This window comes from Anaerotruncus massiliensis (ex Togo et al. 2026), assembly GCF_900199635.1.
In the GTDB taxonomy this organism is placed as follows: domain Bacteria; phylum Bacillota; class Clostridia; order Oscillospirales; family Ruminococcaceae; genus Anaerotruncus; species Anaerotruncus massiliensis.
In genome coordinates this window covers 1,405,731-1,858,248 of the sequence record NZ_LT962687.1, presented here as the reverse complement: position 1 = coordinate 1,858,248, position 452,518 = coordinate 1,405,731, and the positions used below count along the sequence as shown (strand labels likewise).

Sequence of the window (452,518 nt, the reverse complement as noted above, 5' to 3'; positions counted from 1 at the left end):
TCTCACGCTCGACGAGATGGAGGACCGCGAGGAAACCCACTACGGCCTGAACGGCTCGCCCACCCAGGTGCAGCGGATCTTCCCGCCCGCGGTGAACGACCGCCGGGAGCTGTGGAAGGAGGAGGGGGAGGCCCTCTCCGACCGGCTCTACGCGCTGCTGCGCGACAAAAAGTTTGTGTAAGGAGGCCCCGTTATGCCGAGGCTGGTGATTCATCAGGAGAAAATCCCCGACCCCCGCGCGCTGGCGGCGCTCTGCCCCTTCGGCGCGCTCGAGGAGCGGGAGGGGCGCGTTTCGGTCAACGCGGCCTGCAAGATGTGCCGCATCTGCGTCAAGAAGGGCCCCGCGGGCGCGGTCGAATACCTCGAGGACGCGCCCGCCCCCGCCGTCGACAAAGCGGCGTGGCAGGGGGTGGCGGTCTACGTCGACCATGTCGACGGGCGGGTTCATCCCGTCACGCTCGAGCTGATCGGCAAGGCCCGCGAGCTGGCCGCCAAGGCGGACCAGCCGGTCTACGCCCTCTTCATCGGGGAAAACGTTGCCGGTTCCGCGCGGGAGCTGCTCCACTACGGCGTCGACCGGGTGTTCGTCTACGACGACCCCGCGCTCGCGCGCTTCCGTATCGAGTCCTACGCCAACGTCTTTGAGGACTTCGTCAAGGCGGAGAGGCCCGCCGCCATCCTCGTCGGGGCCACCCCCGTCGGGCGGCAGCTCGCCCCCCGCGTCGCCGCGCGGCTGCACACCGGCCTCACCGCCGACTGCACCGTGCTGGATATGCTCGAAAACACCGACCTCATCCAGATCCGCCCCGCCTTCGGCGGCAACATCATGGCGCAGATCGTCACCCCCAACCACCGCCCGCAGATGGCGACGGTGCGCTACAAGGTGATGGACGCGCCCACGCGGTCGAAGGCCCCGTCGGGCGAAATCACGGAGCGGTCGGTCACGCCGGCCATGCTGGAAAGCGGCGTGACGGTGCTCGGCGTCACCCCCAAGGAGCCGGAACAGTTCATCGAGGGGGTCGACGTGCTCGTCGCGGCGGGCCGCGGCGTCAAAAAGGAAGAGGACCTCGCGCTGCTCGAGGAGCTCGCGGAGCTGCTCGGCGGGCAACTCGCCTGCACCCGCCCGCTCGCCGAGAGCGGCTGGGTGGAGGCCAAGCGCCAGGTAGGGCTCAGCGGGCGCACCGTGCGTCCCCGGCTCATCATCACCTGCGGCGTCTCGGGAGCGGTGCAGTTTGTCGCGGGGATGCAGGGCGCCGACCTCATCGTCGCGATCAATCAGGATGAGAAGGCGCCCATCTTCAAAACCGCCCACTACGGGCTGGTGGGGGACCTCTATGAGATCGTGCCCCGCCTCATCGAACGGATCAAGGCCGCCAAGGGGGTGCTGGTATGAGCTATAAGCAGATGACCGCGGCGGATATCGCCGCCCTGCGGGAGCTGATCGGGGACGACGAGCGCGTCTTTGCGGGGGAGGAGATTCACGAGGACTACAGCCACGACGAGTTGAGCGGAACCGTCCACTATCCCGATGTCGTGCTGCGGGTGCTCTCGGCGGAGGAGGTGTCCGCCGTCATGCGCTACGCCTCCCGCGAGCGCATCCCCGTCACCCCGCGCGGCGCGGGCACCGGTCTCGTCGGCGCGGCGGTCGCCGCGGAGGGCGGCATCCTGCTCGACATGAGCCTCATGAACCGCTTCCTCGAGCTCGACGAGGACAATTTGACTCTGACCGTCGAGCCGGGCGTGCTGCTCATGGAGATCTACACCTATGTCGAGGAGAAGGGCTTCTTCTACCCGCCCGACCCGGGCGAAAAATCCGCCACGATCGGCGGCAACGTCAGCACCAACGCGGGCGGCATGCGCGCCGTCAAATACGGCGTCACCCGCGACTATGTGCGCGGGTTGGAGGTTGTGCTGCCGAACGGGGAGATCGTCACGTTCGGCGGCAAGGTCGTCAAGAACAGCTCGGGCTATTCGATGAAGGATCTGATCGTCGGCTCGGAGGGGACCCTCGGCGTGGTCACCAAGATCATCCTCAAGCTGCTGCCGCTGCCGAAGCGCACCGTCAGCCTGCTCGTGCCCTTCCCGAGCCTGCGGGACGCGATCAACACAGTGCCCCTCATCGTCCGTTCCAAGGCCGCGCCCACCGCGGTCGAATTCATGGAGCGGGAGGTCATCCTCGACGCCGAGCAGTACCTCGGCAAAAAATTCCCCGACCACTCGGCCGACGCCTACCTCATCCTCAAGTTCGACGGCCCCTCGCTCGAGCAGATCGAGCGGGACTACGAGGGGGTCGCTAGACTCTGCCTCGAGCAGGGCGCGCTCGACGTGCTCATCTCCGACACCGAGGAGCGGGACGAGTCGATCTGGAAGGCGCGCGGCGCCTTCCTCGAGGCGATCCGCGGCTCGACCGACGAGATGGACGAGGTCGACGTGGTGGTGCCGCGCGGCAGCATCAACCGGATGGTCGCCTACATCCACGCCCTCCAGTCGGAGCTCGGCGTGCGCATCAAGAGCTTCGGCCACGCGGGGGACGGCAACCTCCACGCCTACATCCTACGGGACGGCAGGGAGGAGGACGAATGGCAGCGCATCCTGCACCTCGCGATGGAGAAGATCTACGCCGAGGCGAACGTCCTTCGCGGGCAGGTGTCGGGCGAGCACGGCATCGGCTACGCCAAGCGCCCCTACCTGCGCGAGTCGCTCGAGCCGCAGGTGCTCGAGCTCATGCGCGGCGTCAAACGCGCCTTCGACCCCGAAAACATCCTCAATCCGCACAAGGTCTGCGGCCTCTGACGGCCGCGCGAAAAGGCAGCCCCGGAACCATCTGGTTCCGGGGCTGCCGCTGTTTTGGGTTCAGGCGCCGTGAAGCAGGTTGGGCTGCGCGGCGAGCAGCTTCGGCAGCGCCTCTCCGACCGACTGCGGGGTGAGCGCGGGAAGCCGGAGGCGCGTTTCGTCCGCGGGCCGGAAGGCGCCGGGCATGTGGAAGTAGTTGAGCCGCCAGCGGGGCAGGGGCGGGAAGGAGGCGAGCAGTTCCCCGAGCGCCCCGGCGTCCAGGCCGGGGTAGAGGGTGGTGCGCGCCTCGAACGCCGCGCCGAGAGAACGGAGGGTATCGATCGTAAGGCGCACGTCGGAAAAGCAGTCCGCGCCGCAGACGGCGGGGCAGTCCGCCGGGAGCGCCTTGACGTCGACTGCGACGTAATCGAGCAGACCCTCCCCCCAGAGACGTTCGACGAGCGCGGGCCGCCGGCCGTTGGTGTCGAGCTTGACGCGGTAGCCGAGCGGGCGGACGCGGCGGAGGAATTCCTCGAGATCGGGCTGGAGGGTCGGCTCCCCGCCGCTCACGACCACCCCGTCGAGCAGGCCCCGCCGCTTTTCGAGGAAGGAAAAGACGGCGGCTTCGGCGAGCTGGTCGCCGTCCCCGGCGATCAGCTCGCGGTTGTGGCAGTAGAAACAGTCGAGGTCGCAGCCGCGCGTGAAGAGCACGCAGGCGAGCGCGCCGGGGAAGTCGATCGTGCTGCTGCGCTGCATCCCGCCGAAGATCATGCGCTCAGCTCCTCCGGTTTGATGCGGTACTTCTTGCGCTCCTTATACTCCTCGCGCTTGCCGCGGTGGAAGTTCTGGACCGGGCGCAGGTAACCGACCACACGGCTCCACACCTCGGTGTCGCGGCCGCATTCGGGGCAGGAATAGACCTCGCCGTTCAGGTAGCCGTGCTCGGGGCAGACCGAGAAGGTGGGCGTCAGCGAGATGTAAGGGAGCTGGTAGTTGGTGAACGCCTTGCGGATGAGCGATTTGGCGACTTCGACGTCGCTGATCTGCTCGCCGAGATAGAGGTGGAGCACCGTGCCGCCCGTGTACTTGCACTGCAGCTCGTCCTGGAGGTCGAGCGTCTCAAAGATGTCGTCGGTGAAGCCGACCGGCAGCTGGGTCGAGTTGGTGTAGTAGGGGGCGTCCTGCCCGGCGGTGATGATATCGGGATATTTTTTCCTGTCGAGCTGGGCGAGGCTGTAGCTGGTGCCCTCCGCCGGAGTCGCCTCGAGGTTGTAGACGTGGCCCGTCTCCTCCTGGAAGCGGGTGATCGTGTCGCGCATGAAGTCGAGGATGTCAAGGGAGAATTTCTGCCCCTCGGGGGTGGTGATGTCCTTGCCCATGAAGTTGAGGCAGGCCTCGTTCATGCCGATGAGGCCGATCGTGTTGAAGTGGTTGAACCAGTAGCTGCCGGTGCGCTCCTTCACGTTTTCGAGGTAGTGCGCCGAATAGGGGTACATGCCGCGGCGGGTCTGCTCCTCGATCGTCTTGCGCTTGATCTCGAGGCTCTCCTTGGCGATCTCCATCAGGTCGAGCAGGCGGGATTTGAACTCCTCCTCCGTCCTGGAGAGATAGCCGATGCGCGGGAGGTTGACCGTCACGACGCCGATCGAGCCGGTGAGCGGGTTGGAGCCGAAGAGACCGCCGCCGCGCTTTCTGAGCTCGCCCGTGTTGAGCCGCAGGCGGCAGCACATTGAGAGCGCGTCCTCGGGGGAGAGGTCGGAGTTGATGTAGTTGGAGAAGTAGGGGATGCCGTATTTGCAGGTGATCTCCATGAATTTGTTGACCACCGGGCTGTCCCACTCGAAATCCTTGGTGACGTTGATCGTCGGGATGGGGAAGGTGAAGACGCGGCCCTTCTTGTCGCCCTCCATCATGACCTCGCAGAAGGCGAGGTTGAGCATGTCCATCTCCGCCTGGAACTCGCCGTAGGTCGCGTCCATCGGCTGGCCGCCGATGATGACCGCCTGGTCGCGCAGGGTGCGGGGCGGCTTGATATCGAAGGTGAGGTTGGAGAAGGGACACTGGAAGCCCACGCGGGTGGGGACGTTGAGGTTGAAGATGAACTCCTGGAGCGCCTGCTTGACCGTCGCGAAATCGAGGTGGTCGTAGCGGATGAAGGGGGCGCAGTAGGTGTCGAAGGAGGACCACGCCTGCGCGCCCGCCGTCTCGCCCTGGGTGGTGAAGGTCGAGTTGACGATCTGGCCCAAAAAGCTGCGCAGGTGCTTGGCGGGGCTCGATTCGACCTTGCCGGGCACGCCGCCGAAGCCGCCGAGCAACAGCTGCTTGAGGTCCCAGCCGGCGCAGTAGGGGCCGAAGAACCCGAGGTCGTGCAGGTGCAGGTCGCCCGAGAGGTGGGCGTCGCGGATCTTGTCGGGGTAGATCTCATGCAGCCAGTACTGCTTGGTGAACGTCTCGCGGATGTAGTTGTTCATGCCCGCGATCGATTTCTGGGCGTTGGCGTTTTCCTTGACGCGCCAGTCGCCGTCCCCCATGTACTTGGAGAACATGTCGATCGTCGCGCCGATCAGGGCGTTCGCCTCGCGCGCGCTGCGGCGCTTCTCCCGGTAGAGGATGTACGCCTTGGAGGTCTTGGCGTGGCCGTTTTCGATGAGCACCTTCTCGACGAGGTCCTGCACCTTTTCCACTTCGGCGGTGCCGTCGGGGAACTGCGCGTTTGCGAGGACGACGACCTGCTCGGTCAATTCCTCGGCGCGGCCCCAGTCGCTGCCGCCCACCGCGACGGCCGCCTTATAGATGGCGCGGGTGATTTTCTCCGGCTGAAAGGCGACGACCTCGCCGCTGCGTTTCCGAATCGTATTGATCATTGCGAACCCTTCCTCACTAGATATTGTGTTTTACAAATAGTATTATACGATATCTAGTGTGGCAATACAAGACCAAACGCAGAAATATTTTCCGGCGGAGCAGGTTTGTGCAAACTGGCGGAATCCGTGGGGCGGGATGGTGGAAACTGCTGAAATTTGCGGTTTTCAGGTTTTGCGCATTGACAAGCGGGGGCGCGCTTTTTATAATGAAAGCAACTTGTTCAACAGGTTGAACAATATGAACAACTGAGGAAAAGCAGGAGGGTATGTTATGAATGGAATCGGGAGAAAACTGGTAGGTCAGTGGAACACAAAAACGGTGGTCGGCGTCGCGCTCGGCGCAATTTTGATGGCGATCATGATGGTCTACATCCAGATCCCCATCTTTACGCAGGTGCAGTTCAGCCTCGCACCCGTCGTTATCGTCATCGTCGGAGCGCTCTTCGGGCCGCTGCCCGCGGCGATCGCCGCGTGCTTCGGGAACTTTTTGGCCGACATGATCGGCGGCTGGGGCTTCTGGTTCGACTGGACGATCGGGCATTTCTTCTGCGGCTTCATCACCGGCCTGCTGCCCGTCTACGGCGCGAAGGTCGGCGAGGGGGTTTTCACCAACAAGCAGGCCGCCACCTTCGCCGTGCTCGCCTTTGTCGCCCCGCTCATCGCCTTCTGCGGCATCACCCCGCTCTTCACGATGATGTGGTACCAGGGCGAACTGGAGATCGGCATGGTGCAGGGCGTCATCGCCGGCGTCAAGGACGGCCTCATGGCCGCGATCATCGGCGTGCCGCTGCTCAAGATGATGGCCAAAAAGAACCGGCTCAAAACCAATCTCACGGAGGAATAATCCGACATGAAAAAGCCCGTGATCGAATTCCGGGATTTCGGGATGCGCTACGCGTCACAGCAGAAGCCCACCCTTTACGACATCAACCTGACCATCTACGAGGGGGAAAAGGTGCTCATCCTCGGGCCGTCCGGCAGCGGGAAATCCACGCTGGGCTCCTGCCTGAACGGGCTGCTGCCCTTCTCGGTCAAGGCGGAGTTCACCGGCAGCCTCAAGGTCATGGGCGACGAGACGCGCAGCCTCGACATCCATAAGCTCAGCAACCGCGTCGGCACCGTCATGCAGGATTCCGACTGCCAGTTCGCGGGGCTCACGGTGGGGGAGGACGTCGCCTTCTCGCTGGAGAACGACTGCGTCCCGCGCCCCGTCATGCTCGAAAAGGTGCGGCGGGCGCTGGGCATCGTGGGGATGGAGCGGTTTACCGCCCACACCCCCTTCTCCCTCTCGGGCGGACAGAAGCAGAAGGTCTCGCTCGCCGGCGTCATGCACAACGACGTGGGAATCCTGCTCTTCGACGAGCCGCTCGCCGCCCTCGACCCGCAGGCGGGGCTCCAGGCGATCGAGCTGATCGACAGGATCCACCGGGAGCAGCAGAAGACGGTCATTATCATCGAGCACCGGCTGGAGGACGTGCTCCACCGACCGGTCGACCGGGTCATCCTGCTCGACGGGGGGCGGATCGTCGCGGACACCACCCCGGCCAAGATTTTGAGCTCCCCGCTCCTGCAGGAGCACGGCATCCGGGAGCCGCTTTACGTGACGGCGCTCAAATACGCCGGCTGTGAGATTGCCGAGGAGGACCACCCCGAATCGGTGGAGGAGATCCGCCTTGAGGGGCGGGAGGAGGCGCTGCGCGGCTGGTTCGCCAGCGAGACCCCCCACCGGGCGCAGCCCGCGCCCGGGGAGCTCGTGCGGGTGGAGGACGTGTCCTTCTCCTACGACGATAACAAGGTTCTCAGCCATGTGGACCTGACGGTCAGCGCGTGCGAACGCATCGCGCTGGTCGGCAAGAACGGCGCGGGCAAGACCACCCTCGCCAACCTGCTGATCGGGGTCATCCGCCCCGACGAGGGCCGCGTGCTCATCGAGGGGGAGGACTACGGCGTCCTCTCGATCAAGGAGATCGGCGAGCGGATCGGCTACGTCATGCAGAACCCCAACCAGATGCTCGTCAAGGATATGATCCGCGACGAGATCACCCTCGCGCTCAAGCTCCGCCGGGTGGACCAGAAGACGATCGATGAAAAGCTCGAGCTGGTGCTCGGCCTCTGCGGGCTCTCCAAAATGCGCAGCTGGCCGGTGTCGGCCCTCTCCTACGGGCAGCGCAAGCGGGTGACGATCGCCTCAATCCTCGTCATGCAGCCGAAGATTATGATCTTCGACGAGCCGACCGCGGGGCAGGACTACTTCCACTACCGCGAGATCATGGACTTCCTCGACCGGCTCAACCGGGAGATGGGGCTCACGATCCTCTTTATCACCCACGACATGCACCTGGCGATCGAATACACCGACCGCGCCGTCGTCATGGCGGACGGGGAGAAGATCGGGGACGGGGACGTCTTCCGGATGCTCTCCGACCCGGACATCCTGCGCCGCGCGAGCCTCAAGGAGACGTCGCTATGCAAGCTGGCGCGCCGCCTCGGGATCGAGCCGGAGGCGTTTGTGCGCCACTTCATCGAATATGAAAGGATGGTGAGGCGGCATGACGAGCAATAACCTCGTCCGGTTCAGCCCCGGCGTCACCCCGCTGCACACCCTCTGCGGACAGGTCAAGGTGCTGCTCTTCATTGTGACCATCATCCTGACGATCTCCACCTTTGACTGCCGCATCCTGCTGGCGGTCACGGCGGTCGCGGCGGCGGCGCTCGCGTCGCTGAAGCCGAACTGGAAGATCATCTGGGCACTCATGCTCGTCGCGATGGGGCTCAACACGGTGAACCTCATCCTCTTCTACCTTTTTAACCCGCATATCGGCTGCGAGTTCGTCGGCACCTGCACCGAGCTTTTCCGGTTCACCGAACGGCTCGTCATGCCCGCCGAAACGCTCTGGTATTTTGCCGTGCGCACCCTCAAGGTGGTGGCGATGTTCCTCGTTTCCCTCTGGCTCATCTTTGTCGTCACCCCCACCCAGCTGGCCGCCGGCTTCAACCGGGTCGGGCTGCCCTACAAGCTGTCGATGGTCTTTTCCATCGCGCTGCGCTACCTGCCCGACCTCATCAAGGACTACAAGAACATCTCCGCGTCCATCCAGGCGCGCGGGCTCGAGCTGGGCCGCAAAAAGACCACCCTCAAGGCGAAGATCGAGGGGGTCGTGTCGATCGCGGTGCCGCTCATCCTCTCCTCCTTCGACGACGTGGGGGTCATCGCGGACGCGCTCGACCTGCGCGGCTTCGGGAAGAACAAAAAGCGCACCTGGTATGTCGAGACGCCCTACGGCAGGCTCGATAAGATCTGTCTTGTACTGGCGGCCGTGCTGGCCGCATTGACGGCGGCTTACATGGCCTACGGCGTCATCGTCAAGCCGCCGATGTGGTACCCGTTTTAAAGGCTTGCAACTGCCATCGAAATTGCAGGGCACGCGGCTGCCACAAAGCCGGATCAGTAAATGGAGGTAACAAAATGAGAAAACCCTATGTTGTGTTCAGTACGGATTTCGGCCTCAAAGATGGAGCGGTCTGCTCGATGTACGGCGTCGTCAAGTCGATCGACCCGGAGATCGAGATGTTCAACCTCACCCATGAGGTCACCAAGTTCTGCACCTGGACGGCGTCCTACCGCCTGTGGCAGTCGATGGCCTTCTGGCCCAAGGGCACCATCTTCGTATCGGTCGTCGACCCGGGCGTCGGCACCCCCCGCAAGGCGTGCGTCGCCAAAACGAGCAACGGCTACTACGTCGTCACTCCCGACAACGGCTCCCTGACACTGGTAAAGGAGAAGTTCGGCATCGACGAGGTCCGTGAGATCGACGAGACCCGCAACCGCCTGGTCGGCGCGGGCACCGAGGACGTGGCAATCTTCCACGGCCGCGACCTGTTCGCCTACTGCGCGGGCAAGCTCGCGGCGGGGCTCATCGACTACGAGGGGGTCGGCCCGGCCTACAGCGTCGACGAGATCATCTGCAATCCGCTGCCCGAGGCGAAGATCACCGAGGGCCGCGCCGACGGTTACGTCGCGATGATCTGCCCGAACTTCGGCTGCGTGGACACCAACATCAACTACCAGCAGTTCGTCGCGGCGGGCTTCCGGCACGGCGATATGGTCAACACCCTGGTCAAGCACGGCGAGGAGGTCAAGTTCGAGGGCAAGGTGCTCTTCCACCGCTCCTTCGGCTACGTCGCCAAGGGGGAGCCGATCATCTACAACAACGAGCTCAACAACCTCGACCTCTCCCTCAACGAGGTCAGCATGGGCGAGACCTACGGCATCTCCTACGGTCCCGACTGGACGATCAGCATCTGGAAATAATGAAGCGGCGCGGGCGGGCCGCGGGGCCCGCCCGCTTCCGATTGAGGTGATCGGTTGATTATCACATGCGCGGATTCGCATGCCGGGCTGCTCGAACGCTATCTCGAGCAAGAATACGTCTTTAACACCTTCCTGCTGGCCGACCTGCGGCTCTATGGGGCCAGCGCCCCCTTCCAGGACACCTGGGCGGACGTGGAAAACGGCGTCTGCCGGGCGGTATACATGCGGTTCTACCAGAACCTGATGGTCTATGGGGAGGCCGTGGACGGGGCCTTTGTGCGGTCCCTTTTGAAACGCTTTCCAATTTCTGTTATAATGGGAAAACAAGAGCTCGTCGAACGGCTTAGCGGGGACGCGGGCGATGGATATATCCTCCGGTGCAAACGGCTCTGCATGCTGGAGGGGGAGGACGCGCTCCAGCCGGACGCCGGCCGGGCGCGCAGGGCGGAACCCGCCGACGCGGGGCGCATCCACCGGTTTTTGCAGAGCCTGCCGGAGTTTACCTCCCTCTACGCGTCGGGCGAGATGATCGCCGACCGCATCCGCAATAACGACGGCATCCACCTGATGCTCGAGCAGGACGGGGAGATCGTTTCGCACGGTAACAGTACCGCCGGCGCGGGGCGGACGGTCATGCTTGGCGGGGTGGGTACGGCGCCCGCCTTCCGCGGACGCGGGTACGCCTCCGAGATCGTCTCCGCGCTCTCCCGCGCCGTGCTGGCCGAGGGAAAGAAGCCCTGCGTCTTCTGCGGGCGCGGGCCGGAGGAGAACCTCTTCGACCGTCTCGGCTTCCGGACGGTGGGGGGCTGGGCGACTTTGGAGGCGGTGGAAAGGACGGGAATCGATGAATAAGAAGATCACAAGCCTCAACGACAACAAAATCCCTTCCTATGTTTCGATCTACAACCAGATCTACTCCGACATCGTCGACGGCGTCTACAAAAACGGCTCCCAGCTGCCGAGCGAGCCGGTGCTCGCCGAAAAGTACGGGGTCAGCCGCAACACGCTACGGCAGGCGCTGACCATCCTCAATGAGGACCACCTCATCGCGAAGCAGCAGGGCAAGGGGACCTTCATCACCTACGACCCCGGGCGTGGCGCGCCCGCCAGCCGGATCGTGAACCCGGTCATCGAATGCGCGCGCCGGGAGATCACCGAGATCAAGATCTCCTATAACTACGGCCCGCCCACCGAGATCGCCCAGCACCGGCTGGGCATCCGCGTCAGCGAGATCGTCATGGCGAGCAACAACGTCTACTATTCGGGCGGCCGCCCGATCGGGCATTCGTTCGTGCAGATCCCCGTGCGGTATGTCAACGAGCTCGACGTCGACCTCAACAACGAGGACGAGGCCTACGCGCTGGTCAACCGGAGGATTTTCGAGCTGGCGAGTTCCGCCGAGCTCTCCTTCAAGGTCGTCCCCGCGGAGGACAACGTCACCGCCTTTTTGCAGGTGGAGAACGAGACGCCGATCATCTACATCGAGGAGATCCTCTACGGTTCCCAGAAGGAGGGGATCGCCCGCTGCAAGTTCTACTTCCTGCCCGAGGATTACGATATCAACTTCCGCTTATAACGCTTTACCTTCCCACATAGGAAATTGCCGAAGACAGCCCCCGCTCCGGGTCCCGGAGCGGGGGCTGTCTTTTTCTGCGGCGGCGGGAGGAAATAACTGGAGATGCGCCGGAAAGGGTCCTTTTCCCGCGCGCGCATGGTATCATGGACGGTGTGAAAATCTGTCGAAGGGACCAAAAACGGCCGGGCGGATGAGGGAATGTGCCTGAAAAACGTCGACATAACGGGGGATAAACTGGAAAAACCCCACAAGACTGACGGAAATCACGCCGCTGTGTCGAACCTTCGCAAAATCTATTTACGCGCCCGGGGCGCGGGGTTATGATCATTTCAACGGGAGGGCGCCAACATGTTTGTCAAAACAAAAGAGGAACTGCTGGAATACATCAAGGGACTGACCGACGGCTTCCGGGGAGAGGAGCCGGAGCGGTTCACCGCGTCGGCCATCAGCGCCCGGCTGAACGTCAGCAGGAACCTTACAAGCCAGTATCTCAATGAGCTTGTCAAGGACGGGCTGCTCGTCAAAGCGAACCTGCGCCCGGTCTACTTCTTCCACAAGGGGATGCTCGAGGCGCAGTACGACGCGACGGTCGCCCAGCCCGCCTTCGACAGCCTGCGGGAGCTGGCGGCGCACCTGAACCGTGAAAAAAACCGGCTGCGCAATTTTCAAAAGGCGATTGGCAGCACGCGCAGCATCAGCGACTGCATCGAGCAGCTCAAGGCGGCGGTGAAATATCCGCCCCACGGCCTGCCGGTGCTGCTGGCGGGACAGCCCGGGACCGGCAAAAAGCTGCTCGCGCGGCTGATGTACGAGTACGCGGCGGACGAGGGGGTGCTGCCGCCCGGGCGGCTGGTCGCCGCCGGCTGCGCCGAATACCGCAGCGACGGGGAGGCGCTCGCCCAGATTTTCGGCGACGTGCGCCGGGGGGACGCCCCCGGCTGCCTTGCCGCCGCGGACGGCGGGATGCTGCTGCTCGACGAGGCGGGAGCCCTCGGAAGCGAGTGCCAGGAGAGGCTCTTACAGTTCATGCAGACCGGGCGCTATTCCCGCTGCGGGGAGGACGCCGTGCGTACGGCGGACGTCCGCCTCGTCTTCACCGTTTCCGCCGAGCCGGGGCGCGCGCTCGACCGGGCGCTGCAGCGCCTGATCCCCGTTTCGGTGAGCGTCCCGCCGCTTGAGGAGCGCACCCCCGAGGAGAAAAAGGAACTGCTGCTCTATTTCTTCAAGCGGGAGGCCCGCAAAAACGGGCGCAAGATCTTTATCGGCACGAGCGTTTTCCACCGGATGATGGACTATGTCTACGCGGGGAACGTCGCGCAGCTCAAAAACTGCGTGCGCAGCTGCTGCGCCAACGCCTTCCTCTACAGCGACGCGGACGCGGAAAGCCTCTACGTCTACCAGTACCACCTGCCGGAGGAGATTCTGGCGGCCTCCCGCGCGGACCCTGCCGCCGAGAACGAGCAGGAGAGCCTCATCAGCATCAACGAGTACGAGAAGCTGGACGCGGTGGACATCTTCGTGCGCTTTTACGATTCGATCCTTGGGTGCTTTGCCCGGCAGGCGGGGGAGGAGGCGTCGCTCGGCGGCGTGTTCGAGCGCTGCTACGCCTATATCAACAGCTTTATGGACTACCTCTACTTCGATAAAAAGCACACCAACAGCCGGTTCAACGCGATCAAGCAGGTGGTGGACGGGGTGCTGGAGGCCGTGTCGGAGAAGTACCACGCCGTGCTCCCCGTCCACTGCGGGTTCCTCATATCGCGCGGGCTCCACGCCCAGATGCAGCGCAACCTCACCCTCCAGCGGTGGCTGGAGCGGCGGGACGCCGAGTTGGAAGGCGCGCTGGGGACGCTGCGGAGGACCTCGCCCGGGGAGATGACCATCGCGCTCGAGGCGTCCGAGCTCATCGGGCAGAACATGGACCTGCGCATCTCCAAGATGGATCTGCTGCTGCTGGCGCTCAACATCAAGTACAGCAACAAGGGAGTGCAGGTGAGCGCCATCCGCGGCGTGATCGCCTGCCGCGGCTACGCCACGGCCAGCAGCATGGCCGAGACGGTCAACAAGCTGATCGGGCGGCACACCTTCGACGCGATCGACCTGCCGGTGAACGCCGGCGAGGCGGACCTCGCGGTGCGGCTGGGGAAGTACATCCGCAGGCGGCCGACGTGCCGGGCGTTCATCCTGCTCTTCGACACCGGGTCGATGGAGGCGGTCGGCGAGGGGGTGGGCGGGATCGCGAACATCCGGCTCGGGCTGGCGGACAACGTCTCCACCGCGCTGGCGCTTGCGGTCGGCAGGGGCATCTGGAGCGGGCAGGAGATCGGCACGATCCTCAAGAGCGCCTGCGGGGACGCGGCGCCCGGCTGCCGGGTGCTCGCCAGCCGGCGCAAGCAGGAGGCGGTCGTCTTTATGAGCGACGCCGACACCGGCGTGGCCGAACGGATGATCGACCTTTTCAGCGGCAGCCTGCCGCGCCCGATCGAAACGGCGGTGATCGCCTATGACTACTACCGGCTGATCCAGAGCCGCGAGGAGGACGAGCTGTTTGGGCGGTACGACGTGAAGCTGCTGATCGGCGCGATGGACCCCGGCTTCGAGGGCATCCCCTTTTTGGCGATCGGCGACATGATCACGGCGGAGGGGCTCGGCAGGATCGACGCGGCGCTGTCGGGCGGGCTCGACGCGGCCGAGCTCGACGCCTTCAACAAGAACCTGCTCAAGGATTTTTCGCTGCTCAACGTGGTCAAGCACCTCACCATCCTCAACCCCGAAAAGCTGATGGGGTACGTGCAGGAGGCGGTGACCCGGCTGCGCGGCATCACCGGCAAGCGGTTCAGCAACCGGGTGACCATCGCGCTCTACATCCACATCAGCTGCCTGATCGAGCGGCTGATCACCCGGACCCCCATCGAACAGTATCCCGAGACGGAGGGGTTCCTGCGGGAGAAAGAGCGGTTCGTGGCGCAGGTCAAGGAGGCGTTCCACTTCCTGACGAGCCACTACGCGGTGGAAATCCCCGTCAGCGAGATCGCTTACATCTACCAGCTCGTCGCGCTGGATTACGAGGACTGACAAAAGAAAGGAAGAACGGGTATGGTTGGAATACTGGTGGTGTCCCACGGGGGGCTGGCGGAGGCGATGGTCAGAGCCAGCGAGCTGATCGCCGGGAAGAGCGAGCGGGTCGAGGCGGTTTCGCTCGAGCCGGGCGTGGATATGGACGCCTTCAACGAGCGGTTTTGCAGCCGGGTGCGCGCGCTTGACGACGGCAGCGGCGTGCTCGTGCTGGCCGACATGTACGCGGGGACCCCCTGCAACGTGGCGGCCCGCAACATCCGCGGCCTCGGGTACGAGTGCGTGAGCGGGGCGAACCTCGCGATGCTCATCGAGGCGATCTCGATGCGGGAGGGCCGCACCGCGGCCGAAATCCGGGACGCCGCGCTCGAATCGGCGCGGGAGTCGATCCGGAACCTGCGTGAAATTTACCAGTAGGGGAGGAAGGCAGATGAAAAATATCGTATTGGTGCGGATCGACGACCGGCTCATCCACGGGCAGATCATGACCCAGTGGTCGCGGCTTTACAGCCCGACCGAGATCATGGTGGTCGACGACGAGACCTGCCGGGATTCGTTTATGACCGAGGTGCTGCTGATGGCGGTGCCCAAGGAGTTCAAGGCCGTGGTGGCCGATGTGGACAGGGCGGCGGAATACCTGCTGCAGGAGGCGGGGGAGGAACGCATCCTCATGCTGGTGAAGGTGCCCGAAACGGTGGAGGCGCTCGTGGACCGCGGCGTCGAGATCCGCGCGCTCAACGTGGGCGGCATGTGCAAGCGCGCGGGCCGGTCGACCCTCTACCGCAACATCTCCTCCTCCCCGGCGGAGAACGAGACCCTCCTGCGCCTGCAGAAGCGCGGCGTGCGCGTCTATGTGCAGGTGGTGCCGGAGGACAAGGAAATGGAAATCGACAAAGTGTTATAGAGGAGGAAGGACAATGACTGTTCTGCAAGCGATTCTGATCGGGGTCGTCTACTACCTGGGGAGCGCGCCGTGGGCCATCGGCTACCTCACCGTCTGCAAGCCGCTCGTCGCCGGCACGCTGGTCGGCTGCATCCTCGGCGCGCCTGCGGAGGGCGCGATCATGGGCGCGACCATCCAGCTGATCTACCTGGGCTGGATGTCGGTCGGCGGCTCCCAGCCCTCCGACCCGGCGCTCGCCGGGACGCTGGCCACGGCGCTGGCCATCGCCTCCAATCTCGACACGGGCGTCGCGCTCACCCTGTCGGTCCCGCTCGGCATGCTGGGCACCTTCGTGTGGGTCGGACGCAACACCTTCAACGTCGTCATCTCCCACATGGCGGACAAGCCCACCCGCGAGGCGAACACCCGCGGCATCTGGCGGGTGAACGTGCTCTATCCGCAGCCGGTCCTGCTGCTCATGACCGTGCTGCCCGTCGCGCTCGCCGCCTACTTCGGGCCCGAGTTCGTCCAGAGCGCGCTCGATTTCCTCGGCACCCGCGTGCTCGGCATCCTCACCCTCATCGGCGGCGTGCTCCCGGCGGTCGGCATCGCGCTCAACCTCAAGGTGATCATGAAAAAGAGCGTGGCGCCCTATTTCTTCATGGGCTTTTTCCTCGTGTCCTACCTGGGCATGACGATGATGGGCGTGGCGGCCTTCGCGATCGCGGCGGCGGCGCTCTATCTCTTCAACGACATGCAGAAAGCGGAGGTGGCTTAAATGGCAAAGGAGAAAACCGGCGTCGTCCAGTCGATCGTCACTAAAAAGGACCTGCTTTACGCCTGGTTTAAGTGGTTCATTTTTTCCCACTGCTGCATCAACTACGAGCGGTTTGAGAGCCTCGGCTTCACCAACGCGATCAGCCACATCCTCGCCAAACTCTACCCCTCCAAGGAGGACCTGAGCGAGGCGCTCGAGCGGCATCAGGAGTTCTTCAACACCGAGCCCTACATCGGCATCGTCATCATGGGCATCAGCGTGGCGATGGAGGAACAGCGCGCCAAGGACGGCAGCGTCTCGGGCGAGGCGATCACCGCGGTCAAGACCGGCCTCATGGGCCCGCTGGCGGGCATCGGCGACACCCTCAACCAGGCGATCATCTACCCCATCCTGCTCGCCTTCTCCGTCGCGCTCGTGCTGGAAAACAACCTCGGCGTCGCGGGCGTCGTCATCTACTGCGTACTCGTCGTCGCGGCCATGGCCGCCCAGAGCATCTATTTCGTCAACTACGGCTACCGCCTCGGCAAGGACGCGGTCTCCAAAATCCTGAAGGGCGGGCTCATGGACCGCATCGTCCACGCGGCGGGCATCGTCGGATGCGGCGTGCTCGGCGCGCTGACCGCCACCTATGTGAGCCTGTCCACCACCCTCACCTACGGCAGCGGCGAGCAGGCCATCAGCCTGCAGGCCGATTTCCTCGACCAGCTCATGCCCAAGATGCTCCCGCTCGCGGTGACGCTCGTCTGCTTCTGGCTGGTCAAGAAGGGCAAGGGCGCGATCAAGATCATGGGAATCCTTGCGGTGGGCGTCGTGGCGCTCAGCCTGCTGCACATTATATAATGAGAAGGAGAAGCTGACGAATGAATATCGAACCATATCTGACCGTCGCCCCCCGCGTGCGGGAGGCGGTCCAAAACGGCGAGCCGGTCGTCGCGCTTGAAAGCTCGATCATCTCGCACGGCATGCCCTACCCGACCAACGTCGAGACCGCCCTCATGGCGGAGGAGACGGTGCGGGAGTACGGCGCGGTGCCCGCGACCATCGGCGTTTACAAGGGGAAGATCGTCGTGGGGCTCGACCGGGAACAGGTCGGCGCGCTCGCCAACAACCCGGCGGACCCCGCCTCCAGGGCGATGAAGGCGTCGGTCAAGGGCATCCCCTACGCCATCGTGAACGGGCTCAACGCGGGCTTCACGATCGCGGCGATCTTGCGGTGCGCGTCGATCGCGGGCATCCGGTTCATGGCGACCGGAGGCATCGGCGGGGTCAGCAAGGGCGGGGAGCTGTCGATGGACGTCTCCGCCGACCTCGAGGAGTTCGGCCGCACGAGCGTCGGGGTCATCAGCGCGGGCTGCAAGTCGATCCTCGACATCGGCCGCACCAAGGAGTACCTCGAAACCAAGGACGTGCCCGTCATCGGCATGGGCACCGATTCCTTCCCCGCCTTCTTCACCCCGCACAGCCGGTATCGCATCGACTACCGGATCGACGACTACCATATGGTGGCCCGGTTTCTCAAGGCGAAGTGGGAGCTGGGCTTCGAGGGCGCGGCGATCCTCTCAAACCCGATCCCCGAACGGTTCGCGATCGCGGAGGAGGTCATCGACGCGGCGATCGCCCGGGCGGTCGAGATGGCGAAGGAGGAGGGGATCGCGGGCGAAAAGAACACGCCGTTCCTGCTCTCCAAAGTCAATGAGCTGACCGGGGGCGCGAGCCTCGCGGCCAACGTGGAAATCATCCGCAATAACGCGCGCGTCGCGGCGGTCATCGCGCGGGAATACCACGCGCTGTGAGCGGAAGGGGTTTGTGAGGGGCTTTATGCAGCAGTTTGACTATACGATCAGCGACCCGATGGGCCTGCACGCCCGGCCGGCCGGACAGCTCGTCAGGCAGGCGGCGGCCTTCAAAAGCCGGGTGACCATCCGCCGGGGGGACCGGGAGGCCGACTGCACCCGCCTGCTGCGGGTGATGGCCCTCTGCGCGGCGGCGGGGGAGACGGTGACCTTCACGGTGGACGGCGAGGACGAGCAGGCCGCGTGTGAGGCGATGCGCGCCTTCTGTACCGAAAGCCTGTGAGCGGAAGGGAGAACAACATGAAGATTCTGGAAGGAACGGGAACCTCCGGAGGAATCGCTGTCGGGAGGGCACGGCTGCTGGCCGCGCCCTCCGCGGTGGAGGAGGAAATCCCCGGAAAAGGCGCGCGGGAGGAGGCGCGCCGATGCCGCGAGGCCGCCGACGCCGTCCGGCGGGAGCTGCGCGGCCTGCGGGAGCGGGCGGTCGAAGCCGCCGGTGAGGCGGAGGCGCAGATCTTTGAAATCCATGCGCTGCTGCTCGACGACCCGGATTTCACCGGGGAAATCCAGCGGCAGCTCGACGGGGGCGCGGCGGCGGAGACGGCGGTGCGCCGTGCGGGGGAGGCCCTCGCGGCGGAGTTCGAGGCGCTCGGGGACCCCAACATCCGCGAACGCGCGGCGGATATCCGCGACGTGTCCCGCCGGCTGCTTTCGGCGCTCGGCGGCGGAGGGGGGCTTTCCGGGGAGGGGGAGCCGGACGGCCCCGTCGTGCTGGTCGCGGACGAGCTGACCCCGAGCGACACCCTCTCGCTCGACCGCTCGCAGGTGGCGGGGTTCGTCACCCGGCGCGGGTCTGCGGCCTCCCATGTGTCCATCCTCGCCCGCGCGATGGGGATCCCCGCCGTCGTGGGGATCGCGGCGGCCCCGGAGCTCGAGGGGAGGCTGCTGGCCGTTGACGGAGACGCGGGCAGGGTGACGGTCGACCCGGACGAGGCCGCGCTCTCGGAGGCGCGAAGCCGCCGGAGGGCGGCGGCGCGCCGCCTCGGGCGGCTGCGGGCCGGCGGGTTCCCGCCCGCCGAAACGCGCGGCGGAATCCGGGTGGAGCTGGCCGGGAACATCGGCGCGCCCGGGGAGGCGCGGGTGGTTCTGGAAAACGGCGGGGAGGCGGTGGGCCTTTTCCGCAGCGAGTTTCTCTACCTCGGGCGGGAGACGCCGCCCGACGAGGAGACGCAGTATCTCGCCTACCGGGAGGCCCTCGAACGGATGGAGGGCAGGCGGGTGATTGTGCGCACCGTCGACATCGGCTCGGACAAGCGCGCCCCCTGTCTCGACACGGGGCGGGAGGAAAATCCGGCGCTCGGCTGGCGGGCGATCCGCATTTGTCTGGACCGGCGGGAGCTCTTCCGGACCCAGCTGCGCGCGCTGCTGCGCGCCTCCGTCCACGGAAGGCTCGCAGTCATGTTCCCGATGATCGCCTCCCTCCAGGAACTGCGCTGCGCCCGGAAACTGCTCGGGGAGGCGCGCGCGGAGCTTGAGACGGAGGGGACGGAGACCGCTTCCGTGGAGGTCGGGGTCATGATCGAGACGCCCGCGGCGGCAGTCCTCAGCGACCTGCTCGCGCGTGAGGCGGACTTTTTCAGCATCGGCACCAACGACCTCACCCAGTATACGCTGGCCGCCGACCGGATGAACGAGCGGATCGCCGGGTACTACCGCCCGGCGGACCCGGCCGTCCTGCGGCTCATGAAGCTGACGGCGGAGAACGCCCGGAAAAACGGCGTCTGGACGGGGGTGTGCGGCGAGTCGGCCGCCGACCCGGCGCTCATCCCGCTCTATCTCGCGATGGGAATCACCGAGCTTTCGATGTCGCCTGCCGCGCTGCCGGAGGCGCGCGAACGGGTCCGGTCGCTCGATATGGAGGAGGCGCGGGCCACGCTTGCCCGCGCGCTCGGGGAGGTGGAGTGATGCTCGGACGAAAACGGGCCGAGGCGCTCGTGCGCATGGCGATGGAGGAGGCGGCCGCCGCGCTCGCGCGGGGGGACGACCCCTACGGCGGCGTCATCGCCGACCGGGAGGGCCGCGTCCTCGTGCGGGACGGCAACCGCGAAAATACCGAACGAAACCCCTGCGCGCACGCCGAGATGGTGCTCATCCGTGAGGCCTGCGCGAAGCTGGGGAGGAACGACCTGTCGGACTGCCTGCTCGTCTGCAACTACCGGCCCTGCCCGATGTGCGCGGCCGCGATGGTGCAGGCGGGCATCCGGGAAATCTACATCGGCTCCGCCGCGCCGGATTTCCCGGCGCTCCTCATGAAAACGGCGGGAAGCTACGCGGAGATGGGGATCACGGTGACGGGAGGCATCCTCGACGAGGCGTGCGCCGCGCAGGTGCACGCCGGGCGCGAGCAGCGCGCAAAGGAACGGGAGGCCGGGACGGGAAAAGAGAGCGGGTCCGGTGCCCCCTGCCGCGCGGGGAGCCTGGAAGCTCCCGCGGATGGGAGGTAGGGGGGTGTTCGGCGGACTCGAATGTGTCGCGGCCGACCTGGACGGGACGCTGCTCGGCCCCGACGGATTGCCGGGGGAGGCGGACCGCGCCGCCGTCCGCGCGCTGTCCGCCGCAGGGATCCGGGTCATCGCCGTCACGGGGCGGCATCCCCACATCGCGGAGTGGCCGGTCCGTCTCGCGGGATGCCATCCCGCCGCCATCTGCATGAACGGCGCGGCGGTCTATGATTTTGCGGCCGGGGCCTACCGTGCGGTCGAATACATGCCCGGGGAGGAAGCCTACCGGGCCTGCCGCCTGCTCGACCGGCTCGGCGCGCCCTACGCGGCCTATGCCGCCGACGCGATCCTGCTGGCCGGCGCGTGGGAGGCGGGAAATTTTTACGAAGTGCATTTTTCGCGGTGCGGGTCCCGTTTCCGCCATAAGCCGGTTTACTGCCGGGACAGCGCGGACTTCGGCGGGCGGGAGATCGCAGACCTGCTGCTCCCGGGGGTTCCATCCGAGGCGGCGGAGGCGCTGCGGGCGCTCGCCGGCCGGATGGAGGGGGTGCGGCTGGTCTCGTCGAGCGGAAGCTGCGTCGACCTCTGCGGCGCGGGCGTTTCCAAGGGCGCGGCCCTGCGGGAATACTGCCGCCGGGAGGGGTTTTCCCTCGCGGGGACCCTCGCGCTGGGGGACGAGGAAAACGACCTTTCCATGCTGGAAATCTGCGGGCATCCCTTCGTGCCGGAGGGCTCGGCGATCTCGGGCAGGCTGCCGGGCGCGCGCGTGACCGCGCGCTGCGGGCGGGACCCGCTCGCGCACGCGCTCAGGGCCCTCTTCCCGGTGGGGTAAAAAACGCGCCCCCGTCCCGGAGTTTCCGGGGCGGGGGCGTGCGCGTTTTGAAATTATCCGCGGTTCCAGTATTTGCGGTCGAGGGAGCGGTACTGCACCGCCTCGGAGAGGTGGGGCGCGCGGATGCGTTCGCTCCCGCCGAGATCGGCGATCGTGCGCGCCACCTTGAGGATGCGGTCGTAGGCGCGCCCCGAGAGGCCGAGCTTTTCAAACACCAGCCCGAGCATCCGCTCCGCCTCGGGGTCGAGCGGGCAGGCTTCGGCGAGCATCGACGGGTCGAGCCGGGCGTTGCAGGAGACGCCGGTCCCGGCATAGCGGGCGTTTTGGCGTTCGCGCGCCGCCTGCACGCGGAGGCGGACCGCGGCGGAGGATTCCTCCGCGTCCCGCCGCGCGGACAGCTGGGCGTAGGTGACGGGGGAGACCTCGACGTTCAGGTCGATGCGGTCGAGCAGCGGCCCCGACACCCGCCCCAGATAGGAGGACACGCGGGAGGGCGGGCAGGAGCAGCGCCGGGTGGGGTGGCCGAAATAGCCGCAGGGGCAGGGATTCATCGCGGCCACGAGCATGAAACGGCTGGGATAGCTCAGCCGCGCGCCCGCCCGCGCGATCGTGAGGACGCCGTCCTCCAGCGGTTGGCGCAGGGCCTCCATCGCCTGCCGCTGGAACTCGGGCAGCTCGTCGAGAAAGAGGACGCCGTTGTGGGCGAGGGATACCTCGCCCGGCCGGGGCACCGGGCCGCCCCCGCAGAGCCCCGCGGGTGAGACGGTGTGGTGCGGCGCCCGGAAGGGCCGTGTCCGGATGAGCGGCAGGTCGGGCGCGAGCATCCCGCAGGCGGAATAGATCTTCGTCGTCTCGATCGACTCCTCCTCGGTCATGTCGGGCAGGATGGAGGGCAGGCGCTTGGCGAGCATGCTCTTGCCGGTGCCGGGCGCGCCGATCATCAGCAGGTTGTGTCCGCCCGCCGCCGCGACCTCGAGCGCCCGTTTGGCGGGGCCCTGCCCCTTCACGTCGGCGAAGTCGGGCAGGGGCGGCTGCGGCCCGCCGTCAAAGCGGGCCGTCCCGGCTGGCGGGAGGGCGCATTCCCCGCGCAGGTGGGAGACGAGCTCTCCGACCGAGCCGACCGGGAAGACCTCGATCCCCCGCACGGCCGACGCCTCGGCGGCGTTGGCGGCGGGGATGAAGGCGCGGCGCATCCCCGTCCCGGCCGCGCCGAGCAGCATGGGCAGCACCCCGCACACCCGGCGCAGCCCGCCCGAGAGGGAGACCTCGCCGATGAAGGCGGAATCCGCAAGCGGGGCGTTTTCGGGCAGGAGCCCCTGCGCGGCGAGCAGCCCGACGAGGATGGGCAGGTCGTAGAGGGAGCCCGCCTTCTTTACGTCGGCGGGCGCCAGGTTGACGACGATGCGTCCGTCGGGGAAGGGATAGCCGCAGTTGGAGAGGACGGAACGCACCCGCTCGCGCGATTCGCGCACCGCCGCGTCGGGCAGGCCGACGATGTCGAAGGCGGGCATCGCCCGGGCGACGTTCACCTCGACGGTGACGGGATAGGGATCGATTCCCAGGATTCCCAGGCTCTGGATCGTGGACAGCATGGCGGCGTTCCTCCCCTCTGATAGGAAAAGGATACCATATCCGGAAAGCAAAATCGACCTGTTTCGGCAAATTTTGTCGAAACAGGTCGAAAACAGGGCGCGTATTTGATCAGCCGAACATGTGCTCGACAAAGATTTTCAGCCCGATGCCCACGAGGATGACCCCGCCGAGCACCTGCGCGCGGCTGCCGAGCAGCAGCCCGAACTGCCTGCCGAGCATGGAGCCGACGATACAGCAGAGGAAGGTCACCACGCCGATGAAGGCCGCGGCCGTGACGATGTTGACCTGCATGACCGCGAACCCGACCCCGACGGCGAGCGCGTCGATGCTCGTGGCCACCGCCTGCACGGCGAGGACCTTGAAGGTGAAGAGATGGTCGGGGGAGCAGCCCTCGGGATGGCGCAGCTCACGGACGCCGTCGAAGACCATCTTCCCCCCGATGAACCCGAGCAGCAGAAGAGCGATCCAGTGGTCGGCGGCGGAGATCGCGTCGCTGAAGGTCCGCCCGGCGAGATAGCCGATGATCGGCATGAGCATCTGGAAGAGGCCGAAGGAAAAGGCGGCGGCCGCCGCCTGCTTCCGGCCGAAGCCCCGGTAGCACATGCCGTTGGAGATGGATACCGCGAAGGCGTCCATCGACAGCCCCAGCGCGATCAGAAAAAGTGTCGGCGTTCCCATAGGAAGAATCCCCCTTGCCATGTTGTTACAGTAACCCGGATGCGTTCGCGCCCCGGGGCCCGCGGCCGCCCCCGGACGGAGCGCGGCTTCCGTGGGGGCGCGCCCGCCCCGGCAAAACGAAAGACCCACGGACATGGCTCTTCGGGCCCGTCCATGAGTCTTGTTCTTTCAGGCAAGCCAGGCCGTGAGGCCATTATGTTGACTTGCCACGCGCCGGAATGCGCGCAAACTACTCCCCCATGCGGAAATCTTAGCCCAGTATAACATGCCCGTCCGCCCGATGCAAGAGCCGGGCGGCGTTTCGGGAGAATTTTTCCGGACGCTTCCATTTCTCCCCAGTAATCGGTTGACTTTGACAGCCTGTACGGGTATCATGATAACAGGAAAATGAACAATCCCCATGAAAGTATATATGTGACGGGAGGAAGTTATATGAACCATAACGAGCTGTATGAGCGCTGGCTGGCCGCGTCCCTCGAGGACCCCGACCTGACCGCGGAGCTTCGGTCGATCAAGGGGCGGGACGCCGAAATCCTCGACCGTTTTTACCGCGACCTCGCCTTTGGAACCGCGGGGCTGCGCGGGGTGATCGGCGCGGGCAACAACCGCATGAACATCTATACCATCCGCCGCGCGACTCAGGGTCTCGCCAACTACCTGCTCGCCCAGTCGGAGGAGCCGCACGTCGCGATCTCCTACGACAGCCGCATCAAATCCGACCTCTTCTCACGGGAAGCGGCGGGGGTGCTGGCCGCCAACGGCGTCCGGGTGTCGATCTACCGGGAGCTGATGCCCGTCCCGGCGCTCTCCTTCGCGACCCGCGAGCTTCGCTGCGACGCGGGCATCATGGTCACCGCCTCCCACAACCCCGCCAAATATAACGGCTACAAGGTCTACGGCAGCGACGGCTGCCAGATGACCGAGAACGCCGCCGACGCCGTCCTCAAAGAGATCAACAGCCTCGACGTGCTCACCGGCGCGAAGACGATGAAGTTCGAGGACGCGCTCGCCTCCGGGATCGTCTCCTACATCCCCGAGGAGGTCGTCGACCGCTTTATCGACAACGTCCTTGCCCAGCAGGTCAATCCGGGCGTCTGCGAAAAAGCGGGCCTCAGGCTCGTCTATTCCCCCCTCAACGGCGCGGGCAACAAGCCGGTGCGCCGCGTGCTCGCCGCGATCGGCGCGCGGGACGTGACCGTCGTGCCCGAGCAGGAGCACCCCGACGGCAACTTCCCGACCTGCCCCTTCCCGAACCCTGAGATCAAAGAGGCGCTCGCCAAGGGGCTCGAGCTCGCGCGCGAAACGGGCGCGGACCTCATGCTCGCCACCGACCCCGACTGCGACCGGGTCGGCATCGCGGTGAAGGAGGGGGAGGACTACACCCTGCTCACCGGAAACCATGTGGGCGCGCTGCTCTTCGACTACATCTGCCGCTGCCGCACCGAAAACGGCACGATGCCCAGGGACCCCGTCGCGGTGACGACGATCGTCTCCACCAAGCTCACCCAGATGATCGGCAAGGCCTACGGCGTCGAGGTGCGCAGCGTGCTGACCGGCTTCAAGTACATCGGCGAGCAGATCGCGCTGCTTGAATCCGCCGGACATCCCGAGCGGTTCCTCTTCGGTTTCGAGGAGAGCTACGGCTACCTGTCGGGCACCTACGTCCGCGACAAGGACGCGGTCGTCGGCTCGATGCTCATCGTCGAGATGGCCTCCTGGTATAAGCAGAGGGGCATGAGCCTCGTCGACGCGCTCGGCGACCTCTACAAACGGTTCGGCATCTGCCGCGAGAGCGTCTCCAACTTCCAGTTCGAGGGCGCCGAGGGCATGAAGATCATGGCCGGCATGATGGAGAAGCTGCGGGAGAACCCGCCCGCCGAGATTGCCGGGCAGAAGGTCACCTGCGTGAGCGACTACGAGCGCTCCGTTTCCATCTGCGGCGGGAAGACCGCTCCGATCGACCTGCCGAAATCGAACGTGCTCGAATACGCGCTCGCCGACGGCTGCACCGCCATCGTGCGCCCCTCGGGCACCGAGCCGAAGATCAAGCTCTACCTGTCGGTCGTCGGCAGGGACATGGCCGAAATCGACGCGCGCGCCGCCGCGATGGGCGCGGACGTCAAGCGCATCATGGGCGTCTGAGCGGGCAAAATAGGGAAAATACGCAAAATCCTGCGGTTTCCGTAAAAAACCGCTTGCAATCGCGAGAGACGTGTGGTATAGTTTTAATGTTGCATTTATGGCATCTATCTCCGATGTCAGAAAGAGGTGAAACAAATGAAAGAGGGAATCCATCCCAAGTATGTGGATACGACGATCACCTGCGCCTGCGGCGAAGTGATCCATACGCGCTCGACGAGGGAGAACATCCGCGTTGAAATCTGCTCCAAGTGCCATCCTTTCTTCACCGGCCGTCAGAAGCTGGTCGATACGGGCGGACGCGTTGACAGGTTCAAAAAGCGTTTTGGCATGGACAAGTAAGTTTGCTGCAAAGTGCGCAGCCGCGGAAACCGCGGCTGCGTTTTTTGTATCCGGAAGGAGGCGCGGCTGATGCGGATCGAAACCAGGCGCCTGCTCCTGCGCCCGCTGGAGCAGGCCGACTTTTCCGCGCTGCAAAAAATCCTCGGCGATCCGCGGGTGATGTACGCGTGGGAGCACGGCTTCGGCGACGCCGAGGTGCGGGACTGGATCACCCGAAGCCGGGCGCGTTATGCGCGGGAGGGCGCGGGCCACCTCGCGGCAATCGAGCGCGCGTCGGGGGACTTTGTCGGCACGATCGGCCCGGTGTGGGAACCGATGGGGGACCGCGAGGCGTGGAGCGTCGGCTATATCCTCCGCCGGGACCGCTGGGGGGAGGGCTTCGCCCGCGAGGGCGCGGCCGCCTGTGTGCGGCATGTCCTCGAGGCGCTCGGCGCGCCCGAGGCGGCCGCCGACATCCGCCCGGAAAACGCCGCCTCCCGCCGGGTCGCGGCCGCGCTCGGCATGGAGGAGGCGGGGGCGTTCGTGAAGATCTACCGCGGGAGGGAAATGCCCCATCTCATCTACCGGATCACAAAGGAACGCTACGAATCGATGAAGCGGGAAAGAGGGAATATTTATGCGGAAATCTGAGAAATTCTTGTGGGCGTCTGTATTTTTATGCATCGGCATGGTGATCGGCTTTCTGATCGCGCCGATCAAGGCGGGCATTGTCTGCGGCAATGACAACACCATTTACACCGGGACCGGCCGGGACGCCGGGGACGATGACGCGGAGGCTTGAATTCACCGTGCCGCCCGCCTATGACGGGCGCAAGGTCGTCCACTTCCTGCGCGGGGAGGCGGGGTGCTCCTATACGCTCGTGCGCTCCCTCAAAACGAAGGAGGACGGCATCCTCTTGAACGGCGCGCGCGCCCGCACGATCGACCGCCTGCGGGCGGGCGACCGGCTGGCGATCACGCTGCGCGACGGCATGGGCGGGGCGGAACCGGACGGCACGCCGTCCGTGCCGCTCCTCTATGAGGACGACGATATCGCCGTCTATGACAAGCCCGCCGGGATGGCCTGCCACCCGGTGCGCGGCATGCAGAGCGGGACGCTCGCCAACGTCTTCGCGCGCGACTGCCGCGCGCGGGGGCAGGAGGCGGTCTGCCGGCTGATGGGCCGGCTCGACCGGGACACGTCGGGCGCGGTGGTGATCGCGAAGAACGCGTTTGCGGCCGCCGCGCTCACCGGGCAGGTGGAGAAGACCTACCTCGCGCTCGTGACGGGCGCGCCGGAGCCCCGGGCGGGGACGGTCGACGCGCCGGTCGGGCAGCCCGACCGGGCGGACCCGCGCCGCCGGGTCACGCCGGACGGCAAGCCCGCCGTGACGCACTATGAGACGCTCGCGGCGTTTCCCGGCTACAGCCTCGTGCGCTGCACCCTCGGGACAGGGCGCACCCACCAGATCCGTGTGCACATGGCCCACATCGGCTGCCCGCTGCTCGGGGACGCCCTCTACGGCGGGGACCGGGCGCTTATCGGGCGGCACGCGCTGCACTGCGCGGGCGTCTCCTTCACCCATCCGGTGAGCGGCGTTTCGCTCACCGTGCGCGCGCCCGTCCCAAAAGATATGCAAAAGTTGGCGCCCGATTGTGTGCAAACATGGTGAATATGTATGAAAATTGCGGAGAGTGCATATTTCTTGAAAAAACCCCTTGCAAAATAGGGGAACAGATGTATAATTATAACACGATATACAGAACAGCGCCCGCGTGACATACGCGGGATCAGATTGGGAGGAACGGAAAATGAAAAAGGTAATGGCTCTGGCCCTCGCGGCCCTGATGGTGCTTTCCCTCGCGGCGTGCGGCAAAAAGGCGCAGGTCGCCATCAACTCTGTCGAGGACCTGAACGGCAAGAAGATCGGCGTCCAGGCGGGAACCACCGGCGAAATCTACGTGCAGGAAAACGTCACCGACGCCCAGCTCGGCAGCTACAAGTCCGGCATGGACGCGGCGCTCGACCTCAAGAACGGCAAGCTCGACGCGGTCATGCTCGACGAGCTCCCGGCCAAATCGATCGTCGCGCAGAACGACGACCTGACGATCATCGACTTCAACCTCGAGCCCGAGGAGTACGCGATCGCCGTCAAGAAGGGCAACACCGAGCTGCTCGACGCGATCAACGCGACGATCGCCCGGATGCAGGGCGACGGCTCCTATGAGGCGCTCGTGAACGCCTTCATGCCCGCCGAGGGCGAGGAAGCGATCAAGGTCCCCGAGGCGCTTGAGACCACGGGCGACGTGATCAAGATGGGCACCAACGCGGCCTTCAAGCCCTTTGAGTACGCCGAGGGCTCCGAGATCGTCGGCTTCGACATCTCGATGGCGCAGAACGTGGCTAAGGACATGGGCAGGAAGCTCCAGGTCGAGGACATGGCGTTCGACAGCCTGCTTTCCGCGCTTGACACCGGCACGATCGACTTTGTCGCCGCCGGCATGACCGCCACCGAGGAGCGCCGCCAGAGCGTCGACTTCTCCGAGCCCTACTACTCCTCCAAGCAGGTCGTCATCGTCCGCAAATAAGCAGTAAGAATCGATACGGGGATGCCGGGTGGGGCCTTTCGGCCCCGCCCCGCTCCTGTTTAGGGAGGAACGCCAATGCATGCGATCTATCAAAACCTGATTGCCATGGACCGCTGGAAGCTGATCCTCGAGGGCCTGGGCAACACGATCATCATCGCGCTGGGCGCGATCGTGATCGGCACCCTGATCGGCGCCGCCATGGCGCTCATGCGGGTGTCGGGCAACCGGGTCCTCGGCGGCATCGCCAGGGGCTACATCACGGTCATCCGCGGGATCCCGATGGTGACCCAGCTGATGATCTTCAACTTCATCATCTTCGCCCCCACCGGCATGCCGAAGCTCGCGATCGCGATCGTCAGCTTCGGCGTGAACTCGGGCGCCTACTGCGCGGAGATCTTCCGCGCGGGCATCCAGGGAGTCCCGCTCGGGCAGACGGAGGCCGGGCGGTCGCTCGGGCTGGGCAGGGCGCAGACCATGTGGTCGATCGTCATCCCGCAGGCGGTCAAGGCGGTGCTCCCCACCTACACCAACGAGTTCGTCGTGCTCATCAAGGAGACGGCGGTCGCCAGCTACATCGCGCTCATGGACCTGACCAAGGCCAGCGACATGATCCGCAACGCGACCTTCAACGCGTGGGTGCCGCTGCTCTCCGCGGCGGTGATCTATCTCTGCCTGACGCTGGGGCTGTCGAGCCTCTTCGCACGGCTGGAAAGGAGGCTGGCGCGCAGTGATCGAGGTTAAAAATCTCCGCAAGTCCTTCAAGGGTCTCGAGGTGCTCCGCGGCATCAACGAGACGATCGCCAAGGGAGAAAAGGTGGTGGTCGTCGGGCCGTCCGGTTCGGGCAAATCCACCTTCCTGCGCTGCCTCAACCGGCTCGAGGAGCCGTCGGGGGGCGAGATCTGGTTCGAGGGGATCAACATCTGCGACCCCAAGTGCAACATCAACCGCCTGCGCCAGAAGATGGGCATGGTGTTCCAGCAGTTCAACCTCTTCGCGCACCTGTCGGTCAAGGAGAACATCACCCTGGCGCCCACCAAGCTCAAGATCATGACCCCCGCCGAGGCGGACGAGAAGGCGATGCAGCTTTTGAACCGCATCGGGCTGGCGGAAAAGGCTAACGCCTATCCGAGCCAGCTTTCGGGCGGCCAGCAACAGCGGATCGCGATCGTGCGGGCGCTGGCGATGAACCCCGACGTGATGCTCTTCGACGAGCCGACCTCCGCCCTCGACCCCGAGATGGTCGGCGAGGTGCTCGATTTGATGATCCAGCTCGCGGAGGAGGGGATGACGATGGTCGTCGTCACCCACGAGATGGGCTTCGCGCGCGAGGTGGGGACCCGCGTGCTCTTCATGGACGAGGGGCAGATCCTCGAGCAGAACACGCCCAAGGAGTTCTTCGCGAACCCGCAGAACCCGCGCACAAGGGACTTTTTGTCCAAGATTCTATAGGATTGCCGACTGACCGCAGGGGCGCCGCGCGCCCCTGCGGAATTTTCGCCGGATGGAGGCACTATGAACGTACTGTTTTTGGGGGACGTGGTGGGCCAGGCGGGCTGTGAAAAGGTCCGCCGCGAGCTGCCGCGGCTGAAAAAAGAGCTGTCCGCCGGGATCGTGGTCGCCAACGGGGAAAATTCCGCCGAGGGCAACGGGATCACCCCCTACAGCGCGCAGCATCTCTTCGCGAGCGGGGTGGACGTGCTCACGACGGGCAACCACGCGCTGCGCCGCCGCGACGTCTACGACCTGCTCGAGGAGGGGAACGGCATCGTGCGCCCCGCGAATTTCCATCCGTCCGCGCCGGGGAAGGGCTGGTTCCTCCACGACAATCCCGCCTTCCCGCTCGCGGTGGTGAACCTGCAGGGGCGCGTCTATATGGACCCGCCGCTCGCAAGTCCCTTCGACACGGCGGACGCGCTGCTCTCCCAAATCGATTGCCCCAACATCCTCGTGGATTTCCACGCGGAGGCGACGGCGGAGATGCTCGCGCTCGGCCACTACCTCGACGGCCGGGTGTCGGCGGTGATCGGCACCCACACCCATGTGCAGACCGCCGACGAGCGCCTGCTGCCGCGGGGGACCGCCTACATCACCGACGCGGGGATGTGCGGCGGGAGGGACTCGATCCTTGGGGTGGAGAAGGAACGGGCGATCGAACGGCTGCGCACCGGGCTGCCGGTGCGCTTCCAGAACGACCCGGAACAGATCGAACTGTGCGGCGTGCTGCTCGTGTTCGGGAAGACGCCCGGGAAGGTCGAGCGGATCGAACGGGTCCGGGTCCCCTGACGAAGAATGGAAAACCGGATAAAAATCCCCCGCGGCCCTGCCGGCCGCGGGGGATTTTTCGTTTTTTACGAATGTTCACAAAGCTGCGTTGAAATTATACGGCCTATGGGGTATAATATTTAGGATTTACATGAAGCGGAATCCGTTGGGCGGCCGCAGGCCGCCGGGACGATGGCATGGGAGTGCGGGATGAAAAAACGGTTTTATGCGCTGCTGGCGGCGCTGGCGGTCCTTTTGGGCGGCTGCGCCCCCGTCGATTTGAGCGACCAGCAGCAGGTGGATATTACGGGCCAACTGCAGGAGTCCGCCCCGTCCGCGACGGAGGCGGAGGAATCCGCCGCGCCCGTCGAAGGCGAGGTGCGCGTGGCCTACGACCCCTCGGATTCCCTCAACCCCTATACGATGACCTCCCAGCTCAACCGGCAGCTCGTTCCGCTGCTCTACGACAGCCTCACCCGGCCCGACAAGACCTGGCGGCCGGAAAACCTGCTGGCGCGGGAGATCACGCAGACGGACGGCAAGCAGTACGTCGTGAAGCTGCGCGGGGATGCGCTCTTCTGGGACGGCACCCGCCTGGACGGCAAGGACGTCATCTACTCGTTCACGACTGCGGTCGCCTCCGACTCCAACTGGAAGCAGATGCTTCAGAACGTGTCGGGCTGCTCAGTCAACAGCGACGGCGACGTCGTCTTCCGGCTCTATTCCGCCGACGCGGATTTCCCCGCGCTGCTCTCCTTCCCAATCGTCAAGGAGGGCACGGCGGGGGAGGACTTTCCCGTCGGCGTCAGCAAGTATTACGTCTCGGGCACCTGGCGGCAGGGGGTCGTCCTCGAGCAGAACCCCCTCTACTGGCAGGAGGCGGGCAGCATCAAAAAGGTACTGCTGGTGGGGGTGTCCGACCCGGGCGCGCTCGGCTTCAGCCTGCGTACGGGGGATGTGGACCTCGTCTACTCCGACCTGAGCGACCCCGAGCTCTCGAACCTCTCCGCCCAGAGCGCGCCCGTATCCCTCAACAACCTCGTCTATGTCGGGATCAACGGGAGCCGCGGCCTACTGGCGGAGCCGACCTTCCGGCAGGCGCTCTCGCTGGCGGTCAACCGCGACGAGCTGGTGCAGAAGGCGTACGTCTCCCGCGCGCGGGCGACGATGTACCCGCTGAACCCCGATTTCTACCGCATGGAGTCGATCGAGCTCTCCGCGCCGCGCGACCTGACCAGGGCCGGGGAGCTGCTCGATGAACTCGGGCTGCGGCAGAAGGACGACGACGGCTGGCGGCTGCGCTACGGCGCGCCCGTCACCCTGCGCCTGCTCGTCAACAGCGAGAACGCCGCGCGCACCGCGGCGGCCGCGCTGATCGCCGAGCAGCTCGCGCGGCTGGGGATCAGGGTGGAGGTCGTGTCCCAGTCGTTTTCCCAGTACCAGTCGAGCCTCGCCGGCTACAACTACGATCTCTATATCGGCGAGACGCGGCTGATGGACAACATGGATTTTTCCCTGCTCTTAAACGGCGGGGCCCTCGGCTACGCGGCCCCCTACAGCGAGTACCTGAGCGACCTGGCGCGCGCCTACCGCGCGACGGGGACCGGCGTGGGGACGCTCTGCGAGGCGTTCTCCGCCCAGACGCCCTTCATCCCGCTCGTCTTCCGGCAGGGGGCGGTCTCGTTCGAACGGGCCTTCCAGGCGGAAATCCTTGCAACGGAGCAGGATATTTTCTATAATATAATGGAATGGTAGAACTTTACCCCGCGTGATTTCGTAACATTGCGCTGGCAGATAGAATGGAGGTTTTACGTTTTGATCAGCATCGAGAACCAATACGGCACGGTGGAGATCTCCCAGGAGTATTTTTCCAACCTGGTCGGGAAGGCGGCGTCCGAGTGCTTCGGCGTCGTGGGCATGGTCAGTTCCCCCGCGCAGGGGCTGCGCGCCGCCATCCGCGGCAAAAAGACCCCCGACGAGGGGGTGCGCGTGCGCACCTCGGGCGGCGGGCTCATCGTCGACCTGCACATCGTGGTCATCTACGGCATGAATATCGCGGCGGTCACCCGCAGCATCGTCAACCGGGTGCGCTATACGGTGGAGCAGGCCACCGGGCTCGAGGTGGCAAAGGTCAACGTCTTTGTCGACGCGATGAAAACCGAGAACGCATAACGGATGCAAAACTTCTGAGATGGGGGTCATAAGATCGTGATTACAGGACGGATGCTCAGGGATGCGTTTATCTCGGGAGCAAACAACATTTCCAACCAGCGGCAGGCGGTCGACGCGCTCAACGTCTTCCCGGTGCCGGACGGCGATACGGGAACCAATATGTCGATGTCCGCCTCGGCGGCCAGGCGGGAGCTCAAGCGGATCCCCGACGACGCGACCGTTTCCCGCGTGGCGGACGTGTGCGCCTCGGCGCTGCTGCGCGGCGCGCGCGGCAACTCGGGCGTCATCCTTTCGCTGCTCTTCCGCGGCTTCTCCCGCGGGCTCAAAAACGAGACCGAGGCGGACGCCGAGCACATCGTGCGCGCGCTGGAAAAGGGCGTGGAATCGGCCTATAAGGCGGTCATGAAGCCCACCGAGGGCACCATCCTTACCGTGGCGCGCGTCGCCGCGATGAGGGCGCGCGAGGAGCTCCACGCCGACACCACCACCGAGGAGATCTGGGACGTCATCCTCGAGGCCGGCAGGGAGGCGCTTGCCGAGACCCCCGAGCTGCTGCCGGTGCTCAAAAAGGCCGGCGTCGTCGACGCGGGAGGGCAGGGGCTAATCGTCGTCTTCGAGGGCATGGCCGAGGTCTTCCACGGCCGCCCGGGCGTCGAGCCGGGCGAGGAGAAGCCGGCCGACGGCGATTCGATCCATCCCGACCGCAACGCGGCGGGCGAATACGTGGGGGAGATCACCCACACCTACTGCACCGAGTTCCTCGTCAAAAAGACGGAAAACTCGATCGACCCGCAGGATCTGCGCGAGTTCCTCGAATCGATCGGCGACTGCGTGGTGGTGGTCGACGACGACGACATCATCAAATGCCACGTGCACACCGACCATCCCGGCCAGGCGCTCGAAAAGGCGGGCGCCAACGGCGCACAGCTGACCAGCCTCAAGATCGAGAACATGCGCGAGCAGTACGAGGCGCAGAAGGCGAGCATCGTGGAGCCGGAGAGCGACGCCGGCTTCAAATACGCGGCTGTCGACCCGTCGCGCGAATACGGCTTTGTTGCGGTCGCCGCGGGCGAAGGGGTGCAGAAGCTCTTCGAGGACCTCGGCGTCGACAACATCGTGAGCGGCGGCCAGACGATGAATCCGTCTACTGACGACATCCTCTCGGCGGTGCACGCGACCCCGGCCAAGACGGTCTTCGTGCTGCCCAACAACAAGAACATCATCATGGCCGCCGAGCAGGCGACCAAGCTGGCCGACCGCAGGGTGGTGGTGCTCCAGACCCGCACGATCCCGCAGGGCCTGTCGGCGATGCTCGCCTTCGACCCCGACGCCGACGCGACGGCCAACCAGCTCGCGATGCAGAAGGCGTTCGAGCGGGTCGGGACCGGCCAGGTGACCTTCGCGGCGCGGGACAGCGACTTCGACGGCCACAAGATTAAGGAGGGCGAACTGCTCGCGCTGGAAAACGGCAGGCTCGCCTTCACCGAGAAGGACCTCACCCGCGCGGTCGTGCGGCTGGCCAAGGCCCTCACCCACCGGGACAGCAGCTTCGTGACGCTGCTCTACGGCGAGGAGATCGAGGACGGGCTGGCCGAGAGCGTGCGCGAGGCGGTGGCCGACAAGCTGCCCGACGACGTCGAGGTCGCGCTCATCAAGGGCGGGCAGCCGGTTTACTACTTCATCATCTCGGTCGAATGACCCGGGGGCGTTCGTGATGCGGCATCAGAAAGTCACCCGGATGGTGCTCGCCGCGATGTTCGCGGCAATCACCGCCGTGGCCTCCCAGATCATTTTCCCGCTCGGCTTCACGCCGGTGCCCTTCTCCTGCGCGATGATCGCGATCTACCTGTGCGGGGCGCTGCTCGATCCGCGGACGGCCTTCTTTTCCCAGCTCGCCTACCTGCTGGCCGGCGCGGCCGGCGCGCCGGTCTTCTCCTACTTCTCCGGCGGCCTGCACAAGCTCGCCGGGCCCACGGGGGGCTACCTCTTCGTCTATCCGCTCATGGCGCTGACGGTTTCGGCCGTCACGCGCCGCTGGGGGCGCGGCTTCTTCAAATACTGCGCCGCGATGACGATGGCGCTTGCACTCTGCTACGCGGTGGGAACCGCGTGGTTCATGTTTGTGTCGAACACCGGGCTCGCCGCCTCGCTGGTGGCCTGTGTGGCGCCCTTCGTTCCGATGGACGCCGTCAAGATCCTGCTTTCCGCGGCGCTCGCCAGCGCGCTTTCCCGCGCGCTCGGTAAGGCGCGGCTGCTCGGGACTGGCATATAAACGAAAGCCCATCCGGGGCGGGCGGAACGCCCGCCCCGTTTTCTGCAGTTTTGTCCCGTTCTTCCGCCGCGGATGGTTTGGTATGGTATGGAGGCGAAGGATGATGATGAATGGAAAATCCCTGCGCGCGGTGTGCGCGCTGCTCTGCTGCCTGATGCTGGCGTCCTGCGGGAAGGCTCCCGCGCCCGCCGCGCCGGAATCCTCCGTGCCGCCCGCCGCTCCGGAATCCGTGAGCGTTCCCACGGAGGAAGCGCCCGCCGTGGATGAGGAGTTCGCCCGAGTGGTGGAGGCCGCCGCTCCGGCCGCCCGGGAGATTACGGCGGAGTACGGGGAGGTAATCGCGGCGTTCCCCGAGGCGGAACGGGAACGGCTGCTCACGGCGGTAACGGCGCTGGGCGTCCCCGCGAAGCTGTGGGACTACGGGAACAGCGAGCGCGGGATCGAGGGCTGGCAGGCAATTGCGGAGTTCTGCGAGGCCTTCCGGCGCGGCGAGGACGCCGAAACCGCCTGGTACTGGGTCGGCGCCGAAGAGGCCGCGCAGTACCGGATGACGGCGGCGGACGGGACGCTCTCCCGGGAATACCGGTGCTGGAAATTCGGGGACCCGTCGCCCTCGGCGGATTCCACGACGGTGGAGACGCTGTCCGGCGTCAAATTCCGGGAGGACGGCTGGATCGAATGGAGCCGTTCCCCGGACGAGCTCCCGGAGCAGGAGCGGATCGTCCCGCTGCCGAAGGAGCTTTGGGGTCTCTGCGAAAAATACGTCATGCCCGTCGCCGGGGACCACAGCAACGTGCTGACGCGCGACTGGGACGCGGAAAACCACGGCGACGTGTGGTGGGAATTCGTGTTCGTCTCGCTCTCGAGCGGCGTAGGGAAGGAGCTTTCCGATACCTATGAAGCGGTGGAGGACGCCTATGACACCTACGAGGTGCCCGCCGCCGACGTGGAAGGGCTGCTGACGGGATATTTCCCGGTCACCGCGGAGGAACTGCGGGCGCTGCCCAACTACCGCCCGGACACACAGACCTACCGGATGCAGTATTTCCAGGGAAGCGGCACCTTTGTGGGCGGGGACCTGGAAGTGACGGATAAAACCGATCACCCCGACGGCAGCATGACGCTGCGGGTCGACTGGGTTCGCCCGGACGACTGGTCGGGACGGTATTACCTGACCGTCCTGCCCGGAGAGGACGGAAGCTGGAACTATCTCGGCAACCGGGTGGAGCCGGGCGCCGGGGGATAGACGACGGTTTGGAGGATACGGATGAACAGGAGACGGGGAATGGCCGCGCTGGCGGCCCTGCTGGTCTGCTGCGGCTGCGCCGCACAGCCCGCGGACGCGGGGAGCGCGCTTTTCGCCACGGAGGACGGGCGGATGACCTTCACGTTCCCGGCGGGCTGGACGGCGGACGCCGAAAGCCGCGCCTTCGACCTCGTCTGCCGCGACGAGGCGCGGGAGCTCTCGGCGGGCGTGTTCTCCTACACGCGCGAGGGCGCGGCAATGCCGTTCGAGCCGTCCGAGGCACTCGACTTCCACGTGGAGGACTTTTGCGCCCGGCTGGAGGACGCGGGGGAGCCGGGCGGAAAGGAGGAGCGCGCCGACGGGGGACACTCCTTTACGTCGGTGCTGTTAGAGGCGGGAGGAACCGCCTACTATTTCACGCTGATCGAATTTTCCGGCTACTCGGGGCGGTTCGCGGTGGCGGTGATGACCTGCCCGGCGGCGGCCTTCGAGGCGGAGCACGCCGGGTTCGACGCGATCGCCGCCTCGGCCGCGCTCGCGGAGGAGCCGCCGGGCCCCGCCCCGCGCGGGCAGGCCGCGTAAACCCGCTTCCCGTGCGTTTTTGCGGTTGACATCGGGCGCGCGGGAGGGTATACTACAAAGAGATAACGGCGAAGATGGGGTCAATCCGTGGATTCCGGCACAGAGAGGCGCGCGGCTGGTGGGAGCGCGCCGCGGAAGAGGCGGGCGCCGCCCCGGAGCCTTCCGGCGACGAGCCGGACGCAGGCGGGCGTTAACCGCAGCGAGCGGCGCGGGGGTTTCCCGCGCAATTTGGGTGGTACCGCGGAAGGCAGATGCTTTTCGTCCCAACTTTTGGGGCGAGGAGCATCTTTTTGTATTTCCGCCGGAAAAGGTTAAAGGAGCGATTGAAAACAATGGAATGGACCGGACTCAACGAACTGCGTGAAAAATTCCTCAGCTTTTTTGAGAGCAAGGGGCATCTGCGGCTGCCGAGCTTCCCGCTGATGCCGTCCGCCGACGAGGCGAGCCTACTGCTCATCAACTCGGGCATGGCCCCGATGAAAAAGTGGTTCCTCGGCATTGAGGAGCCGCCGCGCCACCGGGTGACGACTTGCCAGAAGTGCATCCGCACCCCCGACATCGAGAATGTCGGCAAGACCTCCCGCCACGGCACCTATTTCGAGATGCTGGGCAACTTCTCCTTCGGCGACTACTTCAAGCACGAGGCGTGCGCGTGGGCGTGGGAGTTCATCACCAAGGAGCTCGACCTACCGGTCGACCGCATCTGGGTGTCGGTCTACCTGGACGACGACGAGGCGGAGGAGATCTGGACCAAGGAGGTCGGCGTCGACCCGGCGCGCATCGTGCGGCTGGGCAAGGAGGACAACTTCTGGGAGATCGGCTCCGGTCCCTGCGGCCCCTGCTCGGAGATCTATTTCGACCGCGGCGAGCAGTACGGCTGCGGCAAGCCCGACTGCGCCCCCGGCTGCGACTGCGACCGCTACGTCGAGTTCTGGAACCTCGTCTTCTCCCAGTTCAACGGCGACGGCGAGGGCCACTATGAGAAGATGGAGCACCCGAACATCGACACCGGCATGGGCCTCGAGCGCCTCGCCTGCATCATGCAGGGGGTGGACAACCTCTTCGAGGTCGACACGGTGCAGAATATCTTAAAGCACGTCGCGCGCATCGCGGACGTCGAGTACCACAAGGACGCCAAAACCGACGTGTCGCTGCGCGTCATCACCGACCACATCCGTTCCACCACCTTTATGGTGAGCGACGGCATCCTCCCGCAGAACGAGGGCCGCGGCTATGTGCTGCGCCGTCTGCTGCGCCGCGCGGCGCGCCACGGCCGCCTGCTCGGCATCAACGAGCCCTTCCTCTACAAGGTCTGCGAAACGGTCATCGGGGAGAACGCGAACGCCTATCCCGAGCTGGTCGAGCACAAGGACTACATCGTCAAGGTCATCAAGGTCGAGGAGGAGCGTTTCGCCCGCACGATCGACCAGGGCATGGAGCTGCTCGGCAGCTTCATCGACAGGATCGATTCCCAGATGGACCGGAAGGTCATGAAGGGCGCGGACGCCTTCAAGCTCTACGACACCTACGGCTTCCCGGTCGACCTCATCCGCGAGATCCTTTCCGAGCGGCACATCGAGCTGGACGAGGCGGAGTTCGACCGCCAGATGCAGGCGCAGAAGCAGCGCGCCCGCGAGGCGCGCGCCGCGCTGGGCGATCTCGGCTGGGAGGAGGATGTGCTCGCGGACCTCGGCGCGCCGGGGAAATTTGTCGGCTACACCGAGAACACCGCCGAGGCGAGAATCGTCGCGCTTGTGAAGGACAACCGGCGCGTCGACGAGCTGCACGACGGCGAAATGGGCTCGGTCGTCCTCGACGTGACCCCCTTCTACGCCGAGAGCGGTGGCCAGGCGGGCGACAGCGGCTTTATCAAGGCTGGCGGGAACGCCTTCAACGTCTACGACTGCAAAAAGTCCAAGGGCGGGCATTTCGTCCATGTGGGCGAACTGACGGTCGGGACCCTCGCCGTGGGCGACCGGGTGACGGCGGCCATCAACACCGACCGCCGCCGCGACATCATGCGCAACCACACCGCCTGCCACCTGCTTCAGGCGGCGCTGCGGCAGGTGCTGGGCGACCACGTGCACCAGGCGGGCGCCTTCTATGACGACAGCGTCTGCCGGTTCGACTTCAGCCACTTCTCGGCGGTTACGCCGGAGGAGCTCAAGCGGGTGGAGGAGATCGTCAACCGGATGATCCTCGCGGCGGTCGACGTGCACGTCGACGAAATGCCGATCGAGGAGGCCAAGAAGCTGGGCGCGATGGCGCTCTTCGGGGAAAAATACGGCGACGTTGTGCGCGTGTGCGACATTCCGGGCGAATCGACCGAGTTCTGCGGCGGCACCCATCTGGAGAACACCGCGCTGGTCGGGCTCTTCAAGATCGTGAAGGAGTCGTCGGTCGCGGCGGGCGTACGCCGCATCGAGGCGGTCACCGGCAAGAACCTGCTGCGCTATTTTAGCGAGCAGGAGGCGCTGCTCGAGCAGGCGGCGGCGGCCGTCAAGGCGAGCCCTGCCGAGCTGCCGGCGCGCGTCGAGGCGCTGAACGGCGAAATGAAGGAGCTGCGCCGCAAGCTGGAGGGCGCGGAAGGCAAGCTGGCGGAGGCGCAGCTCGGCAACGTGCTGGAAAACTCCCAGATCGTCGGCGGCGTGCGGGTCGCGTCGGTCGCGATGACCGGCGCGAAGATCGAGGCGCTGCGCACGATGGGCGACCGGGTGCGCGAGAAGTTCTCCGACATTGTCTGCGCCTTCTCCACCACCAACGACGGCAAGGCGTCCATTCTCGTAGTCTGCGGTAAGCAGGCGGTCGAGAAGGGCGCGCACGCCGGCAAGATCGTCAAGGACCTCGCCGCCCTCTGCGGCGGCAGCGGCGGCGGCCGTCCCGACAGCGCGCAGGGCGGCACGTCGGAGATCTTCCGCGTCGACGAGGCGATGGCCCAGCTGACCTCCATCGTGAGCAGGCTGGTCGAATAAACACGCACCATACGGGAAGGAGGGCATACCATGAGCGACTGCATCTTCTGCAAGATCATCGCGGGCGAAATCCCCAGCAGGAAAATCTATGAGGATGAGCGCTGCTACGCGTTCCACGACATCGACCCCAAGGCGCCGGTGCACTTCCTCGTGATTCCCAAGGAGCACATCACCGGCGCGAACCGGATCACCGAGGAGAACGCGCCCCTCGTCGGGCACATCTTCGCGGTGATCGCGAAGGTCGCCGCCGAGCTCGGCGCGGGCGACGACTACCGCGTCGTCACCAACTGCGGCCCCAAGGCTGGCCAGACGGTCGGCCACCTGCATTTCCACGTGCTGGCGGGCCGCGATATGACCTGGCCTCCGGGTTAAAGGCGCATGGCGCTTTGGCGTCCCGACCAAAGCGCCCCCGCTCGCGGGACCGCTTCGCGCGACGCCCGCTCGATGCGCCTCACGGGGAGGGGCGGGCCGCCCCTCCCCGTGTGCCCCACCCCGGCGGGGCGCCCTTTGCGCGCACCTGCCCTCCGAATGGAGGGCAGGTGCGCGTGCGTCTATTTTTTCGAGGAAGGAAGGAGCGGCATGGGAAATCTTCTGGCCGTCGGCTGCGGCGGCTTTCTGGGCGCGTCGGCGCGCTACCTCGTCTCGCTGGCGGCGGGGCGGCTCGATACCCGGGGCTTCCCGCTGGGGACCTTCGCGGTCAATTTGGCCGGGGCGTTCCTGATCGGGTTCCTGTCGGAGCTGCTCGCGCGTGCCTGCCCCGACCGGAACCGGCTGCGCCTCTTCTTGACGACGGGCGTTATGGGCGGCTTCACGACCTTTTCCACCTTCAGCCTTGAGACGGTGAACCTCTTCCAGGCGGGCCGGCCGTGGATGGCGGCGGCGAACGTCCTGCTGAGCGTGGTTTTCTGCCTCGCGGGCGCGGCGGCGGGGAAGCTCTGCGCGGCGCGGGCGGCGTAAAGAGAAACGAAGCGGCGGTTGCCGTTCCAAACGCAACCTCTGTTTGCAGAAACATCGAAAACCCAACGGAATACCGACGACATATCATTGGCAATTGTGCTATCCTGATAGCACAATGCGTGAAGAGGTGGTTGCCGTGCCGTTGGAGATTCGTGGTGTGCGGAGGGACCCGTCGGTCTACCGGTCGATCTATCTGCCGGAGCGGCTTATCGAGGCAGTGGAACGCATCGCATGGCGGGAGAACGTGAGCGTCAACCGCGTAATCGTCAGCATGATCGCGTTCGGCGTAGAGGAACTGGAAAGGGCGGAGGAACCGCTAAGACCGTAAAGAAAGTGGAGGTACCTACTATGGAGATCACCAAATTGACGGCGTTCATTTTCAGTCCCACGGGCACGACGGCGGCGGTCGCGAAGCCGCTGGCGGAGGCGCTTCTGCCCGGCGCGCACATCGTCGACCTGACCTGCGCGGACGCGGAGGAGGAGCGCTTCGGCCCGGACGAGCTCGTCCTCTTCGCCGCGCCGGTCTACGGCGGGCGGATTCCCGCGCCTGCGGCGAAGCGGTTCGCGCGGATGAAGGGGACCGATACCCCCGCGCTGCTCGTCGCGGTTTATGGTAACCGGGACTACGATGACGCGCTGCTCGAGCTCTGCGACCTCGCGGAGGAAAATGGCTTTCGCCCGGCGGGGGCGGGGGCCTTCCTCGCCGAGCACTCGATCTTCCATTCGGTCGCGCGCGGCCGTCCCGACGCGGCGGATTTGGAGGCGGTCCGGACGTTCGCCGGGCTGGCGAGGGAGAAGCTCGCCCGGGCGGCGGGGGCGGGGGAGTTCGGCCCGCTTGCCGTCAAGGGGAACCGGCCCTACCGGGAATTTTCCGGCGTGCCGCTCAAGCCCCAGGCGGACAGAAAGTGCATGAAATGCGGCGTCTGCGCCGAAAACTGCCCCGCCGGGGCGATCCCGGCGGACGACCCCTCCAAAACGGACAACAGCCGCTGCATCTCCTGCATGCGGTGCGTCAAGGTCTGCCCGGCGGGGGCGCGCAGGGTGAACGGCCTCATGCTGTCGGTGGCGGAAAAGCCGTTCGCGAAGAAAAACAGCCTGCGCCGGGAACCCGAGTGGGTCCTCTGAACGGGACGGTTCCGTTTGATTGGTTTTTTATTGCAAATCCGGGGCATCCTGTGGTATATTAGTGGAGTGAATATCATCTGGAAAGAGGTAGTATTGTGAAACGGACAGAGATCAAACAGCTCTTCTCCGCGCCGCAGGATTTCGACGGCGCAGAGACGACCGTCTGCGGCTGGGTACGCACCATCCGCGATTCCAAGGCGATCGGCTTTATCGAACTCAACGACGGCTCCGCCTTCAAGAATTTGCAGGTCATCCTCGAGCAGGGGACCCTTTCGAACTTCTCCGAGATCGTGAAGCTCAATGTGGGCAGCGCGATCACCGTGCACGGGCGGGTGGTGCTGACTCCCGAGGCCAAGCAGCCGCTGGAGATCCACGCGGAATCGGTGGAGGTTGAGGGCCTTTCCACGCCCGACTATCCGCTCCAGAAGAAGCGCCATTCGCTCGAATTCCTCCGCTCGATCGCCCATCTGCGCCCCCGCACCAACACCTTTGAGGCGGTGTTCCGGGTGCGTTCGGTGGCGGCGTTCGCAATCCATAAATTCTTCAACGAGCGCGGCTTCGTCTACGCGCACACCCCCCTGATCACCGGCAGCGACTGCGAGGGCGCGGGGGAGATGTTCCGCGTGACCACCCTCGACCCGAAGGACCCGCCCCTCACCGAGGACGGCAAGGTCGACTACTCGCAGGACTTCTTCGGCAAGCAGACGAGCCTGACCGTCTCCGGCCAGCTTGAGGGCGAGTGCATGGCGATGGCGTTCGGCAAGATCTACACCTTCGGCCCGACCTTCCGCGCCGAGAATTCCAACACCCCCCGCCACGCGGCGGAGTTCTGGATGATCGAGCCGGAGATCGCGTTTGCCGACCTCGAGGACAACATGCAGCTCGAGGAGGAGATGATCAAATACGTCCTGTCCTACGTGCTGGAGCAGTGCCCGCAGGAGATGGCGTTCTTCAACAGCTTCTACGACAAGGGCCTCATCGAGCGTCTGGAGGGAATCGTGTCGTCCGATTTTGGCCGCGTCACCTACACCGAGGCGATCGCGCTGCTGGAAAAGGTCAAGGACCGCTTCCAGTACCCCGTCTACTGGGGCTGCGACCTGCAAACCGAGCACGAGCGCTACCTCACGGAGGAGGTCATGAAGCGCCCGGTGTTCGTCACCGACTACCCCAAGGAGATCAAGGCGTTCTACATGCGCCTCAACGACGACGGCAAGACGGTCGCGGCGGTCGACCTGCTGGTGCCGGGCATCGGGGAGATCATCGGCGGCAGCCAGCGTGAGGAGCGGCTCGACGTGCTGCTTTCCCGCATGAAGGAGCTCGACCTGCGCGAGGAGGACTACCACTGGTACCTCGACCTGCGCCGGTTCGGCGGCACGAAGCACGCGGGCTACGGCCTCGGCTTCGACCGGCTCATCATGTACATCACCGGCGTTTCCAACATCCGCGACGTGCTGCCCTTCCCGCGCACGACCGGTTCGGCGGAGTATTAAAAAAAGAACACGGATCCGCCGCGGGCACTGGCCCGCGGCGGATTTTTTCTGCGCCCGGGTGCGGGAAACGATGCAGCTTATCCGGAAAATCCTGTGCCGATCGACCAGATTTCCCCTGTTTACGGGGGCCTGTTTTGGTGCGGAATCATGAATTTTGCAGGATTCAAAAATTCATCTTGCAAAACGGGCGAAATTGGCATATACTATAGCGTAGGGTCCAAACGGCGGGAAAGCCGCGCGGGCGTATGACAAACTTTCCATTACATATGATATAGGCGGGTGTTTTGACAATGATGGCAAATGAACGCGGGGTTTCCCGCGAGGCGCAGGAGGTAGCGGTGATGTCAGGATATGCGGAGCTTTCCCGTGAGGAGCTCGAGGCGCTGCACGGGGAGCTGCTCGGGCGGTACGAGGCGTTCAAGGCGAAGGGGCTGAGGCTCGACATGTCGCGCGGCAAGCCGGCCGCCGACCAGTTCGACCTGGTTTCCGGGCTGCTTGACACGGTGACCTCCCAGTCGTCCACCAGGGCGGAGGACGGGGCGGACTGCCGCAACTACGGCGATTTCGACGGCATCCCCGAGTGCAAGAAGATTTTCTGCGACATGCTCGGCGTCGCGCCGGAGGAGCTTTTCGTCTGCGGCAACTCAAGCCTGTCGGTCATGTACGACGCGATCGGCAAGATGATGCTGCTCGGCGTGCGCCCGGGCGCGAAGCCGTGGCGCTATCTCGACAAGGTGAAATTTCTCTGCCCGGCGCCCGGCTACGACCGCCATTTTGCAATTACCGAGCTCTACGGCATCGAAATGGTTCCCATCGAGATGACCCCCGACGGCCCGGACATGGACACGGTCGAGCGCCTGGTGGGCTCCGACCCGTCGATCAAGGGCATCTGGTGCGTGCCGAAGTACTCCAACCCGCAGGGCATCACCTATTCCGACGAGACGGTGCGCCGGTTCGCGCGGATGAAGACCGCCGCGGACGATTTCATGATCATGTGGGATAACGCCTACGCGGTCCACGACCTCTATCCCGACCGCCGCGACACGCTGCTCAACATTCTCGACGAGTGCAAGAAGGCGGGCGATCCCGACCGGGTCATGATCTTCGCCTCCACCTCGAAAATCTCCTATGCGGGCGCGGGCATCGCGGTGTTCGCCTGCTCGGAGGCCGTCATGAAGCGGATGAAGGAGCTGCTCTCCTTCCAGACGATCGGCTTTGACAAGCTCAACATGCTGCGCCACGCGCGGTACTTCGGGGACCTCGACGGCGTCATGCGCCACATGGATAAGCAGGCGGAGCTCCTGCGGCCCAAGTTTGCGGCGGTGCTCGACGCATTCGACCGGGAGCTCGCGGGCAAGGGGATCGCCGAATGGCTCGCCCCCAACGGCGGCTATTTCATCTCGCTCGACGTGATGGACGGCTGCGCCAGGCGGGTGGTCCGGCTCTGCAAGGAGGCGGGGGTCGTGCTGACGGGCGCGGGCGCCACCTATCCCTACAAGAAGGACCCGCGCGACCGCAACATCCGCGTCGCGCCGACCTACCCGACCGTCCCCGAGCTCGAACAGGCGGTCGAGCTGCTCTGCATCAGCGTGCAGCTCGCGGCGGTGGAAAAGCTGCTGGCCGCGTAAAAGGGGAAAAATTTACAGAAAATGCGGGCGGGCAATTGTTTCAATTGCCCGCCCTGTGTTATACTAATCACATTGCATCATCCCGGCAGGGACGGAATCAGAAACCGGAGAGGAAGGACAAAGATGGCCCACGATAGATACGAAAGCCCCTTTTGCACCCGTTACGCGAGCGATGAAATGCAATACGTTTTTTCCGCCGACCACAAGTTCAAAACCTGGCGGAAGCTGTGGATCGCCCTGGCCAGGGCGGAGCAGAGGCAGGGCCTCCCGATCACCGACGCGCAGATCGCCGAGCTGGAGGCCCACGCGGACGACATCAACTACGACGTCGCCGAGGCGCGGGAGAAGGAGGTCCGTCACGATGTGATGAGCCATGTCTACGCCTACGGGGTGCAGTGCCCCTCGGCGAAGGGGATCATCCACCTGGGCGCGACGAGCTGCTACGTCGGCGACAACACCGACGTGATCGTCATGCGGGAGGGCCTGCGGATCATCCGCCGCAAGCTCCTCAACGTCGTTTCGCTGCTGGCGGATTTCGCGGACCGCTACAAGGACATGCCCGCGCTCGCCTACACCCATTTGCAGCCCGCGCAGCTCACCACCGTCGGCAAGCGCGCGACCCTCTGGCTCAACGAGCTGATGCTCGACTACGGGGAGCTCGAGCACCGCATCGCCTCCCTGAAGCTGCTGGGCAGCAAGGGCACCACCGGCACCCAGGCGAGCTTCGTCGAGCTCTTCGACGGGGACAGCGCGAAGATCCGGGCGGTCGAGGAGGACATCGCGCGGGAGATGGGCTTTGACGCGGTCGTGCCCGTCTCGGGGCAGACCTACTCGCGCAAGGTGGACAGCATGGTGGTCGGCGTCCTCGCGGGCATCGCCCAGAGCGCGAGCAAGTTCTCCAACGACCTGCGCATCCTCCAGAACTTCAAGGAGATGGAGGAGCCGTTCGAGGCCCACCAGATCGGCTCGTCGGCGATGCCCTACAAGCGCAACCCGATGCGCAGCGAGCGGATCACCGCGCTCGCGCGCTATGTGATGACCGACTCCCTCAACCCGGCGTTCACCGCCGCGACCCAGTGGTTCGAGCGCACCCTCGACGACAGCGCCAACAAGCGGGTCGCCGTGGCGGAGGCGTTCCTCGCCACCGACGCGATTTTGGGGATCATGCTCAACGTCTGCGACGGGCTGGTCGTCTATCCCAAGGTGGTGCGCCAGCGGGTGATGAAGGAGCTGCCCTTCATGGCGACCGAAAACATCATGATGGACGCGGTGCGCCGCGGCGGCGACCGGCAGGAGCTGCACGAGCGGCTGCGGGAGCACTCGATGGCGGCCGCGCGGCACGTCAAGGAGGAGGGCGGCGACAACGACCTGATCGAGCGCGTCTGCGCCGACCCGGCGTTCGGGCTCCGGAGGGAAGAGGTCGACGCGATCCTCGACCCGGCCCGCTTTACCGGCCGCAGCGCCGAGCAGGTGGAGGAATACCTGCGCGATGTGGTGAGCCCGGTGCTGGAAGCGAACCGCTCCCTGCTCGGCGAGCGGGCGCAGCTTTCGGTATAATCCGCGCCCGCGCGGCAAAAACCGATTGACTTTTCCGTTCATATCCAATATAATTAAAAAAGTGCCGCATTGCGGCCGGGCGCGTCCCGGCGGATGTTTGGCATGGCCGGAAACCCGGGGGAAAGCCCGGCGGGGCGGGCAGTTTCAGGCCGCGGAGGATGCGCGGCGTGAAGTTGTCCGGGCCGCCGTGCGGACGGCCGGGGGAGGCCAGAGGAAAACCACGGGCAGCCGCGCAGCGGCTGCCGGCTGTTTTTGCAGTTGTGGTTTTGCAAGGAGGACAAGCAGATGAAAAAGGTTGGAAAACCGGTGTTCTTTGTCGTACTGATATTGATCGCCGCGTTTACCGCGCTGTCGTTCTTCGGCGTGTCGACCGCCTACGGGGATAACACCCACACCTACATCAAAGGTGTGGACGATATCCGCTGGGGCATCGACATCCGCGGCGGCGTGGACGTCACATTTACCCCGCCCGCGGACTATGATGCCTCTCCCGAGGAGATGGCGGCCGCGGAATCCATTATCAAGGTCCGTATGGTCTCCCAGAACATCACCGACTACGAGACCTACGTGGACGACAGCAAGGACCGCATCATCGTCCGTTTCCCCTGGAAGCAGGGCGAGTCGGACTTCAACCCCGAGCAGGCGGTCAAGGAGCTCGGTGAAACCGCGCTGCTGACCTTCCGCGAGGGCAACGAGTACACCGGCCCCGTGGTCATCGAGGGCAAGCACGTCACCTCGGCGCGCGCCGTCCTCAACTCCCAGACCAACGAGCCGATGGTCGAACTGAACCTCAACACCGAGGGCGCCCAGCTCTTCTCCGAGGCGACCGGCCGCCTGGTCGGGCAGCCGATCTCCATCTGGATGGACGAGAACCGCATCAGCTCGGCGACCGTCAAGACCCAGATCCCCAACGGCGTGGCCACCATTTCGGGCGGCTTCGACGTCAAGGGCGCGCAGGACCTCGCTGAAAAGATCAACGCCGGCGCGCTGCCCTTCAAGCTCGAGACCGAGAACTTCTCCTCGATCTCCCCGACGCTCGGCCTCGGCGCGCGTGACGCGATGGTCACCGCGGGCGTGATCGCCTTCATCCTGGTCGCGCTCTTCATCATCCTGATCTACCGCATGAGCGGCGTGGTCGCCACGATCGCGCTGGTCGGCCAGGTGGCGGGCATGATCGCCTGCCTCACCGGCTTCTTCGCGCCGTTCCCCTCCTTTACGCTCACCCTGCCGGGCATCGCCGGTATCATCCTCTCGATCGGCATGGGCGTCGACGCGAACGTCATCACCTCCGAGCGCATCAAGGAGGAGCTCCGCAACGGCAAGACGCTGGACGGCGCGATCGATTCGGGCTTCCAGCGCACCTTCGCGGCCATCTTCGACGGCAACATCACGATGGTGCTCGTCGCGATCATCCTGATGGGCGCGTTCGGACCGCCGAGCTCGATCTTCGGCACCATCTTCAGCCCCATCTTCCGCTGGTTCGGCGCCTCCGCCACCGGCGCGATCTACTCCTTCGGCTATACGCTGATCGTCGGCGTCATCTTCAACTTCATCATGGGCGTCACCGCTTCCCGCCTGATGCTCAAGTCGATCTCCAAATTCAAGCCCTTTAAAAAGGCGTGGCTGTATGGAGGTGACAAATAATGAAACAGATTGATATTGTCGGACGCAGAAAGATTTGGTTCACAATTTCGATTGTCCTGATTGTCATCGCCATCCTGGCCTCCTTCTTCCCCGGCGTGAAGCTGGACATCCAGTTCAGCGGCGGCACGATCGTCACTTACTCCTTTAACGGCGACCTCGACAAGGGCGAGTTCCAGAGCTCCATCGAAAACTCGCTGGGCCAGAAGGTCACGCTGCGCGAGCAGAACGACGTCAACACCGGCGCCACCAACTACGTGATTACCCTCAACTCCAAGTCAGGCGTCACGCCGGACCAGCAGATCGCGGTCAACACGGCGCTCAACGAGAAGTTCCCCGGCGCGGACATCCAGACCGCCAGCATCAGCAACGTCGACCCGTCGATCGGGCGCGACTTCCTGCTCAAATCGGTGGTCGCGGTCGCCGTGGCCTCCATCCTGATGATCGTCTATATCGCCTTCCGGTTCCGCAAGATGAACGGCTGGTCGGCGGGCGTCATCGCGGTGGCCGCGCTCGTCCACGACTTGATCATCGCCTACGGCGCGTTCGTCGTCTGCGGCTTCCCGCTCAACGACAGCTTCATCGCGGTCATGCTGACCATCCTGGGTTACTCGATCAACAACACGATCATCGTCTACGACCGCATCCGTGAGAACCGCAGGCTGCTGCCGGTCAAGACCTCCTACAAGGACCTGGTCAACATTTCGGTCAACCAGTCGATGTCCCGTTCGATCAACACCACCGTTTCGACCGTCATCGCGGTCGGTTGCGTGTGCGTGATGTCGCTCGTCTATAACGTCAGCTCGATCCTGACCTTCTCCTTCCCGCTTCTGGTGGGCATGTTCGCCGGATTCTTCTCCTCGATGTTCATTTCCGGCTCCCTCTGGACGCTCTGGCAGGAGCACAAGCTCGCGAAAAAGTAAGGCTGGGCCATTCTTGGGCCGCCGGCACTGCCGGCGGCCCATCTCCATTTTGACAGCGCGCGGACGGCGCGCATATCATGGAAAAAGTCACTGCCCCGCGGGGCGGAAGGGGGAAGGCCGATGCTGGCCGGAATATCCACCGCGTGTTTCTATCCCGAGCTCACCGAGCGGGGGCTTTCCTATATCGCGGGCCTGGGCGCGCAGGCGGCGGAGGTCTTTTTTAACGCGCCGAGCGAGCTGGACGACGGCTACCTGCGCGAGCTGCGCCGGACGGCGGACGGCGGCGGCACCCGCATCCTCTCGGTGCATCCGTTCACCTCGGGGCTCGAGCCGCTGCTCTTCTTCTCCGACTACCGACGCCGCTTCGCGGACGGGATCGCCTTCTACCAGCGGTACTTCCACGCCGCCAACCTGCTTGGCGCGAAGCTCTTCGTCTTCCACGGCGACCGCAGGAACACCACCCGCTCCCGCCGGTTTTATTTCGACCGGTTCGCGGAGCTCTGCGAGGCGGGGAGGCGGATGGGGGTCACCGTCGCGCAGGAGAACGTCCCGCGCTGCGCGGGCTACTGCCCCGATTTCTTCACCGACATGCGCGCTTATCTCCCCGGCGCGCGGTTCGTCCTCGACATCAAGCAGTGCGTGCGGGCGGGCTATTCGCCCGCCGAGATGGCCGGCGCGATGGGGGAGGGCCTTGTCCATCTGCACGTGAGCGACCACGGCGCGCGCGGCGACTGCCTGCCGCTCGGGGCGGGGGAGCTCGACCTTGCCGCGCTGCTCGGAAGGGTGCGCGGGTACGGCTTCGACGGCGGCGTGATGCTCGAGCTTTACCGCGACAGCTACGGCGGGTATGGGGAGCTCGATGACAGTTATGCACGGATTCTTGCGGCGATCCACGCGGAAAATGGTTAAAATTCCTTGTTTTGCGGGGCGTTTTATGTTATGATACGGGTAATACAGATAGTATAAACAAGCGCCCCAACAGAATGAGGGAGATGGTCCTGTGAAGTGCCCATACTGTGGATATGTCGAAAGCAAAGTCATCGATTCCCGTCCGACCGACGAGTCGGAGCGCATCCGCCGCCGCCGCGAGTGCATCAAGTGCGGGCGGCGGTTCACCACCTATGAGGTCATCGAGACCACCCCGCTGATCGTCATCAAGAAGGACAAGTCGCGCGAGGAGTTCGACGCGGGCAAGGTGCTCGGCGGCATGGTGCGCGCCTGCGAAAAGCGCCCGGTGCCGCTCGACGTGCTCGAGGAGGCGGTGCGGGACATCGAGATGACGCTGCGCAACTCGCTGGAAAAGGAGGTCCCCTCCTACAAGATCGGCGAGCTCGCCATGGAGAAGCTACGCGGCATCGACGAGGTTGCCTACGTGCGCTTCGCGTCGGTCTACCGGCAGTTCAAGGACATCGACTCGTTCATGAAGGAGCTCCAGACCCTGCTGAGCTCCCGCGACGGGGACGGAAAATGATTTGAAACGAAAAGAGGGCCCATCCGGAAATCCGGATGGGCCCTCTTTTTTGTGCCCGCGCTAAAAGATATTCGGCAGCGTGGGGATCTCCGCGTCGCGGATGTGGGAGATCAGGTGGCGCAGGCGCGCCACCTCCGCCGCGTATTCGGCGGTTTCGCCGTATTTCGCGAGCATGGGCAGGCGCGCCACGATGCCGGTGATCGTGTCGAGCTCGTCGTGGTGGATATAGCGCGTCATGACCGTTTCGTTGCGCTCCCACTGCTCGTGGAACTCGTCGGTGAGCCGCGCGGCCCGCGGCATGTCGTCCCGGTCGATGGCGTCCGCAATGGCGGAGAGGGAGGCCTCCATCTCGTCCGACACGCGCAGCAGGTGCATGAGCGCGGCCGTGCTCGCCGCGAGGATGAGCGCGATGATGACGCAGACTGCGACGACCCGTTTCATGACGCATCCTCCTTCCGGTCCTTGAGCTTGAGCTGTGCTTTGGGCACGATCAGGTAGTCGGCCTGGCGGTTGCAGGTCATCAGGAAGATGTCCTGTGTGGTATAGCCGTTGTCGGTGATCGTTTTTTCGAGCCACTCATATTTGAGGTTGCAGTAGCCAAGCGCGCTGTCGATCACGACCCCGTCCGCGATGAGCACGACGGGCGGCGCGTCCGCGCCGGGAGGGGCCTGGAGATTGAGCATCCCGGCGGTGGCGGGCTGGGCGGTGAATTTGGGGTAGACCGAGAGGGAGCCGGTCGTTTCGACGATCGCGAACGCCACGTCGCGCACGTCGAAGATATCCTTGCCGCGCAGCTCCTCCATCATGTCGTCGATCGTGAAGCGCAGCTCCTTGAGCTGCTTCTGGTCGATCTTGCCGTCGCGGATGATGACGCGCGGCGTACCCGAGACGATGCGGCGCATCTTTTTATAGCGCAGGGTCATCGCGGAGATGAGAACGTCGAAGGAAACCAGCGTGAGGATGGGGATGATGCCGCCGATCAGCGGCACGTTGCTGTCCTCGATCGCCATTGTCGCGATGTTGGAGACCAGGATGGTGACGACCAGCTCGGAGGGCTGGAGCTGGCCGATCTGACGTTTGCCCATCAGCCGAAGGCTCAGAATGATCAGCGCATAGATGATCAGCACGCGGATGAATACAATATACAAAAGCCATCGAACCTCCATCGATTTTACTGACTCTTAGTCTGGCCGGAAAGCGAATGGATATTCCCGCCGCTTTGCTGGCAATACTAACGCTGTATCAAACTGTAAAACGGGAGGAATGGGAATGGGTGTCATCCGTTATCTGAAGGGGCTGTTCGCACCGCCGCCCGCCTACGCGCCGCCGCGCCCGGACGAGGGCGCGGACAAAAAGCTGGGGAGCGCGCTGCTCGACAACCTGATCGGGGTGCGCGCGATGTTCACCGACTCCGGGGACCTCATCATCCACGAGGTGCAGGTGTGCGGCGTGCCCTGCGCCGTGCTGATGTGCGAGGGCATGGTGAACACCCAGACCTTTTCGGAGATGTTCGCGGAGCCGCTCACCCGCCTGAGACTCGAAAAGCCCGGCCCCGATTCGGTGCTCGACTGGGTGCGCCACCAGTCTCTGCTCGCGCCCGACCAGAAGGAGATCCACACCTTCGGCGAGCTCTTCCGGTTCATGATGTCCGGCTTTGTCGTACTGCTCATCGACGGGATCGCGGGCGGTTCGGTCTTCGGCATCCAGGGCTTCTCCGGCCGCTCGGTCGGCGAACCGGCGGGGGAGACCAACGTGCGCGGCTCCCGCGAGGGATTTTCCGAGATGCTGCGGCCCAACATGTCGCTGCTGCGGCGGCGGTTCAAATCTCCCGATCTGATCTTCGAGATGACCGTCTTCGGGGACAAGAGCCGCACCGACTGCACCCTCGTCTACCTGCGCGGCGCGGTGTCGGACGAGCTGCTGCGCGAGGTCAAATACCGCCTCTCCAAGGTGAAGATCGACGTGGTGCTCGAAAGCGGCTACCTTCAGCCCTTCCTCGATTCGAAGCCGCTCTCCCTCTTTTCGGGGGTGGGCGTCACCGAGCGGCCCGACACCCTCTGCGCCAAGGTCGCGGAGGGGCGCGTCGGCCTGCTCGTCGACGGCACTCCCTACGCGCTCATCGTGCCCTATCTCTTTGCCGAAAACTTCCAGAGCCTCGACGACTACTCCCACCGGCCCTATTTCGCCACCTTCATCCGCTGGCTCAAATACGCGGCCTTCGCCCTCTCCATCCTGCTGCCGGGGCTCTATGTCGCGGTCGGCTCCTTCCACCCCGAGCTGCTGCCCGCGACGATCCTGACGAGCCTCGTTGTCAGTGAGGAGACGACCCCCTTCCCGCTGATGTTCGAGGCGCTGGCCGTCTTTTTCATCTATGAGATCGTGCGGGAGGCGGGGCTGCGGATGCCGCAGGCGGTCGGCCACGCGGTGAGCATCGTCGGCGCGCTCGTCATCGGAGACGCGGCGGTCAACGCGGGCATCATCGGCGCGCCGATGGTCATCGTCGTCGCCGTCACCGCGATCAGCTCATTTGTCGTGCCGAGCCTCTACGAGCCGGTGACGGTGCTTCGCTTCGCCTTTATCCTGATCGGCGGGCTGTCGGGCGTCTTCGGCGTCGTGCTGGCGCTGTGCGCCGTGATCGTCAACCTCTGCGCCGTGAACCCGCTCGGCGTCCCCGCGACCTCGCCCGCCACCCCCTTCTCCCTCTACCCGATGCGGGACGTGCTCTTCCGCTGGGGATGGCGCACGCTGGCAAAGGAGGACTTGCGGGTGCAGGATCTGGCGGGAAGCGACATCCGAGGGGAGGGGACCGCAGATGACCGGTAGCCGTCCGCGCGACATCTCTCCGGCGCAGCTCGTCATGCTGCTCCTGCTCTGCCGTCTTTTTGTCCTCTTCACCTATACCTCCCGCTCCGAAAACAACCTCTCCGGGCCGGCGGTACTGGCGGCCGTGCCGCTCGCGGCGGCCGGCGCGCTGCTGATGCTGCTGCCCTTCTTCCTGCTGCGGCGGAAGGCGGGCAGCGACATGCTCACCGCCTTCTGGCGGGTCGGCAGGCCGTTCGGCGCCGCGCTCACCGCCGCCTGCGGGCTCTTCTGCGTCTACATGGCCGCTTCGACGGCCGGGCACTTCAGCTTTTTCCTCGTGAGCACCGTCTACCAGAATGCAAAGCAGTGGGTGTTCGTCCTCCTTTTCCTGCTGGCGGCCGCCTATGCCGCTGCCCTCGGGCTGGAGGCGTTTTCCCGCGCGGGCGGCTTCTTTTTCGCGGCGGCGATGGCGGCGGGGGCGCTCCTGCTCTTCGCGCTGCTGCCCGAGGTCGACCTCGCGAACCTCGCGAACCCCTTTTTGGATCCCGGCGCGCTTGCCGCGGGGACGCTTCGCGGCGTGGCCGGCAACGCGGATATCCTGCTTTTCCTGCTGCTCTTCCCGCGGGTGCGCGGCGGGAGCGGAAAGACCGGATTCTGGTGGGTGGCGCTCACCGCGGCGGTGTGGTGGGTGCTCTGCTTCTTCGTTCTGACGGCGCTCGGGGACTATGCGGGCACCCGCCTTTTCCCGCTTCAGACCGCCGCCGCCGTGGCGAACCTGTCGGTCTTTGGGCGGATGGACCTCGTGCACATCACCGTGTGGATCATTACCGCCTTCCTGCGCGCCGCCGCGTGGCTTTACTGCGGCTGTACCTGCCTGCGGCGGCTCTTCCCGAAGGTGCGGATGGGCGCGGCTTCCGCGCTCTGCGCCCTGGCGGCGGGAATCGCCGCGGTAGCCGCGGCGCCGCTGTGGGAGGCGGCCGGTTCCGCGTGGGAAAGCGGCGTGCCGCTTCTGCTGCTGGCGGTCGCGGCGCCGCTTGTGACCCTCTGCTTCCCGCGCGCAAAAAGCCCCGTGGAGGATGGAAAGGAGGCCGCGCAATGAGACGGATCGCCGCGCTTTGCGCAATTTTGGTTCTGCTGGCCGGGTGCGTCCCGAGCGTGCGGCTCAACGAGCGGGGAGTCGTGCAGGCGATCGGCATCGACCTCGCGGAGGAGGGCGGCTACCGCGCGACGATGCAGGTGCGCGAGGCGGTCGGCGCGGCGGCGGGCGCGAACCAGTCGCCCGAGGACGCCAAAACCGTGCTGGTCGAGGAGACGGGCGCGACGATGACCGAACTGCTCGCCCGCGCCTCGGCGACGCAGGGGCGGCAGCTCTTTTTGGGGAGCGTCCGGGTGATCGTGTTTGGGCAGGAGGCCGCGCGCGCGGGGGCGGAGGGACCGCTCGGGTTCTTCAACTCCAACCACCAGATATCCCCGGCAACCCTCGTCGCGGTGGCGGAGGGAGAGGCGGGGGAGCTCATCCGCGCGGGCGAAAAGGACCCCGCCCTCTCGGCGGAGGGGCTGGCGGACGTGCTCGAAAGCGCGGGCAAGGGCGGCTTTTCGCCGCCCAGCCGCCTCAAGGACCTGATGGGCGCGGCGAACGCCGAGAACGCCGCGGGCGCGGTCACGCTGCTGCGCTACAGCGCCCCCGATCCGCCGAAAAGCGGGTCGCCGTCTTCGGAGGCGTCGTCTGAGGAAAGCGGGACGGGCTCCGAGGCGCGGCAGGCGGCGGAGAAGACGCCTGAAAAAAAGCTCTCGCTCGGCGGGGCCGCGGTTTTCGTGGGGCACCGGATGGAAGCCTCCATCAGCCCGGCGGCGGCGTGCGGGCTCGAGTGGACCCAGAACCGCGCGAAGGCGTGCGTCCTCTCGGTGGGGGACGGCCAGCTCGGCGAGGTGGCCGCGGTGACCCACCGGCAGAAGGCGAAGATCACCGTCGAGATGTCGGGGGAGGTCCCCGTCTTCGACATCCGGCTGGAGGTGCGCAGCACCGCGCTGGAGAGCCGCCTTCTCTCGGGCGGCTTCGACGACCGGACGCGCCGGTACGCCTCCGCCCTGCAGGAGATCAAAATTCGCGCGGAGATCGAGGAGATGGTGGCGTCCTCCCTGCGCCGGGGATACGATCTGCTCGGGCTCTCCCGCCTGATGCGCCAGCGGTACCCCGCTTACTACGAGGCGCACCGGGAGAACTGGGGGGAGGCGCTCGCCTCCTGCGGGTACAACGTGGCGGTCTCCTGCGAGATCGACCGGACGGGCGCCGGTAACAGATAAGCGCTTGCGCGGAAGAAAAAGCCGGGTCGGCGCTCGTCAGAGAGCCGACTCGACTTTTATGTATTGTTACCGTCATATGACTATTTTAAAAAAATTTTATCGAAAAATTGGGAATTATGGAATGTGGATGATCCGGAAGGGCGTGCCCGTTTCAACGCATTTGCGCAGGGTGTCCGCCGTGCCGCGCGACCGGCCGTCCCAGAAGGCGAGCACAAGGTCGGCGTACCCGACGATCTCGCTGTTGCGCACGAGCGGAGCGAAGCGCCCGTCCCGATCATAATCGGGCCGGAAGACGCGGATCGGCAGCCCTAGCCGCCCGGCGGCCTGCTCGGCGAGCGCGTCCACGCCCGCGGCGCCGCCGCTCACCAGCTCGGAGGCGTTCTGCGGGATGTGGGAGATGAGCTCGTCCAGGCCGTATCCGTAAATTTCCCGGGACCCGATGATTGCCACCCGCATTTCCATCCGTCCTTTCCGCTGCCTTTTTTTCAAAAAAACCGGCGGCGCTCCACCCAGATCCAGTATAGCAGATACCGGAACTTTTTACCACCGTGCGCAGGCAAAATCAGGGCGCGCGGCGGCGCGGGCGTTCGGGCTCAAATATTTTTTGCTCCCAAAAATCATTGAAGTTATTCCCCGCAATATTCAGATTATCCGGTGGAACAGTAAAAGCGTGAAATTTCTTTTTTGAATTTGATGAATACAGGGGGATTATTCCAATGAGAAAGCTGATACAAAAAGTCGCGGGAGCACTCTGCCTGGCGGTCGTCGCCGTACAATCGCTCGCGCTCTATACACAGGCGGTCCTGCCCGACCACTATTATGTGGCGGCGGGCGAGACCCTCACGATCAATTCCACGCTGCCCATCACGACGGAATCCTCGGGCGACAGCCTGCCCGTCGAAGCCTATTCCACCGCGGGCAACAGTTATAATGTGGACCTCAAGCTCCCTTACGGCATCGAGATCAAGCAGGTCCAGGTCCAGGTGGTCGACCGCTCGATGGTGGTCCCGGGCGGCACGCCGTTCGGCATTAAAATGTTCACCGAGGGCGTCATCGTCGTCGGCATGAGCGACATTCCCTGCGGCGGCGAAAGCCGCAATCCCGCCAAGGAGGCGGGCGTCAAGGTGGGCGACATCATCACCGCGATGGACGGGCACGCGGTACAGACCAACGAGGACGTCGGAGCGGTCGTGACGGCCAGCGGCGGAAAGCCGGTCAGCATCGAATTCCAGCGCAGCGGGCAGGAGCTCTCCTGCAGCATGACGCCGGTCAAGAGCGACGACGGCAGCTACCGCGCGGGCATCTGGGTGCGCGACTCGTCCGCGGGCATCGGCACCCTCACCTATTATAACCCGTCGAGCGACGTGTTTGCGGGTCTGGGACACGCGATCTGCGACGTGGACACGGGCAACATCATGCCGCTGCACTCGGGCGAGATCGTCGACGTGAGCATCACCGGCGTGCACAAGGGGGAGAGCGGCGCGCCCGGCGAGCTGCGCGGCAGCTTCACCGGCTCCCGGACGGGCGAGCTGCTGATCAACTCGCAGGTGGGGATCTTCGGGACCGGCGGGCAGCCGTCCGCGGGGGCCGAGCCGGTGCCGCTGGCGCTGCGCTACGAGGTGGTCGAGGGCCCGGCGACCATCCGCTGCACCCTTGACGACAGCGGGCCGAAGGAGTACGCGATAAACATCGAAAAAGTCAGTATCGGGGAAAACAATCCGACCAAAAATATGGTAATCCGCGTGGTCGATTCAGAGCTTCTGGCAAAAACCGGCGGGATTGTGCAGGGAATGAGTGGCAGCCCGATCCTGCAAAACGGCAAGCTGGTGGGCGCTGTGACGCATGTTTTCGTCAACGATCCGACTCGAGGCTACGGAATTTTTGCGGAAAACATGGAAAAGATGTCGTCATCCGTCGAAAGAGGGCGGGAATGACACCGGGAAATTCAACAAACTTTTAACAATTTCGGGCGCGGATTTCTTCGTCAAACTTACGGGAAAATGGTTGTCATAATTTCCAAAAAGTGATAAGATCTTATCAGGGAAACGGGAGGACATGGAGGCGTATTAGTAAGTGAAGGATCAGACAAAAGTGCTAATCGTGGAGGGTGGCGGAGAATATTGCGCGAAATGCGCGTCTCTCCTGAAAACCTACGGATTCGACACGGTGGTCGCGCCCAAAGACGGACTGGCCGTCGCGCAGCTGATCGGGGAAACCCGTCCCAAGGTGGTTTTGATGGATGTGTTCATGCCGAGGCTCGACGCCATCGGGGTCATGAACTCGGTCAAGGAGATGGGGCTCGGCTACGAGCCGCGCTTCATGGTCACCTCGACCTTCAGCAACCAGATGCTGGAAAACGAACTGATGTCCGCAGGCGCCTGCTACTTCTTCCTCATGCCGTTCGATCCGGAGGTGATGGTGGAGCGGATTGTCAAGCTGGCGGGCGTTCCCTCCGCGCCGATCGGCGCGGGCGCGGAACACGCTGCCGGCGGGGAACCGAACCTCGAACTCATGGTCACGGAGATCATCCACCAGATCGGCGTCCCGGCGCACATCAAGGGCTACCACTATGTCCGGGAGTCGATCATGCTGGCGGTCCAGACGCCCGAGATCATCAACTCGGTCACAAAGCTGCTCTATCCCACCGTCGCCAAAAAGTTCGGCACCACCGCCTCGCGCGTTGAACGCGCGATCCGCCACGCGATCGAGGTCGCGTGGGACCGCGGAGACGTCGACACCCTCAACAGCTACTTTGGATATACGATCCACAACGGCCGCGGCAAGCCGACCAACAGCGAATTCGTCGCGATGATCGCCGACAAGCTGCGGCTCCGTCTGAAAAACGCAAACTGACTTTCCCGCGAATCCGCCCCGGCCGTCCGGCCGGGGCGGATTTGTTTTTCCAGTTGCCCGATTCATATTTTCGCGCGCGCGGGACATACTAATCGGGACGTAACAAGATGGGTTACGTCCCCGTTTGCAACACGTGCGAGAATTTAAGGAGGCGTTTTTTCATGGACAACTGCAAAGCGAACAAGTGCATCGAGTGCACCGTCACCCAGTGCCGGAACCACTGCGAGACTTCCAACTTCTGCGCGCTGGACCGCATCCGCGTCGGCACCCACGAGATGAACCCGACCATGGATCAGTGCACCGACTGCCTGTCCTTTCAGTGCAAGTAAAGGAACCCGGTGAAAAACGTCCGCGGCGAATCGCCACGGACGTTTTTTATTTCGGTATGGACGCGGTCATGCGGTGCAGGTGCGCGCCTCGGCGCGCAGGCGGAGGGTGGCCTCGAGCGGGTAGTGGTCGGACGGGTAGCGGCCGTCGATCGGGTCGGTGACCACGTGGCTCTCGACGATCTCAAACTCGTCGGAGACGAAGATGTAGTCGATCGGCTGGGAGCCCGGCTTCACCCGTCCGCTGAAGTTGTGGAGGGTGTTGTGGACCTCCGAAGGCTCGAAGCGGGAGTAGACGTCGGTGAGGTGGATGCCGGGGAACTCCTCGAGCTGGCTGTGGAGCATCCGGACCGGGCGGCTGCCCGGCTTGGCGTTGAAGTCGCCCATCAGCACGGTCGGTAGCGCGCGCTCCTCGTTGAAGCGCTCCATATAGCCGAGGATGACGCGGATGCCCAGCGTGCGGGCGATGCCGCAGATGTGGTCGAGGTGAGTGTTGAAGACGCGGATCGAACGCCCGAGATCCTTGAGGTAGATCTCCGCGACGGTGCAGATGCGCGGGAAGATGGCGTAATAGGCGCGCGAGAGGTGCTCGGGCTCCTTGGAGAGCCAGAAGGTCTTGATCAGATTCACCTTGGCGCTGTCGTTTTTGATGATGATGTCGCTGTGCTCGTCGCTTTGGGGCCGGATGCCCGAATAGCGGCCGAAGCCGAGGACGCTGTAGTCGACGTCGAGCAGGCGGCTGACGTCCTCGCGCATATTTGGGAGCAGCTCCTGCACGCCGATGATCGTCGCGCCGCTCTCGCGGATGTACTGCGCGGCGAGGGCGCGCCGTTCCGACCATTTATGAGAGCGGTTCAGCGGGAGGCCGAAGTCCCGCTTGAGGTTGAAGGAGATCACGCGGATCAGATCGTTGCCGTTCATGCTATCACCTGTATCAGAAGTTCTGTAGTTTATTGTAACACCTTAGTTTGAGCAATTCAATGCGGTCGGATGTAAATCTGCCGTTTCCACGCGCATGTAAAATGAGGAAGGGAATCCGCCTGACTTTGGCAGCGCCAAATCCCGACACGCGCTTGTAAAAAAGGCAAAATTTCGATATAATGTCCATAAAGAATTTCCCTGCCGCGCAGGGCTGAATATGCGGACGAACAAGGAGGGCTTCGGATGAAATTCATGGACGTGCAGGCCGCCGGAGGCACGCTGAAACTTGCGAAAATCGCGCGCGGGGCCGATTATTTCGGGGTGCGCATCCCCGAGGAACGGGCGTTTTCCCTGATGGACCGCTACCTCGAGCTGGGCGGCAACGTCATCGACACCGCCCGCATCTACGGGCGCGCGGAGGCCCGCGACGCGTCCTATTCCAACAGCGAGCCGATCGTCGGGCGGTGGCTCAAATCACGCGGGACGCGCGACAGGGTGGTGCTCATCACCAAGGGCGCGCACCATGTGATGGAGGACCCGTCGCAAAAGCGGGTGAACCGCGCCTGCATCGACAGCGACCTGGAAACCTCCCTGCGCGAGCTGGGGGTGGACAGCGTGGACATCTACTTCCTCCACCGAGATGACCCGGAAAAGCCGGTTTCGGAGATCATGGACGCGCTCGACCGGCATGTGAAGGCGGGCAGGGTCCGTGCGCTGGGCGCCTCCAACTGGACCTGCGCGCGCATCGCGGAGGCGAACGCCTACGCCCGCGCGAACGGGAAAACGCCCTTTACGGTGTCCCAGATCCAGTGGGGCGTCGCCTACGTGAAGCCGGGCGCGTGGCCCGACCCGACCCTAGTGAGCATGACCCCGGAGGAGTACGCGGGCTATCTCGCGCTCGGCATCCCCGTCATGGCGTTTTCGCCGCAGGCGGGCGGGGATTTTTCCAAAATGATTTCGGGCGAGCCGCTCCAGCCCAAGTTCGCCGAGCGGTACGACGGCCCGAAGAACCGCCGCAGGCTCGCGGCGCTCCGGGAGATCTGCGCGCGCACCGGCGCGTCGCCGGCGGCGGTGCTGCTGGGCTATATCACCTCGAACAGGCTGCCGGGCAGTGCGGTGATCGGCTGCTCGACGCTCGAACAGCTCGAGGACAGCATGTCCGCCTGCGACCTCACCCTCAGCGAGGCGGACATCGCCGCGCTGGAGCAGTGAGATGGTGGCGGCGGTAAATCTCGAGGCGGGCATGCCCACGGTGGAGATTGCGCTCCGGCGGCTCGAGCTGGGGCTCTCCGACGCGCGGATGCGGCATGCGGCCGCAGTGCGCCTCATCCACGGCTACGGAAGCAGCGGCCGGGGCGGCGCGATCCACGACGGCGTACATAGCCATCTCGCCCGGATGAAGTCGCAGGGCAAAATCCGGGAATTTGTCCCGGGGGAGGAATTTTCCCCCTTTTCGCAGCAGGCGCGCAATGCGCTCGCGCTCTGCCCGGAGCTCTCCCGCGACCGCGATTTCGCCCGTGAAAACCGGGGCGTCACGCTGGTGGTGCTCTGATGCGCGCCGCCGTCCGGGAACGGCTGCGCCCGCGCGGGCTGCTGCGCCGCTGGTGGCCGGTGCTTCTGACGCCGGCCGGGCTTCTGCTCGTCTGGCTCGCGAGGCGGGACCCGTGGGGGACCGAGCGCCTCTTTTCCGAGGGGCTCTATCCGCTGCTCGCGCGCCCCGTCGGCGCGCTGACCTCGCTGCTGCCCTTCTCCCTCTTCGAGATGGGCGTGATCGTCCTGCTGGCCGCCGCGCTTCTGTGGATCGGACGGGGAATCTTCCGGCTCGCGCGCTTCCTGCGCGGAAGGGGAGAGCCGCCCCGGTTCGGGAAGACGCTGTGGCTGCTCGTCAACGGGCTGAGCATCCTCTTTTTCCTCTTCGTCACCACCTGCGGGCTCAATTACTACCGCCCCGAGTTCGCCGCGTTCAGCGGACTGGCGGTGCGCGACTCCTCCGCGGAGGAGCTGGCCGCGCTCTGCGGCGAGCTCGCGCTGGAGGCGAACGCCCTGCGCGAGGGATTGCCCGAGGACGCATCCGGCGTCATGCGGCTCACAGAGGATTTTTCGGGAAACGCTGCGCGGGCGCGGGCGGATTTCGCGAGGCTGGAGGAGGATTACAATGTCCTCCCGGCCTTTGCGATCACCCCCAAGCCGGTGCTCAACTCCACCCTGATGTCGATGGCGCAGATCACCGGGGAATTCACCCTGCTCACCTTTGAGGCGAACATCAACACCCTTGCGCCCGACTACTCGGTGCCCGCCACGATGTGCCACGAGCTTGCGCACACGCGGGGGTTCATGCGGGAGGACGAGGCGAACTTCATCGGATACCTCGCCTGCCGGAAGAGCGATTCTTCCGAATTCCGCTACAGCGGCGTGATGCTCGCGCTGGTGCACGCCGAGAACCGGCTCTACGCCGCCGACAGGGAGCTCTTTTTCCAGGTGGACGCGCTGCTTTCCGACGGGGTGCGGCGCGACTTCGCGGCGAACAACGCCTACTGGGCGCGGTTTGAGGGCCCGGTCGCCGAGGTCAGCACTGCGGTCAACAACACCTACCTGCGCGCCAACAACCAGTCGGACGGCGTCAAGAGCTACGGCCGGATGGTCGACCTGCTGCTCGCCGATTACCGGCAGCGGCACGGAATGGAATGATCGCGAATGCATCTTGGACGCCGTAGCAAGGAGAGGGTTTCATGATTGTTGAAATTTGCAGTGTGGTTATCGCGGCTTGTGCGCTCTTTGTTTCCGTTTTTACGGCATATATCCAGAAAAAACATGACCGGATCAGTATCTTGCCGATATGCTTTATTGTGGAAAAATGCCATGAAGGGAATCTTGCGGTTTTGATCAGGAACCTGGGTTTGGGCGCGATGACAATTGACAAGGCCATGATGACGCGTGGAGAAGAGGTCCATGGCAATTTGATCGAGATGATGCCCAAGGTCAAGCAGAAGTGGGAGGGCTTTTCCCTCGAGATTGAAGGACGGACGATCCTGCCTACGCAGGAAATCGTCCTCATTGCCATTAATCCTAAGAGTGAATCCATACGGCAGGCGGTTAAGGACGCTCTGACCGGAGTGGAGGTGTCGATCTCGTTCCATGATGTCTATGGGAAAGAATATCACAAGGAAAAACGGCTTGGAGAATGGGGGATCCTGGAAAAGGATTTTGGTTATGTTGCAAAATAAAGATCGCAAAGCCGGCCCCGCTTTCTTAAACGAGAAAGCGGGGCCGGCTTCTTCAAACGGGATTATTTCGCTTCGATCGAGACGAGCTGGAGGAAGGGCATTCCGTTGAGGCGGTTGACGCGGAAGGTGAAGAGGGAGGCGCGCACGGGGGTCAGGAAGGAGGTGTCCCCCTCCTCGAAGAAGTCGACGTCGTAGGCGATGCCGCCGTCGGGCGCGCCCTTCGGCTCGGAGGTCGCGAAGTTTTGCAGCTCCCCCTCATAGCCGAGGGTGTAGCCGTAGGTCTGCATGTCCGGGTCGTAGCGGGGGGACTCGGTGAAGGAGAAGCCCTCGATGCCGAAGAGGCGCTGGGCCATATCGTCGATCACCGTGTCGGGGATGAGGTAGTTGCCCTTGTCGTCCTGGTCGAAGAAATAGCCGAGCAGGTCCTTCATCCGGAACGCCTCCATCTGACAGAAGAAGAGCACGCGGTCGGGGTCCAGCTCGGAGGTGGAGGAGAGGCTCTCCGTGCCGCCGAAATAGTTGAGGAACTGGTTCAGCGACTGGTTGATGAGCTTCATGTCCGCGTCGGTCAATTCGGGCAGGGGGTATTCCGGCTCCTGCTCGTCCGGCTCGGACGACTGGGGCTCCGGCTCCTCCGGTTCGCTGGCGGGTTCCTCCGGCTCGCTCTGGGAAGCCGGTTCCTCCTCGGGGACGGGGGAGGCCTCCCGCGAAGCGCAGCCCGACAGGGCCAGCGACAGGATCAGAAGCACGCAGAGCGTGCCGGTCAAAAACCTTTTCATTAAAACGCCTCCTGACGTCGTCATTTCTATCTGGACCTATTCTATCATGCGCCGGGCGCGCGGTCAACCGGCTCCGCGTCCTCCGCGGCTGGTCCGGGTGGGGTGGAGCTGCCTGCCGGCAGCGGACAATACGGCGCTGTTCCGCCGGGGTGGAGGGAGGCGGACGACCGGCAGGAGCCGCCGTCCGCGGCATCCTTTGTATTTCCCCGGCGTACAGAACCGCCGCAGTGCACCGCATACAGGATTTAGTGCTCCGGGGTGCAAAATTTAGCAATAAAGGCTATTGATTGCGTCAGGGATAAGTGCTATGATAGTAAAAATATAACCGCCTGCAAGGGCGCGGAATACTGATGAGATGAGGAATGGAGGACGTATGCTGAATACGAATGCAAGTGAAAAATTCACGAAGGAAGGGCTCACCTTCGACGACGTGCTGCTGGTTCCCGCGCGTTCCGAGGTGGTCCCCGCGGATGTGGACATCTCCACCGAGCTGGTCAGGGGAATCCGGCTCAACTCCCCCTTTCTGACCGCCGCGATGGATACCGTCACCACCTCCAAGATGGCCATCGCGATCGCGCGCGAGGGCGGCATCGGCATCATCCACAAGAACATGAGCATCGAGCGGCAGGCCGACGAGATCGACACCGTCAAGCGTTCGGAAAACGGCGTCATCGCCAACCCGTTCTACCTTTCGCCCGAGCATTTCGTCTATGACGCGGACGAGATCATGGGCAAGTATAAGATTTCCGGCGTGCCCATCTGCGAGAACGGGAAGCTCGTCGGCATTCTTACCAACCGCGACCTGCGCTTCCTCGAGGACTACGGCATCAAGATCAAGGAGGTCATGACCAAGGACCACCTGGTCACCGCCCCGGTCGGCACCACCCTTGACGACGCCCGCCAGATCCTGCGCAAGCACAAGATCGAAAAGCTCCCGATCGTCGACGGCGAGGGGTACCTGCGCGGACTCATCACGATCAAGGACATTGAAAAGGCGGTCCAGTACCCCAATTCCGCGCGCGACAGAGGCGGGAGGCTGCTGGCGGGAGCCGCGGTCGGCATCACCCATGACTATATGGACCGCGTGGACGAGCTGATCAAGGCGAGCGTCGACGTGCTCGTGCTCGACTCCGCCCACGGGCAGCAGACCAACATTTTCACTTGCTTAAAAGCCATTAAGCAGAAATATCCCGAAATCCCCATCATCGCAGGCAACGTGGCCACCGCCTCCGGCACCGAGGACCTCATCAAGGCGGGCGCGGACGCGGTCAAGGTCGGCATCGGCCCCGGCTCGATCTGCACCACCCGCGTCGTCGCGGGTATCGGCGTGCCGCAGCTGACCGCCGTCTACGACGCGGCCTGCGCCGCCTCCAAATACGGCGTGCCCGTCATCGCGGACGGCGGCATCAAATATTCGGGCGACATCGTCAAGGCGCTTGCCGCCGGCGCGTCGACCGTCATGCTCGGCTCGCTGCTCGCGGGCTGCGCGGAAAGCCCGGGAGAGGTCGAAATCTACCAGGGCCGCAGCTTCAAGGTCTACCGCGGCATGGGCTCGCTCGCCGCGATGGGCGAGGGCTCGAGCGACCGCTACTTCCAAGAGGGCAAAAAGAAATTTGTCCCCGAGGGCGTCGAGGGCCGCGTCCCCTACAAGGGCACCGTTGCGGACACGATCTACCAGCTGATCGGCGGCATCAAGGCCGGAATGGGCTACACGGGCTGCAGGACGATCCCCGACCTGCACGAGCGCGCCCAGTTCATCAAGATCACCGGCGCGGGCCTCAAGGAGAGCCATCCGCACGACATCTACATCACCAAGGAAGCTCCGAACTACTCCCTCAATCCGTAATCTCCAATATCCCCCGGCCCTGCCGGGGGATATTTATTTCCTGTGGCAATCTTTCGGGGATTTTGTTATAATGAAACCATCAAAGCGGAAGGGGTGCGCGCATGGAGATCGGCGTGATCGGGCTGGGCGGTAACGGCCGCGCGGTCGTCGGACAGCTGCTTGAAAAGACGGCGCGGAACCTCTCGGTCTACGACCCGGACGGCAGGAGCGTCCGCCGCGCCGTAAACGTCTGCGCCACGGCGGCCGAGCTCTGCGACCGCTGCGATCGAATCGTGGTCGCGCTTGACGCCTCCGCCGACCTGACGCGCCTTTGCAACAGCATCGCGCCTTTCGTGCGTCCGGGGCAGATCTTTATCGACCTCACCGACACCTCCCCCGCGCTCGCTCACGCGGCCGCAAACGGGATGCGCCGCCTCGGCGCGGCCTATATCGACTGCGGCGTGTTCGGCCGGGAGGGGCTCGACGGGCCGTTCATCCTCTTCGCGGGGGGCGACAGCGAGGCGTTCGCCGCGGCGCTGCCGCTCATCCGCTGCTTCGCGCCCGACTGCCACTACGCGGGCCCGCCCGGCCGCGGGCGCGCGATGCGCGTCATCTGCCGGGCGCTTGCTGCGCAGCTCATGCGGGGCGTCGGCGAGGCCGCCGCGCTCGCCGCCTCCTTCGGCGTTGGGCGGGAGGCGTTCATCTCCGCGCTCGCGGCCTTTGAGCGGGTCGCCGACCCGCTCGCGGAGCTCGGGGGCGGCTTGCCCGGCTTTTCCGCCGGGGAGCTCGCGGAGGACGCCGCGCTCGCCTCCGAGATGGCACGGCGCGCGGGGCTCGAGCTCGGCGGGCTCTTTGCCGCCGGGGAGCGCGCGGAACCATAGACGGGAAATATCGGGCGGGCCGCGTGAGCGGCCTGCCTTTTTGGCGCGGCGGGAAAGACGGGCCGGGGGCGGGACCGCCCTGCCGCAGGCAGGGCGAGGCGGGCGGAGCCCGCCCGCACCGTCCGCGGGACGGCGCATCCCGCCCCCCGAGCCTCGCCCCCAGCGGCGCGCCTCGCGGCTTCAGGACGCAAAAAGAGCGCCGGAGACTTTCGTCTCCGGCGCTCGTGCGCTACGCTTCTTTGCGGTATGCGGCGCGCCCCGCGTCAAAGAGGTTTTGACCGGCGCAGTCCGCCGCGACGATGAGGGGGAAGCCGCGGACGGTGAGGCGCTTGACCGATTCGCACCCCAAATCCTCGTAGGCGATGACCTCGCAGGAGGTGATGCACTGCGCCGCGAGCGCGCCGGCCCCGCCGATCGCGCAGAGATAGACGCCGCGGTTGCGGACGATCGCGTCATAGACCTCCCGCGAGCGGCCGCCCTTGCCGATGGTGGCGGTCAGCCCCCGGTCCATCAGCGCGGGGGTGTAGGGGTCCATGCGTCCCGAGGTGGTGGGCCCGCAGGAGCCGATCGCCATACCGGCGGGCGCGGGGGTCGGCCCCGCGAAGTAGATGCACGCGCCTTCAAGCGGAAAGGGGAGCGGCTCCCCGGCCCTGAGCGCGGCCATCATCCGTTTGTGCGCCGCATCGCGCGCGGTGTAGATGGTGCCCGACAGCAGGACGCGGTCGCCCGCGCGCAGCTCCGGGGCCTTTTCGGAGAGCGCGGAGGCATCAATCCGGAAGGTGTTCATCCACGGCACCTCCCAGGTATCCCGCTTCGTCCGCGGGCTCGGAGAAGGGCGGCTGCTCCTCAGTGTAGTCCAGCCGCGTGTCGTCGCCAAACTTCTTTTCGACCTGCCGCACGACCTCCTGCATCACGTCGATGCGGTCGTTGAGCACGAAGAGGATCTCCTCGATCGACTTGCGCAGGCGCGCCGCGTCCCCCTTGAAGCTGCCGAGCTCGCTGTAGAAGTTGCGCATGTAGGCGTGCGCCTGGTCGGTGATCTGCGCGGCCTTGCCGTTTGCCTCGGCGATGATCTGGTCGGCGTTTCGCTTCGCCTCGATCATCGCGTCGCCGATCTGGCCGGACAGCTCGTCGTATTTTTTGCTCTTATAGTCGAGGCTCTCCGCCTTGAATTGGAGCTGGCGGCCGCGTTCGATCTGGATCTGCAGCTCGCGTTCGCTGTCGGAAAGCTGTTTTTGCAGGGCCTTGTTCTGGGTGTCGAGCTCGGAGATCATCTCCTGCGCCTGCCGCGCGATGCCGCGTTCCTTTTCCAGCTGCTCGGCCACGGCGGTCAGCTTGCCCTCCTGGTCGGCGAGCTGGGCTTCCAGCTTTTTGATGTGCGCGACCTGCGAGTCCTGCGCGCGCGCGTATTCCTCCAGCTTTGCGGCATAGTCCGCCTCCGCGGCGTGGAACTGCTCGTTGAGCGCATCAATATAGCTGAGCACCGATTTCTTATCAAAGCCGCCAAAAGTGGTGGTCTTAAAAGTCCCCGCTTCTCCCATAATTCGACATCCTTTCCGATGGTTCGTGGAATGGTCTGATAGATATTATCAGTATATCATGATCCCCCCAAAAAACAAAGGAATATTTTATTGGAGCGGTGCGGGGGAAATCCGTGGGAGGGTGGGCAAAAAATTCCTTGCTTCGCGGCAATATTTCTCGATGTTGCACAATATGATTCCGATTTTTTGTGTGATATACTAAAACAGGTATCATATGGATGGAGGATGTATGGATGAAAAAACTGGCCGCATTCGATCTCGACGGGACCCTGAGCCAATCGGACAGGTTCCTGCTGCCCGCCTACCGCAAGGCGCTTGCGCTCACCGGGCGCGACCCTCTGCCGGACAGCCTGCTGCTGACGCTGATCGGCGGGACCGCCGCCGACAACGCCAGGGTGATCTCACCCGACGGCTCGATGGAGACATACGAGGAATTCAATTTCCACGTCGTCCAGGCGATCCGGGAGACGATCCCCGGTCTGGCGCGCGCCTATCCGGGGGTGGAAGAGAGCCTCCGGGAACTCCGGAGGCTCGGCTATAAAATCTATCTCTGCTCCAACGCGCGGCGCGAATATACCGATCTCGTCCTCGGACAGATCGGGCTGCTGCCCCTCTTCGACGGCACGCCCGAGGGCCGGGACGGCTGGGACAAGCCGCAGCTGCTGGCCCACATCCTCGAAACCGAGCGCCCCGGCGCGGCCGTCATGGTGGGCGACCGGCACTTCGACAGGACGGCCGCGCGGGAAAACGGGGTTCCCTTCGTCGGCTGCCTCTACGGGCTGTTTCCCGCGGAGGTCACGGGCGCGGACGCGGAGGTCAAAAGCGCGGGCGAGCTGCCCGAAGCGATCGAACGGCTGACCGCCCTTTAAGCCTCGGCCCGCCGTTCGGGGGCCGCTCCCGTCCACAGGTAGCGTCCGAGCAGCACGGCGACCGGCGCGGCAAGCATCCCCCAGAATCCCGCGATTTTGAGTCCCGCATACATGGCGGTGATCGTCACAATGGGGTGCAGGCCGATTTGGTTGCCCACGATGCGCGGCTCGAGGATGTTTCGCAGCACCTCGATGAGCGCGAAGAGCAGGATGAGCCCCACGCCGCCCACAAGGTCGCCCCCCGCGATCAGTACGATTCCCCACGGGACGAGGATGGTGCCGGTGCCGATGAGGGGCAGGATGTCGAGCAGGGCGATGGCGGCGGCCACCGGAAGCACATACTGGAAACCGAGCAGCCACAGTCCGGCGAGCAGTTCCAGGAAGGTGACCGCCACGATGACCGTGTAGGCGCGCACCATCTTCCACACCGTCTCCCGCCCGAACCGCTGGAGCCCGCGTAGGCGTTCCTCCCATTTGCCGGGGAAGAGTCCGCAGAGGAAGGCGCCCACCTGCCGGTAGCCGGTCGCGGTGAGCATGCTGATCACGACGGTGAAAACCGTCGCGATCAGCAGGATGGGCAATTTAGCCGCCAGCCCGGCGGCCCAGCTGACGAGGTGGGTGGAACCGTCGACCGCCGCCTGGCGGATGGTGTCGGACACCGCGCCCGAAAACTGCTCAAGTCCGCCCTCCGCCGAGGCCCCGAAGCGCCCGGCGAGCCCGTAGAACCAGCCGCTGAGCTGATCGAACAGCGGCGCGACGTTTTCGGCGTAGAGCTCGGGCAGGCGGAGCAGCAGCTCGTAGAGCTGGGCGAGCAGGATGGTAAGGAAGAGGGCGAGCATCCCCGCCGCCACGAGGTAGAAAAAGAGGAGCACAAGGACGGCGGCGCAGGACTCCTTCATGCGCGTTTTTTTTGCGAATTTCAACGTCGTGGGGCGCAGCAGCGCCGCCACCCCCGCGCCCAGGAAGAAGGGCAGCGTCCAGCAAAGCAGGTAGCGCACAGCAAAATAGACCGCCGCGCCGAGCGCCGCATAATAGAGGATATCCACCACGACACGGAATTTGTCGTCCGCCTGCACGCCACCGCCTCCCTTCAACAAAATGGTCCCTATAAAGGGTATGCAGACGGCGGCGAAAAAACACCGGTTCGGACGGTGCGAAAACATTGGCAGGACTGCTGCCGGAATGGAAAAAATCCAGCCAAGCAGTTTCCCATGGACATCTTCACCAGAACCGATCTGCAAAATCTGCGAATCTGTGACAAAGTGACGGTTTACTTTGGCGGGTAGGTGTGGTATAGTGTATTTGTCTGTAATACAAAAGTATGCGAGGGGTGGACGCTTTGTCCGAAAATTTGAAATTCCTGCTGGTCGACGCGCAGGTTTTGCCGGATGTATTCCTCAAGGTCGTGCAGGCGAAGATGCTGCTGGCGCAGGGCAAGGCCAAAAGCTCCTCGCAGGCGGCGCAGATGGCGGGCATTTCCCGCAGCGCGTTTTATAAGTATAAGGACGCGATCTATCTGTACGACGAGCGGATGAACGAGAACCTCGTGACCTTCTACCTGACGCTCGAGGACCGCCCCGGCGTGCTCTCCTCGCTGCTGAGCTCCTTTTACAAGGCCGGCGCGAACATCATCACCGTCAACCAGAACATCCCGGTCGACGGCGTGGCGATCGCGACGGTGTCGGTGCGCACCAACCAGTCGAGCCTCTCCCGCTCGGAGATGATCGAAATGCTCGGCGCGCTCGACGGAATCGTCGAGGCCAAGACGATCTGATCCCTTTCCCGTCAAAATACGTTTGGAGGTACCATGTCATGATCAATATCGCGGTTCTGGGCTGCGGCACCGTCGGTTCCGGCGTTGTCGACGTGTTTTTCAAAAATAAGGAGAGTCTTGAAAGGAAGGCGGGACAGGAGCTCGATCTCAAGTACATCCTCGATGTGCGCGATTTCCCCGACAGCCTCTATGCCGACCGGTTCGTCAAGGATTTCAACGTCATCCTGAACGACGACAGCATTTCGATCGTCGTCGAGGTGATCGGCGGGCTCGAGCCCGCCCACGAATATACCCGTGCCTGCCTCGAGCGGGGCAAGAGCGTGGTCACCTCCAACAAGGAGCTGGTCGCGCAGTACGGCGCGGAGCTGTTGGACATCGCCCACAGCCGCCATGTCAACTACCTCTTTGAGGCGAGCGTCGGCGGCGGCATCCCGATCATCCGCCCGCTGCACATGTGCCTGGCGGCCAACCGCATCGAGGAGATCGCCGGCATCCTCAACGGCACCACCAACTTCATCCTGACCAAGATGTTCCGCGAGGGCGTCACCTTTGACAGCGCGCTCGCGCTCGCCCAGAAGCTCGGCTATGCCGAGCGCAACCCCGCCGACGATGTCGAGGGCAAGGACGCCTGCCGCAAAATCTGCATCCTCGCCTCGCTGGCGTTCGGTTCCCACGTCTATCCGCGGGACGTCTACGCCGAGGGGATCACGCGGATCACCCAGGAGGACGTGGCCTACGCGGCCGGGTGCGGCAGCGTCATCAAGCTGATCGGCCGCGCCAAACGGGGGGTGAATGGCGCGCCCATCACCGCCATGGTGACGCCCGCGTTCGTCAGCCACGACAGCCAGCTCGGCAACGTGGACGACGTCTTCAACGGCATCCTCGTGCGCGGCGACGCGACGGGCGACGTGGTCTTCTACGGCAAGGGCGCGGGCAAATACCCGACCGCCTCGGCGGTGGTCGGGGACGTGATCGAGTGCGCCAAGGCCACCGATACCAGCCCCTCGCTGCGCTGGGAGAAATCGAACGGCGGCAACGTCGCCCCGCGTGAGGACAACGTCACCGCGATGTATCTGCGCTGCCGCTCCTTCGAGAGCAATTCGCTCGAGGACGCGGTGGAGCTCTTCGGCAAGGTCAAGGCGCTCTCCCGCGACGGCAAGCCCTCCAACGAGGCCGCTTTCATCACCCCCGCCGCGACCGAGCGGGAGATCGACGCCGCCTGCAAAAAGCTCGAGGAGAAGGGCGTGACGATCCTCAGCAAGATCCGGGTGCTCGACTATTGATGCTGAAGTTGCGGATTCCGGCCACCAGCGCCAACATCGGGCCGGGCTTTGACTCGATCGGGCTGGCGGTCGGCCTCTATAACTATGTCACGCTGGAGGAGTACGACGGGCTTGCCATCGAATCGCTCGACGGCAAGGAGATTCCCACCGACGAGACGAACCTCGTCTATACGACCGCCAAACGGCTCTACGAGCTGTGCGGCGTGCCCTTCCGGGGGCTCAAAATCGGCCAGATCAACAATATCCCGCTGACGCGCGGGCTGGGCTCCAGTTCCGCCTGCGTGATCGCCGGGCTCAAGGGCGCGAACCGCCTGATGGGGAACCCCGTCTCGGACGACGAGCTGCTGAACCTCGCCGCCGGGATCGAGGGGCATCCCGACAACTCCACCCCCGCGCTGACCGGCGGGCTTGTCACCGCTGTCTTCGACGGAAAAAAGGTGTGGTACGTCAAGCAGGAGATCAAAAACGACCTGCGCTTTGTCGCGATCATCCCCGATTTTGAGCTGTCGACCGCGAAGGCGCGCGGCGTCCTGCCCGACACGGTGCCCCGCCGGGACGGGGTCTTCAATCTCTCCCGCGCCGCGCTCATGTCCGTCTCCCTCTACAGCGGAAACTACCACAACCTGCGCGTCGCGGCGGACGACCGCCTGCACCAGCCCTACCGCATGGGGCTCGTGAAGGGCGGCGGGGAAGTGATGGACGCCTGCTTTCAACTCGGTGCCTACGCGGCCTACCTGAGCGGCGCGGGGCCCACCATCATGGCGATTGTCGACGCGAATCTGCGCGATTTCGGCGACTGCATCGCCCGGCGGCTCCCGGAATTGGGACTGGACGGCTGGCAGGTGCATACACTGTCTATAGATAATGCCGGAACCGTTATCGAACGGGTGTAATCGCTTTTGGACACGGGCGGCGCCCGTCCCGAAGCGGGGCGGCCGGCCTGATTTGGGTCCCGGGGGGGACTTTTGTGGGCGTTGCGCTTCTTTCGGCTTTCAGCACGGGCAGCGCCTGCTGTTGAGGCAGGGCGGCCGGCCTGACGTAAAGTTTTGAAGGGGTCCCGGGGGAACTTTTTCAAAAGTTCCCCCGGGCGTACTACATAGATCTGGAGGAAAACCATATGAACCTGGTTGTACAGAAGTTCGGCGGGTCGTCCGTGAAGGATTCCGAACGCATCTTCAACGTGGCGCAGATCATCTCCGACACCTACCGCGCGGGAAACAACGTGGTGGCGGTGGTGTCCGCGCAGGGCGACACGACCGACGACCTCATTGCCAAGGCGCAGGAGATCAATCCGATGGCATCCAAGCGGGAGATGGACGTTCTGCTCTCCACGGGCGAGCAGATTTCCATGTCGCTGCTGGCGATGGCCATCGAGCGGATGGGGCTGCCGGTCATCTCGCTGACGGGGTGGCAGGCCGGTTTCCTGAGCGATTCCACCCACGGCGCGGCGCGCATCCGCCGCATCAACAAGGAGCGGCTCGACAACGAGCTTGCCAAACGCAACATCGTGATCGTGGCGGGATTCCAGGGGATCAACCGCTATGACGATATCACCACCCTCGGGCGCGGCGGTTCGGATACGAGCGCGGTCGCGCTGGCGGCGGCGCTGCACGCGGACCTCTGCCAGATCTACACCGACGTCGACGGCGTGTACACCGCCGACCCGCGGCTTGTTCCCGGCGCGCATAAGCTCGACGAGATCACCTACGACGAGATGCTCGAGCTCGCGACGCTCGGCGCGGGGGTGCTCCACAACCGCTCGGTGGAGATGGCGAAAAAATACAATGTCAACCTGGAGGTGCTCTCCAGCTACACCAAGAACCCCGGCACCAAGATTAAGGAGGCTGTCAAAGTGGAAAAGATGCTCATCAGAGGGGTGGCGCGCGATAACGACGTGGCCCGCATTTCGATCATCGGGGTGCCCGACCAGCCCGGAATCGCGTTCAAAATCTTCTCCCAGCTTGCCGCGAAAAAGGTTAACGTCGACATCATCCTCCAGTCGATCGGCCGTGACGATACCAAGGACATCAGCTTTACCGTCAACCGCTCCAACAAGCAGCTCGCGCTCGAACTGATGGAGGACATCAACGAGCGCTGCGGCGGCAAGGGCATCATCTGCGACGACAACATCTCCAAAGTCTCGATCGTGGGCGCGGGGATGCAGTCCAATCCCGGCGTCGCTTCCAAGATGTTCGAGGCGCTCTCGGAAGCGAACGTCAACATCCAGATGATCTCCACGAGCGAGATCAAGATTTCGGTGCTCGTGGCGCTCGCCGACGGCGAACGCGCCGTCAGCGCCATCCACGACGCCTTCGACCTCTGAGAGAGATACAAACGCCGCCGGGAAACCGGCGGCGTTTTCGCGCGGGGCGGGCGGCGGAGAATCGCGCCCCGCCGGAGGCGGGACGTGATTGCGCCGGTCCGAAGGACCGCCGCCCGCGCGAAGCGCGGCTCCGCCGCTCCGTCCCCGGATTCGCGCCGCGCCCCATCAAAAAAGCCGCCCCGCAGGGGCGGCTTTTTCCGTTGCCTTGTAATTTACGCGGCGGCTTCCGAAGAGGAGGACGCCTCCTCTTCGGCGGGGCCGAGATCGGCGGGGAAGGACTCGACCTCGAGGGTTTTCTCGGTGTCGCCGTTCACGGCGGCGGTGGCCAGGATCTGTCCGACCAGCAGGCGGAAGTTGTTGGAGGAGACGGTCGCGCCCGCGACGGTGTCCATCTCGACCGGGTCGCCGCCGGCGGCGTCCAGGTTGGAGCGCAGCTCCTTGGTATATGCCTCGGGGCCGGTGCCGGTCTTTTCCTCCATCTGCGCGGCCATTTCCGCGTCCTGCGATTTGAGTTTGTTCTCATCCTCCTTGGAGACCGCGTCGAACTCCTTGACCGAGACCTTGTCGCTGCGGATCTGGACGACGACGTAGTCCTTCCAGCCGTGCTCGTCAAACTCCTTCATCTGCGCCTTGTAGGTGCCGTCGACATAGCGCGGGGCGGTGACTTGGGTGCCGCCGCCTGAAATCATGCTGGCCAGCAGCGGCTTCATCAGTTTCTGGAAGGATTTCGCGGCCGCCGCGCCGCCCGTCGGGACGGAGAGGCTGTCGAGGTTTTCGTTCGAGTCGGTGAACGCCTTGGCGATCGCCGGGTAGTAGACGGAAGGGGAGTCGGTCGCGCCCTCCTTGTTGAGGTCGGGATCGTCGGTGATGAGGACGGAGGGGTCCGATTCCTTCTGGGCGTTAAAATCGATGTCTGTGATCAGGCCGTCCTTGACGGTGAGGCGGACGTAATCCTTCCAGCCGCTCGCGCTGAAGGAGGGCATGACCGCCTCATAGCTGCCGTCCTCATATTTGCCGAGCTCGACGGGGGTATGGTCGCCCGCTTTGGCGAATTTGAGCGCGGTGCGCATCATGCGCATGAACCGGTAGGTGTGTTCCTCCGCGCCCTCGACCGGCTCCATCCGTTCGAGATCGCCCTCCACCGCTTCATATTCGGCGACGATGTCCTTCATCTGGGCGTTGGCCTTGGCCTCGTACTCCGATTCCCCGGCGGGGGCGGCTTCGGAGGACGCGTCGGAGGAGGCCGGTTCCGACGGCGCGGCCGGTTCCGCGGGAGCGGAGGCCGCGTCTCCGGAGGTTTCCTCCGACGGGGCGGGCAGCGAAACGTCCTCCTTGCAGCCCGCCTCGACGATCGTGATCTCGTCGTTTTTGATCGAGATGGTCAGGTAGTCGAGCGTGCGGTCGAGCGCGGGGACGGCGTAGGAGACGGCGTATTCCCCGTCCTGGTAGTCGTAGGTCGGCGTCACGGGCTCGGGCGGAGCGGGCTCCGGCTCGGGTTCGTTCCGTTTGCAGGCGGAGAGCGCGCCGATCAGCAGCGCCGTAACAAGGAGCAGGGAAACGACTTTTTTCATCAGTAAGCCTCCGATATTTGACGGTTTTCCCGCGCGAAATTTGGTTCACAATAAAAAATAGCCGCCCGATCAAGGATGATATGGAACTATACAGTCTTGCCGGGGCGGCTATTTTTTGCGCATGTACCCGCGAAGCGGGTACATGCGCATTTCATGGCCGCGGCCCGAGGACGGGCCGCATGGCCAATTTTTTTATTGCTTTGCAATAAAAAAATTATACCATTTTGGCATCTGCAAGTCAATGACGCGCACCGGCCGGAAGGCCCGGCCAAAATCAGGAAACCCGTCTGCCAGACGCTGGCACGCGGTATAATCGGCGCGCGGACAGAAATGCTAATACCGGCTGTATCCGTATAAAAACCGAAGCGGCCGCCAAAAACGGCGGCCGCTCCGCGCGCCTGCCGGGCGCTCTGGGATGGATTATTCCGCGGCGGGCTCGGACGCGATGGGATTTTCAGGGGAGCCGAGCGGCGCCTCGACGAGCGCGTCTCCGCCGTCCGCCGGGGCTTCCGCCGCGGGCGCGGGCAGCTCGCCCGCCTCGGGCTCGGTGTAGGGGGAGATCTCCCACGCGGCGCTCTGAGGCGGCAGGCTGCGGGTCGAAGCGGGGCTGTGGATCACATGCAGCTTGTCGCCCGCCTTGAGGGAGGCAAAGTCGAGGTAAAACTGGGTGCTTTCGTCAACGTGGAAGACATACTGCATCCCGTCTTCCGTCAGCGGGTCGAGCAGCAGGGAACAGCCCTCTTCCTTTTCAGGGTCGGTGGTGATTTCGACGAGCGTGCCGTTGTAGACGACGAGGTCCTCCGAGATCAGGTCGTTGACCGCGATGGCGTCCACCGCGCCCGTCTCGTCCGGCTCCCCGCCGTAATAGACCTCGAGGAACGCGCCGTTGCCCAGCTGAGCGCTGTCAAAGCTGTAATTGGTGTCCTCCGTAAGGGTCACCTTCAGCTCCCGCGGCAGGTCGGAGCCGGTGGCGCGGCGCATCAGCAGGACGGTCTGTCCCGCGTCATCCACCGCGAAGTCCTCGACGGTGCCGAGGAAGCGGGAGGCGTCCGCCACGGAGAGGCGCTCCTGCCCGGGCATGGCGGCGGGTTCCGCTTCATTTTCCTCCGGCTTCGAGGACTCCTCCGCGGGTTCGGAAGCGGACGGCGCCGGCTCGCTCGGCTCGGCGGGCGCTTCTGGCGCGCCGCAGGCCGCGAGGGAGACGGCGGTGGTGAGGGCGAGTAAAAGCGTCAATAATTTTTTCATAGTTACCTCATTCATTCGTAATTTGTTGGCGGGAATCGCCTGCAAACAAACAGTGCGCGGCGACTTTCATTTTACTGCAAGGAAAACCGCCTGTTGAAAAATGACGGTTTTTGTGGTATCATTAGCACACTTTCTAATTGGCGCGGCCTGGCGCGCCGTGAGCGAACTCCGTGCCCGCCGCCGGCGGGCGGGGCCGCTGCCCCAGTATGCAGCCCGGCAAGGGAAGGGACGTGTGAGGCCATGCCGAATCTCAAATATGTGGCAAAGCGCATCGCGGGAATGAATTTCGGCGCGATGCTGGACACCGCGCGCACCGTAAAGGAACGTACGGGCAGGGGCGTGCTGCCCACCCTCGTGGATATGGCCGCCTGCGGCTTCAAGTACCAGGCGGGCTATATGGACTACCTCGTGTTCGAATTCTATCACCTCACCGCCGACCAGCGGAAGACCTACATCACGCGCGGCAAAAACAACGAATATGTGCGCCTTTTAAACCCCCGCGAGCACTGGCACCTGCTCGAGGACAAGGTTGAGTTCCTCAAGCGGTTCGACGGCTTCCACGGGCGTGACTGGATCGACCTGCGGGAGGTCGACCGCGCCGGGTTCGAGCAGTTCTGCGAGGAGCATCCCCGCGTCGTCGCAAAGCCGCTTGACGGCACCTGCGGGCGCGGCATCGAATTCATCGAGACGGGCACGCGGATCGTCGGGCTCTACGATATGCTCCGGGAGGGCAAGCAGTACCTCGTCGAGGAGTTCATCGTCCAGCACCCGGACATCAGCCGCATCTATCCGCTGTCGGTCAACACCCTGCGCCTCGTGACGATCAGCCGCGGCGGGAAGGTGCGCCTCGTCTTCTCGAGCATGCGCATCGGCAACGGCAAGCGGGTCGACAACCTTAACAGCGGCGGCATGGCGGTGCTGGTGGACGAAGAGACGGGTAAAATCTGCACCCCCGGCGCCGACAAGGACGGCAAGGCGTATTTCCAGCACCCGATGACGGGCGTCGACCTGATCGGCTGCGAAATCCCGATGTACCGCGAGGCGGTCGACCTGGTCAAGAAGGCGGCGCTGCACATCCCCGAGCTCGGCTATATCGGCTGGGACGTGGCAATTACGGAGGAGCGCCCCGTCATGATCGAGGCGAACCACTTCCCTGGGCACGACATCTACCAGTTTCAGGTGCACCTCGGCCCCGACCGCCTGGGGCTTGTCCCGCGCTTCGACGCGGCGATCGGGGAGCTCTGACCGCACACCGGAAAGGAGAATCCGATGAGTTTCTTCACGTTGTTGTTCCCGATGCTCCTAGCCGTCGGCCTCTATGCGCTCGTTCTGTGGATCATGTACCTCATCATCAAAACCGCGGTCAAAAACGGCATCCGGGACGCGCGGATGGACCCCGCCTCGGGGGACTGGCTCTACCGTGTCCTGCGCGGCGCTGTCCGTGACGCGCTCGAGGAACACGCGCGCCGGCAGCCGCCCGCCGCCCCGCAGAGCTCCGGCACGCCCGGGGACCCGCCCGCCGGCTGACCTACATAAAAAACAACCGCCTACCGGGCGGTTGTTTTTTATTCTGATCATTTGTCCGGGCGGATGCGGTCAGGAGAGCAGGAGGCGGTCGTTGTCCCCCTCTTTTTCGCTGTGGGCCCGGAAGAGCGCGAGCAGCCCGTCGACCGTCATGCCGGCGCGCTCCTCCCCCTTGAGGTCGAGGACGATGCGTCCCTCGTCCATCATGATCGTGCGGTTGCCCATCTCGAGCGACTGCTGCATGTTGTGGGTGATCATCATCGTCGTGATGTGGTCCCGCTCGACGATTTTTCGGGTGAGCTCGGAGACCTTCTCGGCGGTGCCCGGGTCGAGCGCCGCCGTGTGCTCGTCAAGCAGCAGCAGCTTGGGCGGCACGATCGTCGCCATCATGAGCGTCACCGCCTGCCGCTGGCCGCCCGAGAGCAGGCCCATCTTGGTTTTGAGCCGGTCCTCCAGCCCGAGCCCCAGCTCGGAGAGCTTTTCACGGAAGAATTCCTCGTCCTTCTTGTTGAGGCCGAGGCTCACCCCCTTCTTGATGCCGCGCAGGTAGGCCATCGCGAGGTTTTCCTCGATCGTCATGTTGGGCGCGGTGCCCGCCAGCGGGTCCTGGAAGAGACGTCCGATCTGCCGCGCGCGCTTGTAGTCCCGCAGGAAGGTGATGTTTTTGCCGTCGAGCAGGATGTTGCCCGCGTCGATGAGGAAGTTCCCGGCGACCGCGTTGAAGAGGGTGGACTTGCCCGCGCCGTTGCCGCCGATGATGGTGACAAAGTCGCCCGGCGCAAGCGTGAGGTCGACGTCCACAAGGGCGCGGCGCTCGTTGGGGGTGCCGGGGAAGAAGGATTTGCTGACCTTTCTAAGCTCCAACATCCTTGGCCGCCTCCTTCATCAGTTTATGGAGCCGGTAGCGGTCCGTCACCACCGGATAGGAGATCGCCAGCGTGACGATGACCGCCGAGATCAGCTTGAGGTCGGAGGCGGCCATGCCGCGCGCCATGACGAACGCGTAGATGATGCGGTAGATGATCGCGCCGAGCACGACCGCGAGGATGTTGCGGGGGACGCTGGGCTTGCCGAAGATCGCCTCGCCGATGATGAGGGAGGCAAGCCCGATGACGACCATGCCGACGCCGGTATTCATGTCGGCGGAGTTCTGGTACTGGGCGATCAGCCCGCCCGAAAGCCCGACGAGGGCGTTGGCGAGGCCGAGGCCGAGGAACTTCATCCGGTCGGTGTTGATCGAAGAGGAACGCACCATCGTCTCGTTGTCGCCGGTGGCGCGGATGCACAGCCCCGTCGAGGTGCGGAAGAAGAGGACGAGGAAGAGGCAGACGAGCAGGGTGACGCAGAGCGCGACGAGCAGCTTGCCGAGGGGGAGGCCGGAGACGGGGGAGAAGACGGTGTCCACCCGAAGCAGGGAGACCATCGAACGCCCGCCCATCACCCGCAGGTTGATGGAATAGAGCCCGGTCATCGCGAGGATGCCCGCGAGGATCGGCTGGATTTTCAGCTTGGTCTGCAAAAAGGCGCTCACCATGCCGGCGCACCAGCCCGCCGCGACGGCGAACAGGATGCCGAGATAGGGGTGGGCGGCGTCGGTGAATACGGCGGAGACGGCCGCGCCGAGGGTAAAGCTGCCGTCGACCGTCAGATCGGGGATATCGAGGACGCGGTAGGAGACGAAGAGGCCGAGCGCGACAAGCGCGTAGATGAGCCCCAGCTCCACGGCGCCCTGTAGGGCGAACAGGGTCATAAGGATCCTCCATTCCGCCGCTTCGCGTCGGCAAAAATCATTGGGAGCCGCGACACCTTATCACGCGAAGCAGGGGAATGATAAGATGGCTGCCGCGCGTGGGGCGGAGGGGTCGCCCTGGGCGAGCAAAACCGTGCGGGGCTTTCGCCCCGCACGATCACAGATTCCGCGGACAGTGCTTATTCGACCACCTGCGCGGTGGCAAGAAGGTCGTCGGGGATGGTCACGCCGATCGCCTCGGCGGTGGTGGTGTTGACGACGGTCGCAAAGTTGGTGAGCGTCTCGACGGGGATCTCCGAGACGGGCGTGCCCTCGAGCACTTTAACGGCCATGGCGGCGGTCTGGTTGCCGAGCTGGACGTAGTTGACGCCGATCGTCGCGAGCCCGCCGTCGATGACCATCGAGTCGGCGCCGACGTAGACGGGGATCTTGGCGGCCTTGGCGACCTCGGCCAGCGCGGGCATCGCGGTGGCGACAGTGTTATCGATGGGGGAGTAGAGCGCCTGGCATTTGCCGGCGAGCGCCTGCGCCGCCTGCTGGACCTCGCCCGAGTTGGTGACGTTCGCCTCGACGTATTTGAGGTTATTCGCGTCGCAGTAGGCCTTGGCCTCCTCGATGACCGACACCGAGTTGACCTCGCCGAGGTTATAGAGCATGCCGACCGTCTCGATGCCGGGGGTGAGCTGCTGCATCAGCGCGAACACCTGGTCGACCGGGATCGCGTCGGAGGTTCCGGTGATGATGCCGTCGGGCTTGTCGGGGTCGGCCACCAGCTTGGCGGCGACCGGGTCGGTGACGGCGGAGAAGACGAGCGGGATCTCCGGCGCGTTGGAGGCCGCGGCCTGCGCCGACGGGGTTGCGATCGCGACGATCAGGTCCTTCTGGTCGCCCGCGAACTTCTGGCAGATCGTGTTGAGGTTGGAGGTGTCGCCCGAGGCGTTCTGGTAGTCGTAGTCGACCTTGTCGTCCCCGTAGCCGAGCCGCGCCATCTCATCCAAAAAGGAGGTGCGGATCTGGTCGAGGGAGGGGTGCTCCATGACCTGCACGATGCCGATCTGGAGCTTTTTGCCGCTTTCTGGCGCGGCGTCTCCGGCGGGGGCCGCCTCGGAGGGGGCGGCGTTATCGGAGGGCGCGGCGGATTCCGACGGGGCGGAGCTGCAGCCCGCGAGGAGCGAAAGGGAAAGGGCGAGGGTGAGCAGCATTGCAAACAGCTTTTTCATGATGATTTCTCCTTACACATAAAATTTGGTGAAAAATTTTATGTTGGGGTGGGACCCTGCCGGGGGTTTGACCGTTTTGCCGCTTTCCGGAAAGCAACAAAAAACACCCGTCCTCTTGCAAGGACAGGTGTCAAACCTGCGGTACCACCTTGATTGATGCGCCGTGAAACACATCCACTCAATCAGAGCGCCAACACGCCCTTTGCCGGTTAACGCTGGCCTGCGTCGCGGGATACTCGGCTCTCGCCTTTCATCGCGCCCTCGGGAGTCCATTTGTCCGCCCCGCGTTCCGGCCGGGCTCTCAGCCTGCCCCGGCTCTCTGTGCGTGCGCCTGCGGTTTTATCTCTCCGTCTCTGGTTTATGACAAATATTAAAGCACAATCCGCCCGGGTTGTCAAGCCCCGGCGAAAAATCCGGTCAACAAATCCTATGCGTCGGCGGGGGAAAAGGTGTCATTTCCGGTTCTGGAGGCCCTCGTAGCCCCTGGCTCCGAGCAGCGCGTCGGCCAGCGCGAGCGACACGGCCGCCTCGACGACCGGCACCGCGCGCACCACGACGCAGGGGTCGTGCCGGCCCTTGACGACCAGCTCCCGCTCGGCGTTTTCTCGGAAATCGACCGTCCGTTGGGGCTTGGCGATCGACGCGGTGGGCTTGAAGGCGGCGCGCAGCAGGATGGGCATGCCCGACGAGATGCCGCCGAGGATGCCGCCCGCGTGGTTCGTTTCGGTGACGACCCTCCCGTCCGCGAGGCGGAAGGGGTCGTTGTGTTCGCTGCCGCGCAGCTCCGCGGCGGCGAAGCCGTCGCCAAATTCGAGCCCCTTGACCGCCGGAATGCCGAAGACGATCGAAGCGATGCGGTTTTCGAGCCCGTCGAACATCGGCGAGCCGACCCCGGCGGGGAAGCCTATCACGCCGCATTCCACCACGCCGCCCACCGAATCGGTGGACATGCGCGCGGCTTCGATCTCCTCCCGCATCCGTTCGCCCGCCGCCGCGTCGAGGGTGGGGAACGCGGACGCGCCGGGGCGCAAAAGCGTCTCCCGGTCGAGGGCGACGGGGTCGAAGGGCAGGTCCGCGACGCCCGCGCAGCGCGCGATGTGCGCGCCCACGAAGACGCCCTCCCGCGCGAGCAGCTGCTTTGCGATGCCGCCCGCGAAGACGAGGGGCGCTGTCAGCCTGCCGGAAAAATGCCCGCCGCCGCGCACGTCGCCCCAGCCCGCGTAGCGCAGGAAACCGGTGTAGTCCGCGTGGCCCGGCCGCGCGGCGGAGGCGAGCTCGCCGTAGTCGGACGAGTGGGTGTCGTTGTTGCGGATGAGGGCGGCCAGCGGCGTGCCGGTCGTAACGTCGCCGCGGACGCCCGAGAGCAGCTCGGGCCGGTCGGTCTCCCGGCGGGGGGTGGAGGCCTTGTCCCGGCCGGGCGCGCGCCGCGCCATAAAGGCGGCCAGCTCCTCCCGGTCGATGGGAAGCCCCGCCGGCAGCCCGTCGATCACGACGCCGATGCCCGGACCGTGGCTCTCCCCGAAGATGGAAATTTTCAGATCGTTACCCCATGTCGACATTGCAGCGGCCTCCCAGCTTATTGAGTTCGTCAAAGAAATCCGGATAGGATTTGTTGATTGCATGTGCGTCGGTGACGCACACTTTTTCCCCGCACCCCAGCGCCGCGACCGCAGCCGCCATGACGATGCGGTGGTCGTTCGCACCCTGCGCATCCCCGCCGCGCAGCCCGCCGCCGTGGACGACGAGCCGGTCGGGGTATTCCTCCGCCGAGCCGCCGAGCGCGCGCAGGAGCGCCGCGGTCGACGCGAGCCGGTCGCTCTCCTTGATGCGCAGGCGGGCGGCGTTATAGATCTCCGTGTCCCCTTCGGCGAACGCCGCTGTCACGGCGAGCACCGGCACGAGGTCGGGAATCTGCCCCGCGTCGATCCGCTGGGCGCGCAGAGGCGCGGCCTCGCAGCAGACGGCGTGCGCGTCCCGCGTGATGTCGGCGCCGAACCGCTCGAGGATTTCGTAGACGGTGCGGTCCCCCTGCGCGGAGTCGTTGGAAAGCCCGGTAATCCGCACCGTCCCGCCGATCGCGGCGGCGCAGAGCCAGAAGGCGGCGTTGGACCAGTCCCCCTCGACCGTGCGGTCAAAGGCGCGGAAGCGCTGGTTTCCCGGCACCCGCCAGCCGTTTTCCGTGGGCGTAACCGCGACGCCCGACTCCTGAAGGGTGCGCAGGGTCATTTCGACATATCCCGCCGACTGGAGCGGGGAGGTGAGGACGATTTCACTCTCCCCGTCGAGCAGCGGCAGCGCGAAGAGCAGCCCCGTCACGAACTGGGAGCTCACGTTGCCCGGCAGCTCGTACCGCCCGGGGGAGAGCCGACCGCCGATCGTAAAGGGCATGGCCCCGGCGGAAAAGGAGACGCCGTGCGCCTTCATCTGATCCGCGAGCGCGCCGAGCGGCCGCTCGGGCAGCCGCCCGTGTCCCACGAAGGTGGCGTGCAGGCCGTAAGCCGCCGCGACGGGCAGCAGGAACCGCAGGGTCGAGCCGCTCTCCGCGCAGTCGAGCGTGACCTCCGCGCCCGCGGCGCAGCGGCCGCCTTCGACGAAGGCGGCGTCGCCCTCACGGGCGATTTGTGCGCCCATGGCGCACAAGCACTGCGCCGTGGCCGCCATGTCCGCCGAGCCTGCCAGCGGGGAGACGCGGCTTTTCCCGTCTGCCAGGGCGGCGCAGATGAGCGCGCGGTGGGCCGCAGATTTGGAGGGGGGCGCGGCCAGCGTCCCCGAAAGCGCCGCGGGGTGGATGACGGCGCGGCTCATCTTCCCGCACCGCCCTTCATGAAGTCGAGCAGCGCCGCGGCGTCGACCGGGTGCAGGGCCGCTTTCCCCAGCCGCTCGAGGGTGACGAGGGTGAGGCGGTCGCCTGCCCGCTTTTTGTCCCCCATCGCGTGGGCGCAGAGGATTTCGAGCGGGTAGTCCGTCCGGGTGGGCAGGCCGTGCAGCGCGCAGCAGCGGGCGATCCGGTCCGCCGTGCCGGCGGGGGTGAGCTCCGCGCGCTCGCAGGCGCGCGCCATCAGCGCCATGCCGATGGCGACCCCCTGCCCGTGGGTGACGGAGAAGGCCGACTCCTTTTCGATCGCGTGGCCGAAGGTATGGCCGAAGTTGAGAATCTGCCGCAGGCCCCGGTCCCGCTCGTCCTCCTCGACCACCTGCCGCTTGAGGTCGACGCAGCGGGCGATGATCTCCCGGATGCGGTCCCCGGGCGCGCCCGCTTCGAGCAGGGAGAAGAGGGATTCGTCGAGGATCGCGCCGTATTTGATCACCTCCGCCATCCCGTCGGCGAAGGTCTCGGCGGGCAGGAAGGAGAGCATGTCGGTGTCGCAGGCGACAAAGGAGGGCTGCCAGAAGGCGCCGACGAGGTTTTTGCCCTCGGGGATGTCGACGCCCGTCTTGCCGCCGACCGAGGAGTCGACCATCGCGAGCAGGGTGGTCGGGACCTGCACGAAGGAGACGCCGCGCAGCCAGGTCGCGGCCGCGAAGCCCGCGAGGTCGCCAACCACGCCGCCGCCGACCGCAAGGATGAGGTCGGTGCGGGTGATGCTGTTCGCCGAGAGGAAGCCGTAGACCTCCCGGACGGTGTCGAGGGTCTTGGATACCTCGCCGTTCGGGAAGACGAATTTGCAGACGGGGTATCCGGCCGCCTCCAGCGCGGCCTGCAAATCGGGGACGGGACGGCGCGCGCCGTCCGCGAGCGCGTTTACGCGGTCGTCGGTGATGAGCGCGAGGCGGGGGCGGCGTTCCCCGCAGATGCCCGTCAGGAGCGCGGGAAGCTCCCCGAGCAGCCCGCCGCCGATCCGGATGTCATACGGCCGGCCGGCGGCCACATGGATTGTTTTCATCGGTCCAGTTCCTCCTTGATGCGGCGGCCGTCGTCGAGCAGCCGGAAGAGTGTTTCGGCGTCGTTTTCCGCGATCGCCTTGCGGTATTCCGCAAGGTGCGCCGTGATCGTGTCGATCTCCTCCACGAGGTCGTCGGCGTTCTCCAGAAAGAGCTCGGTCCACATCTGAGGGTTGAGCTTCGCCACCCGTGTGAGATCCTTGTAGCTGCCCGCCGAGAAGCCCTCGTGCTCCCGGGCGCGGGGGCTTTTGATGTAGGCGCTCGAGACGACGTGCGCGAGCTGGGAGGTGAAGGCGATCATGCTGTCGTGCGCGGCGGGGGTGGTGGTCGTGATGCTGCCGAAGCCGAGGTCCGCGAAGAGCCCCTCGAGCAGTTCGAGCGCGGGGGCGGGGGCGTGTTCGCCGGGGGTGAGGATCATGCTCGCGCCCTTATAGAGGTCGGCGTCCGAGCCGGAAAAGCCCCAGCATTCCCGCCCGGCCATCGGATGCCCGCCGATGAAGCAGAGCCCGTTTTCCGCGCAGAAATCGGTGAGGTTTTCCACGGGGAACCGCTTGACGCCGCACAGGTCGACCAGGAGGGCGCCGGGCCGGAACTGGCGGATGTTCTCCCTCACGAAGGCGACCGTCTGCTGCGGGTAGAGGGCGAAAAAGACCAGGTCGCACATCGACAGGTCGTTTTCCGCGACGGCCTCGTCGATCGCGCCGTCCGCGAGCGCCTCCGAAAGGGTCCCCTCGTCGATGTCGCAGCCGTAGACGAGGTGCCCGGTGTATTTTTTGAGCGCCTTTGCCATCGAACCGCCGATGAGCCCCAGCCCAACGACGCCGACGCAGAGGGTCCGCTCGCGTTTCAGCCCGAACATGGAATTCCCTCCTCATGGATAGAAGCCTGATGATGTGTCATATTATAACAGAGGACGGCCCAAAATGATAGTGCCGATTTGTTCGATAAAATGTGACAAGATCACAGAGAAACTGTTGCATATTGCGGGGATTTGCAGTAGACTGTAACTAAGAAAAAGACCATTTTTGTATACTATTGGAGGCTGCTATGAACGACTATGACGTAATTATCATCGGCGCGGGCCCGGCGGGACTGACCGCCGCGATCTATGTGCAGCGCGCGGGCTACCGCAGCGTGGTGCTCGAGGAGTATGTGGCGGGGGGCCAGATGGCCAACACCCCCGAGGTGGAAAACTACCCCGCCGTCGGCAAGATCAGCGGGGTCGAACTGGGGATGAACCTCTATAACCAGGTGCTCGAGCAGGGCGCGCAGGTCGAATTCGACGGCGTGGCCTCGGCCGACCTGACCGGCAAGGTCAAGTCGGTGGTTACCCAGTCGGGCCGGAAGATTACGGCGGGCGCGGTCATCATCGCAAACGGCGCCAAGCGCCGCAAGCTGGGCGTCCCCGGCGAGGAGGAATACTCCGGGCGGGGCGTCTCCTACTGCGCCACCTGCGACGGCGGCTTCTATAAGGGAAAGACCACCGTGGTGATCGGTGGCGGCAACACCGCCGTGGAGGACGCGCTCTACCTCGCGAACATCTGCGAGGAGGTGCACCTCATCCACCGGCGGGACGCCTTCCGCGCGGGCAAGGTGCTCGTCGACTCTCTCCTGAGCAGGGAGAACATCGTCATTCACTACGACACCGTGCCGGTCGAGGTGCTGCCCGACGAGGGCGGCAAGGTCGTCGGCGCGCTGAAGGTCAAAAACGTCAAGACGGGCGCGGAGACGGAGATTCCGGCGCAGGGCGTCTTTGTCGCGGTCGGGCTCGTGCCCGACAACAAGGTCTTCGAGGGACAGGTCGACCTCGACCCGGCGGGCTACATCGCGGCGGGGGAGGACACCCGCACCAATCTGCCGGGCGTCTTCGCGGCGGGGGATACCCGCACCAAGGCGCTGCGCCAGATCATCACCGCCGCCGGGGACGGCGCGGTGGCGGCCTCCGAGGCGGGAAGCTACCTCATGCAGGGCTGAGGCAATCGTATAATAAAAAGGGGGCGCGGCCGCGGGCCGCGACCCCCTTTTTTTGAATGAACCCGGCGCGCCGCACATAAACATACCATGAGGTGATGTAACATGTACGGCGTGTTTACCAGGAAGACGCTTTTCGCGCTGCTGGTCATCCTGATCGTGGTGCTGATATTGATGGGAGTGGCGGGGAATGTGATGGGGGTGTCCGCCGCGCCGCGCGAGCTGCCGATCTATTCGGTGGAGACCCCCGAGAAGGTCCTCTCCCTCGGAATCAACTGCGCGTGGGACGACAGCGACATCGACGAAATTTTGAAGCTGCTCGACGAGCGCGGCGTAAAGGCGACCTTCTTCGTTGTCGGCACCTGGGCCGACCACTACCCGGACGCGGTCAGGCGGATCGCGGCGGCGGGGCACGAGGTGGGCAGCCACTCCAACACCCACCCCGACATGACGAAGCTGGGGCGGGAGGAGATCGCGCAGCAGCTGGACGCGTCGGGAAGCAAGCTCGAGGCGCTCACCGGGCAGAGGCCGGTCCTCTTCCGCGCGCCGTCTGGGGCCTACAACAACCTTGTCGTTTCGACCGCGCGCGCCCTCGGCTGGGAGGTGATCCAATGGTCGAACGACAGCCTCGACTGGAAGGGGCTGTCGGTGGAGGAGATCACCGCGCGGGTGGCGGGCGCCGCCGGGCCGGGGGACATCATGCTCTTCCACGCGGGCAAGCCCAACACGGCCGAGGCGCTCCGCCGGGTCATCGACACGCTCGCCGCGCAGGGCTACCGCTTTGCGCCGGTGGGGGAGCTCGTCTACGGGCCGCCCTATACGATCGACCACACGGGCAGGCAACACAAATAGGATATAAAAAACGGGGGCCGCACCAGAAGGTGCGGCCCCCGTTTTTTACATGGGGAAATCATCAGGCGATGAGCGGAGCGATGTCGACGATCTCGCCGGAAAGTCCGATATGGGCGCCCTGCTTTGCCTCGGGGGAATCGGGATGCGCGAGCACCCATTTGTTGACCGCCGCGAGCGAGGGGTCTCCGCCCGCCGCCAGGGGGAAGTTCGTGAACCGCAGGAGCGCGATGAGCGCCCGGAACCCCTCCCCGGCGCGCGCGGAACAGGGGGCGTAGTGGAGCGTCGTGCCGTAGAGCTCGACCGCCGTGCCGGCCGGGACGGAAAACGCCTCGAACCGGGCGGTGTCGCAGACGCCGCCCGAAATGCCGCCGCGCGGCCCGACGACCAGCACGAGGTCGTCCGCCGCGACGAGCAGCTCGCTGCACTGGTGGTATTCACAGCAGGCGAGCCGGGTGTTCACGCCGTTGCAGTAGCCGAACTGGGCGGGCAGGCCGCCGAAGAAGCCCGCCTGCACCTCCCCGAAGACGGGCAGGCGCTCGAGCCGCGGGTCGGAGGCGACGTAGACCGTGCCGTCGGACGGCCTGGGGGTGTGTTCGCGCAGTACCTGAAGCAGGCCGTCGAACCGGTAGCCGGCGACGACCCTGCCGTAAGGCCCGAAGGCGTCGGAGCCGACGGGCCGTATGGATTGGATCATGGCAGTATAACCTCATTCATCAGTCGTATTTTTTCGATAGGGCCCGGTGCTCTCCCGCACGATCAGCTGTGCGCCGATCTGGATTTTGGCGACGGGGGAGTCGGGGTAATCGATCCGGTCGCAGAGCAGCCGCACCGCCCACATGCCGATGTCCTTGCAGGAGACCTTCATGGTGGTGAGCGGCGGGTCCGCGATGGCGGAGAAGGGAATATCATCAAACCCGATGACGGAGACGTCGCCGGGAACACGGATGCCGGATTCCTTGAACGCTTTGACCGCGCCGATGGCGATGCTGTCGTTGGTGGCCACCAGCGCCGAGGGGAAGGAAACGCCCTGCCGCAGCATGTTGAGGGTGTCCTCATAGGAGCCCGAAAGGGTGGGGTGCATCGGGTAGACAAGCGCCGGGTCGTAGGGGATGCCGAGGCTGCGAAGCGCCGCCTCGTAAGCCGCGCGGCGCGCGCGGCAGTTGCTGCTGGGCATTTTATTATAGAGGTAGCCGATGCGCGGATGCCCGAGTCCGGCGAGGTGCCGCACGGCGGCGAAGGTGGACTCGGTGTTGTTCATATCCACGCAGTTGAAGCTGTGGAAATCCATATAGTTGTCCACCACGACGATGGGCACGGGGATGTCGTGCAGGTAGGCATAGTCCGCCTCCTCCATCTCGGTTGCGAGCAGGATGATGCCGCAGAGCGGCTGGTTGCGCACAAGGTCGAAGACCTCGCTGATGTTGTTCTCGCCGAACACGGTCATCACGAGGTTGTAGCCGAGCAGGCGGGTCTCCTTTTCGACCGCGTCGATGATCGCGGAGACGAAGCCCGCGTTGCCGTTGACGAGGTGGGAGTGGCGGCTGTACTTCAAAAACCGGATGCTCTTCTGCTGCACCTCCGGCTTGTGGTAGTTGATGTTGTACCCGTTTTCACAGAGGAGGGTGGCGACGTGCTCCCGCGTCCTGGGACTGACGCCCCCCTTGTCGTTGAGGACAAGCGAGACGGTGGACGGGGATACCTTTGCCGCTTTGGCGATCTCCTTCAGATTCACAAGGACACCTCTCCTCTGTTCAAAACTTTTGTGGATTCTATTTATACTATATCAGATTCGTTCAAAAAAACAAGTGATTTTATTAAATTATTTAAAGTTTAGCTGAGAGGTGGAAATTTCATACAGATAAATCGTGGTAATCCCCGGTTTTTTGCATAATATTTTGTGTAAAAAGGAGAATGTATTGACATTCGCTTGATATTTAGTAAATTATGCGATATTTTTTAATAAAACACGGATGCAAAAACCGCTGCGTGGGCAGCACTCCGGACGGGGGAATCCCGCCGGGAACCAGGAGGGTCACAATGGACGAAGCAACCATAGTAAAAGGCTACCAATATGCAAAAGATATCTACGGCCGGGCGGGCGTCGACGTCGACCGCGCGATCGAGCTGGCCGACCGGATCCCCGTGTCGATGCACAGCTGGCAGGGGGACGACCTGATCGGCTTCGACGGCATCGGCGAGCTGACCGGCGGCATCGCGGCGACGGGCAACTATCCCGGGCGCGCCGCCACGCCGGACGAGCTGCGCGCGGACATCGACGAGGCGCTGCGCCTCATCCCCGGGAAGGTGAAGCTCAGCCTGCATGCCTGCCACGCCGAGCTCGGCGGCAAAAAGCTCGACCGCGACGCCTACACGGCGGAGCAGTTCGAGGGCTGGCTTTCGTGGGGAGAGGAGCGCGGGCTCGGCTTCGACTTCAACCCCACCTTCTTCTCCCACCCGAGGATGGACGGCAACCTCTCGCTGACGAGCGGCAACCCGGGCGTCCGGGAATTCTGGATCGAGCACGGCAGGCGCTGCCGGGAGATCGGCGAGGAATTCGGCCGCAGGCTCGGGCAGACCTGCGTGGTCAACTACTGGATGCCGGACGGCTACAAGGATCTCCCGGCCGACACCAAGCTGCTGCGGGAGCGGATGGTCTCCGCGCTCGACGAGATCTTTGAGCGCCCGCTCGACGTGCGGTATGTGCGGGAGTCGGTCGAGAGCAAGCTGTTCGGCATGGGGGTGGAGAGCTACACCGCCGCCAGCCATGAGTTTTCCCTCGGCTACGCGATCACGCGCGGCAAGGTCTACTGCCTCGACGCGGGCCACTTCCATCCCACCGAGTATATCAGCGACAAGATCAGCGCGGTGCTCCAGTTCCTGGACAGCGTCCTGCTCCACCTGAGCAGGGGGGTGCGCTGGGACAGCGACCACGTCGTACTGTGGGACGACGAGCTCCAGCGGATCATGAACGCGGTCATCCACAACGGCTACGAGGACCGCGTCTTCATCGGGCAGGACTATTTCGACGCGTCGATCAACCGGATCGCCTGCTGGGCGATCGCGATGCGCAACACCCGCAAGGCGCTTCTAAAGGCGGCGCTCGACCCGATCGGCGCGATCAAGCGCGCCGAGCTGGAGGGGGACTTCACCAGCCGCTTGGCGCTGTGGGAGGAGACCAAGTCGATGCCCTTCTCCGCGGTGTGGGACTATTACTGCATGACGAAGGAAAAACCGGTCGGCGCGCAGTGGCTCGACGAGGTCAAGCGCTACGAGCGGGAGGTGCTCGGCAGGCGCTGAGCGGCAGAACAAAGGAGGAACACTATGAGAAGGCTTCTAATCGACACCGATACCGGCTCGGACGACGTCTGGGCGCTCATCGCCGCGCTGCGCGCGGTGGACGAGGTCAAGGTGGAGGCGATCACCGTCGTCTGCGGCAACGTGCCGCTCGACCTGTGCGTCAAGAACGCGCTGATCGCCGTCGACGTGGCGGGCACCTACGCGCCGCCCGTCTACCGGGGCATGGCCCGGCCGCTGGTGCGGCCCAAGCTCTTCACCGCCGACTACGTGCACGGCAAGGACGGGCTGAGCGACCTCAACCTGCCCTACCCGCCGCTTTCGGAGGCGAAGGGCCACGCGATGGACGCGATCATCGACACGGTGATGCAGAATCCCGGCGAGATCGAGATCGTCACCCTCGGCCCGCTGACCAACCTGGCGATGGCGTACCTCAAGGAGCCGCGCATCGCCGAAAACGTCAAAAAGGTCTACATCATGGGCGCGACGGGCATGGACCAGGGCAACGCGACCCCCGCCGCCGAATTCAACGTCTATGTCGACGCCGAGGCGGCCAAGATCGTGCTCGATTCGGGCATGGACGCGACCTGGGTGACGTGGGACGTCTGCCGGGGCGACACGGCGATCACTCCCGGCGACATCGCATACCTGCGCGGCCTGCACAGCCGCGTCGCGGATTTCTGTGTCGACTGCACCGCCGGCCTGCGCGCCTATGAAAAGAAGAAATACGGCGACGAAAGCTACGGCGTGATCGACAGCGTCATCATGATGGCGGTCGTCTATCCCGAGGTCATGGGCCCGGTCTATGACGCCTACTGCGACATCGAGACGAAGGCGGAGATGACCTACGGGTACTTCTCGATCGACAAGCAGCGCCAGCTCCACCGGGAGAGCAACGCCAAAATCTGTCAGCAGGTAAACAGCAAGCTCTATAAGGAACGCCTGTTCAAGCTGTTTGCTTAAATAACAACCGTTTCAGGGAGGAAAAAAGATGAAAAAGATTCTTGCAACAGTCCTGGCAATCTGTATCGGCATGTCCATGCTGGCCGGCTGCGGCTCCCAGCAGGGAAGCGAAACCCCCTCGGCCCCCGCCGATTCCGCGGCGCAGTCCGAGGCGCCCGCGGAGCAGCCCGCCGATAAGCCCGCGCTCAAGGTCGGCATGGTCTGCAACGCCAAGACGATCGACGACAAGTCCTTCAACCAGGCGACCTGGGCGGGCATCACCCGCGCGGCCGAGGATTTCGGCATCGAGACCAAGTACCTCATCGCGGCCGACCAGTCCGCCGCGGGCTTCCTGCAGGAGATCGCGAACCTCTACGACGCGGGCTTCCGCATGATCATCACCCCGGGCTACACCTTCTCCAAGGCGATCTTTGACGCCCAGAAGATCTATCCCGACTGCAAATTCGTCATCCTCGACAGCGCCCCGCAGGACGACGGCGCCGAGGCGCCCGAGATCGCCGCGAACACCGCTGCCATCGACTACGCCGCCCAGGAGTCCGGCTTTGTTGCGGGCTTCGCCTGCGCCCTCCAGCTCAAGGAAGGCGAGTTCGGCGCCCTCTTCGGCCAGGAGATTCCCCCGACGAAGCTCTTCAAGACCGGCTTCCAGCAGGGCGTCATCTACGCCAACGAGAACTTCGGCACAAACATCAAGATGAAGGAAGAAAACTTTGTCTGGTCCGGCTCCTTCAGCGACGCGGCCCTCGGCCAGCAGATCACCGCGCAGCTCTTCAACTCCGGCTGCAACCTCGTCTACTGCGCCTGCGGCACCACCGCGCTCGGCGGCTTCAATGAGGCCAAGGCCCGCGCCGAAAAGGGCGAGGAGGTCTGGGTCGTCGGCTGCGACGTCGACCAGTACGAGGACGGCCTGCTTGAGGACGGCCGCTCCGTCACGCTGACCTCCACCATGAAGAACCTCGCCAACTCCACCTACGACATGATCAAGGCGGAGCTGGACGGCGAATTTGTCGGCGGCCAGCAGATCATCTTTGACGCCAAGAACGGCGGCGTCGGCATCCCCGAGACCAACCCCAACCTCTCCGACGAGGTCCAGAAGGAGGCGGACGCCGTCCTCGAGAAGATCAAGACCGGCGAGATCGTCGTTTCGGCCGAGCCGACCGATGTCTCCGCGTACAACTAAAAGACCGGCACACCAAGACCACGGACGGGCGGGGCGGCTTTCCGCCGCCCCGCCCTTATTTGGGAGGAGGGAACCTGTGATGGCGGAATACGTCGTGGAAATGCGCGACATCGTGAAGGATTTCCCGGGGCTGCGCGCGAACGACCACATCACATTACAGCTGAAAAAGGGCGAGGTGCACGCGCTGCTGGGGGAAAACGGCGCGGGCAAAAGCACGCTCATGAGCATCCTGTTCGGGCTGTACCGGGCGGATGAGGGGCAGATCCTGGTGAAGGGCAAAGAGGTCCAGATCACCAACCCCAACGTCGCCAACGAGCTGGGCATCGGCATGGTGCACCAGCACTTCAAGCTGGTCCATAACTTCACCGTGACCGAGAACATCGTCCTCGGCCTGGAGCCGCGCAGGGGCGTTACGATGGACCTCAAATCCGCCGCCGCGCGGATCGCGGAGCTCTCCCGGCAGTACGGTCTGGAGGTGGACCCCAACGCGAAGATCGAGGAGATCTCGGTCGGTATGCAGCAGCGGGTGGAGATCCTCAAGATGCTCTACCGCGACGCCGAGGTGCTGATTTTTGACGAACCCACCGCGGTGCTCACCCCGATGGAGATCCGGGAGCTCATCGCGATCATGAAAAACCTCATCAGCGAGGGCAAATCGATCATCCTGATCACCCACAAGCTCAAGGAGATCAAGGAGGTCGCGGACCGTTGCACGATCATCCGCCGCGGCCGCCACATCGCAACGGTCGACGTCGCCGCCACGAGCGAACAGGAGATGGCGGAGATGATGGTCGGGCACGAGATCTCCTTTGTGATCGATAAAGAGGAAAAGACGCCGGGAGACCCGGTTTTGCAGATAGAGGACCTGTCGGTCAAGAACAGCCACGGGAGCCTCGGCCTGCGCGACTTCTCCCTCACCGTGCGCGGCGGGGCGATCGTCGGCATCGCGGGCGTGGACGGCAACGGCCAGTCCGAGCTGGTCGAGGCGATCACCGGGCTGCGCAGGGCGGAGAAGGGGAAAATCCTCCTGAACGGGGAGGAGATCACCCACGAGACGATCGCGCGGCGCATCCGCCGCGGCGTCTCCCACATCCCGGAGGACCGCCAGAAGCGGGGGCTGGTGCTCGACTACACCGTCGAGGAAAACATGGTCCTCGAGGTCTACGGCCAGCGGCCCTTCTCGAAGCACGGCCTGCTCAACAAGCGCGCGATCCACGACTACGCCGCGAGGATCGCGGACGACTACGACGTGCGCGCGGGCGAGGGGGTCCTCTCGCGGGCGGGGAGCCTCAGCGGCGGAAACCAGCAGAAGGCGATCATCGGCCGCGAGATCGAAAAGCAGCCCGTTCTGCTCATCGCCGTGCAGCCGACCCGCGGCCTCGACGTGGGGTCGATCGAGTACATCCACAAGCGCATCGTCGAACAGCGCAACCTCGGGCGGGCGGTCCTGCTCGTCTCGCTGGAACTTGACGAGGTGCTCCAGCTTTCCGACCGGATCGTCGCGATCAACGCCGGGCAGGTGATCGGCGAAGTGCTCGCGAAGGATACCGATGAAAACGAGGTCGGCCTGATGATGGCCGGCGTGGGAAAGGACGGTGGCGGCGTTGAACGCTAGTTCCAGACAGAAGAGCGGGATGAAGATCCTCGTTTCGGTCATCTCGATCCTGCTCGGGTTCGTCGCGGGCGCCCTGCTCATGCTTTCGAGCGGCGCGAACCCGCTGACCGGGTTTTCCTACCTCTTTCAGGGAGGGCTCAAGAGCGTCACCCGTATCTGCAACACGATCGCCTACGCGGTGCCGCTCATGCTGACCGGCCTTTCGGTCACCTTCGCCTTCAAGACCGGGCTCTTCAACATCGGCGCGCCCGGCCAGATGCTGATCGGCGGCCTGCTCGCCAATGTGCTGGCCCTCACCGCCGGCCTGCCCCGGCCGCTGCTGCTGCCGCTCGTCATCGCCGCGTCGATCGTCGGCGGCATGGTGTGGGCGGCGGTCCCCGGCTTTCTCAAGGCGCGCTTCAACGTCAACGAGGTCGTCTCCTGCATCATGATGAACTGGGTGGCCTACTGGGTGGTCTACATCGTCATCTCCGACCACTTCAAATCCACCACGATCGATACCGAGTCACAGGTCATCCCGGCGGCCGCTTCGCTGAAAACCGAGGCGATCACCCTGCTGACCAAGGGCTCCAACCTCAACCTCGGCATCTTCATCGCGATCATCGCCACCGCGCTGGTCATCTTCATCCTCAACCGGACGGTGCTCGGCTATGAGATGAAAGCGGTCGGCTTCAACCGCTTCGCGGCCGAATACGGCGGCATCAACGTCCAGAAGAACGCGGTGCTCGCGATGGTCATCTCGGGCGCGCTTTCCGGGCTGGCGGGGCTCACCTTCTACTGCGGCTACCTCTCCAACATGCGCATCGGCGTCATGCCCTCCCAGGGCTTTGACGGCATCGCGGTCGCGCTGCTGGCCAACTGCGCGCCGGTGGGAGTCGTCTTTGCCGCGATCTTCTTCGCGATCCTCCAGACGGGCAAGGGGTTCATGAACGCCATGATGCCCATCCCGCCCGAGATCGCCGACACGATCATCGCCACGGTCATCTACTTCGCGGCGACCAGCAAGCTGATCGAGATGAACCTCGACCGGATCAAAAAATTCTTCGGGCGCAAACGCCCGTCCAAATCGGAAGGGAGCGGGGAACATGTGGAACACCATTGAACAGATGGCCCCCTACGCGGTGGGCTATACCGTCCCCATCCTCATCACGGCGCTGGGCGGCCTCTTCTCCGAGCGCAGCGGCATCATCAACATCGGCCTCGAGGGGCTGATGGTCATCGGATCCTTCGTCGGCGGCGTTTCGGTCTACTACTTCGGGCCGTTGATGGGCAACGCGCGCGCCGCCTGGCTGGGCATCCTGCTCGCGATGCTGGCGGGCACCCTCTTTTCGGTGCTGCACGCCTTCGCGAGCATCAACCTCAACGCCGACCAGACGATCAGCGGAACGGCCATCAACCTGATGGCTGGCGCGCTTGTGCTCTACATCTCGCGGCGGTTCGTCGGCACCGGCAACATCGTCGTCAACAGCATGACCCGCGTGGACATTCCGGTGCTCAAGGACATCCCCGTGATCGGCAAGCTCTTTCTGACCGACACCTACCCGACCACTTGGTTCGTGCTGGTGATTCTGATCGTCAGCTGGTTCGTCATCGAGCGCACCCCCTTCGGTCTTCGGCTGCGCTCCTGCGGCGAATTCCCCGAGGCGGCCGACGCCGCGGGCATCAGCGTCGCGCGCATCCGCTACGCGGGCGTGCTGCTGTCGGGCGCCTGCGCGGGACTGGGCGGCGCGATCTACACGGTGACGACCGCCGGCCAGTGCAACGGCTCGGTCGACGGACTCGGCTTCCTCGCGCTCGCGGGGCTCATCTTCGGCCAGTGGAAGCCCTTCCGCATCCTGGCGGCCACCCTCTTCTTCGGCTTTGCGGTGACGATGGCGCAGATCTCCATGCTGCTGCCCTCCTTCGCAAGCGTGCCGCCGCTGGCCCTCAAGGTCTTCCCCTACGTCGTGACGATGCTGGCGCTCGTCGTCTTCTCCAAGTCGTCGCAGGCGCCCCGTGCGGAGGGCAAGTTCTTCGAGTACAAGAAAACCTGACCCGCAGGGAAGGAGAAACCAATGGAACAGCGCTTTTATCTGGGAATTGACAACGGGGGAACGCTCACCAAGGCGGTCCTCTTTGACGCGGCGGGGCATGAGGTCGCGCAGGCGTCCGAAAGCGTCCCCCTGCTGACCCCCGCGCCGGGCTTTACCGAGCGGGACATGGAGGCGCTTTACGCCGCCAACTGCCGCTGCATCCGCCGCGTGGCGGAGGAGAGCGGCGTGCCCGCCGCGCGGATTGCGGGGATCTCCTGCACCGGGCACGGCAAGGGGCTTTACCTCTGGGGGAGGGATGACCGCCCCGTCTGTCCGGGCATCGTCTCGACCGACACGCGCGCGTGGGAATACCCGCGGCGGTGGCGGGAGGACGGGACGGCGGACCGCGCCTTCCGAAAGACCTACCAGCAGGTGCTCGCCAGCCAGCAGGTCAGCCTGCTCGCCTGGATGAAGGACCACCGGCCGGAACTGCTTGACAACATTCGATGGATCTTTTCGGTCAAGGATTACATACGCTTTCGCCTGACGGGGGAGGCATACGCCGAGCTCACCGATTTTTCGGGCGCCAACCTCGTCAACCTCGACGCCTGCGGCTACGACCGCGAGCTGCTCGCCCTGTTTGGGCTGGAGGAGCTTTTCGACCGCCTGCCGCCCCTTCGCCGCTCGTGCGACCGCTGCGGGCGCGTCACGGCGGAGACCGCGCGCCTCACCGGGCTTAAGGAGGGCACGCCGGTCGCGGGCGGCATGTTCGACATCGACGCCTGCGCCGTCGCCATGGACGTCACCGATGAAAAAAACCTCTGCGTGATCGCGGGAACCTGGGGCATCAATGAATACGTCGCGCGCGAGCCGGTCAAAAACGGCTCGGTGCTGATGAATTCGATATTCTGTTTGCCGGGATATTATCTTGTGGAAGAGAGCAGCCCCACCTCGGCGGGAAATCACGAGTGGTTTACCAGAATGTTTTTGCAGGAGCTGCGCGAAGAGGCAGCGGCCGCGGGCCTGTCGGTTTACCAATACGCCGACCGGCTCGCGGCGGAGGCGCCGGACGGCGGGGAAAGGATCGTTTTCCTGCCCTACCTGTTCGGCTCCAACTTCAATCCCCGGGCCCGGGCGGCGCTGGTGGGCATGGACAGCTCCCACACCAAGGGGCAGATCATCCGCGCGGTGCTCGAGGGAATCGTCTTCTGCCACATGGACCACATCGACCGGCTGCTGGCCAACCGCCCCCGTCCAGACGCCATCCGGCTCGCGGGCGGGGCGGCGAAATCCCCGCTGTGGGTGCGTTTGTTCGCGGACGTCACCGGCCTGCCGGTCGAGGTGATCGACACCGCCGAGCTCGGCGCGCTCGGCTGCGCGATGGCCGCGGCCGTGATGGCGGGCGATTATCCCGACCTGCGGGCGGCGGCCGGCGGCATGGTGCGGGTCAGGGAACGGGTGGAACCCGATCTGGAAAAGACGGCCGCCTACCGGGAGAAGCGCCGCGCCTACCGGAAGGTCGCGCAGGCGCTCGAGCCGGTCTGGGGGTGCCTGTGATGGACGGATACACGCTGGGGCTCTACGAGAAGTCGATGCCCGGGAGCCTGTCCCTCCCCGAAAAGCTGGCGGCTGCGTGTGAGGCCGGTTACGACTGCCTCGAAATCAGCATCGATGAGACGGATGAGAAGCTCGCCCGGCTGGACTGGGGCGAAGAGGAGCGGCTGCGCCTCGTGGAGAGCGCCGCCCGCGCCGGCTGCCCGGTGGCGACGATGTGCCTGAGCGCCCACCGCCGATACCCGCTGGGCAGCGAGGACCCCGAAACAGCCGGGCGCGGCATGGAAATTTTCGAGGGGGCGGTGCTGCTGGCCGAAGCGGTCGGGGTGCGGCTCATCCAGCTGGCCGGATACGACGAATACTACCGCGAATCGAACGCGCGCACGCGGGAGAACTTTCTCCGGAACCTGCGCCGGGCGGTGCACTTTGCCGCCGCGCACAAGGTGCAGCTCGGTTTCGAGACGATGGAGACGCCCTTTATGGACACCTGCGAAAAGGCGATGCGCTACGTCGCGCAGATCGGTTCGCCCTACCTGTCCGTCTATCCCGACATCGGCAACATGACCAACGCGGCGAAGCTCTACCGCACCGACGTGCTCGACGACCTCGCCAGCGCGGGCGGGCACATCGCGGCGATGCATCTCAAGGAGACGTGCCCGGGCGTCTACCGCGAGGTCCCCTACGGGACCGGGCACGTGGATTTCCCCGGCGCGGTGCGAAGGGCGCTCGATCTCGGGGTGCGCGCCTTTACGGCCGAATTCTGGTATACGGGGGAACCGGACTGGAAGGCCCGGCTTCTGGAAAACAACCGGTTCCTGCGCCGCCAGTTTGAGCGGTGCGGGGACTGTTGAGGGGGATAAAGACATGCTGGAAGCGCTGAAACAGGAGGTCTGGCGGGCGAACATGCGGCTGCCCGCCCACGGGCTCGTGACCTTCACCTGGGGGAACGTCTCGGGCGTCGATCGGGAAAAGGGGCTCGTGGTGATTAAGCCGTCGGGCGTCGAGTACGAGGCGATGCGTCCGGAAGACATGGTGGTTGTTTCGCTCGGGACGGGCGAACGCGTGGAGGGGACGCTCAACCCCTCCTCCGACACGCCGACCCATCTGGAGCTCTACCGGGCGTTCCCCGGACTTGGGGGAGTGGTGCACACCCACAGCCGGTGGGCGACCATCTTCGCCCAGGCGGGGATGGGCGTCCCCGCATACGGCACCACCCATGCCGACTACTTCTACGGGGAGATTCCCTGCACCCGCCGGATGACGGCGGCGGAGATCGCCGGGGCGTATGAAAGGGAGACGGGCGCGGTCATCGTCGAGCGGTTCGCGGGGCTCGACCCCGCGGCGGTTCCCGGCGTGCTGGTCCACAGCCACGGCCCCTTCGCGTGGGGGAAGGACCCGATGGAGGCGGTGCACAACGCCGTCGTGCTCGAGGAGGTCGCCATGATGGCCTGGCACTGCAAGGCGCTCTCGGGGAACACCCTCGAGCCCATGCAGCGGGTGCTGCTGGACAGGCACTATCTGCGCAAGCACGGCGCGCACGCCTACTACGGGCAACAGGAAAGATAACTCTGGAAGCGGAAAAGGGAGGGGCCCGACGGAAGGCGGGCCCCTCCCTTTATGTGACCGCCCGGGGCAAAAATACTGGAAATCTTAGATTTTCTTTGTTTACTTCTGTGGGAACTGTATAGCAAATCCACTTGTTTTTTAGAAATATATGGGATAAAATAATAATTACGAATCACAAAACGATCACAGGCCCGCAGACGGCCGGAAAGAAGGAGAGCATGAACCAGCTGGAACAGGATTCCCTGCGTTTTGTCGCCCTCCTTTCGAGGATGTACTTTGCAGAACGCGACCTCGACGGCGTGCTCGCGCGGATGACGGACGACGTGGAATGGATCGGCACCGGCCGCCAGGACGGCTGCCGCGGCATCCGCGAAGCGCGAAAGATGCTGGAGATGGAACGGCGCGTGTTCCACGGCTCCTTTTCCCTCGAGGAGGACGGCTACGAGGCCGCCGCCCTTACGGAGGAGCTCTGCCTTGTCACGGGGGAGATCTGCCTGCGGGAGAAGGACATGCCCGCCGGGCAGCCCGATCTGCTGCTGCGGGTGTCCTGCATCTGCCGCCGGGAGGCGGACGGCCTGAAGCTGCGCCAGCTGCACCTGTCGACGCCGAGCAGCGAACAGCTCGAAGGGGAATTCTTCCCGCACACCGTCTCGGAGGAGGGGACCGGCCGTCTCCGCCGGATGCTCAACGAGCGCACCGCCGAGCTGGAGGAGATGAACCGCGACCTCAACGCGCTGACCAACAATATCCCGGGCGGCGTCATCTGCTGCGAATACGGCGAGACCCTCAAGCTGATCCAGTACAGCGAGGGGTTCCTCTCGATGTTCGGCTATGCGGCGGAGGAGCTGCAAACCCGGTTCCACAACAATTTCGCCGGGATGATCTATGAAAAGGACCTGCGCGGCGTCTGGGAGACGGCGCTCCGGCAGCTTGCGAAGAGCAATACCAAGGAGATCGAATACCGGGTGCGCTGCAAGGACGGGCGGCTGGTGTGGGTGCTCGACCGGGGACAGCTGGTGGAGGACGAGCGCGGCCGGAAATGGTTTTACTGCATCCTCATCGACATCACCCGCACCAAGAAGGCGCAGGAGGAGCTGCGCCTGAGCCTCGAGCGTCACCAGATCATCATGGACCAGACGACCGACATCATTTTTGAATGGGACATCAGCCGGGACTATCTCAGCTGTTCCTCCAACTACCACAAAAAATTCGGCTACCACGCGCTGAAGGAAAACGCAAGCGTCGCGATCGCCGGGGGTTCCCACCTGCATCCGGACGACATCGAGCGCTTCTGCCTGCTGGTGCGCAACGTCCGGGAGGGAACCCCCTACAGCGAGACGGAGTTCCGCATCGCGGACGCCGCGGGAAATTATATCTGGTGCCGGGTCCGCGCCACCCTTCAGGTGGACGAGAACGGCCGCCCCGCAAAGGCGGTCGGGGTGATCATCGACATCGACCGGGAGAAGCGCAGGACCCAGAAGCTCCAGGAGAAGGCGGAGCGGGACGCGCTGACGGGGCTCTACAACAAGGGCACGACCCAGACGCTGGTGGAAAAATACCTCGCGGAGGACGCGGGGGAGACGAGTTCCGCCCTGATGATCATCGACGTGGACAATTTCAAGCTCGTCAACGACCTCTACGGCCACCTGAGCGGCGACGCGATGCTCTCCGACGCGGCCAGCGCGCTCAAGAAGATGTTCCGTTCGGGCGACGTGGTCGGCCGCGTGGGCGGCGACGAGTTCTGCGTGCTGATGCGCGGCATCCGCGACGCCGGGATCGTCTCGCGCAAGGCAGAGGACATCCTGAAGGTCTTCAGCGACCTGAGCCGGAAGGAAGCGGCGGGGGAGAACCTCTCCTGCAGCGTCGGGATCGCGCTCTATCCCCAGGACGGCGCGGATTTCAACACCCTTTTCTGCAACGCGGACCGGGCGCTCTACCGTGCGAAGGAACGGGGAAAGAACGGCTATGCCTTCCATTCGGAAGCGTCGGTCAGGGGACGGAGGGACAGCGTGCGGCTGATGCCGAGGACCTCGGTGGGCGCGCCGATCGATTCCGACCGCAACGCCGGCGTCATGGACGACCGGCTCGCGGAATATGTGTTCCACGTGCTCTACCGGGCGGCCGACGTGGAGGCGGCGATCCCGCTGATCCTCGAGATTGTCGGGCGGCAGTTCGACGTCTGCCGCGCCTATCTCTTCGAGATTTCGGAGGACGGGTGCAGCTTCCGCAACACCTTCGAGTGGTGCCGCGAGGAGGCCCGCGAAAAATTCGGCGAAACGGCCGGCGAGACGTTCGCCTGCGGGGATTTTTCCCGCCAGCTCGACATGCTCCGCGAGACGGGCGTCTTCTACTGCCGCGACACCTCGCTGCTGCCCGGTCCCGTGCGTGAGCTGATGGAGCGGCGGGGGGTGCGCTCCGCCCTCCAGTGCGCCATCCACGACGGCGCGGAGCTGCACGGCGGGCTCGGCTTCGACGAGTGCCGCAGCAACCGCCTGTGGACGCAGAAGCAGGTCGACACCCTCACCTTCGTCTCCGAGATCGTAAGCGCCTTCCTGCTCAAAAAGCGGGCGCAGAGCCGTGCGAACCGGCTGGTCGGCAGCCTGGAGGCGGTCCTCAACCACCGGGATTCATGGGTATTCGTCGTCGACCGGGACAGCTTCGAGATCCTTTACGCCAACGCGCGGGCGCGGGCGCTTCTTCCCGGCCTGCGTGTCGGGGAGCGGTGCCATATGGCGCTGTTCGGGAGCCCGGAGCCCTGCACCGGCTGCCCCGTGCTGCTGGAGGGTTCCCCCGCGGGCGCCGAGGTGTACAGCCCCCTGCTCAGGAAGCGCTTTTCCGCCCGCATGGAGGAGGTCGCGTGGTCGGGGGAGCGGCGCGCGTTCCTGCTGACCTGCTGCGAGACCGAGCCGGTAACCACCTGATGAAAGAGCCCCGCCATTCGGCGGGGCTTTTTGATGCCGCTCTGTCATTTGTGAAGTTTTTTCGTGTAATTATTGTGTAATCACAAATAGAAGGCATAAAAATTGAAAAAGTTTGTGGATAAATTTGACTTGTGAAAGGGGGAATCCAATGATATAATAGAAAAAATTTGTCCGGGACCTTTCGGATGCAGGGGACCGGAGGTGGAGGTTTTCGAGTATGGCGACGCATCTGCTCGATTTGCAGCAGCTTTCCATTGGGGAAATCAATGATCTTCTCGACCTGGCGCAGCATTACCGGGACGGGGGCCCGCTTCCCGATTGCAGCGGCGCTATTGTTGCCAATTTATTTTTTGAGAATTCGACCCGCACTCAGTATTCCTTCCAGACGGCGGAAGAGAGACTGAATATGCGGGTCATTTCTTTTGTCCCGGAGACCTCGTCGCTCCAGAAAAACGAGAGCTTCTACGACACGGTCAAGACCTTCGACTCGTTCGGCGTGAACGCGCTGGTCATCCGCCACAGCGAAAACGAATACTACAACGACCTCGTCGGGCATGTGCGCGCCGCGATCTTAAACGGCGGAGACGGCACCGGAAGCCATCCGACCCAGAGCCTCCTCGATCTGCTGACGATCCGGCAGGAATTCGGCGGCTTCGAGGGGCTCAAGGCGGTCATCGCGGGGGACATCGCCCACTCGCGGGTGGCGCACACCAACTACGACATTATGACACGCCTGGGGATGGAGGTCGTGATGAGCGGCCCGAAGGAATACATGGAGGACCGCTATCCCTACGAGCCGTTCGACGAGGCGGTCGCCACGAGCGACGTGGTCATGATGCTGCGGGTGCAGCGGGAACGCCACCCCGACGGCACCCCCTTCGATCCCGCGCGCTACCACAGGGAGTACGGGCTTTCGGCCAAACGCGCCGCCTCGATGAAGAAGGGCGCGATCATCATGCACCCCGCGCCGGTCAACCGGGGGGTCGAGGTTGCGGACGAGGTGGTCGAGTGCCGCCGCAGCCGCATCTTCAAGCAGATGGAAAACGGCGCCTTCGTGCGCATGGCCGCGCTGGTGCGCGCGCTCGAGAGCTGATGGCGCTGCTCATCCAAAACGGGCGCGTCTACCGGGAGGGCAGGCTGGAACGTGCCGACCTGCTCGTCGAGGGGGACCGGATCGCGGCGGTCGGGGAGGGCCTCCCGCAGGTGCCGGGCGCGCGGGTGTTCGACGCCTCCGGCTGTGTGGTATCGCCGGGCTTTACCGACCTGCACGTCCACCTGCGCGAGCCCGGCTTCTCCCACAAGGAGACGGTCGCCTCGGGCACCGCGGCGGCCGCCGCGGGCGGGTTCACGACGGTATGCGCGATGCCCAACGTCTCACCCGTGCCCGACAGTCCGGCGCGTCTTCTGCCGCAGGCGCGCCGGATTGCGCGGGACGCGCGGGTGCGCGCGGTTCCCTACGCGGCAATCACCCGCGGGCGGCGGGGGGAGGCGCTCTCCGAAGTCGCCGCGCTTGCCCCGCACGTCGCCGGTTTTTCGGACGACGGGCGCGGGGTGCGGTCGGAGGAAACGATGCGCGCGGCGATGGAGCGTGTCGCGGCGGCGGGGAGCTTTGTCGCCGCCCACTGCGAGGTGGAAGCCCTCATCCCGGCGGGCGGCTGCTGCCACGACGGGGCGTTCGCGCGGGCACAGGGCTTCCCGGGCATCCCGTCGGAGAGCGAATACGCGGAGATCGCGCGGGACATCCGGCTTGCCGCCGAAACGGGGTGCCGCCTGCACATCTGCCACCTCTCGACGAAGGAGGGGGCCGCGCTGGTGCGCAAGGCGCGAAAACGCGGCCTGCCGGTCACCTGCGAGGCGGCGCCCCACAACCTGCTCCTCTGCGACGGGGAGATCCCGGCGGACGAGGGGAGGTTCAAGATGAACCCGCCGCTGCGCGCGGCGGACGACCGCGCCGCGCTCGTCGAGGCGCTGCTCGACGGCACGATCACGGCAATCGCCACCGACCACGCGCCGCACACGGCGGAGGAGAAGTCGGGCGGCTTCCGGGGGAGCCTCTTTGGGGTCGTGGGCCTCGAGACGGCGTTCCCGGCGCTCTACACCGGGCTGACGGAGCCGGGGCTACTGCCGCTCGGGCGGCTGCTGAAGCTGTTGACGGCGGGGCCGCAGGAAATCTTGGGGGAGCGGCGGACGCTCGCGCCGGGGGAGGAGGCCTCCCTCACGGTGCTGGACCTGCGGACGGCGCGAAAGGTGGAGCCGGAGCGGTTTTTGAGCTGCGGGCGGGCGACCCCCTTCGCGGGGCGGACGCTGCGGGGCTGGCCGGCGCTCACGCTCTACCGCGGAAAAGAGGTCTACCGGCGCTGGCCGGGAATTCAGACAGAGGGGTGACAGGATGGCAAGACCACGGAAGAAGCTGGTGTTTGAAAACGGCCGGGTATTCGCGGGCGAGGGGTTCGGCTCGGATGCCGACGCGGTGTGCGAGGCTGTTTTCAACACCTCGATGGTCGGGTATCAGGAGATCTTCTCCGACCCGTCCTACTGCGGGCAGTTTGTCTGCATGACCTATCCGCTGATCGGCAACTACGGGCTCGCGGCGGACGATTACGAGACGAAGACGCCGCGCATCGGCGGCTTCATCGTGCGGGAATATAACGACAGCCTCTCCAACTTCCGCGCGGCGCGGACCCTTTCGGAGGTGATGGAGGAGTACGGCGTCCCCGGCATCGCGGGGCCGGACACCCGGGCGATCACCCGGATGCTCCGCAGCGAGGGGAGCATGCGCGCGCTGCTGACGGACGCTGACACGCCCGACGCGGCGGCGCTTGAACAGCTGGCCGGCACGCCCGTCCCGCGCGACCAAGTCGCGCGGGTGAGCTGCAAAAAGCCCTGGCGCTGCCGCACCGCCAACGCGCGCTATTCCGTCGTGGCGGTCGACTGCGGCGTCAAGCACAACATCATCCGCTCGCTGGCGGCGCGCGGCTGCGACGTGACGGTCGTGCCTTACGATACCCCCGCCAAAGCGGTGCTGGCGATGGAACCGGACGGGCTCTTCCTCTCGAACGGGCCGGGCGACCCGCGGGACGTCCCCGAGGCCGCCGCGCTCGTGCGGGCGCTCCAGGGCAGGCTGCCCATCTTCGGCATCTGCCTCGGCCACCAGCTCATCGCGCTTGCGAACGGCGCGCGCACCTATCAGCTCAAATTCGGCCACCGCGGCGGCAACCACCCGGTTAAAAATCTGCTGACCGGCAGGATCGAGATCACGAGCCAGAACCACTCGTTCGCGGTCGACCCGGAGAGCCTTTCGGGGACCGGCCTTACGGTGACGCACCAAAACCTGCTCGACGGCACGGTCGAGGGACTGGAAAACGCGGACAAACGCATCTTCTCGGTGCAGTACCACCCCGAGAGCGCGCCCGGCCCGCAGGATTCGGCCTACCTGTTCGACAAGTTCATCGCCTCGATCGAGGCGTTTTTGGCAGAGAGGGGGGACCGGGATGCCGAAGCGTACTGATATCCGCAAAATTCTCGTAATCGGCTCGGGGCCGATCGTCATCGGCCAGGCGGCCGAGTTCGACTACTCGGGCACCCAGGCCTGCTTCGCGCTGCGGGAGGCGGGCTACACCGTCGTGCTCGTCAACTCCAACCCGGCGACGATCATGACCGACACCGACATCGCCGACCGCGTCTATATCGAGCCGCTCACGCTGGAATTTGTGGCGCGCATCATCCGCAAGGAACGCCCCGACGCGCTCCTGCCGACCCTCGGCGGCCAGACGGGGCTCAACCTCGCCATGCAGCTCGCCAAAAAGGGGGTGCTGGGGGAGTGCCGGTGCGAAATCCTCGGCACCGGCTTCGACGCGATCGAGCGCGCCGAGGACCGCGAGCTCTTCAAGGAGCTCTGCACGGCGACGGGGGAGCCGACCCTCCCGAGCGACGTCGCCACGACGGTGGCGGAGGCGTATGAGAAGGCGCGCGCCATCGGCTATCCGGTGGTCCTGCGCCCCGCCTTCACCCTCGGCGGCACGGGCGGGGGCTTCGCGGAAAACGACGGGGAGCTCGGTCCTCTCGCGGAAAACGCCCTGCGCCTTTCGCCCGCCGGGCAGGTGCTCGTCGAAAAGAGCATCAAGGGCTACAAGGAGATCGAATACGAGGTCATCCGGGACAGAAACGACACGGCGCTCGCCATCTGCAACATGGAGAACGTCGACCCGGTGGGCATCCACACGGGGGATTCGATCGTCGTCTGCCCGAGCCAGACCCTCACCAATAAGGAGTACCACATGCTGCGGGACGCCGCCCTGCGGCTCATCCGCGCGCTGGGCATCGAGGGGGGCTGCAACGTGCAGTTCGCGCTCGACCCCGACTCCTTCCGCTACTACGTGATCGAGGTGAACCCCCGCGTCTCCCGCTCCTCCGCGCTGGCGAGCAAGGCGAGCGGCTACCCGATCGCGCGGGTGTCGGCGCTCATCGCGGTGGGCTTTACCCTCGACGAGATCGCCCTCGCCAACACCCCCGCGAGCTTCGAGCCCGCGCTCGACTACGTGGTCACCAAAATCGCGCGCTTCCCCTTCGACAAGTTCGACAAGGCCAGCCGCCTGCTCTCCACCCAGATGAAGGCGACGGGCGAGGTCATGGCGGTCGGGCGCACCTTCGAGGAGAGCCTGCTCAAGGCGGTGCGCAGCCTCGAGGCGGGCGCGAACTGCCTGTGGCTTGAAAAGTTCGACGCCGCGCCCGACGCGGAGCTGTGGGAAATTCTGCGCAATCCGACCGACGAGCGGCTGTTCGCCATCGCCGAGCTGCTGCGGCGGGGCGCGCCGGTGCGGAGGATCTGCCGGACGACGAAGATCGACCGGTTCTTTGTGGAAAAGCTCGCGGGCGTCGTCTCCTTCGAGTGGGAGCTCGCGGCGCGCCCCGGCGACCTCGAGCTCCTGCGCCGCGCCAAGCGGATGGGGATTTCGGACGGCGGCGTCGGGCGGCTGTGGGGGAGGAGCGAGTCGGAGATCTTCCTCCTGCGGAGGGAAAACGGCCTTCTGCCCGTCTACAAGATGATCGACACCTGCGCCTCCGAATTCGAGAGCTACGTCCCCTACTTCTACTCGACCTACGAGGAGGAAAACGAAAGCGTCGTGACCACCCGCAAAAAGATCGTCGTGCTCGGCTCCGGCCCCATCCGGATCGGGCAGGGGGTGGAGTTCGACTACTCGACCGTCCACGCGATCTGGGCCATCCGGGAGGCGGGGTACGAAGCAATCATCATCAACAACAACCCCGAGACGGTCTCGACCGACTACACGGTGAGCGACAAGCTCTACTTCGAACCGCTCACCGTCGAGGACGTCATGAACGTGCTGACGCTCGAAAAGCCCGACGGGGTCGTCGTGACGCTCGGCGGCCAGACGGCGATCAACCTGGCGGCGCGGCTCGACGCGCTGGGGGTGCCGCTCGCCGGGACAGGTTGCGAGGCGATCGGCCGGGCAGAAAACCGCGGCAGCTTCGAGGCGCTCATGGAGCGGCTGGTCATCCCGCAGCCGGAGGGACGCGCGGTGACGACGCTCGAAGAGGGGCTCGAGGCCGCGAAATCCCTCGGCTACCCGGTGCTCGTGCGGCCGAGCTTCGTGCTCGGCGGGCGGGCGATGCAGATCGTCGTCTGCGACGACGACCTGCGCCGCTACCTCTCCGAGGCGGTGCGCGCGAGCGAGGACGCGCCGGTGCTCGTCGACCGGTACGTCGAGGGCAAGGAGCTCGAGGTCGACGCGGTGTGCGACGGGACCGACGTCTTCATCCCCGGCATCATGGAGCACGTCGAGCGCACGGGGGTGCACTCGGGCGACTCGATCAGCGTCTATCCGACCTTCTCGGTGAGCGGGGCCGCCTGCCGGACGATTGTCGACTACACGGTGAAGCTGGGGCTCGGAATCGGCATCAAGGGCCCCTTCAACATCCAGTTCATCGTCGATCCACAGGAGAAGGTGCACGTCATCGAGGTGAACCCCCGGTCGTCGCGCACGGTGCCCTTCCTCTCCAAGGCGACGGGGATCAACCTGGCGGGCGTCGCCGCCAGAGTGGCGCTCGGCCAGTCCCTCCGGGAGCAGGGCTATGAAACCGGCGTCGCGCCGAGGCGGGACCGCTGGTACGTCAAATGCCCCGTCTTCAGCTTCTCAAAAATCCGGGGCGCGGACGCCTATCTCTCGCCCGAAATGAAGAGCACGGGCGAGGCGCTCGGATGCGACAAAACCCTCTACCGCGCCTTCTATAAGGCCCTCAAGGCGGCGGGCCAGCGGGTGGTCAACTACGGGACCGTCCTCTTCACGATCGCCGACCGGGACAAGGAGCGGTCGCTGCCCTACGCCCGACGGTTCTACGAGTTGGGCTTCAACATCGAGGCGACGCAGGACACCGCCAACTTCCTCAAGCGGCACGGCATCCGGACCCGCCTGCTCCACAAGATCAGCGAGGGCTCGGAGGAGATCCCCGACAGCCTGCGCGCCGGGCATGTGACCTACGTGGTCAACACCCTCGGCCCCGGCTGCGGGGAGAATCCGGCCAAGGACGGCTACCGCATCCGCCGGCTCGCGGTGGAGCATAACGTGACGATCTTCACCTCCCTCGATACCACGGCCGTGCTGCTCGACGTGCTCGAGGAGTTGACCGTCGGCGTTTCGACGATCGATGCGGGGAGGGGGGACGCCGATGTATAAAAACGCCCTCTACCGGGTGGCGGAAAACCGCCCCATCGCGCGGGAGGTCTTCCGGATGCGCCTTCTCGGCGACACCCGCTGGATCACGGCCCCCGGACAGTTCGTGAACGTGCGCGTGGACGGGTGCTACCTGCGCCGTCCGATCAGCGTCTGCGACTGGGATGGCGGCGGGCTCACCCTCGTCTACAAGGCGGTGGGGAAGGGGACGCGCCTGCTTTCCAACGTCCGTCCCGGCGAAACGCTCGACCTGCTGACCGGGCTGGGCAACGGCTACGACCCTTCGGCGGCGCGGGGGAGGCGGACGGTCCTCATCGGCGGCGGGGTGGGCGTGCCGCCCCTCTACGGCCTCGCCAGGCGGCTCGCGCTCGCCGGCGAGCCGCCCGCCGCGGCGCTCGGCTTCCAGACGGCGGCCGACGCCTTTTTGGCGGAGAGCTTCCTGACGCTCGGCTGCGAGGTGCTCGTCGCCACGGCGGACGGCAGCCTCGGGGAGCGGGGCTTCGTCACGGAGCCGCTTTCCCGGCTCGATTACGGTTATTACTTCGCCTGCGGCCCCGAGCCGATGCTCGCCGCCGTGCACGCGCTCGGGCGCGAAAAGGGCGCGGAGGGCCAGCTCTCCTTCGAACGTCGGATGGGCTGCGGGTTCGGCGCCTGCATGAGCTGCTCCTGCGAAACGCTCGCGGGCCCCAGGCGCATCTGCGTCGAGGGGCCGGTGCTCCGGTCAGGGGAGGTGCGGTTCTGATGGACACTTCGGTAAAGCTCGGGGAGCTTACCCTCCGGAACCCGGTCATCCCGGCGAGCGGGACCTTCGGGTTTGGCCATGAGATGGCAAAGTGGTACGACCTCAACCGCCTCGGCGCCGTCGCGCTCAAGGGGACGACGCGGGAGGCGCGCTTCGGCAACCCGACGCCCCGCGTCGCCGAATGCGAGGCGGGGCTCTTAAACGCGGTGGGGCTCCAAAACCCCGGCGTGGAGGCGGTCGTCCGGGAGGAGCTGCCCAGGCTCCGCGCGGTCTACTCCGGGCCGGTGATCGCGAACGTCTGCGGCTTCTCGGCGGAGGAATACGTGGAGGTCGCGCGGCGGTTCGACGAGGCGGGCGCGGACATCCTTGAGATCAACGTGAGCTGCCCCAACGTGAGGCACGGGGGCCTTGCGTTCGGCGCTTCGCCCGAGGCGGCCGCGGCGATCACGGCCGCCGTCAAAGCGGCGGTCAAAAAGCCGGTCTACATGAAGCTCTCCCCCAACGCGGCCGACATCGCGGCGGTCGCACGGGCGTGCGAGGAGGCGGGCGCGGACGGGCTGACGCTCATCAACACGCTGCTCGGGATGCGCGTCAACCCGCGCACCGGCCGCCCGCTCGTCTCGACGGTCACGAGCGGCTTTTCCGGCCCCGCGATCAAGCCGGTCGCCCTGCGGATGGTTTTTGAGGTGTGCAGGGCGGTGAAGATCCCGGTCGTCGGGGTGGGCGGGATCGCCAGCGCGGACGACCTGCTGGAATTCCTCTCGGCGGGCGCGAGCGCGGTGCAGATCGGCGCGCAGAACCTCGTCGACCCATACGCCTGCCTGCGCGTGGTGGAGGAGCTTCCGAAAAGGATGGAGGAATACGGGATCCGCGATTTAAAATCGATCATCGGGAGGACGGGAAATGGCCAATAAAGACGTGATTATCGCTTGCGACTTTGGGACCCGGGAGGAGACGCTCACGTTCCTCGACCGGTTCACGGCGGAAAAGCCCTATGTCAAGATCGGCATGGAACTCTTTTACGGGGAGGGCCCGCAGATCGTGCGGGAGGTGAAGGCGCGGGGGCACCGGGTCTTCCTCGACCTGAAGCTGCACGACATCCCCAACACGGTGCGCCGCGCGATGAAAAATCTCGCGAAGCTCGGCGTCGACATGACGAACGTGCATGCCGCCGGCACCATCGAGATGATGGAGGCGGCGAAGGCGGGCCTCGAGGAGGGGGCGGCGGGCCGCCGCCCGCTGCTCATCGCGGTGACGCAGCTCACCTCGACGAGCGAGCCGCGGATGCGGGAGGAGCTGCTCATCCCGGCCCCGATGGGCGAGGTGGTGACGCGCTACGCCGCCAACGCCCGCGCGGCGGGGCTCGACGGGGTGGTGTGCAGCCCGCTCGAGGCGGCGCTCGTCAAGGGGAGCTTCAGCGGCGGCTTTCTGGCGGTGACGCCCGGCATCCGCTATCCGGACGCGCGCGCGGACGATCAGGCCCGCGTGACCACCCCCGCCCGGGCGCGGGAGCTCGGCGCGGACTACATCGTCGTCGGGCGGCCGGTCACGGCGGCGGACGACCCGGTGGGGGCCTACCGCCGCGTCAGATTTGATTTTCTGGGGGAGTGATGAGGATGCGGACAGAGACGAAGATCGCAAAGGACCTGCTTTCCATCGGGGCGGTATTCCTGCGCCCCGATGAGCCGTTCACCTGGGCGAGCGGCATCCGCTCGCCCATCTACTGCGACAACCGCATCATCCTCTCCCATCCCGATGTCCGGCGGGAGGTGGAGGCGGCGCTGGCGGCGCTCGTGAAGGAACGCTATCCCGGCTGCGGGCTGCTCGCCGGGACGAGCACGGCGGGCATCGCCCACGCCGCCTACGTGAGCGAAATCCTCGGCCTGCCGATGTGCTATGTGCGCGGCGCGGCCAAGGACCACGGACGGGGGAACCGCATCGAGGGACGCGCCGAACCGGGGGCGAAGGTCGTCGTGATTGAGGACCTCATCTCGACGGGCGGCTCGGTGCTCGAGGTGGTGGACGCGCTGCGGCAGGCTGGCTGCGAGGTGCTCGGCATCGCGTCGATCTTCACCTACGGGCTTGAGAAGGGTGTGAAGCGCCTCGCCGACGCGGGAGTCCAAAACGCCTCCCTCTCCTGCTACGACGCGCTGCTTGCCGCGGCTGTGGAGGAGGGCGTGATCGCGCGGGAGGATGTGCCCCGGCTCGAACGGTTCCGCCAGAATCCGCAGGACGGGGGCTGGATGACCCTGTGACGCAAAATCCGCATTGACATCCGCCCGCCGCGGTGGTATTTTATCTCGTGGAATTCATGGATGAAGGAGAGTTTACAATGCACCAGATGAAATACAGCAGCATCGCCTTCGACGTGCCCATCCGCGAGGAACTGATCGCGGCGGAGCTGGAAAGCAACCGCGTCCCGCTGCCGAAGATGACCCCGGAGGAGCACATCCGCGACGCGCTCGCCCATCCCATCGGCACGGGCACGCTCGACACGGTCGTGAAGGCGGGGGAGACGGTCTGCGTCGTTATCCCCGACACCACCCGCAAATGGCAGTCCCCGGCAATCTACGTGCCGATTCTCGTGGAGGAGCTGAACGCCTGCGGCGTGCGGGACGAGGACATCCTCATCGTCAGCGCGACGGGCACCCACCGCCGCCAGACCCGCGAGGAGTGGGCCGGCCTCGTGGGTGAGGAGATTCTCGGCCGCGTCCGGTGCGAGGACCACGTCTGCACCGACGACGCGAACCTCAAATTCATGGGCGTCACCTCGCGCGGCACGCCGGTGTGGCTCAACGCCCACGCGATGGCCTGCGACAAGCTGATTTTGACGGGCGGCGCGGTCTATCACTTCCTCGCGGGATACGGCGGGGGCCGCAAATATGTCCTGCCGGGCATCGCCGGGCGGGAGACGATCATGAAAAACCACAACCTCGCGCTCAACGAGGGCTTCGGGAGCGGCTCCAACCCGATGGTGCGCAGCGCGAACCTGACCGGGTCGAACCCCTTCCACGCGGACATGGCGGAGGCGGCGGAGCTGGCAAAGCCCTGCTTTCTGCTGAACGTCGTCGCGGACGGGGACTTCAACATCATCCGCGCCTTCGCGGGGGACTATATCGAGGCGCACGCGGCGGCCTGCAAGCTGGTGGACGACATCGACGGGGTTTACGTGGAGGAGCGCACCCCGCTGGTGATCGCGTCGGCGGGGGGCTATCCCAAGGACATCAACCTCTACCAGACCTCCAAGACGCTCAGCAACGCGCGGGCGGTGGTCGCGGACGGCGGGACGATGATCCTGCTGTCCGAGTGCCGCGAGTCGTTCGGCGACGCGGACTGCGCGCGCCAGATCTGCGGATTCGACAACATGCTCGACCGGGAGCGCGACCTGCGGGAGAACTTTTCGATCGGCGCGTATGTCGGGTTCCTCTTCTGCGAGAGCGCGGAGCGGTACCGGTTCATCATGGTGACGGACATCCCGAAGGAGAAGTTCGCCAATACGAAGATCCACGCGGTCAAAACGCTCGGGGAGGCGCTCGCGCTCGCGAAGGAGCTCAACGGCGGCTCGCTGGAACTGCGCACGACCCTGCTGCCCCACGGCGCGAACACCCTGCCGAAATTCCGGGACGGGCAATGAAATTTTATGCCGTTTTTTTACAAAAACAGCTCCCGGCAGGTGACAAACCGGGGGCGCGGGTGTTACAATAGAGGTAACCAAACAGGAAGGGGTGTCAGCTATGAGAAAATTTACCATCCGCTTAAAGGAGATCAACGACGTCAAGGAGTTTGTCAACACCGTATCCAGATTTGAGGAGGACGTGGATCTCGTCTCCGGCCGCTATACCATCGATGCGAAATCGATCATGGGCATCTTCAGCATCGATTTGGCCAAGCCGATCGAAGTGATCGTCCACGGCGACAACGAAGCCCGTTACGCCGAGGCGCTCAAGGCCTATATCATCTGAATCAGGCGGTATCCTGAGGGCGCGCCCCGCTTTGGGGCGCGCCCTTGTTGCATTGCGCCGGCCGATCGGGTACAATGGACGGAGGAAAGGGGGGCGTATGTGATGGAAAAGCCCGCGCGGCTGGAATATTTTGGGACGCTCGGCCCCGCCTGCGCCGACCCCGGCATTCTGTCGGAGCTCTTCGAGGCGGGGATGACGGGGGTGCGGCTCAACCTGTCGCACACCTCGCTTGACCGGTGCGGCGGCTGGCTTCGCAGCCTGCGGGAGGCCGCCTCCCGCACGGGTGCGTGCCCCGAGTTGCTCATCGACCTGCGCGGTCCCGAGCTGCGGGTCGGGGAGCTGGCCGTCCCCGTGCGGCTCGCGCGGGGGGAGAGGGCCGTGCTCGGCGAAGGCGGCCTGCCGGTCCCCGGGCTGATCTTCTCCGCGCTGCGCCCGGGGCAGGAGATCCTGCTCGACGACGGCGCGCTTCTCCTGCGCGCCCTGCGCTGCGATGAAAAAAGCGCGGACTGTGAGGTGCTGCGCGGCGGAACTCTGCAATCCCGCAAAAGCATCGCCCTGCCCGGGGCGGCGCTGCATCCGCCGACCTTGCAGGAGAGCGACCGCGAAAACCTCGCGCGCATCGGGGAATGCGGCGTGACCGGCGTGATGCTTCCCTTTGTGCGGGGCGCGGACGACCTGACCGCCCTGCGGGACGCGCTATCGGCGGCGGGGGCGGAGGGCACGCGCGTCTTTGCCAAGCTCGAAAACCGGGAGGGCCTCGCAATGCTGCCGGAGCTTTTGCCCCACGCGGATCACATTGTGATCGCGCGCGGCGACCTCGGCAACGATCTGCCCCTCTGGGAGCTGCCCGCGGCGCAGAAATCCGCGGCGGAAACCTGCCGCGCGGCGGGAAAACCGTTCATGGTGGTCACCCAGCTGCTCCATTCGATGCACCACAGCGCGGTGCCCACCCGCGCCGAGGTGTGTGATATCTTCAATGCCGTGCTCGACGGCGCGTCCTCCCTCATGCTGACGGGGGAGACGGCGGTGGGGGAGCACCCCGCCGCGGCGATGCGCGTTTTGGTAAAGACCGGGGAAGAGGCGCTGCGCTGGCGCGCGGCGCATTGAGCGGACCGTCCGTTCGACCGGACACGTCAAAATTTCCTCCGTAATTGGGAATTTTATATTGACAAGCCCCCCATTGGATGCTATAATAAATCTCGCGGTCTGAATTAGGACCGCCGCAAAAATTGGGGGCGTAGCTCAGCTGGGAGAGCGTACGGTTCGCATCCGTAAGGTCGAGAGTTCGATCCTCTTCGTCTCCACCAAAAAAACAACTGCTATCGAATCAGATAGCAGTTGTTTTTTTGCCTGTGAGACAAATTTCTCGTGCGCGTGCTGTTATCGGATATAAGCGGATTCTGGACGGCAAACGCCGCCTTATTCCTCCATCATGTAGTAACGCCGTTTCCCCTTGGAAATGAACTTATACTCAATTGCCTCGGTGGGACAGCCGCAGATGCAGGCCATGCAGTGGGTGCAGTTCCCCTTCCAGACAGGCTTCCCATCCACCATGTCGATGTTGTTTAGTGGACATCGCTTCGCGCACTTGCCGCAGGAGACGCAGGCGTCCGAGACTGTAAAGCCCTTGTCTTTGATATAAAACCGATAATAGAGCGGATTGAACGGCCCGCTGATAAAGCGGCCCCCCAAAGAAACCGGTGTCTTGGTGAACGGCCCACCCCGCTCGATCTGCCGGGCAAGTCCGGAAAGAACCGGTTTCGCCCGGGCGATCATGGCTGTGCATTCGCTCTCACTGGGCGCTGCGGACAGGGCAATATAGTTCTCCGGCATCTGTACCGATGCAAGCCCCCGGTAAGTCAATCCGGTTTCCCCGCACAGCTTCGCGGCGTAGGCCGCCGCGTTCCCCTCGGTGCCGCCGCCGCGGGTCAGGACAAAATAGGCGTCCCGGCTGCCTTCAAATTTCATCTCCCGAATCCACTGCTCCACCACCTTCGGCACACGCCAGGCGTAGATCGGTGCGGCAAACACCAGCGGACGTTCCGAATGGAACGTCTTTTTTTCTCCCTTTTTCAAGCAGTCATTGATAAAAACCAGTTCATCGCCCAGCTCCGCCGCGATTTGTTTCGCCGCAAGCTGGCTGTTGCCGGTGCCGCTGAAATAAAAGACCATTGATCATGTACCTCCGCGTCAATCTTTCATGATGTAATATCTGCGGTTACCCTTGGAGGCGGATTTATACTCGATTGCCTCGGTGGGACAGCCGCCGATACAAGCCATGCAATGAGTGCAGTTTCCGTTCCAAACCGGCTTTCCGTCCGAAATGCGGATATTGTTCAGCGGGCACCGCTGGGCGCATTTGCCGCAGGAAACGCAGGCTTCCGACGCGGCAAAGCCCTTGTCATGGACAAAAAGGGCGTAAAACAGCCCGTTGACCGGCCCGCTGTTCATCCGGTCCTTGAACGAGATGGCGGCTTCGGGAAACGGTTCCCCCTTTTGTATCAGCGCGGCCAATGATACTATGCGCTCCCCGGCTTTTTCCAGGATCGCCGCGCATTCCGCCTTGTCCGGCGTGTTGGAAAGTGCCACATAGTTATTCGGCATGGCGACCAGCGCCAGCCCCGAGAAGTGCAGCCCCTTTTCCGCGCAGAGCTTCTTTGCGTAGGCGGCGGCATTGCCCACGCTCCCGCCGCAGGTCAGGACAATATAGATGTCTTTCGTCCCCTCAAACTCCGTCTCACGAATCCACCGCTCCACCACCTTTGGCATCTGCCAGGCATAGGTGGGAGCCACGACCACCAGTGGGCGTTCCGAATGGAACGCCTCTTTTTCGCCTCTTTTGAGGCAAGCATTGATGGAGACAAGCTCATCTTCGAGCAGTTCCGCAATTTGCTTTGCCGCCCGCTGGCTGTTGCCGGTACCGCTGAAATAAAAAACCATTCCCATACACTCCTTCTCTTATTCAGGTTCGATCCCGCTGACCATCTGCTTCAGATATTCTTTCGCCTGCTCCTTGGAGCACTCCTTTTTGTCCAGATATTTCCACTCCAAAATAATCAGGATCACCTGGCTGTACAGGTTCGCCGCCATATCCTGAGGCACCTTGAAGCGGTGGGAATCCGGATTGCTCTTAAAGGCCGCCGACATATTGGACAGCAGGTAAAACCGGATTTGGTTGATAAAATACAGGTTGGGCGGGTTATTCTTCAAGATCGCCCCCACCGTCTCAATGCTCCGATCCAAAAAATCGAAGCAGTTTTCCATCAACTTATTCATCCGCTCCACGCAATTCCCTGTGTCCCGGCAGCCGCTGTCCAACCGGTCGCGGACCGCCATCATGCAGTATTCCAGAAGGTCGTATTTGTCGTCAAAATAATTATAGAAGGTGGCCCGGGGCAGCATGGCCTTTTCGCACAGTTCCCCGACGGCGATCTCCTCAAAAGATTTTTCAGAGAGCAGAGAAAGCAGCGATTGCTGGAGAGAATAAAGGGTGCGGCTTGCTCCGATGGTCAATTTTTTCGTCAAGTCATATTTCAAATTTTGCAACTCCTTTGACAAATTTTTGGTTTTGTCTAAATTTCTACGTCCGTTTAATTCTGTCACTTGCCTTTCCATGAAAACCATTATAGACTAAAGACGAAATCCAGACAAGTGCAAAAATATAAACATTTGAAAAAACAACTATCTGGATGTGTAAATGGTCTGTTCCGCCACAATCAAAAATCAAAGCGAGGTTTCAAATATGGAATATCCCCATTTGTTTACACCCGGGAGGATCGGCCCGGTGACGGTCAAAAACCGTCTGGTCATGACCGCCATGTGTGTCGGGCTTGCCCACCACGACGGCGCGGTGAGCGACGCGCTTGCCGCCTATTACGAGGAGCGGGCCGCCGGAGGCGTGGGGCTCATGATCACCGAATGCACCCGCGTGAACGAGACGGACGCCGTGGCTTACCCCAGCATGCTGTCCATGTCCCACGACCGGTATATTGAGCCGCTCCGCAAAGCGGCGGAACGGGTGCACGCCCATGGAGCCAAGCTGTTTATGCAGCTCTACCACCCCGGACGGCAAAATGTGGTGCTCTTTCCGACCATCTGGCGGTTTAACGAACGGATGGCGCGGATCTTCCCGTCTTATTGGGATTGGTATTTCAAGATGGCTGGCAGGTTCGACGCCTCCATGATCGACGATCCCAAAACCGCGAAGCGGATGGAAAAGTACATGAAGCCGCTTCTGGCCCCCAGTGACGTCCCCTGTGGGCTTGGGGACAACCCCGTCCGCCATCAGAAGACCGTCCCCATGACCATCCCGCAGATCAAAACCCTGATCGGCCAATTTATCGCCGCCGCGGGGCGGGTGAAAAAGGCCGGGGCGGACGGAGTGGAGCTCCATGCAGCCCACGGCTATCTGCTCCAGCAGTTTTTAAGCCCCTATACCAACCGCCGGGAGGACGATTACGGCGGCTCGCTGGAAAACCGGATGCGGCTTCTAAAGGAGATCATCGAGGGCGTCAAGGCCGAATGCGGACCGGATTTTCCCATCAGTGTGCGCCTCTCGGTGGAAGAATTTTACGACACGATCGGTTATCCCGGCCAGGGCATCCTCTTGGAGGAGGGCGTGGAGATGGCAAAGCGGCTGGAACGCTTCGGCGTCGATGCGCTCAACATCAGCAGCGGCAACTACGACACGGCGCAGACTTCCTGCGAGCCCATCAGTTTCCCCCCAGGCTGGCGCAAGTATCTGGCGAAAGCGGTCAAGGAGCAGGTCAGAATCCCCGTCATTGCGGCCAACCTGGTCCGCACACCGGAGCAGGCCGAGGCGCAGCTGGCGGAGGGGACGCAGGACTTCATCGCCATGGGTCGTTCCTATCTGTCCGACCCCGAATGGGCTAAAAAAGCAATGGAGGGACGGAGCGGGGAGATCAACCGCTGTATCTGCTGCCTGCGCTGTATGGAGTCTTTTCAGGAGAACATCATGAACGGCAAGCCGGTGGAGTGCGCGGTCAATCCCCGTGCCTGCCGGGAGAGCAAGTTCCCCCGCACCGCGCCGAAGGATGGGCGGCAGCGGCCGGTCGTAGTGGTGGGCGCCGGCCCGGCGGGACTCACTGCGGCCAACGAGCTGGCGGCGCGGGACTTCAAGGTGACCGTGCTGGAACAGGGCGGCGCCCCTGGCGGACAGCTCATCCTGGCGGCGGCCCCACCGCTCAAAGAGAAAATCGACTGGTTCATCCAGTATCTGACCCATCAGGCCCTCCGGCAGGGTGTGGACATCCGATATAACACCAGGGCTGCCAAAGAGGTCATAGAAAGTTTTCGCCCCTACGCGGTGTTCCTCGCCACCGGCGCGGAAGCGGCAGCGCCGCGGATTCCCGGCTCCGATTCGGACACGGTGACCACGGTCACGCCGATTTTGACAGGCGAAAGGACCTACGCCGGAAAGGAGGTTGCCGTCATCGGTTCCGGCATGACCGGGCTTGAAACGGCGGAGCTTCTGATGGGGCAGGGGAACACCGTTACCATCATCGAGATGGCGGATCAGATCGCCCCCGGCGCTTACCCCATCAACGCCTCCGACGTGATCGGGCGGCTGGAAAAGGGCGGCGTGCGGTTCCTGCCGGGCCGGAGGCTGGAGCGCATCGGCGACGGGATGCTTTATCTGAGGCGCAAGGACGGCGTGCTGGAAGAAATCCGGGCCGACGCCACAGTGCTGGCCATCGGTGTGCGTAGCAATAGCGCCTTGGAGAAAGAATGCACCGGGCACTTCGAGCGGCTTTATTCCATCGGCGACGCGGTCACGCCCGGACGCATCGGTAACGCCACCCGCAGCGCCTTCATGCGGGCCCGCGGGTTGCAATAAACCCATTTACACGGATTTAAGGAGCCAAATATTATGAGAGAGCACAGAATAGAAATCAGCCATGACAAATGTATCGGATGCGGGATGTGTGTGCGGGATTGCCCCGCCTACAACCTTGGACTGAAGGATAAAAAAGCGGTGGTAAGGTCGCAAAGCTGCCTGATGTGCGGGCATTGCGTCGCCATATGTCCCAAAGCCGCCGTTTCCATTACAGGCTTTGATGAGCCGCCAATCGAAATAGAGAAACCGGTGGCTTTGGACCCGCATCAGCTTCTGGAGGCCATCCGCACCAGGAGAAGCATCCGGCAGTACAAAGAGAAGCCCGTCGCCCCGGAGGTCCTTGCGCAGATCATCGAGGCCGGCCGTCTGACGCCAAGCGGCGGCAACGCGCAGAATGTCTCCTACATTGTGCTTCAGAAGGAAATCCGCCGTTATGAGCAGATCGCGGTGCGGTTTGCGAAAAGGCTGCTGCCTGTGGTGAAGCTGATGAGCACGACCGCGCGAAACGCCGTCATCGACGACCATTTTTTCTTCAAGAACGCACCGGTTGCCATTGTCGTGGTTTCCAAAGATGAAATCAACGCTTCCCTGGCCGCCTCCAATATGGAGCTGATGGCCGAGGCCCTTGGCTTGGGCGTCCTGTACAGCGGCTTTTTTGCCCGGATTGTAAACACTTTCCCCACCCTTCGCCGCCAGCTGCATCTGACCCATACGAAAGCGGTGACCACGCTGGTATTGGGATATCCGAACGTTCACTATCGCCGCACCGCGCAGAAGGACCCGGCGGATATGTATTATCTGTAACGCGGGAGTCCATTTGGGACGAAATTGATACGGCGTACCATGGCATGGATGCCGGATGTCGGTGTAAGTCGCGGTAACCCTTTGGAACTGTACAGCGTTTATCAATACACTGTAGATAAGTACACGGATTTTCGGGGAAAAGGGCCCGCTTTGCGGACCACTCGGGAGAGCGTACGGTTCGCATCCGTAAGGTCGAGAGTTCGATCCTCTTCGTCTCCACCAAAGGCACCATCGAAAGATGGTGCCTTTTTTCTGCCATCTCCACCGTTACCATCAAAAAAGCAGATGCCATCTGATTAGATGGCATCTGCTTTTTAATAACCGGTGTGGCGGACATCGTCATAAGCAATACATCGTGTAAACAGATCGGCTGGATCGGCCAACCCGGCCGCGCGTTGCCTCAGGAAGGAGCTGCGAGGTCCCTCAACATTACCGCGACCGCGGGATTGGTTTACCGAAAAAAATGCCGGCTCCCTTCGTGTATTGAAAAGGATGCCGGTTTGGGGCAATCAATAGGAATAATCTATAATAATGCAGATTATTGATATTTTACATATATATGATCTTCTGTTATCATTCTTTCATAAGATATTTCTCCATCGTGCGAAAGCTTTGGGCACGTTGACTATTGATACATACGATTAATATAATCGAGCAGCTTCGATACGTCATTGTAGAGGTAATGACCTCGTTTATACACCGTCCCCACGTCCAGCAGGAGCGGTGGATCGAGCGGCAGCACAGAAATCTGCTCTCTCGGGTCCACCGCCTCCCGGAAAAGAAAGGAAATGACTTGTCCGGTTTCGACGAGACGCTTGATGGTGGCAAGCTGGGCGGACCGCAGTACAACCAATGGGCGAACTCCCGCTTCATCATACCGTTTCATTACGCATTCCACATGGTATTGGCTGCCGCGCAGCAAAACGACCCGTTCCCGCTCCATCAACTTCATATCGACGGAGGAGGCATTCGCCAGCGGATGATTCCGACTTACACAGCAGCAGAGCTCGGTTGTGTAGAGCTTCCTGCACTTGAAGATCGTCGAGTCCACATCGTTCAGCAGCGCGATCGCCAACTCAAGCTGTTCTTCCGCCAGCAACCGGTAAATTTCCCGGGAGCTCTGCTCCTGGATTTCCAGATCGATTTCCGGGTATTCCTCATGAAACCCCGCGAAGATCCGGGGGAATAAAAAGCTCCCGATCATTGGGGGAACCCCCAATAAAATCCGATTCTTTTTGCTCGCGAGGTCCCGGAGGGCGTTTTCCGTGTCGCTGACCTTTTTGAGGATCTCCTGTGCCCACACCAGAAGCTGTTCTCCCTCCCGCGTGAGTGTGAGATGCCTGCCAACGCGGTGGAACAGATTCACTTGGTACTCGCTTTCCAGTTGACGGATGCTTGAAGTGAGGGAGGGTTGGGAAATATGAAGCTGCCGCGCCGCTTCCGTCACTGTACCATACTGGCAGACTGCCGCAAAATATATTAGCTGATTAAATTTCATCTGCCGCCCTCCTCATTTTTACTCTGAGGCTGTTTCCATTATGACGCAAAAATGTGAGGCTGGCAAGAGATACGGAGGAATTGCCATGGATTTTGAAGAAAAGGTTCGTCTGCTCCACCGCCGCCACGGTGGGAAAATCGAGGTGAATACCAAAGTCCCCGTGGAAAGCCGCGAGGATCTGAGCCTTGCCTACACACCGGGTGTGGCCATCCCCTGTCTGGATATCATGCGGCGGCCCGATGCCATTTATGACTACACCTCCAAAAGCAACCTGGTCGCCGTCGTCACAAACGGGACCGCTGTGCTGGGGCTGGGGGATATCGGCGCGGACGCCAGCCTGCCGGTCATGGAGGGGAAATGCATCCTCTTTAAACGGTTCGCGGGGATTGACGCGTTCCCGATCTGTGTGGACACCAAGGACCCGGACCTCTTCATCGACACCGTCTGCCGCATCCAGTCGAGCTTCGGCGGGATCAATCTGGAGGATATCAAGGCTCCTGAGTGCTTTTACATCGAACGGGAACTGAAACGGCGTTGCAATATCCCCGTCTTTCATGACGACCAGCACGGAACCGCGATCGTGGTGGCGGCCGCCGCCATCAACGCCTTCCGGCTGTTAAAAAAAGAGCCGTCCGAGGCGCGGGTGGCCGTCAGCGGCGCCGGGGCGGCGGCGCAGAGCGTTGTACGGCTGCTTTTCGCGGCCGGGTTCCGCGAGATCAGCATGTGCGATATTGAGGGGGTCGTCTACGAGGGCCGGCCCGGGCTGAACCCCGCGCTCGCGGAGATTGCCGCCCTGACAAACCGCGGCGGCATCCACGGAGGGCTCGCGGACATCATGGAAGGCGCCGACCTCTTTGTCGGGCTCTCGGCGCCCGGAATTGTTTCGTCCGATATGATCCGGCGGATGAACCGCGACCCCGTCGTCTTTGCCATGGCAAACCCGACGCCCGAAATCATGCCGGAGGAGGCAAAAGCGGGCGGCGCGCGCATCATCGGCACAGGGCGCAGCGACTATCCGAACCAGATCAACAATGTGCTGGCCTTTCCCGGAATCTTTCGCGGCGCGCTCGACGCCCGCGCCCCCGCAATCACAGAGGAGATGAAATTGGCGGCGGCAAAAGGGATCGCCGCACTCGTGGACGATGGGGAATTGCGGGAGGAATACATCATTCCCGACGTGTTCGATTCCCGAGTGTGCGCGACCGTCGCAAGGTATGTCTCTGAAATCGCTGCCAAAAACGCGACGTGTGAATAAAAGAGGAGGTTTCATAATGGGATTCGGTATCATTTCTCTGCTGGCTTATATCGCGATCATCCTTGTCATGAATATGCGGTTCAAACGGAAAATCGCGGAATCGATGGGGGTCGCGCTGGTGGTGCTGCTGATCATTTCCGGCAGAAACGCACTAACCAATCTTCAGTCGGGCATCACTTTCGCCTTGAAACAGGAGGTCCTGTTTGTGGCGATGGCGTTTGTATTTATGTCCTACCTGATGAACCAAACCGGTATCATCGGCCGCCTGATCAACATCCTGAACTCTTTCCTCGGCCGGCTGCGCGGCGGACCTGGTTACGTAACCACAGTTGCCAGTGCGCTTTTCGGCATGGTCTCCGGCTCTCCATCGGGCAACGTTTCGGCTGTCGGCACCATCACCCTGCCCTGGATGGAAAACACCGGCTGGTCGAAAAAAAACGCGACGACCGTCGTCGCGGGGAATGCCGGCCTGGGCGTCATCTTTCCGCCCTCCAACTCGATGTTCCTGCTGCTGGGAATGACGGCGATCGCTGCCGAGGTGACAAACGGAGAGCTGTACATCGCACTTTTCAGCGCCGGGCTCTGGGTGCTCCTTTACCGTCTGCTGCTCATCCCCTATTTCGTCCATAAGGACCATATCCAGCCGCTCAAAACGGAGGAGCTGCCGCACTTTAAGGCCGCTATTGCTTCCGGATGGCGCTCCCTGCTCATCTTTATCGGTGCCGTCCTGCCGGTTATCCTGACCGTCGGCCCCGTCTCCGTCTTCTTCAAGAGCCTGGAATCCTTCGGTGAAAAGGGTGTCAAGAGTATCTCGATCATCTTCTGGATTCCTGTCCTTATCTCGATCATCACGATTTGCGAGGGTTGGAAACACCTTCCCCATTCGCTGAAGGGCTGGGTATCGCTCAGCAAAAACGCGATTGGCAGCTACAGCGACATCGGCGCGCTGCTCTTCTTTGCGTATACCTCCAGCAGGGTGCTCATCAATCTCGGACTGGAGGAGGAGTTCTCTGCAGTTTTTGCGTCGTTGAACGCCCTGCCCAGCATTGTTATCATCGTCTGCGTGGCATTTTTGATCTCTCTGATGGTCGGGCCTTTCACATCAACGGCCGCGACCACCGCAATCGGGTCCGTCTCCTATCTCGCGCTGCGCAGCGTGGGGGTCGTGCCCGTCGCCGCCGTATGCGCGCTTCTGCTCTTCTTCAGCAACGAGGGCTGTATCCCTCCAAACTCCGCGCCGATCTATATCTCCAGCGGCATTTCGGGGCTTCGCAACCCTGCGGAAACCTTTAAGCCGCTTGTGCTTTTCTACGCGCTGCCGACCATCCTGATCGGGATCCTGATTTGCCTGGGGATCCTCCCGCTCTTTCATTAACGGAGGTGAAGAATATGAAAGTTTCCATAAAAAAACTGCTTTCCTGGATTTTTACCCTTTCACTGGTGCTGTTTATGTTGATGGGAATCGGCATCGTGCTGGTGCAGGCTGTCGCGCTCGTCACCGCCAACGGCGCGCTTTCGATTGCCGCCGCAGGTACGCCGAAATCAATCGTCATTCTGCTTTCAGCCATTGCGGGATTTGCCGGCTTCATCTACTCGTACTTTAAGGAGGGAAATTCCTAGTGGAGGATAAACTGCTGCATGCCGTCCTTTCCTCCATTGATTCGCACCGGGAGGAAATGCTTAATCTATGGAGAAAGCTGGTGGAAATCGAGGGGGATATCACCAACAAGGCCGGCACCGATCAAATCGCGCGGACGATCTCAGACCTTCTCGCAAATTGGGAGGTACCATCCAGCATCATTTCCATGGAAAGGGCGGGGAACTCCCTCGCCGCCGAATGGGGCGTCCGCCATCCGGAGCCTCCGGTCTTGCTGATGGGGCATATGGACACCGTCTTCCCCAAAGGTACACTGGCGGAAATCCCCTTCCGGATCGAGGACAGCAAGGCATATGGGCCGGGCGTGCTGGACATGAAGGGCGGACTGGTGATCGCGCTCTACGCGCTGCGCGCGTTGATGGACGCGGGATACGACCGCCGGCCCATCCGGATCGCCTTTTCGGGCGACGAGGAGGGCGGTCATCAATATACCTGTGAACGCAGCAGAGAGCTGTTTGAGACCGGCGCGAAAGGCTGCCGGGCCGCCTTCAACTTTGAGACCGGTCTTCTCAGCGGCGACGTGATCGTAGAGCGCAAAAGCGCGGTGCGATTCCGCTGCACGGTGAAGGGCGTCGGCTCCCACGCGGGGCTCGCCCCTGAAAAGGGCCGCAGCGCCATTCGGGAAATGGCCCACAAGGTGCTCGCCTTTGAAGCGCTCAACGACTACGCGGCCGGGACCTCCGTCAATGTCGGCGTTATCAGCGGCGGAAGCGTCCCCAACGCTGTCCCGGCCGAGTGCGTCTCTATGCTCGACGTACGTGCCTCCAGTCAGGCGGAAGCGGCGCGTGTTCAAGAGGAAATTCATCGGATTGCCGATACCTGCTACACCAGAGACACCGTCTGTGTCCTGGAAACGATCAATCCGCGCCCGCCAATGGAGCGTACCGAGGGGGTTCTGGAGCTTCACTCCCACGTAGCGCAGGCCGCGCGGATACTGCGGCTTGAGACGCCCCAGCCGGTCGCCGCGGGCAGTTGGTCAGACTCGACGTTTGTTGTCGCGTCCGGCGTGCCCGCCATCTGCGGATTCGGAGTGCGGGGAGAATGGAATCACAGTAAGCAGGAATATGCTCTGGTCGATTCCCTTTTCGAGCGGTGCAAGCTGGCCGCCGTGACCATTTTGACGCTCTGATCCTTTATCCTAGTCATGACTCGAGGAGTCCGGCGTGCATGCGCATACCGGGTTTCCTTTCTCCGGAGCTGGACGCCGCCGGCCGTTCCCAAAAACGCGGAAAGGGTCCGCCGCAGAATACAGGAGACTGTTGACCAGATCTGTGAGCCGAGCGCTCTCCTCCAAAATCGTGTAGGCGGCCTCGCCGAGGCTGCAAAAAGCCCGTGCTTCAGTAGAGCCGATGCAGCGGCCGTGTGATGCCGCGGGTGGTCATCCAGAGCGCTGCGCGGGTCAGACGGGCAAAAATGAGGAAATAACGAGTACCAAAACCGACGCGTCCCGGACCCATACGCCGATTTCCGAAATCGGGCAGTAGGTGATGAGATATTTTAACCGATGGACCGGTGGGGACCTCATAAAAGCAGACAAGATAGGCGTTTCCGTCCGCCGTCTCCAGCTCGATCGCTTCGCTGGTGAGAACAGAGCTCGTGCCGGATCGACTGTGTTGGACACAGGCATCGAAGAGTGGTATGAGCGTGGCGCGTTCCTGCTCGTCGCGAGGTAGACCACCAGCATCCGGGATCCAAAAATCAGGATGTTGGCGCTGCCGCTTCGCAGAAAACCGGCCGCCTGATCCGGCGTACGGGAACAGGTGGTGCATATTGAAGAAACGATCGAATGCGGGAGGCGAGGAATTAGAAGCGGAATATGCTTGATGGCAGACGGCGCAGCAATAGCGCACTAGAAAAAAATGCGCCGGGTACTTCCTACCGTTCTATCCGGTCGACGATGTGACACGTCCGGACACGTCGAAAATGTTACCCACAGCGCCCTTGCGTTGGCCCGTGCGTTACAGTAACACGGTATGATTATAAAAGGGCCCGCTTTGCGGACCACTCGGGAGAGCGTACGGTTCGCATCCGTAAGGTCGAGAGTTCGATCCTCTTCGTCTCCACCAAAAAAACAACTGCCATCGAATCAGATAGCAGTTGTTTTTTTGCCTGCGGAATAAGCACGCCGAGCCGTCAGAGTGCTCGACTCAGCGATTCAAGATATCCCGGTGAATCACTTCCATGTTGAACCCCTGCGTTTGCGTCCGAACCCTCCTCAATGCTGCGAGCCTCCCCGTCTCCCGCGTCTGCGGCCGTCCACGGTTGTTTCAGTGTCATAACATATTCTTTATCACGAATCCAGGTTTGTGCTTGGCTCGATAGACCAAAACTTTTGGTGAACGGGTGCTCGGTGAGTAGTTTGACTTTCGAGGTCCGTCCTTTTTGATTGCCGCCAAATCGCGCATGACCGTGCCTATATAGCAAGTGAACCAAACGATAGCAATGCTTTATAGAAATTAAAGGGTGGAAATGTTATAATTATTATAATGTGAAATACGGCAAGGAGATGTCATGGTGGGAAGCGAACTGGAACTGCATCAGGTCATATACGCATATCTGCTTGCCCAAATTCAGTTTGGATATTATCGCTGTGGGGAGAGCCTTCCCAGGATGGAGGAGTTGTGCCGGCAGTCTCATATTTCAATCGATACCGTTGCCCAGGCATATCACCGTCTGCGCCGCGAGGGAGTTATCTCACTGACCCAAAAAGCCGGGGCCAAGGTGTCTGTCTCCTATTCTCAGGAGGAGATCGACGGGCATGTACGGCACTATTTCGCACAGCGTGAAGCCGCACTTCGCGACCTGAGCTGGTCTATTTGGCCGCTGTTCGGCTGGGCTTTGTGGCTGTCCCTGAAGCACTCGCCGCCGGAGGCTGCGGAGCGGATGGTGCATCTGACCCGTGATGAGGAGAGGCCACCCACCGTCATTTGGCATTACCTGGAGCAGCAGTACGGCGCGCTGGGAAACGATCTGCTGATGCGGTTGATGCGATACCTCTACCTCTTTTTCCAAGGGCCGTTCTACAGTGTAAAGGAGAACACGCCCTATTTTGAAAAGGGTCTGTTTTGGCAGCAAAACGTGGCGGTCCTCAGCCGCAACGGAAACTGGGCCACGCTGAGAGACGTTCTGAAGACCGCACAGGACGACCTCGCGCACGCGTTGTCCCGATTTTATGAAGATCGGATCGCAGAACCAGTTCCGCAGATCGGCTTTTGCTGGAACGCCTATAAAAAGTCTGCCCAACTTCGGTATTCCCTGGCCGTCGAGCTTCTGACCGACATCAGTCGTGGGATCTATCCAGTGGGCAGTTTCCTCCCGCCGGCCCACCGGCTCGCCGTCGAAAAGGGAGTTTCCATCAGTACGGTCCGCCGGACACTCAGCCTGCTGGGCGGCATCGGAGCGGTGAAATCGTTCAGATCCCGCGGCGCTCAGGTCCTATCCCCCATGGAGAGTACGGAGAACGCCGACCTCACACAGCCGGATATCCAGAACCGGCTGCTGGATATGGCCAAATGCTTACAAATATACGCCCTGTCCGCCCGGGCCGTGTCTGAACTCACTCTGGCTTCCCTGGACTGCGGCGGGCTCCGCCTGTGGAAGGAACGCCTGCTGGAGCTCCGGGACAGCCGGCGCCTTGAATTAATGACCTATGTGTCCATGGGACTGATCTCTGAGCACACCCCCAGCCAGACGATTCGGACCATCTATTCTGAACTCTTGCGGCTTCTCTTCTGGGGGCATCCGCTGCGTGGATTGAGGGGGACCCCCGAAACAATAAACCGCGTCGCCGCACCGTTCCTGAACCGGATGCTCCAGGCATTGGACGAACGGGATGTCTTCGGCTTTTCCACCGTACTGGAAGAACTGGTGGCTCGTGAGTTGTGCATTACGGTTAATCAACTGGTGCAGTTAGGGATTCGAGGCGCGGAAAATATCCTAATCCCCGTGAAAGGAGAATTCTGGGAAATGGAGAAATAAAGTGATCCTAACGAAAATCTAACAAAGAGTATGATATCCTTTCCACAGTATCCCGCGCTGCCAAGGCATTGCGGAAGTGGAAAGGATTTTTTTATGAAGACAACTCTTTATGCGAAACTGATGGCGGCGTCGCTTAGTTTGCTCCTGGCGCTGACCGCATGCATGGGTCCATCCCCCAATAAAAACACCTCCAGCACCACGCCCACTCCCATCGAGACCGTCACAAAGCCGATGACCGTTGGCGCGCTTGCCGACTATTTCATCCAGGCCGCGGACGACTACCATCCCGGCGCCGATCGCATCGGGGTGCTGGAGGGCTTTGACGAGGCGGAGCAGGCCACCTGGCTCCAGATGTTTGTCATAGCCAGCCGGGCGTTCGGCCAGTTGCCCGCTCCCACAGGCAACGGTAAAAACACCGCACCGCCCCCCGTCGATCTGACCGACGCGCCCGAGTGGGCCTGGAGTGCGCTGCGTAACCTGTCCAATGGGGGCGTGCTGGCCGCCTCCGACCTGGGCCTGCCCGAGCTGGAGACTGCGCCCGAGACCACGGACCAGGACGCTCCTACCTCCGATGGCGAGGGGATGTCTGCCCCGGAGACCGACATGACGGACAATATGGAGAGCGACCCCGCCAAGCTCGCCGATCCCAAGGACGCTTCCTCCGGCGAGGACGGCAATGACAAGATGAACGCACTCGTAACCCGCAAGGACGCGGAAATCGTGGCCCAGCGGTTTTTCCAGGTCTTCGGCACCAATCTCAAGGACAACTTCTACGCCGCCGTCAACAAGGGTGAGCTGGACGCTCTGGAGCTCCCTGGCGACGGTTCCACCATGGGCGGCTCCAGCACCGTGGTGGCCAACACCGACAAGCAGCTCCACGACCTGATCCTGGAGATCGTCCACAGCGGCGAGGACTACCCCCAGGGCAGTGCCCGGCAGAAAATCCGGGACCTCTACCAGAGTGTTCTGGCGCTGGAGGAACGCAACGCCGCGGGCGTAGAGCCCCTGCGGAAGTATCTGGACGCAGTAGACGCGGCCAAAAATTTCTCTGAGCTCAACGCGGCCATCGCCCTGGCGGTCAAGGAACTGGGCAACTTCGGCAACGGCATTTTCCCCATGGTGGCCGTCACCGACACCCAGGACAGCAGCAAAAAGGTCATGCAGCTCATGACCATGTACCCCATGTTTACTCCCGAGGACTATGCCGACCCGGAAAACGGGATGGTGAAGGAATACCGGGAGGGCATGATCTCCCAGCTCATGGCGGCAGGCGAAGGCCGGCCCGAGGCGGAACAGCTGGCTGACGGCATCCTCCGTATGGAGAAGGCCCTGGCGGAAAACGCCTCCAGCGCCGAGGAGATGGGCAGCCTCCAGAGCCAGTCCAACCGCTACACCCCCACGTCTCTGGACGAGCTGATGCCCCAGGCCAAGCCCTCCGAGCTGCTTGTCGCCATCGGACTCAAGGCCGACGCCCGGATGCAGGTCTTCGACGACAAGCAGTTCGCAGCCTACGCCACATGGTTTACCGAAGAGAACCTGGAGCTATTCAAGGCGATGCAGAAGAGCGCCCTGATTTCCGGCTTCAGCCGGTACCTGAGCCAGGAGCTGGCGGAGAAGTTCGGTTATGAAACAGGCGCCCCCGAGGAGGCCGCCAACGAGGCCGTGCAGTCCTTCCTCTCTGAGGAACTGGGCCAGCTTTACGTGGAGCGCTACTTCCCCGCCGAGTCCAAGGCCGAGGTGGAGAAGATGGTGCGGATGATGATTGAAGCCTTTAAGACCCGCATCAGCCGGCTGGACTGGATGGAGGAATCCACTAAGCAGGAGGCCATGAAGAAGCTGGACAACATCACGGTCCTGATCGGCTACCCCGACCAGTGGGATTTTAACAATGCCGACATCAAGAGCGTTGCCGACGGCGGCAGCTACTTTGCCAATGTGTCCGCCTCTGAGGCGGACAAGTGGCAGAAAGCCGTTCAGGGCCTGGACGAGCCGGTGAATCCCCGGCGTTTCCCTATGGCGGCCTTCACCGTCAACGCCGCAGCCAGCCGGAACACCAACACCCTCATTTTCCCCGCGGGCATCCTCCAAGCTCCTTTCTATGATAAGAATGCCTCCTTTGAGGCCAACCTGGGGGCCATCGGCAGCACCATCGCCCACGAGATTACCCATATGTTTGACGATGGCGGCGCCCAGTACGACGCCACCGGCACCGTGCGCAACTGGTGGGCGGACAGCGATTACACCCACTTCCAAACGCTGTGCAAAAAGGCGGAGCATTTCTACGACGGTTATGAGGCCGCTCCCGGCATCCCCGCCAATGGCAAGGAGACCCTGAGCGAGAACATTTCTGACATCGGCGGCGTTGCCTGCGGCCTGGAGGTTCTCTCCACCATGGAAAACCCCGACTACGACGCCTTCTTCCGCAGCTTCGCCCGCCAATGGCTGCGCGCGGGCAGCTATGAGACGCTGGCCGGGCTGGCCCAGTCGGATGTGCACGCCCCCAATATCCTGCGCACCAACCGGGTGCTCTCCAACTTCCAGGAGTTTTTCGACACCTACGGCATCCAGCCGGGCGACGGGATGTATGTCGCCCCTGAGGATCGCATCGTGATCTGGTAATACTAATTGGCGGAGGCGTTGGAAGCGCCTCCGCCATTGACAAGCCTGGAAAAGTCCAGTGCGCTGGAAAAAGGGAGTGGAGCCATGAAACTGCTTTTGGTGGAGGATGAAGCCCTGCTGTCGAAGAATATCGCCAAGGGACTGCGCCTGCTGGGGTACGCGGTGGACTGCGCTTATGACGGCTTGGAGGCTCTGGAGCTGTATGGCCTTAATGATTACGACCTGATGATTCTGGACCTGAACCTGCCCAAATTGGACGGCATGGAGGTGTTGCAGCGCATCCGGGAACAGGACGCCGACTTTCGCATCCTCATTCTCTCCGCCCGGGACACGCTGGAGGACAAAATCAGCGGCTTGGATGGGGGGAGCAACGACTACCTGACCAAGCCCTTCGAGTTCAAGGAATTGGAGGCCCGCATCCGTGGACTGCTGCGCCGGAGCTTCACCACCGCCGATCCCCAGCTGCGCTGCGGGCGCCTGCGGGTGGACACGGCGGCCCGGCGAGTCTGGTGCGGCCAATCGCCGGTGGAACTGACCCGCAAGGAGTACGCGCTGCTGGAATACCTGCTGACAAACGCCAGGCGGGTGATCGGCGCGGAAGAGCTGATCGAGCACGCCTGGGACAGCGAGGCCGACCCCTTTTCCAATGCCTTCCGCTTCCACATCCACTCGCTGCGCAAAAAGCTGGACGAGGCGGGGGCCAGAGACTATATCATCACCCAGCGGGGCCAAGGCTACCGCATCCAAAACCCGGAGGAGGCTTCATCTTGAAAACATGGACCTTGCAGGCCCGTTTGACAGCCATTGTGGCCGCCATCCTGCTTTCGGCCTGTCTACTGCTGACCACCAACTCCCTGTTCGCCGCACGCGCCTATTACGGGGACTATGCCGCGCTGCTCGAGTCCGGTCTGGTGGAGGTGGATCCCGCCTGGGAGGAGGGCGCGGGGCCGGACGACGCGCTGGCCTCCCCGATTGAATTCTATCGGGAGGCATCCCAAAAGTTTTCCGCCCAATCCCTTTTGGCCATGGCGCTGATAGCGCTGTTGGCCGTGGGTTCCACCTATCTGGCCACGGGGCAGGTGCTGCGTCCGCTCAAAAACCTGACGGCGTCCGCAGGGAGAATCGATGGCCGGCACCTGGATCGGCGTGTCCCAGAAGCGGGCGCCCAGGGGGAGGTGCTGGCCCTCACCCGATCCTTCAACGGGATGCTGGAGCGGTTGGAGGAGTCTTTCCTCATCCAGAAGCGCTTTGCCGCCAGCGCGGCCCATGAGCTAAAGACCCCGCTTGCCGTCATAAAATCCGCTCTTCAGGTGCTGGAGATGGCCCCCCACCCGTCGGAAGCGGACTACCGGGAATTCATGGCGGACACCGGTGAGAGCCTGGAGCGCATCATCAAGACGGTGGACGGGCTCCTGTCCCTGGCGAACCCAAAGGAGGTACCGATGGACGAGACGGTGGAATTGCGCCCGGTGCTGGATCTGGCGGTGCGGGAGCTTTCCGGCAGGGCGGAGGAATGCGGGGTAACGCTGTCCGTCGGCGGCCAGGCGCCGCCGGTGCGGGGGGATGCCGACCTCCTATACCGGGCGTTCGCCAACTTGATTGAGAACGCCGTCAAGTACAACCACCCCGGCGGGGCGGTCACCGTGACGCTGGGGCGGGAGGGACGCGAAGTCAGCGTCACGGTGAAAGACGACGGCCCGGGTATCCCGGCAAACGCGCTGCCCCACATCTTTGAGCCTTTTTACCGGGCCGACCCCTCCCGCTCCCAGCAGATCCCCGGTTCCGGCTTGGGGCTGGCCGTGGTCCGACTGATTGTGGAGCGCCATGGCGGGGAAATCCAGGTGCAAAGTCGGCCGGGGGCTGGTTCGGCGTTCAAGGTCCTATTGAAAGGGTAGCTGCCCATTGCTCCGGCCACGCGGGGGCGCGGCGTCCGAAATCTCCAAAACCCATTGCGATTGCCGGTTTTTTTTGCTATACTGATAGCAAAACAGAATAAAATGGTATGTGAACACAATGGCTCAAACGGGCGTTGCTCCCAAATAGGTGGTTAGAAAAGTGGATAAAAGGGCGAGAAGCACAAAAGACGCGCCCGCGGGCTGCCCCGCGGGAATTGAATCTTTGAAGGCCGGCGTAATCCGCTGCCTGCTGGATGACCCCCTGACGATTTTATGGGGAAACTCCAGCTTTTTTTGTATGGCGGCATCCGCGGGGGAGGGCTTTGGCAGCTTAAAGCAGCTATATGAGCCGCTGCCCGGCGAATTTGCAAAAATCCGCCGGGCGGCGTTGCAGGCCGCGCACAGCGGCCCCGGCATGTCTTTGACCGTCCGTCTGCCCCAGCGGGGAGGCGGCTTTTGCCATGCGCGGCTTTTGGGGACGATAGCAAATGAGGAGACGATGGGGGCGCAGGTGCTCCAGGCTGAGTTCACCGGCGTTGACGATCTGGTGGCGCAGGCAGAGGAGCAGGCCCGGCTGTACCGGCAGCAGCGGCATTGTTTTCGTTCGGTATTGGACACCTATGAGGGCAACGCCTATGTGAGCGACATGGAAACCTATGAGCTTTTGTATGTGAACCAAACCTCCTGCAAGGTGCTGGGAGCCCAGGCCCACCAGCTGGTGGGGCGCAAATGCTATGAAATGATCCAAGGGCGTACTTCCCCCTGCCCGTTCTGCACCAACGGCAAATTGTGCAGCGAGACGTTTTACACCTGGGAATTCTACAACCCGAACCTGGAGCGCACCTTTATCATCAAGGACCTGGAGATCAACTGGGAGGGCCATCGGGCGCGGCTGGAATTGTCCCATGACAGCTTCAGCGCCGAATATAAGCTGGCGAAAAAGGATCAGGAGCGGGACGCGCTGCTCAACAGCGTCCACGGCGGGTTTGCGCGGGTGGACGCCCGGGATCTGCGGACAATCCTCTGGTACGGCGGCGAATACCTGGACATCATCGGCTATACAAAAGAGCAGTTTGAGCAGGAACTGCAATCCAAATGCACCTATGTGCATCCAGATGACATCGATTATGCCGAGGAAGTCATGCGCCAGTCCCGGGAAACCGGCGAGGCCACAGCGGTGGAGCGGCGGATTGTCACCCGCGCGGGGGTGACCAAAATTGTGTCCGTCACCTTCCGGTATGTCAGCGCGGAGGATAGCTGGGACGGTGTCCCCTCCTATTACAGCGTGGGCCTGGACATGACCACCGAGCGGCAGGAGCAATCCCGCCAGCGGCAGGCGTTGGAGGCCGCCTGCCAGGCGGCCCGCGTCGCCAACGACGCCAAGACGAATTTCCTAGCCTCCATGTCCCACGATATCCGCACCCCCATGAACGCCATCATCGGCATGTCGATCATAGCGCAGGCCAACCTGCACTCCCCGGAAAAGATGCGGGACTGCCTGGGGAAAATCAACATCGCCAGCCGTCACCTGTTAAACCTCATCAATGAGGTTTTGGACATGTCCAAAATTGAGAGCGGGAAAATCGACCTGGAGCCTGAGGCGGTTTCCCTCGCCGATTTGATTGAGGATGTGATGGAGGTGTTCCGGCCCCTGGCCACGGAGAAGCGCCAGACGCTCCAGGTCAACGCCGAACGGGTCCGGCACGAGAAGGTGGTGACCGACGGCGGGCGCTTGCAGCAGGTCCTGGTGAACCTGCTGTCCAACGCCGTCAAGTATACCCCCGATGGCGGGACGGTGGGCTTGCGAATCCAGGAGATGCCATCCTTTGCCAAGGGCAAGGGGCAGTATTCCTTCAGTGTGACCGATTCCGGCATCGGGATGTCCCGGGACTTTATCCCGCATCTTTTTGAACCCTTTTCACGGGCGGACGACGTGAAAACCAGCGATATCCAAGGCACGGGCCTGGGCATGGCGATCACGCAGAACATCGTGCGCATGATGAACGGCACCATCGAGGTCAAGAGCAAGCCGGGGGAGGGCAGCGAGTTTATCGTCACCATCTCCTTCGATTTGTGTGAGGAGGAGACGGCGGATACCGCAGCGCTTTCCGGGCTGCCGGTCCTGATGGCGGACGATGATCCGATCATCTGTGAAAGCGCCTGCGAAATACTCAATGAACTGGGCATGCGCAGCAGCTGGGTGCTGTCCGGCCGGGAGGCCGTCAGCCGGGTGGTCGCGGCCCATGAGGCGGCGGATGACTTTTTCGCCGTGATACTGGACTGGATGATGCCCGGCATGGACGGGCTAGAGACGCTCCGGCTCATTCGGCAGAAGGTAGGCCCGGATGTGCCCATCGTCATCATTTCCGCCTATGATTACTCGGAGATAGAGGAGAAGTTCCGGCTTGCGGGCGCCGACGCCTTTATTACAAAGCCGCTGTTCAAATCCAAAATGATACATACCTTCCACAAATTCTGCCGCCAGGACCGCTTGGGCGTCCAGGCTGCCCCCGCCGGGAAACGCCGCCCCCGCATGGAGGGCAAAAAGCTGCTGCTGGTGGAGGATAACGAGCTAAACCGTGAGATTGCGGTGGAGCTGCTGGCGATGCACGGCCTCTTGGCCGACACGGCTGAAAACGGGCAAATCGCGGTGGAAAGGTTCCAGGCATCCGCTCCCGGGGAGTACGCCTGCATCCTGATGGATATCCAAATGCCGGTGATGGACGGCTATCAGGCGTCAGAAGCCATCCGGCGCCTGGAGCGTGAGGACGCGCGCGCCATCCCCATCTTAGCCCTGACGGCCAACGCCTTCGCGGCCGATGTGGGCAGGGCGCACAGCGCCGGCATGAACGACCACATCTCGAAGCCAATCGACGTGGACCAGCTCATAGGGGCGATTCAGCTTTGGACGAATAATAAAAGAAAGCAAAAATAATTTGAGTCAAACAGGCTTGAAACGGTGGAGCAGGAAAATAGCGTCACCTTTACCGAGATGGCGATTCAATTTATCCAGCCAGTCGAAAGCGACAGTGCATCAGCGACGGGATGCCCGCTCTGCACCGCAAGGACGGCGTGTAGAAGCCCGAACCGAATGTCACGATACTGGCGTAGGAATGCGCGGGCGGTATCTACAGCCTTTGTGTTGTTCCGTACGTTACAGCAACACGGTATGTTCATAAAAGGGCCCGCTTTGCGGACCACTCGGGAGAGCGTACGGTTCGCATCCGTAAGGTCGAGAGTCCGATCCTCTTTCATTAGCCCAATTTGGATGCGTAGGCATTAAAGTGAGCAACAAAATGGGATTACGGGGTTTCCAGTTTCGAAACTGGAAACCCCGTTTCTTGTGGGTGCAACTTTCGCAATTTGTGGCAAGTAATAAACGATGATTTAGGGAAATGGCATGCAGCATCAGGTTTGATGCAAGATTGGAAACAGCCGGTACCAGCGCTTTGTAAATCAAAAATAATGGCTTCATGGGGCGGCATCTGTATGCCGGCATCCATAAAGCCGTTATTTCTGATGAGGTGTTCCGTGCTGCTTAAGGCAAAGGCCAACCTAAATCGCGGGATAGAGGTCTTGTACTGCAATCGCCTTGATGTACATCAAAGGCCGATACGGAAACCAAATCTTCGCGCACGTTCAAGCCAACGATCGAGCCGCTTCTCCGCCGCCCGTCGGTTACGGTGCGACGGCGGGATCTTTTCCCATACGGTCGCGCAGAATCCGTGCAGGGCGGCGACGTTTGGATAATCCCGGCAGGCTGCGGATTGCCGGGCGGCAATCCAGGCGACGGCGGCCTCGTTCCCCCATACCACGATCTCCATCCTGATACGGACGAACCATTCCCGCGGGATAAAACAGACCTTGTATTGGGGACGCTGTTCCAGCGCGCGCCGGATCGCTGCCAATTGATCCACCAGCTCCTGCGTATCCAGGTAGATCCGCCTTTTGCAGACGGCGCTCAAGGGCCGGCAGAGGTGCCGCGCATTGTCCAAAGTCTCGTCAATGCTCTCCGCGCAGAAGATATGGCGAACCTCAGCCTCCTTGTCTATTTCCCATAGAGAGATCGTTAAAAGCCCAAACTGGCGCTGCAGCAGCGCCAGTTCGCACGGTTCCAGCCGCAAAGCGACGGTTTCCCACCGAATCCCCAGATCCGGAAGCGCTTGAATCAGGTACATCGGTTTTTCCCGGTTGTACACCGCGCCGCGCAGGAAGTCTTGCGGCTCGGAGAAAAAATTGTAGCGAAAACGCTGCCTGGAACGTTTTAAGCAGGCGTCAAAGTGTGCTTCCACCTCGGCCACGCCGGCGGGGTCGGTGCGGATGATGGCCGTTGGGCCGTTATCCTCCACCCGCACCTGGATCATGAGCCTACCGCGCAGGCCGATCAGGATTTTTTCATGCTCCAGCAGGCGAAAGTCGTCGTAATAATAGCTCTGGATATATCCCATCAGATGCGCCCACAGCCACGGGCCGCAGGCAGACGCAACGTCGCTGGGCCGGTAGTCGGTGCGCAGCACAACTTGCAGTTGCTTGCCGCGTTCCAGCACCTGGCGCAGTTGTTCCTGCAAGGGGAGGTTGTAGCCCTCGTCCCTCGTAAATAGCTCCAGCCCTTCTGGGCAGGCAAACAGGATCCGTCCAGAACCCGTCTGCGTGAGCGCATAGTCAAGGAACTCCCCCAAAAGATTGCGCACCACCGCGTCCCCAGAGCGCATTCCCGCACCCAAAAGGTGCTGGGGACGCGCTTGGCTTTTCCTACGTAAGCGCCCGCTCCGGCACAAAAAAAGCAGTTCCTCCCGGTGCTCCCACGATCCGCCCGTTTCTCCGAGCCACTGCTCCAAGAGCTGCAGCGGCGGGATACCCTGTGCCAGGCCCAGCGGAACGGCCTCGGCCAGCAGCGTCCGGACTTCATTACCGCACGCGTCGAGAAAATAGTCCGCCAGCTTGCGCCGCCAACGGGCGTTTGGCCTGCGTGAACCGGTGCGCCAGCGAGAAATGAGCGAGGGGTCTGTTTCCAGCGCGCGGCTGAGCTTCTCCGGATCCACACGGGCCAATTCCATCAGAAGTGCAAAATTCGTCAGCATGTCTCTCATCAAATTCGTCTCCTTTTCTCGTTTCACCCGGGGCCTTCCGCTCCGGGTTCTTTTAATTTAACGAGGTTTTAAAATGGTGTCAATTTATTGACAAAGTTTATATTTTTTGGAAAAAATTTGACAAATAAGTTCATAATTGACAAAACATGGAGACCAAATTACGATAAAGGTACCGATGGGCCCACCGGAAATGAGATAAGGAGGCATTTTTTGAGTATGGTCGTGATTTGCCTAGATACAGTGGTAAAAGATAAAGAAGTCTCAAAAGAAGACTTCTGCAAACAGTGGGACGATCTGATGAACATGGCGAAAACGCAGACTGGGACTTTCGAGGTGCAGCTCAAGAGCGATAAATTATCCGTCAGCCTGGAGATTGACCCCAAGACCCTTTATGTCGTAAGCAAAAACGCGGCGATATCATACAGTATAATCCCCGTGGACACTGAAGTGAAAATTACCATGATTAACTTGATAGACGCCATTAACAACTTGATTAAAAACGGGGAGCACGCAGATAAGAAATGCAAAGCGCTTGCGGTTTTCACCGTCAGCGAGGCCGCGCGCTTCTCACTGCTCAGAAGTGTTTTGTATTGGACGACACAGGGCGTGGAATTCTCTTGGAACAAGATCCTTCCGCTGCTCCGCCTGTGGGAAAAAATCCGCGAAGAATCAGGAATTACAGAAGTGACCACTCCAATCAGCGTAACAAATTTGGAAGACTACATAAAAAAGCAGGCGGCGGGAACCGGCGGCAGTCAGCTCCAGAATTATAAGAATGCCGAAAGCGCATTCGACTATATCCAAAGTATCATCGAACCGATGTTGTCCTCCCCCTGTTGAAAGGAGCGTAAATATGGCTGAAAAAAGCATCCTGCAGTCGCTGCAGGAGAATTCGTCCGCCGACGTCATGAACGTCATCTACGACAACGTCAACAGGCTGCTGGGGGCGGGGAACCAGCTCTTTGTCATGGAATTCCCGGCCCGCCCGCTCAACGCCCACACCTATGAATACAACACCGACGACTGCTACAGCACCCTGACAAAGCCCTACCCGGTGCAGGAGGCGGAATTTCTGCTCAGCGACCAGCTCTTCGACGTCTCGCCCGTGGTGCAGGGGCCGAACGGGGAACGCCTCTCCACCGTTTTCAACACGGTGATCAACAACTATGTGCCGCGGCTGGAAGCGCTGAGGAGCTTCGTCCACGACCAGAAGAACCTGCGCGAATGGCTGATGACCCCCGTGGAGGACGAGGTGCGCGGCGAGCGCAAAACCCTCTCCCGCATGGCGATGGCCAGAGAACTCTACGACGAGTTCCTCGAGCGGCGCAACGAGTGGTACAGCGTCAAAAATCAAACCTATGAGGAGTACAAAGCGCGGGACGATTTGGATGGCTACGCGCGGTGGCTTTCCTCCGAGGGGCTGGTCCAGGAGGAGATCGTCAGCAACTTTTACAACGACGCCGTGGTGCGCGGGCACTACCACGAGGTGCTTACCATTCTGGGCTTCCTCAATGTCTCATCGCCTTCTGAAGCGCTGGAAAGCACAAAACAGAAGATGCGCTCCAGCCTGCGCCGCTCTCTGGACGGATCCACGGACGTTTATCCGGTACAGTTTCAGCCCAGCGACTGGTTCAGGGCGTTGCGTCCCAACCTGAGTCCCAAGGACCTGACCATGGCCACCGACAGCCTCGTCGCGGATTACCGCGCCAAGCAGAAGCACCTGCGCAGCCTTAAAGAGCAGCTGGGCGAACAAACTGTCGTTGAGGTGCCTCCGGAGGAACAGGAACGGTTACAAAACGAGATCAGAACCTGCGAGCATCGGCTTTCCGAATCCCAGCAGCAGCTGATCGCCCAGTACGGCGAGGGGGCGGTCTCAGCAATCAAAGCGGTCGTCAGCGTCTACAAGGAAGCGGTGGATCCAATCTCCAAGGCCCGGACAGTGATCGAACAGATCCAAAAGGCGGGCGAGGGAAACCTGAGCCCCACCGAGAGCCGCATTTACGGGCTTATCGAAGGGATTGCCGGGGAGGTGGTGAACGGGGTCCTCAAATCCTGTCAGGCGCAGGAAACCAGGTGCCGGACGCATCCCTGATGACGGCGACAGATGGGGCGGCGGACGAGAACTTCATGGACGTCGTCATTAAGAGCGACGAAACGGGCAGTTTTTCCAGCAGCGGCAGCTCCTCCAGCGCCAGCCAGAGCAGCTGGAGCGTGGGCGGCTGGTTCTGGTCCGCCAGCGCTTCGCACTCCCAGCAGAGCGCGGAGGAACACCAGAAAAAACTGGACATGAACAAAAAACTTGAGATTGGTTTTCGGATTAAGAAAGTTACATTTGACCGGGGAGGCTGGTTTAATCCCACCCTCTTTAAGCTCAGCGATCATTATTTCCGTCTGGCGGACATCCGGGTTAGCAGCGGCCTGACCAAGGATCAGATCCGCGCGATAAGCGCCTCGGGGCAGAATGTGGCCGGCCGTCTGCGATCGCTGGTCACTTATGACGCCGTGGTGGACGGCGCGAACAAGCAGCTCGATTATGTGCTGCCCGCTTTCCCCACCGGCTTTGTGGTCGCCAAGGACGTTACCATCCGGATCCAATCGAGCAAGGAGGAATCCGAGTCCAGCCGGCAGTATATGGAAAACCACGAGGCCAGCGGGGGCGGCATCTTTGGTTTCCGCCATAACTCATCCAATTCCAGCAGGAGCCAGAGCGAATCGGCCTATTTTGGCAGTTCGGCCAATTATTTCTATATCCGCATCCCCGGACCGCAGATTTTAGGCTGGTTTCTCGAACTCACGCCGGCGGATAACGCCTCCCCATACCGCGAGCTGGATCCCAACCTCTATTCTGACGCGTTGGAGGCCCTTGCACCTAAAGAGCCCATCCCGGAAAGCGAGGGGACGCTTTGAGCCAGAAATTGATTCTGCCGATCAATCAGGCGCTGCTCACCGCGAGCATGAAGACGCAGGCATATCTGGACAGATTCCATTTCGTCCACTATGGCGTGGACCTGGTGAGCAGCCGAGGGGAGCGGACCGTCTACGCCTCGGGGGAGGGGACGGTTTTGGATACCGGGACGGATTCGGTGGTGGGAAACGTCGTCGCCGTTGTGTATCCCCAAGCGCAGGGGCGTGACGGCGGGAGCGTCGATCTCGTCCTGCGGTATTTCCATCTGGAGCGTATCCTTGTGAAAAAAGGGAATGCTGTCAACAAGGACACGCAGATTGGCCGCTATGGCAACACCGGGTCGTTGAAGATGGCCCCCCACCTGCACCTGGAAGCCGACGCGGATACCGCGCACCCTCTTTTCAGCCCCACCGTCCTGCGCTCCAGCTTTCTCCATGGGCGGTCGGCAGGTGCAAACGATGAGACGATCCGCAATCCGATCGACTGGCTGTTCTGCAAGCAGAGCCCGCCCGACTGCCAAAGCTACCGTACCGCCGGGGATGAGTACATCCGTCCCGAGGACCTGGAAATCGGGATGGTGTAGACCGTGCTGGCCTTCGTCCGGCAGCTCTTTGCCGAACCTATTTTGAGCGGATAAAGCAGGGCGCCGCCCCCCAAGGTACCAGCTTGGGGGATCGGCGCCCTGTATTGCTATGCCTGATTCTGATGACTCCTAAGCCCATTCCATGTTTCCGCTATGCAAGCCATATCCTGCATAAACAGCATCTGTTTAACCCGTTAATCAGCCAGTTGATCAAGCCGTCTTCCAGATACGCCTTCTCAGGAACCTCTGTGTGCGCCGCCCCTTCATATTCCGTAACTTGGATATCGGCGTTGCGTTCTGTCAGGGCCGCCGCGCAGTTTATGGTGGACTGAGGGGTTACCACCGTGGCCGATGTACCCGTTCCAGCATGCGAAGCAATCCCGTGTCTTTAACATATTCAAAAATCTGGTACTCGTTCGCTCCATCCACCGGCTGCCAGGAGAGCTCGATCGCGCCAGGGGATACGGCTGCTGCCGTTACAACAGGCGCCGCCAGGGTTGCAAGCTCCACCTTTTGTTCCGGTTCTTTGCCATGCAGCACCTGGATCACACGGAATCCCACGTCCTCATATCCGGACGATTTCTTCCATTTCAGAGATGATTTTCTCACCGCCCGGCTTGCCCGCGGCCTCGCCCCGCAGTACGGACAGCTTTTCTTCTTTTCTCGCGAGAACAGCGTTGTAATTCTTGATGACAACGTCCCGCAGATTCAGATAATTTTCTTCTGTCGGGCTTTTCTGATACAGCGAAATCAGTTGTTTCGTTTCTTCTGTGAGTTCCGGTTGTTCCTTTTCGATCAACGCGCTTTTTTCATACGATGCGCATGCTGTCAGTGCAACTGAGAAAAACAGGCATATGGTCATACACGCTGCCAACAGGTAGGAAATCCGTTTCTTCTTCATTGCGGGTAGCCTCCTTTTCATGGCGAGCCGCAACTCCTCCAATTCCAACAGCGGGAAAGACTGCGCAATCTCCTCAAAACCGCCGCCTCCGATCCGCTCGGACTCCCGGCAAAGCCGCTGAAGCGGCCGTGTAATGCCGCGGGCGGTGATCCAAAGCGCCGCAAGGGCCAGCAGGGCAAAGAGCGAGGAAATGACGAGCACCAGGACCGACGCATCCCGGACCCAGCCGCCGATCTCGGAAATCGGGCAGTAGGTGATCAGATATTTTACCAGCATGGACCCGCTCGGTACTCCATAGAAGCAGACCAGGTAGTCGCCGCCATCCGCCGTTTCCAGTGGAACCGCCTCGCCTGCTAAGGGAAGCGCTGGACCGGATGTATTGGGCACAGGCGTTGGAGAGCGGCGTGAGCGCTTCGCGCTCCTGTTCGTCGCGGCATAGACCACCCGCATCCGGGATTGAAAAACCAGAATGTTGGCGCTGCCGCCTATTTTCTTTACCAATGGGCTGACGCTTCGCAGAAAAACGGCGGCCTGCTCCGAAAGATCGTCATCCGGGCTCTTATCGAAGCTGGATTCCATCAGCGGCAGCGGCTCACCACAGAGCGTGGAGGTGCGGAACGCGGGCGAGAGACAGAGCGGCCCGAAGTGAAGCTCCTGGAGAGGGCCGGCAGCGGACGGCGCTTTCTTTGCCCTTCGCAGCAGCGCGTACCCGCGCCACCAGTTCGAGCGGCAAAAACGGCTTCGCCCTGGCGCAGTTGGGAACAGAGGCTCAACCCGTCTACGCCGGGCATCATGATGTCGAGGATCACCAAATCGGGCATCGACTGCCGGCAGGCAGCCTGCAGGGCGGCCCCGTCCGGGAATGTCCTGACCGCAAAACCCTCCTCCGTAAGGAAGGTTTCAATCAGGTCGCGGATCTTTTTTTCGTCATCCGCAAGGGAGATGGTCTGCGGTATAAAAAGCACCCCTTTAAATACCGATGCTCTTATCATAAAGCATTCCGGGAAAATGGTAAAGGGCTGACACACTTCTGCCACAGGTTTCCCGTCGCAATGCCAACGGGGTTGGGTTATGATGGAGGTGAAAAATCGGACGCGGAAAGGACGCGAAATGGGGCGGCGCAGTCGCATATCCATTCGAGCGTCCCGCTCCGGACAAACGATTTCAGGAGCAGGTCAGGTGATCCATATGGAAAAAAGAACCGATATCCCGGTGCTTCTTACAATTCCACAAAAGTCCGCAACGGTTTCGTTGCGGACTTTTTTGTAGTGTTCGGCCCATTTTTCGGGGCGGAAGATTAAATCGGGGGGACGGCAGAAGCCGTCCCCCGATTTTCGCATCCGTTTAGGTTATGTCGTCCCGGAGCGCGTCGATGATGTTTTCCTTTTTGATTTTGCCGACGGCATAAGCCATCGTTACGAATATGACCAGCAGCACGCTGAACACGCTGATCCCGATGCTCGTCCACGGCAGCGTAAACTTCACGCGGTCCACGACCATCACCTTGTGGATGAGCCAGGAGGACACCGCCGCCAGGGGAAGCCCGAAAAGCAGGGCCTTCGCGCCGTAGAACACGCACTCAAACCGCATCATTCTGTTGAAATCCCGGTCGGACATCCCCACGGAGCGGAGCATGGCGAGCTCCCGCCTGCGCAGCTTGATGTTCGTGGAAATCGTGTTGAACACATTGGCGACCGCGATCAGCGAGATCATGATGATGAACGTATAGGCGAACATGTTGGCGACGAAGATGTAGCTCCGGTTTTCCTCGAGCATTTCGGAGGCGTTGAGCAGCAGATAGGGGACCGTCAACCCCTCCGCCCGGATGATCTCCTTCATTTCAGCCGCCGACCGGGACGGGTTTTCCGATTGAAAGGTCAGGCCCTTGACCCTGACGTCCACCGGGTCGCCGGAGGGAATGAACGCCTCCTTGAGCGACCAGGGGGCCATCACCTGGAAAACATACGGCTGCTGCGGGGAGGCCCCCATCACCGGGGGCGTATCCGGAGGAACGAATTCCACAAAGGTAAGGCTTACCTCCCGCCCGAGCTCCGTCTTCGGCGTCCCGCCCGACAGGGGAATGATGGTTACGTCCGCGGCGGGAGCGGCGAACAGGCCGCGAAGCTGGCTTAAGGATTCCGCACGTCGGTCCTGCATCTTCGCGACGGCGATGAGCCTGGCGTTTTCCCCTGCGTATTCTTCGGCCGGCAGGCCCAGCCCGCGGATGATTTCCAGGTAGGCGTCGTCGTCGAGGAATTGGAGCTCCATCGGCAGCTTCACCGGTTCCCCCGCGGGATCCACCCCCGCATATTCCCGGTAATCGTCCGAGAGGATGCCGGCCGGGACGGTACAGGCGTATTCCACCACCGACTGGCAGGTGCTCCGGGTGACGCCCCCGGCGGTTTCGAGGCTGTCATAGAGCCGCAGCAATTCTCCGTCGTCCAGCTCCTGCGCGCCGAAGCCCACGTCGTAGTCGGTGACCACTTTCGCGTCTTCCGACATCCGCTTCAAGTCGGCGACAAGGGCGCTCGTTGAGATAAACAGCACGACGCTCAGGATGAGCGACATCACGATGCTGCGGTACCGCTTTTTGTTCCGCTTGAAATTCTTCAGCGCAAGGGTGCCCTCCAAACCGCAGACACGCTCCGCCAGCCTCGACGTTTTCACCGCCCGGGATTCCATTTTGACTTCGTTCGTCTGGCGGATGCACTCCATCACCGGCGTGTTAGAGGCCCTCCTGGCCGGGATATAGGCCGAAATCAGGATCGTGACGAGGCTGACCGCTGCCGCGCCGGCAATCGCGAGGGCGGACACATGCATGGTCAGGGGAATCTCGGTGTGGAAGATATCCCCGAACTGACGGGAGGCGGAGGAGATCACAAGCCCGATCCCGCCGAGCCCCACAAGAACGCCGGCCGGGATGCCGACCGCGCCGATGCAGAGCCCCTCGAAGAGCACCGAATTCCGCAGCTGTTTCGCCGTGGCGCCCACGGAGGCGAGGATCCCGATCTGCCGGGTACGCTCGTTCAGGGAGATGCTGAAGGCATTGTAAATGAGAAAGATCGAGCCGACCATGATGATCACGACCACGATGCACCCGAACGAAAAGAGCAAGGCGTTGAAGATTCTGTCGCCCGGGTCGTTTGAGAGGCCCAGCATGCGCAGGACATGGTGGTTCAGGATGTACGGACGGCCGTCCGCCGCGCCGCGCAGGTAGGCGTGCACCCGGCGCGGATTCTTCAGCTTGACGAAGAGGGCGGAGCTGTCCGCGCCTTCCGCCGCGTCCGTCCGCGTGATTAGGGTGTACCCCGGCGCGGAATCCGGCTCAAAGGCGGGCGTCCCGCAGATACCGACCACCGTGTAGGTCTTTTCGCCCCGCGGCTGAAGCGTTTCCGTCCCTGCCTCGTATGGGTCGCCCTGTCCGAGCGCCGCGCCGTCCAGCACGCGGCTTCCCACCGCGAGGGAGAGTGTGTCGCCCGGCGCGCAGGAGACGCCGCCGTCCGTCGAGGCATTCCCTGAAACGAGGACCTCCCCGCTGTTTTCGGGAAGCCTGCCGGACAGCAGGGTCAAGGGCAGCGCGTCGAAGGTCTCCGCGTTGAAACCGGCGATGAAAAGGTACGGCCTGTTTGGGTTTTTGCCGCCTTCCAGCGCCGCGTAACCGATGTTTTCAAAGGACACGGTCTCCAGAACGTCCCGGTCGAGCGCCCGTTCCCGCGCAAAGGAGGGGTCGGCGTCCAGAAACGCCAAATGCCAGCCGCCGTATCTCTGGGCCGCGCCCTTTGCCATATAGTCCAGCAGGGAGACGCCGAAGGTGGAGACGGCCGTAATCATGGCGGCGGACAGGATCACGCCGATGATGGTGACGGCCGTGCGCGTGCGGTTCTTTTTCAGCCCCTGGAGGGCGACTTTATGCAAGATATTCATGGCCGCACCCGCTCGTCTCTCACGACCCTGCCGTCCGATATGCCGATGATGCGGTCCGCCTGCAGGGCGATGTTTTCGTCATGCGTGACGAGGAGCAGGGTCTGCCCGTACTTCCGGTTGCTCTCCTTCAGCAGCTTGACGATCTCATGCCCGTTCCGGCTGTCCAGACTGCCCGTGGGTTCGTCGGCCAGCATGACCGCCGGGGCGTTCATCAGGGCGCGCCCGATGGCGACGCGCTGCTGCTGCCCGCCGGAAAGCTGGTTGGGCAGGTGGGACCTGCGGTCCTGCAGGCCGAGCAGGCGCAGCAGGTCCTCCAGACGTTCCCCGTTGACCCGGCGCCGGTCCATCAGGATCGGCAGGGTGATGTTCTCCACCACGTTCAGGGTGGGGATGAGATTGTGGAACTGGTAGATCAGCCCGACCTGCCGCCTGCGGAAGACCGCCAGTTTTTCGTTGTTCTGGGCGTAGACGTCCTGCCCGTCCAGATAGACCTTGCCGCCGGTGGGCACGTCCACGCCGCCGACGATGTGGAGCAGCGTGGATTTGCCCGAGCCGGAGGGGCCGATGATGGCGGCGAACTCCCCCTTTTCAACGGTCAGCGAAACGTGATCAAGCGCAACGACGCGGTTCGCGTCCTTTCCGTAGACCTTGCACAGGTCTTCGATCCTTAAAAGCTCCATGATGGGAGCCTCCTTTCCCATGGCTTACCCATATCATAGAACATTTGGCTGACATCCCGGTGACTTTCGGGTGAGAGATCCGTCACTTTGGGAAACGGATCGAAAAGACCGCGCCCCCCTGCGGATGGTTCCCGGCGGTCACCGTCCCGCCCTGCCGCGTGATGATCGTCTTGCAGAGGGCCAGCCCGATCCCGCAGCCCGCGGCGTTTGTGCCTTTCCCGCGGTAAAACCTGTCGAAGAGGCGGGGCAGCTCCTCCCGCTCGAAGCCCGCGCCGCTGTCGCGGATGACGATTCCGGCATACAGGGGGTTATCCTCGCAGACGACCTCGATCTTCCCGTGGTCGCCCGCGCTTTCCATGCAGTTTTTGAGGATGTTCCGGAGCGCTTCCGAAAGCCACCCGGCGTCGCCCCAAATTTCGATCCCTTCCGGCGCGTCGACCCGCAGGGAGACGTCATGCAGCTCCATGGGGATTTGGAGCGGACGGAGCGCGGCGTCGACAAGGCTAGCCACGTCGACCCGTTCGCTTTGGAAAACCACGATGCCCGCGTCCAGCCGGGACAGTTTGAGCAGGGAGGTGAGCAGCCAGTCCATCTGCGTAAGCAGCTCCTCCGCTTCCCGCAGCAGCGCCTTGCGTCCGCCCGCGTCCGGCTGGTTCGCCAACAGGGAGAGCACCAGGTTCAGGGATGTGAGCGGGGTACGGAGCTGGTGGGCGATGTCCGCCAGCGAATCGGCAAGGTGCGCCTTCTCCTGCTTCAGCGCGTCGTTCTGCTCCCGGAGCCGCAGCGTCATTTTCGTGACCTCGCTTTGCAGGATCGACAGCTCGCCCTCGTCCGATCCGCCGATGAAGATCCGGTCGGCATGGTGGAGCACAAGGTCGATCTGCTCTGAGACCTCCGCGATCTGTTGATAGCGGGCGCGGGTAAACGCGTAGAACGCCGCCCCAAAGGCCGCGGAAGAGAGGAGGGAGAGGATTCCGGCCGCCGGGCGGATAAGAAAGCCGATCACGGCGGCCGTCACGGCGACCGCGGCAAACAAAACAGCGAACCGCCGGACCTCCCTATTCCGAAACATGGCTGCCTCCCAGGCGGTATCCCGTCCCGCGGACGGTCAGGATGATCCGCGGGTTGGCGGGGTCGTCCTCGATCTTTTCGCGCAGGCGCTTGATGTAGACGGTCAGGGTGTTGTCGTTGACGAACTCGCCGGCGGCGTCCCACAGCTCGTCCAGCAGGCGGTCCCGCGTGAGGATGCTTTGGGGGTTGTTGACAAACACCAGCAGCAGGCGGTATTCCAGCGCGGATAGGAAAATTTCCCGACCCTCTTTTTTCACGACGCCGCTGGACGGGTCGACCCGGAGCCCGCACACATTGAACGCGGCGGGGGAGCGCCCGGTTTTCCGCAGGGCCGTTTTGATCCGCGCGACCAGTTCGCGCGGGCGGAACGGCTTGGTGATATAGTCGTCCGCGCCCATGTTCAGCCCGGTGACCACGCTCGCCTCATCCCCGGAGGCCGTCAGAAAGATGACGGGGATCTCCCGCGCCGCCTTGATCTCCGTGTAAACCGTGAAACCGTTCCCGTCGGGCAGGGAAATATCGATGAGCGCCAGGTCGAACGGGTCCCCGGCGAGCGCGGTGAGGGCTTCCTCACGCGTGGGAGCGTGGATGACCGAAAAGCCCTCCGAGCGGAGCAAAAGCGTCAGGTTTTTTGCGATCGCCCGGTCGTCCTCGACCAGAAAAATGTTCGGCATGGGTTATCCTCCTGTCTGCGCCCGGCAGTAGTGTCATGTTCATTATGCGGCATCGGTATTGGAAAGTCAAAGCGTATCCTGCATATTTTCCTGATTGTTCCCTCAAATGGACCGCGAAATTACGCGTTAAGGCGGACAATGACGTGGGAGGCGGCATTCGGCCAATCGAGAAGAGCCGCGCGGACGAATTCGTCCGCGCGGCTCTTCTTTCACAGGGGCCTCCGGCCGGTCACACGCCGGCGGTGAGAATGTGGGTGCACGACCAGCTTTCTCCGGGCGCGAGGGTGGTGAGGCAGGGGCGTTCGGAGAACGCGTGCCCCAGGTCCGCCCGCCCGGGCAGGCCGTGCCACGGCTCGATGCAGAGAAAGCCCGGAATGCCCGGCTTGCTCCAGAGCAGCGTATAGGGGTACCCCTCGCAGGAAATGCGCAGATACCGGCCCGTTTCCGCTTCCTCGAGCTGGACCCAGGAGGAGCGCAGGCCCTTCATGCAGATGCTGTCGTCGTCGAAGAGCCCGGGTGTGAGCGGGACGGCGGACTGGCCGGGGAAGACGGGGGTCTCCTCGCCGGTGGCGAGCCCGTTTTCGTCGCAGCGGACCCGCAGGGGGGATTCCTCCCGCTCAAAGCGCACGAGGTAGTCGGTCGCGGCCTTTCCCGGCGTGAAGGGGCAGCGCAGCGCGGTGTGGAAGCCGAGCTGGAAGGGCATCGGGCGGCTGTCCTCGTTCTGGACGCGGCAGACGGTCACGACGGAATCCCCCTCCAGCCGGTGGGTGGTCTCGAGCGAAAACTTCCACGGCCAGAGGGCGAGGGTCTCTCCGTTCCAGCCGAGGCGGAAGGTGAGGAAATCCGGCCCCGAGGCGGACAGCATATGCTCCATGTCGCGGGCGAAGCCGTGGGACCCCGCCTCATAGCGGCGGCCGCCCTCCTCGAAATAGTTGTCCCGCATGCGGCCGCACCAGGGGAAGCAGAGCGGCGCGTGCCGCCCCCAGACCGCCGGGTCCGCGCTCCACAGCAGCTCGCCGGGCCCGCCCGCCTTGCGCAGCGAGCAGAGCTCCGCGCCGTGTGTGTCGGCTTCAAGGGTCAAACTGCCGTTTTCAATCTGATGTCTCATAAGAACCCCTCTTTCCCATCCTGTTTCATGCCTTGGAACGCCAATTGTCTGCGCTTATTATAGCCGATGGACGGGGAAAATGCAATTTGCGCGGGAGCGCCTCTGCGCCCGGGAATTGAATCCCGGGCGCTTTTGTGTTATCCTTGTTGGGAAGTACTGACAGGAGGAATCACAAATGCAGGTCAAGGATCGGTTTTTGAAATATGTCTCTTATGACACCCAGTCGGACGACGACAACCTCGCCGCGCCGAGTACGGAAAAGCAGCTTGTGCTGGCCAACGAGCTCGTGCGGGAGATGCGGGAGATGGGGATCACCGACGCGGCGGTCGATGGAAACGGCATCGTGACGGGCACGGTCCCGGGCAATGCGCCGGACGCGCCGGTGCTCGGGCTGATCGCTCATTATGATACGTCGCCCGCGCTTACCGGCACGGATGTGAAGCCGCGCGTCATCGAGGGCTACGACGGCTCGGACATCCCGCTCAACGCCGAGCGCGGGATCGTGATGAAGGTCTCCGAGTTCGGGATGCTCCGCGACGCGGTGGGGGAGGACCTCATTGTGACCGACGGAAACACGCTGCTCGGTGCGGACGACAAGGCGGGCGTGGCGGAGATCATGACCGCCGCCGAACGGCTGCTCGCGGACCCGGGCCGTCCGCACGGGACTATCCGCCTCGGCTTCACCCCCGACGAGGAGGTCGGCCGGGGGGCCGACCACTTCGACGTGGCGGTGTTCGGCGCGGACTACGCCTACACCGTCGACGGCGGCCCGGTGGGGGAACTGGAATTTGAAAACTTCAACGCCGCGACCGCGAAGGTAACGGTGACGGGGCAGGGCATCCACCCGGGCGACGCGAAGGACCGGATGATCAACGCCAGCCGGGTGGCGGTCGAGTTCCAGTCGATGCTGCCCGAGCGCCAGACGCCCGAGAACACCGAGGGATACGAGGGCTTCATCCACCTGATGCGGTTTGACGGCGGGGTGGAGAAAGCGAGGCTCGCATACATCCTGCGTGACCACGACGCCGAAAAGCTGGAGGAGAAAAAGCGCGTGATGCGCGCGGCGGGCGAGTTCATCAATGGGAAATACGGGAAAAAGCTCGTTTCGGTCGAGCTGGTCGACGAGTACCGCAACATGAAGGAGCAGATCCTGCCCCATTTCCACCTGATCGACAACGCGCGCCGCGCAATGGAGGAGGTGGGGATCGAACCGAACGTGATCCCCATCCGCGGCGGCACCGACGGGGCGCGGCTCTCCTACATGGGGCTGCCCTGCCCGAACCTCGGCACGGGCGGGCAGTGCTTCCACGGGCGGTACGAGCACATCACCGTCCAGTCGCTCGAGCGCAACGTGGAGCTGCTCATGAAGATCGCGGAGATCTACGCGAAGCGGCCGGGCTGACCGCAAATGATGCCTGATACCGGGAAAAGACCGCCGGCGGAACTTCCGCCGGCGGTCTTTCTGCGTCTCAGAGGCTTAAAAATTGGTCCACCAGGACCTCCATCAGCAGGTCCTCGGCGGGCGCCTGGTCGAAAAGCGCCGACTGCATGATGGCGCTCTCAAAGAAAAAGAGGAGGCTCGCGGCCGATTTTTCCGGGTTCGGGACGGCTTTGGCGCCCCGCTTCAGGCGGGAGGCCAGCGCATTAAAAAGCAGCGCGCGCTCCCCGGCGACCAGCTCCTTAACCTCGGGCATCGAGAGGGAGAGGGAATAGAGCATCATGACGAAGCGGTTCCGGTCGCAGCTGCCGACCAGCTCGTGCAGCTGCTCCCGCTTTCCCGCCTCGTCCCGCGCGAGGTAGAGCTCGTCGATATCATTGCGGATGGATTCGAAGAGCATGCGCGCCACCAGCATGAGGATTTCGTCCTTGCTCTTGAAATAGTGGTGGATCAGCCCGGCCGCCATGTCGGCGCGCTGCGCGATGTCCTTGACGGAGGTGGATTCGTAGGAACCCTTTTCCAGCATGCAGGCCTGCAGCGCGCGCCCGATCTGGATGCGGCGCTGCTCGGCGATTGATTGTCTTCCCATGGACTACTCTCCTAAATTTTTTTATAAATCAGAGATTTTTTTATTGACATTCCTCAAACGGTGTGCTTATAATATAAAATAGATTGGTTGGTTAGTCAACAAATAAATTTTATTCCGATTTCATTATACCATGATTTCAAAACGATGCAATCGATTTTGGGCCGTAAAATAGGAGATGGGAAAATGAAGCTGCTGGTTGGAATTCTCATCCTGGGACTGGTGATCGGAGCGGTTGTCTGGATTCGCCTGGCCGGGCCCTTCCGGGCCGGGAACCACCGCAGGTACAGCCTCGGCGGGGTAAAGCGGGGAGCGCCCAACGCGCTGACGGGCAGGACCGTCCTCTGCCTCGGCTCGTCGGTGACCCGCGGACTGGCGGCCGGGAACGTCTCCTTCGCGGACTATATCGCCCGCCGCAGCGGCTGCAATTTCATCAAGGAGGCGGTATCCGCCTCGACGCTGGCGGGCCGCGGCCGGCGGTCGTACATCGCGCGCCTCGAGCGCCATCCCGCGGTAAACCGTGGGATCGACTGCTTCCTCTGCCAGCTGTCGACCAACGACGCCACCTTTAAAAGCGATCCCGGGGAGGTGAGCGACTCCTTCGACATCGCCTCGTTCGACACCGGGACGACGGTCGGCGCGATGGAATACATCATCGCCTTCGCGAAAAAGACCTGGGACTGCCCGGTCGTCTTTTTCACCGGGACGAAGTACGACAACCCCCGCTACCACCGGCTGGTCAATCTGCTGCTCGAGCTGCGGGACAAGTGGGGGATCGAAGTGATCGACCTGTGGCACAACCGCGAAATGAACCGGGTCAGCCCGGATGATTATAAATTCTACATGAACGATGGCGTCCACCCCACCAAGGCCGGCTATTTGGAGTGGTGGACGCCGGTGATTGAGGAAAACCTGTGCAGGATTTTGGAGGAATGGAACGAACGAAAGGGGCTGTGTGAGCCGACGCCGGGTCCCTGAAGGACCCGGCTGCTTCGCAGGAGATTTCATCATTTCAAAACAGCGGCTGCTGTCAGAAACAGCAACAGGAGGAGGATATCATGTTAAACTTTTGGCGCGCGATTTTTTATTCGGATTTGCTTGCCCCGGTCTTTAAAGCCGTCGCGACCGCGCTGGGCGTGACCCCGCAGGTCTGCAAGGAGTACTGCACCAGCGGCGTCATGATGTACGGCCTGCAATTCACGATCATCGTTTTGATCGTGATCGCCGCGATCGTCCTGATCCGGCTGTTCGGCCTGCTCAACCCCGGCAACCTCCCGAAGTATAACCCCGGAAACATGGACCAGGTCAAAAACAGCCCTCTCAAGGGCAAGCGGTTCATCTTCCTCGGCTCTTCCGTGACCAAGGGCTTCGCGTCCTTTGGGAAGTCCTTCGTGGATATGGTCGCCGCCCGCAACGGCGCCGTCTGCGTCAAGGAGGCCGTCTCCGGCACGACGCTGGTCGACAACGGCCCCAAATCCTACATAAGCCGCCTGAAAATCATCGACGCCAAGACCCCCTGCGACGTGTTCGTTTGCCAGCTTTCCACCAACGACGCGACCAAAAAGCTGCCGCTCGGCAAACTTTCCGCGGGCACCGGGCTGGCGGATTTCGACACGAAGACCGTCTATGGCGCGATCGAGTACATCATCGCCTATGCGAAGGAGACCTGGGACTGCCCGGTCGTCTTCTACACCAATCCCTTCTATGCCGATGAGAAATACGCCGCGATGGTCTCCGCGCTGAAGGAGATCGCCGGAAAATGGGAGATCTCCGTGATTGACTTCTGGAACGACGGCGAGATTTCCGAGCTCTGCAAAAAGGGCAGCTACCGCAACGATCAGATCCATCCCACCAAGAAGGGCTATCAGGCGATGACCCCCACCGTTGAGGCCGCGCTGGCCTGCGTCCTGACCGGCAAGGCGGTGCCCGCACCCAAGAAGAGCGGCGCGCTCTCCGGGGAGGCGCTCAAAAAGAAGGTCAACGGCAGGCGCGTCAAAAAGATCGTCCTCCGCGTTCTCGCGGTGATCCTGGCGATCCTGATCGTGGTCGGCGCCAGCACGGTGCAGCAGCTTGTCACCGTCACCGGCATGAAGAACGAGGGCAACAGCGACAAGTACGTCCCCGAGGTGCAGGCCGCCAACCCCGACAGCCCCATCAAGGGCAAGACTCTCCTGTGGCTCGGTTCCTCCGTGTTCCAGGGCTTCGGCGCGGGCAAGACCTCTCCCGCCGCGTGGATCGACGCGATCGACGGCACCAACTCGATCGTCGAGGTCAAGGGCGGCACCCTGCTCGCCGGCGTGGAGGCCTCGATCGGCAGCGGGCTCGGCAGCGTCTCCTCGTCCGATTCCTACCTGCCCCGCCTGATGAACCACACCGCGGAGACCGACCCGGTCGTGGACCTCGTGGTGGTCCAGCTCTCCACCAACGACTCCAAGGGCCAGTGCGAGACGGGCGAGGTCAGCGCGAGCTTCGACATGGACGACTTTGAGCTCACCACAACGGTCGGCGCGCTGGAAGCCATCACCGCCTACTCCAAGGAGACGTGGGGCGCGCCCGTCCTGGTCATCACCGGCACCCAGTTCGAGGATGAAATGACCTACTCCGGCGGACAGAACAAGGACATCTACCAGCTGATGATCGAGCGGTGCCACGAGCTCGACGAAAAGTGGGGAGACGAATTCTCCGTCCTCGACCTGTGGCACAACGACGTCATGTATGAGAACGTCGTGACGGGCGACACCCTCTGGCGCTCCTACATGAGCGACGCCATCCATCCCACCAAGAAGGGCTACCTCGAGTGGTGGGGACCCTACGTTGAGGAACGTCTGTTTGAGCTTCTCGGCTGATTCATCGTTCAACCCGACACTTCCATAGCCCAGCGCTGACGAGCGCCGCAAACAGGGGTCTGATGAGCGGGCCCCTGTTTGCGTGAGGCAAAAATACGGACATCCCGATAGTGGAAAGGAAATGCCTATGCAGGGAATCCTGGAAAAACTGCGGCGTGACGCGCGGGAAAACCCCAACCGCGCCGTCTACAATTTTTTGGACTGCGAAACCGAGCCGTTCGGGCAGAACGTTGTGACGATGGGACAGCTCCATGCCCGCGCCACGGACATCGCCGCCGACCTCAAGCGCAAGGGCGCGAAGCGGGGGGACCGCGCGATCATCCTGTCGATGCAGGACGCGGGGACAGTCTACGCGATCTTTGGCTGCATGCTGGCGGGCGTGGTGTTCACGGTGATTCCGCCGCCCATCGACGCGGGCAAGTTCGCGCGCTTCGTCTCGGTGCTCAAGTCGTGCGGGCCGCGCTTTCTCATCTCCAACGAGGGGATGGAGCGATCCTCCGACACGAAGGTGACGGCCCCGCTGCTGCGGAAGGCCTTCTTCCAGGCGGTGGCCCTCAGACGCGTCTATACCGACCGGACGGAGCGGTACGAGGGCCCCGAGATCTTCTGCGGCTACGGCGCGGACGATCTCGTCTATCTGCAGTACACCTCCGGGTCCACCTCCGAGCCAAAGGGCGTGATGGTCTCCTACGGGAACCTGACCGCCTGCATCGACCAGTGCCGGGAGCTCTTCGACTTCACCGTGGGCAACCACAACATTGCCTCCTGGGTGCCCTTCTACCACAACATCGGGCTGATCGCCGCCCTCTTCATCCCGCTGATCCCCGACCACGGAGTCTCCTACCTGATCCCGACGCTGCAGTTTCTGGCGAAACCGACCGTCTGGCTGAAGGTGCTCTCCGACTTCCGGGTCAACATCACGGCGGCACCCAACTCCGCCTATGACGTCTGCACCCGGCTGATCGGTGAAGAGGACGCGAAAAACTACGACCTCTCCCACGTCACCCACCTCGTCAACGGCTCCGAGTTCGTCAACCTGCGCACGGTCGAAAAGTTCTGCGGCCTCTTCCGCATCAGCCCCGACGCCTTTGCGCCCGGTTACGGGCTGTCGGAGTGCGTCTGCATCGCCACGCTGGCGAGCGGCGAATTCCGGTCGGTGGAGATCGACCGGGAGGGGTACGCAAAGGGACGCTTTGCCCCGGTGCCGTCGGATGGAAAGGCGATCGTCGGCGTGGGGCGCGTGCCCTCCGGGATGCGGATCGTCGCGGTGCGCGCGGACGGGTCCCCCTGCGGGCCGGACGAGATCGGCGAAATCTGCCTGAGCGGGGAAAACGTCTGCGGCGGCTACTGGAAAAACCCGGAGGAGACAAAGCGGTTTGAAGCGGAGATCCCCGGGTACCCGGGCCGCTTTTACCGGACGGGGGACATGGGCGCGCTCTACGGCGGGCAGCTCTACCTGACCGGCCGCATCAAGGAGATGATCGTGGTCAGCGGGAAGAACATCTACCCCAGCGACATCACGCTGCTGCTGCACGAGCAGGGGCTCGCCCCCGCCGTCGACGCGGTGGGCGTCTTTTCGGTGGAGTCGGAGGGCGGCGAGCGGCCGGTGCTCTGCGCGGAATGCGGCGGGGAGACGGACTTCCGTTCCCTCGCGGCGGAGATCAACCGCGCCGTGGCCGGGTCGTTCGGGTTCTCCTTCCACGACACGGTGTTTGTGGAGGCGGGCTCCCTCCCGCGCACCGACAACCGCAAGATCAAGACCCACGCCATCAAGGAGGCGTATGAGGCGGGCGGGCTGAAAATCCTTTACAGCACCCGCCGGAGCGGCGCGGAGCAGAAACCGCCCGCGCCCCGGCCGAAGGCTGCTTCTGCGGACGCGTCGGAGGAGGAGCTGCGGACGGTGGTGCGCGCGGCCTTCCGCCGCGCGGCGCCGGGCGTCGGGTTTTCCGACGAGGACAGCTTCCTCGAGATCGGCGGCGACTCGCTCCAGATGATGGAGCTGCTCTGCGGGCTCGAGCGGGATCTCGGCATCTCCATCGACCTGCGCGAGATGGCCGCCGCCCCGACGGTGGCGGGCATCGCCGGTTACCTCCGCCGGGTGCGCACGGGCGAGGGGCCGGGGGAGAAGCCCGACCTGCGAAAGGAGTGCGCGCTGGACGAATCGATCCGCCCCGAGGCCCCCTACACGACGCCTCCGGAGGAATGCCGCAGCATCTTCCTGACCGGTTCGACGGGCTTTCTCGGCGCGTACCTCATCCGCTCGATCCTTGAGCGGCGGGCGGGGAGCGACCCGGTCGTCTACTGCCATGTGCGGGCGAAGGACCCTGCCGCCGGGCTGGAGCGGATCGTCGCCAACATGAAGGATTTCTGTTGCTGGAAGGAGGACTACCGCGACCACATCGTCCCGGTCACGGGGGATTTGAACCTGCCCAACCTCGGGCTGGACAAATTCACCTACCGGCGGCTCGCGGATGAAATCGGGCTGGTGATCCACAACGGGGCGCTGCTGAACTTCGTCTATCCCTACCGGCAGATGAAGCGGACGAACGTCACCGGAACGGCGGAATGCCTGCGGTTCGCCTGTACGGGCAGGCCGAAGTACTTCCACTACATCTCCTCCTACAGCGTCTACGACACGCCCGGCCAGTTCGGGAAAACCGTGGCGGAGGACGATCCGCTCCTTTCGCCCGAGGGGTATTTCCTCGGCTATTCCGAGACGAAATGGGTCGCGGAAAAGCTCGTGGGCATCGCGCGCGAAAGGGGTCTGCGCGCCGCCGTCTACCGCCCCGGTGACATCACCGGGACGCTCCGGGACGGCGTCTGGAAGCTGGAGGACATGATCAGCCGGTCGATCGTCGGCTGCATCCAGATGGGCGCGGTCCCCGACATCGACGTGAACCTCCACCTGACGCCGGTGGACTACGTCAGCGACGCGGTCGTGGCGATCGCCTTCCAGAGCGGCTCCGACGGCAGGGCGTACAACATCATCAATCAAAACCTCATGCCGATGAACCAGGTGGGCCGGCTGATGCGCAGGGCCGGCTACCGGGTCGAGACCCTCCCGTACGACGAGTGGTGCGTCCGGCTGGCCGCCTGCCCGGCGGAGGAGAACGTGCTGCGGATCCTCTCCTGCCTCTTCACCGACCGGCGCGCCGAAGGGGAGAGCCTCGTCGACCGGTTCGGGAAGCGCCAGCCGCGCTTCCGGACGGACAACGCCGACCGGATGCTGCGGGGGACCGACGTCTCCTGCCCGCCGGTCGACGCCGCCCTGCTCAAAAGCTACCTGAACTATTTCCGCCGGTGCGGATACATCGGCGCGCCCGCGGTGCGCGCGCTTCCGGTCTGGAAGCGCTGACGGCGGCGGGACTTTCGTCCAGCTCCCGCGATGAATGATCTTTTTGAAAAAACGCCCGGCGCGCAGTCATGCGCGCCGGGCGTTTTGCCGTGGTCATCCGCGGAGGATGGAGATGTCGCCGCTGATGGTATCGAAGGAGAAGCGGGCGCTGCCGTCCTTGTAGACGCGGTGGCCCTTGTCGCCGGTCGTCGGGAAGTCGGAGGAAAAGTCTCCGCTGACCCGGTCGTAATCGGCGGTGAAGCCGTCGTTTTCGGGGATCGTGATGTGGACGCTCCCGCTGACCGAGGAGCCTTCGATCCGCTCGGGGCAGATCGCCGAGCCGGCCCGGAAGGAGCCGGAGATGGTGTCGTACTGAATCTTGCCAAAGGAGCCTTCAAGCTGCACCGGGCCGCTGACGCTGTCGGTCTCCGCACTGCCGGCGGTGAGGCCGGAGGAGCGGACGCTCCCGCTGACGGTGTCGAGCTCGAAGCTGCGGCAGCTGGTGTCGGTGATATCGGTGCTTCCGGAGACGCTGTCGATTTCGAGCTTGTCGGCGGTGATCCCGGAGACCTGGATGGAGGCGGAGGCGACGGAGATTTCCGCCTCATCCATCCGCGCCGCGAGGGATTCCGGGACCAAAACCTCCAGGGTTTTGACGGGGGAATTGGCGGAGCGGAAGACGCTTTGGCGGGGTGCGCAGAACTGGATGACGAGGGTGCGGTCCTTGAGATAGTGGCGCATCCGCATGCTGTCGTCGACCTGCCCGCGGATGGTTTCGTCGAAGGCGAGCTCGCTGCCCTCGTAGGACCGGACGGTCACCCCGCCCGAGACCCAGTTGATTTCGATGCTGTCGACCTGGTCGGCGGGGAAGCTGCCGCCTCCGGCGGTATAGCGCCCGGCGTCCGGGTAGGAAAAGCCGCTGCCCGAAAAGCCGACGCCGGAAAAGCCGAACGGCAGGGGGCGGCCCAAAAGTTCGCCGCCCGAAAGCCCGACGGCGAGGATGCAGGTCAAAAGCACGACGACCATCGACCAGAGAATGATCCGGATGACTGCTGACGTTTTCATATCCTTACTCCTTCAAATCGAAGATCGCCTTGATGATCGAATTGACCGCCGCGGTGATCAGGAAGATGACCCAGGTGATGTGCCAGGCCATCGTGATGAAGCTGAGGATGAAGTAGACCGCCAGGGCGGCGGACCAGATCGCGCCGGAGATCGAACGGAACGCCTGCCTGCGGTGTCCGCTCTGCATCTTCCACTCCTTGAACTCCTCGACGACGGTGTCGTCCTGCCTGACATAGACCGGCTTCGACATGCTGTTCCAGATGAGCAGGCCGGTCGCGGCGGCGATCATGACGAACATCGAGACGACGCCGATCTGGCGGTCGATCAGCATCACGGGGATGACCGAAAGGATGTAGAGGATCACGGCGATGGGAACGACCACCGCGGAACGCCGCCTGTAACGCATCAGCTCCTCCTGTTCGCGGGTGGAGTCCCCCTCCTCCCGCCTGAGGTAGCGGAGCAGCTCGCTCACGTCCCCGACGCTCGCCACCGCGAGATTGTAGGCGGCCTCCTCGCTTTTCCCTTCGGAGAGCAGGTCGCTGTATTTGTCGTTCAGGTTTTGGAGCATCTCCTCCTTGAGCTCGACCACCTTTTTCCCGGCGGGCGCGTCCTCAAAGAGGGTGTCGATGAAAGCACGAAGTTTATCCTGCATGGTCCGTTTCCTCCTCATCAGTAATCAGCGCGTCGATCAGCGCCTTGGCGGTCTGCCATTCGGCTTTGAGACGCTCGAGGGCCTGCCTGCCCTCGTTGGTGATCGTGTAGTACCTCCGGCGCGCCCCGGTGCTCTCGTCCCCCCAGTAGGAGGAGATATATCCGTTTTCCTCCAGCCGCCGGAATGCGGTGTAGAGGGTGGCTTCCTTCAGCTCATACTGGCTGCGGGTCTTCCTCTGGATGGCTTTGTTGATTTTATAGCCGTAACTGTCCCCGAGCCGCAGCTGCGCGAGGATGATCGTGTCGGTGTTGCCGCGGATCAGATCGGATGTGATGGACAAAGCATCCACTCCCTTCCTGAAACTTTAGTTATATTAAAACACAATCTACCTCGCCTGTCAATGTATATTGGAAATATATTTATTTCCTTCCTGTAAAGACTGGCGGAGCGCATGGGTCCGTGGTATAATTTGACTGTCAGAAACCATTCCGGACGAAAGAGGGGTCAAGTATGAAAGAGTCCATGCTGGCGCTTGTCTACCGCGGAAACCACGAGATCGGCCTGGAGGAGCGCCCCGTTCCGAAACTCCGGGACCCGCGCGACGCGATCGTGCGGGTAACCCGCTCGACCATCTGCACGAGCGACCTGCACATCCGCGACGGCTTCGTCCCGCGCGCGAAGACGGGGGTCATCCTCGGGCACGAGTTTGTCGGCGAGATCGCCGAGGTGGGGGAGGGGGTCGGGAACCTCCGGCCCGGCGACCGGGTGGCCGCCACCTGCGAGACCTTCTGCGGCGACTGCTTCTTCTGCCGGCGCGGCTACATCAACAACTGCGAAAAGGGCGGCTGGGAGCTCGGCTGCCGCATCGACGGCGGCCAGGCGGAGTATGTGCGGGTGCCCTTCGCCGACCGGGGGCTTGTGAAAATTCCAGATTCCGTCTCGGATGAGGACGCGCTCTTCCTGGGCGACATCCTTGCGACCGGCTATTTCGGCGCGGAGCTCGCGGACATCCGCCTCGGCGACACGGTCGCCATCCTCGGCGCGGGGCCGGTGGGCCTCTGCGCCGCCGAGTGCGTGCGGCTGTTCGGGGCGGGGCGGACCGTCCTGATCGACGTCAACCCCTTCCGCCTGAACCTCGCAAAGGAGCGCGGCCTTGCCGACGACCTCGTCAATCCCGCCGAAACCGACGTCGAGGAGGCGGTGCGCGCGCTGACCGGGGGCCGGGGCGCCGACGCGGTCATCGAGGCCGCGGGCGGAAAAAACACCTTCCAGACCGCGTGGAAGATCGCGCGGCCCAACGCGGTCGTCTCGCTTGTCGCGCTCTACGAGGAGGCGCAGGTGCTTCCGCTGCCCGAGATGTACGGCAAAAACCTCATCTTCAAGACGGGCGGCGCGGACGCCTGCCACGGCCCCGAGCTGATGCGCCTGATCGAAGCGGGCCGGATCGACACCTCGCTGCTCATCACCCACCGGGGCCCTCTCAACGGGATCATGGAGGGCTACCGCGTCTTTGAGCACCATCTCGACAACTGCATCAAGTGGGTCGTCACGCCCCCCGAGGGCTGACGCGCCCGGAACCCAAAGAAAAAGCCGGCAGGCACGAAAGTGCCTGCCGGCTTTTTATGCTTCTATGCGGTCAGTAGGCCGCGAGCAGCTCGCGGACCTTCGCGGCGAAACGCGCCCGGTCGACCCCGGTGACGAGGTCGGCGTTCGGTTCCTTTTTGGCGTCGCTGTAGCAGTCGGTCACCGTTTTGCCGCGTGTGACGGGACCCTTCGTCTCGACGCCGATCCAGCAGCGCTTCGACTCGAACATTGACGGGTCGAGCGCGTAGATCAGCGCGCAGGGGTCGTGCAGCACCGCGCCGATGCTGTGGTAGCGGTCCTTCCAGCTGAGCGTGTAGCCGAGCAGCTTGGCCGCGTACCGCGCCTGCGGGGAGGGCAGGGCGGCGATCTCGTCGATCTCTTCGGGCAGGAGGCAGGACTGGTGGGTCACGTCAAGCCCGCAAATCGCGATGGGCACGCCCGCGCGGAAGACCATCTCGGCGGCCTCGGGGTCGGCGTAGATGTTGAACTCCGCCGCGGAGGTCGTGTTGCCGTAGGCGACCGCGCCCCCCATGATGGTGATCTTTTTGAGATACCGGGGCAGGTCGGGATATTTGGAAAACGCGATGCCGAGGTTGGTGAGCGGCCCGACCGCGATGATCTCGAGTTCGCCCCCCAGGGCGCGCGCCTCGCGGTAGATGGCGTCCCACGCGTGCCCTTCGGCGTAGGCGGTTTTCGGCTCCGGCAGGGTGAACCCGTGCAGGCCGTCCGCCCCGTGAATCTCGGCGGCGGTGTGCAGCTCGCAGAACATCGGCTTTTCCGCGCCGCGGTAGACGGGCACCCGCGCGCCTGCCAGTTCGAGGATGCTCAGGGCGTTCGGCGCGGTGCGGTCGAGCGGGACGTTGCCGGCGACCGGCGTGAGCGCGCGCAGGTCGAATTCGGGCGCGCGCAGCGCCAGCAGGATGGCGATGGCGTCGTCGACGCCGGGGTCGCAGTCGATGATGATGGGCCGTCTGTTCATGCCGATACCTCCCCATAGGATTTCGCGGCCTCTGCCAGCAGGTCGACGAAGGCGGCGCGGTCGATGCCGAGGATGACGCGCGCGTTCGGCTTATGGTCGTGCAGGCGGTAGTAGTCGGCGACGGTCGCGCCGCGGCAGTAGTCGCCCTGCGTCTCCACCTCGACGTACAGCTCCTCGATCGTGAGAATCTCGGGCGCGATCAGGGCGGCGACTGCCACCGCGTCGTGCACCGGCGCGCCGGGATAGCCCTTGGCGCGGTGGAAGCCGTAGAAGAAGTCGAGCCATTCGGCGACCACCGTCGCGACGGGGTTGCCGAGGGCGCGGATGCGCTCGAAATCCTCGGGGAAGACGAGCGCCTGCTCGGTGACGTCGAGCCCGGCCATGATGATCGGGATGCCCGAACGGAAGACGAGGTCGGCCGCCTCGGGGTCGACAAGGATGTTGAATTCCGCGGCGGGGGTCCAGTTGCCGTGGTGGATGCCGCCGCCCATCAGGGAGATCTCCCTGATTTTGGATTTCAGCTCGGGGTGCGCCAGCAGCAGGGCCGCGACGTTGGTGAGTGGGCCGGTGGGCACCAGTGTGACCGGCTCCGCGCTTTCGGAGAGCACCTTGGCCATCAACTCGACGGCGCTCATCTCCAGCGGCTCAAAGGCGGGCTCGGGCAGGTCGGGCCCGTCGAGCCCCGACTTGCCGTGCACGGTCGGCGCGACGATCGGCTCGGAGACGAGCGGCCCGGTGCGCCCGCGCGCCATCGGCGCGCGCAGCCCGATGAGGGTCATGATGCGCAGCGCGTTGTAGGTGGTCTTTTCAATCGTCTGGTTGCCGCAGACCGAGGTGACGGCGCGGATGTCCAGCAGGGGCGACGCGTTGGCGAGCATCCACGCGATCGCGTCGTCATGCCCGGGGTCGCCGTCGAGGATGATGGGGATTTTTTTCATGGCAGTCCCTCCTGTGCGGGAAAGGGGAGGGAGCGCCGCCCCTCCCCGGCCCGGATTTTTCAGTTACGCGCCCGCCTGCGCGGCGCCCGCTTTTTTGGTTTTGCTGTGGTGCCGGATCTTTTTCGCCTTGTTCATCGTGCTGGCCGCGTAGACCGCCAGGCCGACGATGGTGAAGACATAGGGGGTCATCTTGACCAGCTCGGCGGGGAAGCCGAGGCTCTGCAGGTTGTTGGCCAGCGCGTCGGCGAAGCCGAAGAGCAGGGAGGTCAGGAAGGTGCCGAGCGGCTCGCCGCGCCCCATCGCCTCGGCCGCCAGCGCGATGAAGCCGCGCCCGGCTGTCATATTGGTGTTGAAGCTCGACATGTAGCCCATCGACATGAACGCGCCGCCCAGCCCCGCGAGCACGCCGGAGATGCCCAGCGCGATGAAGCTGATGCGGTTGACGCTGACGCCGACCGAATCGGCCGCGTTGGGGTTTTCGCCGACCGAGCGGATCTGAAGCCCGAGGGGGGTCTTGTAGAGCAGCACCCACACGAGGAAGACGCAGAGCAGCGCCACGTAGGTCAGGACGTTGTGCCCCGAAAGGATCTGCCCGAGCACGGGGATGTCCTTGATGAGCGGGATGTCGATTGACGGCATGACCTTGCTGGCGAGGTTGGCGGAGTAGCCGCGGTCGCCGCTGGCGAGGTACATGAAGAGGATGGTGCCGCCGCTGCCGAGCATGTTGACGGCGATACCGGCGAGGATGATGTCGGTCTTGAGAATGAGGGCGAAGAAGCCGATCATCAGCGCGACGAGCATGCCGATGACCATCGCGCAGAGCAGGCCGACGCCGGCGCTCTGGGTCCAGGCGGAGAAGATGACGCCGGTGAGGGCGGAGATCATCATGATGCCCTCGAGGCCGATGTTGGTGACGCCCGCACGGTCGGCCACGACGGCGGCCAGCGCGGCGAAGAGGATCGGGGTGGTGATGCGCAGGATGGAAAAGGCGAAGGGGATGGAGAAGATAATGCCCAGAATGTTTTCCAGCATCAGGCTTCCACTCCTTTCGCTTCCTTCTCGGCGGCTTTCCCGGCGATCTCGTCCTTGGCGTCCCTGACCACCAGCTTGTGGCGGTATTTGGAGAGGAACTGCTCCGCCGCGAAGAAGAGGAAGATGACCGCCTGGATGATGCTGAGCATCTCGGCGGGCACGTCGGTGTTGAGCTGCATCAAATCACAGCCGCGCCGCAGGTAGGCCATGAAGAAGGCGGCCAGCGGGATGAAGATGGGGTTGTTTTTGGCAAGGATGGCGATCGTGATGCCGTCCCAGCCGTAGCCGGGAAGCTGGCGCCATTTGAAGCGGTCGTAGTAGCCGAGGATTTCAACCGCGCCGCCCATGCCGGCGAGCATGCCGCCGACGACCTGGCACATGACGACCGTGGCGGCCACCTTCATGCCGGAGTACTTGGAAAAGCTCTGGTTGATGCCGATCATGCGGATGGCGTAGCCCCAGCGGGTGCGGTACATGAAGATCGAGACGAGCACGGTGGCCACAAGCGCGATCACGATGCCCCAGCTCAGATTGGTCTTGGGGACGAGGGTGGGGATGATCGCGGTGTCGAGGAACTTGTGGGACATCGTGGCGCCCTGGGTGCGGTCGGCGAGGTGGTAGCTGAGGATGTAGACGCCCAGCTGCAAAAGGATGTAGTTGAGCATCAGGGAGGAGACCATCTCGCTCGCGCCGAGCTTTGTTTTGAGCAGGGCGGGGATGAGCATGGTCAGCCCGCAGACGAGCATCGCGGCCGCGATGCAGGCGGCGGCGTGCAGCACGGGCGGCAGACGCAGGTAGATGGCGCAGGCGCCCGCGACCAGCCCGCCGAAGAAGACGGCGCCCTCGCCCGCGAGGTTGAACTGGTTGGCGTTGAACATGACGCAGGTGGCAAGTCCGGTGAAGATGATCGGGATCATGCGCTCGAGGATGATCCAGATGTAGCGCATCCGCGTGAAGGGCGCGACGATGAGGTTGTAGAGCGCCTGGAAGGGCACGTCACTGATGATGAAGATGAACACCATCGCCACCGCGAGCGCCACGAGGATGGCCGCCGCCCCGCGGATGATCTCGAATTTGAGGCTTTTACGCATGGATAACCCTCCTTATCTCCTCGGGGGACTGGCGCTTGAGGCCGAGCATGTATTCGCCCATCTCAAGGTCGGTCAGGGTGGAGGTGTCCTCAAAGTACGCGACGATCTCGCCGCCGTAAAAGACGATCAGGCTGTCGGAGAGCTCGATGATCTCGTTTAAGTCGGCGGAGACGAGCAGCACGGCGGCCCCCTCCCGGCTGAGCTCGACGAGCTTGCGGCGGATGAACTCGGTCGCGCCGACGTCGATGCCGCGGGTGGGCTGGTCGGCGATGATCAGCTTGGGCGCGCAGGAGAATTCGCGCGCCACGACGACCTTCTGGATGTTGCCGCCCGAGAGCATCTTGACCTGCTGGCCGCCCGACCGGCAGAGGATCTGGTAGTCCTCGATCAGCCGGTCGCTCTCCTCGTGGATGGCGTCCATCTTGAAGAGCGGCCCCTTGTTGAACCGCGGCTTCTGAAAGCGGTCGGCGATGAGGTTTTCCTCGATCGTGCCGGCGGCGGCCACGCCGTAGAGCATCCGGTCCTCGGGGATGTGGGAGACGCCCAGCCCCCGTATGTAAGCCTGGCCTTTCCCGGCGACCGGGCGGCCCTCGACCTCGATCGCACCGGAATCGGGCTGATTCATGTCGAAGAGCATCTCCACCAGCTCCCGCTGGCCGTTGCCCTCGACGCCCGCGATGCCGAGAATCTCCCCCTTGCGCACGCTGAAGGAGACGCCGCCGAGCATCTGCTTGCCGTACTCGTTCTGGTAGTGCACGTCGGTGACGGAAAGCACCGTGTCGGTGGGGGAGGGCGGCTCCTTTTCGACCTTGAGCACCACGTCGCGCCCCACCATGAGGCGGGAGATATCCTGCTCGGACACGTCGGCGGTGTCGAAGACGCCCATCGACTTGCCCGCGCGCATGATGGTGAGCCGGTCGGTAATCTGCTTGATCTCCTTGAGCTTGTGGGAGATGAAGATGATCGTGTGGCCCTGCTCTTTAAAATGAATGAGCTCGCGGAAGAGCTCGGTCGTTTCCTGTGTTGTCAGAACGGCGGTGGGCTCGTCGAGGATGAGGATCTGCGCGCCCCGCACGAGCGCCTTGAGGATTTCCACCTTCTGTTTCATGCCGACCGGGATGTCCATGACCTTGGCATGGGGGTCGACCTGGAGGTTGTACCGTTCGGCGTACTCCTCGGTGAGGGAGACCGCCCTTGCATAGTCTAGGAACATGCCGCGCTTGCGGGGCTCCATGCCCAGTACGATGTTTTCCGCCACGGTGAGGGAGGGGACCAGCATGAAGTGCTGGTGCACCATGCCGATTCCCTTCGCGATGGCGGCGTTCGGCGAGGAGAGCACGACCTTCTCGCCGTTGATCACGATTTCCCCCTCCTCGGGCTGCTCGAGACCGAAGAGGATTTTCATCAGCGTGGATTTGCCCGCGCCGTTTTCGCCCATCAGCGCGTGGATTTCCCCCTTGCGGACCGAAAAGTCCACGCTCTGGTTTGCCGCAATACCGTTTGGATAGACCTTTGTGATGCCCTTCATCCGGACAACTTCGCTTCGATCCTCCATAGTAGGATACCTGCCTCCCCTCTATACAGTCGGACGCGCCGCGGCGTCCGGGAACCTGGGACGTGGTGGGTGGACGGACGGATTCCTGCCGGAAATTACTGCAAAGGGGGAGCGGAAGCTCCCCCTTTGCAGATTTCATCCGCGCGAAGCGGACAACGGTTTATTTACGGACGGGCGCCCTCGCGGATGGCCTCGACGTCGGCGGCGTTGTCGCCGAACGCGGTGTCGACCACGATCTCGCCGGAGGTGATCTTGGTGGTGGCGTCCTCGACGGCCTTCTTGATGTCGTCGGGCAGGGTCTGGAAGTTGCCGCCGGTGGCCAGACTGACGCCGCCCTCGGAGATGCCGAGGTTCAGGGTCTCGCCATAGTGGGTGTTGCCGGCGAGCTGCTCATTGATGACCCAGATGATGGAATCGCCGATGTTCTTGAGCCCGGAGAAGAGGGTGACCGCGGCAAGCTCGGGCTGCGCGATCGAGAAGGTGGCCTCCTGGTCGGAGTCGACGCCGATGAACCAGGCCTTCAGCTCGTTGGCCGCCTCGGCGGCGCCGTTTCCGGCTCCGCCCGCGACGCCCCAGACGATGTCGCACTTGTTCTGGCCGATCATGACGTTGGCCAGCTCCTTGGCGGCGCCGGTGTCATAGAAGTTGCCGACATACTGGGTGTCGATCTTGACGTCCGGGTCGGCGGCCTGCGCGCCCTGGATATAGCCGACGAGGAAGTCGTTGATGACCGGGCCGTTCTCGCCGCCGACAAAGCCGATGACCTTCTCGGGGTTCATGTTCGGCAGGTCGGAGGAGGTGGCCAACGCGGCCGCGGTGCCGACGAGGTACCCCATGTCGTTCTGCTTGTAGTTGACGCAGACGACGTTGGGCAGATCGACGGCGGAGTCATAGATCAGGTATTTCTGGTCGGGGTAGTTGGTCGCGACCTGGGTCAGGTAGTCGGGCATCTGATAGGTGCCGCAGACGATCAGGTCGTAGGAGCCGTCGGCGGAGAGCTCCTCGAGGGTGGAGAGCCATTTGGGCTGGTCGGCGTCGGTCGGGCCGAGCTCAAAGGTCTTGTACTCGATGATCCCGTCCGCCGCGAGCTGGGAGAGGCCGGCCTCGCAGGAGTCGAAGAAGGATTTGTCGCCGAGGTTGCCGTTGACGACGTTGGCGACCTTCAGCTTTTCACCGGCGGGCGCCGGGGTTTCAGCGGGAGCGGTGCTGCCGTCCGCGGGGGTCTCCGCAGGGGCGGCCGGTGCAGCGGGCTCGGGGGAACCGCCGCAGCCTGCAAACATCATTAGAACCAGAGCCAGCGCGAGGAATAGGGAAAAATACTTTTTCATTTTTTTCTTCCTTTCTCATTCTGGATAAATCGTTTGGGTCCATGCAGAAAAATGTTTGCCGGGTCAATTTATATTTTACCCTTATTTTCTTCACATGTCAACAAAACCCAATCGGCAAGGGGGGATAATTTTAGGAAAAGTGGTGAAATCTTTGTGAAAGATGTTAATAAATTTTGAATAGATGCGGCCGAAAACTGAATAATTTAACGTATGGTACGACTTATACCCATCTGATCAGAGCGGCGCGAAGCCCGCTTGGAAAAGTCCTTTGCAGAGCCGTCCCGGGCCTGCTTTGTGCAGGAAATCCTGCATAAAATCGCGGGAAAAATGAATAAATATTTTTTTGCTGCATTTTGCCGGTGGCGGGGGATTTCAGACGTTTGCATTTGTTGTGTTTCTACAAAGGACATTGTATTTCAGAGGGAGGCTTTGTGGAGCGGCGTCCCCGGATTACGCGGGGGAGGACGGAACGGGATTTTCCGCCCTCGGCTCCCTCCCGCGGGCGCGGGGGAGGGACGGCGGAAAAACCGGAGCATATCACAGCATGGCGGAGGATTTTGCAGGGATTTCGAGGCATTCCAAAATTTTTTTGGGGTTTCGCGGAAATTTCCCGATAAAAACGTAAAAATCGCGAAAAATAATGGACTTTTATATTGACATTTTTTCTGCGTATGCTATATTGGGAATTGCAGTTTTTGCATCTGCAAAAAATCGATGATCAACTGCCGCCTAATAACGGGCGGCGCCGGGGTAAACGGCGCCGCTGCGATTAGTGTTTCCGCGGAACGGGCGCACGGGAAAGGGGATGCGCCGCCGGGGAAACGAATTCCTTTTGCGGGTAAGCGGTAAGAAGTCATCGGGGGCCGTAAAGACGGCCTAAATTCCGCAAAGGGGGATGCATAAATGAAAGAAAGCACCATTGTCAGCCTGAGAGACATCTCCGTCGATTTTGATGGCGACCCCATCCTCGTCGGACTGGATCTCGACATCCGCGACAAAGAATTCGTTACCCTGCTTGGGCCGTCCGGCTGTGGCAAGACCACGACGCTCCGGACGATTGGCGGTTTCGTCACACCCAAGTCCGGTGACGTTTTTTTTGATGGCGTGAGAATCAACGACCTGCCGCCCTACAAGCGCCAGGTCAACACCGTCTTCCAGCGGTACGCGCTCTTTCCGCACCTCAACGTGTTCGAGAACGTGGAGTTCGGTCTCAAGCTCAAAAAGCTGCCGGAAAACGAGCGCAAGACCCGCGTGTGGGAGATGCTCGACCTGGTGAACCTCACCGGCTACGACCGCCGCAACATCGACCAGCTGTCGGGCGGCCAGCAGCAGCGCGTGGCGATCGCGCGCGCGCTCGTCAACCATCCGCGCGTCCTGCTCCTCGACGAGCCGCTTGGCGCGCTCGACCTCAAGCTGCGCAAGGAGATGCAGATCGAGCTCAAGCGGATGCAGCAGGCGCTGGAGATCACCTTTATCTATGTCACGCACGACCAGGAGGAGGCCCTCACGATGTCGGACACCGTCGTCGTCATGAAGGACGGCGACATCCTTCAGGTGGGCACCCCCCAGGATATCTATAACGAGCCGAAGAACGCGTTTGTCGCGGATTTCATCGGGGAAAGCAACATCATCGACGGCGTCATGCACGCCGACTGCCTCGTGGAGTTCGCGGGCCAGAAGTTTGAATGTGTCGACACCGGCTTCGGCCGGCTCGAGCGGGTCGACGTGGTCATCCGCCCGGAGGACATCAAGGTGGTCTCCCCGGAGCGCGCGCCGATCACCGGCGTCGTGGAATCGGTCATCTTCAAGGGGGTGCACTTTGAGATGATCGTCGACGCGCACGGCTACAAGTGGATGATCCACTCCACCCGCAGCGAGCAGCCGGGCACCTTCATCGGAATGGAGGTCGACCCCTTCGATATCCACATCATGCACAAGATGGAGGTGGAGGGATGAAATCGAAGGCGGCCGCGTTCCCATACCTCGTCTGGATGCTGATCTTCATCCTCGTGCCGCTCGGGCTGGTGGCCTACTACGCGGTGACCACCCCTGACGGGACCTTTACGATCGACTACATCTCCCAGGTGGGCGAATACACGCCGGTGCTTGTCCGCTCGGTGTGGCTGGCCTTCCTCGCCACGGTGATCTGCCTGGTCATCGCCTATCCGCTCGCCTTCATCATCTCCCGGCACAGCGGCGCGGGCCAGCGCACGATGGTCATGCTCATCATGCTGCCCATGTGGATGAACTTTCTGCTGCGCACCTACGCGTGGATGACCATCCTCGAGAAGAACGGCCTCATCAACCGCTTTTTCGCGCATTTCGGCCTCGGCCCCTTCGAGATGATCAACACGCAGGGGGCGGTCGTGCTCGGCATGATCTACAACTACCTGCCTTTCATGATCCTGCCCCTCTATTCGATCATGACCAAGATCCCCAACAGCGTGATCGAGGCCGCGCAGGACCTCGGCGCGAACGCGCGCAAGGTCCTCACAAAGGTGCTCATCCCGATGACCGTCCCGGGCATCTCGACCGGCGTCATCATGGTGTTCGTCCCGTCGGTGTCCACCTTCATCATCTCGCGGATGCTCGGCGGCGGCGGAAACCTGCTGATCGGCGATTTGATCGATTTGCAGTTCCTCGGGAACGCCTACAACCCGAACCTCGGCGCGGCGATCTCCCTCGTGCTGATGGTGCTGATCCTGCTCGCCATGAGCATCACCAACCAGTTCGGAGACGATGAGAAGGGGGATCTGCTCAAATGAAATGGCTGAAAAAATCCTACGTGGCCATCGTCATGGCGTTCCTTTACGCGCCGATCCTGGTGCTCATCGTCTTCTCCTTCAACCAGTCCAAATCCCGCGGCGCGTGGACCGGCTTCACCTTCGGCTGGTATGAGAAGCTCTTCCACAACCAGATGATCATCCAGTCGCTCATGAACACCCTGCTCGTGGCGGTGATCTCGTCGGTCGTGGCCACCGTGCTCGGCACGCTGGCCGCCATCGGCATCCGCAACATGAAAAAGATGTCCCGCACCCTTGTCATGAACGTCACCTACCTGCCGATCATCAACCCGGAGATCGTCACGGGCGTCTCGCTCATGCTGCTCTTCGTCTTTGTCAAGTCGGCGGGCATCCGGCTCGACTTCGGCTTTACGACGGTCATCCTGGCGCACATCACCTTCAACGTCCCCTACGTCATCCTCAACGTCATGCCCAAGCTCCGCCAGATGGACATCTCCGTCTTCGAGGCGGCGCAGGACCTCGGGTGCAGTCCCTCGCAGGCCTTCTTCAAGGTGGTCATCCCCGAGATCATGCCGGGCATCGTCGCGGGCTTTCTGATGTCGTTCACCTATTCGCTCGACGACTTCATCATCAGCTATTTCGTCACCGGGCCGACCTCCCAGACGCTGCCGATCACGATCTATTCGATGACCCGGCGCAAGGTCAGCCCGGAGATCAACGCCCTCAGTACCATCATCTTCGTGGTGGTGCTCACCGTGCTGCTGCTCGTCAACGTGGGCGACGCGCGCCGGGAGCGGGAGCTCCGGATGAAAGCGAGGGATCGGGTATGATGAAAAAACGGTTCCTGTCCCTCGCGCTCGCCGCGGCGCTGCTGCTGGCGCTCCCCCTGCCCGCCCTCGCGGAGGTGGAGGTCTCCGACCCCGCCTACTATGAGCGGTTTCGGGGCAAAAACGTGTCGATCAACGTCCACAACTGGGGCGAGTATATCTCCGACGGCTCGGACGAGGGGATGGACGTCATCTCCGAATTTGAGGCGCTCACCGGCATCAAGGTGAACTACACCACCTTCGCGACCAACGAGGAGCTCTACGCCCGCCTCAAGAGCGGCGGAGCCAACTACGACGTGGTCATCCCCTCCGACTATGCGATCGCGCGGATGATCCACGAGGGGATGCTCGAGGAGCTCGACTTCGACAACATCCCCAACCTCAAAAACATCTCCGAGAGCTTCCTGGACCCGATCTACGACCCGGGCGGGAAATACTCCGTCCCCTACACCTGGGGGACCGTCGGCGTAATCTACAATACCCAGATGGTCGACGAGGAGGATCTGGGGAGCTGGGATCTGCTGTGGAACGAGAAGTATCTCGGCGAAATCCTGATGTTCTCCAACCCGCGCGACGCGTTCGCGATCGCGCTGAAAAGGCTCGGCTACTCGATGAACCCGACGAGGGAGGAGGAGCTGCGCGACGCGACCGATTCCCTCAAGGACCAGAAGCTGCTGGTGCAGGCGTACGTCATGGACGAGATCTTCGACAAGATGCTCGGCGGCGAGGCGGCCATCGCGCCCTACTACGCGGGCGACGCGATCACGATGATGGCGGATAACCCCGACCTCTCCTATTTCGTGCCGGAGGAGGGGACCAACCGCTTCGTCGACGCGGCGGTCATTCCGGTGGGCGCGAAGAACAAGGAAGCCGCCGAGATGTTCATCAACTTCCTGCTCGAACCGGAGGTGGGCGCGGCCAACGCCGAATACATCGGCTATTCCTCGCCCAACGACGCGGCGCTCGAGCTGATGGACCCCGAGGTCACCGGGGACCCGATCGCCTATCCGCCCGACGGGGTGATCGAAAAGACCGAGTTTTTCATCGAGCTTTCGCCCGAGATGAGCCTCGCGATGGATAAGATGTGGACCGAGGTGCTCTCGTCCGACGAGGCCTACAGCAAGTGGCTCATCCCGATCATGATGCTCGTGGCCGTCGCGGCGTCGGTCTCCATCAACCTGCTGCGCTCCTGGCGCAAGCGGCGCGACCGGGAGTATGCGGACCGCCCGGTGAAAAAGGGCTGATCAAACCGAATAACGGAAAAAGAGCGGGAGGCGCAGCGCGCCTCCCGCTCTTTTTTTGGATCTTACCGCCGATTAGCAGCCACAGCCGCATCCGCAGCCGTTGTTGTAGTTGGCGCCGCAGTTGTCGCAGCCGCAGTTGTTGTCGCAGCCACAGCCGCATCCGCCGTTGTTGCCAAAGCCGAAGCCGCTGTTGCCGCCCCAACCCCAACCGAAGATGATGATAATCAGGATAATGATCCAGAAGTAGTTGCCGCCAAAGTTGTTACATCCCATGAAAGGTGACCTCCTATTAGTGATTTCATCCCATACTATGTCGCTCCCTTCCCTTCGGTTACAGCGGGCGCGTTTTCCGCTTTCGGCGGCGCATATCGGCGGGGGCTTCTGACAATATTATGAATGGTTCCCGCATAAGATATTACGGCGCCCTGCGGGCCGCCGGCCGGAGGGAAACGCCGTTCGGGGGCGGGGAAACGAACTTCTGAGGTGATCTTTTGTTCAAATTCAACGGCTTTACGCCGAAGGCCAATACGGCGATCAACTGCGCGATCGAGGAGGCGTCAGTGCTCGGGCACACCTATATCGGCAGCGAGCACCTGCTGCTCGGCCTGCTCGCCGAAGGTAGCGGAGTGGCCTTCACCGTGCTGGGAAAATGCGACGTCACGGCGGAAAAGGTGCGCGAACTGCTCATCAAGACGGTAGGCAAGGGCATCCGCTCGGTGCTCACCCCGTCGGACATCACGCCGCGCTGCAAGCGCATCCTCGAGATGTCCCTCATGCAGACCCGGATGAGCGGCGTGCCGCTCGCGGGCACCGAGCACATCCTCATGAACCTGCTCAAGGAGAACGACAGCTACGGCGTGCGCTTTTTAAAGCAGCTCTCGGTCGAACCGGACGCGGTCGTCAAGCAGATCGGCGACTTTGCCCAGACGACGGGCGCGGACCTGCTGGGCGTACGGCGCGCCGCGCCGCCGCGGCCCAAGCCCGCGGTGCGCACTCCGCTCGTCGACAAGTACGGCCGCGACCTCACCGAGATGGCGCGGCAGGGGAAAATCGATCCGGTGATCGGCCGGGAGAAGGAGATCGAGCGGGTGCTCCAGATCCTGACCCGCCGCACCAAGAACAACCCCTGCCTCATCGGCGAGGCGGGCGTCGGCAAGACGGCGATCGCCGAGGGAATCGCGCGGCGGATCGTCGAGATGGATGTACCGCCCCAGCTCAAGCAGAAGCGGTTTATCGCGCTCGACCTGACAAGCATGGTCGCGGGCACGAAATACCGCGGCGACTTCGAGGAGCGGATCAAGAACACGATCGACGAGGTGGTCGCGGCGGGCAACATCATCCTCTTTATCGACGAGCTGCACACGATCATCGGAACCGGCGCGGCGGAGGGCGCGGTGGACGCCGCCAACATTTTAAAGCCCCAGCTCGCGCGCGGGGAATTCCAGCTCGTGGGCGCGACGACGATCGACGAGTACCGCAAGTTCATCGAAAAGGACAGCGCCCTCGAACGCCGGTTCCAGTCGATCCTCGTGGAGGAGCCGAGCGAGGAGGACGCGGTCGCGATCATCAAGGGCCTGCGCGAGCGGTACGAGGAGCACCACCGCATCCGCATCCTCGACGAGGCGGTCGAATCGGCCGTGGCGCTGTCCGCGCGGTATATCGCCGACCGCCGCCTGCCCGACAAGGCGATCGACCTGATCGACGAGGCCTGCTCGCGTGTAAAGATGAACAGCATTACAGTCCCGAACAGCCTGCGGGAGCTGGAAAACAAGCTGACCGCCCTCAAGACAGAGAAGGAAACGGCGATCAGCACCCAGAATTTCGAATGCGCGGCGAGCATCCGCGACCGGGAGAGCGACCTGCGCGCGCGTCTGGAGAAGGCGCAGAACGATTGGGAGGACAGCGGGGACGGAAGCCTTCAGAAGCTCACCTCCGAGGACATCGCGAAGCTCGTGGCGGACATCACCGGCATCGACGCGACCCGCCTCACCGAGGCGCAGAGCGAGCGGCTGCTCCACCTCGAGGAGTCGCTGCACCAGATGATCGTCGGGCAGGAGCAGGCGGTACACGCGGTGGCGGGCGCCATCCGGCGCTCCCGCGTCGGCCTGCACGACCCGTCGCGCCCGCTCGGCTCCTTCATCTTCCTCGGGCCCACCGGCGTGGGCAAGACCGAGCTCTGCAAGGCGCTCGCCAAATGCATGTTCGGCGACCCGCACGCGATGATCCGGCTGGACATGTCGGAGTATATGGAGCGGCACTCGGTCAGCAAGCTGGTCGGCTCGCCGCCGGGATACGTCGGCTACGACGAGGGCGGACAGCTCACCGAAAAGGTCCGCCGCCGCCCCTATTCGGTGATCCTCTTCGACGAGATCGAAAAGGCACACCCCGATTTTTTCAATATGCTGCTGCAAATCCTGGAGGACGGCATCCTCACCGACGCGCAGGGGCGCACCGTCAACTTCAAAAACACGATCATCATCATGACCTCCAACATCGGCGCGCGCATGATCTGCGAGCAGGGCAGGCTCGGCTTTTCCGCGGGCGCGCAGGAGGACCCGGATAAGCAGCAGGAGGCGGTGCGCAAGATGATGGTGGGCGAGCTCAAAAAATCCTTCAAGCCCGAGTTCCTCAACCGCGTCGACGAGATTATCGTCTTCCACAAGCTCAGCCAGCAGGAGGTGCGGCAGATCGCCGGGAACATGCTCGACGCGCTCAAGACGCGGCTCGCGGGGCTGCACATTGAGATCAGCTTCGACGAATCGGCGGCGGAGAAGATCACCCTCGACGGTTTTGACCCGCTCTACGGCGCGCGCCCGCTGCGCCGGGCGATCCAGGCGAAGATCGAGGACCGCCTCGCCGACGAGCTGCTCCACGGCACCATCAAGGCGGGCGACCGGATCGTCTGCTCCTGGAAGGACGAACAGTTCACCTTCTCCTAGGGAGGCTTTGAAAAGTCCTCCCGGAACCCCCGAAGCGTTTGATGCAGTCCGGCGTTCCATCCGGAACGCCGGACTGCTTTTTTGCATCCCGCGTCCATTTGTGCTATACTGTCGTCGGTTAGAAAACGGGGGTGCCATTTATGATCGGAGAAAAGAATACCGTGACCTTTACGGTCGGGCCGGAGCGGCTCGCGTCTCATATGGGCAGCGGGGACCTCGACGTGCTCGCCACGCCCGCGATGATCGCGGAGATGGAACGGGCCGCCTGCACGCTGCTCGCGCGCTTTCTGGAGCCGGGGCAGACGTCGGTCGGCACGGCGATGGACGTGTCCCACATGTCGGCCACGCCGTCCGGCATGGCGGCGGAGGCGTCGGCGGAGATCGTCGCGGCGGAGGGCCGCCGGGTGGACTTCACCGTGTCCGCGCGGGACGCGGCGGGGGAGATCGGCCGCGGCACGCACAGCCGGGTGATTGTCGACGCGGCGCGCTTCCAGCAGAAGACGGATGCGAAGGCGGGTGCCGCGGAATGAAAAAGCTCGTGATTTTCGACCTCGACGGGACGCTGCTCAACACGCTCGACGACCTCGCCGCGGCGGGCAACCACCTGCTGCGGGCGCACGGCTGGCCGGAGCACCCGGCCGAACGGTACAAGCTCTTTGTGGGCAACGGCGTCTATAAGCTCGTCGAGCGGATGATCCCTGCGGACGCCGATCATTCGCCCGGTGCGCTCGCGCTGCTGCGGGACGAGTATAACGCCTACTACAGCGCGCACAACGCCGATTTGACCGCGCCCTACCCGGGGGTCCCGGAGCTGCTCGGCGCGCTGGAACAGGCGGGCGCCGCCTGCGCGGTGCTCTCCAACAAGCCGCACGCCTTTACAGTGGAGCTCTGCAGGAGCCTGCTGGGGGAGCGGTTCGCGGTCGTGCACGGCCAGCGGGAGGGCTGGCCCACAAAGCCCGACCGGCTGCTGACGGCGGAGATCCTGGAGGAAACGGGGATCCGCGCCGCCGACACGGTCTACGTCGGGGACAGCGGCGTGGACATGCAGACGGCGAAGAACGGCGGGCTTTTCGCGGTCGGGGCGCTGTGGGGGTTCCGGTCGGAGGAGGAGCTGCGGGAGAACGGCGCGGACGCGGTCGCGGAGCGCCCGCTGGACCTGCTCCGGTATATCCGCTGAAAATTTTTTGAAAAAAACGGTATTGACAACGCCCAAAGTTTGCAGTATGATAGCGTCAATAACTTTTCAAAGACGATGACGGGGACGGCGCAGACACAGCCCAGCCCACAGAGAGCCGGCATATGGTGAAAGCCGGCGGCGGGCCGTTTGACAGCTCATCACCCCCGAGTTGGGAGCCGAACGGAGATCAAGTAGGCTTCCCCGCTGGACGGCGTTAACGGTCGGGAGCTTGTTAGAGCTTCGCTAAGCGGCGCATTGTTGCGCAATTCGGGTGGTACCGCGGGTCGTAAATTGGACTCGTCCCTTATCTGAGGGACGGGTCTTTTTCACTTTCGCCGCGCCCGTTCCCGGGCCGCGGCCACAACAAATCCGGTCAATTTTGAGATGGAGGTCACCGATATGCAAGAGCAGAAACTACAGGAAATTGCCATGCGGATCCGTACGCTGCGGGAAATTATGGAGATTCCGGTCGCGGAGATGGCGCAGCAGACCGGCCTTTCCGCCGAGGAATACCTCGCCGCCGAGGATGGAAAGAGCGACTTCACCTTTACCTTCCTCTATAACTGCGCGCAGGCGTTCGGCGTCGACATCATCGAGCTGCTCACCGGCGAGGCCCCGCACCTCTCCTTCTACTCGATCGTCCGCAAGGGGGAGGGGCTGAGCATCAACCGCCGCGCCGGCTTCACCTACAACCACCTGGCCTACCGCTTTTCCCGCAAGATCGCCGAGCCCTTCCTCGTCACCGCGCCCTTTTCGCAGGAGGAGCAGGAGAAGCCCATCCACCTCTCCCAGCACGACGGGCAGGAGTTCGACTTTGTCCTGAGCGGGCAGCTCAAGGTGCAGATGGAGGACCACACCGAGTATATGGGACCGGGGGACGCGATCTATTACGACTCCGGCCACGCGCACGGCATGATCGCGACGGGCGGCGAGGACTGTGTGTTCCTCGCGGTCGTCATGAAGGATGAAAACGACAAGGGGGAGAACGACTGATGGATCTCGAGAATTTTTATCAGCGCTTCTGCAAGGAGGGCTTTGACGAAAACGGCGTGCTCAACTACTTTGAGCCGGTGATCGCCGACAACTTCAACTTTGCCTACGACGTGGTGGACGAGATCGCCCGCCTCGAGCCGAACCGCCGCGCCATGGTCTGGTGCAACGTGGCGGGGGAGGAGCGGGTGCTCACCTTCGGCGAGATGAAGCTCTATTCCGACAAATGCGCCCAGATGCTCGCCGACCACGGCGTCAAAAAGGGCGACATGGTCCTGCTGGTGCTGAAAAGGCACTATGAGTTCTGGTTCACCGTCCTCGCGCTCCACAAGCTCGGCGCGGTCGGCGTGCCCGCCACCAACCTGCTGACCACCCACGACCTCGTTTACCGCTTCGAGGCGGCTGGCATCACCGCCTGCGTCTGCTCGGGCGAGTGCAACATCTCCGAGTATGTCGACGAGGCGTGCAGGCAGTATGACGGGGTCCACTCCAAGTTTATCGTCCGCGGCAGGCGGGAGGGCTGGCTCACCTATTCGGAGGAGCTCGAAAAGTACGACGGGAACTTCGAGCGGGTCCAGACCTCCAGGGACGACCCGCTGCTCCTCTACTTCACCTCCGGCACGACGGGCATGCCCAAGATGGTCGTCCACAACCACGCCTACCCGGTGGCGCACATCATCACCGCCCGCTACTGGCACAACGTCCACTCGGACGATCTGCACCTGACCGTCTCCGAGACGGGCTGGATGAAGGCGGTCTGGGGCAAGCTCTATGGGCAGTGGTTCGCCGCGGCGTCGATCTTCGTCTACGACTTTGACAAGTTCGTCCCCCACGACCTGCTGCACATGATGGAAAAATACAAGGTCACCACCTTCTGCGCACCGCCGACCATCTACCGCTTTTTCATCAAGGAGGGGATGGAGGGATACGACCTGTCCGCCCTGCACTATTCCACGACGGCGGGCGAGGCGCTCAACCCCGAGGTCTACAACCGCTGGTACGAGTTCACCGGCCTGCGCCTGATGGAGTCCTACGGCCAGACCGAGACGGTCATGCAGGTCGCGAACTTCGTGGGCACCACCCCCAAGCCGGGCTCGATGGGCAAGCCGTCGCCGATCTATGACATCCACCTGATCGACGAGGACGGCAACGACGTGCCGCGCGGCGCCGTCGGCGAGATCGTCATCAACACCGAGAAGCCCCATCCCGGGCTCTTCGGCGGCTACTATCGCAACCCCGGGGAGACGGCCGCGTCCTGGCACGACGGCTACTACCACACGGGCGATACCGCGTGGATGGACGAGGACGGCTACCTCTGGTATGTCGGACGCACCGACGACGTCATCAAATCGTCGGGCTACCGCATCGGCCCCTTCGAGATCGAGAGCGTGCTGATGGAGCACCCCGCCGTGCTGGAATGCGCGGTCACCGGCGCGCCCGATCCCGTCCGCGGCATCGTGGTCAAGGCGACGATCGTCCTGACGAGCAGCTACCAGCCCTCCGAGGAGCTCAAAAAGGAGCTCCAGACCTTCGTCAAAAAACAGACCGCTCCTTATAAATACCCCCGCATCGTCGAGTTCGTCACCGAACTGCCCAAGACGATCTCGGGCAAGATCCGCCGCACCGAGATCCGCGCGAAGGATCAGAAGAAATAATCCGCTCTAAAAACGGACGCCCGACCGGCAGGTCAGGCGTCCGTTTTCGTTTTCCGGGCGATTTCGAGCGCCTCCGCGAAGGAGAGCCGCTTGGTGAGCGCGTCGAGCTCCGGGCTGGCGATCCAGTCGGGATGGGAGCAGTCCCCGAATTTGACCGTGTGCACGACGGTCCCGCGCGCGAGGCATTCGTTGTGGGGCACGCCGGGGACGGTGACCGCCCAGCCGCCGGGCGGGAGCTCCCGCAGGCGCGCCGTCCCCTCCCGGTATTCGGCGAAGACGACGCGGCCCTCCTGCACGATCACCATCTCCCTCAGGGCGCTGTGGGAATGGCTGTTTTCCCACACCGGGCCGCCCGTATTCTCGCAGCGGATATAGCTGCTGCCGTCCCGCCCCGTGAGGCGGAAGCGGACCTCGCCGTTTTCCATCCGCTCGTGGTTGGCTGTGATCCCGAACTCCGCGAGCTCCCGTTCGTTCAGCTTTTGCGGCATGGCGTTCCCTCCTTTTTCTTCCATCCTAGCACGAAACGCCCGGTTTGTCACCCAAAGCGGAGGGATTTAGCCGGATTTTCCGTCTGCGAGAACGTTTTGGCGCGGAGCCGAATACATTAATAGATAGACGCATACGGAAAGGGGGCGGCGCGGTGAAACCGATCACCATCCGCATCAGCCGCCGCAAGCTGCGCGCGCTCAAGATGCTCGCGGCGGGGATGCTGATCCTGCTGGCGGCCTTCTGGGTGGACGGGCGCATCCGGCCGCTCGTCTCGACGGTGTCGACCTACCAGTCCAAGCTGGTGGCGACCCGCGCGGTCAACGACGCGGTGCTGCGGGTCATTTCCGAGGAAAACATCACCTATGGGAAGATCATGAACGCCGTGCTCGATGAGAAGGGCAAGGTCACGACGGTCACCACCAATATGGTTGCCCTCAACCGGCTCAAGGCGGAGATCAACAACGCGGTCAGCGACGAGCTCCAGAAGGGGATCGAACAGCCGATCGACCTTCCGCTGGGCACCCTGCTCGGCGGGCATTTCCTGTCGGGGCGGGGGCCGAGCGTCCAGTTCAAGGTCGTGCCGATGGGCTACACCGAGACGCAGATCTACAACAAATTCCAGTCGGCGGGCATCAACCAGACGCTGCACCAGGTGATGGTGACGGTCAACACCCGCGTGGCGGCGATCCTGCCCCTCTATACGGTCGAGACGGACGTCTCGACCGACATCTGCATCGCCGAAACGGTGATCGTGGGGGAGGTGCCGCAGTCGTTCACCGATATCTCGGGCGACAACCGCGGACTCATCGACAAGGTCAACGATTACGGCCTGAAAAATGTGGATTGAGACGGGGATTTGTGATAGAATAACAGGGAACGATACCGAACTGGAGGAAGACGGCATGGACCGGAAAACGGCGGAAAACCGGGCGGGCGAGCTGCGCCCGATTTTGGAAAGATACAGCTATGAGTACTATGTGCTCGACAACCCCTCGATCAGCGACTATGACTACGACAGGCTGCTGCACGAGCTGCTGGACATCGAGACGGAATTCCCCGAGCTCGCGACGGAGAACTCCCCGACGCGGCGCGTCGGGGGCATGGCGCTCAACACCTTCGCGCCGGTGCGCCACGAGGTGCAGATGGGCTCCTTGCAGGACGTTTTCGACACGGCGGACATCGCCGCCTTCGACGCACGGGTGCGCGAGACGGTGGCGGACCCCGTCTACATCGTCGAGCCGAAGATCGACGGGCTGTCCGTCTCGCTCGAATACCGGGACGGCGCCTTCTGGCGCGGGTCGACGCGCGGGGACGGCGTCACCGGGGAGGACGTCTCGGAGAACCTCAAGACGGTCGGGTCGATCCCGATGACCCTCACCGAAAAGCTCCCCTTCCTCGAGGTGCGCGGGGAGGTCTACATGCCGCGCGCGAGCTTCGACCGGGTGGTCGCCCGGCAGCTCGAAAACGAGGAGGAGCCCTTCAAAAACCCGCGCAACGCGGCGGCGGGCTCCCTGCGGCAGAAGGACAGCCGCGTCACCGCGCAGCGGGGGCTGGATATCTTCGTCTTCAACATCCAGCGGATCGAGGGGAAGACCCTCACCGGCCACAAGCAGTCGCTCGACTACCTGGCGGCGCTCGGCTTCAAGGTGATCCCCTCCTATAAGGCGTTCACCGACATTTCCGACGCGATCGCGGAGATCGGGCGGATCGGCGAAAACCGCTACGAGTTCCCCTTCGACATCGACGGCGCGGTCATCAAGGTCGACGACTTTACAGAGCGCGAACAGCTCGGCGCGACGGCCAAGTTCCCCCGCTGGGCGGTCGCCTTCAAATACCCTCCCGAGGAGAAGCGGACCACCCTGCGCGAGATCGAGATCCGCGTGGGGCGCACCGGCGCGCTCACGCCCACGGCGGTCTTCGAGCCGATCACGCTGGCGGGCACGACGGTGAGCCGCGCGGTGCTCCACAACCAGGACTTCATTAACGAGAAGGGGATCGCCATCGGGGACACGATCGTCGTGCGCAAGGCGGGCGACATCATCCCCGAGGTCGTCTCGGTCGCCTTCCACCAGCCGGGCGCGCCGGTCTACCGGATTTCCAACGTCTGCCCCTCCTGCGGCAGCATCGCCGAGCGGGAGGAGGGGGAGGCGGTGCTCCGCTGCGTCAACATGGCCTGCCCGGCGCAGGTGGCGCGCAACCTTGTGCATTTCGCCAGCCGCGACGCGATGGACATCGACGGCCTCGGCCCGGCGATCGTCCACCAGCTGCTGGAAAGCGGACTCGTGCATTCGGCCGCCGACCTCTACACTCTGGAAAAGGAACCGCTCGCCGCCCTCGAACGGATGGGGAAGAAGAGCGCGCAGAACCTGCTGGAGGCGCTCGAGCGGTCGAAATCCCGCGACCTGTCGCGGCTGCTCTTCGCGCTGGGCATCCCGGGCATCGGGCAGCGGTCGGCGCAGCTGCTGGCCCAGCGGTTCGGCAGCATGGACGGGGTACTCTCCGCCACGGCGGAGGAGATCGCCGGAATCGACGGCTATGGCGGCATCATGGCGCAGAGCGTCGCGGATTTCTTCGCGCTCGGCCAGAACCGCGCGCTCATCGAGCGGTTCCGCTCCCTTGGGCTCAACATGCTCTGCGAGACGGCGCCCGCGGCGGACACCTTCGCCGGGAAGACCTTCGTGCTGACCGGCACGCTGCCGTCGCTGACCCGCAGCGAGGCCAAGGAGATGATCGAGGCGGCGGGCGGCAAGGTGAGCGGAAGCGTCTCGAAGAAGACCGACTACGTCGTGGCGGGCGAGGAGGCGGGCAGCAAGCTCACCAAGGCGCAGAGCCTGGGCGTGGCGGTGATCGACGAGGCGGGCCTGCGGGAACTGCTCGGACAATAACGGACGGCCAAGGGCCGCCGGGGAAAACCCCGGCGGCCTTTTCTGCATGTTTGGGGGCCTTCTGGTAAAAATATCTGCGAACGATAAAAGAAATGGCGGTTTGCAGATGGACGGGAATAAACGGACGATGATCGAGGAACGGGTGCGCGCGGCCGCGCGGGAGGTCCCGCGCGGCGGGGCGCGCCGGATCGCGCGCGGGCTGCGGCGGGAGCTTTCGAGCCTGCGCGCGCGGTTTTCCGCCCTGCGGGAGACCTGCGCGCCCGAGGGCTGGGAGCAGTGGCTTTCGGATAATTTCTACGCGCTCGAGGCGCACGCCAAGCAGTCGCTGCTCGACCTGCGCGGCTGCCGAAAGCGGAGCGCGCCGCTGCTCGGGCTCTATCTACAGCTTGAGGCGGTCTTTGCCGACGGGGAGATCCCGATCGGCATGGAGGAGGTCCGCGCGGCGCTTACGGCCGCGAACGAGCTTTCCGAGCTCGGGGAGCGTCAGCTGGAATTCACCTACACCGCGCTCAAATGCGTCCTGCTGCACGCGGCGGCGGACGCCTGCGCGGGGGAGCGGGATTCCGCAGGGCGGGAGCGCCTCCTCTCCTACGCGGTCACCGGGCTGACGGCGGTCTACGAACTCGATTTCGACGCGCTCACCCGTTCGGTGAGCGCGGTCGAGCGCATCTTTGAAAAGGACCCCGCCGGGGTCTACCCGCGCATGGCGGAGCAGTCCCGGCGGCACTACCGGCAGATCGCCGCGCGCATCGCAAGATATACCGGCGCGGCGGAAAGCGCCGTTGCGCGCGACATCCTCATCTGCGCCGGGGACGCGAAGGGGGAGCGGGAACGCCACGTCGGCTACTATCTGCTCGGGCACGACCCGCGCGCCATCCGCGCCCGGCGGCGCGGGCGCGCGGCGCTCCTGCTCTCCTGGGCGCTGCCGCTGGCCCTCTGCGCCTTTCTCTGGGCGGGCTTCGGTCCCGCCGCCGCGCTGCTCGGGTACCTGCCGCTCGTCGAGATTGTGCGGGTGCCGGCCTCCTCGCTGGCGATGCGCGGCGTCCCGGCGGGGCATATTCCGCGCGTCGAACTGACCGAGCTGCCGAAGACGGCGGTCGCCGTGACGACCCTGCTGCCCGCCGCCGACAAGGCGGACGGGCTGCGGAACCGGCTGGAGCAGCTCTACTTTTCCAACCCCGCCGAAAACCTCTTTTTCTGCGTGCTCGCGGATTTCGGGGAGGACCGCCGGCCCTTCAGCCCGCAGGACGGCCCCCGGATCGACGCCGCCAAACGGGTGATCGAAGAGCTGAACCGCCGGTACGGCGGCCGGTTTTTCCTCTTTGTGCGGCGGCGGGTCTACAGCCCGACGCAGAACGCCTACTGCGGCTGGGAGCGCAAGCGGGGCGCAATCATCGAATTCATCCGCTTTGTGAAGGGCGGGGAGACGCCTGTGGCCTGCTTCGCGGGGGACCGCGAGGCGCTCGGGAACCTCAAATACCTCATTGCGCTCGACGCGGACACCAACCTCTCCTTCGACGGCGCACGCCAGCTGCTCGCGGCGGCGGAGCACCCGCTCAACCGCCCGGTGATCGGCAAACACAACGCCGTCGCCGCCGGCTACGGCATCCTGACCGCGTGTATTGGCACCGATTTGGAGTCTGCAAAGGCGACGGACTTTACGCGTATCATGGCGGGCGCGGGCGGCATCTCCTCCTATGAGCAGGAGTGCAGCGACTTCTATCAGGACCTCTTTGGACAGACGGTCTTTTCCGGCAAGGGACTCATCGATATCGACGTCTTCCACGCGGTCGTCGGGCGGCGGTTTCCCGAAAACCGCGTGCTCAGCCACGACATCGTGGAGGGCGCCTACCTGCGGGTGGGGCTCCTCTCCGACGTGGAGCTCACCGACGGGATGCCCACCAACGCGCTCTCCTGGTTCACACGGCTGCACCGCTGGATCCGCGGCGACTGGCAGAACCTGCCCTTCCTGCGCCGGACGATCGTGCTGAACGGCTCCCGCCGCCCCAACCCGGTCGGCCCGCTTGCGAAATACCAGCTCCTCGACAACCTCCGCCGCTCGCTGACGCCGGCGGCGGCGCTTTCCTGCGTGGCCGCGGCGGCTTTTCTGCCGCAGGGGACCGCGCTGCTGCTCTGCGCGCTGGCCTTCCTCTCGGGCGCGCTCGCGCCGCTTTTGGGCGCGGTGCGCGCCATCGTAAGCGGCGGCCGGTTCGCGTTGATCCGTCGCTATTTCGCGCGCACGCTGCCGCGCGTCTTCGAGCTGCTGGGGCAGGCGCTGCTCGGCACGGTCATGACCGCCCAGCAGGCGGTCGTCGCCCTCGACGCGGCCTGCCGCGCCCTCTGGCGGATGGCGTTCTCCCACAAGAACCTGCTCCAGTGGACGACCGCCGCGCAGGGGGAGACGCGCGACGCGGGGGTGCTCGCCGTGCTGCGGAGAAGCTGGCTTTCCGAGCTCATCGGCCTCTGCCTGCTCATCTTCGCGCCGCCGCAGAGCCTCGTCGTCAAGCTCTACGGCGCGCTCTTTCTGCTCTACGCGCCCGTCGCGGCGGCGACCGCCCGCCCGACGCCGGAGGTCAAAGCGCTGCCCGGCCGCGTCCAGCGGGAGCGCCTGCTCTCCCTCTGCGCCCAGATGTTCCGCTTCTACGAGGACTATGCCGGGAAGGAGAACCACTACCTGCCGCCCGACAACGTCCAGGATTCCCCGGTGGAGGCGGTGGCGCGGCGCACCTCGCCGACCAACATCGGCATGATGCTGCTCTCGATGCTCGCGGCGCGCGATCTGCACCTGATCGACACCGAGGGGCTCTACACCCGCATCGAGCGGACGATTTCGACGATCGAAAAGCTCGAGACTTACCGGGGAAACCTCTATAACTGGTACGCGACCGACGACCTGCGGGTGCTGCCCGAGCCGTTTGTCTCGGCGGTGGACAGCGGAAACTTCCTCTGCGCGCTCGTCGCGCTGGGGGAGGGCCTGCGGGAGTACGCCGCGCAGGAGCCGCGGATGGGGGAGCTTGTCGGACGCGTGGAGGCGCTGCTGGAACGGACGGATTTTTCCGTCTTCTACAACCGCCGCCGCAAGCTCCTGACGATCGGCCTGGACCGGAACGGCAATCCCTCCGGCTCCCACTACGACTTCCTCATGAGCGAGGCGCGCACCGCCAGCTATTACGCGGTCGCCACCCGGCAGGCGGGACGGCGGCACTGGAGCGCGCTCGGGCGCGCGATGTCCCGCTGCGGCCCCTACGCGGGGCCGGTCTCCTGGACGGGCACGATGTTTGAATATTTCATGCCCCATCTGCTGCTGCCCGCCTACGACGGGTCGCTGCTGGGCGAGGCGCTCCACTACGCGCTCTACTGCCAGAAGCGGCGCGCCCGCCGCGCTGGGGTTCCGTGGGGGATCAGCGAGAGCGGGTATTTCGCCTTCGACCCGCACTTAAACTACCAGTACAAGGCGCACGGCGTGCAGGCACTGGGGGTGAAGCGGGGGCTCGACCGGGAATGCGTCGTCGCGCCCTATGCGACCTTTCTGGCGCTGCCCTTCGACCTTGACGGCGGGATGAAAAACCTCGACCGCCTCGAGGCGCTCGGCATGGCGGGAAGGTACGGCTTCTATGAGGCGGCCGACTTCACGCCCGGGCGCGCCCCGGCGGGAGGCTTTGCGGTGGTGCGCTCCTATATGGCGCACCATGTCGGCATGAGCATCGTCGCCTGCGCGAACGCGCTGCTCGACAACGTCATGCAGAAGCGGTTCATGCGCGACCACGCGATGGGTTCCGCCAGGGAATTTTTGCAGGAAAAAATATCAAAGGATGCGGTGGTGTACGACCAGATGAAACCGGAAAACGACCAGCGGCAAAAGCCCGCGCCCGAGGGCGCACCCATCGTGCGGGAGGGGCTCTCCCCGCTGTCGCCCGCCTGCACTCTGCTCGCGTCGGGGCTCTGCTGCCATCCGCTCTCCGAGACGGGGAACGGCTGGCTGCGCTATGGGGACTGCGACGTGACCCGCCGTTCCGACGACCCGCTGCTCCACCCGCAGGGGATTCTCGCCCTTGTGAAGGCGTGCGGCGAGACGATCTCGGCCACGGCCGCGCCCTTCTGGCAGGAGGGGGTGGCGCACCGCTGCGAGTTCACGGCGGACGGCGCGTCCTACCACGCCCGGAAGGGGGAGATCGAGCTCACCCAGCGGTTCACCCTAGACGCGGTCCGTCCGGTGGAGCGGTGCGCGCTGACCGTCCGCAACCACACCGCGTCCAAGGCGGTCGCGCAGGTCTGCTTCTACTTCGAGCCGGTGCTCGCCCAAAACAGCGAATACGCCGCGCATCCCGCCTTCTCCAAGCTCTTTCTGCTGGGAAGCCGGGACGCGGCAACCGATTCGGTCAGTTTCTTCCGCCGCCACCGGGACGGCTCGGATGGGCTCTTCCTTTCGGCGGGGCTCGCGGAACGGATCCCGTTCGACTGCTGCCTGCGCCGGGAGGAGATGACCCCCTATCCCGAGGGGCTCCAGAACCTGCTGCATTTCGACGCGCTGCCCTTCGGCGGCCAGACCGCCACCCCCGACGGCTGCTGCGCCCTCCGCCTGACCCTCACCGTCCCGGCGCGCGGGGAGGCGGCGGCGACGCTGCTGCTCTCCTGCGGGCCGTCGCTCGCCGAGAGCGCGGGCAACCTCGCGGCCGCGCGGGAGGAGCGTTCGGCCCCCGCGCCCTCGCCGCTCATGGGCGATTCGATGGCCGCGCGGTTCGGTCTGCGGCTGCTGCCGCAGATGCTCTTCGGCGCGGACTGCGGCGATGCGGCGCGCGCCGCCCTCGCGGAGAACACCCGCGGGCAGGACGCGCTCTGGTCGCTGGGGATTTCGGGCGACCGGCCCGTCGTCCTCTACGACTGGGGCGCCGAGCCGGATTGGGCGCGGCTGTCGGCCTACCTGGAGCTCTGGACGATCATGCGGCTGCACCGGCTGGAATTCGACCTCTGCGTGCTCGGCGCGCCGGAGAATCCGCTTCCGGAGGGCGTGTACCGGATTCCGCGGGAGGTCTCCCGGGAGGTGCTCACCGCCCTCAGGGCCGCCGCCTGCCACACCGCGTCCGACGCGCGGGAGCCCGCCCCGGCCGAGTGGAGGCCCGCGCCCATCCTGCACGCCGAGCCGGCGGAGATCCCGCAGGACCCCAACCGGTTCGACGTGGTGGGCGGGGCCTACCTCGGGGAGGGCTTCTGCGTCGAGCGGGTGACGCCGCTGCCCTTCTCCCACGTGCTGGCAAACCCGTCGTTCGGGTGCCTCATGCAGGACGCTAGCCTCGGCAACACCTGGTGGCAGAATGCCCGTGAATGCAAGCTCAGTCCCTGGCGCAACGACATCGCCTCGGGTAACGACGGCGAACGCCTCCTGCTGAAGCTGGGGGAGGAGATTTACGACCTGGTGAACGGCGCGCGCGCCTTCTTTTCCCCGTCGGAGGCCCGCTGGAAGGGGCGCGCGGGGGACCTTTCGACGGAGGTGCGCGTGACGGTATCCGACGCGGGGAGCGCAAAATTCCTCGATGTGACGCTGGAAAACGAGAGCGACGGGGAGGTGGAGGCCATCTGCGCCTATGTGATCGAGCCGGTGCTGGGCGTCAGCCGGCAGACGGCGAAATATATCCGGTTCGGGCAGCTCGACGGCTGCCTGACGCTGCATAATCCCTATCACGCGCAGCTTCCCGCCTGGATGGCGGTCCGCGTCCCGGACGGGCATCCGAGCCACACGACCGACCGCGCCGCGTTTTACGCGGGGGACTGGTCGCCGCGGGAGCTGCTGCCGAATAACGACCCCATTGCGGGCACGGTGGTGCGCAAGCGCCTGCCGCCCCGCCGGCGCGAGTCGATCCGCTTCATCCTCACGGCGGCCGCCGGGGAGGCGGCCGCCGCGCAGCTCGCTGGGCGGCCGCTGCCGCCCTCCGGCGGCTCCGGCCGCCGCTCGATCTCAATCTCCACCCCGAGCGAGCCGCTCGACCGCTTCATCAACACCTTCGCGCCCCACCAGATCCTCGCGGGGCGGCTGTGGGGCCGGTGCGCCTTCTACCAGTGCTCGGGCGCCTACGGCTTCCGCGACCAGCTGCAGGACGCGGGCGCCTACCAGCTGCTCGACCCGGAGATCGCCAGGGAGCAGATCGCGCGCTGCTGCGCCGTGCAGTTCCCCGAGGGGGACGTGCTCCACTGGTGGCACGCGCTACCCAGCGAGACGCGCGGGGTGCGCACCCGCTTTTCCGACGACCTGCTCTGGCTGCCCTACACCGTCTGCGGCTATGTCGAGGCGACGGGCGACCGGGAGCTGCTCGACCTCGAGATCGCCTTCTGCGAGGGGGAACCGCTCGCGGAGGGGGAACAGGAGCGTTACCAGGCGGTGCAGCAGTCGGAGGAAAAGGCGACGGTGTTCGAGCACTGCGTGCGCGCGATCGAAAAGGCGAGCAATTTCGGGGACAAGGGCATCCCGAAGATCGGCTGCGGCGACTGGAACGACGGGTTTTCGGGCGTCGGCGCGGGCGGGCAGGGGCAGAGCGTCTGGCTCGGGATGTTCCTCGCCGTGGTGTGCGGGCGGTTCGCGCCGCTCTGCGCCGAACGCGGGGACGGTTTCCGCGCCGAGCTTATGAAGGGCACGACGGCGCTTCTGCGCCAGAACCTCGACAAATCCTGCTGGGACGGAAACTGGTACCTGCGCGCCTTTTACGACGACGGGACCCCGCTCGGCAGCCATAAGAGCGAGGAATGCCGCATCGACCTGCTCTCCCAGAGCTTTGCGGTCTTCGCGGGGATGCCCGACGCTTCGCGCGTGCAGACGGCGCTCGACTCCGCGCTCGACCGCCTTGTGGACCATGAGGGGCGGATCGTGAAGCTCTTTACGCCCCCCTTCGACCGCTCCGACCACAACCCCGGCTATATCAAGGCGTACCCCACCGGCATCCGGGAAAACGGCGGCCAGTACACCCACGCGGCCATCTGGCTCGCGCTCGCGCTGCTGGAGGCGGGCCGCGCGGAGGAGGGCTGGCGGCTGCTCGACATGCTCAACCCCGCCTCCCGCTGCACCGACGCGGCGCTCGCCCAGAGCTACAAGACCGAGCCCTACTACCTCGCCGCCGACATTTACACCCACGCCGGGTGCTGCGGCCACGGGGGCTGGAGCATCTATACCGGCGCGGCGGCGTGGTACTACCGCGCGGTGGTCGGCGGACTGCTGGGACTGGGCTTCCACGGCGGGGCGCTCACCCTTTCGCCCCGCCTGCCCGAAAGCTGGAACCGTTTCTCGGCTACGGTACGGGAGGGGGAGGCGACCTACGCGATCGAATGCTCCCGGACGGGGAAACGGACGCTCACGGTGGACGGGAATCCGGCGGAGGAAATCCCGCTCGACGGGGCGAGCCACACCATTTTGTTAACGATTTAAAAACGATGGAAAAAAGATGGCGCGCGCGCGGGTTTTTATGGTATAATAACTTCTCGTAATATAGAAATATCCCAAAGGAGATCATCGAATGAACGACCGCTTCCAACGGGAATCCATCGGCGACGGCGTCTGGTTCAGCAGCGTCACCGATCCCAAATTCAAACACAACCGCATCTCCGCCAACCTGCTGGTCGGGCTGGAGAGCGAAACGGCCTCGGTGAACGCGGCCCTGCCCTTTATCCTGCGGCGCGGCTGCCGTTCCTGCCCAGATTTTACCATGCTCAACCAGAAGCTGTGCGAGCTCTACGGCGCGTCCCTCTCCTGCGACGTGTCCAAGTTCGGCGGCTACCAGGTGCTGGAGCTTTCGATCTACGGCATCGACGACCGCTTCACCCTCGATAACGCCCCGCTCGCGCGCGAATGCGCGGCGCTGCTCTGCGACGTGCTGCTCGACCCGAAGCTGTCGGACGGCGCGTTCGACGAGCAGGACACGGCGCTCGAGCGCCAGCAGCTCGTGGACACGATCGAGGGGCAGATCAACGACAAGCGCCTCTACGCGCTGACCCGCTGCAAGTCGCTCATGTGCGCGGGCGAGCCGATCGCGGTCGACAAATACGGCTCCATCCCCGACGCAAAGGCGATCACCGCCCGCTCGGCGGCGGAGGCCTACCGCCGCGTCGTCGAAACGGCGCAGGTGGAGCTCTTCTTCGTGGGCAGCGGCGACCCGGCCGAGGCGAAGGAGACCTTCCGCAAGGCGTTTTCCGGAATCCGCCGCAGCCCTGCCGCGCTCGAAAAGGTCCAAACGGCCCTGCGCGCCGACAGGGTCCGCGAGCAGACCGACGAGATGGACGTCGCGCAGTCCAAGCTGGTGATGGGCTTCCGCACCGGCGAGATTAAGGACCGCCGCGCCTTCGGCGGCATGCGCATGATGGTCGCGCTCTTCGGCGGCACGCCGACCTCGCGGCTCTTCACCTACGTGCGCGAAAAGCTCAGCCTCTGCTACTACTGCGCCGCGCGGTTCGACCGTCTGACCGGGCTCATGTTCGTCGACAGCGGCGTGGAGAAGCAGAACGGGCGGAAGGCCTACGACGAGATCCTCCGCCAGCTCGACTGTGTGCGCAGGGGCGAATTCACCGACGAGGAGCTCACCGCCACCCGCCTGCTCATGCAGACCTCCCTGGAGGCGGTCGGCGATTCGCTCAGCGCGACCGAGGAGTGGTACCTCACCCAGATCGTGGGCGGCGCCCAGTACTCGGCCAAGGACGAGAGCGCCCTGCTCGACGAGGTCACCCGTGAGGACGTGATCGCGGCGGCCGGGCAGGTCACGCTCGACACGGTCTATTTCCTCACAGGAAAGGAGGCGGAGTAAGATGGATCAGCAGATTGTCAAATCCGCGCGGCTCGGGGAGGAGATGGTGCGGATCAAACACCGGTCCGGCCTCAACATGCTGCTCTGCCCGATGAAGGGCTACTCGACCGCCTACGCGACCTTCACGGCCAACGTGGGCTCGGTGGACACCGGCTTCAAGACGCAGGACGACGCGGAGTTCGTCGACGTGCCGGAGGGGATCGCGCATTTCCTCGAGCACAAGATGTTTGAAAACGAGGAGGGGGACGCGTTCGAGCGGTACGCCAGGACGGGCGCCTCGGCCAACGCCTATACCTCCTTCGACAAGACCGCCTACCTCTTCGCCTGCACCGGCAACTTCGAGCAGTCGCTCGAGATCCTGCTTGACTTTGTGCGCCGCCCCTACTTCACGAAGGAGTCGGTGCAGAAGGAGCAGGGGATCATCGGGCAGGAGATCCGCATGTACGACGACGACGGCGACTGGCGGGTGCAGTTCAACCTGCTCGCCGCGCTCTACCACAGGCATCCGGTGCGCATCGACATCGCCGGCACCGTCGAGTCGATCTCCAAGATCGACCACGAGCTGCTCTACCGTTGCTACCGCACCTTCTATAACCTGAACAACATGGTGCTCTGCGTGGCGGGCAACTTCGACGTGGACACCGTGCTGAAGGTCGCCGACCGGGTGCTCAAGCCGGATGAGAAGCCGGTGGAGATCGAGCGCCGCACGGTCGATGAGCCGGACGGCGTCTGCAAGCCGCTCGTCGAGCAGAAGCTGTCGGTCGCCACGCCGCTCTTCGAGTTCGGCTTCAAGGGCCGCGCCGGCGCCCCCCGGGAAAACCTCAAAAACCAGGTGCTCGACGAGCTGCTCGCCGACATCATCGCGGGGGAGGCGTCGCCGCTCTACCGCCGCATGTACGACGCGGGCATCATCAACGCGACCTTCGGCAGCGAGATCATGGCCGGGCGCGACTATATGTGCGCGATCTTCTCGGGCGAGAGCCGCGAGCCGGAACGGGTCGCGCGGGAGATCAAAGAGGAGATTGCCCGCATGAAGCGGGAGGGGATCGACGAGCGGATGTTCGAACTCTGCCGCCGGGCCACCTACGGGCGCTATATCGGCATGTACAGCCGTGTGGAATCGGTGGCGGGACTCATGGCCGCGACCTATTTTGCGGGCGTCGACGACATCTATTCGCTGCTTGACATCGTGGCGGACGCGACCGTCGAACAGCTCACCGAACGGCTGGAGACCGCCTTCGATGAGACGCGGTCGGCGCTTTCGATCGTGCGGCCGCTCGACGAATAAGCGGGGGAGGCTGACAGCATGGACTTTTACAGGCACGCGGTCTCCTTCCCGGGGCTTGGCATCGGGGAGTTTGAGATCAACCAGACCGCCTTTACGATCCCCGGCATCGACTGGCCGATCCGCTGGTACGGCGTCATTATCGCGGCGGGGTTCCTGCTCGCGATCCTCTATATCCTGAAGCGCACCCGCACCTTCGGCCTCGACGCCGACCGGGTGCTCGACGTCATCATCGGCGCGGTCATCGGCGGGATCGTCGGCGCGCGCCTCTACTACGTGATCTTCAGCTGGGAGATCTACGCGGACGACCCGATCAGCGTCTTCTACCTCTGGAAGGGCGGCATCGCCATCTACGGCGGCGTGATCGGCGGATTTCTCGTGGGCTACCTCATCTGCCGCTGGCGGAAGGTGAAGTTCCTGCCCATGGCCGACCTCGCGGTCGGCGGGCTCATCCTCGCGCAGTCGATCGGCCGGTGGGGCAACTTCGTCAACATCGAGGCGTTCGGCTCCAACACCACCGCCCCCTGGGGGATGGCGGGCCCGGCGGTCCGGCAGTACCTCGCGAGCCACCAGGCGGCGCTCGCCGCGCAGGGGGTGGTCGTCGACCCGTCGCTTCCGGTGCACCCGACCTTCTTCTACGAGTCGGCCTGGTGCCTGCTCGGGTTTCTGTTCATCGCGTGGTATACCAAACGCCGCCGGTTCGACGGCGAGTTGGCCCTCGTCTATGCCGCGTGGTACGGCGCGGGCCGCGCCGTCATCGAGGGCCTCCGGACCGACAGCCTCATGTGGGGGAGCGTCCGGGTGTCGCAGGCGCTCGCGGTCGTCCTTGTGATCGCCGCGCTGGCGGTCGAGGTCTGGGTGCGCGGGCGCATCCGCGCGCACGCGGGGGCCCCCGACTATCTGAAGCTCTATGTGGATACCGAGGAGGGACAGGCCGTGCTGGCCGGGACCTTCTATCAGCAGGCGGAGGCGAAGGCGCCCGAACCGTCGGAGGCTTCGGGGGCGGGGGAGGAACCCGCTTCTCCGGAACCTTTGGAGACGGGCGCGGACGCGTCCGAAGAGGCGGCGACCGCCGGGGGACCGGCGGGGGACACGCCCGAGGAAAACGAGGAACCCGAGACGACCGATGGGGAGGACGATGAAGATGCAGGCAAAGCTGATTGATGGAAAGGCGGTAAGCGCCGCGCTGCGCGAGCAGCTCAAGGAGGAGGTCGCTGCGCTGGCGGAGGACGGCATTACGCCGGGGCTCGCCGTGGTGATCGTCGGGGACGACCCCGCGTCCAAGGTCTACGTGCGCAACAAGAAGAAGGCGTGCGAGGAGCTGGGGCTCCACTCGGAGGAGTACGCGCTGCCCGCGGAGACGACGCAGGAGGAACTGCTCGCGCTCGTGGATAAACTCAACAAAAAGCCGGATATCGACGGCATCCTCGTGCAGCTCCCGCTGCCCGCCCACCTCGACGAGAAGGCGGTCATCGAGGCGATCTCGCCCGACAAGGACGTGGACGCGTTTTCCGCCGTCAACGTCGGAAAGATTATGATCGGCGACTACAAGTTTTTGCCCTGTACCCCGGCGGGCATCATGGAGCTGATCAAATCGACCGGCATCGAGGTGAAGGGCAGGGAGTGCGTCGTCGTGGGGCGCAGCAACATCGTCGGCAAGCCGATGGCCATGCTCCTGCTCCACCAGCACGGCACCGTCACGATCTGCCACAGCCGCACCGCCGACCTGCCCTCCGTCACCCGGCGCGCCGACATCCTCGTCGTCGCGGTCGGCAGGGCGAAGTTCGTCACCGCCGACATGGTGAAGCCCGGCGCGGTCGTCATCGACGTGGGAATGAACCGCGACGAGAACGGCAAGCTGTGCGGCGACGTCGACTTTGCGGAGGTCTCCGAGGTCGCGGGCGCGATCACGCCGGTGCCCGGCGGCGTCGGCCCCATGACGATCACGATGCTGATGAGGAATACCATCACCGCCGCCAAAAAGTGAGAGAAACGCCTGAAAATACCTCTCGTCCCTTGACATGGGAGCCCCGGTATGCTAAAATATCACTTGCCGCATGTTTCAGGCTATAAGTGCGCCCATACGCCGCCTGACCGCAGCGAGTCTATTGAAATGAGGAAACAGAATGTACGCAGTCATTTGCACAGGCGGAAAGCAGTATCGCGTTTCTGAAGGCGATGTTGTTTTTATCGAGAAGCTCGACGCCGAGGTTGACGCAACCGTGAATTTCGACCAGGTCCTCGCAGTCGGCAAGGACGACGGCGTGGTCGTCGGAGCCCCCACCGTGGCGGGCGCGACCGTGACCGGCAAGGTGCTCAGGAACGGCAAGGCCAAGAAGATCACCGTCTTCACCTACCGTCCGAAGAAGGGCTCCGCCCGCAAGCTGGGCCACCGCCAGCCGTATACGAAGGTCGAAATCCAGTCGATCAAGGCTTAATCGTAGAAAGGAAAGCAGAGGTGTTTTAAATGGCACATAAAAAAGGTGTAGGTTCTACCAAGAACGGACGCGATTCCGAATCCAAACGCCTTGGCGTGAAGCGTGCTGATGGCCAGTTCGTGCTTGCCGGCAACATCCTCGTCCGCCAGAGGGGCACTCATATCCATCCGGGCACCAACGTCGGCAGGGGCTCCGACGACACCCTCTTCGCCCTGAGCGACGGGAAAGTGAAATTCGAGCGCCTCGGTCGCGACCGCAAGAAGGTCTCGATCGTTCCTGTCCAGTAATCATTTTTGCAGCAAGTCCCGAGTGGAAACACTCGGGATTTTTGTTCTTTATTGGGGCATCCTAAATCCATCACACCCGGACCGAAGACAGGAGTAAAAGCATGTTTGTTGACAAGGTAAAAATCCGCATCAGGGCGGGGGACGGCGGCAACGGTGCCGTGGCGTTCCACCGGGAAAAATATGTCGCGGCGGGCGGACCCGACGGCGGGGACGGCGGGCGCGGCGGAAACGTCGTGTTCCAGGCGGACACCAACCTGTCCACGCTCGTGGACTTCAAGTACAAGCGCCGCTTCTTCGCGGAAAACGGCTCGCCGGGCGGCGGAGGCCGCCGCAGCGGCAGAAACGCGCCCGATCTCGTCATCCGCGTGCCGCGCGGGACCGTCGTGCGGGACGCGGCCTCGGGACGGGTCATGGCCGACCTGTCGGGGGAGGAGCCCGCGGTGGTCGCGCGCGGCGGTAAGGGCGGCTGGGGCAACAGCCACTTTGCCACCCCGACCCGCCAGTGCCCCCGCTTCTCCAAGCCGGGGCTGCCCGGCGAGGAGTACGAGGTCGAGCTGGAGCTCAAGCTGCTGGCCGACGTGGGTTTGGTGGGCTTCCCGAACGTGGGCAAGTCGACCCTGCTTTCGATGGTGTCGGCCGCCAGGCCGGAGATCGCCAACTACCACTTCACCACCCTCACGCCGGTGCTCGGCGTCGTCAAGGTGGCGGAGGGCAAATCGTTCGTCATGGCGGACATCCCCGGTCTTATCGAAGGGGCCAGCGAGGGGGTCGGGCTCGGGCACGAGTTCCTGCGCCACGTCGACCGCTGCCGCCTGATCGTGCACGTCGTCGACGTGTCCGGCTCGGAGGGCCGCGATCCCGTCGGCGACTTCGAGTCGATCAACGCCGAGCTTGAAAAGTTCAATCCCGAGCTCGCCTCCCGTCCGCAGATCGTCGCCGCCAACAAGACCGACATGGCCTCCCCCGAACAGCTCGCGGCCTTCCGCGGCTACATCGAGGAAAAGGGATATCCCTTCTATGAGATCTGCGCGCCGATCGGGGAGGGGATCGAACCGCTCGTCTACGCGATCTCTCAGAAGCTCGACACCCTGCCTCCCATCAGGGAATACGAGGTCGACCATGTCCCGCTTGAGGAGCGGGAGCGGCTCGCCCGCAACGTCTTCGACATCCATGTGGAGGACGGCGTCTACATCGTCGAGGCGGACTGGCTGATGCCCGCGCTCGGCATGGTGGATATGGACGACTACGAGAGTCTCCAGTATTTCCAGCGGGTGCTGCGCCAGAGCGGCATCATCGACAGGCTCGAGGAGATGGGCATCCAGGAGGGCGACACGGTCAGCATCCTCAATTTTGAGTTTGAATACATCAGATAAAGGACGGCTTTTATGCTCGATATGAAACCGCAGGAACAGAATCCGAAGCTCTTAAGCCCGCTGACCCTCGCCTTTCTGGGGGACGCGGTCTATGAGCTGTGCGTGCGCCAGCGGGTCGTGGCGGAGGGCAACCGCCCCGTCAACGACATGCACCGCAAGGCGGTGAAGCTCGTCAACGCGGCGGCCCAGTCGGACGCGTTCGAGCGCATCTCAGGCGCGCTCACCGAGGAGGAGCTCGCCGTCTACAAGCGCGGGCGCAACGCCAACGCCACCAGCTCCCCCAAGCACGCGGCGCTCGCCGATTACCGCCGCGCCACCGGCGTGGAGGCGCTCTTCGGCTATCTCTATCTCAAGGGCGAGACGGAGCGCATCGGGGAGCTTTTCGACCTGGCCTGCGCCGCGGCGGAAGGGTAGGGGGATCGCGTTGGAGAGAGCGGGACTGCGCAAAACGCTGTGGGAACTGCTGGTGGAGCTTGCCTTCGACGGGGTGGGCAGCTTTGCCTTCGCCGTGGGGATGCAGATGTTTATCGCCCCCAACCAGATCGCGCCGGGCGGCGTGAGCGGCCTTGCGGTGGTGCTCAACTACCTGACGCAGGTCCCGATCGGCGTCTGGTCCTTCTTCATCAATATCCCGCTGCTGCTGGTCGGGCTCCGGTTCCTCGGCAGGCGGTTCGCCCTGCGCACCCTCAAGACGGTGGTCGTCCTGTCCGTCATGATCGACTACGCCGCCGCGCCGCTGCCCGCCTACACGGGCGACCCGCTGCTTGCCGCGCTCTTCGGCGGCGTGCTCATGGGCGCGGGGATGGCGGTCGTCTTCCTGCGCGGCTCCACGACGGGCGGCAGCGATATCGTCTCCCGGGTGCTCCAGCTCCGGTATCCCTATATCCCGCTCGGCAGAATCCTGATGTCGATCGACGTGGTGGTCATCCTCATTTCGGCGGCGGTCTTCGGGCGCATCGAAACGGCCCTCTACGGCATGGTGGCGGTCTTTACCGCCTCCAAGGTGATCGACGGCATCCTCTACGGCATGGATACCGGGAAGCTCATCTACGTCATGTCGCGGGACTCCCAGACGATCGCCAAGCGGGTGATGGCGGAGCTGGAACGCGGCTGCACCCTTCTCAAGTCGACCGGGGCGTTCACACAGAGCGACGCGCAGGTCCTGCTCGTGGCGGTGCGCCGCCAGCAGTACCATCCGCTCAAGAAGATCATCCACGAGGTCGACCCCGCGGCCTTCATCATCGTGACCGATTCCACCGAGGTGATCGGGCTGGGCTTCAAGCCGATCACCGGATAAAAAGAGGGCCGGCCGCACGCGCGGCCGGCCCTCTTTGAAAAACAGCGAGGGAAAGCCCCCGGATCTGCCGCGCGCGGCGGGATATCCGGGGGCTTTCGGCGCTCTATCAGACGAAATGGCCTTAGTCGGACAGCTCGTTACGGTTCTTCTTCGCCTGGGAGGATTTCTGGTTGTTGTTGGAGGAGCTGTTCTGCTCGTTGCTGAAACGGTTGGAGGAGTTATTCTGCTCGTTGCTGAAACGGTTGGAAGAATTGTTCTGCTCGTTGCTGAAACGATTGGAAGAATTATTCTGCTCGTTTCTCAGGCTGTTCTGTTCGGAACGGTTGTTGTTCTTCGCCATGGTCATTTCACCTCTTTTCAATTAGTGTACTCTTATTATTCGGAAATTCGGACGGTTTATTCCATGCAATGATCGGCAATGGCAGAAAATCCCCGGCGGGTTGGAAAAAAGTTTACACGGAAACGGAAAGATATTCAGAAAGATTTGTTATCATTTTCTCTGGAATTTTCCAAAAGGGCTTGACTTAACTATACTGTTGTGGTATAGTTAACCAGGGTTAAGAAAACCGCACTTGAAATCGAAATTGACAGGAGGATATGACGATGAAAAAGTTTGTTTGCACCATTTGTGGATATGTTCATGAGGGGGACACCCCGCCGGAGTTCTGCCCGCAGTGCAAGGCGCCCGCTTCCAAGTTCGAGGAGCAGAAGGCCGATTCCCTGACTTGGGCCGATGAGCACCGTGTCGGCGTCGCGGCCGGCGTGGACCCGGAGATCGTTGAGGGCCTGCGCATGAACTTCACCGGCGAGTGCTCCGAGGTCGGCATGTATCTGGCGATGGCGCGTCAGGCGCACCGCGAGGGCTACCCCGAGATCGGCCTCTACTATGAGAAGGCCGCCTACGAAGAGGCGGAGCACGCCGCGAAATTCGCCGAGCTGCTCGGCGAGGTCGTCTTCGCGGACACCAAGAAGAACCTCGAGCTGCGCGTGGCCGCCGAGAACGGCGCCTGTGAGGGCAAGAAGAAGCTCGCCACCCGCGCCAAGGAACTCGGTCTCGACGCGATCCACGACACCGTCCACGAGATGTGCAAGGACGAGGCGCGCCACGGCTGCGGCTTCCAGGGCCTGCTCAACCGCTATTTCAAGTAACGGCATAAACATAAAAGCGGCGGGATTCCCGCCGCTTTTATTCGTATATCCGGGGCCGGCGGAGGAATCCTAATGGAAAGAAATCCTGAGAGGGAGGAATCTCCGTTGGCAAAGAAGGCAAAGCTGCCCGACGGCCCCGCCGAGCGGGTCGAGGCGCAGAACGAAGGAATCCGGCCGGAGAGCAACCATCACGCGGCCAACCAGAACCAGCATCACAACGTCAAGAAGGAAGCGCTCGGACCGAACACCCGGCGCTGAAAAAAGGCGGCCTCCGGTTCCCGGAGGCCGCCTTTTTCTGCGTTTCTAGTCGGAAAAATGCCGGATGCGCAGCGGGATGCCCAGCCGCGCGGCCGTCTGCTTGCAGATTTCGATCTCGTCGGGGGGGATGACGTCGACGATCGAAAATTTGACGGCTGGGACGTACCGCTTGCAGTCCACGGCGAACTGTAGCATCGCGTCGTAGGCCGCGGGCCCGAAGGAGGGGCGGCAGACGGCGTTGTATTTTTCCGCGTCGGAGGTGTTGAGGCTGACCGATACGGCGTCCACGAGCCCCTCAAGCAGGGGGGCGGTGGGTTTGCCGTGGATGAGGTCGCCCAGGCCGTTCGTGTTGACGCGGATCTTCACGCCGCCCACGCCGCGCAGGTACCGGCAGACGGCGAGCAGGGTGTCGAGCGCGCACATCGGCTCGCCGTACCCGCAGAAGATGACCTCCTGATAGGCGGAGAGGTCGTAATCCCCAAAGGCCGCGAGGACCTCTTCGGCGGTGGGGTCGTGGTCGAGCCAGAGGCTTTCGGCCGTGCCGAGCCCCTCCTTTTGGGAGCGGATGCAGAAGGTGCAGCGGCAGGGGCATTTGTTGGTCAGGTTGACGTAGAGGCTGTCGCCGTATACATAAAGGATATCTTCCATCACTCGTTCCCCCTGTAAAGCCCAAGCTGTTCTTTCACATTCAACCTGTCGAGCGCGAACGCCGCGAGCAGGAAGACGACCGCGCTTCCGCCCGACTGGACGACGCCCCCCCACAGGGTGACGAGCGGCGCGAGCCAGTTGCCCGAGAAGAGGGCCTCGGCGACGTAATAGCCGGCGTTGGAGACGATCCCCGCGAGCAGCAGGGCGAGCAGGTTGCGCCCGCAGAGGAGCTTTGGGGATTTCGCCGTGAACCAGACGGCGGTGAGGGGCTTGATGATCATCGTGGGGATCATCCAGACCGGGACGCCCGAGACGAAATCCGCGAGCCCCCCGCCGATCGCCGCCGCCGCGCAGGCGTAGGGCATCGGGAGCAGGCCGGCCGCCAGATAGATGAAGGCGTCGCCGAAGTGGATGTAGCCGCCGTTGACGCCGACGGGAATGTGGAAGAGGTAGGCAGTGGTCAGCGTGATCATCGCCGCGAACATCGCGCTGGCTGTCAGCAGCTTATAGGATCTGCGGCTCAGGGCCGCCGAATTCGGACTTGTCATCGTTTATCCTTCCTTTCCGATCAGCAGGTCGAGATGGTTTTCAAAGGGGACGCCTTCGTTGGGATCGGTGCCGTCGGCCTCCGCGTCGGAGATCGCGGCCTCGAGCAGGCGGGCCGCCTTTTCCAGCGCGGCCTCCGCCGTTTCGCCGCGCACCAGCCCGCCGCAGAGAACCGAGGCAAGCAGGTCCCCGGTGCCCGAAAAGCTGCGTCCGCTGCCGACGCTGCGGTTGCCCACCGAGAAGCGCCTGCCCGTCCGCGCGTCGAAGCCCGCGTTGCAGATCAAATCCCCCCGGTGCACGCCGGTGACGATCACCGTGCGCGGCCCCATGCCGGCGAGCCGCTCGGCCAGCTCCCACACCGGCTCGAGGCTTTGCGCCCGCGCGACGGACGCATAGTCGCCGTCCGCCAGGATGCAGGCCTCGGTGAGGTTGGGGGTGATGACGTCGGCGCGCGCGACAAGGGATTTGAGGGAGTCGCACATCGTCCTGCCGAAGACGGGGTAGAGCTTGCCGTTGTCGCCGAGCACCGGGTCGACGAGCAGCAGCGTCCCGGACAGGTAGAACCGGTCGAGAAACCGCTCGACCATCCGGACCTGCCGCGCTCCGCAGAGAAAGCCGGTGTAGACGCCGTCGAAACGGACGCCGCGCTTTTCCCACTCCCGGGTGAAGGCGTCGAGGTGCCGCGACAGGTCGACGCATGCGTAGCTGGGAAAGCCCGTCTGGTTGCTGAGCACCGCCGTGGGCAGGGGACACGCCTGCACCCCCATCGCGGATAAAACGGGGACCGCCGCCGTCAGCGAGCATTTCCCCAGCCCGGAAAGATCGTGGATCGCCGCCACCTTTGGAACCGCCATGCCTCCGCCTCCTATTCACTGGTTCCATCATACCGCAGGCTGCCGCAAAAGGGAAACGGCGCGGCAATGCCGCGCCGTCCCGGCGGGACTGTGAAAACCGCACTTCTTCGGCGTGTTCATATATGACAAATTTGTGGAATCTCACGGGAATTCAGACGCCGCGGCCGCACCCGGAAAGCGGCATGGCAAAACTGCACAAAAAGGGCGGCGGGAAACCCGCCGCCCTTCGTGCGATTGGTAGAAACTAGAGCAGTTCACAGTCGTTGCGCGCCTTGAGGCGCAGCCAGCGGTGGTCGATCTCGTTCTGGATGGCCTGCACGACGTCGGCGTACCGCTCGTTCATGAGGTGTTTGGTGCGCCCCATCATCCCCAGCCAGTCGGCGGCGGGGAGCTTCTTGCCGGCCGCCTCGGGGTCGTAGGTGATTTTGGTGATGCCGCGCTCGACCTCGTAGAGGGGGAAATAACAGCAGTCGACGCCCGCCTGGATGACACGGCGTTCGGTGTTCGGCTTGTCGCCCCAGTTGAGCGGGCAGGCGGAGAGCGCCTTGAGGTAGGCCATGCCGTGCTCGGCGGCGTAGGCCTTCGCCTTCGCGGCCTTCTTGAGGAAGTCGGCCGGGTTGCATTCGGCGACCGTCGCGACATAGGGGATGTTGGTGGCCGCCATGATCATCGGCGTGTCCTTGTGGAAGAAGTTTTTGCCGTACTGGTTGGGGCCGACGTGGGAGGTCGAGCTCTTTGCGCCCATCGGCGTCGAGTAGGAGAGCTGATAGCCGGTATTCATATAGCCGCCGTTGTCGTACTCGAAGAGGATGAGGTGATTGTTGCGCAGCGCGGTGCCGATGGCGGAGCCCATGCCGATGTCCATGCCGCCGTCGCCGCTCACCATGACGAAGGTGATCTCCCCCTCGGGCAGCTCGCCCCGCTTCTGCCGCTGGCGGCACATCTCGACGAGCCCGGCGAGGGTCGCCGCGCCGTTCTGGAAGAGGTTGTGCACGTAGGGGACGCGGAAGGAGGTCTTGGGGTAGGCGGTCGTGACGACCATGCCGCAGCCGGTCTGGAAGAGCAGCACGACGTTGCCCTCGATGCCGCGCAGCAGGAGGTTCACGTTGACGGGGATGCCGCAGCCGGGGCAGGCGCCGTGGCCGGGGGCGAGGCGCTTGGGCATGGCGGTCGTCTCGTTGACGCGGCCGCCCCTGACGACGGCCTTGCCGTCCTCAAAGACGCAGGTGGTGAGCCCGGGGGAGGCGGCCTCCCCGGTGATCGGCGCGAAATACTGCTGGTTGTCCACCTGCTCGCCCGGATAGCTGCCGAGATAGTCGAAGGCGGGGGCTTTCGCATCATAGCAGCTTTCGATCATCCGCTCGGCGTCCTCGACGTAGAAGTCGAGCCCCCCGAGGCCGTAGACGCGGCTGAGCACCCGCGCGGAAACGCCCGCGCGCTGGAGCGCGGCGCGGATTTCGAGGCTCATGTTGCCGCCTTCTGCGCCGTAGCTGTCCTGCCGGTCGCCGACGAGCACGGTTTTGGCGTTTTTACAGATCGCGGCGAGCTCCTCGCCGGGGAAGGGGCGCAGCACGTTGGTCGTGAAGACGCCCACCTTTTTGCCCTGCGCGCGGAAGCGGTCGGCCGCGACCTTGGCGGTGTGGTAGCTCGAGCCGAGCAGGAAGAGCAGCACCTCCGCGTCGTCCGCGAGGTAGCTTTCGGTTCGGCAATAGGCACGGCCGGAGAGCTTTTCATATTCCGCGAAGATCTCGGGAATCGCCTCGCGCGCCTGCTCCATCGCGAGGTGGAGCTGGAACTTGTTGTTGATGATGTCCGGCTCGTTCATATAGGAGCCGATCGAGACGGGATGCGCGAGGTCGAGGGCGCTGTAGGGCGCGTCGTATTTCCCGACGAACGCCTGCACGTCGGAATCCTCCTCGAACACCTCGCAGCGGCGCTTCTGGTGGCTCGTGAAGAACCCGTCGAACGCGACGATGACGGGCAGCTTCACCCGCTCGGCGAGCTTCAGCGCGCAGATGTTGAAGTCGTAGACCGCCTGCGGGGAGTTGGCGAAGAGGATGACCCAGCCGGTGTTGAGGGTATACATGATGTCGCTGTGGTCCCCCTTGATCGACAACGGCCCCGAGACGGTGCGGCAGGCGACGTTCATGACCATCGGGAAGCGCGTGCCCGACTGGACGGGCAGCTCCTCGAGCGCGTAGAGCAGGCCGTTGGCGGAGGTCGCGTTGAAGACGCGCCCGCCGCCCGTCGACGCGCCGTAGCAGATGCCGGCGGCGCTGTGCTCGCCCTCGGCGGCGATCAGCGAGATGTCGTGCTCGCCGTCCGCCTTCATCTGGTCGAGGAATTCGGCGATCTGGGTGGAGGGGGTGATGGGGTAGTAGCCCATCACATGGTAGTTGATCTGCTTGGCGGCGTAGGCCGCCAGTTCGTTACCGCTGTCGAAAAGCACCCGCTGTTTTTTCATCACACAACCCCTCCGTCCACACGTTTTTCATTGAGGAAGCTCTCGCTCGTCACCCACGAGTTGGGCCCCGCGTCCTCGAACTCCATCTGGTCGACGATGAGGTCCTTGTTGCGGACGAACCACTTCTTGTCCGGATGCTCGCGCTCGAGCCCGGCGACGAGCGCCTCGGTCGGGCAGACGTCGACGCACCGCAGGCAGCCCTTGCAGTGGTGGTAGTCGAGCCCAGTGTTGACCATCGCCTTGCGGCCCTTGTACTCGCCGGGCCGGAACTGGAAGACCATGTCGGGGCAGGTGGTGTCGCACAGCCCGCAGTTGATGCACTTCTCCTGGATGAAGAGGGGGATATACCCCTCGCGGGAGGCGGACAGGTCGTTGGACACGGAACTGCCGAACCGGGGGTTCACGCCGCCGAGCGGCGCGTTCCGGTAGCCCCATTTGTCTCGTGCCTCGGTGTAGGGGACGGCGGGGAAGCGGCCGTCGTCGGAGAACTGGCGGGAGACGCCCTCGGCGTAGCCGCGGCGGATGCCCTCGAGGTTCTGCTCGCAGAGGGCGGGGTACTTTTTGCCGATCGTCTCGCGCGCGAGGGAGAGCGCCGCGTCGAGCGGGATGAAGCCGGAGGCCCTGACGATCGCGCCGAGCATGACCATGTTGACGCGCGACTTGCAGTCCATGGCGATCTTCTGCGCGTCGACGCAGGTGAGCTCGCCGGCGTGCAGCTTGAGCCGCTCGCGCATTTCGTCGGGGGAGGCGCCGGTATTGACGATCACGCGCGTCTCCTCGGTGACGCCCGCCGTCACCGGCAGCTTGCCCGCCATCGCCTCGTGGAAGAGCCCGAGGATGTGGGGGGATTCGATGGGGCTGTTGACGCGCAGGTCCATGTCCTGCTCGCACCAGCGGATGAAGGCCTTGACGGGGGAACCGCGTTTTTCCGAGCCGTAGCTCGAAAAGGACGCGGAATTGAGCCCCAGATAGACCGCGCCGAGCTCGCCGAGCATCTTTCCGCAGAGGTTGGCGCCCAGCCCGCCGATGCTTTCCAGCCGGATCTCGTAATAGCCGTAGTCGTTTTTGACTGGAAGAACCGTCTTTTCGTTCATTTGCTCACTCCATTCGTTTGCAGGGATGGTTACATTATTTGCCTCTTTCCCGAAAGTATGTATCGGTGGGGAAGGAATCCCCGCCGCGGGATGAAAATACAGAAAAATTGGCGAACTTTCTTGTAAAATCCCCGGGAATTGAGTATAATGGAGAGCGGTAAGTTTTGTGGAGGTTGGAGATTTATGGAGCTGGGTTTTGACAACGAAAAATACCTGCGCACACAGTCGGAGCGCATCCTCGAACGGATCGCGCAGTTCGGCGGCAAGCTGTACCTCGAATTCGGCGGCAAGCTGTTCGACGACTACCACGCGTCCCGCGTGCTGCCGGGCTTCCGGCCGGACAGCAAGGTGAAAATGCTGCTCGAGCTCAAGGACGAGGTGGAGATCGTCATCGTCATCAACGCCTCGGACATCGAAAAGAACAAGCTGCGCGGTGACCTGGGCATCACCTACGACCTCGACGTGCTCCGCCTGATCGACGCGTTCCGCAGCATCGGACTCTACGTGGGCAGCGTGGTGATCTCCCAGTACAGCGCCCAGCCCGCGGCCGACGCCTTCCAGAAGCGGATGGAGAGCCTCGGCGTCAAGGTCTACCGACACTATCCGATCGCGGGCTATCCCTCCAACGTGCCCCTCATCGTCAGCGACGAGGGCTACGGCAAAAACGAATACATCGAAACGAGCCGTTCGCTCGTGGTCGTCACCGCGCCCGGCCCGGGCAGCGGGAAAATGGCGACCTGCCTCTCCCAGCTCTACCACGAATACAAGCGCGGCGTGAAGGCCGGTTACGCGAAGTTTGAGACCTTCCCGATCTGGAACCTGCCGCTCAAGCATCCGGTCAACCTCGCCTACGAGGCGGCGACCGCCGACCTCAACGACGTCAATATGATCGACCCCTTCCACCTCGAGGCTTACGGGGTCACCACGGTCAACTACAACCGCGACGTGGAGGTGTTCCCCGTCCTCCGGTCGATCTTCGAGAAGCTCGCGGGCGTCTCCCCCTACAAATCCCCGACGGACATGGGCGTCAACATGGTGGGTAGCTGCATCACCGACGACGGGGTGGTCTGCGCGGCCGCCCGGCAGGAGATCATCCGCCGCTATTACAGCGTGCTCTGCGAGCAGCGCCAGGGCCTCGCCGACGCGGACATGGTCTACAAGGTGGAGCTGCTCATGAACCAGGCGGGGGTGTCGACCTCCGACCGCCCGGTGATCGCTCCGGCGCTGAAAAAGGCGGAGGAGACGGGGATGCCCGCCGCCTCCATCCAGCTCGCGGACGGCCGCATCGTCACGGGCAAGACCTCGGCCCTGCTCGGCGCGTCGGCGGCGGTGCTGCTCAACGCCCTCAAGGCGCTCGGCGGCATCCAGCACGACATCCACCTGATTTCGCCGATCATCATCGAGCCGATCCAGAACCTCAAGACCAAGCACCTCGGCAACCACAACCCGCGGCTCCACACCGACGAGATCCTCGTCGCGCTGTCGATCTGCGCGGCGACCAACCCGACGGCGGAGCTCGCGATGCGCCAGCTCCAGAAGCTGCGCGGCTGCGAGGCGCACTCGACGGTCATCCTCTCCCACGTGGACGGGGACACCTTCCGCAAGCTGGGGCTCAACCTCACCTGCGAACCGCAGTACCAGACCAAAAAGCTCTATCACAAATAAACGAAAAAAGGCCGCCGGCATTGCCGGCGGCCTTTTTGATCCGTTTTTTTATGCGAGGTAGCGCGAGAGGAACTCCCGCGTGCGCTCGTTTTTGGGGGCGGTGAAAATCTGCTCGGGCGGGCCCTCCTCGAGGATGATGCCGCTGTCCATGAAGACGACGCGGGAGGAGACCTCGCGGGCGAAGCCCATCTCGTGGGTGACGACGATCATCGTGAGGCCCGACTTGGCCAGATCCTTCATGACCGCGAGCACGCCGCCGACCATCTCGGGGTCGAGCGCGGAGGTCGGCTCGTCGAAGAGGAGGACCTCCGGGTCCATGCAGAGCGCCCGCGCGATCGCGACGCGCTGCCGCTGGCCGCCCGAGAGCTGGGCGGGGGAGGCGCCGATGAAGCTGGACATGCCCACCGTGGCGAGCAGCTGCTCCGCCTTCTTCTGGCTCTCCTCCTTGCTGCGCTTCAGCACGGTCATCTGGCCGATCATGCAGTTCTTCAGCACGCTCATGTTGTTGAAGAGGTTGAAGGACTGGAAGACCATGCCGACCTTGGCGCGGTGCTTGTTGACGTCGAGCTCCCCCTTGAGGATATCCTTGCCGTGGAGGAGGATCTCGCCGTCGTCGGGGATCTCAAGCAGGTTGATGCACCGGAGCAGGGTGGACTTGCCGCTGCCGGACGAGCCGATAACGGTGATCACGTCCCCCTTGTCGATGTGGAAGTTGATGTCGTCGAGGACGCGCAACTCGCCAAAGTGCTTTTTGAGGTTTTTGATCTCCACGATGTGTTCCATCACTGCGCCCCTCCTTCCGGTTTGATGCGCGCCTCGGGCACCGTTTGCGAGGTCGGATAGCTGGAGGGCGGGCGGTGCATGCGGATTTCGATCGCGCGCAGGATGCGGGTGGTCGTAAAGGTGAGCACCAGATAGACCAGCGCGGTCACGAGGAAGGTGTCGGTGAACTTGAAGATGCTGCCCGCGATCTTGTTGGACTGGAAGAACAGCTCGGTCACCGAGATGGCGTTGAGCACCGAGGAGTCCTTGATGTTGACGACGAACTCGTTGCCGATGGCGGGGAAGGCGTTTTTGACGCCCTGCGGCAGCACGACGTGGAACATCGTCTGCGCGGGGGTCATGCCGATGCTGCGCGCGGCCTCGGTCTGGCCGACGTCGACCGACTGGAGCCCGGAGCGCAGGATCTCCGCCATGTAGGCGCCGGTATTGATCGAGATGATGCAGATGCCGGCGACGGTGGTGTCCCAGTTGAAGACCGGCTTGAGGCCGTAGTAGAGGAAGACCGCCTGCACCATCATCGGGGTGCCGCGGAAGAACTCCACATAGACGCAGGTGATGAAATAGACGATCTTTTTGACCGCCTTGGCGACGCCGGAATCCCGCGACTCGCTTTTGGAGCAGACCGACCGCACGCTGCCGACGACCAGGCCGATCAGCAGGCCGATGACGGTGCCGGTGATGGACAGAAGCAGGGTCGTCTTGATGCCGGCCCAGAACATCGGCCAGTATTTGACGGCGATATCAATTGCAGATGCAAACATGGTCACACAATCCTATCTTTCGTACTTTCGGACGGCGTGCGCCGTGGATCATTCCTGCGCAGGCTGGCGCCCGGTCGCTTCGATCATCCACTGCTGGCGGGTCTCCTCGGTGATGCTGTCGAGCGCCTTCTGGATCTCGTCGAGCAGCTCGGTGTTGCCCTTCTTGACCGCGATTGAAACGGAGGTGTCGGCCTCAAAGCCCTTGTCCGCGTCGAACTCGACGTAGGTCAAGTCGGAGTTGCTGCTGGTGACGCCGACCGCCACGGGCAGCTCGGCGGTCAGCGCGTCGACCTCGCCGTTCTGGAGCGCGACGACCATCAGCGGGTAGGTCGCGAGCGGGGTGACGTGGTCGACCCCGTCGATCTGATCGATGACGTCGTCGTAGATGGTGTTGAGCTGGCCCTGGACCTTGCGGCCGGAGAGCTGTTGGATGTCGGTGATGCCGGCCAGGTCGCTGTCCTTGCGGACGATGACGACCATCTTGCTCTCATAGTAGGGGGTGGTGAAGTCGACGTTCTGTTTCCGCTCGGGGGTGGCGGTCATGCCCGCGATGATCGCGTCGATCTCGCCGTTGTTGACGGCGGGCTCGAGGCCCTCCCAGGCGATCGGCTTGACGACCAGGGTGCGGCCGAGCTTCTCGGCGATGTATTTGCCCATGACGACGTCGTAGCCGTCCGCGTAGGAGGCGTTGCCGATGTCGACGGCGGTGTCGGTCTTTTCGAGCTGGGTCCAGTTGAAGGGGGCGTAGGCGCACTCCATGCCGATCGTGAAGGTCTTCTCCTCGGCGGGCTTGGAGCCGCAGCCCGCGGCCGCGAGCAGCATCAGGGTCGCCAAAACGAGAGCAAGTACTCTTTTCATTTTAATCCTCTCCCATATTAAACATTCTTGCAGCACAAGAAAAGGCGCTAAGCCTTTGAGATACAGTTTATGCAATCAGAGCGGTAAAGTCAAGGGGATTTGGGCCCATTTGCATCTTTTCCAGGAAAGTCTTGCAGAATCCGCCCAAATTTACCGGCTGCGGAGGGGAAAAATGCAAATATCCGTGCAGAAAAAGGCCGCCTTCGGCGGCCTTTTTGCAGGATGCTGCACGGTTGCGATTCAGCGGTAGCTGATCTTGTCGAGGATGCCGCCGAGCTTGGCGAGCGCGACCCCGTAGTTGGTGATCGGGACCCCCGCCGCGCGGGCCCGTTCGATGCGGGAGAGGACGTAGCGGCGGTTGAACATGCAGGCGCCGCAGTGGATGATCAGATTGTAGCCGCTGAGATCCTCCGGAAAGTCGGGGCCGCTGACCACGTCGACTTCCAAGGCTTCGCCCACCCGCCTGCGCAGCAGGCGGGGGAGCTTGACGCGCCCGATGTCCTCTTCGAGGGGGGCGTGGGTGCAGGCCTCGGCGATGAGCACGCGGGAATCGGGGGTGAGCGCGTCGATCGCGGCGGCCCCCTCGACGAAGGAGGCGATGTCCCCCTTGACGGCCGCCATCAGCACCGAAAAGGAGGTGAGCAGGCTTTCGGGCGGCTTTTTCTGGTAGACGGCGGGGAAGACCTGCGAGTCGGTGATGATGAGGCGGGGCGGCACCCGCAGGGCCGCGAGGCCCTCGTCGAGCTTGTCGGCCGTGACCGACAGCACGACGCAGCGGTTGTCGAGCAGGTCGCGGATCGTCTGCACCTGCGGCAGGATGAGGCGGCCCTTGGGCGCCTGGATGTCCTGCGGCATGACGAGCAGGACGACGTCCCCCTCGCCGACGAGTCCGGCGGTGATGCTCTTTTTTTCGTAATCCTCGGGCAGCTGGCGGATGACCGCCTCGATCACGTCCTTGACGCCGGTGCGCTCCTTTGCGGAGACGACGATGGGGAAGAGGGAGAACGCGTCATGGATCGCCCTGGCGATCTCGGAGACGTTGCCGAGCAGATCGGCCTTGTTGATGACGGCGACGACCGGTGTGCCGCGTTCCTGCAGAGCCCCGATCCAGTCGGCCTCCAGCGAGACGTCCGCCTCGCAGAAGACGACGATCGCCACGTCGGTCTTTTCGAGCGCGTCGCGCGTGCGCCGGACGCGCAGCGCGCCGAGCTCCCCCTCGTCGTCGAAGCCGGCGGTGTCGATCAGCATGCAGGGCCCGATGCCGTGGATCTCCATCGCCTTGTAGACGGGGTCGGTCGTCGTGCCCGCGACCTCGGAGGTGAGGGCGGTGTCCTGGTTGGTGATCGCGTTGACGAGGGAGGATTTGCCGCTGTTGCGCTTGCCGAAGATGCCGATGTGCAGCCGGTTGGCGCTGGGGGTTGTTGTCAGGCTCATGGAATGGCACTCCTTTTATATGATGCGGTATCGCGCCCGCCTCCGGCGGCATTGGCGGGGGCGGGCGGCCCGGTCAGAACCGAAAATCGCGCTTGCCCGCGGCGATGTCCGCCAGGTGCTCCACGGTGAGGCGGCGGACCTTCTCGTTGGGGATGAGGGGGATCGTGTCCGCGATCATCTTTTCGCCCTTGGCCTTCGTCTCGGGGGAGGCATAGTCCTCGAGGTACTCCTTGAGGGTCATGAGCGCGTTGGGGTCGCAGCAGTTGCCGATCTGCTGATTTTTGACAAGGGTCATGAACCGGTCGCCGGTGCGTCCCTCACGGTAGCAGGCGGTGCAGAAGCTCGGGATGTGGCCGAGGTCGAGCAGCCAGCCAACCACCTCGTCGAGGGTGCGGTTGTCGCTGACGTCGAACTGGGCGGAGTTCTCCTCCTCGGCCTCGGCGTAGCCGCCGACGCTCGTCCGGGAGGCGCCGGAGATCTGCGAGATGCCCAGGTGGAGCACCTTTTCGCGGGTCCTCTGCGATTCGCGCGTCGAGATGATCATGCCGGTGTAGGGGACGGCGACGCGCAGCACGGCGACGATCTTCTGGAAGATCTCGTCCGAGATGGCGTTGTTGAACTCGTCGGGGTCGATGTCGTCGGCGGTGCGCACGCGGGGCACGCTGATCGTGTGCGGGCCGACGCCGAAGACCGCCTCGAGGTGCTCGGCGTGCATGAGCAGGCCGACAAAGTCGTATTTATAGAGGTTGAGCCCAAAGAGCACGCCGCAGCCCACGTCGTCGATGCCGCCCTCCATCGCGCGGTCCATCGCCTCGGTGTGGTAGGCGTAGTTGCTCTTCGGCCCCGCCGGGTGCAGGTATTCGTAGGACTCTTTATTATAGGTCTCCTGGAAGAGGATATACGTCCCGATGCCCGCCTCCTTGAGGCGGCGGTAGTTTTCGACCGTCGTGGCGGCGATGTTGACGTTCACGCGGCGGATCGCGCCGTTTTTGTGCTTGATGCCGTAGATCGTCCTGATGCTCTCGAGCACGTATTCGATCGGGCAGTTGACGGGGTCCTCGCCCGTCTCGAGCGCGAGGCGCTTGTGGCCCATGTCCTGGAGCGCGACGACCTCCCGCACGATGTCCTCCTGGGAGAGCTGCTTGCGGGCGATGTGCTTGTTGTGGTGGTGGTAGGGGCAGTAGCGGCACTCGTTGACGCAGTAGTTGGAGAGGTAGAGGGGGGCGAACATGACGATGCGGTTGCCGTAGTTTTTCTTCTTGATGTCCATCGCGAGCGCGTAGATTTTTTCTATGTAGGCGGGGTCTTCACATTCGAGCAGCACCGCCGCCTCGCGGTGGGAGAGGCCCTTCAGCGTCGCGGCCTTCTCCAGGATCTGATCGATGAGGGGGAAATTCGCCTTGTTCTGTTCGGCGTACTCGAGCGTCTCCCTGATCTCAGCGTCGTCGATAAATTCGGTTGCGACCTTCGACTTCGGATTGTACATTTTCATTCAACCTTTCTTTACTGCGGTATTTTTCCCAGACCGCGGATCATATTTTCCAGCTCGGCGCGCTCGGCCTTGATATCGGTATGTCCGAGCGCGGCGGGATAGATTTCATATTTCTGCTTGTAGGCGTCGGGCGTCACCTTGCGCATGATGACGTTCGCCCCGCAGGAGAAGACGTCGTTTTTTTCCTTCCCGTCGATCACCCCGAGGGAGGTGGTGGCGGGCAGGTTCGCCTTCGGCAGCAGCAGCCGCGCGAGCGCGACCGCCCGCTTGGTGAGCTCGGTGCTCCCGTGCGGCAGGTCCCGCAGCGGCGTGTCCGGGTGGGGGATGAAGGGCCCGATGCCCGCCATGTCGCAGCCGATCTCGCGCAGCAGCAGCAGGTCGCGCGCGACCGTCTCGTTCGTCTGGCCGGGCAGCCCGATCATGAACCCGCTGCCCGTCTCGAACCCGAGGGCCTTGAGGGTTTTCAGGCAGGCGACCCGCTCGGAGAGGGTGCCGCAGGGGTGCAGCGAATCATAGAGGACGGGGTCGGCGGTCTCGTGCTTGAGCAGGTAGCGGTCGGCCCCGCACGCCCGCAGGTGCGCGTAGTCCTCCCGCGGCATCTCGCCGCAGCTCACCGTCACCGCCAGTCCCGTCCGCTTGATCTCCCGGACGATCTCCCCGAGCAGCGCGGAGGTAAAAAACGGGTCCTCGCCCGACTGGAGCACGATCGTTTTGTAGCCCGCCTCCCAGGCGGCGCGGGCGGAATCAACCATCTCCTCCGGCGTCATGCGGTAGCGGTCGCAGGCCGCGTTCCTGCTGTTGAGCCCGCAATAGCGGCACTGCCGCCTGCAGTGGTTGGAGAATTCGAGGATGGCGCGGATGTGCACCACGTCCCCGACCGCCTCCCGACGGACCCGGTCGGCCTCGCGGTAGACGGGGGAGAAGTCCTGTAAAGTGAGAAGCCCTGCCAGCCCGGAAACCGTGTCATTCAGCGTCATGCGGGGGACCTCCTGCCTTGGAATAGACCGTCTTGATGCTGACGCCGGGGAGCATCCCGAGCTTGCCCGAAAGGGAGCTGATCACGTTGTTCGGCGCGTCGACGACCACGCTGATGATGCTGACGTCTTTCGCGTGGTAGGGGATGCCCATCCGTCCGACGATGCAGCCCGCGAATTCGTGCAGGATGGCGTTGAGCCGGTCCGCCGCCCGCATGTCCTCCACGATGATGCCGATCAGGGCGATTCTTGTTTCCATCCGTCAGCCTTCCTTTCCGAAGCGGCCGCGTCTCCGCCGCCAAAAAAAGCGCCGCGTCCCCAAAGGCGCGGCGCCGCGTTTGCAGCACAAAAATACCACCGCCTTCTCCGCCGGGCCGAACCCGCGCGCTTTAGAACGATTTGCCTGAAAAGCCTTGATCCGCGGGAGCCCCCTTGGACGCAGGCGATGAAATTGTACCGGATATTTCCCGTTGGCAACATTATAGCACGGGTGGGCGGAATTGGCAAGGGAGGCCGGGGACGTCCGGGCGGAGTTGCAAAACGGGACGGAATTGGGTATACTGTTGCCAAACATCAAGGAACAGGAGCATGGATAACATGATCAGGAAGCTGACCCCGCAGGACAAAACGGATTTTCTCACGCTGCTCGATGAATTTTACCATTCGCCGGCCGTGCTGCACCCCGTCCCGGCGCATTTTTTTGAACGCACCTACGAGCAGGCAGTCTCGGACAGCCCCTATGTGGACGTCTTCCTCCTCGAGCAGGATGGGAAGCTCGCCGGCTACGGGCAGGTGTCCCTCACCTGGTCGACCGAGGCGGGCGGCATGGTCGTGCTGCTCGAGGAGCTCTACCTGCGTCCCGAATTCCAGGGGAAGGGACTCGGCAGCGCGTATTTTTCCTTTGTCAGCGAATACTATGCGGGGAGGGCGGCGCGCTTCCGCCTCGAGGTGGAGCCGGATAACGAAGGCGCGCGCAGGCTCTACGGCCGCCTCGGCTACGAAGAGCTGCCCTATGTCCAGATGGTCCGCGAACTGGGAAAATGAACGGTCTGTGACGGATTCGTGAATTCACGGGCGGCCCGCTTGTACGGGACGCCGGGTTGTGCTAGGATGGTGGCAGGCCAAAAGAAAGGAACGATAAGATGAAAAAAATGTCTACCGGCGTGGTCGTCCTGATCGCGGTCCTCGCGATCATCGTGATCATCGGCGTCTCCCTTGTCGGGGGGTATAACGGCATCGCCGCGGCGCGCGAAAACGTCGACACCCAGCAGGCGGCGATCCAGACCCAGCTTCAGCGCAGGGCCGACCTGATCCCCAACCTCGTCAACACGGTCAAGGGGCTGGCGGCGCAGGAGCAGTCGGTCATCGACAGCGTCACCGAGGCGCGCGCGCAGCTGGCGGGCGCGCAGGGCATGGGGATGGAGGAGCTGGCCGCGGCCAACGACAATCTCTCCAGCGCGCTCTCCCGGCTGCTGATGGTCGTGGAGAACTATCCGGAGATCCAGTCGAGCCAGGGGTATATCTCGCTGATGGATGAGCTCGCGGGCACCGAGAACCGCATCTCGGTCGCGCGCAACGACTACAACGACGCGGTCAAGAGCTACAACAGCAGGATCATCACCTTCCCGAACCGCCTGGTCGCCGGCATGTTCGGATTCGAGAAGGCGGAGTACTTCACCGCGCCCGAGTCGGCGCAGTCTGCGCCGGACGTGAATTTCGACGCGTAAGCGGAGAGGGACGGGCATGAAAAAGACAGCAGCCATTCTCGCGGCGCTCCTGCTTGTGGCGGCGGCGCTCTGCGGCGCCGCCTATCCGAGCCCGACCAGCGACTTCTTTGTAAACGACTATGCCGGCGTGCTTTCGCCGGATACCAAAGCGTATATCATGGAGCAGTCCGCCTCCCTTGCGCAGGAGACGGGCGCGCAGATCGTCGTGCTGACGGTGCGGTCGCTCGACGGCGAGGACCCGGCGTCCTACGCGCTGAACGTGGGCCGCCAGTGGGGCATCGGCGACGGGGAGAAGGACAACGGCCTGCTCCTTCTGCTCGCGCCCGACGACGGGGAGATCCGCGTCGAGGTGGGGCGGGGTCTGGAGGGCGCGCTCAACGACGCGAAGGTCGGCCGCATGATCGACGCCTACGCGCTCGAGAGCTACAAGGCGGGCGACTTTGACGCGGGGACCCGCGAGCTCTACAGCGCCCTGCTCTCCGAGACGATGGTGGAGTACGGTCTCGAGGCGCTGCCCGGTTACGAGCCGCGCGACTATGGGGAGGATTCCCGCGAGGGAAACTTCGCCGGGGCGCTCGTGGTCTTCTTTGTCATGATCGCGGTCGTGATGCTCTTCATGCGCGGCGGCCGTCACCGCGGGCGCCGGCATTGGGACGACGACGACTTCCACGGCGGGCCGTTCATCGGGGGCTTCTTCGGCGGCGGGTTCGGCGGCGGAGGCGGGTTTTCCGGAGGCGGCGGCTTCGGCGGCGGGGGCGGCTTCTCCGGCGGTGGAGGCGGCTTCGGCGGCGGCGGCTCCGGCCGCAGCTTCTGAAACGCCCGGAAAAAGAGAATGCGAAAACCGGCCCCGGCTTATGCCGGGGCCGGTTTTGCGCGCCGCCCCCGATTGATTTCGGCGGGGCGCGTATGGTATACTGGTGCTGATCAAAAATATTGCGGCAGCAGATAGGATGAAGCGGATGAAATATCAGGTGGTGCTCTGGGACTTTGACGGGACGCTCGTGGACAGCTCGCCCGGCCTCTTCCGGTCGCTTGGCCGGATGTTCGAGCGGATGGGCCGCCCGGTGCCCGGCGAAGAGGTCCTGCGCAAGTTTATCGGCCCGCCGATCGTCTACTCCCTCAAGACCTACACCGGCATGTCGGACGAGGACGCGGAAAAGGCGGTGTGGCTCTTCCGGGAGGACTACGAGGCGGGGGGCTGCTACCTCTCGAAGGTGTACGACGGGCTGCCCGAACTGCTCGGCCGTCTGCGGGAGCGGGGAATCAAAACGGGCGTCGCGACCCTCAAGCCCGAAAAGACCGCCCGGCACCTGCTGGAATACCTCGGGATCGACCACCTGATCGACACCTGCATCGGCAACCGTAACGACGAGAAGGGCGCGATCACCAAGAAGGACATCATCGAAACCGCGCTCGACCGGCTCGGTTGGACGGACAAGTCCCGCGTCGTGCTCATCGGGGACTCGGTCTACGACGCGGACGGCGCGATCACGGCGGGGATCGATTTTGTCGGGGCGGCCTACGGCTTCGGGCTCCTTCCGGAACAGGCGGAGGAGCTGGGCTGCTGCTACGTGGCGGAGTCCCCGGCCGACCTCGAGCCCTTTTTCTTTGGCCCCGGCGATTGCAATGCGGCGGCGGGCGCGGTAAAATAAAAGTGGACCAACAAGCTGGACGGAGGGGTAGCATGGACGCAAATGTCAGCGCGGTACTCGAAAAGAAGATCAACCGGACGATCGGCAATCTGCAAAACAACAAGATGGACGCCTACTATGTCAAGACCTGCGCGGAGGCGGTCGCGCTCGTGAAGGAGCTCTGCCCCGAGGGACAGTCGGTCTCATGGGGCGGCTCGATGACCCTCGCGGAGAGCGGGATCAAGGAGCTGCTGCGCTCGGGGGCCTACCGCTGCCTCGACCGGGAGGCGAAGGGCGCGGACCCCGAAAAGATCCAGCGGGAGGCGTTCTCCTGCGACACCTATTTTTGCAGCAGCAACGCCGTCACCGAGGCGGGGGAGCTCTATAACGTCGACGGCATCGGCAACCGCGTGGCCGCGATGATCTACGGCCCCAAAAGCGTGATTGTCGTCGTGGGCTACAACAAGATCGTGCCCGACCTCGAGGCGGCGCGGGTGCGCATGCGGGACACCGCCGCGCCCGCCAACGCGACCCGCCTCGACCGGCGCACCCCCTGCAAGGTGCTCGGCATCTGCCGCGACTGCCACAGCGACGACCGCATCTGCTGCGACTATGTCGTGATGTCCCAGCAGAAGGTGAAGGGCCGCGTCAAGGTGATTATCGTCGGCGAGCAGCTCGGCTACTGAGCGGAAAAACAGAGAAAAAGCCCCGGGAACGCGCCGCGTTCCCGGGGCTTTTGTGAAGTCAGATCCGCGCGGCCTTCGCGCGCTCGAAGAGGTCCTGGACCTCTTTGGAGGGCTCCCTGTCGAGGAGGGAGACGGCCACGATCACGGCGAGCGCGAGGGCGAAGCCGGGGGCGAGGGAGTAGAGCCCGGTGCCCGCCAGCACGGGGACGTTTTCCCACAGCACGACGGTCAGCCCGCCGACCACCATGCCGGCGACCGCGCCCTTCATGGTCAGCCGCTTCCAGAAGAGGGAGAGCAGGATGACCGGCCCGAAGGAGGAGCCAAAGCCCGCCCACGCATAGGAGACGAGCCCCATGACCGAGCTGTTCGGATCGAGCGCGAGCAGGTAGGCGACGACGGCGATCACCATGACGGCGGTGCGGGAGACCCACATGAGTTCCCTGTCGGAGGCGTTCTTGCGGAAGAGCGCCTTGTAGAAGTCGTTGGAGACCGCGGAGGCGGCGACAAGCAGCTGGGAATCGGCGGTGCTCATCGCGGCGGCGAGGATGGCGGAGAGCAGGATGCCCGCGATGAAGCCGGGGAAGAGGCGGGTGACGAGGTCCATGAAGATGACCTCCGCCGCGCCCACGTCGGCGTAGACGCCCCGCCCGCCGAGGAAGGCGATGCCCACGATGCCGACGAAGACGGCCGCGCAAAGGGAGATGAGCACCCAGACCATCGCGATGATGCGGCTCTTTTTGATCATCGAGCTGTCCTTGATCGCCATGAAGCGCACAAGGATGTGCGGCATGCCGAAGTACCCGAGGCCCCAGACGAGGCCGGAGACGATCGTGACGAGCGCGACCCTGCCGGACGCGTCGGCGAAGAGGTTGAGGTAGTTGGAGCCTCCGAAGCCCGCGATCAGCTCGGGGGAGATGCCCGAGGTGGTGAAGGCGGCGGCGACCGGCACGATGATGAGCGCGGCGAACATCAGCATCCCCTGGATGAAGTCGGTCCAGCAGGCGGCCAAAAAGCCGCCGAGGAAGGTGTAGGAGATGATGATGACCGCGCCGACGGTCAGCGCCACGACGTAGTCGAAGTGGAAGACATACTGGAAGAGTTTCGCGCCGGTGCTGAAGGCGGAGGCGGTGTAGACGAGGAAAAAGACGAAGATGATCACCGCGCAGACGCTGCGGATCGCGGTGGACTTGCTGCAAAAGCGGTTTTGCAGATACTGCGGGATGGTGATCGAGTCGTCGGCGACGTAGGTGAACTTGCGCAGGCGCACGGCGACGAGCTTCCAGTTGAAATAGGTGCCGAGCGCGAGGCCGATGGCGATCCACGCGGCGGAGAGCCCCGACCAGAAGGCCGCGGCGGGAAGCCCGAGCAGCAGCCAGCCGGACATGTCGGAGGCCTGCGCGCTCAGCGCGGTGACCCAGCTCCCGAGGCTCCGGCCTCCGAGGAAATAGTCGGAGATGTTGTTGGACTTGCGGTAGAAATAGAAGCCGATCCACACCATCAGGGCGAAATAGATGATGAATGCGATCAGGATGCCGATGTCAAGCTGCATGGCGGTTCCTCCTCATTTTCGTGCTTGGATGTCGGATGGGGCGCTTTTGCTCATTGCCGCAGTGATGAGCTGCAAAACTTACCCATTATTATACAAAATTCCCCAATCCAATGCAAGGGCGGATTTCAAAAGTTGCAGAATTTCTGTTGACAGCGGGGAAAATATGCGTATAATTAGAATCTATCAGGGCAATGCAGTCTTTACTACCTTTTCGGAGGCTTTTGGCATATGTTCAACCGGATTTCCAAGAGAATCGCTTCGATGCTGGCCGCGCTTTGCTGTGCGGTCTGCCTCGCTACCCCTTCTTTCGCGCTCATTCCGAATACGGGCGACGGTTCCGGGATGCTCCTGCCGATTATGGGCGGGCTTCTTGTGGTATCCGTAATCCTTATTATTATCTATGTCGTACTGTCCGCAAAGAAGAAAAAGTAGCAATTTAGGGACGATTTTCACGACCTTCCCGGATTGCGGGAAGGTTTTTTTATATACTTTTTCCAGTTGCTTTTGCATGAACCGGTTTTGTACATTTCATACTTTATTGATGCAGTATTTTAAAGCGCATTTGTGGAAAAGCTGGAAATTCTTTCGTTGCCTTGTGAATAATCATGCAGAATGCTATAATCAAACTTAACGCTTTCGCAGAAGGGAGCGCCTATGCTGACCAATCTCAAACGGATCGTCGTGGTCGTCGGCCACTACGGCAGCGGGAAGACCAATTTTTCGGTCAACCTCGCGGTGGACCTGAAGGCCGCCGGCCGGGACGTAATCCTCGTCGACCTCGACATTGTAAACCCCTATTTCCGCAGCGCCGATTTCGGCGCGCTGCTGGAGGAGAAGGGGATCGGGCTGATCGCGCCCGTCTACGCGCGGTCCAACCTCGACGTGCCCGCCCTTGACGGGCGCCTGGACGCCGTCATCGAATCGGATAAGACGCTGGTGATCGACGTGGGCGGCGACGACGCGGGCGCGGCCGCGCTCGGCCGCTACAGCGCCATGATCAGAGAGGCGGGCGGATGCGACGTGCTCTACGTCGTGAACGCCTACCGCTATCTCACCCGGACGAGCGAGGAGGCCGCCGAGATCCTCGGGGAGATCGAGCGGAAGGCCCGGCTGGAGGTGACGGCGGTGGTCAACAACTCCAACCTCGCGGACATCACGACGGCGGACGACATCGTTTCGTCGGCGGGATACGCTGAGGAGACGGCGCGTCGGTACGGCATCCCCGTGCTCTGCACGACGGCGTGGAAAAAGCTCGCCGCCGGGGTGGGGGAGAAGCTGCCCGGCCGGGAGATCTATCCGGTGGATATTTATGTAAAAAAACCGTGGGAAGTCTAGAGGCCCCACGGCGGTATAGAGTTAAGGAGGTGTTTTCAATGGCAAAGATGACGGTGAACCGTGACATCTGTAAAGGCTGCGGCCTGTGTGTGGAAGTCTGCCCGAAGAAGATCGTTTTTCTGGATAAATCGGTACTGAACGGAAAAGGGTACCATCCCGCTACCGTGACGGATATGGAGAGCTGCATCGGCTGCGCGATGTGCGCGACGATGTGCCCCGACTGTGCAATTACCGTTGAGAAATAGCGGCCTCAAACAGAATTGATCCACGAAAGGCAGTGAAGTTATGTCATCCACGCAAAAAATGTTAATGAAGGGGAATGAGGCGCTCGCGGAAGCGGCGATCCAGGCGGGCTGCCACCATTTCTTCGGCTACCCCATCACCCCGCAGACGGAAGTCGCGGCGTATATGGCCAAAAAGATGCCCAAGATCGGCGGTACATATATGCAGGCGGAGTCGGAGATCGCCGCAATCAACATGGTCTACGGCGCGGCCTCCGCGGGCGTGCGCGCCATGACCTCCTCCTCCTCCCCGGGCATCTCCCTCAAATCGGAGGGGATCTCCTACCTGGCGGGCTCCGACCTGCCCTGCCTGATCGTCAACGTCCAGCGCGGAAGCCCGGGGCTCGGCGGCATCCAGCCCTCCCAGGCCGACTACTGGCAGGCCACCCGCGCCCCCGGCCACGGCGACCTGCATGTGCTCGTCTTCGCCCCCTCCTCCATCCAGGAGATGGTCGACATGGTGTTTGACGCGTTCGACCTCGCCGACTGCTACCGCATGCCCGCGATGATCCTTGCGGACGGGATGCTCGGCCAGATGATGGAGCCGATCTCCTTCCCCGAAAAGCAGGTCAAGACCTACGACAAGAGCGGCTGGTCGACCAGCGGCCACCAGCACAAGCGCGCCCACCACATCGTCAACTCCCTCTACCTCCAGCCGGAGGAGCTGGAAGCCAAAATCCTCGAGCGCTTCCAGCGCTATGAGGAGGTCAAGGCGAAGCACACCCGCTGCGAGGAGTACCTCATGGAGGACGCGGAATACGTCGTCGTCGCCTACGGCGCGACCTCCCGCATCGTCCGCAGCTCGGTCAACTCCGCGCGGGAAAAGGGGATCAAGGTCGGTCTCATCCGCCCGCTGACCCTCTGGCCGTATCCGTACGCGCCGATCGAAAAGGCGGCCGAGCGCGGCGCAAAGGCGTTTTTGAGCGTCGAGATGAGCATGGGCCAGATGGTGGACGACGTGCGCATCGCCGTGAACGGCAGGGCGCCCGTGTCCTTCTTCGGACGCACCGGCGGCGTCATCCCGACCCCCGCCGAGGTGCTCTCCGAAATCGAAAAAATGGCAGGAGGTGACCGGTAATGGCCGTCGTCTATCAAAGACCCCACGCGCTGCTGGATGTCAGCACCCACTATTGCCCCGGCTGCACCCACGGCATCATCCATAAGCTGGTCGCGCAGGCGCTCGACGAGCTCGATATCGAAGGCCGCACGATCGGCATCGCGCCGGTCGGCTGCTCGGTCATGGCGTACAACTATTTCGGCTGCGACATGATCGAGGCCGCGCACGGCCGCGCCCCCGCGATCGCGACGGGCGTCAAGCGTTCGCTGCCCGACAGCGTCGTCTTCACCTACCAGGGCGACGGCGACCTCGCCGCCATCGGCACCGCCGAGACGGTCCACTCCGCGACCCGCGGCGAAAACATCACGATCATCTTCGTCAACAACGCGATCTACGGCATGACCGGCGGCCAGATGGCCCCGACCACCCTGCCCGGGCAGGTCACCCAGACGACCCCCTACGGCCGCGACGTGTCCTACTCCGGCTTCCCGATCCATGTGTGCGAGATGCTCTCCACCCTCGACGGCGTGGCCTACGCCGAGCGCGTCTCGGTGGACAGCGTCCCCAACATCCGCAAGGCGGGCGCCGCGATCAAGAAGGCGTTCAAATGCCAGGTGGAAAAGAAGGGCTTCTCGATCGTCGAGGTGCTCTCCGCCTGCCCGACCAACTGGGGCCTTACCCCCTCGGAGGCGCTCCAGTGGCTGCGTGACAACATGATGCCCTACTACCCGCTGGGCGTCTACACCGATAAGACGGAGAAGGGGGTGCGTCCGTAATGCTGAGTATCCTGCTCGCAGGCTTCGGCGGCCAGGGCGTCCTGTTCGCCGGAAAGATCATGGCCTATTCCGGGCTCATCGAGGATCAATACGTCTCTTGGCTGCCCTCCTATGGGCCCGAGATGCGCGGCGGCACCGCCAACTGCTCGGTGTGCATCTCCGACGAGCCGATCGGTTCCCCGCTGGTGCTCAACCCCGACGTGCTCGTCGCGATGAACCTGCCCTCCTACGACAAGTTCATCGACAAGGTCGCCCCGGGCGGCATCGCCGTGGTGGACAGCTCGCTCATCGCCAAGAAGAGCGACCGCACCGACATCAGCTGCTTCTACGTCCCCGCCACCGAAAAGGCGGATTCCGAGGGCCTCAAGGGGCTCTCCAACAACATCCTGCTCGGCAAGGTCCTACAGGAGGCGAAATTCGCGTCGCTGGAGACGGTCGAGGCGGCCGTGGCCAAGTGCGTGCCGCCCAAAAAGCAGCACCTGCTCGAGCCGAACATGCGCGCCATCAAGCTGGGCATGAGCCTCTGAGAGGCGGCCCGGACTCGCGGCCCGGAAGGAATTTCCTTCCGGGCCGTTTCCATGCCCGCCGGGCACGGCATTTCCGGGGAAAAGGCGCGGGCGGGAAAAATCCCCGCCCGCTTGTCCGCCGGGCGGGGATTGTGGTAGAATAGGAAGCATGAATGGAGGTGGAGCGGATGCTGCATCTGATCCTGGGCGCGGCCGGCACCGGCAAGACGGCGCTGCTGCACGAGAAGATCGCGGAGTGCGTGCGCGGCGGCGGAAAGGCGGTCCTGCTGGTGCCCGAGCAGTATTCGTTCGAGAGCGAGAAGGCCCTCTACCGGAGGCTCGGCGCGAAGGACGCGCTGTCTGTGGAGGTGCTGAGCTTTACACGCCTCTGCGACCGGATTTTCCGGGAGTACGGAGGGCTGGCGGGGGTGCACCTCGACGAGACGGCCAAGGTGCTGCTCATGAGCGTCGCGCTCGGCGAGATCGGCGGGGAGCTGCGCGCCTACCGCAAAAACGTCTCGGGCGCGGCGTTCGCCGCCACGATGTGCGAGGCGGTCGGCGAGCTCAAGACCGCGGGCGCGGACCCCGAAACACTGCGCGCCGCGGCGGCGGACGCGTCGGAGGACCTGCGGGACAAGCTCTCCGACGTGGCGCTCATCTTCGACGCCTACCAGGCGCTGATCGAGCGCGGCTACTGCGACCCGGACGACAGCCTGCGCCGCGCCTGCCGGAAGCTCGAGGGGCGGGGGTTCTTCGCGGAGTACAGCGTCTTTATCGACGGGTTCATGGCGTTCATGGGCGCGGAGTGGAAGCTGCTCGGACGGATTCTGGAGGGGAGCCCGGCGGTGTGGGCGGCGCTGCCCTGCGACGGCCTTTCCTGCGCCGACGAGACGGGCGCGTTCGCCGCGGCCGCGCAGACCGCCAACCGGCTGGTGCGCGACGCGAAGGCGGCGGGGGTCCCCGTCGCGGCGCCGGTCGTCCTGCGGGAGCCCCGGCGGTTCGCGCGGCCGGCGCTCGCGCACATCGCCGTAGCCTTTTCCGACGCCGCGCCCGAGGGGTGCGAAACGCATGAGGGGGTGAAGCTCGCCGCGTGCGAGGACCTCTACGACGAGCTGGAGTTCGTCGCCTCGCGCATCTGCGCGCTCGTGCGGGAGGAGGGCTGCCGCTACCGCGACATCGCGGTGATCGGGCGGGACCTCGACCGCTACCTCGTGCCGCTCGAGACGGTCTTCACGCGCTATGAGATCCCCTTCTTCGCCGATCTGCGGGCAGATATCCAGGTGCACCCGTTCGCGGCGGGGCTGCTGGCCGCGCTCGACGCGGCGCGCAGCGGGTTCGATTCCGAACACCTGCTCGCGCTCGCCAAAAACTGCGTCACCGGCATCGGCCCGGCCGAAGCGGGGGAACTGGAGAACTACTGCTTCGTCTGGGGGGCCTCGGGCGCGGCGTGGCGGGCGGACTTCACCAACAACCCCGACGGGATGTCGGAGGGCTTCACCGAGGAGCAGGCGGAACGGCTGGGGCGGATCAACGAGACCCGCCGAAAGCTGGCCGGCCCGCTCGTGACGCTGCGGCGCGAGCTTGCCGACTGCGACGGGCGCGGTTTTGCCGCGGCGGCGTTCGGGTGGCTCGAGCGGGTGAAGGCGGCGGAGCACCTTCAGGAGGCCGCAACCGGGATGGAGGAGGGGGAGCAGAAACGCTTCCTCGAGATGTCCGCGCAGGTGTGGGAGGCGCTGCTCGGGCTGCTCGACGTGTTCGGCGGGGCGCTCGCCGACGTGCGCCTGCCGCTTGGGCGGCTGATCGATCTGCTGCGCATGGGGATTTCCGCCGCCGACATCGGGCTCATCCCCCAGACGATCGACCAGGTGATCGTCGGCGCGGCCGACCGCATCCGGCCGGACAGTCCGCGCGCCGCCTTTGTGATCGGCTTCAACGAGGGGGTCTTCCCGCGCTGGGAGACGTCGGCGGGCATCTTTTCCGCCGCCGAGCGCGACCTGCTCAAGGCGCGCGGGGTCGACCTGCTGCGCACGCCGGGACAGACGGCGCTCTTCGAGCGGTATTATGTCTATTTCGCGCTCACGCAGGCGTCCGAGCGGCTGTGCGTCAGCTGGCCGCTGCGGGATACGGCGGGGGCGGCGCTCGCCCCTTCGTCCGCGCTTGACCGGGTGCGCGCGCTGACCGGATGCCCGGTGGAGTCCTCTCTTGAGGGGCCGCTCGGGCGGGTGGCCAACGAGCGCACCGCCTTTGACGAGCTGGCGCGCGGCTGGCGGGAACGGACGCCCGCCGAGGCGTCCCTGCGCGCGTGGTTTTCCGCGCGGGAGCCCGCGCGGATGGAGGCGCTCGCGCGGTGCGCCGGGACGAGGGGATTTTCCCTGAACGACCGCGCGGCGGCGCGCGCCCTCTTCGGCGCGCAGGTGCGCATCTCCCCGTCGCGCGCCGAGCAGTATTACCAGTGCCCGTTTTCCTATTTCTGCAAGGCGGGCCTGCGGATCAGCCCCCGCCGCAGGGTGGAGTTCAACCCGATCGAGTCGGGCTCCCTCATTCACCTCGTGCTCGAAAAGATGGTGAGAAAATACGGCGGGCGGGGGCTTTCCGCGCTCGACGACGCGCGGCTGGAGCGGGAGGTCACCGAGATCATCGAGACGGACCTCTCCGCCAAGATCGCAAACCTAGACGAGATGCCCGCGCGCTTCCGGTACCTCTTCCGGCGGCTGGTGGGCACCCTTGTGCGGCTGCTGCGGCGGCTGGCGATGGAATTCGCCCAGAGCGAGTTTGAGCCGGCGGCCTTCGAGCTGCCGATCAATCTCGAAGCGGAGATGAAGCCCCTCGACCTGTGCGCCCCGGACGGCACGCGGGTGATCGTCGAGGGGATCGTTGACCGGATGGACGTCCTCGAGCGGGAGGGGGTCCGCTATGTGCGGGTCGTCGACTACAAATCGGGACACAAGAGCTTCAACCTCTCGGACGTCTGTTACGGGCTCAACATGCAGATGCTCATCTACCTCTTTTCGATCTGCGAGAACGCGCCCGGGGGCGGCGCGGTCCCGGCGGGCGTGCTCTACATGCCCGCGCGCGACAGCGTCGTTTCGGCGGAGCGGGGCGCCACGGAGGGCGAGGTGCGCGCGGAACAGCAGAAACGCCTGCGGATGAACGGCATCCTGCTCGAGGACCGGGAGGTCCTCTCGGCGATGGAGCCGGGCCTCGCGGGGCTCTATATTCCCGTCAGGACGAAAAAGGACGGCTCCTTCGACGCGCACAGCCAGCTCGCCACCCTCGAACAGATGGGGACCATCCGGCGGCAGGTCGAGCGGCTGCTCATTGAGCTGGCGGACAGCCTCGCGGGCGGGAAGATCGACGCGGCGCCGGTCGACGGGCTGAGCGACTACCGGCCGTGCGACTGGTGCGACTACCACGCGGTCTGCGGGCATGAGGATTCCGACGCGGTGAGAAAGCTCGCGGAGCTGGACCGCGCGGCCGCGCTCAAGGCGATGGAAGGGGATGAGGCGGATGGCTGAGCGTCAGTGGACCCCCCGGCAGCGGGACGCGATCGAGGCGCGCGGCGGGACGGTGCTCGTCTCGGCGGCGGCGGGCTCGGGCAAGACGGCGGTGCTCGTCGAACGGGCGGTAGGGCGCATCCTCGACCCCGGGCAACCGGTCGACGCCGACCGGCTGCTCGTCGTGACCTTTTCCAACGCGGCGGCGCTCGAAATGAAGCAGCGGATCATGGCGCGGGTGGCGGCGCTGGCCGCCGAACACCCCGAAAACGCCCGCCTGCGCCGCCAGCAGCTGCTGCTCGGGCGGGCGCAGATCAGCACGATCCATGCCTTTTGCAGCGAGCTCATCCGGCAGAATTTCCAGCTTCTCGGCATCGCCTCCAACATCCGCACGGGGGACGAGAAGGAGCTTGAGGTCCTGCGGCGGGACTGCGCGCGCGGCGTGGTGGAGGAGTTCTTTGCGCGGGAGGACGGCGGGCGGTTTGCCCGGCTCGTCGAGCTGCTCAGCACCGGGCGGGACGACAGCCGCGTCTTTACCACCCTCTTCTCCCTCTACGACTTCGTGCGCTCCCATCCCTTCTACCACGGCTGGATGGAGGCGAAGCTCTCCTATTATAATGAGGGGGTGCCGGTCGCCGATTCGATCTGGGGCAAGTGCATCCTCGGCTACGCCGCCGACGCGCTCGGGCACGCCTGCGCGCTCTGCGGGCGCGCGCTGTCCCTCGTGGAGGAGGACGAGACGCTCTCGAACGCCTACGGCGGCGCGCTGCGTGCCGACCTGCGGCAGCTCGAACGGGTGCGGGAATCGGTCGCGGCGCGCGACTGGGACGGGACCTGCAAGCGGCTGGGGAGCTTCGTCTTTGAGAAGCTGCGCCCCGTCCGGGGAGACGACCCCCGCAAGGGGGCGGCGCAGGCGCTGCGCAAGAGCGTCCGGGGAATCGTCGAGACGCTGCGGGACCGGCAGTTCTGCGCCACGGCGGCCGAGTTCTCCGAGGACGTCGCCGACCTGCGCCCGATGGTGGAGACCCTCTTCGAGCTGGTGGAGGCGTTCGACCGGGCGTTCACCGAACAGAAGCGGCAGAAAAACCTGATGGATTTTTCCGATATGGAGCAGTACGCGATCGCGCTGCTCGTGCGGCCCGCGGGGGAGGGGTACGTCAAGACCCCGCTTGCCCGGGCGGTGTCGGAGCGCTACGACGAGGTGCTCGTCGACGAGTTCCAGGACACCAACGCGGCGCAGGAGATCATCTTCCGGGCCGTCTCGCAGAAGGAGCGGAACCTCTTCCTCGTCGGGGACGTCAAGCAGAGCATCTACCGCTTCCGCCAGGCCTGCCCCGAGCTCTTCATGGAGAAGAAAAAACGCTACGCCCCCTACGACGGCAAACAGTTCCCGGCGAAGATCACGCTCGGGAAGAACTTCCGCAGCGCGCCGGAGGTGACGGGGAGCGTCAACTTTTTGTTTTCGCTGCTCATGAGCGAAGAGATCGGGGAGATCGACTACAACGAGGAGGAGGCGCTCATCCCCGGCGGGAGCTTCCCCGAGGGGACGCCCGCCGGATGCGGGCTGCGCCTTCTGGACCTCACGGGCTACGCGGGGGAGCGGACCCGCGCGCAGGTCGAAGCGGACTACGTCGCCGATGAGATCGCCGGGATGCTCGGGCGCGGGGAGCTCGTCGCGGAGGGGGACGCCCTGCGGAAGATCCGCCCGTCGGACGTCTGCATCCTGCTGCGCTCCCCCTCCGGACGGGCGCAGACCTATCTGGAGGCGCTGCAAAAGAGGGGCGTGCCCGTCTGGGCGGAGCCGAAGAGCGGCTTTCTCACCTCGAAGGAGGTCGCGCCGGTCGTCGCGCTGCTGCGGGTGATCGACAACCCCCTGCTCGACGTCGACCTCGCGGCGGCGATGATGTCCGCCCTCTTCGACTTTACCGCCGACGAGATGGCGCATATCCGCCTTGCCGACCGGCGCGCGCCCCTCTACACGGCGGTGCAGAGGCGCGCCGGGGAGGGGGACGCGCACTGCCTGGAATTCTGCGGGACGCTCGCGCGGCTGCGGCGGTTCGCGGCGGGCGCGACCGCCGACGCGGTCATCCGCCGCGTCTACGACGAGTGCGGCTGCCTTGCCAAGGCGCAGGTCATGCGGATGGGCGCTTCCCGCCGCGCGAACCTGCTGCTGCTCGTGCAGTACGCCTGCGACTACCACGCGAGCGGCTACCGGGGGCTTTCGGGGTTCGTCGGGTTCGTCGACCGGCTGATCGAGCGGGGAGGCGACTTCGCGCCCGCGGCGAGTCTGTCTGAGCAGGCGGACGTCGTGCGGATCATGAGCATCCACCGCTCGAAGGGGCTGGAATTCCCCGTCGTCTTCCTCTGCGACTGCGCCAAGCAGTTCAACCGTCAGGATTTGAACGGCACGACCCTGCTGCACACCGAGCTGGGCTTTGCCTGCGTGCGCCGCGACCCCAAATTGCAGACGCAGTTTTCCACCGTGCCGATGCAGGCGCTGCGGCTGGCGATCGAGCGGTCGATGCTCTCGGAGGAGCTGCGGGTGCTCTATGTGGCGCTCACCCGCGCCAAGCAGCGGCTCATCCTGACCGGGACGCTCACCAGGCCGGGGGAGAAGCTCGCGGGGCTGGCCTGCGCGCCGGAGGGGAATGGCAAACTGCCGCCCTACCAGGTGCGCGGCGCGGCGAGCTATCTCGACTGGGTCCTGATGGCGGCGGTCCACCACCCCGGCGCGGCAGGACTGCTGGCGCAGTACGGCGTCGAGGCCGGCGCCGTTCCGGCGCAGGCCGCGTTTTCGGCCGCCGTCCTGCCCGTTGGGGGCGACCCGCTCGCGGCGGGGGAGACGACGGAGGAGACGCCGCCCCCGCCCGACCCGGCGCTCACCGGGGCGCTGGAGCGGCGGCTCGCCTGGCGCTATCCCTTCGCGCCCGAGACGCGGATCCCCACCAAGATGGCGGTTTCGCAGATCTCCAAGGGGGAGCTCGCCAAAAGCTACCGCTTCGCGGGACGGCCCGCCTTTTTGCAGGAGCGGGGACTCACCGCCGCGCAGCGTGGCAGCGCGCTCCACAAGTTCATGCAGTTTTCCGACTACCGCGCGGCGGCAAAGGACGTCGCCGCCGAGCTCGAACGGATGGCGCGGGAGGGCTTCCTCTCCCGGCAGGAGGCGGACGCCATCGACGCGGGAAAGCTCGCGGCGTTCTTCCGCTCGCCGCTGGCGGGGCGCATCTTCCGGGCGGACAGGGTGTGGCGGGAGCTGCGCTTTCTGGCCGAGGTGGGGAGGGAGACGCTCGGGGCGTACACCGACCTCTTCGACGCGGGCGGAAAAACGGCGGTCCAGGGCGTGGCCGACTGCGTCTTCGCGGAAGACGGCGGCGCGGTGATCGTCGACTACAAGACCGACCATGTCAGGACGCCCGCGGAGCTGGTCGAACGCTACCGGGTGCAGCTCGAGCTCTACCGGAAGGTGCTCGGCGGCGCGTTGGGCATGCCGGTCAGGGAGTGCGTGCTCTATTCCTTCGCGCTGTCCAGGGAAATCATCATTTAGGGGTTGACATCCGCGCATGCGCGTGGTATCATAATTCGGTAAACAAAGTAGAGCAGTTTCTGTTCTCACCTCGCCGCCGGTGGGCGGCTGGTCAATAGCGATTTCCCCTGCGGGGGAGACTGTGGTTGATTTTGCGAGCGTGGGCGGTTTCTGCCCACGCTCGTTTTCAATGCAATGCAAAAAAGGCTTTGGAGGTGTTTCGTATTAGCAGCAAGGAATTGCTCATCAATGAGGAGATCAGGGACAAGGAAGTGCGTCTGGTCGGCACGGAGGGGGAACAGCTCGGCGTTGTGCCGCTTGCGACGGCCCAGAACATGGCGATCGAAAAGAACCTTGACCTCGTGAAGATCGCTCCTCAGGCCACGCCGCCCGTCTGCAAGATCATGGACTACGGCAAGTATAAGTTCGAGCAGGCGAAGCGGGAGAAGGAAGCAAGGAAAAATCAGAAGGTGATCGAAATCAAGGAGGTCCGCCTCTCGCTGAACATCGACACCAACGATTTCAACACCAAGGTGAACCGCGCCATCAAGTTCCTTGAGGACGGGGATAAGGTGAAGGCGTCCCTGCGATTCCGCGGCCGCGAGATGGCACATCCCGAGCTGGGGACGAGCATCATGAAGCGTTTCACCGAAGCGGTGGCCGAGGTCGGCAACGTCGAGAAACAGCCGAAGCTCGAGGGCCGCAGCATGGTGATGTTTATTTCGCCGAAGCCCGCAACCAATATTAAGGGAGGAAACAAAAATGCCTAAGCTGAAGACCCACACCGGTGCCAAAAAGCGCTTTAAGCTTACCAAGAACGGAAAGGTGAAACGTGCGCACGCCTACAAGAGCCACCTGCTCAACGGGCACGGGAAGACCGCCAAGAGCAAACGTCGCCTGCGCCGCGGCGCTTACGCCGACAAGACCAACGTGGCGACGATCAAGCTGCTCGTTCCTTACAAATAATCGGAATAAGACGGAGGTAAATAGATATGGCTCGTGTTAAGGGCGCAATGATGACCCGTAAGAGAAGGAAAAAGACACTGAAGCTTGCCAAAGGCTACTTTGGCGCCAAGAGCAAGCTCTTTAAAATGGCCAAACAGCAGGTGATGAAGTCGGGCAACTACGCCTTCATCGGCCGCAAGCAGAAAAAGCGCAACTTCCGCCAGCTGTGGATCACCCGCATCTCCGCGGCCTGCCGCATGAACGGCGTCAACTACAGCACCTTCATGAACGGCCTCAAAAAGGCCGGCGTGGAGCTCAACCGCAAGATGCTCTCGGAGATCGCGATCAACGACGCCGCGGCGTTCACTGCGCTCGTCGAACAGGCGAAGGCCGCCCTTTAATAGGAACCGCATACGCCCGCGCGCATCCGCGCGGGCGTATCTTTTGTATGTAGGGGAAGGAGGTACCCGCCGTGGCAGAAAAGGAGATCACTTCGCGCCAGAGCCCTTCCGTCAAGCGGTATGTCCGGCTCGCGGGCTCCCGCAGGGCGCGGTATGAGGAGCGCCTCTTCGTGACCGAGGGGGCCAAGCTCACCGGGGAAGCGTTTGCGGCGGGGTATTTTCCCGTCGAGCTGTTCGCCACCGAGGAGGCGTTCGAGAGCGCTTTCGACACCCTTTCGCCCATTGCGCTCGCGGCGGAAACCTTCTGCCGCATTACCCCGGCCGTGGCGGACAAGCTCGCCCAGTCGGTCAGCCCGCAGGGCGTTTTCGGCGTTTTCCGTATGCTTGACAACGGGTCGCAACCTGTTAAAATAAGCAGTAACGGCAAATATCTCCTGCTTTCCTCGCTGCAGGACCCGGGAAATCTCGGCACCATCCTGCGCACGGCGGCGGCGTTCGGGGTCGGCGGCGTCCTCCTTTCGGACGACTGCCCCGACCTGTACAGCCCCAAGGTGCTGCGCGCGTCGATGGGCGGCGTCTTTCGGGTGCCCGCCGCGGTGACGGACGACCTCGGGGGCTGGATTGACGCGCTGAAAGAAGCGGGCGTGCCCGTGTGGGCGGCCGCCCTGCGGCGGGACGCGAAGACCCTCCGGGAGGTCTCGCTCGGCAAGGGCGGCTGCGCGGTCGTGATCGGAAACGAGGGCGGCGGGCTGGCGGACGGCGTGATCGGCCGCTGCACCGGAAGCCTCGTCATCCCGATGGAGCCGGGCAGCGAATCGCTCAACGCCGCGATGGCGGCGGGGGTCTTTTTGTGGGAAATGTACCGTTAGACTGATTTCGGGGGTGCGCGGCATGGCGGACGGCCTCTATTGGATCTGGCTGCAGGAGGCGCTCGGCGCGGGCAGCATCAAGGCGGACCGGGTGATCCGGGAGATCGGCGCGCCCGAGAAGCTCTACCGCATGAGCGAGGAGGAGCTGCGCGCCACGGGGATCTTCGCGCCCAAGGAGATCGAGCGCATCCGCTCGGCCGACCTTCGGAAGGCGGAGGAGAACCTGCGCCTCTCCCGCCGGTGCGGGTGCGCCGTGATCACCCCGGATTCTCCCGATTATCCCGAGGCTTTGACAAATATCGACGGTATGCCGTGTGTATTATATGTACTGGGCGACCTGCGCGGCCTGCGGGAGGAGCTGGTCCTCACGCTGGTGGGGACGCGGACCTCGACCGATTACGGCGAGCAGTGCGCGAGACGCCTCGCCTACGACCTCGCCTCGGCGGGCTGCACCGTGGCCAGCGGGCTCGCGGTGGGCGTCGACTACGCCGCCCACGACGGGGCGCTCGCCGCCAACGGGCGCTCGGTCGGCCTGCTCGCCTGCGGACTCGACATCGACTACCCGAGCGAAAGCCGCGGCCTCAAGCGGCGCATCCTCGACGAGGGCGGCGTGCTGATGACCGAGTTCCCCTTCGGGGAACGCCCGCAGCGCTACAACTTCAACATCCGCAACCGGCTGCTCGCGGGCATCTCCGCGGGCGTCGTGGTGGTGCAGGCCCCCGAGCAGAGCGGCGCGCTCAACACCGCGCGCCACGCACTGGATCAGAACCGGGACGTCTTCGCGGTTCCGGGGGAGATTTTCGATCCGAGCATGACCGGGTGCAACCGGCTCATCAAGGACGGCGCCAAGCTCGTTCTGAACGTCTACAGCATCCTGGAGGAGTATATCGGCCGGTTCCCGGCCGGGATCGACGCGCATACGGTGGTGCGGAAGATCCGCGCTGCCGGACAGGATGTAAATCCGCAGCCCCTGAACGGCCCGCGCAAGGTGCCGCGCCCGTCCATGGGGGAGGCTTTGCCGCTCATGGTGGCGCAGGAGGCCGTCCCGCCGGCCGAACGGCCCGGAGAGGCGGCGCTCGGGGAGCTGGGGGTTTCGGAGGAGGCCAGGAGCCTCTACGCCGCGCTCGGCGATCTGCCGGAGGGCGCGGAACCGCTCGCCGGGCGCGCAGGGCTCACCGCCGCGCAGGCGCTGGCGGCCCTGACCGAGCTGGAGCTCTTCGGGCTGGTGCGGGCGCTTCCGGGCGGCAGGTACCTGGCCGGGGCGCCGGAATGAAACTGGAATTGACTGCGCGTGAGCGCGTTTATTGATAGAGGGGAGCTTCCCCGGGAAAGGAATGGTTACAAGTTGTCCAATCTTGTCATCGTGGAGTCGCCCGCAAAGGCGAAAACGATAAAAAAATACCTCGGGAAGGGGTTTGAGGTGGTCGCGTCGATGGGACATGTCCGCGATCTGCCCAAGAGCAAGCTGGGGGTCGACGTGGACAACGGCTTCGCGCCGCAGTACGTCGACATCAAGGGTAAGGAGGACCTTATCAAGGACCTTAAAAAGGCCGCCAAGAAGAGCGACGCCATCTATCTCGCGACCGACCCGGACCGCGAGGGGGAGGCGATCTCCTGGCACCTGGCGCAGATGCTCGGCGTCGACATGAAGGAGCAGAACCGCGTCACCTTCAACGAGATTACCAAGAGCGGCGTGCATTACGGCATGGAGCACCCGCGCACAATCGACGAAAAGCTCGTGGACGCGCAGCAGGCGCGCCGCATCCTCGACCGCATCGTCGGCTACAAGATCAGCCCCTTCCTCTGGCGCAAGGTGCGCAAGGGGCTGTCGGCCGGGCGGGTGCAGTCGGTCGCGGTGCGGATCATCCTCGACCGCGAGGAGGAGATCCGCGCCTTCAAGCAGCAGGAATACTGGTCCATCGACGCGCTGCTCGCCGCCAAGGGCTATGCGAAAAAGCCCTTCCCGGCCAAGCTCTATTCGATCGACGGCAAAAAGCTCGAGCTCGCCGGCATTCCGGACGAGGAGAGCGCGAAAAAGATCATCGAATCCCTCGACGGGGCGGACTACACCGTCGGCAACGTCAAGAAGGGGGTCCGCAAAAAATCCCCCGCGCCGCCCTTCATCACCTCGACCCTCCAGCAGGAGGCCTCCCGGCGGCTCGGCTACCAGTCCCGCCGCACGATGAAGATCGCACAGGAGCTCTATGAGGGCATCGAGATCGAGGGGATCGGCGCGACCGGCCTCATCACCTACATGCGTACCGACAGCCTGCGCATCTCCGACGAGGCCGCCGACATCGCCAAGGCCTACATCACCGAGACCTACGGCAAGGAGTACCTGCCGGGGACCCGCCGCGTCTTCAAATCCAAGAAGAACGCGCAGGACGCGCACGAGGCGATCCGCCCGTCCGATCCGACCCTCACGCCCGAAAAGGTCAAGAAGGACCTCAGCGCCGAGCAGTATAAGCTCTACAAGCTCATCTGGGAGCGGTTTATCGCCAGCCAGATGGCCAACGCCCTGCTCGACACCGTGGCGGTCGACATCAACGCCGCGAACTGCCTGTTCAAGGCGTCCGGCTTCACGGTAAAGTTTGACGGCTTTACAGTGCTTTACGAGGAGGCCAAGGACTCCGACGAGGAGAATTCCGCGGCGCTCCCGCCGCTTGAGACGGGCGGCGCCCTCGCCCTCAAGCAGCTCACCCCCAACCAGCACTTCACCCAGCCGCCCGCGCGCTACACCGAGGCATCCCTCATCAAGACGCTCGAGGAAAACGGCATCGGCCGCCCGAGCACCTACGCGCCGACGATCACGACGATCCTGGCGCGCGGCTACGTCGAGCGGGAGGGCAAGGCCCTCAAGCCGACCGCGCTGGGCGAGGTGACGACCAAGCTGATGGAGGAGCAGTTCTCCAAGATTGTCGACATCGACTTCACCGCCAACATGGAGAAGAGCCTCGACGAGGTCGAGGAGGGCAAGGAGAGCTATACCCAGGTGCTCGACGGCTTCTATGGGGATTTCATAACGACGCTTGAAACGGCGGAAAAGAATATGGAGGGCACCCGCGTCAAGGTCCCCGACGAGGAGACCGACGTGGTCTGCGAGCTGTGCGGGCGCAAGATGGTCATCAAGACCGGGCGGTTCGGCAAATTCCTCGCCTGCCCGGGCTTCCCCGAGTGCCGCAACACCAAGAAGATCGTCAAGGAGACGGGTGGGCTCTGCCCCGTGTGCGGCGGCAAGGTGCTCGCCAAAAAGTCGAAGAACGGCAAGGGCTACTACGGCTGCGAGCACTTCCCCGAATGCAAGTTCATGACGTGGGACAAACCGCTCTCGGAGCCCTGTCCCAAATGCGGCGCGGCCCTCTTCCAGAAGACGGGGCGCGGCGCGCTCATCCACTGCCTCAAGGAGGGCTGCGACTACGCGCGGCCGGTGAAAGGGAAGTCCTCTGCCGGGGACGCGGACGAGGAATGACGCCGGTCGCGGTCATCGGCGCGGGGCTCGCCGGCTGCGAGGCCGCGTGGGCGCTGGCAAACGCGGGAATCCCGGTGCGGCTCCACGAAATGAAGCCGCAAAGGTTTTCCCCCGCGCACCACAGTGAAAATTTCGCGGAGCTTGTCTGCTCCAACTCGCTCAAGGCCCAGCGCATCGGCTCGGCGGCGGGGATGCTCAAGGAAGAGATGCGCATGATGGGTTCGCTGGTCGTCGCCTGCGCTCATGAAACGAGCGTGGCGGCGGGCGGCGCGCTTGCCGTGGACCGGGACGCGTTTTCCGCGCTCGTGACGGCGCGCGTGCGCGCGCACGCGCTGATCGAGGTCGTCCCCGGCGAGGTGGCGAAGATCCCCGAAGAGGGGAATGTGATCGTGGCGACGGGGCCGCTCACCTCCGACGCGCTCGCGGCCGACATCGAGGCGCGCTGCGGCGGGTCGCTGAGCTTCTACGACGCGGCCGCGCCGATCGTCACCTTCGATTCGCTCGACCGGGAGCGGGTCTTTTTCGCGGCGCGCTACGGCCGCGGGGAGGACGACTACATCAACTGCCCCTTTACGAAGGAGGAGTACGAACGGTTCTACGACGCGCTGTTAAGCGCCGAGGGCGCGCCGCTGCACAGCTTCGACCGCCCGGAGGAGAAGGTCTACGAGGGCTGCATGCCGATCGAGATCATGGCGCGGCGCGGTCCGGACACCATCCGCTACGGGCCGCTCAAGCCGGTCGGCCTGCGCGACCCGCGCACCGGGCGCCGCCCGTGGGCGGTCGTGCAGCTGCGGCGGGAGAACCGGGAGGGGAGCCTCTACAACCTTGTGGGCTTCCAGACCAACCTCAAATTTGGGGAGCAGAAGCGGGTCTTTTCGATGATCCCGGGGCTCGAACACGCGGAATTCGCGCGGTACGGCGTGATGCACCGCAACACCTTCCTCGATTCGCCCCGCCTGCTGGACGGTGCCTTTCGGCTGCGAAGCGAGGAAAGAATCTGCTTTGCAGGGCAGATTACCGGCGTGGAGGGGTATATTGAGTCGGCCATGTCGGGAATCCTAGCAGGGAAGCAGCTTGCGCGCAGGCTGCGCGGGCTGCCCGCTCTGGAGCTGCCGCGCGACACGATGTCGGGGGCGCTGTGCGCCTACATCAGCGATGAAAGCGTCGCCGGGTTCCAGCCGATGGGCTGTAATATGGGGCTGCTGCCCCCGCTCGGCGAACGGGTGCGGGACAAGCAGCAGCGTTACCAGATGATCGCCGAGCGGGGGCTCGGCCACCTGCGGGAGGTCCTGCGGGAAGAACAGGAGGTCTTATAATCATGAGAATCATCGTGGACGCCTTCGGCGGAGACAACGCGCCGCTCGAGGTCCTCAGGGGCTGCGCCATGGCCGTGAAGGAGTACGGCGTCGACATCATCGCCTGCGGAAGCGAAAAAATCATCCGCGAGGTGTGCCAAAAGAACCGGATCCCGCTCGACCGCATCTCGATCACTGACGTGGAGAAGGTCATCCCGGTGGAGGTCGACCCGACCGAGGTGGTCAAGTCGTACGACGACTGCACGATGGCGGTCGGCATGAAGATGCTTGCCTCGGGCGAGGGGGACGCCTTCGTCTCGGCGGGCAGCACGGGCGCGATCGTCGTGGGCGCATCCCTCTTCGTCAAGCGGATCAAGGGGATCAAGCGCGCCGCGCTCGCGACCGTCATCCCCTCGCAGGACGGCTGCTACATGCTGCTCGACATGGGCGCGAACGCCGAGTGCCGTCCCGAGATGCTCGTGCAGTTCGGCATTATGGGCAGCGCCTACATGGAGCATGTCCTGGGGATCGAGCGCCCGCGCGTCGGCATCATCAACATCGGCGCGGAGGAGAATAAGGGCCTCGAGTTACAGATCGACGCATACCGGATGATGCAGCACGCGCCGGTCAACTTCGTCGGCAACGTCGAGCCGCGCGACCTGCCCTTCACCAAATGCGACGTGGCGATCGCGGACGGGTTCGTCGGCAACGTCGTGCTGAAGCTGACCGAGGGGCTGGGCTCCTGGTTTTCGAAGGAGCTCAAGGGCATCCTCTTCCAAAACGCGGCCTCCAAGATCGGCGCGGTCTTTCTGAGCAAGGGCGTGCTCTCCTTCAAAAAGAAGATGGACTACACCGAGTACGGCGGCGCGCCGCTGATGGGCATCTCCAAGCCGGTCATCAAGGCGCACGGCAGCTCGAACGCAAAGGCGTTCAAAAACGCGATCCGGCAGGCGAAGGAGTACACCGAGCGGGGCGTGATCGGCGAGATCAGCGACGCGCTCGCGCAGCTCCGGGCGAACGCTGCGGACAACCGGACGGAGGGCTGAGATGGAAGCACATGTAAAGGATACGGCCCCGCTTGAGGAGCGGATCGGATACACCTTCCAGAACCGCAAATACCTCGACATCGCGCTGACCCACTCCTCCTACGCCAACGAGATGAAGAAGAACCTCTCGAGCAACGAGCGGCAGGAGTTTTTGGGGGACGCGGTGCTCTCGATCATCGTTTCCGACTATCTCTTCCACACCTTCCACCTCGCGGAGGGGGACCTCACCAAGCTGCGCGCGGCGATGGTGTGCGAAAAATCCCTCTGCGAGTTCGCGCGGCAGTTTTCGCTGGGGGACTACCTCAAACTCGGACGCGGCGAGGAGATGATGGGGGGGCGCACCCGCCCATCGATTCTGGCCGACGCGTTTGAGGCGCTGCTCGCGGCGATCTACCTCGACGGGGGGATCGAACCGGCGCGCAGATTCGTGCTCGGCTTCGTCGTGGACACGCTCGAGCACCGGGACGAGTTTGCCTTCACCGACTACAAGACGATGCTCCAGGAGATCATCCAGAAGAACCCCGAGGAGCGGCTTTCCTACGTGCTTGTCGAGGAGTCCGGTCCCGACCACAACAAGTCCTTTGTGGTCGAGGTGCACCTCAACAGCAACGTGATCGGCAGCGGGCGCGGCGGCAGCAAGAAGAGCGCCGAGCAGGCGGCCGCCCGCGAGGCGCTGCGGCTGATGGGCGAGTGCCCGTGAGGCACGCGAACCTCGCGATCTTCGTCCCCCACGCCGGCTGCCCGAGGCAGTGCAGCTTCTGCAACCAGAAAAGCATCTCGGGCGCGCGGGAGGCCCCGACGGGGAAATCGGTCGCGGCGCTCTGCGCCGAATCGGCCCGTTCGCTCGCGGGCACGGACACCGACGCGGAGATCGCCTTTTTCGGCGGCAGCTTCACCGCCATCGGCCGGGACTACATGCTCGAGCTGCTCGAGGCTGCCGCCCCCTTTGTGGGCGGCGCGTTCCGGGGCATCCGCATTTCCACCCGGCCCGACGCGGTGGACGGGGAAACGCTCGGCCTGCTGCGGCGGTACGGGGTGACCGCGGTCGAGCTCGGCGCGCAGAGCATGGACGACGGGGTGCTCGATCAGAACCTGCGCGGCCACACCGCCGCCGACGTGGAGCGCGCCGCAGGGCTCGTGCGGGATGCGGGCTTCGAGCTGGGGCTCCAGATGATGACGGGGCTTTACGGCTCGGACGAGGCGCGCGACTTCATGACCGCGGAGCGCCTGGCCGCGTGCGCTCCCGACACGGTGCGGGTCTATCCGACGGTCGTGATGGAGGGGACGGGGCTCGCGGCGCTCTGGCGCGCGGGGGCCTACCGCCCCCAGACGCTCGAGGAGGCCGTCTCGCTCGGGGCGCGGCTGCTCGAATTCTTCGAGGGGAAGGGCGTCCGCGTCATCCGCATGGGCCTGCACGCGCAGGACTCCCTCGAGCGGGAGCGGCTGGCCGGGCCCTACCACCCGGCGTTCCGCGAGCTCTGCGAGGGGGAGGCGATGCGCCGGCGCGCCGAGGCGCTTCTCGCCGGACGCCCGGAGGGGGAGTACCTCCTGCGGGTCGGCCCCCGGAGCCTCTCAAAAATTACGGGGCACGGGGCGCGCACCGTTGAAAAACTGGGGAAATTAGGGTATCATGTAAAGATAGAACCGGACGGGGGGCTCTCAGGCCTCGCGATCGAGATAAAGGAAGTGTGACATTGCGTCTTCGCAGCTTGGAGATACAGGGGTTCAAATCCTTCCCCGACCGCACAAAGCTCAGCTTCCACGACGGCATCACGGCCGTCGTCGGGCCGAACGGCTCGGGCAAGAGCAACATCGCGGACGCGGTGCGCTGGGTGCTGGGGGAGCAGTCGACGAAGACGCTGCGCGGCGGCAAGATGGAGGACGTCATTTTCGGCGGCACGCAGGCGCGCAAACCGCAGGGCTACGCGCAGGTGCTGCTCACGATCGACAACGCCGACCGCGCGCTCGCCTGCGACAGCGACGTGGTCACGGTCGGTCGCAAGCTCTACCGCTCGGGGGAGAGCGAATACCGGCTGAACGGCGCGGCGGTGCGCCTCAAGGACGTCTACGAGCTCTTCATGGACACGGGGCTCGGGCGGGACGGCTACTCGATCATCGGGCAGGGCAAGATCGCCGAGATCGTCAGCGCCAAGAGCACCCAGCGCCGCGAAATCTTCGAGGAGGCGGCGGGGATCTCCAAGTACCGCTACCGCAAGCTCGAGGCCCAGCGCCGCCTGGAGGCCGCGGAGGAAAACCTCCTTCGCCTGCGGGACATCCTCGACGAGCTCGAAAGCCGTGTGGAACCGCTGCGGGCGCAGTCGGAAAAGGCGGCGCAGTTCCTCGAATACGCGGGGGAGAAGAAGACGCTGGAAATCTCCCTCTGGGTGCTGACGCTCGACAAATCCAGGGCGGTGCTGCGGGAGCAGGAGGACAAGATCCTGCTCTGCCGCGACGAGCACGACGGCGTCCAGGCGGAGCTCGACGGCATCGAGGGGCAGATCAACGCGTTCTTCGCGCAGATGCAGGCGCTCGCGGTCGAGATCGACTCGCGGCGCGGGCGCGTCCGGGAGATCGAGGAGCTCACGGCGCAGAGCGGGGCGGAGATCGCCGTCCTGCGCAACGATATGGCGCACAACGACGCGTCGGTCGAGCGCATCCGGGCCGAGCTGGAGCAGTCGGACGCGTCGGACAGCGATCTCGACGAAAGGATACATACCTTTGAGGCGCAGATCGCAAAACGCCGGCAGGGCCTTGACGACCTGCACCGCAGGCATGAGGAGGTCCAGCGGGAACTGACGACGCTGGGAGAAGTGCAGGAGGACTGCCGCGGGAAGATCGACGCGCTCAAGGAGCGCCGCTTCGGCCTGACCCAGAGCATCAACGAGGTCAAGCTCTCCTCCGCGTCGAGCAGCTCGCTGATCGACGAGACGATCGCGCGGCTCGAATCCCTCAAGGAGGGCGCGGTCGTCAAGGACGAAAATATCGCGAAGATCCGGCGGGAGCTCTCCGACTGCGGGGAGCTGCTCGAGGGGATCGAGGAGAACCTGCTTTCGCTGCAAAATTCCCGCAGGGGCTGCCAGATGAAGCTGGAGGGCCGCCGGCAGAAGCTCGACGCGCTGCTCGAGCAGCGGCGCGCCCTCGAGGACAAGGCCCGCGCCCACACCCAGCGGGCCAAGCTGCTCTTCGACATGGAGAACAGCCTGGAGGGCTTTTCACAGAGCGTCAAATACATCATGGAGCAGGCGCGCAGGGGCGCGATCGGGGACGTTTACGGCCCCGTCTCCCGGCTCATCTCGGTGGAGGACGACTACGCGCTCGCGGTGGAGATCGCGCTCGGCGCGGCGATGCAGAACATCGTCGTCAAGGACGAGGCGGTCGCCAAGCGCGCCATCGGCATGCTCAAATCGAGCAAGTCGGGCCGGGCGACCTTCCTGCCCGTCTCCACGGTCAAGGGGAATCGGCTCAACGAAAACTGGCTGCCCGGAACGGACGGCTTTGTTGGCGTTGCCGCCGACCTGGTCCGGTGCGACGAGCGCTACCGGGGCGTGATCAACCAGCTTTTGGGCCGCATCGTGATCGTTCGGGACCTCGACTGCGCGGCCACCGCCGCGAAAAAGGGCGGCTACCGCTTCCGCGTCGTCACCCTCGACGGGCAGGTCGTCAACGCGGGCGGCTCGATGACGGGCGGCTGGGCCGCGCGCAGCGCGGGCATCCTCAGCCGCTCGAAGGAGATCGAGGAGCTCAAGGGCAGGGCCGCGGCGTGCGAAAAGGAGATGGCGGGGCTCGACGGGCAGATCAAGTCGCTGCGCGAGGAGATCGCGGCCGTGCAGGCGTCGCTCGCGGGGATCGACGGGGAGCTCGCCACCGCGCAGGAGGATAAGATCCGCTATACCGCCGAGCAGAAGCAGCTGGCTTCCGCCCGCGACGAGGCGGTCCGTTCCCGCGAGCAGGCGGCGGAGGAATACGGCCGGCTGGCCGAACGGCTCGAGGAACTGAAGGAAAAGAACGTCACGAGCGCCGAGCTGACCGACGATTTGAACCGCCAGCTTGACGAGGTGGCGCAGCAGCTCGGCGTGCTCGCCTCCAAGCGGGACACCTGCGCGGCGCAGGCGTCGGAGGTGTCCGCGCGCCTGTCCCGGCAGGACGTGGAGATCATCTCGATCACCAAGGAGATCGACGGCCTGCGGCAGATGGCCGACCAGCTGCGCGACCAGAAGCTGCACCAGAAGGAGCACGTCGCCGGGCTCGAGCGGCAGCGGGCGGATTATCTGCGGGAGAACGCGGAAATCCGGGAGAAGATCGCGCAGGCCGAGCGGCGGCGGGAGGACTACGCGGCGCAGGCCGCCGCGCTGGGCGCGGAGATCGAGCAGAAGACGCAGGCGCGCAACGCCTGCGAGGCGAAGACCACCGCCCTGCGCGCCGACGAAAAGGAGATCACGGCGCGGCGGGAGACCGCCGGGCGGGAGCTTGCGCGGCTCGAGGAGAAGAAGGCGTCGCTCCAGGCGGAGTACGACGGCATCATCTCGCGGCTGTGGGACGAATATGAGATCACCCGCACGCAGGCCTCCGAGATCGCGCGGCCGGTGGAGGACGCCGGGAAGGCGCAGCGGCGACTCGGGGAGCTCAAGGGGAAGATCCGGGCGCTCGGCAACGTCAACGTTGGCGCGATCGAGGAATACAAAGAGGTGTCGGAGCGGTACCGCTTCCTCAAGACCCAGACGGACGACGCGGAGAAGTCCCGCGCCGAGCTCATGAAGCTGATCACCCAGCTCACGAGCGACATGCAGTCGATCTTCGCGGATAATTTCGGCAGGATCGCCGAAAATTTCTCCAGGATCTTCACCGAGCTCTTCGACGGCGGGCGGGCGGAGCTCACCCTCACCGACCCGGGCAGCGTGCTCGAATCGGGCATCGAAATCTACGTCCAGCCGCCCGGCAAGATCATCAAGAACCTCGCGGCCCTCTCGGGCGGCGAGCAGGCGTTTGTGGCGATCGCCATCTATTTCGCAATCCTCAAGGTGCGGCCGTCGCCCTTTTGCCTGCTCGACGAGATCGAGGCGGCGCTCGACGACGTGAACGTCGTCAAATACGCGCAGTATCTGCGCACGATGTGCGACAGGACCCAGTTCATCACGATCACCCACCGGCGCGGCACGATGGAGGAAGCGGACATGCTCTACGGCGTGACGATGCAGGAGGAGGGCGTGTCCAAGCTGCTTGAACTGCACGTCAGCGAGATCGAAAGCAAACTGGGCATCAAGTAGGGGGGTACCAAATGGGATTTTTCGGAAGACTTGCGGAAGGGCTCAAAAAGACGCGGGAGTCGATGGCGCGCGCCGTCGACGAGCTGGTCAATTCCTTCACCAGGATCGACGAGGAGCTCTTTGAGGAGCTCGAGGAGACGCTCATCATGTCCGACGTGGGCGCGGTGACCGCCGCGGCCATCTGCGATGAACTGCGCGCGGAGGTCAAACGGCGGGGCGTCACCGACGCGTCGGAGGTCAAGGGCCTGCTCAAGGAGATCATCGCGGGGATGCTTGCGGGCGGGGAGGAGCTGAACCTCTCGACCAGGCCGTCGGTCATCCTCGTCATCGGCGTGAACGGGGTGGGCAAGACCACCACGATCGGCAAGCTCGCCGCCAACCTCAAGGCGGACGGCAAAAAGGTGCTGCTCGGCGCGGCGGACACCTTCCGCGCGGCGGCGATCGAACAGCTCGGCGTGTGGGCCGAACGCTCGGGGGTCGACATGATCCGGCAGTCGGAGGGCTCCGACCCGGCGGCCGTCGTCTTCGACGCGGTCACGGCGGGCAGGGCGCGCGGCGTGGACGTGGTCATCTGCGACACGGCGGGCCGCCTCCACAACAAGAAGAACCTCATGGACGAGCTGGGCAAAATCTCCCGCGTCATCCAGCGGGAAGCTCCCGGCTGCGACACCGAGGTGCTGCTCGTGCTCGACGCGACGACGGGGCAGAACGCCCTCAACCAGGCGCGCCAGTTCAAGGAGGCCGCGGGCATCACCGGCATCATCCTCACCAAGCTCGACGGCACGGCGCGCGGCGGCGTGGTCATCGGCATCAAGCAGGAATTACAGGTCCCGATCAAATATATCGGCGTGGGCGAGCAGATCGACGATCTGCGGCCCTTTAACGCGCAGGACTTTGTCGACGCCCTCTTCGGCGGGCGGGAGGAAACGGAGGAGGACGCGTGATGAAGGTGATCGCCGCGACGGGGAACATGGGCAAGCTCCGGGAATTTGCCCGCATCTTCGCGCCGCTGGGCATCGAGCCCGCCGCGCAGTCGGAGGTCTGCCCCGGCCTCTCGGTCGAGGAGACGGGGACGACCTTCGCGGAAAACGCCTTCCTCAAGGCGGACGCGGTCCATGAGCGCACCGGGCTGGCCGCCGTCGCGGACGACTCGGGGCTCTGCGTCGACGCGCTGGACGGCGCGCCGGGAGTCTACTCGGCGCGGTACGCGGGGGAGGAGACCCCCTATCCCGAAAAGATTTCCCGCCTGCTCGGGGAGCTGGAGGGGGTGCCGGAGGAGCGCCGCACGGCGCGCTTCGTGGCGCACATCTGCTACATCGGCGCGGACGGCGCCCGCATCGACGCGGAGGGGACCTGTGAAGGGAAGATCGGCTGGGAGCCGCGCGGGGACGGCGGCTTCGGGTACGACCCCATCTTCTACGTGGGGGACCGCAGCTTCGCGGAGCTCTCCGCGGAGGAGAAGGACGCGGTATCCCACCGCGGCAAGGCGCTGCGGGAACTGGCGCGCAAGCTGAACGAACATCAAAACGGATGAGATAGAGGAGAAAAGGATATGCTGACAAGCAAACAGCGGGCGAAGCTCCGCGGCATCGCGAGCACCGGGGAGACCATCCTCCAGGTGGGCAAGGGCGGCGTGGCGGAAGCGCTCGTCAAACAGGTGGACGACGCGCTGACGGCGCGCGAGCTCATCAAGCTGCGGGTGCTCGAGACGAGCCCCGCGCCGGTGCGCGAGGTCGCGCAGCAGCTCGCCGAGGCGACCGGCTCCGAGGTGGTGCAGGTCATCGGCATGAAGCTGGTGCTCTACCGCCGCAACCCTGAAAAGCCGGTCATCGACCTCGGCTGATGCGCACGGGAGTCTTCGGCGGGACCTTCAATCCCGTCCACAACGGCCACATCCACCTGGCGCGCACCTATTTTGACGCGCTCCGGCTCGACCGGATGCTGGTCATCCCCACCTGCCTGCCGCCCCACAAGCCGGGGGAGCAGCTCGCGGACGGGGCGGACCGGCTCGCGATGTGCCGCCTCGCCTTCGACGGCCTGCCCGGCTTCGAGGCGAGCGACATCGAGCTGCGGCGCGGGCAGAAAAGCTACACGGTGGACACCCTCGAGCAGCTTGCAAAGGAATACCCGGACGACGGCTTCTACCTCATCATGGGCAGCGACATGTTCCTGACGCTGACCGGGTGGCGGGAGTGGAGGCGCATCTGCGAGCTGGCGGTCATCTGCGCCGGGGCGCGGGACACCGCGCTGCGCGGCCGGCTCGCCGACTGCAAACGCTCGCTCGAGGCGCAGGGGGCGCGCTGCGAGCTGGTCGAGCTTAACCCCCTTCCGATCTCCTCGACGCTCGTGCGCGGGCGCGCGCGGGAGAAAAAACCGCTCGGCGGGCTGGTCCCGCCAAAGGTCGCCGCATACATCGACAGCCATGGGCTCTATCAGACATTGTAGGAAAGCGGGGCGTTCCTGATGGAATATGATCTGAAGAAGCTGGACAAACTTGCGAAAAAGACCCTCTCGGCCAAGCGGTACTACCACACCCAGTGCGTGGTGCAGCAGGCGCAGAAGCTTGCGCGGCTCTACGGCTGCGACGAGCAGAAGGCGATGGTGGCCGGCTGGATGCACGATATCTGCAAGGAGATGCCCAGGGAGGAGCAGTTGCAATGGCTCACAAAGTGTGGTATCATTCTTGACAGCGTGCAGGAGAGCCAGCCCAAGACGTGGCACGGCATGGCGGCGTGCGGCTTCATTTCGGAGAAGCTCGGCATCACCGACCCCGGGATCCTGCACGCCATCCGTTTTCACACGACGGCGTGCGGGCATATGACCGAGCTGGACGAGGTGGTCTATCTGGCGGATTTGACGAGTGTCGACCGCGTCTATCCCGACATCCTGCCGATGCGGAAACTCGCGGAAACCGCCCTCAAGCCCGCGATGAAGGAAGCGATGCGCTACGCGGTCAACGACCTCGTGGAGCGGTCGCTCGGAATCAGCTTTGATACGTTCCAGGCATATAATGTCTATATGGCGTACTGATTTTTTACCGGAGGTGAAGCAATGACATCGATTGAAATGGCAAAGGAGGCCGCGAGGCTCCTGTCGGAAAAAAAGGGCACGGACATCACCGCGATCGAGATCCGGGATCTGACCACGATCGGGGATTATTTTGTCATCGCGTCTGGCGGGTCCAACGCGCAGGTCAAGGCGCTTTCGGACGCGGTCGAGGAGGGGCTCTCCAAGCAGGGCTTCGAGCCGCGCCGCATCGAGGGCTACCAGTCGGCCATGTGGGTCGTGCTCGATTACTACGACGTGATCGTCCATATCTTCTATGACAAAACCCGCGAGTTCTATTCGCTCGAGCGGCTGTGGGCGGACGCCCCGCGCGTCGACCTGGGGCTTGCGGAATAAAATAAAGGAAGCCAACATCATTTGCCGCGCTGGACACGGCAAACAGGGAGTGTACAGCATTGAAGTACGATTTTGCAGCAATTGAGAAAAAATGGCAGAAGAGCTGGGAGGCGCGCAACGTCTTTGCGGCGACCGACGACTACTCCAAGCCGAAGTATTACGCGCTGGTCGAGTTCCCCTACCCGTCGGGGCAGGGGCTGCACGTCGGCCATCCGCGCTCCTACACCGCGCTGGACATCGTCGCGCGCAAGCGCCGCCTGGAGGGCTACAACGTCCTCTACCCGATGGGTTGGGACGCCTTCGGCCTGCCGACCGAAAACTACGCCATCAAGAACCACATCCACCCCGAAAAGGTGACCCACGACAACGTTCAGCGGTTCAAGTCCCAGCTCAAGAGCCTGGGGCTCAGCTTCGACTGGAACCGGGAGATCAACACCACCGATCCCGATTACTACCGGTGGACCCAGTGGATCTTCCTCCAGCTCTTCAAGAAGGGGCTCGCCTATAAGAAGGAGATGTCGGTCAACTGGTGCACCGGCTGCAAAGTCGTACTGGCGAACGAAGAGGTCGTCAACGGCGTCTGCGAGCGCTGCGGGAGCGAGGTGGTCCACAAGGTCAAGAGCCAGTGGATGCTCGGCATCACCCAGTACGCCCAGCGGCTGCTCGACGACCTCGACACGGTCGATTACATCGACCGCGTCAAGGTCTCCCAGCGCAATTGGATCGGCCGCTCGACCGGCGCGCAGGTGGATTTCGACACCACCGCGGGGGACAAGCTGACCGTCTTTACCACCCGCCCCGACACCCTGTTCGGCGCGACCTACATGGTCATTTCGCCCGAGCACCCCTACGTCGACCGGTGGGCGGACAAGATCTCCAACATGGACGCGGTGCGCGCCTACCAGGAGGAGTCGGCGAAGAAGTCCGACTTCGAGCGCACCGAGCTGGTCAAGGACAAGACGGGCGTCATGCTCGAGGGGGTCCGGGGGATCAACCCGGTCAACAACGCCGAGATCCCCATCTTCATCTCCGACTACGTCCTCATGTCCTACGGCACCGGCGCGATCATGGCCGTCCCGGCGCACGACACGCGCGACTGGGAATTCGCCAAGAAATTCGGCCTGCCCATCGTCGAGGTGGTCAAGGGCGGGAATGTAAATGAAGAAGCCTTTACAGACTGTGAGACGGGCGTGATGGTCAACTCCGGCATGCTCGACGGCCTCTCGGTCGAGGAGGCGAAGAAGAAGATCACCGCCTGGCTCGCCGAAAACGGAAAGGGCGAGCCGAAGGTGAACTTCAAGCTGCGCGACTGGGTCTTCTCCCGCCAGCGGTACTGGGGGGAGCCGATCCCGATCATCCACTGCGACCACTGCGGCTATGTCCCGCTCGACGAGAGCGAGCTGCCGCTGCGCCTGCCCGAGGTGGACAGCTACGAGCCGACCGAAAACGGCGATTCGCCGCTCGCGGCCATGGACGACTGGGTGAACGTGCCCTGCCCCAAGTGCGGCGCGCCCGCCAGGCGGGAGACCGACACGATGCCCCAGTGGGCGGGCTCGTCCTGGTACTTTCTGCGCTACTGCGACCCGCACAACGACAAGACCCTCGCCTCCAGGGAGGCGCTCGAATACTGGATGCCGGTCGACTGGTACAACGGCGGCATGGAGCACACGACGCTCCACCTGCTCTACTCCCGCTTCTGGCACAAGTTCCTCTACGACATCGGCGTGGTCCCCACGCCCGAACCGTACGCCAAGCGCACCAGCCACGGCATGATCCTTGGCGAAAACAACGAGAAGATGTCCAAGTCCCGCGGCAACGTCGTCAACCCCGACGACATCATTCGCGACTACGGCGCGGACACCCTGCGCCTCTATGAGATGTTCATCGGCGACTTCGAGAAGAGCGCGCCCTGGTCCCAGTCGTCGATCAAGGGCTGCAAGCGCTTTCTGGAGCGGGTGTTCGGGCTGCTGGACATCCTCGCGCCGGGCGGGGAGTATACCCCCGAGCTGGAAGGCGCCCTGCACAAGACGATCCGGAAGGTGTCCGAGGACATCGAGGCGATGAAGTACAACACCGCCATCGCTGCGATGATGAGCCTCCTCAACGACATCTGCGCGAAGGGCAGCGTCAACCACGCGGAGCTGCGGACCTTCATCCTGCTGCTCAACCCCTTCGCGCCGCACATGACCGAGGAGATGTGGGAGCGCGCCGGGTTCGGCGGGACGGTCACCGACCAGAAGTGGCCCGTCTTTGATCCCGAAAAATGCAGGGACGCGCAGGTCGAGATCGCCGCGCAGGTGTGCGGCAAGATCAAGGCGCGCGTCATGGTGGACGCGGACGCCCCGGACGCCGAGCTGCTCGCCGCCGTCAAGGCCCGCCCCGAGGTCCAGGCGGCGCTGGAGGGCAAGACGATCGTCAAGGAGATCGTCGTCAAGGGCAAGCTCGTCAACATCGTCGCCCGGTAAAAGCCCGTATTCATGCGGTCCGGCGGCTTTGCGCCGAAAGGCGGGGCAAACTGCTTGACAAAACAGGCGTTTCCATAGTATAATAAATTTTGTTATCCACATCTTTGCGGGTATCAACTCCTGCCGGACGGCGTGGGGAGGGAATAGGTAAATGTCAGAAATCAGAGTCAAGGACAATGAGTCTTTGGACAGCGCGCTGCGGCGCTTCAAACGTTCTTGCGCCCGCTCCGGCGTTCTCGCCGAGGTCCGCAAGAGAGAGCACTACGAAAAGCCTTCTGTCAAGCGCAAGAAGAAATCTGAGGCGGCTCGTAAGCGTAAATTCAAATAATCATCCATAAACGGGCGGGGAATATCCCCGCCCGTTTTGCACATTTTTTTGCCGTCCGGCGGGCGCCGAGGTTGTAAATCGGGGCGCTTTGCGGTACAATATCCGGGTACGGGCGGCGTTTGCGCCCGCGCCCCGCCCCCGCGGCGGGGATTCTTCAGGAAACGGGGGGACCGGATATGGCGGTCTTTCAGCCCGACTACCGGTTCCGGCGTGCGTGGGACATCCCGCCGGAGTGGCTGCGGGACAAGGGGATCACGGTGCTGCTGCTCGACGTGGACAACACCCTGACCACCCACGACAATCCCGACGTGGCGGACGGCGTGCACGGCTGGCTCGCAAGGATGCGGGCGGCGGGCGTCCGCCTCTTCATCCTCTCCAACAACCATCCGGACCGGGTGGAGCCGTTCGCCGAAAAGCTCGGCGTGGGCTGCATCGCGGACGCGGCGAAACCCCTCGGGGGCGGCGTGCGCCGCGCGCGGGAACAACTCGGGGCGGGCGCGCGGGAGATCGCGATCGTCGGCGACCAGGTTTTTACCGACGTGCTCTGCGCCAACCTCGCGGGCGCGGTGTCGATTCTGGTGGAGCCGATCGAGCTGGAGCCTTTCCCGTTTTTTAAGCTGAAGCGCAGATTGGAAAAGCTCGTCCTGCGCGGCGGGCGGAAGGGAACGCACTGATGGCGAAGATCCGGTTCGGCCCGGCGGGGAACTCGCGGAGTTTCACCGAGATGGGCTATAAAAAGAATACCGACCTGCCCGAATACCTCGAAAAGATGGGGCTCGACGCGTTCGAGTACCAGTGCGGGCGGGGGGTCAAGATTTCCGAGGCGAACTGCCGCCAGCTCGGGGAGTTGTGCGCGGCGAAGGACATCCAGCTGAGCCTGCACGCGCCCTATTACATCTCGATGTCGAGCGTGGAGGAGGAAAAACGCCTCAAGAGCGTCGACTACGTCCTCCAGTCGGCCCGCGCGGTCGGCGCGATGGGCGGGGACCGCATCGTGATCCACACCGGCTCCTGCGGCAAGATCAGCCGGGAGACGGCGCTCGAGCTCGCGTGCGACACGATGAAAAAGTGCATCGCGGCGCTCGACGCGGAGGGGCTTTCCCACATCCGCATGTGCCCCGAGACGATGGGGAAGCTCAACCAGCTCGGCACCCTTACGGAGGTGCTCGCGCTCTGTAAGCTCGACGACCGCATCCTTCCCTGCATCGACTTCGGGCACCTCAACGCGCGCACCTACGGCGGCGTCGACGGCCCCGAAGCCTACGCGAAGATCTTCGACGAGATGGAAAACGCGATCGGTATCGACCGGGCGCGGCTTTTCCACTCCCACTTCAGCAAGATCGCCTACACCGTTCCCGGCGGAGAGAAGGTCCATCTGACCTTTGAGGATACCGAGTTCGGCCCGGATTTTGAGCCGCTGGCCGAACTGGTCGCAAAGAAAAACGGCACCCCCACCTTCATCTGCGAGTCCGCGGGCACGCAGGCGGAGGACGCGGGGACGATGAAACGGATGTATCTGACAGCGAAAGGCGGACAGTCATGAAAAAGATTCTGGTCATCCACGGACCGAACCTCAACCTGGTGGGCGTGCGGGAGCCGGGTGTCTACGGGACCGAGGGGATCGACGACATCAACCGGCAGATCGTGGCGCACGCCGAGGCGAAGGGCCTTGTGTGCGACGTGTTCCAGTCCAACCACGAGGGCGCCATCATCGACAGGCTCCACGCGGCGCGCACCGAATACGACGGCGTGGTGCTCAACGCGGGCGCCTACACCCACTACAGCATCGCCATCCGGGACGCGATCGCCGCGATCCGCATCCCGGTGGTGGAGGTGCACCTCTCCAACGTGCACGCGCGCGAGGAGTTCCGGCACAAGTCGGTCATCGCGCCCGTCTGCGCGGGCGGGATCTTCGGCTTCGGCAAGCAGGGCTACCTGCTGGCGGTCGACGCGCTGGAGGCGATGCAGTGAAGCGGATGCTGGTCATGCACGGCCCCAACCTCAACCTCACGGGGGTGCGGGAGCCGGGCGTTTACGGAACCGAGACGCTGGAGGATATCAACCGGCGGATCGCGGCCCACGCCGAAAAGCGGGGGTACGCGTGCGACTTTTTCCAGTCCAACCACGAGGGGGAGCTGCTCGACAGGCTCCACGCGGCGCGCGGAGCCTATGACGGCGTTGCGTTCAACGCGGGGGACTACACCTTCACGAGCATCGCCCTGCGGGACGCGATCGCGGCGGTCGGCATTCCGGTGGTGGAGGTCCACCTCTCCAACGTCTACGCGCGCGAGGAGTTCCGGCACCATTCGGTGCTCGCGCCCGTCTGCGCGGGAGGCGTTTACGGGTTTGGCAGGCAAAGCTACCTGCTGGCGCTCGACGCGCTGGCGGCAATGAAATAGGAGGAGACATCCATGCAAAACAGAATTGAACGGCTGCTCGGGCTGCTTCCCGAAGGGATCGACGCGGTGCTGGTCGCCTCGCAGGTGGGGCGGCAGTACTTCACCGGCATGCACTCGACCGCGGGCACCCTCTTCGCGGTGAAGAACGCGGGCGCGACCTTTGTGATCGACTTCCGCTACATCGAAAAGGCGCGCGCGGTCGTGCGCGGCGCCGAGGTGGTTTTACAGGATAAGCTCTATGAGCAGATCGGGGAGCTGGCCAAACGCCACGGCGTCAGGCGCGTCGCGGTCGAGAGCGAATACATGACCCTGTCGGAGTTCACCGCCTGGAAGGAAAAGGTCCCGGGCGTGGAATTCGTGATGAACGGGAAGGTGAACGACGTCATCCGCCGCATGCGGATGATCAAATCGCCCGACGAGCTCGACGCGATCCGCGCTGCCCAGAAGGTGACCGACGAGGCGTTTTCCCACATCTGCGGCTACATCAGGCCGGGCCTCACCGACCGGGAGATCGCGGGCGAGCTGCTCGACTACGCCTTCCGCCACGGCTCGGAGGGCCCCTCCTTCGACTATATCGTCGTGTCGGGCAGGAACTCCTCGATGCCGCACGGCGTGCCGACCGACAAGGTGGTCGCGCGCGGCGACTTTATCACGATGGACTTCGGCTGCCTCGTGGACGGCTACTGCTCCGACATGACCCGCACCGTTGCGGTGGGGGAGGTCACCGACGAGCAGCGGATGATCTACGACACGGTGCTGCGCGCCCAGCTCGCCGCGATCGCGGCCGTCAAGCCGGGGGGAATTTGCCATGTGGTGGACGCCGCCGCGCGGGACATCATCACGGACGCGGGCTACGGCGCCTGCTTCGGCCATACGACCGGCCACTCGCTCGGGCTGGAAATCCATGAGAACCCGCGCTTCGGCAAGGGGGACGAGACGGTGTGCGAGCCGGGCATGGTCATGACGGCGGAGCCGGGCATCTACCTCGAGGGACGGTTCGGCGTGCGCATCGAAGATATGGTGCTTGTCACAAAGGACGGCTGCGAGGACCTCACACATTCCGACAAGTCGCTGATCATCCTATAATTCTCTGCGAATAGGGCTTGCAAAATGAGTGATTATAATATAGAATTAGAGTGTTAATCTGGATGGTACCGATCTGACCGTGCTTAGGACGGGAAAGAGACAGACGTATCAGAATATTTGGAGGGTAACATATGATTTCTGCCGGCGATTTTAGAAATGGCGTGACCTTTGAGATGGACGGCAACGTGGTCCAGATCATTGAGTTCCAGCACGTCAAGCCCGGAAAGGGCGCGGCGTTCGTCCGCACCAAGATCAGGAACGTGATTTCCGGTTCGGTCACTGAGAAGACCTTCAACCCGACCGATAAGTTCCCGACCGCCTACGTGGAGAGGAAGGACATGCAGTACCTCTACAGCGACGGCGACCTTTACTATTTCATGGACAACGAGACCTACGAGAACATCCCGATCTCCAAGGACGTGCTGGGCGACAACTTCAAGTTCGTCAAGGAGAACATGGACTGCAAGGTGCTCTCCTACAAGGGCAAGGTCTTCGGCGTCGAGCCGCCCTTCTTCATCGAGCTCGAAGTCACCCAGACCGATCCGGGCTTCAAGGGTGACACCGCCACCAACGCGACCAAGCCCGCGGTGCTCGAGACGGGCGCCGAGATCCGCGTCCCGCTCTTCATCAACGAGGGCGACCACATCAAGGTCGACACCCGCACCGGGGAGTATATGGAGCGCGCGTAACCTGCTGAACCACATGATTCTATGATTTTTAAGGAGGCGTTACCATGACGATTACTGAACGGGCCGCTTATATCAAAGGCCTGGCCGAGGGCCTCGGCATCGACGAGAGCACCAAGGAGGGCAAGGTCATCAAGGCCCTGATCGACGCGTTTGACGATATGGCGCTCACCGTGTCCGACCTCGAGGCGGAGCTCGACGAGCTCACCGAGCAGGTCGAGACGATCGACGAGGACCTCGGTTCTCTCGAAGAGGACTACTACGACCTCGACGACGAGTGCGACTGCGACGAGTGCGGCGCGGAGGACTTTGAGGACGGCGACATCTATGAGGTCTGCTGCCCGACCTGCGGCGACATCGTCTGCATCGATTCCGACATGCTGGAAGAGGGACAGACCACCTGCCCGAACTGCGGCGAGCTGCTGGAGTTCGACCTTGAGGACGACGGGGAAGAGACCGAAGACTCCGACAACGAAGACAAATAAAGGATTTCCCGAACGGATTCCGTCGGAAGACACCCCGCCTCCCGCGGGGTGTTTTCACTGTTGACGATTTTTTGTCAATCTGTGCAGGATTTTCGACCGAAAAGATACCAGCCGAGAGGATTTATGCCATTGTCGAGGGGAATGCGGATGACCGCGCTTCTCATCGGACTCCTGCTGCTCGCCGGCTGCGGCGGGCGGGAGGCTCCGGTGACGGGCACGTCGTTTCTCATGGATACCATCGTGGAATACAAGCTCTACGGGAAGAACGCCCAGGCGGCCAGGGACGCGATCGAGGCGGAGCTCGCGGGGATCGAGTCGCGCATGTCGATGTACCTGCCCGATTCGGAGGTCGCGCGGCTCAACGAAAACGCGGGGAGGGGGTACGCCCCCCTCTCGGAGGACACCTACGGGCTGCTCTCCCGCTGCGCGGCGTTCGGGGAGGCGTCGGGCGGCGCGTTCGACGTGACCATCGCCCCGCTCACCGCCGAATGGGGGGTCACCTCAGGCCATCCGCAGGTGCCCTCCGACGCGCGCATCGATGAGCTGCGCACCCTCGTCGGATACCGGGACATCCTCCTTGACCCCGCGGACCGGTCGGCCATGCTGCGCCGCGAGGGGCAGGCGGTCGACGTCGGCGGCGTGGCCAAGGGTTACGCCTGCGACGCGGCGCGCAGGGTCGCGCGGGAATACGGCGTCGACTCGGGCTACATTTCCATCGGCGGCAACATCATGGCGATGGGGGCGAAGCCGGACGGGGAGCCCCTGAAATTCGGGGTGCGCGACCCGCGCGGCGGCGGGAACGACTACATCGCGGTGGTGACGCTGTCCGATACGACGATGGCGACCTCGGGCGACTACGAACGTTATTTCGAGCGGGACGGGGTGCGCTACCACCACATCCTCGACCCCGCGACCGGCCGCCCGGCCGACACCGGGCTGATGTCCGTGTCGGTCGTCTCTCCCGACGGGGCGCTTGCCGACAGTATGTCGACCTGGCTGTTCATCAAGGGCAGGGACTACGTCCTGGAGAACCTCAACGCGCTCGGCTGCGGGCTGGTCGTCATCGACCGGGAGCGCAACGTCTACGTGTCCAACGACCTTCTGGACCGGTTCACCCCCGCCGACCCGGGCGGGAGCTACCACTTCGAGGTGCCGTCATGAAACGGATGAAATACCGCGCGTCCAAGGTCGCCTTTTTGGGGCTGCTCTTCGCGCTGTCGGTCGTGCTGAGCCTCGTGGAATCGTCGCTCGCTCCGATGGTGCCGGTCCCCGGCATCAAGCTGGGACTCAGCAACATCGTGACGATGTACTGCCTTTTCTGCCTCGGCTGGCGGGAGGCGTACTCGCTGGCGGCGCTCAAAAGCCTGTTCGTGCTGCTGACGCGCGGGCCGGTCGGCGCGGCGATGAGCTTCGCCGGGGGGCTGGTGTCGGTGACGGCGATGCTCCTGCTGCGCGCGCTGCCCAAAAAGCCGAGCGAGCTTTTCACAAGCATCTGCGGCGGGCTCATGCATAACGCCGGACAGCTTGTGATGGCGGTGCTGCTATTAAACGGCGCGGTGCTCTATTACTTTCCGGTGCTCGCGCTGGGGGGCGTCGCGATGGGCGCGCTCACGGGGCTGCTCCTGCGGCTGCTCAGGCCGCATTTCAACCGAATCTTCTTTTGACGCCCCGCCCGGAGGCGGGACGCCGGATGATGATACTGCAACTCCCACCATAAAACTCAGAGGAGGAAATGGTAACATGAGTGTTTTGCAAAAGACACTGAAGGGCGCCAAGGTGGCGCACTTCAAGAACACGGAAAATTGCGAAAGCACCCCTATGCCGCTGCCGAAAGAAGTCTGTATTTCGATGTCGCAGCATATGGGCCCGCCCTGCAATCCCCTGGTCAAGAAGGGGGACGCCGTCAAGGTCGGGACGATGATCGGGGACAGCGAGGCTTTTTTGAGCGCGCCGATCCATTCGAGCGTCTCGGGGACGGTCTCGGCGGTCGAGGAGATCGTGACGGCCACCGGCTCCCGGTGCCAGGTCGTGATCATCCAGACCGATGGGGAGCAGGCGGTCGATGAACATATAAAGCCTCCCGAAATCGAAAACCACCCGGAATTCGTCAAGGCGATCCGGGCCTCCGGGCTGGTGGGGCTCGGCGGCGCGGGCTTCCCGACGCACATCAAGATGAACCCCAAAAACCTCTCGGAGGTGGACACGCTGGTGGTCAACGCCGCCGAGTGCGAGCCCTACATCACCTCCGACTACCGCACGATCATCGAGCGTCCGCAGGACATCCTCGACGGCATCGCGGCGATCAAAAAATACGTCGGCATCACCCAGGTCAAGATCGCGGTGGAGAACAACAAGCCCCAGGCGATCGAGATGCTGCGCCGCCTCACCGGGGACGACCCGTCGATCGAGGTGTGCAGCCTGAAAGCGATCTACCCCAAGGGCGCGGAAAAGGTCACCGCCTATGAGACGACCGGCCGCGTCATCAAGGAGGGGATGCTCCCGGCGGACGTGGGCGTCATCGTCGAAAACGTGACGACCACAGCGTTCATCGGCCAGTACCTGCGCACCGGCATGCCGCTCGTCACCAAGACGCTCACGGTCGACGGCGGCGCGGTCGCGGAGCCGAAGAACGTCGTCGCCCCCATCGGCGCGCACTTTTCCGACGTGATCGACTTCTGCGGCGGCTATAAATGCACGCCCAAGAAGCTCATCATGGGCGGCCCGATGATGGGCACGCTCGTCTTCGACGATACATATCCCGTCCTGAAGAACAACAACGCCCTGCTCGCGTTCGACGAGAGCCAGACGGCGGTCTATGAGGAGCAGCCCTGCATCCGCTGCGGCCGGTGCATCCAGGCCTGCCCCTACCACCTGATGCCCCGTATGATCGAAAAGGCCTATGAATCGGACAACATCCCGATGCTCCAGAAGCTGAAGGTTTCTCTCTGCATGGAGTGCGGCTGCTGTTCGTTTGTCTGTCCGGCGAAGCGCAATCTGACCTTTACCAACAAAATGGCAAAGCAGAAGCTCCGGGCCGCGACGGCGAAGAAATAGGATAGGAGGGATTTGTTGTGGCTGTGAATACAGTGGAAACCCAGGCCCCGGCGGAGGAAAAGGCAAAGCTCATGATCACCCCCTCCCCGCACTTCCGGGACGATATCAATACCCGCAAGATCATGCTGACCGTCGCGACGGCGCTGCTGCCCGCGCTGGTCATGTCGATCTTTTACTTTGGGATCCGCGCGCTGCTGCTGACGGCGGTCTGCGTCGTCTCCTGCGTGGTGTTTGAATACCTCTTCGCGAAGGTCACCAAAAAGCCCGTGACGATCAGCGATTGCAGCGCGGTGGTCACCGGAATCATCCTCGCCTTCAACGTCCCCGTCACGCTGCCCTTCTGGATGGCGGTGTTCGGGTCGTTCATCGCGATCGTCGTGGTCAAATGCCTCTTCGGCGGCATCGGCTGCAACTTCGCCAACCCCGCCGCGACCGCGCGCATCTTCCTGCTCGTGTCGTTCGGCAACCAGATGACCCACTGGATCGCCCCGCACGCCGCGATCGACGCGGTCGCGACCGCGACCCCGCTCAAGCTGATTTCCGCCGGGCAGACCGACCAGCTCCCGTCGCTGTGGAACATGCTGATCGGCAACCGCGGCGGCTCCCTCGGCGAGACCTGCGCGCTCGCGCTCATCGTGGGCGGGCTCTACCTCATCTGGAACGGCGTCATCGGCTGGCAGATCCCCGTCACGCTGATCGGCAGCGTCTTCGTCTTCGCGCTGCTCTTCGGCCAGGACCCCTTCTACGCCGTGCTTTCGGGCGGCGTGATGATCGGCGCCTTCTTCATGGCGACCGACTACTCGACCAGCCCGGTCACCACCAAGGGCAAGGTGATCTTCGCAATCGGCATCGGCTTTATCACGATGGTGATCCGCGTCTTCTGCAACTATCCGGAGGGCATGTCCTTCGCCATCCTGCTGATGAACATCCTCGTCCCGCACATCGACAGCCTCACGATCACCAAACCGTTCGGCGCTGTCTTTGAGCAGAAAAAACAGTAGGGGGGCGCGAACATGAAAGAACTTTTGAAACCGGTCGTCGTACTGACCGTGATCTGCGTCGTGGCCTCCGCGCTGCTGGGGCTCACTTACGACAAGACCGCCCCGCTCATCGCGCAGGCGGAGAAAGAGGCCTCCGACGCCGCCATGCAGGCGGTGGTCCCAGGCTCCACCACCTTTACCGAGCTGGCCCTGGAGGGGATGGAAAACGTCCTCATCGCCGCGAAGGACGACAGCGGCAACGGCTACGCCTTCAAGGTTAAGGACAAGGGCTTCGGCGGCGTGTACAACGTCATGGTCGGCATCGGCAACGACGGCAGGATCACCGGCGTGAAGCTGCTCGACAACTCCGAGACGCCGGGACTCGGCTCCAAGACGGGGGCGGACGCCTTCACCGGCCAGTTCCCGGGCAAGGACAAAAGCCTTGAGGGCGTCGACGCCGTCACGGGCGCGACGATCTCCTCCAAGGCATTTTTCCGGTGCGTCGACACCGCCTATCAGGCGTATGAAGCAGTAGGGGAGGGCGCTTAAATGAGCAATCCGAACAAACCCAGCAACTGGAGGGTCCTGACGAACGGCATTCTCAAGGAGAACCCGACCCTGGTTCTCATCCTCGGCACCTGTCCGACGCTCGCCGTCACGACGATGGCGGTCAACGGCATCGGCATGGGCATCGCGGCGACGGTGGTGCTCATCTGCTCCAACATCGTCATCTCGTTGCTCAAGAACATCATCCCCGACAAGGTGCGCATCCCCTGCTACATCGTGGTCATCGCGAGCTTTGTCACCCTCGTGCAGTTCATCGTCAAGGCGTACGCGCCCGATCTCGACAAGGCGCTGGGCGTCTACCTGCCGCTCATCGTCGTCAACTGCATCATCCTCGGCCGCGCCGAGATGTTCGCCAACAAGAACACCGTTCTCGCCTCCGCCTGCGACGGCATCGGCATGGGCATCGGGTTTACGCTGGCGCTCTTCGCGATGGGTTCCATCCGCGAAATCCTCGGCAACGGCACCTGGATGTCGGGCGCCGAGTGGCTCGGCATCCAGAACGGCGTCTCGCTGCACTGGGATAACCCGATCATCGTCTTCCTGCTCGCGCCGGGCGGCTTCCTGGTCTTCGGCGCGCTCATCGCGCTGGTCAACCACCTGACCCACGGCAAGGCGATCAAAAAGAAGGAGTTCGGCTGTGCCGGCTGCCCGTCCGCGGCCGCCTGCGCGGCGGTCCGGAAAGGAGGTGCTGACGAATGAAGGAATACCTGATCATTTTAGTCGGCGCCGTACTCGTCAACAACTACGTGCTCGCGAAGTTTTTGGGCATCTGCCCCTTCCTCGGCGTCAGCAAAAAGCTCGACTCCGCGTTCGGCATGAGCGTCGCGGTCATCTTCGTCATGGCGCTCGCCACGGCGGTCACCTGGCCGATCTATACCTACATCCTCGTGCCGAAGGGGCTCTCCTACCTGCAGACGATCGTCTTCATCCTGATCATCGCGGCGCTCGTGCAGTTCGTCGAGATCGCGCTTAAAAAGTATATTCCCGCGCTCCACAAGGCGCTGGGCATCTACCTGCCGCTCATCACGACCAACTGCGCCGTGCTCGGCGTGACCATCCTCAACCTCGACGAGGGGTATACCTTCGGCCAGTCGCTGGTCAACGCGGTCGGTTCCGGCCTGGGCTTCCTGCTCGCCATGGTGCTCTTCTCGGGCGTGCGTTCCCGCGTGGACGCCGCGGCCGGCAGCACGCCCAAGGCGTTCCAGGGAATCCCGATCACACTGGTCGCGGCGGCGATCTGCTCGGTGAGCTTTATGGGCTTCAGCGGCATCGTCGACGGCCTGTTTAAATAATGGGGGTGGGCTCTATGTTATTTCCGGTAATTATCGTCGGCGGGATCGGGCTGCTGTCCTCGATCATCCTCGTCGTCGCCGCAAAGGTGATGGCGCTTCCCGCGGACGAACTGTTCGATAAGGTGCGCGCCGAGCTTCCGGGCGCCAACTGCGGCGCGTGCGGCTACGCCGGCTGCGACGACTACGCCAAGGCGGTCGCGCACGACGGCGCCAAAACCAACCTCTGCGTGCCGGGCGGCGACGCGGTCGGCCACAAGCTCAGCGAGGCGATGGGCGTCGCCTTCGAGGACGTGGAGGAGCAGTACGCCGTGGTGCGCTGCTCGGGCAACTGCTACGCCACCGACAGCATCATGGACTACGAGGGCAAGCAGAGCTGCGCGGCCTGCAACTTCTTCTACCAGGGCAAGGGAAGCTGCTCCCACGGCTGCCTCGGCTACGGCGACTGCATCGCGGCCTGCCAGTACGGCGCGATCTCGATCGTGGACGGCATCGCCGTCATCGACAAGGCGGTCTGCGTGGGCTGCGGCATGTGCGCCAAGGCCTGCCCCAACCACCTGATCACGGTCATCCCGGCCACGAGCACCGTCTATGTCGGCTGCTCGTCCCACGACAAGGGCGCCTTCACCCGCAAGGTGTGCAAGAACGGCTGCATCGGCTGCAAGAAGTGCGAAAAGACCTGCGAGAACGGCGCGATCACCGTCACCGACAATCTCGCTTCGATCGACCCGCGCAAGTGCACCAGCTGCGGCGCCTGCGTGACCGCCTGCCCGACGGGCGCGATCGTCACCTGCGCCTCCCGCTGCGAAGCGATCGTCGGCGAATAAACAGACGAAAGGCCGCCGCGTTCAATGAACGCGGCGGCCTTTTTCCGTATGATTTTCAGTGCTCCGCCCAGTCGAGGCTGCGGCCGACGGCTTTCCGCCAGCCGGAAAGCAGCCTTTGACGGGCGGGCTCCTCCATGTCGGGGTCGAAGCGGACGTCGCAGCTCCACAGCTTTTTGAGCTCGTCCAGGTCCTTCCACACGCCGGTGGCGAGCCCCGCCAGGTAGGCCGCGCCGAGCGCGGTCGTCTCGCGGATCATCGGCCGGCACACCCGCTTACCGAGGATGTCCGCCTGGAACTGCATGAGGAAGCGGTCGCGGGAGGCCCCGCCGTCGACGTTGAGCTCGGCGAGGGCGATGCCGGTGTCCCGCTCCATCGCCTTGACGAGGTCGTAGCTCTGGTAGGCGATCGACTCCTGCGCCGCGCGGATGATGTGCTCCCGCCTGGTGCCGCGGGTGAGGCCCACGATGCAGCCGCGCGCGTACATATCCCAGTGGGGCGCGCCCAGTCCGGTGAAGGCGGGGACGAGGTAGACCCCGCCGGTGTCGGGCACCTTCCGCGCGTAGTACTCGGCGTCGCGGCTCTCGTTGATGAAGCGCATCTCGTCGCGGATCCACTGGATGACCGCGCCGCCCACGAAGACGCTGCCCTCCAGCGCGTACTGCACCTTTCCGTTCAGGCCGATGGCGATCGTGGTGAGCAGGCCGTTTTCGCTGACGCAGGGGGTCCCGCCCGTGTTCATGAGCAGGAAACAGCCGGTGCCGTAGGTGTTCTTCGCCTCGCCGGGCGCGAAGCAGCACTGGCCGAAGAGCGCGGCCTGCTGGTCGCCCGCGATGCCCGCGATCGGGATCCGCACCCCCTGGACCGCGGCATAGCCGTAGATTTCGCTGCACCCGCGCACCTCGGGCAGCATGGCGCGGGGGATGTCGAGCGCGTCGAGCAGCTTTCGGTCCCAGTCGAGGGTCCTGATGTTATAGATCATCGTGCGGGAGGCGTTGGTGTAGTCGGTGACGTGCACAGCGCCCCCGGTCAGCTTCCAGATGAGCCAGCTGTCCACCGTGCCAAAGAGGATTTCCCCCCGTTCGGCGCGTTCCCGCGCACCCTCGACGTGGTCGAGGATCCATTTGATCTTGGTGCCCGAGAAATAGGCGTCGGGCACCAGCCCGGTGGCCTCCCGGATGTAGCCGGAAAGCCCGCGCGCGTCTAGGTCGTCGATGATGTCCGCAGTGCGGCGGCACTGCCAGACGATCGCATTGTAGACCGGACGGCCAGTGGATTTATCCCACAGGATGGTCGTCTCCCGCTGGTTGGTGATTCCGATGGCGGAAATTTCCCCGGCGTCCACGCCGCTCTGGGCGATGACCTCCATCATCACCGCGTACTGGGAGGAGTAGATCTCCATCGGGTCGTGCTCGACCCAGCCCTCCTTCGGATAGAACTGCGTGAACTCCTTCTGCGCCATGCCGACGATGTTCTGCTCCCGGTCGAAGAGGATCGCCCGCGAGCTCGTCGTCCCCTGGTCAAGCGCCAGCACATAGTTTCCCATTTTTGCCTCTCCTCTCACAGGCCGCGCGCGGCGATGAAGCGCGCCCGTCCCGCACACATATTCCACGGCCGCTCTGGGCGGGCGCGTGGAGGGTGACCGCGTCAAGGGGCTTCGCCGGTCTGGTCAGTTCCATTCTACCAGATTTTTCATCTCGTGGACAACCCTTACAGCCGACCCGGAAGGCGCTTGTTCCGTTCACAGCCGGCGCATGAACATAAAAGCGGGCCATAAAAGGGCCGAAGGCCCTTTTATGGCCCGCTCCCGGTCTCTCGGCAGTTGTCCGGTCACAATAACCAGACTTCGGGATTGGAGGAGGAGACCGCCACCGCCCCCGCACCCAGCGCGTTGAGCACGTCCTCCTTGTCGGAGATGAGTCCTCCCGCGATCATCGGCTTGCGGACGATCGCCGCGAGCCTGCGGATGACCTTGGGCATGGCGCCGGGCAGGATTTCCACCGCGTCCGCCGCCTCGAACGAGAGGTGCTTTTCAATGTTGACCAGCGCGATCGAATCGAGCATAAAGAACCGCTGCACCGCGAGCATCCCGCGCGCCTTTGCGCGCCGGACAAGGTTGGAGCGAGTGGAGATGATCCCGTCCGCCCGCGTGCTCTCCGCGATGAAATCCACGGCGACGTCCCGCGCGGCCAGCCCGTCGATCAGGTCGATATGCACCATCGCGAGCTTGCCCGCCTCATGCACACGGGAGACGACCTCCTTGACGCCCAGCAGGTTGCCGCTCAGCACGAAGACGATCTGGCAGTCGCTGTCCATGCTGCGGGAGAGCCCCGTCGCGTCCTTAACGGCCGCGATGACCGGGTTCTCCTGCAAAAGTTCCACAAACGCTTCATGCCTCACCCACATAGCCTCCCGTCTTCAGTAAAGCATACCTGCAAAAGGAGGTTTTGTCAATCCTCCACCCGGGGACCCGTCCCCGGGTGGAGGACATGTCCGCCCGGCGGCTTTGACCGGACTTCGGCGCAAAAAACGGCCGCGCCTCCGCCGGCAGGCGGACCGCGGCCGTTTTTTATTCATCCGGGGCGGGGAAGGTCCCCCGGCGCATCCGATCAGGGGAAGACCTTTACGAGCGCGTCGGGGTCGGCGGACTCCTTCGGGTCGGGCGGGGCGAGCGGCTCGCCGAAGGGCATCTGCGCGACCAGCTTCCAGCTTTCGGGAAGCCGCCAGGTCCGGCGGACCTCTTCGTCGATGAGGGGGTTATAGTGCTGGAGCGAGGCGCCGAGCCCGGCCTCCTCGAGCAGCGTCCAGACGTTCAGCTGCGCCATGCCGTTTGCCTGCTGCGCCCAGACCGGGAAGTTGTCCCGGTAGGTGGAGAACCTGTCCGCGAAGTCGTCCGTGACGGCGGTGTCGTCGAAATAGAGGACGGTCCCGTGCCCGGCGGCGAAGGAGCGTATCTTTCCTTCAGTTGCGGCGAAGGCGTCCGGAGGCACGATGGCGCGCAGCGATTCCAGCACGATCTTCCAGAGCTTTTCGTGTTCGGCGCCAAAGAGCAGGACCGCGCGCGAGCTCTGCATGTTGAAGGCGGAGGGGGTGACGGAAACGGCCTCCTTCACCAGCCCGGAAATCCGGCTGTCGTCGATGGGGGAGCCGCTGCCGATCCGGTAGCAGGTGCGGCGGGCTTTCAGGGCGGATAAAAATGTGTTCATATGGGTTCCTCCGATCACAGGGTTGCGTGTTTGTCGAAAAATCCTCTATAACAGGATCGATTATCATTATTATAATCGCTTTTCCTCCGAAATGCAACCCTAATCGAAAGCGGCCAGCGGGAGACGGGGGACGAGGTCCTGCTGCGTCAGGTAGGTCAGCCCGTCGAGGTAGTCCTCCCGGTTGTCGCCGCGGTAGACCAAGAGCGGGCGCAGCGGGCTGGAAAGCCCCGGCTGGGCGTTCAGACGGTCAAGCGCGTACTGGAGCCACGCCGCGTCAAACAGGCTCCCGCCGACTACGACGAGTTCGGGGTTGGTGACGCAGTTGACGATGGAGACGACGCGGGAGACGATATCAAGGCAGTCCTCCCGGGAGGAGACGCTGGGAAGCAGGTCGTTCAAGGTCTGCTTATGCCCCATCGGCAGGAAGCCGAGCTCCCCGGCGAACTGCTTGGCGCCGTGGACGACCTGCCCGTTGGCAATGACGCCCGCGCCCGCGCTCTCCCGGTCAAAATGGATGTAGGCCATATTGAAGCCCGCGGGACTGCAGGAGGAGTGTTCCCGGTGGTAGCGGTTCATATAACCGAGCGCGGTCGCGTTGAGGTCGTTTTCCAGTACCAGCGGAAAGGGGAAGGCGGAACGGACCCGCGCCCCGAGGTCGTTCGGGACCAGGGTATCCAGTTCGCTGCCGATATAGGCGCGCCCGTTCTCCACGATGCCGGACACGCCGAGCCCGACCGCGCGGACGTCCCAGCGGGAACGGCAGTCCGCGATCAGGCGGAGGACCGCTTCCACCGTGTCGCCGTCCTCGATGGGGGCGAAGCTGTCCGCGGCGACGTCTCCCGTCAGGCCGGTGATCCGGTAGTCGATCCGTCCCCCGGCACAGTAGAGCGCGAGGGTCAGGTTGCGCGCCGGGTTGAGGGCGTACCGCTGGGCGCGCCGTCCGCCGCTCGACCGGTCGAGCGCGCCCGCGACGATCTCGCCGCCCGCTTCGAGTTCCTCAAAGAGGTTGCGGATGGTGGTCGCGCTGAGGTTCGTCTCATTGGCCACCTCCGCCCGCGTCGCCGAGCCAAGGCGGATCAGCGTCCGGTAGAGCAGGGTGGTGTTCATCCGCTTCATCAGCTCCGGTTTCCCGGTCACCCCGGTCATCGCGCTCCCTCCAGGCTGTCAAGTTTTTTGCGCAGTTCCCCGAGCAGCGCCGCCTCCCGTCCGCCGGACTCGGCCGAACCCAGCCGGATAGCGGGCTTGATCTTCCCGTGGAAGTCGCTGCCGCAGGTGACCGCGAGGCCGAGCGCCTCCGCCTGCCGGAGATAAAAGGCGGTCTGCGCGGGGGTGTGGTAGCTGCTGTAGGCCTCGAGCCCCGCGACGCCGCAGCGCACGATGCTTTGCAGCAGGGCGGCGTCCTCGTGGATGTTGTTGCCGGGGTGGGCGAGCACCGGAAGCCCGCCCGCTTCGCGCACCAGCGTGACCGCCTCCGCGAGGGAGGGGAACCGGATGGGGACGTAGGCGGGCTTTCCCTGCGCGCAGAAGTCCCAGTAGAAGTTGACGTAGGGATTGTCGGAGCGCGCCCCGCCCGGACGGTAGGGGGAGAGGAGGGGATGTTCCGCGTTTTCCGGCATGGCGAGGGCGACCTCCGCGATCATCTCGCCCGTGACGATGCCGTCCTTGGAAAGCGCCGTCACCGCCGCCAGATCCAGCGGGATCCCACAGGCGCGCACCAGTTCGATTCGCCGCCCGGCGGCGGTTTGCTCCTGCGAGAGGACCGATTCCTCGGCCCGCGCGAAACCGGGGTGGGCGGGGTCAATCCAGTAGCCGAGCAGATGCAGGTCGACGCCCTCGTGGGTGCAGTCGAGCTCGACCGCCGGGATGACCTCGACGCCCAGCGCCCGCCCGGCCTTGAGCATCGCGGGGACGCCGCGCGTCGTGTTGTGGTCCGCCAGCGCGGCGGTTCCGATTCCCGCCCGCCAGCAGAGGAGCGCCAGTCTGGTCGGGGAAAACTCCCCGTCGTCGCTGAAGGAGGAATGGAGATGCAGGTCCAGCCAACTCATATCGTCGCCTCCAATACTTTAGACACATACTTTTAAAAGTTTCTGATTTAACTATAGGACATCGGAGCGCAAATGTCAATAGGGGGTGTAAATTCCCGGCGGATGGTCTATAATCAAGAAAAGGAGGGGATGGCATGGAGCGTCTCTGGTGCGTGCTGGCAGGGTACCTGTTCGGGTCCTTTCTGACCGCCGACCTGATCGTCTTCTGCCGGACGGGCGCGCGGCGCGCAGAGGGGTTCGGCAACCCCGGCATGGCGAACGTCGCCTCCCGGCTGGGGGCGGGGAGCGGGCTGCTGGTGCTCGCGGGGGATATCCTCAAAACGGCGGCGGCCTGCGCCCTCTGCCGGCTGTGGCTCTTCCCCGGGATGGGGCGGATGGCGGTGCTCTACGCAGGGCTCGGCGCGGTGCTCGGGCACTGCTGGCCGGTGTGGAACGGTTTTCGCGGCGGCAAGGGGGTGGCGGTCGTCGGCGCGGCGTCGATCCTTTTTTCACCCCCCGTCGGAATCGCGAGCTACCTGCTCGGCGCGGCGGCGGTGCTGGCGACGGGCTATCTCGCGGTGGGTTCCGCGGTGATCGCGGTGAGCTTTCCGCTCTTGACGGCGCTTTTCGGCCTCGGGCGGGAGGCGGCCGTGGCGGCAGGCGTGATCGGCGGCGTGATGCTGCTGCGGCACAGTGGGAACTTTGCCCGGATGCGCGCGGGAACGGAAGGCCGGGCCTCCGTCGCGTCGCGGCTGAAAGCCTATTTGAAGCGGAAATCATTTCACTGAAAAAGGAGCGCCGCGACCGGCGCTCCTTCGTATATCGGCGCGGAATCCGCACACCCTAATGCGGGGTGAACGCGGATGGAAAAATTCAAGGAATACGCCGCCGTCTGCACGGTCGGATCGGTGGGCTACAGCGCGATCGAAGTGCTCTGGCGGGGTTTTACCCACTGGACGATGGCGCTGACCGGGGGCGTCGGCTTTTTGCTGCTCTACCTGACCGACCTGCGTATGACGGGGCGGTCGATGCTGCAAAAATGCGCGGCGGGCAGCCTGGTGCTCACGGCGGTGGAATTTGTCGCCGGGTGCATCATCAACAGGGGCTGCCGGCTCGGCGTCTGGGACTACTCCCGCCGGAAGGGGAACCTGCTCGGGCAGATCTGCCCCCTGTACAGCGCGCTCTGGTTTTTGCTCTGCATCCCGGTGCTCCCGCTGAGCCGCGCCCTGCGCGAACGGCTCTGCCAGGGCGGAAGCGGCCGGAGGATCGAGACCGCCTGACGGATAAAAGGCCGCCGTGCATCGCACGGCGGCCTTTTCAGCCTTCGCCGGGTTCGCGGGGCGCGCCGAGGCCGCGCAGCCTTTCAAGCGGCGACTTCCGCGCGGACTCTTCGGGGAACACCTTTGCGGCCGCCTCCCGGTAAAAGACGCCGAGCTCTCCGAGATAGTGCTCGTGCCACGGCTTGCTCTTGCCGCAGTAGTGGATGACGGCGGTGTTCTCCCGCACCCATTTGAGGTCGATCCTGCCGAGGGTGGCCACCTTGACGGTGTTGAAATAGCGCGCGTCGAAGTTATAGACGCGCGGGTCGAGCAGGACGGTGCGGTCGTGGTAGAGGGCGTTGAGCACGTCCTGGTCGGGAAGGATGAGCTTTTCCCGGTGGGCGCGGATGAACTCCGTCACCTCATCGCAGTCCTGTCCGGCGCGCAGCGCGTCCAGGTTCATGAGCAGCACGCCGGAATTGAAGTATTCGCTTTCCTCGGGCATGTCGAGGCGCAGCTTGTACTCCACCTGGGAGACGGGGTTGACCGACCGCGCGGCCGCGAAAAAGTGTTCCCCCAGCTCCATGCCGTAGAGCGGGGCGAGCGGGCGGTTGATCACCATGTCCGGGTCGAGGTAGAGGGCGCGCCCGAGGGTTTGGGGCAGCAGGCGCGCCGAAAAGATGCGGTAATACATCTCCTTGGGGAAATGGAAGAGCACCGGCGCGTCCGCCATGAAGTCCTCCGGAACGCGCACGTCGAAGAGGCGTAGCCTCCCGTCTGGAAGGGCGGAGCGGGCAAAGGAGAACGCCTCCGGGGAGAGGGAGGCGTGCAGGACGTAGACGTCCGCCTTCTCCCCGGGATTTGCGTCGAGCAGGCTGCGCAGCATCACGCAGAGCGGCCGCAGATAGTTGGCGTTGAGCGAAACGACGATATTCATCGGCTGCCTCCGAAATCAAAATAGGGATGAAAATATTATAATCCCCGTATCGCGTCTTCGCAATACGGGGATTATGAACGATTTGTATCAGCCGAGGTTCTGGATGGTGAAGCCTCCGTGGAACTCGTCGGCGGTCAGCCTGACCTGGTAGGCGCCGGATACGGGAAGCGCGATGGTCTGGCTCCCGCTCGCCTCGGAGAGGTCGTAGCCCTCAAAATAGATCGTGCCGTCCGGCCCGGCGATCCGCATGTCCAGCGTGCCGCCTTCGGTCGAGACGTCTACCTGCACCGTCGTGGGGTTGGAAACGGGCAGATCGAAATAGTAGCTGTGCGCGGTCATGCCGTCCGCCGAATAGACGATGCGGTCGGGCCACTCGTTGCTGAAGCCGTCGTTCTCGAGGGGCTCCAGCGGCGGGAGGGCGCTCTCACCGGAAAAGCCGTCCCGGGCGGACGATTCTTCGCCCTCATGATACCAGTCCGCATCCACCCGGCGCACCAGCTCGTCCAGCTTCATGTCGAGCTGATACCGGTCATAGAGGTCGAGCCCGAAATCGACCTCCTCGCCGTCGTAGCGGAACGTCAGGTTGCGGATGTCGAGGCCCAGGGGATCGAGCTTGGAGAGGATATTCTGGATGTCCTTCGCAAAGGACTCCTTGTCGTGGTAGGGGCCGTTGAGGTTGATGTGCAGATAGACGCGCGCGTCCCCGGCGAGCTCGTCGTAGCTCATGTCCGGCGTGTACTGCTTATAGTAGGGGAGCTCGGCGTTCACATACATCTGCCCGATCAGCTCCCGCTCGTCGATGAGGCTTTCGGAGATCCGCCCGCGGAGCTGGGTGTGGAACTCGTCCCGCACCTGCATGGCGGGCGGGCCGAAATAGTTCCAGGCGGCGGGCACGGCGGCGAGGCAGCCGCCCGCAACGATGAGCACAAAGCAGACGAAGCCGCTGAGCAGGTCGTATTTGAGCTTCTGGCCCTTGTGGGCGAAGTAGTTGTAGAGAATTTCGACGCCGAGGAGCACAAAGATGAGAGGGGAAAGCTTAAAGACGAAGACCAGGTCGAGGGAGGGCTTGAACATCGCGGCCAGCGCCACGATGCCGGTGACGATGAGCGCGAAGCCCATCGTCATGGTCCCCACCCGGCGGACCGGCTCCTCCCGCTTGCGGGAAGGAGCCGGCTCCGGCGCGGGGGATTCCGCCTTCGAGGCGCCGCTCCGCGCGGATTCCTCCTCGGGGGTTTCCAGGGACTCGATGCGTTCTTCGTTATTCATTGGAATCCCCCCTGTACTCGACGAATTCTTCCTCCGGCTGCACATGGCGCTTTTTGCCCTTCACGAGGTAGATGCCGAAGAAGATGACGGCGACCGCCACGACGACTGAAGGGATGCGGTTGAGGATGCTGCGGAGGTACCAGCTCTCATACCCCATCGTTTCCACAAAGTAGTAGATCAGCGGGGAGACGAAGCTCGAGAAGATCGCCCAGCCGCCGATGAAGATGAGCCCGCCGCCGATGAGGACGTGGCGCTTTTCCAGCAGGGGGCGCAGGCCGCTGAAGACGGAGCCGTCGACCCGCAGAGAGAAGGCGTTGTCCATCTGAAGGCGGTCCTCATAGGGGAGCTGCCTGATGTTGAAGGTCTCGAAGAAGGAATAGAACCAGATGATCGGCAGCAGCCAGTAGAGAAACTCGAACTGGAAGAACCACGCGACCGCGCAGACGCCCCAAAAGACGGACATGACCGCCAAGCCCTTTTTCATCATCCCAAGGTACATTTCACCCGCCCCGGGGATGAAGGCAAAGCAGAAGGTGAAGAAGCTATTCTTTTTCATGTTGGGAACCCCTCTCAATTTTCAGACTTTGGAGAATTTTATCCAGTGTTTCCGACAGGTTGTCGGTAAATTGCGTCGTCCGCTCGCTGAAGGTCGCCGCGCCGTTTGCCAGCGCGTCAAGGATCTTGCCGTGGTCGTTCTGGACGTCGACGTTGAAGAGGCCGATGTTCCAGAACATGATGGCGAAGCAGGCCGCGGCGGCCGCCGTCGCGTATTTGTTGACAAAGAGCTTACGGGCGCGCTCGCGGATGCGCCGGAAGACCGGAGGCGCGACCGGCTCGGGGGGAGAGAGCAGCTCGGAGCCGTCCAGGAGGGCGGCGTACCGCTCCACACAACGGTCACAGAAGGAAAGGTGCTCGGAAATCTCCAGACGTTCCATCTCGTCGAGCGGTTCGTCGCGCAGCAATGCGCCGAACGCGTCGTCCGTCAGATGCCCGTTTGGATCAAACAGTTCTTTCATCGTTGTACCCCCTCCTTTACGAGTAGTTCCTGTAGCTTGCTTCGCGCCCGGTAGAGCTGCGTCTGCACCGTTTTTTTCGGCCGGTGCAGGGTTTCGGCGATCTCCTCGATGGTTTTTTCCTCGAGGAAGAAGAGCACCGAAACCTTTTGGTAAGGCTCTTTGAGATTGAGGATCGCCTGCCGGATCACTCCGGTTCCCTCGTCGGTTATGTACAGCCGCTCGGGAGAATTCTCGGCGCGGATGAGGTCCATTTCGCTCATGTCCTCGGATAGGCAGACGCGCCGGTTGTAAGCGCTCTTGAGGTAGTCCTTGGCCTTGTTGGTGGCGATGCGCGCGAGCCAGGCCTTCAAATTGTCCTCCGTCACGGTGTCGATGTGGGCGTATGCGGAGACAAAGGCGTCCTGCGCGAGGTTCTGCGCCTCGTGGTAGTCGCGCACGAGCTGGTAGCAGATGGTAAAGACCAGCTTTTCGTACTGTTCCACCATTTCCTGAAATTTTTCATTTGTCATCCGGTCCTGCCTCACCACCTCAATTGCCTTACACCCATCAAACGATGCTGCGCGGCATTTGTCTTCAAACAGCATACATGTTTTTTTCATTTTTGTCGATTGGCAAATCCGCGCACCCCTTATGCCAAATTGACCCGCCGCGCCCGCTGTGGTATGATTGGCAGGACAGGGGGGATTCTCATGCGAAAGATGCTGGCGCTCGACCTGGACGGCACGACCTTCGGGGTGCGCACCCAGCTTTCCGAGGCGAACCGGCGCGCCCTGCTCGCCGCGAAGCGGGCGGGCACGGCCGTCTGCTTTGTGACGGGGCGCAAATCGGTGGAGCCGATTTCGCATCTGTGCGCGCTTGCCGATTATTTCGTGCTCAACAACGGGGGCACGGTGGTGGCGGCGCCGGACATGGAGCAGCTCTATACCACGCTCGTCGAGCGGTCGGACATGCTCCGCCTCATCGACTTCTGCCTCTCGCAGGATTCCGCCATCCTCCACCTGATCTCGGGGGACTACTGGGGCGTCAACCGCATCACGCCGGGGGTGCTCCGGCAGCGGGAGGAATTCGAGGGCACGCCGGTCGTCTACCGCGGCGCGGACGACCTGCCCTTCGAGACGCTCGACGGCTTCGTCGTGAGCGAAAACTACGGCCCGGTGCGGGAGTTCATCGAGCGGAAGGGTCTGCGGCTCACCTGCGCGGTAACCAACGCCACCTCGATGGACGTGATGCCGGAGGGGGTTAACAAGTGGCGCGGCACGGCGTACGTCGCCGCCCGCGAGGGCATCGCGCATGAAAACATTGTGGCGGCGGGCAACTACTATAACGATCTCGAGCTGATCCGGGGCGCTGGGGTGGGCGTCGCGGTGCGCAACGCGCCGGAGGAGGTGCGCGCGCAGGCCGACTATGTGACCGCGCGCACCCACCTGGAGGACGCGGTCGCGGAAATCGTGGAGAAGTTCATCCTGTGAGCGGGAAAAAGAACGCGGAAAAGCCCTTCCGCCGCGCCTACATCGAGATCACAAACGCCTGCAACCTGAACTGCGCCTTCTGCCCGGGGACGCGGCGCGCCCCGCGCGTTCTGTCCCCGGAGGAGTTTGCGCTGCTCGCGCGCGCCGTCAAGCCCCATACCGATTATGTCTGCCTGCACCTGATGGGGGAGCCGCTCCTCCATCCCGCGCTCGGGCGCATCCTCGAAATCTGCGGGGAGGAGGGCCTGCGGGCCAACCTCACGACAAACGGGACGCTGCTGGAGGATGTAAAGGATATCCTCTTGTCGGCGTCTGCGCTGCGGAAGCTCTCCGTTTCGCTCCACAGCTTCGAGGCCAACGGGGACGGCCCGCCGCTCGAAGCGTATCTCTCGCGGGTGCTGCCGGTCGTGCGGCTGGCGCGGGAGGCGGGGATCATCTGCGAACTGCGCCTCTGGAACGGCGGCGGCGCGCGGCGGCTCAACGGGCGGGTCTGCCGCGCAATCGAGCGGGAGCTCGGCGTCCCGGTGGGGGATCCGCCGGACGGGGTCTGCGACCGCAAGCTCGCGGAGAACCTGCACCTTGTGACCGCGCCGGTCTTCGACTGGCCGGACATGGCCCTGCCCGCCGGGGAGGGCCGCGTCTCCTGCCTCGGGATGCGGGATCATTTCGGCATCCTCGCGGACGGGACGGTGGTGCCCTGCTGCCTCGACAGCGAGGGGATGGTCGCGCTGGGCAACGCCTTTGAGCGCCCGCTCGGGGAGATTCTCGATTCCCCCCGCGCCCGGGCGATCGCGGACGGCTTCTCCCGGCGGACCGCCACGGAAGAGCTTTGCAGGCGGTGCGGCTACGCGCGCCGCTTTTGACAGGAGGGACTGCTATGGAATTTTCAGCGGAGGCGGTCCGGCGGCATCTGCCCGCCGGCCATAAGCCGCCCGTATACTATTATGAGGAGCTCGGTTCGACGAACACCGAGGCCCGGCGGCTCGCCCGGGAGGGCGCGCCGCACGGCACGGCGGTGCTCGCCGAGCGCCAGACGGCGGGACGCGGCCGGCTGGGACGCAGCTTCTTCTCGCCGGGCGGGGCGGGGGTCTATCTCTCGATGGTGCTGCGCCCCGGGCTTTCCGCCGCCGATACGGCGCTCGTCACCCCGGCGGCGGCGGTCGCGACCGCGCGCGCCATCTCCCGCGCCGCGGGGGTGGAGGTCGGCGTCAAATGGGTGAACGACCTCTATTACGCGGGGAAAAAGCTCTGCGGCATCCTTGCGGAGGCGCCGCTCGGCGCGGACGGCAGGCCGGAATTCGTCGTGATCGGCATCGGCGTCAACGTGCTGGACGCGAGCTTTCCGCCCGAGCTTTCCGGCGTGGCGACCTCGCTCGAAGCGGCGGGAGCGGGGGAGGCCGACCGGGCCGCGCTGGCGGCGGCGGTCATCGCGGAGATGCTCGCCCTCTGCGGCGGGCTCGGGGAGCGGACTTTCCTCGCGGAATACCGCGCGCGCTCCTGTGTGCTCGACCGGCCGGTGACGCTGGTGCGGGGAGAGGAACGCCGGGAGGCCTACGCCGTCGGGATCGACGACGACGCGCGGCTGCTGGTCAGGATGCCCGACGGGAGCTGCGAGGCGATCGGCGCGGGGGAGATCAGCCTGCGGGGAGACTTCGCGTAACCGCGCGCGGATTGCGACGCGATCGTGAGAATGGACGAGCAATCAGGAGAAAACCGGCGACAGATCGGGAAAAATCGGTATAACAGCCTGCTACAAGGGTAGCAATTTACCTTGATAAAATGTAAAATGTTCAAAAGCGGCCCGGATTTTGCCCTGCCGCCGCCCTTGAGGCAAAAATCAACGATGAATTGGGAGAAAGCATATGAAGAAAATTTTGACCGTCCTTCTCGCCGCGCTGCTCTGCCTGACCCTCTTCGCCGCCTGCGGCACCCCCGCCGAGCCCGCCGCTCCGGCGTCCGAGGCCGCGCCCGCATCCGAGGCCGCGCCCGCATCCGAAGCCGCGCCCGCGCCGGAAGCACCGGCCGAAGAGCCCGCTGCGGAACCCGCCGAAGCGCCTGCCGACGCGGCGCTGCCCGAAACGTTTGTCCTGGGCCTCGACGCCTCCTTCCCGCCGATGGGCTACCTCGACGAGAACAACGAGATCGTCGGCGTCGACATCGACCTTGCCAGGGCGGTGTGCGAAAAGCTGGGCATGAAGTTCGAGCCCAAGCCGATCGACTGGGACGCCAAGGACATGGAGCTCGGCACCGACAAGATCAACTGCATCTGGAACGGCCTGACCGTCACCGACGAGCGGATCGAAAACTATGAGCTGAGCGACGCCTACATGGACAACGAGCAGGTCATCGTCGTCATGCAGGACTCCCCGATCAAGTCGAAGGCCGACCTGGCGGGCAAGATCGTCGCCGCGCAGAAGGATTCCTCCGGCCTCGAGGCGCTCCAGAAGGATGAGGTTTTCCCGTCGATTAAGGACGGCGTCGCCAAGGAGTACGCCAACTATGTCGACGCGCTGACCGACCTTGAGATCGGCCGCTGCGACGCGATCGTCATGGACTCGGTCGTCGCCAACTATTACATCGCGGAGAACGCCAAGCCGATGACCATCCTGGAGGACAAAATGGCCTCCGAGCAGTACGCGATCGCCTTCAAGAAGGGGAACACGGCGCTCAAGGACGCGGTCTGGAACGCGCTGGGCGAGTTGGCCGACGAGGGCAAGATCGCCGAGATCTCCCAGAAATGGTTTGGCCGCGACGACATGATCAAGGTCAAATAAGTTCGTATCCACCGCAATACGCTGCACTCCCGACCGGGTTCCCCGGCCGGGAGTGCGGGCTGTTTTATGGAGCCAAACGCTTTTGTCGGGCAGCGTGTTAGCGTCATAAAAGAGCCCGCATCATATCACTTACATAGGAGCGTGCCTTTATGTCAATCAGCGAGATCGCAACCACCACCAGCGCGATCCTGCAGGGTCTGGGAACGGTTCTGACCCTCTTTTTCGTGGTCCTCGTCGCGTCGCTGCCGCTCGGCTTTTTGATGACGCTCGGCACCCGCAGCCGCGTCGCGCCGCTGCGCTGGATCATCAACGCCTATATCTACGTCATGCGCGGCACGCCGCTGATGCTCCAGCTCTTCTTCATCTATTACGGCCTGCCCTTTGTGAACGACTTCTTTAAGACCGCGCTCCATTCCGCGATGGTCTGCGCGCTGATCGGCTTCTCCCTCAACTACGCGGCGTATTTCGCGGAGATCTTCCGCGGGGGGCTCCTGTCGATCGACCGCGGGCAGTATGAGGCCTGTCAAGTACTTGGACTTAACAAGGTGCAGACGACCTTCCATGTAATCCTGCCGCAGATGATCCGCGTCGCGCTGCCGAGCATCACCAACGAATCGATCACGCTGGTCAAGGACACCGCGCTCGTCTTTGCGATCTCGATCACCGAGATCCTCTATTACGCCAAGGCGGCGGTCACCCGCACGGGCAACGTCTTTCCCTATGTGATCGCGTTCGTCATCTACCTGGCGATGAACACCGTCCTCCAGTTGTTCTTCAACTGGCTGGAAAAGAAAATGGCATATTGAGGAGGGCGGGAAAATGAACCTGATCGAAGTAAGCGGCCTCAAAAAGGGCTTTTCCGGGCAGGATGTGCTCACCGACGTGAGCTTTACCGTAAAGCGGGGCGACGTGATCGCGGTCATCGGGCCGTCGGGCGCGGGCAAGAGCACGATGCTGCGCTGCCTGATCGATCTGGAGAAGGTCGACGGCGGGAGCATCGTCGTGGAGGGGGAGCCGTTTGTCACCGACGGGGTCTATCCGCCGGCGGCCAAGGTGCGGGCCATCACCGCGAAGATGGGAATGGTCTTCCAGTCCTTCAACCTTTTCCCGCATCTGTCGGTGCGCAAAAACCTGACGATGCCGCTCGTCAAGACGCAGGGCGTCGCCCGCGAGGAGGCGGACGCGCGCGCGATGTCCATCCTCGGCAAGGTGGGGCTCCAGGACAAGGTCGACGCAATGCCCTCAACGCTGTCGGGCGGGCAGAAGCAGCGGGTCGCGATCGCGCGCGCGCTCATGCTCAACCCCGACATCATGCTCTTCGACGAGCCGACCTCCGCGCTCGACCCGCAGCTCACCGCCGAGGTGCTCGGCGTCATGCGCAAGCTCGCGGAGGAGGGGATGACGATGGTGGTCGTCACCCACGAGATGTCCTTTGCGCGGGACGTAGCAAACAAGATCCTCTTCATGTGCGACGGGGAGATCGTCGAGTCGGGCCCGCCGGAGGAGGTCTTCGGCAATCCGAAGGACCGCCGGATGGCGGAATTTTTCGGCAACGTGTCCTGAAGACCGCCCGTTTTTTGTCCGCATAAAAAATTTTTCCAGTTTTCCTGAAGTAATCCGCGCGTTTGGGCATACTCTATGAGGGAAGAATGAAGCCCGTTGCGGGCAATGACCAAAGGAGAATGTACCATGAAAAAGATATTCGCTGTTCTGCTTTCCGCCGCGCTGTTCGCCGGGATGCTTACCGGGTGCGGCTCGAAACCCGCGGCCTCCGGCGATTCCACCGAGATGAAGGAGGGGCAGACGATCCAGACGGTTGTCGACCAGATCATCGACGAGGTGGGGATCGCGATGCCCGCCGAGATCGACGACACCCTCATGAAGGACGTTTTCTACATCGACCCCGAAAAGGACGTGGACGAGTATTACGGCCAGTTCGCGATGGTCAATGTGAGCGCCGACAACCTGCTTGCCGTCAAGGCGAAGCCGGAACAGAAGGACGCGGTGATCGAGGCGATGGGCAAGCGCCTCAAGGATGTGCAGGCCTCCTTCTCGAACTACCTGCCCGACCAGTCGGAAAAGGCGCAAAAGGGCCGCGTGGTCGACCGTGGGAACTATGTGTTCCTGGTCATCCTCGGAGAGAGTCCGGAAACCTTTGACGACGACCTCGACCGGGCGGTCAAAATCATTGACGAGGCGTTTGCCGCTTAAATCTTGCATAAATCCGCAGGATTTGGTAAAGTGTACTGGATAGCTTCTATTCGGTACACTTTCATTTTGTGACAAAAAGGGGAGAAACCCGTGGTATTCAGCAGCCTGCTGTTCCTGTTCTGCTTTTTGCCGGTGACCTTCGCGGTCTACTATATCGCGCCGGTGCGGCTGAAAAACGCCGTCCTGCTGGTAGCGAGCCTCGTCTTCTATTCGTGGGGGGAGATCCGCTTCTTCCCGGTGATGATCGCGGTCATCCTCGTCAACTACTTCGCGGGACTGGCCATCGGCCGGTGGAAGCGGAACCGCGCGCTCAGCCGCGCCGTCCTGCTCCTGTCGCTCGTTTTCAGCATCGCGTGGCTCGTCTTCTTCAAGTACAGCAATTTCCTGATCGACAACTGGAACACGCTGACGGGGATGGCGGTGCCCTATATCGAAGCGGCCAGGACCCTCCCGCTCGGCATCAGCTTCTACACCTTCCAGATCATGACCTATACGGTCGACGTCTACGCGGGCAAGGTGGAGACCGAACGCAACATCATCAATTTCGGCACCTTCGTCGTCCTTTTCCCGCAGCTGATCGCCGGCCCGATCGTCAAGTACTCCGACATCAGCCGCGAGCTGCACAGCCGTAAGATCACCCTCGGTGCGGTGCAGGACGGCATCGGGCTCTTCATCCTCGGCCTGGGCAGCAAGGTGCTGCTCGCCAACTCGATCGGCGCGTTGTGGAGCGACGTGGCGGCGGTCGGGTTCGCGAACGTCTCGACCGCTTCGGCGTGGCTCGCGCTCATCGCCTTCACGCTCCAGATCTACTTCGATTTTTCCGGCTATTCGCTCATGGCCATCGGCATGGGCAAGGCGCTCGGGTTCACCTTCCCGCAGAACTTCAACTACCCCTACATCTCCCGCAGCGTCACCGAGTTCTGGCGGCGGTGGCACATGACCCTTTCGGGGTGGTTCCGCGACTATGTCTATATCCCGCTCGGCGGCAGCCGCAGAGGCCCGGCGCGTAACGTCCTGAACCTGCTGGTCGTCTGGGCGCTCACCGGGCTGTGGCACGGCGCGAGTTGGAACTTCGTGCTGTGGGGGCTCTACTATTTCGTCCTGCTCATGATCGAACGGATGGGCCTGCGCGTGTTTCTGGACAGGCACCCGCTCATTTCTCACGCCTATTCGCTGCTGGCGGTCATGCTCGGATGGGGGCTCTTCGCCATCGAGGGGAGCTTCGGCGCGCTCGGCGTCTTCTTTGGGAAACTGTTCTCCCTTACGGGCGGGAATGAATGGATGTTCTACCTGCGCAACTATGCGGTCGTGCTGGCGCTGGGAATCCTCTTCTCCATGCCGGTGCTGAACCGCATCCGCGACCGGCACCCGAAGGTCTGCCGCGCGCTCGCGCTGCCGTTTTTGGGGCTCATACTGGTGCTTTCGGTCGCCTATCTGGTGGACTCCACCTACAACCCGTTCCTCTACTGGAACTTCTGAGGAGGAAGCATGATGCAGACCTTAAAAAAATATCCGCTCGTCTTCCTCTTTGCGGCCTTCCTGCTGATCGTCTCGGCGGCGAACCTGCTGACCCCCGACCGGGAGAAGAGCGAGCTCGAGAACCGCCCGCTCGCCCAGAGGCCGAAGCTGACGGCGACGGCGCTGCTGGCGAAGGACCAGGAGAACAAGTACACCCAGCGGTTTGAAACCTACCTCAACGACCAGTTCGTCGGGCGGGACGGGTGGATTACGCTCAAATCGGTGAGCGAATCGGCGCTCGGAAAGATCGAGAACAACGGCATCGTCTACGGGTCGGACAACTACCTGTTCGACCGGTACGAGACAGTGGACGAGCGCCGGTTTTCGATGAACATCGAGCTGCTCGGGACCTATCTGGCCTCCTACCGGGACACCGCGCCGATCACTGTGGCGGTCATCCCGAACTCCTATGAGATCCTCGCGGACAAGCTCCCGAAGGGCCTGCAAAACGTCAACCAGGCGGCGCGCGTCACTGAAATCTACAGCGCGCTGCCCGGCGGCGCGGACACGCTCGACCTCTTCCCGGTGATGCGGCTCGCCGCGTCGGAGCGGCAGGCCTACTACCGCACCGACCACCACTGGACGACCTGGGGCGCCTACAACGCCTACCGCGCGTTCGTCGAGTCCCGGGGACTCAAGGCGGTGGAATTTTCCGTGCTGGAGCCGCTGAGAAGGGAGGCTCCCGGCTTCTACGGCACCTACTTCAGCAAGTGCAAGCTCTTTTCCGCGGTCCCGGACACGATCGAGTGGTACGATATCCCCGTCTCCTCGGTCACGGTGGGCGGGGAGGAGAAGCCTGGCCTTTACGACGCGGAGAAGTGGGGGGAGCGGGACAAGCACGCCGCCTTCCTGTGGGGCAACAGCGACCTGACCGTCGTCAAATCGGAAAACAACCTCAACCACCAGGAGGGGCGGACCTCCCGCGTCCTGCTCATCAAGGACAGCTATGGGAACCCGTTCGCGCCCTTTCTGACCTACAGCTACGACGAGGTGTGGATGGTCGACCTGCGCAACCTGACGGCGCCGATGAGCGAGGTCATGGCGCGGGCGGAATTCGACGACGTGCTCGTGATGTACAACTTCGAAAACTTCGCGCAGGACTCGAATTTCACCTTCCTCAACCGTTGACGATCAAAAAAGGCAGCCGCCCGCGGGCGGCTGCCTTTTTTATTTTTTCGTCTGTTCGGGCGGGTCGCCGTCGGGCAGGGCGTCGAAGTCTGGAATCTCCGCCTTCATCGGGATATTGAGCTCGAGCGTGCGGGTATCCGCGCCCGCGCCGGGCGCTTCGCCGGGATTCTCCGGTTCCGCGGGAGGGAACTTGCCCCAGCGCTTGCCGATCTTCCCGGTGAGGATCAGGATCAGATAGAGCAGCCCGAAGAGGAGCAGGAACCCGAAGAGGAACCGCAGAAACACATAGGCGTTGTCGGGCTGCGGCTCCACATAGCCGGGATACCGCTCGGGCGGCAGGTAGGGCGAGAGGCCGGACGCGTCGGTCGAAAGGGCGATCACCGCCGCCTCCGTTGCCGCGACCTCCGAAGGCCCGCCGGGGGTGGCGGCGTAGCCGCCGTCCTGCTGCCGGAAGGATTGGAGCGCGTCGTGCAGGTCCCGTCCGTTTTTGGTGAACCGCGCGTCGCCCAGGCCGATGCCGCAGGTGCGCACCGCCGTCAGGACCGCCGCGGTGCTTTCGCAGTCGGGGCGGCCGTTGCGGAGGAAGGCGCCGTCCTCATCCTGCTGGGTGCTCAGCCAGGAGAGCGCCCGGTTGACCGCGGTGTTCACGTAGGGGATGTCCCGGCTCGCCGCGAGGACGGTGACCGCCCGCGCGGTGGTCCGTACGTCCGGGTCGCGCCCGGCGGCGGAACCGAACCCGCCCGCGCGGAGCTGGGAGGATACGATATAGTCGATGACCGCGGTGGGGGAGTTGTGCGCGGAGACGGGAGACTGCGCGTCCGCCGCGCTGTAGGCGGCCAGCGCCAAAAGCGCGCCGTCCAGCCCCTCCTGGTAGATGTTTTCATGGGAGTAGAGGGCGGAAACTAGGTCGGTCTTTTCAAACGAGGCGGGATCCTGCCCGCTCTTGACCAGCCCGATGATGCCCCGTTCCAGCGCGCGGGGAGAGGAAAATCCATCCGCTACGCTGCCGCGCAGGTCCCCGGACAGCCTGGTAACGGCGTCCTCCCGGACGGCCTGTCCGCCGAGCGAATAGGCGAGAATGCTGTTTTCTCCCGGGGGATTGGCGTCGAGGTACCGCCAGGTCTGTTCGGCGACGGGGGCCGGGGCAGCGTCGCCGGGAAGGGTTTCGGCGCTGGCCGTGACGGCCGAAAACAGGAGCAGCGCGCCAGCGGCAAAGGCCGCGAACCGTCTTTGCAAGCAGCAGTTCCCCTTTCATTAAGTGGCTCATAAAAGTATAATACATTGCCGGGTGGATTTCAACTGCATTTGGAAATACATTTTTGCCCAAAATAGGGTTTGAAAGATGCGCCTCCATCATGTATAATAGCTAGAGGAATATCGACGGAAAACGAATAAAGAAGGTGCTCATGTGGCGACAAAATTTATTGTGCCCCTCCAAAAGCTGATCAGGGATTTTAACCTTGAGGTGGTCTATCTTCCCGAAGACGCCGCCGGGATCTCCATCTCCACGCCCGAGGTCAACCGGCCGGGGCTGCAGCTGTCCGGCTTTTTTGATTATTTCGACCACCAGCGGATGCAGATCCTCGGAAAGAGCGAGTTTGCCTTCCTCGACCAGTTCGACGAGGAGGAGCGCACCCGCCGCGTGGACGACTACTTTGCAAGCCAGCCCTCCGCGGTCGTCATCACCCGGAACATCGAGGTGACCGACCGGATGCGTTCCGCCGCGCAGAAATACAAGGTCCCGCTGCTGCGCACCGCGGACGGCACCTCCGCCTTCATGGCGGGGCTCATCGGGGAGCTCAACGTCGAGCTCGCCCCCCGCGTCACCCGCCACGGCGTGCTTGTCGAGGTCTACGGCGAGGGCATCCTGCTGCTCGGGGAGAGCGGCGTCGGCAAGAGCGAGACGGCCATTGAGCTCGTCAAGCGCGGCCACCGCCTCATCGCGGACGACGCGGTGGAGATCCGGCGCGTCTCCGCCAAGAGCCTCGTCGGCTCCTCGCCCGAAAATATCCGCCACTTCATGGAGCTGCGCGGCGTGGGCATCATCAACGCCCGCCGCCTCTTCGGCATCGGCGCGGTCAAGATGACCGAGAAGATCAACATGATCGTTCAGCTCGAACAGTGGGACGCCGCCAAGGTGTACGACCGGATGGGCATGAACGACGAATACACCGAGGTGCTCGGCGTGCAGATCCCGTCGCTGACCATCCCGGTGAAGCCGGGGCGCAACCTCGCCATCATCATCGAAGTCGCGGCGATGAACAACCGCCAGAAGCGCATGGGCTACAACGCCGCCCAGGAGCTGCTCGAAAAGCTCGGCATGGTCGAGCCGGACGGCGGCAACCCCACCGACTGGGGAGATTTCTAACCCGGAAAGGAACCTGACTGCATGCAGATCATCGCGGAAACCCACAGCCATACCGTTGCGTGCGACCACGCGTTCAGCACCCTCTATGAGAACGTGCGGTACGCCGCGCGCAGCGGGATCCGATTTCTCTGCGTCACCGAGCACTGCCCGGCGATGGAGGGCGCGCCGGGCGGGATGTTTTTCAGCAACCTGCCCAACGTGATCCCCGACCTGATGGAGGGGGTCGTCGTCCTCAAGGGCGCGGAGACGAACATCATCGATTACGAGGGGGGCCTCGACCTGCCCGACCGCAAGCTCGCGCGGCTCGACTGGGTGATCGCCTCCTACCACATCAACTGCCTCGCGCCCGCCACCGAGGAGGAGCACACCGCCGGCTGGCTCGCGGTCGCGAAGAATCCCCTCGTCGACGTGATCGGCCACGCGGGGGACGAACGCTACCGCTTCGACGTGGACGCCGTCGTAAAGGCGTTCGCCGAGAACGGCAAGATCGTCGAAATCAACGCCCACTCCTTTGAATGCAGGCCCGGTTCGGCGGAAAACTGCCGCAGGATCGCGGAGAGCTGCAAAAAATACGGAGTGCGGGTGGTGTGCAGCTCGGACGCGCACTTTTTCACTCAGATCGGCAATGTCGGCGCGGCCGTCGAGATGCTGGAGGAGATCGGCTTCCCGGAGGAGCTTGTCATGAACGCCGACTACGGGCGCTTTCTGGCGCTCGCGCGGGAAAAGAGCGGGCGTCCGCTGATATAAAGCCACCAGGAGGACATCAAGAGGAAAGGGAGAGCATACGATGAGTTATTACGTGGGAATCGACCTCGGCGGCACCAACATCGCCGTCGGCGTGGTGGACGAGGACTACCGGATCGTCGGCCGTGCCAATGAAAAGACCAAGGCGTTCCATCCGGCGGAGGAGATCGCGGACGACATGGCGGCGACCGCGCGCCGGGCGGTCGAAAACGCGGGCGTCACCTTCGACGAGGTCGCGTGGGTGGGCGTCGGGACGCCCGGCACCGTGAACCCCGAAACGGGCATGGTGGGACTCGCGGCGAACCTCGGCTTCCACGACACCCCGCTGGGAATGCTCGTCGCGGAACGGCTCGGCAAGAAGGTCTATGTCGAAAACGACGCCAACGCCGCCGCTTACGGGGAACTGATGGCCGGCGCGGCCAAGGGGCTCGATTCGGTCATCCTGATCACGCTGGGCACCGGCGTGGGCGGCGGCATCATCATCGACGGAAAAATCCAGTCGGGATTCAATTACAAGGGCGCGGAGCTTGGGCACATCGGCATGGTCTACCAGGGCGTGCCCTGCACCTGCGGCCGGCGCGGCTGCATCGAGTCCTACTGCGCGGTGACGGGGCTCATCCGCATCACCCGCGAGTCCATGCAGCTCAACGCGAAATCCAAGATGTGGGAGCTCGCGGAGGGCAGCCTCGACAAGGTGAGCGGCCGCACCGCGTTCGACGCGATGCGCGCAGGCGACGAGGCGGGCAAGGCGGTTGTCGACCAGTATATCGACTACCTCGCCTACGCGGTCAGCGGCATCATCAACCTCTTCCAGCCGCAGGCGGTCGTCATTGGCGGCGGCATCAGCAAGGAGGGGGAGACCCTCTTCGGCCCGATGCGGGAGCGTGCCTATCCGCAGACCTTCAACCACGACCCCAACAACTGTTCGCAGATCATCAAGGCGAAGCTCGGCAACGACGCGGGCATCATCGGCGCGGCGCTGCTCGGCAAACAATACAAATGATTTTCCAGGAGGCTTCATGAGCGGGATACACGAGCTGCGGGCGTACTGCGAATCGATCGGGTGCGCCTGCCATGCGGACGAACCGATGTCCAGGCACACGTCGTTTAAAATCGGGGGGCCGGCCGACCTGCTGGTCCGCCCGGCGGACGCTGAGACGGCCGCGAAGGTTATGCGGCGGGCGGGGGAGCTGGGCGTTGCGCTCACGATCATCGGCAGGGGGTCCGACCTGCTCGTCTCGGACGAGGGGATCCGGGGCGCGGTGCTCTCCTTCGACGAGCAGGCCGCGAAGCCCGGGATGCAAGGCCCGGAGACGATCTTCTGCCCCGCGGGCGCGAGCCTGACGGCGCTCTGCGTCTTCGCGTGGCAGCGGGGGCTGTCGGGGCTGGAATTCGCCTACGGCATCCCCGGCAGCGTGGGCGGCGCGGTCTATATGAACGCGGGCGCCTACGGCGGCGAGATGAAGGATGTGCTTGAAAGCGTCCGCTGTCTCACGCCGGAGGGCGGGGAACGCGTCCTCGGCGCCGCGGAGCTGGAGCTCTCCTACCGGCACAGCTGGTTTACCGGCCGTCCCGGGCATCTCATCACCGGCGCGGCTTTCCGGCTCCAAAAGGGCGACCCCGCCGCCATCCGCGCCAAAATGGACGATCTCATGGAGCGCCGGAAGCAGAAGCAGCCGCTCGAATACCCGAGCGGCGGAAGCACCTTCAAGCGTCCGGCCGGCTCCTACGCGTCGGCGCTCATCGACCGGTGCGGGCTCAAGGGCCGCCGGGTGGGCGGCGCGATGGTCAGCGAAAAGCACGCGGGCTTCGTCATCAACTACGACAACGCCACCTGCCGCGACGTGCTCGCGCTCGTCGAACTGGTCCAAAAGGAAGTGCTGGAGAAGACCGGCTATACGCTCGAATGTGAAATCAAACTGCTCTGAGAGCGCCCGCCAGACGGGCGGAAAAGGAAGCCTATGGAATTTGTAATCATCACCGGCATGTCCGGTTCGGGAAAATCCCGCGCGATCGCGGCGATGGAGGATATCGGCTACTACTGCGTCGACAACCTCCCGCCCAAGATGGTCAAATCCTTCACCGACCTGTGCCTCCAGGCGGAGGATAAGGTGGATAAGGTCGCGCTCGTCATCGACGCGCGCAGCCGGGAAATTTTCGGGGACATCTTCGAGGGAATCGAGGAGTTTCTGGAGGCGTCGAGCGGGTTTCAGACCCTCTTCCTCGACTGCGAGGACGCGACGCTCATCCAGCGGTATAAGGAGACCCGCCGCACCCACCCGCTGATGGACGACGAAAACACCTCGATCGAGGAGGCCATCGCGGAGGAACGGCGGCTGCTCTCCCGGCTGCGGGAGTGCGCCGACTATGTGATCGACACCACCTACCTCTCGGTCAACCAGCTGCGGGAAAAGGTGGTCGGCATCTTCCTCGACGACAAAAACCAGGCGATGCTCGTCAACTGCATGTCCTTCGGCTTCAAATACGGCCTGCCCAAGGAGGCGGACCTCGTCTTTGACGTGCGCTGCCTGCCGAACCCCTTCTACGTGCCCGAACTCAAGAGCCTGACCGGCCTCGATGCGCCGGTGCGGGAGTACGTCCTCAAATGGGAGCAGGCGCAGAAGCTGATCCCCAAGCTGTTCGACCTCGTCGACTACCTGCTGCCCCTCTACCGGGACGAGGGGAAGACCCAGCTGACCATCGCGGTCGGCTGCACGGGCGGGAAGCACCGCTCGGTGGTCTTCGCGCAGCTTCTGGAGGAGCACATGCAGGAACAGAAGGTGCGCAGCACCGTGACCCACCGGGATATCGCCAAGCGCAAGGAGTAGCCATGTCGTTTGCCTACCGCATCAAAAGTGAAATCTGCAATAACAGGCCGTTTCGCCAGCGCCGCAGGTGGGCGCTCGCCTACGGCCTTTTGCTGTTCGGACGCGCGTTCGGGCCGGAGGAGATCTCGCTGCACACCGAGCACAAATTCGTCGCGCGGCTCTACGCGGACAGCATCTCCGACCTGGTGGGCCTCGGCGGGAGCATCACCCTGCGGGAGGTCAAGCGCAAGGACCGCCGGAGCGTCTACCTCGTGACGGTGGACAGCCTCTCCGACCGGGTCGCCGTGCTCTCCCGTTTCGGGTGCAGGGCGGGGGAGGACCCCCGCCGCATCGACTTCGCGCATGTCCCCGAGGAGGAGGCCGCCGCCTTTTTGAGCGGGGCGTTTCTGGCGTGCGGCGCGGTGTCCGACCCGGAAAAGGGCTACCGCGTCGAATTCGCGACCCAGCACCAGCCGCTCGCGGACGACCTCGCGGCGCTGCTCGCGGAATATCTCGCGCCGCCCAAGCGCACCGTCCGCCGCAACGACTACCTGCTCTACTACAAGGAGAGCGAAAACATCGAGGACCTGCTGACCTACCTCGGCGCGCCCAAGTCGTCGCTCGAACTGATGGAGGTCAAGATCGTCAAGGAGCTCCGCAACCGGGTCAACCGCGCCACCAACTGCGAGACGGCCAACATCTCCAAGACGGTCAACGCGGCGCTCTCCCAGATCGAGGACATCCGGCTGATCGAAGCGTCGGGAGGCATCGGTTCGCTCGACGAGGAATTGCGGGAGCTCGCGCGGCTGCGGCTGCAAAATCCGGACATGTCCCTGCGGGAGCTGGGCAAGGCGCTTACGAGCCCGATCTCCCGGTCGGGCGTCAACCACCGCCTGCGGCGGATATCCGAATACGCCGCGGAGCTTCGAAGGAAAGAGCACAGGGAGGAACAGGCATGATTCTGACGACGACCCCTTCGGTGGAAGGGAAGCATATTACGGAATATCAAGGCGTCGTGTTCGGCGAGGTGATCGCGGGCGTCGATTTCATCAAGGACTTCACCGCCGGGCTCTCCAACTTCTTCGGCGGCCGCTCGGGGACCTATGAGGAGGAGCTGCTCCGGGCGCGGGAGGAAGCGATGCGGGAGCTGGAGGAGCGCGCGCGGGCGCTCGGGGCCGACGCGGTCGTCGGGATTGACGTGGATTACGAGGTGCTCGGCGCGAACAACGGCATGCTCATGGTGACCGTGTCGGGCACGGCCGTGCGGCTCGGATAGGGCGTAAGAGGAACGGGCAAAGGGGGAACGGAAATGGCCGATTTTGCGCATCTGCACGTACATACCGAATACAGCCTGCTCGACGGCGCCTGCCGGATCGAGCGGCTGGTCGAGCGGGTCAAGGCGCTCGGGCAGTCGTCCGTGGCGATCACCGACCACGGCGTGATGTTCGGCGCGATCGACTTTTACAAGGCCGCCAAAAAGGCGGGCGTCAAGCCGATCATCGGGTGCGAGGTCTATGTCGCGCCACGCACCCGCTTCGATAAGCAGCACAAGGTCGATTCCTCCCCCTACCATCTCGTGCTGCTCTGCAAAAATAACACCGGCTACCAGAACCTGATCAAGATGGTGTCCGCCGGGTTCGTCGAGGGCTTCTACTCCAAGCCGCGCGTCGATCACGACCTGCTCGAGGAGTATCACGAGGGGCTCGTCTGTCTGTCGGCCTGCCTCGCGGGGGAGATTCCCCGGATGCTCGCCGCGGGGGATTATGACCGCGCGAAGGAGACAGCGCTCTGGTACCAAAACGTCTTCGGCGAGGGAAATTACTATATCGAGATCCAGAACCACGGCATCCGGCTTCAGGAGCAGATCCTGCCCGACCTGCTGCGGCTCTCCAAGGAGACGGGCATCGGCCTCGTCGCCACCAACGACGCCCACTACATCGAGAGGGCGGACGCCAGGATGCAGAGCGTGCTGATCTGCATCCAGACGAACACCACGGTGGACGAGCCGGGCGACCTCGAATTCGAGACGGAGGAATTCTACGTCAAGAGCCGCGACGAGATGGCCGCGCTCTTCCAGAACTACCCCGGCGCGCTCGACAATACCCTCAAAATCGCGGAGATGTGCAACGTCGAGTTCGAGTTCGGCAATACCAAGCTCCCGCTCTTCGTAGCGCCGGGCGGGGAGGACAACCTCTCCTACTTCAAGCGCCTCTGCTACGAGGGCCTGCGCCGCCACTACGGCGATCAGCCCGACCCGGCCGTCGCGGAACGGCTGGAGTACGAGCTGGACGTGATCATCAAGATGGGGTATGTCGACTACTACCTCATCGTCTTCGACTTCATCAACTACGCGAAATCGGTCGGCATTCCGGTGGGGCCGGGGCGCGGTTCGGGCGCGGGAAGCCTCGCCGCCTACTGCATCGGCATCACCGGCATCGATCCCATCCGCTACAACCTGCTCTTCGAGCGGTTTTTGAACCCCGAGCGGGTCAGCATGCCCGACTTCGACATCGATTTCTGTTACGAGCGGCGGCAGGAGGTCATCGACTACGTCGTGCGCAAGTACGGCGCGGACCATGTCGCGCAGATCATCACCTTCGGGACGATGGCCGCGCGCGCGGCCATCCGCGACGTGGGGCGGGTGCTCGGCGTCCCCTACCAGCAGGTGGACGCGATCGCCAAGCTCGTGCCGAACGAGCTGAAGATGACGCTCGACCGGGCGCTTTCGGTCTCGGCGGACCTCAAGCAGATGCGCGAGAGCGACCCCAAGGTCGCAGAGCTGCTCGACATGGCGCGCAAGATCGAGGGGATGCCCCGCCACGCCTCGACCCACGCGGCGGGCGTCGTCATCACCCGCGACCCGGTGGACAGCTACGTGCCGCTCTACAAGGCGGAGGAGACGATGCCGGTCACCCAGTTCACGATGACGACGCTTGAGGAGCTCGGGCTGCTCAAGATGGACTTCCTCGGCCTTCGCACGCTGACGGTCATCAGCTACGCCGAGAAGGAGGCCGCCAAACGCAGTCCCGGCTTTCGCGCGGACAGCATCCCGCTCGACGATCCAGACACCTTCGCGATGCTCACCAAGGGGCAGTGCGTCGGCGTCTTCCAGTTCGAGTCCGCGGGCATGCGCAACGTGATCGCCCAGCTCGGCCCCGAGTCGATCGAGGATTTGATCGCGGTCATCTCCCTCTACCGCCCCGGGCCGATGGAGTCGATCCCCACCTACATCCGCAACCGCCACAACCCCGGGCTCGTCACCTACAAGCACCCGCTCCTCAAGCCGATTCTCGACGTGACTTACGGGTGCATCGTCTACCAGGAGCAGGTCATGCAGATCTGCCGCGCGCTCGGCGGCTACTCCTACGGGCGCGCCGACCTCGTGCGCCGCGCGATGTCCAAGAAGAAGCACGATGTGATGGAGAAGGAGCGGGAGGTCTTCGTTTCGGGCGCGCAGGCAAACGGCGTGCCGCGGGAGACCGCGAACGAGATCTTCGACGAGATGAGCTCGTTCGCCTCCTACGCCTTCAACAAATCCCATGCGGCGGCCTACGCCTTCGTCTCCTACCAGACGGCCTACCTCAAATGCCACTATCCGCGCGAGTTCATGGCGGCGCTGCTCACGAGCGTGCTCGACAACACCGACAAGGTCATCGAGTATATCGGCGAGTGCGGCCGCATGGGCATCAAGGTGCTGCCCCCCGACGTCAACATCAGCGGCGAGGGCTTCACGGTGAGCGGGGACGCGATCCGTTTCGGCCTGCTCGCGGTCAAGAACATCGGCCGGGGCTGCATCCGCGAGCTCATCGCCGAGCGGGAGGAGAACGGCCCCTTCCTCGACTTCTCCGACTTCTGCGAGCGGATGTACGGCAAGGAGACGAACAAGCGTGCGGTCGAAAGCCTCATCAAATCGGGCGCGCTCGACTGCGCCTGCAAGAACCGCCACAGCATGCTGGAGGGTCTTGAGGCGATCCTTGACGACATCGACGCGGCCGCCAAGCGCAACATTTCCGGCCAGATCAACCTCTTCGACAACCCCGACGTGGGGATCAAATCCGCCCACCAGCTTCCGCGTGTGGAGGAATACGAGCCCTCCGAGCTGCTCGCGATGGAGAAGGAGACGACGGGGCTCTATATCAGCGGCCATCCAATGGCGCGCTTTGCCGAGATGATCGAGCAGGAGCACTGCACGCTGATCGCCGATATCTCGAACGCCGAGGAGCGGGGGAGCCATATCGCCGACGGCGCGTCGGTGCGCGTGGCGGCGATCGTCTCCTCCAAGCGGCTCAAATCGACCCGCGGCGGGGAGATGATGGCGTTCGTCATGCTCGAGGACACGAGCGGCAGCATCGAGATGCTGGTGTTCCCAAAGGTGCTCACGCAGTATTCCCACAAGCTCGCGGAGGGCAGCGTCGTCATTGTGCGCGGCAGGGTGTCGATGCGCGAGGAGGAGGACGCCAAGCTGATCTGCGAGGCCGCCGCCTCGCCCGGCGAGCCGCTGCCCGAGGGTTCGTCCGCGGGGGCGGGCCGCTATTCCGGCGCGCCGCGCCGCGAACGGGCGCCGCAGGCGCCCGCTCGGCCCGCCGCGCCCCGCAGCAAAAACGCCGGGGCCTACCTGCGCATCGACAGCGCGTCGGCGCCCGTCTACGACCGGGTGAAAAATCTGCTTTCGATCTTTTCGCCCGAAAACGGCGGGACCGGCCGGGACGCCGTGTACTTCTATTTCAAGGACACGGGGAAATACAACGTGGCCGCGCACGCCCTGTGGGTAGATTACAACCCCGTGCTCGAGCGGGAGCTCAAGAAGCTGCTCGGCGCGGAAAACGTCGTATATAAACAATAAATTTCGCGGGTTTTCTTTGAAATTATCCAGTACTATGATAAAAATTAATCAGGTTGAATCAAATCGCTTGCACAAAAGGGACGAATCTTCTATAATTATTTCGGTAAAATGCCGATAATCGGGCATAAGTAAGATTAGAACGCGGATTTTCCGCAGACGGAGGATGCGAGGATATGGAAAACAAGCAGAAAGCGATTGGCGTATTGACCAGCGGCGGTGACGCCCCCGGCATGAACTCGGCGATCCGCGCCGTCGTCAGGGCCGCCCTTCATAAGAACATGCGGGTGATCGGCATCCGCCGCGGCTACAGCGGGCTGCTTGCCCACGATATGTTTGAGATGAACCTGCGCAGCGTCAGCGACACGCTCCACCGCGGCGGCACAATGCTCTATTCGGCGCGCTGCCCCGAGTTCCGCGACGACAAGGGCGTGGAGCGCGGCAAGGAGGCCTGCCTCCAGGCGGGCATCGACGGGCTGGTCGTCATCGGCGGCGACGGCTCCTTCCGCGGCGCGCGCGACCTCTCCCTCAAGGGGATCCCCTGCATCGGCCTGCCCGGCACGATCGACAACGACATCGCTTCGAGCGACTATACGATCGGCTTCGACACGGCGGTCAACACCGTCATGGACATGGTCGATAAGCTGCGCGATACCTCCCAATCCCACGACCGCTGCTCGATCGTCGAGGTCATGGGCCGCCGCTGCGGCGACATCGCCCTCCACGCCGGCATCGCCTGCGGCGCGGTTTCCATCCTCGTGCCCGAGGTGCCCTTCTCGATCGACGCGATCGTCGAGAAGATGCAGCGCACCCTGCGCACCGGCAAAAAGCACTTCATCGTCATCGTCGCCGAGGGCGTGACCAGCTCGGACGGCGTCGGTACGGTCCACGACATCGCCGAGGAGATCGAGGCGCGCACCGGCGTCGAGTCCCGCGCCACGGTGCTTGGCCATGTGCAGCGCGGCGGCGCCCCGACCGCCCGCGAGCGCGTGCTCGCCAGCGAGATGGGCTACCATGCGGTCGAGCTGCTTGAAAAGGGCATCGGCAACCGCGTGGTCGTCTGCCACGAGAACAAGATCGTCGACTACGAAATCCTCGAGGCCCTCAGCATGAAGAAGGAATTCAACCGCCACCTCTACGACATCGCGGACGCGATCAGCATCTGATCTGAAAGAAAAAGGCCCCCGGAAGCGCAGGCGCTTCCGGGGGCCTTTTTTTCCGCGCGCGGATTTGCTATAATAGGACAGGATTGGCCCCGCCGCCGGGACGGGCGCGCGGGCGTATCAAAATTCGCGCAAATTTTTCTTCCCCGGGCGCTATCATGAAAAAAGGGGGTGGCGGACATGCTCTTTAACCGGAAACTGGAAAAGCCCCGCGTTGCGGCGGTCATCGCCGCGGCGGGGGCGGCCTCGCGTATGCAGGGGATCGACAAGCAGTTTGAGGAGATCTGCGGGGTCCCGGTCGTCGTGCGCACAATGCTCGCCTTTTCCGACAGCGACTGGATCGACGAGATCATCGTGGTCGCCCGCGCGCAGGATATCCCGACGATGCACGCCCTGATCCGCGCCTGGGGGGTCCCGAAGGTGCGTTCGGTGGTCGCCGGCGGCCAGACCCGCCAGCAGTCGGTCCAAAACGGCGTCGAGGCCGTCGGGTACGAGACGCAGTACGTGGCGGTCCACGACGGCGCGCGCCCGCTTGTGAACCAGCAGGTCATCGCGGACGCGGTGATCGACGCCGTCCGCTACGGCGCGGCGGCGGCGGCCGTGCCGGTGACCGACACCGTCAAGGTCGCGGATGAAAACCGGCGGATCCTTTCGACGCCCGACCGCAGCACCCTGTTCGCGGTGCAGACGCCACAGGTGTTCGAGCTCGAGCGCTACCGGCTGGCGGCGCGGAGGGCGGAGGAAACGGGGATGGACTATACCGACGACTGCCAGATGCTCGAGGCGGCGGGGTACCCGGTCTATCTCGCGCGCGGGGACTACGACAACATCAAAATCACGACGCCGGTCGACCTCGTGGTCGCGACGGCGATGGTGGAGGCGGCGGAGGGGGAACGCATATGAGCGGCATGAGAATCGGGCACGGCTACGACACGCACCGGCTCGCGGAAGGACGCAGGCTGGTGATCGGCGGGGTGGAGATCCCCTGGGAAAAGGGATTGCTCGGGCATTCGGACGCGGACGTGCTCGCCCACGCGGTGATGGACGCGGTCCTCGGCGCGCTCGCGCTCGGAGATATCGGGGCACAGTTCCCCGACAGCGATCCGGCCTATGAGGGCGCGGATTCGGTCGCGCTGCTCGGGCGGGTGCGCGCGATGGCCGAGCAGCGGGGCTGGAAGATCGGCAACGTGGACGCGACGGTCGTCGCGCAGGCCCCGAAGCTCGCGCCATACATCCCGCAGATGCGGCGGCGGCTGGCCGACGCCTGCGGGGTCCCGGCGGAGGATGTGAACGTCAAGGCCACCACCGAGGAGCACATGGGCTTCACCGGGAGCGGGGAGGGCGTCAGCGCCCACGCGGTCTGCCTGCTGATGAGGCGCTGACTTTCCGGGGCGTTCCTGCATATGATGATACAGCGGTACCTGCACGCGTTTTGACGCGCGGACTGTACCGCTGTATTTTCTTTTGCCCGCGCAGGCGGGAATACACAGTCGGCAATGCGGCGCGTCCGCATCCATGATTTCATAGCAGGGAGAACGATGCTTATGACAAATATAGATCAGGCCGTGCTGGTGGTCCGTTCCGTCACCAGCGCGATGAAGGGCCAGAAGCTCTTGGAACAGAATGGGATTTCCGCCTATGTGGAGCGCAACACCGCGCCCAACAGCAGACAGGGCTGTGGGTACGGGCTCAAAATCCGCGGCGACGTGGCCGCCGCCGCCGGAATCCTGAGCGCGGCGGGGATCAAGGTCTCGGAAATCCAGCGGGGAGGGTGACCGGATGATCTATTTCGACAACGCGGCCACCACCTTCCCCAAACCCGCTTCCGTCAAGGACGCCGTGGATACGGCGCTGATGCGTTACGGCGCCAACCCGGGACGCAGCGGGCACGACCTGTCGGCCGAGACCGCCAAACAGGTGTTCGAGGTGCGCTCGAAGGCCGCGGAATTTTTCGGCGCGGCGGACGTGGAGGACGTCGTCTTCACCCAGAACTGCACCTACGCGGTCAACACGGTCGTCAAGGGGCTTTTCAAGCCGGGCGACCACGTCATCATCTCCGACCTCGAGCACAACGCGGTCCTGCGGCCGGTCCACGCGCTCACGGTGCAGGGGATCATCACCTATACGGTCGCGGAGACCTTTTCGGACGACGAGGAGACGGTGAACGCCTTCCGCTCCTGCATCCGGCCGAACACCCGCGCGATCATCGTCACGCACGGCTCCAACGTGTTCGGCGTCAAGCTGCCGATCGCGCGGCTGGCGCAGCTCGCACGGCAGTATGGGCTCTACTTCGCGGTCGACGCCGCCCAGACGGCCGGGATCGAGCCGATCGACGTCAAGGGGATGCAGATCGATTTCCTCTGCACGGCCGGGCACAAGGGGCTTTACGGTCCCACCGGGACCGGGCTGCTCATCACCTCGTGCGGCAAGCGCCTGCGGCCGCTCGCGGAGGGCGGGACGGGCAGCGTCTCCTACGATTACCTGCAGCCCGATTTCATGCCCGACCGCTTCGAGGCGGGCACCCTCAACACGGTGGGCATCCTCGGCATGGGCGCGGGGATCGACTTTATCCGCCAGAGCGGAATGGAGCGGATCGCCGGGTTTGAGAGCGGGGTGGCCCGGTGCGTTTACGAGGAGCTCTGCGGAGTGAAGGGCGTCCGCCTTTACACGCCCGCCCCCCAGCACGGCAAAAACCTGCCGGTATTCAGCTTCAACATCGACGGCCTCGGCTCGGAGGAGACGACCGCGAAGCTCAACGAAATGGGGTTCGCGGTCCGCGGCGGGCTGCACTGCGCGCCGCTCGCGCACAAAAAATTCGGGACCAACCACGGCGGGACGGTGCGCCTGAGCGTCGGCGCCTTCAACACGCCCGACGAGGGAAGACAGTTCGCGCAGGCGGTCCGGAAGATCGCATATGAGAAATAAAGCCAACCGCGCCATGCGCCAAAAAAAAGATTGATTTGCTGTGGATATGTGATAAAATATAAAAAGGGATTTATGCGGCCGGAATGGTTTCCGGCCGCATCGTCCGAACGTCGAAGGGGAATGAATGTATGGCCGAGCTCTGGTACAACATTGTCAGAACGTTCAGCACGTTTGAGTGGAAAGACGCGCTGGACATCCTTGTCATGGCCTTTTTGATCTACCAGGGCATCAAGCTGGTGCGCGAGACGCGCGCCGCGCAGCTTGTCAAGGGCATCGCGATGCTGCTGCTGCTCTACCTGCTCGCGCAGGCGCTTGAGATGAAAGCCATGCAGTTCATCACAAAGAATATTTTGCAGATCGGCGTCTTGGCGCTCGTGATCGTCTTCCAGCCGGAGCTGCGGCGCGCGCTCGAACAGGTCGGGCGTTCCCGCATCGGCAAGCTGCAGGTCTTTTCAGGCGGGATGAGCGAACAGGAGACGCGCGCCAAATGGGTGAAGTTCATCAACGCCCTGGTGGAGGAGGCCTCCTCCCTCTCGCGCCAGAAGATCGGCGCGCTCGTCGTCATCGAGCAGAAGACCAAGCTCGGCGACATCATCAAGACGGGCACGGTCGTCGACGCCGACCCCACGCCCGAACTGATCGGAAACATCTTTTTCCCCAACTCGCCGCTGCATGACGGCGCGATGATCGTCCGCGAGGGAAGGCTCCACGCCGCGGGCTGTTTTCTGCCGCTCTCCGATAACCAGGAGATCAGCCGCGAATTGGGCACCCGCCACCGCGCGGCGCTCGGCATGAGCGAAATGAGCGACGCGATCGTCGTGGTCGTGTCGGAGGAGACCGGCTTCATCACCGTCTGCCGCAACGGCAAGCTGGAACGGGGGCTTTCCACCGCGCGCCTGCGGGAATATCTGGAAGCGGAGCTCACCCCCGAAAAAGCCGCCGCCGAGCCTTCCGACAAGCGTTTTGACCGCAAGCGGGGGAAGAAGAGCCCCGAGGGGGAAGATACGAATGAAGTTTAACTTTGGACGCCTCCTGGACAACCGGAGGCTGCTCATGATCCTTTCTCTGGTGACGTCGGTCATCATCTGGCTGGTGATCGTCTACTACGTCGAGCCGGATAAGGTTCAGACCATCCGCAACGTTCCGGTCACCATCACCGCCGACCAGGTGGACGCGCTCGCCGCGCTCAACCTGCGCATCGTCGACAGCGAGATCGAAACGGTCGACGTGCGCATCGAGGGCGCGCGCCCCGTCGTCGGCGCGGTAAAGCCCGCGGATGTGGACATCCGCGCGGACCTCTCCGGAATCACCGCGCCGGGCAGCTTCGACGTCGTCCTCTCGGGCGGCAAGACGGGCAACTACAGCGCGGGGGATAAATTCGGCAAGGGCTTCACCCTCGCGCAGACCGACGCGATCAGCCCCACCACCGTGCGCGTGCGGGTGGACCGCCAGGCGCAGAAGACCTTCCAGGTCGCCACCGACATCGAAGGGCTCCAGACGCCCGAGGACTACGTCCGCGGACAGACGAAGGTCAGCCCGCGGGAGATCACGATCTCGGGCCCGGAAACCGACGTCGGGCGGATCGACAAATGCGTCGTTTCGATCAGCTTTGACGCGCCGATCACCTCCAGCAAGACCCGCACCGGCCAGATCGTCCTCTACGACGCCGAGGGCAACGAGCTCGACAGCAGCCTGCTGACGATGAGCGCCGAAACGGCGGATGTGACCATCCCGGTGCTCAAGCAGAAGGAATTCTCCATAGGTGTAGAATATCTGAACGTCCCGGCGGGCTTTCCGATCGACTGGCTGGAAGATGAGTTTTCCGTAGCCACGCTACTGGTCGCGGGCCCCGAGGAGCTGATCGACGCTTATGACCAGCTCGACATGGGCTTCATCAATCTCAACGAGATCACGATCGACAGCAACTTTTTTGCCTTTGATGTCAACAGTTTCCTGCCCTCCGGTTTCACCAACCTCTCGGGGGTCGACACGGTCATCGTGACGATCAAGACCGCCGACATGCTCGAAGGCAACTATACGATCCCTGGCGACAACATCCGGGTGACCAACGTCCCGGTCAACTACAGCGTCACGGTGGAGTCCCCGAGCATTTCGGGGGTGCACATCATCGGGGACGCGGATGTGATGGCGACGCTTTCGGGGTCTGATCTGGTCGCGGAGGTCGACATGTCCACCAAGGACGTCTCCTCGCCCGGACCGTATACCATGCCGGTGCGGATCTCTGCGCCGGGCAAGGGGCTGGCGTGGGCGAGCGGCGACTACACCGTGCTCGTCAACATCAGGGAGCGATAGACAAACCATCCCGAGGGCGCCCGGCCTGCCGGACGCCCTCGTTTTTTGCGGAGGAGGACTTATGCCGATCATCGTCCATTCGATCACGACCTCGCTGGAGGAACCCGCGGAGGCAGCGCTTTCCCGCGCGGCCTCGCTGCTGGGCGTGCAGGCGGCGGACGCCTGCATCGTCAAAACGTCGCTCGACGCGCGCAAGCGGGGCGACATCCACTTTGTGCACACCGTGGCGCTCACGCTCGGGACCCCCGAGGAGGATGCCGCCGCCTCCCGCTGCGCCGACCGGCGGGTCTCCCTGCGGCGGGAGGAGCCGCTCGAGATCCCCCGCGGGACGCGGACGCTGGAACACCGCCCGGTGGTTGTGGGCTTCGGCCCCGCCGGGATGTTCGCCGGACTGCTGCTCGCGCAGAACGGCTACCGGCCGGTCATCCTCGAGCGGGGCGGGGAGATGGACCGGCGGGTCGCGGCGGTCGAGCGGTTCTGGAGGGAGGGGACCCTCGACCCCGGAACGAACGTGCAGTTCGGGGAGGGGGGCGCCGGGACCTTCTCGGACGGCAAGCTGACCACCCGCATCGGCGACCCGAAATGCGGCTGGGTGCTCCGGGAGTTCGTGCGGTTCGGCGCGCCGGCGGAGATCCTCTACCGGGCGAAGCCCCACATCGGTACCGACCGGCTGCGCGAGGTCGTCAAAAACCTGCGCGCGGAAATCTGCTCGCTCGGCGGGGAGGTGCGGTTTGACACCGCGCTGACCGACCTTGTGGTGACGGGCGGACGGCTGCGCGGCGCGCGCACCTCCGCCGGGGAGATTCCCGCCGACGTGCTGCTGCTCGCGGCGGGACACAGCGCGCGGGACACCTTTGAGATGCTCCTGCGGCGCGGTTTTGCGATGGAAGCCAAGCCCTTTTCGGTCGGCGTGCGGATCGAACACCTCCAGGCGGAGATCGACCGGGGGCTCTACGGTGAACACGCGGGACATCCCGCGCTGCCGCCGGGAGAGTATCAGCTTTCCCACCGGATGGGGGAGCGCGGCGTCTACACCTTCTGCATGTGCCCGGGCGGCGTGGTCGTGCCCGCCGCGTCGGAGGAGGGGATGACGGTCACCAACGGGATGAGCTACCACGCGCGCGACGGGAAGAACGCCAACGCGGCGGTGGCCGTCTCGGTCACGCCCGCCGACTACGGCGGCGGGCCGCTGGGTGGGGCCGCGTTCCAGCGGGAGCTGGAACGGCGCGCCTACGCCGCCGGGGGCGGCGGCTACCGCGCGCCCGCGCAGGACATCGGGCACTTTTTCGCGGGGAAGGCGGGGCTCGACGCCGCGCGGATGCGGCCGACCTACGCGCGCGGGGTGACGCCCTGCGACTTTCACGAACTCCTGCCGGGGTTCGTCTCGTCAATGCTTGAAACGGGGCTGCGCGCCTTCGGGAAAAAGTTGCCCGGCTTCGACGCGCCCGGCGCGCTGCTCACCGGTGTCGAGACGCGGACCTCCTCGCCCGTGCGCATCCTGCGCGGGGAGGATTACCAGGCGCCGGGGGCCGGGGGGGTCTATCCCTGCGCGGAGGGCGCGGGCTACGCGGGCGGCATCATGAGCGCGGCGGTGGACGGTATCCGCGCGGCGCTTGCCGTCATGGCGGAATACCGGCCGTTCGATTAGGACCGGCAGGGCAGTGGCAGCAGCAGCCGCACAGCATAGAATGGTAGTGTCCGGTGCGCCGCCCCACGGGCGGGGCGCGGACGTTGTCATCCCGGCTGTGCGGTGGTTTTGCCGCTGGGGATGGCAGTATCTCTGACTGAGGAGGTCTGCCATGAAAATCGGTGTCGCGTTTTCCGGCAGCGGCGCGGGCGCGGCGGCGGCAAACGTCTTTGTCGACGAGCTGCTAAAGCGCTCCGTTGCGGTCGATATGCTCTCGGCGACCTCGCTGGCGGCGGTTCCGTCGCTGCTGTGGTCGCGCGGGGCGGGGCCGGAGGAGCTCGAAGAGCTGATGACCCTGTTTTCGGCGTCGCAGACGCCGCAGCTGGGACTCCGGCAGCTGGATCGGATGGGGATGTTCCGCGCGCCCGCGGTGTGCGACCTTGCGGTCAGCTGTGTCGATGCCTCCACCGGCATAACGGTGATCTATTCCGACACGCTGCACTCGGACGCGTGGAACCTCAAAGTCCTGCCGCTTTCCGGCAACGAACCGGCGGCGCTCGCCTGCGCGCTGAGTCCCTACCGGGACAGCGAGCCGTTCGTCCACGAGGGAATGCGGCTGTGCGACTTTTCCGTTCGTTACGGCTGCCCGTTTTTCCCGCTCAAGATGGCGGGGATGGAGCGGATCCTGTCCGTCTCCTTCTCGGGAGGCGAATCCCCCGCGCAGGTCGCCGCCGACACCCTGTCGGCGCTGACCGGCAAAAACGCCGACCTGCATTACGACCTGCGGTTCGGCGGCGCGGATATCCCGGAGAAGATCCGGGCGTTCATGGAGGAGCATATCGCCGAGATCTACGAGAAACTGCTCTTTTAGAGCGCAGGGACGGCCCGCGAAAGCGGGCCGTCCCTTTCTGCCGAGATGTGTCTTTTTTCTTTTGTGGATTTATGCTATAATCTGATTATAAGAATGTAAAAAGAATCCCCGCGCAAATGGATGGCGCGCGGCCGGAAAGGACCACCATGGATAAAAAAGTGACGATTACCTGCCCCTGCCTCTTTGGGCTTGAGAGCGTGCTCTCCTTCGAGGTCAAAAAGCTCGGCGGGGAAAACATCACCGTTTCGGACGGGCGGGTGACCTTTGAGGGGAACCTCGCGATGGTCGCCAAGGCGAACATCTGGCTGCGCACCGCCGAACGGGTGGGAATCGTGATCGGGAAGTTCCGCGCCGAGACGTTCACCGAGCTTTTCGACGGGACGGCCGCGCTGCCGTGGGAGGACTTCATCGGGGTGGACGACCAGTTCCCGGTGAAGGGCTGGTCGCGGAATTCCAAGCTGTTCAGCATGTCCGACTGCCAGTCGATCATCAAGCGCGCGATCGTGCGGCGGTTTGAAAACGTCTACCACAAGGAGATTTTCGCCGAGACGGGCGCGATCTACCAGGTGCAGTTTTCCATCCTCAAGGATACGGTGACGCTGCTGCTCGATACGACGGGCGCGGGGCTCCACAAGCGCGGCTACCGCGCCAACGCGAACGAGGCGCCCATCAAGGAGACGATCGCGGCCGGCATCGTCGACCTCGCGCGGGTGCGGGGGGATTCCCTCGTCTACGACCCGATGTGCGGCTCCGGCACCATCGTGATCGAGGCGGCGCTCAAGGCGCTCAACATCGCGCCGGGCATCCGGAGGCGGTTCGCGGCGCAGAGCTGGAAGTGCTTCCAGAACGGCGTCTTCGACGAGGTGCGCCGGGAGGCTTCGGCGCAGGTGCGCCGCGACGCGGTCTTCGAGGCGTTCGCCAGCGACATCGATCCCGAGGCGGTGCGCCTGACGCGGGAAAACGCCGCGAAGGCGGGAGTCGCCGGGCGCATCCATGTCCGGCAGGCGGACATCAAGGATTTTGCGCCCGAGATTCCCGAGGGGCGCAGGGGGGTCCTCATCACCAACCCGCCCTACGGGGAGCGGCTGCTCGCGGCCTCCGAGGCGGAGGAGATCTGCCGTACGATGGGGCAGGTTTTCCCGCAGCGTGACGACCTCGGCTATTACATCATCAGCCCGCACGACGATTTCGAGGGGGTCTTCGGGCGGGAGGCGGTCCGCCGCCGCAAGCTCTATAATGGCATGATCAAATGCCAGGTCTACATGTATTTTAACAGCAGGCACGGGGAGAAGGCCTGACCTTCCCCCGAAACGGAATCAGGATTTTATTAGGCCGCCCGCGGAGAAATCCGCGGGCGGCCCTTTTGCGCCTGTCCGGTCTCCGGTTCTAAAAAAGCGGACGGGCTAATAAGATAGGAGGGAAGACTGGAAAAGGACGTGATGAAATGAAGGAAGACGAACGCTACCTCTCCGCGGCGGCGACCCTTGGGGAACGGGTGCGGCGGGTGCTTTCGCGGGTCCCCGCGCAGATCGCGGCGGAGGTGACGGAAATCCGTTTGCGGACGGGAAAGCCCCTCGGGCTGATGGCGTCGGCCAAGGTGCTCTTTGTGGATGAAAACGGCGGGGTCTCCGACCGGCCCGCGCTGAACGCCTTTCTCCTGACCAAGGCGGACATGCAGGACTCCTTTGTGACGCTGTGCGGCTGGGCGGTGCACAGCCACCAGCGGGAGCTGTGCGACGGCTACCTCTCGGTACGCGGCGGACACCGCGCGGGCATCGCGGCGACAGCCGTGGCCGAGGAGGGGAAGGTGACCGCCGTGCGGGACATCACCTCGATCAACCTGCGCGTCGCGCGGGAGATCTACGGGGCGGCGGACCCGCTCGTGCGGGGCTGCTTCTGGGACAGGCCGTGCGGCGTGCTCATTGTCGGGCCGCCCGCCAGCGGCAAGACGACGCTGCTGCGCGACACGGCGCGCCAGCTCTCCTCCGGTTCCCCCGGCGGCTACCTTAAGGTATGCGTCGTCGACGAAAGCGGGGAGATCGGCGCGGCCTCGGGCGGCGTCGTACAGAGCGAGCTGGGGCCCTGCTGCGACCTGCTTTCCGGCTACCCGAAGGCGAAGGGGCTGCAGATCGCGGTGCGCTACCTCTCCCCGCAGGTGATCGTCTGCGACGAGATCTGCACCGACGGCGAGGTGGAGGCGGTGGCCGCCGCCGCCAACAGCGGCGTGGCGGTCGTGACCTCGCTGCACGCCGCCGACTACGGGGAATTTCTGCGCAAGCCGCAGGCCAGGCGGCTGCTGGAGACGGGCGCGTTCCAAAAGCTCGTGCTGCTGGAGGGCGCGGAAAGCCCCTCGAAAATCCGGGAGATCAGGGAGGTGCCGGCGCCATGCTGATGATATTGAAGGTTTGCGGAATGCTGCTGGTGGTCGCCTGCACCACCTCGATCGGAATTTCGATGGCGCAGGCGCTTTCCCGCCGTGTACGGGAGCTGGAGGGCTGCATCGCCCTGCTGACGGGGATGGAGGGGGAGCTTTCCTACAGTCTGGCGCCTCCCGACGAGGCCGTCGCGCGGCTGGAGGAGCGGGAATCGGCGCAGGAGGCGCCCTTCCTGCCCGCCTGCGCTGCCCTCTGCCGGAAGGGAACGCCCTTTCCGCAGGCGTGGCGGGAAGCGGTGGAAAAGCAGGGCGGGAGCCTCACCCGGGAGGACGCCGCGATTGTCGAGGCGCTGGCCGACACCCTCGGGCAGTGCGACCTCGACGGGCAGCTCTCGAGCCTTTCCCACGCGAAGGCGCTGCTCGCCATGCAGCTGGCCGCGGCCCGAGAACGGTGCGAATCCCACGGCAAGCTCTACCGCACGATGGGCCTTTTGGCGGGAGCCTTTGTGGTGGTCTTTTTCATTTGATGCCTGTACTGCGAAAACAGGCCGCCTGCGGGGGCCGGGGAAGCATCCGGAAAAAAGAGTTCTGAACCGGGAGGGACAGGCATATCTATAATGCAAAGGACAAGTTTGGCGGGAAAGGACGATGAAAGATTATGGATGTGGATTTGATCTTTAAAATCGCGGCGATCGGGATCATTGTGGCGGTCCTCAACCAGGTGCTGATCCGCTCGGGGCGGGAGGAACAGGCGATGATGACCACCCTTGCGGGGCTGATTGTCGTGCTGATGATGATCATCGTGCAGATCAACACGCTGTTCGAGACGGTCAAGAGCGTCTTTGGGCTCTACTGACATGAATATGATGACGATTACCGGGCTGGCGATCGTCGCGGTCGCGCTCGGCACGGTGCTCAAGCAGAAAAACCCCGAGTACTCCCTGCTGCTTTCGCTGACGGCGGGCGTTCTGATCCTCGGGATGATCATCACCTCCGCGCTGCCGCTTTTCGAGCGGATCCGGTCCCTTTTCGAGGCGACGGGCGCCAAGGCGGAATACGTGCAGATTCTCTTCAAGGCGCTGGGGCTCTGCTTCATCACCCAGATCGCCTGCGACGCCTGCCGCGACCTCGGGGAGACGGCGATCGCCTCCAAGGTGGAGACGGCGGGCAAGCTGTCGGTGCTGCTCGTCAGTTTGCCGCTCTTTGAAAAGATCCTCGGCATCGCGGGCGGCCTGATCGGGGGTGCGGGATGATGCGGCGGCTTGTGGGGTTTTTCGCGGCGCTGTTTTTGGCCGGCCTCTGCGGGACGGGCGCCTTCGCGGTGGAGCTGGTCACCTGGGACAGGCCCGGCGACGCGGCGGAGGCGTGGGGCTACGCAGGCGCGGGGGAGGGGGATTACGACCTGAGCCGGGAACTCGACGCGGTGGGCGCGGACGAGCTGCTCGGCGAACTGCCGGACGACGCGCAGGATCTGATGGAGCGCACCGGGCTGCACGGCATCGACTACAAGGAGCTGCTCGCCCTCTCGCCCGAGGCGTTCTTCCGGGAGATCTGGGGGCTCGTGAAGGAGCGCATCCGCCTGCCGCTGACCGTCTTCGGCGCGGTGCTCGGCACGGTGCTGCTCTGCGCCATGCTCGACGGGCTCAAGACCTCCCTCTGGGAGGGGACGCTGTCGACCGTCTTCGCGGCGGTGGCGGTGGTGTGCGTGGCGGCGTCGATCGTCTCGCCGATCATCGACTGCATCACGACGACCGCCGCGGCCATCCGCGACTACTCCAACTTCGTCCTCGCGTTCATCCCGATCTTTTCATCGATTGTCACAGTCGGGGGGCAGGCGGTGACCGCCACCACCTACACCGCCTTCCTCTTCATGGCCTGCCAGGTGGTCTCGCAGGTGGTGGCGGGAATCTTCGTGCCGCTGATGGGGGTCTACCTCGCCTTCTGCGTGGTCGGGAACCTCGCGCCCGGCGTCGACGTGTCGGCGGTCGCGGGCGCGATCAAATCGGCGGTGTCGTGGGCGCTGGGGCTGCTGCTCACCCTCTTCGTGGGGCTGCTCTCGCTCCAGACGATGGTTGCGTCGGGCAGCGACACGGTCGCCTCCAAGGCGGCGAAATTTCTGATTGGCAGCTTTGTACCGGTGGTGGGCGGCGCGCTCTCCGACGCCTTCGTCGCGACGCAGGGGTACCTGAGGCTCCTCAAGGCGACGGTCGGCGTGTTCGGCATCCTGATCGCGCTGATGACCTTCCTGCCCGTCTTCCTGCAGACGGTGCTGTGGTATTTCACCGTGAACCTCGCGGGGGCGGTGAGCGAGATGCTCGGCGTAAAGCCGGTGGCGAGCATCCTCAAAAGTTCCTCCGCCACGCTGGGCATCCTCATCGCGGTCATCCTCTGCTTCGCGCTGCTCATCGTCATTTCGACCTCGCTCGTCATGATGGTGTCCACCGGGGTATAGGACGGGGTTTTCGGGGACGTGTCATATTTTCGCGGGGAGGGAACGTATATTGGATAGTGTCAGGCAGTGGGCGTTCGGCATCTGCGCCGCGGCGATCGCCTGCGCGCTCGCGCAGCTCATCCTGCCGAAGTCCAGCATGCAGCGGGTCTTCAACATTACCTGCGGCGTCTTTTTCCTCGGGTGCCTGCTTTCGCCGGTCGTGCTGCCGTCCGCCTCGGTCGAGCTCACGCCGCCGGAATCGGTCCAGCGGCGGATCGAGGAAAAGGCCGGACGGCTTGAGAGCGCGGTGGAGGAGGGCGCGCAGGAACGCGCGACCGAAAGCGTGCGGCTGGAGGCGATGCGCGCCCTGCGGGACATGGGCATCAGCTACAACAAAATTTACATAAATGTACATGACGACGGGCAGGGCGGCATATCTATTAGTGAGTGCGAGGTGGAGCTCGACCGCAGCTATCTGCCCCGGCACGACGAGATCCGCGCCGCATTGACCGAACGCCTCGGCGTCAGGGTACTGATTGGATATGACGACAAAGGAGTGACCTCATGAATGGGACCAGATTGGGCGCGGGACTGCGGGAAAAGCTGGACGCGGTCTTCAAGGGAAAGCACAGCCGCACCCTACTATTCGTCGGGATAGCCGGCATGGCGCTGATCTTCCTTTCGACGGTGATCCAGACCGGAGGCTCCAACAAGCCGAATCCCAGCGTCGGGGCGGGGCAGCTTACCTCGCAGGAGTATGTGGCGCAGCTGGAGGATCGGCTCACCGGGATCGTGGGGAGCATCGAAGGGGTGGGCCGGTGCCAGGTGATGGTCACGGCCGAAAGCGGCGTCGAATATGTCTACGCGGTGGAGGAGACGCAGAACGTCAACCGCACCAACAGCTATAACGGCGACGAGGTGGCCCGGGAGACCCAGCAGGAGAACACCGAGCAGAAATACATCGTCGTCGACGCCGGGAACGGCAAAAAGGAGGCGCTCGTCAAAACCGAACGGCAGCCCGCCATCCAGGGGGTCGTCATCGTGTGCGAGGGCGCGGGGAGCATGGTGGTGCAGGAACGGGTGACGCAGGTGGTCACCACCGCGCTCGGAATCCCCTACAACAAGGTGTGCGTCACCAAGCTCAGCAAATGATTCGTGCATACCCTGCGGCGGCAGCCCGCAGTTTATGGCCATAAGTTCAGTTTATCAAAAGAGGAGGAACCCCCGTATGAATATGATTATCGGCAAAAAACAGATCATCCTGGCATCCCTGGTGGTAGGGCTCGGGCTGGCCGTCTACGTCAACTATCAGTTCGCCAGGACGGACGGCGACCTGACCGCGACCGGCGCGCTCGCCAATGACAAGAACTACGGCGACGCCCAGCTGGTCGACGCGAACGACCCGACGGTGGACGACATCGACGGCGAGGCCTATTTTGCCGAGGCAAAGGTCACCCGCCAGCGCTCCCGCGACGAGTCGGTCGAGACCCTCAAGAATATGATGGCCAGCGCGGACGTCGACCCGGACATCAAGGCGGAGATGGCGCTCAAGGCCACCGAGATCGCAAAGTCGATCGAGACGGAGGGCAAGATTGAAAATCTCATCAAGGCCAAGGGCTTCGAGGACTGCATGGTCTACTACGACACCGACAACGTCGACGTGGTGGTCAAGACGGAGGGGCTCGAAGCGGACCAGGTGGCCCAGATGAAGGATATCATCCTCAAGGAGACCAGCATCCCGGTCGAGAACATCTCGATTGTCGAGATCAGTTAGCCCGCAGCCGGAATCTTCACCAAAAAAGCCTGCTGAAAAGCAGGCTTTTTCCTTCTCCTTTCTTTGCGGAAAAGATTGCATATACGGTTGTATATTCGGAATTTTATGATATAATATTCCTGTATGCTACACTGGCTCCCGAAAAACAATCGGACACATCCGTTTCTCGCCATACAAAGGAGAATGATTATGCAGAGTCACGACCAGAATCAGGCGGCAGGCAATCTCAAGATTTCCCGCGAGGTGATCGCCACCATCGCGCGCTACGCGGCGCTGGAGATCGAAGGGGTGGACTCCCTCGCTTCCTTTGCGACCAATCTCAAGGGCTGGCTGCTCAAAAAACAGTCCGCCAAGCCGATCGGCATCGACCTGTCGGACGACGTGGCCGTCATCGAGCTCCATGTGAACATCAAGGCGGGCGTCAACATCCCCGAGACCGCCGAGAAGATCCAGTCGGCCGTCAAGGAGGCCGTCCAGAACATGACCGGGATCGCCGTTTCGCGGGTCAACATCAACATCGCCGGCATCGTCTTTGCCGAGCCCGCCGAGCAGACGGAAGCCTGACCAAAAAACGATTCACTGCCCTCCGAGGCCCCCTTGGAGGGTATTCTTGTCGCAGACGTACAATTAGGAGAGGACAATATGAAACGAAGCGAATCCCGCGAGCAGGCCTTTATGCTGGTATTTGAGCGCTCCTTCAAGGAGGAATCGGTCGACGAGATCATCGAGGAGGCCGTGATCGGCCGCAACCTCGAGGTGGATGATTATGCATACCGCCTTGCAAGCGACGTCTGCGATCATCTGCCCTGGCTTGACGAGACGATCACCGCCCACTCGAAAAAGTGGAAGCTCAACCGCATGTCGCGCGTGGCGCTGACCATCCTGCGGCTGAGCCTGTGGGAGATCGACAACGTTGACACGGTGCCGGTCGGCGCCTCGATCAACGAGGCGGTCGAGCTGGCCAAAAAATACGGCAGCGCCGACGACTTTTCCTTTGTCAACGGGGTGCTCGGCGCCTATGTGCGCGCGAAGGGGCAGGATGTGCCCGAGGCGCGCCGGGCCGAGGAGGAGGCCGCGGCTTCGGCCGGGGAGGCGAAGGCGGAGGACGAGGCGGTCCGCGCCGCCAAAGAGGCCGCCGCCGAAACGGCGGCGGAGTAACGCGATGGCCTGGTACCTCGGAATCGACACGAGCAACTACACCACCTCCGCCGCCCTCTATGATTCGGAAAGCGGCGCGGTGCGCCAGCAAAAACAGCTCCTTCCGGTGAGAGAGGGGGAGCTCGGCCTGCGGCAGAGCGACGCGGTCTTCGCGCATGTCAAACAGCTCGGCGCGCTGGTCGAGGCCCTCTTTGAAGCGGGGCCCCCGCCGCTCGCGGGCGTCGGTGCGTCGGTGCGCCCGCGTGACGCCGAGGGCTCCTATATGCCCTGCTTTCTCGTCGGGGAGGCGGTTGCCCAATCGGTCGGCGCCGCCTGCGGCGCGCCGCTCACGCGGGTATCCCACCAGTCGGGACACATCGCGGCGGCGCTTTTTTCCGCCGGCCGGCTCGACCTGATCGGGGAGCGGTTCGCGGCCTTCCACCTGTCGGGCGGCACGACCGAATGCCTGATCGCCGAACCGGGCGGGCCGTGCGGCTTTACCGTGCGGCTCTTCGCCCGTTCGCTCGACCTCAAGGCGGGGCAGGCGGTCGACCGCGTGGGCGGGATGCTTGGCCTGCGGTTTCCCGCAGGGCGGGAGCTCGAACGCCTCGCGAAGGAATCGGAAAAGACCTACCGGGTGCGCCCGGTGATGAAGGGGGCGGACTGCTCCCTCTCCGGGATCGAGAACCGCTGCCAAAAGATGAAGCTCGACGGGGAGGCGGACCGCGATATCGCGCGCTACTGCCTCGACAGCATCCTCGCCGCCCTCTGCGGCATGACCGAGGCGGTCCGGGCGCGGTTCGGCGAGCTGCCCATCCTCTACGCGGGGGGCGTCATGTCCAATTCGATCATCCGCGAGGCGGTGACCGCGCGGTACGGGGGCTATTTCGCCGACCCGCAGTTTTCCTCCGACAACGCCGCCGGGGTCGCGATTTTGGCCTCGCGTGCGGGAGAGGGGGGGACGGCGTGCTGAAGAACCCCACCGTTGTTTCGGTCTCCCAGCTCAACCGCTATGTGAAATCTCTCCTTGAATCGGACCACGTCCTTTCGGGGCTGATGGTCCGGGGGGAGATCTCCAATTTTACCCGGCACTACAAGTCGGGGCACCTCTATTTCACGCTCAAGGACGATTCCGCCGCCGTCAAGGCGGTGATGTTCCGCAGCTACGCGGCGCGCGTGCCCTTTTCGCCCGAGAACGGCATGTCGGTGATCGTGAGCGGTTCCGTCTCCCTTTACGAGCGGGACGGCAGCTACCAGTTCTATGTGACCGACATGCAGCCGGACGGGATCGGCGCGCTCCACCTGGCCTATGAGCAGCTCAAGGCGAAGCTCGCGGCCGAGGGGCTCTTCGACGAGGCGCGCAAGCGCCCGCTGCCGCCCTATCCCGAGCGGATCGGCATCGTGACGAGCGAGGGCGCGGCGGCGCTGCAGGATATGCTCAATATCCTCTCCCGCCGCTACCCGGCGGCAACGGTCGTGCTCTGTCCCGCGCAGGTGCAGGGGGCGGGCGCGGCAAGGACGCTGATCGACGGCATCCGCGCCCTCAACGCCGCCAAAGCCTGCGACCTGATCATCATCGGGCGGGGCGGCGGCTCGATCGAGGACCTCTGGGCCTTCAACGACGAAGCCCTCGCGCGCGCGATCGCGGCGAGCGGCATCCCGGTGATTTCCGCCGTCGGGCACGAGACCGACTTTACGATCGCCGACTTCGCGGCCGATTTGCGCGCGCCGACCCCCTCCGCCGCGGCGGAGCTCGCCGTGCCCAACATGGCCGACCTGCAATATTACCTTGCCGATCTCGGCGCGCGCTGCCACGGGGCGGTCGTCCGCCGTATCGAGGGGACGGAGCTCCGGCTGCGCCAGCTGCGCGCCGGGCTTACGACCCCCGAGGGGGTCCTGCGCGCCTGCGGACTGCGGCTGGACGCGTTGGAACGGGAGATCCGCGCGGGCGTTCTGCAAAGGCTGGACGGCGCGCGAAACCGCCTGCAATATCTCGGCGCGCTCGTGGAGGAGCGCAGTCCGATGAAGATCCTCTCCCGCGGCTACAGCCTGACGAGCGCGGACGGGCGCACCGTCCTCTCGGCGGAACAGGTGAAGCCGGGGGACCTGCTGACGACGCGGGTCGCCGACGGAGAGATCTTGTCGAAAGTGACCGGGACGAATAGGAGGACGACATGACCAAGACGATGACGCTGGAAGCCGCGGTCGCGCGGCTCGAGGAGATCGCCGCGAAATTGGGCGGCGACGTTTCGATCGACGACGCGGTCAAGCTCTATGGCGAGGCTGTAAAGCTGCTGGACTTTGCAAACGGAAAGCTGGAGGCCGCGAAGCTCAAGGTCGAAAAGCTGGCGGCGCCGAAGGAGACGGAAGATGAACCGGTATGAGCAGCAGCTCGCGTCCTACGCGACGCAGGTAAACGACGCGCTGCGGGAACGGCTGCACTTCGACCGGGAGCTGCGGCAGATCGTGGTCGTCGACGCGATGCGCCACAGCCTGCTCGACGCGGGCAAGCGGCTGCGGGCGGCGATGGTGCTCGAGTTCGGGCGGCTCACCCACGCCTCCCGGGAGGGGGCGATGGCGCTGGCCTGCGCGATCGAGATGATCCACGCCTACTCTCTCATCCACGACGACCTGCCCTGCATGGACGACGACGATTTCCGCCGGGGCAAGCCCTCCTGCCACAAGGCGTTCGGCGAGGCCAACGCCCTGCTCGCGGGGGACGGGCTGCTCACGCTGGCGTTTGAGACGGCCGCCGACGCGCCCCTTTCCGACGCGCAGCGGGTGGAGGCGGTCCGCACCCTCGCTAAGGCGGCGGGGGTGTGCGGGATGCTCGGCGGCCAGGTGATCGACCTCGGCTGCGAGGGCAAGCCGGTCGACCTCGAGACGCTGAACACCCTCTACGCGCTCAAGACGGGCGCGCTGCTGCGCGCCTCCGCGCGGCTCGGCTGTCTCGCGGGGAACGCGGGGGAGGAGCTCCTGGAGACGGCGGACCGGTACGCGCGGGCGTGCGGGCTGGCGTTCCAGATCACCGACGACATCCTCGACGTGGCGGGCGACGCCGAAAAGCTCGGCAAGCCGACCGGCAGCGACGAGGAAAACCACAAGACGACCTATGTCACCCTGCTGGGGCTTTCGGGCGCGCGGGAGCGCGCGCGGGAACTGATCGGCGAAGCCGGGGAATGCGTCGCGGCGATCCCCGGCAATGAATTTCTGCTGTGGGTCGCGGAGATGATCCTCGGCAGGGACCACTAAAGCATCCGGACAACCGCCGGACTGGAGGAAGTTATGAACCCATTGAGAGTACTGATCAGCAACTATGTCATCGACGTGGGGTTTCTCGCGTGGTTCGCGGCGCAGCTGCTGAAGACGATCCTGGCCTATATCCCCAGCCGCAAGATCATCTGGGAACGCATGGTGGGCTCGGGCGGGATGCCCAGCTCCCATTCGGCGCTGGTGTGCGCGGTGTCGGTGGGCGTGGCCAAAAAGCTCGGCTACGCCTCCCCGGAGTTCGCGCTCTCGCTGGCGATGGCGGGCATCGTCATGTACGACGCGATGGGGGTGCGCCGCGCCGCCGGGGAGCAGGCGAAGGTGCTCAACAAGATGGTCATCGATTTCAAGGAGATCTTCCAGATGCTCAAGGAGGAGTTCGACGCGCTCGCGCGCGGCGAGGACGCGCCCGAGGAGCGCGGCGGCCCGAACAAGCGCCTCAAGGAATTTTTGGGGCATACGCCGCTGGAGGTGCTCTGCGGTGCGGCGCTGGGGATCCTGATCGCCGCGCTGATCCCGGCATTCTGATAAAGTGGGGTGTTCCTTTGGCTAAATATAATCTGCTCAACCGCCTGGAGCTGCCCGGCGGCGTCAAGCGGCTGAATCCGGAGCAGCAGAAGATCCTCTGCTGGGAAATCCGCCAGAAGCTGCTGCATACCCTTTCGGAGAACGGCGGCCACCTCGCCTCCAACCTCGGCGTGGTGGAGCTGACCGTCGCCCTGCACACCGTTTTTGACGTCCCGCAGGACGCGATCGTATGGGATGTGGGGCACCAGTGCTACGCGCATAAGATGCTGACCGGCCGGCTCGGGGCGTTTTCGACCATCCGGCGGGAGGGGGGGCTCTCCGGCTTCCCGCGCCCGGGTGAGAGCGGCTGTGACGCCTTTATCGCGGGGCACGCGAGTACCTCGATCTCCGCCGCCTGCGGGCTCGCGACGGCCAAGGCGCTTTCGGGCGACCGGCACCACGTGGTCGCGGTGGTCGGGGACGGCGCGTTTACCGGCGGGATGATCTACGAGGCGCTCAACAACGCCGGGCGTACCGGAAACCGGCTGATCGTCGTGCTCAACGACAACGATATGTCGATCTCCAAAAGCGTGGGCTCGCTCGCGCGTTATCTCGCCTCCAAGCGGACGAGCGAGGGGTACTTAAACCTGAAAAACCGGGTGGAGGACGCGCTGAAGAAGATCCCCGTCGTCGGCAGGGAGCTGCGCGATGTGATCTCCGACTCCAAGGCGGCCTTCCGCCAGCTGCTCTACCATTCGAACCTCTTCGAGGATTTCGGCTTCGACTATCTCGGCCCCGTCGACGGGCACGACATCCCCGCGCTTGTACAGGCGCTGCGCCGCGCGAAGGAGCTCGAGAAGCCGGTCGTCCTGCACGTCAACACCGTCAAGGGCAAGGGCTGCGACTTCGCGGAGAAAAACCCCGCCCGTTACCACGGGGTGGGCGGCTTCGACCGGGCGAGCGGGAAGCTCAAGGCCCCCTCCGAGAGCTTTTCCTCGGTGTTTGGGCGGGAGCTGGTCCTGCGCGCGCGCCGGGATCACAAAATCTGCGCGATCACCGCCGCGATGGAGGAGGGCACGGGCCTCTCCGCCTTTGCCGCGGAGTTCGGCCCGAAAAACCGCTTCTTCGACGTGGGGATCGCGGAGGAACACGCGGTCACCTTTGCCTGCGGACTCGCCGCGGGCGGGATGAAGCCGGTGTTCGCGGTCTATTCGACCTTTTTGCAGCGCGGGTTCGACCAGATCATCCACGACGCGTCGATCGAACGGCAGCACATCGTGCTCGCCGTCGACCGGGCGGGGATCGTGGGGGAGGACGGGGAGACCCACCAGGGGCTTTTCGACGCGGCGTTCCTTTCGGAGATCCCCGGCGTGACGGTCTATTCCCCCGCAACCTACGGCGATCTGCGCTACGCGCTTGACCAGGCGTTCGACTGCTGCGACGGGGTCGCGGCGGTGCGCTACCCGCGCGGTGGGGAGATCCCGGTGGACGAACGCCTCGGCTACCGGCCGGGGGAGTGGTTCCACCACAGAAGCGGCGGCCAGACGCTGATCGTCAGCTACGGGCGCGCCTTCGGGGAGGCTTACGGCGCGATGGAGCTGCTCGCCGCCGAGGGGAAAAAGGCCGACCTGCTGAAGCTGCACCGCATTTCGCCCATTCCGGACGCGTGCGTACAGCTCGCGAAGAAATACCGCGCGATCTACTTTGTGGAGGAGGGCGTCCGGCAGGGGGGCATCGGGGAGCATTTCCTCGACGCGCTCTCGCGGGTGCGCTACCGCGGCCGCATGACGATCGGCGCGGTGGAAAACCCCTTCATCCCCGCGATGCCCGCCGATTCGGCGCTCAGGCGCTGCGGGCTCGACGCGCACACGGTTGCGCGCGCGATTTCGGAACTCTACTTCTGACCTGACGGAGGACGACGTGAAAAAACGACTGGATGTCCTGCTGGTGGAGCGCGGGCTCTTCCCGAGCAGGGAAAAGGCGAAGGCGGTCATTATGGCGGGGCAGGTGTATGTCGACTGCCAGAAGGCCGACAAGCCGGGCATGGACGTGGAGGAGGCCGCCGCGCTCGAGGTGCGCGGGGAGACCCTCCGGTACGTCAGCCGGGGCGGCCTCAAGCTTGAAAAGGCGATACGGGTCTTTCCGGTCGTGCTCGAGGGGAAAACCTGCATGGATATTGGCGCGTCGACCGGCGGCTTCACCGACTGCATGCTGCAAAACGGCGCCGAAAAGGTCTACGCGGTCGACGTCGGCTACGGCCAGCTCGCCTGGAAGCTGCGGACCGACGGACGGGTCGTCAACCTGGAGCGCACCAACATCCGCTATGTCACCCGCGAACAGGTGCCCGACCCCATCGATTTCGCGAGCGTCGATGTGTCCTTCATCTCCTTGAAGCTCGTGCTGCCCGTGGCGGCGGAGCTGCTGCGCGGTGGCGGCGGGATGGTCTGCCTCGTCAAGCCCCAGTTTGAGGCGGGGCGCGGCAAGGTGGGTAAGAAGGGGGTCGTGCGGGAGCGCTCGACCCATGTGGAGGTGCTGGAAAACGCCGTCGGCTACGCGGCGGAGAACGGTTTTTCGGTGGCTGGGCTCGACTTTTCGCCGGTCAAGGGGCCGGAGGGCAACATCGAATACCTCATGTACCTCCGCAGGGAGGAGGGGGGCGCCCTCCCGGAACGTGAGGAGATCGCGGCGCTGGTGGAGCGTTCCCACGCGGCGCTTGACTGAATCTTTGGAAGGGATGTGGTGCGGATGGAGCAGAAAACCGTATTAATCATGCCGAACCTGTCCAAATATAATACTGTCTGGCTGATGAAGGCGATCATCGGGCAGCTGCGCGCCGCCGGGTGCGTGCCGGTCATGGACGAGCGGTTCCGGGGCCAGTTCGGGGAGGTCGGCTACGGCGCCTTCGACCGGCAGATCGCTGCCTGCGACGTGGTCGTCACGGTCGGCGGAGACGGCACCATCCTGCACGCGGCCAAGCACGCGGTCGAATACCAAAAGCCGATCCTCGGGATCAACACGGGCAGGCTCGGATACCTCGCGCAGGTGGAGCCCAACGAGCTGGAATACCTCGCGCGGCTTTCGAGCGGGGATTACACGATCCAGGACAGGATGCTGCTCGAGGTGGAGATCGACGGGGTCCCGGGCGTGCGCCACGCCCTCAACGACGTCGTGATCTCCAAGGGGGAGCTCTCGCGGCTGGTCGACCTTGATATCGAAAGCGGCGGCCGCCCGGTCGGCAGCTACCGCGCCGACGGGCTCATCTTCGCGACGCCCACCGGCTCGACGGCGTACTCCCTCTCGGCGGGCGGCCCGATCGTCGACCCGGCGATCGGCACGATCCTTCTGACGCCCATCTGCCCGCACTCCCTCTACGACCGGTCGGTGCTCCTTTCGCCCGACATGGAACTCACGGTGCGCAGCCGGTTCGTCAACAACCCCGACAGCATTCTCGTCAGCGTGGACGGGGAGAGCTTCGCGGGGCTCGGCGCGGACCGGACGGTGCATATCCGCCGCTCGGAGAAGGCGGCGCGGTTTATCAGTTTCCCGGAGAAGAGCTTCACCGACATCCTCGGGAAAAAGCTGAAGGCGCGGGGTTAGGCCCCGTGCGAAGGGGTCCCCGCCGTCCACCGGCTGCGCGCGGCGAGGACGGAGCACGGACAAATTGACGCCGGCGCGCAGCGGCGAAGGGGAAGAATCGTATGAAAGCAAAACGTCACGCCAAAATCCTGGAACTCATCAATTCCCGGCCGATCGACACGCAGGACGAGCTGCTGGGCCTGCTGCGCGAAAGCGGCTTTTCGGTGACGCAGGCGACCGTATCCCGGGATATCAAGGAGCTGCGGCTAGTCAAGACGCTGACCCCCGACGGCAAATACCATTACGCGGCGCACGCCGACCTTCCCAAAAGCGAAATGTCCAATAAGTTCCTGCTGATTTTCTCCGAGTCGGTCAAGGAGATCGATTCGGCGGGCAACATGCTGGTGATTAAATGCTTCACCGGCATGGCGAACGCCGTCTGCGCGGCGCTCGACACCCTCCACTGGAGCGGCGTGGTCGGGACCCTTGCAGGGGACGACACGATCTTCATGGTCATGCGGGACGACCACAACGCGCGCGAACTGGTGCTGCAGCTCCGCAAGATGATGAGCGCCGGCCAGTAGGGGCGGCGCGTTTTCAATGCCGGAATAACGGGGTGAGAAGATGCTTTCACAGCTCTACATAAAGAATATTGCGGTAATCAGCGAGGCGGCGATCGATTTTACCGGCGGCCTCAACGTCTTTACCGGCGAGACGGGCGCGGGGAAAACGATCCTGATCAGCGCCATCAACGCCGTGCTGGGGGAGCGCACCTCCAAGGAGATCATCCGCACGGGGGAGGAGAAGGCGGTCATCTCCGCCCTCTTCACCGGGCTTTCGCCCGCGGCGGCCGCCGCGCTCGGGGAGGCGGGTTACCCGCCCGAGGAGGACGGCGTGCTCATCAGCCGGGAGATCACGGCGGACGGGAAATCAGCCTGCCGTATCGACGGCAGGCCCGCCACCGCCGCGATCCTCAAAACCGTCGCGGCGCACCTCATCAACGTGCACGGCCAGCACGACAACCAGCAGCTGCTTTCCCCGGCAAAGCACCTCGGCTTCATCGACGGGTACGGTGAGCTGGAGCCGATGCTGGAGGAATACCGGAACGCCTATCGCGCCTATTCCGCCGCCAGGCGGGAGCTCGAGCAGATCGACACCGACGAGGCGGAGAAGGCGCGCCGCATCGATCTGCTGGGCTACCAGATCGGGGAGATCGACGCGGCGCAGCTCACGCCGGGGGAGGAGGACGAGCTGCGCGCGCAGCGCAAGCTCTTCAAGAACGCGCTGGCCGTCACCGAGGCGCTCGGCGGCAGCCTCGCGGTGCTCGACGGGGACGACGAGACGCCGGGGCTCTCCACCCAGCTCGGCGCGCTGGTCGAGCAGATGGAGCAGGCCGCCCGGTATATGGACGCGGCCCGGCCGGTCAGCGAGCGGCTGACCGAGCTCTCCTACGAATTCGAGGGGTTCGCGGGCGACATCCGCGGCCTGCTCGAGGGGTTCGACTGCGACCCCCGCCAGCTCGACGCGATCGAAAGCCGCCTCGACCTGCTCTACGGCCTCAAAAAGAAATACGGCGGCTCGGTGGAGGAGATCCTCGCCTTCCGCGACCGGGCGGCGGAGGAGCTCCGGAAGATCGAGCGGTCGGACGAGCGCGCCCGGCAGCTCCAGGAGGAGCTTTCGGGGCTGCTCGCCGAGGCGCGGGCGCGCGCCGAAAAGCTCTCCGCGGCTCGCGGGGACGCCGCAGAGCGGTTCACCGCGCGGGTGATGGAGGAGCTTGCCTTTTTGGACATGCCCTCGGTGACCCTTACGGTACGGCGCCGCGAAAAGCTCCTCTCTCCCGACGGGATCGACGAGCTGGAGCTCTATATCTCCACCAACGTCGGCGAGGAGCCGCGCTCGCTCGCGAAGATCGCGTCGGGCGGCGAGCTCGCGCGCATCATGCTGTCGGTCAAGAACGTGATGGCCGGGCGGGACGACATCGGCACCCTCATCTTCGACGAGGTGGACACCGGCGTGTCCGGCCGCGCCGCCCAGAAGATCGGCCACAAGCTGCGGCAGGTCGCCGCGGACCGGCAGGTGATCGTCGTCACCCATCTGGCGCAGGTCGCCGCCTACGCGCAGCACCACCTGCTCATCTCGAAAACGGCCCGCGACGACCGCACCTTCACGTCGATCACCCCGCTCGAGGGGGAGGACCGGGTGCGGGAGCTCGCGCGCATCACCGGCGGCGAAACCCTCAGCGAAATCGCGCTCGAACATGCCCGCGAGATGCTGCGGGAGGCGGACGGGGCCTTCCGGTAGGGGTTGTACTTTGTGCTTTTGCATGCTATACTGGTAAAAATCCGCCCAGCGGATGGTAACAAAGAAATTTTAACAAGGGGAAAGATCGATGACAGTATTTGAAGAATTAACCCGACGCGGCCTGATCGCGCAGATGACCCACCCGGAAAAGATCGAGGAGCTTCTGAATAACGAGAAGGTCACCTTCTATATCGGGTTCGACGCGACTGCGGACAGCCTCCATGTCGGCCACTTTCTTCAGTTGGTTGTGATGCGCCGCCTCCAGCTTGCGGGACACCGCCCGATCGCGCTGCTCGGCACGGGGACCACCCTTATCGGGGACCCGACCGGGCGCACCGATATGCGCAAGATGCTCACGCCGGAGGCGATCAACTATAACGCCGAGTGCTTCAAGCGCCAGATGGAGAAGTTCATTGACTTTTCCGACGACAGGGCGCTCATGCTGCGCAACGGCGACTGGCTCTGCAAGCTCAACTACATCGAGCTGCTCCGCGACGTGGGCGTCTATTTCTCGGTCAACCAGATGCTCACGATGGACAGCGTCAAGACCCGCCTGGAGCGCGGGCTCTCCTTCCTGGAGTTCAACTATATGATCATGCAGAGCTACGACTTCTTAAAGCTGCACCGCGACTACGGCTGCCGGATGGAGCTGGGCGGCAACGACCAGTGGGCCAATATCCTCGGCGGTATCGACCTGACCCGCCGCGTCACGGGCGACGAGGTCTATGGCATGACCTTCACGCTGCTCACCACCAAGGAGGGCAAGAAGATGGGCAAGACGGAGAACGGCGCCGTCTGGCTCGACCCGGAGAAGACCTCGCCCTACGAGTTTTTCCAATACTGGCGCAACGTCGCGGACGCCGATGTTATCAACTGCCTCAAGCTGCTCACCTTCCTGCCGATCGAGGAGATCGAGGCGATGGAGGATTGGGAGGGCAGCCAGCTCAACCAGGCCAAGGAGACGCTCGCCTACGAGCTGACCAAGATGGTGCACGGCCAGCCGGAGGCCGACAAGGCGCTGGCCGCCGCGCGCGCGCTTTTCGGCGCGGGCAGCCAGAGCGACGACATGCCCACGACCACCCTTTCGGCCGCTGACCTTGCCGGTGGGAGGATCGCGGTGGCGGACCTGCTCGTGAAGACCGGGCTCGCGCCCTCCAAGGGGGAGGCCAAGCGCCTCATCCAGCAGGGCGGCGTGTCCGTCGACGATGAAAAGGTTTCTGACTTTACAGTTGAAATCGGCACGGACGCCTTTGAAAAGGGCCACGTGATTCTCAAAAAGGGCAAGAAAATCTACCACAAGGTCCTGCTGGGCTGAACCCTGGCGCGCTGGGAGGCGGCGAGATGAAGGAATCCCTTTCCCGCACAAAATATCTCTCGATGCTGGGGCTGCTGGCCGCGATGGAGATCGTGCTGACCCTCACGCCGCTCGGGTTCATCCCGCTCGGCGTGACCAAGGCGACGACCCTGCACATCCCGGTCATCCTCGGCGGCGTGCTGATGGGGCCGCTCGCGGGAGGCATCCTGGGCGGCGTGTTCGGGCTGCTCAGCGTGATCACCAACACCTTCCAGCCGACGATCACCTCCTTTGTGTTCACGCCCTTCTATTCGCTCACCCCCGAATACAGCGGGAACCTGTGGAGCCTCGTTATCGCGATCCTGCCGCGGGTGCTGATCGGCGTCTTTTCCGCGTGGGTCTTCCGCCTGCTGCGCAGGGCCTTCAAGGGGGATACGGCCGCGTTCCTCGGCGCGGGAATCGTCGGCGCGATTACGAATACCGGCCTTGTAATGGGCGGCATCTACCTCTTTTTCGGCGCGAGCTACGCCGCCGCCAAGGGGATCGCGCGGACTGCGCTGCTCGGCGTGATCATGGGCGTCATCGGGCTCAACGGCGTGCTTGAGGCGGTGATCGCCGCGGTGCTGACCGTCGCGCTCGGTAAACCGCTGGCCACGGTGCTTCGCCGGATGCGTTGAAAATTTTGGGAAATTTACGTCTTGACAAACGCGGCTTTGCGCGTTATCATGTCTAACAAGATGAATACGTCAAAGGCGTTGACGGGGAACAAAACACATCCCGCGCGTTTGCAGAGAGCCGCCGGTCGGTGCGAGGCGGTGCCGCGAATGTGAATAACTCGCCCCCGAGCTGCCGGTCGAAAGCTCCATTTGCAATTAGAACCGGACGGAACCCCGCCGTTAGATGGGGAGCGCATTGTTGGATGCGGTCGAGCGGGCTGCCTATGGCGGTCAATGAGAGTGGTACCACGGAAGTTTTTCAAAACCTTCGTCTCTTTTTTGGAGAGGCGAAGGTTTTTTTGTTTTCTCCGCGATCCGCGCTGACGTTTCTCGAAATCTCATTACGGGAAAGGGGAAATCACCATGAGCACAAGAACGGTCAAGATTTTCGACACCACCCTGCGGGACGGGGAACAGTCCCCGGGATGCAGCATGAACTTCAACGAGAAGCTGGAGATGGCGCGCCAGCTCGAGCGGCTGGGCGTGGACGTCATCGAGGCGGGCTTCCCGGTCTCGTCGCCCGACGACTTCCGGGCGGTCGAGGCGATCGCCAAGATCGTCAAGAATTCCACCGTCGCGGGGCTCGCGCGCTGCGTCGAGGGGGACATCCAGCGCGCGTGGGACGCGGTCAGGCACGCCGCGCATCCGCGCATCCACGTCTTTCTCGCGACGAGCGACATCCACATGAAATACAAGCTCAAGATGACCCCCGACCAGGTCGTCGCCCGCGTCGCCGAGATGGTCCGGTTCGCGCGCAGCCTCTGCCCGGACGTTGAATTTTCGGCCGAGGACGCCTCCCGCAGCGACCGCGACTTCCTCGTCAAGGTGTTCGACACGGCGATTGCGGCGGGCGCCTCGACAATCAACATCCCCGACACGGTCGGCTACAGCACCCCGAACGAGATGTACGACCTCGTCGCCTATGTAAAGGCGCACCTCCAGAATCCCGCCGTGGACATCTCGGTCCACAACCACAACGACCTCGGCATGGGGGTCGCGAACACGCTGGAGAGCATCCGGGCGGGCGCGACGCAGGTCGAATGCACCGTCAACGGCATCGGCGAGCGCGCGGGCAACGCCGCGATGGACGAGATCGTCATGGCGCTCAGGACCCGCGGGGATTTTTACGGATGCACGACGGGCATCAACACCCGCCAGATCTACCGCACGAGCAAGCTGCTCTCCACGATCATCGGCGTGGGAATCGCGCCCAACAAGCCGATCGTCGGCGCGAACGCCTTCGCGCATGAGAGCGGCATCCACCAGCACGGCGTGCTCGCCGAACGCACCACCTACGAGATCATGAGCCCCGACGACGTGGGCATCTACCAGAACAAGATGGTGCTCGGCAAGCACTCGGGTAAGCACGCGTTCGCCGACCGGATCGCCGAACTGGGCTACCGGATGTCCGACGAGGACATCGCCGAGGCGTTCGAGCGTTTTAAGGAGATGGCCGACCGCAAGAAGGAGATCACCGACCGCGACATCGAGGCGCTCGTCGGCAACGCGGCGATCTCCGACGTGAAGGAGACCTACGGGCTGAAGAGCTTCGTCGTCAATTCGGGCACCGTCATCTCCGCGACGGCGGTCGTGCGGCTCGTACGGGACGACGGGGAGGAAAAGGAGCATGTGGCGCGCGGCGAGGGCCCGATCGACGCGGCCTTCAACGCGATCGACCGCATCGTCAAGATGGACACCAAGCTGGAAAACTGGACGATGCAGGCGGTTACCGAGGGCGAGGACGCGCTCGGCGAAGCGATCTGCAAGATCAGCTGCAACGGCCACACGGTCACCGGGCGCGGCCTGAGCCCCGACATCCTCGAATCCTCCATCCGCGCCTACGTCAACGCAATCAACAAGGCGATTGCGATGGAAGAAAAAGCCATGATATAATCGCCGCAGACGGTGGAAAACACTCTGATGGAAATGGGGAATTGACATGGGAATGACGATGAGCCAGAAGATTCTGGCCAAAAAAGCGGGCCTCGACTCCGTCGCGCCCGGCCAGCTCATCAACGCGGACGTCGACATGGTGCTCGGCAACGACATTACCACGCCGGTCGCGATCGACGAGTTTGAAAAGTACGGCTTCGACAGCGTCTACAGCAAAACGGGCATCTCGATCGTGCTCGACCACTTCGTGCCCAACAAGGACATCAAGGCGGCGCAGCTCTCCAAGCGCTGCCGGGAGTTCGCCGGGAAATACGGCATCGAACATTTCTTCGACGTGGGCCGCATGGGCATCGAGCACGCGCTGCTGCCCGAGCAGGGGATCGTCGCGCCGGGCGAGCTGATCGTCGGCGCGGACAGTCACACCTGTACATACGGCGCGCTCGGGGCCTTCTCGACCGGCTTCGGCTCGACCGACATGGCCGCCGCGATGGCCACCGGCAAGTGCTGGTTCAAGGTGCCCTCCGCCATCCGCTTCAACCTGACCGGCAAGCCGGGCAGGTGGGTGAGCGGCAAGGACGTCATCCTGCACATCATCGGGATAATCGGCGTGGACGGCGCGCTCTACAAATCGATGGAGTTCGGCGGCGAGGGGCTGGGGAACCTCTCGATGGACGACCGGCTGACGATCGCGAACATGGCGATCGAGGCGGGCGCGAAAAACGGCATCTTCGAGGTGGACGAGGTGACGCTCGCCTATGAAAAGGGCCGCGTGGACCGCCCCTTTGAAATCTATGCGCCCGACCCGGACGCGGTCTACGACGCGGTCTATGACATCGATCTCTCCGCGATCAGACCGACCGTCTCCTTCCCGCACCTGCCGGAGAACACCCGGACGATCGACGAGGTCGGGGAGGTGAGGATCGACCAGGTGGTCATCGGCTCCTGCACCAACGGCCGCATGAGCGACCTGGCGGCAGCCGCCGAAATCCTGCGCGGCAGGAGGGTGGCGGACGGGGTGCGCTGCATCGTCATCCCCGGCACCCAGCAGATTTACAAGGAGGCGATGGAGGCCGGATACCTCTCCGACTTCATCGAGGCGGGCTGCGCCGTCTCGACGCCGACCTGCGGCCCCTGCCTCGGCGGGTATATGGGTATCCTCGCGGAGGGGGAGCGGTGCGTCGCGACGACAAACCGCAACTTCGTCGGCCGCATGGGGCATGTGAAGAGCGAGGTCTACCTCGCGTCGCCCGCCGTCGCGGCGGCCAGCGCCGTGGCCGGGAAGATCGCCGGCCCCGACAGCCTGTAAGGGAGGAATCAACCAATGAAAGCTACCGGAACCGTCCACAAATATGGGGACAACATCGATACCGACGTCATCATCCCCGCGCGCTGCCTCAACATCTCCGACCGCGGGGAGCTCGCCTCCCACTGCATGGAGGACATCGACGCGGAGTTCGTCAAAAAGGTGCGGCCGGGCGACATGATCGTCGGCGGCTGGAACTTCGGCTGCGGCTCCTCCCGCGAGCACGCGCCGATGGTCATCAAGGAAAACGGCGTCTCCTGCGTGATCGCCAAGACGTTCGCGCGCATCTTCTACCGCAACGCGATCAACATCGGCCTGCCGATCCTCGAGTGCGAGCAGGCGAGCGACGCGATCCAGAACGGCGACCGCGTCGAGGTGGACTTCGATACGGGCGTCATCCGAAACCTCACGCGGGAGGAAAGCTACACCGCCGCGCCTTTCCCCGCGTTTATAAAAGAGATCATCGACGCGGACGGCCTTTTGAATTCCATCCGCCGCAGGATGGGGAAATGACAAAACGCCCGCCGGCCACCAAGTGGCCGGCGGGTGTTTTTCGCTTTCATGCTTCGGATTCGCAGGCGGCGACGGCATGCCGCCAGACCGTTTCAAACGGAACGCCGTGCGCCTTGGCGGCGGCGAGCACGTCGGCGTACTCCGGCTTCTCCTTGGCGACCCCGTGGCCGCTGCTCCGCTTGACGCAGATGGGGCCGTAGGGGGTGTCCACCGTCGAAAGGGAGGACCGCAGCACCGTGCGGCGGCAGGTGTGCTCCCGCACGCCGAGGGTCGAGGTGTGCAGGAGCATGGCTTCGACCACCGCCTGCTTCTGCGCGGGACGGGCAAGGCAGGTGAGCATCACGCCCGGCCGGTTCTTTTTCATCTGGATGGGGGTCAGGAAGACGTCGAGCGCGCCCGCAGCAAAGAGCAGGTCGACCGCCGCGCCGACCGCCTCGGGGGTCATGTCGTCGAGGTTGCAGCGGAGCTCGCAGGTTTCGTCCATGCCGCCGTCCTCCTCGCCGAGGAAGGCGCGCAGGCAGTTGGCGCGCTCAAATTCCTTGCTGCCCATGCCGTAGCCGATCTTTTCCGCCGCCATAACGGGCATCGGGCCGAAGGAGGAAACAAAGTGCCGCAGCAGCGCCGCGCCGGTCGGGGTGCAGAGCTCGCCGCGCACCTCGCCGCCGTAGGCGGGCACGCCGCGCAAAAGGTGGGCGGTGGCGGGCGCGGGCACGGGCAGAACCCCGTGCGCGCAGCGCACGAAGCCGCTTCCGACGTGGACGGGGGAGGCGGCGACGCGGTCCGCGCCGATCAGGTGGAAGAGCAGGCAGCAGCCGACGATGTCCGCGACCGCGTCCATCGAGCCGACCTCGTGGAAATGCACCTCCTCGGCCGCAACGCCGTGCGCGTGGGATTCCGCCTCGGCGATGAGACGGTAAACGGCGATCGCGTCCGACCGGACCTCGGCGGGCAGGTCGAATCCTTCGATCAGCGCGCGGATATCGGAAAAGCTGTAGTGATGATGCCCGTGCGGATGGCTGTGGCCCTCTCCGTGTTCGTGGCCGTGTTCGTGCGTGTGCGGCGCCTCCCCGCCGTGCTCATGCTCATGAAGGTGGGGAGCCTCTCCGTGGTCGTGCTCATGGGGGTGCTCATGGACGTGGGGCGCCTCCTGCGTGTGGGGATGGGCATGGCCGCCGACGTCCTCGCTCTGCTCCTCCTCGCCGTGCACCCTGACGCGGACGTGGGTGCCGGTGATGCCGCATTTCTGCATGGGTTCGCCCGTGATCTCCACGCCGGGGATGCCCAGCGCGTTCATCCGGGCGAGAAAGGGCGCGGGATCGGGCAGCAGCTCGAGCAGCGCGGCCATCAGCATGTCGCCCGCCGCGCCCATCTGACATTCGAGATAGAGCGTCTTCATGATTTCGTCCCTCCCATGTGGTTGATCATGCTGGCAAGATAGCCCGCGCCGAAGCCGTTGTCGATGTTGACGACCGAAACGCCGCTCGCGCAGGAATTTAGCATCGAGAGCAGGGCGGAGAGCCCGCCGAAATTCGCGCCGTAGCCGATGCTGGTGGGCACGGCGATGACCGGGCAGTCGCACAGCCCGCCGATCACGCTGGCGAGCGCCCCCTCCATACCCGCGACGGCGATCACCACGCGGGCGCTCATGAGCACGTCCAGCCTTGCGAGAAGCCGGTGCAGCCCCGCGACCCCCACGTCGTAGAGCCGCTCCACCGGGTTGCCGAGCGACTCGGCGGTGACGGCGGCCTCCTCCGCGACGGGGATGTCGCTCGTGCCGCCCGTCGCGACGACGATCCGCCCCCCCGTGTCGGGCGCAGGACGCTCCCCGGCGAAGGCGATGCGGGAGACGGGGTCGTAGCTGATCTCGATTTCCGCCGCGACCGCCTCCGCCGCCTCGGGAGAGAGGCGCGTGATGAGCACGCCGCTGCCGCGCGCCAGCATCGAGCGGGTGATGCCGACGATCTGTCCGGGCGTCTTGCCGCTGCCGAAGATGACTTCGGGGACGCCCTGCCGCAGGGCGCGGTGGTGGTCCACCTTCGCGTAGCCCAGATCCTCAAACGGGCACATCTTCAGGTCCAGCATCGCCTGCTCGGGCGTGACCGCCCCCGCTTTGACCTCCTGCAAAATCTGTAAAATCCGGTCCTGTTCCATCAAGTCGTCTCCTTAACCGCGCGGCCGCAGATCGAGCAGCACCGCGTCAAAATCGGGGGATAGCGCGTCCAAAATCGCCTGCCGCGCCAAAAGAGCGCGAGAAAGCTGCCCCTCCGGGAGCTGGATGCGCGCCGCGCCGCAAAAAAAACGCACCCGAAAATCGGTGAACCCGAGGGAGAAGAGGGCGTTTTCGGCGCGTTCGGTCTTTTCCAGCAGGCCGGGGGTGATCGGCGTGCCGGTGGGGACCCGGGTGGCAAGACAGGCATAGGCGGGCTTATCGTGGGTGAAAAGCCCCGCCTCGCGGGAAAGTCGGCGGATCTCCGGCTTGGAGAGGCCCGCCTCCCGCAGGGGGGAGCGCACCCCAAGCTCCGCGAGCGCCTTCATGCCCGGCCGGTCGGCGCCGTCGTCCGAGGCGTTGGTGCCGTCGCAGAGCACCTCGAATCCGTCGGCGCGCGCGGCCTCCCACAGTCGGGTGAAGAGCGCGCGCTTGCAGTGGTAGCAGCGCAGCGGCCCGTTCTCCGCGACGCCGGGGACTCCGAGCACGTCGTATTCGACGATGTGCAGCGGCACGCCGAGCTGGCCCGCGAGCTTTTGGGCGTCCTCCAGCTCGAACTGGGGCTGGAAGGGCGTCTTCAAAAAGTAGGCGGCCGCATCGCAGCCCGCCGTCTTGGCGGCGTAGAGCAGGTAGGCGGAATCCACCCCGCCGGAGAACGCGACCGCTACCCGCGGGTGCGCGGCAAAAAAGGATTCGAGAGGCATCCCAAAGACCTCCTGTCGACAAAAAAAGGCTCACGAAGCGTGAGCCTTCTGGCGGTTTTCTCCGTGGCTTGACCACAGACAGCGCACTTCCTGTGCGCTACCAGTTTACAATAACGGGGCCGGTTTGTCAATCGCGGCGGCTTGACAAATCCGTTTCATTCGGGTATCCTTAGTGAGGTCCGCAGAAGCGGACGCGTGCGCCGCCCACGAAGGGACGGCAGGCAGTATAGACGATTTGACGAATGAAATCATGAAGATTTTCCCGCGGGCAACGCGGGGGATTTTTCATGGTTTTTTCTTTTGCGTCAAATTTGGCGGGGGAGGGTGAAAAGATGAAGCGCGCGGTGAAAAACGCGGTCAGGCGGGCGCTGGGATTTGTGCTGGCGCTCTTTCTGCTTTCCATCGCGGTCTTTTTCCTCTCGCGGCTTTCCCCCGGCGACCCGCTGCGCTCCTACTACGGCGAGAGCGCGGAACGCCTCAGCGAATCCGAGCGCGCCGACGCGCTCGACCGGCTCGGGCTGGACCGACCGATCATCGTGCAGTATGGCGCGTGGCTTCAAAACGCGCTCCGGGGCGACTTCGGCGTCTCCTTCCAGTATAAGCGGGACGTGATGACGGTGATCGGCGGCGTCTACGGGAACACGCTGCTGCTCGGCGTGACCGCCTACCTGCTGACCTTCGGGCTGGCGCTGCTGCTGGGGGCCTTCTGCGCGCTGCGGGAGGATTCGCCGGCCGACCGCGCCGTCCGGCGGATCGGCACCGTGACCGGCTGCATCCCTTCCTTCTGGCTGGCGCTTCTGCTGATCCTGCTGTTCAGCGTCGAGCTGGGCCTGCTGCCCTCGAGCGGGGCCTACGACATCGGCAGGCCGTACGACCTTTTGGGACGCCTGCGCCATCTCGTCCTGCCGCTCGCCGTGCTGGTGCTCGGGCACCTCTGGTACTACGCCTACCTCATCCGCAACCGCCTGCTCGACGAGGTGCGGCAGGACTATGTCCTGCTCTGCCGTGCGGAGGGGCTCAGCCGCCGCAAAATCCTTTTCACCCAGTGCCTGCGCAACGTCCTGCCCTCCTATTTCGGGCTGATGGCGGTGTCGATCCCGCATATTCTGGGCGGCACCTACATCGTGGAAAAGGTGTTTTCCTATCCGGGGCTGGGCACACTCTGTTTTGAAAGCGCGAAATATCACGACTACAACATGCTGCTCGTCCTCTGCCTCATCACCGGCGCGGTCGTCATGCTCGCGGGCATGGCGGCGCGGGCGCTGGGCGGGGCGCTCGACCCGCGCATGAGGGGGAGGGGCGCGCGATGAATTTTCTGCCCGGCGACTTCTCCTTCGCGCCCGCGCCCCCCGGCGCGGCACCGCCGCTGCCGCCACCGAAGCCGCGCGCCAAACGGCCGTGGGCCGCATTCTGCCTGCTCGGGCTGATCCTGCTGGGGTGCGCCCTCGCGGGCGCGCTCGCGCCGCGCGACCCCGGATACCTCGACCTATCGCACATCGGCGCGCCGCCCTCGCCGGAATTCTGGTTCGGCACCGATCCGATGGGGCGCGACCTCTTTTCCATGATCTGGCACGGGGGGCGGGTGTCCCTCCTCGTGGGGTGCCTCGCGGCCGCGATATCAACCGCGATCGCCCTGCTCTACGGCAGCGTCAGCGGAGTCGCGCCCGCTAAGGCGGACGCCGCGATGATGCGTTTCATCGAGCTTTCCCTCTCGGTGCCGTCCATCCTGCTCGTCATCTTTTTGCAGGCGGTCATCGGCCGCCAAAGCCCGGCGGGCATCGCGCTGGTCGTCGGCGTGACCGGCTGGATGCAGATGGCGCAGGTCGTGCGCGGAGAGGTGCGCAGGCTGCGGCACAGCGCCTACGTCCTCGCGGCGCGCACGATGAAGGCGGGCTTCTGGCACATCCTGCGGCGGCACCTGCTGCCGAATCTCCTGTCGCCCCTCATGTTCATGGTCGTAACCAACATCAGCGCGGCGATCGCAACCGAATCGACCCTCAGCTTCCTGGGGCTCGGCCTGCCGGTCGGCGTCGTCTCGTGGGGGAGCCTGCTCTCCCAGGCCGACCGGGCGCTCCTGTCCGGGAGCTGGTGGGTCATCGTCATACCGGGCGTCTTTCTGATCACGACGCTCGTCTCCATCACCGACATTGGAAATTACATCCGTAGGGAGGGTAACAAAACATGCAGCAATCTGTAACGCGCCTCCTCGCCGTCCTGCTGGCGGCGGTCCTCTTCCTCCTGCCGGGCTGCGGCGCGGCGGGCGGGGAACCGGAAGAAACGACCCTCGTCTATGGCAGCGGGGACTACACGAGCATCAACCCCGCGCTCTATGAGCACGGGGAAGTGAACCTGCTGCTCTTTTCGGGGCTGACCGCCCGCGACGGGGAAAACAAGATCATCCCCGGGCTGGCGGAAAAGTGGGAGTACGACCGCGACAGCCTCACCTACACCTTTACGCTCCGGAAGGGCGTCAAATGGCACGACGGCGAACCGTTCACCGCCGCAGACGTAAAGTTCACGCTGGAAGCGATCCTCGCCCCCGAGAACCTCTCGGAGATCGCCTCCAACTATGAGGACATCGCGGCGATCGAGACGCCCGACGACCACACCGTGAGGATCACGCTTTCCTCACCCAACGCCGCGATGCTCGATTACCTCGCGATCGGAATCCTCCCGAAGCACCTGCTCGAGGGGAAGGACCTCGTCACCGACCCCTTCAACCAGGCGCCGGTCGGGACCGGCCCCTACAAGCTCGTCGCGTGGGACGCGGGACAGAGCATCGTGCTCGAGCGCAACCCCGATTACTACGCGGGCACGCCGAAGATCGGGCGGATTATCTTCAAAATCGTGCCCGACGAGAAGGCGCGCGCCATGCAGCTTCGGTCGGGGGAGCTCGACCTCGCGCAGGTGTCCCCGCAGGACGCGCGGTCGTTTGGGGACGCGGAGGGCTTTACCGTCTACGACATGAAGACCTCCGACTACCGGGGGGTCCTCTATAATTTCAACCATCCACTCTTCGCCAAATACCGCGAGCTGCCCAACGCGCTGAGCTACGCGGTCGACCGGCAGGCGATCGTCGACAGCGTCCTGCTCGGCAAGGGCCGGCCCGCCTACTCGCCCCTCCAGTCCGGCCCCTACAACAATCCCGCCGTTGAAAAGTTCCAGTACGATCCGGTCAAGACCCGTGCGATGCTCGAAGCGGCGGGCTGGCGGCAGGGCTCCGACGGCGTCTACCAGAAGGACGGCGACCGGCTGGCCTTTACGATCCACTGCCCCGAGGGGGACCCGGTGCGCGTCGACATGGCGAACATCTGCGCGCAGCAGTTCTCCGAGGCGGGCGCGGACGTGACCGTTTCGATCGATTCCGAGATCGACTGGGCGGGGCAGGCCGCCTATCTGATCGGCTGGGGAAGCCCCTTCGACCCCGACGACCACACCTACAAGGTGTTCGGCACTGGGCAGGCGGCCAACTACGGGAACTACTCCAACCCCCGTGTGGACGACCTGCTCGGGAAAGCGCGCGGCACCGACGTCTCCGCCGACCGGATGAAATACTATCAGGCGTTCCAGGAGGCGCTGACCGACGATTTGCCCTACACCTTCCTGGCCTATGCCGACGCCGTCTACGTCGCGAAGGACCGGGTGCAGGGGATCGCGCCCGACACGGTCCTCGGCCACCACGGGGTGGGCATCTTCTGGAACGTCAAAGACTGGACGCTCGCCTGAAGGGGGAATGACCATGGACGCGCTGCTTGAGGTGCGGGATCTGAAGATCGCGTTTGACTCCCCGCGCGGCGTCATCCGGGCGGTGCGCGGCGTCTCCTTCTCCATTTGCGCGGGGGAGACGCTCGCGGTCGTTGGGGAGAGCGGCTGCGGCAAGTCGGTGCTCTGCAAGAGCCTGCTCGGCCTGCTGCCCCACCGGGGGCGGGTCGCGGGCGGGAGCATCCTCTACGCGGGGCGGGACCTCGCCGCGATGGGCGAGCGGGAGCTCGAGGGGATCCGCGGGAAGGAGATCGCGCTCGTGCTGCAAAACCCGATGTCCGCGCTGAACCCCTCCCTGCCGGTGGGAAGCCAGATCGCCCGCGCCGCCCGCGCGCACGGAGGGATCTCCCGTGCCGGGGCGAAGGCGCGCGCGCTCGAGCTGATGGCCCTGACCGGCATCCCCGAACCCGCGCGGCGGTACGGCGACTATCCGCACCAGTTTTCCGGCGGGATGCTCCAGCGCTGCGTGCTCGCGTCGGCGCTTGCCTGCGGCCCGAAGCTGCTTGTCGCCGACGAGCCGACCACCGCGCTCGACGCGACCGTGCAGGCGCAGATGCTCGGCCTGCTGCGGGACATCCAGCACCAGACGGGCACGGCGATCCTCTTTATCACCCACGACCTCGGCGCGGCGGCCCGGATCGCCGGGCGCGTCGCCGTCATGTACGCGGGCAGGCTCGTCGAGATCGGCACCGCGGAGGAAATCTACCACGACCCGCGCCATCCCTACACCTGGGGGCTGCTCGCGTCCGTTCCCTCCCCGGAGGGAACGGGGGAGCTCTTCAGCATTCCAGGCGCGCCTCCCGACCTGCTCCATCCACCCGCAGGCGACGCGTTTGCCCCGCGGAATCCCTGGGCGCTGGGTGTCGACTGGCGGGAGGAGCCGCCCCTCTTCCGCGTTTCCGATACCCACTATGCCGCGACCTGGCTGCTGCATCCCGACGCGCCGCGCGTCGACCCGCCCGCCGGGATTGGGGAAAGGCGGGTGAGCGCCGGTGGATGAGCCGCTGCTTTCGGTATGCGGGCTGCAAAAACGCTTTTTGTCGGGCGGCGCGGAGATCCGCGCGGTCGACGGCGTGTCCTTTTCGATCGGGCGCGGGGAGCTTTTCGGGCTCGTCGGGGAGAGCGGCTCGGGCAAATCGACCGTCGCCCGCTGCGTCGCCGGGCTCTGCCGTCCGGAGGGCGGCGAAATCCGCCTCGCGGGGAGCTTCCAGATGATCTTCCAGGACGCGTCCGGCTCCCTCAATCCGCGCATGACGGCCGAGGAGCTGATCTGCGAGCCGCTCGACATCCTGCGCCGGGGCGGGCGCGCCGAACGCAGGGAAAGGGCGCGCGAACTGCTCGGACTGGTCGGCCTCGGTGAAGAGCTCGCCGGCTGCTTTCCGGGCGGCCTTTCGGGCGGGCAGCAGCAGCGGATCGCGGTGGCGCGGGCGCTCGCGCCCGACCCCGATCTCCTGCTCGCCGACGAACCCGCCGCCTCGCTCGACATGTCGGTGCGCGCGCAGATTTTGAACCTCTTCCTGCGCCTGCGGCGGGAGCGGGGCATGTCCGTCCTGCTGATCTCCCACGACCTTGCCGCGGTGCGGCGGGTCTGCGGGCGCATCGGCGTCATGAGGGCGGGAAAGCTCGTCGAGCTGGGGGAGACCGCGGAGGTCTGCGGGCGTCCGCGCCACCCCTATACACGGGCGCTGCTCGAGGCGGTGCCGGCGCCCGACCCGGACTGTTATCAGTAGTCGGGGCGGCCGTATGGTTGTAAAGCGATAAAAAAGGTGCGCAGCGGTTGCTGCGCACCTTTTTTATGTTCTGCACGGGCGGCGCGGTCCCGAGACCGGGAGGTCAGCAGCCGCACTTTCTCCTCGCGCAGTAGAGGTCCTTGCAGCAGAGCCACCGCGGATGGGCGAAGTCGGGCCAGAAGGTATTCCGGCAGTCCTCGGGGAACATCCCGCAGCAGCCGCTCTGGTCGCAGCAAAGCCTCATCTGGCGTCCGTTGTCGGACGTGACATCAACCGGATACCAGCAGCAGTCGCTGTTGGGACGGCATCCGCTGACGGGCTGGATGCGGCATTCGTCCATCTTTTTCCGGCAGCAGTTGCAGCCGCAGTTGCAGCGGTTCCTGTTGTTACAACAACAAGCCATTAACGATCACACCTTTTTCTCAGAATAAATGTATCAAAAGCACAGCTCACAGGGATAAGAACGCCGCGCGCGGTCCCGTGCGGCAGGAAAGGGCGGGCAGGGAGCCCCGCCGGACGCTCCGATACAGTTGCTGTTCTCTCTCATTGTATGCGGGAGGGGCCCATCGTGTTAGCCCGCGCGGGGCTTTGGAGAAATCCGATGATTTGTCCCGCGATTTCGACAGAAACAAAACTTGTCCGCTCTCTATAATAGTCCTGTTGGACAATATCAGCTTGGAACTTTTCGAGGGGGCGGGGCGGTTATGACAGTTTATGCCGATGTGCTGGTGGTGGTGAATTATATCGTCAATCTCTTGCTCCTGCTCGCCTCTGCCAAGCTGCTTGGCGTGGTGACATGCCGCTGGAGGCTGTGCGCCGGGGCACTCGTCGGCGCGCTTGGGTCGCTCGTCATCTTCCTGCCCTATGTCGGGATGTGGTTCCAGGCCCTCTATAAAATCCTGCTCGCCCTGGCGATGGCGGCGGCCGCCTTCGGCGTCCGCCCGTGGCAGAGGCTCGCAAAGGCCCTTTTTGTCACCTTTGCGGTGAGCTTCCTCTTCGCGGGGCTCATGCTGGCGCTCTCCCGCCTGCTCGCGCCCGCCGGGATGATCTTCTATAACGGCGTGGTCTACTTCGACATCTCCGTGCTGGCGCTCATCCTCTCCACGACCGCCGCCTACCTGCTCCTACTGCTCTTCGAGCGGCTCTTCGCGGGCCGGGTCGACGAGCGCCGGCTCTATGAGATCACCGTGACGGCGGGCGGGAGGGCGGTCTCCTGCAAGGGGCTTGCGGATACCGGCAGCGATTTGCGGGAGCCTTTTTCCGGCGCGCCGGTCATCGTCTGCGACCGGACGCTGGCGGAACGGGTCCGTCCGCCCGAGCACGCGGGCTTCCGGGTGATCCCCTGCCGGACGGTGACGGGGGAGGGGGCGCTCGAGGGGTTCCGGCCCGATGAAATCCAGATCACCGGAGGAGGCAGGACGATCCGGACCTCCGACGTCTACATAGCGGCGAGCCGCGAACCGATCAGCGGGGAATACCAGGCGCTCATCAACCCGCAGATCATCGACCGGGCGCATTAGGGAAGGGGCGTATTTATTTGATCACGACATTACGGGCGCGGGCGGCCGGGCTGTTCGGGCGGCTGCGCGAAATCTTCCGGCGGCTGTGGCGGCGGCGGGCCTACTACATCAACGGCCCGGAGACGCTGCCCGCTCCGCTCTCCAAGGAGGAGGAAAAGATCGTCTTCCGCAAGCTCGAGGAGAACGACGAGGGCGCGAAGGAGACATTGACGGTACATAATCTGCGGCTGGTCGTCTACATCGCCAAAAAATTCGAGTCGACCGGCATCTGCGTGGAGGACCTCATCTCGATCGGGACGATCGGGCTGATCAAGGCGGTGAACACCTTCTGCCCGCAGAAGAACATCAAGCTGGCCACCTACGCCTCCCGCTGCATCGAAAACGAGATCCTCATGCACCTGCGCAAAAACCAGTCGCACAGGAACGAAATCTCGATCGACGAGCCGCTCAACATCGACTGGGACGGCAACGAGCTGCTTCTTTCGGATATTCTGGGTACCGATCCGGACAGCATCAACCGTCCCATCGAGGACGAGGCGGAAAAGAACCTCCTGCTCGGCGCGATCAGCCATCTCGACGAGCGCGAACAGCTCATCATGAAGCTGCGGTTCGGCCTGCTCGGCAGCGAGGAGAAGACCCAGAAGGAGGTCGCGGACATCATCGGCATCTCCCAGTCGTATATCTCGCGGCTGGAAAAGCGCATCATCAAAAAGCTCAAGAAAGAGCTGGAAAAGACCCTGTAACGGCACCCCGCTTTACAGGAAGGCCCCGGCACGGAATCTCCGTGCCGGGGCCTTCCCGCGCGTCCCGGAAAATGCTGCCGCGCCGGTCAAGCAATTTTTGGAAAGCGTATGTTTGCAAATTCCCCTGCTCATACTGAATTTAGAAAGATTCGGGTGAGCGGGGTGCGAAACGTGTATTACAACAAGGTGGAAATCTGTGGGATCAATACGGCCAAGCTGACCGTTTTAAAGGAAAAGGAAAAGATTGAGCTGTTGAAGCGCATCCGGCAGGGGGACCAGCAGGCGCGCCAGGAGATGATCAACGGCAACCTGCGGCTGGTGCTGTCGGTCGTGCAGAAGTTCACCAACCGCGGAGAAAATCTGGACGACCTCTTCCAGGTGGGATGCATCGGACTGATCAAGGCGATCGACAACTTCGATCCCAACCAGAACGTGCGCTTTTCTACCTACGGGGTGCCGATGATCATCGGGGAAATCCGCCGCCACCTGCGCGACAACAATTCGGTGCGGGTAAGCCGTTCGCTGCGCGATCTCGCCTATAAGGCGATGCAGGCGAAGGAGACGCTCATCAACCGCAACTCCAAGGAGCCGACCGTCGACGAGATCGCGGCGGAAATGGGCGCCAAAAAGGAGGACGTCGTGCTCGCGCTCGAGGCGATCGTCGAGCCGATGTCCCTCTACGAGCCGGTCTATTCGGACGGCGGGGACACGATCTACGTGATGGACCAGGTGGGGGACAAGGGCGGCGAGAGCGACTGGATGGACGAGATCGCGATCAAGGAGGCGATGAAGAGCCTCGGCGATCGGGAGAAGAGGATCCTCACGCTGCGCTTTTTCGTCGGCAAGACCCAGATGGAGGTCGCCAAGGAGATCGGCATCTCGCAGGCGCAGGTCTCCCGGCTGGAAAAGGGCGCGCTCGACTGGATCAAAAAACACATCTAAAAAAGGAAGCCGCCCGCGGGCGGCTTCCTTTTTCTTTTCATGGATCAGCGCATGAACAGCGCCTTGAAAATCTTGTCCCAGTAGCCCTGCACGAAGAGGATCAGTACGATGATCGGCAGGATGTAGGAGACGTAGATCCGCGACCATTTGGGGAATTTGACGCCGTTTCCGGTGTCCGCCTCGGTGAGGAAGTTTTTCCAGCCCCATCCGTACCGGGAGGTGCAGAAGAGCAGGTAGACGAGGGAGCCGAGCGGCAGCAGGTTGTTGCTGACGATGAAGTCCTCGAGGTCGAGCACCGCGGAACCCGCGCCGAGCGGGACAAAGCCGCTCCACAGGTTGTAGCCGAGCACGCAGGGGATCGAAAGCAGGATGATCGCCACGAAATTGACGGCAACCGTCTTTTTGCGGGTCCAGCCCCACAGGTCCATGCCGAAGGAGACGATGTTCTCGAACACCGCGATGATGGTCGAGAGGGCGGCGAAGGACATGAAGACGAAGAAGAGCGCGCCGAACACCCGTCCGCCGGGCATCTCGTTGAAGATATTGGGCAGGGTGACGAAGACGAGGCCGGGGCCCTGCGCCGAGTCGACGCCGAACGCCGAGCAGGCGGGGAAGATGATCAGGCCCGCCATCAGCGCGACGAAGGTGTCGAGCAGCGTGATGCTGATCGACTCGCCGGTGAGGGAGCGGTCCTTGCCGATGTAGCTGCCGAAGATGGCCATTGCGCCGATGCCGAGGCTGAGGGTGAAGAACGCCTGTCCCATGGCGGCGGAGACGACGGTGGTGATGCCCTGGTCGGCCATCTTGCCGAAATCGGGCATGAGGTAGAACCGGAGTCCTTCGCCCGCGCCCGGCAGCGTGACCGAGCGCACGACGAGCACGACCATGATGAGCAGCAGGCAGCTCATCATCGCCTTGGTGATCTTTTCCACGCCGTTCTGCAACCCCATCGAGCATACGCTGAAGCCGATCACGACGACGATCACCATCCAGATCATCATGAGCAGCGGGTCGCCGAGCATGCCGTTGAAGATGCCGCCGACCTCTTCCGGGGTCTTGCCGACGAACTCGCCGCCCGCCATCTTCACAAAGTAGATAAGCATCCAGCCGCCGACGGTCGTATAGAACATCATCAGCATGTAGTTGCCGAGCATGGCGCCGTATTTATACAGGTGCCATTTGCTGCCCTTGGGCTCGAGCACGTCGAACGAGCGGGCGGCGCTCTTCTGGCTGGCGCGGCCGACCGAGAACTCCATCACCATGATCGGCAGGCCGAGGATGACGAGGAAGAACAGGTAGATCAGCACGAACGCCGCGCCGCCGTACTGTCCCGTGATGTAGGGGAACCGCCAGACGTTGCCGATCCCGATGGCGCAGCCCGCCGAGATCAGCAGGAAGCCGAGCCGCGAAGAAAATTTTTCCCTTTGCACAAAAACACCTCCGTCCCGGCAGGTCCCTGCTCTGCCGGGGATTTCCGTTTGCGGGGTTTACAAATTGTTCATAAAGTTTATCATAAGGGATTTCCAACCAAATGTCAATTGATTGGCGGAAGAACTATTTCCCCAAACGCACACATATACTTTTATCAAATCAGCACAAGGGGGAAGGGCCATGTTTTGCCGGATGGGGGACCTTCGGAACAAATACGTCATCAACGTGCGCAACGGCAGCAAGCTCGGGTACGTCTCGGACGCGGAGATCGACACGGCGGCCGCCGCGGTCACGGCGATCGTCATCCGCGGCAGGCTGCGCTTTTTCGGGCTGCTTGGCCGGGAGGAGGACACCATCATCCGCTGGCAGGACATCGAGGTGATCGGGGAGGACACCATCCTCGTCAACCACACCCTTCCGGCGCAGGAAAATACGTCGGGCGGGCGCGGAAAGTGGTTCCGCATCCTGGAGGACGACTAAACGCCCCGAAACCGTGCAAAATATTGGTGCGGCGGGAAATTCATACTTGCATTTTTCCTCTCTTTGTGGTAATATATTACGGCTGGCATACTGCCGGTAACACACACACCGCGCGATCATCTGATCGGTGTCCCGGTCCGGGATGATGGGATGAGATGAACGTGGTGGCGGAATTTAACCGAAAGAGAGGAATTTATCATGGGCGTAGTATCAATGAAACAACTGTTGGAGGCGGGTGTCCACTTCGGCCACCAGACCCGGAGATGGAACCCGAAGATGGCCCGTTACATCTTCACCGAGCGCAACGGCATCTACATCATCGACCTCCAGAAAACCGTCAAAAAGCTGGACGAGGCCTACATGTTCGTCCGCGACATGGCCGCGGGCGGCGGGAACCTCCTGTTCGTCGGCACCAAGAAGCAGGCGGGCGATTCCGTCCGCGACGAGGCCACCCGCGCCGGCGCTTACTATGTCAACGCCAGATGGCTCGGCGGCATGCTGACCAACTTCAAGACCATCCGCCGCCGGATCGACCGCCTCGCGCAGCTGCGCAAGATGCAGGAGGACGGTACCTTCGAGCTGCTCCCGAAGAAGGAAGTCAGCAAGCTCAACCTTGAGATCGAGAAGCTCGAGAAGTTCCTCGGCGGCATCAAGGACATGAAGAAGCTCCCGTCCGCCCTCTTCGTCGTCGACCCCCGCAAGGAGAAGATCGCCGTCGCCGAGGCGCGCAAGCTGGGCATCCCCATCGTCGCGATCGTCGACACCAACTGCGATCCCGATGAGATCGATTACGTGATCCCCGGCAACGATGACGCGATCCGCGCCGTCAAGCTGCTGTGCGCCACCATGGCCGACGCCCTCATCGAGGGCCGCCAGGGCAGCACCGAGGTCGCCCCGGAAGAGGCCGCCGCGAAGGAGAACGAAACCGACGAGGCTCCCGCCGACAAGTAATCCCGGCTTTTTGGACGAATAAAAGATATATGGAGGTTTCACGAATGGCATTCACTGCAAAAGACGTACAGGCGCTGCGTGAGCAGACCAATTGCGGCATGATGGACTGCAAAAAGGCTCTGACCGAAGCGGATGGAGATATGGAAAAAGCGGTTGAGATTCTCCGTGAGAAGGGGCTCGCCGCGGCCACCAAGAAGGCCGGCCGCATCGCGGCCGAGGGTGTCGTCCTCGCGATGGTCGACGACGACACCAAGGTCGGCGTTGTGATCGAGGTCAACTCGGAGACCGACTTCGTCGCGAAGAACGACAAGTTCATGGACTTCGTCAAATCCTGTGCCAAGACCGTCGCGGCCCACAAGCCCGCCGACGTCGACGCGCTTCTGAAGCTCCCCGCGGTCGGCATGAGCATGACCGTCGAGGAGGAGCTCCGCGACAAGATCCTCACGATCGGCGAGAACATGAAGGTCCGCCGCTTCACCTATGCCGAGGGCCCGCTCGTCACCTACGTGCACGGCGGCGGCCGCATCGGCGTCATGGTCACCTTTGAGACCGACGTCGCGGACAAGGAGGGCTTCCAGGCCTACGCGAAGGACGTCGCGATGCAGGTCGCGGCGATCAATCCGCTCTTCCTCGACGAGGCTTCCGTTCCCGCGGACGTCATCGAGAAGGAGAAGGAGATCCTCACCGCTCAGATCGCCAACGACGAGAAGCTCAAGAACAAGCCCGCCCAGATCATCGCCAAGATGGTCGACGGCCGCATCGGCAAGTACTACAAGGAGAACTGCCTACTGGACCAGCCGTTCGTCAAGAACGGCGACATCACCGTGGCGCAGTACACCGAGGAGACCGCCAAGGAGCTCGGCGGCTCGATCAAGGTCACCGGTTTCGTCCGCTATGAGAAGGGCGAGGGCCTTGAGAAGCGCGAGGACAACTTCGCCGACGAAGTTGCCAGCATGATCAAGTAAAGATTTTCCCGTCGAAAGGCGGCCGGTTATCCGGCCGCCTTTTTTGTATGGGGAGGGGGAAATTAATCGCGGCGCGCCCTTTACTTTGACGGGTGATTATTGTAAAATAGAAGGGATGTAATTTCCCCCTCCGGCCCGCGGGCCGGATTGCATAAACGGGGCGCGGAAGCGTCAAAAATAACCATTCCGGGAGGTCATGTATGCCACTGAAGTATAAACGGGTCCTGCTGAAGCTCAGCGGGGAAGCCCTCGCCGGGGAGAAAAAATTCGGCATCGATTACAGCGTCGTGCGCGGCATCTGCGAGAGTATCAAAAAATGCGCCTCGCTCGGGGCCGAGATCGGGATCGTGGTCGGGGGCGGCAACTTCTTCCGCGGCAGGGACGCGGGAAGCATGGACCGCACCCGCGCCGACCACATGGGGATGCTCGCCACCGTCATGAACTCCCTCGCGCTGGCCGACGCGCTTGAGGCGCTGGGGGTGCCCGTGCGGGTGCAGACCGCCATCACCATGCAGCAGATCGCCGAACCCTACATCCGCGGGCGCGCCGTCCGCCACCTCGAAAAGGGCCGGGTCGTCATCTTCGGCTGCGGCACCGGCAACCCCTATTTTTCGACCGACACCGCCTCTTCTCTGCGCGCCGCCGAAATCGACGCGGACATCATCCTCAAGGCGACGATGGTGGACGGCGTTTACGACTGCGACCCCAACAAGTTCGACACCGCCGTGCGGTATGACAACGTTTCCTTCCAGGAGGTGCTGGAGAAGGGGCTGGGCGTGATGGACAGCACGGCCGCCGCGATGTGCCGTGACAACCGGATTCCCGTCCTTGTATTCAGCCTCGCCGACCCGGACAACATCCTGGCCGCGATCGAAGGCAAAAATATCGGAACCATCGTGAAGGAGGATGACTCAGATGAATGAACGGCTGAACCCCTATAACGAAAAGATGGAAAAGACCATCCGCGTGCTGGAGGGCGAGCTCGCGACCATCCGCGCCGGAAGGGCCAACCCCGCCGTGCTCGACAAGATCACGGTCGACTACTACGGCACCCCCACGCCGGTCCAGGCGATGGCGGCGATCTCGGTGGCGGAGGCGCGCATCCTGGTGATCCAGCCGTGGGACAAATCCACCCTCAAGCCGATCGAAAAGGCGATCCAGGCCTCTGATATCGGCATCAACCCCACCAACGACGGTTCCGTCATCCGCATCGTCTTCCCGCCGCTGACCGAGGAGCGCAGGAAAGAGATCTGCAAGCAGATCAAGAAGCAGGGTGAGGAGGCCAAGGTCGCGATCCGCGCGATCCGCCGCGACGCCAACGAGAAGTTTAAGGCGCTCAAAAAATCGAGCGAGATCAGCGAGGACGACCAGAAGGACCTCGAGGAAGCGACCCAGAAGATGACCGACAAATTCTGCAAGCGGATCGATGAAATTGCCGCGAAGAAGGAGAAGGAAATCCTCGAAATCTGATTCCGGAACGGAGTGTATCCATGTCGAATACGCAGCCTGCCGGCGCCCTGCCCCGCCACATCGGCATCATCATGGACGGGAACGGGCGCTGGGCGAGCCGCCGCGGCCTTCCGCGCAGCGCGGGGCACAAGGCCGGGGCGGATACCTTTGGCAAAATCGCAAAATACTGCCGGGAGATCGGCGTCCCCTACCTGACGATCTACGCCTTTTCCACCGAAAACTGGAAGCGGCCCGCAGACGAGGTGGAGGGGCTGATGGATCTTTTGCGCAGGTACCTGAACGAGATGTTCAAGCACCGGGAGGAGGACGCGCGGCTGTGTTTCCTGGGGGAACGCGGCCCGCTTTCCGACGATATCCGGGAGATGATGGCGCGCGCGGAGGCCGAGAGCGCCAAAAACACCGCGATCACCATCAACATCGCGCTCAACTACGGGGGCCGGGACGAGATCGTTCACGCGGCGCGCGCGCTTGCGCGCAGATGCCTTGCCGGGGAGCTTTCTCCCGACGAAATCGACGAAGAGGCGTTTGCCGGCGCGCTCTACACCGCCGGCCAGCCCGACCCCGACCTGATCATCCGCCCGAGCGGGGAACAGCGCACCTCCAACTTCCTGCCTTGGCAGGCGGCCTATGCCGAGCTGGTGTTTATGGATGTGCTCTGGCCGGACTTTACCCCCGGGCATCTTGACCGCGCCATCGCGGAATACCAGGGGCGGTCGCGGCGTTTCGGCGGCCTGTAATGTCACCCCGCAAAACGGCGGAGGATGGGAGAGTTCTATGAAGGTAAGAATCATCAGCTCCATGATCGGCCTTGTGCTGCTGTTCGTGGTCTTTGTCTTTTTTGATACGGTGCTGACGAACCTTGTGATCGCCTTTATCTGCGCGCTGGCGGTCTACGAGCTGCTCGCCGCGACCGGCTGCACCGGGGATAAGCTCGTGGCGGCGCTGTCGATCGCGTTCGCGGCGGTGATCCCGCTTTTTTCCGTGCAGTGGATCGCCCGGCACATCATGCCGATCTGCTACCTCTATGTGGTGGCGATTTTCGCCGTGCTGCTGCGCCGCCACAGCCTGCTGCGCATCGAGCAGATCGCGATGAGCTTCCTCTTCAGCCTGGTGGTGCCTTTTTCACTGACCACGATGATTTACATGCGCGACCATTGGGGCAAGGCGCTGGGCATCTTCTACGTGCTCGTGACGCTGGGCAGCGCCTGGCTGAGCGACACGGGGGCCTATTTTACGGGGCGCGCGTTCGGGAAGCATAAGCTCGCGCCCGTCATCAGCCCGAAAAAGACGGTGGAAGGCGCGATCGGCGGGATCGTCTTCGCCGAGATCGCCATGCTGCTTGTCGCGCTCCTCTACGGCGCCGTTTCGGGCTGGCTGGGCGTTCCCATCGCGGTCAACGTCCCGGCGCTGCTCTGCATCGTGCCCTTCCTGTCGGCGGCAAGCATGATCGGGGACCTGTCGGCCTCGGTCATCAAGCGGCAGTTCGGCGTCAAGGATTACGGCTCGATCATGCCGGGGCACGGCGGGATCATGGACCGGTTCGACAGCGTGCTGATGGTCGCGCCGCTGGTGTTCATCTTCAGCCAGCACGTCCATCTGGCGGCGTGAGTACATATCAATGAAGGCGGGGCAGAATTTGAAGAAAACAATCGCGCTTCTGGGGTCGACCGGTTCGATCGGCACCCAGACGCTTCGTTGCTGTAAAAATCTCGGATACGGGGTCGACGTGCTTGCCGCAAACAGGAACGCCGCCCTGCTGGAAACGCAGGCGAGGGAGTTTCACCCTCGCTGTGTTGTCGTTTCGGACAAAACGGCCTACGCAGACCTGAAGACCCGCCTCGCGGATACCGATATCCGCTTGCTGGCGGGCGTCGAGGGGATGTGCGAGGCCGCTTCGCTTCCCGGCGTCGACGTGGTGTGCAACGCGGTGGTGGGGATGGTCGGCCTGCGGCCGACGCTCGCCGCCATCGCGGCCAAAAAGACGGTCGCGCTCGCCAACAAGGAGACGCTCGTCGCGGGCGGACGGCTCGTGATGGACGCGGCGGAGGAAAACGGCGTGGACCTGCTGCCGGTCGACAGCGAACACAGCGCGATCTTCCAGTCGCTGCAGGGCAACGACCGCGCGGCGCTCAAAAAGATCATCCTCACGGCGTCGGGCGGGCCGTTCCGCGGCAAAACCGCCAAGGAGCTCGAAGGGATGACCGCAGCGGACGCGCTCCGGCACCCCAACTGGTCGATGGGCGCGAAGATCACCGTCGATTCCGCGACGCTCATGAACAAGGGGCTCGAATTCATCGAGGCGATGTGGCTCTTCGGGCTGTCGCCCGACCAGATCGAGATCGTCGTGCACCCGCAGAGCGTCGTCCATTCGGCGGTGGAGTACGCCGACGGCGCGGTGATCGCCCAGATGGGCACGCCCGACATGGCGGTGCCCATCCAGTACGCGCTGACCTGGCCGCACCGTGCGCCGACCGACGCGAGGGGTCTGTCGCTCACCGGCTACGGCAGCCTCACCTTCGAAAAACCCGACTGCGGGACGTTTGCCTGCCTGGACATCTGCATCGAGGCGGCAAGGCGCGGCGGGCTCTATCCCTGCGCGGTCAACGCGGCCAACGAATACGCGGTCGGGCGCTTCCTGGCCGGGGAGCTCAAATTCCTCGACATCGGGCGGTGCGTCGGGTACATATTGGAGCGTTTTTCCTGTAACGCCGATGAGCTTTACACACTGGAAGAGGTGCTCGAGGCGGAGGATACCGCGCGCGCGCTTGCCGAGGCGTACTGCACGCGCCGGTAATCCGCCGGAATATTGCGCGCGGCGGTAAGAATACTATGATAGTAGCGCCGCCGTATTCGGGCGATTTTATGTGGATTGGAATGTGTTGCGTTCTATGAGTATTGTCTTTCAGGTCGTTGTCGCGGTTTTCGTCTTCGGGCTGCTCATCTTCATCCATGAGCTCGGCCATTTTACGGTCGGCAAGCTCTCGGGGATGCGGGTCAACGAATTTGCGCTCGGCATGGGCCCCGCGATCTGGTCCACCCAGCGCGGCGAAACCAAATATGCCCTGCGCGCCCTGCCGATCGGCGGCTACGTCGCGGTCGAGGGGGAGGACGAGGACAGCTCCGACCCGCGCGCCTACTGCAACGTGCGGCTGTGGAAGCGGATCCTCTTCGTCTGCGCGGGCGCGCTGATGAACCTGCTGTTGGGCTTTGTCATCCTGTCGATCCTCGTCGGGATGCGGCAGAGCCTGCCCACGACGGTGGTCGGCGGGTTCCACGAGGGCGCGCAGAGCAACGCGCGGCTCCAGGCGGGGGACCGGATCCTCCGGGTCAACGGCAGCCGCGTCTTCACCTCCAACGATATCTCCTTTTCCATGGTGAGCGACAAGGACGGCGTGGTCACCTTTACCGTCCTGCGCGGCGGGGAAAAGCTCGAGCTCAGGGATATTGACTTCGGCATGCAGGTCATGGAGGACGGCGCCAAGGTCATCAACCTCGACTTCTACGTCGATTCCGTGCCCAAAACCTTTTGGAGCAGCGTGCAATATACCATTTTATGGATGTTTTCAATCGTTCGTCAGGTGTGGATGTCCTTTATCAACCTGATCACCGGCAACTTCACCCTCGCGGAGCTCTCCGGGCCGGTGGGGGTTTCGACGGTCATCGGGCAGGCGAGCATGGCGGGGATCAAGACGCTTCTGCTGCTCGTCGGGTTCATCACCGTCAACATCGGCGTCTTCAACCTCCTGCCGGTGCCCGCGCTCGACGGCGGGCGGCTGCTCTTTTTGCTGATCGAGCTGGTGATCCGCCGGCCGGTCAACCCGAAATACGAGGGAATCATCCACACGGCGGGGTTCGTCCTGCTGATGGGCCTGATGCTGGTGGTGACCTTCAACGATATCCTGCGATTCTTTTAGACGGGACGTGAACGGATGACAAGGAAAGTGAACATCGGGAATGTGACGATCGGCGGCGGAAGCCCCATCACCGTGCAGTCGATGCTGAATGTGCCCGCCGGGGACGTGGCGGGCAGCGTCGCGCAGGCGCGGGCGCTCGAGGCCGCAGGCTGCGACATCATCCGCGCCGCCGTGCCCGACCGGGAGGCGGTTCGGCTGGTGCCCGCGATCAAGGCGGCAGTTTCCGTCCCGCTCGTCGCGGACATCCACTTCGACTACCGCATCGCGCTCGACTGCGTGGCGGCGGGGGTGGACAAGATCCGCCTCAACCCCGGCAACATCGGCGGGGAGGAACGCGTAAAGCAGGTCGCGGACGCGTGCAGGGCGGCGGGGGTGCCCATCCGTATCGGGGTCAACTCCGGCTCGCTGGAAAAGCACATCCTCGCAAAATACGGCGCGCCGACCCCCCAGGCGCTGGTCGACAGCGCCCTCTACCACGCGCGCCTTCTGGAAAAGTTCGACTTCACCGACATCGTCGTGTCGATCAAGTCGCCGCATGTCCCGACAATGATTGAGGCCTACCGGCTGGCCGCGGAGCAGCTCGGCTGCCCGCTCCACCTCGGCGTGACCGAGGCGGGCACCGCGCGCATAGGGCTCATCAAGTCGGCGGTGGGCATCGGGTCGCTGCTCTGCGACGGCATCGGCGACACCATCCGCGTCTCGCTGACCGCCGACCCGGTCGAGGAGGTGCGCGCCGCGCGCGACATCCTCAAGGCCGTGGGCAGGGGCGGGGGGCCGGAGATCGTCTCCTGCCCGACCTGCGGACGCACCAAAATCGACCTCATCGCCCTGGCGGGCAGGGTGGAGGAGGCGCTCGCGGACTGCCGCAAGGACATCAAGGTCGCGGTCATGGGCTGCGCCGTCAACGGGCCGGGAGAGGCGCGGGAAGCGGATATCGGCATCGCGGGCGGAAACGGGGAGGCGCTCCTCTTCAAAAAAGGGGAGCCGGCCGGGAAATACCCCGAGGACCGGATCGTGGACGTGCTGCTTGAGGAGATTGAAAAACTGTAGGGTTTGAGGAGTTGTCTGTTTTGGCGTCATTCATCGAGATATTCGGCGATTACATAGAGCTCGTCCCCGGCTGCGCCGCCGCGCGCGGCGAAATCTGCGGGCTGCGGCTCGACCAGGCGCGGCGCGCGCTGACCGTCACGCTCGTGCTGGACGAGCTGGTGCCGCGCGGCGCCTTATCCGAGCTCGGCCGCAAGCTGGAGGGCGCGCTCACCCTCGACACGGCGGCCGTCTGCCCGCGCTATCCGGGCGGGCTCTTTTCGAGCGACTACCTGCCCGAGATCATCGCCCGCCTCGGCGGCGAGGGGGTGCCGGTCAACGGCTTTTTCACCGGCAGCCGCGCCGACCTCTCGGGCGACACGCTGCGCGTCTACCTCAGCCACGGCGGCGGCCCCTTCCTCGAGGAGATCCACTGCGGCCAGAAGATCTCCGCCGTCATCCGCGAGGAGTTTGGACGGGAGGTGCAGGTCCTCTTCGACGGGGTGCTCGAGGTCGCGCCCGACAGCGACATCTACCATGAGACGATGGACAAGGCGCGTCCGGCGCCGATCAAATATACGCCGCCCTCGCCCCAGCGGGCGGAAAAGAAGCTCGAAAACGGCGCCGTCGTTCCCGCGGCGGCGCGGCTCAGCTTCGACGCGCACGACCTGCCCTTCGAGCCCGGCTCGATGGTCGCGCTCTACGGCAACCCGCCCAAGGGCCGTCCGGCCGAGATGGCGGGGGTGAACATCGAAAGCGGCAACGTCACCGTCTGGGGGGACGTCTTCAAGATCGACCGGCGTACCAGCCGGGACGAAAAGACGCTCATCCTTTCGATCTACTTCACCGATTACACCGGCTCCTACTGCGCCAAGGTCATCGGGCGGATGGACAAGAAGATCAAGGCGCTCGACGAGCTCAAGGTGGGGGACACCGTCGTGATGTACGGGCTGATCGAGTACGACCGCTTCGACCATGAGAACGTCCTGCGCCCCGACAGCATCGCCACCGTAAAGAAGGTCCCCCGCCGCGACACCGCGGAGGAGAAGCGGGTGGAGCTGCATATGCACTCCAACATGTCCGCGATGGACGGCCTGACCCCGGCGGACAAGCTCGTCCGCCGCGCCTACGAGTTCGGCCACAAGGCGGTCGCGATCACTGACCACGGGGTCGTGCAGGCGTTCCCCGACGCGGTGAACGCCCAGAACGCGATCCGCAAAAAGGGCGGGGACATCAAGATCATCTACGGCGTGGAGGCCTATTTCGTCGACGACGTCGTGCAGGCGGTGAACGGACATGCCGCCGGAGACTTCGACCGGGAAATCATTGTCTTCGACCTTGAGACGACCGGCCTTTCCGCCGCGACCGAACGGATCACCGAGATCGGCGCGGTCAAGCTGTCGGGCGGGGAGGTGGTCGACCGCTTCAACACCTTCGTGAACCCCGAGCGGGCGATCCCGCCCAAGATCACCGAGCTCACCGGCATCACCGACGACGACGTGCGCGGCGCGCCCTCCGAGGCGGAGGCGCTCGCCTCCTTCTACGAGTTCTGCGGCGGGGACGGGGCGGTGCTCGTCGCGCATAACGCCCCCTTCGACACGAGCTTCCTGAAGCAGGCGGCGCGCCGGTGCCACATGCCCTACCACTTTACCGCGATCGACACGGTCATCCTTTCGCGCTCCCTGTTCCCCGAGCTCAAAAAGCACAAGCTCGACCTCGTCGCCAAGCACCTCGGACTGGGCGACTTCAACCACCACCGCGCCTGCGACGACGCGGAGATGCTCGCACGGATCTTCCTGAGGATGATCGACATCCTCAAATCCGAGAAGGGCTGCAAAAGCATCGACCGGATCAACACCTCGCTCGCGGCGGTCGACGTGAAAAAATCCCCTACATACCACCAGATCATTCTGGTCAAAAATCTCACGGGGCTCAAAAACCTCTACCGCCTCGTCTCCCTCTCCCACCTCGACTGCTACTCGCGCCATCCGCGCATCCCCAAATCCAAGCTGATGGAGCACCGCGAGGGGCTTCTGATCGGCAGCGCCTGCGAGGCCGGGCAGCTCTACCGCGCGATCATCGAGGGCAAGAGCTGGGGGGACCTCTGCGACATCGCCAGGTTCTACGACTATCTGGAGATCCAGCCGCTCGGCAACAACGAATTCATGGTGCGCAACAACACCGTGCCGGATGAAAACGGCATCAAGGAGTTCAACGAGACGGTCGTGAAGCTTGGTGAAAAGCTGAACATCCCCGTCGTGGCGACCTGCGACGTGCACTTCATGGACGCGGGCGACGCGAAGTTCCGCGCCATCCTGATGGCGGGCATGGGCTTTTCCGACGCCGACCAGCAGGCGCCCCTCTACTTCCGCACGACCGATGAAATGCTCAGGGAGTTCGAATACCTCGGCCCCCAGAAGGCGCACGAGGTCGTCATCGATAACCCCAACCGCATCGCGGACATGATCGAAAGCGACGTCAAGCCGATCCCTAACGGCACCTTCACCCCGACGATCCCCGGCTCGGAGGAGGACCTCCAGCGGATCACCCGCGAGCGGACGATGAAGATGTACGGCTACGAGGGACAGGTCCCCGAGCTGGTGTCCAAGCGGCTCGAGCGGGAGCTCGGCTCGATCATCAAGCACGGCTTCGCGGTGCTCTATATGATCGCGCAGAAGCTCGTCGCCAAGAGCGAGGAGGGCGGCTATAAGGTCGGCTCCCGTGGGTCGGTCGGCTCCTCCTTTGTGGCGACGATGGCGGGCATCTCGGAGGTCAACCCCCTGCCGCCCCACTACTACTGCCCCAATTGCCGCCACAGCGAGTTCTTCACCAAGGGCGAGGTGGGCTCCGGCTTCGACCTGCCCGAAAAGAACTGCCCCAAATGCGGCACGAAATATAAGCAGGACGGCCACGACATCCCGTTTGAGACCTTCCTCGGGTTCGACGGGGACAAGGCGCCTGACATCGACCTCAACTTCTCGGGCGAGTACCAGAGCAAGATCCACAAGTACACCGAGGAGCTTTTCGGTCCGACCCACGTCTTCAAGGCGGGCACCATCTCGACCGTCGCGGAAAAGACCGCCTACGGCTTTGTGAAAAAGTACGCGCAGGAGCGCGGGCTCGTGATGACCCGCGCGGAGGAGGAGCGGCTCGCGCTCGGCTGCACCGGCGTCAAGCGGACGACCGGCCAGCACCCGGGCGGCATGGTCGTCGTGCCCTCCAACCACGAGGTGTTCGACTTTACGGCGGTGCAGCGCCCCGCCGACGACGCCAACTCGGACATCACGACCACTCACTTCGACTTCCATTCGCTGCACGATACGATCCTCAAGCTCGACGAGCTCGGGCACGACGTTCCGACGATGTACAAGTACCTCGAGGATATGACCGGCATCGACGTGAACGACGTGCCGATGAACGACCCGGAAGTCATGAGCCTTTTTTTGAAGCCGGACGCGCTCGGCGTCACGGCGGAGGAGATCGACTGCAACACCGGCACCCTCGGCATCCCCGAATTCGGCACCAATTTTGTGCGCGGGATGCTCATCGAGGCGCAGCCGAAGAACTTCTCCGACCTTCTCCAGATCTCCGGCCTCTCCCACGGCACCGACGTGTGGCTCGGCAACGCGCAGGAGCTCATCCGCAACAGGACCTGCACGATTTCCGAGGTCATCGGAACACGTGACAGCATCATGACCTATCTGCTCCTCAAGGGGCTGGAGCCCAAGATGGCGTTCAAGATCATGGAGATCACCCGTAAGGGCAACGCGCCCAGGCTGCTGACCGAGGAGCACATGATGGCGATGAAGGAGCACGGGGTGCCCCAGTGGTACATCGACAGCTGCCTCAAGATCAAATACATGTTCCCCAAGGCGCACGCCGCGGCCTACGACATCGCCTCCATCCGGCTCTGCTGGTTCAAGGTGCACCATCCGCTGGCCTTTTACGCGGTCATCTTCACCGTGCGCGGCGACGACTTCGACGCCGAGGCGGCGGTGCAGGGCAAATCCGCGACCAAGCGCAAAATCCAGAACCTGCTCGCGATGGGCAACGACCGTTCCGCCAAGGACGAGGGCACGCTGACCATGCTGCAGATCATCCACGAGTGCCAGGCGCGCGGCTTTGAATTTTTGCCGGTCGACCTCTACAAGAGCCACTACAAGCTCTACGAGGTGGAGGATGGCAGGATCCGCCTGCCCTTCATGGCGCTCAAGGGGGTCGGCGAGGCCGCCGCCAAGAGCCTGTGGGAGGAGGCCAAATCGGAATCCTTCATCTCGGCGGACGACATCTCCAACCGCGCCGGGGTCTCCAGCGCCGTCGTCGAGACACTGCGCGCCGCGGGCGCGCTCGGCGACCTGCCCGCGACCTCGCAGGTCACCTTCTTTTGAGTCGTGCCGGTGAAGGCTTTGTAGCGGGCGGGGCGCCCGGGGAGCCGATAAATGGACGTTTGGCGCAAAAACCGGGAGAATCTTTGTGCAAGGTGTTGACAAGGATATTTCACTATGCTAATATATTAGCAAGTTAAAGCAAGACGCAAAACGGGAGGTTCCCATGAAACATTACGATAAGGTCACCCCCGACGGCACCCGCGATCTGCTCTTCGACGAGTGCGTCTCGCGGGAAGAGGTGGTGAGCCGCCTCACGGCGATGTTCCGTTCGCGCGGCTACCGGCAGGTCATCACCCCCGCGATCGAGTTTTACGACGTGTTCGGCTCCTCCGCGGCGCATTTCCCGCAGGAGAACATGTATAAGCTCTCGGACACCCGCGGGCGGCTGATGGTCGTGCGGCCCGACTGCACGATCCCGATCGCGCGGCTGGTGGCGACCCGCCTCACCGGCATGCCGATGCCGCTGCGCCTCTACTACTGCGAAAACGTCTACCGCGTCGAGCATACGATGCGCGGCAAACCGAGCGAGATCTACCAGGCGGGCGTCGAACTGATCGGCTCCAACTCCCTGCGCAGCGACCTCGAGATCGTCGAACTCGCCGCGTCGGGGCTTTCGGACATCAACGGGGAGAGCTTCCGGATCGAACTCTGCCACATCGGCTATTTCAAGGCGCTGATCGATTCGCTCGACGCCGGCGCGGACACCAAGGAGGCCATCCGCCAGTGCATCGAGCAGAAGAACTACCCGGCGCTTTCCGACCTGCTCGCGCCCTTCGGCGACAGCCGCGCGGCGGCCGCGCTCGGCTACCTGCCCCGGCTGTTCGGCGGGGAGGAGGTCTTCGGGAAGGCGTATGAGCTCTTCTCCGAAAACGGCGCGCTCGAGTGCCTCGACTACCTGCACGGGCTCTACGAGGACCTCCGCCAGCTCGGGCTGGAGGACCGCGTAATCATCGACCTCGGGCTGGTCAACCAGGCGGAGTACTACACCGGGCTCATCTTCCGCGGCTATTTCGACGGCATCGGCGAGCCGGTGCTCTCGGGCGGCCGGTACGACAACCTCCTCGGCGAATTCGGCGCGCCGCTCTCGGCGACCGGCTTCGCGGTGAACATCGACCCGGCGGCTCAGGTCGTCGGGGAACCCGCTCCGCAGACGCCCGACATCCTCGTCTTTTCCGACGAGCGGCACCTGCCCGAGGCGGTCAACTACATCAAATCGCTGACGGAGAACGGACTTGTCGCGGAGAACTGCGTCTACGACGACTTCGACGCAGCCGCCGACTACGCGCGCAGGCGCGGCATCCGGCAGCTCCACGTCGTGGACGACGCGATCGAGGCGGTCGACGTCGAGACGCTGAGAGGGGAGGGCGCGCGATGATAAAACCCATTCGCATCGCCCTGACCAAGGGGCGGCTCGAAAAGGACACGGTCGAGATGTTCGAGCGTCTCGGCTACGACTGCACCGCCGTCCGGGAGAAGGGCCGCAGGCTCATCCTGCCGGTCGCGGGGACGAATCTCGAGATCGTGCTCGCCAAGGCGGCGGACGTCGCCACCTACGTCGACAACGGCGTCTGCGACATCGGCGTGGTCGGCAAGGACACGATCATGGAGATGGGCGGCACCTTCTACGAGGTGGCGGACCTCGGCTTCGGCAAATGCCGGTTCGCGCTCGCCCTGCCGCAGGGGGTCGACTTCTACGAAGGGTACCACACCCGGCGTATCGCCTCCAAATATGTGAACGTGGCGCGCGGCTTCTTTGAACGCAAGAACATGGACGTCAGCATCGTGAAGATCGAGGGCTCGGTCGAGCTCGCGCCCATTCTGGGGCTGTCCGACGCGATCGTCGACATCGTCGAGACGGGCACCACCCTGCGGGAAAACGGGCTGGTGGTCGCCGAATACATCTGTGACGTCAGCGCGCGGCTGATCGTCAACATCGCGAGCCTCAAGCTGCGCAAGGCGGAGATCGAGCCGCTGATCGCGCGCATCGAGGACTATCTGGCCGGGGAGGAAACGGAATGATACCGATTGTCAGGGCGGACGGCGCCGCCGAATGGGAGCTGCTCGCGTCGCTGCGGCGGCGCAGCGGGGAAGTGGACCGGAAGGTGACGGCGGCCGTCACCGAGATCGTCGACGCCGTGCGGGAGCGCGGAGACGAGGCGGTGCGGGAATACACGATCCAATTTGACGGGCGGTGTCCCGAAGCCTTCGAGGTGAGCCGCGACGAGATCAACGACGCGCTCACCCTCGCGGAGCCCGAGTTTGTCAACGCGATGCTCGCCGCGATGGAAAACATCGCGGCCTTCCACAACCGCCAGAAGCAGCAGAGCTTCATCGACACGCAGGAAAACGGCGTCATCATGGGGCAGCGGGTGCGCGGGCTCTCCCGCGTCGGGCTCTACGTGCCGGGCGGTACGGCGGCCTATCCCTCGTCGGTGCTCATGAACTGCATCCCCGCGCGCATCGCGGGGGTGGGGGAGATCGTCATGGTCACCCCGCCGCGAAAGGACGGCACCGCGAACCCCGACATCCTCGCCGCCGCCGCGGTGGCGGGGGTGGACCGGGTCTTCCTGATGGGCGGCGCCCAGGCGGTCGCCGCGCTCGCCTACGGCACCGCGTCGGTGCCGCGCGTCGACAAGATCGTCGGCCCGGGCAACATCTATGTGGCCACCGCCAAGCGGCTGCTCTACGGTACGGTGGACATCGACATGATCGCCGGGCCGAGCGAGATTCTCATCGCGGCGGACGACACCGCGAATCCCGTCTATCTCGCGGCGGACATGATGAGCCAGGCGGAGCATGACGTGCTCGCCTCGTCGGTCCTGCTCACGACGAGCGAGCGGGTGGCGGAGGAGACGGCCGCCGAGCTTTCCCGGCAGGTGGAGAGCCTTTCCCGCGCCGGGATCATCCGCCAATCGCTCGCGGATTACGGCATGATCATCGTCTGCCGCAGCGAGGTGGAGATGATCGCGCTCGCCAACGAGCTCGCGCCCGAGCACATGGAGATCATGACGGCCAACCCGCTCGAATACATCGGGAAGATCGACAACGTCGGCTCCCTCTTTCTGGGGCAGCATTCGCCCGAACCGCTGGGGGATTACTTCGCCGGCCCCAACCACGTCCTGCCGACCTCCGGCACCGCGCGGTTCTTTTCGCCGCTCGGGGTGGACAGCTTCCTCAAGCGGTCGAGCTTCCTCTACTACACCCGAGAGGCGCTCGCAGAGGCACAGGTGCCCATCGTACGCCTCGCCGACAAGGAGGGGCTCACCGCCCACGCCAATTCTGTCAAAGTGAGGTTTCCCGATGTCTGGTAACCGCTATGAGCTTCCCCAAAAGCTCCAAAACCTGACTCCCTACGATCCGCTGACCGGGCACTACCGCATCCGGCTCGATGCGAACGAGAGCTTCCTCTCGCCGCCGCCCGAGCTGATGGAGGAGCTCATGGCCGCGGTCATGGCGGTCGACTTCAACCGCTATCCCGACCCCTACGCGGTGGAGCTCTGCGAAAAATGCGCCGCCTTCTTCGGCGTTGATCCGTCGATGGTCGTCGCGGGCAACGGCTCGGACGAGCTGATCGGGCTGATCGTCAGCTGGTTCACCGAGCCGGGCGACACAATGGCGGTTGTGCGCCCCGATTTTTCGATGTATTCCTTCTATGCGCAGCCCTGCGGGCTGCGCCTGCTGGCGGTCGACAAGGACCCGGACACCCTCGCGCTCGACGCGGACGCGCTCATCGCCCGCGCGAGGGAGGCGGACGCGCGGCTGCTCATCTTCTCCAATCCCTGCAACCCGACCTCGCTCGCGGCGACGCGGGCGGACGTCCTCAAAATCGTCGACGGGCTGACCGGTTGCCTCGTCGTCGTGGACGAGGCGTATATGGATTTTGCGGAGGGCTCGATTTTGCGATTGGCGGGGGAGCGCGACAACCTGATCGTGCTCAAGACCTGCTCCAAGGCGTTCGGCATGGCGGCTATCCGGCTCGGCTTCGCCGTCGCGAACCCGGTCCTGATCGGCGCCGTCAAGGCTGCGAAATCCCCCTATAACGTCAACTCGATGACCCAGGCGGCCGGGTGTGTGCTCTTTAGCCATCCCGATTACCTCGCGGGCTGTGCGGATGAGATCAAGGCGTCGCGGGACGCGCTCTGCCGGGAGCTTTCGGCGCTCGCCGGGGAAAAGGCCGAGATCCTCGACATGCGGCCCACCTGCGCGAACTTCGTGTTCCTGCGCCTGACCGACGCCAAGGGCGTCTATGAGGCGCTTTTGGCGCGCGGCATCGCCGTGCGGCTGATGGGCGACCGCCTGCGCGTCTCCGCGGGCGCGCCGATCGAAAACCGCGCGCTGCTTTCCACTCTCAGGGAAATTTTACGATAGGGGGCCAAACCGATGCGTGAATCCACCATTCGGCGCACGACCAGGGAGACCGATATCGAGCTGACGCTCAGCCTTGACGGCAAGGGGCGTTTTACCGGCACGAGCGGGATCGGCTTCTTCGACCACATGCTCGCCGCCTTCGCGGTGCACGGGGGCTTCGACCTTGCGCTCAACATGACCGGCGACCTTGAGGTCGACTGCCACCACTCGGTGGAGGATGTGGGCATCGTGCTCGGACAGGCGCTCCTGAAGGCGCTCGGCGGACGGGACGGGATCGCCCGTTACGGCAGCTTCCTGGTCCCCATGGACGAGGCGCTCGCCTTCTGCGCGCTCGACATCAGCGGCAGGCCCTTCCTCGTCTTCGACTGCGCCTACCGGAACCCGTCGGTCGGCGCGTTCGACTGCTGCATGACGGGGGAATTCTTCCGCGCCTTCGCGCAGAACGCCGGGATCACCCTGCACCTGCGCGTGCCCTACGGCGAAAACGACCACCACAAGATCGAGGCCCTCTTCAAGGCGGCCGCGCACGCGCTTCGCATCGCGGTTTCCCCCGCGGGCGAAGGGGCGCTCTCCTCCAAAGGGGTGCTCTGATATGATCGCGATCATCGACTACGGCGCGGGCAACCTCTTCAGCGTCCAGAATGCGCTGACCTATCTCAACGAAACCTTCTGCATCACGCGCGACCCGGCGATGCTCGAGGGGTGCGACGGGATGATCCTGCCCGGCGTGGGCGCGTTCCCCGACGCGATGAAGCGCCTGCGTGCCTCCGGGCTCGTCCCGGTGATCCGGGACGAGGCGCAAAAAAAGCCGCTGCTCGGCATCTGCCTTGGGATGCAGATGCTCTTCGAGCGCAGCTTTGAATTCGGGGAGACCGAGGGGCTGGGGCTCATCCCCGGAAGCGTGCGGCTTCTTGACGCCGGCGGGCTGAAGATCCCGCACATGGGCTGGAACGATTTGACGGTGCTCCATCCCTGCGAGCTGACCGGCGGGACAAAGACGGGCGACTACGTCTATTTCGTCCACTCCTTCTGCGCGGATACGCCGGAGGAAAACATCTCCTGCCACACGGTCTATGGCGAGCGCGTCCCCGCACTCGTCTGCCGCGGCAGCGTCTACGGCGCGCAGTTCCACCCGGAAAAGAGCGGGGAAGTGGGGTTAAACATGCTCAAAAACTTTGCGAGGTTGTGCCAATGATCATTTTACCTGCGATCGACATCAAGGACGGCTGCTGCGTGCGCCTGCGGAAGGGGGACTTCTCGACGGCCCACAAGGTCGCCGAAGACGCGGGAGAGACCGCCGCGTCCTTTCTCGCGGCGGGCGCCAGGTGGATCCACATGGTCGACCTCGACGGAGCGAAGGAGGGCGAAGTGAAAAACGCGCCGCTCTTTCTGGAGATCGCCAGGACCTCCGGGCTCAAGGTGGAGCTGGGAGGCGGCATCCGCGACCGGAAAACGATCGAATACTACCTGGAAAACGGAATTTCCCGGGTAATCCTGGGCTCCATCGCGGTCAAGAACCCCGCCCTCGTGCGGGAGGCGGCCGCCGCCTACGGCGACCGGATCGCCGTGGGCATCGACGCGAAGGAGGGAATGGTGGCCACCGAGGGCTGGCTCGACACGAGTAGCGTCGGCTATCTTGATCTCGCCAAAGAGATGGAGCAGGCGGGTGTCAAGACGATTATCTTTACAGATATTTCCCGGGACGGGATGCTCGGCGGGCTCAACCTGGAGCAGCTTGCCGCGCTCGAAAAGGCCGTCTCCTGCAACATCATCGCGAGCGGCGGCGTGCGGGACCTGCGCGACATCGAGGCGTGCGGACGCCTCGGTCTCCACGGGGTCATCTGCGGCAAGGCGCTCTACACGGGAAGCCTCTCCCTGCGGGAGGCTATCGAAACGGCGGGTGATCAACAGTGTTAGCCAAACGCATCATCCCATGCCTCGACGTGCGCGACGGCGTGGTGGTCAAAGGGGTCAACTTCGTCGGCATCAAGGAGGTCGGCGACCCGGTCGACTGCGCGATCGAGTACGACCGGCAGGGCGCGGACGAGATCACCTTCCTCGACATCACCGCGACCCACGAGGGCCGCAGCACGATGATCGAAGTCGTGCGGGAGACGGCGCGCAACGTCTTCGTGCCGCTCACCGTCGGCGGGGGCATCCGGTCGGTGGAAGACTTTCGCGCGCTGCTGCGCGCGGGCGCGGACAAAATTTCGGTCAACTCCGCGGCGGTGCGGGACCCGAAGCTCATCAGCGAGGCCGCCGAACAGTTCGGTAGCCAGTGCGTCGTCGTGGCGATCGACGCGCGCAGGCGGCTGGAGGGGGGCTTCACCGTCGTCGTGAACGGCGGGCGGATCGACATGGGGCTCGACACCGTCGAGTGGGCAAGAACCTGCGAGCGGCTCGGCGCGGGGGAGATCCTGCTCACCTCGATGGACACCGACGGCTGCAAAAACGGCTTTGATCTCGAACTCACCCGCGCGGTGTCCGACGCGGTGCGGATTCCGGTCATTGCGTCGGGCGGCTGCGGGAAGCTCGAGCACTTCTCCGAGGTCTTCGAGCGGACGGGCGCGGACGCCGCGCTCGCCGCGTCCCTCTTTCATTTCCGCGAATTGACGGTCGGGGAGGTCAAGGACCACCTCGCGGCGAAAAATATCCCGGTCAGGAGGCAGCGCGATGCGTGATCTGGACGTCTATTTTCAAAAATCCGAGCTCATCCCCGCAATTGTGCAGGAGGCGGGCACCGGCGAGGTGCTGATGCTCGCCTACATGAACCGCGAGAGCCTGCAAAGGACCCTCGAGACGGGGTATACCTGGTTCTGGAGCCGATCGCGGCGGGAGCTTTGGAATAAAGGCGCGACATCGGGGCATCTTCAAAAGGTGGTGGACCTGCGCGCCGACTGCGACGACGACACGCTGCTCGTCACGGTGGAGCAGACAGGCAACGCCTGCCATACCGGCGCGCACAGCTGTTTCTTTAAAGAGATCTGGGAGGGAAAAGCATGATGAACGACGTATTGAACGGCCTATACGAGGTGGTGCTCGACCGGCGCGACCATCCGCAGGAGGGCTCCTACACCTGCTACCTGTTTGAAAAGGGCCTCGATAAGATTCTCAAAAAATGCGGCGAGGAGTGCAGCGAGGTCATCATTGCCGCCAAAAACGGCAAAAACGAGGAGACCGAGGAGGAGATCTGCGACCTCATCTACCACCTGCTCGTGATGATGGCCCAGCAGGATATCCCGCTCGCCCGCATTGAGGAGATTCTGGAGGCGCGCCGGCAGAAGATCGGCAACCTCAAACAGTTCCACGAGAGCGACCACAACACCTGAAGGTAAAAAGGCCCCGCAGCGGCAACGCCGCTGCGGGGCCTTCCGGTTTCAACCGGGGGTCAGTCTGCCTTGACGCCGAACGCCTCTTCAAGCGCGCGGACCGCCTCGTCGCAGCTCGACTGCGGCACCAGCAGGGAAATCTCCACCTCGCCGGTGCTGATGAGGGTGAGCTCCGCGTCGGTCCCGGCGACGGCGGCGATCGCGGCGGAGGCCACGCCGTACCGCTCGCGCATCTCCTCTCCGTAGAGCTCGATCTTGCAGTTTCCATTGCTCACCATCGGCTTGAGCTCGTGCGCCGCCTGGAATCTGGTGGCGAGCCCGAGCACCTCGATCAGCTGGCTGGAATGCAGCGTGAAGGAGATGTCGATCCGGTGCCCCTGGGGCGCCGTCTGGCTGATCATGTCGAGGTTCACCTTTGCGTCCGCCAGCTGGGTAAAGATCGACGCGAGCACCCCCAAGTCGTTGGGGACCCTGCGGAAGGTGACGAGCGCCACATCCTCGGTCACGGTAATTTTCGATACGCCGTTCATATCCAATCCTCCATCCTTTTTACACCAGATCGCCCATGCTGTAAAGGCCGTTTTCCTTCCCGCAGAGGAAGAGCGCCGCGTTGATGCTCCCCGTGGCGAAAACCTCCTTGCTCATCGCCGAATGGGAGAGGGTCAGCACCTCGTCCCGCCCGGCGAAGATCACCTCGTGTTCGCCGACGATCGTGCCGCCGCGCACCGCGTGCAGGCCGATCTCGTTTTTGCCACGCTTGCGGCGCACCGCATGGCGGTCGTAGACGTACTGCGGCTCCTCCGGGAGCACGCCGGAGATCGCGTCCGCGAGCATGAGCGCGGTGCCGCTGGGCGCGTCGATCTTCTGGTTGTGGTGCTTCTCGATGATCTCGATATCGAACTGCCCGCCCAGCACGGCCGCCGCCTTTTTGGCGAGCTCGACGAGCAGGTTCACCCCCAGCGACATGTTCGCGGTAAAGAAGAGAGGGACCCGCGCCGATGTCTCGCGGATGAGCGCGACCTGGTCGGAGGAGAGCCCCGTCGTCGCGATAACGGCGGGCGTGCGGGTGGCCGCGGCATAGTCGAGCAGGGGAGCGAGGGCGCTGGGGTGGGAGAAGTCGATGATGACGTCTGCCTCCACCTGGCACCCGGCGGGAGAGGTAAAGACGGGGAACGCGTCCAGCACCTCTCCGCTCACGTCGATGCCTGCGACGACGGTGCAGTCGTCACGCCCCTTGACGCAGGAGGCGATCATCCGCCCCATCTTTCCGTTACAGCCCGATAGTACGATCCTTTTCATTTGAACCTCCAGATGCGCGGGACCTCAGATCAGTCCCGCGGCCTTCATTTCCCGTTTGAGCAGCTCACGGTTCTCCTCACCGAGCCCGGTGAGGGGCAGGCGGCAGGGGCCGGCCTGCCAACCCATCATCGCCACGGCCTCCTTGACCGGGATGGGGTTGACGTCGCAGAAGAGCGCGTTGATGAGAGGCAGGAGCTTCACCTGCAAATCGGCGCTCTCCCTGACCTTGCCGTCGAAATAGAGCTGGCAGATGTCGTGGGTCTGGCGCGGCGCGACGTTGGAGAGCACCGAGATGACCCCCTTGCCGCCGAGCGAGAGGATCGGCACAATCTGGTCGTCGTTGCCCGAATAGATGTCGAGCCCGTCGCCGCAGAGGCTGCGGATCATCGCGATCTGCGAGATGTTGCCGCTGGCCTCCTTGGCCGCGACGATATTCGGATGCTTCGAAAGTTCCAGGTAGGTCTTCGGCTGGATGTTCATGCCCGTGCGGCTGGGGACGTTGTAGAGGATGACGGGCAGGTCCACGGTGTCCGCGACCGCGAGGAAGTGGCGGACCAGCCCCGCCTGCGAGGTCTTGTTGTAGTAGGGGGTCACGAGCAGCAGCCCGTCGGCGCCCGCCTGTTTGGCCTCCTTGGAGAGCCAGAGGGAGTAGTCGGTGTGGTTGCTGCCGGTGCCCGCCACGACGGGGACGCGTCCCGCCGTGCGTTCGACGGCGTAGCGGATGGCCTTGACGTGTTCCTCGTCGGTGAGGGTGGAGGCCTCGCCGGTCGTGCCGACGATGACGATCGCATCGGTGCCGTTGTCGATCTGGTAGTCGATCAGTTCGCCGAGCAGCTCCCAGTTGATCGAAAGGTCGTCGTGCATCGGCGTGACGATTGCAACGCCAGCGCCGGTGAAAATGGTCTTCTTCATTGGTCCATCAGCCCTTCCGTTAAATTCAGTCAAAATAGCCCTTTGCCGCGAGCAGCTCGGCCAGCAGGACGCCGCCGCCCGCCGCCCCGCGCAGGGTGTTGTGGGAGAGGCACACAAATTTGTAGTCGTACTGGGTGTCCTCGCGCAGCCTGCCGATCGACACCGCCATGCCGTTTTCGAGGTTGCGGTCGAGCCTCGTCTGCGGGCGGTCCGGCTCCTCGAAGTAGCGCAGGAACTGTTTGGGGGCACTGGGCAGGTCGAGCTTCTGCGGCTCGCCCGCGAAGGAGGCCCACTTTTCCTTAATCTCATCGATCGAGGGCTTTTTGTCAAAGCTCACGAAAACCGCCGCCATGTGTCCGTCCGAACAGGCGACCCGCAGGCACTGGGCGGTGATCGACGGACTCGCGACCGGCACGATCACGCCGTCCTTGACGGGGCCCCAGATTTTGAGCGGCTCCCGCTCGCTCTTTTCCTCCTCGCCGCCGATGTAGGGGATGACGTTGTCGACCATCTCCGGCCAGCGCTCGAACGTCTTGCCCGCGCCGGAGATCGCCTGGTAGGTGCAGACGAGGGTTTTCGTCACGCCGTAGTCCGCCATGAGCGGGTGCAGCGCGGGGACGTAGCTCTGCAGCGAGCAGTTGGACTTTACGGCGATGAAGCCGCGTTTGGTGCCGAGGCGCGCGCGCTGGTAGGGGATGACCTCCGCGTGCCCGGGGTTCACCTCGGGGATGATCATCGGCACGTCGGGGGTCATGCGGTGGGCGGAGTTGTTGGAGATGACGGGGCATTCCGCTTTGGCGTACGCCTCCTCGAGCGCTTTGATCTCGTCTTTTTTCATATCGACCGCGCAGAAGATGAAATCCACCTTCGAGGCGACCGCCTTTACGTCCGACGCGTCGAGCACGACCATCTTTTTGACGGCCTCGGGCATGGGAGTGGACATCGCCCAGCGGGAGCCGACGGCCTCCTCATAGGTTTTGCCCGCCGAGCGGGGAGAAGCCGCGAGCACCGCAACCCGAAACCACGGATGGTTTTCCAGCAGGGAGACGAACCGCTGGCCGACCATGCCGGTCGCCCCGACGACCCCGACCTGATACTGCTTCATAGGGAACAACTTCCTTTCCATAGCCGGCTGATCCGGCAATAAAAAAACCGGTTGAAAACCGGCATGAATTGCACTATAATAGAGAAGTTATCGGCGCGTGCGAACGCGCGGAATCCGCCGCGTCCAACCGCCCCGCCATAGCTCTCCATCACAGTTCAATGATGACAGTCGCATGCCTTTCGGCGATGCGCCCAGGGAACGGCCGCCAGGCGTCCCCTTCGGCGTCTGTCCCTTTCACACGGCTTTTCAACGACTCTGGCAGTCTCTTTCCGGCTACTGATGAAAGACGCGCCTCTACCGGCTCGGTTTATTACTAGTTATATTATCATCGAAGCCCTCTTATGTCAACAAATTTTGATGATTTACCGCAATAAAACCAATGCTTATCCGGCGATGTCGGAAAAATGCGTTGAATCTGTCAGGAAGGATCCGCCCCATGCTCAAGACATCCGATTTTTACTTCGACCTGCCGCAGGAGCAGATCGCGCAGACCCCCATCGAGCCGCGCGACCACTCGCGCATGCTCTATCTCTTCCGCGAGACGGGGGAGCTCGAACACCGGCATTTCTACGACCTGCCCGACTACCTGGAAGCGGGGGACACGCTCGTCGTCAACACCTCCCGGGTCATCCCCGCGCGCCTCTTCGGCGTGAAGGAGGGCACTGGCGGGCATATGCAGTTCCTCCTGCTCGACCAGAAGGAGAAGGACGTCTGGGAGGTCATGGTGAAGCCGGGGAAAAAGGCCAAGACTGGCGCACGGTTCGTCTTCGGCGACGGGCTGCTCGTCGGGGAAATTCTCGCCACCGTCGAGGGGGGGAACCGCCTCGTGCGGATGCACTACGAGGGGGCCAACATCTATCCCATCCTCGAAAAGATCGGCAATATGCCCCTGCCGCCCTATATCACCGCCGAGCTTGAGGACAACGAGCGCTACCAGACCGTCTATTCCAAGCAGCTCGGGTCCGCCGCCGCGCCCACCGCGGGGCTGCACTTCACCACCGAGCTGATGGACAAGCTGCGCCAAAAGGGCGTCAACATCGCGGAGGTGATCCTCCACGTCGGCATCGGCACCTTCCGGCCCGTCAAGGTGGAGGACGTGACCAAGCATCACATGCATTCGGAGCACTACCACCTGCCCAAGGAGACCGCCGACCTCATCAACGAGACCCACGCGCGCGGCAAACGGGTGATCGGGGTGGGCACCACGAGCTGCCGCACGGTGGAGTCGGTCGCGACCAAGCTCGGCGAGGTCCGCGAGGACGACGACGACACGAGCATCTTCATCTATCCGGGCTATCAATTCAAGGTGCTCGACGGGCTCATCACCAATTTCCACCTGCCCGAAAGCACCCTCATCATGCTGGTGAGCGCTTTCGCGGGCTATGAGCACACGATGCGCGCCTATGAGACTGCCGTGAAGGAGAACTACCGGTTTTTCTCCTTCGGCGATTCCATGCTGATCCTCTAAGGAAAAACTTTTGTAAAAGTTTTCCTTAGAACCTTTTCAAAACTTCCGGTTCAGGCCGTCCGCCGCGAATGGACGCACGCGCCGTCCGTGAGGTGGAGGATTTTTCTGGCGCGGAAAGCGCCCGCGATTACGGGCGGCGGACGGCCTGGCAAAAGCTTTCTGGGCCCTAGGGACTTTTCCAGGGCCCTCATGCAAAATTTCCGGCGCGGAAAGCGCCTGTGGTTTCGGGCGGCGGACGGCCCGATCAAAGTTTTCGGGGTCCAGGGGGGCTTTTTCAAAAGCCCTCCCTGGAAAGGAGGAGCGATTTTGTATACCTTATTAAAGCAGGACGGACACGCCCGCCGGGGAACCTTTGAGACGGTGCACGGCGTCGTGCAGACCCCCGCCTTCATGAACGTCGGCACCTCGGCCGCGATCAAGGGCGGGATCTCGTCGACCGACCTCGTGGAGCTCAAATGCCAGGTGGAGCTCTGCAACACCTACCACCTGCATGTGCGCCCGGGCGACGACGTCATCCGCGCGATGGGCGGGCTGCACAAGTTCATGAACTGGCACCGTCCGATTTTGACCGACAGCGGCGGGTTCCAGGTTTTTTCCCTCGCCAAGCTGCGCAAGATCAAGGAGGAGGGCGTCACCTTCGCCTGCCACCTTGACGGCAAACGGATCTTCATGGGCCCGGAGGAGAGCATGCGCATTCAGTCGAACTTCGGCTCGACGATCGCGATGGCCTTCGACGAGTGCATCGAAAACCCCGCGCCCTACGACTATACCGAGCGTTCGATCGCCCGCACCACCCGCTGGCTCGTCCGCTGCAAGGAGGAGATGGCGCGCCTGAACGCCCAGCCCGACACCCTCAACCCGCGCCAGATGCTCTTCGGCATCAACCAGGGCAGCACCTACGCTGACCTGCGCGTGCGGCACATGCAGGAGATCGCCGCGCTCGGGCTGGACGGCTACGCGATCGGCGGGCTGGCGGTGGGGGAGACCGCGCAGGAGATGTACGACACGATCGAGGCGGTCGAGCCGCATATGCCCGCGGACAGGCCCCGATATCTGATGGGGGTGGGCACGCCCGTCAACATCATCGAGGGGGTCTACCGGGGCATCGACCTCTTCGACTGCGTGATGCCCAGCCGCAACGCGCGGCACGGGACGCTTTTCACCTGGGACGGCATCCGCATCCTGCACAATGAAAAATACAAGACCGACGAGAGCCCTCTCGACGAGCACTGCGGGTGCCCGACCTGCCGGAATTTTTCCCGCGGCTACCTGCGGCACCTTTTCCGCGTGAACGAGATGCTCGGGATGCGGCTGGGCGTCCAGCACAACCTCTACTTCTACAACACGCTGATGGAAAAGATCCGCGAGGCGATCGAGCAGGGGACCTACGACGCCTTTCGCCGGCACTGGGTGCCCATTCTGGGACGGCGCATCTGAAGGGATTTATCTGTATCTTTATACAAATTTTCCTTGCAAGACAGGCCCGGACACGCTATAATAGTACAAGTATCCTGAAAGAGAATTTTGGAGGTATTACCATGAACGAACAGACGATGGCCACCCTTGGCAGCTTTTTGCCGCTGATTTTAATTTTTGTAATCTTCTACTTTATGCTCATCCGTCCGCAGAAAAAGCGCGACAAGGAGACCCAGCAGATGCGCGCCAACCTCGAGGTGGGCGATGAGATCGTTACGATCGGCGGCGTGATCGGCACCGTCGTCGTCATCAAAGACGATTACCTCCTGATCGAGACCGGCTCCGACCGCAGCAAAATCCGCATCGCGCGCTGGGCCATCCAGGCGAACAACACGCCGCACGAGTCCGCCGTCCCGGAGAAGAAGGACAAGAAGAAGGAGAAGTAAGCCGTGCCCGGCATATTGGGCGGCTTCCCTGAATATCCTGTAACAGTAAAGGGGGAGTTCAGGTGAGACAGCCCGACGTTCACGGCGCGAAGCGCTTCATCCGGCCGGTCACTTACGGCATTTTATTCGGTGCAGGCGCGTGCTTCCTGCTGCTTCTGATCATGTCCGCCGTGATGGGGCTGCGGGATATCCCGCAGACGGCCGTCTCGCTGATCGCCACGCTGATCTTTGTGCTCGGCGGGTTCGTCGCGGGGTATGTCTCCGCCGCGTTCGCGCGTGAAAAGGGCATGCTGCTCGGACTCTGCTGCGGCGCCTGCCTCTTCGTGATCCTGAGCCTTGCGAGCCTCGCCGTCGACGGCGGCGGGTTCGGCATGGTGGCGCTCACAAAGCTGGCCGCGGTTTTGCTCGCGGCGGCGCTCGGCGGCATCATCGGCGTCAACCGGCGTAAAAAATTCCGCTGAAAACGGGCCGGCCGGAACCGATTTCCGGGCCTGCCGGCTTGAATTACCAGCGGGGATATGCTATACTTGTTGGCAGAAATCAAAAGAAACGAGGGGATACCAATGAAACATATCAAGACGATCAACAGCGCGAACCTCAAGGAATCCGCCGTCAAGGGCGGCTGCGGCGAGTGCCAGGCCTCCTGCCAGTCGGCCTGCAAGACCTCCTGCACCGTCGCCAACCAGAAGTGCGAGAACAAGAATAAGTAAAAAAGGCATGGCAGTTTTTTAACTGCCATCCTTTCTTTATCGCGGTTTTGGGCAGTCGGACGACTGCCCTTATCTTTATGTGGGGAGATTGGAATGATACACCAGTACAGACTCAACGGCTACAATATCGTGCTCGACGTCAACTCCGGCGCGGTGCACCTCATGGACAACCTTTCCTTTGATCTGCTGGACATGCTTGGGGATCCGATCCCCGAAAGCTGTCCCGGGGAGGTCTTCGACCGCTTCACGCCCGCATACGCGCGGGAGGAGGTCGAGGACGCCTTCCGGGAGCTGCTCGCGCTCCAGAAAGCGGACCAGCTCTGCTCGAGCGACGATTATAACCAGTTCGCAAAGCTCATGACCCCGTCGCCGGTCAAGGCGATGTGCTTACATATCGCGCACGACTGCAACCTGCGGTGCAAATACTGCTTCGCGGACACGGGCGAATATATGGGCCACCGCGAGCTGATGTCCCTGGAAGTGGGGAAGGCGGCGATCGATTACCTCATCAAGTACTCCTGCGGTCGCCACAACCTCGAGGTGGACTTCTTCGGCGGCGAACCGCTCATGAATTTCGAGGTGGTCAAGGAGATCGTCCGGTACGCCCGCTCGCTCGAGCAGGAGCATGGCAAGCTCTTCCGGTTCACGATCACGACGAACGGCCTGCTGCTCGACGACGACAAGATCGATTTTATCAACCGGGAAATGTCCAACGTCGTGCTTTCCATCGACGGGCGCCGGGAGGTCAACGACCGGGTGCGGGTGCGCGTCGACGGGCGCGGCAGCTACGACAGCATCCTGCCCAAGTTCCAGAAGCTCGTCGAAAAGCGCAGAAACGGCCCCTACGACCAGTACTACGCACGCGGCACCTTCACCAAATACAACAAGGATTTCGCGGAGGACGTGCTGCACCTCTCCGACATGGGCTTTGACCAGGTGTCGGTCGAGCCGGTCGTCACCGATCCGGCGGAGCCCTACGCGCTGACCGGGGAGGACCTGCCCGAGGTGTTTGCCGAATATGAGCGGCTCGCGAAGATTATGATCGAGCGGCACGGCACGCCGAAGGATTTCAATTTCTTCCACTTCATGCTCGACCTCGACCAGGGGCCCTGCGCAATCAAGCGGCTGCGCGGCTGCGGCTGCGGCAACGAGTACGTCGCGATCACCCCGTCGGGCGACGTCTACCCCTGCCACCAGTTCGTCGGCCACGACGGCTGGAAGATGGGAAACGTCTTCGACCAGTCGCTCGACTTCGACCTCAAGTGCAAATTTGCCGCCGCGACCGTCTACGGCAAGCCCGAGTGCAAAAACTGCTGGGCCAAATTCTACTGCTCGGGCGGCTGCAACGCCAACAGCATGCAGTACAGCGGCGACATCCTGAAGCCCTACAAGCTCTCCTGCGAGCTGGAAAAAAAGCGGCTGGAGTGCGCAATTATGATCAAAGCGGCGACGCTTTAAGAGGGGAGGACCTCCTGTGGACTGCAAGATCGGATTTATCGGCGCAGGCAACATGGCCGGCGCCATCATCGACGGCATCACCGGCTCGGGGATGCTCGCACCGGCGCAGGTCGCCGTCTATGACATCCGCGAAAGCCAGCGGGAACACTACGCGGCGCGCGGGTTCAAGGTGTCTGCGAGCGCGGCGGCGCTTGTGGACGGCTGCGACTATGTCGTGCTGTCTGTAAAGCCGCAGAACTTTGCGGATGTGCTGGCCGAAATCAAAGGCCATCCGCGCCCCGAAACGGTGTTCGTCACGATCGCGGCGGGCATCAGCGCAGAATTCATCAAGGAGGCGCTCGGCTGCGACGCAAAGGTCGTGCGGGTCATGCCCAACACGCCGCTGCTCATCGGCTGCGGCTCCACGGCGATGAGCCGGGTCGCACCCGCCACCGAAGAGGAGTTCGCGTTCGTCAAGTCGGTCTTTGCGTCGGCGGGCGGCGTCGAGGAGGTTTCCCCGGACAAGATGAACGAGGTCATCCCGCTCAACGGCTCGAGCCCCGCATATATCTATCTCTTCGCGAAGGTATTCGTCGACCGGGCCGTCGAGCTCGGCTTCGACGCGGACGTGGCCAACCGGCTCTTCTGCAACACGCTGATCGGCTCGGCCAGGATGATGCTCGAGTCGGGGAAGAGCCATCAGGAGCTGATCGACATGGTCACATCACCCAAGGGGACGACCTTTGAGGGGCTCGCGGCGCTCGAACGCTGCGGCTTCGACAAGGCGCTGATCGCCTGCTTTGACGACACGGTGCGCCGCGCCTATGAACTCGGGAAATAACCGGGCGGGGGAGGCATAAAATTTAGCGAAATCGCATATCCTTTCCTGAGGCAAAAAGGAAAGGATGGTTGCAATGAGCTTTACCGCCGCGGATTGGGACAAGATTTTACAGCAGCAGAGGACCGCACGTGGACTTCCGCCCCTACAGCCGATGCGTCCGGCGTCGGAGGGGCGGGTTTCCATGCGGTCCTCTTTGTTTTCCTCGCGCAGTTTATCCACCTGGGCGCTGGGGCTCTGCTTCCTGGCGGGCCTGCTCATCGGCACGCTGCTCGTCAGCCGGTCGGGGCCGGACACCCGCGCGGCCCTTCAGGTGATCCTCGGGGGCTATGTGGAACGGCGGCAGACGCTGGCGTTCGCCTCGATCGCCGCGTCGACCTTCTGTTCGACCTTTGCGGCGCTGGCGGTGCTCTTCTTCTGCGGTTTCTGCACGATCGCCCAGATCATCATCTTTGCCGTGCCGCTTTTCAAAGGACTCGGGTATGGATTCTCGATCGGCATGCTCTACGCGCAGTACGGCACGTCCGCGATCCGCTACGTCGCGTTCCTGCTGCTTCCCACGATGTTCCTGAGCACCCTGCTGCTGATCCTGGCGAGCCGTTCGTCGCTGCGTCTGTCGGTTACGCTGCTGCGTTCGGCCCTCGTCGCGCCCGATGAAAACGGGTCGCGAAGAATCAAACGTTACTGCGTAAAGTATATGATCTTTATAGGAATATGTTTGTTGATCGCGCTGTTCGACGCGCTGCTCGTGACCCGTTTCGGCGGGCTATTCGTCCTCTGAGTCCGGGACCTTCGGCACCTTTGACTTTTTCTTTGGTGCGACCCCCGAAAGCGGCGATTGTTTCGCCGCTTTTTCCATCTGCCGGTCGGAGACGTGGGTATAGATCTCGGTCGTGGAGAGACTCACGTGCCCGAGAATTTCCTTGAGCACGCGGATATCCACGCCGCCGTGCTGGTACATGAGCGTCGCGGCGGTGTGGCGCAGCTTGTGCGGCGAATAGCCCTGGCCGGAAAGCCCCGCGTTGCGCAGGCATTCCTCAATGATCTGCTCGACCCGCCGCGGCGAGATCCGTGTTCCACGGGAGGAGAGGAACAGCGCGTCGCGGTCTTTGACGCCCTGCGCCGGCTTCCGTTTCACAAGATAGGCGTCCAGCGCCTTTTGACAGGCGTCGTTGAGGTAAATCACGCGTTCCTTGTTGCCTTTGCCGAGCAGCTTGATCGTGTCGTCGCGGATGTCATAGAGGTTGATGCCGACCAGCTCGGAAAGCCGCATGCCGCAGTTGAGAAAGAGGGTCACGATGCAGAAATCCCGTTCGTAGCTCGGCGACGCCGGGTCGACGTGGGTCAGCAGCTCGAGGCTCTCTTCCAGCGTCAGGTATCGCGGCATCGACTTGCGCACGGACGGCACCTCAAGGTTCTCCACCGGGTTCGTCTTGAGCACGCCCGATTTGACCGTCAGGTAGTTAAAGAGGGCCCGGATGGACGATACCTTGCGTGAGCGGGTCTTGGCGTTGTTGTCCCGGTCGGAGGCCGCGTAGTTGAGGAACTGGTAGACGTCCGAGAGGGTAATGGAGGCGACCGTCTCGAGCGGGATATCCCTGATCGAGAGTTGGTCGAAGAACTCCGGGTCGTCGGGGTTGCCGTTCACGAGCTTGACGCACTTGATGTAGCGCAGAAAGGTGCGCAGATCGATATAATAGGCGTCGACCGTGCGCTGGGAACGGCCTTTGATCGTCAGCATATAAAACAGGAATTCACTGAGATAGTTTGGGCAGTCGGCGTAGTTGGCCATTGTGAAACCCTCCAGTCTTTTAGGAGACTTTGCGAGCGCCGCGAAGGCGGAGCCCGCAGCGCGGGCGGAGCCTTTGGGTGCTCCGGACTGCGCTAAATTTTTATTTAGCGAAATAACCTCCATCAAAAGAATACCACATCCCCATCGGAAAGTCAAGGTCACCTCCGCGCATCTTCCTCCAACAGCGGCAAAATGGACCCCACATCGTAAAGCGGGCCGTCGGTCAGCTTCAGCGGCTCAACGCCACGGCTATGTAAAAATTCCTTGATCCGTTCTCCGTCCGGATGCGCGCCGAGCGAGCCGGTGAACGCCAGCAGCTTCCTCCCGAGCAGACCGGAACAGCCTCCAATAAAGCCGGTGTCATAACCCGGCAGCAGAATCCGCCCGGCTTGGATCTTCAGCACGTTCAGGCCGTGCCGCTTTGCCGCTTGCGCAATTGACGGGTCCTGGGTGATGATCGAGCGTTCGTCCACGGCGCAGACGGAGCATTTGGCATAGCCCTGGTTCACCGGGACCAACGTGATCCCCACTTCCCCGCAGTAATTTGTGATTATTTTATCAATCTTATCTTTGCCGCCGATGCAGACCTTCCCGACAACCGCGCAGTTGAGCGGTACGTCCCCCGGATAGTCTGGCGTGAGCGGCCCTGCGGCTTCAACGGAAAAGCCCCGTTTCCGCAGGGCCTCCAAAAGGCCTTCCCTGCCCCGCCCTGCCGCCACGGCAATACGAGCCCCGCCGAGGTGGCAGAGCTGTAAATCCGCGTGGCAGGCGACCGGCGCGGGAAGGCCGGGATATTCCGGTACCCTCAGGCAGGCGATTCCGCGCGCTTCGAGCGCGGCGATCAGCATTCCATACCGCTCCCCCACCGCGCAGAGACGCACCGGCCCCTCCGGAAGATTGCTATTCTGGACAAACCGCATGGTTCCACCGTCCCACAGGTCTTATTCGGTGCGCAGGGCGTCCACCGGGCGCAGACGCGCGGCGACCGTCGCTGGGTAGACGCCGAACACCATGCCGATGCCGACCGTAAGCGCGACGCTCACAGCGATGAGCGCCGGGTTCACCGACATGGCCACCCCGATGAGGGCGCAGCCGGCCCAGACGAGCGCAAGGCCCGCCGCCACTCCCATGATACTCCCGATCAGCGAAATCGTAAAGGCCTCGATCAGGAATTCGAGCAGGATGGTCCGGCGGGTCGCGCCGATCGATTTTTTGATGCCGATCTCGCGGGTGCGCTCGTTGACCGACACGATCATCACCGTCATGATGCCCAGGCCCGCCACCACGAGCGACACCGCCGCAATCGCCGAGAGCACGATGGTCACCACGCCGAGGAGGTTGTCAAGGGTATCCTTCTGCTTGGAGATGTTCTCCGCCTTAAAGCCGCGCTCGATGTTGTGGAACCGGTTGACCGACGCGCTGAGCTGCTCGGCCGCCGCATCGATGTCCGCCGAGTCCCGCAGGGTGACGGCGATCTGTCCGAAGGAGTCCTCCCCCGTGTACCGCTGGACGGTCGTATAGGGCAGGTACGCGAAGGAGGGGATCACGTCCCCCACCATGTTTTGCAGGATGTTGCCGCCCGACGAGGCGATCCCGACGATCTCAAGGCGCACATAGCTGCCGCCGATCATCGCGTCAAGGGATTTCCCGACGACGTTGTCCCGCTTGTAGAAGAGCTCGGCCACGTTGCTGTCGATCACGCAGACGTCCGCCGCCCCGGCGATGTCCGCTGCGTCCAGCATCCGCCCGTATTTCGGCGTGAGGGAAATCACCTGGTTTTTCCCGTCGTCCACCCCCCACAGCACCGCGTTGGCGACCAGCCCGCGCATCCGGATGCTGCTGTAGCTCACGACGATCGGCGTGGCGCTCTCCACCTGCGGGCTTTTGCGGAGCAGCGCGAGGTCCTCCTCCCCCATTTTGAGGCTGGTAAACTTTTTGTCGGCGCTCACCGTGACGCTGCCGAGCCCCAGCGAATTGAGCTCGTCGGTGATCGCGCCCTTGCCGATCTCCCCGATCGAGCCGATCAACACGACCGAAGCCACGCCGATTGCGATGCTTGCGATCGTCAGGAAGCTGCGGAACCGCTTACGCCCGAGATTGCGGATGCTGCACACGAAGCTGTCAAAGAACATCCTGACGCTCCCCCCTCTGCAGGTTTACTAGGGCGCCTTCCTTCCCCGCCGCTGACGCGTCGGCAAGCAGCACGTCCGCGGGGCCGAGCCCTTCGGTCACCTCGACTCCCTCGAGCAGCTCGACCCCCGTCTGGATATTCCGCCGCACGGCGCGGGAGCCCTCCGCCAGGTAGACGTATTCCACGTTGTTTTCGTCCTGCCGCACCGCCTCATACGGCACCGTCAGCATCGTGCGCCGGGTGTCCGTGACGATCTCCGCGCGCGCGGTAAAGCCAGCCTTGAGGTCGTTATCCGGGTCGTCGATCGCGATCTCCACGTCGACCACCGTCTCCTGCGCGGTACCGCCCGTCAGCTTGCGGGCCACCGGGGCGATCTTCCGCACGTGCCCCGTATATTCCCGCCCGGGAAAGCCGGTGCCCGTAATGACGGCCGGGTCCCCGACCTTCACGTCCGAAATGTACGACTCCCCCACCGTGACCATCGCAGCGAAGCTGCCGGTGTCGGAGATGGTGACGACCGGCTTCGCGGTCCGGGAGAGCACCCCGCTCTTGATGCCCACCTCGGTCACGACGCCGTCCATCGGCGCGGTGATCGTCTCGGGGACGTAGAGGTAGGGGTTCTGCTCGACCGGGACGCCTCCCGCCGCCTCATAGACCTCCTGGAGGCTGCCGAGGTCCAGCCCCGTGCCGAAGGCGGAGGATTGCAGCGCCGAATAAAGACCCGCCAGATCCGCCGTCTCCTGCGAAATCGCACCCGCCGCCATACCCGAGACGAGGCTCGAGGCGGGGATGCTCTGTTCCAGCACGCTCTTGGTGGTGTCCGCGTCGATGACAGCAAGCACCTGGTCCTGCCGCACATAGTCGCCCACCGAAACGTTCACCGCCTGCGCGATGACCGGCGTGTCGAGGTAGACCTCCCGCACGTTCTGCGCTTCGATGGTGCCGGTGGCGTTGATGCGCTTCTCATAGAGCGTCTCCCGCGGTGTGATGCACGCCACCGTCGGCACGGCGCGCAGGACAACAAGCGGCGCGGCCGCGGCCGCGCCGAACGAGCCGGCGGCCAGCAGCAGCGCGGCGATACGTTTAAAAATCAATGGCGAAACCCCCATCACGGACGAACATCCGGTCCAACTTCATCAAAAATTACGAAGTTAGTGTTCGTCCGCGACGGGGGTTTTATTCTCCGCGCCCGGAGGATTTGCCGTGCTTAATCGGCGCGGAAATGGTGATACTAATGGCTGCCGCACCGCTGCGGAAACGGCGCGGCGCGCAAATGAAGAATCTGTGTTTGGAGTGTGAGTTTCATGGCAAGTCCCAAGGAACGAAAGGTGCGGCTCATCCCCTGCGACAAGGACTGTTACTACCAGCAGCAGGGCTACTGCTCGCTCGACGACATCAGCTACATCACCAGCTGCGACGGAAACGGATGCGGCTACTTTACCCGCACCGACCCCTATGCCGAACTAACGGATGACCGCGATGGCCTGTGAAAGATTCTGCACCCCGATCAGGTTGAGCCCGGGCATCCCGCGCAGGTCAATCTGCTTCACGCAGTGCTTGGGCACCACGCAGGTGGTGAACCCGAGCCGGTAGCTCTCGCTGACCCGCTGCTGGATGCTCCCCACCGCGCGCACCTCCCCCGCGAGTCCCACCTCGCCGAAGGCTGCCAGATCGTCCGGCACGCTCTTGTCGAGCAGGTTGGAGATGAGCGCCATCGCGACCGGGAGGTCCGCGGCGGGCTCGTCCAGCCTGAGCCCGCCGACCACATTGATGTACGCGTCGAGATTTCCGAAGAAATACCCGCAGCGTTTTTCCAGCACCGCGATGAGCAGCGCGGCGCGGTTGTAATCGAACCCCGCCGCCTGCCGCCGCGGATTGCCGAATCCCGTCTTGGAGACGAGCGCCTGCACCTCCGCGAGGATGGGGCGCGTCCCCTCCATCACACAGGCCACGCAGGTCCCGGACACCCCCTTCGGGCGGCCGGAAAGCATCATCTGGGAGGGGTTCGGGACCTCCCGCAGGCCGTCCTGCGCCATCTCGAAGACGCCGATCTCGTTGGTCGAGCCGTAGCGGTTTTTGACCGCGCGCAGGATACGAAAATTCTGCTGGCGCTCCCCCTCGAAGTAGAGGACCGCGTCCACCATGTGCTCGAGCACCTTCGGCCCTGCGATCGCGCCGTCCTTGTTGACGTGCCCGACGATGAACACGGGCACCTCCATGCTCTTGGCAATGCCGATGAGCACCTGGGTGCACTCGCGGATCTGCGTCACGCTGCCCGCCGACGAGGTGAGCGCGGCAAGGTTCATCGTCTGGATCGAGTCGATCATCACCATGTCGGGCGACAGCCGCCGCACCGTCTCGAGCACGCTTTCGATGTCGGTCGTGGCGCAGATATAGAGGTTGTCGCTCGCAACGCCCAGCCGGTTGGCGCGCAGCTTGAGCTGGCGCGCGCTCTCCTCCCCCGATACATAGAGGATTTTGAGTCCCTCGCAGAGGTACTCGCAGATTTGCAGCAGCAACGTCGACTTGCCGATGCCCGGGTCGCCCGAGAGCAGCGTCACCGAGCCCGCGACGATCCCGCCGCCGAGCACCCGGTCGAGCTCCCCGACGCCGGTGACGTACCGCTGGCTGTCGTCCGACGAAATCTCCGAGAGCTTTTTCACCGTGCTCTCCCGCACCGCGGGCGCGCTCCCACCGGCCGAACGGGACTTCGCCGACGAGACCTGCTGGCGCACCTCCTCGGTCATCGAGTTCCACTCGCCGCAGTCGGGGCAGCGCCCGTACCACTTGGCCGACTCGTAGCCGCAGCTCTGGCAGACGTAGACGCTCTTATTTTTGGTTACAGCCATCCTTCACATTCCTTTTTATTCGAGTTCCCGGTAGACCGCCGTCTCCGCCGGAGTCTGAAGTCCGAGGTATTCCGCCGTCGAGGAGAAGATCGCAAAGGCGATCTTTTTCTGATAGTCCGCGTCGATCAGCTTGTAGGCGTCGTCCGGATTGGAGAGGAACCCGCACTCGATCAGCAGCGCGGGCATCGGGGCGTTATAGATGAGGTAGACGCTGTCCCCGCAGGGCTTATACTGTCGGGTGTTCTCCGGCTGAAGCATCTCCACCATCCGCCGCTGGGTGATCTTCGCAAGCGCCTCGCTCTGCGGATTTTTCGGCCCGTAGAAGACCTGCGCGCCGAAATACTGAGACTGCGGGAACTTGTTCTGGTGGATGCTCAGCAGGATGCAGTTGTCGTAGCTTTTCGCAAGCTCGAGGCGGTTGTGGATGTCCGAATTCTTCCGCTTGCGGATGGTCGTGAGCGACGGGTCCTCGAGCGTCTCGTCGCTGTCCCGTGTGAGCACCGCGTCGAACCCGTTCACGGTGAAGAGGTCGTAGAGCTTGCGGGCAATCGAAAGGTTCAGATCCTTCTCGACGATCCCGTCCACGCCCGTCGCGCCCCCGTCGAAGCCGCCGTGCCCCGCGTCGATCACGATGGTGGGCAGCTCCTGTTCCTCCCCGGCAAAGACGGGCGTGACCGCCATGATCTCCGACACCGAATGTACCATTAGGGAAACCGCCGCCAGCCCGAAGAGCAGGACCGCCGCGGCAGTCGATTTTTTCCATTTCATGCGCATCCCCCCGCTCCAATCTATGCGGAGGGGACGGGGCATTATGCCGGTCAGCGGCGTTCGAGCGCTTCGATGAGGTCGGCGAGCGCGCCGTCCTCACAGCGCCCGAAGATGCCCCGGCAGAGGTAGCGCACCGCGTCGGGCGCCTCGGCCGTGGTGGCGGCAAAACCTGCCGCCGCGAGCATCCCGGCGTCGTTGTAGTAGTCCCCCATCGCGACCGTGCGCGCGGGAGGGATCCCAAGCAGGTCCATCAGCTCTATCAAGGCCGTCCCCTTTTCAGCTTCGGCGGGCAGCATTTCGACAAACGGACGGCCCGTCCGGAAGAACCGCACGTCCTTCCAGCCCTGCGCATTGCCGAATTCCTCGACCCGCGCGGTCCATTCGCAAGGCATCGCCATGACCGCCTTGAGGAAGGGGCCGCGCGCCTTTGTAAGCGCCTCTTCGAGGATCGGCATGTTTTCCCGGCCGAGATATTCGCGGACATAACCGGTCCCGGAGAGCGCGACGATCTCCCGCTCCCGCATCAGCGCGGACAGGTAACCGGCATAACTGTCGGGCAGTTCATGCGCGCGGAGCACCTTTTCGGCGGCGAAATCATAGATCGCGCAGCCGTTGTAGAGGATGCAGGGCGCGTTCACCGGAAGCTGCTCCACATAGGGGCGCGCCGAGGCGATCGAACGCCCGGTGGCGACGGAAAACCTCCCGCCGGCGGCGGTAAACCGCCGCAGCGCCTCGATGTTGCGCGGCGGGATGGGCGCGGGAAAGTTCATCAGCGTCCCGTCGATGTCGCTGACGAGCAGCAGATCGGAAAGCTTTGTCAAGGATGGTCCCCCCTCAGGCTGTCGAGAAACGCGGTGTAATAAGCGGGAAGCCCGCTTGTGAACTCGAGATATTCCCCTGTGCGCGGATGGATAAAACCGATCGCGCGGGCGTGCAGGCACTGCCCGCTGAGCCGCGCGATCACCTTTTTCGGCCCGTAAACGGGGTCCCCCGCAACGGGATGGCCGATGTGCGCCATGTGCACGCGGATCTGATGGGTGCGCCCCGTCTCGAGCCGCAGCTCCAGATCGGTAAACCCGGTAAACCGCTCCCGCACCCGGTAGTGGGTCACGGCGGGGCGGGAGTTCCGCTCGGTCACGCACATCTTCTTGCGGTCGGAGGGATTCCGCCCGATCGGCGCGTCGACCGTTCCCTCCCCGGTGGAAAAGCCGCCGTAGACGACGGCGTTGTAGATGCGTGTAAAGCTGTGCGCCTTGATCTGCTCCGCGAGCAGATTGTGGGCGAAATCGTTCTTGGCGACGATCAGAAGTCCGCTCGTATCCTTGTCGATCCGGTGGACGATCCCCGGACGGATGACGCCGTTAATCGACGAGAGCCGCCCGGCGCAGTGGAAGAGCAGCGCGTTGACGAGCGTGCCGTCCCAGTTGCCCGGCGCGGGATGCACGACCATCCCCTTGGGCTTGTCGACGACCAGCAGGTCGTCATCCTCGTAGACGATGTCGATGGGGATGTCCTGCGGGACGACGTCGAGCGGCTTTGCGTCCGGCACCTCGACGGCGAGCTCCTCGCCGCCCCGCAGCCGGTAGTTTTTCGCGACCGCCTTCCCGTCCGCGAAGACGGCGCCGTCGTCACACAGCCTCTGCACGACCGAGCGGGAGAGATCCTCCGCCGCCCCGGCAATCCAGCGGTCGACCCGCTCCCCCGCGTCCGCCTCGTCGGCGGCGAAATAGCGCTTATTCAACGCTCCCGCCCTCCGGGGCTTCCGGAGCGGGCGGGACCTTTTTGTCCCTGCCCTCGAGGAAGAGCAGCCAGACCGCCAGCAGGATCGTCCCGACGACCACGCAGCAGTCGGCAAAGTTGAAGACCGGGAAGTGGAAGAGCGGCGACACGTCGAGATAGTCGACGACAAACGCCCGGAAGATCCGGTCGATCAGGTTGCCGAGCCCGCCCGCGACAATGAGCCCCACGCTCCACATGGCGAGCTTATGGCGGATTTTTCCGCTGACGAGCAGCCATACGGCCACCGCGATGACCGCGAGGGTGACGATGGAGAGGAGCCCCACCCGCCCCTGGAAGATGCCGAACGCGGCTCCGCGGTTCTCCACGTAGGTCAGTTGGAGAAGGCCGGGGATGAGCGTCACCGACGGCGCGCCGGGCAGGGCGGCCAGCACCCACAGCTTGATGAGCTGGTCGGCGAGCACGAGCAGCGCGGACACGATCAAAACAATTGCTGTCATAAAATGTCCTCCAACAGAAATTTGCGGCGCTTAAAGGAATTTAAGCGCCGCAAACTGATTTCTAACCGTGTTTAACCAACGATCCCGGCGCAGCGCGCGCAGAGCTCGGGATGCTTCGCGTCGGAACCGACCGTGCCGCTGTAAGCCCAGCAGCGCGGGCAGTGCGCCCCGTCCGCATGGGCGACGGTGACGGAAAGCCCTTCGACCGCGCCCTTGAACGAGCCTTCCCCGCCCCGTTCGAGCGAAACGGCGGAGACGATGAAGACAGGCGCGAGTTCGTCCATGACCGAGGCGAGGAAATCATAGAGCTCCCCGTCGCAGTGGAGGGACACCTTCGCCTCGAGCGACTTGCCGATCGTCTTGGCAGCGCGGGCCGCCTCGAGCGCGCCGAGCACGTCGTCGCGCACCAGGTGGATGCGGTCCCACTTCTCCATGAACGCCTCGTCGACCATGCCGTCGACCGCCCTGGGCATCTCGTTGAACATGACCGAGCCGGCGTCATAGCCGGAGTCGGCGGGCAGATAGCTCCAGATCTCCTCCGCGGTGAAGGGAATGATCGGCGCGATGAGCAGCGTGAGCCCACGCAGGATCGTGTAGATCGTCGTCTGCGCGGCGCGGCGGTCGGCCGAATCGGCCGCCTCGACATAGAGGCGGTCCTTGATCACGTCGAGGTAGAAGTTCGACATATCGATCGTGCAGAAGTTGTGGAGCGCGTGGTAGATGATGTGGAATTCAAACCGGTCGTAGGCCCCGGCGCACTGCTTCACGAGGTCGTTGAAGCGGGAGAGCGCCCACAGGTCGAGCCCGGACAGCTTCTCCTTCGCAACGAGGTCCCGATTGGGATCGAAGTCGGAGATGTTGCCGAGGATGAACCGCGCGGTGTTGCGGATTTTGCGGTAGACCTCGGAAAGCTGCTTTAAGATGTCCTTGGAAATGCGGATGTCCGCGTGGTAATCGGCGGAGGCGACCCACAGGCGCAGGATATCCGCGCCGTACTGGTCGGTGATCTCGCTGGGCTCCATGCCGTTGCCGAGCGATTTGGACATCTTGCGGCCCTCGCCGTCGACCACCCAGCCGTGGGTGCAGACGGTCTTGTAGGGCGCGACGCCCTGCCACGCGACCGAGGTCAGCAACGACGACTGGAACCAGCCGCGGTACTGGTCGGTGCCCTCGAGGTAGAGGTCGACCGGCCATTCCAGGCTGGGATTGTCGTGGATGACCGAGGCATAGGACGTGCCGGAATCGAACCAGACGTCCATGATGTCGGTCTCCTTGGTGAACTCCTCGCTGCCGCAGTATTTGCACTTGGTGCCCTTGGGCAGGATGTCCTTCGCGTCGGTGGTGTACCAGGCGTCCGAACCCCCGTGCGTGCGGAAAAGCTCCGCGACGGCGGCGATGCTCGCCTCGTCGACATGGTATTTGCCGCATTTTTTGCAGTAGAAGATCGGGATCGGAACACCCCAGGTGCGCTGGCGCGAGATGCACCAGTCGCTGCGGTCGCGGACCATGTTGATCATGCGGCCGCGGCCCCACTCGGGGATGAAGTTGACCTTTTCGATCTCCTCCACCGTCTGCTCCTTGATGTCGTCGACCGAGCAGAACCACTGCTCGGTGGCGCGGTAGATGATCGGCTCCTTGCAGCGCCAGCAGTGCGGGTACTGGTGGATGATCTTCTCCATCGCGAAGAGGTTGCCGGTGGATTCCAGCTTTTGGGCGATCGCCTTGTTGGCGGCGTCGGTCGAAAGGCCCGCGAACTCGCCCGCGAGCTCGGTCAGCTTGCCGAACTTATCGACCGGCACGACGACTTCGATCTCGGGATAGTGCTGCGCGCAGACGTCGAAGTCCTCGACGCCGTGGCCGGGCGCCGTGTGGACGCAGCCTGTGCCGCTCTCGAGCGTGACGTGGTCGCCAAGGATGACCGGCGACTGCCGGTCGAGGAAGGGATGCTGGTAGGTGATATACTCGAGTTCCTCGCCCAGGCAGACGCCGAGAATCTCGTAATCCTCGATCTTGGCCGCCTTCATCGACGACTCGACCAGCTCCTTGGCCATGACGTAATATTCCCCGCCCGCCTTCACGACGCAGTACTCAAACGCCGGGCCGACGCAGATGGCCATGTTGCCGGGCAGAGTCCAGGTGGTCGTGGTCCAGATGACAATATAGGTCTTGGAGAGATCCTCCGCGCCGAGGCGCGCGAGCACACCCTTCTTGTCGTCGACGACATTGAATTTCACATAGATCGAACGGCAGGGGTCCTCCTCGTATTCGATCTCCGCCTCGGCGAGCGCCGTTTCGCATTGAGGGCACCAGTAGACCGGCTTGAGGCCCTTGTAGATATAGCCCTTGTTGGCCATCGCGCCGAAGATCTCGATCTGGCGCGCCTCGTATTCGGGCTTCAGCGTCAGGTAGGGGTTGTCGTAGTCCGCGAGGGTGCCCAGGCGCTTGAATTCCTGCTTCTGGTTCTCGACGAAACGCAACGCGAAATCGCGGCACACCTTCCGGAGTTCGACCGGGGTGATGTCGCTCGAAACGCCCAGCTCCTTAATCGCCTTGAGCTCGATGGGCAGGCCGTGGGTGTCCCAGCCGGGGGTATAGGGGGCCTTGTATCCGGACAGGTTTTTCTGGCGAATGATGATGTCCTTGAGCACCTTGTTGAGCGCGGTCCCGAGGTGGATGTTCGCGTTCGCATACGGCGGGCCGTCGTGGAACATATAGAGCGGCTTGCCCTCGTTCTTTTCGATCATTTTGTCGTAAAGGCGCTCACGATCCCATTTTTCGACCATGCCGGGTTCTTTCTGCGGCAGCCCGGCCCTCATCGAGAAGTCGGTCTTGGGAAGGTTTAATGTTTTGCTGTAATCCTGTTCGGACATTGGGCTGTTCTCTCCTTGTTTTGTCTATTTCATCTTGACGGAAATTATTTCCTGCGCTTGTCGTCGTCGCGCTTGATGTCGAATTCCTTGCCGAATTTGAGCGGGCCGAACCGCGATTCCCGTTTGGGCGCGGGCGCCGGGTCGGATTCGTAGGCGTCCTCGCTGTATTCAAGGCGCTCCTCCGAATAGCTCAACGGGGCGTCCACCGGCAGCGGGATCGCATACTCGTCCACCGGCTCGACGGGAGGCGGCAGCTCGTCGACAGGCTCCTCAAAGACGGGCTGCTCCGGCTGGGGCTGGGGTTCCGGCTGCGGGGCGCTCTTCTTCATCGCCGCTTCCACGATGTTCTCGTCCACGGGGATGGAACTGATGAGCTCCAGATGCTGCTTATAGACGAGCTGCAGCTTGCTCTTGAAGGTCGCGACCTCCCGCTGCAGCCGGACGAAGCCCTGCTGCTGCCGCTCGATCTCCTTCTTGGCGTTCTCCACGAGCTGCACGGCCTGCGCCTCGGCGTCCTCAAGGAGCGACTGCGCCTTGGCCTTGGCCTCCCGCACCACGCTGTCGCCCAGCTTCTGGGCGCCGAGCAGCGCCGCGCGCAGGCTCTCCTCGTCTTCCTTGTACTCCTCGAGTTTGTCCGCGAGAACCATCATCTTCTTTTCCAGGTCCCGCTTTTCCTCTATCAGTTCACCGATGTCGCTGGCAATCTGCCGCAAATAGCTGTCGACTTCCTCCGCGCGGTAGCCCCGCCCCTTGGAAAACTGCTTGTTCGCGATCTCGTTTGGATTGAGCACAGTGGAACATCCCCCTTATATCATTCATCGGAATCGTACCGGATCATACATATTTTTTGCAGAGCAGGTGCAGCCGCCCCTTTTTCGTCTCCGAAAGCACCTGCGCGACCAGATATTTCCCATAGCCGCGGACGCTCAGCACGTCCCCCTCGCAGAGCATGCGGGAGACCTCCTGTTCGGGCGCGCCGTTGAGGGACACCGCCCCCGAGCGCACCGCCTGCGCGGCCTTTTCGCGGGAGAGGTGGAGCAGCGCCGCGGCCACGCAGTCGAGCCGCAGGGCGCTCACATTGATGGGGACGTCGGCATAGCGGTACAGCGCCGGCAGCGCATCGGGAAGCCCCTCCCGAACCCTGACGCCGCAGCGTCCGACCTTGGCAAGCTCATTCAGGACGACGGGCGCGACCGCATCGGTCACGAAGCAGACGGCGAGCCCCTCCCCCATGAGGATGTCCCCCACCGCCTCCCGGCGGATCTCCAGCCCCGTGAGGGAGCCCAAAATATCCCGGTGGCCGATGGGGTCCTCCGCCCGGAAGGTGAGCGTGAGCGGGACGATCGGGAACGCCGCCTCGTCCGGCTCCTCGTAGGGGGCGAAAACGCCGAGCATCACCCGTTCCCCGCCGGGATGCCCGCCGAAAAACGAGTGATTCGGATACGCGCAGGACGCGGCCGCCCGCCGCGCCAGCGCGAGCTGGTGCATGTCCAGGAAGCCGGTGAAGCGCGTCACGTATTTTTGCTGCGCTATGGTAAACAGGTCAAGGATGTGGGCGGTGAACGCCTGGTCCTGCCTGTCCGCCGCGAAAGCCATCAGAAGAAGACGCCGTTGCTCTCGAGCTCGTCGAGCAGGTCGCCCATGATGTCGACATTGTAGGGAGTGATGATGTAGGTGCTGTTGGCGACGCGCTTGATCTGGCCGTTGTTGGCGTAGGCCACGCCCGAGAGGAAATCGATCAGCCTGCGGGAGACGTCCTTATTGGTCGACTCGAGGTTGAGCACGACGGTGCGCTTGTCGTTGAGGTGGTCCGCCACGGCGGAGGCGTCGTCAAACCGCTCGGGCTTTACGAGCACCACCTGAAGCTGGGTGGTCGCGTGGATGTTGACAACCTTGTTGCCGCGCTTCTCTCCGTGCACCGCGGGCTCCTCGCGGACGGGATCGGGGCGGGGATTGTCGTTGGAGATGAAATCCACGTCCTCGTCCTCGTAGTACTCGTCCTCCGGAATCCCGATGAAGTTCTTGAACTTATCCATAAGTCCCATAAAAACATCCCTCTCAGTTTCTCATTGATGGCCGGCATAGGCCCTGCGCCCAAACAGCGCGGTTCCAATCCGAACAAGGCTGGAGCCGTGCTTGATTGCCAACAGGTAGTCGTCCGACATCCCCATAGACAAAAAATCCATACTGATATTATCTATTTTTTTCTGCCCGATGTCAACAAATAGTTTATACAAACTGGAAAAATAACGTTCTCTTTCGAGATCGTTTTCGCAGACCGGCGGGATCGACATCAGTCCCCGCACACAAATCCCGCCAACCGAGGAAACCTCTTCCAGAAATTCCGGAAGCGCTTCGGGCGACACGCCGGATTTTGTCAGTTCGCTTCCAATATTTACTTCCACGAGGCAGTCCATCTTTTTCCCGAGCTTTGCGCACTGTTTTTCGATCTCCCGCGCGAGCGGGAGGCTGTCCAGCGACTGGATCATCGTCACCTTGTCCGCGATCTGCCGCACCTTGTTGGTCTGCAGATGCCCGATGAAGTGGATCTCCACCCCGTCCTTCCGGTAGTCGTCATATTTGGAGAGCAGCTCCTGCGCGCGGTTTTCCCCGAGCAGCCGCACCCCCGCGCCGATCGCCTCGTTGACCCGCGCGGCCTCGACCGTCTTGGTCACCGCCATCAGCCGCACGTCCGCCGGGTCCCTGCCGCATTTCGCGCAGGTCTCGGCTATACGCTCGGTAATATCCCTCACCGTCGCGGCGACGGCCCCTTCGTCAGGCCGGTTTTCCATCATAAAGCTGCGCCCCCTCGATGACCACATCGTCATATTGCTGGAGGCAGTCGGGCTCGGCCTCGGGATTGGCTTCCCGGCAGACCACGAACCCCGCCCCCTCGTAGAGCACGTCCACCGGGCGGAAGGCGAGCTTTTCGCCCCTGATGATGTAAACGCCCTTCTGGATGCCCTCGAACCGGATGGCCGAGCTGCTCACCCGCAGCCCGGAGATGGATTTGAATTTGACGTCCGCCTGCGCGGTGCGCAGGTTTACGAGCGCCTCGTTGATATAGTCGCTGCGGAAGACGACGACCGCGCCGCCCTTCTCCTGGTCCTTGTTGACGTTCCACACCACCGCCTCCACCGGGCTTGTCCCGCTGAGGTGGAAATCGAGGGTGACGAGCGCGCCCTCCCGGTATTTGGAGACATCCTCCTCCGGGACGGCGGCGGCAAAGTACCAGTTGTGGCCGAGCATCAGCTTGCCCACCCTTGTGGAATTGGTCTTGACCGGCGTGTTCATCAGCCGGGCCAGATCGTCCGGGAGCAGCTCGTCGAGGTTTTCAAGGTCCGCCTTGCCCTCGAGGCCGTCGATCGTCCGGATGAAATACCCGGGGCGCGGGGCCGTGATCGTCTCGGGCTCCTCCTTGATCTGGGAGGAGTAGTACCGCTCCTCCGATTCGAGCCGCTCGATCTCGCCGGCAAAGCTGCTCTGCTTTCCGGTCGCGACCTGCTTGGTGTTGAGCAGCAGGAGCAGATTGTCCGCCCCGCCGGAAATCTGGGAAAAGCTGTTGCCGTCCACCTGGCGGATGATGCCGCCCAGTTCGCTGAAAATCTGCCGGTTGAGCACATCGGTGTGCGCGTAGGAGGTGGTGCCGGGGTCCTGCGCCTTTTCGAGCTGTTCCCGCTGGTGGGAGAGTTCCCGCACCATCCGCACGTTTTCCGCGTCCTTCTCGCTCCGGTAGACCTCGGCGATCGCGGTGCCGTTGGAGACTTTGGTGCCGTCGCTCGTCAGGTAGGTCGCCACGCCCTTGCCGATCCAGTCGTCAAGCAGCTGTTCCTCGCGCAGGGCGATGCCCGTGATCCCGGCGGTTTCCGCGACCGTGTAGGTATACACCGTCTCGGTTTTGTACTGGGAGGTGAAATACCGCCACGCCTGATAGCCGACGTAGCTGAGCAGGAAAAGCGCGAGCAGCCCCATCACGAGCCTTTGGGTCAACGTATTTTTCATATCCGGTGTTCCGCCTGATTTCTATTCGTTCTCTTTGTCGCCCTCGACCGACTCCAGGATGCTGATCGTCTTGGAGGGAATGATCGTGGAAATCGCGTGCTTGTAGACCAGGTTCTGACGCCCCTCGCAGTCGAGGATGACGGTGAAGGAGTCGAAGCCGCGCACGACCCCCTTGAACTGGAAGCCGTTGGTCAGGTAGATTGTCACGGTGATCTTCTCGCGGCGGGCCTGGTTGAGGAAAACATCCTGTAGATTCAGCTGTTTCATGGTACCTCCCCTGTTGCAGAGCAACAAAATCAGTGTTGTGTCCGTTTTCTCTTTCTGTATCGTGTCTTTGCTTTCAGAATATTATATCACAAAAGAATGCTGTTGTGAACCAGTTCGGCCGCCTTTTGTGCCAGCTCCGCGGGGGAGGAAAACTCGTCCGCGCAGAGCCACCGGATGCGTCCGTCCCGCCGAAACCAGGTGAGCTGCCGCTTGGCATAGTTGCGGGTGGCCTGCTTGAGCCGCGCCACACACTCCTCAAGCGGCGCCCGCCCCTCCAGATAGGGCTGCAGCTCCTTGTAGCCGATCGCCTGGCGGGCCGTCCCGCCGTAGCGGCGGCTGACCTCCCGCGCCTCGTCGAGCAGGCCGCGTTCCATCATGAGGTCGACGCGCCGGTCGATCCGCTCGTAGAGCTTTTCGCGGTCGCGAAAGCAGATGCCGAGCATGCAGGGCTCATAGCGCGCGGGCGTGAGCCGGGAACGGCGCTGGTGCTCGCTCATCGGGATCCCCGTCACCCGGTAGACCTCCAGCGCGCGCAGCACCCGTCCGAGGTTATTGGGGTGCAGCTTTTCCGCGAGCGCGGGGTCCACCCCGCGCAGCTCTTCGAGCATCGCTTTGCCGCCGCGCTCCCGCGCCTGCGTTTTCAGTTCCTCCCGCACCTCCGGCGAGGCGGGAATCTCCCCATAGTCGAGGTTGTCGACGACCGCGCCGATGTAGAGCCCCGTCCCCCCGGCGAGGATCGGCAGCCTCCCCCGCGCGGCGATCCCGTCGATCGCCGCGTGCGCAAGCCGCGCGTAATCCGCCACCGAGAAGGCCGCGCCGTCCGGCTCGATGAAGTCGATCAAATGGTGCGGAACCCCCTTCATTTCGGCTTCGTCCGGTTTGGCAGTCGCGATGTCCATCCCGCGGTAGACCTGCATTGAATCGGCGGAGACGACTTCCCCGCCGAACAGGAGCGCCAGCTCGACGGCCAGGGCCGTCTTGCCCGACGCGGTCGGGCCCGCCACCACGACGAGCGGGAGTTTTCCATCCTGTCTTTCCATATCAGCCCAGCCTGCCAAATTTCTTTTCGATCTCGTGCCGCCGCATACGGACGGACACCGGCCGCCCGTGCGGGCAGTGGTCCGCGTCGCCGTCCTGCCGGAGCATTTCGATGAGCTCCGCGAGGCTTGGCGCGGGGGTCCTGTCGTGCGCCTTGATCGCCGCGCGGCAGGCGACCGTGTGGTAGAAGTCCTCGAGCTGGCGCGGCAGCAGCTTCCCGCCCCCGCGCAGCAGCTTGTCCGCGCATTCGGAGACAATCCCCGCGATGTCCGCGTCCGCGAGGATCGGCGCGACCTCCCGCACCAGCACGAACCCGTCCCCGAAGTCCTCGACGGGGATGCCCGCGCCCGCCAGCAGCGAAGCGTTTTCCAGCACCGCCGCGTGCTCCTCCGGGGAGAGCTTCACCGAGACGGGGGTAAGCAGCATCTGCCGGTCCTCCCCGACCCCGCCCGCCACGATCCGGTTGAAGAGCAGGCGTTCGTGCGCGGCGTGCTTGTCCACTAGCACCAGCTCGTCCCCGCGCTCGAGCAGCACATAGGTGCCGAACAGTTCCCCGATCACCCGCGCGTTCTCATAGGGATCGGGCGGCGCGGCGGGTCCTTCCTCCGGGATACCCAAAGAGGCGGCTTCCGCCGTCTCCTTGTCAAAAAAGAGGGTCACCGGCTCGGCGTGAAAGGTGAGCGCCGGCGGCGCCGTTCCCACGGCGGGCGGCGGGCTCTCCAGCGACAGCGGCGCGTCATAGTCGGAGGGCGGCGGCACGTCTGCACCCGCGCGCACCGGCGCGGCAGGCGCGGGGCGGTAGGTGTATTCGAGCACGGAGGGGGCCCGCTCCGCCTTGAGCCGCTTTTCAAGCAGCTCCTTATATTCGCCGACGCTCAGCCGCTGCTGTGCCGGCGCGGCCTGATCCGGATTCGCCTTAAAGGGATTATACTTTACATCCTCCGCCCTGATCTCGGGCGCGAGCCTGTTCGCGCCGAGCGCCGTCTTGCAGCCGTAATAGACAAGGTCAAAGATGCTCTTTTCGTTTGCGAAGCGCACCTCGATCTTCGCGGGGTGCACGTTCACGTCGACCGCTTGGGGCGGGACCGTGAGGTTCAGCACGCAGGAGGGGTATCGCCCCACCATCAGCGTGTTGCGGTAGCTCTCCTCGAGCGCGGCCATGCAGGTCTTCGAGCGCACGAAGCGGGTGTTGATGAAGAAATTCTGGAGCCCGCGCGAGCCGCGCGCGAAGGAGGGCCTGCTGATTACCCCGTCGAGCGTGAGGCCGTTCGCCTCATAGCGGACGGGGACCGCGTTTTCGGAAAACTCCCGGCCGAGCACGCACCGCACCGCCGAGAGCACCTGCCCGTCCCCCGGCGTCTGCAGGCGCACGACGCCGTCGCGCAGGAACTTGACGGCCACGCCGGGATTGCCGAGCGCCGCCTTTTCGACGGCGGCGGCGACGCTGTTGCCCTCCGAGACGTCCTTTTTTAGGAACTTCATCCGCGCGGGGGTGTTGAAGAAGACGTCCCGGACGGTGATCGTCGTGCCGGTCGGGCAGCCCGCGTCGGAGAGCTCCCCCGGTTCGCCGCCGGAGATCGTATAGCGCGTCCCGGCGATCTCCTCCGCCGTGCGGGTGAGCAGCTCGACCCGGCACATCGCCGCGATCGAGGCGAGCGCCTCGCCGCGGAACCCCATCGTCATGATGCGGGTGAGGTCCTCCTCGTTTTTCACCTTGCTCGTCGCGTGGCGCAAAAAGGCGTTCTCCACGTCCTCCCGCGCGATGCCCGTGCCGTTGTCGGTCACGCGGATATACTGGATGCCGCCCCCCTGGATCTCGACGGTGACCTTGGTCGCCCCCGCGTCGACGGCGTTTTCCACCAGCTCCTTGACGATCGACGCGGGGCGCTCCACCACCTCGCCCGCCGCGATCAGCTCGGCGACCTGTTTGTCCAGCACGTTGATCTTTGCCACTCCGCGTCCCCCCTTTCGTCCTAATCCTTAAGCAGAGATTTCAGTTCATAGAGCTTGTTGAGCGCCTCGATCGGCGTGAGCGTGTTGACGTCCACCTGCCGAAGCGCCGCCTCGACCTCCGAGGGAATCACCGCCTCAAAGGAGATCTGCGGCCCTTCCGCGGCCGCGGCGTGCTTCTTCTTCGCGGGCGAGACCTCCTTGCCCTCCTCGAGCTGGCCGAGCACCTGCCGGGCGCGCCGGATGATCCAGTCGGGCACGCCGGCGAGCTTGCTGACCTCGATGCCGTAGCTGTCGTCCGCGCCGCCCGGCACGATCCGGCGCAGGAAGGTGAGCTCGTCCCCCCGCTTTTTGCAGGCGATGTTGTAGTTCTTGACGCCGGTCAGCTCCGATTCGAGCTCAGTCAACTCGTGGTAGTGGGTGGCGAAGAGGGTCTTGGCCCCCACATGGCGCTTGTCCGCAATATATTCTATCACGGCGCGCGCAATGCTCATGCCGTCAAATGTCGAAGTTCCCCGGCCGATCTCATCCAAAATAAGCAGGCTCTTGGGGGTGGCCTCCTTCATGATCTGCGCGACCTCGGTCATTTCGACCATGAAGGTCGACTGCCCGGACGAAAGGTCGTCCGACGCGCCCACCCGCGTAAAGATGCCGTCAACCACGCCGATCGACGCCGACGCGGCGGGTACGAAGGAACCCATCTGCGCCATCAGCACAATGAGCGCCGTCTGACGCATGTAGGTCGATTTACCGGCCATATTGGGGCCGGTGATGATCGCGATCTGCTTGTCGGTGTTGTTGAGCGCCGTGTCGTTGGCGACGAAGGGCGCGCCGTTCATCAGCTGCTCGACGACCGGGTGCCGCCCCTCGCGGATACAGATTTCATCGGAGAAGTTCACATCGGGGCGGCAGTAGCCGTTCGCCTGCGCGACCGCGGCCAGCGCGCAGTAGACGTCGAGCCGCGCCACCGCGGAGGCGGTGGCCTGCACTCGGTGCAGCTCCGCCGATACGGCCTCGCGCACCTCGTCGAAGAGCTTCGCCTCCAGATAGGTGATCCGCTCCCCGGCGGTGAGGATTTTTTCCTCGAGCTCCTTGAGCTCCTGGGTGATGTAACGCTCGCCGTTCGCAAGCGTCTGCTTGCGGATATAGTCGTCGGGCACCATCGACAGGTTGGATCTCGTAACCTCTATGTAGTAGCCGAACACCCGGTTGTAGCCGATTTTGAGGTTCCGGATGCCGGTGCGCTCCTTCTCCCGCGACTCGATCTCCACAAGCACCTGCTTGGTGTTGTGCACAAGGGAGCGCAGGCCGTCCAGCTCCTCGTCGAAGCCCTCCTTGATGACGCCGCCGTCCTTAAGCGCGATGGGCGGCTCGTCGACGACCGCGCGGGAGAGGAGCCCGCAGACGTCCTCGAGCGGATCGATCCGGTCGTGGACCTCCTTCAGATAGGCGCTCGCGCAGCCGGCAAGCCGTTCCCGCAGGCCGGGCAGCGCCCGGCAGGTGAACTCGAGGGATTTAAATTCGCGCGGCGTGGCGTTGCCGTAGATGACGCGGGTCATCAGCCGCTCGAGGTCGAAGATGCCCGAAAGGGCGTCCGCGATGTCGCAGCGCAGAATCGTGTCGTCCACGAGCTCCTCCACCGCGTTGAGGCGCTTATTGATGGCGGCGGGGTTCACGAGGGGCTTGTCGAGGTAGCTGCGCAGCAGCCGCTTGCCCATCGCGGTTTTGGTCTTGTCCAGCACCCAGAGCAGCGTTCCGCGCTTTTCGCCCGTGCGCATCGTCTGGGTCAGCTCGAGGTTGCGCCGCGCGGTCAGGTCCAGCACCATGTACTGCTCGGGGTTCACATAGCCGACGTCGGTGATCCGTTCGAGCCCCTTCTGCTGCGTCTCATAGAGGTAGGAGAGCAGCGCGCCGAGCGCGCGGGCCGCGCTCTCCTTCCCCTCGAGCCCCAGTTCCTTCGGTTCCCTGGAAAAGTGCCGTTCAATGAGCGCTTCGGCCTCCCGCGGCTCGAACCGCTCGGAGTCGCACAGGTCGGCGACGCAGTGGAGCTTCTCCTTGATAAAGGAGGTGACCTCCTTCTTGTCGAGCAGCCCGTCGTTAAAGATGATTTCGCTCGGGCTGTACCGCCCGAGCTCGTTGATCAGCTCGCCCTGCGCCCCCGCCTCAAACTGGGAGACAAAGAGCTGGCCGGTCGAAATATCGGCGCAGGCCAGCCCCCAGCCGCCCGCGTCGCAGAGGATGCAGGCGATGAAATTATTCGTGTCCTCCGAGAGCATGTTGCTCTCGATGAGGGTCCCCGGCGTGACGACGCGGATGACGCTGCGCTTGACGACGCCCTTGGCGTCGGCGGGGTTTTCCATCTGCTCGCAGATGGCCACCTTGTAGCCCTTCCTGATGAGCCGCGAGATGTACGCGTCACACGCGTGGTAGGGCACGCCGCACATCGGGGCGCGCTCCTCCTGCCCGCAGTCCCGCCCCGTCAGGGTGAGCTCGAGCTCCTTTGACGCGAGGATCGCGTCGTCGTAAAACATCTCGTAGAAGTCGCCGAGCCGGAAGAAGAGGATGTGGTCCTTGTGCTGTTCCTTTACGGCGAAATACTGCTGCATCATCGGGGAGAGCTTCTGCATATCAACGTTCATCCGCGCCGACCTCCGGTGGTTATTTTGTCAGTGGTTCAGTGGCAGCCGGAGCAGGAGGAGCAGCTGCCCGAGCATCCGCCGCTCTTCTGTTCGATCTGGTCGGGGTCCTCGCCGTCGAGGCTCCCGCGCAGGATCTGCATGACGAAATCGACCAGCCCGTCGACCTCGTTTTTGGCGTCGTTGTAGGCGCTCATGTTCTTGTTCGCCATGATCTGCGCGTAGAGCTCCTTGACCTCGCCGTTGATCGCCGTAATCTTCTCCTGGTCCTTCTCGCTCTTGTTGATCTCCCCATTGAGATCGATCCGCTTGAGATTGAATTTGCCGATGAGCGACTGAAGCTCCTCGTCCGAATCGTTCATCTGCTGCGCCACCATGAGGCGGAGATACCGCTCGTCCTGCTGAATCGCCTTTCCGAGCTGGCGTGCCGTTGCAATAACATCCATTGTTTTTTCCTCTGCTTTCTATTTGAAATTATATTTATGCGTGTTCCTTGCAGGAGAGGGTCTCCACCTCCAGCTGAAAAACACAGACCGCGTTGAGCATCGCGTCGGGGAAATCCCAACCGCCCTTTCCCGTGCTGTGGAGCATGACCGCCTGCAAGGCGGCCCGCTTTTCCTCCGGGGCCTCGATGACCGAGACGCGCCCCGTCCCGACGACGCTCCGGTAGCGGGCGGAGTTCCTGCACGCGACCTCCGCCTCGATGAGCTCGTAGCCGGTATCCAGTTCGAACCCGGCCCGGGGGGACCTCAGGATGCAGTCCATCTTCCGGCCCTCTTTGGCCCCGTGAAAATAGAAGGTCCGTTTTCCCTCTTTTTCATCATAACCAAAATCGAGCGGGACGATGTAAACCTCCCCGTTGTCATAAAAACCCAGCCTGCAGCAGTGGCAGGCGCGGATGATCGCGTCGATCCGCTCCGGATCGGTCACTTCCCTGTCTTTCCTTCTCATGGTTCCTCCCCGCCTCCTGTCACGCCAGGCTTCCGAAGAGCGCCCAGTTCAGCGCGCGCTCGATCTTGACGTTCACAAACCGGCCGATCGCCTCGCGCGGGCCGGTGAATTCGACGATGTCGTTGCTTTCCGTGCGCCCGGAGAGCCAGCCCCCGCCGGAGCGGCCCTCCCCCTCGGCGAGTACCCGCACCGTGCGGCCGACCATCCCCGCCTGGATTTCCCCGCGGATTTCGCTCTCCGCGTCGAGCAGCTCGCGGAACCACCGGGATTTTTCCTCCGCGGGGACCGGGTCGTCCATCAAGGCGGCCTTCGTCCCCGTGCGGGGAGAAAAGAGGAAGGTGTAGAGGGTGTTGTAGCGCACCCGCCTCACCAGCGCGAGGGTCTCCTCAAAGTCCTCCCGCGTCTCGCCGGGAAAGCCGACGATGATGTCGCTCGAAAAGGTGACGCCGGGGATCGCCTCGCGCGCGTAGTCGATGAGTTCGAGGTAGCGCTCCGCCGTATAGCGGCGGTTCATCGCCGCGAGCACCCGGTCGCTGCCGCTCTGCACCGGCAGGTGGATGTGGCGACAGACCTTTTCGCTCGACGCGATCGCATCGATCAGCTTTTTCGTACAGTCCTTCGGGTGGCTCGTCATGAACCGCAGCCAGAAATCCCCCTCCACGGCGTCGACGCGGCCGAGCAGGTCGGAAAAGTCGACCGGATCGGAAAGCCCCTTGCCGTAGGAGTTGACGTTCTGGCCGAGCAGGGTGATCTCCCGGTAGCCGGAGGCGGAAATCTCCCGGGCCTCCCGCAGCACGTCCTCCGGGTTTCTGCTGCGCTCCCGGCCGCGCACATAGGGCACGATGCAATAGGTGCAGAAATTGTCGCACCCGTACATGATCGGCAGGTTCGCCTTGATGGCGCCGTCCCGGCGCAGCGGCAGCCCCTCGATAATCTCCCCGTCCCCCGGCGCCACCGAAAACTGCCGCCGCTCCCCCGAAAGCCACCGGAAGAGCAGCTCGGGCAGCGTGTGCAGCGCGTGGGTGCCGAACACGAGGTCGACGTAGGGGTAGCTCGCACGGATCCGTTCCGCGACCGCCTGCTGCTGCATCATGCAGCCGCAGAGCCCGATCAGCATGCCCGGGCGGGCGCGCTTGACCTTTTTGAGGGCGCCCACGTTGCCGAACACCCGGTCCTCGGCGTTTTCCCGGACCGCGCAGGTGTTGTAGATGACCAGATCCGCGTAACTTGGGGAATCGGTGAAGCCGTAGCCCATCTCCGCGAGCATCCCCGAGAGCTTTTCGCCGTCCGACTGGTTCTGCTGGCAGCCGAACGAATGGACGAACGCCGCCGGGGGATGGTCGTAGCGCCGCGCCAGAAGCTCCCGCACCTGCCGGGCGAACTCCCGCTGCCGCGCGATCTGTGCGGACGATGCCGCCGCCTGTTCCGTTGCCAAAACGCGTCCTCCCCGAAATCAATTTGCATACCGTATTATCATATCATTTTCGACGGTTTTTTTCAAGGGAAGGAAACAGGAAAGGAGGGATTCCGCGGAATCCCTCCTTTCTCCTGACCGTACACGTTACAGCGACTCGCCGAACGCCTTGCCGAGTTCCCTCGCCCTGGCGAGGTCCTCCTCCGAAGGCACGAAGCAGACCTTGTATCCCTCGCCGAAGAGGCTCATCCTGAGCCCCGCGAGGCGGGCGGACAGGTTGGGCACCGCCTCGCCGCTCCAGCCGTAGGAGCCGAAGACGAGCACTGGCTTTTTCTTGTTGTTGACCGCGTCGACGTGGGCCAGCAGCATCCAGGCGGGCGGCACCGCGTCGCCGTTGATCGTCGGGCTGCCGAGCGCGAACGCGTCGGACGAATTGAGCAGCGCGGCCAGCCTGCCCATGTCGTGTTCGATGACGTCGAAGCAGTCGACCGCCGCGTCAGGCTTCGCCTCCAGGACGCCCTCGCGGATCGCGGAGGCGATCTTGCGGGTGTTGCCGTAGGCGGAGGTGTAGAAGACGGGCACCGTCAGGCGCTCGTTCTTCTGCGGCTGGCTCCACTCGGCGTAACGTTCCTTCGCGTACTCGAGGCGGCAGCCCTTTGTGAGGACCGGGCCGTGGCTGTTGCAGCAGAGCTCCACCGGCAGGTCCTTGATCTTTTCAAGCCCCGCGAGCACATAGGGCTTGAAGGGCCCGAAAATCGCGTCGTAGTAGTTTTTGAAGGCCGCCTCGTACTTGGAGGGATAGGCCATATTGTAATCGAAGGTGTAGGGCTCGCAGTAGTGCGCGCCGAGGAAGTCGCAGGAGAAGAGCGCCTTCTCCTCCTCCACCCAGGTGAACATCGAATCGGGCCAGTGGAGGAAGGGCGCGTTGATGAAGCGCAGCGTCGCCCCGCCGATGTCGATCACGTCGCCGTCCTTGGCGGCCTGCACCGAAAGGTCGCCACGGTTGGTGATGTTCTTCAGGTAGATGCTCCCCGCTTTGGACGCGATAATCGTCGCGTTGGGGATGTATTCGAGCAGCTGCGCGAGGCTGCCCGAGTGGTCGGGCTCGTTGTGGTTGAGCACCACGTAGTCGATCTTTTCGGGGTCGATCACCTCGCGGATGTTGGCCAGATACTGCTTGAAATAGGTCTTGTGGCACGCCTCGACCAGGACGTTCTTCCTGTCCCCCTTGATCAGGTAGGAGTTGTAGGACGTGCCGTAGTCGGTCGTCATGACAATGTCGAACACCCGCATGTTGGGGTTCAGGATTCCGACGGAGTAGATGCGGTCGGTAATTTTCACTGCTGCCATTTTGGTTTCCTCCTGTATACAAACGAGGTGACCATTTGACAGGTCAAATGGTCACGCGTCGTTCCTTATTCCGCTTCAAACTGCTCTTTGCCGACGCCGCAGAGCGGGCAGACAAAATCGGCGGGCACGTCCTCCCACTTGGTCCCGGGCGCGATGCCCTCCTCGGGATAGCCCTTCTCCTCATCATAGACGAACCCGCAGATGCTGCATACATACTTTTTCATGTCACAAAACTCCTTTATACCGGTTTTCAGCGGTTCCCGCTGTTTCTGCCACAAATATACCATATTGGTGTACTATTTGTAAAGCCCCAAACCGCACAAATTTGATAAATTTATAACATTTTTTTTAGGTATTGCCCCGTATAGGACTCCGGAACCTTGCAGATCTCCTCCGGCGTGCCGGCCGCGACGATGGTTCCGCCCGCGTCGCCTCCCTCGGGGCCGAGGTCGATGATGTAGTCGGCGGTTTTGATCACCTCTAAATTATGCTCAATTGTGATGACGGTATTCCCCGCGTCCACCAGCGTCTGCAAAACGTCGATCAGCTTGTGCACGTCGGCGGTGTGCAGGCCGGTCGTCGGCTCGTCAAGGATGTAGACGGTGCGCCCGGTCGGCCGCTTGGAAAGCTCGGTCGCGAGCTTGACCCGCTGCGCCTCGCCGCCCGAAAGGGTCGTGGCGGGCTGGCCGACCTTGACGTAGCCGAGCCCCACGTCGTAGAGGGTCTGGAGCTTGCGCGCGATCTTGGGCACGTTTTTGAAGAACGCGAGCGCCTCCTCGACGGTCATCTCGAGCACGTCGTAGATCGATTTTCCCTTGTATTTCACCTCGAGCGTCTCGCGGTTGTAGCGGCGGCCCTTGCACACCTCACAGGGCACGTAGATGTCCGCCAGGAAGTGCATCTCGATGCGCACGATGCCGTCGCCCTCACACGCCTCGCAGCGGCCGCCCTTGACGTTGAAGGAGAAGCGGCTGGACTTGTAGCCGCGCATCTTGGCGTCGGCCGTCTGCGCGAAGATTTCGCGGATATCGGTGAACACGCCGGTATAGGTCGCCGGGTTGGAGCGCGGGGTGCGCCCGATCGGCGACTGGTTGATGTCGATCACCTTGTCGACGTTCTCCATACCGAGGATGTCCTCGTGCCTGCCCGGCTTGACGCGCGGATTGGTGAGCTCCCGCGTCAGGCGCTTGAAGAGCACTTCGTTGATCAGCGAGCTCTTGCCCGAACCGGAGACGCCCGTCACCACCGTGAAGATTCCGAGCGGGATCTCCACGTCGATCTCCTTGAGGTTGTTTTCCGCCGCGCCGACGATTTTGAGGCTCTTCCCGTTGCCCCTGCGGCGCTCCGCGGGCACTTCGATCCGCTTGGCCCCGGAAAGGTACTGCCCGGTGATCGACCGGGGGCAGGCCTTGATCTCGTCCACCGTGCCCGCGCAGACCACCTCGCCGCCGTGGATCCCCGCGCCGGGGCCGATGTCGACGATGTAGTCGGCCGCGTACATCGTGTCCTCGTCATGCTCGACGACGATCAGCGTGTTGCCGAGGTCGCGCAGCCGCTTGAGGGTGGCGATCAGCTTGTCGTTGTCCCGCTGGTGCAGGCCGATCGACGGCTCGTCGAGAATGTAGAGCACCCCCATGAGCGACGAGCCGATCTGGGTCGCGAGCCGGATGCGCTGGCTTTCACCGCCCGAGAGGGTCCCGGCCGAGCGCGCCAGCGTCAGGTATTCCAGGCCGACGCTGCGCAGGAATCCCAGCCGCTCGCGGATCTCCTTGACCACGAGCTCGGAAATCATCTGCTCGCGCGGGGTGAGCTCGAGATGGTCGAGAAAGTCAAGCGCGCCCACGACCGACAACCGGCAGAACTCGCTGATGTTGAGCCCGCCGACCGTCACCGCGAGCACCGTATCGTTCAGGCGGTTGCCGTGGCAGACGGGGCACTCGACGCTGTTCATCCAGGTGGTGATCTCCTCGCGCATCCACGCAGAATTCGTCTCGCGGAAGCGGCGCTCGAGGTTGTTGACGATCCCCTCGAAATCGGTGTAGTAGGAGCCCTTCATCGACCCGCCCTCGCGGTGCATGAGGATCTTTTCCCCCTTGGTCCCGTAGAGCAGGACCTCCACCGCCTGTTTGGGCAGGTCCTTCACCGGCACGTCGAGGGAAAAGCCGTAGTGGGCGGCGAGCCCCTCGTAGTACATCTGCGCGATGCCGCCCTCGGCGTAGTACCAGCCGGAGGCGCGGATCGCGCCCTCCCGGATGGTCAGGCGCTTGTTGGGGATGACGAGCTCGGGGTCGACCTTGAGGAAGGTGCCCAGGCCGGTGCACTTCTCGCAGGCGCCGTAGGGGGCGTTGAAGGAGAACATGCGCGGGGTGAGCTCCTCAATGCTGATATCGTGGTCGGGACAGGCGTAATTGGAGGAGAAGGTCATCTCCTCCCCTTCCGCGTCGACGATCGCGATGCCGCCCGTCAGCCCGATCGCCGTTTCGAGCGAATCGGCCAGGCGGGAGCGGACTCCCTCCTTGATCACGAGCCGGTCGACGACCACCTCAATCGTGTGCTTCTTGTTCTTTTCGAGCTTGATCTCCTCCGAGAGGTCGTAGAGGTTGCCGTCCACCCGCACGCGTACATAGCCCGAACGCCGCGCGGCGTCGAACTCCTTGATATGCTCCCCCTTGCGCCCGCGCACGGTGGGCGCGAGCACCTGCACCTTCGTCCCCTCGGGCAGCGAGAGCACCCGGTCGACCATCTGGTCGACCGTCTGCTGCTCGATCGGCCGGCCGCAGACGGGACAGTGCGGAACGCCGATGCGCGCGTAGAGCAGGCGCAGGTAGTCGTAAATCTCGGTGACGGTGCCGACCGTCGAACGGGGGTTCTTGGAGGTGGTCTTCTGGTCGATCGAGATCGCGGGGCTGAGCCCCTCGATGCTGTCGACGTCCGGCTTCTCCATCTGCCCCAGGAACATGCGCGCGTAGCTCGACAGGCTCTCGACATACCGCCGCTGGCCGTCCGCGTAGATGGTGTCGAACGCGAGCGAGCTCTTGCCCGAGCCGGAAAGTCCCGTAAAGACGATCAGCTTGTCACGCGGAATCTCAATGTCAATATTCTTGAGGTTGTGCTCCCGGGCACCCTTGATAACGATTTTATCCAAAGCCATAGTCTATCTTCCGTTTCCTTTATTTTGGCAGCCTGCTGGGGCGGGCGCGCTCGTCCTCCGCCCTGAGCTTTGCAATCTTGTCGCGCAGGTAGGCCGCGTGCTCGAACTCGAGGATCTTCGCCGCGTTCTTCATCTCGAGCGTCAGCTTGGAGATGAGCGCCTCCCGTTCCTTGTGGCTGAGCTTCTTTCCGCGCTTGCCCTTTTTGCCCTCGACCTCGTCCCTCGTCGAGATTTCGAGGATGTCGCGCACGTCCTTTTTGATCGTCTGCGGGGTGATGTGGTGTTCCCTGTTGTAGGCCATCTGGATTTCCCGGCGGCGGTAGGTCTCGCGGATGGCGTTCTCCATCGACTCGGTGACGCTGTCCGCGTACATGATGACCCTGCCCTCGGAATTTCGCGCCGCGCGTCCGACCGTCTGCACAAGGGAGGTCTCGCTGCGCAAAAAGCCCTCCTTGTCCGCGTCGAGGATCGCCACGAGCGACACCTCCGGGATATCGAGGCCCTCGCGCAGCAGGTTGATGCCGACCAGCACGTCGAACTCGCCCAGGCGCAGGTCGCGGATGATCTCCATCCGCTCGATCGTGTCGATGTCGTGGTGCATGTAACGGATGCGCACCCCCATGTTCTCCATGTAGGCGGTCAAATCCTCCGCCATCTTCTTGGTGAGGGTGGTGACGAGCACCCGCTCCCCCTTCTGGGCGCGCTGGTTGATCTCCGAGAGCAGGTCGTCGATCTGCCCCTCGACCGGGCGCACCTCGATCTCGGGGTCGCAGAGCCCCGTCGGACGGATGACCTGCTCGACGATCTCGGCGCTCTTCTGGCGCTCAAACTCGCCCGGCGTCGCCGATACGAAGACGACCTGGTTGAGCTTCTGGTAGAACTCGTCAAAGTTGAGCGGTCGGTTGTCGAGCGCGGACGGCAGCCGGAAGCCGTATTCGATCAGGCTCTGCTTGCGGGAGCGGTCGCCGCCGTACATGCCGCGCACCTGCGGCAGCGTGACGTGGCTCTCGTCCACGAAGAGCAGGAAATCCTTCGGGAAGTAGTCGAGCAGCGTGTAGGGCGTGCTGCCCGGCGCGCGGCCCGAAATGACGCGGGAATAGTTCTCGATCCCCTTGCAGAAGCCGATCTCCTGCATCATCTCGATGTCGTAGTTGGTGCGCTCGGCGATCCGCTGCGCCTCGATCAGCTTGCCGCGCTCCTTGAAATAAGCCACCCGCTCCTCGCTCTCGCGGCGGATCTCATCGATCGCGGCCGCCATCTTCTCGGGCGGCACGATGTAGTGGGAGGCCGGGTAGATCGCCACATGGCTGACGACGTTCTTGACCTCCCCGGTCAGCGTGTTGATCTCGGTGATGCGGTCGATCTCGTCCCCGAAGAATTCGACGCGCACGGCGGTATCCCCCGAATAGACGGGGAAGATCTCCACAACGTCGCCGCGGACCCGGAACTTGTTGCGCACGAAGTTGATGTCGTTGCGCTCGTACTGGATCTCCACCAGCTTTTTGATGAGCTCGTCCCGTTCCCTGTGCATTCCCGTGCGCAGCGAGATGACCATGCTGTGGTAGTCGATCGGGTCGCCCAGCGTGTAGATGCAGGAGACGCTCGACACGATGATCACGTCCCGCCGTTCGCCGAGCGAGGCGGTCGCCGAGTGACGGAGCTTCTCGATCTCGTCGTTGATCGCCGAATCCTTTTCGATATAGGTGTCCGTGTGGGCGATATAGGCCTCCGGCTGGTAGTAGTCGTAGTAGCTGACAAAATACTCCACAGCGTTGTGCGGGAAAAATTCCCGGAACTCGCTGCACAGCTGCGCGGCCAGCGTCTTGTTGTGCGCCAAAACAAGCGTCGGGCGGTTGACGTTTGCGATGACGTTTGCCATCGTGAACGTCTTGCCCGAGCCTGTGACGCCCAGCAGGGCCTGTTCCTTCCTGCCCGCCAGCACGCCTTCGGTCAGCTTTTCAATTGCCCGCGGCTGGTCCCCCGTCGGTTTGTAGGGGGCGACCAGCTCGAATTTTCCTTCTTCCATATACCTCCCCCGCTTTGGGCCGTCAGATCAATCGATTGACGCGTTCAAGAGAACAGATGTTCGATTCATCTAGTGTAGCTTCTTTTCCATCAAAAGTCAACAGTTTATTTTACCACAGTTTCGACATGATTTCAAATGCCCGCCGCCGAAAGATTCTGCCAGCCGCGCGGCGCGCAAAGGGCGCTTCCAAAGTGGAAGCGCCCCATCGTTATCCGTTTTCTGTTTTGTCCGCGGATTCCCGCCACCGGCCCGGCTCGTCGGACGCGCCGCCCCGGGAGAGCGCGTCCTCCATCAGCGAGATCAGTTCGAGCGTGCTGCGGAACCGCTGGGTCTGGTCCCGGTTGAGCCAGCGCACCGTCCCCTGCCAGGTGGCGTTCTGCCGGAAGAGCACGCTGATCACAAACGTCGCCCGTTTCCCGGGCTCCTCCATGCCGATGCGGGCGAGCATCTCCTCCAAGTCCCCGCGCTGTTCCGCCGCCGGGACAGACGGCTTTTCCTCCGCCGTTTTTCCCCGTTTCTTCTTATGGAACGAGCGGATCTGCATGGAGCTCTGCGGGAACCGTTTTTCATTATAAAACTGCTCCATGCGGGTGATCAGCGCAAGCACCCCGGAAAACGTCGTAATACCGAAGGCCGGAGAGGCCAGCCGCCCGTTCAGGTCGTGGTCCTCCGTGCTGTCAACAAATACCCAAACGGAGGTTGGGCTGACCGCCCCCAGGTTTCCTGACTCCATCTGTGGTCCCTCCATCTCACAAAATTAGAATAAGCCCTAAGGCCGCTCAAAGGAAAAGAAACCGGAATCGCGCATCGAAACGTAATCCGACCCCGCAAAAATCAGGTGATCGGCAAGACGGATTTTCGCAGCCGTCAGCGCGTCAAAGACCGCGCGCGTCGCGAGCATGTCCGCGTTGGACGGAAGCGCGAGCCCGCGCGGATGGTTGTGCGCGAGAATCACCGACACCGCATGGCTGCGCATCGCGGCCTCGAGGATGTTGCGGGTGTACATCGGCGCGGCGTTGATGCTGCCCTCCGCGATGAAATCGCCGTAGACGACGCCGCCCCGGCTGTCCATGCAGAGCAGGAAGATCATTTCGTTGTTGCGCCCGATGAACTTTGGCCGCAGGAAGGTCCCCACCTCTTCGATCGTGGCGAGGACCACTCCGTTTTCATCATAGTCATCGAGGTACCGGCGCGCGAGCCCGGGCACCAGCTTGAGCAGCGTCGCAACGTTCGCGCCGACCCCCTCCACCTGGCAGAGCTCGTCGAAATCCGCGTCCAGCACGCCGGAAAGCGATCCGAAACGCGCGAGCAGACGGTGCGCCAGCTCGTTGGTGTCCCGCTGGGGCACCGCGTAAAAGAGGAGCAGTTCAAGCACGTTGTGCGGGGCGAAGCCGTCCAGCCCCTCCTTTAAGAAGCGGTCCCTGAGCCGCTGCCTGTGTCCCTCGTGCACATTCGCCATCCGCTCTTCACCGCCCGCGTTTCCAGTATCTTAGTACATATTATAACAAAATAATTCCTGTTTGCCTAGACCCCGTCGATTTTTCCCGGCTTTCGCCGGCGGAGCTTGTGTGCTATAATAAGCGCGGGGAATCCGCTCACATCCGGTCGCCCCCGCCGCGGGCGGTTTCAACGCCGCGCGGCCATTGATTTACAGGCCCCTTCGACCATCGGGGCTGCGGAGGTTCGCCATGAGGGAATTCGTCATCAATCAAAACGACGCGGGCCAGCGCGTGGACAAGTTCGTGACCAAGGCGGTCCCGCTGCTGCCCCAGGCCCTGCTCTATAAATCCATCCGCACCAAGCGGATCAAGCTCAACGGCAAGCGGTGCGAGATCTCCACCCGTCTGTGCGAGGGAGACCGGCTTTCCCTCTACCTGAACGACGAGTTTTTCGGCGGCGCGCCCGGCGCGCCCGCCTTCCTCTCCGTCCCGCCCACGGTCGACGTCCTCTACGAGGATGAAAACATCCTCCTCGCGGACAAGCGCCCCGGCCTGCTCGTCCACGAGGACGAGGGCGGTCAGACGGACACGCTGATCAACCGCATCCTCCACTACCTCTACCAAAAGGGCGAGTACGACCCCGCCCGGGAGAACAGCTTTACGCCCGCCCTCTGCAACCGGATCGACCGCAATACGGGCGGCATCGTCATCGCGGCCAAAAACGCGCCCGCCCTGCGGGTGCTCAATGAAAAGATCAAGGCCCGCGAGCTGCAAAAGCTCTACCTCTGCGTCGTGCACGGCACGATGCCGCACCGGTCGGACACCCTCAAGGGCTTCCTCGTCAAGGACGGCGCGGCGAACACCGTCACCGTCTGCGACCATCCCGTGCCGGGCGGCCGCACCATCCTCACCCACTACCGCGTGCTCGGCGAGAACGGGCGCTTCTCCCTGCTGGAGGTCGACCTGCTGACCGGCCGCACCCACCAGATCCGCGCACACCTCGCCTCCATCGGCCATCCGCTGCTCGGCGACGCCAAGTACGGCCGCAACCGCGACAACCACGGCACCGGCTACCAGTTCCAGGCTCTCTACTCCTACAAGCTCACCTTCCGGTTCCAGGGCGGCGCGGGCCCCCTCGACTATCTGAACGGCAGGAGCTTTGAGGCGAAGAAGGTGTGGTTCCGCGACGAGTTCCTCTCCGGGAATCTCCGGTAGCACTTTTTTTGAAAAAGTGCTTGACAAATTATCTGTAATGATTATAATTACAGATAGAAGAAAATGAACCGGAAAGGATGATTATATGAATATCTTAACGATCACAGCGGACAATTTTGAGGCTGAGGTCCTGAAATCGAGCGAGCCCGTTCTCGTGGACTTCTGGGCGCCCTGGTGCGGCTACTGCCGGATGCTCGCCCCCATCTTCGACCAGCTCGCCGCGGCCTACGAGGGCAAAATCCGGTTCGCCAAGGTGAACATCGACGACGTGCCCTCGCTCGCGCAGCAGTTCTCGGTGATGACCATCCCCACCCTGCTGCTCTTCCGCGGCGGCAAGGAGAACGAACCGCTCGTCGCCGCCAAATCCAAGTTCCAGATCGAGGAGTGGCTCAAGCAGTCGGGCGCGATCTGATTCCCGGAGGCTGAAAGGCCCCGTCGGCACCGCCGGCGGGGCCTTTTTTGCGCGCATCCGTCCCCCTTGAAAAACCTTCTTGACAAACGGAACCGGCCTGCTATAATGGAATTCCATTCACAAACTCCGGAGGGCCCGCCGTACGGTGCGGCGGGCCGTCTTTCGACCACGGACGCAAACACAGCCGGGCGGGCGCGTGTCTGCGTTTTTTTGACCGTCCGGCAAATAAAAGGAGGTTTTATGGAACAATCGAAGCCTCACGGCTGGAAGCGCGGCTTCTTTACGATCGCGGCCGGGCAGACCGTCTCGCTGATCGGCAGCAGCGCCGTCCAGTTCGCGCTGATCTGGTGGCTCGCCAGCGAAAGCTCCTCCCCCATGACGATGGCGCTGGCGGGGCTCTTCGCCTTCCTGCCGCAGCTGGTGCTCGGGCCGTTCGTCGGGGTGTGGGTCGACCGTCTCAAGCGCAAGACGGTCATCATCTCCGCGGACCTCTTCATGGGCCTGGTCGCGACCGTTTTCGCGGGCGTCTTCCTGCTTGGCAGGCCGCCCTTCTGGTCGGCCTGCCTCGTGCTGGGCATCCGGGCGGTCGGGAACGTCTTCCACACCCCCGCGATCCAGGCAGCGATCCCCATGCTCGTGCCCCGGGACCAGCTCGTCCGTGCCAACGGCTGGAGCCAGTTCATGCAGTCGGGCGCCTTTATGCTCGGGCCGGTGCTCGGCGCCGCGATGTACGCCGCCTTGCCGCTTCCGGTCATCCTGCTCTCCGATCTGGCGGGCGCAGTCGCGGCGAGCGTCACGGTCGCGGTGGTGAAGATCCCCGATCCCCCGCGCGCCGGGCAGGAGCTTCCGCATTTCCTGCGGGAGATGCGGGATGGCGCGGCCGTCTTCCTGCGCGACCGCAGACTCTTCACCCTCACCCTCTGCGTGTGCGTGGGGATGATCTTCTACATGCCGCTCTCCTCCTTCTATCCGCTGATGACAAGCGATCATTTTCAGGCGACAGCCTGGCACGCAAGCCTCGTCGAGCTGCTCTACGCGGCGGGTATGATGCTCAGCGCCGCAGGCCTCGGCGCGGTAGGAACGATCAAAAACAAGTTTTCTGTCATCCACCTCGGCCTGCTCGGTTTGGCGGCAAGCACCCTGCTCTGCGGAATCCTCCCAAGCGACATGGTCTTTTTCTGGCCCTTTTCGATCTTCTGCGCCGTCATGGGCGCCAGCGGGAACCTCTACGGCATCCCCTTCATGGCCTACATGCAGGAGTCCGTCCCCCACGAGGCGCAGGGGCGCGTCTTCTCTCTGCTGGGCAGCATGATGTCGCTGGCCATGCCGCTGGGGCTTCTGATCGCGGGGCCGGTCGCCGAACGCTTCGGCGTGCCGCTTTGGTTCTTCCTGTCGGGGATCGTGCTCTTCGCCGTCACCGGCATCAGTGCGCTGCTGACGCTGCGAAAGCCGGCGCACGGCTGAAAACACGAAAAACCCGCCTGCAAGCGTTCGCTTGCAGGCGGGTTTTTTATCGCAGCGTATGGTGTTTTTTGTAATAGCCGAGCAGGCCGCCCTCCGTGAGATATCCAACGACCTGCGGCGGAAAGGGCTCGAAGGCCACCGGATCGGAACCGTTTACCCGGATGCAGCTTTTTTCGAGGTCCACCTCCACGAGGTCCCCCTCCCGAATCTCCGCCCGGCAGATCAGCGGGAGGATTCCCATGTTGATGCCGCCTCTGTAGAAATGTCGGCTGAACGACTTTGCGATCACGCACCGAACGCCGGCGGCCTTCATTACCAGGATGATCTGCTCCCGGGAAGAGCCGCAGCCAAAATTTTCACCGGCGACCAGGATGTCCCCCGGCTGATAGACGGAGGAGAAATCGCTCCTGCACGCCTCGAAGAGATACGGCACACCTTCCGTCTCGTTCTTTCCGCCGGCGAGGCGGCTGCCCGCGATGATCTGGTCCCCGTTCACATTGTCGCCCAGCACGACCGCTTTCCCCTTCATCCCAAAACCTCCCGATCCGTGATAAATCCGCACAGCGCCGAACAGGCGGCCACCAGCGGAGAAGCGATATAAATCCGCGCATCCTTGCTCCCCATCCGTCCGTTCAGGTTTCGGTTGGTGGTCGAGACCGCCACCTCGCCGTCCCCCAGCAGGCCTCCGTGGATTCCCGCGCAGGGGCCGCAGCTCGGCGGGAAGACGGAGGCCCCCGCTGAAGTGAGCGCGTCCAGATGTCCGCCCGCCTTGAGCGCCGCCTCCACCTCCGGCGAAGCGGGATAGACCAGCAGCCGGACGCCGTCGGCCACCCGTTTCCCCCGGAGAATTTCGGCCGCGAGCGCGATATCCTCGTAGCGCCCGTTCGTGCAGGACCCGATCACGACCTGATCCACCCGGACCTTCTCCAATTCCTCCGCCGCGACTGCGTGGTCGATGCGCGGAGGCACCGCCACCAGCGGCCGCATCTGCGAGACGTCGATGGTGATCCTACGGCTGTATTCCGCGTCGCCGTCCGGTTCCACCCCCGCTTCTCCGGTCACTCCGTACGCCGCGAGCCACCGCCGGGCCACCTCGTCGCACGGCATGATCGCGCCCTTTGCCCCGGCCTCGATCATCATGTTGCAAAGCGTGGCGCGGCTGTCGAAGCTGATGTCCGCCACCGCCTCGCCGCCGAACTCCATGCACTGGTAGGACGCGCCCGCCTCACCCAATATGCGCAGCAGCTCCAGCGCCAGGTCCTTGCCCAGGATTTTGCGCGGCAGCTTTCCCACAAACTCCACCCGGATGGTCGGGGGAACCTTGAACCAGCACTGGTCGCAGGCAAATATGACGGCCGCCTCCGCCGCGCCCACGCCGGTGCTGAAGGCGTTTAGCGCGCCGTAGGTGCAGGAGTGCGAATCGGTGCCCACTGCGATCCCGCCGGGCCTGACTTTACCGGATTCCAGCATCTTCTGGTGGCAGACGCCCTTGCAGACGTCCACCAACCGAATGCCGTGCTCCTTTGCGAAGCGGCGGAGAAGAAGGTGGTTATTCCCGGCTGCCGCGTTCGGACACGGGGCAAAGTGGTCCAGGACGATCAGGTGGTGCGCCGGGGATTTGACCGTCTTTGCGATCTGCGCGAAGTTTTTGACCGCCGTCGGGCCGTTGACGTCGTGAATCATGCAGGCGTCCACCTCCACAACCACGATATCTCCCGCTTTGATCGGCCTGCCCGCCTTCGCGGAAAAGATTTTTTCAACTGCAGTAGCCATTTTATACCCCCTCGCGGCGGCCGCCGCGTTCATTTTGCATATTGGTACTCCCGCGCCTCGTATTCCGGCACCTTCGTCGCCTTCTGAAATTCTGGAAGCGTTGCAAGCCGGTCCAGTCTGTCCGCCGTATTCCCGTTTTCATAGAGGTGCTTCATCGTGTCCAGCGCCTGCTTTAGAAAGAGGGAGCGCAGCGTGGCCGGATAGAGCACCAGCTTGACGCCAAGCTGCCGGAAGGTCTCCTGCGAGTACCGATTCAGCTCGCTTATGTCGTTGACGTTCATCACCACCGGCCCGGAGACCTCCCGCGCCACCATCTCGACCTCCTCAAGCGTGGAGCATCCCACCACGAACACCGCGTCCGCGCCCGCCTCCAGATATTTGTTGGCGCGGCGCACGGCCTCCTCCCTGCCGTAGCTCACCATGGCGTCGGTGCGCGCGATGATGCAGAAGTCCGGGTTTTCCCGCGCGTCGATCCCCGCCTTCAGCTTCCTCAGGAATTCGTCCACGGGGACGATTTCGTGCGTACCGCCGTAATAGGCGCATTTTTTGGGGCTGACCTGATCCTCGATGTGGATGCCCGCGACGCCGCCCCGTTCAAATTCGTTCACCGTGCGCATAAAGTTGAGCGGCTGGCCATAGCCGGTGTCCGCGTCCGCGATCACCGGGATGTCCACCGAGCGGGCAATCCGCGAGGAGGCGTCGACCACCTCGGTCATCGTGAGCAGGCCCATGTCCGGCAGACCGAGCGCCGAGGCGGAAACCGCGTTGCCGGAAACCAGCGCCGCCTGAAAGCCGGCCGCCTCGACCGCCAGCGCGCCGATGCAGTCAAAGACGCCGGGGACAAAATAGGTTTCCCGGTCCCCCAGCATATTTTTAAGCGTCAAACGCTTATTCAAAAGCTATCCCTCCGTTTTCGTCATATCTGCGCCGCCACGCGGGCGCCCTGATGAATCGCGTCCAGCGCGACGCCCGGCCGCCCGGCGTCCCCGATCACAAAGACCCGCGTTCCGGGCAGGTGTTCCTTCGCCCACGCGCTCAGGCGGTCTTGCGGGCTGCGTCCGGCGGCAACCACGACGCCGTCGACCCCTTCCAGCGCATAGCTGTAATTCTGGCTGCAAACCCGCACCTCCGGCAGGGCGACGCGCTCCGCCTTTGTGAGAAGGTGCGCCGCTACGCCGTGCTCGGACAGGCGCTTTAAGAGGAAGCGCCGCCTGCTCTGGTTGAGCCCGTCCGCGAGCTTGTCCGTCATTTCCACGATCTCCACCCGGCGGCCGGCGGCCGCCAGATAATCCGCCGCCTCGCACCCCACAAGGCCGCCGCCCAGCACTACGATATGGCTTCCCCGCAGGGGCTTTCGCCCTGACAGGAGCTCGTCCGCGGTTACGACGTTTTCCCCGTCGATCCCCGGGATGGGCGGGACGGCCGCGACGCTTCCCGTGGCCACGATCAGCACGTCCGGCCTCTCCCGCTCCAGCAGCTCGGGGGTGACCTCCGAGCCGTATTGGATGGCGATCCCGGCCTCTTCCAGCGCGGCCACGCGGAAATTCGTGATTTCGCGCATCCGTTCCTTCTGCGGGGGCAGCGCCGCCAGATTGATCAGCCCCCCGGGCTTCGATTCCCTCTCGTACACCAGAGGCCGGAATCCCCGCAGGGTAAGGTCGTAAGCGGCCTCCAGCCCCGCCGGCCCCGCTCCGGCGATCAGGATTTTCTGCGCCTTTTCCGCCTCGGTCGCCGCGGCAAAGTTGAGCGTCGTCTCAAAGCCGAGCCGGGCATTTTGCATACAGCGGATCTTTTTATAGAGCGCCGCGTCGCGGCACCCCTGGTTGCAGCCGATGCAGCGCCTGACCGGGCCCGCGACCCGCCCCTCGTACTTCGCGATCATGTTCGGGTCCGCGAGGTTCGCCCGTGCCATGGCGACCAGGTCCGCCTTCCCGCTCCGTATGACGGCGTCCGCCTCCTCCATGTCGGTGATGCGGTTGACCGCGATGACCGGGATGGAAACCGCCGCCTTCACCCGCGCCGCGTTGTCGGCGTTAAAAAGGTCCTCCATGTCCATCGGCGCGGAAATCGCATACTCCGATTCCGGCATGCCGCAGGAGACATGAATTGCATCCGCGCCCGCTTTTTCAAGGAGCCCGGCGATTGCGGCCGTCTCCTCGATTCGCCTTCCGCCCTCCACCAGCTCGTCCCCGCTGATCCGGAAGATCAGCGGATAATCCGCGCCGGTTTCCCGTTTGATGCCTCGGACGATCTCCGCCGCGAACCGCGCGCGCCTTTCGGTCGAGCCGCCGTATTCGTCCTGGCGCCGGTTGTAAAACGGCGAGAGGAACTGCGCCACCTCGTGCGCGTGCGCGCCGTGGATTTCGACCCCGTCCACCCCCGCGCGCCGCGCGCGCGCCGCGCACGCGGCGTAGCTGTCGATCAGGCCGCGGATATACTCCGGCGTAAAATCGTTGATGTCCTCAATGGTATAGCCCCTTCCGGCCTGGAATTTCGCCGGGTGGAGCTGGCAAAAGAGCTTTGCGCCATGCTCGTGCGCGACGTCGGCCAGACGTTTCCATCCGGGGATATAGCCGTTGTGGGAGAGGGCTGGGCGGCCCGGGCCCACCTTGCCGTGGGGGCTGCCGGGGATGATGAGCAGCCCCACGCCGCCCCGTGCGCGCTCCCGGACGTACTCTGTCATCACGTCGTTGATATAGCCCTCGGCGTCGCAGAAAAAGACGCACATGGAGGGGAAAACGATCCTGTTTTTGAGCTGAACCGTTCCGATCCGGATCGGCTCCAATGCATGTGCCATAGTGACTCCTTTCGTAAAGACGCGGCGGGGGCCGCAGCCGAGTGCTGCGGCCCCCGCTGGTTGCGTGAAGTTTCTAATCAGGCTGCGGCATCAAGCCTGCTGTTTCGCCTTTTTGCCCTTCATCAGCCCGAATACCACGGACGCCGCGGTGAGCAACAGCAGCACCAGCGTAATGGGGTGCACCACAAAGGTCATCAGCGAGCCCTTGGAAAGCAGCATCGCGCGGCGCAGATTGTCCTCCACCAGCTGCGCGAGCACAAAGCCTAGGACGGTCGCCACCGGGTTGAAGCCGGCCAGCTTCATCAGATAGCCGAGGAAGGAACAGACAATCAGAATCCCCACTGCGAAAATGCCTTCGTTCAGAGCAAGGGAACCCACCACCAGCAGGCAGAGGATGATCGTATTGAGGTAGTGCGGCGGGATCGCGGTCACCTTCACCCACGGCTTTAAGAAAAGCCGCCCCACGATCAGCAGGCAGGGGCAGGCCAGCAGGATGCCCAGGAACACCGCGCCGAGCGCCTCCGGATTGTTCTGTGCGAGCAGCGGGCCGGGGCGCATCCCATGCATGACCATGGCCCCCAGCATGATGGCCGCCGATGTGGAGCCGGGGATGCCGAAGGAGAGCAGTGGCACGACCGCCGCGGGTACGCAGGCGTTGTTGGCGACCTCGGGCGCAATAATGGCGTCAGGTACGCCGGTGCCGAATTTGTCGCCGTCCTTGGAAATCCGGCGGCCCTCATTATACGCGATGAACGAGGCGATGGTGGGGCCCGCGCCGGGCATGACGCCGACCACGATGCCCATGATCATGCTGACGATCGCGGTCTTGATGGTCGCCAGAAACTCCTTGATCGTCACGAAGGTGTAGTCCAGCTTGCCCAGCATGGGAGACACCAGTTTTTTCTCCTGAATCTGCTGGATGATCTGGCCGAACAGCTCCGCCGCCGCCACAAAGCCGACCACGGCCGGCACGTCGCTGACGCCGTCGCCCAGCTGGATCATCCCCATCGTGAAGCGCGGCATCCCCGTAAAGTTGTCCGCGCCGATGCTGCCGAGCATGATTCCCAGGATGATGGAGATAAAGCCCTTCGCCATGTTCCCCTTCGACATGCTGATGACGGCCGAGAGGCCGAAGAGCGCGAGCGCAAAGAAGGCGGACGCGTCCAGCATCAGCGAAATTTTCACCAGAAGGCCGAGCAGGAAAACGCCCAGTATCCCGCCGAAGAAGCTGCCGAAGCAGCCGCCCGTCAGCGAATAGCCCAGCGCCTTGCCGCTGTGGCCGTTTAAGTGCATCTGCCGTCCGTCCAGCGCGGTGGGCGCGTTCGCGGGGGTGCCCGGAACGCCGACCAGAATCGCCGGGATCGAGCCGCCGTATTCCGCGCCCACGTAGACCGCGGCCAGCAGCATGAACGCCTGCACCGGCTCCAGCGCGATCGTAAAGGGCAGGATGAGCGACATGGCGAGGGAGGCGGTAACGCCCGGCAGGGCGCCCCCGAAAATCCCCCAGGCAACGCCGGCAAAGACCCAGAGAACACTCTGAATGGAAAACGCGGAGAAGATTTCTCCCCAAAGCTGCATCGTTGTCATTTATAGCTGCTCCTTTCGTACCATCAAATTAGCAGGCCGCGGGGAAGATCCGCGTTGAAAAGAACCTTGAACAGCAAATAGCACACAACGGCTATCACAGCGGAGGGGATCAGCACGCCCGTCGGTTTTCTCCAGGAAGCTCCCATCAAGCAGAAGCAGACCGCCGCAAATAAGAAGGTGGATACCGTGTAGCCAAGCAACTGGATTCCCGCGACATACAGCACCATCATGCCGATCACAAGGAGCAGGCACCGGATGTCCCTGGGGGTGAATTTTGTCGCGGAATTCGCCTCTTCGGATTTGTCCAAAATCGCTTTGACTAAAATCCACAGGCTCAGAGCGATCAGCACCACCGCCAAAAACTGAGGGAAGCCCGCCGGTCCCAGCGGCTCCGTAGTCAGCGCCTCGGGCAGGGTGGTTGCGGAGTAGAAATATATCGAGCCCAGCGCGATGAGCAGAATGCCCGATATGATATCTACGTATTTTTTCTTCTTCATGGACCATGGTCCTCCCTAACGTTGAAGTTGCGCGCCCTCCGGCGGGGCTCCGGGCGGCCCGCCGCCCGGAGCCGTCTCACGCCGGTTTTGAAAGTCAAAAGCGATTACTCGCCCGTGCCGTATTTCGCGATGATTTCCTTTACGGTCTTATCCTGCTGCTTGCAGAGCTCCAGAAACTCCTCGTGGCCCATCCAGCCGTCAAGGGAACCGGAATCCGCAAGCCACTTCTGGAAAGATTCCGACTGGGAGGATTCCGCAAAGATTTTTTCCCAATATTCGATTGCTTCATCAGGAGTCCCCTTGCGCACAAAGAGGCCGCGCCACTGGGGGAATACGAAGTCCACGTCGGATTCCGTAAGTGTCGGGATGTCGGGGAACTGCTCGACGCGCTTGTCTTCCGCGAACGCCAGCGCCCGGACCTCGCCCGCCGCGAGCTGGTCATAGACCTCGCCCAGCTGGCCGAAAACTGCGTCGACATTCTTCCCGAGCAGCGCCGTGAGCGCCTCGCCGCCGTCCGTGTAGGGGATGTAGCTGGTGCCGCAGCCCAGGGTGTCCGCCATGATCGTGGCGCACATCCAGGCCGGTCCGCCGCTGGCTTCGCCGGCGATGGTCGCGTTGCCCGCCTTATAGGCTTCAAGGAAGGAGGCGATGTCCTGGTAGGGGCTGTCCTTATGGACCACCAGCACCTGGGGCTCAAGCTGGAAACGCGCCAGCGGGACAAGGTCCTCCGTGGGATGCATGCCGTTATTCGCGTTGTAGTACCACAGGAAATTGGTGGGCGTGCCGACGATCAGCGTGTGGCCGTCGGTCTTCCCCTCCTTGACGTACGCCCAGACGTTCGAGCCCGCGCTTCCCTTTTTGTTCTGCATGAACATGTTCTGCGGGACCAGACCCTGCGTCGCCTCGATGATCGCGCGCCCGATGAGGTCTCCGCCCGCGCCGACGCCGGAATGGGTGACGATCTCAACCTGCTTCGTGGGGACCCATCCCTCCGTCTCCGCGGCGCTTCCCGAGGCCGCCGGAGCGGCCTGCTGCGCCGACGGCGCGGTTTCGGCGTTCCCGCCCGCTCCACAGGCCGCCAGGCTTAGGATCATCGTCAGGCAAAGTACTACGCTGAACAGCTTTTTCATTTAAAAATCTCCTTCTCCCTTTACTCTTGTGATTGTGTGTAACGGTTGTCCGATTGAAAGCGAAAAGCGTCCGTATACAGCGGTCGTAACCGTTTTGGGTTTCAAGTCCCTCCTTTTTCGTCACGTCTTGAAAAAAAGCGCAGTTCATATTAAACTGGAGTTATCGATTCGGCTGATCAAGGAAAGGAAGTGCTAGTGTGCTGCTCAAGGAACTGAACTATATTCTGGCGATCGAAAAATACGGTACGATCACAAAGGCGGCGGAGCACCTGTACATCTCGCAGCCGGCGCTGAGTAAATACATCAAAACGCTGGAGGAGACGCTGGACACCAACCTGCTGGAGAACACCGGCCGCAGCATCATCCTGACGGACGCCGGCAAGCATTACGCGAAGGCCGCCCGCAAGATGATGGAGATCTACGAAACCATGTCGCGCAATCTTTTAAACTCCGACAACATGATCCACGGCACCCTCCGGATCGGCACCTCTTTCACCCGGAGCCCGCTGCTTCTGCCGGAAACCCTCGCGCGGTTCCGCCAGAAGTACCCCAACGTCGAGCTTCTGCTCTTCGAGGAAAACTCCTACAATCTGGAAACCCAGCTTGCGAGCGGGCTGATCGATTTCGTCATCGCCAAGGGCCCGGTAACGAATATTTATAAATTTACGGCCCTTCCCCTCTTCCGGGAAGAATTTCTGCTCGGCCTGCCCAAGGACCATCCGGTAAAGGAGCGGGCGGTCCGCTCCGGCGACGCGGCCCATCCCTGGCTGGGACTGCAAGAGGTGCTCAACGAGTGCTTCATTCTCTTGAAGCCGGGGCATCACACCCGCTTCATGGCCGACCAGTTCTTTGCGCAGTCCCAGTTTGTGCCGGCGAAAACCATTGTGACCGCCAACATCGAAACCGCTCTCCGTATGGCGGTCGCCGGTCTGGGCATCGTGTTCGTACCCAGCTTTTTCACTATCGGCAACGCCTGTCACCAGTCGAAGCTCGACTTCTATTCGGTCGGCGCGCACCCGCTGCAGCGGACGTATACGGAGTTCAGCATTATGTACCGTCAGGAGACGCATCTCACGAAATACGCAAAGGAATTTATCCGGATTATGCAGGACTATTGCCGGGAGTTTTTCGCCGGAGAATAAGGCCCGGCGCTAAAGGTCTCCCGCTTCGAGCAGGCCGCAGACCGCCCGTCCCATTTGCAGCGTGGAGGCGGTCCCGCCCAAATCGGGCGTGACGGACGCCTTGTCGGAAAGCACCGCCTCCATGGCCCGCTCCATCTCGGCGGCCGCCTTTAAGGCCGACGCGTCCTGCTTGCGCCCGGCGAGCCAGTTGAGCATCATCTGCGCCGATTTGATCATCGCGAACGGATTGGCGATCCCCTTGCCGGCGATGTCCGGCGCCGAGCCGTGTGTTGCCTGCGCCATGCAGTACTGCGGGCCGGCGCACAGTCCCGCCGCCATGCCGAGCCCGCCGACGAGCCCCGCGGCTTCGTCGGAGAGAATATCCCCAAACATATTGGTGGTGATGACGACGTCGTAATCCTGCGGCCGCATCAGCATCTTCATCGCGAAGGTGTCCACCACCACCGTCTCAAACTCGATGTCCGGGTATTCCTTCGCCACATCCCGGCAGGCTTCGATGAAGAGGCCGCATCCCAGCTTGAAAACGGTGTTCTTATGGACCGCAGTCACCTTTTTGCGCCCGCCGTGCCGTCGGGCCAGTTCAAAGCCCTCCCTTGCCACCAGCGTGCTGTTCCGTCTCGTAATGACCCGCAGCGAAAGCGCCATGTCGGGCGTGGGCATACAGTCGCTGGTCCCGCGGAACATGTTGCGGTCCGGCTGGAAGCCCTCGTTGTTTTCGCGGATGATGACGAGGTCTACGTTCGGATTGATGCAGGGAATCTCCGCATAGGATTTTGCCGGGCGGATGTTCGACACCAGATCGTATTCCCGCCGCAGGATGGGGTGCGGATTGAAGCAGTTTGGCTGATCCTTGGGGTAGGCCATATGTCCGATCGGCCCCAGAATCCACCCGTCCAGCGTGTAAAGCCGTTCCCGGACCTCCGGCAGGAGGGTCGTCCCGTGCTCCAGGAAGGACGGATACCCGATCGGCAGAGGCACCCATTCGATCTGAATCTCCGGATAGCGTTTCACCGCCGTTTTCAACACCTCGACGGCAACCGGCACGATCTCAAGCCCGATATCGTCGCCGTTTAAAATTCCGATTTTATACTCTGCCATGGCCTGTACAGCCTCCTTTTTCACTCTCCAGGCAGGGACGCGCGGGTTATTCCGCACGGCCCCGCATCACGGACGCCTCGAAATCCATATAGGACTCCAGCCCGGTGCTGTTCGCGCGCTCCTCCTGCGTGCAGAAGATATCCCCGAGGTGGTTTGTCCGCCCCTTCGCCCGCATCTCGCTCAGCACCAGCTGCATTGTGCGGATGCAGGAGCGTGTCAGAGACTGCGGGAAAAACGCGAGCTGGATTCCCATCCGTTCAAAATCCGCGACGCTGTAGTCGCCCGTCGGGCTCCCCTCGGTGATGCACACCGCCGTGGGAAATCCGAGCTGACCGATCTGAATCAGGTCGCTTTCGCTCTTTGGCGTGCTGATGAATACGCCGTCGGCCCCCCACTCCCGGTACAGCCTCGCGCGCCGGAGCGCCTCCTGCATTCCCTGTGTGTTGTCGGCGGCCGCGTCCGTTCTCGCCAGGAGGAAAAAGTTTGGATCTGTCCGCGCCTTAAGGACCGAGTCGATCCGAATTTTCATCTCCTCGACGGGGGCCACCCGCAGCCCGTCGTAATAGGCACACCGCTTGGGGAACGTCTGGTCCTCGATCATGACCCCCGCGATTCCCATCTGCTCATATTCCCGGACGGTACGCAGAATCGTGACCGGCCCGCCAAAGCCCGTATCGATGTCCACAACCATGGGAATGGAGGAAACGCACAGCATGTTTAAGAGCGTATTGCGGTATTCCCCATAGGACAAGACGCCCACGTCGGAGGTGCCGATCACTTCGCAGGACATGGAGGAGCCGCTGACAAAGACGGCCTCAAAGCCGTTGCGCTCCGCCAGTCGGATTGACAGCGGATCATATACCGCGGGACAGCAGAGCGTCTTGCCCGATTCCAGCAGTTTTCTGAACTTAAGTGCCCGATCGACTTGTATCATATCTTTTTCTCCCCATACTTTTGTAATGTCGCGATTTCCATATTTTATTTGTTGTATGAGCGCGCTTTTTGTTCATGTTTATTGTATACTCTATCTTCAACAATTAAAAATACATATTTTACATCCAATTAATAACCCAAAGTTATTGATTTTCTCAAAGTCGATTCCATTTTGCAAGCATTATAAGAAAAAAGCCGCCCTCCCGCCCCCATGGGTCGGAAAGCAGCTTTGATGGATGCCGTAGAAACAGAAAAGAACCTGTCTTTGATGATCATCAAAGACAGGTTCTTTTGGCGGAGATGGAGAGATTCGAACTCTCGAGGAGCTTTTGACCCCTACACGATTTCCAGTCGTGCGCCCTCGACCAGCTAGGCGACATCTCCAGAGTTGTCCGCGCGATTGGCACCTGATTATTATACTACGCAGATCGCAAAAAAGCAATATGTTGCCCTAAAAAATTTTGCCAATTTTTCTGCATGAAAAAACCGCCCGCCAATGCGGACGGTTTCAACCCCCTCAGGAGTCCGTTCCCATCTTAATGCGCACATATTTGTGCTCCCGCACGGTCAGCACCACAAAGACCACCCCGACGAGGATATCCATCATGGTGCCGAGGATGAGAAGATCGAGCGTGGCGATCTCCGCGCGGCTGAAGATCTTCATAAAGATCAGGTTGAAGAAGACGGCGGCCGCCGACAAGCCGTAATAGGATGCGAGCTCCTTCCTGCCGACCCGCTTCACAATGTTTTTGCAGATCAAAAAGAGCCCAAAGAGGACGACAATCCCGGTCGAGACGTACACCGCCACCGGAAGCCGTTCAATATCTGTCGTAAACACATATGCCAGCGACGCGAACTTGACCGCCGTCGCCAAAACCATCAGATAGAGCATCAGCTTTCTGAGCAAAAACTTCCCCCCGTTTCCAATCAGATTTTTGCGTAAAATTTATTGTAACCGATTCTGTCGTTTCTGTCAAGTTTTGCCCGTCTGATGCGGCTTCGCGGGGTTTACTCCACGTCGTCCAGCAGCGCGCCGACGTTCTCAAAGCTGCCCGTCAGGGAGGCCACGACCCCCTTATAGACCACGATCGGGTCGTCCAAAAACCGCTCCCTGATCCGCCCGCAGGTCTCCTCGTCGGGCAGAAGGATGGTCAATTTCAGCAGGTCGCTGCCCACGTCGGTGATCGTCAGCGTCAAAAGGTACCCGTCGTCCGCCTTTTGGACCTCCGCCTTGTTGTGCGCGCGCCGTTCCCTACGGATGAAGTAGCGGTTCGCGGCGTCCACCGCCTTTTCCCGCACGCTGAGCGGAAGCGTTTTCTCGAACGTCCCGGCGGCGCTCTCTCCCAGGTCGGTCAGGGTGTAGCACTTTTCCCCCTCGCAGCCGCCGATGGCAATGTGCCCGCTCTTGACGAGCGCGGCCGCCGCGCTCGCCGCCTCAAAATAGTTGCCGATCCCCTCGCCCACGAACAGTTCGATCAGGGCGGAAACGGGCATCGGCCGTTCGATGTGCTTAAGGACGTGGCAGATCAGGATCTTGATCTCGTAGTCGGTGGTCAGCCCGCCCGGCTCCACGCCCGCCCGGAATCCTTCGTACAAAATTTCCACCCCACAGTCGTCGATTTCCATTCCCTATGATACAATATTTCGGAGGAAAAAGCAAAACCTATTGCCTGACCCGTTTTCCACGCTTCCCGCAAAATTTACAATCCTGAAACAGCTTTTCCGCGCAAACATGTTATATTGGTGTTGAAACCGGATTTCCCATCCGTTTGAAGCGGAGGGGCGGGGAATCTCGTTGGATAGGAAAAGGAACTTTCCGGAAAAAGAGATGTGACGATGAAAAACCTTACCCCAGAAGAAAAAAAGCAATACCGAAAGCTGATCGCGGCCGCCGTGGGCTTCGTCCTGGTCATCGGGATCCTCTCCCTGCTCTGTATGCCCCTCTTCCGGCGCCTCTCCGACCCCGGCAACCAGGAACAGCTCCGCGCGTGGATCGATTCGCTCGGCTTCACCGGCTGGCTGATCCTGCTCGGCGTCCAGATCCTTCAGATCGTCATCGCCTTTATCCCCGGCGAGCCGGTCGAACTGCTCGCGGGCGCGCTCTACGGCGCCTGGGGCGGCCTCCTGACCTGCCTGCTCGGGATCGTGATCGCCTCCTCCGCCATCTTCTTCCTCGTGCGCCGGTTCGGCTACCGGCTGGTGGCGCGCATCTTCGGCGAGCAGAAGCTCAGCGAATTCAAATTCATCAACAACACCAAAAAGGTGGAAACCGTCACCTTCATCCTCTTCCTCATCCCCGGCACCCCGAAGGACATGCTCACCTATCTGGCGGGCGTCAGCAAGATCAGGCCCGCGCAGTTTTTGCTGATCTCCACCTTCGCGCGGATCCCCTCGATCATCACCTCCACCTGGATGGGCGCCTCGGTGAGCCGCGGCAACTGGGGGATGGCGATCGTCGTTTTCCTGCTGACCGCGGCGATCGGGCTGGTCGGCATCCTCTATAAGCAGCGGGTCATGGACTGGCTGCACAGGCTCCATAAGGAGCATTGAACTGAAAAGAGCCGGCGCTTGGCGCCGGCTCTTTTTGTTATTCCGTCTATCGGATCAGCTGCGCGCGCAGCGCAAGCTGGGTGCAGTACATGGCAAAATAGCTCGTGAGTTCGCTGCCGTACCGGACAAAGACCGGGTCGTCCTCCCTGCCGCAGAGGCGCGCGAACACCCTGCCGACCGCGCCGATGTCGTCCGGCGAGGAACGCCCCGCCAGGATATAGAGGGAGAGCGCCGCCGAATCGCTGACGAGCCCGTAGGTCTCCCCGGAGACCCGCTGGAGCTCGTCATAGTAAGCGGACATCGCGGACTGCGCCACGATCGAATTGGGCGCCATGTCCTCGATCACCCGTCCGACGAGATAGGAAAAAAGCACCTTGCGCTGGGAGAGCGTCTCGGCGCTGTCGAACGCACCGATGCCGAACCAGACGATCCCCCGTTCGTCGGCGGTCAGCTCGGCGGCAAACTGGACCCCGAGCGCGCGCGCTTTCTCCATATTGCCGTTGGCTTTTTCGCGCGCAAAAGCCGCCGCCGCCCCCTCCGAGGTGTCGAAGACCTCCGAAGGATCGTCCGGCGCTATTTTGATATCGCTGTCGTCGAATCGCATGGGAAACACCCTCCCTCCTGTGAAAACGGCCGCCGCTTCCTATTCCCGCGCCTGCTCCAGCGCGAGCGCGAGCTGGTCGGGGCAGGAGGTCGCCTTCATGCCGCAGCGGATGCCGCCGAGCAGCTTCACGACCTCCTCCACCGGGCGGCCCTCCGCCAGCCGGCTCACGCCCTGCGTGTTGCCGCTGCAGCCGCCGATGAATTCCACGGACTTGACGATACCGTCTTCAACCTCTGCATGTATCATACGCGAACAGACGCCTTTTGGTTTATAGCTGATCTTCATACCGGTCCTCCGTCAATCAAATTCTTGCGACGCCCGAGGCCCGGGCCTCGTCCGCGACCGCCTCGGCCACCCGGTCGGCGACCCGCTTGTCCAGCGCGTCGGGCAGGATGCGATCGGCCGAAAGCTCCCCGTCCGGCACCATCGAGGCGATCGCCTTCGCGGCCGCGACCTTCATCTCCTCGGTGATCTCCCGCGCCCGCACCGCGAGCGCGCCCTTGAAGATGCCTGGGAAGACGAGCACGTTGTTGATCTGGTTGGGGAAATCCGAACGCCCCGTCCCGACCACCGCCGCGCCCGCCGCTTTCGCCGCGTCGGGCATGATCTCGGGAGTGGGATTGGCCATCGCGAAAACGATCGGGTCCTTTGCCATCGAGGCGACCATCTCCCCTGTCACGAGGTTCGGACGGGAGACGCCGATCATCACGTCCGCCCCCTTCAGCGCGTCCGCGAGGCTTCCCCGCAGCCCGCGGGGATTCGTGACCCTCGCCATCTCCGCCTGCGGCGGGGTGAGCCAGTCCGCGCCCTCATGGATGATCCCGCCGACGTCGCACATCACGAGCTCTCCAAAGCCCATCCGGAGCAGCAGCCTGCCCACGGAGATGCCCGCCGCGCCCGCGCCGTTTAAAACGATGTGCAGGCTCCCCATTCCGCGTCCCGTGACCCTGCAGGCGTTGAGCAGCGCCGCGCAGGCGACCACCGCGGTCCCGTGCTGGTCGTCGTGGAAGACGGGGATCTCGCACTCCTCCTTGAGCCGCCGTTCGATCTCGAAGCAGCGGGGCGCGGAGATATCCTCCAGGTTGACGCCGCCGAAGCTCTTGGAGAGGAGCTTCACCGTGTTGACGATCGTATCGGGATCCTTGCTGTCGATGCAGAGCGGGAAGGCGTCCACGTCCGCAAACGCCTTGAAGAGCGCGCATTTGCCCTCCATGACCGGCATCGCGGCCGCCGGGCCGATGTCCCCGAGCCCGAGCACCGCCGTGCCGTCGGTGACGACCGCGACGAGGTTTCCCCGCCGGGTCAGCGTGTAGGAGAGGGACTCGTCCCGCTCGATCTCGAGGCAGGGCTGGGCCACGCCGGGCGTGTAGGCCAGCGACAGGTCCTCCCGCCGCTCGATCGGCGCGCGGGAGACGACCTCGATCTTTCCCTTCCATTCATAGTGCTTTTGCAGAGCCTGTTCCTTGATGTCCATGCGTCCTCCGTGCGTATCTTATGATCTGCTCTTTGAGAGCTTGAAAAGCCGTTCCAGCGGCTCCTGCATCGTCAGGCAGGTGCCGAGCGGGTTGGGGTGGTTGGTGTTGCCGCCGTGGAAGTCGGTGCCGCCCGTGGCGATGAGGCCGTACCGCTCGATCACCGCGTCGATCGCGGGGATATCCTTCTCCCTGACGCGCGGATGGTACCGCTCCACCCCGTCGATCACGCCCGCCCCGGCGAGCTCCTCCATCAGGTCGATCGAATCGTACTCGGACGGGTGCGCCAGCACACAGACGCCGCCCGCGCTTTTCACCAGCTTCGCCGCCTCCCACACGTCCGGATAGGCGTGCGGGACGAAGCAGCTTCCCGTCTTTTCCGCGAGCAGCTGGCGGAAGAGGCTGCCGTAAAGGCTCTCCGCATAGCCGAGGTCGGCGAGCGCGAGCATGATGTGGACGTTATAGAGCGCCGCCGAGCCCTTGGCGCAGCGCAGGACGTGCTCCTCCGTCACCGGAAAGAGCTTCATGACCCTGCGCATGCTTTCCCGGATGGCGCGGTCCCGCCCCTCGAGGGTGTGCTTGAGCATCCCTTCGAGCCGGTCGGGCACCTTGGGCTGGTAGCAGAGCAGGTGGACCTTCCGGTCCCGGGCAAAATCCCGCGCCGAAATCTCCACACCGCCGATCACCCCGATGCCGTAGCGCTTGCCGAGCTGCTCGGCGCGGCTGACGCCCGCCATCGTGTCGTGGTCGGTCAACGCGACAAAGTCGAGACCGGCGCGTTTGGCATAGAGGATCAGGTCATCGATGCCGAGGGAACCGTCGGAAAAGCGTGTGTGACAATGCAGGTCGCCGATCATCTTTGTCGCCTCCTGTCTTTGGAATCATTCAAATAATTGTTCTTATTATACACCGGGCCTGCCCCGCCGCGCAACTTCTATTTTGAAAATTCGGGAGGCTGTGCTATAATATCCGCAGGGCAAACCGCTTTGCGTTTTGTCCCCGCCAAAGGCGGGAAGCGCCGCATTCCCGCATGCCGCGGGGCTTTTGCCGCTTCCGGGACCGGAGGCGCCGGCTTTTGCCGGACACGCCCTTTTTCCAACATTTGAATTCGAGGAGTCCGCCATGTCCTATTTGATCGATTCGGGCATCTGGTCGTCGGTCTTCGCGGTGCCGACCGCGGTCGTAGACGACCACATCAAGATGTGCTCCCCCCTCTCGCTGAAAATCCTGCTGCTCATGCTGCGCCACTCGGGCACTCCCGTCGATGTGCAGTGGCTCTCCGAGCGGCTTTGCATCCCCGCCGGCGACATCGCCGACGCGGTCAACTACTGGGTCGGCGCGGGCATCGTCCGCGAGAGCGGCGCGGCGGCAAAACGCCTCCCCGCGCGCCCGGCCCCTGACGCGGTGACCGCGCCGGTCCTCCCCGCCCCCGCCGTAAAGGAAGAAGCTTCCGGCGAGGGGCAGCGGGTCGTCACCATCTCGGCGCGGCAGAAGATCTCACGGGCGGACATCGCCGTAATGGAGAAGGCGGACGGCGCCATCGGGGAGCTCCTGCGGGAGGCGCAAAATATCCTGGGCGCCCCGCTCACCCCCGTGGAGAGCGAAATCCTCGTCGCGCTGCACAGCTACTACGGGCTGGACACCGGCGCGGTGCTCATGCTGCTCCAGTACTGCGTGGAAAGCGGGCACCGCAGTATGAACTACCTCGAGAGGACGGCGGCCGCCTGGATGGAGCGGGGCATCTCCTCCCACGAGCAGGTCGAGCAGGAGATCGTCCGCCTCACCCGCAGCGGCGAAAACGAAAAGAAGGTCGTCAAGGCGTTCGGCATCTACAGCCGTTCCCTGACTTCGAAGGAACGCGGCTACGTTGAGCGGTGGTTCTCCCTCGGGCTGGATGAAAAGCTCATCTTCCTCGCCTGCGAACGGGCGGTGGAGAATACCGGGAAGGTCTCCTTCGCCTATGCCGACAAGATTCTCTCCTCCTGGAAGACGAAGGGGATCGCGACCGTCAAGGCTGCGGTGGAGGACCTTTCCGCAGGCTCGGCGCGCCGCGCCGCGACGCAGAACAAGTCGGCGCAGACGGGGCGCGACTCGTCGCTCGATATGGACAAGCTGCACGCCCTGCTGCACCGGCAGGCGGACGATTAGGAGGGGCCCCATATGGGATATGCAAAGGAAATTTACCAGAAGGCGCAGAGGGCGCTCGAGGAATCCCGCGCCGCCGCGCAGCAGGACGCCCAGCGGCGGCGCGCCGCCCTCTATGCCGAGCTGCCGCAGCTCGGCGAGATCGAGCGGGAGCTTTCCGCGACGGGGCTTGCCGCCGCGCAGGCCGCGATCGGCGGCGGAGAGGACGCCGCAAAGCTGATCGAACGGCTGCGCGCCCGCAATCTCGCGCTCCAGGAGCGCCGCGCCGAGATCCTCCGGGACGCCGGCAGGCCGGCGGACGCGCTTGCGGTGCGCTATGCCTGCCCCGTCTGCCAGGACACCGGCTACATCGGGCAGAAGCAGTGCGCCTGCCTCCAGAAGCTGCTGCGCGAGCTCGCCTGTGAGAGCCTCGGCGACACGAGCGGCATGCGCGACTGCCGTTTTGAAAACTTCGACCTCGCCTACTACCCCGTCGAACCCTGCGGGCCCTACAACGTCGTTCCCCGCCGCGCGATGGAGAAGGTGCTGTCCGCCTGCCGCGAATACGCGCGCACCTTCTCCCCCAAGAGCGAAAGCCTGCTCTTCCTGGGCGGGACGGGGCTCGGGAAGACCCACCTCTCGCTGGCGATCTCCTATGAGGTCGTCCGGAAGGGCTGCGGTGTCGTCTATACGACGGCTCCCCGCCTGCTCGACAAGCTTCAGGCGCAGCAGTTCTCCCGCAACGGCGGCGGCGATACCGACTACCAGGCGCTGGCCGGGGAGTGCGACCTGCTCGTCATCGACGACCTCGGCGCGGAGTTCTCCACGAGCTTTTCGGTCGCCGCGCTCTACAACCTCATCAATTCCCGCATCATCGGGCGCCGCCCGACCGTGATCAGCACCAACTTCGACGAACAGGTGCTCCGCGAACGGTACGGCGACCGCATCCTCTCCCGCCTGCTCTGCGCCTACCGGCCGATGCAGTTTTACGGCGAGGACATCCGGATGCTCAAACGGTACGGGTGATAACCGGAAAAAGAAAAGGGGCCGTTGGCAAATGCCAACGGCCCCTTCGCATCTCATTTTAACTGGTTTTTGAGGTAGCCCATATAGCTCGCGTAGTGGGCGAAGACAATGCCCGGCTCCTGCAGGTCGGGGCACCAGCGCTTGAGCCATTCGAGGGAGACGTAGCCTTGGTATCCGTGGTCGGACAAAATTTTCAGCGCGTCGAAAACGGGGACGTCGCCGTAGCCCATCATGCGGTAGACGAGTTTGCCGTCCTGCATCGCGGAATCCTTGACGTGCAGGTAGCGGACCCACTCCCCGATGTTCTCCCACGTTTTGGCCGGGGACTCGCCGAAGAAACGGTAGGGGTGGTGGAGGTCCCAGAGCACGCCGCCCGTCTCGAGGTCGACGTCCCGCATGAATTCGCGCATCTTGGAGGAGTCGGCGAGCTCGCCGCTCGTCTCGAGCAGCACCGCGACGCCCGTGCCCTTCGCGTAGGCGCACAGCTCGGTGTAGAGGCGCTTGACCTGCAGGATGTTCTCCCCCTCCATCGGGGCCGCGTTCGGCGTGATGATCACGCGCACATAGGGGGTCCCGAGCTTTTTGGCCAGGTCGATGTAGGCCTTCGCCTCGTCCATGTAGCGGCCGGAGTCGCCCGACAGGCCGAGGCAGGCGCCCGAGGTGAGCATCGGGATCTCCATGCCCGCCTTTTCCAGGCGCGCGCGGGTCTCGTCGAGGTGCTTCTCATTGAACGCGCGGATGGAGGGCGCGAACATCTCGTTTTCCACGCCGCGCACCTCGATGCCGTCCAGCCCCAGGTCTTTCGCGGTGGCGAAAATCTCGTCCCACGACCAGCCGGGACAACCCAAAGTCGAAAATGCAGTTTTCATCTTATCGCTCCATTCCGCCGCCAAAACGGCTGACTCATTCCCAGAAAGCCTTCCCTACTCCTCCCTCGGCTTGAGGCGCCGGGAGGAATCCGAATCCGTGCTGCTCTTGCGGGAGGTGATGACCCGCGAGGCGGACCGTTCCCGGTCGTCCCGCTCGTCCTCCGAGCTGCTGCTCTCCTCCATCACGACCTTGCGGATGTAGAGGAACACGGTGTCCTTCTCCTTGTTGAGCTGGGTGCCCGGCTCCGGCTCGGCGCGTTCGATCACGTCGGGCTCGTAGCTCTTGTCGTAGACCTCGATCACCTGGTAGTTGAGTTCCAGGTCGGTCAGCGCCATGATCGCGTCCTCGATCGGCATCCCCACCACCGCGGGCATCTCGATCAGCTCGGGGCCCTTGGAGACGTAGATGGTCACCCGGCCGCGGTTGGGCATCTTGGTGCCCTCGACCGGCTGCTGGTCGCAGACCACGCCCGGCTCGTAGACGTCGTTGAACTTTTCCTCGAACACAAGCTCGTACCGCTCGCTCAGCTGCTCATTGTTCCGAAGGGAATCGGCGTTGATCCCCACGAAGCGGGGCACCTTGTCGTCCTCCCCCGCCTCGCCGCCCGAATAGTCGGTACCGCCCTGCATCGAATGTTCGCCGGTGCGGCTGCCCTCGCTTTCCGCGGGGGCGATCAGATCGGTGAGGTAGTTGGTCGAGAACCAGTACATCGCGCCCGCCAGCAGCGCCGTGGCGACGAACGCCGAGAAAATCAGCATCAGCACGGGATGGGAGCGTTTGCGTTTGGGGCGCTTTTCGCGCCGGTCGCCTTTTCGCGCCGGCTTGGGCTGCGCGGGCTTGCCGCCCGGAGGCGGGATCAGGTCGATGCCGCTCTGTTCAAAGCGTGCCGCCGTGCGCGGCGGCTGCTTCTCCCGCGCCTCCCGTTCGGCGGCGGCGCGGCGGATCTCCTGCCGGTAGGCGCTGTCGTCGGGCGTCTCGTAGGATTTGCGCGGCGCGGCGGTGTAGACCGCCGTGTTGGAGCCCGCGTCCGCGAGCAGCCCGGATATGTAGAGCTCGGCGGACTGGATGCGGTCCTCCACCTCGACCGCGAGGGCGCGGTTGATCGCGCTCACCACGTTTTCGGTCATCTCGCCGCTGATCATCTGGCTGTCGAGCAGGTCGTCGCCATAGACGCGGTCGAGCGCGGCGGGCGGGTTCTCCCCCGTCACCGTCCGGTAGGTGATCGCGCCCAGCGCGTAGACGTCGGTCCAGTTGCCCTGCCAGCTGTTGAGCGCGTACTGCTCGGGGGCGGCGTAGCCCTCGAAGAGCTGCGCGCCCGTCTCGCTCTTGTTGGTGCGGGCCGCCGCGATCGAAAAGCAGGTCACCCACAGGGCGCCCGACTGGTCAAGGTGGACCGTCCGCGGGGAAAGCCCCCGATGGATAAGTCCCGCCTTGTGGAAGTTGACGACCGTGTGGAAGAGGGGCATCAGCAGCTTTTTGGCGTGTCTCCAGGGGATCTTGCCGCCGCTGCGCGCGAGGAAGGATTCCAGTGAAATCGTCTTGATATAGCGGTATACCGCATAAATCGTGTTGTTCTCATAGAGCAGGTCGGTGACGGGGAGCACCTTTTCCCCAGCGGGCAATGCCATGATCGACCGGCACAGGTCCTCAAAGTCGGACATGAGCGCCTTGTACTGCGCCTCCGAGCTGGCCAGCGGCTGCACGCTGAAGTTCTCGTGATCGCGGCGGGTGATGCAGCCGGGCGCGTACTCACGCAGCCAGACGCGCACCTCCTCCCTGCGGTCGTAGCCGACGTACCAGACGCCCTCCGGGTCGTCCGCGACCATCTTTCCGACGAGATACCGCCCGCCCAGCCCGCTGCCGGGCTGCAGGTAGTTCAGGTCGGGCGACGCGTCCGCGTGATATCCGCAGACGCTGCACGTCTCCCCTTCGAAGAGAGGGGACATGCAGCCCATGCACAGGTTCAGTTCATTTACGGCCATCTGGCGGTTCACTCCTATTCGGGGTCATGGCGAAACGGACGCGCCGTCCCGCCAAGATTCGGGGCAGTCCCGGCTCAGGCGGTCTCGACCGCCGCGTCGTCCTGCAGGCCGAACTTTTCGATGCCCATCTCGCGCAGCTTGAACTTCTGGATCTTGCCGCTGGCGGTCATCGGGAACTGGTCCATAAACAGGACGTACTTCGGGACCTTGTGGCGCGCCATATTCTCGCGCACCGCGCGTTTGATCTCTTCCTCGTCGAGCCCGTCCTCCCACGCGCGCGGGATGACGCAGGCCATGATCTCCTCGCCGTACTGCTTGCTCGGCACGCCGACCACCTGCACGTCGCGCACAAGCGGGTGGGTGTAGAGGAACTCCTCGATCTCCTTGGGGTAGATGTTCTCGCCGCCGCGGATGATCATATCCTTGATGCGGCCGGTAATCTTGTAGTAGCCGTTCTCGTCGACCATCGCGAGGTCACCCGTGTGCAACCAGCCGTCCTCGTCGATCGCCTGGCGGGTGGCCTCCTCCATCTTGTAGTAACCGCGCATGACGTTGTAGCCCCGCGCGCAGAACTCGCCCTGCTGGTAGGGGGGCAACGTCTCCCCCGTCTCGGGGTCGACGATCTTCGTCTCGACATGGGGCATCGCGCGGCCCACCGTCGCGACGCGCAGGTCGAGGCTGTCCTCGGTGGTGGTCATCGTGCAGGCGGGCGACGCCTCCGTCTGGCCGTATGTAATCGTGATTTCCCGCATACCCATCTTGTCCACGACAAGCTGCATCACCTTGATCGGGCAGGGCGAGCCCGCCATGATGCCGGTGCGCAGGCGCGGGAATTTATATTCGTAGAAGGTCGGATGCTCGAGCATCGCGATGAACATCGTCGGAACGCCGTGCACGGCGGTGCACTCCTCGTTCTGGAGGGCCTTGAGCACCTCGGTCGGGCGGTAGGTCTCGATGGGGACCATCGAAGTCGCGTGGGTGAGCGCCGCCATGACCGCGAGCACCAGGCCGAAGCAGTGGAAGAAGGGCACGCAGATGCAGAGCTTGTCGTCATGGGAAAACCTCATGCAGTCGCCGATGCACTTGCCGTTGTTGACGATGTTGAAGTGGGTGAGCATAACGCCCTTCGGGAAGCCGGTCGTCCCCGAAGTGTACTGCATATTGACGACCTCCTGCGGGTCGATGCTGTCGAAAACCGCGCGGAACTCCTCCTCGGGCACCGCGTCCCCCATCTGGCGCAGGTCGTCCCACGCGTACATCCCGGCGGGCGCGGGGCCCTCGCCGACATAGACGACGTCCTTGAGGAAGGGCAGCATCGGATTGTCGTACTCGCCCGGCTTAAAGTCCTTAAGGGTCGGACAGAGCTCGTTGACGATGCCGACATAGTCCGCGTCCTTGAAGCCCTTGATCATGACGAGCGCCTTTGAATCCGACTGCCGCAGCAGGTATTCCAGCTCGAACACCTTGTAGTTGGTGTTGACGGTGACGAGCACCGCGCCGATTTTGGCGGTCGCAAAGAGGGTCAACAGCCATTCGGGCACGTTGGTCGCCCAGATCGCCACGTGGTCCCCCTTCCGGATCCCCATCGCCAAAAATCCCTTTGCGATGCGGTTGACCTCGTCGTCAAACTGCCGCCAGGTCATATTAAAGGGCCGGTCGGTATATTTGACCGCCTGGTCGTCCGGATACATCTTCGCGACCTTCTCCAGCAGCGCGCCGACCGTAATGGATATTAATTCGCTCACTTGGCCTTCCTCCCATAGCTTTCAGAGTCCGGAAACCCCTTGGATTCCCGCCGCGCGCCCGATGCCGCGCCCGAATATGGATACTCTTTATTATAAACGGCGCCGGGTATTTGTCAACAATCCGCTCACCGGCGCACACCGCGCAGGAAGCTGAGCAGGATGTAGAGCCCCGCTCCCCCGCCGACCATGCCGCCGAACTTCTCCTGCGGAGTAGCGGAGGGCCCGGCGGCGTCCCCGCCGCCGAGGTTCCGGTAGACGGCCACGCCTCCGGAGGGCTCCGGTTCCCGCCTCTCGGGACGGGCGGAGGTGTCCTCCGTTCGGGAGGCGCTTTCCCCACGCTCCCCGGCGGCACGCGGGGAGACCGCGGCGGGGCCTTCGGCCAAGGCCGCGGAAGCGGGCGCTTCCGCCCCGGCCTCCCGCCGTTCCCGCAAAAGCCGGCCGCCAGAACCGCCGCCGGAAGCGGAGCCGCCCCCGCCGCCCGCCGTGGGAAGCCGCGAGGAGGAGTCGGGGACGGAGGAGCTCTCTCCGCCCGGCACGGAGGAGGACTCCTCCGAACCGGAGCCGCCCGACATCAGGGCATCCCCGTCAAACCGCACGCGCGCGAGCAAAAACGCACGGGTCCGGTCGGGGACCTCCTCCAGCGACCGAAAGTCCTCGAAGGCCGCCCGGACGTAGCGGGTGCCCTCCGGAAGCCGGGCCGTACAGGTCTCGCGATAGTAGCGGCCGGTGGAGAGCTCGAGCCACTGCGACTCCACCCGCGCGAGCGTGACGTCCCGCAGGGGCGTAAAGGCGGAGCCGTCCCGCGAAACGGAGAGGTTGAGCCCCCAGAAGCAGTCGTCCGAAAGCGGCCGGCCGTCCTCCCGGAGGAGCAGTCCGTAAAAGGGATCATATTGCAGGGAGAAGTTTCTGCCGTTCTCGGTCAAAAAAACGACGTCCGCCGCGCGGTCATAAAAGCAGCGCCGCGCGTTCAGCAGGGCCTCGGCGCTTTGCCCGCCGAGCGTAAACGCATCCTTCCCGTAGGGCGTGGCGCAGGTGCTCAGGCTGGCGTAAAACGACATCTCCACCGATTCCGCGCCGCTGACCCGGTAGGTCGCCTGCGCCTCCCGCCCGCCGACGGCCAGCGCCGTCGCGTCGCCGCAGGTACCCCAGCCGGAGAAGACGTCAAAGTCGCCGACCGCCTCGGAGAAGCCGCCGTAGCTCCGCGTCCCGTCCGGCGCGAGGCTGTCGCAGTCGTCCACGTAGGAGGCGGCGAAAACCGGCACGGTAAGCGCAAAGGCGCAGAGGATTCCAGCCAGTCCGACAAACGCTCTTTTCCGCATCGCCGTCCGTTCCCCCTCGTCCTTTTCAATAGGTCCATCATAGCAAAAAAACGGGAAAAGCACAATCTTTTGGAAGCGGCAGCCGCCGCGCATATCTGCGGCAGCGCCCGGTGATACTATAGTCGGCAGGGTTCTGCCGGATCAAAAAACGCGCGTTTTGCGCGGGCAGCCTACCCTGTAAGGAAGGGGTTTCACACCCGTCCTTACATAAAAGTGGCGGATTCCCCCTGAAATACTGCAAAAAAAGCGGGCCGGCGTCAGCCGGCCCGCTTTTGGTTCCCTGTTCATTTTTTCTTTTTGCCGAGATAGGCGGCTTTCACGTCCTCGTTTTCGAGCAGCTCGGCGCCGGTGCCGTCCAGCGTGATGTTGCCCGTCTCGAGCACATAGCCGTAGTCGGCGGCGCGCAGCGCGAGGTTCGCGTTCTGCTCGATGAGCAGGATGGTGACCCCCTGCCGGTTGATCTCCTTGATGATGTCGAAGATTCCCTGCACGATGAGGGGCGCGAGGCCGAGCGACGGCTCATCCATCATGATGAGCTTGGGGCGGCTCATGAGGGCGCGCCCGACCGCGAGCATCTGCTGCTCGCCGCCCGAGAGGGTGCCCGCGAGCTGCCAGGAGCGCTCCTTGAGCCTCGGAAAGAGGTCGTAGACCCAATTGATATCGTCGGTCAGGTCATCCTTGCGCAGGTAGGCGCCGATTTTGATATTTTCAAGCACCGTGAGGTCGGGAAAGACCCGCCTGCCCTCGGGGACGAGGGTGATGCCCGTGCCGACAATCTTTTCGCTCGGCAGACCGCTGATCTGTTTGCCCAAAAACTCGATCGTGCCCCCCTTGATGGGGACCAGTCCGGCGATCGCGCGCAGCGTGGTGCTCTTGCCCGCGCCGTTCGCGCCGATGAGCGTCACGATGCTCTTCTCCGGAACAGTAAAGGATATCCCCTTGACAGCCTCGATGCCGCCGTAATTCACCTTCAGGTTGCTGATGTTAAGCATCGTCGGCCACCCCCAAATACGCGTCGATCACGCGCTGGTTGTTCTGTACCTCGTCGGGCGTGCCCGCCGCGATGAGCTTGCCGAAGTCGAGCACGTAGATGCGGTCGGAAATCTCCATGACCAGGTCCATGTGGTGCTCGATCATAAAGACGGTCAGCTTGAAGTCGTCGCGGATCTGCTTGATAAACGCGGTCAGCTCGGCGGTCTCCTGCGGGTTCATGCCCGCCGCGGGCTCGTCGAGCAGAAGCAGGCTCGGCTCGGTCGCGAGCGCGCGGGCGATCTCCAGGCGGCGCTGCTTGCCGTAGGGCAGGTTGCTCGCCGTCTCGTCCCGGAGGTCCGCAAGCTCAAGGATCTCCAAAAGGCGCATCGTCTCGGCGCGCATCGCCCGCTCCTCCTTCGCGTTGAGGCGGAAGGTCGCGGCAAAGACGCCCGCCTTGGAGCGCATATGCTTGGCGATCAGGACATTTTCAAAGACCGTCAGGTCCTTGAAAAGCCGGATGTTCTGAAACGTCCGGGCGATGCCCAGCTTTGTGATCACGTCGGGGAGCTTCACCATGACGTTCGGGAACTTGCCCGCGCTGCCGCCCTGGTAGAGCTTCTTCATATTCCCCTGCGGGTGGTTGGAGATGATCTGCTCGCCGTTGAAAAAGATCGCTCCGTTGGTCGGGGCGTAGACGCCGGTGATCATGTTGAAGGCGGTCGTCTTGCCCGCGCCGTTCGGCCCAATCAGCGCGACGATCTCCCCTTTGTCCACATACATCGACAAATCGTCGACCGCGACCACGCCGCCGAACTGCATGGTGAGGTTTTGGAGTTCCAGCACATGTCCGCTCATATCCCGTCACCCCCCGCTGCTTCGTGGGCGGGCCGCTTACGGGAGAACCAACCCTTGATCCGGCCCGGGAGACGGGCAACGCCGTCCCAGCTGAATTCGCTGTTTCCCATGATGCCCCTGCGGTAGAAGAGCACGACCGCCATCAGCAGGATCGAGAAGATGACCATGCGGAAGCCGGTGCGGAAGAGGGGCACCTGCCAGCCGCCGATCGTCAGCGGCTGGTCGAAGAAGCGCAGCCACCACTCCTTGCTCGCGGTGACGAGGAAGGCGGAGAGCACGCTCCCCGAAACGCTGCCGATGCCGCCGATGACGACGATGAGCAGGATGTCGTAGGTGAGCGCGATGCTGAAGGTCTTGGCCTCGATCGAGCGCATGAACATCGCGAGCAGGCCGCCCGAAATCGCGGTGAAGAAGGAGCTGACCACAAAGGAGAGCTCCTTGTGCCGGAAGAGGCTGATGCCCATCGCCTCGGCGGCGACCTCGTCCTCGCGGATCGCCTTGAAGGCGCGGCCGTAGGAGGAGTTGATCAGCAGCACCATCAGCGCGATGGTGACCCCCGCGATGATGAAGGGGGTAAAGAGGGAGGGCAGCCCGAAGAATTTCGGGAAGGTGGGCACCTTGTTGAGCCCGTAGGAGCCGTTGGTAATTGTGTCCATCTGGGGGCTCGAAAAGATCGCGCGGATGATCTCGGAGAAGCCGAGGGTCGCGATTGCGAGGTAGTCGCTCTTGAGGCGCAGCACCGGGATGCCGATGAGCGCCGCGAAGCCGGCGGCGACCAGGCCGCCGACGATGAGCGCGAGGAAGGGATAGACCGACTGGAGCCACGAGGGGCCGGCCTCCATCCCCTCTTTGAGCGCGCGCACCCAGGGGGCCACGCCGTTCATATAGTAGACGCCGTCCAGGTTGACAACCGGGATGGTCAGGATTGCCGTGATATAGGCGCCGATCGACATGAAGCCCGCCTGGCCCAGCGAAAAGAGGCCGGTAAAGCCGTTGAGCAGGTTCATCGAAACGGCGACGATCGCCAGAATGGCGCTCTTTTGCAGGATGGAGATCAGCATCCCCTGCCCGCTCTTGTTCGCCTCAAGCCAGAACAGCAGCAAGGCGATCAGCACGAGGAGCACGAGGGAGCAGATGCGCTTTGTACCCTTTTTCATATGCGTCACACCTTATCCGTACTTTTTTCGCCGAAGAGGCCGGTCGGCCTGAACAGCAACATGACGATCAGCAGAAGGAAGGTAAACGCGTCGCTGAAGGTCGAATAGCCCATCGCGACGAGCAGCGTCTCGGCGATGCCGATCACAAAGCCGCCCACGACCGCGCCGGGGATGCTCCCGATGCCGCCGAACACCGCCGCGACAAAGCATTTGAGGCCCGGCAGGGTGCCGGAGAAGGGGGTCACCGACATACGGTCGGTGAAATAGAGGATCGAACCCACCGCGGCCAGCGCCGAACCGATCACAAAGGTGGCGCTGATGATGTTGTTGATCTTAATGCCCATCAGCTGGGAGGTCTCAAAGTCCTTGCTGACGGCGCGCATCGCCATGCCGACCTTGGTCTTTTTGATGAGCAGCATCAAAAAGATCACAAGCAGGATGGTGAGCACGGGGGTCAGGAAGGTGACCAGCGACGCGGAGAGCGCCCCGATGTGGAAAATCTTCTTCAGGAAGGGGATCTCGGGGTATCCGCGGGGAATCGCGGTGAAAAGATATGTAGCCAGGTTCTGGAGCAGGTAGGAGACGCCGATCGCGGAGATCATGATCGACATACGCGGCGCGGTGCGCAGCGGCTTGTAGGCCACCCGCTCGATGACGACGCCCATCACGATGGTGCCGACGATCACGAGGGGGATGGCGACCTGCCAGGGGAAGCTCGCCATGGCGAAGATCATAAAATATCCCGCCATCATGAAAATATCGCCGTGGGCGAAGTTGATCAGGCGCAGGATGCCATAGACCATCGTATACCCGATGGCGATCAGCGCGTATGCGCCGCCCAGCGAGATCCCGGTCAGGCAATGCTGCAAAATGGTTGTCAGACTCATGTGCAAAAGCCCCCAAACTATAGCATGGTTCAATACCGCACAAACGGTACGCGCGCATCGGTTATGCGGCGCATGCGGGCGAGGGATGCGGGAATCGGCAGGGCGGGAGACGAGCCGTCCCCCGCCCTGCTGTTCAGAGATTCCGGATTATTCGCCGACGGAGACGGTCTTGAGGAACTTGAACTGGCCGTTCTCAACAACCTTGATGAAGGCTTTGTCCTTGTTGGCGTCGCCGTTCTCGTCGAAGGAGATGGCGCCCGTCACGCCCTCGAACTCCACGCCCTTGAGCGCGTCGCGGATGGCGACGGGATCGGTGGAGCCCGCGGTCTCGATCGCCTTGACGGCCGCGAGGTAGGCGTCGTAGCCCAGCGCGGAGACGGCCGGGATGATCTCGTCCTGGCCGTTGGCCACGAGATACTCCTTGAAGCCCTTGATGAAGTCGGTGGCAACCGCGTTGGAGGTGTCGCCCTCGTCGAAGAAGGTGGACAGCGTCACGCCCTCGGCGTCGGCGCCCGCGTTCTCGATGATCGAGCCGTTCTCCCAGGTGTCGCCGGCCATGATCTTCGCGGTGATGCCCAGCTCACGGGCCTGCTTGATGATCAGCGGAGCGGTCGCGATGGAGGACGGAGCAAAAATGACGTCCGGGTTCGCGGCCTTGATGTTGGTGAGGATCGCCTTGAAGTCGGTCTGGTTGGTCTGGAACTGCTCCTCCGCAACGATGGAGTCCTCGCCGACCAGCTTGACGAACGCGTTTTTGAAGAAGTTGCCGAGACCGGAGGAATAGTCGTCGCCCAGCTGGGTGATGACCGCCGCGGTCTTGGCGCCGTCCTGCGCCGCGTAGTTCGCCATCACGGTGCCCTGGAAGGGATCGAGGAAGCAGACGCGATAGTAGAAGTCGTTGCCCAGCGTGACCTGCGGGTTGGTGCAGGAGCAGCCGATGGCCGGGACCTGCGCGTCGGAGAAGATCTCGCCCGCCGCGATCGAAACGCCCGAGCCGTAGGAGCCGAGGATGACCGAGCAGCCCGCGCTGATCAGGCTCTGCGCGGCGGTGACCGCCTCGGTCTTGTCGGACTTGTTGTCCGCCTCGACCAGTTCAATCTTATATTCCTTGTCGCCCACCTTGACGGTCGGGAACTGCTGGTTGGCATAGCGGATGCCATAGACCTCCTGGAGGCCGCCGCCGCCGTTCTCACCCGTCTGCGGCTCGAAGACGCCGATCTTGATGACGTCGCCGCCCGCCGCGGGGGCCGCGTCGGCCGCCGGGGCCGCGTTATCGCCGGCGGGAGCCGGCGCGGGCGTGCTGTTGTCGCCGCAGCCGGCCAGAAGGGTCAGCGCCATAACGGCCGACAGGACAATCGCTAAAACTCTCTTCATAAATCTTTCCTCCCAATTTTGAAATAATTGTCGGAATTCAGCGGTGGAAATACAATTGTATTCCCACTGCATACACATCATTATATCAAAAATCCTGAAAAAAGCAATATCAGGCCATCAATTCTTTTCCTTTTTCCGAATTTGTACAGATTATCCAAAATTATCGGCTTGTACTTTGTAAACAATTCTTTAACCGGCAGACAGGGCTGGCTCCCCTACACAAAACCCACGCCGAGCCGCTCTGTCCGTTTGTGCAGGGGGCACAGCAAAAAAAACACGCGGGACACGGCAAAAGCCGCGTCCCGCGTACAAATATTTTTTCTATTCCGCGTTGATCCGTTCGAGCAGGTCGTTCCGCTCGTTCCACAGCCGGTCGGACAGGTCGACATAATAGCGGTGCGGATGCTCGAACCGCTTGACCTCGTCCCACAGGTGGGCCACCTGGTCGGCGCAGTAATTGCGGATATCGTCGAGCTTGGGCAGCTCGTAGACGCATCTCCCCTTGTCGAACACCTGGGTGAGGATGCTCTTGGCGGTAAAGTTGCGAACCGTCTTCTTTTTCCAGGTCGCCATCGGATCGAAGATGGTGATCGGCTGGGAGTCGTCGACCGTCTCGCCGCGCACCGTCACATAGTCGGCGATCGCCTGCCCCGTTTCGCGGTTGTAGAACCGGTAGACGTCCTTGAAGCAGGGGGTCGTGATCTTTTCGATGCTCTCGCTCACCTTGATCTTGGGGACGAGCACTCCGCCGCGCTCGACCGCGGCGAGCTTGTAGACGCCGCCGAACACGGGGTCGGACTTGCTTGTGATGAGGTTTTCGCCGACGCCGAAGAGGTCGACCTGCGCGCCCTGGAGCAGCAGGTCGCGGATGATGTATTCGTCGAGCGAGTTGGTCGCCATGATCTTGCAGTCGGGATAGCCCGCGTCGTCGAGCATGCGGCGCGCCTTCTTGGAGAGGTAGGCGATGTCGCCGCTGTCGATGCGCACCGCCTTGGGCCGCTTGCCCATCGGCTTGAGGATCTCGTCCGCAACGCGGATGGCGTTGGGGATGCCCGACTTGACGACGTTGTAGGTGTCCACGAGGAAAATGCAGTTGTCGGGGTAGACCTGCGCGTAGTTTTTGAAGGCGTCGTACTCGCTGTCGAACACCTGCACCCAGCTGTGGGCCATCGTGCCCACCGCGGGAATGCCGTAGTCGCGGTCGGCGATCGCGCAGGCGGTCGCCGAGCAGCCGCCGATGTAGGTCGCGCGCGCGCCCAGGATCGCCGCGTCGTAGCTCTGGGCGCGGCGGGAGCCGAATTCGGAGATCGGCCGCCCCTCGGCGGCGCGGCACATGCGGTTGGCCTTGGTCGCCACGAGCGACTGGTGGTTGATGGTGAGCAGCACCATCGTCTCGATCATCTGCGCCTGGATGATCGGGCCGCGCACCACCACGACCGGCTCGTAGGGGAACACCGGCGTGCCCTCCCTCATCGACCAGATGTCGCAGGAGAACCGGAAATTCTTCAGGTAGGCCAGGAACGCCTCGCTGAACTGCCCCTTGCCACGCAGAAACTCGATGTCCTCCTCGGTGAATTCCAAATCCTTGATGTACTCGATCAGCTGCTCGAGCCCCGCGAATATTGCGAAACCTCCGTCGTCCGGAATCTTCCGGAAGAACATGTCGAAGACCGCCGTGCGCTCCTCGAGCCCATATTCCAGATAGCCGTTGGACATCGTAATCTCGTAGAAATCCGTCAGCATCGTCAGGTTCCGCTTCATATCAATCGGCATTGCGTGTCACCTCGTCCTTTTCTTTCAGCGCCCCTCCGGGTTGTCATCGATAGTTTACACCTTTTCGACCGATTTAGCAAATGTAATCCGCCCGGGGCGGCGGGATTTGCTTTCTGCGTGCAAAATTGTTATACTAATGAAAGACAGGGCCCATCTGCGGCCGTTACAAGTGAAGTCATCCCGCGTGGAAACTCGTTCTATCCTCAGCGGGCCCGCGATCATCCGGCAGCTGCCTGAATCCGCATCCGCAGACCACAACGCCAAAGGAACAGGAGCGTGTACCATGCGTGTTGCACTTTTTACAGAAACCTACCTCCCCCATGTCAACGGGGTCGTCACCCACGTCAAATCCCTCAAGGACGGGCTGGAACAGCTCGGGCACGAGGTCCTGATCGTCACCGCCGACGCCTCCGCGCGCCGGCACTATGTCTCCGACGGCGTCCTCCACTGCCCCGCCCACACCTCCAAGCGCTTCTACGGCTACGGCGTGGCCATGCCGCTCTCCACCACGCGGCTCAAATACGTCTATCAGTTCCGTCCCGACGTCATCCATATCCACAACGAGTTCGGCATCGGGCTGTCGGGGATGATGATCGCCAAGGTGCTGCGCGTCGCGCTCGTCTACACGCTGCACACGATGTACGACGAGTACATCTATTATATCGCGCCCCAGCCGCTCGTACCGGCCGCGACGAAATTTTCCCACCAGTATACCAAGCTGTTCGCGAAGCTGGCGCAGGAGGTCACCGGGCCCTCCAAAAAATGCGAGGAATACTTCCGCAAGGCGGGCGTCTATAAGCCGGTCAACGTGATCCCGAACCCCGTCGACCTCGACATGTTCGATCCCGGAAAGATCCCGGAGGAAAAGAAGAACGCCTTCCGTGAAAAATTCGGCTATCAGCACGGCGAAACGGTCGGCCTCTTCGTCGGGCGGCTCGGCCGGGAGAAGAGCGTCGACCTGCTGCTCGACTACTGGAAAAAAACCATCCGGCCGGAGGAAAACATCCGGCTGCTCGTCATCGGGGACGGCCCCTGCCGGGAGGAGCTGGAGGAACAGGCCGTCCGTCTGGGCATCACCGACATGGTCACCTTCGCGGGCAAGGTGCTCCACACGGACATGCCGCCCTATGTGGGGACGTGCGACTTCTATATCACCGCCTCCACCTCCGACACCGATTCCATCTCCATGCTCGAGGGGATGGCGATGGGCCTGCCCGTCCTGCAGATCATCGATCCGCTCAACGAGGGGCAGGTGCGCGACGGGGTCAACGGCTACATCTTCCACGACGCGCAGGACATGGCGGACAAGATCCGCATGCTCAAAACCATGCCGGCGGACAGGCTCTCCGCCCTGCGCGCCTCCGCTCGGCGCTCGGTCCAGCAGAGCGGCGCGGTCAACCTTGCGGAATACGTGCTCAAGGTCTATAACACCGCGCTGCACAAAAAGCGCCGCTCCCGCCTGATGACGACGCCCGCCTTCCGGGTGCACCTGCGCAAACAAAACAAAGGAGACTGATCACGTGAAAAAGCAGTATGACATCGCCATCATCGGCGGCGGCATCGGCGGCCTGATGGCCGCGTGGCGCCTTTCGGAACGCGCGCCCTCCCTTTCGGTCGCGCTGTTTGAAAAGGGCAGCCCCATCGAAAAGCGCGTCTGCCCGATCATCACCAAAAAGGTGAGCACCTGTGTCAAGTGCAAATCCTGCGCCATCATGGAGGGGCTCGCGGGCGCGGGCGCCTTTTCGGACGGCAAATACGTGATCAGTACCGAATACGGCGGCTGGCTCACCGAGTTCCTCCCCGACGAGACGGTGCTCGATTACATCGAGCAGGCGGATCAGATCCTCGTCAAATTCGGCGCGACAACCGAGCGGTTCCAGCCGAGCAACGAGCTTAAGAAACGCTGCCTCGAATACGACCTGCACATGAGCCAGGCCCAGCTCAAGCACCTGGGCACCGACTCCAACTTCGAGACGATGAAAAAGCTCATTCACGCGCTCGCCGAGCGGGTGGAAATCCACACCGGCGCGGACGTGGTCGGCGTGGACCGGGAGTCCCACATCCTCACCGTCAAAACCGCGGAGGGCGAGCAGGCCGTCGAGGCCGGCAAGATCATCTTCGCCGTCGGCCGCGCGGGCAGCCGCTTCTTCTCCGCCTGGTGCGAGGAGAACGACATCCCCCTGCACAACAACCAGGTGGACGTCGGCGTGCGCGTCGAGCTGCCCTCGATGGTGTGGGAGGACTTTGCGAAGAAGATCTACGAGCCGAAAATCCGCTACCGCTCGAAGGGCTACGGCGACATCATCCGCATGTTCTGCTTCAACGACCGCGGTCAGGTCGTCACCGAGAACACCAACGGGGTCCTGACCGTCAACGGCCACGCCTACCGCGACGAGGCGCGCAAGACGCAGAACTCCAATTTCGCGCTGCTCTCGACCACCAACTTCACCCAGCCCTTCCGCGAGCCGATCGAATACGCCCGCCACGTCGCGAGCCTGGCCAACCTCATCAGCGGCGGCAGCGTGCTCGTCCAGCGGCTCGGCGACCTCGAGCTCGGCCGGCGCACCGATGAGAAACGCCTGCGTCAGGGCACCGTGCGCCCCACCCTTTCCGCCGTACCGGGCGATTTGAGCCTCTGCATGCCCAAGCGACAGCTCGACAACATCGTCGAGACCCTCCACGCGCTCGACCAGATCTCCCCCGGCACCGCCAACTACGACACCCTCCTCTACGGCATCGAGTGCAAATACTATTCGGCGCGCCCCAAGTGCACCGATTTCGAGATCGACGGCTGCCCCGGCATCTACGCCGTCGGCGACGGCGCGGGCTTCACCCGCTCCCTCTCGCAGGCGTCCGCCAACGGGCTCTACGTCGCGGACCGCATCATCGGCAAGGAATAAACGGCATGAACGAAAAAGAGGACCGGGCTTACGCCCGGTCCTCTTTTTCGTGTCCGGTTTCGCCCGTCAGGGCGCCTCCCGCTTGAGGGAATCGCGGTAGAGCTTATACTCCATCGAGTCGACGAGCGCCCGGATGGAGGCGTTGATGATGTCGGTGGACACGCCGACCGTCGTCCAGGCGTTCTCCCCGTCGGACGATTCGATCAGGACGCGCACCATCGCGGCGGTCGCCTTCCCGGTGTCCATGACGCGCACCTTGTAGTCGATGAGGCGGACCCCCGCGAGGTTCGGGTAAAAGACCTCGAGCGCCTTGCGCAGCGCGCGGTCGAGCGCGTGGACCGGGCCGTCGCCTTCGTCGGCGGTGATCTCATAGCGGTCGCCCACCCGCACCTTGACCATCGCGGAGGCCATGTGCCGGTCCGCGCTGTCCTGTTCGCCGATGATCCGGAACAGCTCGAGGGCGAAGAAGGGACGGAACCTTCCCAGTTCCTTGAGCACCACCATCTCGAAGCTGGCGGTCGCCGCCTCGAACTGGTAACCCTGGAACTCCAGCTCCTTGAGCTCCCCGACCAGCGTCTCAAGCTCGGGGGAATTCTTGGTGAGCCCCGGGACGACCTCGCTGATCTTCGCGATCAGCGCGCTGCGCCCGCTCACCTCGGAAAGCAGGATCTGCCGGTGGTTCCCCACCGCGGCGGGGTCGACATGCTCAAAGGCGGAGGGGTTCTTTTTCACCCCGTCGACGTGCATCCCGCCCTTGTGGGCGAAGGCGCTCTTGCCGACATAGGGCATCGAATGGGAGAGGCGCACGTTGGAAATCTCGGAAATGATCCGCGCCGCGCCCGTCATCCGGGCGATGCAGTCGGCCGGGACGCACTGGAAGCCGAGCTTGAGCTGCAGATCCGCGATCACGGTGGAGAGGTTCGTGTTGCCGCACCGTTCCCCAAAGCCGATATAGGTCCCCTGCACATGGTCCGCGCCGGCCTTCACCGCCGCCAGGGTGTCCGCGACGGCGCAGCCGGTGTCGTCGTGGCAGTGGATGCCGATCTTTCCGGGGAAGGCCTTGACCGCCTCCGCGGTGATCGCCCGGATCTCGTCGGGGAAGCACCCGCCGTTCGTATCGCAGAGGATGAGCTTGCAGGCGCCCGCGTCGGCGGCCGCCTTGAGCGCCTGCATGGCGTAGAGCGGGTTGTGCTTATACCCGTCGAAAAAATGCTCCGCGTCGAAAAAGACCCGCCTGCCCGCCTCGGCCAGATACGCCACCGTGTCGGCGATCATCCGGAGGTTTTCCTCCGGCGTGGTGCCGAGCACCTCGCGGGCCTGCCATTCGCTCGCCTTGCCGAAAACCGCGACGCAGGCCGTCCCCGTCTCAAGCAGGGCGGCGACGTTTTTGTCCTCCCCGGCCGACGAGTCCCTGCGGCGGGTCGAGCCGAACGCCACCAGCCGCGCGTGGGAAAGGCGGAGCTCGCCGGCGGCGCGGCGGAAAAACTCCTCGTCCTTCGGGTTGCTGTGGGGGTTGCCCGCCTCGATATAGTCGACCCCCGCCCGGTCGAGCGCCCGCGCGATGGCGAGCTTATCCTCGACCGAGAAGGAGACCCCCTCCCCCTGCGCGCCGTCCCGCAGGGTCGAATCGAAGACGTCAATCTTTTTCATCGCTCTCCCCCAGTTTCCGCCGCAGGTCGCGCGCATACGCCTCCTGCATCCCGCGCAGGTCCATCAGCAGGTAGGAGAGCAGCCAGACCGCCGGATTGCGGATGGTGAGCCGCTCGGTAAAGACCACCTCGGTACCGTCGTCCTCCGTTTTGGAGAACTCGCCCGTCCATTCTCCGGTGAACATCGCGTGCTCCATGTGGAAGGCGTAGAGCCGCCCCGGCTGCTTTTCGGTGATTGTAAAGACCGTCTCGCTCCCCTTTTTGGGGTATTCCACGAAGGTGACGCCGTCCGGCTTGGTATCGATATGGTCAAGATCGCTGCGCCAGGAAAAATCGGTGTTATCGGTCACGGCCTCCCAAACGGCCTCCAACGGCGAGGAAAAACGCGCGGTCAGCTGGGATGTCCTCAGCTTCTTCATCTGAAAAGTCTCCTCTTTTCTTCCGCCTCCGCGCCTGCCGCAGAGCGGGCGGCGGGGCTGTCTGTCATGCGGATATTGTAGCATAAACGTCCCCCGCGCACAAGCCGCCGCTTTTTTCACTTTACAAGAGTGAAGGTTTGCGTTAAAATAAAGAGTCAGAAGAAGCCTTTGGAAGAACCGGACGGCAGCCGTCCGCCGAAACCATGGAGGAACGAAGGAATTGAAGCTACATTTTTCCAAGATGCACGGCCTCGGGAACGACTATATCTACGTCAACTGCCTCGAGCACAAGCTCAAGCACCCGGAGGAGGTGGCGCGCATCGTGAGCGACCGCCACTTCGGCGTCGGCTCCGACGGCCTCATCCTCATCTGCCCCTCCGACCGGGCGGATTTTGAGATGCGCATGTTCAACGCCGACGGCTCGGAGGGAAAGATGTGCGGCAACGCCATCCGATGCGTCGGGAAATACGTCTATGACCGCGGGTTCACCGACCGCAAAACCTTGCAGATCGACACCAGAAGCGGCGTCAAGACGCTTGAGCTCACGCTGGAGGATGATGGAAAGGTGTCGACCGTGCGGGTCGATATGGGCAGGGCGTCCCTGCGCGCCAGGGATATCCCCGTCGAAACCGATTACGACGACTTTGTCAGCCAGCCGATGCTTGTGCACGGGGAGGTCTTTCTCGTCACCTGCGTCTCGATGGGAAATCCCCACGCCGTCATCTTCTGCGACGACGTGGAGGACCTGCCGCTCGAGGACATCGGCCCCCTCTTTGAAAACCACGAGAAATTCCCCGACCGCATCAACACTGAATTTATCGAGCTCGTCGACCGTCAGACTCTCAAAATGCGGGTGTGGGAGCGCGGAAGCGGCGAGACCTTCGCATGCGGCACCGGCGCCTGCGCAGCGGTCGTCGCGGCGGTCGTCAACGGGCACTGCGACGCCGGCGACGAGGTCACCGTGCGCCTGCGCGGCGGCGAACTGAAAATCACCTGCCGGGAGGACTTCACCGTCCTGATGGAGGGCCCCGCCGCCCACGTCTTCGACGGCGTGATGGAAATCGATCTATAAAGCGACTGAAAAATGCCCGGTACGCTGACGCGCGGCGGGCATTTTTGATATCTCAACAGGAGTGATGAACGATGCCAAAGCTCAATGAACACTACCAGAACCTCAAGGAGAGTTACCTGTTTTCCGATATCGCAAAGCGGGTGAACGCCTTTACGGCGGCGCATCCCGACAAAAAGATCATCCGGATGGGAATCGGCGACGTGACCCTCCCGCTCATGCCCGAGGTCGTCTCCGCCCTGCACGGCGCGGTCGACGAGATGGCGAACGCCGCCTCCTTCCACGGGTACGGCCCCGAGCAGGGCTACGATTTCCTGCGCGGCGCCATTCAGGGCTATTACGCCGGGCATGGCGTCTCCCTCGACCCGGACGAGATTTTCGTCAGCGACGGCGCGAAGAGCGATGTCGGCAACATCACCGACCTGTTCGACGTCGGCAACGTCGTGCTTATCCCCGACCCCGTCTACCCCGTCTACGTCGACACCAACGTCATGGACGGCCGCGAGGTTCTCTACCTCAATGCCAACGCTGAAAACGGCTTTCTGCCGATGCCCAATTCCGACATCCACGCCGACCTCATCTACCTCTGCTCCCCCAACAACCCGACCGGCGCGGTCTATACCCTCGACCAACTGAAGGCGTGGGTCGCCTACGCGCTCGAACACAAAGCGGTCATCCTCTTCGACGCGGCCTATGAGGCATTCATCGGGGACGACAGCCTCCCCCGCAGCATCTTCGCCGTCGAGGGCGCAAAGAAATGCGCGATCGAGTTCTGCTCCCTCTCCAAAACGGCCGGCTTCACCGGCACCCGCTGCGCCTACACCGTGGTGCCCAGGGAGCTGACGATGCGCGCCTCCGACGGCGAGACGCTCTCCCTCAACCGCATGTGGCTCCGCCGGCAGACCACCAAGTTCAACGGCGTCTCCTACATCATCCAGCGCGGCGCGGCCGCCGTCTTCTCCGACGAGGGCGTGCGCCAGTCGCGCGAGATGGTCGGTTACTACAAGGCGAACGCCCGCCTCATCGCCGACACCCTTTCCGAGCTGGGCATCCGCTACTTCGGCGGCATCCACTCCCCCTACATCTGGATGGAATGCCCGAACGGCATGAAGTCGTGGGAGTTCTTCGACTACCTGCTCGAAAACGCCGCCGTCGTCGGCACGCCGGGCGCGGGCTTCGGTGTCAACGGCGAGGGGTATTTCCGCCTTACCGGATTTTCCAGCCGGGAGCAGACCGCCGAAGCGATGGAGCGGTTCAAGGCGATCCTCAAATAATCCGCCAATGCAGAAAGGGGCGCGGAACCAAAGCGGTTCCGCGCCCCTTTTTTATGTGTTTACCGGCCGCCTTCCATTCCGTAGAGCAGGGCGTTCACAATTGCGGCGGCGACGTTGCTGCCCCCCTTGCGCCCTCGCGCAACAATGCAGGGGACGCCGCTTTCGAGCAGCAGCTCCTTGGCCTCGACGACATTTACGAACCCCACCGGCACGCCGATCACCGCCGCGGGCTGTAGATTTCCATCGGAAACGAGCTCGCAGAGGCGGATGAGCGCCGTGGGGGCGTTGCCGACCGCGAAGAGGAGCGGCCCCGGCAGCGCGGAGGCCTTGTCCATCGACGCGACGGCGCGGGTCGTGCCGTTTTCCTTTGCCCCGGCGGCCACGTCCGGGTCGGACATGAAGCAGCGGACCTCCCCGCCGAACCGGGCGAGGGAGGTCTTGTTGATCCCCGCGCGCGCCATCTGCGTGTCGGTCACGACGGCCGCGCCCGCGCGCAGCGCGGCGCGCGCCGTCTCCACAACGCCGGGCGAAAAGACGAGACTTTCCGCGTAATCGAAGTCGGCGGTCGTGTGGATGACCCGCTTGACGATGGGGGCCGTCTCCTCCAAAAGCGCGATCCCCCGCCCCTCCAGCTCCGCCGAAATAATCTCGAAGCTGCGCCGCTCGATGTCGGCGGGCAGCAGATGTTCCAGTTCTCGTTTCATGGCGTCCCTCACAGTTCGATTCCCTCGCGCGCGGGAATTCCCCGGTCGAAGGGGTGTTTTCGCTTTTGGATCTCCGAGACGTAATCGGCCGCCTCGACCAGCCAGTCGGGCGGGTTGCGGCCGGTGAGGACCAGCTCGAGTTCCGCCGGCTTTCGCTCGACAAAGCTGCGCAGCAGGTCGGCGTCCACCGTCCCGGTCGAGAGCGCCCCCATGATCTCGTCGAGGACCAGCAGCCTGCAATCCCCCGCCCGCGCCGCCTCCACGGCGGAAAGCAGGAGCTTGCTGTTCTCGTCGTAGGTCTGCTGGAGCTCCCGCTCGTCCATCTGGAAGGTGAACTTGTCACCCGCCTTGCCGCGCAGAAGGGTGATTTCGGGGATTTTCGCGAGCGCGTGCAGCTCGCCGCTCTCCCTCCCCTTTAGAAACTGCGCGATCAGCACCGGCATGCCCCGTCCGGCGGCGCGCACCGCAAGCCCGATCGCGGCGGTCGTCTTGCCCTTGCCGTCGCCGCAGTAGATGTGGATCAGCCCCCTGTTCATATGCCTTCCTCCAAAATTTTGTAGACCGCGCCCATGTCGAGGCTCTCCCGCACCGCCGCCGCGAGCTTGTCGTACTGCGCCTCCCGGTAGGACTTCGCATCGACGGCCGCGATATCGGATGTGTCAAGCCCTTTTGCCTTACAGAGGCAGCACACCAGCGCGGCGGCGGTCTCGCCGCTGTCGAAGAGCCCGTGCACATAGCTGCCGCAGACATTCCCGCGCGACGCGCCGTCCGGCTTCCCTTCTCCCCGCCCGGTACGCAGCTCCATCAGCGGCGGGCAGTCCCGCTCCGTGCGGCCCATGTGGATTTCGTAGCCCTCGAACGCCGCGCCCGAAAGCCCGGAAAAAATCCCTTCCGCCCTTTCAAAGCGGCCCGTCACGCGGGTACGGGTCTTTTCTTTGGCGAACACCGTCCGGACGGGCAGCAGGCCGAGGCCGCAGAGCGTCCCGCCGTGCTCGACCCCGTCGGGGTCTGCGAGGCGCTCGCCGAGCATCTGGTAGCCGCCGCAGATGCCCAGCACCGCGCCGCCCGCCGCCGCGTGCTTTTTGACGGCGGCCTCCAGCCCGTTCTGCCGCAGCCACAGAAGGTCCTCCATCGTGTTCTTACTGCCCGGCAGGACGATGAGGTCGGGATTTCCCAGCGCGGCAGGCGACGCGGCATACCGCACCGAGACGCCGGGGATCCGCTCGAGCGGGGCGAAATCGGTGAAGTTGGCGATGCGGGGCAGGCGCACGACCGCGATGTCGACAAGCGCAGGGCCGCCGCGGCCCGTGAGCCGCTCGGAGTGGCTGTCCTCGTCGTCGATGTCAACGTCGAGCCAGGGCACCACGCCCACGACCGGCACGCCGGTGATGTCCGCGATCTGGTCGAGCCCCGGCCGCAGAATCTCCCGGTCGCCGCGGAATTTGTTGATGACGAGCCCCCGCACCATCGCGCGCTCGTCCGGTTCCAGCAGCATGACGGTGCCCGCCAGCGAGGCGAACACCCCGCCCCGGTCGATGTCCCCCGCCAGCAGGACGGGCGCCTTGGCAAGCCGCGCCATGCCCATATTGACGATGTCCTCCGCCTTGAGGTTGATTTCCGCCGGGCTGCCCGCACCCTCAAGTACGATCACGTCGTATTGCGCCGCGAGCGATTCATACGCCTCCACGACCTTCGGGACGAGTTCCCGCTTCCTTTTAAAATATTCGGCGGCGCTCATGTCGCCGAGCACCTCGCCGTTCACGATCACCTGCGAACCGGTGTCGGAGGAGGGCTTGAGCAGGATGGGGTTCATGCGCACCGACGGCGCGATCCCCGCTGCCTGGGCCTGCACCACCTGCGCGCGGCCCATCTCGAGCCCCTCGTCGGTGATGAAGGAGTTGAGCGCCATGTTCTGCGATTTGAAGGGCGCGACGGAATAGCCGTCCTGCCGGAAGATCCGGCAGAGCGCGGCCACCAGCAGGCTCTTGCCCGCGCCCGACGAGGTCCCCTGCACCATGATCGCCTTCGCCAAGCCTACGCCCCCTTCAAAATCTCCGTAAGCGCCTCGACCAGCCGCTCGTTCTGCGCGTGCGTCTTGACCGCCGCGCGGTAAAACCGCTCGTCCAGTCCCCGGAAATTGCCGCACGGACGGATGAGGATGCCGCGCTGTTCGAGCAGCGCGTCGAGGTCGCGGCAGGCGTTGCACTTGAAGAAGAGGTAGTTCGCCCGCGACCCAAGCACCCGCAGGCCGAGCTTTTGCAGCTCCCCGGCGAGGTATTTCCGCTCCGCCTTGACGACCTCCCGCACGCGGGAGACGTACTCCCCGTCCGCGAGGGCGGCGATCCCCGCCGTCTGCGCGGGCAGCGAGACGTTCCACGGCGGCTCGCAGGCGCAGACCGCCTCGATCGTCTCAGGGTTCGCGCAGAGCAGATAGCCGAGCCGCAGGCCCGCCATCGCGTAGAGCTTGGTGAACGCCCGCAGGAGGATGAGATTCCCATGCGCCGCGAGCTCTCCCTTGAGGGTGTGCGCCTCCGGCTCGTCAAGGAAGGGCACGAAGCACTCGTCGACCACAAGCGTGATCTTGCAGTCGGCGCATTTTTTGAGGATGCGGCGCAGCAGCTCCCCGTCGGCGGGCTGGCCGGTGGGGTTGTTGGGGTTGCAGAGCATCACGAGGTCGAGCGCGGGGCTCAGCTTGCCCAGGATCGTGTCGGTCAGCGCGAAGTTGTCCTTCTCGTGCAGCGGATGGAAGGCCGTCTCGCACCCCGCCGCCGCGAGGGCGTATTCGTACTCCGAAAAGGTGGGCGCGAGCGTGAGCGCGCGGCGGGGCCTTAACGCCTGCGCCACGCGGAAGATGAGGTCTGCCGCGCCGTTGCCGCAGTGGACCCACGCGGCGGGCACTCCGTCCGCCGCCGCAATCGCCGCCGTCAGGTCGCGGCAGAGCGGGTCGGGATAGCCGTCCCAGTCGCCGACCGAACCGGCAAGCGCCGCTTGGACGCTCTCCGGAAGCCCGAGCGGGCTTGTGTTGGAGGAAAAGTCGAGCGCGGACGGATGCCCGTAGGTATCGCCGCCGTGAAGCTGTCTGTCCATGTGTTCTCCTTTATAGATGGTATAAAATCAGTATTTTTACCGAGAGGAACATCCCCAGTGCCAGCAGGGAGGTCCCGTACATCAGCCGGTTGGCCCGCCGGATGTCCTCCGGCTCCACGGCGCGGCGGCTGTCGCCGATCGTGGGCTTTTTTACGGGTACGCCGCCGTAGCAGGCGTCCCCCGCGAGGCGCACCCCCAGCGCGCCGGCGCAGGCCGCCTCGGTCTGCGCGCTGTTGGGGCTCTGGTGGTTTCGGCGGTCCCGCCGCCAAATGCGCGCCGCGCCGCGCGCGTCAAGCCCGCAGAGGGCGGCGGCCGCGATCATGAGGAGCGCGGAAAGCCGCGCGGGAATCCAGTTGAGAAGGTCGTCGAGCTTCGCGGAGCAGCGTCCAAACTCCCGGTAGCGGTCGTTTTTGTAGCCGACCATCGAGTCGAGGGTGTTGACCGCCTTGTAGAGGAAGCCGAGCGGCGCGCCGCCGAGCGCGAGGAAAAAGAGCGGCGCGACGACCCCGTCGCCCGTGTTCTCCGCGACCGTCTCGACCGCCGCCTTGGCGACCCCCTCTTCGGAGAGCATGGCGGTGTCCCGCCCGACGATCATCGAAACGGCCCGCCGCGCACCGGGCAGGTCGCCCGCCGCAAACGCGGCGTGGACCTTCATGCTCTCGTCGCGCAGGGAGCGCGCGGCGATAAGCCAGTAGCAGAGGACCGTTTCTACCGCGAGTGCGGCCCACCGGCCCAGAAGGCGCCGCGAAAACCACAGCAGCCCCCACGCCGCGCCCGCCGAAATGAGGACGGTCAGCAGGGCGAGCAGCCGCCCCGCCGTCCGTTCGCCGCGCGGCGATTTGGGGAAGCGGGCGCGCAGAAATTTTTCCAGCGCGGAGATCAGTCGCCCGATCCACCGAACGGGATGCGGGAACCCGTGCGGGTCCCCCAAGGCCGCGTCGAGCAGAAATCCCAGCCCGATGGCGATCACCCGGTCAAGCATCGGCGGCGCCCTCCCCCAGCTTCCGCACGCCGGTGAGGACCCGGCGGTCCCGCCAGAGCTCCCGCGTCGTGCACGCGGTCCAGCCGCCGAAGTTTTCCGGCTGCCAGTCGTAGAAGCCGCGCGGGGAATCCGTCTCGGCGAACCGCTCCATCACCGCCATGATCGTGCCGCCGTGCACGACGAACGCCGCCGAGGAGACGCCGTTTGCGAGGCAGCTTTCCACGATCTCCTCAAAGGCGCGGCAGCACCGCCGCCGGAAGGCGGCGGTGTCCTCCCCGCCGGGCGGCGCGAGCGTCCCGGTGCGGTCGTCCATCCACGCGCGGTAGGCGGGATCGTTTTGAAGCTGCTCATAGCTCTTATTTTCAAACGCGCCGAAGTCGCATTCGCGCAGGTCGGGCACCGTTACCGGCGCTACGGCGGGATAGAGGAGCGCCGCCGTCTGGCGGCAGCGGAGCAGCGGGCTCACGTAGACCCGCTCCGCCGCCGGGGCGGGGCAGCCCGGCAGGGCCCCGGGCGCGAGCGGCTCGTCGGTGCTCCCGATATAGCGGCGCGCGAGGTTCCCCGGGGTGGGACCGTGACGGATGAAAATGATCTTCACGCCTCTCCCCCCTTGATGACCGCCGGGATGCCCGCATAGACGCGCAGGACGGTATCGCTTTTCTCCGCGAGCATGCAGCAGACTCTCCCCGCCGCCTCCCGCCATGCGCGGTCAAACGGGTCGAGCGGCACCACGCCGCAGCCGACCTCGTCGCTGATAAAGATCGCGTCCGGGTGCGCGTCGGCATAGCGCGCCAGAATTTCCACCGGGTCGCGCCCCGCCTCGAGCAGCCGCCGCGCCAGCAGGTGCACGTGATTGATGACGGGCGTTTCGGGCGGCGGATTGAGCGGGCAGGTCTCCCCGTCGCACACGTCGGCGGGCGACAGCCCCTCCCGCGCGAGCAGGAGCGCGCACTTTCCCTGCGCGCGGCCTCCGATCACCAGCTTCACAGCAGCACCCCCTCAAAGAGCACGACCGCCGCGAGGATCGCCGCCTCGCACACCGTCAAAAAATACCCGGCGAGGTCGCCGGTGATCCCGCCGAAGCAGCGGTAGGCGAGCCAGCGGTAGTGCAGCAGCACCACCAGCGCCGCGAGCAGGCCCGCCGCGCCCGCCGACGGGGAAAGCGCCAGCATCGCGGCGGCGCAGAGGAGCGCCAGCGCCGCCAGCAGAACGCGCACCCGCCCCTTCGCGGCGTTTTCCGAAAAGAGGGCGGCCAGCCCGCCCGGCTTGGCGCAGCGCATCGAGACGACCGTGAGCCCGCTGAGCGACCGGGAGAGCACAAATCCCAGCGCCAGCATCCCCGCCGTGCGCGGATGAAAGCGGTACTGGGTCCACAGGCCGAAGGTGAGCAGCAGGCAGAGGACGCAGGCCATCACGCCGAAGGCGCCGATATGCGGGTCCTTCATGATCTCGAGCTTGCGTTCGGCCGGGGCGTGGGAGGCGAGCGCGTCGGAGGTGTCGCAGAACCCGTCGAGGTGGATGCCGCCCGAGAGCAGGACGGGGATCGCCGTGGCGACGGCGGCGGTCAGCCCCGGCCCGACGCCAAAGAGGCGGCAGAGCCACAGCCAGCCGAATTCCGCCGCGCCGATCACGACGCCGATCAGCGGGAAAAAGCAGAAGGCGTATCGCATGTTCTCCGCTTTCCATTCGACGCGCGGAGCCGGGAGGATGGAATACATCGAAAAGGCCATCGCCAGCGAGCGCAGCAGCTTTTTCATTCCGTTGTTCCTCCCTTCCAGATGAGCGGTATCCCGCAGACGACCTCCACGACCCGGTCCGCCCGCGCGGCAAGCGCCCGGTTGAGCGCGCCGAGCAGTTCGATATAGCGCCGTGTACCGGGGTCGTAGGGCGCGCCGTCGGAAAAGACCTCGTTGGAGACGACATAGACCCGCGCGGCCCGCACGCAAAGTTCGTCGATCCCCGCGAGCGCCGCGTCAAACGCCCCCTCCCCCGCGCCGCCGTAGAGCTCGTTGGCGGCGAGATTGCCGAGGTCCTCCAGCAGCACCGTTCGGGTCCCGGCCGGGAGCGCCAGCCCCGAAAGGCCGGCCTCCCGCTCGCAGGTGACAAATCCGCGCCCCGCGCGGGCGGCGCGGTGCTTTTCGATCCGCGCCTCGCACTCCGCGTCGTGGCGGCGCATCGTGGCGAGGTAGACGCGCGGCCCGGGGGCCGCCGCCGCGAGATGCTCGGCATATTCCGATTTTCCGCTCGCGGCCCCGCCGATGATCAGCGTCAGCACCCCGCCCACCTAACTGAGCGGCTGGTAGGCGTCGATCTCGATCTCCCGGAAGGTGCTCATCTCCCGGTAGACGGCCAGCGCCATGTCGAGGAGCGGCAGCGCCGCCACCGCGCCCGTCCCCTCGCCGAGGCACATGCCCGCCGTGATGAGCGGGCGCAGGCCGAGCGCGCCGAGCACCAGCGCCGCCGCGGGCTCGTCGGAGAGATGGGAGGCGAGCATCGCCTTTTTCACGGCGGGGCAGATGCGCGCCGCGGCCAGCGCCGCCGCCGCCGAAATGAACCCGTCGATCAGCACGGGCACGCGGTGGACCGCGCCGCCCAGAAAGACGCCCGCCAGCCCCGCGAGATCGAAGCCGCCCACCTTGGCGAGCACGTCGACACCGTCGTTCGGGTCGGGGTGGTTGACGACGAGCGCACGTTCGACCGTTTTGATCTTATGGGCGAGCCCCTCGCTCGTGAGTCCCGCGCCGCGCCCCGTCACCTCCTCGGCCGGAAGGCCGAGGAGCGCGGCGGTCACCGCGCTGCTCGTCGTGGTGTTGCCGATGCCCATCTCACCCGTGGCGATGATCCGGTAGCCCTTCTGCTTCAGTTCCCCCACGAGGGAAATCCCGAAGGACAGCGCGTCGAGCGCCTGCTCCCGCGTCATCGCGGGGCCGCGGGCGATGTTGCCCGTCCCGTAGCCGAGCTTGTGGACGACGAGCCCCTCTCCCGACAGGTCGCGCGCGACGCCGATGTCCACGGGAATCACGTCGCAGCGCGCGGCGCGCGCCATCGCGCAGACGCTCGCGTCCCCGCGCGTGAAGTTCTCCGCCACGACGGCGGTCACCTCGCTGCCCGTCTGGGTCACGCCCTCGGCGACCACGCCGTTGTCGGCGCAGAAGACGGCCGCGCATCGCCTGTCCAGCTCCACCCGCGCGCTTCCGGTGAGCGCCGCGATGCGGATGACCGCCTCCTCCAGCAGCCCGAGGCTCCCGAGCGGCTTTGCGATGCTGTCCCACCGCGCCTTTGCTTCCTGCCCGGCCCGTTCGTCGGGCGGGGTGATCTGCCTGAGTGCTTCTTCCAGATTCATCCGTCTCATCCCCTTTGGTAGTCGGCAGCCGCGCGCAGAAAGCGCTCGGCGGCCTTTGGCGCGCCCGCCAGATAGAGGTGCGGGAACCCCGCGTAGAGGGTCCTCCCCGCGTGTACGCAGTCCCAGCCGCGGGAGCTCTGCGGCTTTTGTGCCGCAAAGGCGGCGCCCGGGCCGGTGCTGTCCCAATAGTGGAATTCATGCGCGCGCAGCGTCTCCCCCGCGCCGCAGAGCAGGTTCTCCTCCCGCGCGGTGAGCGTCACATACCCAAACCGCCCGAGCCGCCCGGTCCGGAAACCCTCCGCCGCGATCACGCCCGCCATCGCATGGGCGTTCCCGTCCGCATCCTCAAGGCTCCGGTGCAGGTACAAAAAACCGCCGCACTCCGCGATGGCGGGCATCCCGCCCTCGATCGCGGCCCTGACCGCGCGGCGCATCGGTTCGTTGCGGGAGAGCGTTTCCGCGTACAGCTCGGGGTATCCGCCGCCGAGCAGGAGCCCGCCCGCGCCCTCCGGCAGCGTCGCGTCCGAAAGCGGGCTGAAAAAGGTAAGCTCCGCCCCCATCTCCCGCAGCAGCGAAAGGGTATCCTCGTAGTAAAAACAGAACGCCGCGTCCCGCGCCACGGCGATCCGGGGCTTTCCCTCAACGCGGGACAGACAAGGCGGTTCATAGGAGAGCGGCGGCGCGGATTCCGCGATCTGGAGCAGCATCGGCAGGTCCGCCGTCCGTTCCAGCGCCCCGGCGAGCTCGTCCAGCTTCCGCCCGAGCTCCGCGGCCTCCCCGGCGGTCACGAGGCCGAGGTGGCGGCTTTCAAACGCGCAGCCGGGCATCGGCGGCAGGTACCCGGCGACCGGGACGCCGCATTCCCGCTCGACGAGCGCCTTTACTTCGGGGTAGCGCGCGGCGGAAAGGTGATTGAGCAGCACCGCGGCGATGTTTGCGTCGGGCCGGTAGCCTGTAAAGCCTCTGACCTGTGCGGCAACGGAGGCCGCCATCCCCCGGCAGGAGACGACGAGCAGGACGGGCGCACCGGTCGCGCGGGCGACGGCGTAGGCCGACGCGTCGGACGAAACCGCAATCCCGTCATAATAGCCCATCGCGCCCTCGATGAGGGCGATATCCGCATGCTCCGCGCCCTTCGCGAGCAGGCGGCGCGCCGTGTCCCCGTCGGAAAGAAAGAGGTCGAGATTGGCGGAATAGGCCGCGCCGACGCTCTCCCGGTGGAACATCGGGTCGATGTAGTCGGGCCCGCACTTGAACGCGGCCGCCCGTCGGCCGTGCCCGGCCAGCGCGCGCAGCAGCGCGCAGGTGACCGTCGTTTTGCCGCTGCCGCTCGCGGGCGCGGCGACCAGCAGGCGCGGAAACTGGACCGTCATTCGCTCCCTCCCGCGCTC

The 452,518-nt window shown here is 63.9% G+C and carries 431 protein-coding genes, 2 tRNA genes, 1 riboswitch and 2 other annotated features (2 of these 436 only partly in view); of the genes, 283 read left to right on the top strand and 150 right to left on the bottom strand.

Features of this window, described 5'->3' with window-relative positions; translation table 11 throughout:
- The 3 genes in view from C1A13_RS09215 to C1A13_RS09205 are tightly spaced (at most 12 nt apart) and all read left to right on the top strand, a layout consistent with a single transcriptional unit that may run on beyond the window.
- On the top strand, positions 1-181 hold the 3' end of the coding sequence (locus tag C1A13_RS09215; RefSeq protein ID WP_101551304.1) for an electron transfer flavoprotein subunit beta/FixA family protein. Its footprint begins 608 nt before the window's first position; 181 of the gene's 789 nt are visible here — the last part of the coding sequence; the start codon falls outside the window, past its left edge; its stop codon occupies positions 179-181.
- Between the two features lie 12 nt (positions 182-193).
- Entirely contained in the window at positions 194-1,393 is a 1,200-nt protein-coding gene (locus C1A13_RS09210) for an electron transfer flavoprotein subunit alpha/FixB family protein (protein WP_101551302.1), read from the top strand.
- Positions 1,390-2,793, top strand: coding sequence for an FAD-binding oxidoreductase (locus C1A13_RS09205; protein WP_101551300.1), 1,404 nt, complete (start codon positions 1,390-1,392; stop codon positions 2,791-2,793). Before C1A13_RS09210 ends, C1A13_RS09205 begins: the two co-directional genes overlap by 4 nt.
- 60 nt (positions 2,794-2,853) lie before the next feature.
- Here C1A13_RS09205 and C1A13_RS09200 read toward each other — a convergent pair whose 3' ends face one another.
- Entirely contained in the window at positions 2,854-3,543 is a 690-nt protein-coding gene (locus C1A13_RS09200; protein ID WP_101551298.1) for an anaerobic ribonucleoside-triphosphate reductase activating protein, read from the bottom strand.
- Positions 3,540-5,636, bottom strand: coding sequence for a ribonucleoside triphosphate reductase (locus C1A13_RS09195; protein ID WP_101551294.1), 2,097 nt, complete (start codon positions 5,634-5,636; stop codon positions 3,540-3,542). Before C1A13_RS09195 ends, C1A13_RS09200 begins: the two co-directional genes overlap by 4 nt.
- A 271-nt stretch (positions 5,637-5,907) precedes the next feature.
- Between C1A13_RS09195 and C1A13_RS09190 the strand changes: the two genes are divergently transcribed.
- From C1A13_RS09190 to C1A13_RS09115, 16 genes are all read left to right on the top strand, one after another.
- On the top strand, positions 5,908-6,480 hold the full coding sequence (locus C1A13_RS09190) for an ECF-type riboflavin transporter substrate-binding protein (protein WP_101551292.1): 573 nt from the start codon (positions 5,908-5,910) through the stop codon (positions 6,478-6,480).
- A 6-nt stretch (positions 6,481-6,486) separates the two neighbouring features.
- A complete protein-coding gene (locus C1A13_RS09185; RefSeq protein ID WP_101551290.1) occupies positions 6,487-8,199 on the top strand; it encodes an ABC transporter ATP-binding protein in 1,713 nt (570 codons plus the stop codon).
- The gene (locus tag C1A13_RS09180; protein ID WP_101551288.1) at positions 8,186-9,028 is read left to right on the top strand and encodes an energy-coupling factor transporter transmembrane component T family protein; all 843 of its coding nucleotides are present in this window, start codon (positions 8,186-8,188) and stop codon (positions 9,026-9,028) included. The genes C1A13_RS09185 and C1A13_RS09180 overlap by 14 nt, the downstream gene beginning before the upstream one ends.
- A 74-nt stretch (positions 9,029-9,102) precedes the next feature.
- Positions 9,103-9,948, top strand: coding sequence for an SAM hydrolase/SAM-dependent halogenase family protein (locus C1A13_RS09175; protein WP_101551286.1), 846 nt, complete (start codon positions 9,103-9,105; stop codon positions 9,946-9,948).
- 54 nt (positions 9,949-10,002) lie between these two features.
- A complete protein-coding gene (locus C1A13_RS09170; RefSeq protein ID WP_101551284.1) occupies positions 10,003-10,800 on the top strand; it encodes a GNAT family N-acetyltransferase in 798 nt (265 codons plus the stop codon).
- On the top strand, positions 10,793-11,524 hold the full coding sequence (locus C1A13_RS09165) for a GntR family transcriptional regulator (protein WP_101551282.1): 732 nt from the start codon (positions 10,793-10,795) through the stop codon (positions 11,522-11,524). Before C1A13_RS09170 ends, C1A13_RS09165 begins: the two co-directional genes overlap by 8 nt.
- 348 nt (positions 11,525-11,872) lie before the next feature.
- Positions 11,873-14,599, top strand: coding sequence for a sigma 54-interacting transcriptional regulator (locus tag C1A13_RS09160; RefSeq protein ID WP_101551280.1), 2,727 nt, complete (start codon positions 11,873-11,875; stop codon positions 14,597-14,599).
- Between the two features lie 21 nt (positions 14,600-14,620).
- Positions 14,621-15,016 (top strand): PTS sugar transporter subunit IIA, encoded by a 396-nt coding sequence (locus C1A13_RS09155; RefSeq protein ID WP_101551278.1) that lies wholly within the window; start codon positions 14,621-14,623, stop codon positions 15,014-15,016.
- A gap of 13 nt (positions 15,017-15,029) precedes the next feature.
- A complete protein-coding gene (locus C1A13_RS09150; protein ID WP_101551276.1) occupies positions 15,030-15,503 on the top strand; it encodes a PTS system mannose/fructose/N-acetylgalactosamine-transporter subunit IIB in 474 nt (157 codons plus the stop codon).
- A 13-nt stretch (positions 15,504-15,516) separates the two neighbouring features.
- Complete coding sequence (locus C1A13_RS09145; RefSeq protein ID WP_101551274.1) at positions 15,517-16,260, top strand: PTS mannose/fructose/sorbose/N-acetylgalactosamine transporter subunit IIC; 744 nt, start codon at positions 15,517-15,519, stop codon at positions 16,258-16,260.
- The gene (locus C1A13_RS09140; RefSeq protein ID WP_101551272.1) at positions 16,261-17,100 is read left to right on the top strand and encodes a PTS system mannose/fructose/sorbose family transporter subunit IID; all 840 of its coding nucleotides are present in this window, start codon (positions 16,261-16,263) and stop codon (positions 17,098-17,100) included.
- A gap of 20 nt (positions 17,101-17,120) precedes the next feature.
- The gene (locus C1A13_RS09135; RefSeq protein ID WP_101551270.1) at positions 17,121-18,053 is read left to right on the top strand and encodes a pseudouridine-5'-phosphate glycosidase; all 933 of its coding nucleotides are present in this window, start codon (positions 17,121-17,123) and stop codon (positions 18,051-18,053) included.
- Between the two features lie 25 nt (positions 18,054-18,078).
- Entirely contained in the window at positions 18,079-18,336 is a 258-nt protein-coding gene (locus C1A13_RS09130) for an HPr family phosphocarrier protein (protein WP_101551268.1), read from the top strand.
- Between the two features lie 17 nt (positions 18,337-18,353).
- Positions 18,354-20,018 carry a phosphoenolpyruvate--protein phosphotransferase gene (ptsP, locus tag C1A13_RS09125; RefSeq protein ID WP_101551266.1) on the top strand — a complete coding sequence of 555 codons (1,665 nt, stop codon included), beginning with the start codon at positions 18,354-18,356 and terminating at the stop codon, positions 20,016-20,018.
- The gene (locus C1A13_RS09120) at positions 20,018-20,557 is read left to right on the top strand and encodes a nucleoside deaminase (protein WP_101551263.1); all 540 of its coding nucleotides are present in this window, start codon (positions 20,018-20,020) and stop codon (positions 20,555-20,557) included. The genes ptsP and C1A13_RS09120 overlap by 1 nt, the downstream gene beginning before the upstream one ends.
- Before the next feature lie 4 nt (positions 20,558-20,561).
- Entirely contained in the window at positions 20,562-21,386 is an 825-nt protein-coding gene (locus C1A13_RS09115; RefSeq protein WP_172439233.1) for an HAD family hydrolase, read from the top strand.
- A gap of 53 nt (positions 21,387-21,439) precedes the next feature.
- Here C1A13_RS09115 and C1A13_RS09110 read toward each other — a convergent pair whose 3' ends face one another.
- Both C1A13_RS09110 and C1A13_RS09105 read right to left on the bottom strand, forming a co-directional pair.
- Positions 21,440-22,978: a YifB family Mg chelatase-like AAA ATPase gene (locus C1A13_RS09110; protein ID WP_101551259.1), complete on the bottom strand. Its 1,539-nt coding sequence runs from the start codon at positions 22,976-22,978 to the stop codon at positions 21,440-21,442.
- Positions 22,979-23,087: 109 nt separating this feature from the next.
- Positions 23,088-23,657, bottom strand: a complete 570-nt coding sequence (locus tag C1A13_RS09105; protein ID WP_101551257.1) for a manganese efflux pump MntP — start codon at positions 23,655-23,657, stop codon at positions 23,088-23,090.
- A gap of 432 nt (positions 23,658-24,089) precedes the next feature.
- Between C1A13_RS09105 and C1A13_RS09100 the strand changes: the two genes are divergently transcribed.
- The 27 genes from C1A13_RS09100 to nrdR all read left to right on the top strand — a co-directional run bounded on the left by C1A13_RS09100 (position 24,090) and on the right by nrdR (position 51,005).
- The gene (locus C1A13_RS09100) at positions 24,090-25,799 is read left to right on the top strand and encodes a phospho-sugar mutase (RefSeq protein ID WP_101551256.1); all 1,710 of its coding nucleotides are present in this window, start codon (positions 24,090-24,092) and stop codon (positions 25,797-25,799) included.
- Positions 25,800-25,934: 135 nt separating this feature from the next.
- Complete coding sequence (rpmE, locus tag C1A13_RS09095; RefSeq protein WP_101551254.1) at positions 25,935-26,138, top strand: 50S ribosomal protein L31; 204 nt, start codon at positions 25,935-25,937, stop codon at positions 26,136-26,138.
- A gap of 69 nt (positions 26,139-26,207) precedes the next feature.
- Positions 26,208-26,768, top strand: coding sequence for a GNAT family N-acetyltransferase (locus tag C1A13_RS09090; protein ID WP_101551252.1), 561 nt, complete (start codon positions 26,208-26,210; stop codon positions 26,766-26,768).
- A complete protein-coding gene (locus C1A13_RS14900; RefSeq protein ID WP_158595529.1) occupies positions 26,755-26,919 on the top strand; it encodes a hypothetical protein in 165 nt (54 codons plus the stop codon). Before C1A13_RS09090 ends, C1A13_RS14900 begins: the two co-directional genes overlap by 14 nt.
- Positions 26,903-27,790: an RluA family pseudouridine synthase gene (locus C1A13_RS09085; protein ID WP_172439232.1), complete on the top strand. Its 888-nt coding sequence runs from the start codon at positions 26,903-26,905 to the stop codon at positions 27,788-27,790. Before C1A13_RS14900 ends, C1A13_RS09085 begins: the two co-directional genes overlap by 17 nt.
- Before the next feature lie 139 nt (positions 27,791-27,929).
- Positions 27,930-28,706, top strand: coding sequence for a transporter substrate-binding domain-containing protein (locus C1A13_RS09080; RefSeq protein WP_101551248.1), 777 nt, complete (start codon positions 27,930-27,932; stop codon positions 28,704-28,706).
- Between the two features lie 75 nt (positions 28,707-28,781).
- A complete protein-coding gene (locus C1A13_RS09075; protein ID WP_101551246.1) occupies positions 28,782-29,447 on the top strand; it encodes an amino acid ABC transporter permease in 666 nt (221 codons plus the stop codon).
- A complete protein-coding gene (locus tag C1A13_RS09070) occupies positions 29,434-30,156 on the top strand; it encodes an amino acid ABC transporter ATP-binding protein (RefSeq protein WP_101551244.1) in 723 nt (240 codons plus the stop codon). Before C1A13_RS09075 ends, C1A13_RS09070 begins: the two co-directional genes overlap by 14 nt.
- 63 nt (positions 30,157-30,219) lie before the next feature.
- The gene (locus C1A13_RS09065; RefSeq protein WP_101551241.1) at positions 30,220-30,990 is read left to right on the top strand and encodes a TIGR00282 family metallophosphoesterase; all 771 of its coding nucleotides are present in this window, start codon (positions 30,220-30,222) and stop codon (positions 30,988-30,990) included.
- A gap of 189 nt (positions 30,991-31,179) precedes the next feature.
- Entirely contained in the window at positions 31,180-32,724 is a 1,545-nt protein-coding gene (locus C1A13_RS09060; RefSeq protein WP_172439231.1) for an ABC transporter substrate-binding protein, read from the top strand.
- Positions 32,725-32,784: 60 nt separating this feature from the next.
- The gene (locus tag C1A13_RS09055) at positions 32,785-33,141 is read left to right on the top strand and encodes an Asp23/Gls24 family envelope stress response protein (protein WP_101551237.1); all 357 of its coding nucleotides are present in this window, start codon (positions 32,785-32,787) and stop codon (positions 33,139-33,141) included.
- A 36-nt stretch (positions 33,142-33,177) separates the two neighbouring features.
- A complete protein-coding gene (locus C1A13_RS09050) occupies positions 33,178-34,839 on the top strand; it encodes a DAK2 domain-containing protein (RefSeq protein ID WP_101551235.1) in 1,662 nt (553 codons plus the stop codon).
- Positions 34,840-34,855: 16 nt separating this feature from the next.
- Complete coding sequence (locus C1A13_RS09045) at positions 34,856-35,413, top strand: biotin transporter BioY (RefSeq protein WP_101551233.1); 558 nt, start codon at positions 34,856-34,858, stop codon at positions 35,411-35,413.
- A gap of 103 nt (positions 35,414-35,516) precedes the next feature.
- On the top strand, positions 35,517-36,659 hold the full coding sequence (locus C1A13_RS09040; RefSeq protein ID WP_146021711.1) for a DUF6070 family protein: 1,143 nt from the start codon (positions 35,517-35,519) through the stop codon (positions 36,657-36,659).
- Between the two features lie 21 nt (positions 36,660-36,680).
- Positions 36,681-37,241 carry a hypothetical protein gene (locus C1A13_RS09035; protein ID WP_146021710.1) on the top strand — a complete coding sequence of 187 codons (561 nt, stop codon included), beginning with the start codon at positions 36,681-36,683 and terminating at the stop codon, positions 37,239-37,241.
- A 332-nt stretch (positions 37,242-37,573) separates the two neighbouring features.
- Positions 37,574-40,213: an alanine--tRNA ligase gene (gene alaS / locus C1A13_RS09030; protein WP_101551227.1), complete on the top strand. Its 2,640-nt coding sequence runs from the start codon at positions 37,574-37,576 to the stop codon at positions 40,211-40,213.
- Between the two features lie 30 nt (positions 40,214-40,243).
- Positions 40,244-40,585 carry a histidine triad nucleotide-binding protein gene (locus C1A13_RS09025; RefSeq protein ID WP_101551225.1) on the top strand — a complete coding sequence of 114 codons (342 nt, stop codon included), beginning with the start codon at positions 40,244-40,246 and terminating at the stop codon, positions 40,583-40,585.
- Positions 40,586-40,792: 207 nt separating this feature from the next.
- On the top strand, positions 40,793-41,170 hold the full coding sequence (gene crcB, locus C1A13_RS09020; protein ID WP_101551223.1) for a fluoride efflux transporter CrcB: 378 nt from the start codon (positions 40,793-40,795) through the stop codon (positions 41,168-41,170).
- A gap of 136 nt (positions 41,171-41,306) precedes the next feature.
- The gene (locus tag C1A13_RS09015; protein ID WP_101551220.1) at positions 41,307-41,498 is read left to right on the top strand and encodes a hypothetical protein; all 192 of its coding nucleotides are present in this window, start codon (positions 41,307-41,309) and stop codon (positions 41,496-41,498) included.
- Between the two features lie 20 nt (positions 41,499-41,518).
- Positions 41,519-42,295, top strand: coding sequence for a 4Fe-4S binding protein (locus C1A13_RS09010; protein WP_101551218.1), 777 nt, complete (start codon positions 41,519-41,521; stop codon positions 42,293-42,295).
- 95 nt (positions 42,296-42,390) lie between these two features.
- Positions 42,391-43,785: an asparagine--tRNA ligase gene (gene asnS, locus C1A13_RS09005; protein WP_101551216.1), complete on the top strand. Its 1,395-nt coding sequence runs from the start codon at positions 42,391-42,393 to the stop codon at positions 43,783-43,785.
- Between the two features lie 341 nt (positions 43,786-44,126).
- The gene (locus C1A13_RS09000) at positions 44,127-45,413 is read left to right on the top strand and encodes an aminotransferase class I/II-fold pyridoxal phosphate-dependent enzyme (protein WP_101551214.1); all 1,287 of its coding nucleotides are present in this window, start codon (positions 44,127-44,129) and stop codon (positions 45,411-45,413) included.
- Between the two features lie 123 nt (positions 45,414-45,536).
- Positions 45,537-46,970: an adenylosuccinate lyase gene (gene purB, locus C1A13_RS08995; RefSeq protein WP_101551212.1), complete on the top strand. Its 1,434-nt coding sequence runs from the start codon at positions 45,537-45,539 to the stop codon at positions 46,968-46,970.
- A 285-nt stretch (positions 46,971-47,255) separates the two neighbouring features.
- Positions 47,256-48,614 (top strand): preprotein translocase subunit SecD, encoded by a 1,359-nt coding sequence (locus C1A13_RS08990; protein ID WP_101551209.1) that lies wholly within the window; start codon positions 47,256-47,258, stop codon positions 48,612-48,614.
- Positions 48,614-49,534, top strand: a complete 921-nt coding sequence (secF, locus tag C1A13_RS08985) for a protein translocase subunit SecF (RefSeq protein ID WP_101551207.1) — start codon at positions 48,614-48,616, stop codon at positions 49,532-49,534. The genes C1A13_RS08990 and secF overlap by 1 nt, the downstream gene beginning before the upstream one ends.
- 120 nt (positions 49,535-49,654) lie before the next feature.
- Positions 49,655-50,443 (top strand): sugar phosphate isomerase/epimerase family protein, encoded by a 789-nt coding sequence (locus C1A13_RS08980; protein ID WP_101551205.1) that lies wholly within the window; start codon positions 49,655-49,657, stop codon positions 50,441-50,443.
- Between the two features lie 91 nt (positions 50,444-50,534).
- Positions 50,535-51,005 carry a transcriptional regulator NrdR gene (nrdR, locus tag C1A13_RS08975; protein WP_101551203.1) on the top strand — a complete coding sequence of 157 codons (471 nt, stop codon included), beginning with the start codon at positions 50,535-50,537 and terminating at the stop codon, positions 51,003-51,005.
- Between the two features lie 60 nt (positions 51,006-51,065).
- Here the strand turns inward: nrdR and C1A13_RS08970 are convergent, their stop codons facing one another.
- Together C1A13_RS08970 and C1A13_RS08965 are read right to left on the bottom strand one after the other, a co-directional pair.
- Positions 51,066-51,446 (bottom strand): DUF4363 family protein, encoded by a 381-nt coding sequence (locus C1A13_RS08970; RefSeq protein ID WP_101551201.1) that lies wholly within the window; start codon positions 51,444-51,446, stop codon positions 51,066-51,068.
- Positions 51,443-52,153: a DUF421 domain-containing protein gene (locus tag C1A13_RS08965; RefSeq protein ID WP_242970845.1), complete on the bottom strand. Its 711-nt coding sequence runs from the start codon at positions 52,151-52,153 to the stop codon at positions 51,443-51,445. Before C1A13_RS08965 ends, C1A13_RS08970 begins: the two co-directional genes overlap by 4 nt.
- A 121-nt stretch (positions 52,154-52,274) precedes the next feature.
- On the opposite strand from C1A13_RS08965, the gene C1A13_RS08960 reads away from it, so the two are divergent.
- From C1A13_RS08960 to C1A13_RS08950, 3 genes are read left to right on the top strand one after another with little or no spacing between them, the layout of a single operon-like run.
- Entirely contained in the window at positions 52,275-53,828 is a 1,554-nt protein-coding gene (locus tag C1A13_RS08960) for a spore germination protein (RefSeq protein ID WP_101551200.1), read from the top strand.
- On the top strand, positions 53,818-54,906 hold the full coding sequence (locus tag C1A13_RS08955) for a GerAB/ArcD/ProY family transporter (protein ID WP_101551198.1): 1,089 nt from the start codon (positions 53,818-53,820) through the stop codon (positions 54,904-54,906). The genes C1A13_RS08960 and C1A13_RS08955 overlap by 11 nt, the downstream gene beginning before the upstream one ends.
- Complete coding sequence (locus C1A13_RS08950; protein WP_101551196.1) at positions 54,903-56,111, top strand: Ger(x)C family spore germination protein; 1,209 nt, start codon at positions 54,903-54,905, stop codon at positions 56,109-56,111. The genes C1A13_RS08955 and C1A13_RS08950 overlap by 4 nt, the downstream gene beginning before the upstream one ends.
- 114 nt (positions 56,112-56,225) lie before the next feature.
- Here C1A13_RS08950 and C1A13_RS08945 read toward each other — a convergent pair whose 3' ends face one another.
- A complete protein-coding gene (locus C1A13_RS08945) occupies positions 56,226-56,567 on the bottom strand; it encodes an SLOG family protein (RefSeq protein WP_172439230.1) in 342 nt (113 codons plus the stop codon).
- Positions 56,568-56,827: 260 nt separating this feature from the next.
- On the opposite strand from C1A13_RS08945, the gene spoIVB reads away from it, so the two are divergent.
- The 3 genes from spoIVB (at position 56,828) to C1A13_RS08930 (ending at position 59,293) form a co-directional block, all read left to right on the top strand.
- On the top strand, positions 56,828-58,045 hold the full coding sequence (spoIVB, locus tag C1A13_RS08940) for a SpoIVB peptidase (protein ID WP_101551193.1): 1,218 nt from the start codon (positions 56,828-56,830) through the stop codon (positions 58,043-58,045).
- A gap of 139 nt (positions 58,046-58,184) precedes the next feature.
- A complete protein-coding gene (gene spo0A, locus C1A13_RS08935; RefSeq protein WP_101551191.1) occupies positions 58,185-58,964 on the top strand; it encodes a sporulation transcription factor Spo0A in 780 nt (259 codons plus the stop codon).
- 161 nt (positions 58,965-59,125) lie between these two features.
- Complete coding sequence (locus C1A13_RS08930) at positions 59,126-59,293, top strand: DUF1540 domain-containing protein (RefSeq protein WP_101551189.1); 168 nt, start codon at positions 59,126-59,128, stop codon at positions 59,291-59,293.
- Between the two features lie 66 nt (positions 59,294-59,359).
- On the opposite strand, the gene C1A13_RS08925 is transcribed toward C1A13_RS08930, so the two are convergent.
- Entirely contained in the window at positions 59,360-60,211 is an 852-nt protein-coding gene (locus C1A13_RS08925) for an endonuclease/exonuclease/phosphatase family protein (protein WP_101551187.1), read from the bottom strand.
- Positions 60,212-60,454: 243 nt separating this feature from the next.
- On the opposite strand from C1A13_RS08925, the gene C1A13_RS08920 reads away from it, so the two are divergent.
- The 4 genes from C1A13_RS08920 to C1A13_RS08905 are packed head-to-tail and all read left to right on the top strand — an operon-like array spanning position 60,455 to position 63,435.
- A complete protein-coding gene (locus tag C1A13_RS08920) occupies positions 60,455-61,423 on the top strand; it encodes an aldo/keto reductase (RefSeq protein WP_101551184.1) in 969 nt (322 codons plus the stop codon).
- A 4-nt stretch (positions 61,424-61,427) separates the two neighbouring features.
- Positions 61,428-61,763 carry a Smr/MutS family protein gene (locus C1A13_RS08915; protein WP_172439229.1) on the top strand — a complete coding sequence of 112 codons (336 nt, stop codon included), beginning with the start codon at positions 61,428-61,430 and terminating at the stop codon, positions 61,761-61,763.
- A complete protein-coding gene (locus tag C1A13_RS08910; RefSeq protein WP_101551180.1) occupies positions 61,763-62,899 on the top strand; it encodes a DUF3810 domain-containing protein in 1,137 nt (378 codons plus the stop codon). Before C1A13_RS08915 ends, C1A13_RS08910 begins: the two co-directional genes overlap by 1 nt.
- Positions 62,900-62,940: 41 nt before the next feature.
- Positions 62,941-63,435 (top strand): hypothetical protein, encoded by a 495-nt coding sequence (locus C1A13_RS08905; protein WP_101551178.1) that lies wholly within the window; start codon positions 62,941-62,943, stop codon positions 63,433-63,435.
- A gap of 62 nt (positions 63,436-63,497) precedes the next feature.
- Here C1A13_RS08905 and C1A13_RS08900 read toward each other — a convergent pair whose 3' ends face one another.
- Positions 63,498-64,214, bottom strand: coding sequence for a hypothetical protein (locus tag C1A13_RS08900; protein ID WP_101551175.1), 717 nt, complete (start codon positions 64,212-64,214; stop codon positions 63,498-63,500).
- 373 nt (positions 64,215-64,587) lie between these two features.
- Here C1A13_RS08900 and guaB point away from each other — a divergent pair, with 373 nt between their 5' ends.
- Positions 64,588-66,060, top strand: coding sequence for an IMP dehydrogenase (guaB, locus tag C1A13_RS08895; protein WP_172439228.1), 1,473 nt, complete (start codon positions 64,588-64,590; stop codon positions 66,058-66,060).
- Between the two features lie 101 nt (positions 66,061-66,161).
- Positions 66,162-66,920, top strand: a complete 759-nt coding sequence (locus C1A13_RS08890; protein ID WP_101551173.1) for an NAD(P)-binding domain-containing protein — start codon at positions 66,162-66,164, stop codon at positions 66,918-66,920.
- A 229-nt stretch (positions 66,921-67,149) separates the two neighbouring features.
- Here the strand turns inward: C1A13_RS08890 and C1A13_RS08885 are convergent, their stop codons facing one another.
- Positions 67,150-67,707: a FumA C-terminus/TtdB family hydratase beta subunit gene (locus C1A13_RS08885; protein ID WP_101551171.1), complete on the bottom strand. Its 558-nt coding sequence runs from the start codon at positions 67,705-67,707 to the stop codon at positions 67,150-67,152.
- The gene (locus C1A13_RS08880; RefSeq protein WP_101551169.1) at positions 67,688-68,461 is read right to left on the bottom strand and encodes a hypothetical protein; all 774 of its coding nucleotides are present in this window, start codon (positions 68,459-68,461) and stop codon (positions 67,688-67,690) included. Before C1A13_RS08880 ends, C1A13_RS08885 begins: the two co-directional genes overlap by 20 nt.
- A 233-nt stretch (positions 68,462-68,694) precedes the next feature.
- Between C1A13_RS08880 and C1A13_RS08875 the strand changes: the two genes are divergently transcribed.
- Positions 68,695-69,330, top strand: a complete 636-nt coding sequence (locus C1A13_RS08875) for an HAD family hydrolase (protein WP_172439227.1) — start codon at positions 68,695-68,697, stop codon at positions 69,328-69,330.
- On the opposite strand, the gene ytvI is transcribed toward C1A13_RS08875, so the two are convergent.
- On the bottom strand, positions 69,327-70,406 hold the full coding sequence (gene ytvI / locus C1A13_RS08870; protein WP_172439226.1) for a sporulation integral membrane protein YtvI: 1,080 nt from the start codon (positions 70,404-70,406) through the stop codon (positions 69,327-69,329). The genes C1A13_RS08875 and ytvI overlap by 4 nt on opposite strands.
- 254 nt (positions 70,407-70,660) lie before the next feature.
- On the opposite strand from ytvI, the gene C1A13_RS08865 reads away from it, so the two are divergent.
- From C1A13_RS08865 to C1A13_RS08850, 4 genes are all read left to right on the top strand, one after another.
- Complete coding sequence (locus C1A13_RS08865) at positions 70,661-71,104, top strand: ACT domain-containing protein (RefSeq protein WP_242970844.1); 444 nt, start codon at positions 70,661-70,663, stop codon at positions 71,102-71,104.
- A gap of 38 nt (positions 71,105-71,142) precedes the next feature.
- Positions 71,143-72,387, top strand: coding sequence for a homoserine dehydrogenase (locus C1A13_RS08860; RefSeq protein ID WP_101551162.1), 1,245 nt, complete (start codon positions 71,143-71,145; stop codon positions 72,385-72,387).
- Complete coding sequence (thrB, locus tag C1A13_RS08855; protein ID WP_101553233.1) at positions 72,387-73,280, top strand: homoserine kinase; 894 nt, start codon at positions 72,387-72,389, stop codon at positions 73,278-73,280. The genes C1A13_RS08860 and thrB overlap by 1 nt, the downstream gene beginning before the upstream one ends.
- A 224-nt stretch (positions 73,281-73,504) precedes the next feature.
- Positions 73,505-74,710, top strand: coding sequence for an aspartate kinase (locus tag C1A13_RS08850; RefSeq protein WP_101551161.1), 1,206 nt, complete (start codon positions 73,505-73,507; stop codon positions 74,708-74,710).
- A 212-nt stretch (positions 74,711-74,922) separates the two neighbouring features.
- On the opposite strand, the gene C1A13_RS08845 is transcribed toward C1A13_RS08850, so the two are convergent.
- Together C1A13_RS08845 and C1A13_RS15015 are read right to left on the bottom strand one after the other, a co-directional pair.
- The gene (locus C1A13_RS08845) at positions 74,923-76,281 is read right to left on the bottom strand and encodes a hypothetical protein (protein WP_101551159.1); all 1,359 of its coding nucleotides are present in this window, start codon (positions 76,279-76,281) and stop codon (positions 74,923-74,925) included.
- Positions 76,282-76,701: 420 nt separating this feature from the next.
- Positions 76,702-77,526, bottom strand: a complete 825-nt coding sequence (locus tag C1A13_RS15015) for a hypothetical protein (RefSeq protein ID WP_207654187.1) — start codon at positions 77,524-77,526, stop codon at positions 76,702-76,704.
- 240 nt (positions 77,527-77,766) lie between these two features.
- On the opposite strand from C1A13_RS15015, the gene C1A13_RS08835 reads away from it, so the two are divergent.
- Both C1A13_RS08835 and C1A13_RS08830 read left to right on the top strand, forming a co-directional pair.
- On the top strand, positions 77,767-78,771 hold the full coding sequence (locus tag C1A13_RS08835; RefSeq protein ID WP_101551157.1) for a sugar-transfer associated ATP-grasp domain-containing protein: 1,005 nt from the start codon (positions 77,767-77,769) through the stop codon (positions 78,769-78,771).
- A gap of 24 nt (positions 78,772-78,795) precedes the next feature.
- A complete protein-coding gene (locus C1A13_RS08830; protein WP_146021709.1) occupies positions 78,796-79,053 on the top strand; it encodes a hypothetical protein in 258 nt (85 codons plus the stop codon).
- A 69-nt stretch (positions 79,054-79,122) separates the two neighbouring features.
- On the opposite strand, the gene C1A13_RS08825 is transcribed toward C1A13_RS08830, so the two are convergent.
- The 7 genes from C1A13_RS08825 to C1A13_RS08795 form a co-directional block, all read right to left on the bottom strand.
- Positions 79,123-79,917 carry an ABC transporter ATP-binding protein gene (locus C1A13_RS08825; protein WP_101551153.1) on the bottom strand — a complete coding sequence of 265 codons (795 nt, stop codon included), beginning with the start codon at positions 79,915-79,917 and terminating at the stop codon, positions 79,123-79,125.
- Positions 79,904-80,800 carry an ABC transporter permease gene (locus C1A13_RS08820; RefSeq protein ID WP_101551150.1) on the bottom strand — a complete coding sequence of 299 codons (897 nt, stop codon included), beginning with the start codon at positions 80,798-80,800 and terminating at the stop codon, positions 79,904-79,906. Before C1A13_RS08820 ends, C1A13_RS08825 begins: the two co-directional genes overlap by 14 nt.
- 179 nt (positions 80,801-80,979) lie before the next feature.
- Positions 80,980-82,020: an ABC transporter substrate-binding protein gene (locus C1A13_RS08815; RefSeq protein ID WP_101551148.1), complete on the bottom strand. Its 1,041-nt coding sequence runs from the start codon at positions 82,018-82,020 to the stop codon at positions 80,980-80,982.
- A gap of 452 nt (positions 82,021-82,472) precedes the next feature.
- Entirely contained in the window at positions 82,473-83,579 is a 1,107-nt protein-coding gene (aroC, locus tag C1A13_RS08810; protein WP_101551146.1) for a chorismate synthase, read from the bottom strand.
- Entirely contained in the window at positions 83,563-84,825 is a 1,263-nt protein-coding gene (aroA, locus tag C1A13_RS08805; protein WP_101551144.1) for a 3-phosphoshikimate 1-carboxyvinyltransferase, read from the bottom strand. The genes aroC and aroA overlap by 17 nt, the downstream gene beginning before the upstream one ends.
- Positions 84,822-85,904 (bottom strand): 3-dehydroquinate synthase, encoded by a 1,083-nt coding sequence (gene aroB, locus C1A13_RS08800; protein ID WP_101551142.1) that lies wholly within the window; start codon positions 85,902-85,904, stop codon positions 84,822-84,824. The genes aroA and aroB overlap by 4 nt, the downstream gene beginning before the upstream one ends.
- Positions 85,901-86,761 (bottom strand): prephenate dehydrogenase, encoded by an 861-nt coding sequence (locus tag C1A13_RS08795; RefSeq protein ID WP_101551140.1) that lies wholly within the window; start codon positions 86,759-86,761, stop codon positions 85,901-85,903. The genes aroB and C1A13_RS08795 overlap by 4 nt, the downstream gene beginning before the upstream one ends.
- A gap of 188 nt (positions 86,762-86,949) precedes the next feature.
- On the opposite strand from C1A13_RS08795, the gene trxB reads away from it, so the two are divergent.
- Positions 86,950-87,876, top strand: a complete 927-nt coding sequence (trxB, locus tag C1A13_RS08790) for a thioredoxin-disulfide reductase (RefSeq protein ID WP_101551138.1) — start codon at positions 86,950-86,952, stop codon at positions 87,874-87,876.
- 102 nt (positions 87,877-87,978) lie between these two features.
- On the top strand, positions 87,979-88,725 hold the full coding sequence (locus C1A13_RS08785; protein WP_101551136.1) for a polysaccharide deacetylase family protein: 747 nt from the start codon (positions 87,979-87,981) through the stop codon (positions 88,723-88,725).
- A 61-nt stretch (positions 88,726-88,786) separates the two neighbouring features.
- Here the strand turns inward: C1A13_RS08785 and C1A13_RS08780 are convergent, their stop codons facing one another.
- Together C1A13_RS08780 and C1A13_RS08775 are read right to left on the bottom strand one after the other, a co-directional pair.
- A complete protein-coding gene (locus tag C1A13_RS08780; RefSeq protein ID WP_101551134.1) occupies positions 88,787-89,419 on the bottom strand; it encodes a DUF4867 family protein in 633 nt (210 codons plus the stop codon).
- A 12-nt stretch (positions 89,420-89,431) separates the two neighbouring features.
- Positions 89,432-90,457: a LacI family DNA-binding transcriptional regulator gene (locus C1A13_RS08775; protein WP_101551132.1), complete on the bottom strand. Its 1,026-nt coding sequence runs from the start codon at positions 90,455-90,457 to the stop codon at positions 89,432-89,434.
- Positions 90,458-90,762: 305 nt separating this feature from the next.
- Between C1A13_RS08775 and C1A13_RS08770 the strand changes: the two genes are divergently transcribed.
- The 22 genes from C1A13_RS08770 to C1A13_RS08665 all read left to right on the top strand — a co-directional run bounded on the left by C1A13_RS08770 (position 90,763) and on the right by C1A13_RS08665 (position 116,530).
- Positions 90,763-92,022, top strand: a complete 1,260-nt coding sequence (locus C1A13_RS08770; RefSeq protein ID WP_101551130.1) for an L-rhamnose isomerase — start codon at positions 90,763-90,765, stop codon at positions 92,020-92,022.
- A 24-nt stretch (positions 92,023-92,046) separates the two neighbouring features.
- Positions 92,047-92,982 carry a nucleoside hydrolase gene (locus tag C1A13_RS08765; RefSeq protein ID WP_101551128.1) on the top strand — a complete coding sequence of 312 codons (936 nt, stop codon included), beginning with the start codon at positions 92,047-92,049 and terminating at the stop codon, positions 92,980-92,982.
- A gap of 28 nt (positions 92,983-93,010) precedes the next feature.
- Complete coding sequence (locus tag C1A13_RS08760) at positions 93,011-94,159, top strand: BMP family lipoprotein (protein WP_101551126.1); 1,149 nt, start codon at positions 93,011-93,013, stop codon at positions 94,157-94,159.
- 79 nt (positions 94,160-94,238) lie between these two features.
- Positions 94,239-95,774, top strand: a complete 1,536-nt coding sequence (locus C1A13_RS08755) for an ABC transporter ATP-binding protein (protein ID WP_101551124.1) — start codon at positions 94,239-94,241, stop codon at positions 95,772-95,774.
- Positions 95,775-95,793: 19 nt separating this feature from the next.
- Positions 95,794-96,876 (top strand): ABC transporter permease, encoded by a 1,083-nt coding sequence (locus C1A13_RS08750; protein ID WP_101551122.1) that lies wholly within the window; start codon positions 95,794-95,796, stop codon positions 96,874-96,876.
- Positions 96,860-97,807 carry an ABC transporter permease gene (locus C1A13_RS08745; RefSeq protein WP_101551120.1) on the top strand — a complete coding sequence of 316 codons (948 nt, stop codon included), beginning with the start codon at positions 96,860-96,862 and terminating at the stop codon, positions 97,805-97,807. The genes C1A13_RS08750 and C1A13_RS08745 overlap by 17 nt, the downstream gene beginning before the upstream one ends.
- Before the next feature lie 21 nt (positions 97,808-97,828).
- Positions 97,829-99,343, top strand: coding sequence for an FGGY-family carbohydrate kinase (locus C1A13_RS08740; RefSeq protein ID WP_101551118.1), 1,515 nt, complete (start codon positions 97,829-97,831; stop codon positions 99,341-99,343).
- Positions 99,343-100,191: an L-ribulose-5-phosphate 3-epimerase gene (locus tag C1A13_RS08735; protein WP_101551116.1), complete on the top strand. Its 849-nt coding sequence runs from the start codon at positions 99,343-99,345 to the stop codon at positions 100,189-100,191. The genes C1A13_RS08740 and C1A13_RS08735 overlap by 1 nt, the downstream gene beginning before the upstream one ends.
- 13 nt (positions 100,192-100,204) lie before the next feature.
- The gene (gene araD / locus C1A13_RS08730) at positions 100,205-100,906 is read left to right on the top strand and encodes an L-ribulose-5-phosphate 4-epimerase (protein ID WP_101551113.1); all 702 of its coding nucleotides are present in this window, start codon (positions 100,205-100,207) and stop codon (positions 100,904-100,906) included.
- 218 nt (positions 100,907-101,124) lie between these two features.
- A complete protein-coding gene (locus tag C1A13_RS08725) occupies positions 101,125-103,827 on the top strand; it encodes a diguanylate cyclase domain-containing protein (RefSeq protein WP_101551111.1) in 2,703 nt (900 codons plus the stop codon).
- A gap of 217 nt (positions 103,828-104,044) precedes the next feature.
- Entirely contained in the window at positions 104,045-104,920 is an 876-nt protein-coding gene (locus tag C1A13_RS08720) for an aspartate carbamoyltransferase catalytic subunit (protein WP_101551109.1), read from the top strand.
- Complete coding sequence (locus C1A13_RS08715) at positions 104,920-106,212, top strand: dihydroorotase (protein WP_101551107.1); 1,293 nt, start codon at positions 104,920-104,922, stop codon at positions 106,210-106,212. The genes C1A13_RS08720 and C1A13_RS08715 overlap by 1 nt, the downstream gene beginning before the upstream one ends.
- A 4-nt stretch (positions 106,213-106,216) precedes the next feature.
- On the top strand, positions 106,217-107,335 hold the full coding sequence (gene carA, locus C1A13_RS08710; protein ID WP_101551105.1) for a glutamine-hydrolyzing carbamoyl-phosphate synthase small subunit: 1,119 nt from the start codon (positions 106,217-106,219) through the stop codon (positions 107,333-107,335).
- Positions 107,319-110,522, top strand: coding sequence for a carbamoyl-phosphate synthase large subunit (gene carB, locus C1A13_RS08705; RefSeq protein WP_101551103.1), 3,204 nt, complete (start codon positions 107,319-107,321; stop codon positions 110,520-110,522). Before carA ends, carB begins: the two co-directional genes overlap by 17 nt.
- On the top strand, positions 110,515-111,261 hold the full coding sequence (locus tag C1A13_RS08700) for a dihydroorotate dehydrogenase electron transfer subunit (protein WP_101551102.1): 747 nt from the start codon (positions 110,515-110,517) through the stop codon (positions 111,259-111,261). Before carB ends, C1A13_RS08700 begins: the two co-directional genes overlap by 8 nt.
- Positions 111,261-112,175, top strand: coding sequence for a dihydroorotate dehydrogenase (locus C1A13_RS08695; RefSeq protein ID WP_172439225.1), 915 nt, complete (start codon positions 111,261-111,263; stop codon positions 112,173-112,175). Before C1A13_RS08700 ends, C1A13_RS08695 begins: the two co-directional genes overlap by 1 nt.
- Complete coding sequence (gene pyrF, locus C1A13_RS08690) at positions 112,165-112,872, top strand: orotidine-5'-phosphate decarboxylase (protein WP_101551100.1); 708 nt, start codon at positions 112,165-112,167, stop codon at positions 112,870-112,872. The genes C1A13_RS08695 and pyrF overlap by 11 nt, the downstream gene beginning before the upstream one ends.
- A gap of 5 nt (positions 112,873-112,877) precedes the next feature.
- Positions 112,878-113,516, top strand: coding sequence for an orotate phosphoribosyltransferase (gene pyrE, locus C1A13_RS08685; RefSeq protein WP_101551098.1), 639 nt, complete (start codon positions 112,878-112,880; stop codon positions 113,514-113,516).
- A 77-nt stretch (positions 113,517-113,593) separates the two neighbouring features.
- On the top strand, positions 113,594-114,895 hold the full coding sequence (gene larA / locus C1A13_RS08680; RefSeq protein WP_101551096.1) for a nickel-dependent lactate racemase: 1,302 nt from the start codon (positions 113,594-113,596) through the stop codon (positions 114,893-114,895).
- Between the two features lie 100 nt (positions 114,896-114,995).
- Positions 114,996-115,223, top strand: a complete 228-nt coding sequence (locus C1A13_RS08675; protein WP_101551093.1) for an HPr family phosphocarrier protein — start codon at positions 114,996-114,998, stop codon at positions 115,221-115,223.
- A gap of 102 nt (positions 115,224-115,325) precedes the next feature.
- Positions 115,326-116,330 (top strand): pyruvate kinase, encoded by a 1,005-nt coding sequence (locus C1A13_RS08670; protein WP_242970843.1) that lies wholly within the window; start codon positions 115,326-115,328, stop codon positions 116,328-116,330.
- 124 nt (positions 116,331-116,454) lie between these two features.
- Positions 116,455-116,530, top strand: a tRNA-Ala gene (locus tag C1A13_RS08665).
- 112 nt (positions 116,531-116,642) lie between these two features.
- Here C1A13_RS08665 and C1A13_RS08660 read toward each other — a convergent pair.
- Genes C1A13_RS08660 through C1A13_RS08650 form a run of 3 tightly spaced genes read right to left on the bottom strand, consistent with a single transcriptional unit; the run spans position 116,643 to position 118,760 of the window.
- Complete coding sequence (locus C1A13_RS08660; RefSeq protein WP_101551091.1) at positions 116,643-117,395, bottom strand: EFR1 family ferrodoxin; 753 nt, start codon at positions 117,393-117,395, stop codon at positions 116,643-116,645.
- 18 nt (positions 117,396-117,413) lie between these two features.
- The gene (locus C1A13_RS08655; RefSeq protein ID WP_101551089.1) at positions 117,414-118,163 is read right to left on the bottom strand and encodes an EFR1 family ferrodoxin; all 750 of its coding nucleotides are present in this window, start codon (positions 118,161-118,163) and stop codon (positions 117,414-117,416) included.
- A gap of 18 nt (positions 118,164-118,181) precedes the next feature.
- On the bottom strand, positions 118,182-118,760 hold the full coding sequence (locus C1A13_RS08650) for a TetR/AcrR family transcriptional regulator (RefSeq protein WP_172439224.1): 579 nt from the start codon (positions 118,758-118,760) through the stop codon (positions 118,182-118,184).
- A 160-nt stretch (positions 118,761-118,920) separates the two neighbouring features.
- Here C1A13_RS08650 and C1A13_RS08645 point away from each other — a divergent pair, with 160 nt between their 5' ends.
- Positions 118,921-121,080, top strand: a complete 2,160-nt coding sequence (locus tag C1A13_RS08645; RefSeq protein ID WP_367379707.1) for an FAD-dependent oxidoreductase — start codon at positions 118,921-118,923, stop codon at positions 121,078-121,080.
- 33 nt (positions 121,081-121,113) lie between these two features.
- Positions 121,114-121,884, top strand: coding sequence for a nitroreductase family protein (locus C1A13_RS08640; RefSeq protein WP_101551086.1), 771 nt, complete (start codon positions 121,114-121,116; stop codon positions 121,882-121,884).
- Between the two features lie 625 nt (positions 121,885-122,509).
- Here the strand turns inward: C1A13_RS08640 and C1A13_RS08630 are convergent.
- Positions 122,510-123,382, bottom strand: coding sequence for a LysR family transcriptional regulator (locus C1A13_RS08630; protein WP_101551083.1), 873 nt, complete (start codon positions 123,380-123,382; stop codon positions 122,510-122,512).
- Between the two features lie 85 nt (positions 123,383-123,467).
- Between C1A13_RS08630 and C1A13_RS08625 the strand changes: the two genes are divergently transcribed.
- From C1A13_RS08625 to C1A13_RS08580, 9 genes are all read left to right on the top strand, one after another.
- On the top strand, positions 123,468-124,637 hold the full coding sequence (locus C1A13_RS08625; protein WP_101551081.1) for an NAD(P)-dependent malic enzyme: 1,170 nt from the start codon (positions 123,468-123,470) through the stop codon (positions 124,635-124,637).
- A 16-nt stretch (positions 124,638-124,653) separates the two neighbouring features.
- Positions 124,654-126,012: a TRAP transporter large permease subunit gene (locus C1A13_RS08620; protein WP_172439223.1), complete on the top strand. Its 1,359-nt coding sequence runs from the start codon at positions 124,654-124,656 to the stop codon at positions 126,010-126,012.
- A gap of 14 nt (positions 126,013-126,026) precedes the next feature.
- Positions 126,027-126,257, top strand: a complete 231-nt coding sequence (locus tag C1A13_RS08615; RefSeq protein ID WP_101551077.1) for a hypothetical protein — start codon at positions 126,027-126,029, stop codon at positions 126,255-126,257.
- Entirely contained in the window at positions 126,257-127,423 is a 1,167-nt protein-coding gene (locus C1A13_RS08610) for a M20 family metallopeptidase (RefSeq protein ID WP_101551075.1), read from the top strand. The genes C1A13_RS08615 and C1A13_RS08610 overlap by 1 nt, the downstream gene beginning before the upstream one ends.
- A gap of 1,385 nt (positions 127,424-128,808) precedes the next feature.
- Positions 128,809-130,272: a GntR family transcriptional regulator gene (locus tag C1A13_RS08600; RefSeq protein WP_367379706.1), complete on the top strand. Its 1,464-nt coding sequence runs from the start codon at positions 128,809-128,811 to the stop codon at positions 130,270-130,272.
- A 93-nt stretch (positions 130,273-130,365) separates the two neighbouring features.
- Entirely contained in the window at positions 130,366-132,891 is a 2,526-nt protein-coding gene (locus tag C1A13_RS08595; protein ID WP_242970841.1) for a M13-type metalloendopeptidase, read from the top strand.
- An 84-nt stretch (positions 132,892-132,975) separates the two neighbouring features.
- Positions 132,976-133,662 carry a response regulator transcription factor gene (locus C1A13_RS08590; protein ID WP_101551071.1) on the top strand — a complete coding sequence of 229 codons (687 nt, stop codon included), beginning with the start codon at positions 132,976-132,978 and terminating at the stop codon, positions 133,660-133,662.
- On the top strand, positions 133,659-134,786 hold the full coding sequence (locus C1A13_RS08585) for a sensor histidine kinase (protein WP_242970840.1): 1,128 nt from the start codon (positions 133,659-133,661) through the stop codon (positions 134,784-134,786). Before C1A13_RS08590 ends, C1A13_RS08585 begins: the two co-directional genes overlap by 4 nt.
- 415 nt (positions 134,787-135,201) lie before the next feature.
- Entirely contained in the window at positions 135,202-137,721 is a 2,520-nt protein-coding gene (locus C1A13_RS08580; RefSeq protein WP_242970839.1) for a hybrid sensor histidine kinase/response regulator, read from the top strand.
- Between the two features lie 667 nt (positions 137,722-138,388).
- Here the strand turns inward: C1A13_RS08580 and C1A13_RS08575 are convergent.
- Entirely contained in the window at positions 138,389-139,876 is a 1,488-nt protein-coding gene (locus tag C1A13_RS08575) for a hypothetical protein (RefSeq protein WP_101551067.1), read from the bottom strand.
- Positions 139,877-140,086: 210 nt separating this feature from the next.
- Between C1A13_RS08575 and C1A13_RS08570 the strand changes: the two genes are divergently transcribed.
- The 4 genes from C1A13_RS08570 to C1A13_RS08555 are packed head-to-tail and all read left to right on the top strand — an operon-like array spanning position 140,087 to position 143,364.
- Positions 140,087-140,716, top strand: coding sequence for a hypothetical protein (locus C1A13_RS08570; RefSeq protein ID WP_146021708.1), 630 nt, complete (start codon positions 140,087-140,089; stop codon positions 140,714-140,716).
- 13 nt (positions 140,717-140,729) lie between these two features.
- On the top strand, positions 140,730-141,968 hold the full coding sequence (locus tag C1A13_RS08565) for a hypothetical protein (protein ID WP_101551063.1): 1,239 nt from the start codon (positions 140,730-140,732) through the stop codon (positions 141,966-141,968).
- Positions 141,968-142,783, top strand: coding sequence for a hypothetical protein (locus tag C1A13_RS08560; protein WP_101551061.1), 816 nt, complete (start codon positions 141,968-141,970; stop codon positions 142,781-142,783). Before C1A13_RS08565 ends, C1A13_RS08560 begins: the two co-directional genes overlap by 1 nt.
- Entirely contained in the window at positions 142,780-143,364 is a 585-nt protein-coding gene (locus tag C1A13_RS08555; protein WP_101551059.1) for a M23 family metallopeptidase, read from the top strand. Before C1A13_RS08560 ends, C1A13_RS08555 begins: the two co-directional genes overlap by 4 nt.
- A gap of 336 nt (positions 143,365-143,700) precedes the next feature.
- On the opposite strand, the gene C1A13_RS14645 is transcribed toward C1A13_RS08555, so the two are convergent.
- The 8 genes from C1A13_RS14645 to C1A13_RS08520 form a co-directional block, all read right to left on the bottom strand.
- The gene (locus tag C1A13_RS14645) at positions 143,701-143,913 is read right to left on the bottom strand and encodes a hypothetical protein (protein ID WP_146021707.1); all 213 of its coding nucleotides are present in this window, start codon (positions 143,911-143,913) and stop codon (positions 143,701-143,703) included.
- A 16-nt stretch (positions 143,914-143,929) separates the two neighbouring features.
- A complete protein-coding gene (locus C1A13_RS08550) occupies positions 143,930-144,844 on the bottom strand; it encodes a hypothetical protein (RefSeq protein WP_101551057.1) in 915 nt (304 codons plus the stop codon).
- The gene (locus C1A13_RS08545; protein WP_101551055.1) at positions 144,844-145,401 is read right to left on the bottom strand and encodes a response regulator; all 558 of its coding nucleotides are present in this window, start codon (positions 145,399-145,401) and stop codon (positions 144,844-144,846) included. The genes C1A13_RS08550 and C1A13_RS08545 overlap by 1 nt, the downstream gene beginning before the upstream one ends.
- A gap of 208 nt (positions 145,402-145,609) precedes the next feature.
- A complete protein-coding gene (locus C1A13_RS08540) occupies positions 145,610-148,189 on the bottom strand; it encodes an ABC transporter permease (RefSeq protein ID WP_101551054.1) in 2,580 nt (859 codons plus the stop codon).
- A complete protein-coding gene (locus C1A13_RS08535; protein WP_101551052.1) occupies positions 148,186-148,869 on the bottom strand; it encodes an ABC transporter ATP-binding protein in 684 nt (227 codons plus the stop codon). Before C1A13_RS08535 ends, C1A13_RS08540 begins: the two co-directional genes overlap by 4 nt.
- Before the next feature lie 82 nt (positions 148,870-148,951).
- A complete protein-coding gene (locus C1A13_RS08530; RefSeq protein ID WP_101551051.1) occupies positions 148,952-149,941 on the bottom strand; it encodes a sensor histidine kinase in 990 nt (329 codons plus the stop codon).
- Positions 149,928-150,614 carry a response regulator transcription factor gene (locus C1A13_RS08525; protein WP_101551048.1) on the bottom strand — a complete coding sequence of 229 codons (687 nt, stop codon included), beginning with the start codon at positions 150,612-150,614 and terminating at the stop codon, positions 149,928-149,930. The genes C1A13_RS08530 and C1A13_RS08525 overlap by 14 nt, the downstream gene beginning before the upstream one ends.
- Before the next feature lie 229 nt (positions 150,615-150,843).
- Positions 150,844-151,722: an aldose 1-epimerase family protein gene (locus C1A13_RS08520; RefSeq protein WP_101551046.1), complete on the bottom strand. Its 879-nt coding sequence runs from the start codon at positions 151,720-151,722 to the stop codon at positions 150,844-150,846.
- A gap of 175 nt (positions 151,723-151,897) precedes the next feature.
- Between C1A13_RS08520 and pepT the strand changes: the two genes are divergently transcribed.
- Positions 151,898-153,124 carry a peptidase T gene (gene pepT / locus C1A13_RS08515; RefSeq protein ID WP_101551044.1) on the top strand — a complete coding sequence of 409 codons (1,227 nt, stop codon included), beginning with the start codon at positions 151,898-151,900 and terminating at the stop codon, positions 153,122-153,124.
- 67 nt (positions 153,125-153,191) lie between these two features.
- On the opposite strand, the gene C1A13_RS08510 is transcribed toward pepT, so the two are convergent.
- Positions 153,192-153,749, bottom strand: coding sequence for a TetR/AcrR family transcriptional regulator (locus tag C1A13_RS08510; RefSeq protein WP_101551042.1), 558 nt, complete (start codon positions 153,747-153,749; stop codon positions 153,192-153,194).
- Between the two features lie 183 nt (positions 153,750-153,932).
- Between C1A13_RS08510 and C1A13_RS08505 the strand changes: the two genes are divergently transcribed.
- The 3 genes from C1A13_RS08505 to C1A13_RS08495 all read left to right on the top strand — a co-directional run bounded on the left by C1A13_RS08505 (position 153,933) and on the right by C1A13_RS08495 (position 159,947).
- Positions 153,933-154,724 carry an SGNH/GDSL hydrolase family protein gene (locus tag C1A13_RS08505; RefSeq protein ID WP_172439222.1) on the top strand — a complete coding sequence of 264 codons (792 nt, stop codon included), beginning with the start codon at positions 153,933-153,935 and terminating at the stop codon, positions 154,722-154,724.
- 80 nt (positions 154,725-154,804) lie between these two features.
- Positions 154,805-156,592, top strand: coding sequence for an SGNH/GDSL hydrolase family protein (locus tag C1A13_RS08500; RefSeq protein WP_101551038.1), 1,788 nt, complete (start codon positions 154,805-154,807; stop codon positions 156,590-156,592).
- Between the two features lie 127 nt (positions 156,593-156,719).
- Complete coding sequence (locus C1A13_RS08495; RefSeq protein ID WP_172439221.1) at positions 156,720-159,947, top strand: thioester reductase domain-containing protein; 3,228 nt, start codon at positions 156,720-156,722, stop codon at positions 159,945-159,947.
- A 93-nt stretch (positions 159,948-160,040) separates the two neighbouring features.
- On the opposite strand, the gene C1A13_RS08490 is transcribed toward C1A13_RS08495, so the two are convergent.
- Genes C1A13_RS08490 through C1A13_RS08480 form a run of 3 tightly spaced genes read right to left on the bottom strand, consistent with a single transcriptional unit; the run spans position 160,041 to position 161,983 of the window.
- Positions 160,041-160,991 (bottom strand): DUF4097 family beta strand repeat-containing protein, encoded by a 951-nt coding sequence (locus C1A13_RS08490; RefSeq protein ID WP_101551035.1) that lies wholly within the window; start codon positions 160,989-160,991, stop codon positions 160,041-160,043.
- Between the two features lie 4 nt (positions 160,992-160,995).
- Positions 160,996-161,643, bottom strand: a complete 648-nt coding sequence (locus C1A13_RS08485; RefSeq protein WP_101551033.1) for a permease prefix domain 1-containing protein — start codon at positions 161,641-161,643, stop codon at positions 160,996-160,998.
- On the bottom strand, positions 161,633-161,983 hold the full coding sequence (locus C1A13_RS08480; RefSeq protein ID WP_101551031.1) for a PadR family transcriptional regulator: 351 nt from the start codon (positions 161,981-161,983) through the stop codon (positions 161,633-161,635). The genes C1A13_RS08485 and C1A13_RS08480 overlap by 11 nt, the downstream gene beginning before the upstream one ends.
- Before the next feature lie 170 nt (positions 161,984-162,153).
- On the opposite strand from C1A13_RS08480, the gene C1A13_RS08475 reads away from it, so the two are divergent.
- Positions 162,154-163,209 carry an alcohol dehydrogenase gene (locus C1A13_RS08475; protein WP_101551029.1) on the top strand — a complete coding sequence of 352 codons (1,056 nt, stop codon included), beginning with the start codon at positions 162,154-162,156 and terminating at the stop codon, positions 163,207-163,209.
- Between the two features lie 70 nt (positions 163,210-163,279).
- Here the strand turns inward: C1A13_RS08475 and C1A13_RS08470 are convergent, their stop codons facing one another.
- The 6 genes from C1A13_RS08470 to C1A13_RS08445 all read right to left on the bottom strand — a co-directional run bounded on the left by C1A13_RS08470 (position 163,280) and on the right by C1A13_RS08445 (position 170,150).
- Positions 163,280-164,206, bottom strand: coding sequence for a nucleoside hydrolase (locus tag C1A13_RS08470; protein ID WP_101551027.1), 927 nt, complete (start codon positions 164,204-164,206; stop codon positions 163,280-163,282).
- Positions 164,203-165,144 (bottom strand): nucleoside hydrolase, encoded by a 942-nt coding sequence (locus C1A13_RS08465; protein WP_101551025.1) that lies wholly within the window; start codon positions 165,142-165,144, stop codon positions 164,203-164,205. The genes C1A13_RS08470 and C1A13_RS08465 overlap by 4 nt, the downstream gene beginning before the upstream one ends.
- 63 nt (positions 165,145-165,207) lie before the next feature.
- Positions 165,208-166,176, bottom strand: a complete 969-nt coding sequence (locus C1A13_RS08460; protein WP_101551023.1) for an ABC transporter permease — start codon at positions 166,174-166,176, stop codon at positions 165,208-165,210.
- Positions 166,176-167,267: an ABC transporter permease gene (locus C1A13_RS08455; protein ID WP_101551021.1), complete on the bottom strand. Its 1,092-nt coding sequence runs from the start codon at positions 167,265-167,267 to the stop codon at positions 166,176-166,178. The genes C1A13_RS08460 and C1A13_RS08455 overlap by 1 nt, the downstream gene beginning before the upstream one ends.
- The gene (locus C1A13_RS08450) at positions 167,260-168,822 is read right to left on the bottom strand and encodes an ABC transporter ATP-binding protein (RefSeq protein WP_101551019.1); all 1,563 of its coding nucleotides are present in this window, start codon (positions 168,820-168,822) and stop codon (positions 167,260-167,262) included. Before C1A13_RS08450 ends, C1A13_RS08455 begins: the two co-directional genes overlap by 8 nt.
- 164 nt (positions 168,823-168,986) lie before the next feature.
- Complete coding sequence (locus C1A13_RS08445) at positions 168,987-170,150, bottom strand: BMP family ABC transporter substrate-binding protein (RefSeq protein ID WP_101551017.1); 1,164 nt, start codon at positions 170,148-170,150, stop codon at positions 168,987-168,989.
- 903 nt (positions 170,151-171,053) lie between these two features.
- Between C1A13_RS08445 and C1A13_RS08440 the strand changes: the two genes are divergently transcribed.
- The 4 genes from C1A13_RS08440 to C1A13_RS08425 are packed head-to-tail and all read left to right on the top strand — an operon-like array spanning position 171,054 to position 174,965.
- The gene (locus C1A13_RS08440) at positions 171,054-172,106 is read left to right on the top strand and encodes an ABC transporter ATP-binding protein (RefSeq protein ID WP_101551015.1); all 1,053 of its coding nucleotides are present in this window, start codon (positions 171,054-171,056) and stop codon (positions 172,104-172,106) included.
- Entirely contained in the window at positions 172,103-172,915 is an 813-nt protein-coding gene (locus C1A13_RS08435; protein WP_101551013.1) for an ABC transporter permease, read from the top strand. Before C1A13_RS08440 ends, C1A13_RS08435 begins: the two co-directional genes overlap by 4 nt.
- The gene (locus C1A13_RS08430) at positions 172,912-173,724 is read left to right on the top strand and encodes an ABC transporter permease (RefSeq protein WP_101551011.1); all 813 of its coding nucleotides are present in this window, start codon (positions 172,912-172,914) and stop codon (positions 173,722-173,724) included. The genes C1A13_RS08435 and C1A13_RS08430 overlap by 4 nt, the downstream gene beginning before the upstream one ends.
- Positions 173,724-174,965 (top strand): ABC transporter substrate-binding protein, encoded by a 1,242-nt coding sequence (locus tag C1A13_RS08425; RefSeq protein ID WP_101551009.1) that lies wholly within the window; start codon positions 173,724-173,726, stop codon positions 174,963-174,965. Before C1A13_RS08430 ends, C1A13_RS08425 begins: the two co-directional genes overlap by 1 nt.
- A gap of 72 nt (positions 174,966-175,037) precedes the next feature.
- Here the strand turns inward: C1A13_RS08425 and C1A13_RS08420 are convergent, their stop codons facing one another.
- Positions 175,038-175,238 carry a hypothetical protein gene (locus C1A13_RS08420; protein ID WP_101551007.1) on the bottom strand — a complete coding sequence of 67 codons (201 nt, stop codon included), beginning with the start codon at positions 175,236-175,238 and terminating at the stop codon, positions 175,038-175,040.
- A 218-nt stretch (positions 175,239-175,456) separates the two neighbouring features.
- Between C1A13_RS08420 and C1A13_RS08415 the strand changes: the two genes are divergently transcribed.
- The 5 genes from C1A13_RS08415 (at position 175,457) to C1A13_RS08395 (ending at position 181,726) form a co-directional block, all read left to right on the top strand.
- On the top strand, positions 175,457-177,904 hold the full coding sequence (locus tag C1A13_RS08415) for an ATP-dependent Clp protease ATP-binding subunit (protein WP_101551005.1): 2,448 nt from the start codon (positions 175,457-175,459) through the stop codon (positions 177,902-177,904).
- 140 nt (positions 177,905-178,044) lie between these two features.
- Complete coding sequence (locus C1A13_RS08410) at positions 178,045-178,434, top strand: thioesterase family protein (protein ID WP_101551002.1); 390 nt, start codon at positions 178,045-178,047, stop codon at positions 178,432-178,434.
- Positions 178,431-179,081, top strand: a complete 651-nt coding sequence (locus tag C1A13_RS08405) for an HAD family hydrolase (protein ID WP_101551001.1) — start codon at positions 178,431-178,433, stop codon at positions 179,079-179,081. Before C1A13_RS08410 ends, C1A13_RS08405 begins: the two co-directional genes overlap by 4 nt.
- 66 nt (positions 179,082-179,147) lie before the next feature.
- Positions 179,148-179,389, top strand: a binding site (T-box leader).
- Positions 179,390-179,510: 121 nt separating this feature from the next.
- A complete protein-coding gene (locus C1A13_RS08400; RefSeq protein WP_242970838.1) occupies positions 179,511-180,074 on the top strand; it encodes a cupin domain-containing protein in 564 nt (187 codons plus the stop codon).
- Positions 180,074-181,726, top strand: a complete 1,653-nt coding sequence (locus C1A13_RS08395) for an AMP-binding protein (RefSeq protein ID WP_172439220.1) — start codon at positions 180,074-180,076, stop codon at positions 181,724-181,726. The genes C1A13_RS08400 and C1A13_RS08395 overlap by 1 nt, the downstream gene beginning before the upstream one ends.
- 32 nt (positions 181,727-181,758) lie before the next feature.
- On the opposite strand, the gene C1A13_RS08390 is transcribed toward C1A13_RS08395, so the two are convergent.
- On the bottom strand, positions 181,759-182,214 hold the full coding sequence (locus C1A13_RS08390; protein ID WP_101550993.1) for a hypothetical protein: 456 nt from the start codon (positions 182,212-182,214) through the stop codon (positions 181,759-181,761).
- 152 nt (positions 182,215-182,366) lie between these two features.
- Here C1A13_RS08390 and yunB point away from each other — a divergent pair, with 152 nt between their 5' ends.
- The 12 genes from yunB (at position 182,367) to C1A13_RS08330 (ending at position 200,560) form a co-directional block, all read left to right on the top strand.
- Positions 182,367-183,062 carry a sporulation protein YunB gene (gene yunB, locus C1A13_RS08385; RefSeq protein ID WP_101550991.1) on the top strand — a complete coding sequence of 232 codons (696 nt, stop codon included), beginning with the start codon at positions 182,367-182,369 and terminating at the stop codon, positions 183,060-183,062.
- 55 nt (positions 183,063-183,117) lie between these two features.
- Entirely contained in the window at positions 183,118-185,100 is a 1,983-nt protein-coding gene (ligA, locus tag C1A13_RS08380) for an NAD-dependent DNA ligase LigA (RefSeq protein WP_101550989.1), read from the top strand.
- A 106-nt stretch (positions 185,101-185,206) separates the two neighbouring features.
- Positions 185,207-192,511 (top strand): GH36-type glycosyl hydrolase domain-containing protein, encoded by a 7,305-nt coding sequence (locus tag C1A13_RS08375; protein WP_146021706.1) that lies wholly within the window; start codon positions 185,207-185,209, stop codon positions 192,509-192,511.
- Between the two features lie 88 nt (positions 192,512-192,599).
- On the top strand, positions 192,600-193,880 hold the full coding sequence (gene yfmF / locus C1A13_RS08370) for an EF-P 5-aminopentanol modification-associated protein YfmF (RefSeq protein WP_101550984.1): 1,281 nt from the start codon (positions 192,600-192,602) through the stop codon (positions 193,878-193,880).
- 1 nt (position 193,881) lies between these two features.
- Positions 193,882-195,168: an EF-P 5-aminopentanol modification-associated protein YfmH gene (gene yfmH, locus C1A13_RS08365; protein WP_101550982.1), complete on the top strand. Its 1,287-nt coding sequence runs from the start codon at positions 193,882-193,884 to the stop codon at positions 195,166-195,168.
- Between the two features lie 18 nt (positions 195,169-195,186).
- A complete protein-coding gene (gene lgt / locus C1A13_RS08360) occupies positions 195,187-196,329 on the top strand; it encodes a prolipoprotein diacylglyceryl transferase (RefSeq protein ID WP_101550980.1) in 1,143 nt (380 codons plus the stop codon).
- Entirely contained in the window at positions 196,310-197,152 is an 843-nt protein-coding gene (folD, locus tag C1A13_RS08355) for a bifunctional methylenetetrahydrofolate dehydrogenase/methenyltetrahydrofolate cyclohydrolase FolD (RefSeq protein ID WP_101550978.1), read from the top strand. The genes lgt and folD overlap by 20 nt, the downstream gene beginning before the upstream one ends.
- Before the next feature lie 139 nt (positions 197,153-197,291).
- Positions 197,292-197,603, top strand: coding sequence for a 50S ribosomal protein L21 (rplU, locus tag C1A13_RS08350; RefSeq protein WP_101550976.1), 312 nt, complete (start codon positions 197,292-197,294; stop codon positions 197,601-197,603).
- A 29-nt stretch (positions 197,604-197,632) separates the two neighbouring features.
- Entirely contained in the window at positions 197,633-197,890 is a 258-nt protein-coding gene (gene rpmA, locus C1A13_RS08345; RefSeq protein WP_101550974.1) for a 50S ribosomal protein L27, read from the top strand.
- Between the two features lie 101 nt (positions 197,891-197,991).
- Positions 197,992-199,263: a GTPase ObgE gene (obgE, locus tag C1A13_RS08340; RefSeq protein WP_101550972.1), complete on the top strand. Its 1,272-nt coding sequence runs from the start codon at positions 197,992-197,994 to the stop codon at positions 199,261-199,263.
- Between the two features lie 12 nt (positions 199,264-199,275).
- Positions 199,276-199,677, top strand: a complete 402-nt coding sequence (locus tag C1A13_RS08335; protein ID WP_101550971.1) for a Mini-ribonuclease 3 — start codon at positions 199,276-199,278, stop codon at positions 199,675-199,677.
- A 10-nt stretch (positions 199,678-199,687) separates the two neighbouring features.
- Complete coding sequence (locus tag C1A13_RS08330) at positions 199,688-200,560, top strand: YitT family protein (protein WP_101550969.1); 873 nt, start codon at positions 199,688-199,690, stop codon at positions 200,558-200,560.
- A 121-nt stretch (positions 200,561-200,681) separates the two neighbouring features.
- Here C1A13_RS08330 and C1A13_RS08325 read toward each other — a convergent pair whose 3' ends face one another.
- Positions 200,682-200,921, bottom strand: a complete 240-nt coding sequence (locus C1A13_RS08325; protein ID WP_146021705.1) for a hypothetical protein — start codon at positions 200,919-200,921, stop codon at positions 200,682-200,684.
- Between the two features lie 242 nt (positions 200,922-201,163).
- Here C1A13_RS08325 and C1A13_RS08320 point away from each other — a divergent pair, with 242 nt between their 5' ends.
- The gene (locus tag C1A13_RS08320) at positions 201,164-201,709 is read left to right on the top strand and encodes an NADH peroxidase (protein WP_101550966.1); all 546 of its coding nucleotides are present in this window, start codon (positions 201,164-201,166) and stop codon (positions 201,707-201,709) included.
- 105 nt (positions 201,710-201,814) lie between these two features.
- Positions 201,815-201,967, top strand: coding sequence for a hypothetical protein (locus C1A13_RS14895; protein WP_158595521.1), 153 nt, complete (start codon positions 201,815-201,817; stop codon positions 201,965-201,967).
- 45 nt (positions 201,968-202,012) lie between these two features.
- On the opposite strand, the gene C1A13_RS08315 is transcribed toward C1A13_RS14895, so the two are convergent.
- From C1A13_RS08315 to C1A13_RS08295, 5 genes are all read right to left on the bottom strand, one after another.
- The gene (locus C1A13_RS08315) at positions 202,013-202,615 is read right to left on the bottom strand and encodes a TIGR04100 family radical SAM protein (protein ID WP_101550964.1); all 603 of its coding nucleotides are present in this window, start codon (positions 202,613-202,615) and stop codon (positions 202,013-202,015) included.
- Positions 202,615-203,163 carry a TIGR04002 family protein gene (locus C1A13_RS08310; RefSeq protein ID WP_101550962.1) on the bottom strand — a complete coding sequence of 183 codons (549 nt, stop codon included), beginning with the start codon at positions 203,161-203,163 and terminating at the stop codon, positions 202,615-202,617. The genes C1A13_RS08315 and C1A13_RS08310 overlap by 1 nt, the downstream gene beginning before the upstream one ends.
- A gap of 3 nt (positions 203,164-203,166) precedes the next feature.
- Entirely contained in the window at positions 203,167-204,015 is an 849-nt protein-coding gene (locus C1A13_RS08305; protein WP_101550960.1) for a pyridoxamine kinase, read from the bottom strand.
- A 244-nt stretch (positions 204,016-204,259) separates the two neighbouring features.
- Positions 204,260-206,479 (bottom strand): thiamine pyrophosphate-dependent enzyme, encoded by a 2,220-nt coding sequence (locus C1A13_RS08300; RefSeq protein WP_101550958.1) that lies wholly within the window; start codon positions 206,477-206,479, stop codon positions 204,260-204,262.
- Entirely contained in the window at positions 206,479-207,573 is a 1,095-nt protein-coding gene (locus tag C1A13_RS08295; protein ID WP_101550956.1) for a 2-oxoacid:acceptor oxidoreductase family protein, read from the bottom strand. Before C1A13_RS08295 ends, C1A13_RS08300 begins: the two co-directional genes overlap by 1 nt.
- 183 nt (positions 207,574-207,756) lie before the next feature.
- Here C1A13_RS08295 and C1A13_RS08290 point away from each other — a divergent pair, with 183 nt between their 5' ends.
- Positions 207,757-209,238 (top strand): DUF1846 domain-containing protein, encoded by a 1,482-nt coding sequence (locus tag C1A13_RS08290; protein ID WP_101550954.1) that lies wholly within the window; start codon positions 207,757-207,759, stop codon positions 209,236-209,238.
- Positions 209,239-209,286: 48 nt separating this feature from the next.
- Here C1A13_RS08290 and C1A13_RS08285 read toward each other — a convergent pair whose 3' ends face one another.
- The 7 genes from C1A13_RS08285 to C1A13_RS08255 form a co-directional block, all read right to left on the bottom strand.
- A complete protein-coding gene (locus C1A13_RS08285) occupies positions 209,287-210,021 on the bottom strand; it encodes an amino acid ABC transporter ATP-binding protein (RefSeq protein ID WP_101550952.1) in 735 nt (244 codons plus the stop codon).
- Positions 210,021-210,782: an amino acid ABC transporter permease gene (locus C1A13_RS08280; RefSeq protein WP_101550950.1), complete on the bottom strand. Its 762-nt coding sequence runs from the start codon at positions 210,780-210,782 to the stop codon at positions 210,021-210,023. Before C1A13_RS08280 ends, C1A13_RS08285 begins: the two co-directional genes overlap by 1 nt.
- Before the next feature lie 48 nt (positions 210,783-210,830).
- Entirely contained in the window at positions 210,831-211,640 is an 810-nt protein-coding gene (locus C1A13_RS08275) for a transporter substrate-binding domain-containing protein (protein ID WP_242970837.1), read from the bottom strand.
- A gap of 240 nt (positions 211,641-211,880) precedes the next feature.
- Positions 211,881-213,074 (bottom strand): [FeFe] hydrogenase H-cluster maturation GTPase HydF, encoded by a 1,194-nt coding sequence (hydF, locus tag C1A13_RS08270; RefSeq protein ID WP_101550948.1) that lies wholly within the window; start codon positions 213,072-213,074, stop codon positions 211,881-211,883.
- 73 nt (positions 213,075-213,147) lie between these two features.
- Positions 213,148-214,560 (bottom strand): [FeFe] hydrogenase H-cluster radical SAM maturase HydG, encoded by a 1,413-nt coding sequence (gene hydG, locus C1A13_RS08265; protein WP_101553226.1) that lies wholly within the window; start codon positions 214,558-214,560, stop codon positions 213,148-213,150.
- A 17-nt stretch (positions 214,561-214,577) separates the two neighbouring features.
- Positions 214,578-215,543, bottom strand: a complete 966-nt coding sequence (gene hydE, locus C1A13_RS08260; RefSeq protein WP_101550946.1) for a [FeFe] hydrogenase H-cluster radical SAM maturase HydE — start codon at positions 215,541-215,543, stop codon at positions 214,578-214,580.
- Positions 215,530-215,799 carry a TM1266 family iron-only hydrogenase system putative regulator gene (locus C1A13_RS08255; RefSeq protein WP_101550943.1) on the bottom strand — a complete coding sequence of 90 codons (270 nt, stop codon included), beginning with the start codon at positions 215,797-215,799 and terminating at the stop codon, positions 215,530-215,532. The genes hydE and C1A13_RS08255 overlap by 14 nt, the downstream gene beginning before the upstream one ends.
- 338 nt (positions 215,800-216,137) lie before the next feature.
- Between C1A13_RS08255 and C1A13_RS08250 the strand changes: the two genes are divergently transcribed.
- The 5 genes from C1A13_RS08250 to C1A13_RS08230 all read left to right on the top strand — a co-directional run bounded on the left by C1A13_RS08250 (position 216,138) and on the right by C1A13_RS08230 (position 219,584).
- A complete protein-coding gene (locus tag C1A13_RS08250; RefSeq protein ID WP_101553225.1) occupies positions 216,138-216,584 on the top strand; it encodes a GNAT family N-acetyltransferase in 447 nt (148 codons plus the stop codon).
- 98 nt (positions 216,585-216,682) lie between these two features.
- Complete coding sequence (locus tag C1A13_RS08245) at positions 216,683-217,267, top strand: LemA family protein (RefSeq protein ID WP_199724006.1); 585 nt, start codon at positions 216,683-216,685, stop codon at positions 217,265-217,267.
- A 16-nt stretch (positions 217,268-217,283) separates the two neighbouring features.
- Positions 217,284-218,081: a TPM domain-containing protein gene (locus C1A13_RS15010; protein ID WP_101550942.1), complete on the top strand. Its 798-nt coding sequence runs from the start codon at positions 217,284-217,286 to the stop codon at positions 218,079-218,081.
- Positions 218,082-218,226: 145 nt separating this feature from the next.
- The gene (locus tag C1A13_RS08235) at positions 218,227-218,919 is read left to right on the top strand and encodes an HAD hydrolase-like protein (protein ID WP_172439219.1); all 693 of its coding nucleotides are present in this window, start codon (positions 218,227-218,229) and stop codon (positions 218,917-218,919) included.
- A gap of 32 nt (positions 218,920-218,951) precedes the next feature.
- A complete protein-coding gene (locus tag C1A13_RS08230; protein ID WP_101550937.1) occupies positions 218,952-219,584 on the top strand; it encodes a lactate utilization protein in 633 nt (210 codons plus the stop codon).
- Between the two features lie 58 nt (positions 219,585-219,642).
- On the opposite strand, the gene putP is transcribed toward C1A13_RS08230, so the two are convergent.
- Positions 219,643-221,133, bottom strand: a complete 1,491-nt coding sequence (putP, locus tag C1A13_RS08225) for a sodium/proline symporter PutP (protein ID WP_101550935.1) — start codon at positions 221,131-221,133, stop codon at positions 219,643-219,645.
- Between the two features lie 228 nt (positions 221,134-221,361).
- Here putP and C1A13_RS15005 point away from each other — a divergent pair, with 228 nt between their 5' ends.
- From C1A13_RS15005 to C1A13_RS08015, 42 genes are all read left to right on the top strand, one after another.
- Positions 221,362-221,565, top strand: a complete 204-nt coding sequence (locus C1A13_RS15005) for a hypothetical protein (RefSeq protein ID WP_101550933.1) — start codon at positions 221,362-221,364, stop codon at positions 221,563-221,565.
- Positions 221,566-221,787: 222 nt separating this feature from the next.
- Positions 221,788-222,468: a hypothetical protein gene (locus C1A13_RS08215; protein ID WP_101550931.1), complete on the top strand. Its 681-nt coding sequence runs from the start codon at positions 221,788-221,790 to the stop codon at positions 222,466-222,468.
- Positions 222,469-222,506: 38 nt separating this feature from the next.
- The gene (locus C1A13_RS08210) at positions 222,507-222,713 is read left to right on the top strand and encodes a 4Fe-4S binding protein (protein WP_101550929.1); all 207 of its coding nucleotides are present in this window, start codon (positions 222,507-222,509) and stop codon (positions 222,711-222,713) included.
- A gap of 40 nt (positions 222,714-222,753) precedes the next feature.
- Positions 222,754-223,827, top strand: a complete 1,074-nt coding sequence (locus tag C1A13_RS08205) for a 3-methyl-2-oxobutanoate dehydrogenase subunit VorB (RefSeq protein ID WP_101550927.1) — start codon at positions 222,754-222,756, stop codon at positions 223,825-223,827.
- Positions 223,827-224,582: a thiamine pyrophosphate-dependent enzyme gene (locus C1A13_RS08200; protein WP_101550925.1), complete on the top strand. Its 756-nt coding sequence runs from the start codon at positions 223,827-223,829 to the stop codon at positions 224,580-224,582. The genes C1A13_RS08205 and C1A13_RS08200 overlap by 1 nt, the downstream gene beginning before the upstream one ends.
- Positions 224,582-225,109 carry a 2-oxoacid:acceptor oxidoreductase family protein gene (locus C1A13_RS08195; protein WP_101550923.1) on the top strand — a complete coding sequence of 176 codons (528 nt, stop codon included), beginning with the start codon at positions 224,582-224,584 and terminating at the stop codon, positions 225,107-225,109. Before C1A13_RS08200 ends, C1A13_RS08195 begins: the two co-directional genes overlap by 1 nt.
- Before the next feature lie 167 nt (positions 225,110-225,276).
- The gene (locus C1A13_RS08190; protein ID WP_172439218.1) at positions 225,277-228,603 is read left to right on the top strand and encodes a PD-(D/E)XK nuclease family protein; all 3,327 of its coding nucleotides are present in this window, start codon (positions 225,277-225,279) and stop codon (positions 228,601-228,603) included.
- Positions 228,596-232,126 carry a helicase-exonuclease AddAB subunit AddA gene (gene addA, locus C1A13_RS08185; RefSeq protein ID WP_172439217.1) on the top strand — a complete coding sequence of 1,177 codons (3,531 nt, stop codon included), beginning with the start codon at positions 228,596-228,598 and terminating at the stop codon, positions 232,124-232,126. Before C1A13_RS08190 ends, addA begins: the two co-directional genes overlap by 8 nt.
- Positions 232,127-232,320: 194 nt before the next feature.
- Positions 232,321-232,875, top strand: a complete 555-nt coding sequence (infC, locus tag C1A13_RS08180) for a translation initiation factor IF-3 (RefSeq protein WP_207654186.1) — start codon at positions 232,321-232,323, stop codon at positions 232,873-232,875.
- A complete protein-coding gene (rpmI, locus tag C1A13_RS08175) occupies positions 232,868-233,071 on the top strand; it encodes a 50S ribosomal protein L35 (RefSeq protein WP_101550915.1) in 204 nt (67 codons plus the stop codon). Before infC ends, rpmI begins: the two co-directional genes overlap by 8 nt.
- Positions 233,072-233,097: 26 nt before the next feature.
- Complete coding sequence (gene rplT / locus C1A13_RS08170) at positions 233,098-233,451, top strand: 50S ribosomal protein L20 (protein ID WP_101550913.1); 354 nt, start codon at positions 233,098-233,100, stop codon at positions 233,449-233,451.
- Between the two features lie 71 nt (positions 233,452-233,522).
- Positions 233,523-234,320: a TrmH family RNA methyltransferase gene (locus tag C1A13_RS08165; protein WP_101550910.1), complete on the top strand. Its 798-nt coding sequence runs from the start codon at positions 233,523-233,525 to the stop codon at positions 234,318-234,320.
- 22 nt (positions 234,321-234,342) lie between these two features.
- Positions 234,343-235,593, top strand: coding sequence for a DNA-processing protein DprA (gene dprA, locus C1A13_RS08160; protein WP_101550908.1), 1,251 nt, complete (start codon positions 234,343-234,345; stop codon positions 235,591-235,593).
- 72 nt (positions 235,594-235,665) lie between these two features.
- Complete coding sequence (topA, locus tag C1A13_RS08155) at positions 235,666-237,789, top strand: type I DNA topoisomerase (RefSeq protein ID WP_101550907.1); 2,124 nt, start codon at positions 235,666-235,668, stop codon at positions 237,787-237,789.
- The gene (gene trmFO / locus C1A13_RS08150) at positions 237,786-239,105 is read left to right on the top strand and encodes a methylenetetrahydrofolate--tRNA-(uracil(54)-C(5))-methyltransferase (FADH(2)-oxidizing) TrmFO (RefSeq protein WP_101550904.1); all 1,320 of its coding nucleotides are present in this window, start codon (positions 237,786-237,788) and stop codon (positions 239,103-239,105) included. The genes topA and trmFO overlap by 4 nt, the downstream gene beginning before the upstream one ends.
- A gap of 2 nt (positions 239,106-239,107) precedes the next feature.
- A complete protein-coding gene (gene plsX, locus C1A13_RS08145) occupies positions 239,108-240,130 on the top strand; it encodes a phosphate acyltransferase PlsX (protein ID WP_101550902.1) in 1,023 nt (340 codons plus the stop codon).
- Between the two features lies 1 nt (position 240,131).
- Positions 240,132-240,830 (top strand): ribonuclease III, encoded by a 699-nt coding sequence (rnc, locus tag C1A13_RS08140; protein ID WP_101550901.1) that lies wholly within the window; start codon positions 240,132-240,134, stop codon positions 240,828-240,830.
- Positions 240,827-241,822, top strand: coding sequence for a radical SAM protein (locus C1A13_RS08135; protein ID WP_101553223.1), 996 nt, complete (start codon positions 240,827-240,829; stop codon positions 241,820-241,822). Before rnc ends, C1A13_RS08135 begins: the two co-directional genes overlap by 4 nt.
- A 2-nt stretch (positions 241,823-241,824) precedes the next feature.
- Positions 241,825-245,394 carry a chromosome segregation protein SMC gene (gene smc, locus C1A13_RS08130; RefSeq protein WP_172439216.1) on the top strand — a complete coding sequence of 1,190 codons (3,570 nt, stop codon included), beginning with the start codon at positions 241,825-241,827 and terminating at the stop codon, positions 245,392-245,394.
- A gap of 11 nt (positions 245,395-245,405) precedes the next feature.
- A complete protein-coding gene (ftsY, locus tag C1A13_RS08125; protein WP_101550897.1) occupies positions 245,406-246,338 on the top strand; it encodes a signal recognition particle-docking protein FtsY in 933 nt (310 codons plus the stop codon).
- On the top strand, positions 246,338-246,928 hold the full coding sequence (gene rdgB, locus C1A13_RS08120; protein ID WP_101550895.1) for an RdgB/HAM1 family non-canonical purine NTP pyrophosphatase: 591 nt from the start codon (positions 246,338-246,340) through the stop codon (positions 246,926-246,928). The genes ftsY and rdgB overlap by 1 nt, the downstream gene beginning before the upstream one ends.
- A gap of 18 nt (positions 246,929-246,946) precedes the next feature.
- Positions 246,947-247,237, top strand: a complete 291-nt coding sequence (locus C1A13_RS08115) for a YhbY family RNA-binding protein (protein ID WP_101550893.1) — start codon at positions 246,947-246,949, stop codon at positions 247,235-247,237.
- On the top strand, positions 247,237-247,839 hold the full coding sequence (gene nadD, locus C1A13_RS08110; protein WP_242970836.1) for a nicotinate (nicotinamide) nucleotide adenylyltransferase: 603 nt from the start codon (positions 247,237-247,239) through the stop codon (positions 247,837-247,839). The genes C1A13_RS08115 and nadD overlap by 1 nt, the downstream gene beginning before the upstream one ends.
- Positions 247,840-247,857: 18 nt before the next feature.
- A complete protein-coding gene (yqeK, locus tag C1A13_RS08105) occupies positions 247,858-248,424 on the top strand; it encodes a bis(5'-nucleosyl)-tetraphosphatase (symmetrical) YqeK (protein ID WP_101550890.1) in 567 nt (188 codons plus the stop codon).
- A 21-nt stretch (positions 248,425-248,445) separates the two neighbouring features.
- Positions 248,446-248,796 carry a ribosome silencing factor gene (rsfS, locus tag C1A13_RS08100; RefSeq protein ID WP_101550888.1) on the top strand — a complete coding sequence of 117 codons (351 nt, stop codon included), beginning with the start codon at positions 248,446-248,448 and terminating at the stop codon, positions 248,794-248,796.
- Positions 248,797-248,855: 59 nt separating this feature from the next.
- Entirely contained in the window at positions 248,856-251,261 is a 2,406-nt protein-coding gene (leuS, locus tag C1A13_RS08095) for a leucine--tRNA ligase (RefSeq protein ID WP_101550886.1), read from the top strand.
- Positions 251,262-251,412: 151 nt separating this feature from the next.
- Complete coding sequence (rpsU, locus tag C1A13_RS08090; protein ID WP_101550884.1) at positions 251,413-251,589, top strand: 30S ribosomal protein S21; 177 nt, start codon at positions 251,413-251,415, stop codon at positions 251,587-251,589.
- Between the two features lie 176 nt (positions 251,590-251,765).
- Entirely contained in the window at positions 251,766-252,263 is a 498-nt protein-coding gene (locus tag C1A13_RS08085) for a YqeG family HAD IIIA-type phosphatase (protein WP_101550882.1), read from the top strand.
- Positions 252,263-253,132 carry a TIM barrel protein gene (locus C1A13_RS08080; RefSeq protein ID WP_101550880.1) on the top strand — a complete coding sequence of 290 codons (870 nt, stop codon included), beginning with the start codon at positions 252,263-252,265 and terminating at the stop codon, positions 253,130-253,132. Before C1A13_RS08085 ends, C1A13_RS08080 begins: the two co-directional genes overlap by 1 nt.
- On the top strand, positions 253,129-253,560 hold the full coding sequence (gene aroQ / locus C1A13_RS08075) for a type II 3-dehydroquinate dehydratase (protein ID WP_101550878.1): 432 nt from the start codon (positions 253,129-253,131) through the stop codon (positions 253,558-253,560). The genes C1A13_RS08080 and aroQ (C1A13_RS08075) overlap by 4 nt, the downstream gene beginning before the upstream one ends.
- Positions 253,557-253,988 carry a type II 3-dehydroquinate dehydratase gene (gene aroQ / locus C1A13_RS08070; protein WP_370867112.1) on the top strand — a complete coding sequence of 144 codons (432 nt, stop codon included), beginning with the start codon at positions 253,557-253,559 and terminating at the stop codon, positions 253,986-253,988. Before aroQ (C1A13_RS08075) ends, aroQ (C1A13_RS08070) begins: the two co-directional genes overlap by 4 nt.
- A 12-nt stretch (positions 253,989-254,000) precedes the next feature.
- Positions 254,001-255,074 carry a M24 family metallopeptidase gene (locus C1A13_RS08065; RefSeq protein WP_101550876.1) on the top strand — a complete coding sequence of 358 codons (1,074 nt, stop codon included), beginning with the start codon at positions 254,001-254,003 and terminating at the stop codon, positions 255,072-255,074.
- Between the two features lie 131 nt (positions 255,075-255,205).
- Positions 255,206-255,763, top strand: coding sequence for an elongation factor P (gene efp, locus C1A13_RS08060; protein WP_101550874.1), 558 nt, complete (start codon positions 255,206-255,208; stop codon positions 255,761-255,763).
- Between the two features lie 44 nt (positions 255,764-255,807).
- Complete coding sequence (locus C1A13_RS08055) at positions 255,808-256,245, top strand: CD1247 N-terminal domain-containing protein (RefSeq protein WP_101550872.1); 438 nt, start codon at positions 255,808-255,810, stop codon at positions 256,243-256,245.
- 147 nt (positions 256,246-256,392) lie between these two features.
- Positions 256,393-257,406 carry an FAD:protein FMN transferase gene (locus tag C1A13_RS08050; RefSeq protein WP_172439215.1) on the top strand — a complete coding sequence of 338 codons (1,014 nt, stop codon included), beginning with the start codon at positions 256,393-256,395 and terminating at the stop codon, positions 257,404-257,406.
- Positions 257,403-257,909: a Gx transporter family protein gene (locus C1A13_RS08045; protein WP_242970835.1), complete on the top strand. Its 507-nt coding sequence runs from the start codon at positions 257,403-257,405 to the stop codon at positions 257,907-257,909. Before C1A13_RS08050 ends, C1A13_RS08045 begins: the two co-directional genes overlap by 4 nt.
- Before the next feature lie 76 nt (positions 257,910-257,985).
- A complete protein-coding gene (gene rsxC / locus C1A13_RS08040) occupies positions 257,986-259,299 on the top strand; it encodes an electron transport complex subunit RsxC (RefSeq protein WP_101550868.1) in 1,314 nt (437 codons plus the stop codon).
- Positions 259,300-259,370: 71 nt separating this feature from the next.
- Positions 259,371-260,300 (top strand): RnfABCDGE type electron transport complex subunit D, encoded by a 930-nt coding sequence (locus C1A13_RS08035; RefSeq protein ID WP_101553220.1) that lies wholly within the window; start codon positions 259,371-259,373, stop codon positions 260,298-260,300.
- A gap of 12 nt (positions 260,301-260,312) precedes the next feature.
- Positions 260,313-260,828, top strand: a complete 516-nt coding sequence (locus C1A13_RS08030) for an RnfABCDGE type electron transport complex subunit G (RefSeq protein ID WP_101550866.1) — start codon at positions 260,313-260,315, stop codon at positions 260,826-260,828.
- Positions 260,829-261,545, top strand: a complete 717-nt coding sequence (gene rsxE, locus C1A13_RS08025; RefSeq protein ID WP_101550864.1) for an electron transport complex subunit RsxE — start codon at positions 260,829-260,831, stop codon at positions 261,543-261,545.
- Positions 261,542-262,138: an electron transport complex protein RnfA gene (locus tag C1A13_RS08020; RefSeq protein ID WP_101550862.1), complete on the top strand. Its 597-nt coding sequence runs from the start codon at positions 261,542-261,544 to the stop codon at positions 262,136-262,138. Before rsxE ends, C1A13_RS08020 begins: the two co-directional genes overlap by 4 nt.
- Positions 262,139-262,152: 14 nt before the next feature.
- Entirely contained in the window at positions 262,153-262,962 is an 810-nt protein-coding gene (locus C1A13_RS08015; protein WP_242970834.1) for an RnfABCDGE type electron transport complex subunit B, read from the top strand.
- Positions 262,963-263,017: 55 nt separating this feature from the next.
- Here C1A13_RS08015 and glpK read toward each other — a convergent pair whose 3' ends face one another.
- The 5 genes from glpK to C1A13_RS07990 form a co-directional block, all read right to left on the bottom strand.
- Positions 263,018-264,505 (bottom strand): glycerol kinase GlpK, encoded by a 1,488-nt coding sequence (glpK, locus tag C1A13_RS08010; RefSeq protein WP_101550859.1) that lies wholly within the window; start codon positions 264,503-264,505, stop codon positions 263,018-263,020.
- Positions 264,506-264,789: 284 nt separating this feature from the next.
- The gene (locus tag C1A13_RS08005) at positions 264,790-265,359 is read right to left on the bottom strand and encodes a glycerol-3-phosphate responsive antiterminator (RefSeq protein ID WP_242970833.1); all 570 of its coding nucleotides are present in this window, start codon (positions 265,357-265,359) and stop codon (positions 264,790-264,792) included.
- Between the two features lie 209 nt (positions 265,360-265,568).
- On the bottom strand, positions 265,569-266,165 hold the full coding sequence (locus tag C1A13_RS08000) for a nitroreductase family protein (protein WP_101550855.1): 597 nt from the start codon (positions 266,163-266,165) through the stop codon (positions 265,569-265,571).
- Between the two features lie 99 nt (positions 266,166-266,264).
- Positions 266,265-267,311, bottom strand: coding sequence for an ROK family transcriptional regulator (locus C1A13_RS07995; protein WP_101550853.1), 1,047 nt, complete (start codon positions 267,309-267,311; stop codon positions 266,265-266,267).
- The gene (locus C1A13_RS07990; RefSeq protein ID WP_207654185.1) at positions 267,308-268,210 is read right to left on the bottom strand and encodes a PHP domain-containing protein; all 903 of its coding nucleotides are present in this window, start codon (positions 268,208-268,210) and stop codon (positions 267,308-267,310) included. The genes C1A13_RS07995 and C1A13_RS07990 overlap by 4 nt, the downstream gene beginning before the upstream one ends.
- 134 nt (positions 268,211-268,344) lie before the next feature.
- On the opposite strand from C1A13_RS07990, the gene C1A13_RS07985 reads away from it, so the two are divergent.
- Both C1A13_RS07985 and C1A13_RS07980 read left to right on the top strand, forming a co-directional pair.
- A complete protein-coding gene (locus C1A13_RS07985; RefSeq protein ID WP_101550851.1) occupies positions 268,345-268,977 on the top strand; it encodes a glycerol-3-phosphate acyltransferase in 633 nt (210 codons plus the stop codon).
- A 75-nt stretch (positions 268,978-269,052) separates the two neighbouring features.
- Positions 269,053-269,469, top strand: a complete 417-nt coding sequence (locus C1A13_RS07980) for a putative ABC transporter permease (protein WP_101550849.1) — start codon at positions 269,053-269,055, stop codon at positions 269,467-269,469.
- A gap of 37 nt (positions 269,470-269,506) precedes the next feature.
- On the opposite strand, the gene C1A13_RS07975 is transcribed toward C1A13_RS07980, so the two are convergent.
- The 5 genes from C1A13_RS07975 to C1A13_RS07955 all read right to left on the bottom strand — a co-directional run bounded on the left by C1A13_RS07975 (position 269,507) and on the right by C1A13_RS07955 (position 273,176).
- A complete protein-coding gene (locus tag C1A13_RS07975; RefSeq protein ID WP_101550847.1) occupies positions 269,507-270,385 on the bottom strand; it encodes a glycosyltransferase family 8 protein in 879 nt (292 codons plus the stop codon).
- Between the two features lie 87 nt (positions 270,386-270,472).
- Positions 270,473-271,651, bottom strand: coding sequence for a hypothetical protein (locus C1A13_RS07970; RefSeq protein ID WP_101550844.1), 1,179 nt, complete (start codon positions 271,649-271,651; stop codon positions 270,473-270,475).
- The gene (locus tag C1A13_RS07965) at positions 271,644-272,207 is read right to left on the bottom strand and encodes a hypothetical protein (RefSeq protein WP_101550842.1); all 564 of its coding nucleotides are present in this window, start codon (positions 272,205-272,207) and stop codon (positions 271,644-271,646) included. Before C1A13_RS07965 ends, C1A13_RS07970 begins: the two co-directional genes overlap by 8 nt.
- On the bottom strand, positions 272,194-272,667 hold the full coding sequence (locus C1A13_RS07960; protein ID WP_101550840.1) for a hypothetical protein: 474 nt from the start codon (positions 272,665-272,667) through the stop codon (positions 272,194-272,196). The genes C1A13_RS07965 and C1A13_RS07960 overlap by 14 nt, the downstream gene beginning before the upstream one ends.
- Entirely contained in the window at positions 272,664-273,176 is a 513-nt protein-coding gene (locus C1A13_RS07955) for an RNA polymerase sigma factor (RefSeq protein WP_101550838.1), read from the bottom strand. Before C1A13_RS07955 ends, C1A13_RS07960 begins: the two co-directional genes overlap by 4 nt.
- Before the next feature lie 180 nt (positions 273,177-273,356).
- On the opposite strand from C1A13_RS07955, the gene C1A13_RS07950 reads away from it, so the two are divergent.
- The 9 genes from C1A13_RS07950 to C1A13_RS07910 all read left to right on the top strand — a co-directional run bounded on the left by C1A13_RS07950 (position 273,357) and on the right by C1A13_RS07910 (position 281,767).
- Positions 273,357-274,136 carry an HAD family hydrolase gene (locus C1A13_RS07950; RefSeq protein WP_172439214.1) on the top strand — a complete coding sequence of 260 codons (780 nt, stop codon included), beginning with the start codon at positions 273,357-273,359 and terminating at the stop codon, positions 274,134-274,136.
- Complete coding sequence (locus C1A13_RS07945; protein WP_101550834.1) at positions 274,133-274,999, top strand: radical SAM/SPASM domain-containing protein; 867 nt, start codon at positions 274,133-274,135, stop codon at positions 274,997-274,999. Before C1A13_RS07950 ends, C1A13_RS07945 begins: the two co-directional genes overlap by 4 nt.
- Positions 275,000-275,013: 14 nt before the next feature.
- Positions 275,014-275,796, top strand: a complete 783-nt coding sequence (locus C1A13_RS07940) for a biotin--[acetyl-CoA-carboxylase] ligase (RefSeq protein ID WP_101550832.1) — start codon at positions 275,014-275,016, stop codon at positions 275,794-275,796.
- Between the two features lie 202 nt (positions 275,797-275,998).
- On the top strand, positions 275,999-276,910 hold the full coding sequence (locus C1A13_RS07935; protein ID WP_101550830.1) for an amino acid ABC transporter substrate-binding protein: 912 nt from the start codon (positions 275,999-276,001) through the stop codon (positions 276,908-276,910).
- 149 nt (positions 276,911-277,059) lie between these two features.
- Positions 277,060-277,716, top strand: coding sequence for an amino acid ABC transporter permease (locus tag C1A13_RS07930; protein WP_101550828.1), 657 nt, complete (start codon positions 277,060-277,062; stop codon positions 277,714-277,716).
- A 13-nt stretch (positions 277,717-277,729) separates the two neighbouring features.
- Positions 277,730-278,473: an amino acid ABC transporter ATP-binding protein gene (locus C1A13_RS07925; RefSeq protein WP_101550826.1), complete on the top strand. Its 744-nt coding sequence runs from the start codon at positions 277,730-277,732 to the stop codon at positions 278,471-278,473.
- A 126-nt stretch (positions 278,474-278,599) separates the two neighbouring features.
- Entirely contained in the window at positions 278,600-279,121 is a 522-nt protein-coding gene (locus tag C1A13_RS07920) for a DUF4358 domain-containing protein (RefSeq protein ID WP_172439213.1), read from the top strand.
- Positions 279,122-279,211: 90 nt separating this feature from the next.
- Positions 279,212-280,600, top strand: a complete 1,389-nt coding sequence (locus C1A13_RS07915; RefSeq protein ID WP_101550822.1) for an MBOAT family O-acyltransferase — start codon at positions 279,212-279,214, stop codon at positions 280,598-280,600.
- Positions 280,601-280,612: 12 nt separating this feature from the next.
- Entirely contained in the window at positions 280,613-281,767 is a 1,155-nt protein-coding gene (locus tag C1A13_RS07910) for a DHHW family protein (RefSeq protein WP_172439212.1), read from the top strand.
- 39 nt (positions 281,768-281,806) lie between these two features.
- Here C1A13_RS07910 and C1A13_RS07905 read toward each other — a convergent pair whose 3' ends face one another.
- Positions 281,807-283,003 (bottom strand): prenyltransferase/squalene oxidase repeat-containing protein, encoded by a 1,197-nt coding sequence (locus C1A13_RS07905; RefSeq protein ID WP_101550818.1) that lies wholly within the window; start codon positions 283,001-283,003, stop codon positions 281,807-281,809.
- Positions 283,004-283,175: 172 nt separating this feature from the next.
- Here C1A13_RS07905 and hprK point away from each other — a divergent pair, with 172 nt between their 5' ends.
- From hprK to leuD, 43 genes are all read left to right on the top strand, one after another.
- On the top strand, positions 283,176-284,135 hold the full coding sequence (hprK, locus tag C1A13_RS07900; RefSeq protein ID WP_101550816.1) for an HPr(Ser) kinase/phosphatase: 960 nt from the start codon (positions 283,176-283,178) through the stop codon (positions 284,133-284,135).
- Positions 284,136-284,156: 21 nt separating this feature from the next.
- On the top strand, positions 284,157-284,882 hold the full coding sequence (locus C1A13_RS07895; protein WP_101550814.1) for a phosphatase: 726 nt from the start codon (positions 284,157-284,159) through the stop codon (positions 284,880-284,882).
- A gap of 40 nt (positions 284,883-284,922) precedes the next feature.
- The gene (locus tag C1A13_RS07890) at positions 284,923-285,882 is read left to right on the top strand and encodes an ROK family protein (RefSeq protein ID WP_101550812.1); all 960 of its coding nucleotides are present in this window, start codon (positions 284,923-284,925) and stop codon (positions 285,880-285,882) included.
- Between the two features lie 16 nt (positions 285,883-285,898).
- On the top strand, positions 285,899-286,807 hold the full coding sequence (murB, locus tag C1A13_RS07885; protein WP_101550809.1) for a UDP-N-acetylmuramate dehydrogenase: 909 nt from the start codon (positions 285,899-285,901) through the stop codon (positions 286,805-286,807).
- A gap of 33 nt (positions 286,808-286,840) precedes the next feature.
- Entirely contained in the window at positions 286,841-287,707 is an 867-nt protein-coding gene (gene rapZ, locus C1A13_RS07880; protein ID WP_101550807.1) for an RNase adapter RapZ, read from the top strand.
- A 2-nt stretch (positions 287,708-287,709) separates the two neighbouring features.
- Positions 287,710-288,645: a DNA-binding protein WhiA gene (gene whiA, locus C1A13_RS07875; RefSeq protein ID WP_101550805.1), complete on the top strand. Its 936-nt coding sequence runs from the start codon at positions 287,710-287,712 to the stop codon at positions 288,643-288,645.
- A complete protein-coding gene (locus C1A13_RS07870) occupies positions 288,642-288,962 on the top strand; it encodes a putative heavy metal-binding protein (RefSeq protein ID WP_101550803.1) in 321 nt (106 codons plus the stop codon). The genes whiA and C1A13_RS07870 overlap by 4 nt, the downstream gene beginning before the upstream one ends.
- Positions 288,963-288,995: 33 nt before the next feature.
- On the top strand, positions 288,996-292,529 hold the full coding sequence (locus C1A13_RS07865; RefSeq protein WP_101550801.1) for a DNA polymerase III subunit alpha: 3,534 nt from the start codon (positions 288,996-288,998) through the stop codon (positions 292,527-292,529).
- A 173-nt stretch (positions 292,530-292,702) separates the two neighbouring features.
- Positions 292,703-293,692: a 6-phosphofructokinase gene (gene pfkA / locus C1A13_RS07860; RefSeq protein ID WP_101550799.1), complete on the top strand. Its 990-nt coding sequence runs from the start codon at positions 292,703-292,705 to the stop codon at positions 293,690-293,692.
- Positions 293,693-293,869: 177 nt separating this feature from the next.
- Positions 293,870-294,592 (top strand): 2-C-methyl-D-erythritol 4-phosphate cytidylyltransferase, encoded by a 723-nt coding sequence (gene ispD / locus C1A13_RS07855; RefSeq protein WP_101550798.1) that lies wholly within the window; start codon positions 293,870-293,872, stop codon positions 294,590-294,592.
- Positions 294,589-295,071: a 2-C-methyl-D-erythritol 2,4-cyclodiphosphate synthase gene (gene ispF, locus C1A13_RS07850; RefSeq protein WP_347295265.1), complete on the top strand. Its 483-nt coding sequence runs from the start codon at positions 294,589-294,591 to the stop codon at positions 295,069-295,071. The genes ispD and ispF overlap by 4 nt, the downstream gene beginning before the upstream one ends.
- A gap of 162 nt (positions 295,072-295,233) precedes the next feature.
- Positions 295,234-295,464 (top strand): putative Se/S carrier-like protein, encoded by a 231-nt coding sequence (locus tag C1A13_RS07845; RefSeq protein ID WP_158595512.1) that lies wholly within the window; start codon positions 295,234-295,236, stop codon positions 295,462-295,464.
- Between the two features lie 4 nt (positions 295,465-295,468).
- Positions 295,469-296,614, top strand: coding sequence for an aminotransferase class V-fold PLP-dependent enzyme (locus C1A13_RS07840; protein ID WP_101550792.1), 1,146 nt, complete (start codon positions 295,469-295,471; stop codon positions 296,612-296,614).
- Between the two features lie 128 nt (positions 296,615-296,742).
- Positions 296,743-297,633 (top strand): diadenylate cyclase CdaA, encoded by an 891-nt coding sequence (cdaA, locus tag C1A13_RS07835; RefSeq protein ID WP_242970832.1) that lies wholly within the window; start codon positions 296,743-296,745, stop codon positions 297,631-297,633.
- Complete coding sequence (locus tag C1A13_RS07830) at positions 297,623-298,927, top strand: CdaR family protein (protein WP_101550789.1); 1,305 nt, start codon at positions 297,623-297,625, stop codon at positions 298,925-298,927. Before cdaA ends, C1A13_RS07830 begins: the two co-directional genes overlap by 11 nt.
- Positions 298,928-298,988: 61 nt before the next feature.
- The gene (locus C1A13_RS07825; protein ID WP_101550788.1) at positions 298,989-300,575 is read left to right on the top strand and encodes an NAD(P)/FAD-dependent oxidoreductase; all 1,587 of its coding nucleotides are present in this window, start codon (positions 298,989-298,991) and stop codon (positions 300,573-300,575) included.
- A gap of 151 nt (positions 300,576-300,726) precedes the next feature.
- Positions 300,727-301,425 (top strand): hypothetical protein, encoded by a 699-nt coding sequence (locus C1A13_RS07820; RefSeq protein WP_101550785.1) that lies wholly within the window; start codon positions 300,727-300,729, stop codon positions 301,423-301,425.
- A 146-nt stretch (positions 301,426-301,571) separates the two neighbouring features.
- Complete coding sequence (locus C1A13_RS07815) at positions 301,572-302,723, top strand: THUMP domain-containing class I SAM-dependent RNA methyltransferase (protein ID WP_101550783.1); 1,152 nt, start codon at positions 301,572-301,574, stop codon at positions 302,721-302,723.
- A gap of 146 nt (positions 302,724-302,869) precedes the next feature.
- Positions 302,870-303,817 (top strand): ATPase, T2SS/T4P/T4SS family, encoded by a 948-nt coding sequence (locus C1A13_RS07810; protein ID WP_101550781.1) that lies wholly within the window; start codon positions 302,870-302,872, stop codon positions 303,815-303,817.
- Entirely contained in the window at positions 303,811-304,326 is a 516-nt protein-coding gene (locus C1A13_RS07805) for a stage III sporulation protein AB (protein WP_101550779.1), read from the top strand. Before C1A13_RS07810 ends, C1A13_RS07805 begins: the two co-directional genes overlap by 7 nt.
- A 131-nt stretch (positions 304,327-304,457) precedes the next feature.
- The gene (gene spoIIIAC / locus C1A13_RS07800) at positions 304,458-304,655 is read left to right on the top strand and encodes a stage III sporulation protein AC (protein ID WP_006875388.1); all 198 of its coding nucleotides are present in this window, start codon (positions 304,458-304,460) and stop codon (positions 304,653-304,655) included.
- A 1-nt stretch (position 304,656) separates the two neighbouring features.
- Positions 304,657-305,052, top strand: a complete 396-nt coding sequence (locus C1A13_RS07795) for a SpoIIIAC/SpoIIIAD family protein (protein ID WP_101550777.1) — start codon at positions 304,657-304,659, stop codon at positions 305,050-305,052.
- Positions 305,049-306,251 carry a stage III sporulation protein AE gene (locus C1A13_RS07790; protein ID WP_101550775.1) on the top strand — a complete coding sequence of 401 codons (1,203 nt, stop codon included), beginning with the start codon at positions 305,049-305,051 and terminating at the stop codon, positions 306,249-306,251. The genes C1A13_RS07795 and C1A13_RS07790 overlap by 4 nt, the downstream gene beginning before the upstream one ends.
- Positions 306,252-306,300: 49 nt before the next feature.
- A complete protein-coding gene (locus tag C1A13_RS07785) occupies positions 306,301-306,798 on the top strand; it encodes a hypothetical protein (protein ID WP_101550773.1) in 498 nt (165 codons plus the stop codon).
- The gene (locus C1A13_RS07780; RefSeq protein ID WP_146021703.1) at positions 306,795-307,382 is read left to right on the top strand and encodes a hypothetical protein; all 588 of its coding nucleotides are present in this window, start codon (positions 306,795-306,797) and stop codon (positions 307,380-307,382) included. Before C1A13_RS07785 ends, C1A13_RS07780 begins: the two co-directional genes overlap by 4 nt.
- Positions 307,383-307,458: 76 nt before the next feature.
- Positions 307,459-308,004 (top strand): SpoIIIAH-like family protein, encoded by a 546-nt coding sequence (locus C1A13_RS07775; RefSeq protein ID WP_158595510.1) that lies wholly within the window; start codon positions 307,459-307,461, stop codon positions 308,002-308,004.
- 189 nt (positions 308,005-308,193) lie between these two features.
- Positions 308,194-308,568, top strand: coding sequence for an Asp23/Gls24 family envelope stress response protein (locus tag C1A13_RS07770; protein WP_172439211.1), 375 nt, complete (start codon positions 308,194-308,196; stop codon positions 308,566-308,568).
- 78 nt (positions 308,569-308,646) lie between these two features.
- Positions 308,647-309,162 (top strand): transcription antitermination factor NusB, encoded by a 516-nt coding sequence (gene nusB / locus C1A13_RS07765; protein WP_101550764.1) that lies wholly within the window; start codon positions 308,647-308,649, stop codon positions 309,160-309,162.
- Positions 309,163-309,166: 4 nt separating this feature from the next.
- On the top strand, positions 309,167-310,114 hold the full coding sequence (locus C1A13_RS07760; RefSeq protein WP_101550762.1) for a peptidase M22: 948 nt from the start codon (positions 309,167-309,169) through the stop codon (positions 310,112-310,114).
- Entirely contained in the window at positions 310,108-311,319 is a 1,212-nt protein-coding gene (gene xseA / locus C1A13_RS07755) for an exodeoxyribonuclease VII large subunit (RefSeq protein WP_242970831.1), read from the top strand. Before C1A13_RS07760 ends, xseA begins: the two co-directional genes overlap by 7 nt.
- The gene (gene xseB, locus C1A13_RS07750) at positions 311,316-311,525 is read left to right on the top strand and encodes an exodeoxyribonuclease VII small subunit (RefSeq protein WP_101550761.1); all 210 of its coding nucleotides are present in this window, start codon (positions 311,316-311,318) and stop codon (positions 311,523-311,525) included. Before xseA ends, xseB begins: the two co-directional genes overlap by 4 nt.
- A complete protein-coding gene (locus tag C1A13_RS07745) occupies positions 311,512-312,393 on the top strand; it encodes a polyprenyl synthetase family protein (protein ID WP_101550759.1) in 882 nt (293 codons plus the stop codon). Before xseB ends, C1A13_RS07745 begins: the two co-directional genes overlap by 14 nt.
- A gap of 33 nt (positions 312,394-312,426) precedes the next feature.
- A complete protein-coding gene (locus C1A13_RS07740; RefSeq protein WP_101550757.1) occupies positions 312,427-312,936 on the top strand; it encodes a divergent PAP2 family protein in 510 nt (169 codons plus the stop codon).
- Between the two features lie 17 nt (positions 312,937-312,953).
- Positions 312,954-314,819 carry a 1-deoxy-D-xylulose-5-phosphate synthase gene (dxs, locus tag C1A13_RS07735; RefSeq protein ID WP_101550755.1) on the top strand — a complete coding sequence of 622 codons (1,866 nt, stop codon included), beginning with the start codon at positions 312,954-312,956 and terminating at the stop codon, positions 314,817-314,819.
- A gap of 16 nt (positions 314,820-314,835) precedes the next feature.
- Positions 314,836-315,636: a TlyA family RNA methyltransferase gene (locus C1A13_RS07730; RefSeq protein WP_101550753.1), complete on the top strand. Its 801-nt coding sequence runs from the start codon at positions 314,836-314,838 to the stop codon at positions 315,634-315,636.
- Positions 315,637-315,660: 24 nt separating this feature from the next.
- Positions 315,661-316,512, top strand: a complete 852-nt coding sequence (locus C1A13_RS07725) for an NAD(+)/NADH kinase (protein ID WP_101550751.1) — start codon at positions 315,661-315,663, stop codon at positions 316,510-316,512.
- Between the two features lie 101 nt (positions 316,513-316,613).
- Positions 316,614-317,075: an arginine repressor gene (locus tag C1A13_RS07720; RefSeq protein ID WP_101550749.1), complete on the top strand. Its 462-nt coding sequence runs from the start codon at positions 316,614-316,616 to the stop codon at positions 317,073-317,075.
- A gap of 40 nt (positions 317,076-317,115) precedes the next feature.
- The gene (recN, locus tag C1A13_RS07715) at positions 317,116-318,792 is read left to right on the top strand and encodes a DNA repair protein RecN (RefSeq protein WP_101550747.1); all 1,677 of its coding nucleotides are present in this window, start codon (positions 317,116-317,118) and stop codon (positions 318,790-318,792) included.
- 88 nt (positions 318,793-318,880) lie between these two features.
- Complete coding sequence (gene tyrS, locus C1A13_RS07710; RefSeq protein ID WP_101550745.1) at positions 318,881-320,107, top strand: tyrosine--tRNA ligase; 1,227 nt, start codon at positions 318,881-318,883, stop codon at positions 320,105-320,107.
- A 26-nt stretch (positions 320,108-320,133) separates the two neighbouring features.
- Positions 320,134-320,763, top strand: a complete 630-nt coding sequence (locus C1A13_RS07705; RefSeq protein WP_101550743.1) for an ECF transporter S component — start codon at positions 320,134-320,136, stop codon at positions 320,761-320,763.
- A 69-nt stretch (positions 320,764-320,832) separates the two neighbouring features.
- Positions 320,833-321,081 (top strand) — a binding site (T-box leader).
- 84 nt (positions 321,082-321,165) lie between these two features.
- The gene (locus C1A13_RS07700) at positions 321,166-322,695 is read left to right on the top strand and encodes a 2-isopropylmalate synthase (RefSeq protein WP_101550741.1); all 1,530 of its coding nucleotides are present in this window, start codon (positions 321,166-321,168) and stop codon (positions 322,693-322,695) included.
- A 46-nt stretch (positions 322,696-322,741) separates the two neighbouring features.
- The gene (gene leuC, locus C1A13_RS07695) at positions 322,742-324,001 is read left to right on the top strand and encodes a 3-isopropylmalate dehydratase large subunit (protein WP_101550739.1); all 1,260 of its coding nucleotides are present in this window, start codon (positions 322,742-322,744) and stop codon (positions 323,999-324,001) included.
- A gap of 15 nt (positions 324,002-324,016) precedes the next feature.
- Positions 324,017-324,511: a 3-isopropylmalate dehydratase small subunit gene (leuD, locus tag C1A13_RS07690; protein ID WP_101550736.1), complete on the top strand. Its 495-nt coding sequence runs from the start codon at positions 324,017-324,019 to the stop codon at positions 324,509-324,511.
- Positions 324,512-324,557: 46 nt separating this feature from the next.
- Here leuD and larC read toward each other — a convergent pair whose 3' ends face one another.
- The 3 genes from larC to larE are packed head-to-tail and all read right to left on the bottom strand — an operon-like array spanning position 324,558 to position 327,421.
- Positions 324,558-325,907 carry a nickel pincer cofactor biosynthesis protein LarC gene (larC, locus tag C1A13_RS07685; protein WP_101550734.1) on the bottom strand — a complete coding sequence of 450 codons (1,350 nt, stop codon included), beginning with the start codon at positions 325,905-325,907 and terminating at the stop codon, positions 324,558-324,560.
- Positions 325,904-326,662, bottom strand: a complete 759-nt coding sequence (larB, locus tag C1A13_RS07680; RefSeq protein WP_101550732.1) for a nickel pincer cofactor biosynthesis protein LarB — start codon at positions 326,660-326,662, stop codon at positions 325,904-325,906. The genes larC and larB overlap by 4 nt, the downstream gene beginning before the upstream one ends.
- Positions 326,663-326,674: 12 nt before the next feature.
- Positions 326,675-327,421, bottom strand: coding sequence for an ATP-dependent sacrificial sulfur transferase LarE (gene larE / locus C1A13_RS07675; RefSeq protein ID WP_101550731.1), 747 nt, complete (start codon positions 327,419-327,421; stop codon positions 326,675-326,677).
- A 332-nt stretch (positions 327,422-327,753) separates the two neighbouring features.
- Here larE and C1A13_RS07670 point away from each other — a divergent pair, with 332 nt between their 5' ends.
- Genes C1A13_RS07670 through C1A13_RS07650 form a run of 5 tightly spaced genes read left to right on the top strand, consistent with a single transcriptional unit; the run spans position 327,754 to position 332,913 of the window.
- Entirely contained in the window at positions 327,754-328,731 is a 978-nt protein-coding gene (locus C1A13_RS07670) for an ABC transporter permease (protein WP_101550729.1), read from the top strand.
- Positions 328,728-329,618 (top strand): ABC transporter permease, encoded by an 891-nt coding sequence (locus tag C1A13_RS07665; protein WP_101550727.1) that lies wholly within the window; start codon positions 328,728-328,730, stop codon positions 329,616-329,618. Before C1A13_RS07670 ends, C1A13_RS07665 begins: the two co-directional genes overlap by 4 nt.
- On the top strand, positions 329,603-331,147 hold the full coding sequence (locus tag C1A13_RS07660) for an ABC transporter substrate-binding protein (RefSeq protein ID WP_101550725.1): 1,545 nt from the start codon (positions 329,603-329,605) through the stop codon (positions 331,145-331,147). The genes C1A13_RS07665 and C1A13_RS07660 overlap by 16 nt, the downstream gene beginning before the upstream one ends.
- A 13-nt stretch (positions 331,148-331,160) precedes the next feature.
- Positions 331,161-332,183 (top strand): ABC transporter ATP-binding protein, encoded by a 1,023-nt coding sequence (locus C1A13_RS07655; protein ID WP_101550723.1) that lies wholly within the window; start codon positions 331,161-331,163, stop codon positions 332,181-332,183.
- Positions 332,176-332,913, top strand: a complete 738-nt coding sequence (locus tag C1A13_RS07650; RefSeq protein WP_101553217.1) for an ABC transporter ATP-binding protein — start codon at positions 332,176-332,178, stop codon at positions 332,911-332,913. Before C1A13_RS07655 ends, C1A13_RS07650 begins: the two co-directional genes overlap by 8 nt.
- A 103-nt stretch (positions 332,914-333,016) precedes the next feature.
- Here the strand turns inward: C1A13_RS07650 and C1A13_RS14635 are convergent, their stop codons facing one another.
- Entirely contained in the window at positions 333,017-333,316 is a 300-nt protein-coding gene (locus tag C1A13_RS14635; RefSeq protein ID WP_146021702.1) for a hypothetical protein, read from the bottom strand.
- Between the two features lie 301 nt (positions 333,317-333,617).
- Here C1A13_RS14635 and C1A13_RS07640 point away from each other — a divergent pair, with 301 nt between their 5' ends.
- The 3 genes from C1A13_RS07640 to sigG all read left to right on the top strand — a co-directional run bounded on the left by C1A13_RS07640 (position 333,618) and on the right by sigG (position 336,118).
- Positions 333,618-334,433: a sigma-E processing peptidase SpoIIGA gene (locus C1A13_RS07640; protein WP_101550719.1), complete on the top strand. Its 816-nt coding sequence runs from the start codon at positions 333,618-333,620 to the stop codon at positions 334,431-334,433.
- A gap of 62 nt (positions 334,434-334,495) precedes the next feature.
- On the top strand, positions 334,496-335,176 hold the full coding sequence (sigE, locus tag C1A13_RS07635; protein WP_101553216.1) for an RNA polymerase sporulation sigma factor SigE: 681 nt from the start codon (positions 334,496-334,498) through the stop codon (positions 335,174-335,176).
- Between the two features lie 171 nt (positions 335,177-335,347).
- On the top strand, positions 335,348-336,118 hold the full coding sequence (gene sigG, locus C1A13_RS07630) for an RNA polymerase sporulation sigma factor SigG (protein ID WP_101553215.1): 771 nt from the start codon (positions 335,348-335,350) through the stop codon (positions 336,116-336,118).
- Between the two features lie 44 nt (positions 336,119-336,162).
- Here the strand turns inward: sigG and C1A13_RS07625 are convergent, their stop codons facing one another.
- Positions 336,163-337,548, bottom strand: coding sequence for a sodium-dependent transporter (locus tag C1A13_RS07625; protein ID WP_101550717.1), 1,386 nt, complete (start codon positions 337,546-337,548; stop codon positions 336,163-336,165).
- Positions 337,549-337,729: 181 nt separating this feature from the next.
- On the opposite strand from C1A13_RS07625, the gene C1A13_RS07620 reads away from it, so the two are divergent.
- The 21 genes from C1A13_RS07620 (at position 337,730) to hisE (ending at position 358,440) form a co-directional block, all read left to right on the top strand.
- Positions 337,730-338,029: a YlmC/YmxH family sporulation protein gene (locus C1A13_RS07620; RefSeq protein ID WP_101550715.1), complete on the top strand. Its 300-nt coding sequence runs from the start codon at positions 337,730-337,732 to the stop codon at positions 338,027-338,029.
- A gap of 198 nt (positions 338,030-338,227) precedes the next feature.
- Complete coding sequence (gene rpsB / locus C1A13_RS07615; protein ID WP_101550713.1) at positions 338,228-338,980, top strand: 30S ribosomal protein S2; 753 nt, start codon at positions 338,228-338,230, stop codon at positions 338,978-338,980.
- Between the two features lie 44 nt (positions 338,981-339,024).
- Positions 339,025-339,945: a translation elongation factor Ts gene (gene tsf / locus C1A13_RS07610; RefSeq protein WP_101550711.1), complete on the top strand. Its 921-nt coding sequence runs from the start codon at positions 339,025-339,027 to the stop codon at positions 339,943-339,945.
- Positions 339,946-340,145: 200 nt separating this feature from the next.
- Positions 340,146-340,868 carry a UMP kinase gene (gene pyrH, locus C1A13_RS07605; protein ID WP_101550709.1) on the top strand — a complete coding sequence of 241 codons (723 nt, stop codon included), beginning with the start codon at positions 340,146-340,148 and terminating at the stop codon, positions 340,866-340,868.
- Positions 340,861-341,415 carry a ribosome recycling factor gene (gene frr / locus C1A13_RS07600; protein WP_101550707.1) on the top strand — a complete coding sequence of 185 codons (555 nt, stop codon included), beginning with the start codon at positions 340,861-340,863 and terminating at the stop codon, positions 341,413-341,415. The genes pyrH and frr overlap by 8 nt, the downstream gene beginning before the upstream one ends.
- 20 nt (positions 341,416-341,435) lie before the next feature.
- The gene (locus tag C1A13_RS07595; protein WP_101550702.1) at positions 341,436-342,152 is read left to right on the top strand and encodes an isoprenyl transferase; all 717 of its coding nucleotides are present in this window, start codon (positions 341,436-341,438) and stop codon (positions 342,150-342,152) included.
- A gap of 37 nt (positions 342,153-342,189) precedes the next feature.
- A complete protein-coding gene (locus C1A13_RS07590; RefSeq protein WP_172439210.1) occupies positions 342,190-343,023 on the top strand; it encodes a phosphatidate cytidylyltransferase in 834 nt (277 codons plus the stop codon).
- Between the two features lie 28 nt (positions 343,024-343,051).
- Positions 343,052-344,209 (top strand): 1-deoxy-D-xylulose-5-phosphate reductoisomerase, encoded by a 1,158-nt coding sequence (locus C1A13_RS07585; RefSeq protein WP_101550698.1) that lies wholly within the window; start codon positions 343,052-343,054, stop codon positions 344,207-344,209.
- Between the two features lie 94 nt (positions 344,210-344,303).
- A complete protein-coding gene (locus C1A13_RS07580) occupies positions 344,304-345,329 on the top strand; it encodes a M50 family metallopeptidase (RefSeq protein ID WP_101550696.1) in 1,026 nt (341 codons plus the stop codon).
- Between the two features lie 15 nt (positions 345,330-345,344).
- Positions 345,345-346,379 (top strand): flavodoxin-dependent (E)-4-hydroxy-3-methylbut-2-enyl-diphosphate synthase, encoded by a 1,035-nt coding sequence (gene ispG, locus C1A13_RS07575; RefSeq protein WP_101550694.1) that lies wholly within the window; start codon positions 345,345-345,347, stop codon positions 346,377-346,379.
- A 20-nt stretch (positions 346,380-346,399) separates the two neighbouring features.
- Positions 346,400-350,743, top strand: coding sequence for a PolC-type DNA polymerase III (locus C1A13_RS07570; RefSeq protein WP_101550693.1), 4,344 nt, complete (start codon positions 346,400-346,402; stop codon positions 350,741-350,743).
- A gap of 163 nt (positions 350,744-350,906) precedes the next feature.
- Entirely contained in the window at positions 350,907-352,118 is a 1,212-nt protein-coding gene (hisZ, locus tag C1A13_RS07565; protein WP_101550691.1) for an ATP phosphoribosyltransferase regulatory subunit, read from the top strand.
- Positions 352,115-352,762, top strand: coding sequence for an ATP phosphoribosyltransferase (gene hisG, locus C1A13_RS07560; protein WP_101550689.1), 648 nt, complete (start codon positions 352,115-352,117; stop codon positions 352,760-352,762). Before hisZ ends, hisG begins: the two co-directional genes overlap by 4 nt.
- Entirely contained in the window at positions 352,759-354,054 is a 1,296-nt protein-coding gene (gene hisD / locus C1A13_RS07555; RefSeq protein WP_101550686.1) for a histidinol dehydrogenase, read from the top strand. The genes hisG and hisD overlap by 4 nt, the downstream gene beginning before the upstream one ends.
- Positions 354,044-355,111: a pyridoxal phosphate-dependent aminotransferase gene (locus C1A13_RS07550; protein WP_101550684.1), complete on the top strand. Its 1,068-nt coding sequence runs from the start codon at positions 354,044-354,046 to the stop codon at positions 355,109-355,111. The genes hisD and C1A13_RS07550 overlap by 11 nt, the downstream gene beginning before the upstream one ends.
- A 12-nt stretch (positions 355,112-355,123) precedes the next feature.
- Positions 355,124-355,702, top strand: coding sequence for an imidazoleglycerol-phosphate dehydratase HisB (gene hisB / locus C1A13_RS07545; RefSeq protein ID WP_101550682.1), 579 nt, complete (start codon positions 355,124-355,126; stop codon positions 355,700-355,702).
- Position 355,703: 1 nt separating this feature from the next.
- Positions 355,704-356,306 carry an imidazole glycerol phosphate synthase subunit HisH gene (gene hisH, locus C1A13_RS07540; RefSeq protein WP_101550681.1) on the top strand — a complete coding sequence of 201 codons (603 nt, stop codon included), beginning with the start codon at positions 355,704-355,706 and terminating at the stop codon, positions 356,304-356,306.
- On the top strand, positions 356,303-357,028 hold the full coding sequence (hisA, locus tag C1A13_RS07535) for a 1-(5-phosphoribosyl)-5-[(5-phosphoribosylamino)methylideneamino]imidazole-4-carboxamide isomerase (RefSeq protein ID WP_101550678.1): 726 nt from the start codon (positions 356,303-356,305) through the stop codon (positions 357,026-357,028). The genes hisH and hisA overlap by 4 nt, the downstream gene beginning before the upstream one ends.
- Positions 357,022-357,792 (top strand): imidazole glycerol phosphate synthase subunit HisF, encoded by a 771-nt coding sequence (gene hisF, locus C1A13_RS07530; protein WP_101550676.1) that lies wholly within the window; start codon positions 357,022-357,024, stop codon positions 357,790-357,792. The genes hisA and hisF overlap by 7 nt, the downstream gene beginning before the upstream one ends.
- Complete coding sequence (hisI, locus tag C1A13_RS07525) at positions 357,785-358,114, top strand: phosphoribosyl-AMP cyclohydrolase (RefSeq protein WP_101550674.1); 330 nt, start codon at positions 357,785-357,787, stop codon at positions 358,112-358,114. The genes hisF and hisI overlap by 8 nt, the downstream gene beginning before the upstream one ends.
- Positions 358,114-358,440: a phosphoribosyl-ATP diphosphatase gene (hisE, locus tag C1A13_RS07520; protein WP_101553214.1), complete on the top strand. Its 327-nt coding sequence runs from the start codon at positions 358,114-358,116 to the stop codon at positions 358,438-358,440. Before hisI ends, hisE begins: the two co-directional genes overlap by 1 nt.
- 59 nt (positions 358,441-358,499) lie before the next feature.
- On the opposite strand, the gene C1A13_RS07515 is transcribed toward hisE, so the two are convergent.
- Genes C1A13_RS07515 through asd form a run of 4 tightly spaced genes read right to left on the bottom strand, consistent with a single transcriptional unit; the run spans position 358,500 to position 361,756 of the window.
- The gene (locus C1A13_RS07515) at positions 358,500-358,970 is read right to left on the bottom strand and encodes an ACT domain-containing protein (protein ID WP_101550672.1); all 471 of its coding nucleotides are present in this window, start codon (positions 358,968-358,970) and stop codon (positions 358,500-358,502) included.
- A 19-nt stretch (positions 358,971-358,989) separates the two neighbouring features.
- Positions 358,990-359,739, bottom strand: coding sequence for a 4-hydroxy-tetrahydrodipicolinate reductase (gene dapB / locus C1A13_RS07510; protein WP_101550670.1), 750 nt, complete (start codon positions 359,737-359,739; stop codon positions 358,990-358,992).
- A gap of 24 nt (positions 359,740-359,763) precedes the next feature.
- Entirely contained in the window at positions 359,764-360,651 is an 888-nt protein-coding gene (dapA, locus tag C1A13_RS07505) for a 4-hydroxy-tetrahydrodipicolinate synthase (protein WP_101550668.1), read from the bottom strand.
- 25 nt (positions 360,652-360,676) lie between these two features.
- The gene (gene asd, locus C1A13_RS07500) at positions 360,677-361,756 is read right to left on the bottom strand and encodes an aspartate-semialdehyde dehydrogenase (protein ID WP_101550666.1); all 1,080 of its coding nucleotides are present in this window, start codon (positions 361,754-361,756) and stop codon (positions 360,677-360,679) included.
- A gap of 130 nt (positions 361,757-361,886) precedes the next feature.
- A riboswitch (Lysine riboswitch) is annotated at positions 361,887-362,061 on the bottom strand.
- Positions 362,062-362,192: 131 nt separating this feature from the next.
- Between asd and queA the strand changes: the two genes are divergently transcribed.
- The 8 genes from queA to C1A13_RS07460 all read left to right on the top strand — a co-directional run bounded on the left by queA (position 362,193) and on the right by C1A13_RS07460 (position 368,852).
- Positions 362,193-363,224 carry a tRNA preQ1(34) S-adenosylmethionine ribosyltransferase-isomerase QueA gene (gene queA, locus C1A13_RS07495; protein WP_101550664.1) on the top strand — a complete coding sequence of 344 codons (1,032 nt, stop codon included), beginning with the start codon at positions 362,193-362,195 and terminating at the stop codon, positions 363,222-363,224.
- 306 nt (positions 363,225-363,530) lie between these two features.
- Positions 363,531-364,661, top strand: coding sequence for a tRNA guanosine(34) transglycosylase Tgt (gene tgt, locus C1A13_RS07490; RefSeq protein WP_101550662.1), 1,131 nt, complete (start codon positions 363,531-363,533; stop codon positions 364,659-364,661).
- Positions 364,662-364,762: 101 nt separating this feature from the next.
- Positions 364,763-365,086, top strand: a complete 324-nt coding sequence (gene yajC, locus C1A13_RS07485; RefSeq protein WP_101550660.1) for a preprotein translocase subunit YajC — start codon at positions 364,763-364,765, stop codon at positions 365,084-365,086.
- Positions 365,087-365,148: 62 nt separating this feature from the next.
- On the top strand, positions 365,149-365,547 hold the full coding sequence (locus tag C1A13_RS07480; protein WP_172439209.1) for a TIGR04086 family membrane protein: 399 nt from the start codon (positions 365,149-365,151) through the stop codon (positions 365,545-365,547).
- Positions 365,548-365,649: 102 nt separating this feature from the next.
- The gene (gene scfA, locus C1A13_RS07475; protein ID WP_101550656.1) at positions 365,650-365,796 is read left to right on the top strand and encodes a six-cysteine ranthipeptide SCIFF; all 147 of its coding nucleotides are present in this window, start codon (positions 365,650-365,652) and stop codon (positions 365,794-365,796) included.
- 93 nt (positions 365,797-365,889) lie between these two features.
- On the top strand, positions 365,890-367,254 hold the full coding sequence (gene scfB, locus C1A13_RS07470) for a thioether cross-link-forming SCIFF peptide maturase (RefSeq protein WP_101550654.1): 1,365 nt from the start codon (positions 365,890-365,892) through the stop codon (positions 367,252-367,254).
- A 16-nt stretch (positions 367,255-367,270) separates the two neighbouring features.
- Positions 367,271-368,074 (top strand): pyrroline-5-carboxylate reductase, encoded by an 804-nt coding sequence (gene proC / locus C1A13_RS07465; protein ID WP_242970829.1) that lies wholly within the window; start codon positions 367,271-367,273, stop codon positions 368,072-368,074.
- A 181-nt stretch (positions 368,075-368,255) separates the two neighbouring features.
- Positions 368,256-368,852 (top strand): stage II sporulation protein M, encoded by a 597-nt coding sequence (locus C1A13_RS07460; RefSeq protein ID WP_146021701.1) that lies wholly within the window; start codon positions 368,256-368,258, stop codon positions 368,850-368,852.
- On the opposite strand, the gene C1A13_RS07455 is transcribed toward C1A13_RS07460, so the two are convergent.
- The 4 genes from C1A13_RS07455 to C1A13_RS07440 form a co-directional block, all read right to left on the bottom strand.
- Positions 368,838-369,863, bottom strand: coding sequence for a tyrosine recombinase XerC (locus C1A13_RS07455; RefSeq protein ID WP_101550648.1), 1,026 nt, complete (start codon positions 369,861-369,863; stop codon positions 368,838-368,840). The genes C1A13_RS07460 and C1A13_RS07455 overlap by 15 nt on opposite strands.
- A 158-nt stretch (positions 369,864-370,021) precedes the next feature.
- Positions 370,022-370,783 carry a DUF6873 family GME fold protein gene (locus tag C1A13_RS07450; RefSeq protein WP_146021700.1) on the bottom strand — a complete coding sequence of 254 codons (762 nt, stop codon included), beginning with the start codon at positions 370,781-370,783 and terminating at the stop codon, positions 370,022-370,024.
- 21 nt (positions 370,784-370,804) lie between these two features.
- Complete coding sequence (locus tag C1A13_RS07445) at positions 370,805-371,995, bottom strand: ABC transporter permease (protein ID WP_101550643.1); 1,191 nt, start codon at positions 371,993-371,995, stop codon at positions 370,805-370,807.
- Positions 371,985-373,088, bottom strand: a complete 1,104-nt coding sequence (locus tag C1A13_RS07440; RefSeq protein ID WP_172439208.1) for an efflux RND transporter periplasmic adaptor subunit — start codon at positions 373,086-373,088, stop codon at positions 371,985-371,987. Before C1A13_RS07440 ends, C1A13_RS07445 begins: the two co-directional genes overlap by 11 nt.
- A 210-nt stretch (positions 373,089-373,298) precedes the next feature.
- Between C1A13_RS07440 and C1A13_RS07435 the strand changes: the two genes are divergently transcribed.
- A complete protein-coding gene (locus tag C1A13_RS07435; protein ID WP_101550639.1) occupies positions 373,299-373,484 on the top strand; it encodes a hypothetical protein in 186 nt (61 codons plus the stop codon).
- Here C1A13_RS07435 and radA read toward each other — a convergent pair.
- The 24 genes from radA to C1A13_RS07315 all read right to left on the bottom strand — a co-directional run bounded on the left by radA (position 373,458) and on the right by C1A13_RS07315 (position 400,962).
- Positions 373,458-374,843 carry a DNA repair protein RadA gene (radA, locus tag C1A13_RS07430; protein ID WP_101550636.1) on the bottom strand — a complete coding sequence of 462 codons (1,386 nt, stop codon included), beginning with the start codon at positions 374,841-374,843 and terminating at the stop codon, positions 373,458-373,460. The genes C1A13_RS07435 and radA overlap by 27 nt on opposite strands.
- A gap of 15 nt (positions 374,844-374,858) precedes the next feature.
- Positions 374,859-375,611 (bottom strand): N-acetylmuramoyl-L-alanine amidase, encoded by a 753-nt coding sequence (locus C1A13_RS07425; protein ID WP_242970828.1) that lies wholly within the window; start codon positions 375,609-375,611, stop codon positions 374,859-374,861.
- 50 nt (positions 375,612-375,661) lie between these two features.
- Positions 375,662-376,432, bottom strand: a complete 771-nt coding sequence (locus C1A13_RS07420) for an HAD family hydrolase (protein WP_101550632.1) — start codon at positions 376,430-376,432, stop codon at positions 375,662-375,664.
- Entirely contained in the window at positions 376,429-377,352 is a 924-nt protein-coding gene (locus C1A13_RS07415; RefSeq protein ID WP_101550630.1) for an RluA family pseudouridine synthase, read from the bottom strand. The genes C1A13_RS07420 and C1A13_RS07415 overlap by 4 nt, the downstream gene beginning before the upstream one ends.
- Positions 377,345-377,848, bottom strand: coding sequence for a signal peptidase II (gene lspA / locus C1A13_RS07410; protein WP_101550628.1), 504 nt, complete (start codon positions 377,846-377,848; stop codon positions 377,345-377,347). Before lspA ends, C1A13_RS07415 begins: the two co-directional genes overlap by 8 nt.
- A 71-nt stretch (positions 377,849-377,919) precedes the next feature.
- Positions 377,920-380,718: an isoleucine--tRNA ligase gene (gene ileS, locus C1A13_RS07405; RefSeq protein WP_101550626.1), complete on the bottom strand. Its 2,799-nt coding sequence runs from the start codon at positions 380,716-380,718 to the stop codon at positions 377,920-377,922.
- Between the two features lie 44 nt (positions 380,719-380,762).
- Positions 380,763-381,509, bottom strand: coding sequence for a DivIVA domain-containing protein (locus tag C1A13_RS07400; protein WP_101550624.1), 747 nt, complete (start codon positions 381,507-381,509; stop codon positions 380,763-380,765).
- A 43-nt stretch (positions 381,510-381,552) separates the two neighbouring features.
- Complete coding sequence (locus C1A13_RS07395; RefSeq protein ID WP_101550623.1) at positions 381,553-382,314, bottom strand: RNA-binding protein; 762 nt, start codon at positions 382,312-382,314, stop codon at positions 381,553-381,555.
- Entirely contained in the window at positions 382,314-382,763 is a 450-nt protein-coding gene (locus C1A13_RS07390) for a cell division protein SepF (protein ID WP_101550622.1), read from the bottom strand. The genes C1A13_RS07395 and C1A13_RS07390 overlap by 1 nt, the downstream gene beginning before the upstream one ends.
- A gap of 21 nt (positions 382,764-382,784) precedes the next feature.
- Positions 382,785-383,513 (bottom strand): YggS family pyridoxal phosphate-dependent enzyme, encoded by a 729-nt coding sequence (locus C1A13_RS07385; protein ID WP_101550621.1) that lies wholly within the window; start codon positions 383,511-383,513, stop codon positions 382,785-382,787.
- A complete protein-coding gene (locus C1A13_RS07380; RefSeq protein ID WP_101550620.1) occupies positions 383,494-384,720 on the bottom strand; it encodes an HlyD family efflux transporter periplasmic adaptor subunit in 1,227 nt (408 codons plus the stop codon). The genes C1A13_RS07385 and C1A13_RS07380 overlap by 20 nt, the downstream gene beginning before the upstream one ends.
- Before the next feature lie 21 nt (positions 384,721-384,741).
- Entirely contained in the window at positions 384,742-384,987 is a 246-nt protein-coding gene (gene hfq / locus C1A13_RS07375; RefSeq protein WP_101550618.1) for an RNA chaperone Hfq, read from the bottom strand.
- Between the two features lie 86 nt (positions 384,988-385,073).
- Positions 385,074-386,027 carry a tRNA (adenosine(37)-N6)-dimethylallyltransferase MiaA gene (miaA, locus tag C1A13_RS07370; RefSeq protein WP_101550615.1) on the bottom strand — a complete coding sequence of 318 codons (954 nt, stop codon included), beginning with the start codon at positions 386,025-386,027 and terminating at the stop codon, positions 385,074-385,076.
- Between the two features lies 1 nt (position 386,028).
- Positions 386,029-387,978 (bottom strand): DNA mismatch repair endonuclease MutL, encoded by a 1,950-nt coding sequence (gene mutL, locus C1A13_RS07365; RefSeq protein ID WP_101550613.1) that lies wholly within the window; start codon positions 387,976-387,978, stop codon positions 386,029-386,031.
- A 20-nt stretch (positions 387,979-387,998) separates the two neighbouring features.
- Positions 387,999-390,602 carry a DNA mismatch repair protein MutS gene (gene mutS, locus C1A13_RS07360; RefSeq protein WP_101553212.1) on the bottom strand — a complete coding sequence of 868 codons (2,604 nt, stop codon included), beginning with the start codon at positions 390,600-390,602 and terminating at the stop codon, positions 387,999-388,001.
- Between the two features lie 47 nt (positions 390,603-390,649).
- Entirely contained in the window at positions 390,650-391,057 is a 408-nt protein-coding gene (locus C1A13_RS07355; protein WP_101550612.1) for a YlbF family regulator, read from the bottom strand.
- A 34-nt stretch (positions 391,058-391,091) separates the two neighbouring features.
- On the bottom strand, positions 391,092-391,562 hold the full coding sequence (locus tag C1A13_RS07350; protein ID WP_101550610.1) for a pyridoxamine 5'-phosphate oxidase family protein: 471 nt from the start codon (positions 391,560-391,562) through the stop codon (positions 391,092-391,094).
- 19 nt (positions 391,563-391,581) lie between these two features.
- Positions 391,582-392,997 (bottom strand): tRNA (N6-isopentenyl adenosine(37)-C2)-methylthiotransferase MiaB, encoded by a 1,416-nt coding sequence (gene miaB, locus C1A13_RS07345; RefSeq protein WP_207654184.1) that lies wholly within the window; start codon positions 392,995-392,997, stop codon positions 391,582-391,584.
- 126 nt (positions 392,998-393,123) lie between these two features.
- A complete protein-coding gene (locus C1A13_RS07340) occupies positions 393,124-394,326 on the bottom strand; it encodes an FprA family A-type flavoprotein (RefSeq protein WP_101550608.1) in 1,203 nt (400 codons plus the stop codon).
- Between the two features lie 65 nt (positions 394,327-394,391).
- On the bottom strand, positions 394,392-394,550 hold the full coding sequence (gene rd / locus C1A13_RS07335; protein ID WP_101550606.1) for a rubredoxin: 159 nt from the start codon (positions 394,548-394,550) through the stop codon (positions 394,392-394,394).
- A 110-nt stretch (positions 394,551-394,660) separates the two neighbouring features.
- Positions 394,661-397,477 (bottom strand): excinuclease ABC subunit UvrA, encoded by a 2,817-nt coding sequence (uvrA, locus tag C1A13_RS07330; RefSeq protein WP_101550604.1) that lies wholly within the window; start codon positions 397,475-397,477, stop codon positions 394,661-394,663.
- Between the two features lie 19 nt (positions 397,478-397,496).
- Positions 397,497-399,503: an excinuclease ABC subunit UvrB gene (gene uvrB, locus C1A13_RS07325; protein ID WP_101550603.1), complete on the bottom strand. Its 2,007-nt coding sequence runs from the start codon at positions 399,501-399,503 to the stop codon at positions 397,497-397,499.
- 208 nt (positions 399,504-399,711) lie between these two features.
- Positions 399,712-400,236: a hypothetical protein gene (locus C1A13_RS07320; protein ID WP_101550601.1), complete on the bottom strand. Its 525-nt coding sequence runs from the start codon at positions 400,234-400,236 to the stop codon at positions 399,712-399,714.
- A gap of 36 nt (positions 400,237-400,272) precedes the next feature.
- Entirely contained in the window at positions 400,273-400,962 is a 690-nt protein-coding gene (locus tag C1A13_RS07315) for a JAB domain-containing protein (protein WP_101550599.1), read from the bottom strand.
- Positions 400,963-401,191: 229 nt separating this feature from the next.
- Here C1A13_RS07315 and C1A13_RS07310 point away from each other — a divergent pair, with 229 nt between their 5' ends.
- The 3 genes from C1A13_RS07310 to C1A13_RS07300 all read left to right on the top strand — a co-directional run bounded on the left by C1A13_RS07310 (position 401,192) and on the right by C1A13_RS07300 (position 404,033).
- Positions 401,192-402,157 (top strand): RluA family pseudouridine synthase, encoded by a 966-nt coding sequence (locus tag C1A13_RS07310; RefSeq protein WP_101550597.1) that lies wholly within the window; start codon positions 401,192-401,194, stop codon positions 402,155-402,157.
- An 85-nt stretch (positions 402,158-402,242) separates the two neighbouring features.
- A complete protein-coding gene (gene trxA / locus C1A13_RS07305; RefSeq protein ID WP_101550595.1) occupies positions 402,243-402,569 on the top strand; it encodes a thioredoxin in 327 nt (108 codons plus the stop codon).
- A gap of 240 nt (positions 402,570-402,809) precedes the next feature.
- On the top strand, positions 402,810-404,033 hold the full coding sequence (locus tag C1A13_RS07300) for an MFS transporter (protein ID WP_101550593.1): 1,224 nt from the start codon (positions 402,810-402,812) through the stop codon (positions 404,031-404,033).
- A 46-nt stretch (positions 404,034-404,079) separates the two neighbouring features.
- On the opposite strand, the gene C1A13_RS07295 is transcribed toward C1A13_RS07300, so the two are convergent.
- The 7 genes from C1A13_RS07295 to C1A13_RS07265 all read right to left on the bottom strand — a co-directional run bounded on the left by C1A13_RS07295 (position 404,080) and on the right by C1A13_RS07265 (position 411,817).
- Positions 404,080-404,562 (bottom strand): 3-isopropylmalate dehydratase, encoded by a 483-nt coding sequence (locus C1A13_RS07295; RefSeq protein WP_101550591.1) that lies wholly within the window; start codon positions 404,560-404,562, stop codon positions 404,080-404,082.
- Positions 404,559-405,806, bottom strand: a complete 1,248-nt coding sequence (locus C1A13_RS07290) for a 3-isopropylmalate dehydratase large subunit (RefSeq protein ID WP_172439207.1) — start codon at positions 405,804-405,806, stop codon at positions 404,559-404,561. The genes C1A13_RS07295 and C1A13_RS07290 overlap by 4 nt, the downstream gene beginning before the upstream one ends.
- Positions 405,807-405,835: 29 nt before the next feature.
- Positions 405,836-406,702 (bottom strand): isocitrate lyase/PEP mutase family protein, encoded by an 867-nt coding sequence (locus C1A13_RS07285; protein ID WP_207654183.1) that lies wholly within the window; start codon positions 406,700-406,702, stop codon positions 405,836-405,838.
- A gap of 20 nt (positions 406,703-406,722) precedes the next feature.
- Positions 406,723-408,603, bottom strand: a complete 1,881-nt coding sequence (locus tag C1A13_RS07280) for an NAD(P)/FAD-dependent oxidoreductase (RefSeq protein ID WP_101550588.1) — start codon at positions 408,601-408,603, stop codon at positions 406,723-406,725.
- Positions 408,604-408,693: 90 nt separating this feature from the next.
- Positions 408,694-410,190 carry a tripartite tricarboxylate transporter permease gene (locus tag C1A13_RS07275; protein WP_101550586.1) on the bottom strand — a complete coding sequence of 499 codons (1,497 nt, stop codon included), beginning with the start codon at positions 410,188-410,190 and terminating at the stop codon, positions 408,694-408,696.
- A gap of 23 nt (positions 410,191-410,213) precedes the next feature.
- On the bottom strand, positions 410,214-410,687 hold the full coding sequence (locus C1A13_RS07270) for a tripartite tricarboxylate transporter TctB family protein (protein WP_101550584.1): 474 nt from the start codon (positions 410,685-410,687) through the stop codon (positions 410,214-410,216).
- Between the two features lie 104 nt (positions 410,688-410,791).
- Positions 410,792-411,817, bottom strand: a complete 1,026-nt coding sequence (locus C1A13_RS07265; RefSeq protein WP_101550582.1) for a Bug family tripartite tricarboxylate transporter substrate binding protein — start codon at positions 411,815-411,817, stop codon at positions 410,792-410,794.
- A gap of 197 nt (positions 411,818-412,014) precedes the next feature.
- Between C1A13_RS07265 and C1A13_RS07260 the strand changes: the two genes are divergently transcribed.
- Positions 412,015-412,959 (top strand): LysR family transcriptional regulator, encoded by a 945-nt coding sequence (locus tag C1A13_RS07260; RefSeq protein WP_101550580.1) that lies wholly within the window; start codon positions 412,015-412,017, stop codon positions 412,957-412,959.
- 9 nt (positions 412,960-412,968) lie between these two features.
- Here C1A13_RS07260 and C1A13_RS07255 read toward each other — a convergent pair whose 3' ends face one another.
- From C1A13_RS07255 to C1A13_RS07235, 5 genes are all read right to left on the bottom strand, one after another.
- The gene (locus tag C1A13_RS07255) at positions 412,969-414,057 is read right to left on the bottom strand and encodes an isocitrate/isopropylmalate dehydrogenase family protein (RefSeq protein ID WP_101550578.1); all 1,089 of its coding nucleotides are present in this window, start codon (positions 414,055-414,057) and stop codon (positions 412,969-412,971) included.
- A 46-nt stretch (positions 414,058-414,103) separates the two neighbouring features.
- On the bottom strand, positions 414,104-414,991 hold the full coding sequence (locus C1A13_RS07250) for an isocitrate lyase/PEP mutase family protein (RefSeq protein WP_101550576.1): 888 nt from the start codon (positions 414,989-414,991) through the stop codon (positions 414,104-414,106).
- A gap of 291 nt (positions 414,992-415,282) precedes the next feature.
- Positions 415,283-415,374: transfer RNA gene (locus C1A13_RS07245), tRNA-Ser, on the bottom strand.
- A 133-nt stretch (positions 415,375-415,507) separates the two neighbouring features.
- Positions 415,508-415,897, bottom strand: a complete 390-nt coding sequence (locus tag C1A13_RS07240) for a hypothetical protein (RefSeq protein WP_101550573.1) — start codon at positions 415,895-415,897, stop codon at positions 415,508-415,510.
- A 101-nt stretch (positions 415,898-415,998) separates the two neighbouring features.
- Entirely contained in the window at positions 415,999-416,586 is a 588-nt protein-coding gene (locus C1A13_RS07235) for a DUF4364 family protein (protein WP_158595505.1), read from the bottom strand.
- A 240-nt stretch (positions 416,587-416,826) separates the two neighbouring features.
- On the opposite strand from C1A13_RS07235, the gene C1A13_RS07230 reads away from it, so the two are divergent.
- Positions 416,827-417,540: a TVP38/TMEM64 family protein gene (locus C1A13_RS07230; protein ID WP_101550569.1), complete on the top strand. Its 714-nt coding sequence runs from the start codon at positions 416,827-416,829 to the stop codon at positions 417,538-417,540.
- 46 nt (positions 417,541-417,586) lie between these two features.
- Here the strand turns inward: C1A13_RS07230 and C1A13_RS07225 are convergent, their stop codons facing one another.
- The 4 genes from C1A13_RS07225 to C1A13_RS07210 are packed head-to-tail and all read right to left on the bottom strand — an operon-like array spanning position 417,587 to position 420,473.
- On the bottom strand, positions 417,587-418,144 hold the full coding sequence (locus tag C1A13_RS07225) for a hypothetical protein (protein WP_101550567.1): 558 nt from the start codon (positions 418,142-418,144) through the stop codon (positions 417,587-417,589).
- 39 nt (positions 418,145-418,183) lie between these two features.
- Positions 418,184-418,429 carry a TIGR03905 family TSCPD domain-containing protein gene (locus tag C1A13_RS07220; protein WP_101550565.1) on the bottom strand — a complete coding sequence of 82 codons (246 nt, stop codon included), beginning with the start codon at positions 418,427-418,429 and terminating at the stop codon, positions 418,184-418,186.
- A gap of 16 nt (positions 418,430-418,445) precedes the next feature.
- Positions 418,446-419,618: an NAD(P)-dependent malic enzyme gene (locus C1A13_RS07215; RefSeq protein ID WP_101550563.1), complete on the bottom strand. Its 1,173-nt coding sequence runs from the start codon at positions 419,616-419,618 to the stop codon at positions 418,446-418,448.
- A gap of 18 nt (positions 419,619-419,636) precedes the next feature.
- Positions 419,637-420,473 (bottom strand): PHP domain-containing protein, encoded by an 837-nt coding sequence (locus C1A13_RS07210; RefSeq protein WP_101550561.1) that lies wholly within the window; start codon positions 420,471-420,473, stop codon positions 419,637-419,639.
- Positions 420,474-420,738: 265 nt separating this feature from the next.
- Here C1A13_RS07210 and C1A13_RS07205 point away from each other — a divergent pair, with 265 nt between their 5' ends.
- Together C1A13_RS07205 and C1A13_RS07200 are read left to right on the top strand one after the other, a co-directional pair.
- Positions 420,739-421,764 carry a DnaD domain protein gene (locus C1A13_RS07205; protein WP_101550559.1) on the top strand — a complete coding sequence of 342 codons (1,026 nt, stop codon included), beginning with the start codon at positions 420,739-420,741 and terminating at the stop codon, positions 421,762-421,764.
- Between the two features lie 12 nt (positions 421,765-421,776).
- Positions 421,777-422,766 carry an ATP-binding protein gene (locus C1A13_RS07200; protein ID WP_101550557.1) on the top strand — a complete coding sequence of 330 codons (990 nt, stop codon included), beginning with the start codon at positions 421,777-421,779 and terminating at the stop codon, positions 422,764-422,766.
- A gap of 53 nt (positions 422,767-422,819) precedes the next feature.
- On the opposite strand, the gene C1A13_RS07195 is transcribed toward C1A13_RS07200, so the two are convergent.
- From C1A13_RS07195 to C1A13_RS07150, 10 genes are all read right to left on the bottom strand, one after another.
- Complete coding sequence (locus C1A13_RS07195; protein ID WP_101553209.1) at positions 422,820-423,635, bottom strand: sugar phosphate isomerase/epimerase family protein; 816 nt, start codon at positions 423,633-423,635, stop codon at positions 422,820-422,822.
- Between the two features lie 54 nt (positions 423,636-423,689).
- Positions 423,690-425,618, bottom strand: a complete 1,929-nt coding sequence (locus tag C1A13_RS07190; RefSeq protein ID WP_101550555.1) for a PASTA domain-containing protein — start codon at positions 425,616-425,618, stop codon at positions 423,690-423,692.
- Between the two features lie 74 nt (positions 425,619-425,692).
- A complete protein-coding gene (locus tag C1A13_RS07185) occupies positions 425,693-427,363 on the bottom strand; it encodes an AMP-binding protein (RefSeq protein WP_101550552.1) in 1,671 nt (556 codons plus the stop codon).
- A 125-nt stretch (positions 427,364-427,488) separates the two neighbouring features.
- Positions 427,489-428,682 (bottom strand): hypothetical protein, encoded by a 1,194-nt coding sequence (locus C1A13_RS07180; RefSeq protein ID WP_146021698.1) that lies wholly within the window; start codon positions 428,680-428,682, stop codon positions 427,489-427,491.
- A 284-nt stretch (positions 428,683-428,966) separates the two neighbouring features.
- Entirely contained in the window at positions 428,967-429,674 is a 708-nt protein-coding gene (locus tag C1A13_RS07175) for an ABC transporter ATP-binding protein (protein ID WP_101550548.1), read from the bottom strand.
- Complete coding sequence (locus C1A13_RS07170; RefSeq protein WP_101550546.1) at positions 429,667-430,509, bottom strand: ABC transporter ATP-binding protein; 843 nt, start codon at positions 430,507-430,509, stop codon at positions 429,667-429,669. Before C1A13_RS07170 ends, C1A13_RS07175 begins: the two co-directional genes overlap by 8 nt.
- Positions 430,506-431,666 carry a branched-chain amino acid ABC transporter permease gene (locus C1A13_RS07165; RefSeq protein WP_101550544.1) on the bottom strand — a complete coding sequence of 387 codons (1,161 nt, stop codon included), beginning with the start codon at positions 431,664-431,666 and terminating at the stop codon, positions 430,506-430,508. The genes C1A13_RS07170 and C1A13_RS07165 overlap by 4 nt, the downstream gene beginning before the upstream one ends.
- Positions 431,667-431,671: 5 nt before the next feature.
- Entirely contained in the window at positions 431,672-432,553 is an 882-nt protein-coding gene (locus tag C1A13_RS07160; RefSeq protein WP_101550542.1) for a branched-chain amino acid ABC transporter permease, read from the bottom strand.
- Positions 432,554-432,700: 147 nt separating this feature from the next.
- A complete protein-coding gene (locus tag C1A13_RS07155) occupies positions 432,701-433,927 on the bottom strand; it encodes an ABC transporter substrate-binding protein (protein WP_101550540.1) in 1,227 nt (408 codons plus the stop codon).
- Between the two features lie 321 nt (positions 433,928-434,248).
- The gene (locus C1A13_RS07150; RefSeq protein WP_172439206.1) at positions 434,249-435,700 is read right to left on the bottom strand and encodes a nicotinate phosphoribosyltransferase; all 1,452 of its coding nucleotides are present in this window, start codon (positions 435,698-435,700) and stop codon (positions 434,249-434,251) included.
- Positions 435,701-435,983: 283 nt separating this feature from the next.
- On the opposite strand from C1A13_RS07150, the gene C1A13_RS07145 reads away from it, so the two are divergent.
- Positions 435,984-437,216 carry a glycosyltransferase gene (locus C1A13_RS07145; protein WP_101550538.1) on the top strand — a complete coding sequence of 411 codons (1,233 nt, stop codon included), beginning with the start codon at positions 435,984-435,986 and terminating at the stop codon, positions 437,214-437,216.
- A gap of 4 nt (positions 437,217-437,220) precedes the next feature.
- Entirely contained in the window at positions 437,221-438,600 is a 1,380-nt protein-coding gene (locus C1A13_RS07140) for an NAD(P)/FAD-dependent oxidoreductase (protein ID WP_101550536.1), read from the top strand.
- A gap of 66 nt (positions 438,601-438,666) precedes the next feature.
- Here C1A13_RS07140 and cimA read toward each other — a convergent pair whose 3' ends face one another.
- Positions 438,667-440,250, bottom strand: a complete 1,584-nt coding sequence (gene cimA / locus C1A13_RS07135) for a citramalate synthase (RefSeq protein WP_101550534.1) — start codon at positions 440,248-440,250, stop codon at positions 438,667-438,669.
- Positions 440,237-440,668, bottom strand: a complete 432-nt coding sequence (locus C1A13_RS07130; RefSeq protein ID WP_101550532.1) for an SRPBCC family protein — start codon at positions 440,666-440,668, stop codon at positions 440,237-440,239. Before C1A13_RS07130 ends, cimA begins: the two co-directional genes overlap by 14 nt.
- Before the next feature lie 241 nt (positions 440,669-440,909).
- Here C1A13_RS07130 and dapF point away from each other — a divergent pair, with 241 nt between their 5' ends.
- On the top strand, positions 440,910-441,740 hold the full coding sequence (gene dapF / locus C1A13_RS07125; RefSeq protein WP_242970896.1) for a diaminopimelate epimerase: 831 nt from the start codon (positions 440,910-440,912) through the stop codon (positions 441,738-441,740).
- Between the two features lie 71 nt (positions 441,741-441,811).
- On the top strand, positions 441,812-443,011 hold the full coding sequence (locus C1A13_RS07120; RefSeq protein ID WP_101550528.1) for an LL-diaminopimelate aminotransferase: 1,200 nt from the start codon (positions 441,812-441,814) through the stop codon (positions 443,009-443,011).
- Positions 443,012-443,070: 59 nt separating this feature from the next.
- On the opposite strand, the gene C1A13_RS07115 is transcribed toward C1A13_RS07120, so the two are convergent.
- The 12 genes in view from C1A13_RS07115 to cbiE are tightly spaced (at most 10 nt apart) and all read right to left on the bottom strand, a layout consistent with a single transcriptional unit that may run on beyond the window.
- A complete protein-coding gene (locus C1A13_RS07115) occupies positions 443,071-443,715 on the bottom strand; it encodes a precorrin-8X methylmutase (protein WP_101550526.1) in 645 nt (214 codons plus the stop codon).
- An 8-nt stretch (positions 443,716-443,723) separates the two neighbouring features.
- A complete protein-coding gene (locus C1A13_RS07110) occupies positions 443,724-444,251 on the bottom strand; it encodes a cob(I)yrinic acid a,c-diamide adenosyltransferase (RefSeq protein WP_101550524.1) in 528 nt (175 codons plus the stop codon).
- Positions 444,248-445,747, bottom strand: coding sequence for a cobyric acid synthase (locus C1A13_RS07105; protein WP_101550522.1), 1,500 nt, complete (start codon positions 445,745-445,747; stop codon positions 444,248-444,250). The genes C1A13_RS07110 and C1A13_RS07105 overlap by 4 nt, the downstream gene beginning before the upstream one ends.
- Before the next feature lie 2 nt (positions 445,748-445,749).
- Positions 445,750-446,802 carry a pyridoxal phosphate-dependent aminotransferase gene (locus tag C1A13_RS07100; protein WP_101550520.1) on the bottom strand — a complete coding sequence of 351 codons (1,053 nt, stop codon included), beginning with the start codon at positions 446,800-446,802 and terminating at the stop codon, positions 445,750-445,752.
- 10 nt (positions 446,803-446,812) lie between these two features.
- The gene (cbiB, locus tag C1A13_RS07095; RefSeq protein ID WP_101550518.1) at positions 446,813-447,784 is read right to left on the bottom strand and encodes an adenosylcobinamide-phosphate synthase CbiB; all 972 of its coding nucleotides are present in this window, start codon (positions 447,782-447,784) and stop codon (positions 446,813-446,815) included.
- Positions 447,777-448,382, bottom strand: coding sequence for a histidine phosphatase family protein (locus C1A13_RS07090; protein ID WP_172439205.1), 606 nt, complete (start codon positions 448,380-448,382; stop codon positions 447,777-447,779). Before C1A13_RS07090 ends, cbiB begins: the two co-directional genes overlap by 8 nt.
- Positions 448,379-448,771 carry a bifunctional adenosylcobinamide kinase/adenosylcobinamide-phosphate guanylyltransferase gene (locus C1A13_RS07085; RefSeq protein ID WP_101550514.1) on the bottom strand — a complete coding sequence of 131 codons (393 nt, stop codon included), beginning with the start codon at positions 448,769-448,771 and terminating at the stop codon, positions 448,379-448,381. The genes C1A13_RS07090 and C1A13_RS07085 overlap by 4 nt, the downstream gene beginning before the upstream one ends.
- Complete coding sequence (locus C1A13_RS07080; protein WP_101550512.1) at positions 448,768-449,541, bottom strand: adenosylcobinamide-GDP ribazoletransferase; 774 nt, start codon at positions 449,539-449,541, stop codon at positions 448,768-448,770. The genes C1A13_RS07085 and C1A13_RS07080 overlap by 4 nt, the downstream gene beginning before the upstream one ends.
- The gene (locus tag C1A13_RS07075) at positions 449,538-450,059 is read right to left on the bottom strand and encodes a bifunctional adenosylcobinamide kinase/adenosylcobinamide-phosphate guanylyltransferase (protein ID WP_101553207.1); all 522 of its coding nucleotides are present in this window, start codon (positions 450,057-450,059) and stop codon (positions 449,538-449,540) included. Before C1A13_RS07075 ends, C1A13_RS07080 begins: the two co-directional genes overlap by 4 nt.
- Positions 450,060-450,068: 9 nt before the next feature.
- Positions 450,069-451,127, bottom strand: a complete 1,059-nt coding sequence (cobT, locus tag C1A13_RS07070; protein ID WP_101550510.1) for a nicotinate-nucleotide--dimethylbenzimidazole phosphoribosyltransferase — start codon at positions 451,125-451,127, stop codon at positions 450,069-450,071.
- A 5-nt stretch (positions 451,128-451,132) separates the two neighbouring features.
- On the bottom strand, positions 451,133-452,500 hold the full coding sequence (locus C1A13_RS07065; protein WP_101550509.1) for a cobyrinate a,c-diamide synthase: 1,368 nt from the start codon (positions 452,498-452,500) through the stop codon (positions 451,133-451,135).
- Positions 452,497-452,518 carry the 3' portion of a precorrin-6y C5,15-methyltransferase (decarboxylating) subunit CbiE gene (cbiE, locus tag C1A13_RS07060; protein ID WP_101550507.1) on the bottom strand. Its footprint extends 1,172 nt past the window's final position, so 22 of the gene's 1,194 nt are visible here — the last part of the coding sequence; its start codon lies beyond the right edge, outside the window; its stop codon occupies positions 452,497-452,499. The genes C1A13_RS07065 and cbiE overlap by 4 nt, the downstream gene beginning before the upstream one ends.

What these genes read in the sequence shown, in the direction of transcription:
- ligA (WP_101550989.1), top strand. Translation starts at nt 183,118, where the DNA reads ATGGACCGGAAAACGGCGGAAAACCGGGCGGGCGAGCTGCGCCCGATT.
- C1A13_RS08830 (WP_146021709.1), top strand. Translation starts at nt 78,796, where the DNA reads ATGAGTTTCTTCACGTTGTTGTTCCCGATGCTCCTAGCCGTCGGCCTC.
- C1A13_RS08760 (WP_101551126.1), top strand. Translation starts at nt 93,011, where the DNA reads ATGAAAAAGATTCTTGCAACAGTCCTGGCAATCTGTATCGGCATGTCC.
- C1A13_RS08700 (WP_101551102.1), top strand. Translation starts at nt 110,515, where the DNA reads ATGTATAAAAACGCCCTCTACCGGGTGGCGGAAAACCGCCCCATCGCG.
- C1A13_RS08765 (WP_101551128.1), top strand. Translation starts at nt 92,047, where the DNA reads ATGAGAAGGCTTCTAATCGACACCGATACCGGCTCGGACGACGTCTGG.
- C1A13_RS09160 (WP_101551280.1), top strand. Translation starts at nt 11,873, where the DNA reads ATGTTTGTCAAAACAAAAGAGGAACTGCTGGAATACATCAAGGGACTG.
- C1A13_RS08440 (WP_101551015.1), top strand. Translation starts at nt 171,054, where the DNA reads ATGAAAGAAAGCACCATTGTCAGCCTGAGAGACATCTCCGTCGATTTT.
- C1A13_RS08750 (WP_101551122.1), top strand. Translation starts at nt 95,794, where the DNA reads ATGAAGATCCTCGTTTCGGTCATCTCGATCCTGCTCGGGTTCGTCGCG.
- folD (WP_101550978.1), top strand. Translation starts at nt 196,310, where the DNA reads ATGCAGGCAAAGCTGATTGATGGAAAGGCGGTAAGCGCCGCGCTGCGC.
- rsfS (WP_101550888.1), top strand. Translation starts at nt 248,446, where the DNA reads ATGACATCGATTGAAATGGCAAAGGAGGCCGCGAGGCTCCTGTCGGAA.
- C1A13_RS07845 (WP_158595512.1), top strand. Translation starts at nt 295,234, where the DNA reads ATGACAAATATAGATCAGGCCGTGCTGGTGGTCCGTTCCGTCACCAGC.
- C1A13_RS08410 (WP_101551002.1), top strand. Translation starts at nt 178,045, where the DNA reads ATGATCGGAGAAAAGAATACCGTGACCTTTACGGTCGGGCCGGAGCGG.
- C1A13_RS08290 (WP_101550954.1), top strand. Translation starts at nt 207,757, where the DNA reads ATGGAGCTGGGTTTTGACAACGAAAAATACCTGCGCACACAGTCGGAG.
- C1A13_RS09085 (WP_172439232.1), top strand. Translation starts at nt 26,903, where the DNA reads ATGACGCGGAGGCTTGAATTCACCGTGCCGCCCGCCTATGACGGGCGC.
- C1A13_RS07840 (WP_101550792.1), top strand. Translation starts at nt 295,469, where the DNA reads ATGATCTATTTCGACAACGCGGCCACCACCTTCCCCAAACCCGCTTCC.
- C1A13_RS07955 (WP_101550838.1), bottom strand. Translation starts at nt 273,176, where the DNA reads ATGACAAATGAAAAATTTCAGGAAATGGTGGAACAGTACGAAAAGCTG.
- C1A13_RS08990 (WP_101551209.1), top strand. Translation starts at nt 47,256, where the DNA reads ATGAAAAAGGTTGGAAAACCGGTGTTCTTTGTCGTACTGATATTGATC.
- C1A13_RS07175 (WP_101550548.1), bottom strand. Translation starts at nt 429,674, where the DNA reads ATGCTTAACATCAGCAACCTGAAGGTGAATTACGGCGGCATCGAGGCT.
- C1A13_RS07895 (WP_101550814.1), top strand. Translation starts at nt 284,157, where the DNA reads ATGCAGATCATCGCGGAAACCCACAGCCATACCGTTGCGTGCGACCAC.
- C1A13_RS07385 (WP_101550621.1), bottom strand. Translation starts at nt 383,513, where the DNA reads ATGATGGAAAACCGGCCTGACGAAGGGGCCGTCGCCGCGACGGTGAGG.
- C1A13_RS07310 (WP_101550597.1), top strand. Translation starts at nt 401,192, where the DNA reads ATGAGGGAATTCGTCATCAATCAAAACGACGCGGGCCAGCGCGTGGAC.
- yajC (WP_101550660.1), top strand. Translation starts at nt 364,763, where the DNA reads ATGAACGAACAGACGATGGCCACCCTTGGCAGCTTTTTGCCGCTGATT.
- C1A13_RS08080 (WP_101550880.1), top strand. Translation starts at nt 252,263, where the DNA reads ATGGCGAAGATCCGGTTCGGCCCGGCGGGGAACTCGCGGAGTTTCACC.
- C1A13_RS08000 (WP_101550855.1), bottom strand. Translation starts at nt 266,165, where the DNA reads ATGAACACATTTTTATCCGCCCTGAAAGCCCGCCGCACCTGCTACCGG.
- alaS (WP_101551227.1), top strand. Translation starts at nt 37,574, where the DNA reads ATGGAATGGACCGGACTCAACGAACTGCGTGAAAAATTCCTCAGCTTT.
- C1A13_RS07225 (WP_101550567.1), bottom strand. Translation starts at nt 418,144, where the DNA reads ATGCGATTCGACGACAGCGATATCAAAATAGCGCCGGACGATCCTTCG.
- C1A13_RS08065 (WP_101550876.1), top strand. Translation starts at nt 254,001, where the DNA reads ATGCAAAACAGAATTGAACGGCTGCTCGGGCTGCTTCCCGAAGGGATC.
- C1A13_RS07725 (WP_101550751.1), top strand. Translation starts at nt 315,661, where the DNA reads ATGGAGCAGAAAACCGTATTAATCATGCCGAACCTGTCCAAATATAAT.
- C1A13_RS07350 (WP_101550610.1), bottom strand. Translation starts at nt 391,562, where the DNA reads ATGAGAAGGAAAGACAGGGAAGTGACCGATCCGGAGCGGATCGACGCG.
- C1A13_RS08580 (WP_242970839.1), top strand. Translation starts at nt 135,202, where the DNA reads ATGTCTTTGACCGTCCGTCTGCCCCAGCGGGGAGGCGGCTTTTGCCAT.
- crcB (WP_101551223.1), top strand. Translation starts at nt 40,793, where the DNA reads ATGGGAAATCTTCTGGCCGTCGGCTGCGGCGGCTTTCTGGGCGCGTCG.
- C1A13_RS08550 (WP_101551057.1), bottom strand. Translation starts at nt 144,844, where the DNA reads ATGGAATCCAGCTTCGATAAGAGCCCGGATGACGATCTTTCGGAGCAG.
- C1A13_RS15010 (WP_101550942.1), top strand. Translation starts at nt 217,284, where the DNA reads ATGAAAAAGACAGCAGCCATTCTCGCGGCGCTCCTGCTTGTGGCGGCG.
- xseB (WP_101550761.1), top strand. Translation starts at nt 311,316, where the DNA reads ATGACCAAGACGATGACGCTGGAAGCCGCGGTCGCGCGGCTCGAGGAG.
- nusB (WP_101550764.1), top strand. Translation starts at nt 308,647, where the DNA reads ATGAAACGAAGCGAATCCCGCGAGCAGGCCTTTATGCTGGTATTTGAG.
- C1A13_RS08660 (WP_101551091.1), bottom strand. Translation starts at nt 117,395, where the DNA reads ATGGTCTTTTATTTCAGCGGCACCGGCAACAGCCAGCTTGCGGCGAAA.
- C1A13_RS09065 (WP_101551241.1), top strand. Translation starts at nt 30,220, where the DNA reads ATGAACGTACTGTTTTTGGGGGACGTGGTGGGCCAGGCGGGCTGTGAA.
- C1A13_RS08575 (WP_101551067.1), bottom strand. Translation starts at nt 139,876, where the DNA reads ATGAGAGACATGCTGACGAATTTTGCACTTCTGATGGAATTGGCCCGT.
- C1A13_RS07395 (WP_101550623.1), bottom strand. Translation starts at nt 382,314, where the DNA reads ATGGCTTTCGCGGCGGACAGGCAGGACCAGGCGTTCACCGCCCACATC.
- C1A13_RS08925 (WP_101551187.1), bottom strand. Translation starts at nt 60,211, where the DNA reads ATGAACGGCAACGATCTGATCCGCGTGATCTCCTTCAACCTCAAGCGG.
- C1A13_RS09010 (WP_101551218.1), top strand. Translation starts at nt 41,519, where the DNA reads ATGGAGATCACCAAATTGACGGCGTTCATTTTCAGTCCCACGGGCACG.
- C1A13_RS08590 (WP_101551071.1), top strand. Translation starts at nt 132,976, where the DNA reads ATGAAACTGCTTTTGGTGGAGGATGAAGCCCTGCTGTCGAAGAATATC.
- C1A13_RS09040 (WP_146021711.1), top strand. Translation starts at nt 35,517, where the DNA reads ATGATGAATGGAAAATCCCTGCGCGCGGTGTGCGCGCTGCTCTGCTGC.
- C1A13_RS08485 (WP_101551033.1), bottom strand. Translation starts at nt 161,643, where the DNA reads ATGCAGGATAAACTTCGTGCTTTCATCGACACCCTCTTTGAGGACGCG.
- C1A13_RS07655 (WP_101550723.1), top strand. Translation starts at nt 331,161, where the DNA reads ATGGACGCGCTGCTTGAGGTGCGGGATCTGAAGATCGCGTTTGACTCC.
- C1A13_RS08930 (WP_101551189.1), top strand. Translation starts at nt 59,126, where the DNA reads ATGGACAACTGCAAAGCGAACAAGTGCATCGAGTGCACCGTCACCCAG.
- C1A13_RS08725 (WP_101551111.1), top strand. Translation starts at nt 101,125, where the DNA reads ATGAACCAGCTGGAACAGGATTCCCTGCGTTTTGTCGCCCTCCTTTCG.
- C1A13_RS07210 (WP_101550561.1), bottom strand. Translation starts at nt 420,473, where the DNA reads ATGATCGGCGACCTGCATTGTCACACACGCTTTTCCGACGGTTCCCTC.
- C1A13_RS08735 (WP_101551116.1), top strand. Translation starts at nt 99,343, where the DNA reads ATGGACGGATACACGCTGGGGCTCTACGAGAAGTCGATGCCCGGGAGC.
- obgE (WP_101550972.1), top strand. Translation starts at nt 197,992, where the DNA reads ATGTTTGTTGACAAGGTAAAAATCCGCATCAGGGCGGGGGACGGCGGC.
- dapF (WP_242970896.1), top strand. Translation starts at nt 440,910, where the DNA reads ATGCACGGCCTCGGGAACGACTATATCTACGTCAACTGCCTCGAGCAC.
- C1A13_RS07220 (WP_101550565.1), bottom strand. Translation starts at nt 418,429, where the DNA reads ATGAAGATCAGCTATAAACCAAAAGGCGTCTGTTCGCGTATGATACAT.
- hfq (WP_101550618.1), bottom strand. Translation starts at nt 384,987, where the DNA reads ATGAAACAGCTGAATCTACAGGATGTTTTCCTCAACCAGGCCCGCCGC.
- C1A13_RS08905 (WP_101551178.1), top strand. Translation starts at nt 62,941, where the DNA reads ATGATTGTTGAAATTTGCAGTGTGGTTATCGCGGCTTGTGCGCTCTTT.
- C1A13_RS07425 (WP_242970828.1), bottom strand. Translation starts at nt 375,611, where the DNA reads ATGAAATGGAAAAAATCGACTGCCGCGGCGGTCCTGCTCTTCGGGCTG.
- secF (WP_101551207.1), top strand. Translation starts at nt 48,614, where the DNA reads ATGAAACAGATTGATATTGTCGGACGCAGAAAGATTTGGTTCACAATT.
- C1A13_RS09200 (WP_101551298.1), bottom strand. Translation starts at nt 3,543, where the DNA reads ATGATCTTCGGCGGGATGCAGCGCAGCAGCACGATCGACTTCCCCGGC.
- hydG (WP_101553226.1), bottom strand. Translation starts at nt 214,560, where the DNA reads ATGTACAATCCGAAGTCGAAGGTCGCAACCGAATTTATCGACGACGCT.
- rd (WP_101550606.1), bottom strand. Translation starts at nt 394,550, where the DNA reads ATGAAAAAGTATGTATGCAGCATCTGCGGGTTCGTCTATGATGAGGAG.
- C1A13_RS07825 (WP_101550788.1), top strand. Translation starts at nt 298,989, where the DNA reads ATGCCGATCATCGTCCATTCGATCACGACCTCGCTGGAGGAACCCGCG.
- C1A13_RS09035 (WP_146021710.1), top strand. Translation starts at nt 36,681, where the DNA reads ATGAACAGGAGACGGGGAATGGCCGCGCTGGCGGCCCTGCTGGTCTGC.
- C1A13_RS07665 (WP_101550727.1), top strand. Translation starts at nt 328,728, where the DNA reads ATGAATTTTCTGCCCGGCGACTTCTCCTTCGCGCCCGCGCCCCCCGGC.
- rapZ (WP_101550807.1), top strand. Translation starts at nt 286,841, where the DNA reads ATGGAATTTGTAATCATCACCGGCATGTCCGGTTCGGGAAAATCCCGC.
- C1A13_RS08190 (WP_172439218.1), top strand. Translation starts at nt 225,277, where the DNA reads ATGCTGCATCTGATCCTGGGCGCGGCCGGCACCGGCAAGACGGCGCTG.
- C1A13_RS08195 (WP_101550923.1), top strand. Translation starts at nt 224,582, where the DNA reads ATGCTGAGTATCCTGCTCGCAGGCTTCGGCGGCCAGGGCGTCCTGTTC.
- rpmE (WP_101551254.1), top strand. Translation starts at nt 25,935, where the DNA reads ATGAAAGAGGGAATCCATCCCAAGTATGTGGATACGACGATCACCTGC.
- aroA (WP_101551144.1), bottom strand. Translation starts at nt 84,825, where the DNA reads ATGAGCCGCGCCGTCATCCACCCCGCGGCGCTTTCGGGGACGCTGGCC.
- C1A13_RS07670 (WP_101550729.1), top strand. Translation starts at nt 327,754, where the DNA reads ATGAAGCGCGCGGTGAAAAACGCGGTCAGGCGGGCGCTGGGATTTGTG.
- carB (WP_101551103.1), top strand. Translation starts at nt 107,319, where the DNA reads ATGCCGAAGCGTACTGATATCCGCAAAATTCTCGTAATCGGCTCGGGG.
- C1A13_RS08520 (WP_101551046.1), bottom strand. Translation starts at nt 151,722, where the DNA reads ATGAGACATCAGATTGAAAACGGCAGTTTGACCCTTGAAGCCGACACA.
- cimA (WP_101550534.1), bottom strand. Translation starts at nt 440,250, where the DNA reads ATGAAAAAGATTGACGTCTTCGATTCGACCCTGCGGGACGGCGCGCAG.
- C1A13_RS08845 (WP_101551159.1), bottom strand. Translation starts at nt 76,281, where the DNA reads ATGAAAAAAGTCGTTTCCCTGCTCCTTGTTACGGCGCTGCTGATCGGC.
- C1A13_RS07160 (WP_101550542.1), bottom strand. Translation starts at nt 432,553, where the DNA reads ATGAGTCTGACAACCATTTTGCAGCATTGCCTGACCGGGATCTCGCTG.
- C1A13_RS07980 (WP_101550849.1), top strand. Translation starts at nt 269,053, where the DNA reads ATGGAAAAATTCAAGGAATACGCCGCCGTCTGCACGGTCGGATCGGTG.
- larC (WP_101550734.1), bottom strand. Translation starts at nt 325,907, where the DNA reads ATGAAGACGCTCTATCTCGAATGTCAGATGGGCGCGGCGGGCGACATG.
- nadD (WP_242970836.1), top strand. Translation starts at nt 247,237, where the DNA reads ATGCGCACGGGAGTCTTCGGCGGGACCTTCAATCCCGTCCACAACGGC.
- C1A13_RS07515 (WP_101550672.1), bottom strand. Translation starts at nt 358,970, where the DNA reads ATGAACGGCGTATCGAAAATTACCGTGACCGAGGATGTGGCGCTCGTC.
- putP (WP_101550935.1), bottom strand. Translation starts at nt 221,133, where the DNA reads ATGCAGCTTGACATCGGCATCCTGATCGCATTCATCATCTATTTCGCC.
- C1A13_RS07930 (WP_101550828.1), top strand. Translation starts at nt 277,060, where the DNA reads ATGTCAATCAGCGAGATCGCAACCACCACCAGCGCGATCCTGCAGGGT.
- C1A13_RS08430 (WP_101551011.1), top strand. Translation starts at nt 172,912, where the DNA reads ATGAAATGGCTGAAAAAATCCTACGTGGCCATCGTCATGGCGTTCCTT.
- frr (WP_101550707.1), top strand. Translation starts at nt 340,861, where the DNA reads ATGAATGAACGGCTGAACCCCTATAACGAAAAGATGGAAAAGACCATC.
- hydF (WP_101550948.1), bottom strand. Translation starts at nt 213,074, where the DNA reads ATGAGCCTGACAACAACCCCCAGCGCCAACCGGCTGCACATCGGCATC.
- C1A13_RS07925 (WP_101550826.1), top strand. Translation starts at nt 277,730, where the DNA reads ATGAACCTGATCGAAGTAAGCGGCCTCAAAAAGGGCTTTTCCGGGCAG.
- C1A13_RS08560 (WP_101551061.1), top strand. Translation starts at nt 141,968, where the DNA reads ATGACGGCGACAGATGGGGCGGCGGACGAGAACTTCATGGACGTCGTC.
- radA (WP_101550636.1), bottom strand. Translation starts at nt 374,843, where the DNA reads ATGGCTGTAACCAAAAATAAGAGCGTCTACGTCTGCCAGAGCTGCGGC.
- C1A13_RS09185 (WP_101551290.1), top strand. Translation starts at nt 6,487, where the DNA reads ATGAAAAAGCCCGTGATCGAATTCCGGGATTTCGGGATGCGCTACGCG.
- C1A13_RS07195 (WP_101553209.1), bottom strand. Translation starts at nt 423,635, where the DNA reads ATGAAAACTGCATTTTCGACTTTGGGTTGTCCCGGCTGGTCGTGGGAC.
- C1A13_RS08275 (WP_242970837.1), bottom strand. Translation starts at nt 211,640, where the DNA reads ATGAAAAGAGTACTTGCTCTCGTTTTGGCGACCCTGATGCTGCTCGCG.
- C1A13_RS08815 (WP_101551148.1), bottom strand. Translation starts at nt 82,020, where the DNA reads ATGAAAAAGCTGTTTGCAATGCTGCTCACCCTCGCCCTTTCCCTTTCG.
- C1A13_RS08405 (WP_101551001.1), top strand. Translation starts at nt 178,431, where the DNA reads ATGAAAAAGCTCGTGATTTTCGACCTCGACGGGACGCTGCTCAACACG.
- C1A13_RS09140 (WP_101551272.1), top strand. Translation starts at nt 16,261, where the DNA reads ATGGCAAAGGAGAAAACCGGCGTCGTCCAGTCGATCGTCACTAAAAAG.
- C1A13_RS08900 (WP_101551175.1), bottom strand. Translation starts at nt 64,214, where the DNA reads ATGAAAAGGTTTTTGACCGGCACGCTCTGCGTGCTTCTGATCCTGTCG.
- C1A13_RS08280 (WP_101550950.1), bottom strand. Translation starts at nt 210,782, where the DNA reads ATGTTTGCATCTGCAATTGATATCGCCGTCAAATACTGGCCGATGTTC.
- C1A13_RS08955 (WP_101551198.1), top strand. Translation starts at nt 53,818, where the DNA reads ATGACCGGTAGCCGTCCGCGCGACATCTCTCCGGCGCAGCTCGTCATG.
- queA (WP_101550664.1), top strand. Translation starts at nt 362,193, where the DNA reads ATGCTCAAGACATCCGATTTTTACTTCGACCTGCCGCAGGAGCAGATC.
- rplU (WP_101550976.1), top strand. Translation starts at nt 197,292, where the DNA reads ATGTACGCAGTCATTTGCACAGGCGGAAAGCAGTATCGCGTTTCTGAA.
- larB (WP_101550732.1), bottom strand. Translation starts at nt 326,662, where the DNA reads ATGGAACAGGACCGGATTTTACAGATTTTGCAGGAGGTCAAAGCGGGG.
- C1A13_RS08015 (WP_242970834.1), top strand. Translation starts at nt 262,153, where the DNA reads ATGTTATTTCCGGTAATTATCGTCGGCGGGATCGGGCTGCTGTCCTCG.
- recN (WP_101550747.1), top strand. Translation starts at nt 317,116, where the DNA reads ATGCTTTCACAGCTCTACATAAAGAATATTGCGGTAATCAGCGAGGCG.
- thrB (WP_101553233.1), top strand. Translation starts at nt 72,387, where the DNA reads ATGCTGAAGTTGCGGATTCCGGCCACCAGCGCCAACATCGGGCCGGGC.
- rnc (WP_101550901.1), top strand. Translation starts at nt 240,132, where the DNA reads ATGGAAGCACATGTAAAGGATACGGCCCCGCTTGAGGAGCGGATCGGA.
- C1A13_RS08470 (WP_101551027.1), bottom strand. Translation starts at nt 164,206, where the DNA reads ATGAACAGACGGCCCATCATCATCGACTGCGACCCCGGCGTCGACGAC.
- C1A13_RS07760 (WP_101550762.1), top strand. Translation starts at nt 309,167, where the DNA reads ATGGCCTGGTACCTCGGAATCGACACGAGCAACTACACCACCTCCGCC.
- C1A13_RS07745 (WP_101550759.1), top strand. Translation starts at nt 311,512, where the DNA reads ATGAACCGGTATGAGCAGCAGCTCGCGTCCTACGCGACGCAGGTAAAC.
- hydE (WP_101550946.1), bottom strand. Translation starts at nt 215,543, where the DNA reads ATGACGCTGAATGACACGGTTTCCGGGCTGGCAGGGCTTCTCACTTTA.
- C1A13_RS08860 (WP_101551162.1), top strand. Translation starts at nt 71,143, where the DNA reads ATGATCAATATCGCGGTTCTGGGCTGCGGCACCGTCGGTTCCGGCGTT.
- C1A13_RS08525 (WP_101551048.1), bottom strand. Translation starts at nt 150,614, where the DNA reads ATGCCGAACATTTTTCTGGTCGAGGACGACCGGGCGATCGCAAAAAAC.
- C1A13_RS09155 (WP_101551278.1), top strand. Translation starts at nt 14,621, where the DNA reads ATGGTTGGAATACTGGTGGTGTCCCACGGGGGGCTGGCGGAGGCGATG.
- C1A13_RS07620 (WP_101550715.1), top strand. Translation starts at nt 337,730, where the DNA reads ATGTTTTGCCGGATGGGGGACCTTCGGAACAAATACGTCATCAACGTG.
- C1A13_RS07660 (WP_101550725.1), top strand. Translation starts at nt 329,603, where the DNA reads ATGCAGCAATCTGTAACGCGCCTCCTCGCCGTCCTGCTGGCGGCGGTC.
- pfkA (WP_101550799.1), top strand. Translation starts at nt 292,703, where the DNA reads ATGGAAAACAAGCAGAAAGCGATTGGCGTATTGACCAGCGGCGGTGAC.
- rdgB (WP_101550895.1), top strand. Translation starts at nt 246,338, where the DNA reads ATGAAGGTGATCGCCGCGACGGGGAACATGGGCAAGCTCCGGGAATTT.
- pepT (WP_101551044.1), top strand. Translation starts at nt 151,898, where the DNA reads ATGCAGGTCAAGGATCGGTTTTTGAAATATGTCTCTTATGACACCCAG.
- plsX (WP_101550902.1), top strand. Translation starts at nt 239,108, where the DNA reads ATGAGAATCATCGTGGACGCCTTCGGCGGAGACAACGCGCCGCTCGAG.
- trxB (WP_101551138.1), top strand. Translation starts at nt 86,950, where the DNA reads ATGAACGACTATGACGTAATTATCATCGGCGCGGGCCCGGCGGGACTG.
- C1A13_RS08645 (WP_367379707.1), top strand. Translation starts at nt 118,921, where the DNA reads ATGGTCTGTTCCGCCACAATCAAAAATCAAAGCGAGGTTTCAAATATG.
- C1A13_RS08920 (WP_101551184.1), top strand. Translation starts at nt 60,455, where the DNA reads ATGAAATTCATGGACGTGCAGGCCGCCGGAGGCACGCTGAAACTTGCG.
- lgt (WP_101550980.1), top strand. Translation starts at nt 195,187, where the DNA reads ATGGACTTTTACAGGCACGCGGTCTCCTTCCCGGGGCTTGGCATCGGG.
- C1A13_RS07720 (WP_101550749.1), top strand. Translation starts at nt 316,614, where the DNA reads ATGAAAGCAAAACGTCACGCCAAAATCCTGGAACTCATCAATTCCCGG.
- C1A13_RS15015 (WP_207654187.1), bottom strand. Translation starts at nt 77,526, where the DNA reads ATGAAAAAATTATTGACGCTTTTACTCGCCCTCACCACCGCCGTCTCC.
- hisG (WP_101550689.1), top strand. Translation starts at nt 352,115, where the DNA reads ATGATAAAACCCATTCGCATCGCCCTGACCAAGGGGCGGCTCGAAAAG.
- C1A13_RS07820 (WP_101550785.1), top strand. Translation starts at nt 300,727, where the DNA reads ATGAAAATCGGTGTCGCGTTTTCCGGCAGCGGCGCGGGCGCGGCGGCG.
- C1A13_RS08045 (WP_242970835.1), top strand. Translation starts at nt 257,403, where the DNA reads ATGAAACGGATGAAATACCGCGCGTCCAAGGTCGCCTTTTTGGGGCTG.
- C1A13_RS07970 (WP_101550844.1), bottom strand. Translation starts at nt 271,651, where the DNA reads ATGAATAACGAAGAACGCATCGAGTCCCTGGAAACCCCCGAGGAGGAA.
- tsf (WP_101550711.1), top strand. Translation starts at nt 339,025, where the DNA reads ATGGCATTCACTGCAAAAGACGTACAGGCGCTGCGTGAGCAGACCAAT.
- C1A13_RS07450 (WP_146021700.1), bottom strand. Translation starts at nt 370,783, where the DNA reads ATGCGGTTTGTCCAGAATAGCAATCTTCCGGAGGGGCCGGTGCGTCTC.
- yfmH (WP_101550982.1), top strand. Translation starts at nt 193,882, where the DNA reads ATGGATCAGCAGATTGTCAAATCCGCGCGGCTCGGGGAGGAGATGGTG.
- C1A13_RS07295 (WP_101550591.1), bottom strand. Translation starts at nt 404,562, where the DNA reads ATGAAGGGGAAAGCGGTCGTGCTGGGCGACAATGTGAACGGGGACCAG.
- C1A13_RS07455 (WP_101550648.1), bottom strand. Translation starts at nt 369,863, where the DNA reads ATGGCCAACTACGCCGACTGCCCAAACTATCTCAGTGAATTCCTGTTT.
- C1A13_RS07230 (WP_101550569.1), top strand. Translation starts at nt 416,827, where the DNA reads ATGAAAAACCTTACCCCAGAAGAAAAAAAGCAATACCGAAAGCTGATC.
- C1A13_RS09175 (WP_101551286.1), top strand. Translation starts at nt 9,103, where the DNA reads ATGAGAAAACCCTATGTTGTGTTCAGTACGGATTTCGGCCTCAAAGAT.
- C1A13_RS08245 (WP_199724006.1), top strand. Translation starts at nt 216,683, where the DNA reads ATGAAAAAAATGTCTACCGGCGTGGTCGTCCTGATCGCGGTCCTCGCG.
- hisA (WP_101550678.1), top strand. Translation starts at nt 356,303, where the DNA reads ATGATCATTTTACCTGCGATCGACATCAAGGACGGCTGCTGCGTGCGC.
- addA (WP_172439217.1), top strand. Translation starts at nt 228,596, where the DNA reads ATGGCTGAGCGTCAGTGGACCCCCCGGCAGCGGGACGCGATCGAGGCG.
- C1A13_RS08740 (WP_101551118.1), top strand. Translation starts at nt 97,829, where the DNA reads ATGGAACAGCGCTTTTATCTGGGAATTGACAACGGGGGAACGCTCACC.
- C1A13_RS09180 (WP_101551288.1), top strand. Translation starts at nt 8,186, where the DNA reads ATGACGAGCAATAACCTCGTCCGGTTCAGCCCCGGCGTCACCCCGCTG.
- yfmF (WP_101550984.1), top strand. Translation starts at nt 192,600, where the DNA reads ATGAACGACCGCTTCCAACGGGAATCCATCGGCGACGGCGTCTGGTTC.
- C1A13_RS07920 (WP_172439213.1), top strand. Translation starts at nt 278,600, where the DNA reads ATGAAAAAGATATTCGCTGTTCTGCTTTCCGCCGCGCTGTTCGCCGGG.
- C1A13_RS08545 (WP_101551055.1), bottom strand. Translation starts at nt 145,401, where the DNA reads ATGGATATGCGACTGCGCCGCCCCATTTCGCGTCCTTTCCGCGTCCGA.
- lspA (WP_101550628.1), bottom strand. Translation starts at nt 377,848, where the DNA reads ATGACAGCAATTGTTTTGATCGTGTCCGCGCTGCTCGTGCTCGCCGAC.
- C1A13_RS08540 (WP_101551054.1), bottom strand. Translation starts at nt 148,189, where the DNA reads ATGAATATCTTGCATAAAGTCGCCCTCCAGGGGCTGAAAAAGAACCGC.
- mutS (WP_101553212.1), bottom strand. Translation starts at nt 390,602, where the DNA reads ATGCAGAAGCTCTCCCCGATGATGCAGCAGTATTTCGCCGTAAAGGAA.
- leuD (WP_101550736.1), top strand. Translation starts at nt 324,017, where the DNA reads ATGAAAGCTACCGGAACCGTCCACAAATATGGGGACAACATCGATACC.
- C1A13_RS09105 (WP_101551257.1), bottom strand. Translation starts at nt 23,657, where the DNA reads ATGGGAACGCCGACACTTTTTCTGATCGCGCTGGGGCTGTCGATGGAC.
- C1A13_RS07780 (WP_146021703.1), top strand. Translation starts at nt 306,795, where the DNA reads ATGAATGGGACCAGATTGGGCGCGGGACTGCGGGAAAAGCTGGACGCG.
- C1A13_RS08745 (WP_101551120.1), top strand. Translation starts at nt 96,860, where the DNA reads ATGTGGAACACCATTGAACAGATGGCCCCCTACGCGGTGGGCTATACC.
- C1A13_RS09075 (WP_101551246.1), top strand. Translation starts at nt 28,782, where the DNA reads ATGCATGCGATCTATCAAAACCTGATTGCCATGGACCGCTGGAAGCTG.
- C1A13_RS07935 (WP_101550830.1), top strand. Translation starts at nt 275,999, where the DNA reads ATGAAGAAAATTTTGACCGTCCTTCTCGCCGCGCTGCTCTGCCTGACC.
- C1A13_RS09090 (WP_101551252.1), top strand. Translation starts at nt 26,208, where the DNA reads ATGCGGATCGAAACCAGGCGCCTGCTCCTGCGCCCGCTGGAGCAGGCC.
- C1A13_RS08670 (WP_242970843.1), top strand. Translation starts at nt 115,326, where the DNA reads ATGGAAAAGCCCGCGCGGCTGGAATATTTTGGGACGCTCGGCCCCGCC.
- C1A13_RS09110 (WP_101551259.1), bottom strand. Translation starts at nt 22,978, where the DNA reads ATGCTGTCCACGATCCAGAGCCTGGGAATCCTGGGAATCGATCCCTAT.
- C1A13_RS09080 (WP_101551248.1), top strand. Translation starts at nt 27,930, where the DNA reads ATGAAAAAGGTAATGGCTCTGGCCCTCGCGGCCCTGATGGTGCTTTCC.
- scfB (WP_101550654.1), top strand. Translation starts at nt 365,890, where the DNA reads ATGATACACCAGTACAGACTCAACGGCTACAATATCGTGCTCGACGTC.
- C1A13_RS07355 (WP_101550612.1), bottom strand. Translation starts at nt 391,057, where the DNA reads ATGGATGTTATTGCAACGGCACGCCAGCTCGGAAAGGCGATTCAGCAG.
- guaB (WP_172439228.1), top strand. Translation starts at nt 64,588, where the DNA reads ATGCTGAATACGAATGCAAGTGAAAAATTCACGAAGGAAGGGCTCACC.
- aroB (WP_101551142.1), bottom strand. Translation starts at nt 85,904, where the DNA reads ATGAAAACAATCCATGTGGCCGCCGGCCGGCCGTATGACATCCGGATC.
- C1A13_RS07810 (WP_101550781.1), top strand. Translation starts at nt 302,870, where the DNA reads ATGAAGGAAGACGAACGCTACCTCTCCGCGGCGGCGACCCTTGGGGAA.
- C1A13_RS07805 (WP_101550779.1), top strand. Translation starts at nt 303,811, where the DNA reads ATGCTGATGATATTGAAGGTTTGCGGAATGCTGCTGGTGGTCGCCTGC.
- C1A13_RS07145 (WP_101550538.1), top strand. Translation starts at nt 435,984, where the DNA reads ATGCGTGTTGCACTTTTTACAGAAACCTACCTCCCCCATGTCAACGGG.
- C1A13_RS08285 (WP_101550952.1), bottom strand. Translation starts at nt 210,021, where the DNA reads ATGGAACACATCGTGGAGATCAAAAACCTCAAAAAGCACTTTGGCGAG.
- C1A13_RS08205 (WP_101550927.1), top strand. Translation starts at nt 222,754, where the DNA reads ATGTCATCCACGCAAAAAATGTTAATGAAGGGGAATGAGGCGCTCGCG.
- trmFO (WP_101550904.1), top strand. Translation starts at nt 237,786, where the DNA reads ATGACGCCGGTCGCGGTCATCGGCGCGGGGCTCGCCGGCTGCGAGGCC.
- C1A13_RS07190 (WP_101550555.1), bottom strand. Translation starts at nt 425,618, where the DNA reads ATGGCCGTAAATGAACTGAACCTGTGCATGGGCTGCATGTCCCCTCTC.
- C1A13_RS07270 (WP_101550584.1), bottom strand. Translation starts at nt 410,687, where the DNA reads ATGAAGAAGAAAAAATACGTAGATATCATATCGGGCATTCTGCTCATC.
- rsxE (WP_101550864.1), top strand. Translation starts at nt 260,829, where the DNA reads ATGAGCAATCCGAACAAACCCAGCAACTGGAGGGTCCTGACGAACGGC.
- C1A13_RS07130 (WP_101550532.1), bottom strand. Translation starts at nt 440,668, where the DNA reads ATGAAGAAGCTGAGGACATCCCAGCTGACCGCGCGTTTTTCCTCGCCG.
- ispF (WP_347295265.1), top strand. Translation starts at nt 294,589, where the DNA reads ATGAGCGGCATGAGAATCGGGCACGGCTACGACACGCACCGGCTCGCG.
- larA (WP_101551096.1), top strand. Translation starts at nt 113,594, where the DNA reads ATGCACCAGATGAAATACAGCAGCATCGCCTTCGACGTGCCCATCCGC.
- C1A13_RS08620 (WP_172439223.1), top strand. Translation starts at nt 124,654, where the DNA reads ATGGGATTCGGTATCATTTCTCTGCTGGCTTATATCGCGATCATCCTT.
- hisZ (WP_101550691.1), top strand. Translation starts at nt 350,907, where the DNA reads ATGAAACATTACGATAAGGTCACCCCCGACGGCACCCGCGATCTGCTC.
- hisB (WP_101550682.1), top strand. Translation starts at nt 355,124, where the DNA reads ATGCGTGAATCCACCATTCGGCGCACGACCAGGGAGACCGATATCGAG.
- C1A13_RS08450 (WP_101551019.1), bottom strand. Translation starts at nt 168,822, where the DNA reads ATGGAGGATCGAAGCGAAGTTGTCCGGATGAAGGGCATCACAAAGGTC.
- C1A13_RS07950 (WP_172439214.1), top strand. Translation starts at nt 273,357, where the DNA reads ATGCGAAAGATGCTGGCGCTCGACCTGGACGGCACGACCTTCGGGGTG.
- C1A13_RS07165 (WP_101550544.1), bottom strand. Translation starts at nt 431,666, where the DNA reads ATGAAAAAGGGTACAAAGCGCATCTGCTCCCTCGTGCTCCTCGTGCTG.
- C1A13_RS09060 (WP_172439231.1), top strand. Translation starts at nt 31,180, where the DNA reads ATGAAAAAACGGTTTTATGCGCTGCTGGCGGCGCTGGCGGTCCTTTTG.
- C1A13_RS08880 (WP_101551169.1), bottom strand. Translation starts at nt 68,461, where the DNA reads ATGGGAGAAGCGGGGACTTTTAAGACCACCACTTTTGGCGGCTTTGAT.
- C1A13_RS07775 (WP_158595510.1), top strand. Translation starts at nt 307,459, where the DNA reads ATGAATATGATTATCGGCAAAAAACAGATCATCCTGGCATCCCTGGTG.
- C1A13_RS07080 (WP_101550512.1), bottom strand. Translation starts at nt 449,541, where the DNA reads ATGAAAAAGCTGCTGCGCTCGCTGGCGATGGCCTTTTCGATGTATTCC.
- C1A13_RS07255 (WP_101550578.1), bottom strand. Translation starts at nt 414,057, where the DNA reads ATGGCAGAGTATAAAATCGGAATTTTAAACGGCGACGATATCGGGCTT.
- ispD (WP_101550798.1), top strand. Translation starts at nt 293,870, where the DNA reads ATGCTCTTTAACCGGAAACTGGAAAAGCCCCGCGTTGCGGCGGTCATC.
- C1A13_RS08235 (WP_172439219.1), top strand. Translation starts at nt 218,227, where the DNA reads ATGAAATATCAGGTGGTGCTCTGGGACTTTGACGGGACGCTCGTGGAC.
- C1A13_RS07795 (WP_101550777.1), top strand. Translation starts at nt 304,657, where the DNA reads ATGAATATGATGACGATTACCGGGCTGGCGATCGTCGCGGTCGCGCTC.
- C1A13_RS08315 (WP_101550964.1), bottom strand. Translation starts at nt 202,615, where the DNA reads ATGGAAGATATCCTTTATGTATACGGCGACAGCCTCTACGTCAACCTG.
- C1A13_RS08850 (WP_101551161.1), top strand. Translation starts at nt 73,505, where the DNA reads ATGAACCTGGTTGTACAGAAGTTCGGCGGGTCGTCCGTGAAGGATTCC.
- C1A13_RS07180 (WP_146021698.1), bottom strand. Translation starts at nt 428,682, where the DNA reads ATGCGGAAAAGAGCGTTTGTCGGACTGGCTGGAATCCTCTGCGCCTTT.
- C1A13_RS07315 (WP_101550599.1), bottom strand. Translation starts at nt 400,962, where the DNA reads ATGGCGAATGTGCACGAGGGACACAGGCAGCGGCTCAGGGACCGCTTC.
- C1A13_RS08255 (WP_101550943.1), bottom strand. Translation starts at nt 215,799, where the DNA reads ATGGAAACAAGAATCGCCCTGATCGGCATCATCGTGGAGGACATGCGG.
- glpK (WP_101550859.1), bottom strand. Translation starts at nt 264,505, where the DNA reads ATGGGAAACTATGTGCTGGCGCTTGACCAGGGGACGACGAGCTCGCGG.
- C1A13_RS08630 (WP_101551083.1), bottom strand. Translation starts at nt 123,382, where the DNA reads ATGAAATTTAATCAGCTAATATATTTTGCGGCAGTCTGCCAGTATGGT.
- C1A13_RS08425 (WP_101551009.1), top strand. Translation starts at nt 173,724, where the DNA reads ATGAAAAAACGGTTCCTGTCCCTCGCGCTCGCCGCGGCGCTGCTGCTG.
- C1A13_RS07320 (WP_101550601.1), bottom strand. Translation starts at nt 400,236, where the DNA reads ATGGAGTCAGGAAACCTGGGGGCGGTCAGCCCAACCTCCGTTTGGGTA.
- C1A13_RS08675 (WP_101551093.1), top strand. Translation starts at nt 114,996, where the DNA reads ATGAGAAAATTTACCATCCGCTTAAAGGAGATCAACGACGTCAAGGAG.
- C1A13_RS08720 (WP_101551109.1), top strand. Translation starts at nt 104,045, where the DNA reads ATGGCGACGCATCTGCTCGATTTGCAGCAGCTTTCCATTGGGGAAATC.
- hisH (WP_101550681.1), top strand. Translation starts at nt 355,704, where the DNA reads ATGATCGCGATCATCGACTACGGCGCGGGCAACCTCTTCAGCGTCCAG.
- C1A13_RS09145 (WP_101551274.1), top strand. Translation starts at nt 15,517, where the DNA reads ATGACTGTTCTGCAAGCGATTCTGATCGGGGTCGTCTACTACCTGGGG.
- dprA (WP_101550908.1), top strand. Translation starts at nt 234,343, where the DNA reads ATGGCGGACGGCCTCTATTGGATCTGGCTGCAGGAGGCGCTCGGCGCG.
- C1A13_RS07100 (WP_101550520.1), bottom strand. Translation starts at nt 446,802, where the DNA reads ATGGACAGACAGCTTCACGGCGGCGATACCTACGGGCATCCGTCCGCG.
- C1A13_RS08215 (WP_101550931.1), top strand. Translation starts at nt 221,788, where the DNA reads ATGCTGACCAATCTCAAACGGATCGTCGTGGTCGTCGGCCACTACGGC.
- aroQ (WP_101550878.1), top strand. Translation starts at nt 253,129, where the DNA reads ATGAAAAAGATTCTGGTCATCCACGGACCGAACCTCAACCTGGTGGGC.
- C1A13_RS08420 (WP_101551007.1), bottom strand. Translation starts at nt 175,238, where the DNA reads ATGGGATGTAACAACTTTGGCGGCAACTACTTCTGGATCATTATCCTG.
- C1A13_RS08250 (WP_101553225.1), top strand. Translation starts at nt 216,138, where the DNA reads ATGATCAGGAAGCTGACCCCGCAGGACAAAACGGATTTTCTCACGCTG.
- murB (WP_101550809.1), top strand. Translation starts at nt 285,899, where the DNA reads ATGAGCGGGATACACGAGCTGCGGGCGTACTGCGAATCGATCGGGTGC.
- rpsU (WP_101550884.1), top strand. Translation starts at nt 251,413, where the DNA reads ATGTCAGAAATCAGAGTCAAGGACAATGAGTCTTTGGACAGCGCGCTG.
- larE (WP_101550731.1), bottom strand. Translation starts at nt 327,421, where the DNA reads ATGCCTCTCGAATCCTTTTTTGCCGCGCACCCGCGGGTAGCGGTCGCG.
- C1A13_RS07770 (WP_172439211.1), top strand. Translation starts at nt 308,194, where the DNA reads ATGCAGAGTCACGACCAGAATCAGGCGGCAGGCAATCTCAAGATTTCC.
- C1A13_RS09205 (WP_101551300.1), top strand. Translation starts at nt 1,390, where the DNA reads ATGAGCTATAAGCAGATGACCGCGGCGGATATCGCCGCCCTGCGGGAG.
- C1A13_RS07960 (WP_101550840.1), bottom strand. Translation starts at nt 272,667, where the DNA reads ATGAAAGAACTGTTTGATCCAAACGGGCATCTGACGGACGACGCGTTC.
- C1A13_RS08595 (WP_242970841.1), top strand. Translation starts at nt 130,366, where the DNA reads ATGAAGACAACTCTTTATGCGAAACTGATGGCGGCGTCGCTTAGTTTG.
- C1A13_RS07120 (WP_101550528.1), top strand. Translation starts at nt 441,812, where the DNA reads ATGCCAAAGCTCAATGAACACTACCAGAACCTCAAGGAGAGTTACCTG.
- C1A13_RS08400 (WP_242970838.1), top strand. Translation starts at nt 179,511, where the DNA reads ATGCGGATCCGTACGCTGCGGGAAATTATGGAGATTCCGGTCGCGGAG.
- hisD (WP_101550686.1), top strand. Translation starts at nt 352,759, where the DNA reads ATGATACCGATTGTCAGGGCGGACGGCGCCGCCGAATGGGAGCTGCTC.
- cbiB (WP_101550518.1), bottom strand. Translation starts at nt 447,784, where the DNA reads ATGCTTGACCGGGTGATCGCCATCGGGCTGGGATTTCTGCTCGACGCG.
- C1A13_RS08510 (WP_101551042.1), bottom strand. Translation starts at nt 153,749, where the DNA reads ATGGGAAGACAATCAATCGCCGAGCAGCGCCGCATCCAGATCGGGCGC.
- C1A13_RS08655 (WP_101551089.1), bottom strand. Translation starts at nt 118,163, where the DNA reads ATGGTTTTTTATTTCAGCGGTACCGGCAACAGCCAGCGGGCGGCAAAG.
- C1A13_RS14635 (WP_146021702.1), bottom strand. Translation starts at nt 333,316, where the DNA reads ATGGCTTGTTGTTGTAACAACAGGAACCGCTGCAACTGCGGCTGCAAC.
- C1A13_RS07790 (WP_101550775.1), top strand. Translation starts at nt 305,049, where the DNA reads ATGATGCGGCGGCTTGTGGGGTTTTTCGCGGCGCTGTTTTTGGCCGGC.
- C1A13_RS08050 (WP_172439215.1), top strand. Translation starts at nt 256,393, where the DNA reads ATGACCGCGCTTCTCATCGGACTCCTGCTGCTCGCCGGCTGCGGCGGG.
- ispG (WP_101550694.1), top strand. Translation starts at nt 345,345, where the DNA reads ATGACAAGGAAAGTGAACATCGGGAATGTGACGATCGGCGGCGGAAGC.
- C1A13_RS09045 (WP_101551233.1), top strand. Translation starts at nt 34,856, where the DNA reads ATGCGGCATCAGAAAGTCACCCGGATGGTGCTCGCCGCGATGTTCGCG.
- C1A13_RS09135 (WP_101551270.1), top strand. Translation starts at nt 17,121, where the DNA reads ATGAATATCGAACCATATCTGACCGTCGCCCCCCGCGTGCGGGAGGCG.
- yqeK (WP_101550890.1), top strand. Translation starts at nt 247,858, where the DNA reads ATGGAATATGATCTGAAGAAGCTGGACAAACTTGCGAAAAAGACCCTC.
- C1A13_RS14900 (WP_158595529.1), top strand. Translation starts at nt 26,755, where the DNA reads ATGCGGAAATCTGAGAAATTCTTGTGGGCGTCTGTATTTTTATGCATC.
- aroC (WP_101551146.1), bottom strand. Translation starts at nt 83,579, where the DNA reads ATGTCGACATGGGGTAACGATCTGAAAATTTCCATCTTCGGGGAGAGC.
- C1A13_RS08625 (WP_101551081.1), top strand. Translation starts at nt 123,468, where the DNA reads ATGGATTTTGAAGAAAAGGTTCGTCTGCTCCACCGCCGCCACGGTGGG.
- tyrS (WP_101550745.1), top strand. Translation starts at nt 318,881, where the DNA reads ATGACAGTATTTGAAGAATTAACCCGACGCGGCCTGATCGCGCAGATG.
- C1A13_RS09120 (WP_101551263.1), top strand. Translation starts at nt 20,018, where the DNA reads ATGCTCGGACGAAAACGGGCCGAGGCGCTCGTGCGCATGGCGATGGAG.
- uvrA (WP_101550604.1), bottom strand. Translation starts at nt 397,477, where the DNA reads ATGGCTTTGGATAAAATCGTTATCAAGGGTGCCCGGGAGCACAACCTC.
- C1A13_RS08030 (WP_101550866.1), top strand. Translation starts at nt 260,313, where the DNA reads ATGAAAGAACTTTTGAAACCGGTCGTCGTACTGACCGTGATCTGCGTC.
- C1A13_RS08495 (WP_172439221.1), top strand. Translation starts at nt 156,720, where the DNA reads ATGCAGGGAATCCTGGAAAAACTGCGGCGTGACGCGCGGGAAAACCCC.
- C1A13_RS07390 (WP_101550622.1), bottom strand. Translation starts at nt 382,763, where the DNA reads ATGGGACTTATGGATAAGTTCAAGAACTTCATCGGGATTCCGGAGGAC.
- C1A13_RS08465 (WP_101551025.1), bottom strand. Translation starts at nt 165,144, where the DNA reads ATGAAAAAAATCCCCATCATCCTCGACGGCGACCCCGGGCATGACGAC.
- purB (WP_101551212.1), top strand. Translation starts at nt 45,537, where the DNA reads ATGGCCCACGATAGATACGAAAGCCCCTTTTGCACCCGTTACGCGAGC.
- hisI (WP_101550674.1), top strand. Translation starts at nt 357,785, where the DNA reads ATGCGTGATCTGGACGTCTATTTTCAAAAATCCGAGCTCATCCCCGCA.
- ptsP (WP_101551266.1), top strand. Translation starts at nt 18,354, where the DNA reads ATGAAGATTCTGGAAGGAACGGGAACCTCCGGAGGAATCGCTGTCGGG.
- C1A13_RS08505 (WP_172439222.1), top strand. Translation starts at nt 153,933, where the DNA reads ATGAAGCTGCTGGTTGGAATTCTCATCCTGGGACTGGTGATCGGAGCG.
- C1A13_RS07150 (WP_172439206.1), bottom strand. Translation starts at nt 435,700, where the DNA reads ATGCCGATTGATATGAAGCGGAACCTGACGATGCTGACGGATTTCTAC.
- C1A13_RS07115 (WP_101550526.1), bottom strand. Translation starts at nt 443,715, where the DNA reads ATGAAACGAGAACTGGAACATCTGCTGCCCGCCGACATCGAGCGGCGC.
- C1A13_RS08055 (WP_101550872.1), top strand. Translation starts at nt 255,808, where the DNA reads ATGACGATTACTGAACGGGCCGCTTATATCAAAGGCCTGGCCGAGGGC.
- C1A13_RS08320 (WP_101550966.1), top strand. Translation starts at nt 201,164, where the DNA reads ATGAAAAAGTTTGTTTGCACCATTTGTGGATATGTTCATGAGGGGGAC.
- C1A13_RS08785 (WP_101551136.1), top strand. Translation starts at nt 87,979, where the DNA reads ATGTACGGCGTGTTTACCAGGAAGACGCTTTTCGCGCTGCTGGTCATC.
- C1A13_RS08945 (WP_172439230.1), bottom strand. Translation starts at nt 56,567, where the DNA reads ATGCGGGTGGCAATCATCGGGTCCCGGGAAATTTACGGATACGGCCTG.
- C1A13_RS08615 (WP_101551077.1), top strand. Translation starts at nt 126,027, where the DNA reads ATGAAAGTTTCCATAAAAAAACTGCTTTCCTGGATTTTTACCCTTTCA.
- carA (WP_101551105.1), top strand. Translation starts at nt 106,217, where the DNA reads ATGGCAAGACCACGGAAGAAGCTGGTGTTTGAAAACGGCCGGGTATTC.
- C1A13_RS07340 (WP_101550608.1), bottom strand. Translation starts at nt 394,326, where the DNA reads ATGGCAGCAGTGAAAATTACCGACCGCATCTACTCCGTCGGAATCCTG.
- C1A13_RS09130 (WP_101551268.1), top strand. Translation starts at nt 18,079, where the DNA reads ATGCAGCAGTTTGACTATACGATCAGCGACCCGATGGGCCTGCACGCC.
- C1A13_RS08295 (WP_101550956.1), bottom strand. Translation starts at nt 207,573, where the DNA reads ATGAACGAAAAGACGGTTCTTCCAGTCAAAAACGACTACGGCTATTAC.
- C1A13_RS07815 (WP_101550783.1), top strand. Translation starts at nt 301,572, where the DNA reads ATGGATAAAAAAGTGACGATTACCTGCCCCTGCCTCTTTGGGCTTGAG.
- C1A13_RS08020 (WP_101550862.1), top strand. Translation starts at nt 261,542, where the DNA reads ATGAAGGAATACCTGATCATTTTAGTCGGCGCCGTACTCGTCAACAAC.
- C1A13_RS08475 (WP_101551029.1), top strand. Translation starts at nt 162,154, where the DNA reads ATGAAAGAGTCCATGCTGGCGCTTGTCTACCGCGGAAACCACGAGATC.
- C1A13_RS07640 (WP_101550719.1), top strand. Translation starts at nt 333,618, where the DNA reads ATGACAGTTTATGCCGATGTGCTGGTGGTGGTGAATTATATCGTCAAT.
- C1A13_RS08305 (WP_101550960.1), bottom strand. Translation starts at nt 204,015, where the DNA reads ATGGCGGTTCCAAAGGTGGCGGCGATCCACGATCTTTCCGGGCTGGGG.
- C1A13_RS08835 (WP_101551157.1), top strand. Translation starts at nt 77,767, where the DNA reads ATGCCGAATCTCAAATATGTGGCAAAGCGCATCGCGGGAATGAATTTC.
- C1A13_RS07700 (WP_101550741.1), top strand. Translation starts at nt 321,166, where the DNA reads ATGAGCACAAGAACGGTCAAGATTTTCGACACCACCCTGCGGGACGGG.
- araD (WP_101551113.1), top strand. Translation starts at nt 100,205, where the DNA reads ATGCTGGAAGCGCTGAAACAGGAGGTCTGGCGGGCGAACATGCGGCTG.
- rsxC (WP_101550868.1), top strand. Translation starts at nt 257,986, where the DNA reads ATGAGTGTTTTGCAAAAGACACTGAAGGGCGCCAAGGTGGCGCACTTC.
- C1A13_RS15005 (WP_101550933.1), top strand. Translation starts at nt 221,362, where the DNA reads ATGTTCAACCGGATTTCCAAGAGAATCGCTTCGATGCTGGCCGCGCTT.
- C1A13_RS08085 (WP_101550882.1), top strand. Translation starts at nt 251,766, where the DNA reads ATGGCGGTCTTTCAGCCCGACTACCGGTTCCGGCGTGCGTGGGACATC.
- C1A13_RS07155 (WP_101550540.1), bottom strand. Translation starts at nt 433,927, where the DNA reads ATGAAGAGAGTTTTAGCGATTGTCCTGTCGGCCGTTATGGCGCTGACC.
- C1A13_RS08770 (WP_101551130.1), top strand. Translation starts at nt 90,763, where the DNA reads ATGGACGAAGCAACCATAGTAAAAGGCTACCAATATGCAAAAGATATC.
- C1A13_RS07870 (WP_101550803.1), top strand. Translation starts at nt 288,642, where the DNA reads ATGATTCTGACGACGACCCCTTCGGTGGAAGGGAAGCATATTACGGAA.
- rpsB (WP_101550713.1), top strand. Translation starts at nt 338,228, where the DNA reads ATGGGCGTAGTATCAATGAAACAACTGTTGGAGGCGGGTGTCCACTTC.
- spoIVB (WP_101551193.1), top strand. Translation starts at nt 56,828, where the DNA reads ATGAGAAAGCTGATACAAAAAGTCGCGGGAGCACTCTGCCTGGCGGTC.
- C1A13_RS07215 (WP_101550563.1), bottom strand. Translation starts at nt 419,618, where the DNA reads ATGGACATCAAGGAACAGGCTCTGCAAAAGCACTATGAATGGAAGGGA.
- C1A13_RS08035 (WP_101553220.1), top strand. Translation starts at nt 259,371, where the DNA reads ATGATCACCCCCTCCCCGCACTTCCGGGACGATATCAATACCCGCAAG.
- asd (WP_101550666.1), bottom strand. Translation starts at nt 361,756, where the DNA reads ATGAAGCAGTATCAGGTCGGGGTCGTCGGGGCGACCGGCATGGTCGGC.
- C1A13_RS09100 (WP_101551256.1), top strand. Translation starts at nt 24,090, where the DNA reads ATGAACCATAACGAGCTGTATGAGCGCTGGCTGGCCGCGTCCCTCGAG.
- ileS (WP_101550626.1), bottom strand. Translation starts at nt 380,718, where the DNA reads ATGTCCGAACAGGATTACAGCAAAACATTAAACCTTCCCAAGACCGAC.
- pyrF (WP_101551100.1), top strand. Translation starts at nt 112,165, where the DNA reads ATGGCCAATAAAGACGTGATTATCGCTTGCGACTTTGGGACCCGGGAG.
- C1A13_RS07910 (WP_172439212.1), top strand. Translation starts at nt 280,613, where the DNA reads ATGCAGACCTTAAAAAAATATCCGCTCGTCTTCCTCTTTGCGGCCTTC.
- hisE (WP_101553214.1), top strand. Translation starts at nt 358,114, where the DNA reads ATGAACGACGTATTGAACGGCCTATACGAGGTGGTGCTCGACCGGCGC.
- C1A13_RS07275 (WP_101550586.1), bottom strand. Translation starts at nt 410,190, where the DNA reads ATGACAACGATGCAGCTTTGGGGAGAAATCTTCTCCGCGTTTTCCATT.
- C1A13_RS07890 (WP_101550812.1), top strand. Translation starts at nt 284,923, where the DNA reads ATGAGTTATTACGTGGGAATCGACCTCGGCGGCACCAACATCGCCGTC.
- C1A13_RS09165 (WP_101551282.1), top strand. Translation starts at nt 10,793, where the DNA reads ATGAATAAGAAGATCACAAGCCTCAACGACAACAAAATCCCTTCCTAT.
- C1A13_RS07205 (WP_101550559.1), top strand. Translation starts at nt 420,739, where the DNA reads ATGTCCTATTTGATCGATTCGGGCATCTGGTCGTCGGTCTTCGCGGTG.
- C1A13_RS07065 (WP_101550509.1), bottom strand. Translation starts at nt 452,500, where the DNA reads ATGACGGTCCAGTTTCCGCGCCTGCTGGTCGCCGCGCCCGCGAGCGGC.
- spoIIIAC (WP_006875388.1), top strand. Translation starts at nt 304,458, where the DNA reads ATGGATGTGGATTTGATCTTTAAAATCGCGGCGATCGGGATCATTGTG.
- ftsY (WP_101550897.1), top strand. Translation starts at nt 245,406, where the DNA reads ATGGGATTTTTCGGAAGACTTGCGGAAGGGCTCAAAAAGACGCGGGAG.
- C1A13_RS08335 (WP_101550971.1), top strand. Translation starts at nt 199,276, where the DNA reads ATGCTCGATATGAAACCGCAGGAACAGAATCCGAAGCTCTTAAGCCCG.
- C1A13_RS07985 (WP_101550851.1), top strand. Translation starts at nt 268,345, where the DNA reads ATGGAGCGTCTCTGGTGCGTGCTGGCAGGGTACCTGTTCGGGTCCTTT.
- rplT (WP_101550913.1), top strand. Translation starts at nt 233,098, where the DNA reads ATGGCTCGTGTTAAGGGCGCAATGATGACCCGTAAGAGAAGGAAAAAG.
- whiA (WP_101550805.1), top strand. Translation starts at nt 287,710, where the DNA reads ATGTCGTTTGCCTACCGCATCAAAAGTGAAATCTGCAATAACAGGCCG.
- C1A13_RS07705 (WP_101550743.1), top strand. Translation starts at nt 320,134, where the DNA reads ATGAAGGAATCCCTTTCCCGCACAAAATATCTCTCGATGCTGGGGCTG.
- scfA (WP_101550656.1), top strand. Translation starts at nt 365,650, where the DNA reads ATGAAACATATCAAGACGATCAACAGCGCGAACCTCAAGGAATCCGCC.
- C1A13_RS08825 (WP_101551153.1), bottom strand. Translation starts at nt 79,917, where the DNA reads ATGTTGGAGCTTAGAAAGGTCAGCAAATCCTTCTTCCCCGGCACCCCC.
- C1A13_RS09025 (WP_101551225.1), top strand. Translation starts at nt 40,244, where the DNA reads ATGAGCGACTGCATCTTCTGCAAGATCATCGCGGGCGAAATCCCCAGC.
- C1A13_RS07740 (WP_101550757.1), top strand. Translation starts at nt 312,427, where the DNA reads ATGAACCCATTGAGAGTACTGATCAGCAACTATGTCATCGACGTGGGG.
- uvrB (WP_101550603.1), bottom strand. Translation starts at nt 399,503, where the DNA reads ATGGAAGAAGGAAAATTCGAGCTGGTCGCCCCCTACAAACCGACGGGG.
- C1A13_RS08715 (WP_101551107.1), top strand. Translation starts at nt 104,920, where the DNA reads ATGGCGCTGCTCATCCAAAACGGGCGCGTCTACCGGGAGGGCAGGCTG.
- C1A13_RS07590 (WP_172439210.1), top strand. Translation starts at nt 342,190, where the DNA reads ATGAAGGTAAGAATCATCAGCTCCATGATCGGCCTTGTGCTGCTGTTC.
- C1A13_RS08950 (WP_101551196.1), top strand. Translation starts at nt 54,903, where the DNA reads ATGAGACGGATCGCCGCGCTTTGCGCAATTTTGGTTCTGCTGGCCGGG.
- C1A13_RS08960 (WP_101551200.1), top strand. Translation starts at nt 52,275, where the DNA reads ATGGGTGTCATCCGTTATCTGAAGGGGCTGTTCGCACCGCCGCCCGCC.
- rpmI (WP_101550915.1), top strand. Translation starts at nt 232,868, where the DNA reads ATGCCTAAGCTGAAGACCCACACCGGTGCCAAAAAGCGCTTTAAGCTT.
- C1A13_RS08910 (WP_101551180.1), top strand. Translation starts at nt 61,763, where the DNA reads ATGCGCGCCGCCGTCCGGGAACGGCTGCGCCCGCGCGGGCTGCTGCGC.
- C1A13_RS08795 (WP_101551140.1), bottom strand. Translation starts at nt 86,761, where the DNA reads ATGTTCGGGCTGAAACGCGAGCGGACCCTCTGCGTCGGCGTCGTTGGG.
- C1A13_RS08300 (WP_101550958.1), bottom strand. Translation starts at nt 206,479, where the DNA reads ATGAAAAAACAGCGGGTGCTTTTCGACAGCGGTAACGAACTGGCGGCC.
- C1A13_RS09210 (WP_101551302.1), top strand. Translation starts at nt 194, where the DNA reads ATGCCGAGGCTGGTGATTCATCAGGAGAAAATCCCCGACCCCCGCGCG.
- C1A13_RS08780 (WP_101551134.1), bottom strand. Translation starts at nt 89,419, where the DNA reads ATGATCCAATCCATACGGCCCGTCGGCTCCGACGCCTTCGGGCCTTAC.
- C1A13_RS08230 (WP_101550937.1), top strand. Translation starts at nt 218,952, where the DNA reads ATGGACGCAAATGTCAGCGCGGTACTCGAAAAGAAGATCAACCGGACG.
- C1A13_RS07830 (WP_101550789.1), top strand. Translation starts at nt 297,623, where the DNA reads ATGAAGTTTAACTTTGGACGCCTCCTGGACAACCGGAGGCTGCTCATG.
- C1A13_RS08390 (WP_101550993.1), bottom strand. Translation starts at nt 182,214, where the DNA reads ATGCCGCAAAAGCTGAACGAACGGGAGCTCGCGGAGTTCGGGATCACA.
- C1A13_RS08435 (WP_101551013.1), top strand. Translation starts at nt 172,103, where the DNA reads ATGAAATCGAAGGCGGCCGCGTTCCCATACCTCGTCTGGATGCTGATC.
- C1A13_RS07995 (WP_101550853.1), bottom strand. Translation starts at nt 267,311, where the DNA reads ATGACCGGGGTGACCGGGAAACCGGAGCTGATGAAGCGGATGAACACC.
- C1A13_RS08500 (WP_101551038.1), top strand. Translation starts at nt 154,805, where the DNA reads ATGTTAAACTTTTGGCGCGCGATTTTTTATTCGGATTTGCTTGCCCCG.
- C1A13_RS08755 (WP_101551124.1), top strand. Translation starts at nt 94,239, where the DNA reads ATGGCGGAATACGTCGTGGAAATGCGCGACATCGTGAAGGATTTCCCG.
- dapB (WP_101550670.1), bottom strand. Translation starts at nt 359,739, where the DNA reads ATGAAAAGGATCGTACTATCGGGCTGTAACGGAAAGATGGGGCGGATG.
- leuC (WP_101550739.1), top strand. Translation starts at nt 322,742, where the DNA reads ATGGGAATGACGATGAGCCAGAAGATTCTGGCCAAAAAAGCGGGCCTC.
- C1A13_RS07110 (WP_101550524.1), bottom strand. Translation starts at nt 444,251, where the DNA reads ATGAACAGGGGGCTGATCCACATCTACTGCGGCGACGGCAAGGGCAAG.
- rpmA (WP_101550974.1), top strand. Translation starts at nt 197,633, where the DNA reads ATGGCACATAAAAAAGGTGTAGGTTCTACCAAGAACGGACGCGATTCC.
- C1A13_RS09000 (WP_101551214.1), top strand. Translation starts at nt 44,127, where the DNA reads ATGTCAGGATATGCGGAGCTTTCCCGTGAGGAGCTCGAGGCGCTGCAC.
- C1A13_RS08210 (WP_101550929.1), top strand. Translation starts at nt 222,507, where the DNA reads ATGGCAAAGATGACGGTGAACCGTGACATCTGTAAAGGCTGCGGCCTG.
- C1A13_RS08395 (WP_172439220.1), top strand. Translation starts at nt 180,074, where the DNA reads ATGGATCTCGAGAATTTTTATCAGCGCTTCTGCAAGGAGGGCTTTGAC.
- C1A13_RS08200 (WP_101550925.1), top strand. Translation starts at nt 223,827, where the DNA reads ATGGCCGTCGTCTATCAAAGACCCCACGCGCTGCTGGATGTCAGCACC.
- C1A13_RS08980 (WP_101551205.1), top strand. Translation starts at nt 49,655, where the DNA reads ATGCTGGCCGGAATATCCACCGCGTGTTTCTATCCCGAGCTCACCGAG.
- C1A13_RS07990 (WP_207654185.1), bottom strand. Translation starts at nt 268,210, where the DNA reads ATGAGTTGGCTGGACCTGCATCTCCATTCCTCCTTCAGCGACGACGGG.
- C1A13_RS07865 (WP_101550801.1), top strand. Translation starts at nt 288,996, where the DNA reads ATGGCCGATTTTGCGCATCTGCACGTACATACCGAATACAGCCTGCTC.
- C1A13_RS07940 (WP_101550832.1), top strand. Translation starts at nt 275,014, where the DNA reads ATGGAATTTTCAGCGGAGGCGGTCCGGCGGCATCTGCCCGCCGGCCAT.
- C1A13_RS09150 (WP_101551276.1), top strand. Translation starts at nt 15,030, where the DNA reads ATGAAAAATATCGTATTGGTGCGGATCGACGACCGGCTCATCCACGGG.
- C1A13_RS08115 (WP_101550893.1), top strand. Translation starts at nt 246,947, where the DNA reads ATGCTGACAAGCAAACAGCGGGCGAAGCTCCGCGGCATCGCGAGCACC.
- C1A13_RS08535 (WP_101551052.1), bottom strand. Translation starts at nt 148,869, where the DNA reads ATGGAGCTTTTAAGGATCGAAGACCTGTGCAAGGTCTACGGAAAGGAC.
- C1A13_RS08530 (WP_101551051.1), bottom strand. Translation starts at nt 149,941, where the DNA reads ATGTTTCGGAATAGGGAGGTCCGGCGGTTCGCTGTTTTGTTTGCCGCG.
- cdaA (WP_242970832.1), top strand. Translation starts at nt 296,743, where the DNA reads ATGGCCGAGCTCTGGTACAACATTGTCAGAACGTTCAGCACGTTTGAG.
- C1A13_RS07965 (WP_101550842.1), bottom strand. Translation starts at nt 272,207, where the DNA reads ATGAAAAAGAATAGCTTCTTCACCTTCTGCTTTGCCTTCATCCCCGGG.
- C1A13_RS08695 (WP_172439225.1), top strand. Translation starts at nt 111,261, where the DNA reads ATGGACACTTCGGTAAAGCTCGGGGAGCTTACCCTCCGGAACCCGGTC.
- C1A13_RS07550 (WP_101550684.1), top strand. Translation starts at nt 354,044, where the DNA reads ATGTCTGGTAACCGCTATGAGCTTCCCCAAAAGCTCCAAAACCTGACT.
- C1A13_RS08490 (WP_101551035.1), bottom strand. Translation starts at nt 160,991, where the DNA reads ATGAAAACGTCAGCAGTCATCCGGATCATTCTCTGGTCGATGGTCGTC.
- C1A13_RS08890 (WP_101551173.1), top strand. Translation starts at nt 66,162, where the DNA reads ATGGAGATCGGCGTGATCGGGCTGGGCGGTAACGGCCGCGCGGTCGTC.
- C1A13_RS07595 (WP_101550702.1), top strand. Translation starts at nt 341,436, where the DNA reads ATGTCGAATACGCAGCCTGCCGGCGCCCTGCCCCGCCACATCGGCATC.
- C1A13_RS07445 (WP_101550643.1), bottom strand. Translation starts at nt 371,995, where the DNA reads ATGTTCTTTGACAGCTTCGTGTGCAGCATCCGCAATCTCGGGCGTAAG.
- C1A13_RS09195 (WP_101551294.1), bottom strand. Translation starts at nt 5,636, where the DNA reads ATGATCAATACGATTCGGAAACGCAGCGGCGAGGTCGTCGCCTTTCAG.
- C1A13_RS07265 (WP_101550582.1), bottom strand. Translation starts at nt 411,817, where the DNA reads ATGAAAAAGCTGTTCAGCGTAGTACTTTGCCTGACGATGATCCTAAGC.
- C1A13_RS07300 (WP_101550593.1), top strand. Translation starts at nt 402,810, where the DNA reads ATGGAACAATCGAAGCCTCACGGCTGGAAGCGCGGCTTCTTTACGATC.
- C1A13_RS08640 (WP_101551086.1), top strand. Translation starts at nt 121,114, where the DNA reads ATGAGAGAGCACAGAATAGAAATCAGCCATGACAAATGTATCGGATGC.
- cobT (WP_101550510.1), bottom strand. Translation starts at nt 451,127, where the DNA reads ATGAATCTGGAAGAAGCACTCAGGCAGATCACCCCGCCCGACGAACGG.
- C1A13_RS08875 (WP_172439227.1), top strand. Translation starts at nt 68,695, where the DNA reads ATGAAAAAACTGGCCGCATTCGATCTCGACGGGACCCTGAGCCAATCG.
- dapA (WP_101550668.1), bottom strand. Translation starts at nt 360,651, where the DNA reads ATGAAGAAGACCATTTTCACCGGCGCTGGCGTTGCAATCGTCACGCCG.
- C1A13_RS08820 (WP_101551150.1), bottom strand. Translation starts at nt 80,800, where the DNA reads ATGACCCTGTTCGCCCTACAGGGCGCCGTGGAGCTGGGGCTCATCTAC.
- miaA (WP_101550615.1), bottom strand. Translation starts at nt 386,027, where the DNA reads ATGGAAAGACAGGATGGAAAACTCCCGCTCGTCGTGGTGGCGGGCCCG.
- C1A13_RS07250 (WP_101550576.1), bottom strand. Translation starts at nt 414,991, where the DNA reads ATGATACAAGTCGATCGGGCACTTAAGTTCAGAAAACTGCTGGAATCG.
- C1A13_RS07975 (WP_101550847.1), bottom strand. Translation starts at nt 270,385, where the DNA reads ATGAATATCGTCGTTTCGCTCAACGCCAACTATCTGCGGCCGCTCTGC.
- C1A13_RS07170 (WP_101550546.1), bottom strand. Translation starts at nt 430,509, where the DNA reads ATGAGCGGACATGTGCTGGAACTCCAAAACCTCACCATGCAGTTCGGC.
- C1A13_RS08885 (WP_101551171.1), bottom strand. Translation starts at nt 67,707, where the DNA reads ATGAACACCTTCCGGATTGATGCCTCCGCGCTCTCCGAAAAGGCCCCG.
- C1A13_RS08310 (WP_101550962.1), bottom strand. Translation starts at nt 203,163, where the DNA reads ATGACAAGTCCGAATTCGGCGGCCCTGAGCCGCAGATCCTATAAGCTG.
- C1A13_RS08970 (WP_101551201.1), bottom strand. Translation starts at nt 51,446, where the DNA reads ATGAAACGGGTCGTCGCAGTCTGCGTCATCATCGCGCTCATCCTCGCG.
- C1A13_RS07200 (WP_101550557.1), top strand. Translation starts at nt 421,777, where the DNA reads ATGGGATATGCAAAGGAAATTTACCAGAAGGCGCAGAGGGCGCTCGAG.
- trxA (WP_101550595.1), top strand. Translation starts at nt 402,243, where the DNA reads ATGAATATCTTAACGATCACAGCGGACAATTTTGAGGCTGAGGTCCTG.
- pyrH (WP_101550709.1), top strand. Translation starts at nt 340,146, where the DNA reads ATGCCACTGAAGTATAAACGGGTCCTGCTGAAGCTCAGCGGGGAAGCC.
- C1A13_RS08460 (WP_101551023.1), bottom strand. Translation starts at nt 166,176, where the DNA reads ATGCTGGAAAACATTCTGGGCATTATCTTCTCCATCCCCTTCGCCTTT.
- C1A13_RS07380 (WP_101550620.1), bottom strand. Translation starts at nt 384,720, where the DNA reads ATGAAAAATACGTTGACCCAAAGGCTCGTGATGGGGCTGCTCGCGCTT.
- C1A13_RS07290 (WP_172439207.1), bottom strand. Translation starts at nt 405,806, where the DNA reads ATGGCTACTGCAGTTGAAAAAATCTTTTCCGCGAAGGCGGGCAGGCCG.
- C1A13_RS07580 (WP_101550696.1), top strand. Translation starts at nt 344,304, where the DNA reads ATGAGTATTGTCTTTCAGGTCGTTGTCGCGGTTTTCGTCTTCGGGCTG.
- efp (WP_101550874.1), top strand. Translation starts at nt 255,206, where the DNA reads ATGATTTCTGCCGGCGATTTTAGAAATGGCGTGACCTTTGAGATGGAC.
- C1A13_RS07460 (WP_146021701.1), top strand. Translation starts at nt 368,256, where the DNA reads ATGCGGTCCTCTTTGTTTTCCTCGCGCAGTTTATCCACCTGGGCGCTG.
- pyrE (WP_101551098.1), top strand. Translation starts at nt 112,878, where the DNA reads ATGCGGACAGAGACGAAGATCGCAAAGGACCTGCTTTCCATCGGGGCG.
- C1A13_RS07435 (WP_101550639.1), top strand. Translation starts at nt 373,299, where the DNA reads ATGGCAAGTCCCAAGGAACGAAAGGTGCGGCTCATCCCCTGCGACAAG.
- C1A13_RS09190 (WP_101551292.1), top strand. Translation starts at nt 5,908, where the DNA reads ATGAATGGAATCGGGAGAAAACTGGTAGGTCAGTGGAACACAAAAACG.
- C1A13_RS08455 (WP_101551021.1), bottom strand. Translation starts at nt 167,267, where the DNA reads ATGCGTAAAAGCCTCAAATTCGAGATCATCCGCGGGGCGGCGGCCATC.
- C1A13_RS07280 (WP_101550588.1), bottom strand. Translation starts at nt 408,603, where the DNA reads ATGGCACATGCATTGGAGCCGATCCGGATCGGAACGGTTCAGCTCAAA.
- C1A13_RS08375 (WP_146021706.1), top strand. Translation starts at nt 185,207, where the DNA reads ATGGACGGGAATAAACGGACGATGATCGAGGAACGGGTGCGCGCGGCC.
- C1A13_RS08445 (WP_101551017.1), bottom strand. Translation starts at nt 170,150, where the DNA reads ATGAAAAAGTATTTTTCCCTATTCCTCGCGCTGGCTCTGGTTCTAATG.
- C1A13_RS08565 (WP_101551063.1), top strand. Translation starts at nt 140,730, where the DNA reads ATGGCTGAAAAAAGCATCCTGCAGTCGCTGCAGGAGAATTCGTCCGCC.